At 51.6% G+C, this 461,373-nt stretch carries 427 protein-coding genes, 6 tRNA genes, 2 pseudogenes and 1 riboswitch (2 of these 436 only partly in view); of the genes and pseudogenes, 266 read left to right on the top strand and 169 right to left on the bottom strand.

Annotation, left to right across the window (positions count from 1 at the left end; genetic code table 11):
- Positions 1–655, top strand: partial view of a hypothetical protein gene (locus LDL70_RS03170; RefSeq protein WP_075654416.1) — the 3' portion only. 14 nt of this gene lie to the left of the window's left edge; the window shows 655 of its 669 coding nt (coding positions 15–669); the start codon falls outside the window, past its left edge; its stop codon occupies positions 653–655.
- 54 nt (positions 656–709) lie between these two features.
- On the opposite strand, the gene LDL70_RS03175 is transcribed toward LDL70_RS03170, so the two are convergent.
- Positions 710–1,141 (bottom strand): nucleoside deaminase, encoded by a 432-nt coding sequence (locus tag LDL70_RS03175; protein ID WP_225688353.1) that lies wholly within the window; start codon positions 1,139–1,141, stop codon positions 710–712.
- A gap of 393 nt (positions 1,142–1,534) precedes the next feature.
- Between LDL70_RS03175 and LDL70_RS03180 the strand changes: the two genes are divergently transcribed.
- The 4 genes from LDL70_RS03180 (at position 1,535) to LDL70_RS03195 (ending at position 7,166) form a co-directional block, all read left to right on the top strand.
- Positions 1,535–3,457 (top strand): pseudouridine synthase, encoded by a 1,923-nt coding sequence (locus LDL70_RS03180; protein ID WP_225687007.1) that lies wholly within the window; start codon positions 1,535–1,537, stop codon positions 3,455–3,457.
- On the top strand, positions 3,457–4,011 hold the full coding sequence (rsmD, locus tag LDL70_RS03185) for a 16S rRNA (guanine(966)-N(2))-methyltransferase RsmD (RefSeq protein ID WP_225687016.1): 555 nt from the start codon (positions 3,457–3,459) through the stop codon (positions 4,009–4,011). The genes LDL70_RS03180 and rsmD overlap by 1 nt, the downstream gene beginning before the upstream one ends.
- A 231-nt stretch (positions 4,012–4,242) precedes the next feature.
- Positions 4,243–5,805 carry a pitrilysin family protein gene (locus LDL70_RS03190; RefSeq protein WP_022711238.1) on the top strand — a complete coding sequence of 521 codons (1,563 nt, stop codon included), beginning with the start codon at positions 4,243–4,245 and terminating at the stop codon, positions 5,803–5,805.
- Positions 5,805–7,166, top strand: coding sequence for a pitrilysin family protein (locus tag LDL70_RS03195; protein WP_225687018.1), 1,362 nt, complete (start codon positions 5,805–5,807; stop codon positions 7,164–7,166). Before LDL70_RS03190 ends, LDL70_RS03195 begins: the two co-directional genes overlap by 1 nt.
- Before the next feature lie 91 nt (positions 7,167–7,257).
- Here the strand turns inward: LDL70_RS03195 and LDL70_RS03200 are convergent, their stop codons facing one another.
- Positions 7,258–9,117, bottom strand: a complete 1,860-nt coding sequence (locus LDL70_RS03200; protein ID WP_022711236.1) for a monovalent cation:proton antiporter-2 (CPA2) family protein — start codon at positions 9,115–9,117, stop codon at positions 7,258–7,260.
- Positions 9,118–9,539: 422 nt separating this feature from the next.
- On the opposite strand from LDL70_RS03200, the gene LDL70_RS03205 reads away from it, so the two are divergent.
- The 6 genes from LDL70_RS03205 to lpxK all read left to right on the top strand — a co-directional run bounded on the left by LDL70_RS03205 (position 9,540) and on the right by lpxK (position 15,738).
- On the top strand, positions 9,540–10,889 hold the full coding sequence (locus tag LDL70_RS03205; protein ID WP_225688355.1) for a TldD/PmbA family protein: 1,350 nt from the start codon (positions 9,540–9,542) through the stop codon (positions 10,887–10,889).
- Positions 10,876–11,730: a 3'(2'),5'-bisphosphate nucleotidase CysQ gene (locus LDL70_RS03210; protein ID WP_225687020.1), complete on the top strand. Its 855-nt coding sequence runs from the start codon at positions 10,876–10,878 to the stop codon at positions 11,728–11,730. The genes LDL70_RS03205 and LDL70_RS03210 overlap by 14 nt, the downstream gene beginning before the upstream one ends.
- 167 nt (positions 11,731–11,897) lie before the next feature.
- Positions 11,898–12,167, top strand: a complete 270-nt coding sequence (locus LDL70_RS03215; protein WP_022711233.1) for a DUF4170 domain-containing protein — start codon at positions 11,898–11,900, stop codon at positions 12,165–12,167.
- Between the two features lie 59 nt (positions 12,168–12,226).
- The gene (locus tag LDL70_RS03220) at positions 12,227–12,985 is read left to right on the top strand and encodes a lysophospholipid acyltransferase family protein (RefSeq protein ID WP_370627042.1); all 759 of its coding nucleotides are present in this window, start codon (positions 12,227–12,229) and stop codon (positions 12,983–12,985) included.
- Positions 12,986–13,327: 342 nt separating this feature from the next.
- Positions 13,328–14,677 (top strand): lipid IV(A) 3-deoxy-D-manno-octulosonic acid transferase, encoded by a 1,350-nt coding sequence (waaA, locus tag LDL70_RS03225; protein ID WP_151158381.1) that lies wholly within the window; start codon positions 13,328–13,330, stop codon positions 14,675–14,677.
- On the top strand, positions 14,677–15,738 hold the full coding sequence (gene lpxK, locus LDL70_RS03230; protein WP_225687029.1) for a tetraacyldisaccharide 4'-kinase: 1,062 nt from the start codon (positions 14,677–14,679) through the stop codon (positions 15,736–15,738). Before waaA ends, lpxK begins: the two co-directional genes overlap by 1 nt.
- A 105-nt stretch (positions 15,739–15,843) precedes the next feature.
- On the opposite strand, the gene LDL70_RS03235 is transcribed toward lpxK, so the two are convergent.
- From LDL70_RS03235 to LDL70_RS03250, 4 genes are all read right to left on the bottom strand, one after another.
- The gene (locus tag LDL70_RS03235) at positions 15,844–16,299 is read right to left on the bottom strand and encodes a GNAT family N-acetyltransferase (protein WP_225687037.1); all 456 of its coding nucleotides are present in this window, start codon (positions 16,297–16,299) and stop codon (positions 15,844–15,846) included.
- Position 16,300: 1 nt separating this feature from the next.
- Complete coding sequence (locus tag LDL70_RS03240; protein ID WP_022711228.1) at positions 16,301–16,537, bottom strand: DUF2093 domain-containing protein; 237 nt, start codon at positions 16,535–16,537, stop codon at positions 16,301–16,303.
- Between the two features lie 35 nt (positions 16,538–16,572).
- A complete protein-coding gene (mutL, locus tag LDL70_RS03245; protein ID WP_225687039.1) occupies positions 16,573–18,507 on the bottom strand; it encodes a DNA mismatch repair endonuclease MutL in 1,935 nt (644 codons plus the stop codon).
- 72 nt (positions 18,508–18,579) lie between these two features.
- Entirely contained in the window at positions 18,580–18,921 is a 342-nt protein-coding gene (locus tag LDL70_RS03250; RefSeq protein WP_075654428.1) for a TIGR01244 family sulfur transferase, read from the bottom strand.
- Positions 18,922–19,210: 289 nt separating this feature from the next.
- On the opposite strand from LDL70_RS03250, the gene fdhD reads away from it, so the two are divergent.
- Positions 19,211–20,077 (top strand): formate dehydrogenase accessory sulfurtransferase FdhD, encoded by an 867-nt coding sequence (gene fdhD, locus LDL70_RS03255; RefSeq protein WP_225687047.1) that lies wholly within the window; start codon positions 19,211–19,213, stop codon positions 20,075–20,077.
- Between the two features lie 139 nt (positions 20,078–20,216).
- Here the strand turns inward: fdhD and LDL70_RS03260 are convergent, their stop codons facing one another.
- Complete coding sequence (locus LDL70_RS03260) at positions 20,217–20,687, bottom strand: 6,7-dimethyl-8-ribityllumazine synthase (RefSeq protein ID WP_225687049.1); 471 nt, start codon at positions 20,685–20,687, stop codon at positions 20,217–20,219.
- An 85-nt stretch (positions 20,688–20,772) separates the two neighbouring features.
- A riboswitch (FMN riboswitch) is annotated at positions 20,773–20,926 on the bottom strand.
- Positions 20,927–21,189: 263 nt separating this feature from the next.
- Between LDL70_RS03260 and LDL70_RS03265 the strand changes: the two genes are divergently transcribed.
- Both LDL70_RS03265 and LDL70_RS03270 read left to right on the top strand, forming a co-directional pair.
- Positions 21,190–21,639, top strand: a complete 450-nt coding sequence (locus LDL70_RS03265) for a GNAT family N-acetyltransferase (RefSeq protein ID WP_213596878.1) — start codon at positions 21,190–21,192, stop codon at positions 21,637–21,639.
- 636 nt (positions 21,640–22,275) lie between these two features.
- Positions 22,276–23,676 carry a DHA2 family efflux MFS transporter permease subunit gene (locus LDL70_RS03270; protein ID WP_116086991.1) on the top strand — a complete coding sequence of 467 codons (1,401 nt, stop codon included), beginning with the start codon at positions 22,276–22,278 and terminating at the stop codon, positions 23,674–23,676.
- Positions 23,677–23,749: 73 nt separating this feature from the next.
- Here LDL70_RS03270 and LDL70_RS03275 read toward each other — a convergent pair whose 3' ends face one another.
- Positions 23,750–24,508 (bottom strand): RlmE family RNA methyltransferase, encoded by a 759-nt coding sequence (locus LDL70_RS03275; RefSeq protein WP_022711220.1) that lies wholly within the window; start codon positions 24,506–24,508, stop codon positions 23,750–23,752.
- Complete coding sequence (locus LDL70_RS03280; protein WP_370637765.1) at positions 24,505–26,184, bottom strand: Ppx/GppA phosphatase family protein; 1,680 nt, start codon at positions 26,182–26,184, stop codon at positions 24,505–24,507. The genes LDL70_RS03275 and LDL70_RS03280 overlap by 4 nt, the downstream gene beginning before the upstream one ends.
- Positions 26,185–26,443: 259 nt before the next feature.
- On the opposite strand from LDL70_RS03280, the gene LDL70_RS03285 reads away from it, so the two are divergent.
- From LDL70_RS03285 to LDL70_RS03320, 8 genes are all read left to right on the top strand, one after another.
- A tRNA-Gln gene (locus LDL70_RS03285) sits at positions 26,444–26,517 on the top strand.
- 357 nt (positions 26,518–26,874) lie between these two features.
- Positions 26,875–28,173: an ROK family protein gene (locus LDL70_RS03290; RefSeq protein WP_225687053.1), complete on the top strand. Its 1,299-nt coding sequence runs from the start codon at positions 26,875–26,877 to the stop codon at positions 28,171–28,173.
- The gene (gene xylA, locus LDL70_RS03295; protein ID WP_225687054.1) at positions 28,170–29,480 is read left to right on the top strand and encodes a xylose isomerase; all 1,311 of its coding nucleotides are present in this window, start codon (positions 28,170–28,172) and stop codon (positions 29,478–29,480) included. The genes LDL70_RS03290 and xylA overlap by 4 nt, the downstream gene beginning before the upstream one ends.
- A gap of 58 nt (positions 29,481–29,538) precedes the next feature.
- Positions 29,539–30,594 (top strand): sugar phosphate isomerase/epimerase, encoded by a 1,056-nt coding sequence (locus LDL70_RS03300; RefSeq protein WP_225688357.1) that lies wholly within the window; start codon positions 29,539–29,541, stop codon positions 30,592–30,594.
- A gap of 12 nt (positions 30,595–30,606) precedes the next feature.
- A complete protein-coding gene (locus LDL70_RS03305) occupies positions 30,607–31,761 on the top strand; it encodes a Gfo/Idh/MocA family protein (protein ID WP_225687056.1) in 1,155 nt (384 codons plus the stop codon).
- Positions 31,758–33,296, top strand: a complete 1,539-nt coding sequence (locus LDL70_RS03310) for a sugar ABC transporter ATP-binding protein (RefSeq protein ID WP_370637767.1) — start codon at positions 31,758–31,760, stop codon at positions 33,294–33,296. Before LDL70_RS03305 ends, LDL70_RS03310 begins: the two co-directional genes overlap by 4 nt.
- Entirely contained in the window at positions 33,293–34,306 is a 1,014-nt protein-coding gene (locus LDL70_RS03315; RefSeq protein ID WP_075654437.1) for an ABC transporter permease, read from the top strand. The genes LDL70_RS03310 and LDL70_RS03315 overlap by 4 nt, the downstream gene beginning before the upstream one ends.
- 103 nt (positions 34,307–34,409) lie before the next feature.
- The gene (locus tag LDL70_RS03320) at positions 34,410–35,354 is read left to right on the top strand and encodes a substrate-binding domain-containing protein (protein WP_225687059.1); all 945 of its coding nucleotides are present in this window, start codon (positions 34,410–34,412) and stop codon (positions 35,352–35,354) included.
- 70 nt (positions 35,355–35,424) lie between these two features.
- Here the strand turns inward: LDL70_RS03320 and LDL70_RS03325 are convergent, their stop codons facing one another.
- Positions 35,425–35,964: an invasion associated locus B family protein gene (locus LDL70_RS03325; protein ID WP_225687061.1), complete on the bottom strand. Its 540-nt coding sequence runs from the start codon at positions 35,962–35,964 to the stop codon at positions 35,425–35,427.
- 386 nt (positions 35,965–36,350) lie between these two features.
- Between LDL70_RS03325 and LDL70_RS03330 the strand changes: the two genes are divergently transcribed.
- The 5 genes from LDL70_RS03330 to LDL70_RS03350 all read left to right on the top strand — a co-directional run bounded on the left by LDL70_RS03330 (position 36,351) and on the right by LDL70_RS03350 (position 40,952).
- Positions 36,351–37,493, top strand: a complete 1,143-nt coding sequence (locus tag LDL70_RS03330; RefSeq protein WP_225687063.1) for an ABC transporter substrate-binding protein — start codon at positions 36,351–36,353, stop codon at positions 37,491–37,493.
- A 119-nt stretch (positions 37,494–37,612) separates the two neighbouring features.
- Positions 37,613–38,491: a branched-chain amino acid ABC transporter permease gene (locus LDL70_RS03335; RefSeq protein ID WP_225687065.1), complete on the top strand. Its 879-nt coding sequence runs from the start codon at positions 37,613–37,615 to the stop codon at positions 38,489–38,491.
- Positions 38,488–39,489, top strand: a complete 1,002-nt coding sequence (locus tag LDL70_RS03340) for a branched-chain amino acid ABC transporter permease (RefSeq protein ID WP_225687066.1) — start codon at positions 38,488–38,490, stop codon at positions 39,487–39,489. The genes LDL70_RS03335 and LDL70_RS03340 overlap by 4 nt, the downstream gene beginning before the upstream one ends.
- A complete protein-coding gene (locus LDL70_RS03345) occupies positions 39,486–40,229 on the top strand; it encodes an ABC transporter ATP-binding protein (protein WP_122093619.1) in 744 nt (247 codons plus the stop codon). The genes LDL70_RS03340 and LDL70_RS03345 overlap by 4 nt, the downstream gene beginning before the upstream one ends.
- 3 nt (positions 40,230–40,232) lie before the next feature.
- Positions 40,233–40,952 carry an ABC transporter ATP-binding protein gene (locus LDL70_RS03350; protein ID WP_225687068.1) on the top strand — a complete coding sequence of 240 codons (720 nt, stop codon included), beginning with the start codon at positions 40,233–40,235 and terminating at the stop codon, positions 40,950–40,952.
- A 111-nt stretch (positions 40,953–41,063) separates the two neighbouring features.
- Here LDL70_RS03350 and fdhA read toward each other — a convergent pair whose 3' ends face one another.
- The gene (fdhA, locus tag LDL70_RS03355; protein WP_075654791.1) at positions 41,064–42,254 is read right to left on the bottom strand and encodes a formaldehyde dehydrogenase, glutathione-independent; all 1,191 of its coding nucleotides are present in this window, start codon (positions 42,252–42,254) and stop codon (positions 41,064–41,066) included.
- A 155-nt stretch (positions 42,255–42,409) separates the two neighbouring features.
- Complete coding sequence (locus tag LDL70_RS03360; protein ID WP_225687070.1) at positions 42,410–42,769, bottom strand: antibiotic biosynthesis monooxygenase; 360 nt, start codon at positions 42,767–42,769, stop codon at positions 42,410–42,412.
- A gap of 77 nt (positions 42,770–42,846) precedes the next feature.
- Between LDL70_RS03360 and LDL70_RS03365 the strand changes: the two genes are divergently transcribed.
- Positions 42,847–43,530: a helix-turn-helix transcriptional regulator gene (locus LDL70_RS03365; RefSeq protein WP_225687072.1), complete on the top strand. Its 684-nt coding sequence runs from the start codon at positions 42,847–42,849 to the stop codon at positions 43,528–43,530.
- A gap of 162 nt (positions 43,531–43,692) precedes the next feature.
- Entirely contained in the window at positions 43,693–45,186 is a 1,494-nt protein-coding gene (gene guaB, locus LDL70_RS03370; protein ID WP_075654446.1) for an IMP dehydrogenase, read from the top strand.
- Positions 45,187–45,221: 35 nt separating this feature from the next.
- Here the strand turns inward: guaB and LDL70_RS03375 are convergent, their stop codons facing one another.
- Positions 45,222–46,154, bottom strand: coding sequence for a hydrogen peroxide-inducible genes activator (locus LDL70_RS03375; RefSeq protein WP_225687074.1), 933 nt, complete (start codon positions 46,152–46,154; stop codon positions 45,222–45,224).
- 260 nt (positions 46,155–46,414) lie between these two features.
- On the opposite strand from LDL70_RS03375, the gene katA reads away from it, so the two are divergent.
- The 6 genes from katA (at position 46,415) to LDL70_RS03405 (ending at position 53,530) form a co-directional block, all read left to right on the top strand.
- Entirely contained in the window at positions 46,415–47,914 is a 1,500-nt protein-coding gene (gene katA, locus LDL70_RS03380) for a catalase KatA (RefSeq protein WP_225687083.1), read from the top strand.
- A gap of 137 nt (positions 47,915–48,051) precedes the next feature.
- Positions 48,052–49,344 carry an RsmB/NOP family class I SAM-dependent RNA methyltransferase gene (locus LDL70_RS03385; protein ID WP_225687085.1) on the top strand — a complete coding sequence of 431 codons (1,293 nt, stop codon included), beginning with the start codon at positions 48,052–48,054 and terminating at the stop codon, positions 49,342–49,344.
- Positions 49,345–49,606: 262 nt separating this feature from the next.
- Complete coding sequence (locus tag LDL70_RS03390; protein WP_022711196.1) at positions 49,607–50,062, top strand: PaaI family thioesterase; 456 nt, start codon at positions 49,607–49,609, stop codon at positions 50,060–50,062.
- Positions 50,063–50,276: 214 nt separating this feature from the next.
- Complete coding sequence (locus LDL70_RS03395) at positions 50,277–50,993, top strand: 5'-methylthioadenosine/S-adenosylhomocysteine nucleosidase (RefSeq protein WP_083646896.1); 717 nt, start codon at positions 50,277–50,279, stop codon at positions 50,991–50,993.
- Positions 50,994–51,072: 79 nt separating this feature from the next.
- Entirely contained in the window at positions 51,073–52,638 is a 1,566-nt protein-coding gene (guaA, locus tag LDL70_RS03400; protein WP_370627044.1) for a glutamine-hydrolyzing GMP synthase, read from the top strand.
- Between the two features lie 181 nt (positions 52,639–52,819).
- The gene (locus LDL70_RS03405) at positions 52,820–53,530 is read left to right on the top strand and encodes a phosphoribosylaminoimidazolesuccinocarboxamide synthase (RefSeq protein WP_221720460.1); all 711 of its coding nucleotides are present in this window, start codon (positions 52,820–52,822) and stop codon (positions 53,528–53,530) included.
- A 147-nt stretch (positions 53,531–53,677) separates the two neighbouring features.
- On the opposite strand, the gene LDL70_RS03410 is transcribed toward LDL70_RS03405, so the two are convergent.
- Both LDL70_RS03410 and LDL70_RS03415 read right to left on the bottom strand, forming a co-directional pair.
- Positions 53,678–54,388: a L,D-transpeptidase gene (locus tag LDL70_RS03410; RefSeq protein ID WP_225687087.1), complete on the bottom strand. Its 711-nt coding sequence runs from the start codon at positions 54,386–54,388 to the stop codon at positions 53,678–53,680.
- Positions 54,389–54,576: 188 nt separating this feature from the next.
- Entirely contained in the window at positions 54,577–56,154 is a 1,578-nt protein-coding gene (locus LDL70_RS03415; RefSeq protein WP_151158337.1) for an EAL domain-containing protein, read from the bottom strand.
- 678 nt (positions 56,155–56,832) lie between these two features.
- Here LDL70_RS03415 and ureB point away from each other — a divergent pair.
- The 5 genes from ureB to LDL70_RS03440 all read left to right on the top strand — a co-directional run bounded on the left by ureB (position 56,833) and on the right by LDL70_RS03440 (position 63,632).
- Complete coding sequence (gene ureB, locus LDL70_RS03420; RefSeq protein WP_225687089.1) at positions 56,833–57,594, top strand: urease subunit beta; 762 nt, start codon at positions 56,833–56,835, stop codon at positions 57,592–57,594.
- A 90-nt stretch (positions 57,595–57,684) separates the two neighbouring features.
- A complete protein-coding gene (ureC, locus tag LDL70_RS03425) occupies positions 57,685–59,400 on the top strand; it encodes an urease subunit alpha (protein ID WP_225687091.1) in 1,716 nt (571 codons plus the stop codon).
- Between the two features lie 210 nt (positions 59,401–59,610).
- Positions 59,611–60,303, top strand: coding sequence for an alpha/beta hydrolase (locus tag LDL70_RS03430; protein WP_225687092.1), 693 nt, complete (start codon positions 59,611–59,613; stop codon positions 60,301–60,303).
- A gap of 376 nt (positions 60,304–60,679) precedes the next feature.
- Complete coding sequence (locus tag LDL70_RS03435; protein WP_075654458.1) at positions 60,680–61,969, top strand: NCS2 family permease; 1,290 nt, start codon at positions 60,680–60,682, stop codon at positions 61,967–61,969.
- A gap of 271 nt (positions 61,970–62,240) precedes the next feature.
- Complete coding sequence (locus LDL70_RS03440) at positions 62,241–63,632, top strand: MATE family efflux transporter (RefSeq protein ID WP_075654794.1); 1,392 nt, start codon at positions 62,241–62,243, stop codon at positions 63,630–63,632.
- Positions 63,633–63,691: 59 nt separating this feature from the next.
- Here the strand turns inward: LDL70_RS03440 and LDL70_RS03445 are convergent, their stop codons facing one another.
- Positions 63,692–64,381 carry a hydrolase gene (locus LDL70_RS03445; protein ID WP_022711184.1) on the bottom strand — a complete coding sequence of 230 codons (690 nt, stop codon included), beginning with the start codon at positions 64,379–64,381 and terminating at the stop codon, positions 63,692–63,694.
- 109 nt (positions 64,382–64,490) lie between these two features.
- Positions 64,491–65,372 (bottom strand): pirin family protein, encoded by an 882-nt coding sequence (locus LDL70_RS03450; RefSeq protein WP_225687094.1) that lies wholly within the window; start codon positions 65,370–65,372, stop codon positions 64,491–64,493.
- 166 nt (positions 65,373–65,538) lie between these two features.
- Here LDL70_RS03450 and LDL70_RS03455 point away from each other — a divergent pair, with 166 nt between their 5' ends.
- Positions 65,539–66,465, top strand: coding sequence for a LysR family transcriptional regulator (locus LDL70_RS03455; RefSeq protein ID WP_022711182.1), 927 nt, complete (start codon positions 65,539–65,541; stop codon positions 66,463–66,465).
- A gap of 44 nt (positions 66,466–66,509) precedes the next feature.
- Here LDL70_RS03455 and LDL70_RS03460 read toward each other — a convergent pair whose 3' ends face one another.
- On the bottom strand, positions 66,510–68,816 hold the full coding sequence (locus LDL70_RS03460) for a heavy metal translocating P-type ATPase (RefSeq protein WP_225687096.1): 2,307 nt from the start codon (positions 68,814–68,816) through the stop codon (positions 66,510–66,512).
- Between the two features lie 74 nt (positions 68,817–68,890).
- Here LDL70_RS03460 and LDL70_RS03465 point away from each other — a divergent pair, with 74 nt between their 5' ends.
- Both LDL70_RS03465 and LDL70_RS03470 read left to right on the top strand, forming a co-directional pair.
- Positions 68,891–69,340: a helix-turn-helix domain-containing protein gene (locus LDL70_RS03465; protein WP_225687098.1), complete on the top strand. Its 450-nt coding sequence runs from the start codon at positions 68,891–68,893 to the stop codon at positions 69,338–69,340.
- Between the two features lie 25 nt (positions 69,341–69,365).
- Positions 69,366–69,713: an ArsC family reductase gene (locus tag LDL70_RS03470; RefSeq protein ID WP_225687107.1), complete on the top strand. Its 348-nt coding sequence runs from the start codon at positions 69,366–69,368 to the stop codon at positions 69,711–69,713.
- Positions 69,714–69,740: 27 nt separating this feature from the next.
- Here LDL70_RS03470 and LDL70_RS03475 read toward each other — a convergent pair whose 3' ends face one another.
- On the bottom strand, positions 69,741–70,760 hold the full coding sequence (locus tag LDL70_RS03475) for a polysaccharide deacetylase family protein (protein ID WP_225687116.1): 1,020 nt from the start codon (positions 70,758–70,760) through the stop codon (positions 69,741–69,743).
- Positions 70,761–71,170: 410 nt separating this feature from the next.
- On the opposite strand from LDL70_RS03475, the gene LDL70_RS03480 reads away from it, so the two are divergent.
- The 6 genes from LDL70_RS03480 (at position 71,171) to LDL70_RS03505 (ending at position 77,665) form a co-directional block, all read left to right on the top strand.
- On the top strand, positions 71,171–71,842 hold the full coding sequence (locus LDL70_RS03480; RefSeq protein WP_022711177.1) for a tetratricopeptide repeat protein: 672 nt from the start codon (positions 71,171–71,173) through the stop codon (positions 71,840–71,842).
- 59 nt (positions 71,843–71,901) lie between these two features.
- Positions 71,902–73,341 carry a ribosome biogenesis GTPase Der gene (der, locus tag LDL70_RS03485; RefSeq protein WP_151158317.1) on the top strand — a complete coding sequence of 480 codons (1,440 nt, stop codon included), beginning with the start codon at positions 71,902–71,904 and terminating at the stop codon, positions 73,339–73,341.
- An 86-nt stretch (positions 73,342–73,427) separates the two neighbouring features.
- Positions 73,428–74,009 carry a histidine phosphatase family protein gene (locus tag LDL70_RS03490; protein WP_225687117.1) on the top strand — a complete coding sequence of 194 codons (582 nt, stop codon included), beginning with the start codon at positions 73,428–73,430 and terminating at the stop codon, positions 74,007–74,009.
- 100 nt (positions 74,010–74,109) lie between these two features.
- On the top strand, positions 74,110–75,072 hold the full coding sequence (locus tag LDL70_RS03495) for an L-threonylcarbamoyladenylate synthase (RefSeq protein ID WP_225687128.1): 963 nt from the start codon (positions 74,110–74,112) through the stop codon (positions 75,070–75,072).
- A 20-nt stretch (positions 75,073–75,092) separates the two neighbouring features.
- Positions 75,093–76,511: an FAD-binding oxidoreductase gene (locus LDL70_RS03500; RefSeq protein WP_225687130.1), complete on the top strand. Its 1,419-nt coding sequence runs from the start codon at positions 75,093–75,095 to the stop codon at positions 76,509–76,511.
- A 587-nt stretch (positions 76,512–77,098) separates the two neighbouring features.
- A complete protein-coding gene (locus LDL70_RS03505; RefSeq protein WP_221721002.1) occupies positions 77,099–77,665 on the top strand; it encodes a DUF6101 family protein in 567 nt (188 codons plus the stop codon).
- Between the two features lie 198 nt (positions 77,666–77,863).
- Here the strand turns inward: LDL70_RS03505 and LDL70_RS03510 are convergent, their stop codons facing one another.
- The 3 genes from LDL70_RS03510 to purD all read right to left on the bottom strand — a co-directional run bounded on the left by LDL70_RS03510 (position 77,864) and on the right by purD (position 81,947).
- Complete coding sequence (locus tag LDL70_RS03510) at positions 77,864–78,616, bottom strand: crotonase/enoyl-CoA hydratase family protein (RefSeq protein WP_225688361.1); 753 nt, start codon at positions 78,614–78,616, stop codon at positions 77,864–77,866.
- 2 nt (positions 78,617–78,618) lie between these two features.
- On the bottom strand, positions 78,619–80,388 hold the full coding sequence (locus LDL70_RS03515) for an acyl-CoA dehydrogenase (protein WP_225687140.1): 1,770 nt from the start codon (positions 80,386–80,388) through the stop codon (positions 78,619–78,621).
- 251 nt (positions 80,389–80,639) lie between these two features.
- A complete protein-coding gene (gene purD / locus LDL70_RS03520) occupies positions 80,640–81,947 on the bottom strand; it encodes a phosphoribosylamine--glycine ligase (protein WP_225687147.1) in 1,308 nt (435 codons plus the stop codon).
- A 102-nt stretch (positions 81,948–82,049) separates the two neighbouring features.
- Here purD and ubiA point away from each other — a divergent pair, with 102 nt between their 5' ends.
- Positions 82,050–83,033, top strand: a complete 984-nt coding sequence (gene ubiA / locus LDL70_RS03525) for a 4-hydroxybenzoate octaprenyltransferase (protein ID WP_075654798.1) — start codon at positions 82,050–82,052, stop codon at positions 83,031–83,033.
- 50 nt (positions 83,034–83,083) lie between these two features.
- Here the strand turns inward: ubiA and pdxH are convergent, their stop codons facing one another.
- On the bottom strand, positions 83,084–83,695 hold the full coding sequence (gene pdxH / locus LDL70_RS03530) for a pyridoxamine 5'-phosphate oxidase (protein ID WP_022711642.1): 612 nt from the start codon (positions 83,693–83,695) through the stop codon (positions 83,084–83,086).
- A gap of 430 nt (positions 83,696–84,125) precedes the next feature.
- Between pdxH and LDL70_RS03535 the strand changes: the two genes are divergently transcribed.
- The 4 genes from LDL70_RS03535 (at position 84,126) to LDL70_RS03550 (ending at position 87,515) form a co-directional block, all read left to right on the top strand.
- Complete coding sequence (locus tag LDL70_RS03535) at positions 84,126–84,596, top strand: RT0821/Lpp0805 family surface protein (RefSeq protein WP_370637800.1); 471 nt, start codon at positions 84,126–84,128, stop codon at positions 84,594–84,596.
- A gap of 359 nt (positions 84,597–84,955) precedes the next feature.
- On the top strand, positions 84,956–85,876 hold the full coding sequence (locus LDL70_RS03540; RefSeq protein ID WP_225687158.1) for a DnaJ C-terminal domain-containing protein: 921 nt from the start codon (positions 84,956–84,958) through the stop codon (positions 85,874–85,876).
- A 209-nt stretch (positions 85,877–86,085) separates the two neighbouring features.
- Positions 86,086–86,904 carry an enoyl-ACP reductase FabI gene (fabI, locus tag LDL70_RS03545; RefSeq protein ID WP_116087060.1) on the top strand — a complete coding sequence of 273 codons (819 nt, stop codon included), beginning with the start codon at positions 86,086–86,088 and terminating at the stop codon, positions 86,902–86,904.
- Positions 86,905–86,915: 11 nt separating this feature from the next.
- Positions 86,916–87,515 (top strand): histidine phosphatase family protein, encoded by a 600-nt coding sequence (locus tag LDL70_RS03550; protein WP_116087062.1) that lies wholly within the window; start codon positions 86,916–86,918, stop codon positions 87,513–87,515.
- Positions 87,516–87,590: 75 nt separating this feature from the next.
- On the opposite strand, the gene LDL70_RS03555 is transcribed toward LDL70_RS03550, so the two are convergent.
- Complete coding sequence (locus tag LDL70_RS03555) at positions 87,591–87,848, bottom strand: DUF1344 domain-containing protein (protein ID WP_022709980.1); 258 nt, start codon at positions 87,846–87,848, stop codon at positions 87,591–87,593.
- A gap of 292 nt (positions 87,849–88,140) precedes the next feature.
- Between LDL70_RS03555 and aroC the strand changes: the two genes are divergently transcribed.
- From aroC to LDL70_RS03575, 4 genes are all read left to right on the top strand, one after another.
- The gene (gene aroC / locus LDL70_RS03560; RefSeq protein WP_116087063.1) at positions 88,141–89,232 is read left to right on the top strand and encodes a chorismate synthase; all 1,092 of its coding nucleotides are present in this window, start codon (positions 88,141–88,143) and stop codon (positions 89,230–89,232) included.
- A gap of 174 nt (positions 89,233–89,406) precedes the next feature.
- The gene (gene ribB, locus LDL70_RS03565) at positions 89,407–90,513 is read left to right on the top strand and encodes a 3,4-dihydroxy-2-butanone-4-phosphate synthase (RefSeq protein ID WP_075654473.1); all 1,107 of its coding nucleotides are present in this window, start codon (positions 89,407–89,409) and stop codon (positions 90,511–90,513) included.
- 142 nt (positions 90,514–90,655) lie between these two features.
- On the top strand, positions 90,656–91,618 hold the full coding sequence (locus LDL70_RS03570) for a histone deacetylase family protein (RefSeq protein WP_225687160.1): 963 nt from the start codon (positions 90,656–90,658) through the stop codon (positions 91,616–91,618).
- A gap of 3 nt (positions 91,619–91,621) precedes the next feature.
- Positions 91,622–91,891, top strand: a complete 270-nt coding sequence (locus tag LDL70_RS03575; RefSeq protein WP_022709975.1) for an exodeoxyribonuclease VII small subunit — start codon at positions 91,622–91,624, stop codon at positions 91,889–91,891.
- A gap of 84 nt (positions 91,892–91,975) precedes the next feature.
- On the opposite strand, the gene LDL70_RS03580 is transcribed toward LDL70_RS03575, so the two are convergent.
- Positions 91,976–92,473, bottom strand: a complete 498-nt coding sequence (locus tag LDL70_RS03580; protein ID WP_225687162.1) for a DedA family protein — start codon at positions 92,471–92,473, stop codon at positions 91,976–91,978.
- Between the two features lie 18 nt (positions 92,474–92,491).
- Positions 92,492–92,752, bottom strand: coding sequence for a GlsB/YeaQ/YmgE family stress response membrane protein (locus LDL70_RS03585; RefSeq protein WP_022709973.1), 261 nt, complete (start codon positions 92,750–92,752; stop codon positions 92,492–92,494).
- Positions 92,753–93,012: 260 nt separating this feature from the next.
- Between LDL70_RS03585 and LDL70_RS03590 the strand changes: the two genes are divergently transcribed.
- The 5 genes from LDL70_RS03590 (at position 93,013) to LDL70_RS03610 (ending at position 99,006) form a co-directional block, all read left to right on the top strand.
- Entirely contained in the window at positions 93,013–93,660 is a 648-nt protein-coding gene (locus LDL70_RS03590) for a YidB family protein (RefSeq protein ID WP_225687164.1), read from the top strand.
- A 229-nt stretch (positions 93,661–93,889) separates the two neighbouring features.
- On the top strand, positions 93,890–94,825 hold the full coding sequence (locus LDL70_RS03595) for a pirin family protein (protein WP_225687166.1): 936 nt from the start codon (positions 93,890–93,892) through the stop codon (positions 94,823–94,825).
- Between the two features lie 98 nt (positions 94,826–94,923).
- A complete protein-coding gene (dxs, locus tag LDL70_RS03600) occupies positions 94,924–96,864 on the top strand; it encodes a 1-deoxy-D-xylulose-5-phosphate synthase (protein ID WP_225687175.1) in 1,941 nt (646 codons plus the stop codon).
- Between the two features lie 133 nt (positions 96,865–96,997).
- Positions 96,998–97,777: a TlyA family RNA methyltransferase gene (locus tag LDL70_RS03605; protein ID WP_225687177.1), complete on the top strand. Its 780-nt coding sequence runs from the start codon at positions 96,998–97,000 to the stop codon at positions 97,775–97,777.
- A complete protein-coding gene (locus LDL70_RS03610; protein ID WP_225687179.1) occupies positions 97,777–99,006 on the top strand; it encodes a class I SAM-dependent RNA methyltransferase in 1,230 nt (409 codons plus the stop codon). The genes LDL70_RS03605 and LDL70_RS03610 overlap by 1 nt, the downstream gene beginning before the upstream one ends.
- Positions 99,007–99,024: 18 nt before the next feature.
- Here the strand turns inward: LDL70_RS03610 and LDL70_RS03615 are convergent, their stop codons facing one another.
- From LDL70_RS03615 to LDL70_RS03625, 3 genes are all read right to left on the bottom strand, one after another.
- Positions 99,025–99,774: an SDR family oxidoreductase gene (locus LDL70_RS03615; RefSeq protein WP_225687186.1), complete on the bottom strand. Its 750-nt coding sequence runs from the start codon at positions 99,772–99,774 to the stop codon at positions 99,025–99,027.
- A gap of 2 nt (positions 99,775–99,776) precedes the next feature.
- Entirely contained in the window at positions 99,777–101,204 is a 1,428-nt protein-coding gene (gene tldD / locus LDL70_RS03620; protein ID WP_225687195.1) for a metalloprotease TldD, read from the bottom strand.
- A 157-nt stretch (positions 101,205–101,361) separates the two neighbouring features.
- On the bottom strand, positions 101,362–101,922 hold the full coding sequence (locus LDL70_RS03625; protein WP_022711683.1) for an invasion associated locus B family protein: 561 nt from the start codon (positions 101,920–101,922) through the stop codon (positions 101,362–101,364).
- Between the two features lie 883 nt (positions 101,923–102,805).
- Between LDL70_RS03625 and coxB the strand changes: the two genes are divergently transcribed.
- From coxB to rnhA, 11 genes are all read left to right on the top strand, one after another.
- Complete coding sequence (coxB, locus tag LDL70_RS03630; RefSeq protein WP_370637801.1) at positions 102,806–103,690, top strand: cytochrome c oxidase subunit II; 885 nt, start codon at positions 102,806–102,808, stop codon at positions 103,688–103,690.
- A 184-nt stretch (positions 103,691–103,874) separates the two neighbouring features.
- Entirely contained in the window at positions 103,875–105,563 is a 1,689-nt protein-coding gene (ctaD, locus tag LDL70_RS03635; RefSeq protein WP_225687206.1) for a cytochrome c oxidase subunit I, read from the top strand.
- Positions 105,564–105,902: 339 nt separating this feature from the next.
- Positions 105,903–106,856, top strand: coding sequence for a heme o synthase (locus LDL70_RS03640; RefSeq protein WP_220159256.1), 954 nt, complete (start codon positions 105,903–105,905; stop codon positions 106,854–106,856).
- A complete protein-coding gene (locus LDL70_RS03645; RefSeq protein WP_022711679.1) occupies positions 106,856–107,035 on the top strand; it encodes a hypothetical protein in 180 nt (59 codons plus the stop codon). The genes LDL70_RS03640 and LDL70_RS03645 overlap by 1 nt, the downstream gene beginning before the upstream one ends.
- Before the next feature lie 74 nt (positions 107,036–107,109).
- The gene (locus tag LDL70_RS03650) at positions 107,110–107,757 is read left to right on the top strand and encodes a cytochrome c oxidase assembly protein (RefSeq protein ID WP_151158938.1); all 648 of its coding nucleotides are present in this window, start codon (positions 107,110–107,112) and stop codon (positions 107,755–107,757) included.
- A 203-nt stretch (positions 107,758–107,960) separates the two neighbouring features.
- On the top strand, positions 107,961–108,839 hold the full coding sequence (locus LDL70_RS03655) for a cytochrome c oxidase subunit 3 (protein WP_022711677.1): 879 nt from the start codon (positions 107,961–107,963) through the stop codon (positions 108,837–108,839).
- Between the two features lie 305 nt (positions 108,840–109,144).
- Positions 109,145–109,537, top strand: coding sequence for a DUF983 domain-containing protein (locus tag LDL70_RS03660; RefSeq protein ID WP_225687208.1), 393 nt, complete (start codon positions 109,145–109,147; stop codon positions 109,535–109,537).
- Positions 109,534–110,286 carry an SURF1 family protein gene (locus LDL70_RS03665; RefSeq protein WP_225687210.1) on the top strand — a complete coding sequence of 251 codons (753 nt, stop codon included), beginning with the start codon at positions 109,534–109,536 and terminating at the stop codon, positions 110,284–110,286. The genes LDL70_RS03660 and LDL70_RS03665 overlap by 4 nt, the downstream gene beginning before the upstream one ends.
- 111 nt (positions 110,287–110,397) lie before the next feature.
- The gene (gene ispH / locus LDL70_RS03670; RefSeq protein ID WP_022711674.1) at positions 110,398–111,399 is read left to right on the top strand and encodes a 4-hydroxy-3-methylbut-2-enyl diphosphate reductase; all 1,002 of its coding nucleotides are present in this window, start codon (positions 110,398–110,400) and stop codon (positions 111,397–111,399) included.
- Between the two features lie 53 nt (positions 111,400–111,452).
- On the top strand, positions 111,453–112,412 hold the full coding sequence (locus tag LDL70_RS03675; RefSeq protein ID WP_225687212.1) for a homoserine kinase: 960 nt from the start codon (positions 111,453–111,455) through the stop codon (positions 112,410–112,412).
- Between the two features lie 64 nt (positions 112,413–112,476).
- The gene (gene rnhA, locus LDL70_RS03680) at positions 112,477–112,917 is read left to right on the top strand and encodes a ribonuclease HI (protein WP_225687222.1); all 441 of its coding nucleotides are present in this window, start codon (positions 112,477–112,479) and stop codon (positions 112,915–112,917) included.
- 103 nt (positions 112,918–113,020) lie between these two features.
- On the opposite strand, the gene LDL70_RS03685 is transcribed toward rnhA, so the two are convergent.
- Positions 113,021–113,506, bottom strand: coding sequence for a peroxiredoxin (locus LDL70_RS03685; protein ID WP_075654487.1), 486 nt, complete (start codon positions 113,504–113,506; stop codon positions 113,021–113,023).
- A 389-nt stretch (positions 113,507–113,895) separates the two neighbouring features.
- Here LDL70_RS03685 and LDL70_RS03690 point away from each other — a divergent pair, with 389 nt between their 5' ends.
- The gene (locus LDL70_RS03690; protein WP_075654488.1) at positions 113,896–114,477 is read left to right on the top strand and encodes a YqgE/AlgH family protein; all 582 of its coding nucleotides are present in this window, start codon (positions 113,896–113,898) and stop codon (positions 114,475–114,477) included.
- 73 nt (positions 114,478–114,550) lie between these two features.
- On the opposite strand, the gene LDL70_RS03695 is transcribed toward LDL70_RS03690, so the two are convergent.
- The 4 genes from LDL70_RS03695 to thrC all read right to left on the bottom strand — a co-directional run bounded on the left by LDL70_RS03695 (position 114,551) and on the right by thrC (position 121,011).
- The gene (locus LDL70_RS03695) at positions 114,551–117,415 is read right to left on the bottom strand and encodes an EAL domain-containing protein (protein ID WP_170265213.1); all 2,865 of its coding nucleotides are present in this window, start codon (positions 117,413–117,415) and stop codon (positions 114,551–114,553) included.
- 70 nt (positions 117,416–117,485) lie between these two features.
- Positions 117,486–118,097, bottom strand: a complete 612-nt coding sequence (locus LDL70_RS03700; RefSeq protein ID WP_075654489.1) for a GNAT family N-acetyltransferase — start codon at positions 118,095–118,097, stop codon at positions 117,486–117,488.
- 18 nt (positions 118,098–118,115) lie between these two features.
- Positions 118,116–119,414, bottom strand: a complete 1,299-nt coding sequence (locus LDL70_RS03705) for a pitrilysin family protein (RefSeq protein WP_022711667.1) — start codon at positions 119,412–119,414, stop codon at positions 118,116–118,118.
- 199 nt (positions 119,415–119,613) lie between these two features.
- Positions 119,614–121,011: a threonine synthase gene (gene thrC, locus LDL70_RS03710; RefSeq protein WP_225687233.1), complete on the bottom strand. Its 1,398-nt coding sequence runs from the start codon at positions 121,009–121,011 to the stop codon at positions 119,614–119,616.
- Positions 121,012–121,410: 399 nt separating this feature from the next.
- Between thrC and LDL70_RS03715 the strand changes: the two genes are divergently transcribed.
- Positions 121,411–121,986, top strand: a complete 576-nt coding sequence (locus LDL70_RS03715; protein ID WP_225687251.1) for a hypothetical protein — start codon at positions 121,411–121,413, stop codon at positions 121,984–121,986.
- Positions 121,987–122,588: 602 nt separating this feature from the next.
- The gene (locus LDL70_RS03720) at positions 122,589–122,771 is read left to right on the top strand and encodes a hypothetical protein (RefSeq protein WP_075654492.1); all 183 of its coding nucleotides are present in this window, start codon (positions 122,589–122,591) and stop codon (positions 122,769–122,771) included.
- Positions 122,772–122,837: 66 nt separating this feature from the next.
- Here LDL70_RS03720 and LDL70_RS03725 read toward each other — a convergent pair whose 3' ends face one another.
- Entirely contained in the window at positions 122,838–123,527 is a 690-nt protein-coding gene (locus LDL70_RS03725; protein WP_075654493.1) for an HAD family phosphatase, read from the bottom strand.
- Between the two features lie 395 nt (positions 123,528–123,922).
- On the opposite strand from LDL70_RS03725, the gene LDL70_RS03730 reads away from it, so the two are divergent.
- The gene (locus LDL70_RS03730) at positions 123,923–125,056 is read left to right on the top strand and encodes a site-specific DNA-methyltransferase (protein ID WP_022711662.1); all 1,134 of its coding nucleotides are present in this window, start codon (positions 123,923–123,925) and stop codon (positions 125,054–125,056) included.
- A gap of 163 nt (positions 125,057–125,219) precedes the next feature.
- Here LDL70_RS03730 and LDL70_RS03735 read toward each other — a convergent pair whose 3' ends face one another.
- Both LDL70_RS03735 and mutY read right to left on the bottom strand, forming a co-directional pair.
- Positions 125,220–125,837 carry a class I SAM-dependent methyltransferase gene (locus tag LDL70_RS03735; protein WP_225687253.1) on the bottom strand — a complete coding sequence of 206 codons (618 nt, stop codon included), beginning with the start codon at positions 125,835–125,837 and terminating at the stop codon, positions 125,220–125,222.
- Positions 125,838–125,854: 17 nt separating this feature from the next.
- The gene (gene mutY, locus LDL70_RS03740) at positions 125,855–126,961 is read right to left on the bottom strand and encodes an A/G-specific adenine glycosylase (RefSeq protein WP_225688363.1); all 1,107 of its coding nucleotides are present in this window, start codon (positions 126,959–126,961) and stop codon (positions 125,855–125,857) included.
- A gap of 221 nt (positions 126,962–127,182) precedes the next feature.
- On the opposite strand from mutY, the gene LDL70_RS03745 reads away from it, so the two are divergent.
- The 6 genes from LDL70_RS03745 to LDL70_RS03770 all read left to right on the top strand — a co-directional run bounded on the left by LDL70_RS03745 (position 127,183) and on the right by LDL70_RS03770 (position 135,217).
- Positions 127,183–127,950, top strand: coding sequence for a glycosyltransferase family 25 protein (locus LDL70_RS03745; protein ID WP_225687255.1), 768 nt, complete (start codon positions 127,183–127,185; stop codon positions 127,948–127,950).
- Between the two features lies 1 nt (position 127,951).
- Positions 127,952–129,241, top strand: a complete 1,290-nt coding sequence (locus tag LDL70_RS03750; protein ID WP_022711658.1) for an O-antigen ligase — start codon at positions 127,952–127,954, stop codon at positions 129,239–129,241.
- Between the two features lie 9 nt (positions 129,242–129,250).
- Positions 129,251–129,760 (top strand): DUF721 domain-containing protein, encoded by a 510-nt coding sequence (locus LDL70_RS03755; RefSeq protein WP_225687257.1) that lies wholly within the window; start codon positions 129,251–129,253, stop codon positions 129,758–129,760.
- Between the two features lie 176 nt (positions 129,761–129,936).
- Entirely contained in the window at positions 129,937–130,599 is a 663-nt protein-coding gene (locus LDL70_RS03760) for a DsbA family protein (protein ID WP_022711656.1), read from the top strand.
- A gap of 135 nt (positions 130,600–130,734) precedes the next feature.
- On the top strand, positions 130,735–134,199 hold the full coding sequence (smc, locus tag LDL70_RS03765; RefSeq protein ID WP_225687259.1) for a chromosome segregation protein SMC: 3,465 nt from the start codon (positions 130,735–130,737) through the stop codon (positions 134,197–134,199).
- Positions 134,200–134,323: 124 nt separating this feature from the next.
- Entirely contained in the window at positions 134,324–135,217 is an 894-nt protein-coding gene (locus LDL70_RS03770; protein WP_225688365.1) for a cation diffusion facilitator family transporter, read from the top strand.
- Positions 135,218–135,274: 57 nt separating this feature from the next.
- Here LDL70_RS03770 and LDL70_RS03775 read toward each other — a convergent pair whose 3' ends face one another.
- Positions 135,275–135,622 (bottom strand): VOC family protein, encoded by a 348-nt coding sequence (locus tag LDL70_RS03775; protein WP_028233815.1) that lies wholly within the window; start codon positions 135,620–135,622, stop codon positions 135,275–135,277.
- A gap of 348 nt (positions 135,623–135,970) precedes the next feature.
- On the opposite strand from LDL70_RS03775, the gene ppdK reads away from it, so the two are divergent.
- Complete coding sequence (gene ppdK / locus LDL70_RS03780) at positions 135,971–138,637, top strand: pyruvate, phosphate dikinase (RefSeq protein ID WP_225687261.1); 2,667 nt, start codon at positions 135,971–135,973, stop codon at positions 138,635–138,637.
- 98 nt (positions 138,638–138,735) lie between these two features.
- Complete coding sequence (locus tag LDL70_RS03785) at positions 138,736–139,614, top strand: polysaccharide deacetylase family protein (RefSeq protein WP_370637769.1); 879 nt, start codon at positions 138,736–138,738, stop codon at positions 139,612–139,614.
- 22 nt (positions 139,615–139,636) lie between these two features.
- Here LDL70_RS03785 and LDL70_RS03790 read toward each other — a convergent pair whose 3' ends face one another.
- Positions 139,637–140,017, bottom strand: a complete 381-nt coding sequence (locus tag LDL70_RS03790; RefSeq protein ID WP_075654504.1) for a hypothetical protein — start codon at positions 140,015–140,017, stop codon at positions 139,637–139,639.
- Positions 140,018–140,378: 361 nt separating this feature from the next.
- Between LDL70_RS03790 and LDL70_RS03795 the strand changes: the two genes are divergently transcribed.
- Entirely contained in the window at positions 140,379–141,257 is an 879-nt protein-coding gene (locus LDL70_RS03795) for a DUF1499 domain-containing protein (RefSeq protein WP_225688367.1), read from the top strand.
- A 2-nt stretch (positions 141,258–141,259) separates the two neighbouring features.
- Here LDL70_RS03795 and LDL70_RS03800 read toward each other — a convergent pair whose 3' ends face one another.
- Entirely contained in the window at positions 141,260–142,165 is a 906-nt protein-coding gene (locus tag LDL70_RS03800; protein WP_225687265.1) for an MBL fold metallo-hydrolase, read from the bottom strand.
- Between the two features lie 186 nt (positions 142,166–142,351).
- On the opposite strand from LDL70_RS03800, the gene puuE reads away from it, so the two are divergent.
- The 8 genes from puuE (at position 142,352) to LDL70_RS03840 (ending at position 151,871) form a co-directional block, all read left to right on the top strand.
- Positions 142,352–143,269, top strand: coding sequence for an allantoinase PuuE (gene puuE / locus LDL70_RS03805; RefSeq protein WP_225687267.1), 918 nt, complete (start codon positions 142,352–142,354; stop codon positions 143,267–143,269).
- 1 nt (position 143,270) lies between these two features.
- Positions 143,271–143,777, top strand: a complete 507-nt coding sequence (locus LDL70_RS03810) for an ureidoglycolate lyase (protein WP_225687269.1) — start codon at positions 143,271–143,273, stop codon at positions 143,775–143,777.
- Positions 143,778–143,926: 149 nt separating this feature from the next.
- Complete coding sequence (xdhA, locus tag LDL70_RS03815; RefSeq protein ID WP_225687271.1) at positions 143,927–145,408, top strand: xanthine dehydrogenase small subunit; 1,482 nt, start codon at positions 143,927–143,929, stop codon at positions 145,406–145,408.
- On the top strand, positions 145,405–147,780 hold the full coding sequence (gene xdhB, locus LDL70_RS03820; RefSeq protein WP_225687273.1) for a xanthine dehydrogenase molybdopterin binding subunit: 2,376 nt from the start codon (positions 145,405–145,407) through the stop codon (positions 147,778–147,780). The genes xdhA and xdhB overlap by 4 nt, the downstream gene beginning before the upstream one ends.
- A 1-nt stretch (position 147,781) precedes the next feature.
- A complete protein-coding gene (uraD, locus tag LDL70_RS03825; protein ID WP_225687275.1) occupies positions 147,782–148,303 on the top strand; it encodes a 2-oxo-4-hydroxy-4-carboxy-5-ureidoimidazoline decarboxylase in 522 nt (173 codons plus the stop codon).
- Positions 148,304–148,330: 27 nt separating this feature from the next.
- Positions 148,331–148,687: a hydroxyisourate hydrolase gene (uraH, locus tag LDL70_RS03830; protein ID WP_075654803.1), complete on the top strand. Its 357-nt coding sequence runs from the start codon at positions 148,331–148,333 to the stop codon at positions 148,685–148,687.
- Positions 148,688–148,768: 81 nt separating this feature from the next.
- The gene (locus LDL70_RS03835) at positions 148,769–149,590 is read left to right on the top strand and encodes a DUF2793 domain-containing protein (protein WP_225687277.1); all 822 of its coding nucleotides are present in this window, start codon (positions 148,769–148,771) and stop codon (positions 149,588–149,590) included.
- A 415-nt stretch (positions 149,591–150,005) separates the two neighbouring features.
- Positions 150,006–151,871, top strand: coding sequence for a nucleoside-diphosphate sugar epimerase/dehydratase (locus LDL70_RS03840; protein WP_225687279.1), 1,866 nt, complete (start codon positions 150,006–150,008; stop codon positions 151,869–151,871).
- Here LDL70_RS03840 and LDL70_RS03845 read toward each other — a convergent pair whose 3' ends face one another.
- The gene (locus tag LDL70_RS03845; RefSeq protein ID WP_370637802.1) at positions 151,872–152,852 is read right to left on the bottom strand and encodes a glycosyltransferase family 4 protein; all 981 of its coding nucleotides are present in this window, start codon (positions 152,850–152,852) and stop codon (positions 151,872–151,874) included.
- Positions 152,853–153,198: 346 nt separating this feature from the next.
- Between LDL70_RS03845 and LDL70_RS03850 the strand changes: the two genes are divergently transcribed.
- From LDL70_RS03850 to LDL70_RS03875, 6 genes are all read left to right on the top strand, one after another.
- Positions 153,199–153,273, top strand: a tRNA-Gln gene (locus LDL70_RS03850).
- Between the two features lie 398 nt (positions 153,274–153,671).
- Positions 153,672–154,826, top strand: coding sequence for a GGDEF domain-containing protein (locus LDL70_RS03855; RefSeq protein ID WP_225687282.1), 1,155 nt, complete (start codon positions 153,672–153,674; stop codon positions 154,824–154,826).
- A gap of 275 nt (positions 154,827–155,101) precedes the next feature.
- Entirely contained in the window at positions 155,102–155,848 is a 747-nt protein-coding gene (locus tag LDL70_RS03860) for a DUF2865 domain-containing protein (RefSeq protein ID WP_225688369.1), read from the top strand.
- A gap of 584 nt (positions 155,849–156,432) precedes the next feature.
- Positions 156,433–157,440, top strand: coding sequence for an ABC transporter substrate-binding protein (locus LDL70_RS03865; protein ID WP_022710073.1), 1,008 nt, complete (start codon positions 156,433–156,435; stop codon positions 157,438–157,440).
- Positions 157,441–157,667: 227 nt separating this feature from the next.
- On the top strand, positions 157,668–158,738 hold the full coding sequence (locus tag LDL70_RS03870; protein WP_225687284.1) for an ABC transporter ATP-binding protein: 1,071 nt from the start codon (positions 157,668–157,670) through the stop codon (positions 158,736–158,738).
- Positions 158,735–160,429 (top strand): ABC transporter permease subunit, encoded by a 1,695-nt coding sequence (locus tag LDL70_RS03875; RefSeq protein WP_225687286.1) that lies wholly within the window; start codon positions 158,735–158,737, stop codon positions 160,427–160,429. The genes LDL70_RS03870 and LDL70_RS03875 overlap by 4 nt, the downstream gene beginning before the upstream one ends.
- Positions 160,430–160,497: 68 nt before the next feature.
- On the opposite strand, the gene LDL70_RS03880 is transcribed toward LDL70_RS03875, so the two are convergent.
- Complete coding sequence (locus tag LDL70_RS03880) at positions 160,498–161,685, bottom strand: pyridoxal phosphate-dependent aminotransferase (RefSeq protein WP_225687288.1); 1,188 nt, start codon at positions 161,683–161,685, stop codon at positions 160,498–160,500.
- Positions 161,686–161,924: 239 nt separating this feature from the next.
- On the opposite strand from LDL70_RS03880, the gene LDL70_RS03885 reads away from it, so the two are divergent.
- From LDL70_RS03885 to ycaC, 8 genes are all read left to right on the top strand, one after another.
- Complete coding sequence (locus tag LDL70_RS03885) at positions 161,925–162,167, top strand: hypothetical protein (RefSeq protein ID WP_022710068.1); 243 nt, start codon at positions 161,925–161,927, stop codon at positions 162,165–162,167.
- 72 nt (positions 162,168–162,239) lie between these two features.
- Positions 162,240–162,827, top strand: coding sequence for a hypothetical protein (locus LDL70_RS03890; RefSeq protein WP_075654520.1), 588 nt, complete (start codon positions 162,240–162,242; stop codon positions 162,825–162,827).
- A 256-nt stretch (positions 162,828–163,083) separates the two neighbouring features.
- Positions 163,084–164,382: an extracellular solute-binding protein gene (locus LDL70_RS03895; RefSeq protein WP_225687290.1), complete on the top strand. Its 1,299-nt coding sequence runs from the start codon at positions 163,084–163,086 to the stop codon at positions 164,380–164,382.
- Between the two features lie 97 nt (positions 164,383–164,479).
- A complete protein-coding gene (locus LDL70_RS03900; protein ID WP_225687292.1) occupies positions 164,480–165,451 on the top strand; it encodes a carbohydrate ABC transporter permease in 972 nt (323 codons plus the stop codon).
- A gap of 12 nt (positions 165,452–165,463) precedes the next feature.
- The gene (ugpE, locus tag LDL70_RS03905) at positions 165,464–166,306 is read left to right on the top strand and encodes a sn-glycerol-3-phosphate ABC transporter permease UgpE (RefSeq protein WP_151158211.1); all 843 of its coding nucleotides are present in this window, start codon (positions 165,464–165,466) and stop codon (positions 166,304–166,306) included.
- Positions 166,307–166,325: 19 nt separating this feature from the next.
- Entirely contained in the window at positions 166,326–167,429 is a 1,104-nt protein-coding gene (locus LDL70_RS03910) for a sn-glycerol-3-phosphate import ATP-binding protein UgpC (RefSeq protein WP_225687294.1), read from the top strand.
- 26 nt (positions 167,430–167,455) lie between these two features.
- Positions 167,456–168,481, top strand: a complete 1,026-nt coding sequence (locus LDL70_RS03915) for an endonuclease/exonuclease/phosphatase family protein (RefSeq protein WP_370637770.1) — start codon at positions 167,456–167,458, stop codon at positions 168,479–168,481.
- Positions 168,482–168,642: 161 nt separating this feature from the next.
- Positions 168,643–169,269: an isochorismate family cysteine hydrolase YcaC gene (ycaC, locus tag LDL70_RS03920; RefSeq protein ID WP_022710061.1), complete on the top strand. Its 627-nt coding sequence runs from the start codon at positions 168,643–168,645 to the stop codon at positions 169,267–169,269.
- Between the two features lie 51 nt (positions 169,270–169,320).
- Here ycaC and rpoN read toward each other — a convergent pair whose 3' ends face one another.
- On the bottom strand, positions 169,321–170,631 hold the full coding sequence (rpoN, locus tag LDL70_RS03925; protein WP_225687296.1) for an RNA polymerase factor sigma-54: 1,311 nt from the start codon (positions 170,629–170,631) through the stop codon (positions 169,321–169,323).
- A gap of 193 nt (positions 170,632–170,824) precedes the next feature.
- Between rpoN and LDL70_RS03930 the strand changes: the two genes are divergently transcribed.
- Together LDL70_RS03930 and LDL70_RS03935 are read left to right on the top strand one after the other, a co-directional pair.
- Positions 170,825–172,489 (top strand): FGGY-family carbohydrate kinase, encoded by a 1,665-nt coding sequence (locus tag LDL70_RS03930; RefSeq protein ID WP_225687298.1) that lies wholly within the window; start codon positions 170,825–170,827, stop codon positions 172,487–172,489.
- Positions 172,490–172,547: 58 nt separating this feature from the next.
- Entirely contained in the window at positions 172,548–174,914 is a 2,367-nt protein-coding gene (locus tag LDL70_RS03935) for a heavy metal translocating P-type ATPase (protein ID WP_225687300.1), read from the top strand.
- A 49-nt stretch (positions 174,915–174,963) separates the two neighbouring features.
- Here LDL70_RS03935 and betB read toward each other — a convergent pair whose 3' ends face one another.
- The 3 genes from betB to betI are packed head-to-tail and all read right to left on the bottom strand — an operon-like array spanning position 174,964 to position 178,732.
- Positions 174,964–176,427 (bottom strand): betaine-aldehyde dehydrogenase, encoded by a 1,464-nt coding sequence (betB, locus tag LDL70_RS03940; protein ID WP_225687302.1) that lies wholly within the window; start codon positions 176,425–176,427, stop codon positions 174,964–174,966.
- Positions 176,428–176,463: 36 nt separating this feature from the next.
- A complete protein-coding gene (gene betA, locus LDL70_RS03945) occupies positions 176,464–178,113 on the bottom strand; it encodes a choline dehydrogenase (protein WP_225687311.1) in 1,650 nt (549 codons plus the stop codon).
- Positions 178,114–178,123: 10 nt separating this feature from the next.
- Complete coding sequence (gene betI, locus LDL70_RS03950; RefSeq protein WP_225687313.1) at positions 178,124–178,732, bottom strand: transcriptional regulator BetI; 609 nt, start codon at positions 178,730–178,732, stop codon at positions 178,124–178,126.
- Positions 178,733–178,935: 203 nt separating this feature from the next.
- Here betI and LDL70_RS03955 point away from each other — a divergent pair, with 203 nt between their 5' ends.
- The gene (locus LDL70_RS03955) at positions 178,936–179,964 is read left to right on the top strand and encodes an asparaginase (RefSeq protein ID WP_225687315.1); all 1,029 of its coding nucleotides are present in this window, start codon (positions 178,936–178,938) and stop codon (positions 179,962–179,964) included.
- Between the two features lie 114 nt (positions 179,965–180,078).
- Complete coding sequence (locus LDL70_RS03960; protein ID WP_225687317.1) at positions 180,079–180,549, top strand: GreA/GreB family elongation factor; 471 nt, start codon at positions 180,079–180,081, stop codon at positions 180,547–180,549.
- A gap of 18 nt (positions 180,550–180,567) precedes the next feature.
- On the opposite strand, the gene corA is transcribed toward LDL70_RS03960, so the two are convergent.
- The gene (gene corA, locus LDL70_RS03965; protein WP_022710051.1) at positions 180,568–181,566 is read right to left on the bottom strand and encodes a magnesium/cobalt transporter CorA; all 999 of its coding nucleotides are present in this window, start codon (positions 181,564–181,566) and stop codon (positions 180,568–180,570) included.
- Positions 181,567–181,844: 278 nt separating this feature from the next.
- On the opposite strand from corA, the gene LDL70_RS03970 reads away from it, so the two are divergent.
- Positions 181,845–183,131: an MFS transporter gene (locus tag LDL70_RS03970; RefSeq protein ID WP_225687319.1), complete on the top strand. Its 1,287-nt coding sequence runs from the start codon at positions 181,845–181,847 to the stop codon at positions 183,129–183,131.
- A gap of 46 nt (positions 183,132–183,177) precedes the next feature.
- On the opposite strand, the gene LDL70_RS03975 is transcribed toward LDL70_RS03970, so the two are convergent.
- On the bottom strand, positions 183,178–183,540 hold the full coding sequence (locus tag LDL70_RS03975; RefSeq protein WP_022710049.1) for a hypothetical protein: 363 nt from the start codon (positions 183,538–183,540) through the stop codon (positions 183,178–183,180).
- Between the two features lie 225 nt (positions 183,541–183,765).
- Here LDL70_RS03975 and LDL70_RS03980 point away from each other — a divergent pair, with 225 nt between their 5' ends.
- Entirely contained in the window at positions 183,766–185,271 is a 1,506-nt protein-coding gene (locus tag LDL70_RS03980; protein WP_075654534.1) for a helicase HerA-like C-terminal domain-containing protein, read from the top strand.
- Between the two features lie 57 nt (positions 185,272–185,328).
- On the opposite strand, the gene LDL70_RS03985 is transcribed toward LDL70_RS03980, so the two are convergent.
- Positions 185,329–186,039, bottom strand: coding sequence for a L,D-transpeptidase (locus tag LDL70_RS03985; RefSeq protein WP_116089284.1), 711 nt, complete (start codon positions 186,037–186,039; stop codon positions 185,329–185,331).
- Between the two features lie 626 nt (positions 186,040–186,665).
- Here LDL70_RS03985 and LDL70_RS03990 point away from each other — a divergent pair.
- The 4 genes from LDL70_RS03990 to LDL70_RS04005 all read left to right on the top strand — a co-directional run bounded on the left by LDL70_RS03990 (position 186,666) and on the right by LDL70_RS04005 (position 190,462).
- Entirely contained in the window at positions 186,666–187,262 is a 597-nt protein-coding gene (locus LDL70_RS03990) for a superoxide dismutase (protein WP_022710046.1), read from the top strand.
- Between the two features lie 177 nt (positions 187,263–187,439).
- Entirely contained in the window at positions 187,440–187,874 is a 435-nt protein-coding gene (locus LDL70_RS03995) for a cytochrome c (RefSeq protein WP_022710045.1), read from the top strand.
- Between the two features lie 147 nt (positions 187,875–188,021).
- Positions 188,022–188,960: a cytochrome c gene (locus LDL70_RS04000; RefSeq protein WP_225687321.1), complete on the top strand. Its 939-nt coding sequence runs from the start codon at positions 188,022–188,024 to the stop codon at positions 188,958–188,960.
- A gap of 173 nt (positions 188,961–189,133) precedes the next feature.
- Positions 189,134–190,462, top strand: coding sequence for an acetamidase/formamidase family protein (locus LDL70_RS04005; RefSeq protein WP_225687323.1), 1,329 nt, complete (start codon positions 189,134–189,136; stop codon positions 190,460–190,462).
- 76 nt (positions 190,463–190,538) lie between these two features.
- On the opposite strand, the gene LDL70_RS04010 is transcribed toward LDL70_RS04005, so the two are convergent.
- From LDL70_RS04010 to msrB, 4 genes are all read right to left on the bottom strand, one after another.
- Positions 190,539–191,453 (bottom strand): MBL fold metallo-hydrolase, encoded by a 915-nt coding sequence (locus tag LDL70_RS04010; protein ID WP_225687325.1) that lies wholly within the window; start codon positions 191,451–191,453, stop codon positions 190,539–190,541.
- A gap of 195 nt (positions 191,454–191,648) precedes the next feature.
- On the bottom strand, positions 191,649–192,002 hold the full coding sequence (locus LDL70_RS04015) for a hypothetical protein (protein ID WP_225687327.1): 354 nt from the start codon (positions 192,000–192,002) through the stop codon (positions 191,649–191,651).
- 79 nt (positions 192,003–192,081) lie between these two features.
- Positions 192,082–194,178: a S9 family peptidase gene (locus LDL70_RS04020; protein ID WP_225687329.1), complete on the bottom strand. Its 2,097-nt coding sequence runs from the start codon at positions 194,176–194,178 to the stop codon at positions 192,082–192,084.
- A gap of 47 nt (positions 194,179–194,225) precedes the next feature.
- On the bottom strand, positions 194,226–194,645 hold the full coding sequence (gene msrB / locus LDL70_RS04025) for a peptide-methionine (R)-S-oxide reductase MsrB (RefSeq protein ID WP_022710039.1): 420 nt from the start codon (positions 194,643–194,645) through the stop codon (positions 194,226–194,228).
- A gap of 803 nt (positions 194,646–195,448) precedes the next feature.
- Here msrB and LDL70_RS04030 point away from each other — a divergent pair.
- The gene (locus tag LDL70_RS04030) at positions 195,449–195,877 is read left to right on the top strand and encodes a MucR family transcriptional regulator (protein WP_022710037.1); all 429 of its coding nucleotides are present in this window, start codon (positions 195,449–195,451) and stop codon (positions 195,875–195,877) included.
- Between the two features lie 76 nt (positions 195,878–195,953).
- Here LDL70_RS04030 and LDL70_RS04035 read toward each other — a convergent pair whose 3' ends face one another.
- Complete coding sequence (locus LDL70_RS04035) at positions 195,954–196,232, bottom strand: cytoplasmic protein (protein ID WP_075654541.1); 279 nt, start codon at positions 196,230–196,232, stop codon at positions 195,954–195,956.
- 281 nt (positions 196,233–196,513) lie between these two features.
- On the opposite strand from LDL70_RS04035, the gene LDL70_RS04040 reads away from it, so the two are divergent.
- Together LDL70_RS04040 and LDL70_RS04045 are read left to right on the top strand one after the other, a co-directional pair.
- Complete coding sequence (locus LDL70_RS04040) at positions 196,514–197,062, top strand: helix-turn-helix domain-containing protein (protein ID WP_083646816.1); 549 nt, start codon at positions 196,514–196,516, stop codon at positions 197,060–197,062.
- The gene (locus LDL70_RS04045; protein WP_225687331.1) at positions 197,059–197,865 is read left to right on the top strand and encodes a DUF6456 domain-containing protein; all 807 of its coding nucleotides are present in this window, start codon (positions 197,059–197,061) and stop codon (positions 197,863–197,865) included. The genes LDL70_RS04040 and LDL70_RS04045 overlap by 4 nt, the downstream gene beginning before the upstream one ends.
- A gap of 81 nt (positions 197,866–197,946) precedes the next feature.
- On the opposite strand, the gene LDL70_RS04050 is transcribed toward LDL70_RS04045, so the two are convergent.
- Both LDL70_RS04050 and LDL70_RS04055 read right to left on the bottom strand, forming a co-directional pair.
- Positions 197,947–198,378, bottom strand: coding sequence for a SufE family protein (locus tag LDL70_RS04050; RefSeq protein WP_022710033.1), 432 nt, complete (start codon positions 198,376–198,378; stop codon positions 197,947–197,949).
- 143 nt (positions 198,379–198,521) lie between these two features.
- Complete coding sequence (locus LDL70_RS04055) at positions 198,522–198,938, bottom strand: DUF5330 domain-containing protein (protein WP_225687333.1); 417 nt, start codon at positions 198,936–198,938, stop codon at positions 198,522–198,524.
- Between the two features lie 428 nt (positions 198,939–199,366).
- Between LDL70_RS04055 and LDL70_RS04060 the strand changes: the two genes are divergently transcribed.
- From LDL70_RS04060 to LDL70_RS04070, 3 genes are read left to right on the top strand one after another with little or no spacing between them, the layout of a single operon-like run.
- Positions 199,367–201,424 (top strand): PAS domain-containing sensor histidine kinase, encoded by a 2,058-nt coding sequence (locus tag LDL70_RS04060; protein WP_225687335.1) that lies wholly within the window; start codon positions 199,367–199,369, stop codon positions 201,422–201,424.
- The gene (locus tag LDL70_RS04065) at positions 201,399–202,445 is read left to right on the top strand and encodes a peptidoglycan-binding domain-containing protein (RefSeq protein ID WP_225687337.1); all 1,047 of its coding nucleotides are present in this window, start codon (positions 201,399–201,401) and stop codon (positions 202,443–202,445) included. Before LDL70_RS04060 ends, LDL70_RS04065 begins: the two co-directional genes overlap by 26 nt.
- Before the next feature lie 31 nt (positions 202,446–202,476).
- Positions 202,477–202,818, top strand: coding sequence for a DUF1491 family protein (locus tag LDL70_RS04070; protein ID WP_225687339.1), 342 nt, complete (start codon positions 202,477–202,479; stop codon positions 202,816–202,818).
- Between the two features lie 10 nt (positions 202,819–202,828).
- On the opposite strand, the gene LDL70_RS04075 is transcribed toward LDL70_RS04070, so the two are convergent.
- The 4 genes from LDL70_RS04075 to LDL70_RS04090 all read right to left on the bottom strand — a co-directional run bounded on the left by LDL70_RS04075 (position 202,829) and on the right by LDL70_RS04090 (position 207,425).
- Positions 202,829–203,902, bottom strand: a complete 1,074-nt coding sequence (locus tag LDL70_RS04075; protein WP_225687348.1) for a DUF2336 domain-containing protein — start codon at positions 203,900–203,902, stop codon at positions 202,829–202,831.
- A 186-nt stretch (positions 203,903–204,088) separates the two neighbouring features.
- Positions 204,089–204,637 carry a hypothetical protein gene (locus tag LDL70_RS04080; RefSeq protein WP_225687350.1) on the bottom strand — a complete coding sequence of 183 codons (549 nt, stop codon included), beginning with the start codon at positions 204,635–204,637 and terminating at the stop codon, positions 204,089–204,091.
- Entirely contained in the window at positions 204,634–205,239 is a 606-nt protein-coding gene (locus LDL70_RS04085) for a DUF1214 domain-containing protein (RefSeq protein WP_151158166.1), read from the bottom strand. Before LDL70_RS04085 ends, LDL70_RS04080 begins: the two co-directional genes overlap by 4 nt.
- 83 nt (positions 205,240–205,322) lie before the next feature.
- Positions 205,323–207,425, bottom strand: a complete 2,103-nt coding sequence (locus LDL70_RS04090; RefSeq protein WP_370627123.1) for a transglycosylase domain-containing protein — start codon at positions 207,423–207,425, stop codon at positions 205,323–205,325.
- Between the two features lie 446 nt (positions 207,426–207,871).
- Between LDL70_RS04090 and LDL70_RS04095 the strand changes: the two genes are divergently transcribed.
- The 30 genes from LDL70_RS04095 to LDL70_RS04240 all read left to right on the top strand — a co-directional run bounded on the left by LDL70_RS04095 (position 207,872) and on the right by LDL70_RS04240 (position 236,975).
- Positions 207,872–208,336: a hypothetical protein gene (locus tag LDL70_RS04095; RefSeq protein WP_225687352.1), complete on the top strand. Its 465-nt coding sequence runs from the start codon at positions 207,872–207,874 to the stop codon at positions 208,334–208,336.
- A 124-nt stretch (positions 208,337–208,460) separates the two neighbouring features.
- A complete protein-coding gene (locus LDL70_RS04100; RefSeq protein WP_225688379.1) occupies positions 208,461–209,615 on the top strand; it encodes a DNA-packaging protein in 1,155 nt (384 codons plus the stop codon).
- Between the two features lie 30 nt (positions 209,616–209,645).
- Positions 209,646–210,869 carry a phage portal protein gene (locus LDL70_RS04105; protein ID WP_225687354.1) on the top strand — a complete coding sequence of 408 codons (1,224 nt, stop codon included), beginning with the start codon at positions 209,646–209,648 and terminating at the stop codon, positions 210,867–210,869.
- The gene (locus LDL70_RS04110; RefSeq protein WP_225687356.1) at positions 210,866–211,237 is read left to right on the top strand and encodes a DUF6107 family protein; all 372 of its coding nucleotides are present in this window, start codon (positions 210,866–210,868) and stop codon (positions 211,235–211,237) included. The genes LDL70_RS04105 and LDL70_RS04110 overlap by 4 nt, the downstream gene beginning before the upstream one ends.
- Positions 211,224–211,730 (top strand): HK97 family phage prohead protease, encoded by a 507-nt coding sequence (locus tag LDL70_RS04115; RefSeq protein ID WP_225687358.1) that lies wholly within the window; start codon positions 211,224–211,226, stop codon positions 211,728–211,730. The genes LDL70_RS04110 and LDL70_RS04115 overlap by 14 nt, the downstream gene beginning before the upstream one ends.
- Before the next feature lie 63 nt (positions 211,731–211,793).
- On the top strand, positions 211,794–213,065 hold the full coding sequence (locus LDL70_RS04120; RefSeq protein ID WP_225688381.1) for a phage major capsid protein: 1,272 nt from the start codon (positions 211,794–211,796) through the stop codon (positions 213,063–213,065).
- Between the two features lie 106 nt (positions 213,066–213,171).
- Positions 213,172–213,735: a hypothetical protein gene (locus LDL70_RS04125; protein ID WP_225687360.1), complete on the top strand. Its 564-nt coding sequence runs from the start codon at positions 213,172–213,174 to the stop codon at positions 213,733–213,735.
- Positions 213,732–214,079, top strand: coding sequence for a phage head closure protein (locus LDL70_RS04130; protein ID WP_225687362.1), 348 nt, complete (start codon positions 213,732–213,734; stop codon positions 214,077–214,079). The genes LDL70_RS04125 and LDL70_RS04130 overlap by 4 nt, the downstream gene beginning before the upstream one ends.
- An 87-nt stretch (positions 214,080–214,166) precedes the next feature.
- On the top strand, positions 214,167–214,334 hold the full coding sequence (locus LDL70_RS04135) for a hypothetical protein (RefSeq protein WP_225687363.1): 168 nt from the start codon (positions 214,167–214,169) through the stop codon (positions 214,332–214,334).
- Positions 214,331–214,762, top strand: a complete 432-nt coding sequence (locus LDL70_RS04140; RefSeq protein ID WP_225687365.1) for a DUF3168 domain-containing protein — start codon at positions 214,331–214,333, stop codon at positions 214,760–214,762. The genes LDL70_RS04135 and LDL70_RS04140 overlap by 4 nt, the downstream gene beginning before the upstream one ends.
- A 3-nt stretch (positions 214,763–214,765) precedes the next feature.
- Entirely contained in the window at positions 214,766–215,179 is a 414-nt protein-coding gene (locus LDL70_RS04145; RefSeq protein WP_225687367.1) for a phage major tail protein, TP901-1 family, read from the top strand.
- Complete coding sequence (locus LDL70_RS04150) at positions 215,176–215,526, top strand: gene transfer agent family protein (RefSeq protein ID WP_225687369.1); 351 nt, start codon at positions 215,176–215,178, stop codon at positions 215,524–215,526. The genes LDL70_RS04145 and LDL70_RS04150 overlap by 4 nt, the downstream gene beginning before the upstream one ends.
- 17 nt (positions 215,527–215,543) lie before the next feature.
- A complete protein-coding gene (locus LDL70_RS04155; protein ID WP_225687372.1) occupies positions 215,544–215,732 on the top strand; it encodes a rcc01693 family protein in 189 nt (62 codons plus the stop codon).
- Positions 215,729–216,298: a phage tail tape measure protein gene (locus tag LDL70_RS04160; protein WP_225687373.1), complete on the top strand. Its 570-nt coding sequence runs from the start codon at positions 215,729–215,731 to the stop codon at positions 216,296–216,298. Before LDL70_RS04155 ends, LDL70_RS04160 begins: the two co-directional genes overlap by 4 nt.
- 11 nt (positions 216,299–216,309) lie before the next feature.
- Positions 216,310–216,942: a DUF2460 domain-containing protein gene (locus LDL70_RS04165; RefSeq protein WP_225687375.1), complete on the top strand. Its 633-nt coding sequence runs from the start codon at positions 216,310–216,312 to the stop codon at positions 216,940–216,942.
- Positions 216,942–217,829, top strand: coding sequence for a DUF2163 domain-containing protein (locus tag LDL70_RS04170; RefSeq protein ID WP_225687376.1), 888 nt, complete (start codon positions 216,942–216,944; stop codon positions 217,827–217,829). The genes LDL70_RS04165 and LDL70_RS04170 overlap by 1 nt, the downstream gene beginning before the upstream one ends.
- The gene (locus LDL70_RS04175; RefSeq protein ID WP_225687378.1) at positions 217,826–218,269 is read left to right on the top strand and encodes an NlpC/P60 family protein; all 444 of its coding nucleotides are present in this window, start codon (positions 217,826–217,828) and stop codon (positions 218,267–218,269) included. The genes LDL70_RS04170 and LDL70_RS04175 overlap by 4 nt, the downstream gene beginning before the upstream one ends.
- An 18-nt stretch (positions 218,270–218,287) precedes the next feature.
- Positions 218,288–222,082 carry a glycoside hydrolase TIM-barrel-like domain-containing protein gene (locus tag LDL70_RS04180; protein WP_225687380.1) on the top strand — a complete coding sequence of 1,265 codons (3,795 nt, stop codon included), beginning with the start codon at positions 218,288–218,290 and terminating at the stop codon, positions 222,080–222,082.
- A 322-nt stretch (positions 222,083–222,404) separates the two neighbouring features.
- Positions 222,405–222,740, top strand: coding sequence for a hypothetical protein (locus tag LDL70_RS18035; protein ID WP_306401681.1), 336 nt, complete (start codon positions 222,405–222,407; stop codon positions 222,738–222,740).
- Positions 222,741–222,894: 154 nt separating this feature from the next.
- The gene (locus LDL70_RS04190; RefSeq protein ID WP_022710005.1) at positions 222,895–223,575 is read left to right on the top strand and encodes a response regulator transcription factor; all 681 of its coding nucleotides are present in this window, start codon (positions 222,895–222,897) and stop codon (positions 223,573–223,575) included.
- 88 nt (positions 223,576–223,663) lie between these two features.
- On the top strand, positions 223,664–224,992 hold the full coding sequence (locus LDL70_RS04195) for an ATP-binding protein (protein WP_075654811.1): 1,329 nt from the start codon (positions 223,664–223,666) through the stop codon (positions 224,990–224,992).
- Positions 224,993–225,149: 157 nt separating this feature from the next.
- Positions 225,150–225,596 (top strand): membrane protein, encoded by a 447-nt coding sequence (locus LDL70_RS04200; RefSeq protein ID WP_022710003.1) that lies wholly within the window; start codon positions 225,150–225,152, stop codon positions 225,594–225,596.
- Between the two features lie 143 nt (positions 225,597–225,739).
- Positions 225,740–226,948: a c-type cytochrome biogenesis protein CcmI gene (gene ccmI, locus LDL70_RS04205; protein WP_225687382.1), complete on the top strand. Its 1,209-nt coding sequence runs from the start codon at positions 225,740–225,742 to the stop codon at positions 226,946–226,948.
- Positions 226,949–227,010: 62 nt separating this feature from the next.
- Positions 227,011–227,448, top strand: a complete 438-nt coding sequence (gene ccmE, locus LDL70_RS04210; protein WP_022710001.1) for a cytochrome c maturation protein CcmE — start codon at positions 227,011–227,013, stop codon at positions 227,446–227,448.
- A gap of 94 nt (positions 227,449–227,542) precedes the next feature.
- Positions 227,543–229,531, top strand: a complete 1,989-nt coding sequence (locus LDL70_RS04215; protein WP_075654566.1) for a heme lyase CcmF/NrfE family subunit — start codon at positions 227,543–227,545, stop codon at positions 229,529–229,531.
- Positions 229,528–230,040 (top strand): cytochrome c-type biogenesis protein, encoded by a 513-nt coding sequence (locus LDL70_RS04220; protein WP_225687384.1) that lies wholly within the window; start codon positions 229,528–229,530, stop codon positions 230,038–230,040. The genes LDL70_RS04215 and LDL70_RS04220 overlap by 4 nt, the downstream gene beginning before the upstream one ends.
- Before the next feature lie 127 nt (positions 230,041–230,167).
- Positions 230,168–231,700 (top strand): Do family serine endopeptidase, encoded by a 1,533-nt coding sequence (locus LDL70_RS04225; RefSeq protein ID WP_022709998.1) that lies wholly within the window; start codon positions 230,168–230,170, stop codon positions 231,698–231,700.
- A gap of 87 nt (positions 231,701–231,787) precedes the next feature.
- Positions 231,788–232,498, top strand: coding sequence for a response regulator transcription factor (locus LDL70_RS04230; RefSeq protein WP_022709997.1), 711 nt, complete (start codon positions 231,788–231,790; stop codon positions 232,496–232,498).
- Positions 232,495–233,913 carry a HAMP domain-containing sensor histidine kinase gene (locus LDL70_RS04235; RefSeq protein WP_225687386.1) on the top strand — a complete coding sequence of 473 codons (1,419 nt, stop codon included), beginning with the start codon at positions 232,495–232,497 and terminating at the stop codon, positions 233,911–233,913. Before LDL70_RS04230 ends, LDL70_RS04235 begins: the two co-directional genes overlap by 4 nt.
- Before the next feature lie 131 nt (positions 233,914–234,044).
- Entirely contained in the window at positions 234,045–236,975 is a 2,931-nt protein-coding gene (locus tag LDL70_RS04240; protein WP_225687388.1) for a bifunctional [glutamine synthetase] adenylyltransferase/[glutamine synthetase]-adenylyl-L-tyrosine phosphorylase, read from the top strand.
- A 2-nt stretch (positions 236,976–236,977) separates the two neighbouring features.
- Here the strand turns inward: LDL70_RS04240 and LDL70_RS04245 are convergent, their stop codons facing one another.
- Together LDL70_RS04245 and pepN are read right to left on the bottom strand one after the other, a co-directional pair.
- The gene (locus LDL70_RS04245; RefSeq protein WP_225687398.1) at positions 236,978–239,362 is read right to left on the bottom strand and encodes a PAS domain-containing sensor histidine kinase; all 2,385 of its coding nucleotides are present in this window, start codon (positions 239,360–239,362) and stop codon (positions 236,978–236,980) included.
- A gap of 318 nt (positions 239,363–239,680) precedes the next feature.
- Positions 239,681–242,320, bottom strand: a complete 2,640-nt coding sequence (gene pepN / locus LDL70_RS04250) for an aminopeptidase N (protein ID WP_225687400.1) — start codon at positions 242,318–242,320, stop codon at positions 239,681–239,683.
- 285 nt (positions 242,321–242,605) lie between these two features.
- Between pepN and LDL70_RS04255 the strand changes: the two genes are divergently transcribed.
- Positions 242,606–243,562, top strand: a complete 957-nt coding sequence (locus LDL70_RS04255) for a DMT family transporter (RefSeq protein ID WP_225687402.1) — start codon at positions 242,606–242,608, stop codon at positions 243,560–243,562.
- 108 nt (positions 243,563–243,670) lie between these two features.
- Here the strand turns inward: LDL70_RS04255 and LDL70_RS04260 are convergent, their stop codons facing one another.
- Together LDL70_RS04260 and LDL70_RS04265 are read right to left on the bottom strand one after the other, a co-directional pair.
- Entirely contained in the window at positions 243,671–244,969 is a 1,299-nt protein-coding gene (locus LDL70_RS04260; protein WP_225687404.1) for an MFS transporter, read from the bottom strand.
- A gap of 374 nt (positions 244,970–245,343) precedes the next feature.
- Complete coding sequence (locus LDL70_RS04265) at positions 245,344–246,249, bottom strand: uracil-DNA glycosylase (RefSeq protein ID WP_225687406.1); 906 nt, start codon at positions 246,247–246,249, stop codon at positions 245,344–245,346.
- A 358-nt stretch (positions 246,250–246,607) separates the two neighbouring features.
- On the opposite strand from LDL70_RS04265, the gene LDL70_RS04270 reads away from it, so the two are divergent.
- Positions 246,608–248,272: an electron transfer flavoprotein-ubiquinone oxidoreductase gene (locus tag LDL70_RS04270; RefSeq protein ID WP_225687408.1), complete on the top strand. Its 1,665-nt coding sequence runs from the start codon at positions 246,608–246,610 to the stop codon at positions 248,270–248,272.
- 133 nt (positions 248,273–248,405) lie between these two features.
- On the opposite strand, the gene LDL70_RS04275 is transcribed toward LDL70_RS04270, so the two are convergent.
- The 4 genes from LDL70_RS04275 to LDL70_RS04290 all read right to left on the bottom strand — a co-directional run bounded on the left by LDL70_RS04275 (position 248,406) and on the right by LDL70_RS04290 (position 251,549).
- Positions 248,406–249,446, bottom strand: a complete 1,041-nt coding sequence (locus LDL70_RS04275) for an endonuclease/exonuclease/phosphatase family protein (protein WP_225687409.1) — start codon at positions 249,444–249,446, stop codon at positions 248,406–248,408.
- Between the two features lie 114 nt (positions 249,447–249,560).
- Entirely contained in the window at positions 249,561–251,087 is a 1,527-nt protein-coding gene (locus LDL70_RS04280) for an AMP nucleosidase (RefSeq protein ID WP_225687412.1), read from the bottom strand.
- Between the two features lie 85 nt (positions 251,088–251,172).
- A complete protein-coding gene (locus LDL70_RS04285; protein WP_022712261.1) occupies positions 251,173–251,349 on the bottom strand; it encodes a hypothetical protein in 177 nt (58 codons plus the stop codon).
- Positions 251,346–251,549: a hypothetical protein gene (locus LDL70_RS04290; protein ID WP_225687415.1), complete on the bottom strand. Its 204-nt coding sequence runs from the start codon at positions 251,547–251,549 to the stop codon at positions 251,346–251,348. The genes LDL70_RS04285 and LDL70_RS04290 overlap by 4 nt, the downstream gene beginning before the upstream one ends.
- 407 nt (positions 251,550–251,956) lie before the next feature.
- On the opposite strand from LDL70_RS04290, the gene LDL70_RS04295 reads away from it, so the two are divergent.
- The gene (locus LDL70_RS04295; protein WP_022712259.1) at positions 251,957–252,676 is read left to right on the top strand and encodes a glutathione S-transferase family protein; all 720 of its coding nucleotides are present in this window, start codon (positions 251,957–251,959) and stop codon (positions 252,674–252,676) included.
- A 52-nt stretch (positions 252,677–252,728) separates the two neighbouring features.
- On the opposite strand, the gene LDL70_RS04300 is transcribed toward LDL70_RS04295, so the two are convergent.
- Positions 252,729–253,073 (bottom strand): DUF2147 domain-containing protein, encoded by a 345-nt coding sequence (locus LDL70_RS04300; protein ID WP_022712258.1) that lies wholly within the window; start codon positions 253,071–253,073, stop codon positions 252,729–252,731.
- Between the two features lie 401 nt (positions 253,074–253,474).
- On the opposite strand from LDL70_RS04300, the gene LDL70_RS04305 reads away from it, so the two are divergent.
- A complete protein-coding gene (locus tag LDL70_RS04305) occupies positions 253,475–253,735 on the top strand; it encodes a hypothetical protein (RefSeq protein WP_022712257.1) in 261 nt (86 codons plus the stop codon).
- Positions 253,736–253,784: 49 nt separating this feature from the next.
- Here LDL70_RS04305 and LDL70_RS04310 read toward each other — a convergent pair whose 3' ends face one another.
- Positions 253,785–254,435: a YitT family protein gene (locus LDL70_RS04310; RefSeq protein WP_075654578.1), complete on the bottom strand. Its 651-nt coding sequence runs from the start codon at positions 254,433–254,435 to the stop codon at positions 253,785–253,787.
- Between the two features lie 520 nt (positions 254,436–254,955).
- On the opposite strand from LDL70_RS04310, the gene LDL70_RS04315 reads away from it, so the two are divergent.
- Positions 254,956–255,618: an antifreeze protein gene (locus LDL70_RS04315; protein WP_225687417.1), complete on the top strand. Its 663-nt coding sequence runs from the start codon at positions 254,956–254,958 to the stop codon at positions 255,616–255,618.
- Positions 255,619–255,732: 114 nt separating this feature from the next.
- Here LDL70_RS04315 and LDL70_RS04320 read toward each other — a convergent pair whose 3' ends face one another.
- Together LDL70_RS04320 and LDL70_RS04325 are read right to left on the bottom strand one after the other, a co-directional pair.
- On the bottom strand, positions 255,733–256,473 hold the full coding sequence (locus tag LDL70_RS04320) for a hypothetical protein (protein WP_225687419.1): 741 nt from the start codon (positions 256,471–256,473) through the stop codon (positions 255,733–255,735).
- A 354-nt stretch (positions 256,474–256,827) separates the two neighbouring features.
- A complete protein-coding gene (locus LDL70_RS04325; protein ID WP_225687421.1) occupies positions 256,828–257,895 on the bottom strand; it encodes a porin in 1,068 nt (355 codons plus the stop codon).
- 638 nt (positions 257,896–258,533) lie between these two features.
- On the opposite strand from LDL70_RS04325, the gene LDL70_RS04330 reads away from it, so the two are divergent.
- The 4 genes from LDL70_RS04330 to LDL70_RS04345 all read left to right on the top strand — a co-directional run bounded on the left by LDL70_RS04330 (position 258,534) and on the right by LDL70_RS04345 (position 261,780).
- Positions 258,534–258,623: transfer RNA gene (locus LDL70_RS04330), tRNA-Ser, on the top strand.
- 200 nt (positions 258,624–258,823) lie between these two features.
- A complete protein-coding gene (locus tag LDL70_RS04335; RefSeq protein ID WP_225687423.1) occupies positions 258,824–259,903 on the top strand; it encodes a porin in 1,080 nt (359 codons plus the stop codon).
- A 286-nt stretch (positions 259,904–260,189) separates the two neighbouring features.
- Entirely contained in the window at positions 260,190–261,116 is a 927-nt protein-coding gene (locus LDL70_RS04340; RefSeq protein WP_225688383.1) for a site-specific integrase, read from the top strand.
- A 304-nt stretch (positions 261,117–261,420) separates the two neighbouring features.
- Positions 261,421–261,780, top strand: a complete 360-nt coding sequence (locus LDL70_RS04345; protein ID WP_245293560.1) for a DUF423 domain-containing protein — start codon at positions 261,421–261,423, stop codon at positions 261,778–261,780.
- Between the two features lie 143 nt (positions 261,781–261,923).
- Here the strand turns inward: LDL70_RS04345 and LDL70_RS04350 are convergent, their stop codons facing one another.
- Entirely contained in the window at positions 261,924–263,972 is a 2,049-nt protein-coding gene (locus LDL70_RS04350; protein ID WP_225687425.1) for a lytic transglycosylase domain-containing protein, read from the bottom strand.
- A gap of 937 nt (positions 263,973–264,909) precedes the next feature.
- Between LDL70_RS04350 and dapA the strand changes: the two genes are divergently transcribed.
- Entirely contained in the window at positions 264,910–265,794 is an 885-nt protein-coding gene (gene dapA / locus LDL70_RS04355) for a 4-hydroxy-tetrahydrodipicolinate synthase (protein ID WP_022711956.1), read from the top strand.
- Between the two features lie 234 nt (positions 265,795–266,028).
- Positions 266,029–266,505, top strand: coding sequence for an SsrA-binding protein SmpB (smpB, locus tag LDL70_RS04360; protein WP_022711957.1), 477 nt, complete (start codon positions 266,029–266,031; stop codon positions 266,503–266,505).
- Between the two features lie 47 nt (positions 266,506–266,552).
- Here smpB and LDL70_RS04365 read toward each other — a convergent pair whose 3' ends face one another.
- Together LDL70_RS04365 and LDL70_RS04370 are read right to left on the bottom strand one after the other, a co-directional pair.
- Positions 266,553–267,257, bottom strand: coding sequence for a uracil-DNA glycosylase (locus LDL70_RS04365; RefSeq protein WP_075654586.1), 705 nt, complete (start codon positions 267,255–267,257; stop codon positions 266,553–266,555).
- A gap of 16 nt (positions 267,258–267,273) precedes the next feature.
- A complete protein-coding gene (locus tag LDL70_RS04370; protein WP_022711959.1) occupies positions 267,274–267,846 on the bottom strand; it encodes an NYN domain-containing protein in 573 nt (190 codons plus the stop codon).
- Positions 267,847–268,332: 486 nt separating this feature from the next.
- Here LDL70_RS04370 and rpoZ point away from each other — a divergent pair, with 486 nt between their 5' ends.
- From rpoZ to acpS, 11 genes are all read left to right on the top strand, one after another.
- Positions 268,333–268,734, top strand: coding sequence for a DNA-directed RNA polymerase subunit omega (gene rpoZ / locus LDL70_RS04375; protein WP_022711960.1), 402 nt, complete (start codon positions 268,333–268,335; stop codon positions 268,732–268,734).
- Positions 268,735–269,102: 368 nt separating this feature from the next.
- Positions 269,103–271,337, top strand: a complete 2,235-nt coding sequence (locus tag LDL70_RS04380; RefSeq protein WP_022711961.1) for a bifunctional (p)ppGpp synthetase/guanosine-3',5'-bis(diphosphate) 3'-pyrophosphohydrolase — start codon at positions 269,103–269,105, stop codon at positions 271,335–271,337.
- Positions 271,338–271,346: 9 nt separating this feature from the next.
- Entirely contained in the window at positions 271,347–271,925 is a 579-nt protein-coding gene (pyrE, locus tag LDL70_RS04385) for an orotate phosphoribosyltransferase (RefSeq protein WP_022711962.1), read from the top strand.
- A 367-nt stretch (positions 271,926–272,292) separates the two neighbouring features.
- Positions 272,293–273,015, top strand: coding sequence for a helix-turn-helix domain-containing protein (locus tag LDL70_RS04390; RefSeq protein ID WP_028233878.1), 723 nt, complete (start codon positions 272,293–272,295; stop codon positions 273,013–273,015).
- A gap of 153 nt (positions 273,016–273,168) precedes the next feature.
- Positions 273,169–274,746 (top strand): peptide ABC transporter substrate-binding protein, encoded by a 1,578-nt coding sequence (locus LDL70_RS04395; RefSeq protein ID WP_225687426.1) that lies wholly within the window; start codon positions 273,169–273,171, stop codon positions 274,744–274,746.
- A gap of 199 nt (positions 274,747–274,945) precedes the next feature.
- Positions 274,946–276,526: a cytochrome ubiquinol oxidase subunit I gene (locus LDL70_RS04400; protein ID WP_225687428.1), complete on the top strand. Its 1,581-nt coding sequence runs from the start codon at positions 274,946–274,948 to the stop codon at positions 276,524–276,526.
- Positions 276,527–276,547: 21 nt separating this feature from the next.
- Positions 276,548–277,696, top strand: coding sequence for a cytochrome d ubiquinol oxidase subunit II (cydB, locus tag LDL70_RS04405; protein WP_370637771.1), 1,149 nt, complete (start codon positions 276,548–276,550; stop codon positions 277,694–277,696).
- Between the two features lie 33 nt (positions 277,697–277,729).
- Positions 277,730–277,927: a cytochrome bd-I oxidase subunit CydX gene (gene cydX / locus LDL70_RS18040; RefSeq protein ID WP_370637772.1), complete on the top strand. Its 198-nt coding sequence runs from the start codon at positions 277,730–277,732 to the stop codon at positions 277,925–277,927.
- A complete protein-coding gene (hemN, locus tag LDL70_RS04415; RefSeq protein WP_220159354.1) occupies positions 277,924–279,261 on the top strand; it encodes an oxygen-independent coproporphyrinogen III oxidase in 1,338 nt (445 codons plus the stop codon). The genes cydX and hemN overlap by 4 nt, the downstream gene beginning before the upstream one ends.
- A gap of 488 nt (positions 279,262–279,749) precedes the next feature.
- Positions 279,750–280,331, top strand: coding sequence for a DUF2062 domain-containing protein (locus LDL70_RS04420; protein ID WP_022711969.1), 582 nt, complete (start codon positions 279,750–279,752; stop codon positions 280,329–280,331).
- Complete coding sequence (acpS, locus tag LDL70_RS04425; protein ID WP_075654593.1) at positions 280,328–280,726, top strand: holo-ACP synthase; 399 nt, start codon at positions 280,328–280,330, stop codon at positions 280,724–280,726. Before LDL70_RS04420 ends, acpS begins: the two co-directional genes overlap by 4 nt.
- Positions 280,727–280,762: 36 nt before the next feature.
- Here acpS and LDL70_RS04430 read toward each other — a convergent pair whose 3' ends face one another.
- Positions 280,763–281,212, bottom strand: a complete 450-nt coding sequence (locus LDL70_RS04430; RefSeq protein ID WP_221720876.1) for a GNAT family N-acetyltransferase — start codon at positions 281,210–281,212, stop codon at positions 280,763–280,765.
- Positions 281,213–281,584: 372 nt separating this feature from the next.
- Between LDL70_RS04430 and lepB the strand changes: the two genes are divergently transcribed.
- The 4 genes from lepB (at position 281,585) to recO (ending at position 284,977) form a co-directional block, all read left to right on the top strand.
- Positions 281,585–282,370, top strand: coding sequence for a signal peptidase I (gene lepB, locus LDL70_RS04435; protein ID WP_022711972.1), 786 nt, complete (start codon positions 281,585–281,587; stop codon positions 282,368–282,370).
- A gap of 54 nt (positions 282,371–282,424) precedes the next feature.
- Positions 282,425–283,129: a ribonuclease III gene (gene rnc, locus LDL70_RS04440; RefSeq protein ID WP_022711973.1), complete on the top strand. Its 705-nt coding sequence runs from the start codon at positions 282,425–282,427 to the stop codon at positions 283,127–283,129.
- A 165-nt stretch (positions 283,130–283,294) separates the two neighbouring features.
- On the top strand, positions 283,295–284,239 hold the full coding sequence (era, locus tag LDL70_RS04445; RefSeq protein ID WP_122010529.1) for a GTPase Era: 945 nt from the start codon (positions 283,295–283,297) through the stop codon (positions 284,237–284,239).
- Positions 284,240–284,251: 12 nt separating this feature from the next.
- Complete coding sequence (recO, locus tag LDL70_RS04450; protein WP_075654596.1) at positions 284,252–284,977, top strand: DNA repair protein RecO; 726 nt, start codon at positions 284,252–284,254, stop codon at positions 284,975–284,977.
- Here the strand turns inward: recO and LDL70_RS04455 are convergent, their stop codons facing one another.
- On the bottom strand, positions 284,978–286,210 hold the full coding sequence (locus LDL70_RS04455) for an MFS transporter (protein ID WP_075654597.1): 1,233 nt from the start codon (positions 286,208–286,210) through the stop codon (positions 284,978–284,980).
- 470 nt (positions 286,211–286,680) lie between these two features.
- Here LDL70_RS04455 and nadA point away from each other — a divergent pair, with 470 nt between their 5' ends.
- From nadA to panB, 6 genes are read left to right on the top strand one after another with little or no spacing between them, the layout of a single operon-like run.
- On the top strand, positions 286,681–287,757 hold the full coding sequence (gene nadA / locus LDL70_RS04460; protein WP_225687431.1) for a quinolinate synthase NadA: 1,077 nt from the start codon (positions 286,681–286,683) through the stop codon (positions 287,755–287,757).
- 10 nt (positions 287,758–287,767) lie between these two features.
- The gene (locus tag LDL70_RS04465) at positions 287,768–289,333 is read left to right on the top strand and encodes an L-aspartate oxidase (RefSeq protein ID WP_225687433.1); all 1,566 of its coding nucleotides are present in this window, start codon (positions 287,768–287,770) and stop codon (positions 289,331–289,333) included.
- Entirely contained in the window at positions 289,333–290,196 is an 864-nt protein-coding gene (nadC, locus tag LDL70_RS04470; protein WP_225687435.1) for a carboxylating nicotinate-nucleotide diphosphorylase, read from the top strand. The genes LDL70_RS04465 and nadC overlap by 1 nt, the downstream gene beginning before the upstream one ends.
- A gap of 39 nt (positions 290,197–290,235) precedes the next feature.
- Positions 290,236–291,093, top strand: a complete 858-nt coding sequence (gene panC, locus LDL70_RS04475) for a pantoate--beta-alanine ligase (protein ID WP_225687437.1) — start codon at positions 290,236–290,238, stop codon at positions 291,091–291,093.
- Positions 291,094–291,110: 17 nt separating this feature from the next.
- Entirely contained in the window at positions 291,111–291,503 is a 393-nt protein-coding gene (locus LDL70_RS04480; RefSeq protein WP_225687439.1) for an ASCH domain-containing protein, read from the top strand.
- Positions 291,504–291,514: 11 nt separating this feature from the next.
- On the top strand, positions 291,515–292,324 hold the full coding sequence (panB, locus tag LDL70_RS04485) for a 3-methyl-2-oxobutanoate hydroxymethyltransferase (protein WP_225687441.1): 810 nt from the start codon (positions 291,515–291,517) through the stop codon (positions 292,322–292,324).
- 119 nt (positions 292,325–292,443) lie between these two features.
- Here panB and LDL70_RS04490 read toward each other — a convergent pair whose 3' ends face one another.
- Genes LDL70_RS04490 through LDL70_RS04500 form a run of 3 tightly spaced genes read right to left on the bottom strand, consistent with a single transcriptional unit; the run spans position 292,444 to position 294,975 of the window.
- Positions 292,444–293,448: an NAD regulator gene (locus LDL70_RS04490; RefSeq protein ID WP_225687443.1), complete on the bottom strand. Its 1,005-nt coding sequence runs from the start codon at positions 293,446–293,448 to the stop codon at positions 292,444–292,446.
- On the bottom strand, positions 293,441–294,061 hold the full coding sequence (locus tag LDL70_RS04495; RefSeq protein ID WP_225687445.1) for a YfbR-like 5'-deoxynucleotidase: 621 nt from the start codon (positions 294,059–294,061) through the stop codon (positions 293,441–293,443). The genes LDL70_RS04490 and LDL70_RS04495 overlap by 8 nt, the downstream gene beginning before the upstream one ends.
- Positions 294,061–294,975, bottom strand: a complete 915-nt coding sequence (locus tag LDL70_RS04500) for a folate-binding protein YgfZ (RefSeq protein ID WP_225687454.1) — start codon at positions 294,973–294,975, stop codon at positions 294,061–294,063. The genes LDL70_RS04495 and LDL70_RS04500 overlap by 1 nt, the downstream gene beginning before the upstream one ends.
- Before the next feature lie 129 nt (positions 294,976–295,104).
- On the opposite strand from LDL70_RS04500, the gene LDL70_RS04505 reads away from it, so the two are divergent.
- Together LDL70_RS04505 and LDL70_RS04510 are read left to right on the top strand one after the other, a co-directional pair.
- The gene (locus LDL70_RS04505) at positions 295,105–296,439 is read left to right on the top strand and encodes a dihydroorotase (protein ID WP_225687456.1); all 1,335 of its coding nucleotides are present in this window, start codon (positions 295,105–295,107) and stop codon (positions 296,437–296,439) included.
- A 122-nt stretch (positions 296,440–296,561) separates the two neighbouring features.
- Positions 296,562–297,542, top strand: a complete 981-nt coding sequence (locus LDL70_RS04510) for a phosphatase PAP2 family protein (protein ID WP_225687458.1) — start codon at positions 296,562–296,564, stop codon at positions 297,540–297,542.
- On the opposite strand, the gene LDL70_RS04515 is transcribed toward LDL70_RS04510, so the two are convergent.
- From LDL70_RS04515 to LDL70_RS04530, 4 genes are all read right to left on the bottom strand, one after another.
- Positions 297,499–298,302: a hypothetical protein gene (locus tag LDL70_RS04515; RefSeq protein ID WP_225687460.1), complete on the bottom strand. Its 804-nt coding sequence runs from the start codon at positions 298,300–298,302 to the stop codon at positions 297,499–297,501. The genes LDL70_RS04510 and LDL70_RS04515 overlap by 44 nt on opposite strands.
- A gap of 103 nt (positions 298,303–298,405) precedes the next feature.
- Complete coding sequence (locus LDL70_RS04520; RefSeq protein ID WP_022712213.1) at positions 298,406–298,663, bottom strand: hypothetical protein; 258 nt, start codon at positions 298,661–298,663, stop codon at positions 298,406–298,408.
- A gap of 231 nt (positions 298,664–298,894) precedes the next feature.
- Positions 298,895–299,281 carry a TIGR02301 family protein gene (locus LDL70_RS04525; protein WP_225687462.1) on the bottom strand — a complete coding sequence of 129 codons (387 nt, stop codon included), beginning with the start codon at positions 299,279–299,281 and terminating at the stop codon, positions 298,895–298,897.
- Positions 299,282–299,338: 57 nt separating this feature from the next.
- Positions 299,339–299,764: an NUDIX hydrolase gene (locus tag LDL70_RS04530; RefSeq protein WP_225687464.1), complete on the bottom strand. Its 426-nt coding sequence runs from the start codon at positions 299,762–299,764 to the stop codon at positions 299,339–299,341.
- Positions 299,765–299,855: 91 nt separating this feature from the next.
- Between LDL70_RS04530 and LDL70_RS04535 the strand changes: the two genes are divergently transcribed.
- Positions 299,856–300,653 carry an SOS response-associated peptidase gene (locus tag LDL70_RS04535; RefSeq protein WP_225688385.1) on the top strand — a complete coding sequence of 266 codons (798 nt, stop codon included), beginning with the start codon at positions 299,856–299,858 and terminating at the stop codon, positions 300,651–300,653.
- A gap of 208 nt (positions 300,654–300,861) precedes the next feature.
- Positions 300,862–301,476, top strand: coding sequence for a LysE/ArgO family amino acid transporter (locus LDL70_RS04540; protein ID WP_075654610.1), 615 nt, complete (start codon positions 300,862–300,864; stop codon positions 301,474–301,476).
- On the opposite strand, the gene LDL70_RS04545 is transcribed toward LDL70_RS04540, so the two are convergent.
- Positions 301,450–301,632 (bottom strand): hypothetical protein, encoded by a 183-nt coding sequence (locus LDL70_RS04545; protein ID WP_116089219.1) that lies wholly within the window; start codon positions 301,630–301,632, stop codon positions 301,450–301,452. The genes LDL70_RS04540 and LDL70_RS04545 overlap by 27 nt on opposite strands.
- 367 nt (positions 301,633–301,999) lie before the next feature.
- On the opposite strand from LDL70_RS04545, the gene cysS reads away from it, so the two are divergent.
- The 4 genes from cysS (at position 302,000) to rarD (ending at position 306,685) form a co-directional block, all read left to right on the top strand.
- Positions 302,000–303,514, top strand: a complete 1,515-nt coding sequence (gene cysS / locus LDL70_RS04550) for a cysteine--tRNA ligase (RefSeq protein ID WP_225687466.1) — start codon at positions 302,000–302,002, stop codon at positions 303,512–303,514.
- Positions 303,496–303,993, top strand: coding sequence for a GFA family protein (locus LDL70_RS04555; RefSeq protein WP_225687468.1), 498 nt, complete (start codon positions 303,496–303,498; stop codon positions 303,991–303,993). The genes cysS and LDL70_RS04555 overlap by 19 nt, the downstream gene beginning before the upstream one ends.
- 39 nt (positions 303,994–304,032) lie before the next feature.
- The gene (gene cimA / locus LDL70_RS04560; RefSeq protein ID WP_213630821.1) at positions 304,033–305,646 is read left to right on the top strand and encodes a citramalate synthase; all 1,614 of its coding nucleotides are present in this window, start codon (positions 304,033–304,035) and stop codon (positions 305,644–305,646) included.
- Between the two features lie 118 nt (positions 305,647–305,764).
- On the top strand, positions 305,765–306,685 hold the full coding sequence (gene rarD / locus LDL70_RS04565) for an EamA family transporter RarD (protein WP_225687470.1): 921 nt from the start codon (positions 305,765–305,767) through the stop codon (positions 306,683–306,685).
- A 72-nt stretch (positions 306,686–306,757) separates the two neighbouring features.
- Here rarD and pssA read toward each other — a convergent pair whose 3' ends face one another.
- The 4 genes from pssA to LDL70_RS04585 form a co-directional block, all read right to left on the bottom strand.
- On the bottom strand, positions 306,758–307,582 hold the full coding sequence (gene pssA / locus LDL70_RS04570; RefSeq protein ID WP_022712203.1) for a CDP-diacylglycerol--serine O-phosphatidyltransferase: 825 nt from the start codon (positions 307,580–307,582) through the stop codon (positions 306,758–306,760).
- On the bottom strand, positions 307,582–308,280 hold the full coding sequence (locus tag LDL70_RS04575; protein ID WP_075654616.1) for a phosphatidylserine decarboxylase: 699 nt from the start codon (positions 308,278–308,280) through the stop codon (positions 307,582–307,584). Before LDL70_RS04575 ends, pssA begins: the two co-directional genes overlap by 1 nt.
- A 287-nt stretch (positions 308,281–308,567) precedes the next feature.
- Positions 308,568–310,454 (bottom strand): ABC transporter ATP-binding protein/permease, encoded by a 1,887-nt coding sequence (locus tag LDL70_RS04580; protein WP_022712200.1) that lies wholly within the window; start codon positions 310,452–310,454, stop codon positions 308,568–308,570.
- Between the two features lie 276 nt (positions 310,455–310,730).
- Positions 310,731–312,041, bottom strand: a complete 1,311-nt coding sequence (locus LDL70_RS04585; protein WP_225687472.1) for an Ig-like domain-containing protein — start codon at positions 312,039–312,041, stop codon at positions 310,731–310,733.
- Between the two features lie 334 nt (positions 312,042–312,375).
- Here LDL70_RS04585 and LDL70_RS04590 point away from each other — a divergent pair, with 334 nt between their 5' ends.
- Positions 312,376–312,981 (top strand): TIGR00730 family Rossman fold protein, encoded by a 606-nt coding sequence (locus LDL70_RS04590; RefSeq protein WP_022712198.1) that lies wholly within the window; start codon positions 312,376–312,378, stop codon positions 312,979–312,981.
- A 57-nt stretch (positions 312,982–313,038) separates the two neighbouring features.
- Here the strand turns inward: LDL70_RS04590 and LDL70_RS04595 are convergent, their stop codons facing one another.
- The 3 genes from LDL70_RS04595 to purF all read right to left on the bottom strand — a co-directional run bounded on the left by LDL70_RS04595 (position 313,039) and on the right by purF (position 316,144).
- On the bottom strand, positions 313,039–313,578 hold the full coding sequence (locus LDL70_RS04595; protein ID WP_225687474.1) for an AAA family ATPase: 540 nt from the start codon (positions 313,576–313,578) through the stop codon (positions 313,039–313,041).
- Positions 313,579–313,767: 189 nt separating this feature from the next.
- A complete protein-coding gene (locus LDL70_RS04600) occupies positions 313,768–314,508 on the bottom strand; it encodes an SDR family NAD(P)-dependent oxidoreductase (protein ID WP_075654620.1) in 741 nt (246 codons plus the stop codon).
- Positions 314,509–314,569: 61 nt separating this feature from the next.
- Positions 314,570–316,144 (bottom strand): amidophosphoribosyltransferase, encoded by a 1,575-nt coding sequence (gene purF / locus LDL70_RS04605; RefSeq protein WP_022712195.1) that lies wholly within the window; start codon positions 316,142–316,144, stop codon positions 314,570–314,572.
- A 449-nt stretch (positions 316,145–316,593) separates the two neighbouring features.
- On the opposite strand from purF, the gene LDL70_RS04610 reads away from it, so the two are divergent.
- The gene (locus LDL70_RS04610) at positions 316,594–317,211 is read left to right on the top strand and encodes a TetR/AcrR family transcriptional regulator (RefSeq protein WP_225687476.1); all 618 of its coding nucleotides are present in this window, start codon (positions 316,594–316,596) and stop codon (positions 317,209–317,211) included.
- Positions 317,208–318,425, top strand: a complete 1,218-nt coding sequence (locus tag LDL70_RS04615) for a DUF418 domain-containing protein (RefSeq protein ID WP_225687478.1) — start codon at positions 317,208–317,210, stop codon at positions 318,423–318,425. Before LDL70_RS04610 ends, LDL70_RS04615 begins: the two co-directional genes overlap by 4 nt.
- A gap of 55 nt (positions 318,426–318,480) precedes the next feature.
- Here the strand turns inward: LDL70_RS04615 and LDL70_RS04620 are convergent, their stop codons facing one another.
- The 9 genes from LDL70_RS04620 to rpsF all read right to left on the bottom strand — a co-directional run bounded on the left by LDL70_RS04620 (position 318,481) and on the right by rpsF (position 327,376).
- Positions 318,481–319,056, bottom strand: a complete 576-nt coding sequence (locus LDL70_RS04620; RefSeq protein ID WP_225687480.1) for a CvpA family protein — start codon at positions 319,054–319,056, stop codon at positions 318,481–318,483.
- Positions 319,057–319,355: 299 nt separating this feature from the next.
- Positions 319,356–320,759 (bottom strand): DNA repair protein RadA, encoded by a 1,404-nt coding sequence (radA, locus tag LDL70_RS04625; protein WP_151158040.1) that lies wholly within the window; start codon positions 320,757–320,759, stop codon positions 319,356–319,358.
- A gap of 11 nt (positions 320,760–320,770) precedes the next feature.
- Complete coding sequence (locus LDL70_RS04630; RefSeq protein WP_075654624.1) at positions 320,771–322,282, bottom strand: replicative DNA helicase; 1,512 nt, start codon at positions 322,280–322,282, stop codon at positions 320,771–320,773.
- 195 nt (positions 322,283–322,477) lie between these two features.
- A complete protein-coding gene (locus tag LDL70_RS04635; RefSeq protein ID WP_225687482.1) occupies positions 322,478–323,146 on the bottom strand; it encodes a hypothetical protein in 669 nt (222 codons plus the stop codon).
- 202 nt (positions 323,147–323,348) lie between these two features.
- On the bottom strand, positions 323,349–324,638 hold the full coding sequence (locus tag LDL70_RS04640) for a cyclopropane-fatty-acyl-phospholipid synthase family protein (protein WP_225687484.1): 1,290 nt from the start codon (positions 324,636–324,638) through the stop codon (positions 323,349–323,351).
- A 321-nt stretch (positions 324,639–324,959) separates the two neighbouring features.
- Positions 324,960–325,529, bottom strand: coding sequence for a 50S ribosomal protein L9 (gene rplI, locus LDL70_RS04645; RefSeq protein WP_022712186.1), 570 nt, complete (start codon positions 325,527–325,529; stop codon positions 324,960–324,962).
- 42 nt (positions 325,530–325,571) lie between these two features.
- Positions 325,572–326,531, bottom strand: a complete 960-nt coding sequence (locus LDL70_RS04650) for a DUF2232 domain-containing protein (protein ID WP_022712185.1) — start codon at positions 326,529–326,531, stop codon at positions 325,572–325,574.
- A 171-nt stretch (positions 326,532–326,702) separates the two neighbouring features.
- Entirely contained in the window at positions 326,703–326,951 is a 249-nt protein-coding gene (gene rpsR, locus LDL70_RS04655; RefSeq protein ID WP_022712184.1) for a 30S ribosomal protein S18, read from the bottom strand.
- Positions 326,951–327,376, bottom strand: coding sequence for a 30S ribosomal protein S6 (gene rpsF, locus LDL70_RS04660; RefSeq protein WP_022712183.1), 426 nt, complete (start codon positions 327,374–327,376; stop codon positions 326,951–326,953). The genes rpsR and rpsF overlap by 1 nt, the downstream gene beginning before the upstream one ends.
- A gap of 454 nt (positions 327,377–327,830) precedes the next feature.
- Between rpsF and fabD the strand changes: the two genes are divergently transcribed.
- The 7 genes from fabD to gmk all read left to right on the top strand — a co-directional run bounded on the left by fabD (position 327,831) and on the right by gmk (position 335,467).
- Positions 327,831–328,775, top strand: a complete 945-nt coding sequence (gene fabD, locus LDL70_RS04665) for an ACP S-malonyltransferase (RefSeq protein WP_225687486.1) — start codon at positions 327,831–327,833, stop codon at positions 328,773–328,775.
- A gap of 106 nt (positions 328,776–328,881) precedes the next feature.
- Entirely contained in the window at positions 328,882–329,619 is a 738-nt protein-coding gene (gene fabG / locus LDL70_RS04670) for a 3-oxoacyl-[acyl-carrier-protein] reductase (protein WP_022712181.1), read from the top strand.
- A 453-nt stretch (positions 329,620–330,072) separates the two neighbouring features.
- Complete coding sequence (locus tag LDL70_RS04675; RefSeq protein ID WP_002963616.1) at positions 330,073–330,309, top strand: acyl carrier protein; 237 nt, start codon at positions 330,073–330,075, stop codon at positions 330,307–330,309.
- 308 nt (positions 330,310–330,617) lie between these two features.
- Positions 330,618–331,880 carry a beta-ketoacyl-ACP synthase II gene (gene fabF / locus LDL70_RS04680; RefSeq protein WP_151158030.1) on the top strand — a complete coding sequence of 421 codons (1,263 nt, stop codon included), beginning with the start codon at positions 330,618–330,620 and terminating at the stop codon, positions 331,878–331,880.
- A 473-nt stretch (positions 331,881–332,353) separates the two neighbouring features.
- Positions 332,354–333,604, top strand: coding sequence for an endolytic transglycosylase MltG (gene mltG, locus LDL70_RS04685; RefSeq protein ID WP_370637803.1), 1,251 nt, complete (start codon positions 332,354–332,356; stop codon positions 333,602–333,604).
- 108 nt (positions 333,605–333,712) lie between these two features.
- Entirely contained in the window at positions 333,713–334,642 is a 930-nt protein-coding gene (locus LDL70_RS04690) for a YicC/YloC family endoribonuclease (protein WP_225687488.1), read from the top strand.
- A 165-nt stretch (positions 334,643–334,807) separates the two neighbouring features.
- Positions 334,808–335,467, top strand: coding sequence for a guanylate kinase (gene gmk / locus LDL70_RS04695; RefSeq protein WP_075654629.1), 660 nt, complete (start codon positions 334,808–334,810; stop codon positions 335,465–335,467).
- Between the two features lie 51 nt (positions 335,468–335,518).
- Here the strand turns inward: gmk and rsmA are convergent, their stop codons facing one another.
- The 6 genes and pseudogenes from rsmA to lptF form a co-directional block, all read right to left on the bottom strand.
- A complete protein-coding gene (gene rsmA, locus LDL70_RS04700) occupies positions 335,519–336,346 on the bottom strand; it encodes a 16S rRNA (adenine(1518)-N(6)/adenine(1519)-N(6))-dimethyltransferase RsmA (protein ID WP_225687490.1) in 828 nt (275 codons plus the stop codon).
- Positions 336,347–337,390, bottom strand: coding sequence for a 4-hydroxythreonine-4-phosphate dehydrogenase PdxA (gene pdxA / locus LDL70_RS04705; RefSeq protein WP_225687492.1), 1,044 nt, complete (start codon positions 337,388–337,390; stop codon positions 336,347–336,349).
- Positions 337,391–337,487: 97 nt separating this feature from the next.
- Positions 337,488–338,390, bottom strand: coding sequence for a SurA N-terminal domain-containing protein (locus LDL70_RS04710; protein WP_370637804.1), 903 nt, complete (start codon positions 338,388–338,390; stop codon positions 337,488–337,490).
- A gap of 822 nt (positions 338,391–339,212) precedes the next feature.
- Positions 339,213–341,420, bottom strand: a pseudogene (locus LDL70_RS04715) (LPS-assembly protein LptD); the annotation flags it as partial.
- 158 nt (positions 341,421–341,578) lie between these two features.
- Entirely contained in the window at positions 341,579–342,667 is a 1,089-nt protein-coding gene (lptG, locus tag LDL70_RS04720) for an LPS export ABC transporter permease LptG (protein ID WP_225687496.1), read from the bottom strand.
- Positions 342,664–343,869: an LPS export ABC transporter permease LptF gene (gene lptF / locus LDL70_RS04725; RefSeq protein WP_225687498.1), complete on the bottom strand. Its 1,206-nt coding sequence runs from the start codon at positions 343,867–343,869 to the stop codon at positions 342,664–342,666. The genes lptG and lptF overlap by 4 nt, the downstream gene beginning before the upstream one ends.
- 280 nt (positions 343,870–344,149) lie before the next feature.
- On the opposite strand from lptF, the gene LDL70_RS04730 reads away from it, so the two are divergent.
- The 4 genes from LDL70_RS04730 to LDL70_RS04745 all read left to right on the top strand — a co-directional run bounded on the left by LDL70_RS04730 (position 344,150) and on the right by LDL70_RS04745 (position 347,706).
- Positions 344,150–345,637 (top strand): leucyl aminopeptidase, encoded by a 1,488-nt coding sequence (locus tag LDL70_RS04730; protein ID WP_221720845.1) that lies wholly within the window; start codon positions 344,150–344,152, stop codon positions 345,635–345,637.
- A 331-nt stretch (positions 345,638–345,968) separates the two neighbouring features.
- Complete coding sequence (locus LDL70_RS04735; protein WP_075654635.1) at positions 345,969–346,574, top strand: hypothetical protein; 606 nt, start codon at positions 345,969–345,971, stop codon at positions 346,572–346,574.
- 128 nt (positions 346,575–346,702) lie between these two features.
- Positions 346,703–347,152 (top strand): DNA polymerase III subunit chi, encoded by a 450-nt coding sequence (locus LDL70_RS04740; RefSeq protein WP_225687500.1) that lies wholly within the window; start codon positions 346,703–346,705, stop codon positions 347,150–347,152.
- Positions 347,152–347,706 carry a hypothetical protein gene (locus LDL70_RS04745; RefSeq protein WP_225687502.1) on the top strand — a complete coding sequence of 185 codons (555 nt, stop codon included), beginning with the start codon at positions 347,152–347,154 and terminating at the stop codon, positions 347,704–347,706. Before LDL70_RS04740 ends, LDL70_RS04745 begins: the two co-directional genes overlap by 1 nt.
- A 68-nt stretch (positions 347,707–347,774) precedes the next feature.
- Here LDL70_RS04745 and abc-f read toward each other — a convergent pair whose 3' ends face one another.
- Both abc-f and LDL70_RS04755 read right to left on the bottom strand, forming a co-directional pair.
- Positions 347,775–349,682: a ribosomal protection-like ABC-F family protein gene (gene abc-f, locus LDL70_RS04750; RefSeq protein WP_225687504.1), complete on the bottom strand. Its 1,908-nt coding sequence runs from the start codon at positions 349,680–349,682 to the stop codon at positions 347,775–347,777.
- Between the two features lie 77 nt (positions 349,683–349,759).
- Positions 349,760–350,272, bottom strand: a complete 513-nt coding sequence (locus LDL70_RS04755; RefSeq protein WP_225688391.1) for a DinB family protein — start codon at positions 350,270–350,272, stop codon at positions 349,760–349,762.
- A gap of 355 nt (positions 350,273–350,627) precedes the next feature.
- Here LDL70_RS04755 and ndk point away from each other — a divergent pair, with 355 nt between their 5' ends.
- Entirely contained in the window at positions 350,628–351,050 is a 423-nt protein-coding gene (gene ndk, locus LDL70_RS04760; protein WP_075654638.1) for a nucleoside-diphosphate kinase, read from the top strand.
- Between the two features lie 122 nt (positions 351,051–351,172).
- Here the strand turns inward: ndk and LDL70_RS04765 are convergent, their stop codons facing one another.
- From LDL70_RS04765 to LDL70_RS04790, 6 genes are all read right to left on the bottom strand, one after another.
- Positions 351,173–351,967, bottom strand: a complete 795-nt coding sequence (locus LDL70_RS04765) for an META domain-containing protein (RefSeq protein WP_075654639.1) — start codon at positions 351,965–351,967, stop codon at positions 351,173–351,175.
- 566 nt (positions 351,968–352,533) lie between these two features.
- Positions 352,534–353,010: a molybdenum cofactor biosynthesis protein MoaE gene (locus LDL70_RS04770; protein ID WP_225687506.1), complete on the bottom strand. Its 477-nt coding sequence runs from the start codon at positions 353,008–353,010 to the stop codon at positions 352,534–352,536.
- Positions 353,011–353,014: 4 nt separating this feature from the next.
- Positions 353,015–353,272, bottom strand: a complete 258-nt coding sequence (gene moaD / locus LDL70_RS04775) for a molybdopterin converting factor subunit 1 (RefSeq protein ID WP_028233918.1) — start codon at positions 353,270–353,272, stop codon at positions 353,015–353,017.
- A gap of 8 nt (positions 353,273–353,280) precedes the next feature.
- Positions 353,281–353,859, bottom strand: coding sequence for a CDP-diacylglycerol--glycerol-3-phosphate 3-phosphatidyltransferase (pgsA, locus tag LDL70_RS04780; RefSeq protein ID WP_022712159.1), 579 nt, complete (start codon positions 353,857–353,859; stop codon positions 353,281–353,283).
- A gap of 251 nt (positions 353,860–354,110) precedes the next feature.
- Positions 354,111–356,207, bottom strand: a complete 2,097-nt coding sequence (gene uvrC / locus LDL70_RS04785; RefSeq protein WP_370637773.1) for an excinuclease ABC subunit UvrC — start codon at positions 356,205–356,207, stop codon at positions 354,111–354,113.
- Positions 356,204–356,986: an SDR family oxidoreductase gene (locus LDL70_RS04790; RefSeq protein WP_225687508.1), complete on the bottom strand. Its 783-nt coding sequence runs from the start codon at positions 356,984–356,986 to the stop codon at positions 356,204–356,206. The genes uvrC and LDL70_RS04790 overlap by 4 nt, the downstream gene beginning before the upstream one ends.
- A 424-nt stretch (positions 356,987–357,410) precedes the next feature.
- On the opposite strand from LDL70_RS04790, the gene LDL70_RS04795 reads away from it, so the two are divergent.
- Together LDL70_RS04795 and LDL70_RS04800 are read left to right on the top strand one after the other, a co-directional pair.
- The gene (locus LDL70_RS04795; protein ID WP_225687510.1) at positions 357,411–358,061 is read left to right on the top strand and encodes an outer membrane protein; all 651 of its coding nucleotides are present in this window, start codon (positions 357,411–357,413) and stop codon (positions 358,059–358,061) included.
- Positions 358,062–358,506: 445 nt separating this feature from the next.
- Positions 358,507–359,157 (top strand): outer membrane protein, encoded by a 651-nt coding sequence (locus tag LDL70_RS04800; protein ID WP_022712154.1) that lies wholly within the window; start codon positions 358,507–358,509, stop codon positions 359,155–359,157.
- A 70-nt stretch (positions 359,158–359,227) separates the two neighbouring features.
- Here LDL70_RS04800 and LDL70_RS04805 read toward each other — a convergent pair whose 3' ends face one another.
- The 4 genes from LDL70_RS04805 to LDL70_RS04820 form a co-directional block, all read right to left on the bottom strand.
- Positions 359,228–359,830, bottom strand: a complete 603-nt coding sequence (locus LDL70_RS04805; RefSeq protein ID WP_075654645.1) for a glutathione S-transferase family protein — start codon at positions 359,828–359,830, stop codon at positions 359,228–359,230.
- 21 nt (positions 359,831–359,851) lie between these two features.
- Positions 359,852–360,481, bottom strand: coding sequence for a ribonuclease T (locus tag LDL70_RS04810; RefSeq protein ID WP_370637805.1), 630 nt, complete (start codon positions 360,479–360,481; stop codon positions 359,852–359,854).
- A 226-nt stretch (positions 360,482–360,707) separates the two neighbouring features.
- A complete protein-coding gene (locus LDL70_RS04815) occupies positions 360,708–361,145 on the bottom strand; it encodes a hypothetical protein (protein WP_022712151.1) in 438 nt (145 codons plus the stop codon).
- Between the two features lie 104 nt (positions 361,146–361,249).
- The gene (locus LDL70_RS04820) at positions 361,250–362,134 is read right to left on the bottom strand and encodes a 23S rRNA (adenine(2030)-N(6))-methyltransferase RlmJ (RefSeq protein WP_225687513.1); all 885 of its coding nucleotides are present in this window, start codon (positions 362,132–362,134) and stop codon (positions 361,250–361,252) included.
- Positions 362,135–362,312: 178 nt separating this feature from the next.
- On the opposite strand from LDL70_RS04820, the gene LDL70_RS04825 reads away from it, so the two are divergent.
- Together LDL70_RS04825 and LDL70_RS04830 are read left to right on the top strand one after the other, a co-directional pair.
- Positions 362,313–363,197, top strand: coding sequence for a DMT family transporter (locus LDL70_RS04825; protein WP_225688394.1), 885 nt, complete (start codon positions 362,313–362,315; stop codon positions 363,195–363,197).
- 102 nt (positions 363,198–363,299) lie between these two features.
- Positions 363,300–365,456, top strand: coding sequence for a molybdopterin oxidoreductase family protein (locus LDL70_RS04830; RefSeq protein ID WP_225687515.1), 2,157 nt, complete (start codon positions 363,300–363,302; stop codon positions 365,454–365,456).
- Positions 365,457–365,623: 167 nt separating this feature from the next.
- Here LDL70_RS04830 and LDL70_RS04835 read toward each other — a convergent pair whose 3' ends face one another.
- From LDL70_RS04835 to purM, 3 genes are all read right to left on the bottom strand, one after another.
- The gene (locus LDL70_RS04835; protein WP_225687517.1) at positions 365,624–366,136 is read right to left on the bottom strand and encodes a DUF992 domain-containing protein; all 513 of its coding nucleotides are present in this window, start codon (positions 366,134–366,136) and stop codon (positions 365,624–365,626) included.
- Between the two features lie 329 nt (positions 366,137–366,465).
- The gene (gene purN, locus LDL70_RS04840; protein ID WP_225687519.1) at positions 366,466–367,107 is read right to left on the bottom strand and encodes a phosphoribosylglycinamide formyltransferase; all 642 of its coding nucleotides are present in this window, start codon (positions 367,105–367,107) and stop codon (positions 366,466–366,468) included.
- Complete coding sequence (purM, locus tag LDL70_RS04845) at positions 367,104–368,204, bottom strand: phosphoribosylformylglycinamidine cyclo-ligase (protein WP_225687521.1); 1,101 nt, start codon at positions 368,202–368,204, stop codon at positions 367,104–367,106. The genes purN and purM overlap by 4 nt, the downstream gene beginning before the upstream one ends.
- Before the next feature lie 515 nt (positions 368,205–368,719).
- On the opposite strand from purM, the gene LDL70_RS04850 reads away from it, so the two are divergent.
- Together LDL70_RS04850 and hdaA are read left to right on the top strand one after the other, a co-directional pair.
- Positions 368,720–369,811 (top strand): AI-2E family transporter, encoded by a 1,092-nt coding sequence (locus LDL70_RS04850; protein WP_051139079.1) that lies wholly within the window; start codon positions 368,720–368,722, stop codon positions 369,809–369,811.
- A gap of 247 nt (positions 369,812–370,058) precedes the next feature.
- Positions 370,059–370,787, top strand: coding sequence for a DnaA regulatory inactivator HdaA (gene hdaA, locus LDL70_RS04855; RefSeq protein ID WP_116089182.1), 729 nt, complete (start codon positions 370,059–370,061; stop codon positions 370,785–370,787).
- A gap of 5 nt (positions 370,788–370,792) precedes the next feature.
- On the opposite strand, the gene LDL70_RS04860 is transcribed toward hdaA, so the two are convergent.
- Positions 370,793–371,701: a hypothetical protein gene (locus tag LDL70_RS04860; protein ID WP_225687523.1), complete on the bottom strand. Its 909-nt coding sequence runs from the start codon at positions 371,699–371,701 to the stop codon at positions 370,793–370,795.
- Between the two features lie 299 nt (positions 371,702–372,000).
- On the opposite strand from LDL70_RS04860, the gene LDL70_RS04865 reads away from it, so the two are divergent.
- From LDL70_RS04865 to LDL70_RS04875, 3 genes are all read left to right on the top strand, one after another.
- The gene (locus LDL70_RS04865) at positions 372,001–372,453 is read left to right on the top strand and encodes a hypothetical protein (RefSeq protein WP_225687525.1); all 453 of its coding nucleotides are present in this window, start codon (positions 372,001–372,003) and stop codon (positions 372,451–372,453) included.
- 224 nt (positions 372,454–372,677) lie between these two features.
- Positions 372,678–373,133 carry a GNAT family N-acetyltransferase gene (locus tag LDL70_RS04870; RefSeq protein ID WP_225687527.1) on the top strand — a complete coding sequence of 152 codons (456 nt, stop codon included), beginning with the start codon at positions 372,678–372,680 and terminating at the stop codon, positions 373,131–373,133.
- 96 nt (positions 373,134–373,229) lie between these two features.
- On the top strand, positions 373,230–373,490 hold the full coding sequence (locus LDL70_RS04875; RefSeq protein ID WP_116089179.1) for a DUF2171 domain-containing protein: 261 nt from the start codon (positions 373,230–373,232) through the stop codon (positions 373,488–373,490).
- A gap of 66 nt (positions 373,491–373,556) precedes the next feature.
- Here LDL70_RS04875 and LDL70_RS04880 read toward each other — a convergent pair whose 3' ends face one another.
- Positions 373,557–374,171: an isoprenylcysteine carboxylmethyltransferase family protein gene (locus LDL70_RS04880; protein WP_225687529.1), complete on the bottom strand. Its 615-nt coding sequence runs from the start codon at positions 374,169–374,171 to the stop codon at positions 373,557–373,559.
- A 148-nt stretch (positions 374,172–374,319) separates the two neighbouring features.
- A complete protein-coding gene (locus LDL70_RS04885; protein ID WP_022712137.1) occupies positions 374,320–374,652 on the bottom strand; it encodes a YnfA family protein in 333 nt (110 codons plus the stop codon).
- A gap of 254 nt (positions 374,653–374,906) precedes the next feature.
- Between LDL70_RS04885 and LDL70_RS04890 the strand changes: the two genes are divergently transcribed.
- Positions 374,907–375,473 (top strand): hypothetical protein, encoded by a 567-nt coding sequence (locus LDL70_RS04890; protein ID WP_225687530.1) that lies wholly within the window; start codon positions 374,907–374,909, stop codon positions 375,471–375,473.
- Positions 375,474–375,533: 60 nt separating this feature from the next.
- Here LDL70_RS04890 and LDL70_RS04895 read toward each other — a convergent pair whose 3' ends face one another.
- Positions 375,534–376,649, bottom strand: coding sequence for a choloylglycine hydrolase family protein (locus tag LDL70_RS04895; protein WP_083646831.1), 1,116 nt, complete (start codon positions 376,647–376,649; stop codon positions 375,534–375,536).
- Between the two features lie 184 nt (positions 376,650–376,833).
- Here LDL70_RS04895 and LDL70_RS04900 point away from each other — a divergent pair, with 184 nt between their 5' ends.
- Positions 376,834–377,670 (top strand): hypothetical protein, encoded by an 837-nt coding sequence (locus tag LDL70_RS04900; protein WP_225687532.1) that lies wholly within the window; start codon positions 376,834–376,836, stop codon positions 377,668–377,670.
- Positions 377,671–377,723: 53 nt separating this feature from the next.
- On the opposite strand, the gene LDL70_RS04905 is transcribed toward LDL70_RS04900, so the two are convergent.
- From LDL70_RS04905 to LDL70_RS04940, 8 genes are all read right to left on the bottom strand, one after another.
- Entirely contained in the window at positions 377,724–378,281 is a 558-nt protein-coding gene (locus LDL70_RS04905; RefSeq protein WP_022712132.1) for a cysteine hydrolase family protein, read from the bottom strand.
- Between the two features lie 125 nt (positions 378,282–378,406).
- Positions 378,407–378,979, bottom strand: coding sequence for a type VI secretion system-associated protein TagO (locus LDL70_RS04910; protein WP_225687534.1), 573 nt, complete (start codon positions 378,977–378,979; stop codon positions 378,407–378,409).
- A 112-nt stretch (positions 378,980–379,091) separates the two neighbouring features.
- Positions 379,092–379,478, bottom strand: coding sequence for a hypothetical protein (locus LDL70_RS04915; protein WP_022712129.1), 387 nt, complete (start codon positions 379,476–379,478; stop codon positions 379,092–379,094).
- Between the two features lie 105 nt (positions 379,479–379,583).
- Complete coding sequence (locus LDL70_RS04920) at positions 379,584–380,201, bottom strand: GGDEF domain-containing protein (RefSeq protein WP_225687536.1); 618 nt, start codon at positions 380,199–380,201, stop codon at positions 379,584–379,586.
- Between the two features lie 466 nt (positions 380,202–380,667).
- Positions 380,668–380,744 (bottom strand) — tRNA-Arg (locus LDL70_RS04925).
- Between the two features lie 24 nt (positions 380,745–380,768).
- Positions 380,769–381,080: an ETC complex I subunit gene (locus tag LDL70_RS04930; RefSeq protein ID WP_163026116.1), complete on the bottom strand. Its 312-nt coding sequence runs from the start codon at positions 381,078–381,080 to the stop codon at positions 380,769–380,771.
- Between the two features lie 92 nt (positions 381,081–381,172).
- Positions 381,173–381,249, bottom strand: a tRNA-Pro gene (locus tag LDL70_RS04935).
- Between the two features lie 160 nt (positions 381,250–381,409).
- Entirely contained in the window at positions 381,410–382,588 is a 1,179-nt protein-coding gene (locus LDL70_RS04940) for a cystathionine beta-lyase (RefSeq protein ID WP_225687538.1), read from the bottom strand.
- A 288-nt stretch (positions 382,589–382,876) separates the two neighbouring features.
- Here LDL70_RS04940 and LDL70_RS04945 point away from each other — a divergent pair, with 288 nt between their 5' ends.
- The 5 genes from LDL70_RS04945 (at position 382,877) to LDL70_RS04965 (ending at position 388,708) form a co-directional block, all read left to right on the top strand.
- Complete coding sequence (locus tag LDL70_RS04945; RefSeq protein WP_225687540.1) at positions 382,877–383,734, top strand: phosphatase PAP2 family protein; 858 nt, start codon at positions 382,877–382,879, stop codon at positions 383,732–383,734.
- Between the two features lie 287 nt (positions 383,735–384,021).
- Positions 384,022–385,053 (top strand): amino acid ABC transporter substrate-binding protein, encoded by a 1,032-nt coding sequence (locus LDL70_RS04950; protein WP_028233512.1) that lies wholly within the window; start codon positions 384,022–384,024, stop codon positions 385,051–385,053.
- Positions 385,054–385,412: 359 nt separating this feature from the next.
- On the top strand, positions 385,413–386,606 hold the full coding sequence (locus LDL70_RS04955) for an amino acid ABC transporter permease (RefSeq protein WP_225687542.1): 1,194 nt from the start codon (positions 385,413–385,415) through the stop codon (positions 386,604–386,606).
- A gap of 1 nt (position 386,607) precedes the next feature.
- Positions 386,608–387,762 carry an amino acid ABC transporter permease gene (locus LDL70_RS04960; protein ID WP_225687553.1) on the top strand — a complete coding sequence of 385 codons (1,155 nt, stop codon included), beginning with the start codon at positions 386,608–386,610 and terminating at the stop codon, positions 387,760–387,762.
- A 196-nt stretch (positions 387,763–387,958) separates the two neighbouring features.
- On the top strand, positions 387,959–388,708 hold the full coding sequence (locus tag LDL70_RS04965; protein ID WP_033315959.1) for an amino acid ABC transporter ATP-binding protein: 750 nt from the start codon (positions 387,959–387,961) through the stop codon (positions 388,706–388,708).
- 55 nt (positions 388,709–388,763) lie between these two features.
- On the opposite strand, the gene LDL70_RS04970 is transcribed toward LDL70_RS04965, so the two are convergent.
- The gene (locus tag LDL70_RS04970) at positions 388,764–389,141 is read right to left on the bottom strand and encodes a glyoxalase superfamily protein (protein WP_225687555.1); all 378 of its coding nucleotides are present in this window, start codon (positions 389,139–389,141) and stop codon (positions 388,764–388,766) included.
- A gap of 88 nt (positions 389,142–389,229) precedes the next feature.
- Here LDL70_RS04970 and LDL70_RS04975 point away from each other — a divergent pair, with 88 nt between their 5' ends.
- On the top strand, positions 389,230–389,643 hold the full coding sequence (locus tag LDL70_RS04975; protein ID WP_225687564.1) for a GNAT family N-acetyltransferase: 414 nt from the start codon (positions 389,230–389,232) through the stop codon (positions 389,641–389,643).
- On the opposite strand, the gene LDL70_RS04980 is transcribed toward LDL70_RS04975, so the two are convergent.
- Together LDL70_RS04980 and LDL70_RS04985 are read right to left on the bottom strand one after the other, a co-directional pair.
- Positions 389,638–390,000, bottom strand: a complete 363-nt coding sequence (locus LDL70_RS04980; protein ID WP_225687566.1) for a VOC family protein — start codon at positions 389,998–390,000, stop codon at positions 389,638–389,640. The genes LDL70_RS04975 and LDL70_RS04980 overlap by 6 nt on opposite strands.
- A gap of 16 nt (positions 390,001–390,016) precedes the next feature.
- Complete coding sequence (locus LDL70_RS04985) at positions 390,017–390,544, bottom strand: GNAT family N-acetyltransferase (protein WP_225687568.1); 528 nt, start codon at positions 390,542–390,544, stop codon at positions 390,017–390,019.
- A gap of 300 nt (positions 390,545–390,844) precedes the next feature.
- Here LDL70_RS04985 and LDL70_RS04990 point away from each other — a divergent pair.
- A pseudogene (locus LDL70_RS04990) lies at positions 390,845–391,268 on the top strand (VOC family protein).
- Between the two features lie 75 nt (positions 391,269–391,343).
- Here the strand turns inward: LDL70_RS04990 and LDL70_RS04995 are convergent.
- Both LDL70_RS04995 and LDL70_RS05000 read right to left on the bottom strand, forming a co-directional pair.
- Positions 391,344–392,585 (bottom strand): FAD-dependent monooxygenase, encoded by a 1,242-nt coding sequence (locus LDL70_RS04995; RefSeq protein ID WP_022710463.1) that lies wholly within the window; start codon positions 392,583–392,585, stop codon positions 391,344–391,346.
- A gap of 181 nt (positions 392,586–392,766) precedes the next feature.
- Positions 392,767–393,024: a zinc-finger domain-containing protein gene (locus LDL70_RS05000; RefSeq protein WP_022710464.1), complete on the bottom strand. Its 258-nt coding sequence runs from the start codon at positions 393,022–393,024 to the stop codon at positions 392,767–392,769.
- A gap of 399 nt (positions 393,025–393,423) precedes the next feature.
- Between LDL70_RS05000 and LDL70_RS05005 the strand changes: the two genes are divergently transcribed.
- Positions 393,424–395,628, top strand: a complete 2,205-nt coding sequence (locus LDL70_RS05005) for an RNA degradosome polyphosphate kinase (RefSeq protein ID WP_170265212.1) — start codon at positions 393,424–393,426, stop codon at positions 395,626–395,628.
- The gene (gene ppx, locus LDL70_RS05010) at positions 395,625–397,148 is read left to right on the top strand and encodes an exopolyphosphatase (RefSeq protein ID WP_225687570.1); all 1,524 of its coding nucleotides are present in this window, start codon (positions 395,625–395,627) and stop codon (positions 397,146–397,148) included. Before LDL70_RS05005 ends, ppx begins: the two co-directional genes overlap by 4 nt.
- A 203-nt stretch (positions 397,149–397,351) precedes the next feature.
- Here ppx and LDL70_RS05015 read toward each other — a convergent pair whose 3' ends face one another.
- Positions 397,352–397,891 carry a dihydrofolate reductase family protein gene (locus LDL70_RS05015; RefSeq protein ID WP_225687572.1) on the bottom strand — a complete coding sequence of 180 codons (540 nt, stop codon included), beginning with the start codon at positions 397,889–397,891 and terminating at the stop codon, positions 397,352–397,354.
- A 2-nt stretch (positions 397,892–397,893) separates the two neighbouring features.
- Entirely contained in the window at positions 397,894–399,048 is a 1,155-nt protein-coding gene (gene rnd / locus LDL70_RS05020; protein ID WP_022710468.1) for a ribonuclease D, read from the bottom strand.
- A 268-nt stretch (positions 399,049–399,316) separates the two neighbouring features.
- On the opposite strand from rnd, the gene aspS reads away from it, so the two are divergent.
- Entirely contained in the window at positions 399,317–401,104 is a 1,788-nt protein-coding gene (gene aspS / locus LDL70_RS05025; protein WP_028233519.1) for an aspartate--tRNA ligase, read from the top strand.
- 123 nt (positions 401,105–401,227) lie between these two features.
- Here the strand turns inward: aspS and LDL70_RS05030 are convergent, their stop codons facing one another.
- Positions 401,228–402,469 (bottom strand): hypothetical protein, encoded by a 1,242-nt coding sequence (locus LDL70_RS05030; RefSeq protein WP_116088176.1) that lies wholly within the window; start codon positions 402,467–402,469, stop codon positions 401,228–401,230.
- Between the two features lie 254 nt (positions 402,470–402,723).
- Here LDL70_RS05030 and parC point away from each other — a divergent pair, with 254 nt between their 5' ends.
- Positions 402,724–404,976, top strand: coding sequence for a DNA topoisomerase IV subunit A (gene parC / locus LDL70_RS05035; protein ID WP_022710472.1), 2,253 nt, complete (start codon positions 402,724–402,726; stop codon positions 404,974–404,976).
- A gap of 77 nt (positions 404,977–405,053) precedes the next feature.
- Complete coding sequence (locus LDL70_RS05040; RefSeq protein ID WP_116088174.1) at positions 405,054–405,482, top strand: GNAT family N-acetyltransferase; 429 nt, start codon at positions 405,054–405,056, stop codon at positions 405,480–405,482.
- A 111-nt stretch (positions 405,483–405,593) separates the two neighbouring features.
- Here LDL70_RS05040 and LDL70_RS05045 read toward each other — a convergent pair whose 3' ends face one another.
- The 3 genes from LDL70_RS05045 to hemB form a co-directional block, all read right to left on the bottom strand.
- Positions 405,594–406,349 (bottom strand): arginyltransferase, encoded by a 756-nt coding sequence (locus tag LDL70_RS05045; protein WP_022710474.1) that lies wholly within the window; start codon positions 406,347–406,349, stop codon positions 405,594–405,596.
- Positions 406,350–406,714: 365 nt separating this feature from the next.
- Positions 406,715–407,185 (bottom strand): RDD family protein, encoded by a 471-nt coding sequence (locus LDL70_RS05050; protein ID WP_022710475.1) that lies wholly within the window; start codon positions 407,183–407,185, stop codon positions 406,715–406,717.
- Positions 407,186–407,344: 159 nt separating this feature from the next.
- Positions 407,345–408,349, bottom strand: coding sequence for a porphobilinogen synthase (gene hemB / locus LDL70_RS05055; RefSeq protein ID WP_033315960.1), 1,005 nt, complete (start codon positions 408,347–408,349; stop codon positions 407,345–407,347).
- Positions 408,350–408,563: 214 nt separating this feature from the next.
- Here hemB and LDL70_RS05060 point away from each other — a divergent pair, with 214 nt between their 5' ends.
- From LDL70_RS05060 to LDL70_RS05110, 11 genes are all read left to right on the top strand, one after another.
- Complete coding sequence (locus LDL70_RS05060; RefSeq protein ID WP_225688400.1) at positions 408,564–409,649, top strand: enoyl-CoA hydratase/isomerase family protein; 1,086 nt, start codon at positions 408,564–408,566, stop codon at positions 409,647–409,649.
- Between the two features lie 8 nt (positions 409,650–409,657).
- A complete protein-coding gene (locus LDL70_RS05065) occupies positions 409,658–410,089 on the top strand; it encodes a DUF6163 family protein (RefSeq protein WP_075655865.1) in 432 nt (143 codons plus the stop codon).
- A gap of 179 nt (positions 410,090–410,268) precedes the next feature.
- A complete protein-coding gene (locus LDL70_RS05070) occupies positions 410,269–410,814 on the top strand; it encodes a hypothetical protein (RefSeq protein WP_225687574.1) in 546 nt (181 codons plus the stop codon).
- A 556-nt stretch (positions 410,815–411,370) separates the two neighbouring features.
- The gene (locus LDL70_RS05075) at positions 411,371–412,678 is read left to right on the top strand and encodes a murein L,D-transpeptidase (RefSeq protein ID WP_075655656.1); all 1,308 of its coding nucleotides are present in this window, start codon (positions 411,371–411,373) and stop codon (positions 412,676–412,678) included.
- Positions 412,679–413,235: 557 nt separating this feature from the next.
- Complete coding sequence (gene glyA, locus LDL70_RS05080; protein WP_225687576.1) at positions 413,236–414,543, top strand: serine hydroxymethyltransferase; 1,308 nt, start codon at positions 413,236–413,238, stop codon at positions 414,541–414,543.
- Between the two features lie 213 nt (positions 414,544–414,756).
- Positions 414,757–415,239, top strand: a complete 483-nt coding sequence (nrdR, locus tag LDL70_RS05085; RefSeq protein WP_151157947.1) for a transcriptional regulator NrdR — start codon at positions 414,757–414,759, stop codon at positions 415,237–415,239.
- A gap of 298 nt (positions 415,240–415,537) precedes the next feature.
- Entirely contained in the window at positions 415,538–416,632 is a 1,095-nt protein-coding gene (ribD, locus tag LDL70_RS05090) for a bifunctional diaminohydroxyphosphoribosylaminopyrimidine deaminase/5-amino-6-(5-phosphoribosylamino)uracil reductase RibD (RefSeq protein ID WP_033315962.1), read from the top strand.
- 26 nt (positions 416,633–416,658) lie between these two features.
- A complete protein-coding gene (locus tag LDL70_RS05095) occupies positions 416,659–417,267 on the top strand; it encodes a riboflavin synthase (RefSeq protein ID WP_151157945.1) in 609 nt (202 codons plus the stop codon).
- 413 nt (positions 417,268–417,680) lie between these two features.
- Positions 417,681–418,142 (top strand): 6,7-dimethyl-8-ribityllumazine synthase, encoded by a 462-nt coding sequence (locus LDL70_RS05100; RefSeq protein ID WP_028233523.1) that lies wholly within the window; start codon positions 417,681–417,683, stop codon positions 418,140–418,142.
- A gap of 1 nt (position 418,143) precedes the next feature.
- The gene (gene nusB, locus LDL70_RS05105; RefSeq protein WP_075655648.1) at positions 418,144–418,650 is read left to right on the top strand and encodes a transcription antitermination factor NusB; all 507 of its coding nucleotides are present in this window, start codon (positions 418,144–418,146) and stop codon (positions 418,648–418,650) included.
- A 447-nt stretch (positions 418,651–419,097) separates the two neighbouring features.
- Positions 419,098–421,239 carry a sodium-translocating pyrophosphatase gene (locus LDL70_RS05110; protein ID WP_075655646.1) on the top strand — a complete coding sequence of 714 codons (2,142 nt, stop codon included), beginning with the start codon at positions 419,098–419,100 and terminating at the stop codon, positions 421,237–421,239.
- Positions 421,240–421,320: 81 nt separating this feature from the next.
- On the opposite strand, the gene LDL70_RS05115 is transcribed toward LDL70_RS05110, so the two are convergent.
- Positions 421,321–421,833 carry an outer membrane protein assembly factor BamE gene (locus LDL70_RS05115; RefSeq protein WP_075655863.1) on the bottom strand — a complete coding sequence of 171 codons (513 nt, stop codon included), beginning with the start codon at positions 421,831–421,833 and terminating at the stop codon, positions 421,321–421,323.
- A gap of 89 nt (positions 421,834–421,922) precedes the next feature.
- On the opposite strand from LDL70_RS05115, the gene LDL70_RS05120 reads away from it, so the two are divergent.
- The 6 genes from LDL70_RS05120 (at position 421,923) to LDL70_RS05145 (ending at position 427,206) form a co-directional block, all read left to right on the top strand.
- Positions 421,923–422,462 (top strand): ubiquinol-cytochrome C chaperone family protein, encoded by a 540-nt coding sequence (locus LDL70_RS05120; RefSeq protein ID WP_255618315.1) that lies wholly within the window; start codon positions 421,923–421,925, stop codon positions 422,460–422,462.
- A 56-nt stretch (positions 422,463–422,518) separates the two neighbouring features.
- Complete coding sequence (locus LDL70_RS05125) at positions 422,519–423,094, top strand: DUF177 domain-containing protein (protein ID WP_225687578.1); 576 nt, start codon at positions 422,519–422,521, stop codon at positions 423,092–423,094.
- 335 nt (positions 423,095–423,429) lie between these two features.
- Positions 423,430–424,506 (top strand): phosphate acyltransferase PlsX, encoded by a 1,077-nt coding sequence (gene plsX, locus LDL70_RS05130; RefSeq protein ID WP_121992771.1) that lies wholly within the window; start codon positions 423,430–423,432, stop codon positions 424,504–424,506.
- 352 nt (positions 424,507–424,858) lie between these two features.
- Positions 424,859–425,830 carry a beta-ketoacyl-ACP synthase III gene (locus tag LDL70_RS05135; RefSeq protein WP_075655639.1) on the top strand — a complete coding sequence of 324 codons (972 nt, stop codon included), beginning with the start codon at positions 424,859–424,861 and terminating at the stop codon, positions 425,828–425,830.
- 147 nt (positions 425,831–425,977) lie between these two features.
- Positions 425,978–426,304, top strand: a complete 327-nt coding sequence (locus LDL70_RS05140) for an integration host factor subunit alpha (RefSeq protein WP_022710773.1) — start codon at positions 425,978–425,980, stop codon at positions 426,302–426,304.
- Between the two features lie 377 nt (positions 426,305–426,681).
- On the top strand, positions 426,682–427,206 hold the full coding sequence (locus tag LDL70_RS05145) for a MerR family transcriptional regulator (RefSeq protein WP_022710774.1): 525 nt from the start codon (positions 426,682–426,684) through the stop codon (positions 427,204–427,206).
- Positions 427,207–427,269: 63 nt separating this feature from the next.
- On the opposite strand, the gene LDL70_RS05150 is transcribed toward LDL70_RS05145, so the two are convergent.
- Entirely contained in the window at positions 427,270–427,680 is a 411-nt protein-coding gene (locus tag LDL70_RS05150; protein ID WP_225687580.1) for an META domain-containing protein, read from the bottom strand.
- 124 nt (positions 427,681–427,804) lie between these two features.
- On the opposite strand from LDL70_RS05150, the gene LDL70_RS05155 reads away from it, so the two are divergent.
- The 4 genes from LDL70_RS05155 (at position 427,805) to LDL70_RS05170 (ending at position 431,704) form a co-directional block, all read left to right on the top strand.
- Positions 427,805–428,248, top strand: a complete 444-nt coding sequence (locus LDL70_RS05155; protein ID WP_075655637.1) for a MarR family winged helix-turn-helix transcriptional regulator — start codon at positions 427,805–427,807, stop codon at positions 428,246–428,248.
- 283 nt (positions 428,249–428,531) lie between these two features.
- Positions 428,532–430,067, top strand: coding sequence for an MFS transporter (locus LDL70_RS05160; protein ID WP_370637806.1), 1,536 nt, complete (start codon positions 428,532–428,534; stop codon positions 430,065–430,067).
- Positions 430,068–430,094: 27 nt separating this feature from the next.
- The gene (locus tag LDL70_RS05165; protein ID WP_225687584.1) at positions 430,095–431,141 is read left to right on the top strand and encodes an HlyD family secretion protein; all 1,047 of its coding nucleotides are present in this window, start codon (positions 430,095–430,097) and stop codon (positions 431,139–431,141) included.
- A gap of 29 nt (positions 431,142–431,170) precedes the next feature.
- Positions 431,171–431,704 (top strand): GNAT family N-acetyltransferase, encoded by a 534-nt coding sequence (locus LDL70_RS05170; protein WP_225687586.1) that lies wholly within the window; start codon positions 431,171–431,173, stop codon positions 431,702–431,704.
- Between the two features lie 66 nt (positions 431,705–431,770).
- On the opposite strand, the gene LDL70_RS05175 is transcribed toward LDL70_RS05170, so the two are convergent.
- Both LDL70_RS05175 and LDL70_RS05180 read right to left on the bottom strand, forming a co-directional pair.
- Positions 431,771–432,031 (bottom strand): hypothetical protein, encoded by a 261-nt coding sequence (locus LDL70_RS05175; protein WP_225687588.1) that lies wholly within the window; start codon positions 432,029–432,031, stop codon positions 431,771–431,773.
- Positions 432,032–432,114: 83 nt separating this feature from the next.
- Positions 432,115–432,366: a hypothetical protein gene (locus LDL70_RS05180; RefSeq protein WP_116088163.1), complete on the bottom strand. Its 252-nt coding sequence runs from the start codon at positions 432,364–432,366 to the stop codon at positions 432,115–432,117.
- Between the two features lie 173 nt (positions 432,367–432,539).
- Here LDL70_RS05180 and LDL70_RS05185 point away from each other — a divergent pair, with 173 nt between their 5' ends.
- Positions 432,540–433,325 carry a glycosyltransferase family 25 protein gene (locus LDL70_RS05185; protein WP_225687597.1) on the top strand — a complete coding sequence of 262 codons (786 nt, stop codon included), beginning with the start codon at positions 432,540–432,542 and terminating at the stop codon, positions 433,323–433,325.
- Between the two features lie 51 nt (positions 433,326–433,376).
- Here the strand turns inward: LDL70_RS05185 and LDL70_RS05190 are convergent, their stop codons facing one another.
- Complete coding sequence (locus tag LDL70_RS05190) at positions 433,377–434,567, bottom strand: glycosyltransferase family 4 protein (protein WP_225687599.1); 1,191 nt, start codon at positions 434,565–434,567, stop codon at positions 433,377–433,379.
- A 123-nt stretch (positions 434,568–434,690) separates the two neighbouring features.
- Between LDL70_RS05190 and LDL70_RS05195 the strand changes: the two genes are divergently transcribed.
- The 3 genes from LDL70_RS05195 (at position 434,691) to LDL70_RS05205 (ending at position 436,119) form a co-directional block, all read left to right on the top strand.
- Entirely contained in the window at positions 434,691–435,443 is a 753-nt protein-coding gene (locus LDL70_RS05195; RefSeq protein ID WP_225687601.1) for a hypothetical protein, read from the top strand.
- A 98-nt stretch (positions 435,444–435,541) separates the two neighbouring features.
- Positions 435,542–435,618 (top strand) — tRNA-Pro (locus LDL70_RS05200).
- 216 nt (positions 435,619–435,834) lie between these two features.
- On the top strand, positions 435,835–436,119 hold the full coding sequence (locus LDL70_RS05205; RefSeq protein ID WP_151159328.1) for a hypothetical protein: 285 nt from the start codon (positions 435,835–435,837) through the stop codon (positions 436,117–436,119).
- 73 nt (positions 436,120–436,192) lie between these two features.
- Here LDL70_RS05205 and LDL70_RS05210 read toward each other — a convergent pair whose 3' ends face one another.
- The 3 genes from LDL70_RS05210 to LDL70_RS05220 all read right to left on the bottom strand — a co-directional run bounded on the left by LDL70_RS05210 (position 436,193) and on the right by LDL70_RS05220 (position 437,642).
- A complete protein-coding gene (locus LDL70_RS05210) occupies positions 436,193–436,711 on the bottom strand; it encodes a DUF3060 domain-containing protein (protein WP_151159327.1) in 519 nt (172 codons plus the stop codon).
- Between the two features lie 39 nt (positions 436,712–436,750).
- On the bottom strand, positions 436,751–437,095 hold the full coding sequence (locus LDL70_RS05215) for a DMT family protein (RefSeq protein WP_225687603.1): 345 nt from the start codon (positions 437,093–437,095) through the stop codon (positions 436,751–436,753).
- A gap of 247 nt (positions 437,096–437,342) precedes the next feature.
- Positions 437,343–437,642, bottom strand: coding sequence for an XRE family transcriptional regulator (locus LDL70_RS05220; RefSeq protein ID WP_225687605.1), 300 nt, complete (start codon positions 437,640–437,642; stop codon positions 437,343–437,345).
- 446 nt (positions 437,643–438,088) lie between these two features.
- Here LDL70_RS05220 and LDL70_RS05225 point away from each other — a divergent pair, with 446 nt between their 5' ends.
- Positions 438,089–439,723, top strand: a complete 1,635-nt coding sequence (locus tag LDL70_RS05225; protein ID WP_225687606.1) for a phosphoethanolamine transferase — start codon at positions 438,089–438,091, stop codon at positions 439,721–439,723.
- Between the two features lie 64 nt (positions 439,724–439,787).
- Here LDL70_RS05225 and LDL70_RS05230 read toward each other — a convergent pair whose 3' ends face one another.
- Both LDL70_RS05230 and LDL70_RS05235 read right to left on the bottom strand, forming a co-directional pair.
- Positions 439,788–440,081 carry a hypothetical protein gene (locus LDL70_RS05230; RefSeq protein WP_022710787.1) on the bottom strand — a complete coding sequence of 98 codons (294 nt, stop codon included), beginning with the start codon at positions 440,079–440,081 and terminating at the stop codon, positions 439,788–439,790.
- 53 nt (positions 440,082–440,134) lie between these two features.
- A complete protein-coding gene (locus LDL70_RS05235; protein ID WP_022710788.1) occupies positions 440,135–440,386 on the bottom strand; it encodes a GlsB/YeaQ/YmgE family stress response membrane protein in 252 nt (83 codons plus the stop codon).
- Positions 440,387–440,737: 351 nt separating this feature from the next.
- On the opposite strand from LDL70_RS05235, the gene LDL70_RS05240 reads away from it, so the two are divergent.
- A complete protein-coding gene (locus LDL70_RS05240) occupies positions 440,738–441,874 on the top strand; it encodes a GGDEF domain-containing protein (RefSeq protein WP_151159324.1) in 1,137 nt (378 codons plus the stop codon).
- A 165-nt stretch (positions 441,875–442,039) separates the two neighbouring features.
- On the opposite strand, the gene LDL70_RS05245 is transcribed toward LDL70_RS05240, so the two are convergent.
- The 4 genes from LDL70_RS05245 to LDL70_RS05260 form a co-directional block, all read right to left on the bottom strand.
- Complete coding sequence (locus LDL70_RS05245; protein WP_225687608.1) at positions 442,040–443,302, bottom strand: O-antigen ligase; 1,263 nt, start codon at positions 443,300–443,302, stop codon at positions 442,040–442,042.
- Positions 443,303–443,394: 92 nt separating this feature from the next.
- Positions 443,395–444,939, bottom strand: a complete 1,545-nt coding sequence (locus tag LDL70_RS05250; protein ID WP_022710792.1) for an undecaprenyl-phosphate glucose phosphotransferase — start codon at positions 444,937–444,939, stop codon at positions 443,395–443,397.
- 243 nt (positions 444,940–445,182) lie between these two features.
- Complete coding sequence (locus LDL70_RS05255) at positions 445,183–446,322, bottom strand: glycosyltransferase family 4 protein (protein WP_225687610.1); 1,140 nt, start codon at positions 446,320–446,322, stop codon at positions 445,183–445,185.
- Between the two features lie 46 nt (positions 446,323–446,368).
- Positions 446,369–446,932 (bottom strand): polysaccharide biosynthesis/export family protein, encoded by a 564-nt coding sequence (locus tag LDL70_RS05260; protein WP_116088154.1) that lies wholly within the window; start codon positions 446,930–446,932, stop codon positions 446,369–446,371.
- A 331-nt stretch (positions 446,933–447,263) separates the two neighbouring features.
- On the opposite strand from LDL70_RS05260, the gene LDL70_RS05265 reads away from it, so the two are divergent.
- Positions 447,264–449,486, top strand: a complete 2,223-nt coding sequence (locus LDL70_RS05265) for a Wzz/FepE/Etk N-terminal domain-containing protein (protein ID WP_225687612.1) — start codon at positions 447,264–447,266, stop codon at positions 449,484–449,486.
- Positions 449,487–449,493: 7 nt separating this feature from the next.
- Here LDL70_RS05265 and LDL70_RS05270 read toward each other — a convergent pair whose 3' ends face one another.
- Positions 449,494–450,639, bottom strand: coding sequence for a GNAT family N-acetyltransferase (locus LDL70_RS05270; protein ID WP_225687614.1), 1,146 nt, complete (start codon positions 450,637–450,639; stop codon positions 449,494–449,496).
- Positions 450,640–450,641: 2 nt separating this feature from the next.
- Complete coding sequence (locus tag LDL70_RS05275; RefSeq protein ID WP_075655607.1) at positions 450,642–450,854, bottom strand: DUF2842 domain-containing protein; 213 nt, start codon at positions 450,852–450,854, stop codon at positions 450,642–450,644.
- A gap of 264 nt (positions 450,855–451,118) precedes the next feature.
- Here LDL70_RS05275 and LDL70_RS05280 point away from each other — a divergent pair, with 264 nt between their 5' ends.
- Positions 451,119–452,132, top strand: coding sequence for a COX15/CtaA family protein (locus LDL70_RS05280; protein ID WP_370637807.1), 1,014 nt, complete (start codon positions 451,119–451,121; stop codon positions 452,130–452,132).
- A gap of 28 nt (positions 452,133–452,160) precedes the next feature.
- Here the strand turns inward: LDL70_RS05280 and LDL70_RS05285 are convergent, their stop codons facing one another.
- The 3 genes from LDL70_RS05285 to speB form a co-directional block, all read right to left on the bottom strand.
- Positions 452,161–453,012, bottom strand: a complete 852-nt coding sequence (locus tag LDL70_RS05285) for an aminoglycoside phosphotransferase family protein (RefSeq protein WP_225687617.1) — start codon at positions 453,010–453,012, stop codon at positions 452,161–452,163.
- A gap of 18 nt (positions 453,013–453,030) precedes the next feature.
- Positions 453,031–453,963 (bottom strand): N-acetyl-gamma-glutamyl-phosphate reductase, encoded by a 933-nt coding sequence (gene argC, locus LDL70_RS05290; RefSeq protein ID WP_225687620.1) that lies wholly within the window; start codon positions 453,961–453,963, stop codon positions 453,031–453,033.
- A 191-nt stretch (positions 453,964–454,154) separates the two neighbouring features.
- Entirely contained in the window at positions 454,155–455,105 is a 951-nt protein-coding gene (gene speB / locus LDL70_RS05295) for an agmatinase (protein WP_225687622.1), read from the bottom strand.
- Between the two features lie 178 nt (positions 455,106–455,283).
- Between speB and LDL70_RS05300 the strand changes: the two genes are divergently transcribed.
- Positions 455,284–456,090, top strand: a complete 807-nt coding sequence (locus LDL70_RS05300; protein WP_225687624.1) for a 5'-nucleotidase, lipoprotein e(P4) family — start codon at positions 455,284–455,286, stop codon at positions 456,088–456,090.
- A gap of 11 nt (positions 456,091–456,101) precedes the next feature.
- Here LDL70_RS05300 and LDL70_RS05305 read toward each other — a convergent pair whose 3' ends face one another.
- The 4 genes from LDL70_RS05305 to rplM all read right to left on the bottom strand — a co-directional run bounded on the left by LDL70_RS05305 (position 456,102) and on the right by rplM (position 458,027).
- Positions 456,102–456,560, bottom strand: coding sequence for a GNAT family N-acetyltransferase (locus LDL70_RS05305; protein ID WP_151159315.1), 459 nt, complete (start codon positions 456,558–456,560; stop codon positions 456,102–456,104).
- Positions 456,557–456,916 carry an antibiotic biosynthesis monooxygenase gene (locus tag LDL70_RS05310; protein ID WP_225687626.1) on the bottom strand — a complete coding sequence of 120 codons (360 nt, stop codon included), beginning with the start codon at positions 456,914–456,916 and terminating at the stop codon, positions 456,557–456,559. The genes LDL70_RS05305 and LDL70_RS05310 overlap by 4 nt, the downstream gene beginning before the upstream one ends.
- Before the next feature lie 167 nt (positions 456,917–457,083).
- Positions 457,084–457,563: a 30S ribosomal protein S9 gene (gene rpsI, locus LDL70_RS05315; RefSeq protein WP_022710804.1), complete on the bottom strand. Its 480-nt coding sequence runs from the start codon at positions 457,561–457,563 to the stop codon at positions 457,084–457,086.
- On the bottom strand, positions 457,563–458,027 hold the full coding sequence (rplM, locus tag LDL70_RS05320) for a 50S ribosomal protein L13 (protein WP_022710805.1): 465 nt from the start codon (positions 458,025–458,027) through the stop codon (positions 457,563–457,565). Before rplM ends, rpsI begins: the two co-directional genes overlap by 1 nt.
- Positions 458,028–458,394: 367 nt before the next feature.
- Here rplM and LDL70_RS05325 point away from each other — a divergent pair, with 367 nt between their 5' ends.
- The 3 genes from LDL70_RS05325 (at position 458,395) to LDL70_RS05335 (ending at position 460,636) form a co-directional block, all read left to right on the top strand.
- A complete protein-coding gene (locus LDL70_RS05325) occupies positions 458,395–458,811 on the top strand; it encodes a CoA-binding protein (protein ID WP_225687627.1) in 417 nt (138 codons plus the stop codon).
- A gap of 194 nt (positions 458,812–459,005) precedes the next feature.
- Positions 459,006–460,292, top strand: coding sequence for an O-acetylhomoserine aminocarboxypropyltransferase (locus LDL70_RS05330; RefSeq protein WP_151159312.1), 1,287 nt, complete (start codon positions 459,006–459,008; stop codon positions 460,290–460,292).
- Entirely contained in the window at positions 460,292–460,636 is a 345-nt protein-coding gene (locus tag LDL70_RS05335; RefSeq protein ID WP_225687629.1) for a cupin domain-containing protein, read from the top strand. The genes LDL70_RS05330 and LDL70_RS05335 overlap by 1 nt, the downstream gene beginning before the upstream one ends.
- A 56-nt stretch (positions 460,637–460,692) precedes the next feature.
- Here LDL70_RS05335 and LDL70_RS05340 read toward each other — a convergent pair whose 3' ends face one another.
- Positions 460,693–461,373, bottom strand: the 3' portion of a protein-coding gene (locus LDL70_RS05340; protein WP_225687631.1) for a cytochrome P450. 576 nt of this gene lie beyond the right edge of the window; the window shows 681 of its 1,257 coding nt (coding positions 577–1,257); its start codon lies beyond the right edge, outside the window; its stop codon occupies positions 460,693–460,695.

Below are 461,373 nucleotides of genomic sequence, written 5' to 3' on the forward strand. Positions count from 1 at the left end.
ACGCATTTTCGCTTTCGCAACAGTGCTGGCCAGTTTGGGTCTTGCCGGTTGCGTGTCCGATCCGACCTATGGAACAGGCAAGTCAGCCAGCACGCAATTGCTGGATGATATGTCATCCATTGCTACAATCGGTCCGAAAAAGAGAACCGGTATTGAATATAAGCCGCGTCCGGAGCTGGTGAAGCCTGTTGCAGGGCAGAAAGAAAGCCTGCCGCAGCCGCAGGAAAGTGTTGCCCGCGCCGGTGATCCTTCATGGCCGGAATCGCCGGAAGAACGCCGCAAGCGTCTGCGTGCAGAGATTGAAGCAAACCGCGATAATCCGAATTTCGTTTCGCCGATTGCACCGGACAGCCCGAGCGATTTCACGCCGCGCCGTCAGATCCTGCCAAGCGGTGCCAGCCGTCGTGAAGATTATGCATCACGTGATTCTGTTGCCGATCCGGCAGTTGCTGCAGCCGCGAAGCAGGCACAGCTTGACCGTGCAGGCGGTTCTGCCACACAGCGTAAATATCTGAGTGAGCCGCCGGTCAGCTATCGTCAGCCAGCCGCCACTGCTGCAGTCGGTGATCTGGGTGAGGACGAGGCGAAGAAAGAGCGTCGTCGTAAGGCTGAAGCCACTGGCTCGAAAAGCTGGCGCGATAAGCTCGGTCTTTAATTTGGATTGAATGAAGTTTGAAAAAGCCGCGTCCTGACAAAGGACGCGGCTTTTTTATTTGCGTTTTTCCTGAAAGAAACGTTTCAGCATGTCGGTTGCCTCCGCTTCACCTATGCCGGAATAGACTTCTGGTGCGTGATGGCAGGTCGGCTGGCTGTAGAAGCGGGGGCCATATTCCACGCCGCCGCCCTTCGGATCACTTGAAGCATAATAAAGACGGCGGATACGGGCGAAAGAAATTGCCGCCGCGCACATGGCGCAAGGTTCCAGTGTCACATAGAGATCGCAATCCCCGAGGCGCTCATTTTCCAGAACCTCACAGGCAATGCGGATTGCCAGAATTTCGGCATGGGCGGTTGGATCATTGATCTCGCGGGTGCGGTTACCCGCACGGGCAATAATCCGGTTTTTATGTGTGATGACCGCGCCGATCGGCACTTCGCCCCGTGCTTCTGCGGCGCGGGCTTCTTCCATTGCGGCCTGCATGGGAGATATCTTTGCATGACCGCTTGCCGGATGTGTCACGGAAACCAAATTCTCTGCAGAAGCCAAACTTGCCGCAGGGGATTGTGAATTTTTATTGTTCATCTTGCCGGAATTGCCGCCGGTTGCGTTTTTTTGCATAATGTGCGGCAGCCTTTCAGATATTTTACTCGCAAGCGCGGTGATGATTTGTTAGAGCGTAGCTTTAATAAGGTGTGTAGCATAAGAACTGCGCTGCAATCGTGCCAGCTTTATCCTAAATTTTGCCGGATCGGAATGATTTAGCATAAAGCATGTCCGGCGAAAACGCGCAGCGGTTTTGCAGCAGGGCTTTCCGCATCCTGATTTTCGATTTTTGACGCCGGGCAGAAATACCGGTGAAAGGCTGATATTCTAATGACCCGTGACGATCATGATAATGAACGCGGCAAGCGTCCTTTTGTAAAGCGTGAGCGTACGCGCGATGACAGAGGTTCTGACCGTCCGCGTCGTTTTGAAGGTGAATCCCGTGGTGACAAGCCGCGCGGCTTCGGTGAGCGCGGCGACAAACCTCGTGGTTTTGAACCTCGCGGCGATAAGCCCCGCGGCTTTGATATGAGTGCCGCTGAAGAAGGCGAACGTATCGCCAAGCGTCTGGCGCGTGTGGGTATTGCCTCGCGCCGTGAAGCGGAAAGCATGATTGCTGCCGGTCGTGTTGCTGTAAACGGTAAAGTGCTGACCAGCCCAGCCGTCAATGTTCTGCGCACAGATCGTATTACCGTTGATAATAAAGTGCTGCAGCAGGCTGAACGTACTCGTCTGTGGCTCTATCACAAACCTGCCGGTCTGGTGACAACCAACCGTGATCCGGAAGGTCGTCCGACAGTGTTTGATGCACTGCCTGCTGAATTGCCGCGCGTTTTGTCGGTCGGTCGCCTTGATATCAACACCGAAGGCCTGTTGCTGCTGACCAATGATGGCGGTCTGTCCCGCGTTCTGGAACTGCCTGCTACCGGCTGGCTGCGCCGCTACCGCGTGCGCGCTCACGGTACAGTAACACAGGCACAGCTTGATGAGCTGAAAAACGGTATCGCTGTTGACGGCGTGTTCTACGGCGCGGTTGAGGCAACTCTGGAGCGCGAGCAAGGCGCCAATGTCTGGCTGTCCATTGGTCTGCGCGAAGGCAAAAACCGCGAAGTTAAGAATATTCTTGGTGCGCTTGGTCTGGCCGTTTCCCGCCTGATCCGCGTTTCTTTCGGTCCGTTCCAGCTGGGCGATCTGGAAGAGGGCGCGGTGCGCGAAATCCGTGGCCGTACCCTGCGTGAACAGCTCGGTGAAAAACTGGTTGAAGATTCCGGTGCGGATTTTGATGCGCCGATCCTTAATGAATTCTCCAATGAAGCGGTTAAGGGCGAATTGCCGTCCCGCAGCCCGCGTTTTGATGCCTATGAAGAGCGTGGCAGCGACGAGGAAGGTGAAGGCCGTTCCCGTTACAAATCCGACTGGATTTCCAGCAGCCGCAATGCAGGCGGCGGCCGTGGCGGCAAAGGTGGCTTTGGTGCCAAGCGTGGCGAAGGGCGTATGGACGGTGAGCGTAAACCGTTCCGCCGTGACCGTGAAGACGGTGACCGTCGTGAAGAAGGCCGTGCGCCGCGTGATGGTGAGCGCAAGCCTTTCCAGCGTGATCGCGATGGCAAGAGCTGGCGTGAAGATGGCCTTTCACGCCTCAGCACATCTGCACCGCGTTCCGGCGGTTTCGACAAGCCGCGCTTTGCGAAAGGCGGCCGTGGTGACAAGGATGATGACAAGTTCGGTTCACAGCCGCAGCGTCCGCGCGGCGTGAATGTATGGATGGCACCGGGTGCCAAGGCCTATAATTCCTCGTCCAAGCCGACCCCGGGTGATGATCGCCGCCGTTCACGCCGTGACGGTGATGACCGTCCGCAGCGTGAAGAAGGCGGTCGCGGTTATCAGGGGCGTTCAGAGGACAGAGACGGTTATAAGCGGCAGGGTTTCCGCCGTGATGAAGACAATCGCGACGGTTTCAAGCGCGAAGGCTTCCGTTCGGAAAACCGTCGTTCTTTTGATGAAGGCGATCGTCCGGCACGCGAAGAGCGTCGTTTCTCCGGTGAGCGCAATTTTGACAAGAAGCCATTTGGTGACAAAAAGCCGTTTGGTGACCGTCCGTCGGGCGACAAACCATTCCGTGGCAAGCCTGAAGGCGGTCGCGGTGGCAAGCCTTTCGGTAAAGGCCCGCAGGGTGGTAAACCATCCGGCAACCGTCCGTCCGGTCCCCGTGGTGCAGGTCCACGTTCCGGCCCGCGCGGAGATAAACGTTAATGCGCATTGTCGGCGGTAAATTCCGCGGACGTGCACTGGTGACGCCGGAAAGCTCTGCAATCCGGCCGACCAGCGACCGGACGCGCGAAAGTCTGTTCAATATTATCACGCATGGTTTTCGTAAGAAGCTGGACAATACACGCGTGCTGGATCTGTTTGCCGGTACCGGTGCGCTTGGTCTTGAAGCCTTGTCACGCGGCTGCCGCTATACGGTTTTCGTTGAGGAATCCGTAGAAGGGCGTGGCCTGTTGCGCCAGAATGTGGAGGCGTTCGGCCTTCAGGGGAATACAAAAGTGTTCCGCCGCAATGCAACAGCCTTGGGGCCGACCGGTACAATGGGTGAATTTGATCTGGTTTTTGCCGATCCGCCCTATGGTAAAGGTTTGGGTGAACAGGCTTTTATCTCTGCACTTGAAGGCGGATGGCTGAAGCCTGATGCGCTTTTGATACTGGAAGAAGTGTCAGAAGCCGTTATCACGCTGGATGACCGCTTCATATTGCGCGATGAACGCAATTACGGGATTACCACGATAAGGCTTTATGAACTGGCCTGACAATTTTATCATTAGATAACAAATTGCCCGCTCTGTGCGGGCAATTTGCATTTCAGCATAGTGCTGCCTTTTTGGGGGCATATTTATTAAATTATTGTCATCATGACATAATTCTTGATGGCTGGTTGCGAATTTGCCGCAATCTCGTTTAATTAAGGTTGTTTTGCAAAACAGGAAGGGACACTTTTCGTGCCATATCTATCCTTTTGCCGGCAACTGGTCAGCACATCCATGCTGGCGCTGATTGTCAGTTCTGCGACTGTGGGCGCATCTTTCGCGCAGGCTGCCAAGCCCGCCGAGGCGCAGGTTGCCCCCGCTGCGACCACCCAGACCAATCCGGCCAATGATAATCAGCCGGCCGCGCTGCCTGAAATCAAGACCCAGAAAGGCGTCAGCAGTTTTAAGCTGACCAATGGCATGGATGTTGTGGTGATTCCCGATCACCGCGCACCGGTTGTCACGCAGATGGTCTGGTATCGCGTGGGTGCCGCTGATGAGCAGGAAGGTGTATCCGGTATTGCCCATTTTCTTGAACATCTGATGTTCAAGGGTACGAAGAATGTTCCTGCCGGTGAATTTTCTGCAAAAGTTGCAGCGATTGGCGGTCAGGAAAACGCTTTCACCTCGTCCGATTATACCGGCTATTACCAGCAGGTTGCACCGGATGCGCTGGAAATGGTGATGAAATACGAGTCAGACCGTATGGCCAATCTGGTTCTGACCGAAGATGTGATTGTACCGGAGCGCGATGTTATTCTCGAAGAGCGCCGCATGCGTGTGGACAGCAATCCGGGAGCAATGCTGAGCGAAGAGGTGAGTGCCGCTTCTTTCTTTAATCATCCTTACCGCCGCCCGATTATCGGCTGGCAGCAGGAAATGGAAAAGCTCAGCCTTGAGGATGCCATCGGTTTTTACGAGCGTTATTATACGCCGAATAATGCCATTCTCGTTGTGGCCGGTGATGTGACGCCGGAGCGCGTCCGTGATCTGGCGCTCAGCACCTATGGCAAATTGCCGAAGCGCTTTGAAGTTGCACCGCGTATCCGTCCGCAGGAACCTGTGAAGCACACAGCCCGCACCGTGACATTGCGCGACGCCCGTGTGAACCAGCCGTCGTTTAACTCCACATGGGTGGTGCCGTCTTATGTGAATGCCAAGGCTAAGGGACGTGAAGGCGACGCTGAAGCACTTGATCTGCTGGGAGAAATTCTCGGCGGTGGTATGCGTAGCCGTCTCTATCAGAAGCTGATTGTTGAGCAGGGCATTGCTGCCAGTGCCGGTGCTTATTATGCCGGTGACGCGCTGGATGACGGTACATTCATGCTCTATGGCGCGCCGCGCGGTGATGCCACGCTTGAGCAGGTGCAGGCTGCAATCAATGTCGAAGTCGAGCGTCTGATTAAAGACGGTGTGACGGAAACAGAGCTTAATCAAGCGCGCAATCGTTTTCTGAAGTCGGAAATTTTTGCCCGTGACAGCCAGACCGGCATGGCACGGATTTATGGTTCCTCACTGGCTGTCGGCCAGACTGTTGAGGATGTGCAGGGCTGGTCGGATAAAATCCGCACCGTCAAGCCGGAGCAGATCCGCGATGTGGCAGAGCGCTATCTGAAACCGTCAATTGCTGTGACCGGTTATCTGCTGCCGCCGGAAACGGCAGAAGCAGCCGTAAAGCCTGAACAGAGTGCAAAACCAGCCGCAGCCGATAAGGCGCAAACCGGTGCTGCCGGTGATAAGCCGGCAGGCAATGATCTGAACAAGAAGACAGATGCGAAGCCAGAGGTGAAAAAATAATGACATATTCTCTTCACTCTGAGGCAGGGTTCGAAAATGCACGCCCTGTCCGTAGCAATGCTTTGCGTGGTTTCAAAGCTGCGGCTGTTGGTCTTTTCGCATTGCTGACAACACTGCCTGCCTATGCGCTGGATATTCAGGAAGTGACCTCGCCGAAGGGTATCAAAGCCTGGCTGGTGGAGGACGGCAGTGTGCCGCTGATCTCTGTGCGTTTTTCGTTTAAGGGCGGCAGTGCGCAAGACCCTGAAGGCAAAGAAGGTCTGGCCAATCTGATGACCGGTCTGTTCGATGAAGGTGCGGGTGATATGCCATCCGATGCCTATCAGGAAAGACTGGATAATATCGGCGCGGAAATGAGCTTCACCGCCAGCGATGATACGATTTCCGGCGGTATGCGGATGCTGAAAGAGAACAGTCCGGCAGCCTTTGACATGCTGGCTCTGGCTATTCAGAAACCGCGTTTCGATCAGGCGGCGGTTGATCGTATCCGCGATCAGGTGATTGCAGGGATTAACGCTTCCAAAAATGATCCGAACACAATTGCTTCGCAGAAATTTGCCGAAGTGCTCTATGGCAAGCATCCTTATGCCCGCCGTGAAGAGGGCACAGTGCAGTCGCTGGAAACAATCACCCGCGATGATCTGCTGGATGCCCATAAAAAACTGTTCGGCAAAGACCAGCTGAAAATCGGTGTGGTCGGTGCGATCAGCGCCGAGGAACTGGCGCCTCTGCTGGATAAGCTTTTCGGCAATCTGCAGGATAAAGCAGAGCTGAAGCCGATGGAAATGGCCAAACTCGCTTTGGGTGCCACAACATCTGTGACCTATGATCTGCCGCAGACAACGGTCAGCCTGGTGTATCCGGGTGTAAAGCGCAGCGATAAAGATTTCTTTGCAGCCTATCTGATGAATCAGGTGCTGGGTGTTGGCTTTACTTCACGTCTTTATAATGAAGTGCGTGAGAAGCGCGGCCTTGCTTATACGGTCAGCTCCGGTCTCAGTGGCCGGGACTATTCCAACAGTCTCAATATTGCCACCGGTACACGTCCCGACCGTGCACAGCAGAGTCTGGATGTGATCCGCGCGGAAGTTGCCCGTATGGCGAAATCCGGCGTGACAGAGGAAGAACTGGCCGCAGCTAAGAGCTTTGCAATCGGTGCCTATGCAATCAATAATCTGGATTCATCCGTGGCCGTTGCCCGCACATTGGTTGGCTTGCAGGAACAGGATCTGGGGCGTGATTATATCGACCGCCGTGCTGATCTCATCAATGCTGTGACCACAGATGATGTGAAGGCTGTTGCAGCAAAGCTGCTCAAAGCAGATCCTGCCATCCTCGTGGTTGGGCCAAGCCTGAACTAACGAGCCTGAACTAAGATACAGGTTTGTAGGAATATAAAAAACGGCGCGGTGGATGACCACCGCGCCGTTTTTGTATTTGACCGGCGATGATTTATTCGCTTGCCGGAGTGAGGACAATGCCTGCTTCCGGATAAGGTTTGGCAGGTGCAATTGTCTCTTCCGTTGCCTTGTCGAGCGGCACTGCCGAGCGGGTCGGTTTGACCAGAGGTTCCGGTGTTACCGGCTTATTGAACAACAGGTGACGACCGGCGAGAATACCTTCCGAAGCCTGTACATGCAGGCGGTCTTCATCGCGCTGGCGCACATCATCGGCAATGGTCTGAGCCTCTTCTTCCGGCATGCCGAGCGCTTCCAGTGTTTTGCGGCCAAATAACAGACCGGATTCAAAAGTTTCACGCAGCTCGTAATCCACGCCTTTTGCCCGCAATTGCAGCGTATGCTCACGGTCAAAGGAACGGACATAGAGTTTCACATCCGGAAATTCTGTCTGAATGAGATCAACTATCCGGTCGGTGATTTCTTTTTTCTCAGTGCAGATGGCAACCAGTTTGGCTTTGCGGATACCTGCCATTTCCAGCACGTCTTTACGCTGTCCGTCACCGAAATAAATACGGAAACCGAAGCGTCCGGCCGCACGGATTTTATTGGCGGAATTGTCGATCACCGTCACATCAGAACCACCGGCCAGCAAAATTTGCGAGGCAATCTGCCCGTAGCGGGAGAAGCCGATCATCAGCACATCGGAACCTGCACCCTCGAAATTTTCCTCCATGCCGTCTTCCTGCTTCGTATTCGTCAGCAGGCGATTGCCGATCGTTACGCAGAGTGGCGTCAGCGCCATGGAAATCGTGATGGCAGCGATCAACTCGGAGGCCAGCGCATCGGTGATAACCGCAGCGGCACTGGCCGTGGAGAACAGAACGAAGGCAAATTCACCGCCCTGTGGCAGCAGAAAGGCGACTTTGACCGCATCATTATGGCTGGTGCGGAAAATACGGCACAGCAGATAAATGATTGCGATTTTAGTAACAATAATCACCGGAACCGATAGCAGGATCATCAGCCAGTTATCGAGAATGACCACCAGATTAAGCGACAGACCAACCGCGACGAAGAACAGGCCGAGGAAAATACCGCGGAATGGTTCCACGTCAGCTGCCAGTTCATGACGGTAGGAGGAATCTGCCAGCAGCACACCGGCGATAAATGCGCCCATCGCCATGGACAGGCCGGCAGCTTCCATCAGCGCCGCCGAACCGAGTACCACAAACAATGCAGCGGCGATCATCACTTCACGCGCACCGGTATTGCCGATGATACGGAACATCGGGTTCAGCAAATAGCGACCGGCAATAATCAGAATGATAATGGCACCGAGTGCCGCTGCCACATGGAAATTCGCAGCGCTTTGCGAGCTTTCGCCCGGTGACAATGCAGGTATAAGCGCCAGAATAGGAACGATCGCCAGATCCTGAAACAGCAAAATAGCAAAGGCTTTTTGCCCGTATTTCTGGCTGGTTTCCCCTTTGTCTTCCAGAATTTGCATGGCAAAGGCGGTTGAGGATAGTGCAAAGCCGCAGCCGACGATAATCGCTGCCGGTACGGGAAGACCAGCAACATAAACGCCCAGAAAGGCAAGGGTGACAGCACATAATGCGACCTGTGCCAGACCAAGGCCAAAGATCGCATGACGCAGAGACCAGAGGCGGGATGGCTTGAGATCAAGACCGATGATGAACAGCAGAAACACCACGCCTAGTTCGGAGAAATGCAGCAGCTCTTCACCATCGGTGATAAAACGGGCAATCGGGCCGATAATCACACCGGCGGCCAGATAGCCCAGAACGGTTCCCAACCCCATACGCTTGAACAATGGTGCGGCAATGATTGCCCCGCCGAGGATCATCAGGGTCTGCAGATAAAGACTGCCGATGGAAATATTGTTTTCCATAATTAAAACATCACATATTACGTTTGTCGGGGCGGGTACGAAATAAGCTACCGGCAGAAAATCATCAAATACAATGCTGCAGGCAAATCATGCCGAACATAATATGAAACAACGCGTGCAGATAACGGTTTTTTAAAGAAAAATATCACGTTTATGGTTTCATCGTTTTCAAATATGAAGTCATGAACATGAGCGAAACACTGAGGATATTATTCTGAAGAAGACGTCTGCTTACCCGTATATGTTTCTTCAGGCCTGAGTTGTCATGCATAAACATAAAATGAGACTTAAAAAATACACGGCTTATCCGTATATAGAACCTATACAGGCGGCAAAACCTGATAATTGACTGTTCGCAGATTGCAAAATGCGGGCGTTGAAATATCACGCACCACCGCGCCAGACGAATGACAGGAAGAATGATGGACGCACAAAGCTCTGCTCAAAAACTCGCCGATCAGGCTCGTTTTCTCGTCGCCGCGGCTAAAAAAGCCGGTGCGGATCATGCCGATGCGGTGGTTGTGCGCAGCCGTTCCAGCAATGTCAGCGTGCGTTTAGGCAAAGTTGAAGCCACTGAAGCCTCGGAAAGCGATGATTTCTCGCTGCGGGTTTTTGTCGGCAAGCGCATTGCCAGTATTTCGGCCAGTGCCAATAAAGGGGCTGATCCTGTTGCGCTGGCAGAACGTGCCGTCGCGATGGCAAAAGTCTCGCCGGAAGATGCTTATGAGGGGCTGGCTGATCCGTCGAAACTGGCTAAACAAATTGCCGATCTTGATCTGTTTGACCCGACACAGATCGACAGCAAACGGATGACTGAAGATGCGCTGGCAATGGAAGAGGCTGCACGGGCAGTTGCCGGTGTTACTAATTCCGGCGGTGCTACGGCCTCTGCGGGTCTGGGCGGTATGGTGTTGGTCACATCCGGCGGCTTTGAAGGCTTTTATACGCTGAGCCGTTTTGGCCGCTCTGTCAGCGCGATTGCCGGTGAAGGCACCGCGATGGAGCGCGATTATGATATGCGCGTCCGGTTGCATTTTGCTGATTTGCCAGAACTGGAAGATCTTGGCCGCACCGCCGGTGAACGGGCTGTGCGCCGTCTCAATGCGCGTAAGGTTAAAACCGGCGCGGTCAATGTGATGTTTGATCCGCGTGTGGCGCGCGGCATGGCCGGTCATATTGCCGGTGCCATCAATGGTGCATCCGTTGCCCGTAAAAGCAGCTTTCTGAAAGATAAAATGGGACAGCAGGTTCTGAGCAAAGGGGTCAGCATCACCGATGATCCGATGCGTCTGCGCGGTTCATCTTCCCGTCCGTTTGACGGTGAGGGCATTGCCGGTGAAAAACTGACCATGATTGAGGACGGTGTGCTGAAGCACTGGTTCCTCTCCGGCTCGACCGCGCGTGAACTGGGGCTGGAAACCAATGGCCGTGGCGTGCGTTCCGGTTCAACTGTTGTGCCGTCCTCTACCAATCTGGCGATTGAAGCCGGTGCACGCACACCGGAAGAACTGATGAAAGAACTCGGCACCGGTTTCTATGTCACCGAGGTTTTCGGTCAGGGCGTGGATATGATTACCGGACAATATAGCCGTGGCGCTTCCGGCTTCTGGATTGAAAACGGCGAGCTGACCTATCCGGTGAGTGAAGTGACCATCGCCTCCAATCTCAAAGATATGTTTATGAATATGACCGCTGCCAGCGATCTCGACCGGTCTTACGGAATAGCCGCACCAACGCTGGTAATTGAAGGAATGACGCTTGCCGGAAACTAATCAAGCAACTAATCAAAGAGCAGACAGCGATGACCTGCAACTCATCCGTGAAGCGGCAGCGGAAGCGGGTAAAATTGCCTTGCGCTATTATGGCAATAATCCGGAGGTCTGGCTGAAAGGCGGGCAGTCTCCGGTGAGTGAAGCGGATCTGGCAGTTGATCGTTTCCTGCAGGCATTTCTGCTGCAGGCGCGGCCGGATTATGGCTGGATTTCAGAAGAAACGGCAACAGATCAGCAGCGTACCGGCAGAGAACGGGCATTTGTGGTTGATCCGATTGACGGTACCCGCGCATTTCTTGCCGGTGACGACCGCTGGTGTGTGAGCATTGCAGTGATCGATCAGGGCAAGCCGCGCTGCGGTGTGCTGGATGTTCCGGTGCGTAAAGAGGTGCTGAGCGCCGTCAGCGGACAGGGTGCTTTCCAGAATGGCACGCCGGTTGCAGCGCAGTTGCCTGCGGATGGCCGCAGCTATCCTGTGGCGATGTCGCGATCACATTTTAATGATCTGCCGGAAGGCTTTCGCAGCAAGACAGCTTTCTCGCCCTATGTGCCGTCACTGGCCTATCGCATAGCTATGGTCGGACGCGGTGAACTGGCCGGAACTTTCGTGCGCGGCGGTGCCCATGACTGGGATCTGGCTGCGGCGGATCTGCTGCTTTCCGAGGCCGGCGGCAGGCTTTTGACCCTTGAGGGGCAGGCGCTTAGCTATGGCGCGGCAGGTGGTGCCGTTGCGGGGCAAAAACCGTTCAGCCATGATGTGCTGGTGGCGGCTGTTGCAGGTTTTGAAGAAGAAATGCTGATCGTTGTGCGGCAGTTATTGTCGGATCAGAATTATTCCTGAGCCGGCTTGTCGCAGGTGCATTAGAAAATACGATAAATTAAAGAGTGTGCAATGAGCACTCCGGTTGAACTTGGACGTAAACCGCTCTAAAGAGGGCGGCAACAAAGGCAGGCTATAAAGTGCTCTGCCTTCCGGCAAAACATAATCTCAGTGACAGGATTAGAAACATGACCGCATCTGGTGAAAACAAACAACTGCTGCATCTGGTATTCGGCGGTGAATTGAAGACGCTGAATTCCATGGAATTCCGTGATCTGGACAAGCTGGATATTGTCGGCATCTATCCGAATTATGAAGCCGCTAAAATGGCTTGGAAATCCAAGGCTCAGCAAACCGTTGATAACGCCCATATGCGTTATTTCATCGTGCATATGCACCGTCTGCTCGATCCTGCAAGTGCAGTTGCTGAAGCTGTACGCTCTGCTGACAAAGCCTGACGCGCGTTCTGACTGTGGCAGGTGACAAACCGCACCGAACCGGATTTCTGACCAAGTTTTTGAAACGCGCCTGGCAGCGTATTCGCGGGCCTTTGGCGCGTTCAGAAGTTCTGAAGACGGTGCTGGTCAATTTGATTTCGGGCTATCTCCGGCTGGTTTATGCAACCAATAAACGCCTGCCGGGATTTTACGAAACGATTGCATCCCAAAAAAAGCAAACGCCCTATATCGTCACTTTCTGGCATGGCCAGCATTTGATGGGGCCGTTTGTGCGCGATAAATCTGTGCCGGTTGTGGCCATGTTTTCGCGCAGTGCCGATGCGGAGCTTAATGCCCGTGTGGCGGAAAAGCTCGGCCTGCAAACGGTTCGCGGTTCCGGCGGGCGCGCTGACAGTGATAATAGCGGAAAAGGTGGCGCACGTGCTTTGATCACCCTGAAGCGGGCATTGGATCAGGGCACCAGCACCGGCATGATTGCCGATGTGGCGCATAGTCCGGTGCGTGAGGCGGGGCAGGGCATTATCCTGCTGGCCAAATTATCCGGCCGCCCGATCCTGCCTGTTGCCTATGCTTTTTCACGCAGCAAAATTCTGGAAAAAAGCTGGGATAAAACCTCAATACCGCTGCCTTTCGGGCGTTCCGCTGCCACCACGACCGAGCCGGTCTGGGTGCCTGCGGATGCGGATGAAAATTTACTTGAGGAAAAACGGCTGGAACTGACCCGCAAACTCGATGCTGCCACGCTTGCCGCTTATAAGCAGCTGGGAATGCTGCCACCTCCTGCCAGAGCATGTCACAGTCAAGTTGATCCAACTTGATCGTTTTAATTTTGTCAGGTTGGATCAAATTGACGGCCGTGACAATGCGACCAACTAAAGAATCCAGAGCGAGCGTCGTTATTAAATTTGAACGCAACCCGCTCTGGCTGACAATAAATTGTGATAGCGGCCGGCATTCTTTTATATAATCACCTTGTGACCGGTTTATTCGTGTATAAACTTAAGATAGGCTTGGTTCGCCGGGCATCTTTATGCAAGATTTCAATAGCTTGCGCAGGGGCGCAAATAGTCTTTGTGCCCTTTGTGTTTCCGGTATTTTATGTTCGTTTTACAGAACAGAACTGCTGTACGGCATAAAACAAGGCCGGTATGGAGATAAGAATGAGTGAAAAATGGGCCCGCACTGTTCTTAAAATCTATAAGGCTGCCGGTTGTGCGGCCTATCCGCTGATCGGGCCTTATATCAGTTATCGTGTTTCCAAAGGCAAAGAAGACCGTACCCGCCGTGCCGAGCGTTACGGTCGCAGCCAGATTGCCCGCCCTGACGGGCCGCTGGTCTGGATGCATGCCGCGAGTGTGGGCGAATTTACCGCCATTCTGCCGCTGATTGAGCATTTTTTGGCACAGGATATCCGCATTTTGCTGACCACAGGCACGCGCACTTCTGCTGCGCTGGTGGGAGAGCGTCTTGGTGACAGGGTTATTCACCAATATGTACCGCTGGATTTGCTGCCTGCCGTACGCCGTTTTCTGGATCACTGGCAACCGGATGTGGCGATTAAATGTGAATCCGAAATCTGGCCGATGACCATTCTGGAACTTGGTAAGCGCCATATTCCGCAAATCCTGATCAACGGGCGGATGTCTGACCGTTCCTATGCGAAATGGAAAAAGCGCAGCTCCGTTGCTGAGGCTTTGTTTGAAAATTTTGCCCATGTGGTGGCGCAGTCTGATGCGGATGGCGAACGCTTCCGCCAGCTCGGCGCACGTCCGGTCACGATTTCCGGCAATCTCAAAGTGGATACGGATGCCCCGCCGGTTGATCCGCAGGAACTGGAGCGTTTGCAACAGCAGATTGGCAAGCGCAAAGTCTGGGCTGCGATTTCCACCCATGAGGGTGAGGAAGATATTGCTGCGACAGTGCATACAATGCTCAGCACCCGCCATCCGGATTTGCTGACTATGATTGTGCCGCGTCATCCGGATCGCGCTGAGGCAATCCGCACCATGATCGAAGCCAAGGGGCTGACTGTTGCTCAGCGCAGCCGTAATGAGGAGATCACTCCGCAAACAGCTGTTTATCTTGGCGATACGATCGGCGAAATGGGCTTGTATCTGCGCCTGTCACAAATTGCTTTTGTCGGCAAATCCCTGACCGGTGAGGGCGGGCAAAATCCGCTGGAACCAGCGATGCTCGGCACGGCAGTTTTGTCCGGCCGCAATGTGCAGAATTTCCGTGAATCCTATCAGCGCCTGATTAAAAACGGCGGTGCCAAACTTGTCAGCGATCATAATATGCTGGCCGGTGCGGTGAATTTCCTGTTCAATAATCCGGAAAAGCTGAAAACCATGACCGAGGCCGGAAAGCGCACGGTCGGTGATATGCGCGGCGCGCTGGAGCGCACACTCACGGCGCTTGAACCTTTTATACAGCCGCTGGCTGTCAAATCCCGTCTGGATACGACAGTTGTTGAACCTCTGGCTGAGACAGATGCAGCGGAGCAGCCGTGATGGCTGCAAATAAGACACCGGCAGATATTTCAGGTTTCTGGTGGCGTAAGGCTGGCTGGCAGTCTGCATTGCTGTCGCCGGTGGCTGCAATTTATGGCTCGGTTGCTAAAAAGCGTATGGTGAATGCAGAGCCGCCGGAAATTGCCATGCCGGTTTTGTGTATCGGTAATTTCACGGTTGGCGGAGCGGGTAAAACACCGACCTGTATCGCTTTTGCCGAAGCTGCAAAGGCTGAAGGCTTTAAGCCCGGTATAGTCTCGCGCGGTTATGGCGGTTCTTTTAAAGGCGTGCATCTGGTGGATGTGGCGCAAGATACGGCCAAGCTGACCGGCGATGAACCGCTGCTGCTGGCAAGACATGCTATGGTCGCGGTTTCGGCCAATCGTTTGCATGCTGCGCAATTGCTGGAAAAGCATGGCTGCAACTTTATCATTATGGATGACGGCTTTCAGAGCGCACGTCTGTTTTATGATTATGCACTGCTGGTGGTGGATGCCGCACGCGGGATCGGCAACGGAAAAATCATTCCGGCAGGACCTCTGCGTGCGCCTTTGATGGCGCAGATGCAGCAGGCATCGGCACTGCTGCGTATAACGCCGAACCATCTGAAAGGTGAGGATGCCTCGGAAAATGTGATCCGCATGGCAGCGCGCAGTAATAAACCGTTTTTTGATGCGCGTCTGGTCTCGGTGGCGGAACAACCGGTTGAGAGCAAAAAGTTTCTCGCTTTTGCCGGTATCGGCAATCCGCAGAAATTCTATGACAGTGTGACAGAACTGGGCGGGGAAGTGGTCATCAGCCGCTCATTTGGCGACCACTATAATTATAAGCCGGAAGATATCCGCCAGCTTATTGCGGAGGCGCGGGAAGCCAATCTGATATTGGCAACCACGGCGAAAGATTATGTGCGCCTGCATGGATTGCAATCTGCCATTGGGGGCGACTGGCTGCGTAATATTGCTGTTTTTGATGTGCGGCTTGATTTTGGCCGTGAGAAAATTTTGCAACGCATTATCAAAACAACACGGCAAAATTTTCTTGAGCGCAGTCTTGAGCTCTAGAGCATTTCACAGTCAAGTTGGACCAACTTGACGGTTGTGATAATGCGACCAACTAAAGAATTTAGAGCGAGCGCTTTGATCCAATCTGGACGTAAACCGCTCTAATCAGAGGCTTTGACGGTAAATATTGAGGCCATCAATATTTTCTTCAATCAAAAGCCAGCCGCGCGCAGCATAATAATCATGCTTGTCAGCTTCAGCGCAAAGATAGACTTCCGAGAAGTTCAGGTCGCGGGCTTGTTGCGCTGCGGCTTTCAGCAAGGCACCGCCGATGCCATGCGAACGCTGTTGTTCATCAACCCAAAGGGCTGCGACCCACGGCGTATATTGCGGGCGGGCTTCCATATCACTGTCAATCAGCGAAACAGTGCCGAGAAACGCACTGCCTTCATGGGCGATGAGCGCAACCGGTGTGGTCTCTGCCGTCAGATTTTCCTGAAACAGACCTTTGATGAAGTCCAGTTCATGACCGTCCTGCCGCCACCATGCATTCCAAACGCGGTTGGCTGCATCATCGAGAAAATGCGGCTGGGTCTTCAGGTCTGATATTTCGTATGCCATTTTAGCTTTTGCTGCGCTGGCGCAGTTCAGGATTAGCTTCCAGTTCGCGCTGATAGGAGACGAGGCCGTTCACATAGGCTTCCTGACGGGCAACGCTCCAGTAGCGCAGATCATCCAGTTCAATTTTTTCGCCGGTAACCGCACAGATCACATAGGAACCCGGTTCGAGAACCTGATAATCACCATCGAGGTAGCGCAATTTGGCTTCACCGTTGCGATTGCTGGAAAACATATTCATTATTCTTTCTTGTCTTTAGTGTGTTTGGGTAATCTTTACCTGCGTCCGAACAGACGTTCAATATCGCTGAGTTTTAATTCTATATAGGTCGGCCGTCCGTGATTGCAGGTGCCGGAACCCGGTGTAGCTTCCATCTGGCGCAACAACGCGTTCATTTCCTCGCCTTTCATGCGGCGGCCGGAGCGCACAGAGCCATGACAGGCCATAGTCGCCGCCACATGATTGAGCATATCTTTCAACCCGTTGGCGGTGTCATGCTCGGCAATTTCATCCGCCAGATCGCGGATCAGTTGCTGCACATCCATTTCGCCGAGCATGGCCGGTGTCTCGCGCACAGCCACAGCACAGGGGCCGAATTGTTCCACACTCAGGCCAAAGCGCTCAAGCGTCGGCGCGTGGGCGACAACACGTTCCGCATCTTCTTCCGGCAGGTCAACAATCTCAGGGATCAGTAGCATCTGCGCGGCCATTGGCTTGGATTCCAACGCGGTTTTCAGCGCTTCATAAACCAGTCTTTCATGGGCGGCATGCTGGTCAACAATCACCAGACTGTCTTCGGTCTGGGCAACGATATAATTGGCGTGGATTTGCGCCCGTGCGGCACCAAGCGGAGCACGCAATAACTCTGCCGGTGCTTCAATTTCTGCGGCACGGCTGTCAGCACTGGGCGCCGCGAATTGTGAAATCGTAGCCTGTAAAGCCTCACCGAAACCTGCCTGCTCAAAGCGCGGTGCCGGTTGTGTATCGAGATGCAACGGACGCTGTGCCGGATGTGCAGTCTGCGGTGACCATTCCTGTCGCGGCGGCTCTGGCCGGTAATTCGAAGCAGACTGCCAGTTACGGGCAGGGGCTGAAGTAAATGAGCTTGATGAACGCTCTGGCGCTTCAAATCCCTTGGTTTCAAATCCTTGCGCCTGAAAGGCTTTCAGCATGGCTTCGGCACCGCTGGTTGCGGGGCGGATGCCCGATTGCGCCAAAGCGTGACGAATGGTGCCGACAATCAGACCGCGCACCAGCCCCGGATCGCGGAAACGCACATCAGCCTTGGCCGGATGCACATTGACATCGACATGAGACGGATCAAGCTGGAGGAACAATACGCCGACCGGATGGCGGTCACGGGCAATCACATCGGAATAAGCGCCGCGTAATGCGCCAAACACCTGCTTGTCACGCACCGGACGACCGTTAATATAGGCAAATTGATGCAAAGAATTGGCGCGGTTGAAAGACGGAATAGCCGTAAAGCCGGTGAGGCGCACGCCTTCACGCTCGCTGTCGAGTGCCAGTGCATTTTCAGAGAAATCTGCGCCAAGCACCTGTGAAATGCGCTCCAGCATGGCGGTTTCAGTGACAGTTTCACCGGCGCTGCATGTAGCAGGCAATTCCAGCGGGCTGCGATCCGTACCGGCAATGGAAAAGCGGATTTGCGGGAAGGAAATCGCAATGCGCTTCACCACTTCCGTAATGGCAGTGGATTCGGCGCGGTCGGTTTTCATGAATTTCAGGCGGGCAGGAGTCGCATAAAACAGATCGCTGACTTCAACAATCGTCCCGCGATTGATCGCAGTCGGGCGCGGGCCTTCCAGATGTCCGCCACGCACCACAACCTCATAGCCGGAATCGGCATCAGCTGTGCGTGATTTAATGCTGAGACGCGCAACGGAACCAATGGATGGCAGCGCTTCACCGCGAAAACCAAGAGCGCGGATATCATGCACATCATCCGTGAGTTTTGAGGTGCAGTGACGCGAGACCGCCAGAGCCAGCTCATCTGCGGGAATGCCGCCGCCATTGTCAGTCACACGGATCAGGTTTTTTCCGCCGCCTGCGGTGACAATCTCAATACGTGTAGCACCGGCGTCAATCGCATTTTCGACCAGCTCTTTCACTACGCTGGCAGGGCGTTCAATCACCTCACCGGCAGCAATCTGGTTGATAATGGTTTCGCTCAGGAGCCTGATAGACATAGAATGATCCGCTGCGTTTTGTAGAATTCAGATGATGTGCAGAGCGTATCCGCACACCATCATTGAGCTTAATCAGCGCTGTTTCTGCTGCTGAACAATGCCGTAAAGATTGGTGCAGCGGGTGCCGGAGCGGCAGTAAGCGAGCACAGGCTGCGGTGCATTTTCCAGAGCTGCGGTCATTTCGTCCAGATTTTCCTGCGTGATCTGGCCACCGGCCACAGGGATGAAATAGGTTTGCAGACCGGCTGCTTTTGCTGCCTGCGCAACCGCATCATAGAGCGGCTGGCCATCGGATTCATGATCCGGACGGTTGCAAATCAGGGTTTTGAAGCCCTGTGCCACAACACCGGCAATATCTTCCGGTGCCAGCTGGCCGGTGACAGCAAAATTTTCATCAATCAGACGAATGTCCATAAGTCAGAACCTCATTAAAGCATGTCGGCTCAAATGGATTCATTTGAGCTCCCGCGAACATGCGACAATTACAAGAATCCAGAGCGAGTGCCGTGGCTGTGATCAAATACAACACGCTCTGGTGGATTTGTTTCAGAATATACCATCGTGATGTGCTTACCACCCCGAAAGCGCTTATTGCCTGTTGAAACTGCCGCGTTATGGCTGAAATTATCATCCGTTTAAGCGCTGGTATATGCTTCCAATAAAAGCATATAGTTATGGCGTCAGAGGGTTGAAAGGGAGAGCTATGGATAAAACCTGCGGACTTGAGAGAGAGGGGAAGGATGATATTCCGCCCGCTACATCTGAGGTCAGTAATATTATCCACCGTCAGGGCGTACTGAAAGCTTCGCATCGGCAGGTGGCAGAAGAGCTGCCTGTGGCATTTTCCTATGGCGGTACCACCCATGCGGTGATGATGGCCAGCCCGCAGGATATTGAGGATTTTGCTGTTGGTTTCAGCCTCTGCGAAGGCATTATTGCACAGGCTTCTGAAATCGAGGCGATGGATATTCAGAACTTTCCCGCCGGTATTGATGTGCAGATGCAATTATCTGATCTGAAGCGTGATGCACTGACTGCCCGCCGCCGTCATATGGCGGGGCCGGTTGGCTGTGGCCTATGCGGTATTGAATCGATTACTGAGGCCGTGCGGGAGTTCCCGCCGGTTGCTGACAGTGATTTCACACTGCGTTCTGAGCAGATTGTGCAGGCCGCAGAGCAAATGTGGGATTTGCAAATTTTGCATCGGGCGACCGGAGCCGTTCATGCGGCAGGTTTCTATCAGACACATCAAAGTGGTAGCGAGATACTGGCCGTGCGCGAGGATGTCGGGCGGCATAATGCGCTGGACAAGCTGGCAGGCTTCTTGTTGCGTGGTGAGGGCAAGGCTGAAAATGCCAATCCGGCGCGTGGTGCTGTGGTTGTCACCAGTCGCGTTTCTCTGGAAATGGTGCAGAAAACAGCGGCGATCCGCTCACCGGTGATTATGGCGATTTCCGCGCCGACGGCTTTGGCAATCCGTACCGCAGAGGCGCTGAATATTACGCTGGTGGCACTGGTGCGCGGTGCGGAATTTGATGTTTATACGCATCCGCACCGTATTTTGGAGTAAAGCATTTCCAGCAAAAGTGGGAACCGTCTTCGCGGGGAAACCAGTTCACTGGACTGATTTCTTTTCCCGCTTCGATACGAAGGACAATGCGTAATAATCAAGAGAGACGGCCTGCATAAGCAAGCCGCCTCTATAATTATCAGGCTTCGATTTTGCTGTAAGTGCCCAGAATCTGCACGGTTGCATGGGCGGCTTCACGGCCTTTGACCATGAAATGCGCATGGAAGAAATCATGGTGCTCTTTGCTGTCATGATAATGATGCGGTGTCAGCACAACGCTTAAGACAGGCACATCGGTGTCCATCTGTGCCTGCATCAGACCTTTGATCACCGCATCGGACACAAAATCGTGGCGATAAATGCCGCCGTCAACCACAAAACCCGCTGCCACAACAGCAGCATATTTGCCGGTGCCGGCCAGCGTGCGGGCAAGAAGCGGTGCTTCGAATACACCCGGCACGTCAAAGACTTCGGTTTCAATGCCGTTGTCAGTCAGTTTAGCCAGTTCTTCAATATAGGATTTGCGTGCTTCATCCACGATATCGGCGTGCCAGCGCGCCTGAATGAAAGCAACTTTGAGGGAAGATGGGTTGGTCAAGCTCTGGTTCATAGTTTCATCTCTTGATACTAGAATCAGGGCGCAAATTCACAAATCGACAGATCACACGCAGAAAGCGGGTGCTGTTTAACCGTGTCTTTGCTCTCTTTCATCCGGACTATACCGTCGGCTCCGGCATCGCACCGGATCTGCTGACTCTGAACAAATCGCTTTATTCAGACGCTCGCGGGCTCAAAGAGTTTCCTCTTCATACCGCCGGTGGGGAATCGCACCCCGCCCCGAGAACAACATCGCGCATTATTACGCGACGCATGTCTCATACAGACAGCTGGAGGGGAAGTCGAGTGGACAATGTGTTACTGTTTTACTTTACAATCTTGCTTCGCTTTTGTGCCGGTGATATGGAGGCGCAGTCCAATCAGGAGATTTATGCGCAGCAACTCATAGCAAGTGTTTCCCCGACAGCCTTTTCATAAACGGCTGAGGGTTGAGTTGCGCCTTTTGCAGCCCATAGCAGGGCGCGTATAATATCTTTCAATGGACTAAAATTATCATGATACAAATACGAAATGAAATCCGCCCGATCCGCAATGAGGATACGGAAACTCTGGTCGCTATCTGGCTGGAGGCCTCACAATTTGCCCATAGTTTTCTGGGGCAGGAGCGCCTGCAATTACAGTCTGAACAGGTGCGGGATATCTATCTGAAACAAGCTGAAAACTGGGTGATCCTCGAAAACGGACAACCGGCCGGATTTATCGGTCTGATGGATCAGTTTATCGGCGGTCTTTTCATCGACACCAAAATTCATGGCAAGGGTCTTGGCCGTCAATTGCTCGACCATGCATTGCAATTGAAGAAAACGCTGTCGCTGGAAGTTTATGCACTGAACACGCAGGCACATAGTTTCTATCTGCGAAACGGTTTTACTGAAACCGCGCGTGATCCGCAGGATGGCGAAGGCCTGCCTTTTGAAGTCATCCATATGCGTCGTGATCTGTAGCTCTACAGATAATAAAAAAGGTCTGCCGGAACACTTCCGGCAGACCTCTTGTGAAATCTGCAGCGCGGGAGTGCTCCCGCATAAACAGGTTAAGAGCATTCATTCGCTTATCAATACAGCGCCGCTATGCTCATCCGTCATGATGGTTATGGCAGAAAATCCAGCCCGATCACACTAATGGCAATGGCCGTATTCAGCGTGATGATCATCATGGTATAAAGTATTGCGCTTTTGGTGATCTCAGTCATCTCACACCTCTACGCATCGGCCCCTTATCGATGCTTTGCTCATTTCTGTTTACTCACCAAATGTAACAGCGTGTAACCGGTCACGCAACCCGAAAGCGCTTTTTTCTGCCGCTCCGGCGATGCCGGTCATGGTTTGAGCCTTGTTTTCCGGCCTTGGCGGGCAAGAGGGAGCGGGTTCTTCAATTGTAACACGCTCATCACAATCCATTGTTTTTTAAGTCGAAATTAATCACGTCGCACACGATTTGTTGCCCGCGTTAAATTTTGTGACACTATGTTTTTGCCCGTCAAAAAACTTTGCCGGTCCGGTCAATTCTGCGTGTAATCCGGTCTGGCTGGTTTATATAATGGCCATGATGAAACATATCTGACATTCAGGATTCGTATTGTGAATCGCATTATTCCGCTGGTTCTGGCCGTCGCGCTCTTTATGGAGCAGATGGATTCGAATGTGATTTCGACCTCACTGGCGGCAATTGCAGCCGATATCGGCACCAGTCCTATTGCGCTGAAACTGGCGCTCACATCCTATCTCGTATCTTTGGCGGTGTTTATTCCGGTCAGCGGCTGGATGGCCGACCGCTATGGCGCCCGCAATGTATTTCGTGCAGCGATTGCGGTTTTTGTGATCGGCTCTGTGGCCTGTGCAGCATCCAATTCTCTGATGAGCTTTGTGGTCGCGCGTTTTCTGCAGGGCATGGGCGGGGCGATGATGACGCCGGTCGGTCGTCTGGTCTTGTTGCGCTCTACACCGCGTAATCAGCTGGTGAATGCGATGGCATGGCTGGCAATCCCGAGCATGGTCGGGCCTCTGGTCGGGCCGCCGGTCGGCGGTTTCATCACAACCTATTTCAGCTGGCACTGGATTTTTCTGATTAATGTGCCGATTGGTTTGGCCGGTATCTGGTTTGCCACTAAATATCTGCCGGTGCTGGATGTGCCGCTGCCGCGCAAGCTGGATGTGACCGGTTTTATCCTGTCGGGGCTGGCAATGTCCGGTGTGGTCTTCGGGCTTTCTGTGGTCAGTCTTCCGGCGCTGCCGCCTGCGGTGGGTATTATCACGCTTGGTGTCGGTCTGCTGTCGACAGCTCTATATATCCGCCATGCAAAGCGGGTGGAAAATCCGCTGCTGGACTTGTCATTGTTTCAGAATGATGTGTTCCGCATTTCCGTTGTCGGCGGCAGCCTGTTCCGTTTGGGCATCGGTGCTATTCCGTTTTTGCTGCCGCTGATGTTGCAGCTCGGTTTCGGGCTTGATCCGTTTCAATCCGGTATGATCACTTTTGTTTCGGCAATCGGGGCATTGCTGATGAAATTCGGGGCGACACGGGTTTTCTCCCGTTTTGGCTTCCGCCGGTTGCTGATGTTCGGCTCCCTCGCATCGGCATGTTTCATTATCCTGAACGGTTTTTTCACGCCGCAAACACCAATGACGCTGATCCTGATTGCCTTGCTGTTTGGTGGTTTCCTGCGTTCAATGTTCTTCACCGGAGTGAATGCGCTGGGCTTTGCAGAAATTCCCGACGACAAAACCAGTCAGGCAACGCCGATTTCTGCGGTTGCCCAGCAGGTTTCAATTGCAATGGGTGTGGCGCTGGCCGGTGTGATACTGGAGCTGAGCACAATCATTCGTGGTTCTGTGCTGCAATTGCAGGATTTTCATATCGCGTTTTATATTGTCGGCGCTATTTCCGCGCTGGCTTTCTTCTCTTTTGTTAAGCTGAAGCCTGAAGCTGGGCAGGAGCTTTATGAGAAGAAATTCGCGCCGAAGGTGAAAAAGATACATTGAGTATCGGGCATGTGATGAAACAAAAAAAAGCGCGGCTCAGCCGCGCTTTTTTGTTGAACAGAATGAGGCGAATTTATTCTTCGCTGTCATCTTCCTTACGGCCTTTGAAATCACGGGCGAGCAGATAAAGCTCAACGGATTCCGCGCGCGATGCAGGCGGCTTAACATGATGCACAGAGCGGAAATTCTGCTTCAGCATGGTCAGCAGGTCATTCTCGGTGCCGCCCTGAAAGGTCTTGGTCAGGAAGTGACCGCCCGGTTTCAGCACCGAAACAGCAAAATGCGCTGCGACTTCACAAAGATGCGCGGTGCGCAGATGGTCGGTGCGGCGATGACCGGTGGTTGGTGCCGCCATATCGGAAATCACCAGATCAGGTGAGTCACCCAATGCATTCATAATGGCATTCGGTGCTTCATCATCCAGAAAGTCCATTTTCAGGAGTGCAACACCCGGCAACGGATCAACGTCGAGATAATCAATGCCGACCACATGCGGCTGCTCATCATTGGAACCGACGATCTTCGCAGCAATCTGGCTCCAGCCGCCAGGGGCTGCACCAAGATCGATAATCTTCTGGCCTTTTTTCAGAATATTATAGCGCTCGTTGATCTCGATCAGCTTATAGGCCGCGCGGGAGCGGTAACCGTCTGCCTTGGACTGCTGCACATAAGGGTCGTTGAGGTGGCGTTCCAGCCAGCGGCGCGATGTTTCTTTGATCGTGCCGGCCTTTTTCTTGACGCGTACATGCATACCGCGCGTGCCTGCGCCGCCACGGCCACCGGTGGTGTTGCCGAATTTTGATTTGCCGGACTTGCTTCCAGAACCGCTCATATCGACTGTCTGCCCTTTAGCTGCGTGTCCCTGCCGGAACCGTTTTTCATATAAGTTTCTTTTGCCTGATGAGGGCGGCGGTGGCGCCATGCACCATCGCGGGACATCAATTCAGTGAGGATACCTTCGCGCAAACCGCGATCGGCAACCAGCAATCTTTCGCTCGGCCAGATCTGACGGATGGCATCGAGAATAGCACAACCGGCCAGCACCAGATCGGCACGGTCTGCACCGATGCACGGATTGGCCACACGGGTTTTGAAATCCCATGAAAGAAGCTTGGCAGTCATGTCAGTCACATCCTGCGAGCCCATCCACATGCCATCCACGCGGCGGCGGTCATAGCGCTCAAGCCCCAGATGAATGCCTGCCAGCGTGGTTACCGTACCGGATGTGCCAAGCAAATGGAAATGCGTACTTTGGGCAAGTTCGCCCAGCTTGTGCCGCTCGCTGAAATCATTCAGCATACCGGCAACATAGGCAACCATTTCCGCATAATTTTCAGGCGTAACATCGCGTCCGCCGAATTTCTCCGCCAGAGTGACAACACCAACGGGCAGGGAGGTCCATGCGGTAATGTGTTCTGCAAGGCGCGAAGAGCGGCGGCAGGTCACATCAATCAGAGCGATTTCCGAAGAGCCGCCACCGATGTCAAACAGCACAAGCGCATCGGTCTCGCGATTGACCAGTGTACCGCAGCCGGAAACCGCAAGGCTTGCTTCAGTCTGACGGTCCACAATTTCCAGCTCAAGACCGGCTTCTTCGCGTACCCGCTCCAGAAAATCCGCGCCATTGCTGGCCGAACGGCAGGCTTCTGTCGCAATCAGGCGTCTGCGGCGGATATTCTTGCTCTCAAGCTTATCACGGCAGATTTTCAGCGCTTCAATCGCACGGTTCATTGCCTGATCGCTCAGGCGGCCGCTGGTGCCGAAACCTTCACCAAGACGCACAATACGCGAGAAGGAGTCGACAACGCGAAATTGTCCGGGTCTGCTCGGCGTTGCAATCAGCAGACGGCAATTATTGGTACCAAGATCAAGCGCTGCATAAAGTGGCGGCTCATAGGCGCGCGGCTGCGCAACCTGTGGCGCGCGGTTTTCACCTGCATGGCCGGAATTATGCTCTGCTCTGGCCGCAATTGGTTTCGGGCTTTGGCGGTTCGGTGCATGGCCGTGCTTGGCGGTTTGCGCTTGTGAAGCGGACTGAGCAGACGGTGTTGCAGCTATATTATTGGCTGCGGCCGGATTGTCCTGCTTTTTACGACGCGAGCGTCTGCGGCGGTTCGAGAGTTTTTTCCCGTTTCTTTGGCCGTTTTTCTGCTCGCTTTTCGGTGCATGATTGCCGGAGGCGTTTTCTGTACGCGCTGATTTGGCTGAAGATGACTTATCGCTGTTTGCAGAAACCCGTTCGGCGGCAAGGGAAGACCCTTGTGCACCGGCTGACATCGTTTCCGAGCCATTATGCTTACCGGCTTTTCGCCGGCGCGCGCGTTTGCGCTGTTTTTTATCGAAGCGCCCCGATTCATCTGCCACGGGCTTTGGTGACGATGAGCCGACAGGAGAACGGCTTGACCGTTGCCCTGTATTCGGCGGCTCAGAGGAAGATGTTCTTCCTTCTTTGCCGCCAGACGCCCCGTTGATAGACACCTTTGGGGTGTGCAGATCGGGGTTCTTCAAAGTTTTTGTCCTTTTGGCACCGCGCGAACCCTTCAGGGACGCAGGCATGGTGCAGACTATTTCACGTTGCCCTTAATGTAACAGTCCTTTGCCGATTTACCAAGGGGCGCAAATTGCTAAGAGAAAGGAGAATTTTGTGATCTGTGGAAAAATATATTGAAATCAGTACAAAGAGGGTTTGCATTTGTGAAAATATCAATTATATGACCACCCACGGCGCCGCGAGCGTCACCGCTTCGCTCTCACAGAGCAGCGATGCTGGGGAATAGTTTAATGGTAGAACGACGGACTCTGACTCCGTTAGTCTTGGTTCGAATCCAGGTTCCCCAGCCAATCTTCTTCTCACTTTACAAAATACAGAGATTTATCCACTTAAAGCGGTAATTCATTGTTTTGATACGGTATATTTCCGTGTCAGCGGTATTTTCTGAAGAAGAATCGAATTTTCCGAAAATTGTAATTTATCCGAATCGCACCAGCCGATGCGGCATGTGATTCTTTTATTTCTCTGTCATCTGCCTTCATTTTTTAATTATCCGGTCTGATTTTATTGCTGAGGCATAGAAATCTTATTTTTTTCGATACTCGAAAAATAGATGACAAGCAGAAAAATCCGTGCCAGTCTTATCCGCAGAGGAGACAGACGGAAACAGGTCGCTAAGAACCGTTCCGTTATAAGGGAGGTGTCGTGTGACGGGAGGCGTTTCACGATCTGAAGAGTTGCGCTGGCAAAACCGGCGGCGGATTCTGCGATTGCTGCGGCAGTCCGGCAGTCTGTCACGCACGGATATCGCCGGCATGACCGGCATGAGCCACTCCACAATTTCCGCTATCAGTGCCATGTTGCTGGCAGAGCAGGTGCTCGTTGAAGTGCCTGAAACAGAAGCCGCGAATAATGCTGAGGGCAAGCGTGGCCGTCCGCAGGTTTTGCTCGGGCTCAATCCGCAATGCGCATCTGTCGTTGCGGTCAATATCGCGCTGAATGTGATTGACGTAGACCTGTTCGATTATGCGGGGCAGAGAATTGCCTTTGAGCAATTGCAGCTTGATACGCTGACTATAGCACCGGATGCACTTCTTGCAGCCTTGGAGCGGCAGATCAGCGAATTACTCAGCCGCTATCCTGATCAGGCGAAAAATCTGCGCCATATCTCTGTGAGTGTGCAGGGCATGACCGATGCTGCCCATCAGATGCTGGTCTGGTCACCGACAATCGGTGCGGAAAATGTAACCATCGCGGATTTTCTGAAACAGGCTTTTGATGTTCCGGTGATGGTTTTTAACGACTGTCTGATGATCGCCGAAGCCTTGCGCTGGTCGCAGCCGGATATCTTCCACGGTGATTTCGCGGCGATCTTGTTTTCGTCCGGTATCGGCATGGGGCTGTATCTGAAAGGCGAACCGTTTTCCGGTGCGCGCTCGTCAGCCGCAGAGTTTGGCCATGTGGTCTATATGCCGGATGGCGCTTTGTGCCGTTGTGGTCGCCACGGTTGTCTTGAGGCCTATGCCAGTGATTATGGCATCTGGCGCAAGGCGCATGGTGTTGATGAAAACAGTGCACCCGTGGCGATGATTCCAGAGAGTGATTTTTATGCGCTGGCGCATGAGGCCAGAACGGCAGACGGCGTTGCGCGGCAGGCTTTCCAGCAGGCGGGTAAGGCGCTTGGTTTTGCTTTGCGCAGCATTTTCTCGCTGATTGATCCGGTGCCGCTGGCTTTTGTCGGCCCCGGTGTGCACGCTTTTGATCTCATCGAGGATGAATTGCGCCAGACCATCAGCGGCGATCTTGCCGATGGACGGCAGGTCGGGCCGCGTAACGGCCTGCAATCGCCCAAAGATCTGACCATTCGTTGCTATCCGTCGGAACAGCCGCTGATCCTGCAAGGCTGTGCAATCACATCTTTGCTTCGCGTTGATGCGGAGACGGAAGTTCAGAAATCAAAATTGCTGGTGACAAATAATAATAACGCACAGAGGGTAACGGCATGAGCACAGGTTTCTTCGGATTGGATAAACCCATTCGCTATGAGGGTGAGAAAAGCACCAATCCGCTTGCCTATCGTTTCTACAATCCGGACGAGATTGTACTGGGCAAAAGACTGGAAGATCACCTGCGCTTTGCCATTGCCTATTGGCACAGTTTTGCATGGGTTGGCGGCGATCCGTTCGGCGGGCAGACTTTTGAGCGCCCGTGGTTCGGCGACACGCTGGATCACGCGAAGCACAAAGCTGATGTGGCCTTTGAATTGTTTACGCTGCTTGGCACCCCTTATTATTGTTTCCACGATGCGGATATCCGCCCCGAGGGCAAAAATTTTGCGGAAACATCGGCCAATCTCGACCATATGGCCGATTATCTTCAGGAAAAGATGAACCAGACGGGTATTAAACTGCTCTGGGGAACCGCCAATCTTTTCTCGCATCGCCGCTATATGGCCGGTGCTGCCACCAATCCTGATCCTGAAATTTTTGCCTATGCTGCCGCCACGGTTAAGCATTGCATGGATGTGACGCACCGCCTGAATGGTGAGAATTATGTGCTCTGGGGCGGGCGTGAAGGCTATGAAACTCTGCTCAACACGGATGCAGGGCGTGAGCTTGACCAGATGGGGCGCTTTCTCTCGCTGGTGGTCGATTACAAGCATAAAATCGGTTTCAAAGGCACAATCCTTGTCGAGCCTAAGCCGCAGGAGCCGACCAAGCATCAATATGATTTTGATGTCGCAACCGTTTACGGCTTTCTCAAGCGCTATGGTCTGGAAGGCGAAGTGAAGGTCAATATCGAGCAGGGGCATGCCATTCTTGCCGGTCATTCATTTGAGCATGAGCTGGCAATGGCCAATGCGCTGGGTATTTTCGGCTCCATTGATATGAACCGCAATGATTACCAGTCCGGCTGGGATACAGACCAGTTTCCGAACAATGTGCCGGAAATGGCGCTGGCTTATTATCAGGTTCTGCAAGGCGGCGGCTTTACCACCGGCGGCACAAATTTTGATGCCAAATTGCGGCGTCAGTCGCTCGATCCGCAGGATCTGCTGATTGCGCATATCGGCGCGATGGATTGCTGTGCACGCGGGCTTAAAGCCGCTGCGAAAATGATTGAGGACAAAGCTTTGTCCGCTCCGCTTGATGCACGTTATGCCGGATGGCAGCAGCCGCAGGCGCAGGCCATGCTGCAGGGCAAACAATCACTGGAAGACATTGCTGCCTATGTGCGCGACAGCGGAATTGAGCCGCAGCCGGTTTCCGGTCGTCAGGAATATCTGGAAAATATCGTGAATTGTTACGTCTAGTTGCACTTCTGGCAATGGTGAACATCAGAAACGATACAGAAAATTCGGGAGTTGGATGATGAAAACGATTAAAGGACCGGCGATATTTCTGGCGCAGTTTGCGGGAGATGCGGCACCGTTTAACTCCTTTGAGAATATCTGCAAATGGGCAGCCTCGCTGGGCTATAAAGGCGTGCAGATTCCGACATGGGATAAGCGTTTGTTCGATCTGAAAAAAGCATCGGATTCGCAAACCTATTGCGATGAAATCAAAGGCATCGCCGCTGATAATGGTTTGGAAATTACCGAGCTTTCAACGCATTTGCAGGGGCAGCTTGTTGCGGTGCATCCGGCCTATGATGCAGCCTTTGACGGCTTTGCCGATGAGGAAGTGCGCGGTAATCCGCAGGCGCGACAGAAATGGGCGGAAGATCAGGTACGCCGCGCGCTGCGGGCTTCCAAACATCTTGGTCTGAATGCTATGGCATCCTTCTCCGGTGCGCTGGCATGGCCCTATGTTTATCCGTGGCCGCAGCGCCCTGCCGGTCTTGTCGAGACAGCTTTTGATGAGCTTGCGCAACGCTGGACACCGCTGCTCAATTATGCCGACGAAAACGGTGTGGATGTTTGCTACGAATTACATCCGGGGGAAGACCTGCATGATGGTATTTCCTATGAGATGTTCTTGGATCGGGTGAAAAATCATGCCCGCGCTAATATCCTGTATGATCCGTCGCATTTCGTGCTGCAGCAGCTCGACTACCTTGATTTCATTGATATTTATCACGAACGCATCAAAGCGTTTCACGTCAAGGATGCAGAATTTAATCCGACCGGACGGCAGGGTGTTTATGGCGGCTTCCAGAGCTGGGTAAACCGCGCAGGCCGTTTCCGCTCATTGGGTGACGGGCAGGTCAATTTCGGCGGTATTTTCTCGAAACTGACAACGCATGACTTCGATAGCTGGGCTGTGCTTGAATGGGAATGCGCATTGAAGCATCCTGAAGACGGTGCACGCGAAGGTGCGGAATTTATCCGTCATCATATTATCCGCGTTACAGAGCGTGCTTTTGATGATTTTGCCGATGCGGGCACTGATGATGCGGCAAACCGTAAAATGCTCGGTCTGGGTTAAGAGGAGGTGGCTATGGGAAACGCAGCACATCGTATCAGACTTGGCATGGTCGGCGGCGGGCAGGGCGCTTTTATCGGCGCCGTGCATCGCATTGCAGCGCGGATTGACGATCAGTATGAACTGGTTGCCGGTGCGCTTTCATCCGATCCGGCACGCGCCGGTGCTTCTGCGCAAGAGCTGGGCATTGCACCTGAGCGTTCCTATGCATCTTTTGAAGAAATGGCGCTGGCGGAAAGCAAACGGCCGGATGGGATTGAGGCTGTGGCTATAGTCACGCCGAACCATCTGCATGGCGCTGCTGCCCGGGCTTTTCTGGCCGCAGGCATTCACGTAATTTGCGACAAGCCGCTGACAACTACAGTTGCTGAAGCCGAGCAACTGGTTGAAGCTGTTCAGCAATCCGGTAAAATCTTTGTGCTGACCCATAATTACAGTGGCTATCCGATGATCCGGCAGGCGCGGGAAATGGTGGCCAATGGTGATCTGGGTGATATCCGTGTTGTGCAGGCCGAATATGCGCAGGATTGGCTGACAGAGCGCAGTGAGCTGAGCGGTAATAAACAGGCTGAATGGCGCACTGATCCGAAACGCTCCGGAGCCGGTGGCGCAATCGGCGATATCGGTACCCATGCCTATCATCTGGCCGGATTTGTCAGCGGTCTTGAAGCCGAGGCAGTGCTGGCGCAGCTGACCAGTTTTGTTGAGGGGCGGGCGCTGGACGATGATGTGCAGATTATGCTGCGCTACAAAGGCGGCGCACGCGGCATGTTATGGGCAAGTCAGGTTGCCGTCGGGAATGAAAACGGGCTGAAACTGCGGGTCTATGGCAGCAAAGGCGGGCTGGAATGGTCGCAGTCTGATCCGAACTATCTGTGGTTCACGCGTTTCGGCGAGCCGAAGCAACTCATCACCCGTGGCGGAGCCGGAGCAGGTGCCTCAGCCGCTCGTGTTACCCGTATTCCGGGCGGGCATTCGGAAGGTTATCTCGAAGGTTTTGCCACGATTTACACGGAAGCAGCACGCGCTATCCGCGCAGCGCGCAACGGTGAAAAACCGGATGCGGCGGTACTATATCCGACTGTTGAAGACGGGCTTGAAGGAATGCGCTTTATTGAAGCTTCTGTGGCTTCATCCAAAGCAGGCAATGTCTGGACAAATTTGCGATGACAGAACGAGACACGAGCAGCAAACCACCTTTTATGCGTGTTGAGAGACTGGCCAAAAGTTTTGGACCGGTGGAAGTGCTGCGCGATATTACGCTGGATATCCGTGAGGGTGAAATTCACACGGTTATCGGAGAAAATGGTGCCGGTAAATCGACATTGATGAAGTTGCTTGCCGGGCATTTAAGTCCGAGCAAAGGCACAATCTTTATTGATGGGCAGCCGGTTGTGCTGTCAGGGCCGGTTGATGCGGAGCAACGTGGTATTGTGCTGGTGCATCAGGAAATTTTGCTGGCACCGGATATGACGGTTGCGCAGAATATTTTCCTCGGCCGCGAGCAGCGCAAAGGCCTGATGCTGAATGACCGTGCCATGAATGCGCAGGCCAGAACAGCAGTTGCGGATCTCGGTGCGGATATCGAGCCGACTATGCGTGTTGAACAATTGTCGATTGCGCAACGTCAGCTGGTACAGATTGCCCGTGCTTTGCTGGTGCCGCACAGACTGGTGATTTTTGATGAGCCGACTGCTTCACTGACGCCGGTTGAAACTGAAGCTTTGCTCAAAGTCATCATGGCTATCCGTAATCGCGGTGCAGCGATTTTGTATATTTCACACCGCTTGCCGGAAGTGAAAGCCATTGCCGATCGTGTGACAGTGCTGCGCGACGGGCAGATGATTACAACGCGTGAGGCAGAAGGGCTGGAGCCGTTGGATATGGCACAGCTGATGGTCGGGCGTGATATGTCCCAACTTTATCCGGAACGTGTCATCCCGCAGGTCAAAACGCCCGTGCTGGAAGTTTCGGATTTTAACGTTCCGGGCTATGCATCCGGTTGTGCTTTCACGCTGCATAAAGGCGAGATACTCGGTTTTGCAGGCCTGATTGGTGCGGGTCGCACCGAGCTGTGCGAGGGCGTGGTGGGCTTGCGTCACGCGCATGGTACTGTGCGTGTGAACGGAACAGTGAAGCGCTTTCACAATGCCCGTGAGAGTATGGATGCCGGACTTGTTTACCTGAGTGAAGACCGCAAGGGCAAAGGGTTGTTGCTGGCACAAAACCTGCGCACCAATCTGACATTGGCCGCTTTAAGCCAGTTTTCAGGCTTGCAGATTGACCGCACTGCCGAGGCTGCAGCATTGGAAAAGGCAATCGGGGATTTTGATATCCGCACCCGTAATCCTGATCTTCTCGCCGGACAGCTTTCAGGTGGTAATCAGCAGAAATTGCTGTTGGCAAAAATGATGCTGCTAGAGCCGGATATTGTGATCATTGATGAACCGACACGCGGTATCGACATTGGCACCAAAGAGCAGATTTACCGCTTTATTGCTGAGCTGGCCGCGCAGGGCAAAGCCGTTATCGTGATTTCTTCGGAAATGCCGGAACTGATCGGCCTGTGTCACCGCGCACTGGTGATGCGCAATGGCCGTATCGTTGCGGAAATCAGCGGAGACAAAATGACCGAGAATGAAATTGTTGTGCACGCTACCGGTGTCACATCTTCAGAGGCTGCAATTTTTGCAGAGGCGCTATGACAGAACAGGCTAAAACCACTCCGCAAAATACAACAGAACGCCGCTTCTGGCAGGATATGGATTTGCGTGCTGTTGCCCCTTTCGTGGCATTGGCGGCTCTGCTGGTTTTCGGAACGTTGGTGAACTCCAATTTCATCGGCGTGGACAATCTGCTGAATATTGCAACCCGCAGTGCCTTCATCGCGATTATCGCTATTGGCGCGACCTTTGTGATTTCATCCGGCGGTCTTGATCTGTCTGTCGGCTCGATGTCTGCCTTTGTTGCAGCTGTCACGATCATGTTCATGAATTCCGGCATCATCACCGGCATTCTGCCGATGTTGCTGGTGGCTGCCTGTATTGCCATTGTTGTCGGCGCGCTTTGCGGACTGGCCAACGGCGTCACGACCACACTCGGACGTATCGAACCATTTATCGTAACGCTTGGCACAATGGGAATTTTCCGCGCACTCACCATTTATCTGGCTGAGGGCGGTTCCATTGCCATGAAATCGCAGGAGCTGCGGGCAGCCTATCGTCCGGTTTATTTTGGTAATATTCTGGGCGTTCCGGTGCCGATTGTTGCAATCATTGTTGTGGCGCTGATTGCATCTTTCATACTCTACCGCACAGCTTTTGGCCGCCATATTATCGCGGTTGGTTCCAATCAGGATGTGGCGCGTTATTCCGGCATTCCGGTTAACCGCGTGCGCACAATGGCTTTTGTCATTCAGGGGATCTGCGTTGCCATCGCTATTCTGATTTACATTCCGCGTCTGGGCGCAGCCACGCCGACCACAGGTCTGATGTGGGAATTGCAGGCAATTACCGCAGTGGTGATTGGCGGCACAGCCTTGCGTGGCGGTGTTGGCCGCATCTGGGGCACTGTTTGCGGTGCACTCATTCTGGAGGTTGTCGGTAATATTATGGTTCTGTCTGATCTGGTCAGTGAATATCTGATCGGGGCGGTGCAGGGCGCGATTATCATTATTGCAATGCTGGTGCAGCGGTCATTGTCGCGGCGTCAGTAATTGCAGATGTACTTGGCGGCGGGGCTGTGGCTCCGCTGTCGCAAAGCGGCGGAGGGGAGGCCGGACCGCCGTGTCGTCAGGCCAAATATCAGGGAGTGAGACCATGAAAAATATTCTGTTAGGTGCTGTTTGTGCTGCTGCCCTGTTCGGGACAGCGGCTCAGGCACAGGAAGAAAAGAAAGTCACGATTGCCGTGTCGATACCGGCGGCTGACCACGGCTGGACCGGTGGCGTTGTCTATCATGCAGAACGGGCTAAAGCGGTTTTGGAGAAGAGCCATCCGGGTCTGAAAATTGTCATCAAAACCTCGCCGGACGGCGCTTCACAGGCCAATGCTCTGGAAGATCTGACCACGCAGGGCATGGATGCGCTGGTAACACTGCCGCACAACTCTGATGAGCTGACCGATCCGATCCGTCAGGTGAAGGATAAGGGCATTTTCGTTACCGTTGTTGACCGCGCATTGTCCGATCAGTCCATTCAGGATCTTTATGTTGCCGGTAATAATGAAGAACTCGGCCGCGTTGCCGGTCAGTATCTGAAAGATACGCTTGGCAAAGGCGATGTCGTGGTTATCCGCGGCCTGCCGATTGTGATTGATGAAGAACGCCAAAAGGGTTTTGACGGCGCAGTCGCCGGCAGCGACATCAAGGTGCTGGATAAGCAGTTCGGCAACTGGTCGCGCGATGATGCCTTTAAAGTGATGCAGGATTATCTGGTTAAATATCCGAAGATCGATGCGGTCTGGACGCAGGATGACGATATGAGCGTTGGCGCTCTTGAAGCCATTCAGCAGGCCAAACGCACAGATATTAAAATGGTTGTCGGCGGTGCCGGCATGAAAGAAATGATTAAAAAGGTTGCCGACGGCGATGCAATGGTGCCGGTAGATGTACTCTATCCGCCAGCAATGATTGCAACTGCATTGGAACTGACCGTTGCCAATTTCTACGATCAGGTGCCGGTGCGCGGACGCTATATTCTGGATGCAACCCTTGTCACCAAGGACAATGCGCAGGAATTCTACTTCCCTGATTCACCATACTGATCGGGTCTGTACCTAAAAGAAAAGCTCCGGTTCGCCGGAGCTTTTTTTGTTTTGTACTATGAGCGGATACTTATTTCAGCAATTCTCTGGTGCGTTTTATAGCGGAAGCAAAGCCATCCAGCGGGACTGCAAGTTTAAGGTCTTTCCCGTCCGCAGATTGTATGAGGACAGACAGGTTCTGCCCCTTACTTAAAGCATCTGTCTTCGCTGTATCAAAACTGGCGGGTACAATACAACCGGCTGGCAGGCAGGTTGAGAATGCAACAGCTTTGTCGGCAGTCGTTTCATCAATCTGCAAAACCGCTCCGGCGCTGAGATTGAGGCCAAATGGCAGAACAAAGGCGCCGGATGCACCGCTTTTGTCAGGGCTAATCTCAACGGCAAGAGCACGCTGTCTTTTATCATCAACCTGTTGCTGGGACATGGAACAGAGGACTTTTTGCGCTTCATCCTGCTTTTGTACAAGGCAGGAAACTGTCCAGTTGCCGTAAGTTTCAGAGAGCGATGATGCCCCGCCGGGTAATCCGGTGGCAGCGGATACGGATGCAATATGCAGTGCCAGACAGAGTGTGGTTCCGGTTATTATTCTGAGGATGTTTTTGTTACTCATCACTTGCGCTCCCCTGTTTTATTGAATGACGGACGGATATTTCAGAAACCGGCAGAGATGGTTTTCGCCGGTTCTGCAGAATTGAAAACAATCCGCACCATAGACAGTTTTGGCCGGTGAAATACTGACAATTATATATGTTTTACGGGGATAAAATCGGAGCATTCCGGCAATGCGGCAATATCGGGCTTTATTGGTTAAGCCTGTGCTTGCAACTATGCAAACAAGCCGTTAAATCAGATTATGATGGGCTGAAACTCCGGTCATTGAATATACATTTCTGTAGGGCTGAAAACATATGTTGTTTTTGTGCTGACAATAATGATGTGAATGATTGTGCAGACAGAATGAAATCCCATCCGGTCGGGGAGCCTTGGGAGGGGTTTATGAACAGAAGACATTTACTGGCTTTAACCGCAGCAGCTGCATTGTCGGCAGCATTGCCGCAAATGAGTTTTGCGGCGGAAACCATCAAAATCGCAGACGTGATTGAACTGTCCGGCGCAGGCGCGACCGTTGGCACCAACTGGCGTGATGGTTTGAAGCTGGCTGTTGAAGAGATCAATACCGCAGGCGGCGTGCTCGGACAGCAGCTCGAAGTCACAGACTATGACACGCAGACCGATGCAACGACTTCGCGCGCTATGGTGCAGAAGGCGATTGACGACGGCGCTTATGTGATTATGGGGCCGATTTATTCCGGCTCGGTCAAAGTCAATATGATGGTTGCCATGCAGAATGGCGTGCCGCAGCTGACTGGTGCGGAAGCACCATTCATCACCGATCTCGGCAATCCTTATATTTTCCGCACATCCTTCGGCGCGCAGCAGTCGATGCCGAAACTGGTGAAATATCTCACCGATGAGCTGAGTGCCAAAACCGTTGCCGTTGCATGGGTCAATAATGATTTCGGCAAAGGCGGACGTGATGCGTTTGTTGCGGAGCTTGACAAACGTGGCATCAAGCTTGCCGGCGATGTGTCCAGTGAAGTCGGTCAGGCGGACTTTGCCGCTGACGTGGTGAAGCTTAAAGACAGCAATGCCGATGTGATCTTCGCCTATTTGCACGAAGAAGAAAGCGCACGTCTGCTGAAAGAAATGCAGAAACAGGGCGTAAAGCAGCCGATCTTTGGTGAAACCACACTGATGAACCAGAAGGTGATTGATCTGGCCGGTGATGCAGTGAACGGCGTGCGTGGCCATGTTGGTTTGACCGCCGATGCACCGGTGCAGGCTGTGCAGGATTTTGCCAAGAAATTTGAAGGCAAATATGGTTACAAGCCGGATCATAATGCGATTAAAGCCTATATGGGCGCTTATATCGTGAAATATGTGACCACGAAAAACGGCAAAGTTGACCGTCAGGCCTTTGCTGATACGCTTCACGGGCTGACCATCACCCCTGCCGATGAGCCGGGCATTCTGATGGAAACCACATGGGATGACAAAGGCGAAGTGAACCGTGAGAGCTTCCTTGTGGAAGTCAAAGACGGCAAGCAATCTGTCGTTTCCACACTGCCGAAGCTTTAACGCATGTCGCGGAAAAGTGGATGCCGGTTTTCCGATAACGACATGCGTAACAATAAATAGTCGTTGCGTATTCCGGCGGGGTGTCCGCCGGAATATGCCCGCAAAACGGACTTTTCCTGATGGCTACTTTCTTTCAGTTGCTGGTGTCGGGTCTGGCAACAGGCTCGATCTATGCCCTTGTGGCGATCGGCTTTACGTTGCTCTGGCAGGCTTCGCAGACGATCAATTTCGCGCAGGGCGAATTTGTCATGCTGCCCGCATTTTTTGTGCTGGCAGGCACGCAGATTTTAGGTCTCAGCTTTCCGGTTGCCATTTTGCTGGCGCTGGTGCTGACACTGCTGTTTCTGGGCTATGGCTTCAAACGTATCATCATTGATCCGTTGCTGCCGCATGGCGTGTTGCCGATTGTTATTGCGACAATTGCGCTGGGCATTCTGTTGAAAGAAGGCGTCAAACAATTCTATACGGCGGAAGCCATGCCGTTTCCGGCGCTGTTTACCGACCGCACATTGAATATTTTCGGCGCGGCGATTTCGGTGCAGGATATTGCGGTTCTGGCGATCTCGCTTGGCACTGTGGTACTGCTGCAGTTTTTCCTCAACGGCACCAAGACAGGGCGCTGTATGCAGGCAACGGCGCAAAATCCGCAGGTGGCGGAAATTCTCGGTGTGCCGGTTAAGCGCATGATTCTCTATACATTTCTGATTAATGGTGCGCTGGCTCTGCTGGCCTCCATTCTGATTTCACCGATCTATCTGGCGAAATTCTCCAATGGTGAGACTCTGGGGCTGATCGCCTTTATCGCGGCGATTGTCGGCGGCTTTAACCAGATTCGTGGTGCCTTGGCCGGTGGTCTGCTTATCGGCGTGATTGATAATCTCTCAGCTGCTTATATTTCCGCATCCTATCGCTCGGCAGTGCCGTTGATCCTGCTGATTGTGATTATTCTCGTGCGCCCGCAAGGGCTGCTCGGCAAGGCGGAGGGACGGACAATATGAGCCTTCGCAAAATACTCTTTCTGCTGGCCGGTCTGGCAATTCTGATCGCTCTGCCGTTTTCGCAATCCAATTATGGTCTGCTGGTGCTGTCGTCGTGGCTGATCTATTCCATTGCTGCCATGGGGCTTAACCTGACGCTCGGCTATGCGGGGCAGATTTCACTGGCGCAGGCAGGTTTTATGGCGCTGGGTGCCTATACTGTGGCGCTGATGACAATGGCCGGTATCGCATGGCCATTCGCATTAATTGCGGCAATGCTGTTGTGCTTTGTGCTTGGTCTGCTGCTCGGTTATCCGGCTTTGCGGGTGCAGCATCATTTTCTGGCTTTTGTCACGCTGGCTTTCAATGCGCTGGTTATTCTGGTGTTGCGCAATGAAGAATGGCTGACAGGCGGGACATACGGCCTGACGGGTGTTCCGCGTCCGGAAATTTTAGGCATGAAAACCATGATGGCCACGCCGTTTTATTATTTCGTGCTTGGCCTGTTTGTGGTGATGGCACTGGCGCTTTACGGCATTATCCGCTCTCCTTGGGGGCGGGCATTTAAAGGCCTGCGTGAGAACCCGATCCGCGCCAATAGTCTGGGCGTTGATGTTCGTAAAATGACCTTGCTGGCCTTCGCTATCGGTGCTGCCTATGGCGGTCTTGCGGGTGGTCTGATTGCGCAGCTCACCCAATATATCGAGCCGCATTCTTTCGGTCTGCCGATCTCACTTAAAATCCTGCTGATGGTAATTGTCGGCGGTGCTGGCTTCTTCTTCGGGCCGGTACTGGGGGCTTTCCTCATTGTACTGGCGCCGGAATTCCTGCGCTTTACCGAGGGCTATTATCTGATGCTCTATGCGGTGCTGGTGATTGTGCTGATGGTGTTCTGCCCGACAGGACTTTTGGGACTGGCAGAGCGCGCTAAAAATGCACTCAAGCAGCGCCGTAATCCGCAGGCAACCGCATGGACGACAAAAGCAGCGCTCGACAGCAACGGGGAGAAAAACCAATGAACCCCGTTCTTTCTGTGCGTAATCTGAGCAAGAATTTCGGCGGTGTAACCGCTGTGGATGATGTGTCCTTTGAGGTGCATGAAGGGGAAATCCTCGGCCTGATCGGGCCGAATGGCAGCGGCAAATCCACTTTGTTCAACTGCATTCTCGGGCAATTGCCTGCCACAAACGGCACGGTGCTGGTAGACGGGCAGAATGTTGCGGGCAAACGCCCAAGCGACCTCAATAAGCTCGGCGTCGGCCGCACCTTTCAGATGCTGCAGGTGTTTCCGGATATGAGCGTGCTGGATAATATTATTCTGGCCGGTCAGGAGCATAAAGGCTCGATGCTGTCGCGTTTGTTCGGTCGTCCGGATGCCGGTTTGACTGAAGAAGCGAAGACGATGATCGAGTTCTTCCGTCTCACACATCAGACCCATGAAAAAGCAGGTTCACTGTCTTACGGGCAGCAGAAACTGCTCGACGCGGCGATGGCCTTTATGGCGGGGCCGAAGCTGGTGATGCTGGATGAACCCGCAGGCGGGGTCAATCTGACCATGCTGGCCGACCTCAAAGAGCGCCTCAAGGCGTTCAACCGTGAGCGCGGCGCGACCTTTGTGGTGATCGAGCATAATATGGAATTTGTCATGTCGCTCTGCACGCGCATTATTGTGCTGGCAAACGGGCGTATCATTGCCGAAGGCGATCCGGAAACCGTGCGTAACAATCCGGACGTCATTGAAGCCTATCTGGGAGGCTGAGCCATGCTGGAACTGAAACAGGTCTTTGGCGGTTACGGCAAAATGACCATTCTCAACGGTACGTCTTTTCGCATTGAAAAAGGCACGATCACCACTGTGATCGGCCCTAACGGTGCGGGCAAGTCTACGGTTTTTAAAGCGATTTTCGGCCTTTTGAATATTCGCTCAGGTCAGGTTCTGCTCAATGACAAGGATGTGACAGGGCAGGCGCCTGCAAAAATGCTGGCTCATGGCGTGAGCTATGTCCCGCAGGGGCGCAACCTGTTTCCGATGCTGTCGGTCAGACATAATCTGGAAATCGGCGGCATCTCGGCACCGGATCAGAATAAAATTGCACGGCGCATTGATGAGGTGATGGAGCAATTCCCGATCCTCAAAGAGAAGGCCAATCAGCAGGCGATCACGCTCTCCGGCGGTCAGCAGAAGCAGTTGGAAATTGCCCGCGCGCTGCTGCTTGATCCGAAGCTGATCCTGATTGATGAACCTTCCATTGGTCTGTCTCCGCAAATGGTGAGCGAGACATTCCGCACGCTTATCCGTCTGCGTGATGCGGGTGTGACTGTGCTGATGGTTGAGCAGAATGCCAAGGCGGCACTGGCGATGTCTGACTATGGTTTGGTGCTGGAACAGGGGCAGACGCGGATGCATGACAAGGCAGATGCGCTGCTGGCTGATCCGCGTGTCGGGCAGCTGTTTCTTGGTGCCAGCCTCGAAGAGGCGTGAAATAAAAGAAGCCTCGAAGAGGCGTGAACTAAGAAAAGGCCTCGAAGAGGCGGAAACAAAAAACAGCCCCGCATGAGCTATCATGCGGGGCTGTTCTGTTTCTGATTATTCTCAGGCTGATTTCAGCAGATCGCCATGGGGGTCGATGACGAATTTCTTCGCAGCGCCCTGATCGAAGCTTTCATAGCCTTTCGGTGCGTCATCCAGCGAGATCAGCTGGGCATTAACGATTTCCGCAATATTCAGCCGGTCGTAGAGAATGGCCTGCATTAGCTGACGGTTATATTTCAGCACTGGTGTCTGGCCGGTGTGGAAGCTCTGTGCTTTTGCCCAGCCGAGGCCAAAGCGCAGAGACAGGCTGCCGACTTTGGCGGCTTTGTCCACCGCGCCCGGATCTTCGGTCACATACAGTCCCGGAATGCCTATATTACCAGCGGCACGGGTGATCTCCATCATCTGATTGAGAACAATGGCCGGTTGCTCGCCGCCTGCATGGCCGCGTGCTTCAAAGCCCACAGCATCAATGGCGCTGTCCACTTCATTGCTGCCGGTAATATCGGCAATCAGATCGCCAAGACGATCGGAAGCTGAGAGGTCAACCGGTTCAAAACCGACTTTTTTGGCATGGGCAAGGCGTTCTTTGTTGAAGTCGCCGATCATCACTACGGCTGCACCGAGAATACGGGCGGAGGCTGCAGCCGCCAGACCGACAGGGCCTGCACCGGCCACATAAACGATGGAGCCAACGCCGACACCGGCTTTAACGGCGCCGTGAAAGCCGGTCGGCAGAATATCGGACAGCATAGTCAGATCGCGAATTTTGGCGAGCGCACGGTCGCGATCCGGAATTTTCAGCAGGTTAAAATCGGCATAGGGAATCGTGACATATTTGGCCTGACCACCGATCCAGCCGCCCATATCCACATAACCATAGGCACCGCCGGCACGGGACGGATTAACGGTGAGGCACACACCGGTATCCTGCGCACGGCAGGTGCGGCAGCGGCCGCAGGCGACATTGAACGGCACAGAGACGATATCGCCGATCTCCAGCATTTCAACATCCGCACCTTTTTCAATCACTTCACCGGTGATTTCATGACCGAGAACAAGACCTGCTTCCGCCGTAGTGCGGCCGCGCACCATATGCTGGTCAGAGCCGCAAATATTGGTAGTAATAACTTTCAGGATAACGGCATGTTCGATTTTGCGCCCCGTCGGATCGGCAAAAACCGGATCTGCAATATTCTGTACTTCAACCTGCCCCGGACCCGTATAGACGACACCACGGTTGCTGCTCATGGATTTTCCTCCCAGATAAATCACCAGATGAATGAGATGCGTAAATGTTGGATTGAAGATCACTGCAATGCTGACCAGAGCATATTCCAAGTTTGGCGAGATATCGTTCTGGACGCGACATCTGGTGTAGTGAATGGGCAGGCTGATATTTTGGGTCAGGCAAGTGCCCGCTCATGGTGAAAGCTGCGGCTGTCCTGCGGTGCCTGTTCGCGACTGTTCAATCCGTAATCGCGGGTAATATCTGCCACCCGCAGCCGGTAGTCGGCAAAAACACCGCTGCGTCCCGCAGCTTGCGCCGAGCGATGCATGAAGCTTAAGCGCCAGCTTTTCACCGCCTCTTCATCGCGGAAGAAGGAGAGGGAGAGAACTTTATCCGGATCAGTGAGGCTCTGAAAACGCTCGACGGAGATAAAGCCGTCAATCTGTTGCAGTTCTTCTTTCAGGCTTACAGCAATATCCAGATAGGTGTTTTTTTGTCCTTTTGCAGGACGGACTTCAAAAATAACGGCGATCATGGGGGAGACTCCTTGTGCGTTTCTGCGCAGGCAAATACTCCATTGAGTTGCATCAATGCTTCGGCTATCATCGAACTATGAAAGATGGTCCTGTCATAGCTTCTGTTGCCGCATTGATCGGCGACCCCGCCCGCGCAAATATCCTCACGGCGCTGATGGATGGCCGTGCTTTGACGGTCAGTGAACTGGCAGGCGTGGCCGGTGTCACTGTGCAGACGGCCAGCGGACATCTCACCAAATTAAGCGAAGCCGGTTTGCTCACGGCAGAAAAACAAGGGCGGCATCGTTATTTTCGTCTCTCGGGTGCAGATGTGGCGCAAGTGCTGGAAGCTCTGATGGGTTTGGCGCAACGCACGGGTGCTGTGCGGGTACGTACAGGGCCTAAAGATGCAGCGTTGCGTGAGGCGCGGATTTGCTACGATCATCTGGCGGGTGAGGCGGGCGTCATGCTGTTCAACGGGCTGACGGCGCGTAATTATCTGCAAGCGACAGAGCAGGATGAGCTGCAACTGACAGATCAAGGGCGTGGATTTTTCCATACGCTCGGCCTTGAGCTGAAGCCGCTGGAAAGCAAACGCCGTCCGCTTTGTCTGCATTGTCTGGATTGGAGTGAGCGTCGCCATCATCTCGGCGGTGCGCTCGGTGCAGCAGTGCTGGATATGATGCTGGAGCGTAACTGGCTACGCCGCGAACAGGGGCGTGCACTCTATTTTACGGCGCAAGGGCGGCAGGAATTTGATCGCCGCTTTAGCTGTCAGTAGTTGTTATCACGCTATATCTGGTAAAATTTACGCGATTTTCACGAATAGTCTTTTCAAAAAGTCATATCCGTGTTACCAGCCGCTGCCAATTCAATTGAAACGATAAGAGTCGTTGCACCCTCTGCTCCCACAGGGTGTTTTACCTGTTTAAAGGAATTGGCCATGGCGAAAATTGTTGAATCATCCACCGGCGCATACGCGCTGACTTTTGATGATGTCCTGCTGCAACCCGGTCATTCCGAGGTTATGCCTGGTCAGGTCGATCTGCGCACCACCATTGCTGAAGGCATTGAACTGAACCTGCCGCTGCTCTCCGCAGCGATGGATACAGTAACCGAATCCCGTCTCGCTATTGCTATGGCGCAGGCTGGCGGTATCGGCGTTATTCACCGCAACCTGACACCGGAATTGCAGGCAGAAGCTGTTCTGCGCGTTAAGAAATTCGAATCCGGCATGGTTGTAAACCCTGTCACTATCGGTCCTGACGCAACATTGGCTGATGCACAGGCGCTGATGCGTATGCACGGTATTTCCGGTATTCCTGTTGTTGAAAATGCCGGTAAAGGCCCGGGTCGTCTGGTCGGTATCTTGACCAACCGCGATGTGCGTTTTGCCTCTGATCCGGCACAGAAAATCTACGAATTGATGACCCGTGAAAATCTGGTCACTGTGCGTGAAAACGTTAATCAGGAAGAAGCCAAGCGTCTTCTCCACCAACATCGCATTGAAAAACTGCTGGTTGTTGATGCGCAGGGTCGTTGCACTGGTCTGATCACCGTCAAGGATATGGAAAAGTCGCAGCTCAACCCGAATGCCGCTAAAGATGCGCAGGGTCGTCTGCGTGCTGCTGCTGCAACTTCGGTTGGCGATGATGGTTTTGAACGTGCGGAACGTCTGATCGAAGCCGGTGTTGATCTGCTGGTTGTTGATACTGCCCATGGTCATTCGCAGCGCGTTCTCGATGCGGTCACCCGCATGAAGAAGCTGTCTTCCGATGTACGTATCCTTGCCGGTAACGTAGCAACCGGTGCAGCAACACAGGCTCTGATTGATGCCGGTGCCGATGCGGTTAAAGTCGGTATCGGCCCTGGCTCGATCTGCACCACCCGTATTGTTGCCGGTGTTGGCGTACCGCAGTTGTCCGCGATTATGGGTGCGGTTGAAGTCGCCCAGAAAGCCGGTATTCCGGTTATCGCTGACGGCGGTATCAAATTCTCCGGTGACTTCGCCAAGGCACTGGCTGCCGGTGCATCGGCTGCTATGGCCGGTTCGCTGCTGGCCGGTACGGAAGAAAGCCCGGGTGAAGTTTACCTGCATCAGGGACGTTCGTATAAGTCCTATCGCGGCATGGGTTCCGTTGGTGCGATGGCACGCGGTTCCGCTGACCGTTACTTCCAGGCGGAAGTGCGTGATGAGCTGAAACTGGTGCCGGAAGGTATTGAAGGTCAGGTTGCCTATAAGGGTCCTGTTGCCAATATCCTGCATCAGCTGGCCGGTGGTCTGCGTGCTTCTATGGGTTATGTCGGTGCAAAAACACTGCCGGAATTCCGCGAGAAGGCAACATTTGTTCGTATCACCAATGCGGGTCTGCGTGAAAGCCACTCGCACGGTGTGACCATCACCCGTGAAAGCCCGAACTATCCGGGTAGCGTATAAGACGAATACGAAAAGGCCGGTTTAACCGGCCTTTTTTATTGCTTGGGAAGCTGGGTGATTTCATTATCTGAAAGCAACAAGGGTTGTGCTGCTTGTCTGGCCAGTTCGGCCAACGCGTTAAAGTCGGCAAGACGCTGGCTTTGTTTGCGCCAGAACAGACCGACTTGGCGTCTTGGGCAATTATCCGAAAACGGTACGATGCGGATGCGCTTATGCGGAACCTCAGAGCGGATGGCGATTTCCGGTATCAGCGTCAGCCCCATATCATTGCTGACCATTTGCAGCAGCGTGGCCATGCTGGTCGCACCAAAATTCACTAAAGTGCGTTCGCGAGGAAGTGCGCAGACCTCAAGCGCCTGATCGCGCAAACAATGCCCTTCTTCCAATAGCAGCAGCTTTTCCAATGCTGCATTGCCCTGTGTGAGCGGTGAGGGCAGGACGTCATTGTTATTGCTGGAAGTGGCGATCAGAAACCGGTCATCAAACAGGTGTTTGCCCGTCAAGTAGGGATCATGAACCGGCATAGCGGCAATCACCGCATCGAGTTCACCATTGCGCAATTCTTCCAGCAGCTTGTCGGTCAGTGCCTCGCGCAGTTCCAGCGTCAGTGCCGGATATTGCTGTTTCAGCGCCTGAATAAGATCCGGCAGCAAATAGGGGGCAATGGTTGGGATGATGCCAAGCCGCAGCCGTGACTGTAAAATACCGCTCTTCTGCTCGGTCAGTTCTTCCAGCGCACGGATTTCCTGTAAAATCACTTTAATGCGCGGCCAGAGTGTGTGACCGAGTTCTGTGAGCAGAACTGATTTATTGGCGCGCTCAAAGAGCGGGCTGCCGGCGAGATTTTCCATTTCTGCAATCTGTGCGGATAAAGCGGGTTGCGAAACAAAGACTGTTTCGGCGGCTTTGCGAAAATGCAGATGGGTGGCGAGCGCATCGAAATAGCGCATTTGCTTGACTGTAAACATGATAAGAAAATCCTATCAATAATCACAGGAAATTCAATTGGAAATTATGGTTAGAATAGTTCTATTCTGTAGAAAGAGCATGAGAATGCAATTTCAATCCTGATCGGTGTATATCGTTAAGTTATTGAAATTGAGTATTTAATACATGTTTTGGCTGGTGCGGAATACCTGAAGGTGGTTCTGCGCCCGTCATAATCTTGTCATGCAGATTTTTTTATAATGGCTCAAAACAGAGCCAATCATACAAGGGAGAGCTAAAAATGGCCGATCGTCCGATTATGACCACAAGTGCGGGTTCACCGATTCCGGATAACCAGAATTCCCTGACAGCAGGCGAGCGCGGTCCTGTCCTGATGACTGACTACCAGCTCATTGAAAAGCTGGCACACCAGAATCGTGAGCGTATTCCTGAGCGTGCGGTTCATGCCAAGGGCTGGGGTGCCCATGGTACACTGACCATTACCGGTGATATTTCCAAATATACCAAAGCGAAAGCCTTGCAGCCGGGTGCGAAGACCCCGATGATTGCGCGCTTCTCCACCGTTGCCGGTGAAGCCGGTGCGGCAGATGCCGAACGCGACGTGCGCGGTTTTGCATTGAAATTCTACACTGAAGAAGGCAATTGGGATCTTGTTGGCAATAATACGCCGGTCTTCTTTGTGCGTGATCCGGTGAAATTCCCGGACTTCATTCACACTCAGAAGCGCCATCCGAAAACCAATATGCGCTCCGCCACAGCGATGTGGGATTTCTGGTCGCTGTCACCGGAAAGCCTGCATCAGGTAACAATCCTGATGTCTGACCGTGGTCTGCCGACAGACGTACGTCACATCAATGGTTACGGCTCGCATACTTATTCGTTCTGGAATGATGCCGGTGAGCGCTATTGGGTGAAATTCCACTTCAAGACCATGCAGGGGCACCAGCACTGGACGAATGCGGAAGCCGAAAAAATTGTCGGCCAGACCCGTGAATCCACACAGGCCGACCTGTTTGGTGCGATTGAAAAGGGTGAATTCCCGCGCTGGAAAGTGCAGGTTCAGATCATGCCTGAACTCGATGCCGATAAAACACCTTATAACCCGTTTGATCTGACCAAGGTCTGGCCGCATGCGGATTATCCGGTGATGGATATCGGTATTATGGAGCTGAACCGTAACGCCGACAATTACTTTGCGGAAATCGAGCAGGCTGCCTTCTCGCCGTCGAATATCGTGCCGGGTATCGGCTATTCGCCGGATAAGATGCTGCAGGCGCGTGTATTCTCCTATGCGGATGCGCATCGCCATCGTCTTGGCACGCATTATGAGCAAATTCCGGTCAATAAGCCTGCATGTCCGGTGCATCACTACCATCGCGACGGTCAGATGAATACTTATGGCGGTATCGCGACCGGCAATCCGGATGCTTATTATGAGCCAAATTCCTTCAATGGTCCGGTTGAGCAGCCATCGGCGAAAGAACCGCCGCTGAAAATCTCCGGTGACGTTGATCGTTACAATCACCGTATCGGCAATGATGATTATTCGCAGCCGCGCGCACTGTTTAACCTGTTTGATGCAGGTCAGAAGAGCCGTTTGTTCTCGAATATTGCTGCGGCAATGGGCGGTGTTCCGGGCTTTATCATTGAGCGTCAGCTTGGCCATTTCAAACTGATCCATCCGGATTATGAAGCCGGTGTCCGTGCAGCCCTCAAGGAAGCGCATGGTTATGAAGCCAATACGATTTCCAATGAGGAAAAGCAGACTGCTGCTGAATAAGTGGTAGGAACGCAATATAAAGAAGCCGGAGCAGTGATGCTCCGGCTTTTTCTTTTGCTCAGGTCGTTTCACTTTGGCGCATTTTAAGCTATGCGGTGAGAACATATGAACAAGATAAAGACAGGAAAGCGGTAAAGATGCGTTTGGGCGGACGGTTGCAGGCAGCGATAGAAGTGCTGGAAGATATTGAACGCCAGAGCCGTGCTGCTTCCGATGCGCTGAAAGATTGGGGTGCAGCGCACCGCTTTGCCGGAGCCGGCGACCGCGCTGTGATCGGCAATATTGTCTATGACGTTCTGCGCCGTAAGCTGTCATTCGGCTGGCAGATGGATGCGCAGGATGCCCGCTCACTGGTTTATGCCTCTGTCCTGAGTGATCCTGATATGGGTGCGGAGTGGCTGGAGGTTAATCTGGCTGGTGATAAATTTGCTCCAGAGCCGCTTGAGGGTGAGCGCTTGCAGGCTTGGGAAAGTCGTGATCTGAGTGATGCGCCGGATTATATCCGCGCCGATATTGCCGAGAGTTGGGTGCCGGAATTTTCAGCCTTGTTTGGTGAAAACTGGGTTGCACAGGCTGCTGAACTTGCCACGCGTCCGCCGGTTGATCTGCGGGTCAATACGTTGAAGACCAATCGCGACAAGGTGCTGGTCGCGCTGGAAGGTCTGAAAAATGCCGGTGCAGAAGCTGCGCCTTTTCTGCCGGAAGCGGTTCGTATTCCGCCTTTGCGTGCGCTTGGCCGTCATCCGAATGTACAGACCGAGCAGGCTTTTCTCGATGGCTGGTATGAGGTGCAGGATTTAGGCTCGCAGCTTGCCGCGAAACTGGTTGGCGCACAGCCCGGTCAGCAGGTTATGGATTATTGCGCCGGTGCCGGTGGCAAGACGCTGGCTCTGGCCGCAGCCATGCAGAATAAAGGGCAGATTCATGCCTATGATGCCGAGCGCTCGCGTCTCAATCCGATCCATGATCGCCTGAGCCGCGCCGGTGTGCGTAATACACAGGTACATAACCGGCCGGAAAATCTGGAGCCTTATAAAGGTCAGATGGATATTGTGTTGACTGATGCGCCATGCACCGGTTCCGGCACATGGCGTCGCCGTCCGGATGCAAAATGGCGCCTGACCGATGTGCAGCTTGAGCGCCGCGTTGCCGATCAGCATGAAGTGCTTGAAGCGGCCAAACATTATGTGAAGCCGGGTGGTCGTCTGGTCTATGTGACCTGTTCGCTGTTTGCTTCCGAGAATAACCGGCAGATCGCCCGTTTTCTCTCGGAAAACTCCGATTACAGGGCGCTGCCGATGGTCGAGTTGTGGAGCGGCATCACCGATCAGGCGCAGCCGCATTATCCAGATTTCGGTGCCGTGTTCTCGCCGCTTTCCACGGATACAGACGGCTTCTATATTGCTGTTTTGCAAAATCAGCCTGCCTGAGTATCGGGTATTATTCTTATCCGGATCGTAATATTGAAAAAATACGGGCTTTTTCTCCATTAAAGCTGGTATTTTTTTCTGTTTGCGCTATTAGCTGGGCTTGAATAGCAGTATCCGATATAAATATATGTCTATAAGGATATATCCTGTTTTCGGTCGTATATGGACATGCTTTGTACGAACCGGTGGTTGGAATAGGTTCTGAAGACTGTTATGGAGATGCCATAAAACTGACATTCAGTGTATAAGACTGAGGGATATTATGGCAGTACCGAGAATAGCAGAACCGGATTTCAAAGAACGGGTTGAGAAGAGTTTTGCACGTCAGGCGGCGATGAAGCTGATTGGCGCACAACTCACACGCTGCGAACCGGGTGTGGTTGAAGTGGAGCTGCCGTTTCGTGCCGATCTGACCCAGCAGCATGGGTTTTTGCATGCGGGAATTGTGTCTACGGCTCTTGATGCGGTCTGTGCCTATTCGGCGCTGACAATGATGCCGGCGGATGCCGCAGTGCTGACCATCGAGTTCAAGGTCAATCTGCTGGCGCCCGGTAAAGGCGACCATTTTCTGTTCCGCGGGAATGTAACCAAGCAGGGACGTACGATTATGGTCAGCGACGGTCAGGCATTTGCCGTCGGTGAGACTGAAGTGAAATTGGTAGCCACGATGACAGCGACGCTGATGGTGGTGAAAGATCGTGAAGATTTGCAGGACTAGGTTATCCTCTGAACACCTGTCCTGAGTGTGCTGTTTACGGAAGCGCTTCTGTAAACAGCTTTTTGATTTGAACCTCGCGCGGATTTATCCCAAAGCTCCGCGCAAGTCCGAATAAAAGGGTGTGCCGCAATCGTCTGTATTGACGGCCTCAGGTGTTAGAATGACCAAGATTATGTCCGCGCCGGTACAGGGTGCTTCAGAAGATGCGATGTCGATGCTGCAATATGTGCATGATTTCGGCGGCAAAAAAGTTCTGTTTGTTATGGCGTCCCCTTCAGAATACGGCCCGCATTTGCAGGCTATGTTCAAGCCGCTGATTACCGGTATCGGCCCTGTCGAAGCGGCTGTCGTGGTTTCTGCGGTTCTGGCTGACCTTTCCATGCGCGGTGCTCTGCCTGATCTGGTGGTGTCGCTTGGGTCTGCCGGTTCGGCAAAGCTGGTACAGACCGAGATTTATCAGGCGGTCAATGTCGGCTACCGCGATATGGATGCCTCGGCTCTCGGCTATGCCAAAGGCCAGACACCATCGGCTGATTTCCCGATTATCATTCCGTTGCCATATCATATTCCGGGTATTGCCAGCGCGTCCTTGTCCACAGGTGCAAATATCGTCACCGGTTCTGCCTATAATGATATTGATGCGGATATGGTGGACATGGAGAGCTTTGCGATCCTGCGTACCTGTCAGCGTTTTGCTGTGCCGCTTATCGGTTTGCGCGGTATTTCCGATGGTGATGAGGCGGTGAAGCAGGTGTCTGACTGGACACGTTATCTGCATATTATTGATGAGAAACTGGCACAGGCCGTGCGCTTGCTGGAAGCGGCAATGTTGCAGAGCACATTGGTCAAAACAACCGGCCATCCTGATCCGGGTCTTTACAAGGCTGATCTTGAGCGTACAGTGCCGCTGACGGTAAAATCCGGCGACTGATCTTATCTCCACTGTTTGTACCCTAATATATTGTCGCGGGTTTCGATTCCGGCTTGCAACAATCAACATAATTCTCTAGATGCTGCCCATGAGCACCCATCCCGATACTATCCTTATCATTGACTTTGGCAGTCAGGTCACGCAGCTGATAGCGCGGCGTGTGCGCGAGGCCGGAGTCTATTCCGAAATCGTGCCGTTCCAGCTGGCAGATGAAGCGTTCAAGCGCATCAATCCGAAAGCTGTGATCTTGTCCGGCAGCCCGCATTCGACCACCGATATCGGTAGTCCGCGCGCACCACAGGCAGTGTTTGAAGCCGGTATTCCGGTTATGGGCATTTGCTATGGTCAGCAGACCATGTGCGAGCAGCTGGGCGGCAAGGTCGAAAGCGGCCATGACCGTGAATTCGGTCGTGCATTCCTCGAAGTGAACGAGGACAGCGCACTGTTTTCCGGCATCTGGGCCAAAGGCACCCGCCATCAGGTGTGGATGAGCCACGGTGACCGTGTGACAGCGCTGCCGGAAGGCTTCAAAGTTGTCGGCACATCGCCGAATGCACCATTTGCAGCCATTGCCGATGAAAAACGCAAATATTTTGCGGTGCAGTTCCATCCGGAAGTGGTGCACACACCGGACGGCGCGAAACTCCTGCAGAATTTCGTCCATAATATTGCTGGCATCAAGCCGGACTGGACAATGTCCGCCTATCGCGAACAGGCTGTTGAAGCCATCCGCAAACAGGTTGGCAAAGGCAAGGTTATCTGCGCGCTTTCAGGCGGCGTGGACTCTTCCGTTGCAGCGCTGCTCATCCATGAAGCGGTTGGCGATCAGCTGACCTGTATTCTGGTTGATCACGGCCTGATGCGTAAGGATGAAGCGGCACAGGTTGTTGCAATGTTCAAAGAACATTACAACATGCCGCTGGTTCTGGTGAATGCGCAGGATCGTTTCATCTCCGCTCTGGAAGGGGAAACTGATCCGGAAGTGAAGCGTAAGACCATTGGCCGTCTGTTCATCGAAGTGTTCGAAGAAGAAGCTGCTAAACTCGGCGGCGCAGACTTCCTCGCACAGGGTACCCTCTATCCTGACGTGATCGAAAGCGTATCTTTCACCGGTGGACCTTCGGTTACAATCAAGTCGCATCACAATGTCGGTGGTCTGCCTGAGCGCATGAATATGCAGCTCGTGGAACCGCTGCGTGAACTCTTCAAGGATGAAGTGCGCGTTCTCGGTAAGGAACTCGGTCTGCCGGACAGTTTCATCGGCCGCCATCCGTTCCCGGGTCCGGGTTTGGCAATTCGTTGCCCGGGCGGTATCACCCGTGAGAAGCTTGAAATCCTTCGTGAAGCTGATGCAGTCTATCTGGACGAAATCCGCAAAGCCGGTCTTTATGACAAGATCTGGCAGGCTTTCGCGGTGTTGCTGCCGGTTCAGACCGTTGGTGTTATGGGCGACGGCCGTACATACGAATTCGTTTGTGCGCTGCGTGCGGTAACATCGGTTGACGGTATGACAGCTGATTTCTACCACTATGATATGGACTTCCTTGCCAAGGCAGCGACCCGTATTATCAATGAAGTACGCGGTATTAACCGCGTGGTATATGATATTACCTCGAAGCCTCCGGGCACCATTGAGTGGGAATAAGTTGAAGAACAATGCGCCAATCGGCGCATTGTTTTTTTCTGGAGCATTTCACAGTCAAGTTGATCCAATTTGACGTAGGGATAATGCGACAAACTAAAGAATCCAGAGCGAGCATTGCGATCCAACATGAACGTAAACCGCTTTGGGTATGATCAGCGCATAAACCTGAGCGGGCAAACGAATGAACAGCAGCGAAAAGATTTACTCCGGCAAGACCAAAGACCTCTACGCCTTGGAGAACGGCAACATTCTTCTGGTGTTCAAGGATGATGTAACCGGCTCGGATGGTGTGATTGATCCGGGTGCAAATACCGTTATTGGTCAGGTTGAAGGCAAGGGGCGCAAGTCTCTTGGCATGACGGATTATTTCTTCAAGCGACTGCATGCTGCTGGCGTGCCTACCCATTTGGTCAATCTTGATCTTGAAAAGGGCACGATGGAAGTTCGCCGTGCCGAGCCTTTGGGCAAGGATATTAACGGCACCGGCGGCTTTGAATTTGTTTGCCGCACCCGTCCTTGGGGCAGTTTCATTCGCCGTTATCAGCAATATATTCGTAACACTGAACAGAAATTTGACTATCTCGTTGAAATTACTGTGAAAGACGATGAACGCGGCGATCCGCTTATCAATGATGACACCATCGTTGCGCTCGGCCTCTTAAGCCCTGACCATCTTGCAAAGGCTAAGGACATTACCCGTAATGTGTGCCGTATTGTAGAAGCTGACTTGCGTGGTTTGGGTCTGACGCTGATCGATATGAAGATTGAAATCGGCCTGATCGACGGTGAAGTCGTGGTTATCGATGAGATTTCCGCTGATGCCATGCGTGTTATGGATGAAACAGGCAAAGTGCTTGAACACGGCAAAGTCTATGAAAAGCTGATCGGCTGACTGAGAAAATATTTCTATCTTCTTTTCATAAGTGAAACGGATAATAAAAACACCGCCGCAGTTGCGAAAACTGCGGCGGTGTTTTTATGTCCTGAGATTGAAAACCTGCCCCGTAACTGTTGTTTCGAGGCAGGGTAGATTGTTTTTTTATTTCACGACAATGCGTGCACCGGGCTTTACGCGGGAATGCAGGTCGATAATGTCCTGATTGATAAGGCGGATACAGCCTGCGGAAACACCCTTGCCGATCGATGAAGGTTTATTCGTGCCGTGGACACGGTAATAAGTGTCGATGCCGTCTTTATGCATATAGAGTGCGCGCGCGCCCATCGGATTTCCCGGGCCGCCGTCAACGCCGTCTTTGTAGCGCAGATACTGGTTCGGATTGCGCTTGATCATATTCTGGGTTGGCGTCCAGCGTGGCCATGCGGCCTTATGCGCGATAATTGCATCGCCGCCGTTAAAGCCGCGTGCTGCGGGGCCGACACCCACGGCATAGCGGACAGCCTTGCCTTCCGGCAGCACAAAATAGAGATAGCGGGCAGGCTGATCGACAATAATGGTGCCCGGTTTTTCTGTGGTCTTGTAATCGACAACAGTCCGGCGATGTTCCGGTTTCAGCTTGGTCAGATCAATCGCAGGGATCTGGTAATTCTGATCCGTCATTGCGCGATACATATGCGCGGCGCTGTCAGTTTCCGGTGTCGCTGCCGGCTCGGATACCGGTTCCGGTTTCACCGGCTGCGGCTGGGTTACGCTGGCATTGAGCACAGGTGGCGGATTCTGGACAGTGGTACAGGCAGAAAGAGCAGCAGCGCAGGCGAATAACAGGGATAATTTCAGCGGGGATAATGACACGGACAAACCGGCTCCAGTTTTTAGCAAGGAAGACAGCTTGCTCCCTCGCGATACTTAAGGTTTTCTTAAGCGTCTACAAAGAGTTTACCAAGTGATCAATTATTTTTACAAAGATTGGGCGAATGTCAGAGGGATGGTATCTTTTTGGCAACGCTCAGTTCTGCACAGGGCAGGGAGCTGCAGAGCGGTTACTTCCCACGCTTCGGTTTCTGTCCCGATAAATGCTGGCACATATGGGACTGGAAAACAGTAATCGGCTGCGGCTTGGAGAAATAAAAGCCCTGAAGATACTGGACGCCTCTCTCTTGAAGATAATCGGCCTGCTGGCGTGTCTCGATACCTTCTGCAATGATCCGAAGCCCCAGTTGCTGCGACAGATCAATAATGCTCTGCAAAACATGGCGGGAGAAGTCATTGCTGCCAATGCCGGTAATAAAGCTACGGTCAATCTTGAGCAGATCCGCCTGAAACTCTTTCAGATAATTGAGATTGGAGTGACCGACGCCAAAATCGTCCAGTGCGATCAGAATTCCGGCCTGACGCAACGTATGGATTTGCTGTAACAGTTCCGGCGTTGGCTCTATTGCTTCACGTTCGGTCAGTTCCAGCATCAGCCGTATCTTGTTTTGCGAAAATTGGCTCAGGAAATAGTGACAGCTTTTGATCAATTCAGGATCGGCCAGATAAACGGCGGAAACATTGATACTGATATGGAAACCGTCAGGAAGCTGTTTCTCCAGCAGTCTAAATTCCTCCGCAACGCGCCGGATCAGGGCTGCCGTCATCGGAATAATCAGTCCGGAACGCTCCATAAAAGGAATAAAACTGTTTGGCAGGATCATGCCTTCAAGCGGATGATCCCAGCGGGTCAGCACTTCCGCACCAACCCATTCATGGGTGTCGCTCCGCACAATTGCCTGATAATAAGGGATAAATTCGTGGTTGCGAATGGCGCGCTTGGCCTCAGCAGTCATGTTGCGGGCATTGACCGTCATCCGGTTTGTTGCAAATGCACTCAGCCCGCCAAGAATGACGAGCAGGATGATAAGCGGCAGATGGCGGGATAAAATATAGTCCCGTAATGCGCCGCTGTGAAAACCGGTCTCAACCGAAAACGGATATTTATCGGAGCGGTCGCGGATCAGAATGCTGTTGCTGGTTCCGGCAGATATGTTGCGGACTTTGCCGTCCTGCTCAAGCCGGTAAGAACCGATAATCAGCGTTGTTGCCGGTGTCATCTCATGACTGTTGAGCAGCTGAATGATATGCAGACCGTCAATACCGGCCAGAATAGATGACGTGCCGTTTTTCCATCGGTAGAGCAAAATTGCACGGTCAGGTGAAACTCTGTTTCCGGCGATTAAGGCCAGACGGTCATCATAAAAATGGGCGCTTGTTACAGGCAGACGCGTGTCACCGTAAATGGTGCTGCAGGTTATTGTATCATTTTTGATGACTGCCAGCGATCTGACAAAAGATGCCGTGGTGGCTTTGATACGCAGTGTTTCGACAATTTCGGAGCAGGGTTTTTCAATAAGAGGTGCAGCGTCTTCAGTTACTTTTCTTGCATTGTCGAGAATATCATCAACATGTTCAATAACGGCACGGCTGGCTGATTGGGCTCTTTCCTGTAAAGTATTGCCGGATTGCCAATATAAAATCGGCAGTCCCAGAAGTATAGGCGTGAAAAAAGCCAGCAAAACGACAATAATATGCCGTGCTGTATAATTGCTTTTTCCGAGCTTAAACTGACGATGCCAAATCACTGCAAAGGCTTTCGTATTTATCTGCCTTTCCTCCCATACAGGGAAAGACTTAGGATTCAGTGTAAAATTTCATTTTTAGGTTTAATAAAACAACATTTGTCATTGTGTTCAGCTATGTTTTTTAACCGTGCAGAGCGCAGCAATGTCCCCTTGACTTCGGTTTATACTGCTGTCTTTATCGGGCTTGCGATGACTCAGATTGACCAATCCGCATCGCAGTTTTTTCTTCATACAGAACTGAAATGACAGGGCCGAGATTGCTGACTTTTTTTGTCGTTAATCACATGATGGAACATTTCTCAGGACTTAATGTCGGCTAGTTTCAGCCGCTGCGAAGTGCTGATGCCCTTTCTGTATTGCTAATCCATATCATCTGAAATTCACCGGCATAGCCGATGCTGCTTACGGGCGTATTGCGCCCATTAATCATCGCTATGAGTATAATCACCGTCATGACTATAGACGGTGGTAATGCCGTGTAATCTGCAACTCTTCCTGTTCTGCAGGACGCGTTGTGATGTCATTGATATTGGTCCGTGCAAAGCGCATCAGCTGTATTTTCTCGCAGCACGTCCATTCTTCACACAGGCTCCTTGAAATTCATAGCGGCTTGCCGAGGATTTGGCACGCCTTGCGATTTGCTGCGCCTGTGTTTTCCCGAAACCAAAGGAGACACCCTTGCATCTTACACCTCATGAAACCGACAAGCTGATGCTTGTAACCACCGGCCAATTGGCACAGCGCCGTCTCGCACGCGGGTTGCGTCTCAATTATCCGGAAGCCATTGCCCTTATTTCACTCGTCATGCTGGAGCTGATCCGCGACGGTCAGCACTCAGTCGCTGAGCTGATGCGCCTCGGCAGCACCATTCTCGGCAAGCGTGAAGTCATGTCCGGCGTGGCCGAGATGATTGAAGATGTGCAGATTGAAGGCACATTCAAAGACGGCACCAAACTGGTTGCCGTGCGCACGCCGGTCAGTGCTGACAAGGGCGACATGAAACTGGCACTCTATGGAAGTTTTCTGCCGGTTCCGGAGAAAATGCAGGATGATGCAGAGATTGGTATTGCCGGTCAGGTCATCTGTGCAGAGGGCGAAATCCAGCTCAATGAAGGGCGCGAAACTGTCACAATCAGCGTCACCAATACCGATAGCCGTCCGGTACAGATCGGCAGCCATTTCAATTTTGTTGAAACCAATCCGCGTCTGAAATTCGATCGTGAAGCAGCCTATGGCAAGCGTCTGGATATTCCGGCGGGTCTGGCTGCGCGCTTTGAACCGGGTGAAACCAAAGAGGTCACACTGGTGGCAATCTCCGGCAATCAGATCATCCGCGGCGGTAATAATCTGGTCGATGGTGCAGTGGACGCAGAGAATAAAGCGCGCACGCTTTCCCGCGTGAATGAGCGTGCTTTTTCCGACAGCCGCAGTGCTGAATGAGCGCTTTTATCACAGATCTTACGCAACAATTTAAGCTTGCAGAGTGCCGGATATATGCATCACGCCGCGCTCTGCCGATAAGGATAAAACATGGTCTATAAAATAACCCGTGCAGATTACGCCAAGTTTTTCGGCCCGACCAAGGGTGACAAAGTTCGTCTGGGCGATACTAATCTCTATGCGGAAGTCGAACATGATTACACTGTCTATGGTGACGAATGCATCTTCGGCTCCGGCAAGGTCATCCGTGATGGTATGGGGCAGGCAACCGGCATCAGCAGTGATAAGGCACTGGATTGTATCATCACCAATGCGCTGATCATTGATTATACCGGCATCGTTAAAGCTGATATCGGCATCAAGGATGGTAAAATCGCCGGTATCGGCAAAGCCGGTAATCCGGATATTATGGCTGGTGTGCATCCTGATCTGGTGATCGGGGTAAATACAGAGGTGATCTCAGGCGAGGGCTGTATCGTCACCGCCGGTGGTATTGATACGCACTTCCATTATATCACGCCGTCACAGCCAATTACTTCGATTGCCAGCGGTTTAACCACGGTGCTCGGCGGCGGTACTGGTCCTGCAACAGGCTCAATGGCGACCACCTGCACGCCAAATCCGAACTACTTGCATCATATGATGCAGGCGACCGATGATCTGCCGCTCAATGTGATCTTTACCGGTCGTGGCAGTTCATCCCGACCTGAAGGTATGCGCGAGCAGGTTCTGGCCGGTGCTGCTGGTCTGAAGCTGCATGAGGACTGGGGCACAACACCGGCAGCTATTGCAACCTGTATGGATATGGCTGACGAATATGACATTCAGGTCACCATTCATATGGATTCCGTCAATGAAAGCTGCACGGTGGAAGATTCCATCAAGGCTTTCGGTGGTCGCTCCATCCATGCCTATCATGCGGAAGGTGCAGGCGGTGGTCATGCGCCTGATCTGATGCGCATCTGTGCGGAAGCCAATGTGCTGACCAGCTCCACCACGCCGACTTTGCCTTACACCGTGAATACGGTGGAAGAGCATCTCGATATGCTGATGGTCTGCCATCATCTGGATAAGAATATTCCGGAAGATGTGGCTTTTGCAGCCAGCCGTATCCGTGCCAATACGATTGCTGCCGAAGGCGTGCTGCATGATATCGGCGCGATTTCCATGATGACATCTGACAGTCAGGCGATGGGGCGCGGCGGTGAGGTCATCATGCGCACATGGCAGGTCGCCGATCAGATGAAGGCGCAGCGCGGAAACCTGTCGCAGGATGGTGCAGGCAATGATAATTTCCGTATCAAGCGCTATATCGCCAAATATACCATCAATCCTGCCATTGCCCATGGTATCAGCCATCTCATCGGGTCAGTTGAGACAGGCAAAGTCGCGGATCTGGTATTGTGGAAACCAGCATTCTTCGGTCAGCGACCTGAACTGGTGATGAAGAGCGGTTTCATTGCCTATGCGCAGATCGGCGATGCCAATGCATCAATCCCGACACCGCAGCCGGTGATTATGCGTCCGATGTTCGGTGCTTTGTCTTCCGGTATCGGCAAAACATCAATTCTGTTCGTCAGTCAGGCTTCGGTCAATGATGGTAATGTGCTGAATCTCGGCCTGAACAAGCGTATCGAGCCGGTTGTCAAATGCCGTGGTCTGACCAAGGCTGACATGAAGCTCAATGATGCATTGCCGAAAATCACGGTTGATCCGAAGACGTATAAAGTCAGTGTTGACGGTGCAGAGGTCGGGGCGGAGCCGGTTTCTGTCGTGCCGCTCGCACAGCGTTACAACCTGTTCTGATTATTAAAGACAGCACGCCGTGTAGCAATATGCGGCGTGCTGCTACGAAAAATATTGAATATCCGGTTGCCGGATAAAACAGGCGCTCTAATTACGAGGCACTGTCGTTACAGCAATATCGCATCATTCTAAAATAATAATATTCCTTATTCTGTAACGCATCAAAAGACAGCACATCTTTCAGGATTATCACTGCAAAAGGAGATAGCTATGGGTAGTCAGCTGACAATTGTATTGGTGCACGGGTTTTGGGGCGGTGCCGCCCATTGGAGCAAAGTTATTCTCGAATTGTCCCGTAAAGGATATGACAAAATCCGTGCCGTGGAAATGCCGCTGACATCTCTGGCAGATGATGCGGAACGCACCCGCAAAATGGTTAAACAGCAGGAAGGCAAAGTTTTGCTGGTCGGCCATTCCTATGGCGGAGCGGTTATTACCGAGATGGGCAATCTGCCAAATGTTGCCGGACTGGTCTATATTGCGGCCTTCGCACCGGATGCAGGGGAAAGCCCTGGTGGTATCAGTCAGGCAAATCCGCCCGCAGCCATTGCCAATCTGGCTCCGGACAGTGACGGCTATCTCTGGATTAATTATGACAAATACCATGAAAGCTTCTGTCAGGATATGAGCGCGGACGAAGCGCTGGTAATGGCTGTAGCGCAGAAGGCGCCGATTGCCACGACATTCGGTGATAATGTGACCGACCCTGCATGGAAACATAAGCCGGTCTGGTATCAGCTTTCAACGCAGGATCACATGATCCATCCGGCCAATCAGAAACATATGGCTGAACGGATGAAGCCGCGTAAACTGATTGAGCTGGATGCAAGCCATGCTTCACTGGCTTCCCGCGCGGCAGAGGTTGCAAATCTGATTGATGAGGCTGCAAAAGCACTTGGCTAAAGCTGTTTCTATATTGATCCTGCCTGATTGCCGCTATGATGCGGCCTATTAAAACGGAGTGTGTCGCAGTGTTCACGCGCGACACATTCCGGCTTTGAACCGGCATATCATTACGATTTTCAGTCTTTTTTACCTGTGAGATTCCGGTGCATAAAGCCTGCACTGCGGAGTGCCGGAGGGTGCTGCGCATTTACGCGACCGGCTATTCATGATAATGGCGAAAATGTGGCATTGTTTTATCCCGCCGGATCAGGCGCTATAAAACAGGTCGTCTCCCGTGGACTGCAGCAGGTTTTGCTATCAGGATTTTGCGAGGAGGCCATTCATCTGCAAGACGTCAGAATGCTTTCTTACCAAAGACTGACAGGGAGCTACCATGCTGGAAAAGCTTTTCAAATTACAGGAACATAAGACCAATGTGCGCACAGAAGTGCTCGCCGGTCTGACAACGTTCCTGACAATGTCCTATATCATTTTTGTTAATCCGGACATTCTGTCCTCGACCGGCATGGATCGTAATGCGATCTTTGTCGCGACCTGTCTTGCCGCAGCGCTTGGCTCTATCGTGATGGCATTTGTTGCCAACTGGCCGATCGGTATGGCACCGGGCATGGGTCTGAATGCGTTTTTCGCTTTCACCGTTGTCGGTATTATGGGCTTCACATGGCAGCAGGCTCTGGGCGCTGTCTTTATCTCCGGTGTGATTTTCTTCATCCTCACCATTTCCGGCATCCGTAGCTGGCTGGTTGACGGTATTCCGAAATCCCTGCGCAGTGCGATTGCTGTCGGTATCGGCATGTTCCTTGCGCTGGTCGGTATGAAAAGCTCCGGCATTATTGTCGGCAGCGAAGCAACTTTCATCACCCTTGGCGACCTGACCAAAACCGGTCCGTTGCTGGCGATCTTCGGCTTCTTCGTGATGGCCGTTCTGGATGCGCTGAAAGTGCGCGGCGCAATTCTGATAGGTATTCTGGTTGTGACCGTTCTGTCGATCATGCTCGGCGTCAGCCAGTTTCAGGGCGTGTTCTCAGCACCGCCAAGCCTGATGCCGACATTTATGCAGCTCGATATTATGGGCGCTCTGCATGTGGGCTTCCTGCAGGTTATTCTGGTTTTCGTGCTGGTTGAAGTTTTCGACGCTACCGGTACGCTGATCGGCGTGAGCAAGCGTGCAGGTCTTATCCCTGAGGGTAAGCCGAACCGTCTGAACCGCGCTTTGTTTGCAGACAGCACTGCCATCATCGGCGGTTCACTGATCGGTACCAGCTCGACAACCGCTTATGTTGAAAGCGCTTCCGGCGTTCAGGCCGGTGGCCGCACAGGTCTGACAGCACTGGTTATCGCTCTTCTGTTCCTTGCTGCCTTGTTCATTTCACCTCTGGCCGGATCCGTTCCTGCCTATGCAACAGCGCCGGCGCTGATCTATGTCGCCTGTCTGATGATGCGTGAAATGTCTGAAATCGAATGGGACGATGTAACGGAAGCTGCACCAGCTGCTCTGACAGCTCTGGGCATTCCGTTCACCTATTCGATTGCCAATGGTCTGGCCTTCGGCTTCATCAGCTATGTTGTGCTCAAGGCCGGTTCGGGTAAATGGCGGGTTATTCATCCGGCAACATGGATTGTTGCGGCATTGTTTGTGATCCGCTTTGCCTATGTGCATTAAAGCATAGTAATCCTGATTGTTACTATGTTGAGCCGCAGCGCTGGAAAGCACTGCGGCTCAACACATTTGATTGTTCTTTCAGATCGCTCTCGATCTTCATGAACCGGCATGATACAGCATGGTTCTCAATGTTAAGCGCCGGCTCCTTTGTCCGGAAATTGCTTGCGAATATACCATAACAAAATGAGCGTATTTTCCTGAGGCAGTCAGGCCGGAAAATGCTTTGAAAACCCGGCCTGTGCCGGAAAAAGCTGTCGGGAGGCGGCTGAACATGACTGCAATTACGCAGACAAATACAGGTAATCGCTGGGGGCGGGAGGTCATTTCGTCCTTTAAACTTGGCTGGCCGCTGATTTTTACGAATCTTTCGCAGGCAGCGCTGACAGCAACGGATGTCATTCTGATCGGGCGTCTCGGCGCCGATACGCTGGCTGCTGCCGTGCTGACGACCAGCTTTTATCATTCGATGATGATCTTCTGCATGGGGCTGGTTTCCGCCACGCTGCCGATGATGGCGATGGCGCTTGGCCGCAACCGCCATTCCGTGCGCGATGTGCGCCGCACTGTGCGTCAGGGATTCTGGACAGCGATTATCATCTGCATTCCGTTCTGGGTGCTGCTATGGAATGCGGAATCCGTGTTCTTGTTTATGGGGCAACGGCCGGATATTGCCGCGCATTCCGTGCAGATGATGCATACGCTGCAATGGGCGATGCTGCCATATCTCGGTTATATCGGTCTGCGTTCATTTCTGGCGGCGATGGAGCGTCCGCTCTGGACATTGCTGATTGCGGCTTTTGCTATCGTGTTCAATGCGATTGCTGCCTATAGCTTGATTTTCGGTAAATTCGGCATGCCGGAAATGGGGCTGCGCGGTGCCGGCATTGCGACGACAGCCTCCAGCTGGATGATGTTCTTTGGTCTGGTTGTCGTTGTCTGCACTCATAAGAAATTCCGTCGCTACCGTTTGTTCGGCCGCTTTTGGCGCCCTGACTGGCCGCGTTTTCTTGAATTGTGGCGCATTGGTTTGCCAATGGCACTGACCTTTGCCTTTGAAACCACGATTTTCTATGCGGCTGTGCTGATGATGGGTAAAATCAGCCCGACATCACTGGCTGCGCATGCGGTAGCGATGCAGATTGCTTCGCTGAGTTTCATGGTGCCGCTCGGCTTCGGACAGGTGGCGACTGTGCGTGTTGGTCGTGCCTATGGCGCGGGTAACCGTGAGGCCGTGGCCTATGCGGGCTGGAGTGCCTATGCTTTGGGGGTCGGCTTCATGGGCGTGATGGGCCTGCTGATGATCCTGATGCCGAAGGTGTTTATCAGTGCGTTTCTGGATATTCGTGATCCGGCCAATGCGGAAGTGATCCGGCTTTGCATATCATTTCTGGCTTTTGCAGCACTGTTCCAGATTGTTGACGGGGCGCAGGCGGTGGCAGCGGGTATGTTGCGCGGCTTGCGGGATACACGCATTCCGATGTTTCTGGCACTGCTCGGCTATTGGGGCGTTGGCTTGCCGCTTGGGGCGCTGCTGGCCTTTACCTTCAACTTTGAGGGGATCGGCGTGTGGATCGGTCTGGCGACGGGACTTGCAATTGTCGCTGTGTTGATGACACAGCGCTGGATGCGCCGCGACAGCCTCAGCAATGTGGTCTATGTCTGATAAAAAATGGCTGCGGAACAGATAAGTTCCGCAGCCATTTTCATTTCTGTGACCGGAAATTATTTCCGCATTGAATCCAGTGTTTCGTGATTTTTCTCGACTTCCTGTGCCTTCATATAGCTTTCAATCAGAAGCTGGTAAGGCGGGAAAATAAGGGTATAGACTTTGGCCCATTCCGCCGCATCATCACGGTTCCAGCTGCGCTGAATTTCAGAGGCTACCGCTGCGGTATCCATTGGAATAACACCGGCCTGCGTCACCCGCGCCAGCGTAATTTCCTGAGCCATTTTGGAATAGGTGCCGGAAGCATCAACAACGGCAAAAACTTTATATCCGTCATAGACCGCTGAAATCGACGGAAAGGCCATGCAGACACTGGTAATTGTACCGGCAATAATCAGGGTCTTGCGGCCGGTTGCTTTGACGGCGGCAACGAAATCCGGATTATCCCATGCATTAATTTCGCCTTTGCGGGCAACATATTTGGCGTGAGGGGCATTCTCATGAATTTCCGGTATCAGCGGGCCGTTCGGCCCCTGCGGCACTGATGCAGTGGTGATAACAGGAATTTTAGCCAGTGTGGCGATCTTGGCCAATGCGGTTGCATGGGCGCGCAATTCTGTCATGGGCATATCGCCGACGGTCTGAAAAAGCCCGCTCTGGTGGTCAATCAGCAACATGACAGAATCTTCCGGGTCGATAACCGGCCGCTGACCGTTAAAATTGGCAATGGTTGATGGAATATTCATTTCGACGTCTCCCTTGGATTAAATGTCAGGCTGAATCATTTCATCATCTGCCGGTCTCACGAAACTGGGGGGCAAGGTGAGACCGGCAGAGCATGGCCGGATAAACCGGTCATGAAAGGGGTATGTGTCCGAATTGGCCATTCTGAAAATCGCGGAGGGCGGAGCTGATTTCTTCCGTGCTGTTCATTACAAATGGCCCATGAATAACGACAGGCTCGTCAATTGGTTCCCCGCTGAGAACCAGAAAAGAGGCATTATTCTGCGCTTCTATCCAGACATCCGTGCCGTGGCGATCCAGCAAAACCAGCTGAGCCTCACCGGCCTGCTTGTCATTATTGATTGTCACTGAGCCGCTGAGCACGACCAGCATTGCCGTATGCCCGTCGGGAATAGTCAGGGTTGCAGTTGTGTTCTGCCGCAGGCTGACATCCCATAAATTGACGGGCGTGAAGGTACGGGCAGGGCCTTTGACCTTGTTATAAGCACCGGCAATAACGCGCAGGCTGCCTGCCTTATCCGGCAGGTCAACAACTGGTATCTCTGCACTCCGTAAGTTCTGATAGCCGGGTTCTGCATTTTTATCTTTCGCAGGCAGATTGACCCAGAGCTGAACCATTTGCAGCGTGCCACCCTGTTCAGTAAAGGCGCGCGAATGCAGTTCTTCATGAAGGATGCCTTTGGCTGCCGTCATCCATTGCACATCGCCCGCACCGATCGTGCCGCCTTTGCCGGTTGAGTCCCGATGTTCGAGTTCGCCCTGATAAACAAGCGTGACTGTCTCAAAGCCGCGATGCGGATGAATGCCTATGCCCCGCCGGTCACCGGAGGCATGACCGGCAGGGCTGAATTCTGCCGGACCTGCATAGTCAAGCAGAAGAAACGGGCTGACATGATCGCCATGGCTGGCATAGGAGAAGACTGAGCGGACCGGAAAGCCATCGCCTACCCAATGCGGGCGGGGGCTGCTGTAAACACCTAATACCTTTCTCATTATCTGTCTCCTGTATTGCGCTGAATGACAGGAAGATATGAGCAGGACAAAGCTAGCGGTAGTCTGTGAAAATGCACTACAATGTCTGAAATATGAGACAATACCGTAGCGGTTTAAAATAATAAGGTTATATTCATGGAAACAGACGACATGACAGGGAGTTTCCATGCAGGATCTGAATGATCTGAGATTTTTCGTGGTTGTGGTGGAGCAGGGCGGATTTGCTGCTGCGGCACGCAAGCTGAATATGCCGCGCTCCCGTCTGAGCCGCCGCATCGGTTTGCTGGAAGACAGTCTCGGTGTGCGGTTGATCCAGCGCACAACCCGTCATTTTGCGGTGACGGAAGTCGGGCATGAATATTACCGCCATTGTGTGGCTATGCTGGTTGAGGCGGAGGCTGCGCAGGAGGTGATTGACCGGATGCGCTCGGAACCGCAGGGTATCGTGCGGGTCAGCTGCCCGTCCTCGATGATTTACTTCCAGATCGGCGACATGATTGCCCGTTTCATGCAGGAAAATCCGAAAGTTGATGTGCTGCTGGAAAGCACCAACCGCCGCGTTGATGTGCTGCGGGAAGGTTTTGATCTGGCAATCCGCGTGCGTTTTCCGCCGCTTGATGACAGCGATCTGGTTATTCGTAAACTGGCAGAAAGCCCGCAACGCCTTGTCGCCAGCCCGTCGGTGATTGCTGAAATCAACCGGCCATTGGTGCCGGCTGATCTGGCTTCTTTACCAAGCATGGCATGGGATCCGCTGCGGGTGGATCATGAATGGTGTCTGGAAAAAGCGGATGGGGCAACCGCCAGAGTGCATCACAAGCCGCGTCTGATAACGGAAGATATGGTCGCTCTGCGTATGGCCGCAATACATGGCGTTGGGGTCTGTCAGTTGCCGACAATGGTTATTCGCGATGATCTGCGTGAGGGGCGTCTGGTCGATGTGCTGCCGGAATGGGCGCCGCGTACCGGCATTCTCCACGCGGCTTTTCCGTCACGGCGCGGCTTGCTGCCTTCTGTTCGCTCGCTGCTGGATTTCCTCGGTAATGAATATGCAAAAATCGCCCGTGAAGAAACGGATTACAGCCTGACATAAATAAAAAGGGCACCATCCGGTGCCCTTTTTGATTTTGTAAATGATTAAGGTTTCCAGCGTAGCAAGCGCATGGCATTGGCGGTTACCAGAACCGTGGCACCGGTGTCGGCCAGAATGGCTGGCCACAGGCCGGTAATGCCGAGGATCGTGGTGATGAGGAACACCACCTTCAATCCAATGGCGAGCGTAATATTCTGCTTGATATTCGCCATGGTTGTTTTTGACAGGTCGATCATATTGGCAACGTCAGTCACGCGGCCATGCATGATCGCGGCATCAGCAGTTTCGAGCGCCACATCAGTACCGCCGCCCATGGCGATACCGAGATCGGCAGCGGCCAGTGCCGGAGCGTCATTGATACCGTCACCGATTTTCGCAACCACCTGCTTATCGGCTTTCAGTTCACCGACCACGCGGCGCTTGTCTGCCGGCATCATTTCCGCATGGACTTCCATGCCGAGATCGCGGCCGATCGCTTCTGCCGTACGGCGGTTGTCACCGGTCAGCATGATGGTGCGGATACCCTGAGCCTGCAGCGCTTTGATACCCTGACGCGCATCTTCACGCGGCTCATCCCGCATGGCAATGCCTCCGGCAAGCTGATCGCCGATCATTAGCAGCGAGACGGTCTTGCCCTGATCATTCATATCGGCAATGCGCTTCTGATCCGCATCGGAGATGCTGGTCTTGGCGGCAATTGCTTTAGGAGAAGCCAGCAGCACAGCTTTGCCGTCAACCGTGCCGGACACACCTTTGCCGCCGAGTGCCGCACCGTCATGTACCTGCGGCAGGGCCAGTTTCTTGTCTTCTGCAGCCTTAAGAATAGCAACAGCAAGCGGATGGCTTGAGCCTTGTTCCACAGCCGCCGCATAGCGCAGCACTTCTTCTTCCGAACTGCCAAAGGCGATAATGTCGGTAACAACAGGCTTGCCTTCTGTCAGCGTGCCGGTCTTGTCAAAGGCGGCAGCTGTCACATGACCAGCGCTTTCGAGAACCGCACCACCCTTCATCAGCAGACCACGGCGGGCACCGGAAGAAAGACCGGCGGCAATCGCGGCAGGCGTGGAAATAACCAGAGCACAAGGACAGCCGATCAGCAGAATGGCCAGACCTTTATAGATCCATTCATTCCAGTCACCACCGGCAACAAGCGGCGGTATAATCGCGACCAGAGCAGCAAGGATCATTACCGCAGGCGTGTACCAGACCGAGAAACGGTCGATAAAACGCTCGGTCGGTGCTTTGGATTCCTGTGCTTCCTCAACCTGTGCGATAATACGGGCAATGGTGTTGTTCTGCGCCGTGGCAGTGACTTTAACCCGCAGGACAGCATCGGAATTGATGGTGCCTGCGAAAACCTTGTCGCCGACTTCTTTATTCTTAGGCGTGCTTTCACCGGTCACAGGGGCTTCATTGACCGCGCTGTTTCCGCTGATAATTTCACCATCGGCGGCAATACGGTCACCCGGACGCACCAGAATAACCGCACCAAGCGCGAGAGTGGTTGCATCCTGCTCAATGATCTGACCGTCTTTTTCCACACGCGCGGTTTTTGGTACCAGATCGGCAAGACCGCGGATGGAGTTGCGGGCACGCCGTGCAGCCACACCTTCCAGAAGCTCACCGATCAGAAACAGGAAGACAACCATCGCGGCTTCTTCCACAGCACCGATAAACAGCGCGCCGACAGCGGCAACGGTCATCAGTGTTTCAATAGAGAATGGCGTGCCGAAACGGGCACCGGCCAGAGCGCGGCGGGCAATCGGTACCAGCCCCACCAGCATTGCAGCGGAGAAAATATAGATTTCATATTGCGGTACAAAATGGCCGAGAAGATAGGCCGCAACCAGTGCCGTACCCGCAGCAATGGTCAGTTTGGCTTTGCCCTGCTGCCACCATGGCTTGCTGTCTTCATCGGTGCCATGATCATGCATATGCAGAGGTGAGGTCTCTTTGGCCTGCACTTGTTTCTGCTCGTGTGCATGGCTGTGATTATGGGTTTTATGATCATGCGAGGCATGATCGTGCCCAGCGTGATCATGGTCGTCATGACTATGCTTGTGGTCATGGCCGGAGCAGCAGGCATGTGCTTCGGTTTCCGGCTCTGCAACAGCAGCGCCTTGATTGGCACCTATATAGCTGGATTTATAGCCGAGTTTTTTCAACTGGCCGGTAATGGCATCAGCTTCAACACCATTATGGGTTACAGTCATGGTGCCTTTGGTGACCGAAACATTGACATCGCTGATCTGTTTGCCAAGGCGGCGCACAGCCGTATCAATTTTCATGGCGCAGGAGGCGCAATCCATGCCTTCGACGCGGAATTTATCCTGACGGACGGGACCGGACATCTCCAATTTCCTTTTCTCTTGCATCTTTTGAGAAAGACCCTAAATGCTCTAGTGGCTATAGGAGCAAGCGGAAAATGAACAAAAAAGGTTATACGATTGGCAAAGTTGCGGCACGCAGTGGTGTTAAGGTGCCAACTATCCGTTTTTACGAGCAAATCGGGCTGATCCGCGAGCCTGAACGCACCGAGAGTCAGCGACGGGAATATGGCGCGGAAGATATTAAGCGCCTGACTTTTATCCGTCATGCCCGTGATCTCGGCTTTGAAATCAATGATATTCGTGAATTGCTGGCAATGACTGAGACGCCCAATGCGTCTTGTCATGAGGCAGATTCGATTGCGCGACGTCATCTTGATGAGATTGAAGACCGGATTGAGCGCCTGTCAGCCTTGCGCGATGAATTACGCCGCATGGTGAGTGAATGTGATCACGGACGGGTTTGTGAATGCAGGGTGATCCAGATACTCGAAGATCACAGCCAATGCGGTCACGATCACGATCATCCGGCACAGACGCTGAAATAGCATTATCACTAAGAGAGGAATGGACGTGACTGTAACTATTTACGGAATTAAAAACTGTGACACGATGCGCAAGGCACAGGACTGGCTGAACGCACAGAATATTGCATTCGATTTTCATGATTATAAGAAGGTTGGTCTGGATCGTGCCAAGCTGGAAAACTGGTGCCAGACACTGGGCTGGGAAGTGGTAATCAACCGTGCAGGTCAGACATTCCGTAAACTCGATGATGCCCAGAAGCAGGATTTGACTGAAGCCAAGGCTATTGAGCTGATGCTCGGTAATCTGTCGATGATTAAGCGTCCGGTTCTGGAAAAAGACGGCAAATTGCTGGCCGGTTTCAAACCGGAAATCTACGCGGAATTTTTCGCTTAAATCTTCAAACTGCCGTTCTCTGTTCTGTCAGAGAACGGTTTGTCTTTTATGCAGTTCCGGCTCCGCCAGATAATCCTGATAGCTGACGCAGCGTACATCCTGACGCTTGCACACATCACGGGCAAAACGCTCCAGCGCATTCCAGTAAGCGCCGTTATTCATCAGCACAAAGTGGAAGCCCATTTGCAGCGGAATACGCTGGCCGTCATATTGTTTGTTGAACGCATTCATAAAGGCATCATAGCTGCGCTGCTCAAATTGCGCTGCCTGTTCCGGTTTTTCTTTGCCGCCCGAATGACGCACATAGAGATTATAGTCCATGGCAATAACGGGTTTACGGGCAGGGCCTTCCGGTATCAGCGGCAGGCCAAAACTTTTGAGACCTGCAAGATTCTTTGGCAATTCAGGCCCTGAGGTTACGCCGCTGGCCTGATAGGCAAAACCGCTGTCACGCAGAGCTGTCTGTACCGGCTTGTCATCGGAGAGATAGGGCGCACGAAAGCCGGTGATCTTGTTATAGATCAGATCTTTCCAGCCTTCCGGTTCGCCGTCAATTTTATTGGCGCTCCATGCATTGCCGACAATAGTGCGGAATGCCTGAATTTCCTGCGCCCATTCTTTTGCCGTCCAGCTCTTGCCGTCAAAATGGCCGCAGCCGTGGCTGGCAATTTCATGGCCTTCCAGATTGGCTTTCCACACCTGATCGAGACGGGTGGCAATTTCTGCTTTATCCTGTGCAAAACCGACATTGGAGCGGCCTGCTTTCATACGCGGTGGCTGATATTGCGCACGGTCTGCGCGCTCCAGATAAAAGACGCAGGAGAGAAAATAGGTGAAATGCGCACCGGTTTCCTGCCCCAATGCGCGGCTGCGCTGCCAGAGCTTGTTATCATGCGCGCCGTCAAAGGAGATAATCACCACCTGTTTCGGGCGGGTATCAGCCGGTTTTTCCTGTTGCTGAGGCGCTGCAGGCATATCGGGCATCGCCTGCGCAGCCGTGGCCAGACACAGAGAAACCGCAAAACCGGAAAGAAGAGACTGATACATGAAAACGAAAGCTCATTGCGAAATCGGAAGCGGATTGATTAGGTATGAAATGTGGCAAAGCACAGGCAGAGAGCGCTCTGCGTCTAAATGGATGCACAAAGATGCTCTGATCTTTTGATACTGTGCCATTGATTTGAGCGCTAGAGCGGTTTACGTCCAGATTGGATCATAGCGCTCGCTCTAAATTCTTTATTTGGTCGCATTATCACGGGCGTCAAGTTGATCCAACTTGACTGTGAAATGCTCTAAGCAGCGCAAATTAAGGAATTATGCAGGAATTCGCAATCAGGACTACCATCTGTCGGCGATTCCGACTAAAAGCCGGATAGGTGTGTTAAGTCGCGGGCTGTGTATGTAGTCCGTGCTCTTGATGCATATTCGATAATCTTGACAAGTTTCACAGGGTATTCATGACAGACGACAGCTTTATCCGCGAAGTCAACGAAGAGCTCCGCTCAGAACAGGTGCGCGCTGTATGGCGGCGTTTTGGTCCGGTTTTGATCGGTGGCGCGGTAGCCGTTGTTATCGGTACAGCCGGTTATGTCGGTTATGAATATTGGCGCGAGAGCAAAGCGGCTGTGTCGGGCGACCAGTTCCTGACAGCGCTTGATCTGGCCGGTGAAAAGAAAACAGATGAAGCCCTGAGCGCGCTGAAGAAGCTGGAAACCGAAGGCGCAGGGTCATATCCGGTTCTGGCACAGTTGCGCACAGCAACATTGCTTGAGCAGAAAAAAGACATGGCCGGTGCGGTCACTGCTTTTGATGCGGTTGCGGCAGACAGCAAGGCACCGGTTGCCCTGCGCGATGTTGCCAAGCTTCGGGCGGCCTATATTCTGGTGGATACCGGCTCTTATGAAGATGTTGCCAAACGTGCGGAAACACTGAGCGCGGATGGTAATCCGATGCGCGGCTCTGCCCGTGAAGTGCTGGGTCTGGCGGCTTACAAGGCAGGTCGTGCAGACGATGCCCGCAAACTGTTCCAGCAAAATGCGGATGATGCGGCAATCCCTGCCAATCTCCGCCAGCGTGCCAATACAATGCTTGACCTGATGCGCAGCTCAGAGACTGCAGCAAAAGGCTGAAACACTCATTAGAGCGGGACGGTTCAAGTGCCGCTCTATAATACGGAAAAATAAGCTGAATGAGCTTTACACTCGCAATTATCGGACGTCCGAATGTCGGCAAGTCCACACTGTTTAACCGCATTGTCGGGCGCAAACTGGCGCTGGTCGATGATACGCCGGGTGTTACCCGTGACCGTCGTATCCACGACGGCAAGCTCTATGATCTGCATTTCAAAGTCATCGACACTGCCGGTCTGGAAATTGCCGAAGCCGGTACGCTGGAAGGCCGCATGCGCGCGCAGACTGAAGCCGCGATTGACGAGGCTGATGCGGTTCTGTTCGTGATTGATGCCAAAGCCGGTCTGACGCCGACGGATATTGAATTCGCGCAGCTGGTACGCAAATTCAGCAAGCCGATTATTCTGGTTGCCAATAAGTCTGAAGCCCGTGGCGCTGATGCCGGTCTTTATGATGCCTATCGTTTGGGTCTGGGCGAGCCTTGCCCGATCTCCGCTGAACATGGTCAGGGTCTGCCTGATCTGCGTGATGCGATTGTGGAAGCCATCGGCAAAGAAAAAGCCTTCGCGGAAGAAAAAGCCGAAGAAGAATTTACGCAGGAAAAAATCGGCGCTCTGGTTGGTGAAGATGTCAGCGATGAGGATGAGGAAATCATCCCTGAATATGACGCAACCAAGCCACTGCGCATTGCCATTGTCGGACGTCCGAATGCCGGTAAGTCCACAATGATTAATACGATGCTCGGTCAGGATCGCCTGCTGACGGGCCCTGAAGCCGGTATTACCCGCGACTCGATTTCCGTTGAGTGGGAATGGCGTGGCCGTGAGGTTAAGCTGTTCGATACCGCTGGTCTGCGCCGCAAAGCGCGCGTGCAGGAAAAGCTGGAAAAGCTCTCCGTTGCCGATGGTCTGCGCGCTATTCGTTTTGCGGAAGTGGTGATTATCGTTCTCGATGCGACCATTCCTTTTGAAAAGCAGGATTTGCAGATCATTGATCTGATTATCCGTGAAGGCCGTGCGCCGATCATCGCTTTCAATAAATGGGATCTGATTGAAGACCGTCAGGCATTGCTGGCTGATCTGCGTGAAAAGACCGAGCGTCTGCTGCCACAGGTACGTGGCATCCGCGCTGTGCCGATTTCCGGTGAAACCGGCCACGGCATTGATAAGTTGATGGAAAATGTCGAGATGACGCACCGTATCTGGAATACGCGTATCTCCACAGGTCGTCTGAACCGCTGGCTTGAAGGTGTGATTACCCATCATCCGCCACCGGCAGTGGCTGGTCGTCGTCTTAAAGTGAAGTATATGACGCAGGTTAAGACCCGTCCGCCGGGCTTTATGGTGTCGTGCTCGCGTCCTGATGTGATGCCGCAATCCTATGTGCGTTATCTCATCAATGGTCTGCGTGATACATTCGAAATGCCGGGCGTGCCAATCCGCCTGTCCTTGCGTACATCGGAAAATCCTTTTGCCGGACGGGCCAAGAAGAAACGCTGATGTCATCTTGATGATGTATTTTAAAATCCTGCCGGAAGTGTTCCGGCAGGATTTTTTATTGCCGGTAAAAGATTGGCAGGAATGCAATGCAGCTGATTTTTCTGAGCCATCCGCAGGTTGTTGTTGATCCGGCTGTGCCGGTTGAGCACTGGCATTTGTCACAAGCGGGCAGGGTCGCATTGCAACAGTTTCTCGAATGCCAAATCTGGCCGGTGCCGGATATGATCTGGAGTAGTACGGAAACCAAAGCGCAGGAGACTGCTGCTTTATTGGGCGCGTATTTTAACAAGATTGTGCAGAGCCATAGTGCCTTGGGAGAAAATGACCGCTCCGCAACGGGTTTCCTCCCTCCGGCAGAGTTTGAGCAGGTTGCTGACCAGTTCTTTGCCCAGCCGCTTCATTCCGTGCGTGGTTGGGAAAGAGCCGTGGATGCACAAGCGAGAATTTGCACGGCAGTTCGTGACATTATGGATGCTGCTGCCAAGGCTCAGCATAAGGCCGTTATCATCTGCGGTCATGGGGCAACCGGCACATTGCTTTATTGTGCGCTGGCCGGATTGCCGGTTTCCCGCCGCTATGATCAGCCCTCGCAGGGGCATTATTGGCACTATGATTATGATGCAAAACAGATGCTGCATCATTGGCGAAACATCAATGATCGCAGCTGACAGGGATTACAGTCTTGCATCGCGTTTCATGGTTCTGTAGTCAGAGAATATGCAGGTCCTGACAGTGCTGCCAGCTTGCAAAAAATTGCAGGAGCGCGGCATGGCACAAATTATTTCTACTGACATTTCATCTCTTGAACTGGCTGCAAATGCGCTGGGCACAGGCAAACTTGTGGCTCTGCCGACCGAGACTGTCTACGGACTGGCCGCTGATGCTACTAATGGCAATGCGGTTGCCGGTATTTTCTCAGCCAAAGGTCGTCCGCATTTCAATCCGCTGATTGCGCATATGGCGACGCTTGCAATGGCTGAACGTTATGTTCAGTTTGATGACATCTCCCGTAAACTTGCGGAAAAATTCTGGCCGGGGCCGCTGACACTGGTGCTGCCGGTGCGTGACGGTGCGGAAATTCATCCGCTGGTGACCGCCGGTCTGACGACACTAGCCATTCGTATGCCGCGCGGGCCGGTGCGTGAGATTATTGCCATGCTTGACCGCCCGTTAGCCGCACCGAGTGCCAATAGTTCGGGTCGCATCAGCGCCACCTCGGCACAGGCCGTGCAGGATGATCTGGGTGCCAAACTTGATCTGATCGTTGATGGCGGTGCCTGTGTAGTGGGGCTGGAATCCACCATTGTTAAAATTGAAAATGGTCAGGCATTTCTGCTGCGTCCGGGTGGTCTGGCAGCAGAAGAGATCGAAGCTTTTCTTGGCCAGCCTTTGCATCGTCTGGATCAGCGTGCGGCCATTCAGGCGCCGGGCATGATGGCGTCTCACTATGCGCCGGATGCAGCGATGCGGTTGAATGTCTCTGAAGTGCGTGAAGGCGAGGCGCTGCTGGCTTTTGGCGCACAGCGAGCAAGTGGTGCAGATAAAGTCGTTGCGGTGCTTAATCTGAGCCCAACCGGTGACTTGCATGAAGCTGCCGTGCATTTGTTTGATTATATGAAAAAACTGGATGCAGCAGGGGCGAAGACGATTGCCGTTGAGCCGGTGCCGCATCATGGTCTGGGCGAAGCAATTAATGATCGCTTAGCGCGCGCGGCTGCACCGCGGGATTAGTTGAATTTGGGCGGAAACAGATGATGACGATTTCAGAAGAGTTGATCGCACGCTTCACTGCAATTGTCGGTGAGAAAAATGCACTCCGCGATCCCGCCGATCAGATTTCTTACTTAAGCGAGCCGCGCGATCTGTTTCATGGCCGTGCTGCTTTAGTTCTGCGCCCTGCATCGGTGGATGAAGTCTCTGCCATTATGAAACTGGCCTATGAGACCGCCACACCTGTGGTGCCACAGGGCGGTAATACCGGCCTTGTCGGTGCGCAGCAGCCGGATAGCAGCGGACGGGTGATCATTCTCTCGCTGTCGCGCCTCAATAAAATCCGCAATATTGACACGATCGGCAATCTCGTCACGGTTGAAGCCGGTGTGGTTTTGCAAAATTTGCAGGAAGCCGTACAGAATGCCGGACGGTTGTTTCCTCTGTCCCTCGGCGCGGAAGGTTCCTGCCAGATCGGCGGCAATCTCTCATCCAATGCCGGCGGCACGGCTGTGCTCGCCTATGGCAATATGCGTGAATTATGCCTTGGTCTTGAAGTCGTCTTGCCGGACGGGCAGGTGCTGAATGATCTGCGCCGCGTGAAAAAAGATAATACCGGCTATGATCTGCGTGATTTGTTTATCGGTGCTGAAGGCACGCTCGGGGTTATCACCGCAGCTGTGCTGAAAATACACCCGCAGCCGAAAGGCAAAGCGGTCGCCTATGCCGGATTGCAGTCGCCGGAAGATGTGGTGCAATTGTTCCGTTTGGCGACCGATCAGGCAGGGCAGGCGCTGACCGGCTTTGAGCTGATGCCGCGCATTGGCATGGAATTTATCCTCCGCCATATCGGAGAAGCGCGTGACCCGCTGGAAAACGCCTATCCGTGGTATGTGCTGATCGAGATTTCCTCTGCGCGTTCCGAGGCCGATGCGCAGGAAATGATGGAAGCTGTTCTGACGCAAGGTTTTGAGACCGGACTGGTGCAGGATGCAGCCATTGCGCAAAATGGTGCGCAGGCTGATCTGTTCTGGAAAATGCGTGAGGAAATGTCTCCGGCGCAGAAGCCGGAAGGCGGCTCGATCAAACATGATATTTCTGTGCCTGTCGCCTCTATCCCTGCATTCCTTGCAGAAGCGGCGATTGCGGTTGAGGAAATGATCCCGTCCGCGCGTGTGGTTTGTTTCGGCCATATTGGTGACGGCAATCTGCATTATAATGTTTCGCAACCGGTCGGGGCGGATAAGCAGGCATTTCTGGCACGCTGGCATGAACTGAACCACCGCATCCATACGATTGTGATGAGTTATAATGGTTCCATCTCGGCAGAGCACGGTATCGGCGCGCTGAAGCGTGAAGAATTGCGTGCCTTTAAACAGCCGTTGGCGCTGGAACTGATGCGCCGGATCAAACAGACTTTTGATCCGAAGAATATTATGAATCCGGACAAGCTGCTCTGATCTGTTCTTGTTAATGTTTAAACATTGAGCCCCCGTTTCTTTAAGAAGCGGCGGCTCAATTGTTAAAAACAGGCCGTTTTGCCCACCGCTCATCATAAACGAGCGGTAAATATCCACATTCTGAGCAGCGAAAACGCGGTTAGCAAAAGATTGATGTGCTGTCCGGCGTGTTTAACGCGGATTTAATGTCCACAGCCTTAGCCTTAATAGCTGGTTGCTGCCGGATTGCGGTTTTCAGACAATCTTCAGATTTGGAAGCTCCGGAAGCGGTAAAATGCTGTTGGCGAAGCAGAACGGGCGCTTATTGTTTAGTTCTTGTTAAAAATCATGAATATTCGCTGATTTTCATGGTTTAAATGCTGTTTACCGGTCTTTCCGAAGTCTTACTTCTGCTTGGCAGATAGTTGGAATCTGTAAACCATTCCTGCAAAGACAGAAGCATTAACCCTGTCATTTAAGCAGATTGGTGACTTTGCCGCGCTATTCTTGTGTCCAACGAAGCCAAAAAGGCTCGCAAATATAACAGGACCGAAAATAAAAATAACAGCGGTTCTCAGAAGCAACAGGGCGCGAAAACAATGAACCAGATGCTGGAAAAACAGGACAAACCAGTTTGGGCGAGCAGGGAGATCCGTCTCGATCCTTTCCAGTTCCCGCAGAGCGTATCTTACGCTTCAACGGGCGAGCAGGAAGATGTGACTTTTACGATCAATGAGCGTGGCGCAGTGCTGCGACGCGTATTGCCTTCCAGCGGTTTGCCAATGTCGGTGGCATTGCCTGCCCATGTGTTTCTTGGTGTGACTGCCCGTGCAGTTGAAGATGAACACGGCCTGATTACTGTGACATTGGAACTGATGCATGAAGACCCGCAAATGTCTGTGCCGCTGCTGGTGGCGCATGATCTGGATGATGTTGCCGCTGACTGGCATGCATGGGCGAATGCTTACAAGCTGCCGATGCTTCTGGTTGAGGCCGATGGTGTTGCGCGTCCGCTTCATGACAGCATTGGCGGTGTTACAGCTTCGGCCAGCACAGAGCGTCGTCAGGGACAGGAACCGCGTCGTCGCCGTCCGCGTTTTCTGGCACGCCGCAAAACCGGTTCGCTGGGCGTGAGTTTGAAGATTTCTGGCCGCGAGATCATCTCGCGAGTGTAAAAAAGTTGAGATCATCTCGCGAGTTTAAAAAAAAGCTGAAATTATTTCGCGAGTTTAAAAGACAGGAAATTATTTCGCGCGTTTAAGAAACCGAAGACTGTCTCGCGCGTTAAAGAATTAAATATGTGATCTCCAGTCACAGAACATGCAAAAAACCGTATGCTTGAAGGGGCATACGGTTTTTTGCATTGTGTGGAGTTATTTCTTGCGGGAAAGAAACGCGCCGACAGCCTGTGCAGTCTCTGCAGATTTCAGGCGATCAGCAAAAATCTGCGCCTCGCGGTCGATCCGGTCTGTGAGCGGTTCGGCGGCACTGCGCAGCAAATCACGGGTTAATTGCAGAGCCGCAGGCGGGCGTGCGGCAAGCTTTTGAGCGGTTTTCAGCACTTCCGCTTCCAGTTCATCTTCCGCCACAACGCGCCAGACAATACCGGCTTCCAGCGCCTGTTGTGCGGTCATGGCTTCTCCCATTGCCAGCAGGGCAAAGGCACGCTGATAGCCCATTATTTTAGGGCCGAGCAGGCTTGAACCGGCTTCCGGCACCAGACCGAGATCAACAAATGGCGTGTGGAACACAGAGCGCGGTGTGGCAAAGGTCAGGTCGCAATGCAGGTTCAGCGTGGTGCCGACGCCGATTGCCAGTCCGTCCACACCGGAGATCAGCGATTTGCGTGTCAGTGCAAGCGTGTGCAGAAAGTCGATAATCTCCTCACCGAGACTGCCTTGCGACAGGGCTGCATGCATAAAGTCCTGCATGTCATTACCGGCGGAGAAGGCACCGGGCTGACCTAGAATAACGCTGACACGGATAGTGTCGTCGGTATCAGCTTGTTTCAGCGCCTCGGCAATACCGTGATACATATCACGGGTGATGGCGTTTTTCTTTTCCGGCCGGTTGAGGCGGATAATCTGCACAGCATCCTGACGTTCAATCTGAAGAAATTCGCTCATCATCAAATATCCTGCAAAATTGTTGCGGCATTGCTCAGGCTGGCTGCGCCATTAAACACGACCTGTTTAAGCGCCGCAGTTTCCTGAAGCGTGTTTTCGGCAAAGAATGCGGCAAGGGCAGCAGTCCGGTCGTCATGCAATCCGGCGGCTTTGGTGAGATAAAGCGCGCCGACAGTCAGCGAGAGCAGGCGCTGATAGGGGGTAGCACCGCAAAGCGCTGTCTGACTATCGCCTTTGACAAGACAATCTTGCAGGAAGCGGGTGGCTTCTTCTGTAGCATCCAGCGCGGATTCAAGCTGCGGAGCGATTGCGGAGAGCTTGCCGGAGGTTTTGGCCTGTCCGGCAATATCGCGTAATTCCTGCAGGAAACCATGAATATGACCACCATTTTCCAGTGGTAATTTGCGCATCACCAGATCCATGGCCTGAATACCATTGGTGCCTTCATAAATCGGCAGGATACGTGCATCACGCAGCAACTGCGCGGCGCCGGTTTCTTCAATATAGCCCATGCCGCCATGCACCTGAATGCCGAGGGATGCAACATCCACGCCGCTATCGGTGGAGAAAGCCTTGGCAAGCGGGGTCAGCAGGCTGGCACGGTTTGCCCAAAAGTCCGCTTTGGTGCTGTCGGCTTTGGCCATATCCAGCGCCTGTGCGCAGGAGTAGCAAATCGCACGGGAAGCCTGTGTCAGCCCCTTCATGGTCAGCAACATGCGCTGGACATCCGGATGCTCGATGATCGGGCTCATTTCTGCGCCCTTCGGTGCATTCAGGGAACGTCCCTGACGGCGCTCCGCCGCATAGGCACGGGCTTTCTGATAGGCAGCTTCGGCAATCGCAACACCCTGAATGCCGACCAGCAAACGGGCATTGTTCATCATGGTGAACATATAGACGAGGCCTTTATGTTCCTCGCCGATCAGATAGCCGACAGCGCCTTTGTCACCTGTATCACCAAAACCGTCACCATAAATCATGGTGCAGGTCGGTGAGGCGTGAAGGCCGAGCTTTTCTTCCAGTCCGGCGCAGAACACATCATTGCGTGCGCCGAGCGAGCCGTCTTCATTGACCAGATATTTCGGCACCAGAAACAGCGAAATTCCCTTAGTGCCTGCCGGTGCATCGGGCAGGCGCGCCAGCACCAGATGCACGATATTATCGGTCAGATCATGCTCACCATAGGTGATGAAGATTTTTTGCCCGAAAATCCGGTATGTCCCGTCATCCGCCCGTTCAGCACGGCAACGCAAAGCACCGAGATCGGAACCAGCCTGCGGTTCGGTGAGGTTCATGGTGCCTGACCATTCACCGGAAATCAGTTTTTCCAGATAGGTGTTTTTCAGTTCATCGCTGGCATGATGTTCCAGTGCTTCAACTGCACCCATCGTCAGGGTTGAGGCAATAGCAAAACCAAGGGAGCCGGAGTTCCACATTTCCGCAACGGCAACCGAGAGCAAAGTTGGCAGGCCTTGGCCGCCATAGGCAGGATCGCCGGTCAGGGCGTTCCAGCCGCCATCCGTCCAGTCTTTGTAAAGTTCTTTCCAGCCTTCTGCTGTGGTGACCTGCGTATCTTTCAGGGTTGCGCCCTGATGATCGCCTTTGGTGCGTAGCGGAGTGATGCGCGTCTCGCTGAACTTTGCTGCTTCCTGCAAAATGGCTTCAACAATATCCGGTGATAATTCTGAAAACAGATCGGTTTTCAAAAGCTCCGGCAGGTCTGCAACCTGATTGAGTGTCTGGCTGATTTCAGCAAGTGGCGCGCGATACATCTGCTTCCTCCGTTTGGCGCATTCCGTTGAAAGAATGCAGCCGTAATTCTCCTACAAATATTGGTATCGGCTTATTACGTAAACGTCAATAAAATCTCAGAAAAGCAAAACAAGAAAAAACCCGCCGGAAAGGCGGGTTTTAAAAGCATGATCCCAAAAAGTGGGAACCGGTTTTTGGATAAGATTATGCTCAAATAAAGAGTTCAAACGGGATGATAATTTAATTTAACATCATTCCGTTTGAAAAGGCTTTATCGGGCTGATTTTTCCCGTTCAACGGCGCGCCAACCAATATCTGAACGACAGAAACCTTCTGGCCAGTCGATTTTAGACACAGCCTGATAGGCTTTCGCCTGAGCTTCGGAGACTGTCTTTCCGGTGGCCGTTACATTGAGAACGCGACCGCCATTAGCCAGCAGCTCGCCATCTTTATGCACAGTGCCCGCATGGAACACTTTCACATCCGGCAGAGCATCAGCCTCTTCAACGCCTTTGATGACTGTACCTTTGCGCGGGGAGGCCGGATAGCCTTCCGCTGCCATCACCACGGTGAGGGCGGCATCATCGCTCCAGCGGATTGAAACCTGATCCAGCATTTTATTGACCGCTGCCAGCATTATCACCAGCAGGTCGTCTTTGAGGCGGGTCATCAGTACCTGACATTCGGGGTCGCCGAAGCGGGTATTATATTCAATCAGCTTAGGGCCATCTTTACCGATCATCAGACCGGCAAACAACACGCCGCTGAAAGGTGCGCCGATCTCGGCCATGCCGCGCATTGTCGGTTCGATCAGCTCCTTCATCACCCGTTCCGTCATGGCTTCATCCATGATTGGCGCAGGGGAATAAGCGCCCATGCCGCCGGTATTGGCACCGGTATCACCGTCACCAACGCGCTTATGATCCTGCGCGCTGCCGAAAGGCAAAGCTGTGGTGCCGTCACAAATGCAGAAGAAGCTGGCTTCTTCACCGTCAAGAAACTCCTCAACCACAACTTCAGCACCGGCATCACCGAAATGGCCTTCAAAACAGGCATCCACGGCATCCAGTGCTTCTTCCAAAGTCATGGCAACGACCACGCCCTTACCGGCGGCAAGGCCATCGGCTTTAACGACAATCGGCGCACCTTGTTCGCGGATATAGGCCTTGGCCTTTGGCGCATTGTTGAAGCGGCCATAGCTGCCGGTCGGAATATCAAAACGGGCGCAGAGATCTTTGGTAAAACCTTTGGAGCCTTCCAGCTGAGCCGCGGCCTGTGAAGGGCCGAATACTTTAATGCCTGCAGCGATCAGCGGATCGGTAATACCGGTTACCAGCGGCGCTTCAGGGCCGACCACCACCAGATCAATCTCAAAGCTGTGGCAGAAGGCAATCACAGCGTCATGATCGTCAATATCCAGATCAATCAGTGTGGCACATTCAGCAATGCCCGGATTGCCCGGTGTGCAATAGAGAGTGCCGAGCAGCGGAGATGCCGCCAGTTTCCAGCTGAGCGCGTGTTCACGGCCACCGGAGCCGATCAGCAGAACTTTAAGAGCGTCTGAGGGGGAGGTGGTCACAGGCATTTCTCCATATGTGCTTGAGGCTTGCTCCTCCTTTACGAAATCGCTAGAGAATTTAAAAGCATTTATGAGAATGCAACTGCGAAAGGTTTGCATAACATGGTTCAGATTCAGGCACGCGGACAAACGGGCAAGGTTATGGACGCGCCGTCCGGCCATTGGGTCTACCGGTTATTGCCGCCAAGCCTGTGGCCTTATGCGCAGCTTGCCCGCTGGGATCGCCCGATTGGCTGGCAGCTGCTGCTCTGGCCATGCCTGTGGTCTGCAGCTTTGGTAGCGAGTGCCGGTGCCAAACCGGGTGACGATATCTGGACTGTGCTGCCTTCGCTTTGGCATATGGTGCTGTTCCTGATCGGCGCTATTGCCATGCGTGGTGCCGGTTGCACGCTCAATGATCTGGCGGATCAGGATATTGACGATAAGGTTGCGCGCACCCGTTCCCGCCCGCTGCCATCCGGTCAGGTCAGTCGTAAACAAGCTTGGGTTTTCTTAGGCCTGCAATGTCTGGCCGGTCTTGCTGTGGTGCTGCAATTTAACTGGTTCACCGTTGCTTTGAGTTTTGCATCGCTGGTGATTGTTGCAGCCTATCCGTTTATGAAACGTATTACTGACTGGCCGCAGCTGGTGCTGGGTATGGCTTTTTCGTGGGGGGCATTGGTGGCTTGGTCGGCACAAACCGGTTCTCTGTCACTTTCGCCTGTGCTGCTTTATATCGGCGCGATCCTGTGGACGATCGGTTATGATACGATTTATGCCCATCAGGATAAGGAGGATGATGCGCTGGTGGGCGTGCGCTCGACTGCCCGTTTGTTCGGCGAGAAAACCAAATTGGCACTGATGCTGCTTTATGGTGGTGCGCTGATGTGCTTTGCCGGTGCGTTTGCCGTGGCAGAAGTGCCGATGCCTGCACTGGCCGGTTTGCTTGCAGCCGGTGTGCATCTCTACCGCCAGATCGTTGTGCTGGATATTGATAATCCGGAGCAATGCCTGCGCCTGTTCCGTTCCAATAATATTGTCGGCTGGCTGATCTTTGCCGGTCTGGTGCTCGGCTCTTTGTGGGTTGTGGTTAAACCGGTGATCTGATCCGGATCAGATAATAAAAAAGCCGCTCTGAAAAAGAGCGGCTTTTTTATTTACGGATAGAATTTCTGTGTTGTCCAATCGCCTTCCGGTGCATCGCGTTTGAAGATCAAACGATCATGCAGGCGGAACGGACGGTCATGCCAGAATTCGATATAGGTTGGTTTGATGCGGAAGCCCGACCAGTATTCAGGGCGCGGAATTTCACCGATGGCATAGCGCGCAGTATATTCGGCAACCGCTTTTTCCAGTGCAAAACGGCTTTCCAGCGGGCGGGATTGTTTGGAGGCCCATGCGCCGATACGGCTGCCGCGCGGGCGCGACTTGTAATAGGCGTCAGCTTCCTCTGCCGTTACCTGTTCGACAGGACCGCGCACACGGATCTGACGGCGCAGGGATTTCCAGTGGAAGCACATGGCTGCTTTGCCGGCTGACAGGATTTCGCAACCCTTCTGGCTCTCGTAATTTGTATAAAATACAAAGCCATGCTCATCGAAATCTTTCAGCAGCACCATGCGCACATTCGGCATGCCGCTTTCGTCTACGGTTGCCACTGCAACAGCATTCGGATCATTCGGCTCGGATTTTGTTGCATCCTCTAACCATTCTGCAAACAGACGAAAAGGCTCGGTCGCAGTTGTAAAATCATTCGCTGATGTCGTCATATCGGTATGTTCACTTGCTTGGTAATCGGAAGGCTTCAGCGGTGTTTAACCCGCGCTTCCATCATCATGACCAGCATAAGTTGCATGACCGGCAGTGCTTGTGAAGACCCGCAAGTTTATTATTGTACAAAAAACCGGCTGAGATATCGGATGGAGGCCGCCTTGCGTCTTTAGTCTGCGGATCGGAAATAGCCGCGAAAACAACAAGAAATAATCACAAAACGCGAATAAACGAGCGCATATGCGGAATGCTGTGAAAACATGTTTCAGAAGGCTTTGACGGCTGCTATCGATTTGTTTACCTTCTGCACAAACCGCTTGTTAACGCAGACCGGCACATAATAAACGCCTGTTTTCAATTAACACCGGAATGTCTTTACGGATATTCTGTTCTTCAGCCTGTCAGGACGATCATTTGCCAGTCACTACAATGACTTCAGAATTACGGAAAAGCGGTTTTTTGCAGTTGATGCGGGGGGCATCCTGCCGTTTTCTTATGGTCGCCTGTACTGTTTCTGTCCTGTCCGGCTGCGCAATGTCCGGTTTTGATCTTGAAAAAGCGATGCCGGATAAAAACAGTATTACCGGTTCTGTCGCAAAACAGCCTGCTGTGACAGCAGAAGTCAATGACAGCAGTAAAGTATCGGATCAGAATACCATCCGGAATGTGGTCTCCGCTCTGAACTTCACGCAATGGGGTAAGACACCGATCCCTTGGGCTAATCCGGATACCGGCAGTCAGGGGACAATCACGACTGTCGCCGAGAAAAAGACGGATGCCGGACTGTGCCGCGAATTTGAAACCTCGCGCGAAGCCTTTGACGGTGCTGCACTTTATCGCGGACAGGCCTGTATGGCGCAGGGCGGTGCCTGGGCTTTAACCTCTTTTGCCCCGATTTAACAATTATACGGAAATTGAAGGCCAAGTTTTGCAGATGAACGGCTATATTTGCCGTTTAACATCTGGAAAACAGCCGTATTGATACGCATATTGCTGTATAAAAGCATGCCGGAACCATGCCGCGAAACACTGTCGCTGTCTTTACAAGCTGATCGGGTGTTTAATCCGCGCGGTAAAATGGTGCCGTATATGCTAAAGCGTGTTGTGTGAAGTTTGATCTACTGCACTCGCTTTATCTTTTTGATTTGACGCATGTCTTTGTCCCAAAACCGGTACCCGCTTTGGGGAGACATGCGCTAAGCTCTTATCAGATGACAGGTGATTCTGTTTAGCAATCACCGCAGCCATGAAGGAATATTATGCGCGATCCCTATAGCGTATTGGGCGTCGCTAAAACGGCGAAGCCTGAAGAAGTAAAATCTGCTTTTCGTAAACTGGCCAAGAAATATCATCCGGACCAGAATCAGGATGATCCGAAGGCACAGGAGAAATTTGCCGAAATTAATCAGGCCTATGAAATTATCGGCGACAAAGACAAGCGCGGTCAGTTTGACCGTGGCGAGATTGATGCCGAAGGAAAGCCGGCAGGTTTTGCCGGTCATGGTTTTGGTAGCCAAGGTGGTGGTTTTCAGGGCGATCCGTTCGCCGGTTTCCGTCGTGGTGGTGCTGGCGGGCAAGGTGGCTTCCAGCAGGGTGGTTTTGACGGCGCAGAGGACATTCTGAGCAGCATTTTCGGTGGTGGCTTTGGAGGCGGCGGAAGCCGTACACGCAGCCGCGCACCGTCAAAAGCGCCGGATTTGAAAGCCTCGATCTCTGTTTCTCTGGAACAGGCGGCAGGAGCCGAGAAGGTTGAGGCGGTTTTCCCGAACGGCAAGAAACTGTCGATCAAACTGCCGAAATATGTTGAGGACGGCCAGACGATCCGCCTGAAAGGTCAGGGAGAAACCATTTCCGGTGCTGTTGACGGCGATGCATTGGTAACAATCAATTTCAAAAAACACCCGCGTTTCCGTCAGGACGGGCGTGATTTGCATCTTGATTTGCCGGTGCAGCTCAGTGATGCGGTGCTTGGTGCCCGTGCGGAAGTGGAAACTTTGAGCGGGCGTGTGGCTGTGCGTATTCCTGCCTGGTCAAGCTCGGATAAGATTTTGCGTCTGAAGGGCAAAGGATTGCCTAATAAAACGGGAGATGCTGCGGATTTATTCGTGCATATCCGGATTATGTTGCCTGAAAATGGTGATGAAGAGCTCGAATCGCTATTGCGTTCACGGGCAGGATAAAGTGATTCACGGGTGGATTCGCGCCCGTGAATACTGCTTTATATTGCTGACGGGAACCGTTACATATTAGAAACAACAAGCTGATATTTGCACTTAAATACCTGCTTTCAAGGGGAAGGGGGACAAAATTTACTGTCCTTGCTTGAAGCCAATGCTGTGCTGTGCGATAGGCAGCTATTCAGATTATATTTTTTTATGAGGTATGGTGAATGACCACCAAATCCGGTTTGTTGCAAGGAAAACGCGGGCTGATCTTGGGTCTGGCCAATAATCGCTCAATCGCCTGGGGTATTGCCAAGGCTGCACGGGATGCCGGTGCGGAGATCGCTTTAACTTATCAGGGCGATGCGATGAAGAAGCGCGTCGAGCCGCTTGCGGCTGAACTGGACGCGCTGGTCTGCGGCCATTGCGACGTGACTGACGACGCATCCATGGATGCGGTTTTCGCTCTGATCGAAGAGAAATGGGGCAAGCTCGACTTCCTCGTTCATGCTATCGGCTTCTCCGATAAAGATGAGCTGACCGGCCGTTATCTCGATACTTCGGCAGAAAACTTCTCCAACACAATGCTGATCTCGGTTTATTCCTTCACTGCGCTGGCCAAGCGCGCGGAAAAACTGATGACAGATGGTGGTTCAATGCTGACACTCACCTATTACGGTGCAGAAAAAGTTATGCCGAACTACAATGTGATGGGTGTTGCCAAGGCCGCTCTGGAAGCCAGCGTGAAATATCTCGCTGTTGATCTTGGTCCGCAGAATATCCGCGTTAATGCGATCTCTGCCGGTCCGATCAAGACGCTTGCGGCTTCGGGTATCGGCGATTTCCGCTATATTCTGAAATGGAACGAGTATAACGCACCGCTGCGTCGTACCGTCAGCATTGAAGAAGTCGGCGATTCAGGCCTGTATTTCCTCTCCGATCTTTCCCGTTCCGTGACCGGTGAAGTTCACCACGTGGACAGCGGTTATCATACAATCGGTATGAAAGCCGTGGATGCACCGGATATTTCGGTTGTAAAAGACTGAGGACAGCAGGAATGGCACGGGAAATCATTTACTTCTCGCGTCATGGCGAGACGGACTGGAATGTCTCCCAGCGTGTGCAGGGGCAGATGGACATTGATATCAATGCCCATGGCCGCACACAGGCTGATCGCAACGGCGATATGCTGAAGTCGCTGATTGGTACTGCAGAAGGATTTGACTTTGTTGCAAGTCCTCTGCGCCGTACCCGTGAGACGATGGAGCGTATCCGCACCCGTATGGGGCTCGACCCGCTGGCTTACCGCACCGATCCTTTGCTGATGGAGGTGCATTTCGGTGACTGGCAGGGGCATATGATGGAAGAGTTTGAGGCTGCCGGTGTCGGCAGTGCAAGTCTCTTGCAGCAGCGCGAGCGTGACAAATGGAACTTTGTTCCGCCGGGTGAACATGCCGAAAGCTACATGATTCTTTCAGGACGCGTTGCCAAATGGCTTGAAAGCGTGAAGGGCAAAACAGTGTGTGTGACCCATGGCGGTTGTATTCGCACCTTGTTTTATCTGGTTGAAGGCATGAGCGGGCAGGATGCTGCGCATCTTTCCGTGCCGCAGGACAAGCTTCTGAAGCTTGAAAACAACCGTCTTGAATGGGTCTGAGTTGCAGCTTCTATAAATAAAAAAAGCGCCGGAAACGGCGCTTTTGTCATTTTATGATGGCCGGTAATTACGGTTTTAACCGCCGTCGGCTTCGTCAATATTGCTGATATAGCGAACATTATCGACGAGATCATAGGTCACGATAACCTTCATACCCTTTTCAATCGCACTATAATCGAATTCTCCGGGCAGACGGTAATCTTTGCCATTGTCCAGCGTAATGGTTTCCGTATCTTCATTGATCTTGGTGATCTTACCCTCAGCATCGTCTGCAAGCGCAGTGCCTGCAAAGAGCGGGGCGAGTAACACCGTGAGAATGGCCAAAATACGCATGAGAAATCCTTGTGCGTTATAAAATCCGGTTCCGAAGCTGCAGGTCAATTATGGCATTAGCACGACCTGCTTCTCTGAAACGCTCTGCTGGAGAGACTAGATCATATCCGCAGATTTTCGCAACATTTTCCGGTTGTTTGGTGCCGATACCGCAAACAGTATCGATTAGCGCCGCTTTTTTGTGCGCCGGTCTTTCTCTCGTTTGACCACTGCTTAAAAGGCGAATAGAAACAGATTACCAAACTGAAATTAAAATGAGCCGCAAAGAACCGGTTCAATCTTGGGGTTTTCTATGTCGCATAACAGCTTTGGCCATCTTTTCCGCGTGACGACCTGGGGCGAAAGCCACGGTCCGGCGCTGGGTTGTATTATTGATGGCTGCCCTCCGGGTATTCAATTTACCGAAGCTGAAATTCAGGCCTATCTTGATAAGCGCAAGCCGGGTCAGTCAAAATATACCACGCAGCGCCGCGAGCCGGATCAGGTGCGGGTATTGTCCGGTGTTCTCACCAGTGAAGACGGGGTGATGACCACCACCGGCACGCCGATTTCCATGATGATTGAGAATGTAGATCAGCGTTCAAAAGATTATGGTGAGATTGCCCGCCAGTATCGTCCCGGTCATGCGGATTATGCTTATGATGTAAAATACGGCCTGCGCGATTATCGCGGTGGCGGACGTTCTTCTGCGCGTGAAACCGCAGCGCGGGTTGCTGCCGGTGCGATTGCCCGTAAAGTCGTTCCGGGTTTGAAAATCCGTGCAGCATTGGTCGGCATGGGTATTCACAAGATTGACCGCTCCCGCTGGGATTGGGCAGAGGTCGACAATAATCCGTTTTTCACACCGGATGCAGGCTCAGTAGAACTGTTCGCTAATTATCTCGATGGTATCCGTAAAAATGGTTCCTCCATTGGTGCAGTGATTGAGGTTGTCGCTGAAGGTGTTCCAGCCGGTATCGGCGCGCCGCTTTATGCCAAACTGGATCAGGATATTGCGTCCAATCTGATGTCGATCCCTGCAGTAAAAGGTGTTGAAATCGGTAATGGCTTTGAGGCTGCGACGCTGACCGGTGAAGAAAATGCCGATGAAATGCGCATTGATGCCGATGGCAATCCGGTCTTCCTGTCGAATAATGCCGGTGGTATTCTTGGTGGTATCGCAACCGGTGCACCGATTATTGCACGTTTTGCCGTGAAGCCGACCTCATCCATTCTCACGACACGTCGTTCTATTGATGTGGATAAGAAGGAAGTGGATGTCATGACCAAAGGCCGTCATGACCCGTGCGTTGGCATCCGTGCTGTGCCGATTGGTGAGGCAATGCTCGCTTGCGCGATTGCGGATCATTATTTGCGTCACCGCGGCCAGACTGGCCGCGTCTGATAATCATGGGGCAGACTGGCCGCGTGTGAAAACTATGCTCCAAACTGGCCGCGTCTGATAATCATGGGGCAGACCGGTCGCGTATGAAAACTATGCTCCAAGCTGGTCGCGTCTCAATTCGGTGCGGCCAGAGCAGTTATATGTGATGTTCTTTGAAAGATTACGGAGTGAAGCATGAGCTATAATCAGAAACAGGTTGTTGATGCACTCCGTGCTTTTGAACGCGGTGAAATCGTTGTTGTTATGGACGATGACGGGCGTGAAAATGAAGGCGATCTGATTGTCGCTGCTGTCCATTGTACGGCAGAGAAAATGGCATTCATCGTGCGTCATACATCCGGCATCGTCTGCACACCTATGCCGAAGGAAGAGGCCAAGCGCCTCAATCTGACGGCAATGGTGGCGGAAAATGATGCACCGCACTCCACCGCTTTCACCATTACCGTTGACTATAAACACGGCACGACAACCGGTATTTCGGCAGATGACCGAACGCTGACTGTGCGCAATCTGGCGAACCCGAATGCTGGCCCTGCGGACTTCGTGCGTCCGGGGCATATTTTCCCGCTGGTGGCGCGTGAAGGCGGTGTGCTGATGCGTTCCGGTCATACGGAAGCGGCTGTTGATCTGTGCAAGCTGGCCAATCTGCCGCCTGTTGGTGTGATCTGCGAACTGGTCAATGATGATGGTTCTGTGATGCGCGGCCCTCAGGTAACGGAATTCGCGGAAACACACGGATTGCACCGCATTACGGTGGCTGATCTGATCGCCTATCGCCAGCGCAAGGAAACGCTGATTGTGCGCATGGGCGAGACCGAAGTGGACACATCGGCGGGTCACGCCTGTGCATTTACCTATCAGTTGCCGTGGGAGCCGATGCAGCATGTGGCTCTGGTTTTCGGCGATATTCGTGACGGTGAAGATGTGCCGGTGCGTCTGCATCGGGAAGATGTGCTGGCGGATACATTCGGTGCCGGCTCCGGCCTTGATGCCGTGCTGAAGCGAATGGCTGCGGAAAAGCGCGGGGTGCTGGTGTACTTGCGTGAAGGATCTGTCGGCGTCGGTAAAAATGACAAGTCGCGCCGCCGTGCGGAAAATCATGACAGGGAAGAGCACAAAGAAGCACAGGCGCGTGAGGAAGAATGGCGCCAGATCGGTCTTGGTGCGCAGATTTTGAAAGATCTCGGCATCAGTTCCATCCGCCTGCTGGCCTCTAAAGAGCGCCATTATGTCGGGTTGGAAGGTTTCGGTATTACTATTCTTAAAACTGAAATCTTGTAACTTTATTCTGCCTGATTAGAGCGCCGTGCGCCCCGTTGGGCGCACAAAACTCGCCCTAACGCTTTAAAATGCGAGCATAATTTTACCTTAAACTGATTCAAATTTAAGAAATTATGCTCTGAGCAGGCAGATACAGGATATTATGGCAACCAGACTTTATTCGCATCCGGTCTTTCTTGAGCATCTGACGCCGGCGGGGCATCCTGAGCGTCCGGATCGGTTGCGGGCTTTATTCAGCGTTCTGGAAGGCTATGATTATTATGCGCTGGATCAGGTGGAAGCACCTGTTGCCGATGAGCAGGCGTTGGAGCTTGTGCATCAGGCCTCTTACCTGAAGCAAATTAAAGCACAGATTCCCGATCCGCTTGATGAAGAACAAGTTGCTTCCGGCATGGCACAACCGATTGTGAATGTGGGACAGGACACCTATGTCAGTCCGCAAAGCTGGCATGCCGTGTTGGCGGCAACCGGCTCTGCCCTTGCTGCGGTCGAAGATGTATTTAACGGGCAAGCGGATAATATCTTTATTGCTGCCCGTCCGCCAGGTCATCATGCGACGGCCGATACGGCGATGGGTTTCTGCATCACCAATACGGTCGCGATAGCTGCCCGTTATGCGCAAAGCCATTTTGGAGCGGAGCGCGTGGCGATCATCGATTGGGATGTGCATCACGGTAACGGCACGCAGGACATTTTCGCTGCGGATAAGAATGTACTGTTCTGTTCAACGCATCAGGCGCAGATTTATCCGGGTACTGGTTTGGTCAAGGAGACCGGTGTCGGTAATATCGTGAATGCGCCTTTGCTTGCTGACAGTGGCAGTCGGGAGTTTCGTGAAGCTTTTACTTCCCGTATTTTACCGGCATTGGACAATTTTCGTCCTGACCTGATCTTGATTTCAGCGGGCTTTGATGGCCATTATCTTGACCCATTAGCTCAACTTAATTTGACCGAAACAGATTATGATTGGGTGACAGGGCAGGTGATGGAGCGCGCCGACCGGTTTTGTAATAACCGGCTGATCAGTTTTCTTGAAGGCGGATATGATTTACAGGGCTTGTCCTTTTCCGCCGCAGCGCATATTACGCGTTTAATGAAAGGATAAATTATGACCGAGCCGAACACCACCGGACAAGCTTCCAATGATGATATTGCAGTGATGAGCTTCGAACAGGCGCTCAAGCAGCTGGAAACAATTGTCGATGATCTGGAACGCGGTGATGTGCCTTTGGAAAAATCGATCCTGATTTATGAACGCGGTGAAGCGCTGAAAAATCATTGCGAAAAACTGCTGCAGTCAGCAGAAGATAAAGTCGAGAAAATCAAACTCAGCCGCGACGGCCAGCCAACCGGCACCGAACCGCTTGATCCTGAGTGATTATTCGACAGCCAGTTAAACCGAAGCCCCGCAATGTCGGGGCTTTTTTGTACGCCGATGATACAGCCGGTTATAGATCAGCCTCTAAAGTAGTCTTTTAAACAAGGCGCTGAAATAATAGGGGCCTGCGCCCCAGACTAAAGTCCAGAGTGCCGCGCCGATAATATTGGCGGAGACGAATTTCAGCCAGTGCATTTTTAAGGCACCAGCCATGATACCGTTTAACTGGCGTAAAATAGCAAAGAAGCGTGCAGTGATGACAATGCCGCTGCCGTATTTTTCAAACAGTTTTTCGAATTGCTCCAGCCGTTCCGGTGTCAGCTTGATATAGGGGCCGAAGCGGATCAGAATTTTCCGCCCGCCAAAATGGCCGATCAGATAACCTGTGCTGTCGCCCAGTATCGCGCCGAGAAACACCGCGAATAACATAACCGGTAAAGATAGTTCGCCTTGTTGCGCCAGCAGGGATGCAGCAATAAGCAGTGTCTCTCCCGGTACCGGCGCACCGAAGCTTTCAAAATAAATGATGATAAACAGAGCGATTGAGCCATAAGCGGCAATATATGGCTCAACCCAATGCATGTTCGTGCCTGTTTATGTTTATCGCAGCTGCCTCTGGCCGCTGATTGCGTGATAAAGGAACAGCACGACCACTGCGCCGATTACCGAAACAATCAGGCTGTAAATATTCAGGCCGGTAACACCCGCCGCACCGAAGAAATTGAAAATAACACCGCCGATAACCGCGCCGACAATGCCGAGGACAATATCCATCAGCATACCCTGACCGCTTTTGTTGACGATTTTGCTGCCGATAAAACCGGCAATGAGACCGAGAATAATCCAGCTGATAACTGACATTGTATGTTCTCCGTTTCGCAAAAAGCATTTTACAGAGACAGATCACATCCGGCGCTGCAAGAATGCGAAAATCAAAGAAACCGGAACGCAGACCATCAATTAAATTCACGTGCTGGCAAATTCATGAGGCTGGCTCTGGAAACTCGGTAAAACGCTCCCATATCATTACATGCTTGGCAAGTGACAATCTTGCCAAGTAAATATTTTTGCGCGATGCTGCTAAGTATCCGGCATTTCAGCAGGTTTGGAGGAAGTATAGAATGGGCCTTTTTGGTGGTGACTCTTCAAATAATGAACCGGTACCGGGCGGCAGTCTGACCAAACCGGTTCTGATTGCACTTGGTGCATTGCTCGTTGGTCGTATGTTCAGCGGTAAATCCGATGATAATGAACAGCCTCAGGTGAATGCGCCGGATCAGGCCGCATCCGGCGGCGGTCTCGGCGATCTTCTGGGCAGCGTGTTCGGCGGCGGACAGCAGGCGAATGCTCCGGCAGGTACGCAGGCAGATTCACAGGCTGGTGGCCTTGGTGGTCTCGGCAGTGTTCTTGGCGGCTTGCTTGGCGGTGTTCTGGGTGGCACAGCCGCAGGACAAGCCGGACAGACCGGCAGCGGCGGTGGACTTGGCGGCGGTTTAGGCGGCTTGCTTGAGCAGCTTACACAGGCCGGCCATGCAGATAAGGTTGATAGCTGGGTTGGTTCCGGCAGCAATGCGCCGATTGAACCGGATCAGCTTGGCACTGCCATTGGCAAAAACACAATTTCGGATATTGCCCGTCAGACGGGTGTCAATGAACAGGATTTGCTGGCAGAGCTTTCCGCAGCACTGCCGGGCATTGTTGACAAGCTGACAGCGAATGGTCAGGTGCCGGATATGCAGCAATTGCTGAAAATGCTTGGTCAGAAATAACAGGCATTTATATCCGATCCTGTCTGACTGATTTGTGATGGAATGTCCGGATGTAAAACTCCGGACATTTCTTATTTTATGATATGTTGTTTAAAGTGCATCCCGAAAATCTGTTGCAGATTTTGGTGCGAATGCGTTTGAAAGCTGGTGGGTCAGGTATTTCAATGGCTTAACTTAAGCCGGAAATGCTTCACTCTGGGCGTTTCATTGTTTCTGAAAGGACAGATTTGTGAGCTTCTTTCCCGGTCAGGATCCGGTTCCCGGTGATCATCAGTCGATTGATGCAATTGAAACGCTGATTATTCCGCGCACCAGTGAAGTGGGCGGCTTGCAGGTGCGCCGTGCATTGCCCACCGCAAAGCGCCGGCTCGTGGGGCCTTTCATTTTCTTTGACCGGATGGGACCGGCCTTATTACGGGCCGGGCAGGCGCTGGATGTGGCACCGCATCCGCATATCGGGCTTTCAACGGTTACTTATCTTCTGGACGGCAATATCCGACACCGTGACAGTCTCGGTACCGAGCAGGTAATTAATCCCGGTGAAGTCAATCTGATGACTGCGGGACGCGGCATTGTGCATTCCGAGCGCACACCGGAGGAAATGCGCGGATCGCCGCTGGCAATCTCCGGCGTGCAGACATGGGTTGCCTTGCCGGAACGCGCTGAGAATATGGCGCCGGAATTCAGCAATCATACGGTGCAGCAATTGCCGTGGCTGGAGGAGAAAGAGTTCCGTATGCGCCTGATGATCGGCGATATGCACGGGCTGAAATCCGATGTGCCGACCTATAGCGAGACACTCTATGCGGATGTGTTTATTGAGGCGGGTGGCAAATTCCATTTGCCTGCGGTGCAGGAAGAGCGGGCGATTTATATCCTGAGTGGTGCAGTGCGCATTGCCGGAGAAGTCTTCACGGATAATCAGCTGCTGGCCTTCCGGCAGGGCGATGATATTGTGATTGAAGCCGTGGCGCAGAATTTTGCCGGTGAGGGCGCACAGATCATGGTCTTCGGTGGCGAGGCGATGGACAGCCGCCGTTATATCTGGTGGAATTTCGTTTCATCATCAAAAGAACGTATTGAACAGGCAAAGGAAGAGTGGCGCAGCCGCCGCTTTGATATTGTACCGGGCGATGCGGAAGAATTTATCCCGCTGCCTGAATAAATATTTGATATAGCTGATTGCAAAATACAGGCGGATGGGAAACAAAGCCGTTAATCTCCGCCTGTTCTGACTGTCCATAGAATAATAAGGTTTTCCCAATGACCGGTTTTGATAACAAACTGCACACGCCATTGCTGGATCAGGTGCATTTGCCGGAAGATTTGCGAAAACTGGATCCTGCGCAATTGCCGCAACTGGCGGATGAATTGCGCGCAGATCTGATTGATGTAGTGTCGCGCACCGGTGGTCATCTCGGCTCAAGCCTTGGTGTGGTCGAGCTTACTGTGGCGCTGCATTACCTGTTTGATACGCCGAATGACCGTCTGATCTGGGATGTGGGGCACCAGACCTATCCGCATAAAATTCTGACCGGACGCCGTGAGCGTATGCCGACCATTCGTCAGGAAGGCGGCCTGTCCGGTTTTACCAAACGTGCTGAAAGCGAATATGACGATTTCGGCACCGGCCATGCATCCACCTCGATTTCCGCCGGTCTGGGTATGTCGGTTGCAAGTGAACTCAAAGGTGAGAAGCGCAATGTCATTGCAGTGATCGGTGACGGTTCCATGTCTGCCGGCATGGCCTATGAGGCGATGAATAATGCCGGTGCGCTGGATGCCCGTCTGATCGTTATTCTCAATGATAATGATATGTCGATTGCGCCACCGACCGGTGCGATGAGCGCCTATCTCGCACGTCTGGTCTCGGGGCCGACTTATCGCAACCTGCGCGAGATGGCGAAGCAGATCAGCAAGAAATTGCCGAAATTCTTTCAGGATAAAGCCCGTAAAACGGAAGAATTTGCCCGTGGTTTCTGGGCTGGCGGCACAATGTTTGAAGAGCTGGGCATGTATTATGTCGGCCCTGTGGATGGTCATAATCTCGATCATCTTCTGCCGGTTCTGACAAATATCCGCGATAATGTTGAGGGGCCCGTGCTGGTGCATGTGGTGACCCAGAAGGGCAAAGGCTATGCCCCTGCGGAAGCCGCAGCCGATAAATATCACGGCGTCAATAAATTCGATGTCATTACCGGCAAGCAGTCGAAGCCGCCTGCAAATGCACCGAGCTATACAAAAGTTTTCGCCAATGCGCTGATTGAAGAAGCGCGACACGACGAAAAGGTTGTGGCCGTGACGGCAGCAATGCCGGACGGAACGGGGCTTAATCTTTTCGGACAGGCTTTTCCGAAGCGTACTTTCGATGTCGGCATGGCTGAGCAACATGCAGTGACTTTCGCAGCCGGTTTGGCTGCTGAAGGGCTGAAGCCTTTTGCAGCGATTTACTCCACCTTCCTGCAGCGCGCCTATGATCAGGTGGTGCATGATGTGGCGATCCAGCATTTGCCGGTGCGCTTTGCGATTGATCGTGCCGGTGTGGTTGGCGCGGATGGTGCCACCCATGCGGGGAGTTTCGACACTGCTTTCCTGAGCAATCTGCCGGGCTTTGTGGTGATGGCCGCTTCGGATGAAGCGGAACTGGTGCATATGGTGCGCACCGCTGCGGAATATGAAGAAGGACCGATCTCCTTCCGCTATCCGCGCGGTGATGGTGTGGGCGTTGATCTGCCGGAGCGTGGTACTGTTCTGGAAATCGGTAAAGGCCGTATTGTCCGTGAAGGCAGCAAAATCGCGATTTTGAGCTTCGGCGCGCGGTTGCAGGAATGCCTTGCGGCTGCTGATGAGCTGGATGCAGCGGGGCTTTCGACCACTGTTGCTGATGCGCGTTTTGCCAAGCCGCTGGATCATGATCTGATCCGCCGTCTTGCCAAAGAACATCAGGTGCTGCTCACGATTGAAGAAGGTGTGGCAGGCGGCTTTGGCGCGCATGTGTTGCATTATCTCAGCAATGAAGGTGCGCTGGATCATGGTTTGCGTGTCCGCACATTGACTTTGCCGGACGCATTTATAGATCATGCCAAGCCTGAGGCTATGTATGCCCGTGCAGGTTTGGATAGTGCAGGCATTGTACGGGCGGCCTTTGCAGCGCTCGGCCGTGATGTGCTGACCGGTGAGGCAGGCGGCGGACTGCGGGCATAAAGCAGTTTCAGGAAAAGTGGAAACCGGTTTTCCGTTCGAAACTGCGATAAGATAAAAAATATTAGAGCACATCTGAATAGATGCGCTCTAATTACATCTTGCGCTAAGCTGCTGTCTCATTCATTGAGGCAGCATGAGTGAAAATACAGATAAGATACGCCTTGATCAGGCGCTGGTAGAGCGCGGGCTGTTTGCTTCGCGCTCGCGTGCCCGCGATGCGGTGGCACGTGGTACCGTGCGCGTGAATGGTCAGGTGGTCACTAAAGCCGGTCAGAACGTGACGGCTCAGGCCGAACTGGCAGTGGATGATCCGGCCAGCCGTTTTGTCTCCCGTGCAGCGCTGAAACTGACAGCCGCGCTCGATCATTTCGGATTTGAGGTTGAGGGTAAGACAGCACTGGATATCGGTGCTTCCACCGGCGGTTTCACACAAGTGCTGCTGGAGCGCGGTGCAGAACATGTGATCTGCGTCGATGTCGGCCATGATCAATTGCATGAGACTTTGCGCGGCGATAAACGCGTTACCAATCTCGAAGGGCTGAATGCCCGTGTTCTTGATGCAAGTCATTTACAGGGATGCAAGATTGAGATTGTTGTCTCGGATGTCAGCTTCATTTCGCTGAAACTGGCACTGCCCAATGCGCTTGATCTTTGCGCGGATGACGGCTGGTGTCTGTTGCTGGTGAAACCGCAATTCGAGGCAGGGCGCGAAGCAATCGGCAAAGGCGGCATTCTCAAAGACCCGTCGCAGGGTGAAAAGATTGCGCTGGATTTGCAGGATTGGCTCAATGCGCAGTCCGGCTGGCAGGCTTTAGGATTTTGTGCCTCACCGATTACCGGTGGTGACGGCAATCAGGAATATATTTTGGCAGGCAGGAAGAACAAAGCTGCCGCCGCGAAGGACGATGTTTGATGAGTTTGCGTGTTACAATTAATGCGATGGGTGCCGGTGGTGATGGTATTGCCCAGCTGCCGGATGGTCAGGTTTTTGTGCCTTTTACCCTGCCGGGTGAGGTTGCCAATGTTGCGCGGGATAAGAACCGCGCCAGCCTGATGGCCCTGCTGGAAACATCGGAGCAGCGTGTGGAACCATCCTGCCGCCATTTCGAGGATTGCGGCGGTTGCGCCTTGCAGCATTGGGAAATGTCCGCCTATCAGGCATGGAAGCGTTCATTGGTAGCAGCCAGTCTTGATGGCCGTGGTTTGAAATATGAGCTGGCACCATTGGTGCCATGTTCGCAGCAGAGCCGCCGCCGTGCGACATTCGCCATTCGCAAAACCGAAGCCGGTTTGCTGCTTGGCTTTAACCGTCACCAGAGCCATGAGCTGATCAACATCTCTGAATGTGCGGTGACAGTTCCGGCGATTATCTCCCGTCTGGATGATCTGCGCAAAGTCGCTATTCATCTGGCCGATGGTGCCAAGCCGTTTAAACTGACGGTTACTGATACGGAATCCGGCCTTGATCTGGCAGCAAGCGGCTGCCCGACACCGGATGATGCGTCGCGCCGTATTCTTACGCCTTTGATGATGGAGCTGGGTTTTGCCCGCCTCAGCGTTGACGGTGAGATCATTCTGGAGCCGAAAAAGCCGCTGATTACCTTTGGCAAAGTGCCGGTCAATATTCCGTCCGGCAGTTTCCTTCAGGCAACAATTGAAGCTGAAGAGGCAATGGTTGCGCTGGTGATCGGTCATTTCAAAAAGGTCAAAAAAGCTGCGGATTTGTTCTGCGGTGTCGGTACTTTTGCTCTGCGTATGGCTGAGACCATGGCAGTTCATGCGGTGGAAAATGATGCACCGGCATTGGCCGCACTGGATCGCGGTATCCGTCATGTGCAGGGGCTGAAACCGGTCACGCATGAGCGGCGCGATCTGTTCCGCCGTCCGATCCTTTATAAGGATCTCAATGCTTATCAGGGCGTGGTCTTCGATCCGCCGCGTGCCGGTGCTGAAGAACAGGCAATGCAGATTGCCAAATCATCCGTGCCTAAAGTCGCGGCTGTTTCCTGTAATCCGGTGACACTGGCACGCGACCTCGCCATTCTGGTGAAGGGCGGCTACAAGATCGATAAGATTATCCCTGTCGATCAGTTCCTGTGGTCATCCCATGTGGAGACCGTGGCACTACTCTCGAAAAAATAATCAGGAGAGGGCGGGTGTTCAGCCGAACAACCCGCCTTCATCCGTATCAATTGTGATCGAAGACAGAGTGATATGGCGTGGTCGGGTGATCGCAAACATCACAGCCTCACATACATCGCGGTTGGTTGCGCGCTCACCTTTGACGCGCTCCGGAATGGCATCCCATTCCGTATCCGCCGGTGAGATATCATCCAGATAGGGCGGGTGCACACAGAGTGAGCGCACCGGCGTGCCGCGCAGTATTTGTTGCAAGCCTGTTGCTATCGCTGCCTGTGCATGTTTCGCAGCATAAAACGGTACAGCCACACTATGCAGCGGTGCATTCGGCAATGCGCTGATCGAGCCGATGGTCACAATATCCGGTCTGGATGAGTTTTTCAGCAGCGGCAACAGCCCTTGCGTGAACAGAAAACTACCGGTCACCGCAGCATTGATCGTGCCGAACACTTCTTGTTCGCTATGCGGTTCATCACTGGCTTCCAGCCACATCGCACCATTATTAATCAGCAGATCAATCGTGTTATATTTTTCTGTGATCTGCGCAATTGCGCGGCCGATACTGGCATTATCTGCCAGATCAACCACAATCTGATCAGGTCGCAGTCCTGTGCGCTGTTCAACCTGATCAGCAATCGTTGAGAGTGCAGATTGATTGCGGGCGCAGAGCACAATCTTGCAACCGGCATCTGCCAGCATCATCGCCATTGCAGCACCAAGACCACGGCCGGAGCCGGTGATGACGGCGGTTAAACCATTCAAATTTTTCATGTTTATACCGCGGTTCCGCCGACTGTCATTTGATCCATGCGCAAATGCGGCTGACCAACACCAACCGGCACCCACTGACCGCCTTTACCGCAATTGCCGGAGCCATTATCGAGCTTGCTGTCATTGCCGATCATCGACACACGATGCATGGCATCTGGGCCGTTACCGATCAACATGGCGCCTTTGACCGGCGCGCCCACTTTGCCGTCTTCGATCATATAGGCTTCAGTACAGCCGAACACGAATTTGCCGGAAGTGATATCCACCTGACCACCGCCGAAAGACACCGCATAGATGCCTTTCTTAACAGAAGCGATAATTTCTTCCGGTGTTTTATCACCGGAGAGCATCATCGTATTGGTCATGCGTGGCATTGGTGCATGGGCATAGGATTCACGACGGCCATTGCCGGTTGGTTTCATCCCCATCAGACGGGCATTCTGGCGATCCTGCATGTAATTGACGAGCTTGCCGTCATCGATCAGCACAGTGCTGTTGGTCGGCGTGCCTTCATCATCAATAGTCAGGGAACCGCGACGGTCAGCGATGGTGCCGTCATCGACTACGGTCACGCCTTTGGCGGCAACCTGTTGCCCCATGAGACCTGCAAAGGCCGAGAGTTGCTTGCGGTTGAAGTCGCCTTCAAGACCATGGCCTACCGCCTCATGCAGCATTACACCCGGCCAACCATTGGACAAGACGATGTCGAAAGTACCGGCAGGGGCGGGGATCGCTTCGAGATTAACCAAAGCCTGACGCAGTGCTTCATCTGCCGCGTGCTGCCATGAGCCGGTTGCGATAAAATCTTCAAACAGGCGACGGCCACCCATGGAATAGGAACCGGATTCCTGACGGTCGCCCTGACCGGCCATAACGGAAATCGACAGGCGTACCATCGGACGGATATCACGGACGAAATGTCCGTCCGCACGCAAGATTTCTACCTGCTGCCATGAACCGCCAATGCTGACACTGACCTGACGCACTTTACTGTCTTTGGCGCGCAAATAGCCGTCAATCTGCTGAAGCAGAACGACTTTTTCATTGAAAGTCGGAGAGCCTAGCGGGTTCACATCCGTATAGAGATGGCGGTTTGTACCAGCCGGAGCTGCACTGTAAGTGCCGGACGACCCGCAGGAAATCGCGGATGCTGCATCGGATGCACGAAGCAGGGCGCTATGGGTCAGTTCGCCGGAATGAGCATAGCCGACCGTCTCACCGGAGACACAACGCAGACCAAAACCCTGTCCCTGATTGAAGGAGCCGTTTTTCAGGCGGCCGTCATCAAAAACCAGAGATTCAGATTCCGCATATTCCAGATAAAGTTCACCGTCTTCACTGCCGTGGAGCGATTGCGCAACCAGTTTTTCAACCTTGTCACGGCTGACATCGAATTCATCAATCAGGCTTCGGGACGTGGTGGAACTCATAGATTTACTCCGGAACAGCGGCTGTGTCCTGTATCAGACGGGTGATTGTTCTTTGTATATGGCGAGTTTGCTGCCGTGGGACAAGCCGGACAGCGGGATAAAATAAAAACGCCGCCGTCAAAATATGAGCGGCGGCGTTTTAATCAGATTGAAAGGCTTATGGCAGCTTGTTGAAGCCGTCGCTGAAGCCCTGCAGTTCAACGGGAATACCCACGCCTTCTTCCGGTGTCTGGAACACGATGAAAGTCGCGGCCTTACCCTTGCGCAGTGTGTCGATCAGTGCGTCGTCAAGGATAACTTCCGCATAGCAGCCGTCTTCAAAACAGCGCACGAAATAAGCGCGGCCGATATCTTTGCCGTCCACATTGAGGCCGAGGCCGTTTGGCAGCAAAACGCCGAGTGGTGCAAGCACACGCAGGATACGCGCTTTATTGTCGGCAGTTTTCAGAACAACGACCGAAAGGCCGAGCTCAGGACGGTCAGCAGCGATCACATTCTGGATCAGCGCACATTGTTCGGTCTTGGCACCGGCAGGCTTGTCGCAAAGAATGGACCATGCGCCATGCTGAGAGCGCAAAGTGCCGTTTTTCTGCGATGCACCGGAAGCGGTTGGCTGCGGTGCAGTCTGAGCAAAAGCAGCAGAGGCGGATACAGCCATAAGGCCTGCACCGAGCAGAGCAGCGGCAACTTTACGGCTGACAGAAGAGAAATGGTGCATATTTATGATACCTTTGGCGGCTCGGTAAACATTACATCGGTAAATGCGGCGCGAGCCGTAACTACCCTTTGAAAGCGTATTTAAGAGAGGGCTTTGCGTCATTTCCGGAAACCGGCAAATCAGAAAGCCATGCTTTTTATTCTGTGTACATGGATAATGGCGGAATTTGAACCGGATAAGGTAAAGTTTTAGTATAAATCAGATTGTGAACACCATTCTAAATCCGCATTGCCGAAATTATCGCTATGCCATGCACAGTTTTCAGCATCTTCCCTCCGTTTTAGCACCGTGAATTGCAGGCTGATCTGAAAGAGTGTGCAGCGTTTGAAATCTGCCGTGCTTTTCAGGATATTGCAGCAGCTTTCTACAGGATGCACGGCGCATTGTTTTATCTGTATTTTACTTGATCCAGATCAATGCAAATAAGTCCGGACTATGAATTGATTCTCCGTTCTGAGGCCGGAATAAGGCGTGATCTGCAGATTTGGGCTGTTTTGGCGCGGTTGAGGCAATCAGGAAAACCTTGAGATTTTTCCGGGCAGACAAAATCTGTAAAAGGTCGCGTTGTACCGCTCTCTATTTTCAACCCTTTGATTTTATGTGTTTTTATAGATTGATTTGGAAGGTTTTATATCCGGTAGTTTGCGAGATGAACCGGAAAAGACCCGTGTTTTTGAGTTGTATTACGCGCAAAAATGCCGCACGGGAAAATCTTCGCCTTCCTTGCTTGGTGCTATAATGTGTTGTCAGTACGGTGGGGGAACGGGACATTGGCTGGGGAAGAGCTATGTCCGCGATTAACCGGCAAGGCTATAATCGGGAGAAGATGCTGGTGGATAGGGTTATTGCCACAAATAAAGCCGTTGCAGGTAAGGATTCTGCGATGAAAAAACATATTTTGACCGGCAGCGCGGTTGCATTCGGCGCAGTGTCCGGTCTTTTGGCGTCTGCAGCGGGCGCACTGGCTGACAAGCCGGTTGACTGGCAGCTGAGCTGGCAGGATTCCGCAACAAAAATTGCGGATCAGATACATTGGTTTGAGCGTTATTCGCTGATGTTCATTATTCCGGTAACCGGTCTGGTGATGCTGCTGCTCTTGTGGTGCATCCTGCGCTTCCGTAAAGGCGCAAATCCGGTTGCTTCCAAAACCAGCCATAACACAACGATTGAAGTGATCTGGACACTGGGTCCGGTCATTATTCTGCTGTTTCTGGCCATTCCGTCCTTCCAGCTTCTGACTGCGCAATATTCTCCGGATGAGCCAAAACTGACTGTTAAAGCAACAGGTTATCAGTGGTACTGGGGCTATGAATATCAGACAGAAGAGCCGCTTTCTTTTGATGCGCTTCTGCTGAAAGACGAAGACCGTGCGAGCGCCGGTAAACAGGATCTGGCCGCTTATCCGCGTCTTCTGGCTGTTGATAATGAAGTTGTGGTTCCTGTGGATACGACTGTCCGCTTGCTGGTGACAGCTGCCGATGTGATCCACTCATGGGCAATGCCTGCTTTCGGCGTCAAGATGGATGGTGTTCCGGGACGTAATAACGAAACATGGTTCAAGGCCACCCGTGAAGGGCTCTATTACGGCCAGTGTTCTGAACTATGCGGTAAAGATCATGCTTATATGCCGATTGCTGTGCGCGTTGTCTCACAGGAGCGTTATGATGCATGGCTTGCTGCTGCCCGTACGGATATTTCCGGTGCGAATAAGACGCTGATGGCCGAAATTGAAAATGACAACAAGACCGTGACTGTTGCCGGAAACTGATTATAAGCCTGACGTGAACGGAGTTTTCGTCAGGCTCCTCAGTTTTTACAGGTCACGAACCGCATGGCTGCTTAAAAATCAAATATGATTTAAGACGGAATTCATGTGGTAGTTCAATATTTTAGAATACCTGTTTTGGTTCCCTAAAGGGCATTTGGTATTCGTTCAGAACGGGAGCAATCTTATGGCTGGTACAACAGCTCACGATACCCGAAAGGGAGCCCCTCACGCAGGGGCGGATGCACACCATGACGACCACAAGCCGCGCGGCTGGGTTCGCTGGGTGTATTCGACCAATCACAAGGATATCGGTACACTCTATCTGATCTTTGCGATTATTTCCGGTATCATCGGCGGGGCATTGTCCATCGCTATGCGTGCGGAATTGCAGGAGCCTGGTATCCAGATTTTCCATGGTCTGGCTTCTATGGTCTATGGCGTTGAAGGCGATGCGGCTATGGATGCCGGTAAGCATATGTTCAACGTGTTTACCTCCATGCATGCGCTGATTATGATCTTCTTCATGGTCATGCCTGCGCTGATCGGTGGTTTCGCCAACTGGATGGTTCCGCTGATGATCGGTGCGCCTGATATGGCGTTCCCGCGCATGAACAATATTTCATTCTGGCTGCTGCCTCCGGCATTGCTGCTGCTGCTGATTTCCTTCTTCGTGCCGGGTCCTGCCGGTGGTTGGGGCGCAGGTGGCGGCTGGACGCTGTATCCGCCGCTGTCGACTTCGGGGCAACCTGGACCTGCAGTGGATTTCGCAATTCTGTCGATCCACATTTCCGGTGCGTCGTCCATTCTCGGTGCGATCAACTTCATCACAACCATTCTGAATATGCGTGCGCCGGGCATGACCCTGCATAAAATGCCGCTTTTCGCATGGTCTGTTCTGGTTACAGCCTTCCTGCTGTTGTTGTCGCTGCCGGTTCTGGCCGGTGCGATCACCATGCTGCTGACAGACCGTAACTTTGCGACAGCATTCTTCGCGCCTGAAGGCGGCGGTGACCCGATCCTGTATCAGCATCTGTTCTGGTTCTTCGGTCATCCTGAAGTGTATATTCTGATCCTGCCAGGCTTCGGTATTGTCAGCCACGTGATTTCGACCTTCTCGAAGAAGCCGATTTTCGGTTATCTCGGCATGGCCTATGCGATGGTTGCAATCGGTGTTGTCGGCTTTGTGGTCTGGGCGCACCATATGTATACGGTGGGTCTGTCACTCGATACGCAGCGTTATTTTGTGTTCGCGACCATGGTGATTGCGGTGCCGACCGGTATCAAGATCTTCTCGTGGATTGCCACAATGTGGGGCGGTTCGATTGACTTCCGCACACCGATGATCTGGTCAATCGGCTTCATCTTCATGTTCACCGTTGGTGGTATGACCGGTGTACAGCTGGCCAATGCCGGTCTCGACCGTGCGCTGCATGACACATATTATGTTGTCGCGCATTTCCATTACGTATTGTCGCTGGGTGCCGTATTCGCGATTTTTGCGGGCTGGTATTACTGGTTCCCGAAAATGTTCGGCTACATGTACAATGAAACCATCGGCAAAATTCACTTCTGGCTCACATTTATCGGTGTGAATCTGGTGTTCTTCCCGCAGCATTTCCTCGGTCTTGCCGGTATGCCGCGCCGTTATATCGACTATCCTGATGCCTATACAGGCTGGAACATGGTGTCGTCCTACGGCTCGTATATTTCCGGTTTTGCGGTGCTGGTTTTCCTCTATGGTGTATTTGAGGCTTTTGCGAAAAAGCGTGCCACAAGTGCAAATCCATGGGGTGAGGGTGCAACAACACTGGAATGGCAGCTGTCTTCGCCGCCGCCTTATCACCAGTGGGAACAGCTCCCGCATGTGAAGTAATATTGTTCGGGCGGTGTCAGTGATGCCGCCGCCCGATACAAACGAAAATGCCGGATAGCATGATTTATGCAATTTATAGAGCCGTTCACTTTTAGGCTATTTATGAATTTCCTAAATTATGACGGGTGTACCGTGCGGTGTTTGGGTGTATAGAGGCGCTATTAGCGCTTTATGCACCGCAGGTGCTGCAACAGTCGCGCAAGAAAATGCGGCGTTGCGGGAGAAGCAGTCTCCCCGCAAATAGCTGCTCAGAGTGCGACATTCGTTTTAAGGAATTACCGGATTTGAGATCCGGTATCCGGTTTTGCCGGAATTTTTGAATAAGGACAGATACAGATAATGTCTCTGGTTGAGAAAAATAACATGACAGGTGAAACCGGACAGCCGATGCAGCTGTCGGAAGCGAGCGCGGCTGATTATATCGCGCTGCTGAAACCGCGTGTCATGTCGCTGGTTGTATTTACCGGTTTTGTTGGTCTGATCGTGGCTCCCGGTCATATGAATCCGGTTATGGCTGCGATTGCTATTCTATGTATTGCGATCGGCGGCGGCGCCTCAGGCGCGCTGAATATGTGGTATGATGCTGACATTGACCGCATTATGAAACGCACAAAAAACCGGCCGATCCCTGCCGGCCTGATCCGTGAAGAAACAGTGCTTGCCTATGGTATTACACTGTCTGTCTTTTCCGTGATGACACTTGGCCTGCTTGTCAACTGGCTTGCCGCTGCTTTGCTGGCCTTTACAATTTTCTTCTACAGCGTCGTTTATACAATGTGGCTGAAACGCTCGACACCGCAGAATATTGTTATTGGCGGTGCCGCCGGTGCATTTCCGCCGATGATCGGCTGGGCTTCGGTAACGGGCACAGTTTCGGTTGAAAGTGTTGTTCTGTTTCTGATTATCTTTTTGTGGACGCCGCCGCATTTCTGGGCACTGTCTCTGTTCACATCCGGTGATTATGAAGCGGCAAAAATTCCGATGATGCCGAATGTGCGGGGTGAAAAATCCACACGTTTGCAGATCGTAGTCTATTCACTGATCGTGGCGCCGGTTGGTGTTCTGCCATGGTTCCTCGGCTTCGGCGGCCATGTCTATGGTGTGCTTTCTGCTTTGCTTGGCGCAATCTTCGTATGGCGCGCAGTGCAGCTCTGGATGGCGCCGGAACATGAAACACAAATGCGTGCTGCCCGTGCGCTGTTTAAATTTTCGCTGGTTTATCTGTCCGCTTTGTTCAGCATCTTGCTTGTTGAGGCACTGGTGGCGAAAATATTGCCGGTAATAGGGGGATAATGATGGCGGATAAAGAAGCAAAAACTGAACTCGAACTGATAACGCAGACAGAGAAACAGAAGAAAGCCCAGCGCAGCCGTTCTGTGGCTCTGGCACTGGCCTTAACGGCTTTTGTTCTGATCGTTTATATCGGCACATGGGTTAAACTCGGACCAGGTGTGCTGGTTCGCCCGATGTAATCGGAACTGTCAGCGTTTTAAGTCGCAGGGAGGCGGCATAGGCAATGATACAGAAACCGGAAAATACAGAAACAATGCAGGCGCCTGCAGCAGAAGACGCTGCTGCACAGGCTGCACGTCATCAGCGTTCCAATCGTATTGTTGCTCTGTCCTGTGCCAGTTTCTTCGTTGCCATGATCGGCATGGCCTATGCGGCTGTCCCGCTTTATCAGATGTTTTGTCAGGTTACCGGCTATGGCGGCACAACGCAGCGCGTTGAGCAGATGTCCGATACAATCCTCGATCAGACGGTCAATGTACGCTTTGATGCCAATGTGTCCGGCGGATTGCCATGGGAGTTCAAGCCGGTTCAGCGCGAAGTGACTGTGCGTATCGGTGAAACGACTATCGTTAATTACGAAGCGAAGAATATCTCCGACCGTCCGGCTTCCGGACGCGCGACCTTCAATGTGTCGCCGGATCTCACAGGTTCTTATTTCAACAAGGTTCAGTGCTTCTGCTTTACAGACACAACCCTTGCCGCCGGTGAAACAATGGAAATGCCGGTCATGTTCTTTGTCGATCCGGATATTGTGAAAGAAAAAGACCTTAAAGGGCTGAAGACGATCACCTTGTCTTATACATTTTTCCCGCTGGACAAGGAGCCGGTGAACTCAGCCGCAGCGCCTGCTGTTTTGCAGAAAAATGCTGAAATTAAACCGGTGGTGAAGCCGCAAGGATAGAGATGCCGCGACATCATGTTGCGGTGCGCAAAAAAGCGAACTGCATCAAGAATATGGTCAAGAGGGGCTATGTTCGGAGCGCAAAAACAGACTGCGCCTGCGACATAAAATAAAGAACAGGGTGCTTGTCGGGGGATATCCGGATGCAGCACCGGAAAGATAAACAGAGGAGCCTTGGGGCATAAACCTTAAGGGGGAATGACATGGCAGACACTCATCAGAAGAACCACGACTATCATATTATAGATCCTAGTCCGTGGCCGTTTCTGAGCTCGGTTGGTGCATTTGTTCTGGCCATTGGCGGTATCGCTTATATGCGCTACCTCAATGCAGGCGAACTGCATCTGTTTGGTATCAATTTTGTAACGCCATGGCTGTTCTTTATCGGCATCGCCATCATCCTGTACTGCATGTATGGCTGGTGGTCGGATACGATCCGTGAGGGCAAGGAAGGCCACCATACCCGCGTGGTTTCCATCCATCTGCGCTATGGCATGATTATGTTCATTGCCTCCGAAGTCATGTTCTTCGTGGCATGGTTCTGGGCATTCTTTGATGCCAGCCTGTTCCCGAATGAAGTGCATCAGGTGATGCGTGCAGAATTCACCGGCGGTCAGTGGCCTCCGAAAGGCATGGAAGTTCTCGATCCTCTGCACCTGCCGCTTTATAATACCGTAATTCTGCTGCTCTCCGGCACCACGCTGACATGGGCGCATCATGCGCTGCTGCATAATGACCGCAAAGGACTTGTCTGGGGGCTGGCGCTGACTGTTGTTCTCGGTGTGCTGTTCTCTTTCGTGCAGGCTTATGAATATATTCATGCGCCATTTGCCTTCAAAGATTCCGTTTATGGTGCAACATTCTTCATGGCGACCGGTTTCCATGGTTTCCACGTTATTGTTGGTACGATCTTTCTGGCCGTTTGTCTGATCCGCTCTATTCGCGGTGATTTTACGCCGAAGAACCATTTCGGTCTGGAAGCCGCTGCATGGTACTGGCATTTCGTGGACGTGGTCTGGCTGTTCCTGTTCTTCAGCATTTATGTCTGGGGTTCATGGGGCGCACCGATTGCCGTGCATTAACCGGCATCAGGAATAACGGCATTTTGCCGGAGTTCTGAGCCTGATGGGATAAGGAAAGCGTCGCGGTTTTTGAGAGCTGCGGCGCTTTTTGTTTCTTAGAGCGGCCTGTGCCGGACCTGGCACATAAAGATGGCTCTAACATTTTAAAATTTTGCTCTGGTTTTAAGCGGCGCAACTAGAGCATTTCACAGTCAAGTTGGATCAACTTGACGGCAGTGATAATGCGACAAAAATAAAGAATCTAGAGCGAGCGCTATGATCCAATCTGGACGTAAACCGCTCTAGGCTGCAGCGGAGGTGGAATAATGCATAATGAAGATAGTCTTTATCCGCCGGTAGAGCCAATCAAAGCCGGTATCAAAGGACGCTGCCCGCGCTGCGGACAGGACGCTTTGTTTAATGGTTATCTGAAACTGGCAAAGCGCTGTGAGGTCTGCGAACTGGATTATGGTTTTGCAGATTCCGGTGACGGGCCTGTTGTTTTTGTGCTTCTGCTTGACGGTTTTCTTGTTACGGCTTTGGCGCTCTGGGCTGAGGTGTCTTATCAGCTGCCGCTCTGGCTGCATTTTATCATCTGGATACCGCTGGCAATTCTCATCGGGCTGGTGCTGACGCGCTGGATGAAAGGTATTCTGATAACTTTGCAATATAAGCATAAAGCGGCATCGGGGCAGCTCGACAGGCGGGGGCGCGAATGACTGCCACCGGTAAGACACAGAAGTCCTTTCCATGGATTTTACTGCTCTGCAGCAGCATTGCTTTTGCCATTCTGCTGGGGCTTGGTATCTGGCAGACACAGCGTTTATTCTGGAAAGAACAGCTGATTGCGCAGATTGAAGAAAGGGTGCATTCCGCACCTAAGCCGCTGAGTGACATTGAGGCTGAATTTGCCAAAACCGGTGTTGTTGATTACATGCCGGTGACTTTGCGCGGCACATTTCAGCATGAGCGCGAACAGTATTTTTTCACCACGTTTAAAGGCGCATCCGGTTATGCGGTTTATACGCCGCTGATCCTGAATGACGGGCGGGCTGTTCTGGTTAATCGTGGTTTTGTACCTTATGAAAAGCAAAATCCGGCGACACGTCCGCAAGGACAGATCGCGAGTGAAGTGACTGTTACGGGGCTTGCCCGTGATCCGCTGATTGCCAAACCGTCCTCCTATCTGCCGGACAATGAACCGGCCAAAAAACTTTATTACTGGAAAGACTGGGGCGCGATGATGGAAAATAGCGGCCTTGCTCAGGATCATGATTTTGTCGGGTTCTTTGTGGATGCGGATGCTACAGCCAATGCCGGTGGCTTGCCGCAGGGCGGGATAACCATTCTCGAGCAACCGAATAATCATCTGCAATATGCGGGCACATGGTTCGGGCTGGCTGCCGTTTTGCTGGTTGTCACCTTTATCTATATTTTCCGTCAGCGTCGCAGCGGGGATGCGCAATAGCTGTTGACATTGCGCGATGCGAAGCCCAATTGCTAAAGCTGGATATGTTTTACAGCGCATTGATGATCTATGGTCGCAATGTTGCTTTGAAGACAGGATAATCAGAGTTCAATGACCGATAAGCCTAAGCTGACCATCCGCCTGTGCGGTCCACGTGGATTTTGCGCCGGTGTTGATCGCGCTATTCAGATCGTTGTGCTGGCGCTGAAGAAATACGGCGCTCCGGTCTATGTGCGTCATGAGATTGTTCACAACCGTTATGTGGTTGAAGGCCTGCAGGCGCGCGGTGCGATCTTCGTGGAAGAGCTTGATGAAATTCCGATGGAACACCGCGATCAGCCGGTGGTATTTTCCGCTCATGGTGTGCCAAAATCAGTGCCGGAAGATGCGGATGCGAAAAACCTGTTCTATCTGGATGCAACCTGTCCGCTGGTTTCCAAAGTTCATAAACAGGCGATGCGCCATCAGCGTCTTGGCCGGCATGTTATTCTGATCGGCCATTCCGGTCATCCGGAAGTGATCGGCACAATGGGGCAACTGCCGGAAGGTACGGTTTCTTTGATCGAGACTGTAGCAGATGCCGAGGCCTACCAGCCGGAAGATCCTGAAAATCTCGGCTTTGTAACGCAAACAACGCTGTCGGTTGATGATACTGCGGGTATTATCGCCAAGCTTCAGGAACGGTTTCCGCAGCTGACAGCGCCTGCCGCTGAATCCATCTGCTATGCCACAACCAATCGTCAGGAAGCGGTGAAAGAAGCGGCTCCCGGCTGTGATCTGTTTCTGATTGTAGGTGCGCCGAACTCTTCAAATTCCAAACGTCTGGTGGAAGTAGCCGAGCGTTCCGGTGCCCGTCATTCTCTGCTTGTGCAGCGTGCGGAAGAGATCGACTGGGATAATCTGGGCGAGCTTTCTGTGCTGGGAATTTCGGCAGGGGCATCCGCACCGGAAATTATCGTTGATGAGATCATTGATGCGTTTTCGCAGCGTTTTGATGTCACAATTGATCTGGCGATCACCACCGTTGAAACCGAGAACTTCCTTGTCAATCGTCAGATCCGCGATGTGGAACTGACGGCTCAGGACATGGCGTTTGTGAACGGCAATCACTGAAATAAAGAATAATCTGCCGCGATTTTCGCAGGGGACGGCAGGGGGAGACCAGCATGGCTGTCTATACGGATATTAATGAAATTGAACTGGCAGCCTATCTGGAAAATTACAACATAGGTACTTTGCTGTCTTTCAAAGGCATTGCTGAAGGTGTTGAGAACTCCAATTTCCTGCTGCGCACGACTGAAGGCACATTCATTCTGACCCTTTATGAGAAGCGCGTGGATCGTGATGATCTGCCATTCTTCATAAAGCTGATGCAGCATCTGGCGGTCAACGGGATTGAGTGCCCGCAGCCGGTGGTGCAAAAAAACGGTGAGGCGATTGGTGAATTGGCTGGCCGTCCGTCGGCAATTGTCACCTTCCTTGAAGGCATGTGGTTGCGTAAACCTGCAGCGGAACATTGCTATGCTCTGGGTGTGGCAATGGCGCAGATGCATCTTGCTGGTCAGAATTTTGCGATGGAACGCGAAAACAGTCTGACACTTAAGGACTGGCGCCCGCTTTGGGAAAAATGCATGGCAGATGCTGATGCCGTTGAAGCCGGTTTGCGTGCCCAGACAGAAGCAGATCTGGCTTATCTGGAGCAGAACTGGCCGTCGGATCTGCCGCGCGGTGTGATCCATGCCGATCTGTTTCCGGATAATGTGTTTTTCATTGGTCCGAACCTGTCAGGCATTATCGACTTTTATTTTGCCTGCACGGATATGCTGGCCTATGATCTGGCAATCTGCCTCAATGCATGGTGCTTCGAGCGTGATTTTTCCTATAATCTGACTAAAGGCACAGCTTTGCTGCGCGGTTATAATTCGGTACGCCCGCTGAACTCCGCAGAGCGTGAGGCCTTACCTGCGCTGTGCCGCGGCGCTGCCTTGCGCTTTATGCTGACGCGGCTTTATGACTGGATCAATGTGCCTGCGGACAGTTTTGTGACGAAAAAAGACCCGATGGAATATTTGCGTCGTATGCGTTTTCATCGCGAAGTGCGCTCAGCCAGCGAATATGGCCAGTAAGCAACAGCAAGTTACTGTGCTGAATAGCCGTGAACTGCCTTATAAATAAATGTGAGAAAGCCGCTTGAAGACGATTACAGCCTATACGGATGGTGCCTGTTCAGGAAATCCGGGTCCCGGGGGATGGGGGGCTATACTGGAATATAACGGACACCGCAGAGAGCTGAATGGTGGTGAGCCGGATACGACCAATAACCGGATGGAGCTGATGGCTGCAATTTCCGCATTGCAGGCGCTGAAAGAACCGTGTCAGGTCGATCTCTATACAGACTCGGTTTATGTGCGCGACGGCATTTCCAAATGGATCGAAGGCTGGAAGCGCAATGGCTGGAAAACAGCGGCCAAGGCTCCGGTTAAAAATGCCGAGCTTTGGCAGGAGCTGGACACAGCCCGCAAAAACCATAAGGTGACATGGCATTGGGTTAAAGGCCATGCGGGTCATCCTGAGAATGAACGTGCCGATGAACTCGCCCGTGAAGGTATGGCACCATATAAAAAGCGCTGATATTTGTATGCTTTATAATTTGTGTGCAGAGGTGCTGATCTGTAGCGCAACCATAAAAAAAGCCCGCTTTGAAGCGGGCTTTTTCTTGTTCTGTTTAAAGAAATCAGAGCTTTTCGAGCATCGCTTCTGCGGAAGAAACTGTGGCAACACCCGGATTTTCTTCAATGTCGAGGCTCTTTACAACGCCATCTTCGATCAGCGCTGAATAGCGCTTGGAGCGCACGCCAAGACCGCCGCCGGACAGGTCGATATCAAGACCGGCAGCTTTAGTGAATGCGCCGATACCGTCGGAAAGATAGACGATCTTGCCTTCGCCTTCGGTGGCTTTTGCCCATGCGCCCATGACATGCACGTCATTGACGGAAACAACGGCAACAGTGTCCACGCCTTTAGCGATCAGCGCGTCGTAATTCGCCAGATAGCCCGGCAGATGGTTCAGTGTGCAGGTCGGGGTGAAAGCGCCCGGTACTGCAAAGAGAACGACTTTCTTACCCTGAAAAACGTCATCTGTGGTGACGTCTTTAACGCCGTCAGCAGTTTTGGTTTTGAAGCTTGCTGCTGGCAGTTTATCGCCGATCTGAATGGCCATTGTCTGTTCTCCTTCATACAGATTATGAGTAACGGATATTGGCATTATACATAGCCTCTGACCGGATTTTACGGAAGCGCTATTTCTTGAAAATTCTGACAGGCAGGCATGTAATTTTTCTCATTCAGGCAGAATATTTCGCTTTTAATATGAATTTTCTAAAATACTGATTTTAAGTAATGCGCTGAAATGGCTGAAAAAATACAAGACGGATTTTTGCACTTCAAAAAACTTCGATAAATGTGACTTGGCTCATGTAAGTGTTGTGTTATGCTGATTATTCACTATGCCGTGAATGAATAAAACAGACGCATAATCATCCGAAGCGAACGGCAAAAATTACCCATTTATCTTCATCAATCCTGTTGCATTGAAATTGAAAGAGGCGTGTGGTGAACAACGGTTTTCTCAACGGACAATTTCTGCTTGCAATGCCCGGTATGACGGATGAGCGTTTTGCCCGTTCGGTCATTTATATTTGTGCGCATTCAGAGCAGGGGACGATGGGTTTCATCATTAACCAGCTCCAGCCGCTTGAGTTTCCCGACCTCTTGATCCGTCTTGGTATTATTACGCAGGCGCAGAGTATTTTACTGCCCGAAAAAGCCCGCTCGCTGATGGTGCGCCGTGGCGGCCCTGTTGAAACAGGACGGGGCTTTGTGCTGCACAGTGATGATTTTATGGTCGGTACCAGTATTCCCGTCACCGATGATATCTGTATGACCGCGACCATGGATATTCTCCATGCCATATCGGATGGTATCGGGCCGGATAAAACACTGATGGCGCTTGGCTATGCCGGTTGGGATGCAGGGCAGATTGAACGTGAAATTGCGAGTAATGACTGGCTGATCTGCCCGCCGACCACAGATTTGCTTTTTGATACGGATATTCTCGGCAAATATGATCGCGTCATGGCGCAGATGGGCGTCGATCCTGCACGCCTCGTTGTGCAGGCCGGACATGCTTGAATTAAAGCTTTACGCATAAAAAAACACCGCCTCGGCAGGAGAGGCGGTGTTTTTTATTTTTGACGAATAATGCTTATTCTACTGTCTGACCATTGAGAAGGCGGGCTGCATTTTCAGCAGTCATCGGTTGGCCGAACAGGAAGCTCTGGACATATTCACAGCCCATTTCACGCAATTGCATGGCGTCCTGTTCGCTTTCAACACCTTCTGCAACAACTTTGAGTTCCAGATCCTGCGCCATGCGAATGATGGAGCGCAGCAGCGTCGCTTTCTGCGGCTTGTCACCTTTGACGAATGAGCGGTCGATCTTAATCATGTCGATCGGGAAGCGTGTCAGATAGGCAAGCGATGAATAGCCGGTGCCGAAATCATCCAGTGACAGGCCGACACCCATAGATTTCAGCTCGTTCAGCATATGTGCTGATTGTTCCGGATTTTCCATCAGCACGGATTCTGTCAGTTCCAGTTTGAGCGTGCCTTTGGTCACATGTGTACGGGATAGGATCGCACGGACATCGCTCAGCAAATCCTGACGGATCAGCTGGGTGCTGGACAGATTGACGGAGACAAACAGGTTCGGACGCGACAGGTTTTCCTGCCAGTTGAACAGGTCATTGGCCGATTGCTGCATGGCAAACAGACCGAGCGGCACGATAAGGCCTGAATTTTCGGCAATCGGAATAAATTCAGATGGCGAGATCGGCCCGCGGCGCGGATGTTCCCAGCGCATCAGTGCTTCAAAACCGGCAATAGTGCCGTCCTGCAAATTCACAATCGGCTGATAGGCAATTGTGATTTCCTTGCGCTCAATAGCGCGGCGCAGATCGGATTCCAGCTGCAGCTTGTCGCTGCCAATTGCGCGGAAGGATGGGCGGAACGGCTCAATACGGTCGCCGCCAAAACGCTTGGCCTGATACATGGCCAGTTCCGCATCTTTTATCATATCTTCCGCATTGGCGGCATTGGCCGTCCATGTCAGAAGGCCGACCGATGCTGTCAGCACAATCTCGCGCTTGGCATAGGAAATCGGCGCGCGGATGGCCTGACGCAGCGCTTCCGCAAAGGCTGCAACCTTTGCCGGATCAGATTCAGACGCGAGGATCAGGCCGAACTGGTCGGAAGACAGTCTTGAAAGCGTATCCTGCGGCTTCATCAGCCGGAACAGGCGGCGCGAGATCGTTAGCAGGATTGTGTCACCGGCTGACATGCCGAGGCTGTCATTGACCTGTTTGAACCGGTCGATATCAATGACGAAAACAGTCGGTTTGAGCCTGCTCTCATTATAGGACATGCTCATGACATTGGCGAGGCGGTCGAGGAACAGTTCGCGGTTCGGCAGGCCGGTAAGATTGTCATGCACGGCATCATGCAGCAGGCGTTCTTCTGCCTTTTTCTGCTCGGTCACATTATGCAGCGTGCCGACGCAGCGCACAATTTCACCATCCGAACCGATAACCGGACGCGCGCGCAGATGATACCAGTGATAGTGACCGTCATTGGCACGCAGGCGGAAAGTCTGATGAATACGGCCGCGTCGGTTTTCCAGAATTGCATCCAGCGTGGTGCGGAAACGGTCACGGTCATCACCATGCATCACCGGCAGCCAGTTGCGCACTGGGCCGAGAAGGCTGGCCGCAGCCGTGCCGAGATAGGTGGAAATATCAGGCGTTGTCACCACGCGGTCGCGTGGCACATCCCAGTCCCAGACAATATCGCCGGAACCGATAACCGCCAGCGCCTGCCGCTCCATATCGGAGAACAGACCGACACGCAGCACGCCGCCCGCAAAAGCATGTTGCATCACGGTGAAACCGATCAGCAGAACGATCAGCACAAGACCACCGCCAAGTGCGGGTTGCACGATATCATTGTCCAGACGGCCGGAAACGGCCAGCCATGCGCCGGTCATCCATATGGCAATCAGCAGCCATGTGGGGATCAGCATAATCGCGCGGTCATAGCTGCGCAAAGCCAGAATGCCGATAATGACGATGCCGCAAATAACAGTCAGCGCAAAAGAGATACGGGCGATACCGGCAGCAATCGGCGGATCAAAAATCGCCACACCGCTCAGCATCATCAGGCCGAGAACCCATGCCACAGCACCATAGGAAAAATGGTCGTGCCAGCGGTTGAGGTTGAGATAGGTGAACAGGAAAATCAGGAAACTGGCAGCCAGTGCCACTTCCGTGCCCGCCCGCCACATCTGCTCATTGCCGGGAGTAATGGCGATCAGCTTGTTCCAGAAGCCGAAATCCACGCAGATATAGGCCAGAACCGCCCATGCCAGTGCTGCAGCAGCAGGAAACAGTGATGTTCCGCGCACGACGAAAAGAATGGTCAGAAACAGCGCCAGCAGGCCGGAAATACCGAGCAGAATACCGCGATAGAGCGTGTAGGAGTTGATTGTATCTTTATAGGCATCCGGCTCCCACAGATAAAGCTGCGGCAGGTTAGGGGAGGCCATTTCCGCAACCAGTGTAATCACCGAGCCCGGATTGATGGTAATCAGAAACACATCCGCATCAGGACTGACCTGACGGTCAAGGGCAAAGCCCTCACTCGGCGTGATGGAGGAGATGCGCTGCGAACCCAGATCCGGCCATACAAAGCCTGATTTCACAAGGCGGTAATGCGGGGCAACAATAAGGCGGTCAATCTGCTCATCAGTCGGATTGGCAATAGCAAAAGCTGCCCAGTTACCGCTGGAGCGTTTGTCCTTGTCGGCCTGCACTTCAATGCGTCGCACAATGCCGTCGGCACCGGGAGCAGTGGATACCTGCACAGTATCGCCCTGATTATGCATGATCTGCACAGCGCGGGTGAGGTCGAGAGCAGTGTCTTCTTTGGAAATTTTGATCGGCTCAACTGCGGATGCAGGAACCGTGATCTGCAATAATGCTGCGATAAAGGCAAACACACAGAAAAACGTTTTCAATCGGTTCTGAAAGTTTTCTGTCACTATCTTTACCTTTTTGTCTTGGTATCAGGTGCTTTGCGCTTAACGGTCAGACGGCTGTTGTTTTAACAGAAAGACCTCTGCGCTGCTCTTCTCCCTCAATCAGGCTGTAGAGGAGATGATCCTGCCACAGGCCGTTAATCTTGAGATAGGAGCGCAATGTGCCTTCCAGTAAAAATCCGGCTTTTTCAAGAAGCCTGACCGAACGCAGATTAGACGGAATACAGGCAGCTTCAAGTCTGTGCAACCGCAGTTCACTGAATGCGAAGGGGATAACCAGTTTCAAAGCGTCGAACATATAGCCTTGGCCTGCATGAGGTGCGCCGCACCAGTATCCGATCTGTCCGGATTGGGCGACACCGCGCCGGATATTACCGAGGGTGATTCCCCCCAGCAAAACATTGTCGGACCTGCGGAATAAAAACAGCGACCATGCATTTCCGCTGCGTGCCTCTTCGCTGTAATGGCGCAGCCGCAGCCGGAAACTCGATTTTTCCAGCTCATCATCCCGCCATACCGGCTCCCATGGGGTCAGAAAAGCACGGCTTTTTTCGCGCAGATTTGCCCATTGGCGGTAATCAGACCATTGCGGCTCACGCAAAAACAGACGCTCCCCCTTCAGATACACAGACGGTGTTTTGCTGAAGGGAAAGCTGATCATGATACCCAGCCTGTTAAGTTAAACTGCCAGTGCCGGACGCTTATTCGCGGCGAAGCCGCGCAACGTGCCGTGAATATCGTCATAGCCCATCATCTGGCTGACAGGGCCGACAGCGGCAATGGTCGGTTTGCTGTCGAGGAACATGCGACCGGAAAGATCTGTCAGACGTTCCGGCGTAATCAGGCTCAGACGTTCCAGCAGTTCTTCATTCGGTACCGGACGACCATAGAGCAGCATCTGGCGGGCAATCTGACCTGCTCGGCTTGCTGCACTTTCCTGCGACATCAGCAGACCGGCGCGATATTGCGCACGGGCGCGGTCAACTTCCTGAATATTGATATTACTCGATGCTTCATAAAGCTCGTTGAGAACAACCGGCACCAGTTCCTCAAGGTTTTCACGTCCGGTTGCCGCATGAATGCCGAACAGGCCGGTATCGGAAAAGCCCCAATGGAAGGCATAGACAGAATAGCACAGGCCGCGCTTTTCACGCACCTGCTGGAACAGGCGGGAAGACATGCCGCCGCCAAGAACCGTTGCCAGAAGCTGTGAGGCATAGAAATCGCGCACATGGTAAGCGCGGCCTTCAAAGCCGATCAGCACCTGCGCATCCATCAGGTCACGTTCTTCGCGGTAATCACCGCCGACATAGGACGCTTTCACCGGCGCTGCAGCCTGTGTCGTTGCGCGGAAACCGCCGAGACGGCTTTCCACTTCGCGTACAAACGAGGCGTGGTCAACGGCACCGGCAGCGACAACAACCATACGGTCGGCGCTATATTGTTCATTGATATAATTACGCAGATCACCCGGAGTGAAGGACTGCACCGTTTCCGGTGTGCCGAGAATGGAGCGTCCGATCTGCTGGTTCAGATAGGATGTTTCAGAAAAACGATCGAAAACAATGTCATCGGGCGTATCATAGGCCGCGCCGATTTCCTGCATGATGACGTTTTTCTCGCGTTCCAGCTCATCTTCATCGAATTTTGAGCTGGTGAGAATGTCGGCCAGAATATCAATCGCCAGGGGCAAATCGTTGCGCAGAACGCGGGCATAATAAGAGGTGGTTTCAACGCTGGTTGCGGCATTGATCTCACCGCCGACATTTTCAATATCGGCTGCAATCTGCCATGCACTGCGGTTTTCTGTGCCTTTGAAAGCCATATGCTCGAGAAAATGCGCAATGCCGTGGCGGTTATGCGCTTCATTGCGGGAGCCTGCCTTGACCCAGATACCTAATGCCACGCTTTCAATCAGCGGCATGGTTTCGGTGGCAATTGTCAGTCCGTTGGACAGAACGCTAACTTCTACACCCATTCTAGGCATACTCCCCTGAGTATTTTAACCGTCAGCTTCTTTGAGTCTGACGGGCATGGCAATGCGACAAAGAAAGAACGTGACCGTTCCGGAAGAGCTCGTCTGCCCCTGTTGTTTTATCAGGTGACATATAGGGGCAGAGCGAAATCTATGCAAATTTGCTGCCATAATACAACATATGGCTGCAGCAGAACCTTGATTATTTTGCTGCTCGCGAGTGGCTGCGGATATGATCTTCCACCACTTTCAGGTCATTTTGAAGACGCGTGAAATGTTCTTTACGCTCCATCAGATCACTGAGCCATACAGGCAGAGCCGGAGAAACACCGCAGGCATCTTTCACCGCATCCGGGAATTTGGCCGGATGGGCGGTTGCCAGCACCACCATCGGTGAGGCTGTATCTGCGTGTTCGCGCGCAACTTTAACGCCGATAGCCGAATGCGGGTCAAGCAGATAGCCGTCCTGTTTCAGCACTGAGTCAATGGTTGCAGCGGTTTCCGCAACGGTTGAACGACCGGCAGCAAATTGCTCACGGATGGTTTTGAGCGGTGCATCGGCAATAGTGAATTCACCGGACTGGCCGAGGCTGCGCATCAACCCGCGAATAGCTGCCGCATCACGATCATAGGATTCAAACAGCAGACGCTCGAAATTCGAGGAAATCTGGATATCCATGGACGGAGAAGAGGTCTGTTCCACACCGCGCATTGCATAGGAGCCGGTGGCAACAGTGCGTGACAGGATATCATTGTCATTGGTGGCAATGATCAGACGGTCAATCGGCAGTCCCATTTTTTTGGCGACAAAGCCCGCAAAAATATCGCCGAAATTACCGGTCGGCACAGTGAAGGACACTTTGCGATCCGGTGCGCCGAGGCTGATTGCTGATGTGAAATAATAAACGATCTGCGGCATGATACGTGCCCAGTTGATCGAATTCACACCGGAGAGAGAAAGCGTGTCACGGAAGTTCAGATCATTGAACATGCCTTTGACGAGGTTCTGACAATCGTCAAAATTACCGTCGATCGACAGAGCATGAACATTGCTGGCTGCAGATGAGGTCATCTGGCGCTGCTGCACAGGTGACACACGGCCATGCGGGAACAGGATGAAAATATCGGTATTGTCGCGACCGGCAAAAGCTTCAATCGCCGCGCCGCCGGTATCGCCGGAAGTTGCGCCGACAATGGTTGCGCGCTGTCCGCGCTGTGCCAGCGTATAATCCATCATGCGCGACAGCAGCTGCATTGCCACATCTTTAAAGGCGAGAGTCGGGCCGTGGAAAAGCTCCAGCACAAATTCATTCGCACCGGTTTGCACCAGCGGGCAGACGGCATCATGGCGGAATGAGCCATAAGATTCGCGCACCATTTTTTCAAATTCGGCGTCCGGAATCTCTCCATTCACAAAAGGAGTGAGGACTGCGAGGGCGATTTCCACATAGGATTTACCGCGTAGCTTGCGGATGTCATCTGAGGAAAATTGCGGATAGGTTTCCGGCAGATAGAGACCGCCGTCCCGCGCCAAACCCGCCAAAAGTGCATCAGAAAAGCCCAAAACCGGCGCTTCGCCACGGGTGCTGATATATTTCATAAGATTTCAGGCCTCATTCAGTCAATGCAATTCTGTGCCGGTTTTGAGCCGGTTTCGGTCAAGTTTGCGGTGTTTTCCTGTCATATCTCTTGTGACTGACGCAAGCATCGGTGGATAGAGCTTGCCCTGTTCACAAAAAACGTGAAAATATTATCTCATAATGCATGTTAAGCGCCTTGCGTCCATATGGATATGTCAAAGACGCAGCAGGATTTGGGTATAAAGCGCATTCCAAAAAGTGTGAAACGGTTTTTGGATAAAATGCGCGATGGTGAAGAATTTACGCATCAGACAAAGAGTGGAACTTTTCGTGAGATGCGGGAAACAAGACAACAGAACAGTTACGGCGCGTTGCCGGAGCGGTTCGCAAACAGGTTCAATATTCAGGAAGACCGGTTTATGCAGAAATCTACCTTCGGACGTTTAAATCCTCTTTCATTGCGGTTTACCCGTTTGGGTGGAGCTGCATTGCTTGGTTTGTTGGTTGCCGGTTGCTCAACCAGCGGCAATCAGCAGGGCGCTGTTTCCACATCCGGTGAGCAGCGTGTGACACAGGCGGATTTGCAGGCCTATTGCCCGCGCATCAGCCTGCGTGAGGGAACGTCATTCTTCAGCACTTATGAAAAGGGCGGAGACGGTGACAGCAGCCGTGTGGTTTATCAGGCTTCGATCAGCGATGTGACCCGCGATTGCCGTCGGGATAATGGTACGCTGACAATTACTGTTGCAGCCGCAGGCCGCGTTGTACCGGGGCCGAAATTCCGCAACGGCACAATCAATATGCCGATCCGCGTTGTGGTGATGGAAGGCGATAAAGTAATCTCCACAAAACTGCATAAACAGGCAGTTGCGATGAATAATTCCCAGTCGGCAACACAGTTCCTGTTTGCGGGAACGCCGGTGAGCGTGCCTGAAGCATCGTCACGTCAGGTGCAGATCTTTATTGGTTTTGATGAAGGCCCGAACAAGGGTTAATCTGAAGTCACGACAGTTAAAAATGCCGTATTCCCGATAAGGAATGCGGCATTTTTTATTGTACCGAAGCACAATGCTGTCCGGTGATACTGTTAAAAGCAGCTAGAGCATGTCGCAGCGAAATGGACACATTGAGCGTTCGCGAACATGCGACCAGAATAAAATCTAGAGCGAGTGCCATGAATACACCTGGCGGGATATGCTCTAACTCTTTGTGTTGACGCGTATCTTATCCGATCGAAGCGGGATAAGAAAACAGTCCGGTGGACTGTTTTCCCCGCGAAGGCGCTTCGCACTTTTCGGGATACGCTCTGGCAGATGCTGTATTCTGTCTGGTATTTGCCAAGTGTCTAAAATTAGTGCATAAATTATTTACTATAGGTTCATATTGCCGTGGGTTTTGCAGGTCGGACAATCTGAAAGCTTCTTACGGTAAATAAAACTTTTATCTGAAAAATATTATTTAATATCAATTATTTGCGAATTTTTTGTCAGTGATTTGTCCGGTTTTCGGATGTGCTTACGGGAAAATACCGCCTGTTCATCGTTAAAGCGATGAAAGAATGAAACTATTTGTAATCTCTAACGTTTAGACTGCTGGCATGATGACAGTATATGAACTCATTCAGGAACCAACCGACACCTGGGCCATTTTTGAAATGGATTCCGGTGAACCGGTTATGATTGAAGGCCGTCCGATGATTGGTCTCAGCGAGACAGAAGCACAGCAGATTTATGCTGCACTGACTGCTCCCGTGAAAGACGCGAAGAAATCAGCGGCCTGATCATCACGATATAAAAAAGGGCGTGCTTGTGGCACGCCCTTTTTATTACATTTCTCAGGGAGGCTATCAGAAGCCTTCATCCCATTCTGCCATGGCTTCAATCACGGCAGGCAGATCGCGGTGACGGTTGATAACTGTTTCCGCACCGGCTTCAGTCAGCTTGTCTGCATGACCCGGATAGGTGTGGGCACCGCCGGTAAAGCCGATGACCCGCATGCCCGCAGCGCGTGCCGCATGGATGCCATGGCTTGAATCTTCAATCACAAAACACTGTTTCGGATCAGCATTAAATTGCTGAGCCGCGTAGGTATAAACATTCGGCGCAGGCTTCGGCTCTTTATTGCCAACCTCACGCGACGCATAAATATGCGGGGCAAATGCATCATACAGCGTTGAACGCTTAAGCATCAGTTCCAGAGAGTCCGAATTGGAGTTGGAGCAGATAGCTTTCGGATATTGAAGCTGGCTGACCACATCCTCAATACCGTCTACAGTGAGCAGTTCCTTGGTAATCCGCTCTTTCATGATTTTGCGTGATTTTTCAATCAGCGAAGCGGAGATCGGAATGGAAGATTCCCGTTCAATTTCCATCAGAATGCTTGGCCATGTCAGACCGGCAAAACGCTCGGCAATTTCTTCCGGTGAAATCGGATAACCGGCATCGGTGAGAAGCTCGGATTCGACCTGTGCGGCAATATACTCGGAATCGACCAGAACACCGTCACAGTCGAAGAGGATCAGCTGGGGTTTTGACATGAAAAATCCGTAAATGTTCAGAAGCTGCAAAAGCCGCAACAGGGCTCGCAACAAAAGGAGAGGGAGGACGGGCACTGTTTACACTTAAAACGATTGAGGGTCAAAATGATAAAAGAAATTGCCGGCTCTTCTGTGTTTTATCGGCAAGGCAAATCAGCGGGCAAAATCGGGTGATTTGCGGCGTCTTATTTTAAGCTTTGGAACCGCAATTTCGCCAAGTGTTAAAAATTATTAAGCATTTACAGTGGTTTGTGAGTGCTATTTTGCGTTGATTTTAAAGAAATTTGACGATTTTCGCGCCTGATAACGCTTTTTAACAATTCGATTAACCCCATGTTTACCCTGTTCGGTAACCATAAGGACAGTAAAGCGTTCCTATGTTTAGCGAGTATCACATGTCCGTTGTTCGTCTTGTGAAAGATCTGCCAGAAGCTGCACCGCGCTCGGTCTGGCTCGATACAATTCTTAAGGGTGACTGCGTAGCTGCGCTCGATCGTTTGCCGGATCATTCGGTGGATGTGATCTTTGCTGATCCCCCTTACAATCTTCAGCTTGAAGGTGCTCTGCACCGTCCGGATCAGACCAAGGTCAATGCAGTTGATGACCATTGGGATCAGTTCGACAGTTTTCAGGCTTATGATGCCTTTACCCGTGCATGGCTGTTGGCCTGCCGCCGTGTGCTGAAGCCAAACGGCACCATCTGGGTTATCGGCTCATACCACAATATTTTCCGCGTCGGCGCATCGCTGCAGGATCTGGGCTTCTGGATGCTCAACGATATTATCTGGCGCAAAACCAATCCGATGCCGAATTTCCGCGGCCGTCGTTTCCAGAATGCACATGAAACGCTGATCTGGGCATCCCGAGATCAGAAGAGCAAAGGCTATACGTTTAACTACGAAGCCATGAAGGCCGCCAATGATGATGTGCAGATGCGCTCTGACTGGCTGTTTCCGATTTGCACCGGCGGCGAGCGTCTGAAAGACGATAATGGCGATAAGGTTCATCCGACCCAGAAACCGGAAGCATTGCTTGCCCGTATTCTGATGTCTTCATCGAAGCCTGGTGATGTGATCCTCGATCCGTTCTTTGGTTCCGGCACCACCGGTGCAGTTGCCAAGCGTCTCGGCCGTCATTTTGTCGGTATTGAGCGTGAACAGTCTTACATTGATGCGGCAACCAAGCGTATCGAAGCTGTTGAGCCATTGGGCAAAACCGAACTGAAAGTCATGACCGGCAAGCGTGCTGAACCGCGTGTAGCCTTTGTCAGCGTGATTGAAGCCGGTCTGCTGCGTCCGGGTACAGTTCTGTGTGATGCCAAACGTCGTCATGCAGCGATTGTTCGTGCAGACGGTACTCTGTCTGCCAACGGCGATGCCGGTTCTATTCACCGTATGGGTGCCAAGGTACAGGGCTTTGATGCCTGCAATGGCTGGACATTCTGGCATTATGAAGAAAATGGCGTGTTGAAGCCGATTGATGCGCTGCGCGCTGAAATCCGTGTGAATATGGCTCAAGCCGGTTCATAAAATGAACGGCAGAATACCGGCACTCGATACTAGTATTTTCTACAGCATTTTGCGCTGGTTTGATGTGTTAAGCACAGGCCACGCATAATTATCGGACTGACCTCCAGAGATGTCTGAGCCTTAAAGCGCCGGTGTTGAGCCGGCGCTTTTTTTGTGGACTGCTTCAGGAAGTTTTACGGCAGAGCCAGACAGTGAGATGACCGCAATGCGGGTCATTTTCCACATATTGCACAACATCAAAACCGCTCTCGGATAAAAGACTGCGGTATTCTTCCGGTGCGAGGCTGGAGTGATAAAGCGGCTGACCTTCAAAAGTGCCCATTGTTTCACCATTTGAAGTGCCGCTGGTAAACATCAGCACTGCATTCTCTGTAGCGAGTGTTGCAAAGCGGGGAAACATCCGGCGCTGATCATCACGCTGCAAGTGAAAGAAACTGTTCCATGCGAGTATGCCGTCAAATTTCTGCGGGAGAGATAGCTCACGCATATCTGCGACCAGCCATTGCTGTTGAGAGAAGCGGGTGCGGCAAATGTCTATCAGGCTGGCAGAACTGTCGATGCCGGTCAGCTGAAAGCCTGAGCGGATCAGATGACCGGCTATAGGCTCGCCCGCTCCGCAACCAATATCCAGAACAGAGCCTTGATGGGGTAACAGACCGGTAAAGCGTGCCAGCCATTCCGCTTCCATCAGGCCTTTTGCAGCATTGCCACGCCGGATATCATCCCATTTCTGCGCATGCGTTTCATATAGCGGAATAATATTATCTGCGTCTTTGGACATAGCATTTTTCCGGTTGTTTATTTGAAAGTGTCGGGCAGGGCGGCGCTGATGGCTTTCTTCATCACTGTTGGCAGCGCTTCTTTTTCGAGATTATCCTGAGCAACCCACCAGCCATTATTGCTTGGCGGCATGGTTGAGACATCCGTTTTATAAACGCTGAGGCGTAATTCAAAATGAGTGAAAATATGAGTGATGGTGCCGCTTGGCTGCCAGTTTGCAGCAATTGGTGCCGGATCAGTACTGGTCAATCGTGCAATATGCTCAGGAGAGGCCGCTTCATCTGCCGCGATCCATTCGCTGTTCGGTATTTCGCTCATACCGGCAAGCAGGCCTTTGTCGGGGCGTTTTCGCAAGTAAACATCGCCTTGCGGTGAGAGAATGATAAAAGCCGCACCATAGCGGACAGGACGTGCCTTTTTCGGTGCTTTGACAGGATAAAGCTCCGGCTCACCTTCCAATAAGGCTGCACAATTATCATTGAGCGGGCAGAGAATGCAGGCCGGCTTCTTAGGTGTGCAGATTGTAGCGCCGAGATCCATCATCGCCTGCGCAAAATCACCGGGGCGGGTTTGCGGGGTCAGTTGCTCTGTAAATTTGCGAATTTCAGTCTTGGCCTGAGGCATCATGGTTTTGATCGCAAACAGGCGGCTCACTACGCGCTCGACATTACCATCGACAACCGCAGCCGGAATATCGAAGGCAATGGCAGCAATGGCGGCCGATGTGTAGTCGCCGATGCCCGGCAATTGTTTGAGACCTTCCACACTCGCCGGAAACTGCCCTTTATGCTGAGAGGCTACCATATCAGCGCATTTCTTCAGGTTGCGGGCTCGGGAATAATAACCAAGTCCCGCCCAGCCACGCAGCACATCATCTTCGGTGGCATCGGCAAGTGCCTGCACATCCGGCCACAAACTGGTAAATTTGAGGAAATAAGCTTTAACCGCTTCAACCGTCGTTTGTTGCAGCATGACTTCCGACAACCAGATGCGGTAAGGATCAGGACGCACACCTTGTTTGTGCTCAACGGGCGTTACGCGCCATGGCAAAATACGGTGATGACGATCATACCATGCCAGCAGCTTTTGCGCAGGAGCATCATCTCCCGACACGGCAAGAAACATCGTCGGACTGTTATCGGGGGAGGCTTGGAGGCGCTTTTTCGTCATATTTTGTCAATAAATGATCTGCTTTCGGAATGCACCGGAAATTATTTTTAGCTTGTGCTTACAATGTGAAATCGTTTTCATTATGCAGCGGATAGTTTGACTGTCGTCATATTGCTGAGTACCACAATTTTATAAACCTTATTTTGTTGATGGAATAATATCCGAAAGGCTTGATATTGCAGAACAAACAAAGCTTTCCGGTCTATGTTCTCAATCTTGACCGCTCAAAAGACCGTTGGGATTCGCTGCTTGCACATGCGCAGGAATCCGGCATTGCGCTTCAGCGCGTGCCGGCAATTGACGGTAAATTGCTCGCAGAAGCGGATAAACGCCATTTTGATGATGCGGCTTTCCGACGCGATCACGGGAAGATTGCCTCCTCTGCGGAAATCGGCTGCTATTTCAGTCACATGAAGGCTCTGGAAATGATCGCGGCAGGCGATGCGCCAGCCGGTGTGATTATTGAAGATGATATCCGGTTTTCTGAAGAATTTGTTCCGGTTGTTGAAGCTGCAGCAGATTTGCAGGGCTGGGACGTCATCAAGCTGATCCATAACCGTCTTGTAGGGTTCCGTCCGGTTGAAAATCTCACAAATGATGTGGCGATCGGGCGTGTTACCCACGGGCCGCTTGGTAATGCCGGAGCCTATATTGTTTCAAAAGAGGGGGCTGCAAAAGTGCTTAAGGCACTGCAAGTGATGCATCTTCCTTATGATGTGGCACTGGAGCGCGGCTGGGCGGGTTCGTATAATTTCTTCACCGCCAGCAGGGCTGTGGTGAGCAATGCCAATGAAAGCGCTTCAACAATATCCGAGGATATCAAAACCTATTCGCGGGCAAAATTACCGGCCCATAAACGGATCGGTACATTATTCTTTCGTATGAAAGACTATTTGCAAAGACTGTTTTACAGTTTCCAAAAAACAAATATCCGGCAACGGTGATATGCGAATTCTGCAAAAAAACTTTCTGATACGTCGTCGTATTGATCTCTGGCTTTTATGTCTGGCGGCAATCGCAATGCCGGTCCGCTATGCGCTCGGCCCGATTATCCTGTTCGTGTATAGTTGTATCGGTTTCTATCTGGCGCTCTACAAACACCGCTGGCACCGGATGTATGGTGCGCATTTTTATGTCCTGATATCTGCCTATATGATCTGGAGCCTCAGCCTGATGGCATGGCGCGGTGAGCTCAGTATTGCAAACCGGCAGGTGGGGTATGTGCTGCTGTTATGGCTCTATTCTTTTGCCGGATTGGGGATGGTTCTCATCCGTGACCCGCTGAGAATACTCGCATTCGGCTCCCGTACCGGCATCATTCTGTGTGCAATAATGGTTGCAGGAGAGGCGCTGTTTTGGGGCGGCCGTATCGGTATCGGCGGTAATCCTGCAGTATTTGCCTATGCGGCAGCAATAGCAGCAGTGGCTGCAACATTGCCAATTAAAAACGCTCCGCGTGTTTTACCGAACGGACCGTGGTATCTGGTCATTGGTACGGGGATCGTATTTGCCTCCGAAACCCGTGCGGTTATGATCACGCTGGCTCTGCTGGCAATATTTGAAATCATTGTTCTGATCGGCCGTATTGCCAGCCATAAGGTGAAAATCGGCAGTTCACTCATTCTGGCTGCCTGTCTGACTGCTGTCTTTACTGTTGGCCCTGTCGCCGGAGTTCTGTCGCAGCGCTTCGCCGGTATGGTGCATTATTATGAAACCGGCGACAGCAGCCAGTGGGCGGATAAATCCTCCGCAGATACACGTGAGCAGATGTGGCGCGGTGCGGTGAAAGTGGTTGCGGAACATCCTTTAATTGGTGTCGGCTCGGAACAAAAAATGACTGCAGTGCGGGAGGCTCTGGGCGATCAGGCAACTTTGCTCGACGGTTATATCCATGTTCATAATTCAGTGTTTGATGAACTGCTGGTCAATGGTGCAATCGGTTTCCTGTTGCTGCTGGCAGCGGCTGTATCCGGCTTCATTTTCTTCTGGCGCAATAATTCAGACTGTACGGTCCGGCGGGTGCTGATCTATTTTACGATCAGCTGGGGCAGCTATGCTATGCTGCATAATCCGCTGCTGCATGAGACCAGTATTGCTGTGACAATGTTCTTTTTCAGTGTGGTTTATGCGGGAACAAGCCGTAATATTTTGCGGCGTAACAGTGATGCCCGTAATGCTCTGGCATTTTATAACAGAGAAAAACCATCGCCCGTCGCGGCAATAAAACCGGCATAAAGGACAGAGATGAGCAGAGAGGAAAAATCGGGTTTTAAACCGCTGGCAGATACGGCCGGTAGTGTGCTCGATCCTGTCTTAGGCAAACGCGCCGGTATTAATTTGTCGCTGATACAGGCATGGGAAGATGTGGTCGGGCCGCAGATTGGTGCACAATCGCGCCCGTTGCGTATTCTCTGGCCGCGACGCGCCCATGAGGATGATCCGTTTCAGCCGGCAACGCTGATTATCGGTTGTGAAGGCATGGCGGCCATGCGTATCCAGCATTCCACCGGCGAGATTATCAATCGTGTGAATTCCTTTTTAGGTTTCGCTGCCATTGCCCGTATTCGCATTGAACAAAAATCTGTTGCCCCCGTTGCGCAACGTAAAATCAAACCGCTGACGCCGGTTGGTGCACCTGCCGAGAAAAAACTGGCGCAGGCAACAGTCGGTATTGAGGATGAGGCATTACGTGCCTCACTGATGCAGCTCGGCCGTAATATTCTGGCGGAAAAAGCCAATAAAAAGCCATGCTGATCTTAATTTCAAAGGGCAGATTACAGAGAATAAACAATGCGAAAACGGCTGAAAATTGCCCGTTAAGTCTCTGGAGACACACTGTTTATTAAAAACTCTTAAGCTGCCTGACAAAATTCCGGCAATTTGCTCTAATATCCGGAAACTATAGCAACGTGAATGAACGGGTGATTCGTATGATGTCTCAACTGAACCGCAGACAGCTTCTTGGAACTGCAGCTCTTGCAACTGCGGCATTGTCCGTATCTGCCGCCGGCAGTGCTCTGGCACAGACAGATGTTCCGAAGTCTGACGGCTCTGTCGATATGAAAAAACTGCTCGAAAAAGGTGCACTTGAGGATAAAGTGCTGGGGCAGGCTGATGCACCGGTAACAATCGTTGAATATGCTTCGATGACCTGCTCGCATTGTGCGACTTTTGCTGTGAATACACTTCCGGCAATTGAAGAAAAATACATCAAGACCGGCAAAGCCCGTCTGATCTTCCGTGAATTTCCGTTTGATCCGCGCGCAACGGCTGCCTTCATGCTGGCACGCTGTGCACCGGATGACCGTTATTTCCCGATGGTGGATGTGCTGTTCAAGCAGCAGATGCAGTGGGCTGCAGCCGATGATGCACAGGCTGCATTGCTGCAAATCTCCAAACTGGCCGGTTTTACACAGGAGACATTCAATGCCTGCTTGACGAACCAGCAGCTTCTCGATGATGTGAATGCTGTTCGTGAACGTGGCGCTGAGTTCGGTGTGAATGCAACGCCTACATTCTTTATCAATGGTCAGAAATATTCCGGAGCTCTTTCGGTTGAACAGATGTCGGCAGTTATCGACTCTATGCTCTGAACCTGATGCATATTCATGCAGCGGGGGCTTTTTTGCGCCCGCTGCATTTTTATATTTAAAAAAAATAGTGTCTGATTTTATTCCGCTCTTTATTGCTTTATTTTTGCCGCGTCCGGTTGCACGGAGCACTGGCTGATGCGTTTTACTAAGTTACGCCTTCTCGGATTTAAATCTTTCGTCGAGCCGATGGAATTCGTTATTGAAGGCGGATTGACCGGTGTCGTCGGGCCGAATGGCTGCGGTAAGTCCAATCTCGTTGAAGCGTTGCGCTGGGTTATGGGGGAAAACTCCTATAAGAATATGCGCGCCTCCGGCATGGATGATGTCATTTTCTCCGGCTCAGGCACACGTCCTGCACGCAACAGTGCGGAAGTAACCCTGTTTCTCGACAATAGCGACCGCTCTGCACCGCCTTCCTATAATGACGTGGATGAGTTGCAGGTCTCGCGTCGTATCGAGCGTGAATCCGGTTCCGTCTATCGCATCAATGGCAAGGAAGTCCGCGCCAAAGATGTGCAGCTATTGTTTGCCGATCAGTCTACCGGCGCGCGCTCACCATCTATGGTCGGTCAGGGGCGTATCGGTGAGCTTATTCAGGCCAAACCGCAGGCACGCCGTGCATTGCTGGAGGAGGCTGCCGGTATTTCCGGTCTGCATTCCCGTCGCCATGAAGCTGAATTGCGTTTGCGTGCGGCTGAAACCAATCTTGAACGTCTTGAAGATGTGGTCGGCGAACTTGGCACCCAAATTGAAAGCCTTAAGCGTCAATCCCGTCAGGCTAATCGTTTCCGCGCATTGTCCGCAGATATCCGTGCGGCGGAAGCGATCCTGTTGCATTTGCGCTGGTCGCAGGCCAAGCAACAGGAAGGCGAGGCGCAGAGTGCTTTGGCAACCGCTACATCGCAAGTTGGTGCCATGGCACAGGCGCAGATGATTGCCGCCAAAGAACAGGCCATTGCCGCTCAGCATTTGCCGGAACTGCGTAATCAGCAGGCATCCGCATCTGCAGCCTTACAACGTCTGACGATTGCGGTTTCGCAACTGGATGAAGAAGCGACGCGCCTGACACAGCGCCGGTCTGAGCTGTTAAAACGGCTTGAGCAGCTAAGCTCTGACATCGCCCGCGAAGAGCAGATGTTGCAGGAACATGCGGCTGTGCTTGAGCGTCTGGACGATGAAGAGCAGGATTTGCGTGAGCAGAATGAGGCGTCCGGCGATCGTGCGATTGAAGCAGAAGAACTGCTGGCCACTGCACAGGAACAATTGCAGGCTCATGAGTCTGAACTGGCGCAGATCACTTCTGCAAGAGCAGAGGCTGCAGCAGAGCGAACGCAGAGCGAACGTTTGGTACGTGATATTGCCGAGCGCAGTGAGAAACTCTCCGCACAGTTGCGAACGGTAGAGCAGGATATTGCCGCGCTGGAAAACCAGCTGAAATTACTGGCCGGGACAGAAGAAAAAGCCGCCAGAGTAGCGCTGGCCGAAGAAGCGGTTCAGGCTGCGGAAGAGCAGGCTCTGGCTTGCGAAGAAATGGTAGAGCAGGCGCGGGAAGCCGAAACCGGCCGCCGCCAGCCACTGGCGCATGCACGCGAAGAGCTGAACCGGATTGAAACTGAAGCCCGTACTCTGGCCAGTATTCTCAATAGCGGCCAGTCCTCCACCTATATCGCTGTTGTTGAGCAGATGCAGGTGAAAAAGGGCTATGAAACCGCACTTGGTGCAGCTTTGGGCGACGATCTCGAAGCGCCGGTTAATCCGCAGGCGCCGGTTTTCTGGACAGATATTGATAGTCAGAATACGCGGGATTTTGGCTCCCTGCCGCATGGTGCAGTGCCGCTGAGCACGGTCGTTGATGCACCTGCGGCATTGCAAGCCCGTTTGTCCCAGATTGGTCTGGTGGACGACAGTGAGGGCGCAAGACTGCAAGCACAGTTGCAAAGCGGTCAGCGGCTGGTGAGCCGCGAGGGCAGCCTCTGGCGCTGGGATGGTTTTACAGCACGTTCCGATGCACCGACTGCCGCCGCACAACGGCTGGCACAGAAGAACCGTCTGGCGGAACTGGAGGCTTCGGCTGTCACCGCTCATAATCGTGTTATGCAGGCGGAAACGGCTTTGCGTCAGGCTGAAACGGCTTTGCGTGAGGCGGTGGAGCGTGAGCGCAGCCTGCGCGATCATTGGCGCTCTGCCCAGCGAGAGCTCGCACAGGCGCGTGATGCATTGGCAGAGGCCGAGCGTGTTGCGGGACAATTATCCAGCAAACGTGCAGCGCTGGATGAGGCGAAAACCCGTCTCAGCGACAGTCTCGAAGAAAATGCCATTCAGCTTGAGGAGGCACAGATCAGGCTTGATGATCTGCCGGATCTGGCTGCATTGAACCTGCAACTGACCTCGCTGACCACGCAGGTTATGGCTGACCGTGCCGCCATGACAGAAGCCCGCGCCGCGCATGATAATCTGCGCCGTGATGCGGAAAACCGTCTGCGTCGCTTGGAAATGATCGGCCATGAGCGCAAAAGCTGGCAGTTGCGGGCAGAAAATGCCCGCCGGCAAATTGCTGCGCTGACAGAACGCAGGGCTGAAACCAGTGATGAAGCGGAAGATCTGGCCGAAGCACCGGCGGATATTGAAGAGCGCCGCCGTGAGCTGCAAAGCGCTGTGGCGGATGCCGATGCGCAACGCAATGAAACCTCTGACCGCCTGAGCATTGCCGAAACCGAGCAGGCCAAACTGGATAAGCGCGCAACGCTGGCCATTCAGGAGCTGGCTTCCTCGCGGGAAGTGCGTGCCCGTGCCGAAGAGCGTCTGGCGGCTGCAGAAGATCGCCGTAAAGATACAGAAGCGCGTATCACTGAGGTGCTGAATTGTGCGCCGCATGAAGCATTCCGCCATACGGGACTCAATGCCGGTGATCCGCTGCCGGATATGGATCATACAGACCGTCAGCTTGACCGGTTGAAGATTGAGCGCGAACGCCTCGGTGCAGTGAATTTGCGTGCTGAAGAAGAACAATGCGAATTGTCCGAACGGCAGGACGCGATCATTAATGAGCGCGAAGACGTTATCGAAGCGATCAAGAAACTGCGTCAGGCCATTCAGAGTCTGAATAAAGAAGGCCGTGAGCGCCTTCTGGCAGCATTTGATGTGGTCAATGAGCAATTCCAGCGCCTGTTCACGCACCTGTTTGGCGGCGGTACAGCAGAGCTGCAATTGATTGAATCGGAAGACCCGCTTGATGCCGGTCTGGAAATTCTCGCCCGTCCTCCGGGTAAGAAGCCGCAGACCATGACCCTGCTTTCCGGCGGCGAGCAGGCGCTGACAGCAATGGCGCTGATCTTTGCAGTGTTCCTCACCAATCCGGCGCCGATCTGCGTGCTGGACGAAGTGGATGCCCCGCTCGACGACCACAATGTGGAACGCTATTGCAATCTGATGGATGAAATGGCGGCGTCCACAAAGACGCGTTTTGTTATCATTACCCATAATCCGATTACCATGGCACGCATGGATCGTCTGTTTGGCGTGACCATGGCCGAGCAGGGTGTGAGCCAGCTGGTTTCCGTTGATCTGCAAACCGCTGCTGCCATGCGTGAAGCTGTATAAAATTATAGTCTTGCTGAACCTGTTAAATCATTCCGTTTTCTTTTGTCCGATGCAAAGTTAAGAATGATTTTCAGGCGTGTTTTATCTGAATTGCAGACTGGTATGCAAAGCTGAAAGGCAGATGATGAGCGGCGATCACAATCATGCGGATGTAAGCACAACACCGGTTTCGAGGCTTTGGCTGGCTTTAGGCCTGACCGGAAGTTTCATGATTGCCGAGATTATCGGCAGTTATGTTACCGGCAGTCTGGCGCTGCTGTCTGATGCCATGCATATGGCGACGGATACTTTCGCTCTGGCACTTGCTCTGATTGCCATTTATCTGGGGCGCCGTGCAGCGGATATTTTCCGCACCTATGGTTATTCCCGCTTTGAAATTCTGGCGGCTGCAATCAATGCCGTTCTGTTGTTGCTCGTCGCATTCTATATTCTCTATGAAGCCTATGAACGCCTGTTCCAGCCTGCAGAAGTGCAGTCTGTCGGCATGATGATTGTCGCCGTTCTAGGTCTGATCGTGAACTTTATTTCCATGCAGCTTTTAAGCGGCAAAAAAGACGAAAGCCTGAATGTTAAAGGCGCTTATCTTGAAGTCTGGGCGGATATGCTCGGCTCTGTCGGTGTCATTGTCGGCGCAGTGATTATCTATCTGACAGGCTGGCAGTGGGTGGACTCGGTTATTGCTGTGGGCATCGGCTTCATGGTTTTTCCGCGCACATGGGTGCTGCTCAAGGAATGTATCAATATTCTGCTGGAAGGCGTGCCGGTCGGGCTGGATTTGCTCAAGCTGGAACAGTCTGTGCTGGATGTCTCCGGTGTTGATGAAATCCATGATCTTCATGTCTGGTCGCTGACCAAAAGCCAGCATTCCCTGACTGCGCATATTGTGCTGAAACCTGAGGCAAATGGTGAAGCTGTGCGCCGTGCAATCGAACAGGTGTTGCAGCAGCAATATGATCTGCATCATACGACATTGCAGATGGAGGCGGAAAATTGCGCCCGTGAGGAAGATATTCACTAATCATCTACGGCGCTCATTTAAGCGCCGCAGCTGTTATTCATATCTGTGAGTGCCGGTTTAATTCTCGCTCCACACGGCCAGTTCATTACCGGACGGATCGGTGAAATGGAAGCGGCGGCCACCGGGGAAACTGAAAACCGGTTTGACGATTTTGCCGCCTGCTTTTTCAACATCAATCAGTGTCTGTTCCAGATCCTCAGAATAGAGCACCGGTAGCGGCTTGGCGTTTTTCGCCTCATCGCCTTGATAAAAACCGCCGTCCAGCCCTTCAGAATGGGCGGCATAATCGGGGCCGTAATCGGTGAAGCTCCAGCCGAAGGCATCGGCGTAAAAGGCTTTGACGTCCTTCAGGCCGCTCTGGCCTGCAGGCATTTCTATATAGTCGAGTTTTCCGGTTTTACGCATGATGATCCCCGAAACAAGGTTGAGAATGACGTTTGTTAATAGCAGATTCCGCGTCGTTTTGTTGTGCCGGAATCAAACTCTCAGCTGATTCCGTTAAGTTGCGGAAATGCAGATGAAAACACTTTTCGTGCTGCCGCAAATTATTCATCTGTTCAGACAATAAACCGGAAACGAATTCCGCAAAATCGATTTAAACAAATATACAGGCGTTGCGTTGCGCTTTGTTACCGTTTTTCTGTATTTTTCAGTAGCCCGCAGCAGTGCTATCGCTTAAGCAGGAAGCGTGTATCCGGTATCGGTTATCATGACTTACATTCAGCCTGAGCCGGACATAACAGGAGGACGGGAATGGTTAAGTGGGTATATCACTTCGGTGACGGCAAAGCCGATGGTGCTGCAAGTGATCGTAATCTTCTGGGCGGTAAAGGTGCAAACCTTGCTGAAATGAGCAGCCTCGGACTGCCGGTGCCTCCGGGCTTTACCATTACCACCGATGTCTGCACCTATTATTACGACCATGACCGGACTTATCCTGAAATCCTGAAAGATCAGGTCAAAGCTGCGCTGGAACATATCACTGCGCTGACCGGTCGCCGTTTGGGTGATGCGACCCGCCCGCTGCTGGTTTCGGTGCGTTCCGGTTCCCGTGCATCCATGCCGGGCATGATGGATACGGTGCTTAATCTCGGCCTCAATGATGATACGGTTGCGGCAATCGCAGCCGAGGCCAATGATGAGCGCTTTGCCTATGACAGCTACCGCCGCTTCATCCAGATGTATTCGGATGTGGTGCTGGGCGTTGACCATTCTTTCTTCGAAGAAATTCTCGATGATGCCAAGGCCAATCTCGATCTGGATGTTGATACCGATCTGACTGCAGACGACTGGCGCGGTGTGATCGACCAGTACAAGGCCAAGGTTGAAGAGGAACTGGGCGAGCCGTTCCCGCAGGATCCGGAAGCGCAGCTTTGGGGCGCGATTTCTGCCGTGTTCTCCTCATGGATGAATGCCCGTGCGATCACCTATCGTCGCCTGCATAATATTCCGGAAAACTGGGGTACTGCGGTCAACGTACAGGCCATGGTTTTCGGCAATATGGGCGACACATCGGCAACCGGCGTGGCCTTTACCCGTAACCCATCCACCGGTGAACGCAAGCTTTACGGTGAGTTCCTCGTCAATGCGCAGGGTGAAGATGTGGTGGCCGGTATCCGCACCCCGCAGAATATCACCGAAGAAGCTCGAATCGAGGCTGGTTCCGAGCGTCCGTCACTTGAGAAAATCATGCCGGATGCTTTTGCTGAATTCCTGAAAATTGCTGATCGTCTGGAGCAGCATTACCGCGATATGCAGGATCTGGAATTCACTATTGAACGCGGCAAGCTATGGATGCTGCAGACCCGTTCCGGCAAGCGCACAGCTAAAGCCGCGCTGAAAATGGCTGTGGAAATGGTTGAAGAAGGGCTGATCGGCAAAGAAGAAGCCGTCAACCGTATTGATCCGGCATCGCTGGATCAGTTGCTGCATCCGACCATTGATCCGAGAGCCGAACGCCATGTGATCGGTATCGGCCTGCCTGCCTCTCCGGGCGCAGCAACCGGTGAGATCGTGTTCTCTTCGGAAGATGCGGAACAGCTGAAAGCGGAAGGCCGTAAAGCCATTCTGGTGCGTATTGAAACCAGCCCTGAAGATATTCACGGCATGCATGCAGCGGAAGGTATTCTGACCTCGCGCGGCGGCATGACCAGCCATGCGGCTGTGGTTGCCCGTGGTATGGGTAAGCCTTGCGTTTCCGGCGCAGGCACATTGCGCATTGATTACCGCAACGGCACCATGCTGACAGCCGGTGGCACCTTCAAAAAGGGTGATATCATCACCATTGACGGCGGCAGCGGGCAGGTGCTGAAAGGCACTGTGGCCATGCAACAGCCGGAACTCTCCGGCGATTTCGGCAAGCTGATGGTTTGGGCAGATGAAGCCCGCCGCATGAAAGTGCGCACCAATGCGGAAACACCGGCGGATGCCCGTGCAGCGCGATCCTTCGGTGCGGAAGGGATCGGCTTATGCCGTACCGAGCATATGTTCTTCGAGGGTCCGCGTATTCTCGCTATGCGTGAGATGATTTTGGCATCGGATGAAAAAGGCCGCCGTGTTGCGCTGGATAAACTCCTGCCGATGCAGCGTGATGATTTCACCGAGCTGTTTGAAATCATGCAGGGGCTGCCGGTCACCATTCGTCTGCTCGATCCGCCATTGCATGAATTCCTGCCAAAGACTGCGGAAGAAATCGCCGAAGTCGCTAATGTCATGGGCGTGGATGTTGACAAGCTGACCGAGCGTGCAGAAAGCCTGCATGAGTTTAACCCGATGCTTGGCCATCGTGGTTGCCGTCTTGCGATCTCTTATCCAGAGATTGCGGAAATGCAAACCCGTGCGATTATTGAAGCGGCGATTGCTGCTGCTAAAGATACCGGCGAAGCGGTCATTCCGGAAATCATGGTGCCGCTGGTTGGTATTAAAGCCGAGCTGGATTTTGTGAAAGCGCGCATTGATAAAGTCGCTGCGCAGATCATTGCCGAGAGCGGCGTGCAGGTTGATTATATGGTCGGCACCATGATCGAATTGCCGCGTGCTGCCTTGCGTGCAGGGGAACTGGCTGAGACGGCTGAGTTCTTCTCCTTCGGTACCAATGACCTGACACAGACGACTTTCGGCGTATCGCGTGATGATGCTTCATCCTTCCTCACGCAATATCAGGCGCTTGGCATTATCGAACAGGATCCGTTTGTGACCGTTGATTTCGATGGCGTTGGCGAGCTGGTGCAGATTGCATCGGAACGTGGCCGCAAACAACGTAGCAATATCAAGCTTGGCGTTTGCGGTGAGCATGGTGGTGATCCGGCCTCAATCGGTTTCTATGAAAAGACCGGTCTGGATTATGTCTCCTGTTCGCCGTTCCGTGTGCCGATTGCCCGTCTGGCAGCAGCACAAGCGGCAATTGCGGCAGCGAAGTAACGTTGTAAATAATCAAGACGATGCGCCGGATGCTTCATCCGGCGCATTTGTAGTTTATGGTGCTATAAGTTCATCATTGAAACATGAGCCGGTGCGAGATGTCTGTCATTAAGTCCTTATTGCTGAGCTTGAGCCTGAGCATTGGTGCAACTGCTGCGTTTGCTGCAGATGAAGCCTTGCTCTCGTCCAAAATTTCGCAGCGTCATCTGATTATCGAGCCGCAGCTAAATCTTGCCGGAAAATCAAATCCGATACAGGTCGCACTCACGCTGGATGCCTGCTCAGGCGACATCGACCATCGTATTCTCGATGTTCTGGTGCGGGAGAAAATTCCGGCGACCTTGTTTGTGACTGCGCGCTGGCTGCGCCGTAATCAGGCAGCAATTGAAGTTCTGAAAGCGCATCCGGATTTGTTCGCGATTGAAAATCACGGGGCAGAGCATGTGCCTGCAATCACCGTGCTGAAAACCATGTATGGTATTCCGACAGCCGGTACGCCTACCGCAATTGAAGCAGAGGTCAAAGGCGGTGCGGATAAGATTACGGAAATCTTCGGTAAACAGCCGCAATGGTACCGTGATGCGACAGCACGCTATTCAACGGATGCCGTGCGCCAGATCGAGGGCATGGGCTATAAGGTTGCCGGTTATTCGCTCAATGGTGATCGCGGTGCTTCTCTGCCTGCGGCAACGGTTGCCAAACGGATATCCTATGCCAAAGACGGTGATGTGATTATCTCACATATCAATCAGCCGAAGCGTGTCTCCGGTGCCGGTGTGGCCGAGGGTATTCTGGCGCTGAAGAAGAAAGGCGTGCAGTTCAGACTGCTGAGGGATATGCCTGCACGCGCAGCACCGAATGTGGTGAGTGAAACTGCACCACCGAATGAATCTGTTTCGCAGAAAGAGAATAAAACCCATTCTAAAGTAAAGACAAAACCGGCATCGGCAGAGCCTGTTCCGGTCTCTGCGCAATGACATATCAGGTATTTGAATGATTTCAGAGGCCGTTCTTTAGCTTGCCCATAACGGCAGCATAATTGCGGCCGAGGCTTTCAAACAGCACATTATTGCCCGAGAGCGGAGCGTGGGACAGCGTAATCCCGTCATTCAGCAAAGTGACGAAAACCACCTGATCCTGCACGGCAGACGGCACAAGAATGGCACCGATACGCTGCGCATTGGTGGTGTCCAGCGCAGGCATATTAAACAGGACTTCACCGCCGACAATTTCAGCGGCTTTGGCCAAGGACAGATCAAAGCCGTCGGTCAGAACATCCTGAGCACCGAGGGCAAATTCAACTTCAACTGCTTCTAAAGACGCGTTCTCCTCAGACGCGGCTATCAGGTTTTCGTTGGTGGAGGAGGGCGTTTGCCTCATAGGGGGAGCGTCTCCGGCTGTATAATTCTTCTTATCCGCAAACTGATTGTGGCAGTTTGTGAATTTGATGCAATCTCATTTTAGTGATTTGTTATAATATCATGATAAATAAAAATATTTCTCTTTTATCTATCGTTAATCACAGATCTTTACCTCTTTTGCTACCTGACGAAATGAACAGTTCTTGCAGGCAGCGATGCGGATCGCGTATTGTTTATGCTCGGCAGACCCTGAATATTGTGCGAAGCGCCTTCGCGGGACTGATTTCTTTACCCGCCTCGATGCGTAAAACAAAGAGACAGAGCGGTTTTACAATTCCGTGTTTACCGGAACCGCTCTCTAACCGGCAGTGCGGCAAGTGATGCTTGAAAATTATTACATCCGGCGCAAGGTAAGACGTCGTTCCTCGCGATCGGCGAAATATGCACCGGCTTGCGCTTTAGCCGGTTTAGGATTGCTCATTGCTGCGGTTACAGCACATCGTTTCGGTTTGATTCAACAGCCGGATCTGGTGTTTATTGTGGCACTTGCCGTGTTTTTCGCTCTGCTGGCTTTGTTGCTCTCAGCAAAATCTTTTTATAATTTATGGCGCAGCGGCGATGCCGGAGGGCGGCGTGCCATGCGTGCCTGCTTTATCGCTCTGGTCACATTGATCCCGCCTGCACTTGTGCTGGGGCAGATCAGCGGCACACCGCGTATTCATGATGTTTCCACCGATCTCGAAAACTCCGTGCAGTTCAATACTGTGATGAGCAATGAGCAGGATTTATTGCAGGATCATAAGCCGGATTTCCGCGTGCAACTGCTTCAAAAACTGGGGCTGGGTGATCTGACTGTGCAAAATAGTCTGGGCACCGATGCGATGCCGGATATGTTGCAGCAAATCTCTGCCTATCCGGAAGTGAGCGGTCGGCAATATGACAGTGCGCAGGATCACGTCTTAAAAGCTGTGCTTAAGGTGCTGAAAGAGCAGGGCTTTGCTGTAACTGCTACGTCCGGTACTGCCGGTGAAGACATGGATGTGAGTGTCGAGGCAACTGCCAAAACCTTCATTCTGGGTTTGCACAGCGATGTGGTCGTGCGGCTCAGGGATGAGGCCGAGCAAACCACGGTCGATATGCGCTCCGTCTCACGTTACGGGCGCTATGATATGGGGTTCAATGCCGGTCTGATCGGTACGTTTTTTAATGCGCTTGATCTGGAAATGCGCAATGCCGTACCGGATGCGCCGGAAGAGTAAACTCAGGCAGGCCGGTAGAGACTGTCGGGCATCGGGTCGCCGTCCGTTTTGACTAATCCGCGTGAGACCAGATCTTCCAGATGGGCGAAAACCGAAAGCCCTGCAGCGCCATGCAGACGCGGATCAGTATCACGATAAATCGCGGCGACCATCTGCGCGATTGTTTCATCGCCCTGCATCACCCGCTCAAACACGGCCCGCTCGCGCATTTTCCGGTGAGCACGAAGTCCGCGTAAAAAGCGATGCGGTTTGGCAATCGGTGCGCCATGCCCCGGCAGATAGAGGCTGTCTTTGCGTTTGAGAAGTTTTTCCAGAGATTGCATATAGGCGCGCATCGAGCCGTCCGGCGGCGCGACAATGGTGGTCGCCCATGCCATGACATGATCGGCGGAAAATAAGATGCCACGATCATTGAGGGCGAAACAGGCATGATTGGCCATATGGCCGGGAGTATGGATCACCTCTAATGCCCAGTCAGGATTGGTGAAAATCTCTCCGTCTTTGGCGCAAATATCCGGCGCAAAATCTATGTCTACACTGGCATCCAGTGCATTACTCTCACCGTCAAATAACGGACGGGCGGACTGGTGCGGGCCTTGTGCAACAACGATTGCACCGGTTTCACTTTTCAGTCTTGCGGTCAGCGGTGAATGATCGCGATGGGTGTGGCTGACGAAAATATGACTGACCGGCCTGTCTGCAATAATACGCATCAGCGTTGCAAAATGCGCCTCATCTTCCGGCCCCGGATCGATAATACCGAGCTGGGTTTTGCCGATAATATAGCTGTTGGTGCCGTAACCGGTAAAAGCACTGGCATTATTGACGGTTACGCGCAGAATATCAGGCGCAACCTGTACCGCTTCACCATAGGCCGGATCAAATTGCGTATCAAATTTCAGAGACATCAAAGAGACTTTCCGGCAGGCATCACAATAATAACAGGGTGTCTATAAAGGCTTTTCAGTGACTTGTCCCGTTTATCCACTCCATATATTATAATCGACAATTATTGTTAAAATTGTCGACAATTTAACATTGACAAAGTGCCCGATGTTTTATCATTTTGAGCGGACAGAATTGGGGAACAGAACATGCAAAAATGTGGTGAACGTGAATTTATCGGATATGGCCGTCATACGCCGGATCCGCGCTGGCCGAACGGCGCGCAGATCGCCGTGCAATTCGTGGTCAATTATGAAGAGGGCGGCGAGAGCTGCATTCTCGATGGGGATGCCGGTTCTGAATGCCTGCTGTCCGAGATTGTCGGCGCGCAAAGCTGGCCGAAGCAGCGTAACCAGAATATGGAATCGATCTACGAATATGGTGCCCGTGCCGGTTTCTGGCGGTTGTGGCGCATGTTCACCAAACGCAATATGGATGTGACTGTCTATGGTGTGACCAAAGCCATGGAACGTAATCCGGAAGCCGTTGCGGCGATGAAAGAAGCAGGATGGGAAATCGCCAGTCATGGTCTGCGCTGGCTGGAATACAAGGATTTCACAGAAGAAGAAGAACGGCGTCATATTCAGGAAGCGGTGCGTCTGCACACAGAACTGACCGGCGAACGCCCTTACGGGATTTATCAGGGCAAACCTTCAGACAATACGCTGCGGCTGGTGATGGAAGAAGGCGGTTTTGTCTATTCCGCCGATTCCTATGCCGATGAACTGCCTTACTGGATCGAAGGGCCAAAAGGGCCGCATCTGATCGTGCCTTATACGCTCGATACCAATGATATGCGCTTTGCCACACCGCAGGGCTTTAATGCCGGCGACCAGTTTTTCAACTATCTGAAAGACACTTTTGATGTGCTTTACCGCGAAGGCGGGGAAGGCGCGCCGAAGATGATGTCTGTCGGTCTGCATTGTCGCCTTGTCGGCCGTCCGGGTCGTGCGGCGGCGCTGGAGCGTTTTCTGGATTATGTGCAGTCGCATGACAAAGTCTGGGTAGCGAAGCGCATTGATATTGCCCGCCATTGGCATGAAAACCACAAACCGGCAGGGCAGTAAAATGGAGCTGATCAATTTACCGGTACGGGCTTTGACGTCGGAAAATTTCGCACCTTTCGGGGATATTATCGAGACAGGGCTGGGTGAGGTTAAATTCATTAACTGGGACATTACCGAGCGTCACCACGCGTTGGCGAAAGCCGATGTTATCGGTGAGGATGCTCATGTTTTGATTAATATCTTCCGCAGCAAGCCTTGGGAGCTGCCGCTGACCATTAAGATGGTTGAACGGCATCCGCTGGGCTCACAAGCCTTTATGCCGCTGAACGGACGCGACTATCTGGTGGTGGTTGCAGATGATAATAATGGTGTTCCGCACGCGCCGGTGGCTTTTCTGGCGCGGGGCAATCAGGGCGTGAATTATCATCGCAATGTCTGGCATCATCCGCTGCTGGCACTGGATGAGACTTCGGATTTTCTGGTGGTTGATCGTGGCGGTGCAGGCAATAATCTGGAGGAATATTACTTCTCGCAGCAAAATTTCACGATTTCTGGCAGGAGTATTTGACCATCCGGTCAGATGCTTCGAATCCGCATAGTTTAAAAGCGGCATGAAACAGATCAGAAATGTCGCTTTAAAACGCAACTCAAAGCTAATTTGCCGCATTTGTCACGCCACATCTTGACGAGTATTCAGAGGCGTAACAATCTGGTCTTATGACACAGATGATCCGTTTCTTTCTGAATGGTCACCGGCAGGATGTTCAGATCCGGCCAGATACAACGGTTCTGGAATGGTTGCGCGGGGAGGCGCGGCTCAAGGGAACGAAGGAGGGCTGTGCTGAGGGGGATTGCGGGGCGTGCTCCGTTTTAATCGGCACAGATAAAGACGCAATTGCGCAGGCTGACACTGCGGCGGGTGAACCACAATCGAACAATACCGACGGAGCATTTCGCTACCGCGCTGTTAACAGCTGTATCCTGACAATGGGGCAGCTGGACGGTCAGGCATTGGTCACGGTTGAGGGGTTGAAAACTTCACAACTCCATCCTGTGCAGGCGGCGATGGCCGAAAACGGCTCATCGCAATGCGGTTTTTGTACACCCGGTATTGTGATGTCGCTCAGCGGACTGGCTGCGGATTGCGCAAGTGCCGGTGCCAAAGCCGACGATCAGCTGATCCATGACACGCTGGCAGGCAATCTCTGCCGCTGCACCGGTTATCGCCCGATTGTTGAAGCTGCCCGCAAGGTGATTGCAGAAGGTGGCGCACCGGTAGCACAGCCGCTTTCCGGTTCCTTGCAGGATATCCGTCCGCAAACAGGTTTCAGCCATGGCGGCTCAACCTATCATCAGCCGCAGACACTGAAAGAACTGTTGGAATTACGCACGCAATATCCACAGAGCCTGCTGCTGGCGGGTGGCACTGATCTCGGTGTGGCGTTGGCCGATTATCACAGTGACTGGAATGAGGTGATCTCGACCGCGCATGTGCGCGAGTTGCGCGTGATCCGTGAGGATGCAACATCTTTCCGGTTTGGCGCTGCAGTGACATGGGCGGAAGTGCTGAAGGCTATCGGCAATCATTATCCTTCTCTCACTATTTTGCTGCGCCGTTTCGGCTCGGTGCAAATCCGCAATCAGGGCACCATTGGCGGCAATATCGGCACGGCCAGCCCGATCGGGGACGGGCCGCCAGCGCTGATCGGTCTTGGTGCTGAGATTGAATTAGCAGGATCAAAGGGTAGTCGTATATTGCCGCTGGAAGATTTCTTTCTCGATTACCGCAAGACGGAGCTGCGCAGCGATGAGGTGATTGCCTCGGTTACGCTTCCGAAGCTGACTGCAGGGCAAGATTACCGCGTTTATAAAATCTCTAAACGCTACGATCAGGATATTTCCACCGTTTGCGGTGCATTCCGTGTGACGCGGGAAAACGGGATTGTAACGGATGTGCGTATCGCTTTTGGCGGTATGGCAGCGATACCGAAGCGAGTGAAAAGTGCTGAACAGGCGCTGACCGGCAAGACACTGGATGGAGCAGCAGTTGCTGCTTGTGCGCAGGCTATCGCCACAGAGCTTAGCCCCTTAAGTGACTGGCGCGGCAGTGCCGAATATCGTTTGATGGTGGCGCAAAATCTGGTTGAGCGTCTGCGTCATGATCTGGCCGGTGAAGTGGTGGAGGTGATGGCACTATGATCGCACTTAATCAGCCTTTTCCAACACCGGAAAACGTAGGCAAAGTCGAGCGCAGTATTGTCGGGCATGGTGTTGTGCATGATTCCGCCAGCCGTCATGTGGCGGGTAGCGCGACTTATATTGATGATATGCCGGAATTACCGGATACGCTTCACGCTGCTTTTGTATTGTCGCCGGTTGCCCATGGCCGGTTGAAAAGCATGGATGCCCGTGAAGCTCTGGCGCAGGCCGGTGTGGTCGGTATCTGGGATGTGCATGATATTCCGGGCATCAATGATGTTTCGCCGGGGCTACCCGGTGAGCCGCTCTTTGCTGAGGAACTGCTCGACCATCAGGGGCGGGCAATCGCGGTGATTGCCGCGACCAGTTTTGAGGCGGCCTATAAGGCTGCGAAGCTGGTGAAGCTGGATATTGAAGAACTGCCGCCGGTGCTGGATGTGGAAGAAGCGCACCGGCAAAAGAGCTATGTGATCCCGCAACAAGTGGTGCAACAGGGCGATGCCAAAACCGCCGTTGCCAATGCGGAACATCAGTTTTCCGGCCGTCTTTCAATGGGCGGACAGGATCATTTCTACCTCGAAACTCATATTGCCTACGCTATTCCCGGTGAAAACTGGCCGCATGAGAACGGCGATATGCTGGTGCATTCATCAACGCAGCATCCGAGCGAAGTGCAGCATCATGTGGCACATGTGCTGGGGCTTCACGCTCATGCGGTGGAATGTCAGGTGCGGCGCATGGGCGGCGGCTTTGGTGGCAAGGAAAGTCAGGCAACGATTATAGCCTGTGCTGCTGCGCTGGTTGCGGCTAAAACCGGACGCCCGTGCAAAATGCGCCTCAAGCGCCGCGATGATATGATTGCGACCGGCAAGCGTCATGATTTTGTAGTGCATTGGCAGGCGGGAACGGATAGTCGCGGGCGTATCAAAGGGTTGGATATCGAGTTTCTTGCCCGCGCCGGAAACCTGCCGGATCTCACAGGGCCGGTAATTGCCCGTGCGCTGACCCATGCCGATAATTCCTATTTCATCGAAAATGCGCATTTCATTGGTCATGCCTGCAAAACCAATACCGTATCCAACACAGCATTTCGCGGATTTGGCGGGCCGCAGGGGATTATCGCGATTGAAACAATCGTCGATACGATTGCCCGTGAGCTGAAACTTGATCCCAATCAACTGCGTGCCATCAACTATTACGGCGACGAGACAGGGGATGAAACGCCCTATGGCCAGAAGGTTGAAGATAACCGGCTGGTACAGGTCACAGAAGCGCTGCTGAACAGCAGTGACTGGCAAAAACGGCGTGCGGAAATTGATGCCTATAATGCGGGTAATCCGCTGATCCGTCGCGGATTGGCGATGATGCCGGTGAAGTTTGGTATCTCGTTCAATCTCACAGCGCTCAATCAGGCTGGTGCTCTGGTGCATGTCTATCAGGATGGTTCGGTGTTTTTGAACCATGGTGGCACGGAAATGGGGCAGGGGCTGTTTGTCAAAGTCGCGCAGGTTGTAGCTGAAGTGTTCCAGATTGATCTGGACATGGTGCGTATCTCGGCGACAGCGACCGGCAAAGTGCCGAATACATCTGCAACGGCTGCTTCAACGGGTTCTGATCTCAATGGTATGGCAGCCTTTAAAGCAGCAACGGCAATCAAAAGCCGCATGACCAAAGTCGCTGCAGAACATTACGGTTTTGGCGAGAGCGAGATCATCTTCCGTGGTAATCGTGTCTATGCGGGCAATGAATCCATGTCCTTTGGCGAGCTTGCCAAGCTGACGTGGTCAAAACGTGTGCAGCTTTCGGAAGCTGCCCATTATGCGACACCGAAAATCCATTGGGACGGTAAGACAATGCGCGGCCGTCCGTTCTTCTATTTCACCTATGGTGCGGCTGTTGCCGAAGTGGCGGTGGATACGCTGACCGGTGAAACGCGCTGCCAGCGGGCGGATATTTTGCAGGATGTCGGCTTTCCGCTTAATCCGGCGATTGATCTCGGCCAGATTGAAGGCGCTTTCGTGCAGGGCATGGGCTGGGTCACTTGTGAGGAACTATGGTGGGACAAGGCCGGACGGTTACGCACCGCTGGCCCTTCGACCTATAAAATTCCGGGTTCGCGTGACGTGCCGGAAATCTTCAATGTGCGGATTTTGGAAAACGCACCGAACCGTGAGGAAACAGTGTTTCGTTCCAAAGCTATTGGCGAGCCGCCGCTGATGCTTGGTATTTCCGTCTGGCTGGCAATCCGCGATGCCATTGCTTCGATTGCGGATCATCAGTTCTCGCCGGAACTGGATGCACCGGCTACGCCGGAAACCGTGCTGAAATCGATCATCAAATCGCGTCAGCGCCAGAAGCAGGGTGAAGCTTGAGATGAATTTGCAGACCTTAAATTCGCTGTCAGAAACGGAGTTTGTCTCTGTTCTGGGCGGTATTTTCGAGCATTCTCCTTGGGTGGCAGAAGCTGTGGCGGGAGACAGGCCGTTCGCTTCAATTTTTGCTCTGCATCAGGCGATGGTGCAGGCAGTTGAAAAGGCAGGTGTGACCAAACAACTGGCGCTGATCCGTGCGCATCCTGATCTGGCAGGCAAAGCTGCGCGTGCAGGTCATCTCACCGATGCTTCTACAAGTGAGCAGAAGGGAGCGGGACTCGACCGGCTTGATGATGCGGAGTATGAGCGCTTTCATAGCTTAAATGATGCCTATAAGCAGCGCTTTGATTTTCCTTTTATTCTCGCCGTACGCGGTTTCGACGGTAAAGGACATGACAAACATTCCATCCTCGCCAGTTTTGAAACGCGTCTGAAAAATACGCCGGAGCAGGAAATTTCTGAGGCACTGCGGCAGATTGCGCGTATCGCAGAACTGCGGCTGGGGGATATGCTTACATCATAGATTACATGCAGCAGAAAAGGTATGGTTATGGCAAAACTCTCAACCCATGTTCTCGATACTGCTCATGGTAAACCGGCTGCCGCAATGCGTCTTGAGCTTTATCGGGTGAAGGGCAGTGGTGAGCTGGAGCTGGTTAAACGGACTGCAACCAATCTTGATGGCCGCACTGATGAGCTTCTGCTCAATGAAGCGGAAATACGTATCGGCACTTATGAACTACAGTTTCATGTCGCTGAGTATTTTGAATCACAAGGCGCGGATCAGGCAAAGCCGCCATTTCTCGATCTGATTCCGATCCGGTTTTCTATTGCCGATGAGAGCGCCAATTATCATGTGCCGCTGCTGGTCAGCCCTTGGGCTTATTCCACTTATCGCGGCAGCTAAAGGCACGACGGGCAAATCTATCCCCGTGCTTTATTCTCTTCGTAGACTTTTCCCGTTCATGAACAACGGGAAAAGCAAGATATGGAAACGACCCCTAATCTGAAAATGCCTTATATTCTGCCCAGCCAGGCGCAGAAACATGTCACACATAATGAAGCACTGCGTTATCTCGATGCGCTTTTGCATCTGTCCGTTCTAAGCCGGCAATATTCTTCGCCGCCAGCCACTGCGCAGGAAGGTGATCGTTATCTGATACCTGCGGGAGCCGCGGATTTATGGAGCGGGCAGGATGGCAATCTTGCAGCTTTTATGGATGGTGAATGGTTCTTCTTCGCGCCTTTGCGCGGCTGGATCATGCATATTGCTGATGAAAATGCGCTGTTCATATTTAACGGCAGTCAATGGCAGGCACTGCTGAACCCGCAGCCGATGGTTGGAGTAAATACGGAGGCTGATACCTATAACCGCTTGGCTGTAGCCTCTGATGCTGTTCTGCTGACCCATAGCGGGGCAGGGCATCAGTTGAAAATCAATAAAAACCTGAGTGAGAATACAGCCTCTCTGTTATTTCAGAGTAGCTGGACCGGCTATGCTGAAATGGGAATCGCCGGTGAAAATAACTTCAGTATTAAAGTTGCTGATGATAGCGGGCAGTGGCGACAGGCACTGCGGATTGATCGTGCTAGCGGTAATATAGCTATCGGCTCGGTCTGGCCAACAGCACCGTTGCATGTTGAGGGGCCAATTCGCACCGGAAATTATGAGAGTGGTGCTTTTCCGGATGCTGCGCAGAGCGGTGCAGGTGCTGTTATTTTTATCAGGACAGGTCAGAACGGGAAGCTTGCTTTCAGTGATGGCCAGCAGTGGCTTTGGATCGACGGCAATCAACCTGTTGCTCCATGATGTTGTTAAGATTGCGATAATTTGTTGCACGGCCTTTCAAAACAATCGGGGGATTTAGATTGATATGTCGTGCAACAGCAGCGAATCTGATGAACTATAAGAGCCGGATAAATTTCTTTTACGGAATCTGGGAAAGCTTGATTGGTAAGGCAGTGGTCTATGGTTCACGTTGAGAAAAAATTATGAAAAGCAGTATTTTTTAGTGTCCTTATCACTTCGGGGCTTCTATTTACAATTTCTGTGAATAGAGGGAGATTTGCTGGTTTTGATATAAGTATTTTGTTAGTCAGTATGAGTGCGATATTTTATTTAAGTTTAATACTTGATCTGTTTTATCAAGTTATTCTTTTGCCTGATTATGATTGTGGAAGTAGGATGCAAATTTTGCTGAAGAATAAGGTGAAAGATTAACCGCATGAAAACGGCAGATGTTTCAAGGCGGATTGCGGGACTCCCGCGATCTATAAAGCAACTTATCACGCTTGGCGTGGATATTACCTTGCTGTTGCTTGGCGTCTATGTTGCCTATGTTCTGCGTTATGGCTTCCTGTTCGTGCCAAATACCAAGCAAATTTTGCTGATGCTGGCGGCGCCGCTGGTCGCTGTGCCGGTTTTTATCCGCTATGGTCTTTATCGTTCTGTTATTCGCTATCTGCCGGAAAAGGCAATCTGGTCTATCTTTCAGGCAACCGCCGTTGCGGCTTTGCTATGGGTTGCCATCGCATTTTTGACTGAAATGACCGGCGGAACCGGCGTTCCGCGTTCTGTTCCGCTGATCTACTGGCTGGTGATTACTATTCTGGTTTCCATTTCCCGTTTCGGCGCTAAATGGATTTTGCGGGATAGTACCGGCCCTGTATCACGGGAAGTGGCATTGATTATCGGTACCGGTGAGGCTGCACAGCAACTGGCAGCGGCATTGCGTGTACATCGTGATACTTACGTGGCCGGTTTTATTGATCGTGATCCGTCATTGCTTGGTATGGATATTGCCGGAACCCGTGTTTATGCACCGGCGTCTATCGATGATCTGGTTAAGAATTACGGTGTTTGTCAGGTCGTAATCTCTGATCCGTCGATGGGGGAGACAGAGCGGAAAGCCTATGCCAGTATTTTAGGGCGCCTGAAAATCCGTACCAGTATTCTGCCGCCGATTGCAGATCTGTCGCGGGGAAAATATCTGGTTGGTGCGCTGCGTAATATTGAAATTGATGACCTGCTGGGGCGTTCGCCGGTGCCGCCGGATGAGGCAATGCTGCAGTCGATGATTGAGGGGCACTCAATCATGGTAACAGGTGCCGGTGGTTCTATCGGCAGCGAATTGTGCCGTACGATCGTCAACTGGAAACCACGCAAACTGATTTTGTTCGAGGTCGGAGAATTTGCGCTCTATCAGCTGGAGCGCAAGCTGAAATCTGTTACGAATTGTGAAATCGTTCCGGTCTTGGGTTCAGTAACCCAGCAGGAACTGGTGGAGAATGTTATTCACTCTCACGGCGTTGATACGATTTATCATTGTGCTGCCTATAAGCATGTGCCTTTGGTTGAGGTGAACCCGCTTGAAGGCATTCGTAATAATGTTATGGGCACGAAGGCTGTTGCCGATGCTGCGCTGAAGACCGGCGTAGAGCGTTTTATTTTGATTTCCTCCGATAAAGCCGTGCGTCCGACAAATGTGATGGGCGCAACCAAAAGATGGGCAGAATTTGTTATCCGTCATTATGGAGATCTTGCGCAGCAGAAAGGCTCGGCACAGTCATTTTCGAGCGTTCGGTTTGGTAATGTTCTGGGGTCTAACGGTTCGGTTGTGCCGCTGTTTCGGGAGCAGATTGCTGCAGGAGGCCCTGTAACGCTGACTGATGAAAATATGACCCGTTATTTCATGTCGATCCGCGAGGCTGCAGAACTGATTATCCAGTCCGGTGCGGTTATTAAAAGTGGTGAGACGGCTTTGCTGGAAATGGGAAGTCCGGTGAAAATCAGAGATCTGGCTGAAAATATGATCCTGATGGCCGGATTGTCTGTGCGTGACATGAAAAATCCTGACGGGGATATTACAATTCGGGTAACCGGTATTCGCGAAGGCGAGAAGCTTTACGAGGAACTGTTTTATGATCCGGATAAGGCATTGCGTACCCGTCACCCTAAAATTCTTTGTGCGGAAAAACGTGGCACAAAGGCCGATGAAATACCGCAGCGCCTGCCGCAAATGCAGCAATTCCTTGATGATAACGATGCGGAAGGCGCTAAAGCGCTGTTGTTCGATTATATCCGCCAGTAATTAAACTCTTTTGCGGAAATAAAGGATCAGCAGCGCTGTCAGCACCAGGGCGATTATCAGGCCGGATAATTGCCCGATAAATGTGCCTGACCACAGCGTGGCTGCAGTAATAGCGCCCAATATAAGATTGAGCAGTGCAAGGCTGCCGGTAACAAAATAAACGGATTTTCCCGAGCGTTTGGCGATCTGATAGGCATGGGAAGAGTGTGCCTGTAATATATTCTCACCTTTGCTAAGACGCAGGATAATCGTGCTGCCAGCGTCGAGAATATAATAAAGCGGCAGGATGAGAGCGGGAATAATACCTGCCTGTCCGGCAAAGAGCAGAAATACTGCACCGGTAATCAGGCCAAGCGGCAGACTACCGGAATCGCCGAGAAAGATTGAGGCAGGCGGGCGGTTAAAAACTGCAAATCCTGCGAGAGCGCCACTTATCGCCAGACTAATCGCCGGAATTGCCGGCTCCTGAAGAAATATAGCTGAGAGAATTCCGAGCAGGAATAGTGGAATTCCAATTCCGGTGACAGTCAGCCAATCCAGACCGTCCATAAAATTGGCGACATTAATACTTCCAAGGATGGCGATGCTTAAAAGCAGCATTTCAAGCCAATAGGGCAGGAGATCGGGCAAAAGCCGGAAATCAGTACCTAAACTGTAAACCGCAAGAATTGCGGCCAGAAGTTGCAAGGGAAGTCTTGCGCGTACAGACAGTTCTTTTCGGTCATCCAGATAACCGATAACCCAGACTAACGAAGCCGCAATGACAAGGCTGATACTCATGCGAGCCGGTATCATTTCCCATAGGCCAAAAATAATTAGTGCACATATGAAAACCGGAATGCAGGCCAGTCCGCCGATTTGTCTGGCAGGGACAGAATGGTTGGAGCGCGGATTAAAGCCGGCAGCAAGAAAATTCGCAGGAAGTTTGTCTTTTAAAATCAGGAGCAGGAGCGTGGAGAAAATAAAGCACAGAGGAAAAATCCACCAATAAACTGACAAGCTGCTGTCTCCTGAAGTGTAAGGTAATCCGGCAAGCGGTTGAATATGATATAATTTAATCTGAAACGGATTGTCTGAACCCTTTAAACTGTATCGGAGCGCAGTCAAATTTACTCAATTACTGTTGTCTTTACGCGTTTATGAGCTGCTTTTCCAGCATGTTGGAGAGCGGAGAACTTGCGAAGCTGAAAACGTAAAACGCTTTTTTGAAGTTGGACGGGTTTGCTTTGTTTTAAAATGTAAAAATCTGATTTCAATGCATTGCACAATGGATTTCTTGCGGCTATAAGCCGGATCAACCGCCACGGAATCTCTCCGTGATTTGTATTGGGGCGTAGCCAAGCGGTAAGGCAGCGGTTTTTGGTACCGCCATCCCCTGGTTCGAATCCAGGCGCCCCAGCCAATTCCTCACATTATATTCTGCCTGTTTAATTTGTTCTGTCGGTGATTTTTGATCTCGCTATGTGTAGTAAACAGGCGGAGTAAATTTAAATTGTTCTCACATTATATTTAACTCAGCTTGTTTGTTTTGTTTGAATTTAAGAATATTAAGCAGCACTGAAACAATCTTATTCTTTTGTCTTTAATTGAAAATGTCGCTTTTTGCATAAAAAAGTGATAGCGGGATCTTTTTACATAATGCTATGGAATATGTGATGCCTGCTAAAACGGCTGCACACTTTATGAATATGTTCGGCTTGCCGAACCGCATACTGACTTCGTCTCCTTAACGGGCAGAAGTCAGAGATACAGTGCATTCCGGAAGTATTTTGTTTATCGACGTGAGGGATTTGATTGTCGATGCTCATTCAATACATGGCAGATATTGAGCCAAATTCACTATTTACAGTAAACGCTATTTCTCTGGCAGCGTTTGCGATTGCATTTTTTTGTATTTGGCTGAAGCAGCGCGACAGAACCTATTGGCTCTATTGGGTTGCTGCAAATGCGGTTTTATCCGTCGGTTTCATTATCTTTGTTGTGATTGATCGCTCGCAGATGCTGCAGTTGATTCTCGTCAACGTGGTATTAGCGACGGGGATAGCGCTGCGCTGGCAGGCTATACGCAGCTTTTTCTATCGCAAAAACTATATTGAGATTAATTTCTTAATCATACTGATTGTGTTGCTCCCGTATCTGTTCTCTTCCTATCTGACGAACGGGTTTATTTTTGGCTTTGTTAATCTCATATTTTTGGTTGAAATCGTTCTAGTTCTCCGCGAACTGTTGCGCCCAAATGGTGAGACTCTGCCGTCTCGTTGGGGGCTGGCTATTGCCTATAGTCTTGTTGCTGCGGCATTTGTTGCCCGCGTGATACAGGGGTGGGTGACAAGTCCAGCCAATATGAAACTATTGCCGAATGACGGGCTTCTGGCAGTCATTTTGCTCGTCATGTCCATTCATATCGTTGCAAGCGGTGCTTTCGCTATATCAATGGCCTATGAACGGGGTATTTCCGAGTTAAAGCAAATGGCTCTGCTTGATCCGCTGACGGGCCTGTATAATCGCAGAGCCTTTGAGCTGACTTTAGCAGAGCGTGATCCTGCGGATGGTTCTCTCGCTTTGATTTTGCTGGATATTGATCATTTCAAGCGCATTAACGATCAGTTCGGTCATGCCGCCGGTGATATTGCCTTGCAGCGTTTTGCCAATATCCTGATGATGATTTTCCGAAAAAAGGACTTTATCGCCCGTATAGGCGGGGAGGAATTTGCAGTTCTTCTCCCAGATACGACGATGAATGAAGCCTATGAGTTTGCCGAGCGTGTTCGCAAGACTGCTGAAAATGATGCATTTGAGCATAGTGACGGTATTGTGCGCCTGACAATCAGCGCGGGGGTCTGTCAGGCAGCAACAGACGTAACCTCTTTTTCCGATATGACCCAAAAAGCAGATATCAGCCTGTATATAGCTAAAAATAATGGTCGTAACCGGGTTGAAATATTTGCTACATGATTCATCGGTAATGCTTTGTAATTCTTTGCTCAATTCGGCCGTTACATAAACACGCGGAGGGGACTGTGGTTAAGTGGAGGGTGTCAAAGAGGTTGGGTTTTCCGGTGATGCCTGCGCTTATGACGCGTTGTATTATGCTTCGCCAGACATTGCTCCTCTTGGTTGTCCTGCTTGTAACGGGTACAATCTCTCCTGCTCTTGCCGCGACATGTTCGGATAATTCCCTGATCGCTGCCGATATTATTTTAAAGCGTCAGCTGACTGCCTTGAAAAATATGGAGCGCGGTCGGAAATGTACGGCAGAAAATGCTCAGGGCGGCTTTTTTAACGCCTGCCGTGATTTGGCTCAGCGACGTGGTGACATACAAAAACAGTTGCAGAAAAGTGCCGCAGCCTTGGCAAAATGCAGCGGAACATCTCTTACTGCCACAACATCAAAGCCAAGCGGGCTAAGTAACAAAAACCAGCTTGCCAAAAATACCAATTTGTTTGGCGGCCAGTATTCGGGAACACCTCTATTGTTTTGTGTGCGCTTGTCCGATGGATATTATTTTCCGGCACCGCATTCGCAATATGCCCGAAGCAACAAGATAAAAGAGACCTTGGCGCAGTGTCGTTTCATCTGCGAGACCCCCGATGTCAATCTGTATATTTTGAGTGATCCTGCTGCTGAGACTGCGGATATGGTATCCGTTGATAAACGGGAATCTTACGTCAATCTGGGTTCTGCCTATGCCTATCAGGCATCAGAGAATTTTCAGAAATGTAACTGGGCAAAGTATTTTTCCTATATTGAGCAGGTGCGGGCAGGTTCCGCAAAACCGAAGAAAAAAACCATTGCGCCTGTTAAGCCGGTAATCGCGCCGGTTTCTGTTCCGGTCGTTGAAAAAGATATGTCTGACCGTGCTGTACGGATTGTCGGACCTGCCTTCTTGCAGGACGGTAATGATATGCTGGTCAATCTGGGGAGCCGTCGCGAGCAGCCGGAAACAGGGATAGAAGTTTTACACAGCACAGAGTGATCTGATCGCATGGCGAAACTAGCCGAATGCGATATTTGTTACCGTGAAAACGACAGCAAATATTGCAGTTTTATTGCCTGTCTGCGGAAATGTTTATTATGACAAAATGCGCTGTTTTTTGCCGCTTACGGACATGCGCATGAGCCAAAGCACAGGCACAGTTTTGAGGTTATCCTGATGGGGGCGGCTTTTGATCCGTCACTCAACCCTGATTTTTATACAAGATCGTGAATGCAATGCGGGTGTGGAAAACACATCTGCAGTCACAGACTTCAGAGTACCCGTCGTTAAATGGTCTCATTCAACGACCGCGATAATATGACCAATCGAGAATTCGGAAGCTGACCTGACAGATGTGCCTTTCTGTGAGGTTGTGCGGAGCATTGTCTGAAGAATGGTCTCATTCTGAGATCATGTTTATGCGACCAATGAGGCCACGGGAATGACTGCCGCGGGAGGGGGCAAGCGCAGCGTGTTCCGGTGTGTTTTCAAAGTTTCGCATTGATATCTGTGGCTATTTCATCATTATGTGCGGGAACTTTTTATAAAAACTCAAACAAAATCCATGGGATGGGGGCTTTGATATGCGCAAGACTTACCTGAAAACTCTGGGGGCGCTGGCTGCGACTCTGATGGCCGGTTCTGCACTGGCAGAGACGCTGACGGTTTATACTGTTTATGAAGAAGATGAGGCCGCAGCTTTCCTCGCCGAGGCGAAAAAAGCTTTACCTGATCTGGATATTAATATGCTGCGCCTGTCCAATGGCGATCTTGTTGCCCGTATCATTGCCGAACAGGCAAATCCGCAACATGACGTGCTGTGGGGCGTTGCAGTTACCTCGCTGTTCAATCCTGAAATTATTAAAACGCTGGAGCCTTATAAGCCTGCGAATATCGACACTGTGCCTGCGCAGTTCCGTGATAAGGAAGACCGCTGGTTTGCGGTTACCGGTTATATGGCCGCTTTTTGCGTAAACAATGAGCGCCTGAAATCCAAAGGCCTGACAATGCCGAAATCATGGGCCGATCTGACCGACCCTGCCTTTAAAGGTGAAGTGGTGATGCCGAACCCTGCATCATCCGGCACCGGCTATATCCAGATTGACTCGCTGATCCAGCAGATGGGCGAAGAAAAGGGCTGGGCTTTTCTCGACAGTCTCGACAAGAACGTAGCGCAATATATCAAATCCGGTTCCAAGCCGTGTAATGTCGCCTCAATGGGCGAATATACTGTTGGTGCCTCTTTTGAACTGCGCGCCATCAAGAATATTGCCGAAGGCTATCCGATCACCATGGTGATCCCGTCAGAAGGCGCGGGTAATGAACTGGAAGCCAATGCGCTGGTTTCAACATCCAAGAACAAAGACGCAGCCAAGCGTTTTCTCGACTGGACTGTGAGCAAGCAGGCTGCCGACGAATATTACAAGTGGAAAGCCATTGTAACGATTCCGGGCGGCGCAATGCCGGACAAGTTCAAAGAAGCCGGTCTTCCTGAAGACGTGTCCAAGGTTATGTATGCGGTTGATTTCAAAGCCGCAGCCGATGATCGCACAAAGATCATTGAAACATGGCAGAAGAAATACGAGCGCTAATTGTTAAACAGACCGGACAGCCTTGCAGCTGTCCGGTCTTGCTCTTTTGGCTTTCAAAGCGTTGAGCAAGCTGTTTTCTGCGCTGTAAAAAACATACGAAAAACAGAGGTTTAAAGCTGCGGCTTGAATCAGTCTGATAAGCATTTGCATGAAATTTCATGCAACGGGGAATACGCAGAGATTTTCAGCTGCGTCCATAAAAACAAAATACCAAAGGAAATATACCAATGGATTTGAACATTCAGAATGTCATTAAAAGCTATGGCGCAGTGAAAGCCCTTGATAATGTTTCTCTGAATATTCCGCATGGTTCTCTGGTATGTTTTCTCGGGCCTTCCGGTTGCGGTAAGACAACCTTGCTGCGTGCCGTTGCGGGGCTGGAAGATATTGATTCCGGCAGGATTATGCTGGGCGATAATGACCTGTCGCATACGCCTGCGCGGTCGCGTAATTTCGGCGTTGTGTTTCAGTCTTATTCGCTGTTTCCGCATATGACAGCGGCGCGCAATATTGCCTACGGCCTGGAATGCCGGAGCTGGACAAAAGCACAGATTGCAGCGCGGGTACGTGAAATGCTGGATCTGGTGCATCTGGCTAATCAGGCAGAAAAACTACCGGCGCAAATGTCCGGCGGTCAGCAGCAGCGTATTGCTATTGCCCGTGCACTGGCGCCCAATCCGTCACTCTTGCTGCTTGATGAGCCGCTTTCCGCGCTGGATGCAAAGGTGCGTGAGGAATTGCGCAATGAAATCCGCGCGCTGCAAAAGCGGGTTGGTATTACCACCATTATGGTCACACACGATCAGGAAGAAGCTTTGGCTATGGCCGATGTGATCGTGGTGATGAAAGACGGACATATTGAACAAACCGGCACGCCGCAGACGCTTTATCAGCAGCCTTTAACCAGTTTTGTTGCGGACTTTATCGGTCGTATGAATATTCTGCCGCTGGATAAAGTTGCCGGTAACAGCCTGCATTTTGCAGATAAAGTGCTCAAGCTGGATGCTGCTGAAGTTTCCGGTTCCGCAACGGTCAGTAAAGTCGGTATCCGGCCTGAGGCCGTCAGCCTGCTGCCCGCAACGCAAACCATGCCGGGTGATAATCACTTTCCGGCAACCATCCGCAGCCAGATCTATCTGGGGCATATATCGCGGTTGGAAGTTGTGCCGGATAAACGTCCGGACGTTAAAATCAGTGTGGAAATGCACGGAACCGCCAACAGAACAGGGTATTTGCCGCAAACAGGTGATGCAGTAACGCTGCATCTGCCCGCAGACGCTTTACGGGTGCTGTCATGAGCAGCGCGGAGGCTTCTGTAAGCACAACGACCGGTGCCGGTTTAAAGCGCGGTCTGTTTAGCGACAATTTCATTTCCTGGGCGATGACGATCGGGATTACAGCCCTGATCCTGATTTTCCTTGTCATGCCGCTTTGGGCTATTCTGGTGCTGGGGTTCAGCACGCCGGAAGGTTTTGGCCTCGGCAATTTTACCCGCACTTTCACCACTGCGCGTTTCTGGACGCTGGTGCTGAACAGTCTTGGTATGGCGCTGACCTGTACCATTATTGTGACCGGCATGGCCTATGCCTATGCCTATACGCTGCAACGTGCCCATGTGCCGTTTAAATCCCTGTTGCGGATGGCCGCGCTTATCCCGCTCTTCGCTCCGTCACTGGTGCAGGCGCAAGGGCTGGTGCTGCTGCTCGGTCGTAATGGTATTCTCAACCGCTGGATGGGTATGGATATTGATATCTATGGTTTCTGGGGTGTGGTGATTGCTAATGCGCTTTATGCTTTTCCCTATGCTTTCCTGATCCTTTCGGCAGCGCTGGCTGTCAGCGATGCACGGCTGCATGAAAGTGCGGAAGTGCTGGGGGCAGGGCCATGGCGCATTTTCCGTACGCAGACTTTACCCGCAACACGCTATGGTCTGGCGGCCGCCTGTTTCGTGGTGTTCAATCTGGTGATGACCGATTTCGGTAATCCTATGGTGATCGGCGGCGATTTCAACGTGCTGGCCACAGAAGTCTATAATCAGGTGATCGGGCAGGCGCAGTTTGGTCTTGGCGCGGTGATCGGTATTGTGCTGCTGATGCCTGCCATTGCCGCCAAGATTGTTGAAAAACGCCTGACTAAACAGCAACAGGCGCTGCTCACCTCACAGGCGCGGCCAATGGTTGTGCGTCCGTCTGGTAAACGTGATCTGCTGCTCGGGCTTTATGCCTATTTCACAATGGCACTGATCCTGAGTGTCATTGTGATTGTGGTGCTGGCAAGCTTCGTCAAGCTCTGGCCATATAATATGAGCTTTACGCTTCAGCATTATCAGTTTGATGTGCAGAATGGCACAGCGCCTTTGTGGAACAGTGTGAAGATCAGTCTGGCGACGGCTGTGCTGGGTGTGGCAATTGCCGGTATGACAGCAATTGCGGTGCAGAAGTTCAAGAATCCGCTCACCGGCCCGCTGGCATTCCTGGCCATCTTGCCGTCAGCCGTGCCGGGTATGGTGCTGGGGCTTGGCTATGTATTGGCCTTTAACAATCCGTCCAACCCGCTGTATTTCCTCTATGGCAGCTTTGCGCTGATCATTATCCTCAGCGTTTATTATAACCATGCCCACGCATTCCTGATCTCCTCAACCAGTCTGAAACAGATCAGCGGCTCGTTTGATGAAGCATCAACCATGCTTGGCGGCAGCGTGCTGACAACTTTGCGTAAAGTGACATTGCCGCTGTTGTGGCCGACATTGCTGGGCGTGGGTGTTCTGTTCTTCATGCGCACCATGGTGTCTCTGTCTGCGGTGATCTTTCTCACCACACCGGCAACGCAGGTCGCTTCGATCTCTGTGCTGCAATTGTCTGATCGCGGGGCGGTCAATCAGGCGGCGGCTTTCTCGGTCTGTATCATGCTGATTGTGATTGCAGCTTTGCTGATCGTGCGCGGTATTCTTTGGGCATTCGGTGCCAAGCATGTGACACTGATCCGCTAAAACCGATATGAAAAACAAAAAAGCCCGCCTCAGTGATGAGGCGGGCTTTGTATTGGAAAGAGGTGAAATCAGGCTGCTTTTTCCAGTGTGATACGTTGTGCAAGCCGCACCATACCGGCACAGGCAGCATCAATCTGATCATCCGCCACACTGAGGCTCAGACGCAAAAAGCCGACCAGATTGCTGCCGAAGGAATCGCCGGGCATAGTCGCAATCTTTTCTTCTTCCAGCAGGCGCATGGCAAATTCCGCACCGGTCATGCCGGTGGCGCGGATATCTGCCAGAATGAACATGCCTGCCTGCGGGATCTTGCAGGAAATTCCGGCATGACCATCGAGGCGCTCGGAAATCATTTGCGCACGACGGTAGAAATTCTCCAGCATTTGCTGAGCGGCTGTTGCCGGACGGTTCAGCGCATAGGCAGTCATATCCGCGATGAAAGGCTGTACACCGAACAGTAAATATTCTGACAAAGGTAGCAGACGATCCGTAAATTCTTCCGGTCCGATGCACCAGCCGCTGCGGAAGCCCGGCGCGGAATGGGATTTGGAAATCGAGGCAACCACAACGGTGCGCTCGGCCAGTTCTGGCAGATCAAGCGGAGAGGCAAATTCACCGTCAAAGACCAACAATTCATAAACCTCGTCGGAGATGATCCAGAGGTTGTGCTTGCGGCAGACTTCGCCGATCGCCACGATTTCTTCACGGCTCAGCATAGCGCCGGTAGGGTTATGCGGTGAGTTGAGCAGCAGCACGCGCGAACGTGGTGTGATTGCTTTTTCCAGATCGGCAGCCTGCAGGCGGAAACCGTTGGTTTCACTGACCGGCACATAGACCGGTGTGGCACCGGTTGCTTTAATCACGCCTTCATAAGTCGCATAGCACGGATTGGTGGTGATGACTTCGTCACCTTCTTCGGCCAGACCAAGCATGGCAATTGCCAGTGCGCTTTGTGTGCCCGGAAAGCAGAGAATCTGCTGCTGGCTGATCTTGCGGCCGGTGCGCTTCGAATATTTGTCAGATAAAGCTGCAAGAATCGACGGCTCGCCGCGGCCGCTGGTGTAGCGGGTGCGGCCTGCGCGCATGGAGCGGGCAGCCTCATCAATCATATCGGCGGGTGTCGGAATATCCGGCTCGCCGATGGTCAGCTCGATAATATCTTCGCCTGCGGCTTTCATCTCGCGGGCGCGCATATGGACAGCCCATTTGTGTGAGCCTTTGCTGCTCAAACGCTCGGTAATACGCGCATAATGCATCTTGAGCGCTCCTCCGTATTTTTATTCATGCTTGCTGCATCTTTTAATAATTCATGCGTTGTATCGCATGAACCGAAGTTAAGACCAGTGTTGTTTCTGCATGACATCAGAAAAGCGCATAAATTATGGTGGGAATTATTGCTCAACATTATGATCTATTGAAATCTTCAGGCTTGTCATGAGCGGGCAGAGTTTATAACCATCACGGGTAATTTTGTAATCTGTCCGGTGAAGCTTCTATGACCAATACCAATTTAACGCTTTTTATCTGTGATCTGCTGAGTGCTGCGGGTTCATTCACACTGCTGATCGGTTTGCTGGTCGTATTGTTCTCCACATCCCTGCATGGTGATGCGGGACAAAGCGATGACAAGGGCTTGGTTGTTAAAGCATCCAAACATTTCAGAACCGGCTTGATTCTGGCAATTCTGGGTGCTCTGCTTCTGACTATGTCGGCATCATTTGAGCTGATAATTTACTAATAAATAAAATGACAGCCGGAGGGGATGTGATCCGGCAGTTTATAATGCGCTTATCCGGAGGGGAGCTTGCCAATGGCAGCGGATATTCTTGTCAGTCAGGCTGATGTTTTTTCGCATATGCGCATTATCAATGGCATGGGCATAAGCCTGTGCCTGTCGCGCTTGCTGGTCTTCGCGTCCAAATTTATTCAGCACCCTTCGAAGAACAAGATATCCTATATCCATATCGGCTGGATACTGGTTGTATTTTTATGGATTATTCAGTTCTGGTGGGATTATCTCATCGAGAGCAACAGCAAAACCTATGATATTGTTACTTATATCTTAGAGCTGTTTTATGTCTTTGGTCTGTTTTTCATCTGCGTTACCCTGACGCCGGATGACATTAAAGAATACGGGGATTACGAGACCTATTTCTTTTCGCGAAAGAAATGGCTTTTTGCCCTCTTTATTTTCATCAACAGCATGCAGTCTTTTGAACAGATCAGAACATCCTTCATTAAAAACGACACCGATAATATGGTCGTTCTGCCGGTTGTCATGGTGCTGGAAACCATCGTTATTCTGATTGCGATGAATATTAAGCGCAGGCGATTTCAATATGTGATGATTGGCCTGTTATTTTCCACGATCATTCTGGATTTCATTTTCCTGTCGTGAGGTCGGCCAGTTTAGGTTAGAGCGTATCCCGAAAAGTGTGAAACGGCTACCGGATAAGATACGCGTAAAAACAAAAAGATAGAGCATTTCCAATGATTCAGCCTAAACTGGAAATGCTCTGCTACAGGGCAGGCAGTGGCAGATTTATGCAACTTGCCGGTTTCGGTGTGTTTCATAAATCTGATTCATTCCTGTTAATTCGGTGTCATATCCACCCTCTATTGCGGAACCAGTTTTTCAACAAACGGGATCTGCAATGTTCAAAAAACTTTCTATAGCCGCTTTGACACTCACCGTCTCTGCAACATCGTCAATGGCTGCAACCAATATCAGCTGGTGGCACGGCATGGGTGGTGCGAATGCTGACGTGATCAATGAGATCTCCAAGCGCTTCAATGAATCCCAGCAGTCCTGCGCGCTGACACCGGTTTCCAAAGGCTCTTATGAAGAAGCGCTGGCCTCCGGTATTGCTGCATTCCGCTCGGGCGAACAGCCAAACATTCTTCAGGTTTTTGATGCCGGTGCGGCCACCATCATCAATGCTAAAGGCGCAACTGTTCCTGCTGAAGACCTGATCAACAATGCCGGTTATAAATTTGATCGTGAAGCCTTCATCGAAGGTGTGCGTTACTTCTATGCTGCACCGGATGGCAAATTTGTTGGTATGCCGTTCAACTCTTCCGCGCCGATCATGTACATCAATACTGAAGCGCTGAAAAAGGCTGGCGTTGAAGCGCCGAAGACCTGGGAAGAATTTGAAGCCGTTGCGCCAAAGCTTAAAGAAGCCGGTTATATTCCGCTCACCGCTTCGCAGCTGACATGGCAGTTCACCGAGAATTTCTTCTCCCGCCAGAATATTCAGTTCGCAACCAATAATAACGGTTATGACAGTGTTCAGGACACCAAACTCAATGTGACTGATCCGAACCTCATCATGATGTTCGAAAAGCTGAAAGACTGGGCTGATAAAGGTTATTTCGGCTTCTACGGTGCAGGCTGGGCAGACAACCAGAAGCCTTTTGATGAAGGTAAAGTTGCTTTCTGGATCGGTTCTTCCGGTTCTTTCGGCGGTCTGCAGAAAACCGCGAAAATGGAATTCTCCGCTGACTTCCTGCCTTATTGGAAAGCCGTTGACGGTGCAGGCACCAACACATTTATCGGTGGTGCAGCTCTGTTCGCTATGGCCGGTAAGCCGGACGCAGAAAACAAATGCGTGGCTGACTTCTTCCAGTTCCTGACTTCACCGGAAGTGCAGAAATATTACCATCAGGCAACCGGCTATGTGGCGATCACCAAAGCTGCATATGAACTGGCAAAATCTGAAGGCTATTACGAAAAGACACCGGTTGCTGAAGTCGGCATCAAGCAGCTGATGCTGCAGTCCGGTGAATGGTCGAAAGGCTACCGCCTCGGTTTCTACCCGCAGATCCGTACCATCATGGAACGCGAATATAACCGTATTTTCGCTGGTGAAACCACTGTTAAACAAGCTTTCGAGACAGTTGAAAAAGAAGGCAATGACCTGCTGACCCGTTTCGCAAAGACCGCGAACTAACAACTGAGATTTTCTCAATGTGATGAACGGGGTCGGAGCAAATCATGCCTGACCCCGTTTTTAATAGATGCTTCTCAAAAAGACGGGGATTTGCCGCGTGGCATATATCCAGACTTCTCAACCTTCAAAGCTCGCTGCGTTCTTCTCGCGCTTGCCACTGTTCGGCAATGCAAAACAGCCAGAAGCAGCCAAGCGCGTGCAGTTTAATTCACGCCTGCTGCCTTATCTTTTGCTGGCGCCACAGCTGGCTGTTGTTTTGATTTTCTTTTACTGGCCGTCTGTTCAGGCCATTCAGTCATCCTTTTATATTGAAGACCCGTTCGGTTTCGGCTCAACCTTTGTCGGGCTGGAAAACTATACGGATGTACTGGTCAGCCCTGAATATCGCGGCATTGCCGGTTTTACGGCGATCTTTACGATTATTGTTACAGCCTTGTCGCTGGGCATTGGCATGTTGCTGGCGGTGAAAGCCGATGCGGTGATCCGTGGCAATGCTGCCTATAAAACTGTGTTGATCTCGGTCTATGCCATCGCGCCGCCGGTTGCCGGTCTCATCGGAATGATGATCTTCGACCAGCATATCGGCCCGTTTGTGAAAATGGCTGCATGGTTTGGCTGGGATATGAAAGTCGGGCTGAACTATTTCGACACTGCGTTTGCGATGATCGTCGTCTCGGTCTGGAAACAGATCCCTTATAATTTCATTTTCATTCTGTCCGGTTTGCAGGCGGTTCCGGCCTCGGTGCGCGAAGCAGCGGTTATGGATTGCCGTTCCGGTGCCCGTCGTTTCCGCACGGTTATTCTGCCTTTGCTGGCACCGACCGTGTTCTTCCTGCTGATTATCAATATCACTTATTCGCTGTTCGACACTTTCGGTGTGATCGACGTAATGGTGAAGGATAAAGCCGCCAATAATCCGATTACGCTGGTCTATAAAGTGTTCATGGATGGCTTCCGCGGTAATGACATCGGCAGCTCTTCCGCACAATCCGTCATTCTGATGGTGGTGGTATTCACGCTGACCATCGTGCAGTTCCGCTTCGTTGAGCGGCGCATTCATTACAATTAAGCGGGGGACGAGATGCATAAAGTTAAGATTACCGATCATCTGATCCTGCTTGTCGGAGCACTGTTTCTGATCTTGCCGGTGGTGGTGGCTTTCACCACCTCCAGCCATACGGCAGCGGATATTCACTCCAACGGTCTGTCTCTGAGCTGGGGCGGCAACTTCACGGAAACCTATAGCAATGTGCTGACCCGTGAGGGCGGTTTCACCGGACAGATCACCGGCTCGCGGATGCTGCTGAACTCGCTGATCCTCGGCCTCGGTTTTGCAATCGGTAAGATTGTGCTGTCGATGCTGGCGGCCTATGCGATTGTCTATTTCCGCTTTCGCTTTGCCACGCTGGCATTCTGGCTGATTTTCACCACGCTGTTGCTGCCGCTGGAAGTACGTATCGTGCCTTCCTATCAGGTGGTGTCGTCCTTCGGGATGCTCAACAGCTATTCAGGATTGATCGTGCCGCTGCTGGCTTCGGCCACGGGGACATTCTATTTCCGGCAGTTCTTCAAATCGGTGCCGGATGAATTGCTGGAAGCTTCCCGCATTGACGGGGCAGGGCCGGTGAAATTCTTCATCGATATTCTGCTGCCGCTGTCGCGCACCATGATCGCCGCGATGTTCATCATCATGTTTGTCTATGGCTGGAACCAATATCTCTGGCCGATGCTGGTGACGACCGATGAGAGCTTCTTCACGCTGATGCGTGGTATCAAACAGATTTTGCAGGTGTGGGTCGGGGCGCAAATTCCGGATTATAACGAGGCTTTTGCTCTTGCCGTGCTGGCCATGGTGCCGCCGGTGCTGGTGGTTGTGGTGTTCCAGCGCTGGTTCATCAAAGGCCTGACCGAGAGCGACAAGTAAGAGATTTTAGGAGCCTTCAATGGCACAGGTTAAAATTGAAAATGTATCGAAAATCTATGCGGGCGGCACTAAAGCTGTCAGCGCAGTGAATATCGATATCAAAGACGGTGAATTCATTGTTTTGGTTGGCCCTTCCGGCTGCGGAAAGTCCACGCTGCTGCGTATGGTGGCGGGGCTGGAGACCATCTCGGAAGGTGAGGTGGCAATCGGCAACCGTACCGTGAATGAGGTGGAACCGGCAGATCGTGACATTGCTATGGTGTTCCAGAATTATGCGCTTTATCCGCATATGAGCGTCTATGATAATATGGCTTATGGTCTGCGGAACCGCAAAACGCCAAAGGCCGAGATCGAGGCACGAGTAGCAGAAGCTGCACGGATGCTGGAGCTGGAACCTTATCTGCAACGCAAGCCGCGTGCGCTTTCCGGTGGTCAGCGCCAGCGCGTGGCAATGGGGCGTGCAATTGTGCGCAAACCTGCGGTGTTTCTGTTTGACGAGCCGCTGTCCAATCTCGACGCCAAATTGCGCGTTTCCATGCGCGGAGAAATTCGTCAGTTACAGCGTCGTCTTGGTACGACTTCGATTTATGTGACCCATGACCAGCTGGAAGCGATGACACTCGCAGATCGTCTGGTGGTGCTGAATGGCGGCGAGATTGAGCAGATCGGCGCACCGTTGGAGATTTATCACAAGCCTGCTTCAACCTTTGTCGCCAGCTTTATCGGTTCTCCTGCAATGAACCTTGCTGACGGCACGGTGCATCAGGCGCAACTGATGCTGGGCGAAGATATTCTGAAACTCGGCACAGAGCTATCTGTGCAGGGCGAGGTGACAATCGGGATTCGTGCGGAAGATTTGCATATCGCTGAAGCGCATGAACAGGGCTTGCAGTTCCACACTGATTATGTGGAGGAACTGGGCGCACAACGCATCGTGCATGGTTATGCTGGCAATCAGAAACTGGTCGCCGCACTGCCCCCAAAAGCTGAAATCCGCGATCAGATGCGTCTGGCTGTGACACCTGAAAAACTACACTTCTTCGATAAACAGAGCGGCAAACGCATTGAATTATCGCAAGCAGCCGCAACTGCTGTAAAAACAGCCCAAGCTGTTTCTGCCTGAAATATTGCACAAGACTGAGAAATGACATGACTGAAGTAATGACTGTTGAAACCATGATCCGCACACAAGTTGCAGTTCTGGATGTGCCGTCTCATGAAGAGCGTCAGAGCATCACCCAGCTGGATAAAACCATGGCTGCCCATGATGCCAAGCTGGTTTCCATGGAGTGTATGACACATGTGGAAACCGGTGGTCAGGCTGCTTCAACCGCACCGCTGGCGTTTCCGTTCAACGTGACTGCATGGAATCTGGAGCGTTGTCTGTTCCCTGAGGAAAGCGCTGCGAAAATGCTGGCAGAAAAACCGGCTGTGGCTCTGCTGACCGAGATGGACAATGGCATGGCGCGCACCGCGCAGAAGAATATGACAGCGGAAGTCGCCCGCCACATGGATATGGAATATGCCTATGGCGTGGAGTTTATCGAGCTTGGACTTGGTTCGGAAATCGAGCATTCCTTCTGTAAAGACGATTTCAACGAAAAAGGCTTCCACGGTAATGCGCTGATGTCGACTGTGCCGATGCAGCGGATCTTTGTGCAGCGTCTGGCCGGTGAGCGCCTGTGGTTCTTCAATGGCGGGGATCAGCCACGTTTGGGGGAGCGCAATGCGATCGGTGCGGTGATTGAAACCGTTGACGGGCCGTTTCTGGCGGTATCCGTGCATCTGGAAAGCGCATCTCCGGCAGCCTATCGCGAAAAGCAGGTGGCGCAGCTGATTAATGCGCTGGAAGAAGAGTTTGGCGGCATGCCAATGCTGATTGGCGGCGATCTTAATACCGGCAATCATGCGGAAGGTGACTTCGAGGCGGAAGGTCTGTTCCGCGTCGCCGCCGAGCGCGGTTTCATCCGTCACAGCGGTGCGCTGGATCAGATGACGACGCGTCCGAGCCTGATTACCCGCTGGCCTGACCGGGCTATGAAGCTTGACTGGTTCCTGAGCCGGGGTCTGAATATTACTGACAGCCGCATCATCTCTTCACTGGATGATAATCAGCGTCCGCTTTCCGATCATGATCTGATTGTTTGCCGTGTTGATGGTTTCAGCGCTGCATAAATCGTGTCGATATGCCGGAGGGAAGCCTGTCTTTCTTCCGGTTTTGTAAAGAGCCTGATTGTCTCTTTTATGGGACGTTGTGGTTCCAAATAACTATCTTTTGGAGTTTTCGTCTTACGGGTAGGTTCATTTCATCAACTTGAAACCATGGAGTTTTGAAAATGTCCAAGCCTTATAACCGCCTCGATAAAGACAATGCAGCCGTTCTTCTCGTAGATCATCAGACAGGTCTGCTGTCGCTGGTTCGTGACATCGATCCTGATAAATTCAAAAACAATGTGCTGGCACTTGCTGATCTGGCAAAATATTTCAACCTGCCAACCATTCTCACCACATCTTTCGAAGATGGCCCGAACGGTCCGCTGGTGCCAGAGCTGAAAGAGCTTTTCCCGAATGCGCCTTATATTGCCCGTCCTGGTCAGATCAACGCGTGGGATAACGAAGATTTCGTGAAAGCCGTTAAGGCAACCGGTAAAAAACAGCTGATTATCGCTGGTGTTGTAACCGAAGTTTGTGTGGCTTTCCCTGCGCTGTCGGCTCTGGCTGAAGATTTCGAAGTCTTCGTGGTGACCGATGCGTCCGGTACATTCAACGAAATCACCCGTCATTCCGCATGGGATCGTATGAGTGCTAATGGTGCACAGCTGATGACATGGTTCGGTCTTGCCTGTGAGCTGCACCGCGACTGGCGTAACGATGTGGAAGGTCTGGGCACTCTGTTCGCAAACCACATTCCGGATTACCGTAACCTGATTAACAGCTACAACACTGTTAAAGCATCAAAATAATCTTCTAAGCCTATAGCTTAAGGATAAGGCCGTGTGTTTGATTGCGCGGCCTTATCTTTTGGGGGCGTGTAGTTTCATTTCCCGCCGTCGTTTTGCGGAGGAGGGAATGCCGAGTTCCTCTCGATATTTGGCAACTGTCCGGCGGGCGATAACAATGCCATCTGCATCAAGCTTTTGCACAATGGCCTCATCAGACAAAATGCTGTCGATGTTTTCCTGCGCAATCAGCGTGCGGATTTTGCTGCGCACAGCTTCAGAGGCAATGTCATCGCCGGTTTTGCCCCTGATCGCCGCATTGAAAAAATAGCGGTATTCAAACAGCCCTTGCGGGGTCATCATATATTTCTGATTGGCGACACGGCTGATGGTGCTTTCATGCATCTCAATGGCATCGGCCACCATTTGCATTGTCAGCGGTTTGAGCGCGACAGCACCGCTTTCCAGAAAACCTTGCTGGTGGGTGATAATTTGCTCACCGACATTGAGCACGGTCTGCGCACGCTGATCGAGAATGCGTGTGAGCCAGCTGGCCTTTTGTTTGCAGGCACGCAGAAACTGCTTCTCTTCCTTGGAAAGGCTGTTGTCCCTGAGCTTGCGGCTATAATCCTCATTCATCAGCACACGGGGCAGCGCCTGCGGATTGAGCGTGATGTTCCATTCGCCATTCGGTGTTTTGGCAACCAGCAAATCAGGAATGATGGTTAGCGCAGGTGTGCTGTCAAAAATCAGGCCGGGTTTGGGGTTCAAACCACGGAGTTCGCCCAGTAGTTCTGCCAGTTCTTCATCATCGGCGTCGCAGAGCTTTTTAAGCGCACTGAAATCACGCTTCGCTACCAGATCAAGATGCTTAAGCAGTATGGCCATTTCTGCAGTCAGGCGATCGTCGGCAATGAGCTGCAGACGCAGACATTCCGCCAGATTACGGGCAAAAAGCCCAGCCGGTTCAAAAGCCTGACATTGGCGCAGAACACGCATAACCTGTTCCGGTGTCACATTCAGGCGCTTGGCGATCTGCGCCAGGTCTGCATGAAGATATCCGGATTCATCCAAAGTCTCGGCAAGCAGCTCGGCAATATGCCGTTCGGTTTTATCCCTGATGCTGAGATTGATCTGCTCGGCCACATGATCTTGCAGGGAATGTTGCACACTGCCGAAATCTTCAACAGAATAATCCGAAGTGCTGGAAGAGGGCAGCGCACCGCTTGGCGCTCTTTGCAAAAGCGGATTGGCTTCTATTTCACTTTGTACAAAGTCTTCCAGCTCAGCACGGCTCATTTGCAGCACTTTGAGCGATTGCTGCATTTGCGGTGTCATGGTCAGTGATTGGGTCTGCCGCAAAACGGGCTTGGAAGAGAGAGCCATTGATCTGTTTATAGCACTCTTTTCAATCTTAGAGCGGTTCAGTTTAAAAAAATGTTGGAACCGCTCTATGTCTTTGCTTGCCGCATTGTCCTTACGTAAAACCGCTGCGCACTTTTACGGGAAATGCTCTATTGATACGTCATAAAATTATTGTAAGCACGGAATCAAAGTTTTCTTCTGTGCATGAGGATTGATGATGCGCCACTATATTGGAATTGATGTCGGAACCGGCAGCGCCAGAGCAGGGATTTTTGACAGCAAAGGCCGGTTACTGGGCACGACAGCCTGTGCCATTGAAACCTTTCGTCCGCAGGCGGATTTTGCGCAGCAAAGCTCGGCGCATATCTGGGCGTCAATCTGTAAGGCTGTGAAAAACACAATGACTGAAGCCGCAATCGCTGCTGACAGCGTTGCCGGTATCGGCTTTGATGCCACCTGTTCGCTGGTTGTTGCGGATGCGGAAGGCAAGCCGGTCACTGTCAGCCCGAAAGGTGAGCCGGATCAGGATGTGATCCTGTGGATGGATCACCGTGCGATCAACGATGCTGAAGAGATCACTGAAATTGGCGGTAAGGTGTTGAATCATGTCGGTGGTCGTATGTCGCCGGAAATGGAATTGCCGAAAATCCGCTGGTTCAAGCGTGAACTGCCGCAGAGCTGGACACAGACAGCCGCTTTTTGGGATTTGCCGGACTGGCTGGTGCATCGCGCGACCGGTACCGATATGCGCTCGCTTTGCTCGCCGGTGTGCAAATGGACTTATCTCGGCGATCGGGGCAAAGCCGGAGAGGGCTGGGACAGCGCGTTCCTTGAGAATATCGGCCTTGAAGAACTGGGCGATGATAATTTTGCAGCCATCGGCAACCGTTTCGGTGCAGCCGGTGAACTGGCCGGAAAATTGTCGGAACAGGCCGCAACGGAACTTGGTCTTAAAGCCGGTATTGCCGTTTCTACCGGTCTGATTGATGCTTATTCCGGTGCGCTCGGCACGCTGGCTGTTGCGGACAGTGCCGGTGTGAGTGCAACCGAGCAGCGTCTGGCGCTGATTGCCGGTACCTCAACTTGCCATATTGCGCTTAGCAAAGAGCCGGTATTTGTCTCCGGTGTTTGGGGACCTTATTATTCTGCGCTGCTGCCTGATCTTTGGGCGAATGAAGGCGGGCAGTCGGCAGCAGGCGCTTTGATTGATGCGGTGATTGCACGTCATGCGGTGTCGGTTAAACTGGCAGCAGAAAATCCGGGCAAGCGCATTGCTGATCTGCTGGATGCGCATCTGGCTAAAATGGCTGAAGAAACGGCTACTCTGACCCGTCACCGTCATGTGCAGCCGGATTTCCACGGCAACCGCTCACCGCTGGCGGAAAGCTGGCGCAAAGGCGCGATTGTCGGCCTGACACTGGATCACGAACTGGATGATCTGGCACTGGATTATCTCGCCACCATTCAGGCTTTGGCCTATGGCACAAGGCATATTCTTGAAGAAATGCGCCATGAGGGCATGGAGATTGATACGCTGGTGGTCTCCGGCGGTCTGGCGCGTAATCAGCTTTATTTGCGCGAACATGCAGACGCTACCGGTTGTCGTGTGCTGGTGCCGGAACAGGCCGAACCGGTGCTGCTGGGTTCTGCCATGCTTGGTGCTGTTGCTAGTGGTGATTTCGTCGATTTACCGCAGGCAATGACAGCAATGAGTGGCAAAGGCGAAGTGCTGGAGCCACGCACCGGTGCAATCGCTGGCTATCACGACGCAAAATATCTGGTCTATCGCCGTATGCAGATGGATTATGCCGATTACGCAGAACTGATGGACGAAAATCCGGTTGCTGACGATGAGGAAGAAGCTGAATCTATAGCTTGACCTTGCTATAGTGGGAACCTTTATCCTGCCTGTTAATTGACAGGCAGGAGAGATTCTTATGAAGCATACTGCATCGCATACGACTCATGCCGATGATGCGTATCACGGGCATCATCACGGCGACCATGATCATGGTAATAAAGTGAAAGATCCCGTCTGCGGGATGATGGTCGATCCTGCCGCCGGCAAGCCTCATATGGCTTATAAAGGGCATGAATATCATTTCTGCTCAGATAGTTGCCACGGCAAATTCAAAGCGGATCCTGAGAAATATCTCACCGCGCAATCTGCTGCCGCACCTGCAATCAAAGGGGCGCAATATACTTGTCCGATGCATCCGGAAGTTATCCGCGATGAACCGGGCTCATGCCCGATTTGCGGTATGGCGCTGGAACCGGTTATGCCGTCGCTTGATGACGGGCCTAACCCTGAACTTATAGATTTTACACGCCGCTTCTGGGTAAGCGCGATTTGTTCTATCCCTTTGCTGATAGTCACAATGGGACCAATGCTTGGTCTGCCGATCCGTGAATGGATCGGGGAACAAAGAACGGTCTGGCTGGAGTTTATACTGGCGACACCGGTGGTGCTCTGGGCGGCGCTGCCGTTTTTCAAGCGCGGGGTCGACTCGTTTAAAAACCGCAGTCCGAATATGTGGACGCTGATTATGATCGGTGTCGGAGCCGCCTATCTTTACAGCGTGGTTGCAATCCTGTTTCCGGATATGTTCCCGCACTCCTTCCGTGGTCATGGCGGATCGGTTCCGGTTTATTTCGAGGCCGCTGCGGTTATTGTCACGCTGGTCTTTCTCGGTCAGGTGCTGGAACTGCGTGCCCGCGAACGTACCGGCTCGGCTATCCGCGCTTTGCTTGATCTGGCGCCGAAAACTGCACGCCGTATTGCGACTGATGGCAGTGAAGCCGATGTGCCTCTGGATGAGGTGCAGGCCGGTGACAAGTTACGTATCCGCCCCGGTGACAGCGTGCCGGTAGACGGTATCGTGGTGGAAGGCCGCTCCTCCGTTGATGAGGCCATGATTACCGGTGAACCGGTGCCGGTTGAAAAGACCGAAGGCGATAAAGTGATCGGTGGCACCGTGAATAAAAACGGTTCGCTGGTCATGCAGGCGGAGAAAATCGGCGCAGAAACCATGCTGTCGCAAATTGTGGACATGGTGGCCAAAGCCCAGCGTTCCCGTGCGCCTATTCAGGGACTGGCTGACCGGATTTCATTCTATTTTGTACCGATGGTTATTGTCGTTGCACTCCTGTCCTTTATCGGCTGGGCGCTGTGGGGGCCGGAGCCGAGCATGATCTATGCCATTGTCGCGGCGGTCTCGGTGCTGATTATCGCCTGTCCCTGTGCGCTGGGACTGGCAACGCCGATGTCGATTATGACCGCAACAGGACGCGGTGCGCAGGCTGGTGTGCTGATCAAAGATGCCGAGGCGCTGGAGCGTATGGCGAAGGTTGATACGCTGATCGTTGATAAAACAGGCACACTCACAGAAGGCCGACCGAAACTGACGGATGTAGTGGCAGTTTCCGGTATCGGCGACAACACCCTGTTGCAACTGGCCGCGAGCCTTGAGAAAGGCTCAGAACATCCGCTGGCGGAAGCCATTGTTGCCGGAGCCGAAGCAAAAGGGTTGAAGACAGATAATGTGGATGCTTTTGAAGCGATTACGGGTAAAGGTGTTGCCGGTACGGTAAAAGGACGGGCAGTTGCGCTCGGTAATCCTGCAATGATGCAGGATATGGGGCTGGATATTGCCGCCATTCAGGCGCAGGCCGATATATTGCGGGCAGAAGGTAAGACCGCGATGTTTGTTGCCGTTGATAACAAGCTGGCAGGTCTGGTTGCTGTGGCTGATCCGATTAAGGAGACAGCGGCAGAAGCCATCCGCACACTCCATGCGCGCGGCTTGAAAATCATTATGGCAACCGGTGATAATGAACGCACGGCGCGAGCTGTGGCGGCAAAACTCGGTCTTGATGATGTGCGTGCCGATGTGCTGCCGGAAGATAAAAAAGCTCTGGTTGATGAGTTGCACAAACAGGGCAAGAAAGTTGCAATGGCGGGGGATGGTGTGAATGATGCACCGGCACTGGCCGCCGCTGATGTGGGTATTGCTATGGGCACCGGTGCTGATGTGGCCGTGGAAAGTGCGGGGATTACGCTGCTCAAAGGTGATCTCACCGGCATTGCCCGTGCGCATCATCTGGCAGAAGCGACAATCCGCAATATCAAGGAAAACCTGTTCTTTGCCTTTGTCTATAATGCGCTTGGTATTCCGGTGGCAGCGGGGCTGCTCTATCCTTTCACCGGCACTTTATTGTCGCCGATGATTGCAGCAGCGGCGATGAGCCTGTCCTCGGTCTCGGTGATTGCCAACTCATTGCGGCTAAGAGCATTGAAACTCTGAATAAAAAAGCGGGCAAAATGCCCGCTTTTTTATTTCGCTTGAAACAATCTCAGTAAGGGCTGTCGACCTTACCGGTTTCCACATAGACCGTTTTGATCTGGCTGTAATGGGAGAGGGCGGCGAGGCCGTTCTCGCGGCCGATACCGGAGTTTTTATAGCCGCCGAACGGCACTTCTACCGGTGTCAGATTATAGGCATTGATCCAGCATGTACCGGCTTTGAGTGCTGCAATCACACGATGACTGCGGGCGCTGTCTGCGGTGAATACACCGGCGGCAAGGCCGAATTCTGTATCATTGGCGCGGGCAATGACTTCATCTTCATCCTTAAAGGTCAGAATGCTCATCACAGGGCCGAAGATTTCTTCCCGTGCAATGGTCATATCATCGCTGACATTGGTGAAAATCGTCGGTTCGATATAGAAGCCGTTTTCCAGACCCTGCAAGGCAGGCACGCCACCGCCGCAAACCAGATCGGCGCCTTCAGTTTTGCCCTTCTCAATATAGGACAAAACCTTGTCGCGTTGGGAAAGGCTCACCATTGGCCCCATCTGCGTGCTCGGATCAAGCGGATCGCCGATCTGAATAGCGCGGGTGCGCTCAACCAGACGGCTCACAAAACTTGTCGCAACAGCCTCATGCACGAAAACGCGGGTGCCGTTGGAGCAGACCTGACCGGTGGAGTAAAAATTGCCGAGCATCGCGCCGCCAATGGCATTTTCCAGATCGGCATCATCGAATACGATCAGCGGGGACTTGCCGCCGAGTTCCATGGTGACCTGTTTCATCTCGCTACCGGCCTGCGCCATGATTTTCTTGCCCGTCGGCACGGAGCCGGTGAGCGAGACCTTGGCAACTTTAGGATGGCTGATGAGTGCCGCGCCCGCATCACCAAAGCCCTGAACCACGTTGAAAAGCCCGTCCGGCAGACCGGCATCCTTGTAAAGCTGTGCGAGTGCCAGAGCTGACAGCGGTGTATTTTCCGATGGCTTGAACACCACAGCATTGCCCATTGCCAGAGCAGGGGCAGATTTCCACGAGGCGATCTGGATCGGGTAATTCCATGCGCCGATACCAACGCAAACGCCCAATGCCTCGCGGCGTGTATAGGCAAAAGGCCCGCCAAGTTCGACAAACTCGCCATTGAAACCGGAGATCACACTGCCGAAATATTCCATCGCATCGGCACCGGAAGCTGCATCGGCTACCAGTGTTTCCTGAATGGCCTTGCCGGTATCCAGAGTTTCCAGTTCCGACAATTCCTGATTGCGCTCACGCATCAATTCGGCGGCACGGCGCAGAATGCGGCCACGCTCAACGGGCTTGAGTTTCGCCCATTCAACCTGCGCTTTAGCAGCAGCTTCGACAGCCTGATCGACAATGGCTTGTGTCGCACCATGCAGGCGGGCAATGACTTCGCCGGTGGCAGGATAGATCACATCAAAAGCACGTCCTGCCGTGTCTTCAACAAACTGACCATTGATAAAATGTGAGGCTTGCGGTTGTGCACGCATGGGAAATTCCTTCAAATTCTTTAAATTGATTATGGCTCAACGATCTGAAATCTGCCAGCGCGGATTAATCCAAGGTTCTTGGTTTGAGCGCGGCAGCGGTGTTTTGCCAAGAATATGATCTGAAGCTTTCTCACCGGTCATGATCGACGGGCCGTTGAGATTACCGTAAGGCACGCGCGGGAATATCGAACTGTCAGCCACACGCAGACCTTCAACACCAATCACACGGCATTCCGGATCAACCACAGCCATCGGGTCGTTGACTGAGCCCATTTTACAGGTACCGCATGGATGAAACGCGCTCTCTGCATGGTCGCGGATGAAGTTGTCCAACTGCTCGTCTGTGACCTGATCGTCGCCCGGTTGAATTTCGCGGCCACGATACGGGTCAAAAGCCTGCTGGCCGAAGATCTCGCGGGTGAGGCGGATGCAATGGCGGAAGTCGCGCCAGTCATCCGGATGCGACATATAATTGAACAGGATTTTCGGCTTCTCTTTCGGATCATTGGAGCGCAACGTGACCGAACCGCGCGACTTGGAGCGCATCGGCCCCACATGCGCCTGAAAACCGTGGCCGCCTGCTGCAGCTTTACCGTCATAGCGGATTGCAACCGGCAGGAAGTGAAACTGGATATCCGGATATTCCACACCCGCAGCCGAGCGTACAAAAGCAGCTCCTTCAAAATGGTTGGTCGCGCCAAGACCGGATTTGAAGAACAGCCATTCCGCACCGATACGCGCTTTGGAAAACAGGTTGAGGCTGGAATAGAGTGTAATCGGCTGCAGGCATTCCTGTTGCACATAGACTTCCATGTGATCCTGCAAATTCGCGCCGACACCGGCACGGTCTGCCACGACCTCAATGCCGTGTTCGCGCAGATGTTCCGCAGGACCAATACCGGAAAGCATCAACAGTTTTGGCGAGTTGATGCTGGAAGCAGCGATAATCACTTCACGCTTGGCTTTGATAACACTGACTGTGCCAGACTTTTCGATCTCAACGCCGGTCGCACGGCCATTCTCGATTACCACTTTGCGGGCGAAAGCATTGACCAAGGTCACATTACGGCGTTTGAGGGCAGGGCGCAGATAAGCATTGGCGGTTGACCAGCGGCGACCGTGGTGGATGGTCTGTTCCATCGGGCCGAAACCTTCCTGTTTCGAGCCGTTATAGTCATCTGTTGTTTCAAAACCAGCTTGTTTTCCGGCGTCGTTGAAAGCTTTGAACAGCGGGTTACTGCGCTTGCCGCGCTGCACATGCATCGGGCCATTGGTGCCGCGCCAGCCTTCTTCACCGCCATGGGAGTGTTCCATGCGCTTGAAGTAAGGCAGCACATCCGCATAGGACCAGCCGCTGGCACCGCTCTCAGCCCAATGGTCAAAATCCTTGGCGTGACCGCGCACATAGACCATGCCATTGACGGATGAGGAGCCGCCGATAACCTTGCCGCGCGGGGTAACCAGACGGCGGCCGTTAAGGTGAGGCTCCGGTTCGGTGTTAAAGCCCCAGTCATAGGTGGACATATTCATCGGGAAAGACAGGGCGGCAGGCATCTGGATCAGCGGCCCCATATCGGTGCCGCCATATTCGATAACGATAACAGAATGCTTGCCGTCTTCCGACAGGCGGTAGGCCATGGCTGAACCGGCTGAACCGGAGCCGATAATAACGAAATCTGCTTCCATAGTGGTTTCCTTAATGCCGGTTACGGGATGGCTTGGATGGCGCGCGCGCCAGTTGCACGGTGATATAATCCTCAACCAGTGCAATGGCTTTTGACGCTTCCGGCGCATCGGCACCCAACGCGTGGCGGATATAAAGACCGTCGATCAGAGCGCCGGTACCTTCAGCAATATGTTGCGCGGTCTGTTTGTCTGTGAGTTGCTCCAGTGCAAAGCACAGATTGGAATGCAGGCGACGGGCATAGACCCGCAGCAGACGGCGCATTTCCAGAGATTGCTGGGCATGGGCATAGAAGGTGAGCCATGCAGCTATCGTTTCATGGGCAAACTGTGAGGCGGAGAAGTTGACGCCGATAATTGCGGAAAGCCTTGCACGCGGGCTGTCTGCTGCCTGTAAGGCGATGCGCAAATCAGTGCCGAGTTCGCTCAGCAAGTGACGCATCGTGGCTAGTAGTAACTGGTCCTTGCCGCCGAAATAGTGATGCGCGAGCGCTGCCGATACACCGGCCTTGCGGGCGATTTGCGCAACAGTCACATCAAGCGAGCCCCGCTCGCCGATTGTCTGAATAGCTGCCGAGATCAGGTCTTTCCGGCGCAGCTCCTCCATTCCTATCTTAGGCATGTTTGTCTCACAAAATTGTTTGGATTGGGCTGATTATCGTTTTTATTGATTGATCAGTCAATCAAGAGTTTATTATCGTTTTATTTCAATAATATGACGTGAATTTAAAGTGATAAAATCCGTTGCTTTGTGAGACAGGTGCGTTTTGACGGCATAAGACTATTTTGCTAGAGCATCGGCAGTGAATGATGCGGAGTTTTAAAATGGCAAATCCGGTTTTGGTTGAAGTTGTGCGCGGTAAAGTGGTGGAAAGCCGCCATAGCGGTGCGCTGGCGCTATTCGATGGTGACGGTAAGACCGTTCTGAACATCGGTGATGTAACACGCCCGACCTATCCGCGCTCGGCAATCAAGGCGATTCAGGCGCTGCCATTTGTGGAAAGCGGTGCGGCTGATGCCTATGGTTTTGGCAATGAAGAACTGGCCATGGCCTGCGCTTCCCATTCCGGTGAACCAGAGCACGTGGCGCGTGCGGCTTCGATGCTGGCGAAAGCCGGTTTGTCCTGTGATGATCTGGAATGCGGTGCCCATTGGCCGTCTGACCAGAAAGTGCTGATCGAAGTTGCCCGCAGTGGCAAGGAGCCGACTGCGCTCAATAATAACTGCTCCGGTAAACATGCCGGTTTTCTCTGCACCTGCGCCCATATGGGTTTGAAGACCAAAGGCTATGTGCAGGCGAGTTCGCAAATTCAGACCATTGTGCGTGAAACCATGCAGGAAGTGACCGGCGCGGTGCATAATGCTGATGAATATGGCACCGATGGTTGCTCTATTCCGACCTATGCGATTGGCCTTGATGCTATGGCACGTGGCTTTGCCCGTATGGCAACCGGTACAGGTCTGGCACCTGTTCGTGCGCAAGCCGCCAAACGTTTGCTGGATGCCTGCATGGCTGCGCCATTTTACGTGGCCGGTAGCCGTCGTGCCTGTACTGAGCTGATGGAACTCGCACCTGGCCGTATTTTTGTGAAAACCGGTGCGGAAGGTGTGTTCTGCGGTGCCGTGCCTGAACTGGGTGTAGGCTTTGCCATGAAATGCGATGATGGTGCCACCCGTGCGGCAGAAGTTATGGTGACACGTTTGCTGGCACAGCTTTTTGCAAAAGATGCAGAGCTGTCCGGTAAACTTGAAGCGCGTGCAACGCGCCGTATGAGCAACTGGAACGGTATTGATTTCGGTTATATTGCACCATCGTCCGCTCTGGTTGATGGACTGAAAGCTGTTTCTTTCTGATGTTGAAAAATACTATAAGTATTTAATAATTAAGCCGTGCATCATAAAGATGTGCGGCTTAATTGTTTTTTTGTACAGCTTGTTTTTGTTGTGGTTACTTCCTACCTTTAAATTATGAGCAGAGCTTTTACAAAAGAACAGGACGATGTTCCTTCCGGTTTGGTGGAACGTCCGGTCAGTCACCACCGCAATCTGGTTACTCAAAACGGCCTCAAGCTGATTGAGGCTGAACTGTCACGCCTGCAAACCGAACTGGGACAGGCAACTGCCAGTGGGGACAAGGCCGCAATTGCTCATGTCTCACGGGATTTGCGCTATTGGACAGCGCGGCGGGAGAATGCAGAACTGACACTGGCCGATAAAGACGGCGATGTAATCCGCTTTGGTATGCAGGTCACTGTAGAGAATGAAGACGGCCGTCAACAGAACTGGATGATTGTCGGCGAGGATGAGGCTGACCCGTCTAAGGGTACAATTTCTCACATCTCACCGCTTGCTGTAGCATTGTTTGGCAAGAGCAAGGGTGATCTGGTGACTGTGAATGGCCGCGAGCTCGAGATTATCAGCTTTAAAGCCATCAAATAGATAAGTTGCCGGCTCTGTTCAGAGCCAGCCTTTTCTGCGGAAGAAGTAGAGCGGGATCAGCGCAGAGATAACCATTAGCCCCAGTGCTGCGGGATAGCCCCATTTTTCTGAGAGCTCCGGCATGAAACTGAAATTCATGCCATAGATCGAAGCGATCAGTGTCGGCGGCATGAAGCCGACTGCGGCCACTGAGAAGATTTTGATAATCGCGTTTTGTTCAACCGAGATCAGCCCGACAATCGTATCGAGCAGGAAGTTGATCTTGTTGTTGAGAAAATCAACGTAATTCTCAAGCGACTGCGTATCCCGCTCCAGTGTTTTCAGCCATGCACGGGTATCTTTGGCCTGTGTCTTGGGAGAACTGTTGGCAGTAATATAGACCAGCAACCGGCGAATGCCGGACAGGCTTTCACGCATCCTTGAGAGAAACGTACCATGGGCACCGATTTCATTGAGGATTTCGCGGAAATTCTGGGTCGACATCGGGCGTTTGTTATCCGGACGGCGGTAAATGCGGTGTGACGCATTGTCGATTTTCTCGCTCACCCCTTCAATAAAATCTGCCAGCCGGTTGGTATTGGTTTCGATAATGCCAAGCAAAACGCAAAGGCTGTTGGTGCGGCTGTTAATCAGGCCGTTGCCGCTTTTAGCTGTGCGTGCGACATAGAGCACAAAGGATTTTGGCTGCGCATAGCGCACGCTGATGAGCAGTTTATCCGTCAGAATGAAAGTGACAGGGCTGACAATCCGGTGGTCATCTTCTGCAAGATGCAGGAATGGCGCTGTCAGATATTGCGCGCCGTTTTCACTATAAAACCGGCTGGATTCTTCAATCTCTCCCATATCTTCCCGTGTCGGGATGGGGATATTCGCCCATTTTTCAACCTGACTTTCTTCTTCGGCAGTCGGATTGACCAGATCGATCCAGAGTGATTTTTGCAAAAGATCGTCTGTAATCTGCGTTGCAGGTTCAACCGGAATGAGAAGGTCGCCGTTGCGATAATATACAGTCAGCATCTTTGCTCAAAAATCCCTGTCAATAAAATGAAACAGCACTATAGCCGTATATATGTAAATAAGGCATGTCGATGCCGGTGACATATCTCCGCCTGCTGTGGACACATCCCACGGTTAAAGATATATCAATCAGAGTTCAAATAACGGACTATAGCACCGGCGCATAAACCGGAACCGGTTTTCGCAAGGCGCGGTGCATAGTTTCAATAATTCAGAGTGTCCTTTCTGTGTCCGAACGGATGCATGATGCTCTGAAGAAAAACAGGAATAGTAATTTCATGTCTGTCACGGGCGAGCCGCTGCTGGCTGAAGGTAATCTGCACACGATAACTGAAACAGCAGTTTCACAACCCGTTCAGTCTAAACCGGCGTCATCTGCGCATCACGGCATGACACCGGTCTATCGTCTGCTTGCAGGCCTGTGTCTGGTACTGATTGCCCTGAACTTGCGTCCGTTATTCTCCAGTTTTTCAGCGCTTCTGCCTGAAATTATTGCCTCTACTGGTATCAGCTCTTTGACTGCGGGGCTGCTGACGACTTTACCGGTTTTTTGTCTGGGCTTTTTCGCGCCTCTGGCTCCTAAATTTGGTGAGCGTATCGGTATGGAGCGTACATTGTTGCTGGCGGTATTACTGCTGGCCTTTGGCACATTCCTGCGCGGCACCGGACCGGTTACGCTGATGTTTGCCGGTACTGTGCTGGCAGGTGCCTGTATCGCGACCTGTAATGTGTTGCTTCCCGGCATTGTGAAGCGTGACTTTCCGGACAAAGCAGCTTTGCTGACCGGTTTTTATACTATGGCGCTGAGCGGCGGCGCGGCAATTGCCGCAGCTGTGACTTTGCCCGTTTACAGGGCGCTTGATAATTCATGGCAGCAGGCACTGAGCCTGTGGGCGGTTCCGGCGCTGATCGTCGGTATACTCTGGGGTGTGCTGACATGGCGTGTGAAACATCAGCGGGCGGCCAATAAAAGCAAAGTCACCGGATTATGGCGTGATAAAATCGCGTGGCAGCTGACCTTCTTCATGGGCTTGCAGTCATCGCTGGCTTTCACTGTGTTCGGCTGGTTATCGCCGATCCTGCGTGAGCGCGGACTGGACGGCATTACGGCTGGTGCGGTGGTTTCCGTCTCTATCGGCATGCAGCTGATAGCCTGTCTGGTTGTGCCGACAATTGCCGTGCGTTCACGCAATCAGAGCCTTTTGAATGTGATACTGATCGCTTTTGCGACCATCGCAATGCTGGCGATGCTGTTTATGCCGCTCTGGTCGGTCTGGTATTGGGCGGTTCTGCAAGGCATCGGTCTTGGCGGATTGATTGCTGCGGCTATGACCGAAATCGTGCTGCGCTCGCCAAATCCGCGTGTGGCATCGCATCTGTCCGGCATGGTGCAATTTGTCGGCTATATGATTGCATCGGTTGTGCCGCTGCTGATCGGCATTATCCATGATCTGACCGGAACTTACACGGCCAGTGCCATGCTGTTCGTGGCGATCGGTCTTGTGGCGGCATGGAATGGCTGGGGAGCAGGGCGGGCACTGCATGTGCAGGCCGACAGTGAGTAAATAAAAAAGCCCCTCGAAAGAGGGGCTTTTTGCTGAGGTGCTGACCTCAGATAAACTGGCCGAGGCCCGGAATAGAATTCACAACATCATCAACGGTCTGCGCACCGGCTTTTTCTTTTGCGAAAGCAATGGTTTCTTTCGCCACGCCGGTAATTTCACCCATGCCGAGGCCTGCGCCCATCAGCTTGGAGCCAAGACCCATTACGCCGCCCATCATATTGGAGAGGAAGCCGCCTTTATCTGCCGAGGCAATCAGTTCCTGTGCGCCCGGAATACCGGCGATCAGCGCGCCGACTTTATCCTGCGGGCCTTCTTTTTCGAGAAAGGCAAGGATCAGGCCGACAGCTTTTTCTGCTGTGGCGCTATCAACACCAACATTATTGGTAATACGTGAAATCAGCTCTTCCATGATAGTCTCCCAAAAATTGACGTTTACGTAATAAGCACTCTGCCGTGATGAAATCAAGCCTGCTCTGATGCCGGTGTATCATAAAATGCAATGAACAGGCGGGAAATAACCGGTGAACAGGTCGTAGAATATTGTTCTGATGTTACAGGACGATTATAGATTATAATGATTTGTGCCGTGGCTCAGATTATTCGGCGTGAGAATGAACGGATGAGGAGTATGTCTATGCCTGCTGAAGGAAGCATTTTTCTGGGTGCCAGCCGTAAACCGGATAATAGTTACCAGCAACCGGAAGAACTGGCGCTGAAATATGCCAACCGGCACGGGCTTGTGACCGGCGCTACCGGTACGGGTAAAACTGTGAGTCTTCAGGTTATGGCTGAGGCTTTCTCCGCAGCCGGTGTGCCGGTTTTCTGCGCTGACATTAAAGGTGATTTGTCCGGTATTGCAGCTATCGGCGAGAAGAATGATTTCTCGGTAAAACGTGCCGAGGAGATCCACCTTGATCCTTATGATATGCATGCGACACCGGTTATCTTCTGGGATATTTTCGGCGAGCAGGGGCATCCGATCCGCGCTACCATTTCCGAAATGGGGCCATTGCTGCTGGCACGCCTGATGAATTTAACGGATGCGCAGGAAGGCGTGCTGAATATTGCTTTCCGTGTGGCGGATGAAGAGGGGCTTCTGCTCCTTGATATGAAAGATTTGCAGTCGCTGCTGACCCATGTGGCCGAGCGCGCGCCTGAACTTTCCATCCAATATGGCAATATCAACAAGGCATCTGTCGGTGCAATTCAGCGCTCGCTGCTGGTGCTGGAGCAACAGGGCGGCACGTTCTTTTTCGGTGAACCTGCTCTGAGCATTTCTGATCTGATGCGTACAACCACCGACGGGCGCGGCCTTGTCAGCGTGTTGGCCGCTGACAAGCTGATGATGAACCCGCGGCTGTACTCCACATTTCTGCTCTGGCTGATGTCGGAGCTGTTTGAACAATTGCCGGAGGTTGGAGATCCGGAAAAACCGCGTCTGGTGTTCTTCTTTGATGAAGCGCATTTGCTGTTTGATGAGGCGCCAAAGGCTCTGCTGGATCGTATTCAGCAGGTTGTGCGCCTGATCCGCTCCAAGGGCGTGGGTGTTTATTTCGTGACGCAGAATCCGCTGGATGTGCCGGAAGTGGTGCTGGCGCAGCTCGGTAATCGTGTGCAACATGCGCTGCGTGCCTATACGCCGCGCGAGACAGCGGCGGTTAAAACGGCTGCGGATACATTCCGTCCTAATCCGGATTTCGATACATTCAAAGCGATTACATTACTGTCTACGGGTGAGACGCTGGTCTCAACCTTGCAGGCAAAAGGCATTCCTTCGATGGTGCAGCGCACTTTGATGCGTCCGCCTGCATCGCGGATCGGGCCTTTGACAGCGGATGAGCGGGCGAAGCTGATCGCAACCAGTCCGGTATCCGGTCAGTATGATCGTGCAATTGACCGTGAATCTGCCTTTGAAATTCTGCAGAAACGCGCGCAGGAAAAAGTCGCTACAGTCGAACAGCAACAGGCGGAGCAGGATAGCGGCAGCTGGACAGATTATCTGTCATCCACCCTTGGTGGCGGCAAGCGCGGCAGCCGTCAGACTGTTGCGGAAACCGCAGTGAAAAGCGTGGTGCGGACTGTGAGTAATTCGCTCGGCCGTGCCATCGTGCGCGGCATTCTGGGCGGCTTCAAACGCTGATTGATCTATAAGAAAAAGGCGGGCTGCTGTGCAACCCGCCTTTTTAATTGATATCAATTACATAACCAGAATTGGTGTTTTATTCGGTACGCGGTCATAGAGGTCGATCACATCCTGATTGACCATGCGGACACAGCCGGACGAAACGGCTTTACCGATTGACCACCATTCCGGATTGCCGTGGATACGATAAAGCGTATCAACACCGTCCTTAAAGATATACAGAGCGCGTGCGCCAAGCGGATTGGTCAGTCCCGGTGCCATACCGCCATTGCGGGCGCTGTATTTTTCAAGTTCCGGCTGACGGCCGATCATATCATCCGGCGGTGTCCAGCGCGGCCATTTGCGCTTCCACTGAATAAGAGCGCGGCCTGACCATGAAAAGCCTGCACGGCCGATACCCACGCCGTAGCGCAGTGCCTGACCATCCTGCATCACCAGATAGAGAAAGCGGTTTGCGGTATCGACAACCACGGTACCCGGCATTTCACCGGTCGGGTCCTGAACGAGCTGGCGGTAATATTTCGGATCAATTTTCTGAAACGGTACAGCAGGAATCGAATAGCCTTCATCTTCAACCGCCGCATACATGCTGGCATAAGGGCCGGTTGCGCCGCCATTATTGATCGGCGGGGCGACCGGAGCCGGGCCGCCGGTCATGTCGATCACCGGAATATTACGGCTGATCTGCGTACAGCCTGCCAGTCCGGCAGCGGCTGTGACCGACAGCGCCGACATGAAAGAGCGGCGGGAGAAAGAATTTTCCATATTTAAACCAGTCTTTTCAGAACGTTTTTAAATTATGAGTGTGTGTCTGATACATGCAGCGCATAAGACTGCGTAAACAATATATTCAGACACGACCCGACAGAGCCGTTCAATCAGCACCGCAAGGGCGAGGGACGGAACGGTATAATGGCCTGACGGCCGGAAAGATGGATCTGCCGAGAATTACGCTGATGAAAATATGATTAGGATTCCGGCAGAACATCCCTGCATAAAGCTGGTCAAAAATTGCCACAATATGGCTAAGAACTTATGAATTTTTAAGATTACACGGATGCTTATATATCTGTTGCTGACTTGCAACAGGAAATGTTATGTTATTACAGCGCGGTTTAGGGTTTATACAATGCTCTGACATTCACTGATGGTCGCTTAAGCCGCTGTCGCTCTTATGAAAACCGGTTGTGATGTAATTGTTTGGTTTTATTGCAGCTTTGACAGGGCGCTTACCCACAGTCTCATGTGATAATAATTTAAAATTTCCGTGATTTTTCGCAGAACTGTCGTTCTCTGCATTGCCCGCGTGCCTGTGTCGGCCTATGTAATACAGGCATGAAGAATTTGGGTGGCGGAAACTTGAAGCCGCCCACACCAAGAGGAGAAACACCATGGCTTTTGAATTGCCTGCTCTGCCTTATGACTATGATGCGCTTACCCCTTATATGTCCCGTGAAACCCTTGAGTTTCACCATGACAAGCATCATCAGGCCTATGTAACCAACGGCAATAAGCTGCTTGAAGGTTCGGGTCTGGAAGGCAAGAGCCTTGAAGACGTAGTTAAAGAAAGCTACGGCAAAAATCAGGCACTCTTCAACAATGCCGGCCAGCATTACAACCATATCCACTTCTGGAAATGGATGAAGAAAAACGGCGGCGGCAACAAGCTGCCTGCTAAGCTGGAAGCTGCAATCAAATCCGATCTCGGCGGTTACGACAAGTTCCGTGAAGATTTCATCGCGGCTGGCGCCGGTCAGTTCGGTTCGGGCTGGGCATGGCTGTCGGTTAAAGACGGCAAGCTGGAAATTTCCAAAACACCAAACGGCGAAAACCCGCTGGTACACGGCGCGACACCAATTCTCGGCGTCGACGTATGGGAACATTCCTACTATATCGACTACCGCAATGCGCGTCCGAAATATCTGGAAGCTTTCGTCGACAGCATGATCAACTGGGATTATGTGCTTGAGCTTTACGAAAAAGCTTAATAATTCGGCCTGATGAAAAGCCTCCTTCGGGAGGCTTTTTTATTGTTACAAAAAATTAATCTGATGAACTGACGTTTTTATAGATATTCTAAATCGCATTACTATAATCATTCTAAATTGAGTATTGTGCTTGCAATATTCAAATAAACTCATATTCGCGATTAAAGGACGCTGTTCATGCAAAAATCTTTGGCAATCTTCTCTGCTTTATTCATGCTGACAAGTGCGGCTTCAGCGTCACCGGTGACTGACCGTCAGGCGCTGATGAAAGATGTCGGCCGCTCAATGGGCGTGCTGGGGCCAATTATGAAAGGCGAAAAGCCGTTTGAAGCAGAAGCCGTACAGGCTGCGCTTGAGCAGCTGAAAGCAGATGCCATCAAGATGGATGCAGAAAAGCTGTTCCCTAAGGGCTCGGAAAGCGGTGATACTGCTGCTGCGCCTAAAATCTGGGAAGATGAAGCCGGTTTTAAAGTTGAAATTGAAAAATTCCGTACAGCGACTGCAGCCGCTGCGGATGCCAAGCCGCAGGATGTTGATGCACTGCGTGTGAGCATGAAAGATGTTGGCGCAAGCTGCGGCACATGCCATCAGGCTTACCGCATCAAGAAATAACAGGCTTAGCCTGAAGCACATCCCGAAAATTGTTTCGGGATGTGCGTTCATTTAAAGCGATCAATATTTTCAGTCTGAAATCATATTGGAAATATTACAGGCGCTGCGCAGATTATTCCTTGCGCTTTAACAGGATAAGATTTTGATATGAAACGTAAATTGATATCCGCAGCTTTGCTTTGTGCTGTAACAGGTGCCGGTGTTTTCTGGTTTCTGACACAGCCTGTGCATGTTGACCGCGCTGCGCTGGACAAGCTGGCGGCAGGGGATGTCAAAAACGGCGAACAGGTTTTCTATGCAGGCGGTTGTGCCTCATGTCATGCGGCTCCGGGGGCAACAGGCGATGCCAAGCTGGTTTTATCCGGCGGGCATGAGCTGAAAACCGATTTCGGGACCTTCATAGCTCCCAATATTTCACCGTCTGCCGCCGGTATCAAAGACTGGACATTGGCCGAATTTGCCGATGCCATGCTGGAAGGTACTGGGCGCAACGGAGAGCACCTTTATCCGTCTTTTCCTTATACATCCTATACCCGCATGAAATTGCAGGATGTGGCGGATCTTTATGCCTTCATGAAAACCCTGCCGGCTTCTGATGAAGCATCGAAACCGCATGAGCTTGGCTTTCCGTTCAATGTGCGCCGCGGGCTTGGCCTCTGGAAAATGCTTTATCTGAATGATGCGCCTGCCGTTCAGCTGAATAATCCTGATGCGCAGCTGCAGCGCGGGCAATATCTTGTAGAAGCCATGGGGCATTGCGGCGAATGCCATACGCCGCGTAATGCATTTGGTGGTTCTGATACAGCGCAATGGTTGGCCGGTGCGGTTTCGGCAGAAACGGACAGTCAGGGAAAGCGCGGCATCGTGCCGAATATCACAGGCGGTGAGGGCGGTATTTCCGGCTGGAGTGCTGGTGACATTGCCTATGGTCTGGAAAGCGGATTTACACCGGATTTTGACTCGATGGGCGGGTCAATGACCGATGTTATTGCCAATACTTCAAAGCTTCAGGCTTCTGACCGCGAGGCAATCGCCGCTTATCTCAAAGCCATTCCTGCCCATAAAGATGGTTATGTTTCTCAATAGGTTGACCGTGTTTCTGCCTCACGGCTTTGTCATTATTTAAACTGGTTATTGTCCATTAGCATGATCGTGCCGGTCGGCATATTTCTGTCGGACAGAATGGAATTGCCGCATTCGGAAGAGTGTGAAGCCTGTCTGTTCGCCTGAACAGCGCATCGTTTCTGGAGGATGCAGGAATGCAAAATGATAACAGCCGGCAGAAAAGCACTGCCTGTCGCACAGTCTATGTAACCGAACTCACCGATGGTATTCTTGACCCTGAGCGCGCTATGCTCGGGCCTGTGGCTGATGGCGGTACGATTATCGCCAATACTGCGCCCGGTTGCTGGGGGCCAATGATTACCCCCGCCATTCGCGGCGGCCATGAGGTCACGCGACCGGTCGCTGTTGAAGGTGCTGAAATCGGTGATGCGATTGCCATTCACATCCGCTCCATTGTTGTAACATCTGCTGCTACGGCTTCCGGTTCGGACAGTGTGGTGACAGGCCGTAATAATGGTGATCCGTTCTGTGCTGCTGTCTGCGCGGAATGCGGTACGGAATGGCCTGCCACCCATATTGAAGGTATCGGCCAGAGCGCTATCCGTTGTGACAAATGCGGAGCCGATGCCACGCCGTTTAAGATTGAAAACGGCTATACAATTGTCTTTGATGACGAGCGCAGCATTGGTGTAACTGTTGGAAAAGCCAGAGCCGAAGCCATGGCGCCGGATGCCGCAAAGATTATGGCGCTGCCGGATACATCTATTCAAAATCCGGTTATGACTTTTGCTCCCGCTGATCTGGTCGGTGTGGCCACACGTCTGCGGCCTTTCCTCGGGCAATTGGGTACAGCACCTTCAAAAGCGATGCCGGATTCCCATAATGCCGGTGATTTCGGCTCGTTTTTGCTCAATGCGCCGCATAAATACGCACTGACACCGGATGAATTGGCGCGCAACAAAACCGACGGCCATCTTGATGTAAATTCTGTTCGGCAGGGCGCGATACTGATTTGTCCGGTGAAAGTGCCGGGCGGCGGTGTCTATCTGGGCGATATGCACGCATTGCAGGGTGACGGTGAAATTGCCGGTCATACCTGCGACGTTGCAGGCGTGGTTACGCTCGAAGTGCAAGTTATCAAAGGGCTGGCGATTGACGGGCCGCTGCTGTTTCCTGTGGCTGAAGATGTGCCTTATCTGGCGCGTCCTTTAAATGCCATTGAGCGCCAGCGTGCTGAGGCACTTGGCAAGGCCAATGGTGTGACAGCAATTGAGCGCGATGCACCGGTTACAGTAATCGGTAGCGGAGCTACGCTGAATGAAGCGACAGAGAACGGCCTGAAACGTGCGGCGGATCTTTTTGATGTCACGGTTCCTGAAATTATGAACCGTGCAACAATGCTTGGTGCGATCGAAATCGGCCGTCATCCGGGGATTGTCCGCGTTACCTTCCGGATGCCGCTGAAAAAGCTGGAAGAAAAGGGGCTGGCCGGTTTTGCCCGCTCACTCTATGATCTTGCCTGATCTGTTTTTGCAGAATGGGTTAAAAAGAAAAGCACCGGAATTTCCGGTGCTTTTTTATTTCAGAGGTGGGAGACGGTTATTCCCACTCCATTTCACCTTTGATGACTTTGGCGCCTAGCTCAAGGTTGGATACACCGCCCAGATCAGGATAGCGCTTTTTCATAGCGGCAATCAGTTCTTCACTGTTTTTGGCTTTGGCCTGCTCTTCTTCAAAGGCCACAAGATAGTCTTTGGTGAAAGTAACCGCAGAAATATCGGTTTTTGAACCGGCGCTCATATGGGCAGGTACAACAATTTCAGGATTGCGCACCGCAATGGCATCCAGGGTTTTGATCCATGCCTGACGTTGCTCTGCTTTTGGTGTGTCGGCAAGCCATACATGTTCACCGGCAGTGACCAGAACACCACCGAAAACAGCTTTCAGAGATGGTACCCAGAGATAACGGCGGTTCGGCATATTCTCTGCATCAATGATCTCGATTTTCTTGCCTTCCAGATCCAGCTCTTTGATATCTGAAGCTTCAGGTATCACCACATCAGCCAGCGTCTGCGGGCCGTTTTCTTTCAGCTGCGGACCCCAGACTTTCAGCTTGCCTTCTACATTGCCTTTAATGGCTTCAACCGTAGCCGGTGCGGCAATCACTTTCGCATCAGGAAACGCGGCTTTGACGGGGCCGAGGCTGAAATAATAATCAGGGTCGCTCTGGCTCACATAGATTGTTGTCAGTGCTTTGCCGCTTTCTTTGATTTTTTCGGCGAGAGCTTTGCCGTCTGAAAGCGTAAAGCCACCATCCAGCAGAATCGCTTCTTTTTCGCCGGTCAGCAGAACGGGTGTGCGGAGAAAGCCGTTTTCATCTGCCTGAAAGAATTGCCAGTTCAGTGCTTTATTTTCCTGCGCATGGGCAGAGGATACGGAGAGGGCGGAGGTTGCAAGTGTTGCCGCAAAAGCTGCTTTGCTCAGAAACTGTGTTGCTGTTTTTAAAAATGTCATGGTCTTTTCCTTCACCGGAGGGATGATATCGGTGTTACGGAAATTAAGGAGCTAAGCGCCGCTGACAAGAAGGCATGTAAAAATCCGCAGGTTACAGCAAAGTAACCGGCTGCGGGCAAAAAGCGGAATTTCAAGGGTTTTCAGGTAATTCCGCTTTGTTTCATCACAGTGAACACAGTGTATATAGTGCTGCTTTTAGCGTTTCAGGCATTTGGCTGCGCGGGGCAGGCCTGCGCTATAGAGGCTTTGCATCGTGTAAAGCCAGCCTTTGCATTCTTCCAGCGAGGGGAAGCAGCGATAGCGGCTGATCACTTCCGGATAGTCACTGCTGACAAAGGCGCTTTCGCCAAGTCCCTGAAAAATGCCGACAATAACACCGCTGCCACGCGGAGGCGGATTGCAGCGCTGCCCTGCATATTCGCTGACATTTTTACGAACCGCGGCTTCTGCCTGCGGTGTTGAGATGGTGGTCAGAGCCAGAATGCTAAAAGCGGACACGCAAAGCCGTAGACCGCTTTTGCTGAGGAAATTCAGAGACATGAATGGCATGGCTTAATCCTTTCCTGTTTTCGGAAGGCACGGCAGAGCAGAATTTTCTGCTCTGCCGGTTCATATCTTTATGCGCCTGTTACAGTCTGTCTGCAACCTTAAGCGCGAAAGCATAATTATAGGCGACTTCTTCCAGCTGCGAGAAACGCCCTGAAACACCGCCATGGCCTGCTTCCATATTGATTTTGAAAAGCACAGGATTGCCGCTGGTGGACTGATCGCGCAGTTTAGCAACCCATTTTGCTGCTTCCCAATAGGTAACACGCGGGTCGGTCAGGCCTGCTGTTGCCAGTATCGGGGGATAATTTTGTGCCGATACATTGTCATAAGGGGAGTAGGACGCAATGGTGCGGTAGTCCGTTTCCGATGCAATCGGATTACCCCATTCCGGCCATTCCGGCGGGGTCAGCGGCAGGCTGTCATCCAGCATAGTATTCAGCACATCCACAAACGGCACATCGGCAATTATCCCGCCAAAGGCTTCCGGTGCCATATTGGTGATAGCACCCATCAGCATACCGCCTGCCGAACCGCCATGGGCGATAATCCGGTCATGACGGGTGAAATTCTCTGCCACAAGATGTTTTGCTGCAGCGATGAAGTCAGTGAATGTATTGACCTTATGTTCCCGTTTGCCGTTTTCATACCAGGCGAAGCCTTTGTCTTTGCCGCCGCGAATATGGGCAATGGCATAGATAAAACCACGGTCAACCAGAGAGAGGCGTGTGGTCGAGAAACTTGCCGGAACGGAGCTGCCATAGGCGCCATAACCGTAGAGAAGACATGGAGCCGAGCCGTCCAGCGGTGTGTTCTTATGGGCGAGAATGGAAACCGGTACCAGTTCACCATCTGCCGCCGGTGCAAGGAGCCTGCGGGTGACATAGTTTTCAATCACATGGCCGCTTGGCACTTCCTGCGTTTTCAGCAGCACGCGTTCGCGTGTGACCATATTATAATCAAAGAGCTGGCTCGGCGTGGTCATGGATGAATAGGAAAAACGGATCACATCCGTGTCATATTCAGCGCTGCCATGCAGACCAAGCGAATAGGCTTCCTCGTCAAAAGCAATGGCATGCTCTGTCCCGCTGCTGCGCTCACGGATAACAATGCGCGGCAGGCCATTATTACGCTCAAGCCAGACCAGATGATCTTTATACGCTCCAACATCCAGAATAATCGTGCCGGACTTTTCGGCGACGACTTCCGTCCAGTTTTGTTTTTGCGGGGCGCTGACCGGTGCGGACATAATCTTGAAGTCCTTTGCACCGTCAATATTGGTGAGAATATAGAAAACATCCCCGCCTTCTGTGAGGCTGTATTCAATGCCGGTTTCGCGCGCTGCCACGAGCTGTGGCTTTGCCTGCGGATTATTGGCCGGTATCAGCCAGACTTCAGAAGTTTCATGATCCTGAATATTGATGAAAACAAAGTCATTCAGTGAACTGCCGGAAACATTCATGAAGAAACCGGCGTCTTTTTCTTCATAGATCAGCGCGTCCTGATCCTGCTTTGTGCCGGTACGGTGATAGAATAATTTGGCAGGGCGATGATTATCATCCATCTGCACATAGAAAACACCCTGACTTGCTGCATCCCATACAGTTCCGCCTGCGGTGGATGTCAGAAAATCCGCGCTGTCTTCCAGTGTGGAGAGATCGCGGATTTTGATGTCATAAAATTCGGAGCCTTTAGTATCCGCAGACCATGCCAGTGCTTTATGGTCAGGCGAATAGTCCAGTCCGCCAAGGCTGAAATAGGCAAGGGACGCTGCTTCCTTGTCGCCGTCGATCAGAATGGTTTTCTCGCCGCCATCCCGCGGTGTTCTGAAATATTGCGGATGCTGTCCGCCGGTGACATAGGAAATACCATAGGCATAGGCGCCGTCTTTGACCGGCACACTGGAGTCATCTTCCTTGATGCGGCCTTTCATTTCCGAAAACAGTTGTTTTTGCAGCTCCTGCGTATCTGCCATCAAGGCTGACTGATAGGCGTTTTCAGCCTCAAGATGCGAACGGATTTGTGCATCCAGCAGGGAAGGATCGCGCAGAACATCCTGCCAGTTGGCAGCACGCAACCAGTGATATTCATCATGGCGGACAATACCGTGGCGCGTGTCGCTGAACGCCTTCTTCTCAGTTGCTGGGGCGTTGTGCTTAGGGAATGAATGCTGGTTCATACTGTTTCCGGTATTGTTGCCAAGATGAGGTGTAAAATTTGAGGCTGTCAGGCTTCAGTAAAATATAATGCTGTGCCGTTCATGCAGAAACGCAGTCCGGTTGGTGCAGGGCCGTCTGGAAATACATGGCCGAGATGCGCATCACAATCAGCGCAGCGTATTTCTGTACGGTTCATACCATAGGAATGATCCTCAAAAGCACTGACAGCTTCCGGTTCAGCCGGACGTGTAAAGCTCGGCCAGCCTGTTCCGGAATTGAATTTATCTTCGGAATTGTAGAGCAGACGGTCACAGCAGATACAGTGATATGTGCCGTGGAGTTTGAGATCAAAATCAGGGCTGGAAAATGCACGCTCTGTGCCATGCTGGCGCGTGATCTTATATTGCTCCGGTGTGAGCTGTTCACGCCATTCGGCATCGGTTTTCTGAACTTTAAGCGGGCGTTGGGGCATGTTTTTCTCGGACATGGTGGTTCTCCGGCGGTTCAGCATACATTCGGAAAGTATAAGGCGTTTTCAAGCCGAATGTGCGTTATTCATAAAGGCAGGTCAAAAAGAGCAGGACTGATCTGGTTTAGTCAGGCCTGCCTGTGTTCAGAATAGTCATTTTTCCAATATATGGGGATATTAACCGCTTTTTAAAAGGTGAATATACAACCGTGTATTTTCAAAGGCATAATATGAACATACGCAGGCGTTTGATCTGCCCGTGCGGCGGATAATCTTATGAAAGCAGGTTTTTTTGCAAAAATCCTTGTATAAAATATCCGGGGCCATGAATTGCCAGAAAAATGACTTAATATAGAAATACAGGATTTTTTGATAGAATAGCAAATATCCGCAAAATTGCTTCATATCGCAGTGTTTGCTGAGTTTTACTGTAGTTTGTTTCAAGAGGCGAAATTTCACGTTTTTGGTGAATTTGTTTGCTGAAGATAGTTTCAGAAGCATGTTTTTACATTGTACTATGTGTATAACAGGCTCCGATTGATAATCTTCAGATGAGAAGAGAAATAGTTTTCTGTTTTCGGCAGGTTCGCAGATATTAATTCTCGTGATCTTGAGTGTTGAAATTTAATTGTTTAGTCAAAAATTACAGCATCACTTAACAAAATCGTGAAATAAATTGACATTTTACAAATTTTACAGATATGAGAAGATGATTGCGGGTGGCAAGCTAAGGTTAAACTGGTTGATTGGTGAATGGATAGACTTCTCATGTATTTTCAGAGGGTTTCCAGTCAGCAATATTTATAGGTAAAGGAAGTATAATGGAACATCCAGAGACTGTGGTTTCTGCTGACGAACTGCTGCTCAGTCTTACAGCTGATGTTGTTGCCGCTTATGTCAGCAATAACTCAATACGTGCCGGTGAAGTGCCTGCATTGATCGCTGATGTTCATGCAGCATTTGCCCGTTCAGGTGTTCGTGAAGAAGTGGTTGCTGTGGTTGAAAAGCCTAAGCCGGCAATCAGCCCGAAAAAATCAGTTCACGACGATTATATTATCTGCCTGGAAGACGGTAAGAAATTTAAATCGCTGAAGCGCCACCTGATGACCCATTATAATCTGACGCCGGAACAATATCGCGAGAAGTGGGATCTGGATCCTAACTATCCGATGGTTGCTCCGAACTATGCTGCAGCCCGCTCGCAGCTTGCTAAGAAAATGGGTCTTGGTCGTAAGCGTAAAGCTGCCTGATCCGGCCTGTATCTCTTCAACGAGATATCAAGAGACAAACAACGGCGCGAAAGTGCCGTTGTTTTTTTATGTATTATCAAAGCAGTTGCAGCAGGCGTGTCTGGGCTTGTTTCAGCGCAATGTGCCGGTTGATATCGTAACTCCAGTGTTTATTCAGTCCTTTCAGACGTTCTCTTTTGATAAGCCGCGTTAGTTTCGCTGCAATACTTGCTCTCTTTTCGGCCGGCGCATTTAAGGCCTGTTGCAAGTCGATGCCGCAGCTCAGCTGTAAGGCGACGGATTGCGCTGCCTGAAGTGCATCTTCTTTACGGTTTTCCAGAAACAGCTGTTTTTCCTGTTGCAGAGTGGCTGACATTGTTAATCCCCTTCATCGTGCAGGGGATTATGATGTTTTGCTGCTGGCGGGGGATAAGCAGATATTCTTAATTTTTAAATGTAGTATTGGTTGTTTTAGTATTTTTATTGTGATTAAATTTGATTGTTTGATAAAATGTTTTTATTGAATGGCTTATTTTTATGTATAGATTCTTTTTTAATATTTGTTATTTGAATTTAATTGTATATTTATATCTATAAACTCAAGTTTATCCCCGTATAAGGTTTTTATATTAAGGATATGTCGTCTGCGGAGGGCATATGTTGAACAATTTTCCAGATTTTTTATCCGGTCGTACGGATTCACTTGTTGTCTTGCATAATTTGCCGGAGTCATCGCGCCTGCATTGTTTATCCGGCGGGCAGGATATGCATTCCATGCAGAATGATGTCGGCAATAAACGCATGACAGAGAATGCGCTGTATCTGGCTGATCTGATGCAAAGAAACAGCAGTGTAAAGAGCCAGCTGACAAGCAGGGAGCGGCAATTGCGTGCCTGGAAACTGTGCGGGGCTTTAATGGCGCTGTTGTCTGTTTTCTTTCAGGTATCCTTACACGATTTGCGCAGTCCCCAACGCGGCAATTGCCATATCGCCAGAATCCGGCAATTCGGCATGTATATCGCTCATACCATGTTCGGCCTGTCGATGTCTGAAGTGGCCTATGCATTTTGCCGTGAAAGAACCACGGTTAAACATGCCTGCCATTTGATTGAGGACATGCGGGAGAATGAAAAATTTGACCGCAGTGTCAGCTCGTTTGAATATCTCATTCGGGCGCTTTATCCGTGCGGGAGTGCAGGGGAATGAGCAAAACCGTCACTGCATTTTCCCCGAAAGATCAGCAATCAGCTTTGCGGGTACTCAGATTTCTGCTGCGGTCAGCGGCAAGGTTCGAAGGTGAAGAAGGGCGTTGGTTCTTGACCAGTGATGAGGGCGGCACGATTGCCTGTCACGAGCCGGTATTGCAGCATTTGCTGGAGGCCGGATTGGTGAAAGCTGAGCAGGACAAAATCACCTTGGAACTTGCAGGACGCGATCTGCTGAAGAAGCTAAAGAAACCTGCTGAGGCAGAGCAGTCTCAAGAACCTGTTGTGCAGTTAGCTGATGAAAACATCCGGAACCGTGCCGTCAATAATGCTGAATCCCCGCTGACTTTGCTCTGCCGGAAAAACAAGCAGACGGGGCGGCGTTTTTTGAGTGATGACGAGTTTCATGCCGGAGAGCGGTTGAGGGCTGATTTCACACGCGGGAATATGATGCCACGGATTTCTGCCAATTGGGATGCCAGTGTTGCCGGACGTGTCAGAGGGGAGCGGGGCGGTGCGGCCGAGTTGAGTGATTACGCATTGGATTGCCGGGATCGGGTGAATAAGGCACTCATCGCTGTAGGGCCGGAATTATCCGGTATATTGCTGGATATATGCTGTTTTCTCAAAGGTTTGGAATTGGTGGAGCGTGAGCGTTCATGGCCTGCGCGTTCGGCAAAGATGATGCTGAAAACAGCACTCAGTATTTTGCACCGCCATTATAATGCAGGGCGGATGCCGGAAGGGATCACGTCACCGGCTGCCTATCACTGGGGAGCACCGGACTTCCGGCCTTCACTGTGATGCCGTGTCACAAGCTGAAAACAAAACATGCGCAGTGATGAGATCAGTGCGCATGTTTTGGTATATTATAGATGAGAAATATCAGGCAGCGTTTTGCAGGGCGCTTTGTGCGTCATTGCGCACACGCTGCACCATGGAGCGCAAGCCGTTGGAGCGCTGTGGTGTCAGATGCTCATCGAGGCCAAGGCTTTTCAGAACGCCTTCTGCATCAATCTTCAGAATGGAAGATGCGGTTTCGCCGGAATAAAGGGCAAGCAGGATCGCAACCAGACCGCGGACAATATGCGCATCGGAATCGCCCAGAAATTCCATAACCGGATCGGCACCCTGACCTTTTTTGGTCAGCAGCCAGACCTGACTGACACAGCCCGGAACCTTATGATCCGCATCGCGGGCTTCTTCCGGATAAGGCTGCAAGTCACGTGCCAGTTCGATCACATAGCGATAGCGGTCTTCCCAGTCGTCAAGAAACTCAAAGTCCGACGCAATCGTGCTGATCTTTGAATTTGTCATAGGTCTCTCCGCATTAACTGAAGCATGCCGCGCAAGAACGAAAATTCGCTCCGCTCGAGGCATGCTGATAAATATACATATGGCGCGGCTTATAGACCATTTTTATAGCAATTGGAAAGTTCCGGTTCTGACGATCGCAAGAACTATCCGGGACGTTGCGCAGGAACAGGAATTTTGAACGCAGGTGCCTGCTCTGTTGCAGGTGGGGCGGATGGCTCTTTGTTTTGTGGCGCGCTACCGGATAGAACCTCTTTCGCACGGATCAAAGCCTGTTCACCGCTTTGCTGAATCGCTGCCTTTCCGGCAATACAGAGAGCGGGATTGCGCTCACAAAATGTGCTGATTTCCTGCAGGGTTTTGCCGGCCTGCAACCATTGCTCAACCAGATCGGGACTGGCCGTGGATGGAGCCTGTTGCTGTTTTTCTGAAGACAGATGATTTTGCTGTGTTTGTGCCTGTGGCGCTCGTGGTGGCTGTGTGTCTGTAGACTTGCCGGTCAGTCCGGGCATCAGCAGAAAAACCCCTCCCAGCCAGAAAATGCATTTAAGCAGAAATCTCATGATCTTTATTCCTGCCTGTTTGCACGGTCCTGTCGGGTTGCTGAGCGTGATAAATATATAAGTTTAAATTATTCATATAGTTATCAGTTGTTTCACCGGTTTCTTCTTAAGGCTTTCCGGTTGTTGAGACGCAATGGTTAAAGAATGAGACATATTTCTGAAGATTCTGATAAAATGTTTTTAAGATTGTCTTGCCATGGGGCGGAGCCGGAAATATTCCGTTTACCATAGAGCCAAAAGCTCCCCCTTTTTCGCGGAAAAAAGACTTTCACGGGCATCATAGATCGCGGTTTTATCTATTCCTTAAAGTCTGGGCGTCCATTCTGTCATTGTTCGGTGACTGTCTTTTCACTCCGGTGAAAGGAGACAGTTGAAGTGAGATTGTGTCAGAGTGAGTATGCTGCGTGTACGGCATTTATGCGAAAACAATGAAAATGATTAAAGGCGGTATGCATAATACCGTTGCGGATCATCACCTGTTGGCGCAGGAAAATGCAGAATTCCATGTTTCTGTTACCGCTGCTCAATCCCGTAAGTCCGACCATTTTTCAGCGTTTGATTTGCGCTGCGCATTGCTGTTGTTTCCGCTGTTTCTGGCTATGGCTTGTTACAGTATTTTCCCGACCGCTTCGGTCAATGCATTACTGTTTACCGGTCTGTCCTTTACCGGCATATCCGTTCTTTTGCTGGCAGCGCAGGCATTTGGCATCCGCAACAGCCTGACAGGTCTTGCCGCATTGTCATTCTATAGCGCGGTACTGGCTTTTACGGCCCTGTTTGCAGGTGCGGAAAATGGTCTGGTCTGGGCAATGGTTCTGGCATTGCCGCTTGAGATCTGGCTTGTAACCCGCCATCGTGCCGCGGCTGTTGCCGGTGGTCTGATCACTGTTGCCCTGATGGCAACATCGCTGACCAAAGGTATCAACACACAGCTGATGCTTCCGGCCGGTGTCTCAACAACTTTCCTGTTTATCTATGTCGGCGCCATTTTGCTGCGGGTAATGCGTTTGGCACTGCCAGTTGCAACAGTCCTGCAGAATACAACATCTGCTCATACTGCCGACAGCGATCTGGAAACAGCGCTGGATGCTCTGGTTATCCGTCTTGATCAGGATGGTCATATCCGTACTTTGTCGGATCGTTGTATTGAACAATTTGGTGTTGATCGTGCAGTCCTGACCGGCACATTGCTTCTTGACCGTGTGCATGTGGCTGACCGCGTTCAATATCTCGCATTTCTGAATGGCCTGAAGCACGGCAATTCACCAATGAAACTCGGTGGCAAAACAGAGATTCGTCTGCGTTGCGTGGAAGTTGCTCAGGGCAATAAAAATGAACAGCCGAAAATCTATTTCAATATATTTGAAATGGAAGGGCAGGCAAAAGGCACGGCTCAGAATGAGCAGGAAGCCGGTTTCCTGATTGTTGCGCGCAATCTTGCACAGATGCAGGATACGCAGCAGCATATCGTTCAGCAGAATACGACGATTGAGAATCTGGAAACCTCGCGCGGACGCTTGCTCGGTGCCGTGAGCCATGAGTTGCGCACGCCGCTGAATTCAATCATCGGTTTCTCTGATCTTCTGTTGCATGATGTGGCAGGGCCTTTGCAGAGCGACAAGCAGCGCGAATATATTGATCTGATCCGCAAGTCCGGCAATCATCTGCTGGAAGTTGTAAACGGTATTCTGGAAACCTCACGCCTTGAGGCCGGTCAGTATCCGGTTCAGCATGAACGCTTTTCCGTGCAGGACAGCGTTACAATGTGCAGCTCCATGCTTATGCCGATGGCCGAGAAAAAGGGCGTTATTCTCTGTGACCGCATTCATCCGGATGTGACGGATATGATTGCTGATCGCCGTGCAATCCGTCAGATTCTGATTAATCTGGTGTCAAACGCTATTAAATTCACGGATCGCGGCGGTTGCGTAACCATTGATGTGATGCCTGATGAAACAAAGCGCGGTTATGCAGGTGCAGAGCGCAGTCTGGTCATCTCCGTGTCTGATACGGGCGTTGGACTGGAAGCACATGAAATTGAACGTCTGTGCCAGCCATTTACCCAGATCAATAATGCACAGACCCGTATGCAGGAAGGTTCAGGTCTCGGGCTTTATCTGGTTAAAGGTCTAGTCAGTCTTCATCAGGGTGAGATGAATATTCACAGCCGCAAGGGCCATGGCACGACTGTTTCAATCAGGCTGCCGCAAACAGCACAGCAGGTTGTGGATAAGACCGGATTGGTTGCAGGTGCGGCCGCAAATCAGGCATTATCGCAGCCTATGCAGCAGGCTGACCGGATGCAGACAAATACAGTTTCAACCGATATTCGCAGCGCTCTTGAGCAGGTGAAAACAGCAATTATTAATCTTCAGGCCGAACAGACTGAATATAGTCAGGCAGAAAGTAGTTATGACGGAAAGACAGAGCCGCAGCGGTACGAAACGCAAGGGGACTTCCATGCGCAAAAACGCAAAACGGCGTAGTTTTGGCAGACGTTTTTTTGATGCATGCCTGACCGGCGTGTCACGCATGGCATTGGCTGCCGGTGATATAGTCGCGCGCAATCCTGTGGTAGCCGGTGGTGCAACCGCATTTCTTGTGACGCTTGGTTTTGTCGCCAGCAATGCGATCTGGTATCAACCGCAGGCGCATGACGGTGTTTTCTTTAAAACGCGGCCGGAGCAGGTTTTCCGTGCTGTGGCAAAAGACAATAGCGAAGCAGCCCGCAAGCTGACCGGCAATGTGGCTGTGCAGGAACCTGTACGCCAGATTACCGGTCATGAGGCTGCGCCGGTAACTGAGAAACCACAAGCTGTTGCGACTTTGCCCGAAACAACTGTTGATGGCGGGGATCTGCCGGCTCTGGCGCCGAATGGCGACAAGCAGGTTGCGATCATGCAATATAATCTGAAGCAACTTGGCTTCTATAGTGGCAATGTGGATGGTCTGACAGGGCCGCAAACCCGTGCAGCGCTTGAGCAATGGCAGAATGTGCAGGCCAAGCTGGCACCGGATCAGAATAATGCGGCTAAACCCGCAGAGAAACAGCTGAGCATTGAGGAAGCCATTGCTGTGGCTGTGCCAGCTGCCAGACCTGAGGCTCGGCCAGAGACCCGGTCTGACACTCAGCCTGAAAACAGTGCGCGTGCAGTGCCGGTTGCGGAAAGACGGCCTGCGCCGATTGCTGTCAGGGCAGAAGAAAAAACACCGGTACAGGCTGTGCGGAGTAATTCTGCATCGCAGAATGCAACGGAAACAACGGCTTCTGTTCAACCGGTATCCGCACGAACACCATCCGGTCAGGCGGTCAGTGCCGAGGAACTGGTGCGTATTCAGGCGGGGCTCAAAGCATTCGGCAATGATATGGTTGTCGTGGACGGTGTTCCGGGCAAAACCACAGAAGATGCCATCCGCGAGTTTCAAAAACTGTTCCGTCTCAATGTCAGCGGTAAGCCTGATTCTGAGCTGATCGGGAAAATGCGTGAAATCGGCCTTATCAGCTGATTTGATATGCAATGAGCAGGTATTTCAGCCTATGCGTCTGACAAGCGAATTCTGGGTTTCCGCATTGATGCGCCGTGTGCGCATGGCTGATGGTTTCGCCTATCTGGTCAGGCGCGGTGCGGCCGAGGCCGGTGCAATCTTTATCAAGATCCGTAATCGTGATGGTAATTTTGATTTATATATGCCTGCGCCGCAAAGCGAATATGATCCGCAACGGGCGGATGAACGTCGTTTTGTTTTATATCAGCAGAGCGAAGACGAACAGCTGATTAATACGCAGCTTGAAAAAGAGCTGCGCTTTGATCCTGATCTCTGGCTTGTCGAGGTTGAAGATTGTACTCAGGCTGCGGAACTGCTGACCACAGGCATGTAACTTATCCGGATTATTGTGCTTTTCTATGCGGGATCGTGCCGTCATTATTCGCGGCACTGGTAAAGTTTTCCGATGCATTGTCCGCCAAATCGCGCAATTGATTGCGCAGACGCTCATTCATATCATCCGCTTTCCAGCGTCTGACAGCTGCTGCGGCCTGTTCAGGGCTGATAGAGCGGTAAATATGGACAAATTCCCGTAATTGTTCACGTTCGCCATGAATTGTACCGAGAACGGCAGTCAGGATCAGATAGGTATCCTGTGCGGTAAGCCCTATGGCTTTCAGCGCCAGCGGCAGCTGGGAATTCGGCCATGAGCCGATAATTGTTTCAGCACGCGCATAGCTGACATCCAGCGCATCGGCCAGTGCGGTGCGGAACATATTGCCGTCAATCAACAGTGCCATATCAATGAGATATTCGGCCCGTGCCGGTTGCAAACAGGAGGACAGTGACATTGCACTGAGATTATGCGCAGGCAATGATTGCGTTGCAGCAGGGGCTGTGCGGATTGGTGCAGCCGGTTTGCTCTCAACGCGTTTGTTTACTGGGGCTGCTGAAACATAATGCGCTTCCTGCACCTCCGCTATGCTGGTCTCTGCAGCGGCAGGTGCAGTGCTGATTACCGGCTCAGCAGTCAGTGTCTGGCTGATGAGCGGATCATCAAAGCCCTCAAGGATTGGCAATAGCAGCGGATCAACCGGCTGACGGCGCGCAATGATACGGGCATGGGACAGGCCGTGCTGGCCGGTAATGTCAATGAGATCGGCAGTTGTCAGGACAGGGGAGCGCAGCAATAGCGGTGCAGCGACTTCAATACTGTCATTGGCAAGAGCCAAAACCAGCTTGCGCGGGGCAACATCATGCTGGGCAAGAATAGCTGAGACCTGACGGCGGGCACGCGGCGTGGCTGTTTCCAGCAACGGCAAAGCCAAATCTTCAAATTGCTGGCTTTCATAGCGTCCGGGACGGGTGAGGGACGTAAAACCTGCCACGGCAGCAGCCAGCAGATCATCGGTCTTGTGGTGTGCGGAATGACCACTTCCGGATAATATTTCCAAAGCGCGGAATTGATCGGTGGTCACGCGTATTTACCCCTTACGCCTACACAACACAGACAAAAATACACCTCTCCTCGCTGAAAACATAAGGAGAGCTTTCTGCACTTTAAGGGAGAACACTTAGCAATGAATTAACCATCGGTGCGTTGCTGGTAATTTACTGACCTGTAAATCAAATATTTCTCGGAAGATGGTGCATCGCAGGAGAATTTAATTCTCGATCGAAACGCTCATACATTCTGCAGATTTAAGAAACTCGCCAACCTCATCCCGCCATGTTGCATCGGGCTCGAAGACCCGCAAAACCGCAATCGCTTCATTAACGGACTGGGTGATAAGCACTGATTGTTCCAGTTGCTGCGGAATGCTTTGTTCGAGCAGGATTTTTTGCAAAGGTGAGACAAGCAGCAGATCGGTGGCTGGTGACACCTGATCATTGAGGCTGAAAGTTATATCGCCTGTATGATTGTAAATCGCCAGCGACCAGAACGGCACTTTGCCGACAGCGCTGATATGAACCGGTCCGTTGGTCAGGTCAAAACGGCATGCGGCACTGCGCATCAGCGGATCGCGGCGCTTTGCCCAGTTAGCACCTTCCAGCCAGTGAAAGCTTTCTGCGGGGCCGAGTGCTTCCACGCGTTTCCACAGGGTTTCCGAAGCATCATCAGGCACGAGCAGTATAATCGCAATATGAACGATGGCTGCGCCAATGAGACCGAGAGTAATGGCATAGAGAAACTGCAACAGCGAATGTCTCATCGTTCGGCTCCTTTGCAGCTGCCTTCTGCCAAAGTGAGTGCCGGCATTTGCGGATTTTCAAAGCCGATAGATGTGCCCAGATCGGTATCATACAGGGTCATCACCAGTTGATAGGGGCGCGATGCATTGATCGCCAGCCAGTTTCCCGATTGTGCCGAGGGAGAAACCGCGATGAGAAAACTTGAATCATGCTGATACCAGATCATCTGGCTATGCAGTTCCTGCGGAAGCCCTTGCTTTTGCGCGAGCGGCAGATCGTGCAAATCGCTGGCATAAAGCGTCCAGAAACGGGAGGCGGGGGCTTTGCCCTGTAAATGATAGGTGCAACGCGGATCAAGTTTTGCGCCGTTCACATCATGCCTCAGGACAAAGCGTTGGCCTTCGGCAGCACCCAGCGGCAGCAATGCGGCGCGGCTGCGTTGCGCACGCGCATAGGGATCAGCATCCGCACTGCCATAGAGCGGCGAGGCATGCCATTGTCCGATAGTGAGCTGATTGAAACCTTCAAAATTATTGAGAGCATAAAGCGCACTGGCTGCGCCGCCCGCCAGAGCAATCAGGCAGGTTAATACTGTCAGCAATATGGTTCTTAAATTGCTCATGGAGAATCTATAAAACACGTCCGGTTAAAATTGCCTGTCATTATCGGGTGACCGGATCAAATGGCCGGTGCATTTCAATAAGATCAGAGTGACGATAAAGTCGTGCGAATCCGCTGCGGTGTTTCATAGGTGCGGAATTTCTCATTCAGACTGCGCATAAAGCGCGTTGTTTCTGAGGACAGAACACGCGGATAATCCGGAACTGTATTTGGCAGTTTTTCACCTGTGCCGCTGCTCTGTGCTACCAGTTTCGGATCAGCTGGCTGAGCCGGTTTCGGGAACGGATTGCTGATGCCCGGAATTGGTTTCAGGTCAATATTCTGATGCGCCTGCATCATCATCATCTGCCATGTCATAGCAGGGATGATACCGCCGGTCAGATTATTCATCGGTGCATAACTGTCATTGCCGAACCAGACCGCCGCCGTGTAATTGCCGGTATAACCGACAAACCACGCATCACGATAGCTCTGGGTGGTGCCGGTTTTTCCCGCGACACGGGTCATAGGCAAAGCTGCACGCCGCGCCGTGCCGCGTTCAGGCACCTGCACCAGCATGGAGTTCATTTCCGAGGCGGCCTTTTCAGACAATACGCGCTTTGGTTCCGGTGTATCGCGTTTAAAGTCCCAGAGAATTTTACCAGCCGGATCGGAAATCTGCACAATGCCATGACGCATGCCTGCAAAACCGCCATTGGCAAAAACGCTGAAGCCGGTGGCCTGATCCATCACTGTCATGCCGGAGGTGCCGAGCACCATGGTTTTATGGTCGGAGATTTCCGATTCAATGCCCATGGCTTTGGTGAGGGCTACAATCGGCTTTGTTGTCAGATAGTCTTTGGCAAGGCGCACCGGCACCGTGTTGTAAGACTTGACCAGAGCGGTTGCGAGATCAACACGGCCTGCAAAAGAACGGCCGTAATTGCGCGGCATCCAGTTGCCCCATGCAATCGGTGCATCGGAGACAATCGTATTCGGTGTCAGACCCTTTTCCATTGCAACGGCATAGACATAGGGTTTGAATGATGAACCGGCCTGACGGAGCGCTTTGGTTGCACGGTTGAACTGGCTTTCACCATAATCGCGCCCGCCGACAATTGCCCGCACCGAGCCGTCATCGGCAATCACCACGGTGGCTGCTTCTGTCACTTTATATTCAGCACCATATTGGCGCAGATGAAATTCAATCGCATCTTCCGCAGCCTTCTGAATATTGCGATCCAATGTGGTACGCACCACCAGATTGTGCTGCGGGATTGTACGGGTGATCTTTTTCACCTCGTCAAAAGCCCAATCCAGAAAATAATCCGGATTTTCACCTTTAGCGCGGTCAACAACACTCGCAGGATTGCGCCGTGCATAGGCCAGCTGGCCTTCGCTCATAAAGCCTGCATCAGCCAGATTGGACAACACAACATTAGCGCGCGCGCGGGCAGCGGGCAGATTGACATGCGGTGCATATTTTGCCGGTGCTTTGAACAGGCCGGCCAGCATTGCCGCTTCCGCCAGAGAAACATCTTTGACGTTTTTGCCAAAGTAAAATTCGGAAGCCGCTGCAATGCCAAAGGTTCCGCCGCCCATATAAGCGCGGTCGAGATAGAGCTGCAGAATTTCTGTTTTGCTTAAATTAGCTTCCAGCCAGAGCGCGAGAAAGGCCTCATTGATTTTGCGTTTCAGCGTTCTTTCATTGGAGAGAAACAGGTTTTTCGCCAGCTGCTGAGACAGGGTGGAGCCGCCCTGAACCACGCCATTGGCACGCATATTCTGAGTAAGCGCGCGGCTTAAGCCCCAGAAATCAATGCCGATATGTTCATAAAAACGGCGGTCTTCGGTTGCCAGAACCGCTTTAATCACATGATCCGGCAATTCAGCAATCGGCACTGCGTCGCGATGCATGATGCCGCGCTGGCCGATTTCATTGCCGTAGCGGTCAAGGAAAGTGACCGCATAATCATCCTGCGCACGCCAGTCTTTCTTGGTTTCCTCGAAAGCAGGCATAGCCAGAGCAAGCAGAACAACACTGCCGAGAACGCCAAGCGTGAACCCCTCATCGGCGATTTCTACAAACAGACGTTTCCAGCCGCGCACGCGGAATTTGCGGGAAAAAATAGTGGCGCTTTCCCAAAAAGCGGAAAAATGCGAGCGCAGTTTATACAGGCTGCTGTCCAGCCAGGCATCAATAGCCATCAGAAACGGGCTGCGGGTCAGGCGGCGCGTTTTTCTGGTCTGGTCATTTTTGTCAGCCTGTTTGCTCATAACCGAAAAATAACCCGTTTTGCTCGCTTAAAGAGGGGCGATAATGTCCCATTCTAGCACATCCTTATGAATGGCCAATAAAGCAGAAGTGCCAATGAAGAGTTTAAAATTATGCTTAACGAATAAACCTATTATCTCAATGCGATAAATATTTCGGTAAAATTGAATGTGAAGAAATCAGTTTCAAAAGCAGAAAAATAGGAATTTTATCCTTGACGGCGTGACGGTGTTGAAGTAGGTTTTATATACAGTCAGAGAAGTGTGGCTGAGACAATTCAATAGAGTTTGATAGGGCGTGGCATGTGGTGCTGCGCTTTTTTTATTTGTGCCATTTGTAACCGGTTATGCGTTTCACAGAGAACGGAGCCGGTCAAACCATGCCGGAAAATTCGGAAGAAATACAAGCGCTGCCAAAGGCTTCGCTGGAGCGTTTGCAGGCGGTGTATCGTTTGCAGCGGCGTTATCAGATAACTGTGCCGGATATGGCTTTTCTCTTGGGGGTGAAGCCGGAGGTTTATAGCAGGCGTTTGAAGCGGGCAGGGCTGGATTGCTCTTCTGGCAGCTTGCCGGTGCTGGATATCGAAGATCTGCTGATTAAAATTAATGCGGAATTGCAGAATTTCTCCAAAGCGGAGGGGTTGCCGGAAAAGAGTGCTGTAGAGGCGCTGGCAGCACTGGCAAAAGCGGTGAAAAGCATCAGCGAGCTTTCCAAAGAAACGCGTGTTGAACCGCTGAATGATAAGCATGACAACGGAAATGATGATCGCGGTGTGACGCCGGAGGATGTGCGTGAAGCTCTCAGCATCATCAGCGCCAGAATTACCGAACTCAGAGCTGTTTAAATTTCTGTCTGACGCGGGTGTCGATGAGCAGGCCATTGTTGCAGCCAGTAAAGAATGGTTGTTTCAGGGGCGGCTGGCGCAATTGCCGGTGTTTCAGAAGCAGGATTGGCGCAGCTGGGTGATAATGGGTGGGCGCGGTTCGGGCAAAACCCGTGCCGGTGCAGAGTGGATCAGCGGCATGGCACAGGGGCTGGCGCCTTTCTGTGACAGAGCTTGCGGTAATATTGCTTTGGTGGGGGAAACACTGGCCGATGTGCGCGAGGTGATGGTTGAAGGGCCTTCCGGTATTCTCTCCGTATCACGTTTGCAGCGGCCACGGCTGGAAAGCACCCGCCGCAGGCTGGTTTGGGAAAGCGGGGCGGTGGCTTCGTTCTATTCGTCAGAAGATCCGGACAGTTTGCGCGGGCCGCAATTTTCTGCGGCATGGTGTGATGAGCTGGCGAAATGGAAAAATCCGCAACAGACATGGGATATGCTGCAATTCGGCCTGCGTCTGGGAGACAAGCCGCGTCAGGTGGTGACAACCACACCGAAAATGCAGGCTCTGCTGCGTGATCTGTTGAGCGATCCGGCAACGATCATGACCCATATGCGCACGGATGAAAATGCGGCACATCTGGCACCGGCGTTTCTGTTAGCCATGCAGCAGCGTTATACTGGTACGGCCTTGGGGCGGCAGGAGCTGGATGGTGTTTTGATTGCTGATCGTGAGGATGCGCTGTGGTCGCGGGAGCAATTAGAGGCGTTACATGATCCGCAAGTTCCGGAATTACAGCGCATTGTTATTGCGGTTGATCCGCCTGCGACTTCCACCAAAAATTCCGATGCCTGCGGGATTATTGTGGCGGGGCTGGATGCCGATGGTCTGGCTTGGGTGCTGGATGATGCCACGTTGCAAGGCGTAAAGCCCCATCAATGGGCTGCGCAGATTGTGCAGTTCTACCATCGCTATCAGGCCGATCTGGTGGTGGCGGAGGTCAATCAGGGCGGTGACATGGTGATGGCGGTGATCCATGCGCAGGATGCATCAGTCGCGGTGAAGCCCGTACGGGCGCAGAGGGGAAAATATCTGCGTGCCGAGCCGGTAGCAACGCTCTATGAGCAAGGGCGTATTCGCCATGCACGCCGTTTTCCGGAGCTGGAAGATGAGATGTGTGATTTCGCCGTAAACGGCCTGTCGTCAGGCCGCTCACCGGACAGGATGGATGCGCTGGTCTGGGCGCTGCATACGCTTTTGCTTCAGGACACACATAAGCCGAGAATCCGGCAGCTTCGATAAATTTCATAATTAAGGTCGAGTGAGGTGAACATGGTTCGATCATGGGCTTGGTCATGGCCGTGGCGGCATAGTGCTGCCCAAACGCAGGAGCAGAAAAGCGTGCAGCCGCCTTCTGTAAAAATGCAGCAGGGTTTTGTCGCGCTGCATATGGATGCGCAGGCACGCTGGACAAGCCGCAATTATATGGCGCTGTCGCAACAGGGATTTATGCGCAATCCGATTGTACATCGTTGCGTTAAAATGATCAGCGATGCCGCAGCCAATGTGCCGCTGCTGCTCTATCAGGGCGAGACGGAGCTTGAAGATCATCCGCTGTTGAATTTGCTGCGGGCACCCCATGAAGGGGCGAGTGGTTCCGGCTTTTTCGAGCAGCTTTACGGATACCTGCTGCTATCCGGCAATGCCTATATCGAGCGGCTGGATTATGACGGACAGCCGAAAGAATTACACTTGTTGCGTCCTGAGCGGGTGACCATTGAGAGCGACAGCAATGGCTGGCCTCAAACTTTGCTCTATCGTAACAATAGCACCAGCCGCCGTATCAGCCTGAATTCAGGTTTTGAGTCCGGATTATCAGCACGGGCGTTGCATTTGCGGCTGTTTCATCCGCTGGACGATCATTATGGTTTCCCGCCTTTGGAAGCCGCTTCGATGGCACTGGATATTCATAATGCTACGGCGGCATGGAACAAGGCTTTGCTTGATAATTCTGCGCGGCCTTCGGGTGCGCTGGTCTATGCACCGAAAGATGGTGGCAATTTGAGCGAGGAACAGTTCGACCGGCTGAAGACCGAGCTGGAGGAAGGCTATACCGGTGCCGGTGGGGCGGGTAAACCGCTGCTGTTGGAAGGCGGGCTGGATTGGAAAGCCATGGGACTGTCGCCCAAAGATATGGATTTCATCGAGGCCAAACATGTGGCCAGCCGCGAAATCGCGCTGGCTTTCGGCGTGCCATCGATGCTGCTCGGTATTCCCGGTGATAACACCTATGCCAATTATGCCGAGGCCAATCGTGCTTTCTATCGCTTGACTATTCTGCCGCTGCTAACCCGCACGGCACAGGCGCTGAGCAATTGGCTATGTCCTTCTTTTGGTGCGGATCTGCGACTTGAACATGACCATGACCGTATTGACGGGCTTGCTGAGGAACGCGAAGCCTTGTGGCGGCGCATTGGTGCGGCGGAGTTTTTAAGTACAGCCGAAAAGCGTCAGGCCGTTGGCTATTCTCCTGAGCCGGAAGGAGGAGCGCTATGAACCTCTTCAACCAGCCGGATGCACTCACGCAGGAACAATGGATCTGGCTTGCTAAAATCACCGGCGCGGTGAGCGGTTCGGCCGTTTCACTGGCCTATATGTTGCCCAAGGGAAAACGCGAGGCTGCAGTTCGTTTCGCGGTCGGTCTGATTTGCGGCATGATTTTTGGCGGGGCAGCCGGTGTTAAAATCGCAGAACAACTGACTTTGAGTAATAGTCTCGGACAGGCAGAGCTGATGTTGATGGGCTCTGCTGCTGCCAGCTTTGCTGCATGGACAGCACTCGGTTTTTTCAAGCGCTTTACCGACCGGCTGAAAAATCAGGTTGGTGGTTCAATTCGGCAAGAGGGGGAGCATGATGAAGGCTAAGGCAGAGCAGTCCTTATGTTTCAGCGGTTATGCCAGCCTGTTTTCGCTCACTGATCTGAGCGGCGATATTATTGAGCGTGGGGCGTTTGCCAAGTCTCTGTGGCGGGGCGCTGGTGTGCCAATGCTCTGGCAGCATCAGGCCGACAATCCCATCGGCATCTGGACAAAAATCACCGAGAACCAGCGCGGTCTTTATGTTGAGGGGCAGTTAACGCAAGGCGTGACGCGTGCCGATGAAGCTTGGCAGTTGATATCCGAAGGGGCGCTGGACGGTTTGTCGATTGGCTTTCGCGCTATTCGCAGTAAGAAGTCAGCCTCAACCGGAAAGCGGCATATTCTGGAAGCCGAGCTTTGGGAAATTTCGCTGGTGACTTTTCCGATGTTGCCGCAGGCGCGTGTTCATCCGGTGCAGAGTAAAAATCACGATGACATGAGTTCCGCGCAGATTATCCGCCATGCGGCGGCCAGTCTGAAAGCGCAAACTTCTTTTTGAAACCTCCGTCCGGTCGGTTTGTACCGTCTTTTTACACCAAGCCCGAAGGGACAGGAAATGACGATCAAACATAAAGCAACAGCAGCTCAACCGCAGATGCTGGAGATTAAGGCGCTGAACAGCCAGCAGGAAGTCGGGCAGGCTTTTGGTGAGTTTATGCAGGCTTTTGAAGGGTTCAAACAGGCCAATGATGAGCGCCTGACCCAGATTGAAAAACATGTCGGGGCTGATGTTCTGACGGTTGAAAAGGTAGAACGTCTCAACCGTGCAATGGATGAGCAGAAGGCGGCGCTGGATCAATATGTGCTGAAACAGGCGCGTCCTGCACTTGGTGGCGAGACACGTTCATCACTCGGTAGTATTGTACAGGAGCATAAACAGGCTTTTGATACTTATGCCCGCCGTGGTGATGAACAGGCATTGCGCGGGCTTGAGCAGAAAGCGCATTCCTATGGTTCTGGGCCTGATGGTGGTTATCTTGTGCCGTCTGAACTGGAAACTGCCATCGGTACACGTCTGGCCGCACTTTCTCCGGTGCGTGGTCTTGCAACCGTGCGACAGGTTTCCGGCGCTGTACTCAAAAAGCCGTTTTCCATCAGTGGTCCTGGTACCGGCTGGGTTGGTGAAGAGGGCGCACGCCCGCAGACCACCAATGCCAAGCTGGCTGAGCTGCAATTCCCGACCATGGAAATTTACGCCATGCCTGCGGCAACAGCCAGCCTGCTGGATGATGCTGCGGTGGATGTGGAGCAATGGATTGCCGCAGAGGTTGAAACAGCTTTTGCCGAGCAGGAAAGCGCTGCCTTCATCAATGGTGATGGTGTGAACAAGCCGCATGGTTTTCTGGCCTATGATACGGTTGATGAAGCGTCATGGGCATGGGGTAAACTTGGTTGCCTGAAGACGGGCGTTGCCGGTGCCTTACCTGCTTCCAGCCCGTCCGATTTGCTGATTGATCTCGTCTATGCGCTGAAATCCGGCTACCGCCAGAATGCCCATTGGATGATGAACCGTAAAACCCAGTCGGCGCTGCGCAAGCTCAAAGACAGCAACGGCAATTACCTCTGGCAGCCGCCGGCGTCTCTTGGGCAGAAGGCTTCCTTCATGGGCTTTGGTCTGGTGGAAGCGGAAGATATGCCGGATATTGCCACGGACAGCACACCGATTGCCTTTGGTGATTTTGCCCGTGGTTATCTGATTGTCGATCGCATCGGTATCCGTGTTCTGCGTGATCCGTATTCTGCCAAGCCATATGTGCTGTTCTATACCACCAAGCGTGTCGGCGGTGGTGTGCAGGATTTTGACGCGATCAAACTGCTGAAATTTGCAGCCTGATTTTGCTGGCGAGGCGGTTTTGCTTGGTCTTTGCAAAGCGGCATGAATCATTCTGTCAGAGAGTGATTTTATCTTACTGAATCTATTGTAAATTACAGGAGATAGCATGGTTCTCCAACTTATAGCGCCGCCGGTGAAAGAGCCGGTGACGACAGCAATGCTGCGCGATTTTTTACGTTTATCACCGGATCAGGAAGAAGACTTACTGGAACGGCTGATCCGCACTGCGCGGGAAGTAATCGAGCAGCATTGCAATCTGGTGATGCTGCCGCAGCGCTGGCTGTTGCAGCTCGCCAACTGGCCGCAATCGGGCAGAATTGCCCTCTATAAAGCGCCGGTCATTTCCATTGATAAAGTGCAAGGTTTTGATACCGACGGTGCTGTAGTGCTGTTCAATGCGGATGATTGGCGGTTGGATACGGATAGTCGTCCGCAGCGACTTTATCTGCGGCGACCGCAATATATTACTATTGCCCGCGGGTTGGAAATTGAGCTGACTGCCGGTCTGGCGAATGAGCCTGAAGACCTGCCCGAAACATTGCGTCATGCCTGTCTGGTGCTGGCGGCGCATCTCTATGACAACCGCAATTCTTATGAGGCGGTGATGCACAGCCTGCCGGATATGGTTGCACAGCTCGTGTCACCGTGGCTGCGGCGGGGGCGGCTATGAACCTGCAATTCATTGATGCAGGGCAGTTTAAAACCCTGCTGACTTTGGAAGAAAACCGTCCGCTCTTTGATGAGACCGGCGGCTATCAGGAGCAATGGACGGAAATTGCCACGCTCTGGGGCAGGATTGAGCCGAAGAAAACCGGCAGTCAGAACTTTGCCGGACAGGCCATTCCCCATGTCACCCATCTCATCACAACCCGTTACCGCAAAGATATAGCAATCTCCATGCGTCTCACGCGTGCGGAGCGATATTTCACGGTTTTAGGGCTGCACGATCCCGATGAAAGCCAGCGCTATCTCATTTGTTCAGTTAGAGCATTTCCAGATTATCTTGAAACATAGGAAATGCTCTAACTGTTTGTTTTTACGCGTATCTTGATCCGAAAACCGTTTCACACTTTTCGGGATACGCTATAGAGAGGAAATCCGATGAATTTTTCTATGCGTTTTATCTTTGAAGCCTTGTTGCGCACTTTGCGTCTTGTCGGCTTGCAGGCCTGTGAACAGGCGCTCTCGAATAAACGCGACGGGCTGTTTTTGAAAAGCCCTGAGCCTAAAGCGCCGCCTGTTCAAACCGAACAGGACAATAAGGGATGAACGGCGCGGCGCTTGTTTTGCAAAAGGCGATATTGGCGTGGTTGCAAGCCGCGCCTTTGCTGATGGAGAAACTGCACGGGCAGGGTATTTACGATCATGTGCCGCCCCATGCGGCGTTTCCTTATATCAGCTTTGGTCAAAGTCAGATTTACGCCTGGGATACCGATAGCGGCACCGGCGAAGAGCACAATCTGGTGCTGCATATCTGGGCGCGTTCCAATGGTCGCAGGCAGGTGCTGGAACTGATGATGCTGCTGGAAGGGCTGATGGAGGCTTTGGCAAGCAGCCAGCAAAAGCCGGATATCGGCGGCTATCATCTGGTCAATCTGACTTTGCAATCCTCACAGACCCGCAATGACGACTTGCGCGACGGTTACAATGGCCAGTTGCGCTACCGTGCGGTGACTGAAAAAATTGAAGGAGCGTAATTAATGGCAGCTCAGAGAGGCAAAGACCTGTTGCTGAAAATTGCTGCGGCAGGTGACACATTTCAGACCTGTGCGGGTTTGCGCAGCAAGCGCATTGCTTTCAATGCGGAGACTGTGGATGTGACGGATGCTGATGCTACAGGGCGTTGGCGGCAATTGCTGGCTGGCAGCGGTGTGCAGCGTGCATCGGTCAGCGGTGCGGGTATTTTTAAAGATGCGGCATCGGATGCTCTGATCCGCGCGGCGTTCTTCAATGGTGATATTCTGAATTGGCAGATTATTGTGCCGGATTTTGGTGCTGTCAGCGGTTTGTTTCAGATCACCGCGCTGGAATATGGCGGCGCTCATGATGGCGAAGTGACATTTGAAATCGCGCTGGAATCTGCCGGCCTTATCAGTTTCGGAGCGCAGCCATGATGGTCAATGCCAGACGCGGTGAAATTGCAGCCGTTTTAAATGACAGGGATTGGGTTTTGTGCCTGACACTTGGTGCCTTGGCCGGTCTTGAGGCTGCCTATGAGACTGAAGACTTGCCCGCTCTGATCGCCCGTTTCTCAACAGGGCAGTTAAAATCAGAAGATATGATCCGCATTGTCACCGCAGGTTTGCGTGGTGGCGGTCATGATGTGGCCGAGGATGATGTGGCCGATATGCGCATTGATGGTGGTGCTACCGGCTTTGCGCGATTGGTGACGCAATTGCTGGAAGTGACTTTTGGCATGACTGCTGAAAATCCGGAAAACGCAGCACAATCAAAAAATTAGAAGCCGTAATTGAATCAATGTCTTTCCCCTGGGATGCGCTGATGCATTTCGGGATGGGACAATTGCGGCTGTCGTCACGGGATTTCTGGTGTTTAAGCCTGCCCGAGATCAGGGCACTGAGCCAGTCCATGCGCGGTGGCAGGAAAGCGCCGTCGCGTGATGTTTTAAACACGCTGATGCGGGCTTTTCCGGATGGTGAATTATGAATGATACAGGCACACAACAATCAGTCACGGTTTCGGTTGAGGCGGATACCAGCGGTTTTGACCGTGCGCTGGATAATTTGCAGAAGCGTTCCGGCTCATTCGGGCAGAGCCTGACTTCGGCTTTCAAAAGCGCGGTCACATCCGGCAAAGGGCTGGACGATGTGCTGCGCGGTCTGGCGTCGAATATGGCTTCCATGGCGCTGGATGCGGGAATGAAGCCATTGCAGGGATTATTTTCCTCGATGTTCTCCGGCTTGATGGGCGGGCTTGGCGGCTTGGGTGGGGTTAAACCTTTTGCCAAAGGCGGTGTGGTTTCCAGTCCGACATATTTCGGACTGGGCAGTGGTTTCGGCGTGGCCGGTGAGGCAGGAGCTGAGGCGATTTTGCCATTGGCACGCGGCAGTGACGGCAGTCTTGGCGTGGCTATGGGCAATGGTGGCGGCGGGCGATCCATGCAGATTAATTTTAATATGGCATCACCTGATGCTGCTTCCTTCAGCCGCTCGGAAGCGCAAGTCAGCGCCATGCTGGCACGTGCAGTGCGCCATGGCACCAGACGCATGTGAAAGGGCGCATTATGCAGGATTTATCTTCATTTCATGATGTGCCTTTTCCGCTTGGTGTTTCCTTCGGGGCAACCGGCGGGCCGGAATGGCGCAATGAGATTGTCAGCCTGACCTCGGGACACGAAAAGCGTAATGCGCGCTGGTCAATGTCGCGGCGGTTTTATGATGCCGGAACAGGGTTGCGTTCGCTCAACGATCTGCGTGCTGTGTTACGTTTTTTCGAGGCGCGGCGTGGTTCACTTTATGCGTTCCGGTTTCGTGATCCGTTTGATCATCTCTCATCGGAACAGGATGCACCGCCACAACCAACAGATCAGTTTCTGGGGCGGGGAGACGGCGCGACACGGCGATTTCAGCTGGCGAAACAGTATGGTGATTATCAGCGCATTATTACCAAGCCCGTGCTGGGGACTGTGCTGCTTGCCGTTGAGGGGAAGGTGCTTGCGGCGGATGCATTCAGCGTGAATTGGCTGACAGGCATAGTGGAAATTCACGAGGATCATGTGCCACCGCCGCAGGCAAAAGTGACCGCAGGTTTCCTGTTCGATGTACCGGTGCGCTTTGATACGGACAGGCTGAGCGCCAGTATTGCCAGTTTCAAAGCCGGTGAAATTCCGTCTATTCCGATTGTTGAGGTGAAGTGATGCTGACACTCGATCCGGCACTTGAATCACATTTGCAAGGCGATGTGACAACACATTGTTTTGCATGGATTTTGCGCCGCAAAGACGGTGATGTTTTTGGCTTTTGTGACCATGACAGAACATTATCCGTGCATGGGATTAATTGCTTTCCGCAAAGCGGGATGAATGGTTCTGAGGCAGGAAGCCAGCTTGGTCTCGCGGTAGACAGTTCCGAGATTGAAGGGGCGCTGACCAGTGACGCTTTGACTGATGCGGATATTGAGCGCGGGCTTTATGACGGTGCGACTGTTGAGACTTATCTGGTCAACTGGGCGCAGCCGGAGCAAGCGGTATTATTGCGCAGCTGCGTAATCGGCAAAATTACACGCAGCGGCATGAATTTTACCGCTGAGTTGAAAAGCAGTGCGGCTCTGCTGGATCGTGTTTTCGGACGGCGTGCCAAGCGGGGTTGCGATGCGGAATTTGCAGATAAGCGTTGCGGCATCAATCCGGCCGATCCGCGCTATGCGGGTGAGGGTGTGGTGGAGCTTGTCAGCGGACAGGATCTGGTGGTTGTAAATCTGAGTGGTTTTACCTCGCACTGGTTTGAGCGCGGGAGCCTGCATTGGCTGAGCGGGCAAAATCAGGGTAGCGTGAATAATATTGTCTCGCACCTTAAACAGGGTGATGCGGCAAGTCTGATCCTTCAGGAACTGCCGGTCTATGACGTTCAGATCGGTGATCGTTTTCGTGTATTGGCGGGCTGCGACAAGAGCTTTCAGCAATGCCGTGACCGTTTTGCCAATCATGAGAATTTTCGCGGCTTTCCGCATATTCCCGGCAATGATGCTGCCTATGGTTTTGCCGGTGGTGAGGGAAATTTTGACGGCGGGGTACTGGTACCATGACCGCTGCCCCGTTGAATGACAGAGTGCTGGCGATTGCTGAAAAATGGCTTGGTACACCCTATCGTCACGGTGCCAGCCGTTTGCAGGTCGGCTGTGATTGTCTGGGGCTGATACGCGGTATCTGGCGCGAGCTTTATGGTACAGAGCCGGAGGATGCCGGCACCTATTCCCGCGACTGGGCAGAGCTTGCCCAAGATGAGCCGCTGATTGATGCTGCGCGACGGCATATGTATTTAAAACCGCAATCAGAGATACAGGCCGGTGATATTCTGATCTTTCGCTGGCGGGATGGTGTGGCGGCCAAGCATTTAGGAATCATGGCGGAGAATAACCGCTTCATCCATGCCTATGAGGGGCATAGTGTGACGCTTTCTGCGCTGGTTCCGCAATGGCGGCAGCGTATTGCAGCAGTTTTCTCCTTTCCAAATCCTTCGGTTTGAAGACAGGTCATTTCTCGCATGAGTACAGTGGTTCTTCAGGCGGCAGGTAGTATGATCGGCGGGCTGTTCGGCCCCGTTGGCGCGGCAATCGGTAGTGCGATCGGCGCTATGGGCGGCTATATGATCGACAATGCGCTGATTAATTCAACGCGGCGTATCGAAGGGCCGCGTCTCTCCGGTACACGTCCGATGCAGGCGGAAGAAGGGGCTGTTTTGCCTGCCGTTTATGGCACGATGCGTGTCGGCAGTACACTGATCTGGGCGACCCGTTTCGAGGAAGAGAAAACCACCACTCGTCAAGGGGCGAAAGGTGGCCCGAAAACCACCACTTACAGCTATTATGTCAATGCCGCTTTTGCGGTGGCACAGGGCGAGATTTCCGGCATCCGGCGCATCTGGGCAGATGGCAAAGAGCTGGATCAGACGCAGGTCACACTTCGTGTCTATAATGGCACTGAAACGCAGCAGCCTGATCCGCTGATTGAAGCGCGGCAGGGGGCGGGTAAAGCACCTGCCTATCGCGGCACTGCTTATGTGGTTTTCGAACACCTGCCGATTGATGCCTATGGTAACCGGCTTCCGCTTTTGCAATTCGAGGTTATGCGCAGTGTTGGTAGGCTGGCGCGGGATATTCAGGCCGTTGCGCTGATCCCCGGTGCAACGGAATTTGGTTTGTCGCCGCAGATGGTGCGCGATGAACCGCGCCCCGGTGAAACACGCGCGTTGAACCGTAATACTCTGCGGGCGCAAAGTGACTGGTCAGCATCACTGGATGAGTTGCAGGCGCTGTGTCCCAACCTGAAAACAGTTGCTCTGATTGTGCCTTGGTTTGGCACCGATTTGCGCGCGGGAGAATGCCGGATTTTGCCCGCTGTTACAGCGCGGGAAGCGAGAAAACCGAGCCATCACTGGCGTGTCGGTACTGTTGACCGTGCATCTGCCCATCTGATTTCTGATAATGGCACTGAGAAAGCCTATGGCGGGACACCGAGTGATTTCTCGGTCATCGCTGCGATCAAAGATGCCCGACAGCGTGGACTGAAGGTCACGCTTTATCCGTTTACTATGATGGATATTCCTGCTGATAATCAGTTGCCTGCACTGGATGGTGAGGGCTTTCAGCCAGCCTATCCGTGGCGCGGCAGAATTAGCGTGCCGGTGGGAGCAGATAAAACAGCGGATGCAGCGCTTCAGCTTACCCGTTTTTCCGATGGCACGAACGGCTATAAGAATTTCATCCGCCATTATCTGGAACTGGCGCATGTTGCCGGTGGTGTTGATGCCTTTCTGATCGGCTCGGAACTACGTGGCCTCACGCAAATCCGTAATGAGCAGAATGATTTTCCGTTTGTCAGCACTTTGTGCGAACTGGCTGATAATGCACGCACATCTTTAGGGGCTCATTGTAAAATCACTTATGGTGCGGATTGGTCGGAATATTTTGGCTATCACCCGCAGGATGGCAGCGGCGATGTGTTCTTTCACCTTGATCCGCTATGGGCGCATCTGGCAATCAATGCCATCTGTATTGATAATTATATGCCGCTGAGTGACTGGCGTGACGGGGATGAGCGCAGCATTGATCCGGATTTTCCCGCTTCTGCCTATGATGAGAGTGCCTTGCAAAATGCCATTGCCGGAGGTGAGGGTTATGACTGGTATTATGCCTCGGATGCAGACAGGCGTGCCCGCAAGCGCACGGCAATAACGGATGGTCTGGCGGGCAAGCCGTGGGTATTCCGTTATAAGGATTTGCGCTCATGGTGGCAGAACCAGCATTTCAACCGCATCAATGGTGTGGAGCAGACACAACCTACCGCATGGCAACCCATGTCCAAGCCATTCTGGTTTACCGAGCTTGGCTGTGCGGCGGTTGATAAAGGGCCGAACCAGCCGAATGTATTTCCTGATCCGAAATCCTCGGAAAATGCTGTGCCATATTTCTCCGATGGCTCGCGCAGTGATATTGCGCCGGATCGTTTTTTGCGCGCGCATTTTTCCTATTGGAATGTTGCGGGAGAGCATAATCCTGTTTCGCCGCTCTATGGCGGTGCAATGCTTGATCCGGAACAGATTTATGTCTGGGCGTGGGATACGCGCCCGTTTCCAGAATATCCGCTGAAAGCAGATATCTGGGGCGATGCTGCCAATTGGGCAACAGGGCATTGGCTCAATGGCCGCCTGAGTGGTGTAGCGCTGGATGAATTGTTACTCGCTTTGCTGAAAGATTTCGGGCTTGAAGGGCTGGCTGATTGCCGTGGCGTTGAAGGCTATCTGTCCGGGTATATTGCCGATAATCCGGCGAGTGGCAGGGCATTGCTGGAACCGTTGATGGATATATTCGGGCTTGTGGCTTTTGAGCAAGTGAAGGGAACTCAGAGGCTGGTATTCCGCAGTCTCACACAACGCCAGAATCCCGTTGCCATTCAGGATTTTGCACTGGAAGGCGATCAGTCATTGCCGGTGCGTATTCTGGATGATGTGGAAGAATTGCCTGCAAGCGCAGAGATTTATTTCAGCGATGCCTTGCGGGATTATCAGTCCGGCAGTGCCTTGGCGCAAAAATCCGGCTGGCAGCGTGCCGGTCACGAAAGCCTGTCTTTATCTGCTGCCATGGAAAGCGGACAAGCGCAGGCACTGGCCGAAAGCTGGCTTGAAAGAAAACGGGCTGAACGCCGCACCGTTGCTTTTTCTGTGCCATGGTTGCAGGCAGGTTTGACAGTCGGTGACAGGGTGCGTGTGCCTGAACTGGCCGGAAATCGGGATTATGTCATTGTGAGCTTTGAGGACGGAGCGGCAAGGCGGGCTAAAGCCGTAGCGCTTGCGCCGGCTTTGCGTCGCCCTGATCGCACCCGTATGCCAGCGGTGCCTGTTTCCGGCGGTGTGACTGCCGGTCCGCCGCTGTTTCATATGCTGGATTTGCCGATGTGGCCCGGAATTGAAAATGAGAGCAGTCAGTTCCGCATCGCTTGTTATGCCAAGCCGTGGCGGGATGTGGCGCTTTTTGCCTCGCCGGAAGCGGGTGGCTATCAATTGCGCACAGTGATCCCCTATGCCGCAATCATGGGGGAGCTGACAACAGAGCTTGCAGGCGCCGCCAGCGGTCGTTTCATGCATCAGCAGAGTTTTGATATTCGTCTATATCACGGGGAATTACATTCTCAGTCTGTGTTGCAAGTGCTGAATGCCGCAAATACCGCTCTGGTGCAAAATAGCGCGGGCGGATGGGAGATTCTGCAGTATCAGGAGGCAGAAGAAATTGCTGCCGGTCACTGGCGGTTAAAGTCTTTGCTGCGCGGACAATCGGGAACAGAACCGGAGGCAGATATTGTAAAACCGTTAGGTGCGTCTTTTATTTTGCTGGATGATCGGGTTGTTCCTGCAGGATTGCAGAAGACTGAAAACGGTTTGATGCTGAACTGGCGTGCGGGGCCATCCGGTCGGGACTTTTCGGATGACTATTTTATTACCCAATCCGCTGCCGGTGGCATGAAAGCCTTAAAGCCTCTGAGTCCGGTTCATGTCAGATACAGACCGCAGCTAAACGGAGATATGCATTTTCAGTGGATCCGGCGCGGACGCATTGATGCGGATAGCTGGATGGGGGAGGATATTCCTCTAGGAGAAGTTACGGAAAAATATCAGGTACAACTGTGGCAGGATGGGGTGCTGTTGGAAAAAGCGGAAGTAACCCGACCGCATTATGTCTATTCCGGTCAGGTGCAACACGGTGTGCATTTGCGTTTGGAAGTCGCTCAGATCAGTCAGAGTTCCGGCGCGGGAGAGGCGGCTTCACTATCGTTTCGTTACTAAAACCAGTTGCGAAAAATATTTTCCAGCACACATGTTGAATTGAAAACGGGCTGATCCTTCGTAATTGACAGTTTTTAATGAATTTGGCAGCTTTGCCGCAGTTATGAAGACTTTCGTTTTTAGGGAACTAATGTTAACGAAAGAAAAAATCTAAGCATTTCCGGCAGTACAACAGAATGACCGTCCGGAAATAGGGTGAAACGATGTGAGCGGTTCCCGTGAACCTGTCGTTAATGGAAACGCTCCGGATGAGTGCCGTTTGTTTGATACACAAGATTGTTCATTCAACATTCAGGTAAGAGGCGTTAAAGTGAGCGTTATGATGACACAGAAACCAGTTCGCACATTTTTCGCTGCTTTTACTCTGCTCACCGGTATGACCGCAGCAGTTTTTACAAGCATTGTTCCATCTGCGGGCGCCGCAGGCTTGCAACGGCACGTACCTGCCGGTTTGCAACAGGCGCAGCCGCATATCATTCGCGTTGCCGGTGATTGTGCTGCCATCGGACAGCAGGTTGCTGCACAGCAGGGCGGTACGCTGACCAAAGCAACAGCTGCTGTTCAGAACGGCGCGCCGGTCTGTATTGTGGTTGTGCTGGTACCCGGACGTGACGGTGAACGTCCGCGCCGTGTGGAAGTTGCAGTACCGGCCAAGTAAAGCGGAAGCTTTAAAGTTTCGCCTGTAACTTACCGGACACTGACTTGTAATTCTCCCGTTTGCTCATTCTTGTAATGTGCTGTAAAAACAGATGCTGTCTGCATGGCAGACGGCACGCTGTATTATCGCTCCGAAAGACTGAAAAGGTTTGCTGATGAGAATTCTGATTGTTGAAGATGATAAGGATCTTAACCGTCAGCTGGCTGAAGCTCTCCGTGATGCAGACTATGTGGTCGATTGTGCTTTTGACGGCGAAGAAGGCCATTTTCTCGGCGATACTGAACCTTATGATGCGGTGATACTGGATATCGGCCTGCCGCAAATGGATGGGATCAGTGTTGTAGAGCGCTGGCGCCGTGAAGGCCGTTCCATGCCGGTGTTGATGCTGACAGCGCGTGACCGCTGGAGTGACAAGGTTGCCGGTATTGATGCCGGTGCTGATGATTATGTGGCGAAACCATTTCACATTGAAGAAGTTCTGGCGCGGTTGCGCGCTTTGATCCGCCGTGCGGCTGGTCATGCTTCATCGGAAATTGTCAGCGGTAAACTTGTGCTGGATACAAAGGCTTCAAAAGCAACGGTTGACGGTGCGGCTTTGAAGCTGACCTCTCATGAGTTCCGGCTGTTGTCTTATCTCATGCACCATATGGATGAAGTGATTTCCCGTACAGAACTGGTGGAGCATTTATACGATCAGGATTTCGACCGTGATTCCAATACGATCGAGGTTTTTGTCGGACGTCTGCGCAAGAAAATGGGCGTGGATATGATCGAGACCGTTCGCGGCATGGGATATCGCATCCGCTCTGACAATAATGATGGCAGTAAAGACTGAGATGCCGCTGTTTTCCGGGAAAGTCTTTGCTCTCGGTTTGCGCTCGCTGGCACTGCGTGTGGTAACGCTGTCAACATTATGGGTTATTATTGCCCTTGTTGTCGTTGCCACGCTCATTCAGTCGCTCTATCGGGATGCGGCAGAGCGCAGTTTTCAAAGCCTTTTATCCGCACATCTTTATAGTCTCGTCGGGGCGGTCAGTCTGACGCCGGAGGGCGAGCTTTACGGTAAGCCGGAGCTTGGTGAAATACGCTATGCCAGCGCTGATTCAGGCTGGTATTGGTCGGTTGATCCTGTGTCTGCAAGTGTGCGCGGGCATCTGGGCTCGGTTTCATTGGGCTCAAAAATAATTCCTGTAAAATCAGTTTCTGAAGCACCTTTCGACCAGTCATTCATGCGCAGTTATGTCGTGCAAACCAGCACTGGCGAGGATCTTTCTGTTGTTGAAACAGAGGTTGTTCTCGACAGTACGGATAAAATTGCCCGTTTCCGCGTGATGGGTAATCTGAATGAGGTGAAAGAAGAAATCAGCGATTTCCGCAACCGGCTTTATATCTATCTGGGGCTGTTCGGCCTTGGCAGTATTCTGATTAATGCGGCAATTATTCTGTTTGGTTTGCGACCGCTGGATCATGTGCGTCGCACGCTGGCGGATATCCGTGAGGGAAGAAGCAATCGTGTTGATGCGGACTTGCCTTTGGAGATCGCACCGCTCGCGCAGGAAATGAATGCCCTGATAGAAAATAACCACCGTATTGTGGAGCGGTCGCGGACGCAGGTGGGAAATCTTGCACATTCTCTGAAAACGCCGCTTTCTGTGCTGATGAATGAAGGCCGCAATATTGGCGGCCGTCAGGGGCAGTTGGTGATCGAGCAGAGTGATGCAATGCAGGTGCAGATCCAGCATTATTTACAGCGTGCACGCGTTGCAGCCCAGCGGGACAGTGTTGTTTTCAGGGCTCCGGTCACACCGGTGCTTGAGCGCATGATTCGTGTGACGGCTAAGCTTAATCCGCATTTGAAGGTTACATTTTCCAATCAGTTTCCCGCTGCAATCTTTGCCGGTGAAAAAGAAGATCTCGAAGAAATCGTCGGAAATATCATGGAGAACGCGGCCAAATGGGGGCGTTCAAAAATTCATCTGTCCCTGCGCGCCGCTCAGAAACCGGATGCAGGTGAAGGCGCAAGCAATCAGTTTGAAATCCTGATTGAGGATGACGGAGAAGGTCTACCTGCGGATAAAATGGCTGAAGCCCTGAAACGTGGGAAGCGCATTGATGAAAGCAAGCCCGGTACAGGTTTGGGGCTGGCAATTGTTCAGGATACGGTCAGGGAATATTGCGGGACTTTGGGGCTGAGTAAGGCATCTTTGGGTGGTCTTGCTGTGCAGATTACTTTGCCTGCAGTTTTAAGCTGAGCTTTGCTTTTAGCCGGTTTCAGGTATAACTGACCGCAGTCAGGCGCGTTATTCCTGATTTTGTTTTGTGTTGAGATGTCAAGGGAATGATTGCAGAGTGTGCTTTCAGCAGTCATAATGCTCTGCAAAGCGTTGCTGACAGGATGTTAAATTGCTCATGAAGTCGTCTTCCGTAGGTACATTGCGTAAACTTACTTTTATTCTTCCGCTGTTTGCTCTGACAGCCTGCTCCACATTGAACGCTTCAACATCAGGTTCGCCATCCCGAAATCCGCTGGCCGGAGGATCGGTCAGCAATGCAGTTCTGGCGCCGATGGGAAATGGTATTCTGGGCTCTGCCGGTTCGCAGCTCACGGCTTCTGATCGCAGGTCGGCAATCGAGGCGGAATATAAAGCACTGGAATATGCGCCGAAAGGTGAAGCGGTTTCATGGAAGGGGCGTTCTGGCAAAGCTTCCGGTGAGGTAACTGCTGCGCAGCCTTATCAGGTCGGTTCCCAGAATTGCAGGCAATATAGCCATAGTTTTACCGTTGACGGAGCGCCGCAGTTGGTGCGCGGCACTGCCTGCCGCAATGATGATGGTAGCTGGACACCGCTGACCTGATTTAGCCTCTGTGCAAAACTTGATTAAGGCAGGTTTTGCACAGGACTGAACTGCCGGACGGCTTTGCGGCCAAATGACCTATACCCTGATAATTTGCCAACAGGCAGTTGGTTTTACCGGGCAGGTAGATTAAGTCTCCGGTCATGGATTTCTGGCTTGTTTCTGCACTTTTAACTTTCGCTGCAATTCTTATCGTCATGTTGCCTCTGACACGAAAAGACACCGTGTCCGTGGCTGAGGGCGAGGAAGACCGCTCGGTTTATATTCAGCAGCTGAAAGAGATTGATTCCGATCTGGCGCGTGGTCTGCTGGATGAGCAGTCGGCTGAACAAGCCCGACTCGAAATATCCCGTCGCATTCTTAAGAATGACCGTCGTATGACGGATGCGGCTGCAGGTGCTGAAGGCAAAGCCACGGGCGCTGCTGAAAAGAAGTATCTGTTCAGTGCAAGCGACCGTTGGGCGATTATTCTTGTCTTATTGTTCATTCCGGCAGTCAGCTGGGGTGTCTATGCAGCAATCGGTACGCCCGATCTGCCTGCGCAGCCACTGGCTGAACGCAAAAACACAATGATTCAGGATAAAAGCGCAGCCGAACTGATCGCACAGGCCGAAGCGCATCTGGCAAAGACGCCGGATGATGGTCGTGGCTGGGCGATACTTGCGCCGATTTATCTGCGCATTGGCCGCGTTGACGATGCCATTAATGCCTACCGCAAGGCTCTGGAACTGCTTGGTGATGATGTTGATCGTCTGATCGGTCTCGGGGAAGCCCTGACGATTAAAGCCAACGGGCAGGTCACTGAAGAGGCTCTTGCTCTCTTCGAGAAAGCCGGAACAATCGAACCGTCCGACATGCGTCCGCCTTTGATGAAGGCACGGGCATTGCTGCAGGCCGGTAAGCGGGATGATGCAATCAATGTCTTGCAGATCATTCTCAATACATCACCTGAAGATGCACAATGGCGCGCTGATATTGAGCAGACGATTGCCAATCTGAAATCAGGCGGCGCGGCTCCTTCAACTGCACCGTCGCAGGCTACGCAGACACAGGCAGTTCAGGCACCAGGCCCGACAGCTGAAGATGTTGAAGCCGCTGCCGCCCTGAGTGAGCAGGGGCGGAAAGATATGATCCGTTCCATGGTGGATGGTCTGGCTGCAAAACTACAAGACAACCCGACGGATATTGATGGCTGGGAGCGTTTGCTGCGCGCATATGTCGTGCTTGGTGAGCGTGATAATGCTGCCGAAGCTTTGCGAAAAGCTGTTAAAGTTCTGCCGGAAAATGACCGGAAGCGGCTTACTCAGGTCGCCTCCCGGTTAGGACTGGATACGACGGGAGTTCAGAAGTGACCCATAGTCAGTTATCGGCATCATCCTCTGCAGAAAACCGCCCACCGCGGGTTTCACAGGTTATGCGCAACCGCAAACGCAAGCGCCTGATTTTGATCTCCGGCGCCATGGCCGTTTTGGCGCTGGCTATTGGTCTGGTGCTGATCGCCTTCAGTCAGGATATTCGCTATTTCCGTACACCTGATGATGTGACAGCAGAAGATATTGCATCGGGTGCGCGTTTCCGTCTTGGTGGTCTGGTCGAGGCTGGTTCTGTGGTCCGTGGCGCTGATAAACATGTGCAATTTGCTGTCACAGACACGCTGAAACAGGTGACAGTCACCTATGAAGGCATTTTGCCGGATCTGTTCCGTGAGGGGCAGGGCGTTGTCGCAGAAGGCCGTTTTACGCCCGATGGTGTTTTTATCGCAGATAATGTTCTGGCAAAGCATGACGAAAATTACATGCCGAAAGATGTTGCAGACAGTCTGAAAGAAAAAGGTGTCTGGGAAGGGAACTAAGCTGCTCTTAAGCAGGCTTTGTTTGAAACCCCATTCCAAAAGCTGAATATTGCGTGTTTCGGATGCGCAATATTCAACAGGCAGGATAAATAGAATGAGCGTTGAAATCGGACATTTCGCACTGGTACTGGCACTGGCTTTGGCCTTGGTGCAGTCCTTTTTGCCGATCATCGGAGCAAAACGGAATGATTCCCGATTGATGAGCGTTGCAGAGCCTTGCTCTGCGGCCGTGTTTGCACTGGTTCTGTTATCGTCGGCAATGCTGGTCCATGCCTATGTTACTTCTGATTTCTCCGTGCTCAATGTGGTTGAAAACTCCCACTCGCTGAAGCCTTTACTATTTAAAATTACCGGAGTCTGGGGCAATCACGAAGGCTCGATGATGCTCTGGGTGCTGATCCTGACATTTTTCAGTGCGCTGGTTGCAGTCTTTGGCAGTAATCTTCCGAACACATTGCGGGCAAATGTTCTGGCTGTGCAGGGGTGGATTGCCACAGCATTCTTAAGCTTCATTCTTTTCACATCCAATCCGTTTATCCGGATTATTCCGGCACCGATTGAAGGACAGGATCTCAACCCTATCCTGCAGGATATCGGCCTCGCCATTCATCCGCCGATGCTCTATCTCGGCTATGTCGGCTTTTCAGTTTGTTTCTCCTTCGCTGTTGCTGCGCTGATTGACGGTCGTATTGATGCCGCATGGGCACGCTGGGTACGACCTTGGACGCTGACCGCATGGATTTTTCTGACCGGCGGTATCTCCATGGGCTCTTACTGGGCTTATTATGAACTGGGCTGGGGCGGCTGGTGGTTCTGGGATCCGGTTGAAAACGCATCCTTCATGCCATGGCTGATCGGCACCGCGCTTCTGCATTCCGCGATTGTGATGGAAAAACGCGGCGCTTTGAAGATCTGGACAATTTTGCTGGCTCTGCTGACATTCTCGCTGTCATTGCTCGGTGCATTCCTTGTCCGCTCAGGCGTGCTGACTTCGGTACACAGCTTTGCCACCGATCCGGGGCGTGGCTTGTTTATTCTCGCTATTCTGGTGTTCTTCATCGGCGGCTCACTGGCATTGTTTGCCTTGCGCGCACAGACATTGACGACCGGAACCATGTTTCAGCCGGTGTCGCGTGAAGGTGCGCTGGTGCTGAACAACCTGTTCCTGAGCACGGCTACGGCAACCGTGCTGATCGGTACGCTTTATCCGCTTTTGCTTGAGGCAATGACCGGAACCAAGATTTCCGTCGGCGCACCGTTTTTCAATATGACTTTCGGCCCGCTGATGATCCCCTTGCTGGCCGCCGTACCATTCGGCCCGCTGCTGGCATGGAAACGTGGCGATCTCTATGCGGTGGCACAGCGCCTGATGTGGGTTTTCGGCCTGTGTCTCCTGAGCGTGGGACTGGTGCTTATTCTGATTGATCCGCGCGCTGTCTGGGCTGCTTTCGGTATTGGTCTGGGTCTGTGGGTTATTCTCGGCAGCCTGATGGATATCGTGACCAAAGCCGGTTTTGGTAAGGTTGAGCTTTCGCGGGCATTCCCGCGCTTGCTGGGGCTGCCGCGTTCGGTATTCGGCACTGCTCTGGCGCATATGGGGCTTGGCATTACCTTGCTGGGTATCGTGATTGTGTCCAGTTTCGGTACGGAACAGGTTGTCACCATGAAACAGGGGGAAACGGTTGCTTTCTCCGGTTATCAGTTACGTTATGATGCGCAACAGCCTTTTGCCGGTTCAAACTATACGGAAGATCAGGGATTGTTCTCTCTGCTCGACAGCAGCGGCAATACAATCGGTAATGTTATGGCGGCAAAGCGCTTCTATCCGGCACGTAATATGCCGACGACCGAAGCCGGTATCCTGACCCGTGGCGTTAATCAGTATTATGTTGCACTGGGCGATGCTCTGGAGAATGGTGGTATGGTCGTGCGCCTCTGGTGGAAACCATCGGTGACGCTGATCTGGCTTGGCACGGTTGCTATGGTTCTTGGCGGGCTCTTGTCTCTGATGGACAGACGTCTGCGTGTCGGTGCTCCGGCCAGAGCTAAAAAGACGGTGAAAGCAGTAAGCGGGGTGGCATGATGAGCCTGTTGAAAAATCTGTGCAGCCGTTCCTTCTGTATCTTGCTCATTGCTGTGAGCATCGCCGCCGGTAGTTTGCTGACTGCAAATGTTCATAACGCATGGGCGGTTAATCCGGATGAAGTTCTGGCTGATCCTGTGCTGGAAAAACGTGCGCGTGATCTGTCTGCCGGTTTGCGTTGCATGGTGTGTCAGAACCAGTCGATTGATGATTCCGATGCCGATCTGGCGCGTGACCTGCGTTTGCTGGTGCGTGAGCGTCTGGTACAGGGCGACAGCGACGAACAGGTTATTGATTTTCTGGTGTCGCGTTATGGCGAGTTCGTGCTTCTCAAACCGCGTCTCGATAAGCAGACAATCATCTTGTGGAGCTTCCCTGTCATTATTCTGATTATTGGTATCAGCGTTATTTGGTTTTCACGTCGTAAGGCCGGCAGCACGCAGCCACAGATTGTTCCGCTGAATGACGAGGAAAAACAACGTCTTCAAAATCTTCTGGACGGCAAATAACCGGAATTTCGTAACCTTACGAAAAATTCATGTTTCAGAAATTATCCGGTAATGTTCGGTAAGCTATCTCTTGTGAGGAATAGTTGATAATCTTTAGCTGGTTATCTGCCCTCTCAGGAGATATTTTATGTCTGATATTAAGTCATCTTCCCGTCGTCCGCTGACCCGCATTTTCTTGTCCGCCGCTCTGGCCGGTACAATTCTGGCGACTGGCCCTCTGGCATCAATCTCGTCTGCGCAGGCAGCTCCGGTCAGCGTGACTGCTCAGGCTCAGCCTGGTTTTTCTGAACTGGTTGAAAAAGTTCGCCCTGCCGTTGTGAGTGTGCGCGTGAAAAGCGATGTGCAGAACACACGCAATGATCGCACCCAGTATTTTGGCGGTAATGGTCTTGACCAGTTGCCGGACGGCCATCCTTTAAAGCGCTTCTTCAAAGAATTCGGTAATCCTTATGGTCCTGATGGTGAACAGGCGCGCCCGAATAAGCGCCAGAAGCGCGGTGATCGCGGTCATGCCCGTCCGTTTGCTCAGGGCTCAGGCTTCTTCATTTCTGAAGACGGCTATGTCGTCACCAATAACCACGTTGTGACAGATGGCGATTCATTCTCCGTTGTGATGGATGACGGCACCGAACTTGATGCCAAGCTGATCGGCACTGATGCCCGTACAGACCTTGCCGTGCTGAAAGTCGATGATAAGCGCAAATTCACTTATGTGGCTTTCGATGATGACAGCACTGTCAAAGTCGGGGACTGGGTTGTCGCCGTAGGTAATCCGTTCGGTCTTGGCGGTACTGTGACTGCCGGTATTGTTTCTGCCCGTGGCCGTGATATCGGAGCAGGCCCTTACGATGACTTCATCCAGATTGATGCGGCGGTAAACAAAGGTAACTCCGGCGGCCCTGCTTTTGATCTGACCGGTAAGGTTGTCGGTATTAACACCGCAATCTTCTCGCCATCGGGCGGCAGTGTTGGTATTGCCTTTGCAATTCCGGCATCCACTGCAAGTAAGGTTGTGGATCAGCTGATTAAGAAGGGCTCGGTTGAGCGCGGCTGGATCGGTGTGCAAATTCAGCCGGTGACCAAGGAAATCGCAGATTCGCTCGGTCTTGCAGAAGATAAAGGCGCAATCGTTGCCGAACCACAGGCTGATGGTCCTGCCGCTAAAGCGGGTATCGTTGCCGGTGATGTGATTACGGCAGTGAATGATGAGACCGTGAAAGATCCGCGTGATCTGGCTAAGAAAGTTGCTGCGATCAATCCGGGCGAAAAAGCCAGCCTGACGATCTGGCGCAAAGGCAAGGCTGAGACTGTCAGTATTGAAATCAAAGCCTATCCGGATGACCAGAAACAGGGCGACAAGAGCGCTGCTACATCATCGGGTGAGAGTGAAACCCTTGATGATTACGGCCTCACAGTCACACCGGATGACAGCGGCAAAGGCGTTGTCGTAACCGATGTTGATCCTGACAGTGACGCAGCTGACAAGGGCATGCGCGCAGGCGATACAATTGTGACCGTGAATAATAAGGATGTGAAATCCGCATCTGACATTAACGCAGCGATTAAAGATGCTGTGAAAAACGGACGCAAGGCAGTTCTGCTGCAGGTTCAGCGTAATGGCCAGAACAGCTTTGTTGCTCTGCCGGTTGATCAGGGCTGATCTGTTCTGATAGGTTGAAATAAGAAAAGGCGGTGCTTGAACAGCGCCGCCTTTTCAAACATTTACACTCTGCTTTGAGGGTTGCTGATGCGTATTTTGATTATTGAAGATGACCGCGAAGCGGCCCGGTATCTGGAAAAAGCTTTTGCTGAAGCCGGACATATAGCTGATGTCGCCGGTGATGGCGAAACCGGCTATACGCTGGCTGAGAATAATCATTATGACGTGCTGATTATTGACCGCATGCTGCCGAAGCGTGACGGGCTTTCTGTCATTGCCGGATTGCGCGCACAGGGGCAAACCACACCGGCGCTCATTCTTTCAGCTCTGGGGCAGGTGGATGACCGTGTAACAGGTCTGCGTGCCGGCGGCGATGATTATCTCACCAAGCCTTATGCATTCTCGGAGCTGCTGGCGCGGGTTGAGGTTTTGCAGCGCCGTGTCAGCCCGAAAGAGGCAGACACAGTTTACCGCGTTGGCGATCTGGAACTCGACCGTCTGTCTCATACGGCGCGTCGTGCCGGTACCGAGATCAATTTGCAGCCGCGCGAATTTCGCCTGCTGGAATATCTGATGCGTCATGCGGGACAGGTGGTAACCCGCACGATGCTGCTGGAAAATGTCTGGGATTATCACTTCGACCCGCAAACCAATGTGATCGATGTTCATATCTCGCGCCTGCGCTCCAAAATCGAAAAAGATTTTGATGAGCCTTTACTGCATACCGTGCGCGGAGCCGGGTATATGCTGAAGGCGGGAACATCCGCAGCCAAATCCAAAGTGGCGGACAGCCAATGATGAACCGGCTGAGCGCCTTGCTGAGCACGACAGCTGTCCGGTTGTCGGCTTTATATTTGTTGCTGTTTCTGCTCAGTGCGATGGCGCTGTTTTTCTATATGACCAACCTGTCGGTCAATTTTTTGACTGCACAGACACAGAAAGCCTTGCTCGATGAAGTGACAAGCGTCACGCAGTCTTATGAGCGCGGTGGTATTCCGCTGCTGGTGCGCACGATTGACCGGCGCTCCCGCCAGCCCGGTGCTTTTCTTTATCTGATTTCTGATCCTGCAGGGCGTATTCTCTCCGGCAATGTGGAGAGTCTTGAGCCGGGCGTGCTGGATATTAGCGGCATGTCTGACCGGCCATTCACCTATATGCGCTATGGCGAACAGGGCAATGCCGAGAAACACAAGGCAATTGCCATTGTCTTCGCTATCCCGAATGGTATGCGCGTTCTGATCGGCCGCGATCTGAGCGAGCCGGAACTGTTCCGCGATATTATGCGCCGTGCTTTGGTGCTGGCGCTGGGCATCATGGGAATTGGCGCTTTCCTGATCTGGTATTTTGTCGGTCGCAGGGCGTTGTTACGTCTCAAACAGGTGTCGAGTTCCTCACAACGCATTATGGCTGGTGATCTGGGAGAGCGTCTGCCGGTTAGCGGTTCAGGCGATGAATTTGACCGGCTGTCGATTAATCTGAACGCTATGCTGGGGCGGATTGAAGAGCTGAATGACGGGCTGAAACATGTCTCGGACAATATCGCCCATGATCTGAAAACGCCGCTGACGAGACTGCGTAATAAGGCGGAAGCCACACTTTCCGGCCAGAAAGAGAATACGGAATATCGCGCGGCTCTGGAAGATATTATTGCCGAATCCGATCAGCTGATCCGCACGTTTAATGCGATCCTGATGATCTCGCGCCTTGAGGCCGGTTACTCATCCGAGAATATGGAAGTGCTGCCGGTCAATCCGATCCTGCATGATGTGGCAGAGCTTTATGAGCCGGTTGCGGAAGATGCGGGACTGGAGCTTGTGGTTGAAGCTGGTGCGGATATCAGCCTGCGGATCAATCGTGAGCTGGTTGGCCAGACCATTTCCAATCTGATTGATAATGCGATCAAATATTCACCAGTCGCGGATGAGGGCGGTGAAAACCGGACAAAGATCACCGTGGCGATGAAGCAAGAGGGCGATCAGATATTAATCAGCGTTGCCGATCAGGGCGCGGGTATTCCGGAAGCGATGCGCGAACAGGCGACAGAGCGTTTTGTGCGCCTTGAGGAAAGCCGTACACAGCCGGGCTCCGGTCTTGGTCTCAGTCTGGCAAAAGCGGTGATGAAACTGCATGGCGGTAGTCTGATGCTGGAAGATAATTCACCGGGACTGCGGGTTGTTCTTGCTTTTCCTGCCCTGCCTGAGACAAAACAGTAATCAGGTAGGAATCTACAGCGCATCCCGAAAAGTGCGTAGCGGTTTTCGGATAAGATGCGCGGCAACAAAGGGACAGAGCATTTCTTCTGTTTTAAATGAAACGGGAAATGCTCTGGGGGTGGAATTGCAGCATGACCGGTGTTTTGTTTTTTGATAGTTCGCTGAAATCTCTGACAGTTCCCGATCCGCAACAGGCAAAGATTTACCTGCAAAATTTATCAAGAGCGGCGGCGGAGCGCGGATGCAGTGCTCTGAGCCGCTATCTTGAAACCGCAGATGAAACCGGATTTTTAACAGCGATTCTCGATTGCTCATCTTTCCTGAGGGAAGTGACAGAAACCTGTCCTGAAATTCTGGAAAGCCTGTTTACCGCGCCGCTCGATGCACTGCTGGCACAGGCATTGGAGCAGATTGCTGCTCTGGGTATTGATCCGGAAATGACGGAAAATCGCTTGATGACGGAACTGCGTCGTCTCAAGAAAACTGCCCATGTGCTGATTGCGCTCGATGATCTGGCAGGCTTTGCCGATGTGATGCAGACCACCAATCGCCTGAGTGATCTCGCAGAGGCTAGCCTGCGCGCTGCCGTACAATTCCTGCTGCTTGAAAGTGATGCAAAAGGCAAGCTGGCTTTGCCTGATCGTAACGACCCTGAAAAAGACAGTGGGCTGATTGTGCTCGGTATGGGTAAGTTCGGCGCAAGAGAGCTGAATTATTCTTCCGATATTGATCTGATTATTTTTATCGACAGTGATCGTCCGGCAATTACCGACCCTTACGAATGTGTTGATCTGTTCTCACGCATGGCGCGGCGGCTGGTCAAGATTTTGCAGGACAGAACGGCGGACGGCTATGTCTTCCGTGTGGATTTGCGTCTGCGCCCTGATCCGGGGGCAACGCCACTGGCTATTCCGGTGAGCGCAGCACTGCATTATTATGAGGGGCGCGGCCAGAACTGGGAACGCGCGGCGATGATTAAAGCGCGCCCTGTCGCCGGTGATATCGCTTCGGGCGAGCAATTTATCAAAGAACTTGCACCCTATGTCTGGCGCAAATATCTCGATTATGCGGCGATTGCCGATATTCATTCGATCAAGCGTCAAATCCATGCGCATCGCGGTCATGGTGATATTGCTGTGCGCGGCCATAATGTGAAACTCGGGCGCGGCGGCATCCGCGAGATCGAGTTTTTCGTGCAGACCCAGCAGCTGATTGCAGGCGGGCGCTTTCCTGAATTGCGCGGCTCGCAAACGCTGGCGATGCTGACCAAGCTCTACGAGCGTGGCTGGGTGGGTGAAAATGCGCGCGATCAGCTGAGCCGCAATTATCAATTTCTGCGCAATGTCGAACACCGTATTCAGATGGTGGCTGATGAACAGACGCATATTCTGCCGGAGGATGATGAAGGTTTCAGCCGCATCGCTTCGATGATGGGCTATCCGGATAATGAAAGCTTCACAGCGGAGTTTTTGGCCGTTCTGCGCACTGTTGAAAAACATTATGCGGCATTGTTTGAGCAAGCGCCGGAACTTGGCAGCAGCGGCGGCAATCTGGTCTTTACCGGCGAGACGGACGACCCTGATACGCTGCAAACCCTGTCACAGCTTGGTTTTGAGCGTCCGAGTGATATTTGTCGTATCATCCGCACATGGCATTTTGGCCGTTACCGCGCAACGCAAACGGCAGAAGCGCGTGAACGCTTAACCGAACTCACACCCGCCTTGCTGAATGCCTTCGCGGCAACCGAGCGTGCCGATGATGCTTTGCTGCGTTTTGACGGTTTTCTGCAAGGTCTGCCATCCGGTATTCAACTTTTCAGCCTGCTGCAATCCAATCCGGCATTGCTCAACCTGTTGGTTTTGGTGATGAGCGCGGCACCGCGTCTGGCTGAAATTATCACCCGTAAGCCGCATGTCTTTGACGGTATGCTCGATCCGCGCATTTTCTCCGAATTGCCAACGCGTAGCTATCTCGAAGAGCGGTTGGATACATTCCTCACCCATGACGAGCCTTATGAAGAAACGCTCGACCGTTTGCGTATTTTTGCGGCCGAACAGCGGTTTCTGATCGGTATCCGCTTGCTGACCGGTGCGATTGACGGTGTGCGTGCGGGCAGGGCTTTCTCTGATCTGGCCGAGCTGATGATCGATCGTGCGTTGAGTGCGGTGATGAAAGAATTCACCATCCGCCATGGCCAGATTGCCGGTGGGCGTATTGCAGTGCTGGCGATGGGAAAACTGGGAAGCCGCGAACTCACCGCCGGTTCTGATATTGATATCATCCTGCTCTATGACCACGATGCGGATGCTGATTATTCAGACGGCGAGAAGCAGCTTGCCGCATCGCAATATTATATCCGTCTGACACAGCGCCTGATCGCGGCACTGTCCGCACCTATGGCCGAGGGTGTGCTTTATGAGGTGGATATGCGCCTGCGCCCAAGCGGCAATAAAGGGCCGGTGGCAACCCATATTGAGGCTTTCGGTAAATATCAGCGCAATGATGCATGGGTATGGGAGCATATGGCGCTGACCCGCGCCCGTGCTATTGCCGGTGACCAGTCGTTCCGTGACGAGATTGATGCGGAGGTCGATGCTATTCTCGCCATTCCTTCAGAGGTGAAAAAGACCGCGAAGGAAATGACCGATATGCGCGCGCTGATTGCCAGTGAAAAACCGCCGCGTGATAGTTGGGATTTGAAGTTGCGTTCCGGTGGCCTGATTGATCTGGAATTTATCGCCCAGTTCGCCGTGCTGACAGGGCAGGTGGCGACAGAGACCCGTCACACTTCCACAGAGTTAAATCTGCGTCATCTGAAGTCGGATTTTTCCAGTCCTGCACTGGCCGAAGAACTGGCCACAGCCCATCATTTCTACAGCAATCTCACGCAGATCATTCGACTGTGCGTGGATGATAATACAGGGCGTGAGGATTATCTGCCGGGCTTGCTGGATTTGCTGTGCCGCGCTGCTGAATTACCGGATATTGCCCATGTCGAGCATCAGCTGGATCAGACGACAGATACCGTGGCCAAAGCCTTTAAACAATTGCTTAAAGGCTGATCTCATGCGGCAACATCATTGCTGATCTGGTTTGTACCGGTAGCCACAACGCGATCCGGAATGCGCACGGAAACAATGGTGCCCACACCTTCTGTCGAGCAGATGCGCAGGGCGCCATTATGCAACTCAGCCAATGAGCGCGAGATAGCAAGTCCCAGACCGGAGCCCGTATGGGTCTTGGTGAATTGGTTTTCTACCTGTTCAAACGGATGGCCGAGCTTCTTCAGCGCATCACGCGGAATACCGCAGCCGGTATCCTTGATGGTGAGGATCAGCGCACCATTGGTCTTGCGGGCGCGCACCAGAATGCGGCCGCCGTCGCCGGTGAACTTCACAGCATTGGACAGAAGATTAATCAGCACCTGCTTGATCGCACGGCGGTCAGCGCTGGCGGTGATCGTGTCGGCAATGCTGGTTTCAACGGCAATATGCTTCTGTTCTGCCTGCAGAGAGATCACACGCACGGTTTCTTCAATCAGCGGATAGAGATCAATCTCTTCGCGATCCAGAGAGAAATGACCGGCTTCAATCTTCGACATATCGAGAATGTCATTGATAACATTGAGCAGATAATTGCCGCTGGTATGAATGTCGTGAATATATTCCGCATAACGCTCGGAACCGAGCGGGCCGAATGTACCTGCCGAGATCATTTCGGAGAAACCGATAATCGCATTGAGCGGCGTGCGCAATTCATGGGACATATTGGCAAGAAATTCAGACTTGGCACGGTTCGCGCTTTCCGCACGTTCCTTTTCTGTCGCATATTTGGAGGCCAGTTCTGACAGCTCGCGCACGCGGTCTTTCTCCGCTTTACGGGCAAGGCTCAGATCCTGAATAGTCGCCATCAGACGACGCTCACTATCCACCAGACGTTCCTGATGCAGCTTCAGCTGGGTAATGTCTGTACCAACCGATACAAGACCGCCGTCCTGCGTGCGGCGTTCGTTGACCTGCAGCCAGCGGCCATCGCCAAGCTGGCGCTCGAAAGTCTGCGCACCGCTGCGGTCGTTCTCATTGGCCATGCGGCGTTCAAAGGCGGCAGGGCGCAGCAGCGGTTGAATATCTTCGCGCGTTACACCGGCTTTCAGTGCTGTGGCAGGCAGACCTGCATATTCATTATATTTGCCGTTGGACATCACCAGACGGCTCTCGGCATCCCAGAGAACGAAAGCCTCGGAAATGCTTTCAATCGCCTCACGGATGCGCAGATCGGCTTCTGCTGTCGCCTGCGCAAAGCGGTGCTGTTCGCTGACGTCAAAAGCAATACCAACCAGATGCACATCACCTTCATTGGCGATTTCCGCACGTACGCGCATCCACACCCAGTAGCCGTCGGCATGGCGCATACGCAGCACTTTGTCGACCTGACGCAATTCGCCGGACATAACCTGCGTGGCGATTTCGTAGAGGTCACCATCCACCGGATTAACAATCGCGGCTACATCGCCAAAGGACAGCACACTGTCTACCGCTTCATAGCCGAGCATTTCATACATTGAGCGCGACCAGTACATGCGTCCGCGCGCCATATCCCAGTCCCAGAGACCGCAGCGTCCGCGCGCCAGTGCCAGATCAATCCGCTTCTGAATCTGATGGGAGAAATCATCGGCATCGCGGGCACGCGCTGCCTGAGAGAAATAAGCGTAAAGAATAGCCAGGAGCACACCGGCGGTCGCAGCAAACAGCGTAATATTCAGCGAGAGAACCTGTCGCCAGTCTTTAAAAATTGCTTTTTCAGTGTTGAAAGTCAGAACAGAAAAGGCACCGGCCGCAGCAGCCTGCACATTTTGCGGTTCAACTTTTTCAGCGGCTGCAAAAGCCGCTTCACTGCGATATTTTACAGGCAACACACCAGCGCGGCTGCCAAACATCAAGAGCGGCTGTGCTTCGGTGAACAGCGTCTCGGCCTGAATGCCGAGCAATTGACGGCCGCTCAGAGCGGCAACGATCTTTGAGTTTTCATCGAGAATGGCAAGTTCAAGATCTGCATTAATCAAGCCCTGCGAACGCAGTTCAACCAGTAAATTCTGGATGGAACTATAGTCACCGTCGCTGTCCGCAGGCGGTACAGATTCAATCTGTTTTTGCAGCTTCGAAGCGACATGCGCGGCAGTCAGCGCCATTTGGTGGCGGGCATCGCTTTCGATCTCGTCACGCTGATTGAGCAGCGACAACATGCGCGCACCGGCGAGAATAATCAGAAAAGCAATAATCAGCACCGGCACGACGCGGCGCAGCAATGGCTCGAGGGAAAGGAGCTTACGGTAGGCAGGGCCCGACAACAGATAAACATAGCCGGAAAGCTTGAAACGCTTGCGCTGGCTTTGTCTTTCTGAGGTGTAACGGACACCATTCGGCGCGCGGTACGCGTCGGTATTTGCCATCCTGTGGCCCCTCATCTGAGTGGTTGCTTTTGAAGTGATTCGGGGTGAGAAATCCGAATAACCCTAATGAATCAAATGTGATTCGCTGTGTCCAGTGCTTTTAATTAATAATTAATAAAAAACCTGCGCCGATTCGAAGGTGATTCGATCAGTTTTCGGAAGGTGACACGTGAGGTCAGCGCTGCATGATTCTGATTTGATTCAGAAATACACTGCCGTTCAGTCTTTATCGTAAAACATTGTGTTCTTTTTAAAGCGTTTCCTGAAATGCAGAAGACGGGTGCGGAAGTTCTGATGAGCTTCCGCACCCTTATTTTATCAGGCCAGCATGCGTTCTGTAATATCACGCACATCAGCTGAGAGGTTTTCAGCCTGAGCGATGGTTTCCAGTGCTGTTTTCAGATGCTCGCGGCGTGCCGGTTCCAGCGTTTTCCATGAGCGCAGGCTGGTCAGCAGGCGCGACGCCAGTTGCGGATTTTCACGGTCAATTGTCAGGATCAGATTGGTGAAAAACGCATAGGTTTTGCCGTCCGGCCGGTTGAAGCCGGTCGGATTGCCTGCTGCAAAAGCACCAAGCAAAGCGCGTGTTCTGTTCGGATTGTCGAGCGAGAACAGCGGATGCTGCATCAGTTGCTGCACAGTTTCCAGCGCATCAGGAGCAGGGCGGCGCGCCTGCACACCAAACCACTTGTCCATTGCCAGCGGTACATTGCCATAGTCTTTTTCAAACTGTGCCAAGGCCTGTGTCGCATTGTCATGACCGTAAAAGCGATGTACCAGCAAGGTCAGAGCTGCAATCTTGTCTGTCATATTGTCAGCGTCATTGAACTGGGCATAGACCCGCGCAGGGTCGTTATCCGAGGCTGCAAGATAGCTCAGCAAGACTGCTTTAAGCGCGCGTTTTCCTGCACCTTCCGCATCCGGTGTGAAAGCTGCGTTGTCTTGCAGGCTCGCATAGGTTTTGGCGAACAGCGCAGCATTCTGCGCGGCAATCACGGAGAGCAGTGCTTCTCTGCTACTGCGGATCAGGTCAGGATCAATATTGCTGCCAAGCTCGCGGGCAATATCCGCTTCTTCCGGCAGGGAGAGGCATAGCGCACGGAAAGCGTGATCCAGTGTCTCATCCTGCACCAGTTCAGCCAATAATTCTGCCAGTGCCGGATCGAATGCGACCGGCTCCTGCAGGCGCAATTTTTCAACATTGCTCATAATGGCAGTGCTCATCAGCTGATGAATGACCTGCCAGCGGCCAAAAGCATCACTGTCGTGACGGGCAAGAAACAATTGCTCCTCACGGCTCAGCTGCTGGCTGAGATGCACCGGCGCGGAGAAACCGCGCAACAGCGAGAGAACCGGCTTTTCAGCAATATTGTGAAATGTCCAGCTTTGTGATGCTTCACGCAGATGCAGGACATCGCCTTCAAGTCCTGCTCCCTCATAGGAAGTAACAGCAATATCTTTGCCATCGGCACCGATCAGCCCGAATTTGACCGGAATATGCATGGGCTGCTTATGGCTCTGACCTGGTGTCGGATCCGTCTTTTGTCCCAAAGTGAGGCGCAGGCTCCGGCTTGCGGCATCATAGTCACTGCTGACAGTCACAAGCGGTGTACCTGCCTGATCGTACCACAGCGCAAAATGGGCGAGGGAGCGACCGGTCACATCCTCAAAACATTTTATGAAATCCTCAATCGTCGCGGCTTCACCATCATGGCGGCTGAAATAGAGATCAAGACCTTTATAGAAAGATGCATCACCAATAATGGTGCGCAACATACGGATCAGTTCACTGCCTTTTTCATAAACGGTTGCCGTGTAGAAATTATTGATCTCGCGATATTCTTTCGGCCGTACCGGATGTGCCAGCGGGCCGCCGTCTTCCGGAAATTGCTGTGCTTTGAGGATTTTCACCTCGTCAATGCGATGCACGGCGCGGGAACGCATGTCACTGGAAAATTCGTGGTCGCGATAAACAGTCAGGCCTTCTTTCAGGCAAAGCTGAAACCAGTCACGGCAGGTAATGCGGTTGCCCGTCCAGTTGTGGAAATATTCATGAGCAATCACCGCTTCGATACCGGCATAATCCGTATCAGTGGCCGTCTGCGGATCAGCGAGAACATATTTATCGTTAAAGATGTTCAGCCCTTTATTCTCCATCGCGCCCATGTTGAAATCAGACACGGCAACGATGTTGAAAATATCGAGATCATATTCGCGGCCATAAACCTCTTCATCCCAGCGCATTGAGCGTTTCAGTGCGTCCATTGCATAGGTCGCGCGGTCTTCATTGCCGTGCTCGACATAGATATTCAGCGCGACTTGCCTGCCGTTAAGCGTGGTGAACTGATCGCTGATCGAACCGAGATCACCGGCAACCAGTGCAAAAAGATATGACGGCTTGGGGTGCGGATCATGCCACAGCGCATAATGACGACCATTGGCGAGATCGCCGCTGTTTTGAAGATTGCCGTTGGAGAGCAGAATTGGCGCAGCCTGTTTGTCTGCCTCAAGACGAACCGTATAGACCGAGAGAACATCCGGCCGGTCGGGGAAATAGGTTATGCGGCGGAACCCTTCCGCTTCACATTGGGTCGTATAGACATTGCTGGAACGATAAAGCCCCATCAGCTGCCGGTTGGTTGTCGGGTTGATCCTTGTGACAATCTCCAGCGTAAACGCGCTCTGTTGCGGCAGGGAGCGGATGGTGAGCAGTTCCGGCGTTGCGGTATAATCACTGACCGGCTTGTCATTGATCTGCAGGCTCACCAGTTCCAGCTCATCGCCGTTCAGTATCAGCGGCGCGGTGAGGGAAACACCGTCGCGGCGCTCAATGGTCAGGCGGGCTGTGACAATGGTTTTTTCCGGATCAAGCTGAAAATCCAGCTCGGTTTTGCGTATCAGATAATCTGACGGGCGGTAATCTTCGAGGCGAAAGACATGACCTGTATCGGTACGCATAACTGCTCCTGAACTGACTTAAAACATATGGATATGAAGCTAAAACATTTCGTGGACGGGTGAAACCGCCTGTGACGAGAAATTCCTGTGATTGTTTCAAATGATAATATGAAGCGCCTGTTTCGCCAGCACGATCAGTATGGTTTTCAGGGCTGATAAAGTTTTTGGAATTTCCCGAAAATTCTACAAATAGGGGTAGCAAACTACCTTCAACCAGTTATGGTGTTTGCATATAAAAGAGGGAGTCTGCCGCACTATATTGGCGGCAGTTAAGGAATTTTCATTGTGAATGCCCCTGAGCGCCATCTGCCTTTGGCAGATACACCCGCCGCTGCAGATGAACCAAGGCCATTGCTTGGTATTGCCTGCAAAGTTACATCTGTCTTCATTTTTGTGCTGATGTCGACACTGCTGAAATCCGCAGAAGGCATACCTGCGGGAGAACTGGTATTCTTCCGCTCGTTCTTTGCGATTTTTCCGGTTGTGATCTATCTGGCCTATACGCATCAGCTGCAGGGCGCGATGCAGACCTCGGATATTTTCGGCCATATCTGGCGCGGGCTTGTCGGGGTTATGTCCATGCTCAGCGGGTTCTATGCGCTGACCTTGCTGCCTCTGCCGGAAAGCATTGCCATCAATTACGCATCCCCGCTGATGATCGTGGTGCTGAGTGCAATCTTCCTGAAGGAACAGGTGCGTATTTATCGCTGGAGCGCGGTGCTGATCGGCTTTGTCGGCGTACTGATTATTGTCTGGCCGCGTCTCAGCCTGTTTTCCGGCGGTGGTGTGAGCCATGGCGAGGCAGTCGGTGCGGTCTTTGCGCTGATCGGGGCTTTGTCATCGGCCGTTGCCATGATGCTGGTGCGCAAACTGGTGAAGCGTGAGCGTACCGCAACGATTGTGATCTATTTCTCGATCACCTCAACGGTAATTGCATTATTTACAATGCCTTTCGGCTGGGTCGTGCCGCAATGGTGGCAGCTGGCGCTGCTGATTGCAGCGGGCTTTGCAGGCGGCATTGCGCAGATTTTCCTGACTGAATGTTACCGTCACGCGGATATGTCCACCATCGCTCCGTTTGAATATACATCCATGTTGCTCGGTCTTGGTATCGGCTATGTGGTTTTTGGCGATGTGCCGACACTGCCGATGCTGATCGGCAGCACAATTGTGATTGGCGCGGGTATTTTCATCATCTTCCGCGAGCATAAATTGTCAGGCAGAAAACTGAGAAGGAACTGAAAAACTTAGAGCATAATTCCTTAAATTTGGATCAGTTTAAGGTAAAATTATGCTCTACTTTTAAAGTGTTAGAGCGACCTTTGTGCGCCCAACGGGGCGCCCGACGCTCTAGTCCTTGATGTTTTCAGTTGAACTGTTTTCTGCCGGGGTTTCTTCGGTTTCTTCCTCCGGTACATCGCTGCGCGGATCCATCTGATAGCTTTCAGGCGTATTGATATTCTTGGTCGCCTGATATTTGAATTCGGTTTTCTGATCGCTGATGGCAGGGCGCTCGCGCAGGCTGATGCGCCATAAAGCATGCAGCCCATAGGCGGCAAAACAGATAATCAGCGTTACCGGCATACCGGTCTTGCCGAAGCTCTCCATCATCCGCGCTGCAATCTGCGGGCCGATCACATTGCCGATGCCGTAGACAATCAGCAAGCCGCCGGAAATTTTAACGAATTCATTGGCTTCCGCATAGTCATTGGCATGAGCGACATTGAGGCTGTAAATCGGAAACAGCACCGCACCCATCAGGAAAATGACCATATAGCCGCTCAGGCCGTCTGCCGGTGAAAACAGCATCAGTACCAGAGACAGAATAACGCCGATAATACCGCTCAGCACCATGACATAACGGCGGTCGACAAAATCCGAAAAACGCCCCAGCGGATACTGAAAAATAGCACCGCCGATCATCGCTGTAACCAGCATTGTCGCGATGCTTAAATTATCGAGACCATTCATCTGGCCGTAAATCGGCGCCAGAATATTCCACGCACCGGCAATAATGCCGGACACGAGTGAGCCGACAACGGCTGCGGGAGAGCGCTTATACAGACCTTTAATATCCAGCGAAACCTGTGTCAGCGGCTTCGGCGACTCCGCGCGCGACAGGGCGGTGGGGATCAGAGCGAAGCTGTAAATCAGGGTGCAGATGATAAACAGGGTCTGCGTGGAAGGATCACCAAAAGGCAGAATATATTGGCCGGACATGGTGCCGACCATGGTGGTGATCATATAGACTGAGAAGATCATGCCGCGGCTGTCATTATTGACGCGCTCATTCAGCCAGCTTTCCACCACCATATAGCCGCCTGCCAAAGAGAAACCGGCCAGCCCGCGAAAGGCCATCCATGCGATAGGGTCAATAATCAGCGAGTGCAGCAGAAGCGACATACCGAGAATGGTCAGCAAAACGGTAAAGACGCGAACATGGCCGACATTGCGCACGAAGATCGGCACCACCAGACAGCCCGCTGTAAAGGCGAGGGAATAGAATGTCCCCATCCAGCCGATTGTAATGGTTGACCAGCCTTCCATACCGGCGCGGATCGGCAGCAACAGACCTGCCAGACCACCGGCCATAAGCATCAGAAGCGTACTGAAAAGAAGCGCTGTAATCGGCAACAACTGAGCTGGCATGGATTTATCCGGACACTGAACCTGCAAGAGCAGGCTATCGTAAATGCGAAAATATTCAGCGACGCTTTATTGTAAAAAACAATGCAGGGATACTGGCATTTTTAGTCGGGAATGAAATTCTTTTTCACGGATGTTTATGTCGCATTTAAACTGGTGATGCAGCTAGAGCGGTTTGCGTCCAGACTGGATTATAGCGCTCGCTCTAGATTCTTTATTTGGTCGCATTATCACGGGCGTCAAGTTGATCCAGCTTGACTGTGAAATGCTCTAGAGCGCCGTGTGCCAGACTTGGCACACAAAGGTCGCTCTAACACTTTAAAATGAGAGCATAATTTTACCTCAAACTGATCCAAGTTTAAGGAATTATGCTCTGGTCAGACGGCACTCTCGGCCAGACGCATTTTGACCATCAGCCAGTCTTCCCATGCGAAGCGTTTTTGAGCCGGTGTGCGCAGCAAATAATCCGGATGCAGGCTTGGCATAATCGCAACGCTCTGCTCTCCGGCCGTTGTGAGACTGTGCCAGTTGCCGCGCAATTTATAAATCGGCTCACGGGAGCCGGTCAGAGCTTTGGCAGCAGGGTCACCCAGTGCAACAATCACTTTAGGTGCAACCAGTTCAATCTGCCGGTCAAGAAACGGACGGCATAAGTCCAGTTCCAGCGGTGTCGCAGGGCGATTACCCGGCGGGCGCCATGGCAATGTATTGGCCAGATAGGCTTGCTCACGCGTCAGATTAATAGCGGCAAGGATGCGGTTGAGCATCTGCCCTGCAGGGCCGGAGAAGGGAATACCTTCCAGATCATCATCACGCCCCGGCGTGTCACCGATCACCATCAGTTCTGCATCAGCAGTCCCGTCAGCAAAGCAGATATTCTTGGCGGTGAATTTCAGGCGGCAGCCGTCAAAACCGGCCATTGCCTGTTGCAGGTCATCAAGGCTGGCGGCGCTGCGGGCAAGCTTGCGGGCATCTTCCAGCAAAACTTCCGGTGCAATAGCAGTCTGTGCTGACACAGATGCTGCGGTCTGCGGCTTTTGCTGCGTGCGGTTTGTTTGCGGTGCATCACTGCGTGTCTGAAACTGCATGCCACCTGCCTGTGCAGGTGTGGCATTGCGCATAGAATTATCAGGCTGGGCTGTGCGTTTCGGCTGTGCGGCTGCCAGTGTTGCAGCTTCTGCAAAACGGTCAATTGGTGCATCACTCAGCGCGGAATCCACGCCGGCTTCCGCATAGAAGCGAATCAGATCTTCCCAATTGGCTGTGATTGCAGTGTCTGACACACGATTGTTCCGGTTTTAGGCTTGTTTACAGTTCTGAGGTCGCAAATTGCAGAAGCTTTGGCAAGGGCTTTCGGGCATGCCTGTTTAAAAACCATTTACATTGACGTAAACGTCAATATTATAGTGATCTGTTAGTGAACAAACGTCATGATCTGAGGCGATTTTGGACAATAGGACGCATTTGAACTGTGTTACAACTCTGTATCAGGTGGGGATGAAGCATTTCATCGTCCTTTGATCAGCACGATAATGCGGCAATTAAAAGAATAGAACGAGCGCAGCGGATGTGATGAACACGATACGCTCTGGTTTATAAAAAACGGGAACCCAAGCTGCGCCCGATGCTATGGAGGTATAAATGAACAACGAACACGAACTTCCTGAACGGGAAAGTATGGAGTTCGACGTTGTGATCGTCGGCGCAGGCCCTGCCGGTCTTGCTGCGGCGATCCGTTTGAAACAGAATAATCCGGAACTCTCCGTCGTGGTTCTGGAAAAGGGCGGGGAAGTCGGTGCGCATATTCTGTCCGGCGCTGTTGTTGATCCGGTTGGTATCGACAAGCTGCTGCCTGACTGGCGCGAGGAAAGCGATCATCCTTTCAAAACTCCGGTTACGGATGACCAGTTTCTGGTGCTCGGGCCTGCGGGCTCTGTAAGATTGCCGAATTTTGCAATGCCGCCGCTGATGAATAATCATGGCAATTATATTGTGTCGCTGGGCAATGTGGCGCGTTGGTTGGGTACCCATGCGGAAAATCTCGGCGTTGAAATCTATCCGGGCTTTGCCGCTGCCGAAGTGCTTTATAATGATGCCGGTGCTGTAACCGGCGTCGCGACCGGTGATATGGGCGTGGAACGCAATGGCGAGCCGGGGCCGAACTACACACGCGGCATGGAACTGCACGGTAAATATGTGCTGTTTGCAGAAGGTGCACGCGGCTCTCTCTCCAAGCAGGTGATTGCAAAATACAAGCTGGATGAAGGCCGTGAACCGGCCAAATTCGGTATCGGCCTGAAAGAACTCTGGCAGATTGACCCGTCGAAGAGCAAGCCGGGTCTGGTGCAGCACTCTTTCGGCTGGCCGCTGGATCTGAAAACCGGTGGCGGTTCCTTCCTTTACCATCTGGAAGACAATCTGGTGGCTGTCGGTTTTGTGGTGCATCTCAATTACAAGAACCCGTATCTGTCTCCGTTTGAAGAGTTTCAGCGTTACAAGACACATCCGACGATCCGTCCGACCTTTGAAGGTGCCAAGCGCATCTCCTATGGCGCGCGCGCGATTACCGAAGGCGGCTGGCAGTCTGTGCCGAAGCTGACTTTCCCCGGTGGTGCGCTGATCGGTTGTGCGGCCGGTTTTGTGAACGTGCCGCGTATCAAAGGCTCACATAATGCGGTGCTGTCGGGCATTCTCGCAGCGGATAAGGTTGCGGAAGCGATTGCTGCCGGTCGTGCGAATGACGAAGTTGTCGGCATCGAAAATGAATGGCGCGACAGCGCTATCGGCAAAGACCTGAAGCGCGTTCGCAATGTTAAGCCGTTGTGGTCGAAATTCGGCACCATTATCGGTGTGGCGCTGGGCGGTCTGGACATGTGGACAAACCAGCTGTTTGGCTTCTCTTTCTTCGGTACGCTCAAGCACGGTAAGACTGATGCGGCGGCATTGGAACCGGCAGCTAAGCATAAGCCTATCACCTATCCGAAGCCTGATGGTGTGGTGAGCTTTGATCGTCTGTCATCGGTGTTCCTGTCGAGCACCAACCATGAAGAAGATCAGCCGGTTCACTTGCAGGTCAAAAATCTGGAACTGCAGCTGAAATCCGAACATGATGTGTTTGCAGGGCCTTCAACACGCTATTGCCCTGCGGGTGTTTATGAATGGGTTGAGAAGGACGGCAAGGAAACTTACGTCATCAATGCGCAGAACTGCGTGCATTGCAAAACCTGTGATATCAAAGACCCGAACCAGAATATCAACTGGGTTACGCCACAAGGTGGAGAGGGACCGGTTTACGCAAATATGTAATATTTGCAGTAATCAACCGTGTCTGTCTCGACTGCCGCAATCAAGAATGTCGGCGGGGTCCGGTTTGAGTAAACATGAATAATACAAAAACGGCGCCCTGAAAGGCGCCGTTTTTTTTATTGAGAAATCAGTGTCAGATGCTGACGGCTTCCGGTGCCGTTTGCGGGTTGTCTTCCGCCGGTTCGGAAACTGAAGTCGGAACCGAAAACTCCAGCAGTACCGGAAAATGGTCCGAGCCGAGCGATTCACCGGTGCGGATATTATGCAGTGTCACAGTCTCATTGATGAGAATATGGTCGATCGGCAAGCCGATCCAGTGGCGCAGACTATCCGGCAGACGGGTTGTCAGCCATGTCGCACCTGCACCGGCAATGCGTTTGGTCTCTGTGAGCATTTCATATTGACGCAGATTGTAACTCCACGGCGCAGCATTGAAATCACCGGCGATAATCACCGGAATACCGTGAGGATTGGCCATCGGCTCCAATGCAGGGCGCAGCATTTCAAACTGCTGTACCTGTTTAAACGGCCACGGCCATGACTGATGCAGTGACGAGATCAGCACATTGGTGCCGCCAAGATTAACAAGAGCTGTGGCCAATACGCCGTCACCGGTGCAGACCGGAGAACCGAAATCAGCGAAAGGACGGCGCGAGAGAATACCGACGCCCCATCTTTTCGGCAATGTGCCGCATTGGTGGCGGTAAGGATAGTTGCCTTCCAGTATTTTAAGCCATGGCTGCCACTGCTCAGAACCTTCCTGATAGGTGATAATATCCGGCTTGTAGCGCGCCACAGCTTGCAACAGGGCTTTCGGATCATCATTGTTTTGCAGCAGATTAATCTGCATCAACCGGTAGGTAACATTTCCGTCTTGTGCTGTTGCCGGTTGTGACGAGCCTGCCCAGTTTACGGTTGTTGAAAAAGCGCTGAGGCCGAGCAGTGTCACCATTGCCGCTTCACGGCGCAGGCTGGTGAAAAGCAGAATAATCCCGCCAAGAGCCATGATTGCTGCAATATGAGCGCGAAAATGCGCAAAACTGTCCAGCGCCGGATGCACACGGCCAAAGAAACCCAGCACCAGCGGAACCGAGAGCAGAACTAAGAAGATCAGCAGTGCAAAGAGCAGGGGAGATGTGCGTTTTGAAACAGGAATTGGTTTTTCGCCGGACATAGAGACCACAGAGCAAGAGAAACAAGTATAACAGCACTGTTGGCTGTGAAAAGCAGCTTTATCAAGGCGCACTGCTCTGCAAATAGTCTTGCAGAGCAGTGTTGATTGAAGCGTTTACTGGAATGCAGTCTCGAAGAAGCTGCGTAATTTGCGTGAATGCAGCCGGTCTTGCGGCATAGCGGCAATTTTTTCCATGGCGCGGATGCCGATTTGCAAATGCTGGGCTACCTGTTTCTTGTAGAAATCGGTCGCCATGCCCGGCAATTTCAGCTCGCCATGCAAAGGCTTGTCAGACACACAGAGCAAAGTACCGTATGGCACGCGGAAGCGGAAACCATTGGCCGCGATCGTGGCAGATTCCATATCCAAAGCCACAGCGCGGGACTGGGAGAGCCGCTGTACAGGGCCGCGCTGATCACGCAATTCCCAGTTACGGTTGTCAATCGTGGCAACGGTGCCGGTACGCATGATGCGTTTCAGCTCATAGCCCTCAAGACCGGTGATTTCCTCAACCGCATCTTCGAGAGCCACCTGAATTTCGGCCAGAGCAGGGATCGGCACCCAGATCGGCAGATCATCATCAAGAACGTGATCCTCACGCACATAGGCATGGGCAAGCACATAGTCGCCGAGCTGCTGGCTGTTGCGCAAACCGGCGCAGTGACCAAGCATCAGCCATGCATGGGGGCGCAATACAGCAATATGATCGGTAATGGTTTTGGCATTGGACGGGCCGACACCGATATTGACCATGGTAATGCCCGAACCATCCGGCTTGACCAGATGATAGGCCGGCATTTGCGGCAGACGCGCAGGCTCTGCCCCCTGTGAAGGCGAGCTGTTACCGGCAAAAGTGACAAGATTGCCCGGTTCAACAAATTTGGTGAAGCCGCCGCCGCCCACTGCCATCAATTTACGGGCATAGGTGCAGAACTCATCCATATAGAACTGGTAGTTTGTGAAAAGCACATAGTTCTGGAAATGCGACGGGCTGGTCGCGGTGTAATGCGACAGGCGCTGCAAAGAATAATCCACGCGCTGACCGGTAAATGGTGCCAGCGGCATGATTTCCAAAGTCTGGAACTCGGTATCGCCATTGGCAATACTGTCATCGGTATTGCCGAGATCCGGCACATCAAACATATCACGCAGCGGATATTTGAAAGCATCGGAGACGGAAGATTCCACATAGGTGCCTTCCAAAAAGGCAAAATGCAGCGGGATCGGCGTGGTGGATTCCTGAACAGTCACCGGAACACCGTGATTTTTAATCAGCAGACGGATTTGTTCCATCAGGTAACTGTCAAAAAGATCGGGACGGGTCAGCGTGGTGGCATATTCACCCGGCAGGCTGACATGACCATAGGCCAGACGCGTATCCACATGGGCAAAACTGGCCGTTGAAAAGCAAAGCTCAGGATAGAACGCGCGGAAACGCTGCGGTGCAACTTCGCCTTTGGCAACCTTATGAAAGGCATCGCGCAGAAAGGCAGTATTCCGGTCATAGAGAGCACGCAATGCGTCAACCGCAGCGCGGGCATCAGTAAATGATTGAGGAGCGACTGGCTCCGGTGTGGCTATGCCCGCAGAAATCAGATCTGAAACAGGATTGCCGGAAAAAGTGTCGATTCTTTTGCTCATGCGCTACTATAAGCCGGAATTCTTACAGTTTATATGGCAAGCTTTGCGCTGCGCCTCCGGTTTTGCAGAATGGTTAAACGGGGCGTTATTTCTGCAAGCTGACCACAAGAACAAGACCGGTTGCGGTAACTTTTCCGCCTGTATTGGCGGCAATGCCGGTAAAAGCAGCAACCGGCGCTACAAAGAACAGGCTGAACACTGCAATGCGCATGGCGAGATAACATGTGTCGGTCAGAGTGCTGAGAAAATTCGCGGACATCATGGCAGCATCTCCTTTACCTGTGATTTTGTGATTGTTGCTGCCTGTGCAGGGCGGGAGGTTTCGGTCTGCAGGAAAGAATATGATAATGTCTGAGCCATATGACCGGCGCGGTTTGCATGATTTTCATTCATCAGCAGCAGGCTGAGAAATACCGTGCCGAGTGCGAACAGGCTGATAATGGTAAACCGGTGATACAACATCGCTTGGCCCCCTTTTGGTCGAACATGTCGCTGCGGATATGATGATGTGCGACACGATCTGGTCAGGAATGATCCTGTTATCCGTAATCTAACGACGGCGGGCTGAACTCTTTCTGAGAGGGGCGTTCATCGGGCGTTCAAATTCCTGAAATTGCATTAAGCATATATTTTTCAACGTGAAACGAAATTTGGTTTTATGGATTGCCTAATCTGTAGTCATGACTATATATTGTTTGCAGCCGGACAATCACGCATATAATCATGATGTTTGTCCTTACCGGTTTCACCGGAGTATAATTTCTTAAACCTGAAACAGTTTAACTTGAAATTATGCTCTCATTTTAAAGTGTTGGAGCGCGTTTTGTACGCCGATGGGTGTACGGCGCTCTAGTCAGGAGCTGATCTCTATGAGTGCCGAGCCTAAAACCCAGACGAAGCCGATTGAACTTTATTACTGGCCGACACCGAACGGCTGGAAGATCAGCATCATGCTGGAGGAACTGGGTGTTCCTTATGAAGTGAAATATGTGAATATCGGTAAAGGCGATCAGTTCGAGCCGTCATTTCTGAAAATCGCACCGAATAACCGTATGCCTGCGATTATTGACCCGGAAGGGCCGGATGGCCAGCCGATTTCGGTTTTTGAATCCGGCGCTATTCTGCAATATCTGGGGCGTAAATTCGGTAAATTCTATCCGGCGGATGAACGCAAGCGCGTCGCCGTTGACGAATGGCTGATGTGGCAGATGGGCGGGCTTGGACCAATGTCCGGTCAGGCAGGACATTTCCGCGTCTATGCACCGGAAAAAGTCGAATATGGTATCAATCGCTATACGAATGAAGTGAACCGGCTCTACGGCGTATTGAATCGTCAGCTTGAAGGCCGTGATTATATTGCCGGCGATTATTCCATAGCCGATATGGCCTGTGTGGGCTGGATCAGCGCCTATAAAAACTACGATCAGAAGCTGGAAGATTTCCCGAATCTGAAGCGCTGGTATGAGGCTGTCACAGCCCGTGCTGCGGTGCAGCGCGGTATGGAGCTGGGCAAAGCTGAACGCGAGAAAAGCAATCTTGCGACGGATAAATCAGCGCAGAGCGTTTTGTTCAATCAGAAAGCGCGCTGATCATAAAATAAAGCGTTGCGCGATCATCATCCGCAACGCTTTTTCATTTGTCTTACTGGCGCGCCAGTTTTTCGGTCTTGCAGATCAGCCCGCCTGCTACACAACCGGCCAGCGATAATGTACTGCCGCTGACACTGGCTTTACCGGAATAGGTCTTGCCTTCGTCAAGCTTATTGACGGTGCCTTTATAGCTGCCGTCTTTACCGCTCATTTTGCCGATGGATTTGCCTTTATACTCACCGTTCAGCACGGTGCCGCAATAATCCTCACCGCCGCAGCTTTTATATTCAATGATAGTGCCGGATGTGCGTTTCCACGTACCGACAATCGGTTCTGCTGCCAGAGCAGGGCCGAACGACAGTGTCAGAGCTGTCATTGCAAACAAGATTTTCTTCATCAGTTCCTCCCGAAGATGCGTAATATGTGATGGGCATATTATTTACGCTCACGTAAACGTAATCCAAAGAATGGCGCTTGAAAAGAGCCGATTTTGCATTGCGCAAATCTCACTTCTGTTCGGCATCGTAACGGGCTGATGTGATTATTGGTTAGCAGCAGGTTTAAATTATCCTGTGCTTAAAAGTCGTGATTTTTGCAGAAGTCCCGCAAAACCGGCAGAGTTATTCTTAATGAATTCTGATGTTTACCCATTGTTTGGATTTTGTTGATTGCCCGTTAAGGATGGTATTTAACGGCGGTTTCAACTCTTTCCGTCATCTTGTTCATAACAACAGCAGAGATCTGCACGGGCTTTCCGGCTCTAAGCAGACCGCAGTTTAACAGGACAGGATGAGAACAATGTTTGCACGTTTCAGCGCGAAGTCAGAGAATAATATTAATGCCATGCAGGCCGAAATGCTGTTTGAAACCGGCATGATGTATTATGCAGGACGTGATTGCGTAGCAGACCGTATTGAAGCCTATAAATGGTTCAATATTGCCGCCATCCGTGGTGATGACCGCGCTCTGCCGATGCGCAGTAAATTGTCAGAAATGATGAGCAAGCCGGAGCTGGTGCGTGCCCTGCGTGAGGCACGCGAATGGATGGCGCGTCACTGATCCCGCCATCCGGTTTCTTTTTAACTTGTGGCCAGATACCGACTTCTCTTTAACTTGTGGCCAGATATCGGCCGGGCTTGTGGTTGATTGCAATAATAACATTCATGACCACAGCGCCGATCAGCGAAATCGCAACCTGTTGCGGGGACAGGTAGAACAGCGATACGGCCATCAGAACCAGATCCAGAGTAAGCTGCGACCAGCCGGCGCGGATATTGTAATTATCCTGCAGATAGAGAGCCAGAATATTGATGCCGCCGACACCGGCACGGTGGCGGAACAGGGCAAGTACGCCCATTCCCATCAGAGTGCCGCCCATAAAAGCTGCAAAAACCGGTTGCAGGTTGGAGAAGTCCACCCACATCGGGAACAGGCGGGTAAAGAGCGACATCAGCGCCACCGCCACAAAGGTGCGGATTGTGAAGCGCCAGCCCATGCGCTTGATAGCCAGATAATAAAAAGGCAGGTTGATCAGGAAAAATACCAGAGCAAACTGCCAGTTGGTTGCATAATGCACGAGAAGAGCCACACCGGCTGTGCTGCCGGTCATTAGTTTGGCTTGCGCATAAAGGGTTAGTCCGAGGCTTACAAAGCTGGTGCCGATCAGCATCGCCACAACATCTTCATAGAAGCGGTGTCTCTCGGTCACAGATATTGGTGATAGAGCCGGAATCGCATCCGGAGTTGTGACTTCAGCCATGAAAAAAGACCCTGCAACATGCTGCTGCGGCGTAATTTAAACGTCGGACAGGATATTGTTTAAAAGAAAACTGAAAAGCAGCAGAACCTTCATTGATCTCTGCCACTGGCATTATTTAACCGATAACCGGTGCAAAATCAGCGGTGAGAAAATTGTTATTTTTAACGTGGCAATAGCGATTTATGAGCAAAATCCGGCTTTTTATATGTCAATAATTGCGCGAATGTTTTGCTAGGGCGATGGTGAAGTGGCGAAGGGGAATATGTATAGGCCAAGTTAAAAAGGCTGATTTACAGCGTTTTACTGCCTTGAAATGCATCTGAGTTATAAAATATTGCACCTCAGGATATTATAAAAATGCTATGTTTGAGAGCTATAATATAAACAATCACAATGTTGTCTCACAGCGCGTCAACTCTTTTCAGAATTTGTGAAAAGGTTTTGCGTGCGGAATATTATACGATATTGACAGAAAAACGCTTTAGGCACAGTGTTTTAAAACCTAATCAGGAGAACAGAGATGAAAATTCAAACTCTCAGCCGCCTTGGCGGCGCAGCATTGCTGACAGGAATGGCCGTCTTTGTGCTGTCTTCACCGGCAAGTGCGCTGACAATGGCAGAATGCAGCACGAAATATCAGGCTGCAAAAGATGCCGGCACGCTCGGTACTATGAAATGGAATGATTTCCGTAAAGCACAGTGCGGTACTGACGCGGCTGCAACTCCGGCACCTGCGGCTCCGGCCAAACCGGCAACAACTGCTGCAAAGCCTGCCAAACAGGCGGCGCCTGCTGCTGACAGCGCAGATGCTGCCAAAGGCCTGACAATGCAGCAATGCTCTGCAAAATATAAAGCAGCTCAGGAAACAGGTTTGGCGACCGATCTGAAATGGAATGCTTTCCGTAAAGTTGAATGTGGTCCGGGTGCTGATCCTGAAAAAGTAACATCCGTATCAACAAAAGAGCCGGCAGCTCCGACTGTTGCTGCGCCAAGCGGTGTTAAATTCCCGTCTGCGGTTTCAGCAAAATATGCGAATGAAACTGAAGGCAAGCAGCGTATGAAAACCTGTCTGGATCAGTATTACGCCAATAAGAGCGCGAATTCTCTGAATGGTCTGCGCTGGATCCAGAAGGGCGGCGGTTATTACAGCCTTTGCAATGCACGTCTGAAGGGCAATTCCTGATCTATTTATCAGGCCTAGATTATGAAAATAAAAAGGCCCGCCTCAGTTTTGAGGCGGGCCTTTTTGTAAAGATTACATTTTGCGCTGAATTCAACACATCTGCCAAAACCTGTTTCAGGCTTTTTCAGTTTTCTTTGCGGGTTTGGATTTGGCTTTTACAGCGGCGGGTTTTGTTGTTTTTTTAACCGCGCGCTTTGGCGCTTCTGTCGCGGCAGCTTTGCTCATCAGTTTCTTTGCCTGTGCAACCCAGTTTTCCCGTTCAGCACGTCCGGCAAAACCTGTGGTGCGGTTCAGCCATGTGATCTGATCCGCATTCAGATCGGTAAGCTGGTCATAATGAAAAATACCGGCATTATATAATTTAGCCTGAATTGCGTTACCTATACCGGTAATCTGGGTCAGATCATCAGCTTTGTCCTGTCGCGGTTTTCTCAGGCGCTCCGGTTCGGAAGGGGCTGGCGGTGCCGGTGTTTCTGCTGCCGGTGAGGGCGCTGCAACTGCTTCGGCAGGATTCGTTTCCGCAGCTGTAGACACAATATGAATAACAGGGCTGTGAGCAGGGCCAACCGGCTCCGCATCCGGTACAATCTTTTGCGTGGCTTTTGTGGTTTCTGTTGCGGCCGGTGTTTTAATGGCTGGCTGTGCCGCACTCTCTTGTTTGGGTGGGCTTGCCTTCACCGGTGCTGCGGGAGCCGGTTTTTTCTCAGGCTCTTTGCTTTTGGGCGTCACTGCTGTTGCAGGCGGGATAATGCTTGCTGCCGGTTGCTTTGCCTTTGCCGTCGTAAGCTTGCTGTAAATTAAGCCGAGGAGAAATACGATTACACCGATCAGGGCGATCCAGAGTAAAAAATCCATATAATTCTCCTTGTGAAACGTGTCGGGCAGGGCAGGTGAATGCGATGCATTCTGACTCATCCTGATCAGCCTGCTGATTATCATTGGCTGTTTTAAAGCAGGGCAGAGGATAAGTGTGCTGTAAAATATAGCAGATCGCCGCCGTCTGCAAAATGCCACGCATTATAAAGCGTGGGGATAAAGACCAGACATATAAATACCGCTTGTTATTTAAAGTCAGTTTTAGAGCATGTTGCGCAAAAGCGGATGCCGGTTTTCCGATAGTGATACGCACTGGAATGCACAAAACAGAAAACCCGGCAGCGTGAGCTGCCGGGTCTCTGTAACCTTACGGTCTGTTCTAAGTCGTAAAACTTAGAAAGAACGCTGGAAGCGGATCATACCACCCCAAGCATCTTCGCCGCGAACAGCTGTAGCGTACTTGTCGGTGTCTTTCCACTTGGTGTAGGAAACTTCAGGAGTAATTGTGAAGCCTGGAACCAGCTGGTAAGCTACGTTTGCAGTGTAAGCCTGTTTGCCGAAATCTTCGTAAGCAGCCTGCAGGTTGAAGGTAGCTTTGTCGGTTGCCTTGTACTTCAGACCACCCCAGACAGCCCAATCGCCGCCCCAGTTGCCGTACATGCCAACAGCTTCTTCGTAAGAAGCGTAACCGCCCTGTACCCATACGGAGAATACGTCAGTTACGTTTACATCGAGGCGAACTTTACCAGCCCACTCTTCGATTTCAGAGTCGTAAGCTGCAACACCAGCGATCGAACCCCAAGCCTGTTCGAACTTCAGACCACCAACAACGTGTGGCATGTAGTCGTCGATTACGCCGTTGTAGGTATTGACGCCATCGGTGAATTCATCAACTTTTTCGCCCTGTTCGGCGGAGATGATTGCCGAGAAGCCGTTACCACCGGTGAAGGTGTAGCTGATCAGGTTTGTGTCATATGCACCTGGCGATACAACGTCATCGTTGATTACGTCGCCGAGGTAACCTGTGAAGGTGTGGAATGCGGATTCATCTTTACCGATGCGCAGACCGCCCAGTTCGATGTAAGCGTATTTCAGCTTGTCCTGTTTGAAGTCGCCGTCGCCGAATTCAAAGCGGTTTTCGGTGAAGGTCTTCAGTGTACCGAGTTCGGTTTCAGTCGCTGTGTGTGTACGCAGTGTGAAACGGGTGTTGGTGGACCATGTCTTACGGTCACGACCGGAATACACATCGTCGCCGCCTTTGAAGTCAGCGCGAACATAACCGGAAATACGCAGGCAGGTTTCTGTGCCTGGAATGTAGAAGTAGCCAGCGCCGTAAGCGTCGCAAACGCGTACATATTCAACAGCTTCTGGTTCTGGTGCAACGATGGCGTCGGCAGCCTGAGCGCCGGTTGCTGCAACGAGAGCGGCAGCGGAGCCGAGAAGAAGGCTCTTAATGTTCATTTCTGACCTCCAGTCAAAGTTTTAAATGGGTCTGGGCATTTTGTTTTGGCTGAAGGACAACCTGTCCCCATCCCCTTGGATGAAAAAGTCGCTACCGAAGCGCTCCTTCTTCTGCCCTCAAGATACTCGTGCTCAGTTTCGTTGCAACACTGAAAACGCATAACTAGGGGGTAAGATGTTGCTATCGACATATCGTGTTGCAGAAAAGACACGAAACACCCCCTAGGTACCGGATTTTATTTATGTTTTGTTTATATTTATTAAAATAAATTAACGAAAAATTGCCGCTTTTGCGGGGTTTTCAGATGTTTCCACAGGCTGAAACAGTGTTGCGCGCCAGAGAAGACCTGAATTGAGCCGCCCGGTTTCATCCTCTTATAGACGTAATATTGGCAGGTGATTTGCCCTGTTCGTGCCCGTGAATCAGTTGTGGCACATCAAGTGCTTTGATTCTGTGATTTTGATTCCGTTTTAGGTGTCTAAAAGCAGGCTTCTCTTTATAGAGGGGCATAAACTGCGGAAAACTATCGGAATTTAATGCCTTTTTTGAAATCATCCTGTTGATGGATAAGATTTTTTGGCTCCGGATGCGTAAAGTGCTTGAACTCATGATTATTACCGGCTATTGCGCCTTTACCGGAGAGGTGGCCGAGTGGTCGAAGGCGCTCCCCTGCTAAGGGAGTATACCCGGAAGGGTATCGTGGGTTCGAATCCCATCCTCTCCGCCATTGTTTCATATAAAACCGATTTTCACGCAGCTGGCAGAATTCATTCTTGCCGGTTTTTTTTGTATTTTACGCGCTTTTTATCCCGCGGTTTTGATAACCAATTTTAGGGCTTTAAAAATAAAAGATTCCATTAGTTTTTGTAACACATTGAAAATATTTGAATTTTTATGATTTCGTATGTTTCTGACTGGAGGTCAGAAATGAACATTAAGAGCCTTCTTCTCGGCTCCGCTGCAGCTCTCGTTGCAGTATCCGGCGCTCAGGCTGCCGACGCCATCGTTGCACCAGAACCAGAAGCTGTTGAATATGTACGCGTTTGCGACGCTTACGGCGCTGGCTACTTCTACATTCCAGGCACAGAAACCTGCCTGCGCATCTCCGGTTATGTTCGTTTTGATGCGTCTGCTGGCGATGATCCATATTCCGGCAAGGACAGCGACACTTGGGGTACAAACACCCGTTTCACGCTGCGTACACACACAGCTTCGGAAACTGAACTTGGTACTCTGAAAACTTTCACCGAAAACCGTTTCAACTTCGGTGACGGCGAACAGGGCAGCCACACTCTGAAGCATGCTTACATTCAGCTGGGCGGCCTGATGCTCGGTAAAACCGACTCAGCTTTCCATAGCTTTACCGGTTACCTCGGCGACATCATCAACGATGACGTAGTAAGCGCAGGTCTCTACAATACCAATCTGGTTAGCTACACCTTCACTGGCGGTAACGGCTTCTCGGCAATCATCTCTGCTGAGCAGGGCGAAAAAGTTAAAGCTTTCGGCCATGGCAACTCGCTTCCAATCGCTTATGACGCTGTAATCGACGACTACATGCCACACGTTGTTGGTGGTCTGAAGTTCGAACAGGCTTGGGGTTCGATCGCCGGTGTTGCTGCTTATGATGCGGAAATCGAAGAGTGGGCAGGTAAAATCCGCCTCGACGTAAACGTAACTGAACAGTTCTCCGTATGGGTACAGGGCGGTTATGCTTCTTACGAAGCTCCTGTTGGTATGTACGGTAACTGGGGCGGCGATTGGGCTGTCTGGGGTGGCGCGAAGTTCAAAGCAACTGACAAAGCTACTATCAACGTACAGGCTGCTTACGAAGATTGGGGTAAAACCGCTGTTGCTGCAAACGTAGCTTACCAGCTGGTTCCAGGTTTCACCATCACTCCAGAAATCAACTACACCTCTTGGAAGGGTGATCACCCAGTACGTGTACTTGGTGGAGCTCCTAAGGATGCTTTCGGTGGTATGATCCGCTTCCAGCGTTCTTTCTAAGCCATTGGTTTAGTTCGAAAAAAGATACCAGCGGCTATGTCGCTGGTATTTTCGTCTCAAATGGGGCGTTCAAGCGGGGACCATCTTTAACGAGATGCGCTTATACAAATATCAGATGTAAATTTTTGTATTGATGGGGCGGACTAAGACTTTTCGAGGGGGCATATCAGAAACTCAACCAGAGTGGTTTTATCATGCTGACCTCACAAAAATGTTACTCAGGCTTGTTTTATAAAGTTTCTGCCTATAAAGCTCCAAGTCGATCAAACGGCTGGGGGGCCTTATGATGGAGCTGAATCGGGACATTTCTTTCGAAAATTCTGAGAATTTTGCGCCTGTAATGGGCTATAATCTCAGTTTTACGTCATCCAATACAAAAACACATCGCATTGTGAATCAGTATTCAGTTACTGATTTATCCGAGCGCTATCTCAATATTTTATGGGACGACGGGTCTCATAAATATAATGTAAGATTATTTCTCGGTGAAATTAATGAGATTCTGAAGGGGGAGCGTTTCAGCGGCTTTAGTCAGGAAATGCTCGACAGAATTATCGGTTCCCTGCGTGAACGCAATAACAGCAATGCAACCATTAATAGAAAAATGGCTGCACTCAGCAAGTTGTTGCGAAAGGCGTATAAGATGGGGGACATCTTTAGCCTGCCGGAATTCATTCGTCAGAAAGAGCGGGCAGGGCGAATTCGTTTTCTTGAACTTGAAGAAGAGGCACGTCTTTTCGCTGCGATTAAAGCACGTTGCGAAAACAGCTATCGGCTGGCCGTGTTTCTGGTTGATACCGGTTGCCGTCTTGGTGAGGCAATCGGCCTGACGTGGAATGATTTACACGATCCACGTGTCACTTTCTGGCTAACCAAGTCAAACCGGAGCCGTACTGTTCCCTTGACCAAACGTGCCAGAAAAACCTGTAAAATACCGGTTGAACGCCATAAAGGGCCATTTTCCATGCTGACACAGGTCGAATTCCGCGCAGTGTGGAATGATGCCAAATATGAAGTGGGTCTAGGTACGGATACACAGGTTGTTCCGCATATTCTGCGTCATACATGCGCGTCGCGTCTGGTTCGTGGTGGTATTGATATTCGCCGTGTGCAGATGTGGCTTGGTCACCAGACATTGCAGATGACAATGCGTTATGCACATCTTGCCACCAATGATCTGGATAGCTGCGTAAAAGTGCTGGAAGTTCGCTAAAGATTTCAACGAATTCACGCTGTTTCCTGTAGTCTCGGCGTTGCTGATTGGGGCAACAGCAGTGTGAAGTGTTCAGAAATCCGGTGCGATGTCCGGATTTGACAGAATATGTATAGCGGCTTTGAGGAAGGTTCAGTATCCGGTAATCGTGCACACTGCATGATTTGCTCTAAACTGTTATAGAAGCTTGCTTTCTTGAGTAAGAACACGTTTTGGCGCGGACTTTTTGACGGCAGCCATTGATTAAAGCTGTGCTTATCTGCATTGATGGCGGGCAAATAATCAATTTACAGGATTTATGAAGATGACTGCTGGCGTTGAACGACTGTTTTTGTTTTTCTCCGGTTTATCCGGTGCCGCTGCAATGACAAGCTATGCAGCATCTGCACACGGCAATCATGCGTTTTTAGGTGTTGTAGCGCCGATTCTGTTGGGGCATGCAGCTGCTTTTTTGGGTTTTTCTTTTTTAAGTGCACGCAGTCGTGCCATTTACTGGGCAGGCATTCTGGTGCTGCTCGGTCTTGTTTTATTCGCGGGTGATTTGATCCTGCGTGATCTGACAGGCAACAGATTATTTGCTATGGCCGCGCCGACAGGGGGCACATTGATGATTGGCGGATGGTTGATGACGGCTCTGTGCGCATTCATTCCTTCAAAAAAATAATATCATCACAGTCATTTTTCCCGAAAACCTTGGAAAATAAGATATCTCGGACGGGAAAAGACTGGATTTCAATACAAAAAGCCGCGCTGTCAGCTGACTGCGCGGCTTTTTTTGATAGTAGTTTCCAGAAATGATCGGAAAACTTAACCGCGCCGACCGCTTATCAAATCCTGCTGAATATTGGCATTGCCATAGAGACGGGATTTATAGACGGCGTAATTCTCCATCACCCGCTGCACATAGTTGCGGGTTTCTGTGTATGGAATACGCTCAATCCAATCGACAACCTGATCGAGATTCTGCCCGCGCGGATCACCATATTTGGCAATCCATTCACTGGCGCGTCTCGGGCCTGCATTATATCCGGCAAAAGTCAGGATATAAGAACCGTTGAAACGCTCAATCTGTTCGCCGAGATAATGCGCACCCAAAGTGGCATTATAAGCGGCATCAGTGGTCAGGCGTTTGTCGGAATAAGCAAGACCTGCACGCTGGGCAACGCCTTTTGCCGTGCCCGGTAACAATTGCAGCAGGCCGCGCGCACCGGCGCTGGAAACTGCTGAAATATTGAATTCACTTTCCTGACGGGCAATCGCATAGGCGAGGGCGGCGCCTGAGCCTTTAATATTCGCATTGGCCGGAATGGCACCTGTCGGATGCGACAATGCTCCGACATCGAGACCGCGACCGGCAGCGATCTTGCCGACGCGCAGTGATAGGTAATGATTGCTGTTGCGTTCAGCCATAACGGCGAGAAGCGCCAGTTCACCTGTGCTGCTCAGTTCCTGCGCCATATTGATGTACAGGCTCTGCGCGCGATTACCATAGCCGATGGATTCGAGACGGCGGATTGCACGAACCGGTTCGCGGCTGTCAAAACGTTCACGATCTGCGGCGCTTGGTTTCGGATAAGGCAGCTGCAGAACATTATTGCCAAGTTTGGCTGCCGCCAGCTGGCCGTAGAACGATGTGCCGTAATAGGATGCACGCTGATACATTTGCTTTGCATTGCCGCCGCCACCGGATTCTGCGGCACGACCCATCCAGTAATAGGCGCGGGATGCAGACATCGGACGCGAGGAAATTTCAGCAATACGGCTAAAATGTTTTTGCGCGGTAGAGGCATCATTTAAAGCACGTAGAGCATACCAGCCTGCATGGAATTCTGCATCTGCAGCCATAGTCGGTGTTTCCGCACTGTGAGCAGCGGCTAAGCGATAAGCAATTTGCGGCTTGCCGATATCCAGTAATTCACGGGATAAAACGCGGCGCTCAATCCACCATGCATCCGGATCAACCAGTGATCTTGCATCACGCGGTGCCTTCAGCATCAGATTGGCGGCTTCCGTATAGCGCTCGGAGCGGCGCAGATACCGGATTTTTGCAAATAAGAACGCAGGATTTGACTGCCATGAACTATGAACAGCATTAAGCTTTTGTGCGGCATCCGGTGCACGTTTGTTCACGGCAGCAAAGGCGGCATAAAGCGATTCCGCATTGGCTGATGCGGCTAAACGCGATGCTGATGACAGACGGTTATCATATAACATGCGCAGAAAACGTGTCTGATGATCTTCTTTGGTCAGAACGCCGGAAAATTCACGCAAAATCAGCGTTTCGTCTTTTGTATCAAGCTTGGCGCGTGCCCACCATGGCGCAAGCAACTGGCGTGCCTGTGCGCGGTTTCCGCTGGCAAGATAAGCGCGACCCAGCAGGATCATACCTTCGGTGGTCTGCGGTTTGCGGTTTCCGAGATAGGAAATCACGGTGCCGGCAGTGGCATTTTCACGGTAAAGTGCCCGTTCTGTGTTGCGCTGAACTGTGGTCATACCAGGCCAGTCACGCAGTTCCGCGGCGGCAGCAACATAGTCAGCACTCGACAAGCCGTCAGCACCGGACAGAGCCAGAGCCCATGTCAGGATATGGCGGTCGAGATCACTGGCGGACATACCGTTGCGGATTGCCAGCGCACGGCGTGCATCTTTTGAAGACAGGGCATCCAGCGCGGTTTTCAGGCTGCCGCTCATGGCTGCCGGTGCCTGCGCACGTGGTATAGTGGCGGTGGTTGTCGGATCCGGCCGCATCATCGGCGCGGGCATATTGCGCATCGCTGTTGGCGCAAAAGGGCGCAGCAAAGGCGTCGGCACATTTTCAGCTTCCTGCGCACCGGCTGTCAGCACATTTCCTGCCATGCTTGCACTTAAAAGTGTAAGGGCTAAAAAAAACTGATCTGGTCGCTGTCCGAAAAGTGCAAATTTACGCATTACAAATCCGTTATAACCGTGTTGAAGCAAATTTAAGGCAGATTATTAAGATATCCGAGTGAAAACTGAGAGTTATAGAAATGTCGCTCTTAGTGGTCAGAGGTTCTGAATATGCTGTTGAATGCTGCCGGTCTTCTGTACTTCCAATTATAGGTCAGACCTGTGAAGGCAATGTTAATGAAGCCTTACCTGAAAGACGGGTTGATATCGTTTTTAATAATAAATTCATCGTGATTTGCGCCCCAATTTTGCCGGTATTGACTGTTGTTTCTCAGAAGAACGGGGATGAATTGCAAATCACTTGCTGACAGGTTTTCGTCACTATGTATAAAATATTTCGTCGGACTGACGAAATGCGCGTTTATTTTTATCATAGCGATGAAATGCCTATGAATATGCGTAAATTTGCTTGATGCAGCAGTTTTGCAGGACTATGGTGCAGCACTTTTCACGAACAGGTGGTGGTGCCATCATTCTGTACGCGGCTGCGAGGCCTGTATGGATGGTCGTTCTATGGCATTTGTAGTGAATATAATAACATTCTTATAGGCTGTATATTAGAAACCATCATATATGCGGTTTGAAATTGCATACTGGCAGCGCAGGGCTTTTTTGATTTTGCAAAATCAAAAAATGCCGGAGATGCGGGGCTGATATTATCAGTCCGGATTTTCCTCTGCGTCACCTGATCTACAATATTAGAGCGCGTGTGTCCGATCGGGTGCACAAAACCCGCTCTAACACTTTAAAATTAGAGCATACTATTCCGGGATTGCAAATCCGGCGTAATAAACTGCATTATCGGTCGATTTTTCGCTGATATGTAATTCATATTAAAACACAGGCAAACTTTTGGGAGTACCCGATGCTTAAGGGCTCAATCACGGCTATCGTCACACCTTTTACTGAGCAGGGTGGTTTTGACGAAAAAGCGTTCCGTGGCCTTGTAAACTGGCAGATCGAGGAGGGGACGCATGGCTTTGTACCGGTTGGTACAACTGGCGAAACTCCGACACTGTCCCATGATGAGCATAAACGGGTAATCGAGGTTTGCGTTGAAGAAGCGAAAGGCCGTGCGCAGGTTATAGCCGGTGCCGGTTCTAATAATACTGTTGAAGCCATTGAGCTTGCCCAGCATGCGCAAGGTGCTGGTGCTGATGCTGTTCTGGTTGTGACACCTTATTATAATAAGCCAAATCAGCGCGGGCTTTATGCGCATTTTTCCGCTGTTGCCAAGGCAATTTCTATTCCGCTGGTGATCTATAATATTCCGGGACGCTCGATCATTGATATGACACCGGAAACAATGGGCGCTCTTGTGCGCGACCACAAAAATATTGTTGGCGTGAAAGATGCAACCGGCAAAATTGAACGTGTTTCCGAACAGCGCGCAACTTGCGGTACTGACTTCATTCAGCTGTCCGGCGAAGATGCCACGGCTCTGGGTTTCAACGCTCATGGCGGTCGCGGCTGTATTTCCGTAACATCCAATATTGCACCGCGTCTTTGCGCGCAGTTTCAGGAAGCCTGTCTGGCCGGTGATTATGCAACAGCACTGACAATTCAGGATCGTCTGATGCCGCTGCATAAAGCGTTGTTTATGGAGCCGAACCCTTCAGGCGTGAAATATGCGCTGGCACGTACCGGACGCATTACCAATCATTTGCGCCTGCCTTTGATGCCTGTTGAGGCTGAAACCGCAGAGAAAATCGATGCAGCGCTGCGTCATGCAGGTCTGCTCAATCAGTAATTTTGCGTAACCGGCATAGTTGAACAGTTTACGCTGTTTATTTTGCTGCAAATCATCTATCGCCTGCCGGTACATGAATATTGAACCGGCAGGCTTTTTTATATTCAGCTTGTTGCAGTTTAAGCCGGAAAAGCTCTGGATTCTAAAGTGGTCGCATTATCACGGTCGTCAAGTTCATCCAACTTGACTGTGAAATGCTCTAGTAAAGTTGCGGATCAGATATATATTGCTGCCATGAATACGAAAAAAAATGCACCTGTACGCAAAGTCATCGCAGATAACCGCAAAGCGCGTTATAATTTCGAGATACTTGAAGTGATTGAAGCGGGCCTCGTTCTCTCGGGAACCGAGGTTAAATCTTTGCGCTCCAATCAGGCAAATATCGCTGAAAGCTATGCCAGCTTTGAGAATGATGCGTTCTGGCTGATTAATTCCTATATTCCTGAATATACGCAAGGCAATCGTTTCAATCATGATCCGCGGCGGTTGCGCAAATTACTGCTCAGCGAGAGAGAGATTGTGCGTCTGGCCAATTCCATCGCCCGCGACGGGATGACAGTTGTGCCGTTGAAACTCTATTTCAACGAGCGTGGCCGTGCGAAGCTCGAAATCGCTCTGGCACGCGGTAAGAAACTGCATGACAAGCGCGAGACAGAAAAGAACCGTGACTGGAATCGTGAAAAATCACGATTGCTCCGTGATCGCGGGTAATACCCGAAATATTAAAGCCCTGTCTCAGACAGGGCTTTTTTAATGTCTCATTTCCGGGGATTATCGTTCAGATAGTCGCGCACATTGCTGAATACATTACGGAACATGGCTTCCGTGAGAACACCGGTATTGGTGTTGTAGCGCGAGCAGTGGTAGCTGGAGAAAATGCGCAACTGTCCGATATCAGTTTGTACGCCATGGCCGAATTTATGTTTTGAGACCGGCTGGCCAAGGGCGCGGATTGTCGATTGATGGGCTATGGTGCCAAGCGTGACGATCGCCTGCAAGTTAGGCAGGCCGGTAATGAACGGCGATAAAAACTGGCGGCAGGTATTGATCTCGGCACCGGTCGGTTTGTTCTCCGGCGGCACGCAGCGAACAGCATTGACGATAGCGCAATCATTCAGCGTCAATGTATCATCAGGGCGCGCTTCGAAATTGCCCTGAGCGAAACCATAATCTTTCAATGTGGAATAAAGCAGGTCACCGGCATAATCACCGGTAAAGGGGCGGCCGGTACGGTTGGCGCCGCGTAAGCCCGGTGCAAGGCCGATAATCAGCAGGCGTGCCCGTTCGGTAAAAGCGGGCAGGGTGGTGGTGCAAACCGCTGTTGCACTGTTCTGCGGATCTGTCGGCAGAAATGCAGGAACCGGAGCATTATGCCATGAGGGTTCATTGCCCCGCCAGACTTGAATAAAGTCGTGAAGGCGGGGGCAGAATGCGCAATCGCGGGATGGTTCCGGATACTGCAAAATAAGTCAGAAGAGCTTAGTACAGCTCTTCTTCCTCTTCAAAACGGCGAGCCGGACGTTCACTGGCTTCGCGGCTGATTTCAGACTTCAGGGTCACCAGATCAAGGAAATGGTCTGCCTGACGGCGCAGCTCATCGGAAATCATTGGCGGCTGTGTTGTGAGGGTTGAAACAACGCTCACCTTGCGGCCGCGACGCTGCAATGCTTCCACGAGGCAGCGGAAATCGCCGTCGCCGGAGAAAATTACAAAATGATCGACGGTTTCAGTCAGTTGCATGGCATCGACAGCAAGTTCGATATCCATATTGCCTTTTACCTTGCGGCGGCCGGTTGCATCAGTAAATTCTTTGGCAGCTTTGGTAATGACCTTGTAGCCATTATAATCAAGCCAGTCGATCAGGGGGCGGATGGATGAATATTCCTGATCTTCAACAAGTGCAGTATAGTAATAAGCACGCAGCAAGTAACCGCGCTTCTGAAAAGCTTTCAACAATTTGCGGTAATCAATATCAAAGCCAAGTGTCTTGGATGCAGCGTAAAGATTGGCGCCATCGATAAAAAGCGCGATTTTTTCGCGTGAATCAAACATTTTGATAATTATCCATTCTTCAGCAAATAATATTTTGCTGATTAATTGTCCGCACTTTTCAATTTTTAGTTTTGAAAAAAGCCTCTCCTAGTTTGCGTTCTAAGGCGCATCTACAGAAAGGCAAGCAATCACAGGTTGTTTTTATTGTCGTATTTGGAAAAGACAGGGAAAATGTGTGATTAAGATATCACAAATATCATATAAATGAAATCTATTCATTTGGGAGCAAGAGTATAAACGATTTAGAGGACTTTATTGCAGCATTTTCAAAGCCCGCAGAACAGCGCGGATTTTAAAAGATCGGGAGCGATTCTGTGGGGTTTTGTGACGGAAAAATGAAGTCTCAAGGCTATGAGAGCTGTGTTTGCGCACAGATATGGAAAATCAAAAACGCTCTATGTGCGCTTTTGCTTGTTTTTTGTGTCAAGTGGCGTTATGGAAATCGAGAATTCCTGAATTAATTTTGAGATATGAAAGGGGCGATCTATGGCCCGCGTTACCGTTGAGGATTGCGTTGACAAGGTAGACAACCGCTTTGAGCTGGTTCTGCTTGCCAGCCATCGTGCACGTCAGATCTCTCAGGGCGGTCAGATTACCATTGATCGCGACAACGATAAAAACCCGGTTGTTGCGTTGCGTGAAATCGCTGACGAGACCCTGTCACCGGGCGATCTGAAAGAAGACCTGATCCACTCGCTGCAGAAGCATGTGGAAATTGACGAACCGGAAGCACCGGCACCATTGCAGATCAGCGGCGCTCTGGACGAGCTGGGCGGCGAAGTTGTTGTCGGCGCAGAAGACATCGTGACATTCGACAGCATGAGCGAAGAAGATCTGCTTGCTGGTATCGAAGGTCTGGTTGCACCGGAAAAGAGCGACGATTACTGATTTTTGTTGAGGCGCTTTAAGCTGTTTCAACAGATATCCGGCATTGTTTTTGGACTGCCGGTGTCAGTAAAGACCGGATTATTAAAGCGCTGCAGATTATTCTGCGGCGCTTTATTTTGTGCGCACAATGGTTGCTCTAACACTTAAAATTAAGAGCATAATTTTAACTTAAACTGCTTCAAGTTTAAGAAATTATGCTCTGGCCGTTAAAATGCCGCATGAAAAATGCCGGTAGATGCCGGATTATTATATGCTTTAAAACCTGTAGTGCTTTGTGCCGGTTGCGTTTTACAGTAAATTCCGGAGTCGTGACGCCGGTGTCGTTATGTATGATTTGTTTGATGCGCGGGTAAGAGGAGTGCAGGCTGATGATGCGCCAATATGAGCTGGTTGAGCGGGTGCAGCACTATAAGCCTGATGTGAATGAGGCGCTGCTGAATAAGGCTTATGTTTATGCGATGCAGAAACATGGCAGTCAGAAACGTGCGTCCGGCGATCCTTATTTTTCCCATCCGCTGGAAGTTGCGGCAATCCTCACAGATATGCGTCTTGATGAGGCAACCATTGCTATCGCGCTGCTGCACGACACAATTGAAGATACTGACGCGACCCGCGCTGAGATTGACCAGCTTTTCGGCCCTGAAATCGGCAAGCTGGTTGAAGGTCTGACCAAGCTTAAAAAACTCGATCTGGTTTCCAAAAAAGCAGTGCAGGCGGAAAATCTGCGCAAACTTCTGCTGGCGATTTCCGACGATGTGCGCGTGCTGCTGGTGAAACTGGCTGACCGTCTGCACAATATGCGCACCCTTGGCGTGATGCGCGAAGACAAGCGTCTGCGCATTGCCGAAGAAACCATGGATATTTATGCGCCGCTGGCCGGCCGCATGGGTATGCAGGATATGCGCGAAGAGCTGGAAGAACTGGCCTTCCGCTATATCAATCCGGAAGCATGGCGTGCGGTGACTGACCGCCTTGCGGAACTGATGGAAAAGAACCGTGGTCTGCTCAGCAAGATTGAGACAGATCTGGCGACATTGTTTGCCGAAAAAGGCCTGCATTCTGATGTTTCCAGCCGGCAAAAAAAGCCATGGTCGGTTTTCCGTAAAATGGAAACTAAAGGCCTGTCTTTCGAGCAGCTGTCCGATATTTTCGGTTTCCGCGTTATCGTTGATAATGTTGATGATTGTTACAAGGCGCTGGGGATTATTCACCGCACATGGTCGATGGTGCCGGGGCGTTTCAAAGATTATATTTCAACGCCGAAGCAGAATGATTACCGTTCAATCCACACCACAATTATCGGGCCGTCCCGTCAGCGCGTAGAGCTGCAAATCCGCACCCGCGCCATGGATGATGTGGCGGAATATGGTGTGGCAGCCCATTCGATCTATAAAGACGGCCGCAGCAATACGGTGCCAACCGCAATTTCCACGGAATCCAATGCCTATGCATGGCTGCGCCGTACGATTGAAGCTCTGTCTGAAGGTGATAATCCGGAAGAGTTTCTCGAACATACCAAGCTGGAATTGTTTCAGGATCAGGTCTTCTGCTTCACGCCGAAAGGCCGCCTGATTGCTTTGCCGCGCGGTGCAACGCCGATTGATTTTGCCTATGCGGTGCATACGGATATTGGCGACTCCACCGTTGGCGTGAAGATCAATGGCCGCATGATGCCGCTGATGACCGAGCTGAAAAACGGTGACGAGGTGGATATTATCCGCTCCAAGTCGCAGGTTCCGCCTGCGGCATGGGAATCCATTGTGGTTACCGGTAAAGCGCGCTCGGCAATCCGCCGTGCAACGCGCGCTGCCGTGCGCAAGCAATATTCCGGTCTGGGTATGCGTATTCTGGAACGGGCATTCGAACGCGGTAACAAGCCGTTCAGTAAGGATTTGCTCAAGCCTGCACTGGCACGGCTGGCGCGCAAAGATATTGAAGATGTTTTTGCCGCGGTTGGTCGCGGCGAACTGGCTTCCGGCGATGTGCTGAAAGCGGTTTATCCGGATTATCAGGACACACGCGTGACAACGGGTAGTCCTGCGAAAACCGGCGAGAAGGGCTGGTTTAACCTGCAAAATGCTGCCGGTATGATCTTTAAGGTACCGGAGGGTGGTAGCACTGAGGATGTGCAGAAGCAGGCGGCAGCGCAAAATCATGCTGTGCCGATCCGCGGTGCGAATTCGGATTTGCCGGTGCGTTTCGCGCCGGAAGGCGCTGTTCCGGGCGATCGTATTGTCGGGATTTTGCAGCCGGGTGTCGGCATCACGATCTATCCGATCCAGTCTTCTGCACTGACCGCCTATGATGACCAGCCGGAGCGCTGGATTGATGTGCGCTGGGATATTGACGGCGAAATGCATGAGCGTTTTCCTGCCCGTATCTCCGTCTCCGCCATTAATTCACCGGGCTCACTGGCAGAGATTGCACAGGTTATTTCGGTCAATGATACAAATATCCACAATCTTTCCATGGTGCGAACAGCGCCTGATTTTACAGAAATGATTATGGATCTTGAGGTTTGGGATCTCAAACATCTCAACCGCATTATTACGCAATTAAAAGAAAGCGCCTGTGTGAGCGATGCACAGCGCGTTAACGGATAAGAGGCTTCTATGAATACTGAAGATGTGCTGGGCGTGTTTCGTGAGGCAGGTGCCATTCTTGAAGGGCATTTTATTCTGACTTCCGGTCGCCGCAGCCCTGTTTTCCTGCAAAAAGCGCGGGTGTTCATGCATGCCGACAAGACGGAAAAACTGTGCAAAGCGCTGGCTGAAAAGATCAAAGCCGCTGATCTCGGCCCGATTGACTATGTGGTCGGCCCTGCAATCGGCGGTCTGATCCCGTCTTATGAAACCTCGCGCCATCTCGGCGTGCCGTCGATCTGGGTCGAGCGTGAAAATGGTGTTTTCAAACTGCGCCGTTTTGAACTGCCGGAAGGCTCCCGCGTTGTGATCGTGGAAGATATTGTGACCACCGGTCTGTCTATCCGCGAGACAATTGACACGCTGCGCGATTTGAAGGCGGAAGTTGTGGCTGCTGCCTGTATCGTTGATCGCTCGGCAGGTAAAGCCGATGTCGGCACCAAGCTGATCGCACTGGCTGAATATGAAGTGCCGTCCTATGATAAGGATAATCTGCCGCCGGAACTGGCAGCGCTGCCTGCCATCAAGCCGGGAAGCCGTAATATCTGAGCTGAACCATGACGCTCTGCTGATTTTCAAAGCGTTTTTTGACGCAGGGCGAGGCGGGATATAGAAATTTCTGAACATTCATGCCATGAGGAACATAGTCTTCGTGGCATGAACAGCTGTCGGCTCGCCTCATTAAATTATTGTTGCACATAAAACCCGTCGGGGTGCCAGAGCATTTAGCGTCCGCGATAATACGACGAATTAAAAAACCAGAGCGTGTCCCGAAAAGTGCGAAGCGGTTTTCGGATAAGATACGCGTTAAAACAAAGAGTTAGAGCGTGTCGCGGAAAAGCGGGCACCGGTTTTCCGATAACGACAAGTGTAAAAACAAGGCATCATCGTGGTTTCAGTTCTTACAGCTCAGACAATGCATAGCCAGCGTCACCGTGACCCGTGCGGAGCCTGCGTTGATTGTGAAGTGCGTAAAATGGCGATCTGTGCCGCTTTGCAGGATGATGCGCTGCATGCGCTGGAGGCAATCATGTCTTCACGCAAGCTTGAAACCGGTGAAATGCTGGTGGAAGAGGGCGCACCGAAGCTGAAAGTTTTCAGCCTGACTTCCGGTCTGCTGCGTTTGTTTACATTGCTGCCGGACGGCCGCCGTCAGATTTCCGGTTTTCTCTATCCGGGCGATTATCTCGGTCTCGCCGATGACGGGACTTATTCCCAGACGGCAGAAGCTGTTGTGCCATCCACATTATGCTGCTTTTCCGTAAATGAGATGGACGAGCTGATGGATCAGCATCCGGCATTGAAAGACCGTCTCTATGTGATGACGCGTGAGGCTTTGCGCCAGTCGCGGGATAATCAGCTGGTGCTCGGGCGTCTTGCACCTGTTGAGAAACTGGCCTCTTTCCTGCTGGTGCTCTCCGCACAGGCGAAACGTGTCGGCCATCCGGACAATCCGGTGCATTTGTCGATGAACCGCACGGATATTGCAGATTATCTCGGCCTGACCATTGAAACTGTCAGCCGTTGCTTCACAAAATTGCGCACTCAGGGTCTGATTCATCTGCCGGATGCCAATACGGTGAGCATTCTCTCGCATCGCTCGCTTTCAGCCGTTGCCGGCACTGAATTCAAAAGCTGATCTCTGACAGTTTTAAGAATGTGTCCTGCGTTTGCCCCCTAAGGCAGACGCAGCTTTTTGCATTTTATTGGGATTTTCCTGAACCCGCGCTTGGGTAATATCGGCGCGGGATTTTTATTCATGTCTTTATTTTATTGATTGAGGAGGGGCTATATGCGCCGGTCATTATTGATTTCTGGTCTGCTGATCTCTGTGTTCACTACATCTGCCAATGCCGAAATCATTTTAAATCGTGGCAATAATGGCGATCCGTCCTCGCTCAATCAGCAACTGACATCTACGGTCGATGAGGCGGCGCTTCTCGCCGATCTTTATCAGGGGCTGGTGATGGAAGATGCCAAAGGCGCAATCATCGCCGGTGTTGCACAATCATGGGAAATGTCACCGGATGGCGTGGGCTATATTTTCCATCTGCGCGATAATGCAAAATGGTCGAATGGTGATCCGGTTACCGCGCAGGATTTTGTCTATTCTTTCCGCCGTATTATGAACCCGCTAACAGCCGCACCCTATGCCAATGTGCTGTTTCCGATCAAAAATGCCGAAGCAATCTCCCGCGGACAGTTGCCGCCTGAGCAATTGGGTGTGGAGGCACCGGATGATTATACGGTGAAGTTCACACTGAAAGCGCCGACGCCCTATTTTCTGCAATTAATGGCACATCACACGGCACTGCCTTTACATCGCAAAAGCGTTGAAAAATACGGAGAAAAATTTACTGCTCCCGGAAATCTGGTGAGCAATGGTGCCTATCAACTGACCAGTTTTGTGCCGAATGACAAAATCATCATGAAGAAAAATCCTTATTATTATGATGCGGATAAGGTAAAAATTGATGTGGTGAACTGGTTGCCTTTTGAAGACCGCTCCAGTTGTATGCGCCGGTTTGAAGCAAAAGAGGTGCAGGTCTGTGCCGATGTGCCTGCCGAGCAGATGGATTATGTGCGAAAGAGATTTGGCACTCAGTTGCGCATTGCCCCGCAATTGGGCAGCTATTTTCTCGATATAAAGGGGGAAGACGGCAGCCCGCTGAAAGATGCCCGTGTGCGCCGCGCTATTTCGATGGTGATTGACCGCGATTTTATGGCCAGAGAAGTCTGGCGCGGGACAATGCTGCCATCCTATTCTTTAGTGCCGCCGGAAATTGATAATTATATCAGCGGCGGAGTACGTCAGGATTATGCCAATCAGGACATTCTCGACCGTGAAGACAAAGCGAAAGAACTCCTGAAAGAGGCAGGTATCAAGCCGGACAGTCTGACGGTTGAGCTGCTTTATAATACATCCGAGAACCATAAAAATGTCATGGCTGCCATTGCGGATATGCTGAAAAATATCGGCATCAGGGCAAAGCTGAATGAAATGGAAGGCACGACCTATTTCAATTATCTGCGCGAAGGCGGAAAATTTGATCTGGCAAGGGATGGCTGGATCGGGGATTACAGCGATCCGCAAAGCTTTTTGTTTCTCTATAAAAGTGACAGTAGTTTCAATTATGGAAAATGGTTCAATAAAACCTATGACGCTTTGCTGGATAAGGCCTCGGTGACAACCGATCTCAGAGCGCGTGCGGTGATGCTGGCGGATGCTGAGCGCCTGTTGCTTCAGGAGCAGGTTGTCATTCCGCTTTTTACCTATGCGTCATGGGCGCTGGTTTCAGATCAGCTGGAAGGCTGGCACGATAATCTGAACAATGTCCACGCCACCCAATGGCTGTCGCTGAAGCAATAGGCACAGACAAATTTTAGCAAAGGGCGGGGCATTTCCCCGCCCTTTTTTGTTTTACAGCCATTGATCCAGATCAATGCGCTTTTTCACACCTTTGTTACACCAGCGATAAGGGAGGACGATCCGTTTGCAGAAAACGGATCCGGCAAGCTGCTTTCCCGTTGCGGAGCGGCGGTTATCCGAATGATAAAAGGCTGGAAGTATGATTGACTTTACTGTCGTTGATCTGTCGCGATTGCAGTTCGCTGCAACGGCGATGTATCATTTTATTTTTGTCCCCCTGACGCTCGGCCTCTCATTATTGATGGCGATTATGGAGAGCGTTTATGTCATGACCGGTCGCGACATCTGGCGTCGCATGACCATGTTCTGGGGTGTTTTGTTCGGCATCAATTTTGCCATGGGCGTCGCCACAGGGATCGTGATGGAGTTTCAGTTCGGTATGAACTGGAGCTATTACAGCCATTATGTCGGCGATATTTTTGGTGCGCCGCTGGCTATTGAAGGCCTGATGGCGTTCTTCCTTGAAGCCACATTTATCGGCCTGTTCTTTTTTGGCTGGGCGCGTCTGTCGCGCGTGGCGCATCTCGCCGTCACATGGCTGATGGCGCTTGGCGCCAATTTCTCCGCATTGTGGATTCTGATTGCCAATGGCTGGATGCAAAATCCGGTCGGCGCGGTTTTCAATCCTGATACAATGCGTATGGAAGTCACAGATTTTATGGCTGTGCTGTTCAATCCGGTTGCACAGGCAAAATTCGTGCACACGGTGAGCGCCGGTTATGTGACCGGTGCCATGTTCATCATCGCAATCAGCAGTATCTATCTGCTGCGCGGTAAGCATGTGGAACTGGCAAAGCGTTCTGTGACCGTTGCCGCTTCTTTCGGTCTGGCTGCTGCTCTCTCGGTCGTCGTGCTGGGTGACGAAAGCGGCTATGTGGCCACCGAACAGCAGAAGATGAAAATCGCTGCGATGGAAGCCATGTGGGAAACAGAACCTGCACCGGCCGGTTTTAACCTGTTCGCCATTCCGGGGGGCGGCAAAAACAGCTATGAAGTGCATATTCCTTATGTTCTCGGCCTCATTACCACCCGCAGTCTGACAACGGAATTGCCGGGCATCCATGATCTGGTGGATATGGCTGAAAAGCGTATTGAGAATGGTATCAAGGCTTCTGTTGAGCTGGATCGTATCCGTACCAATCCGAATGATGCTGAAGCCCGTGAAGCTTTTAAGGCTAACTGGCATGATCTCGGCTATGGCCTGCTGCTGAAGCGTTATCGGGATGATATTCAGAACGCCACACCTGAAGAAATCCGTAAGGCTGCGGAAGATACAATTCCGAGTGTCGGCACTTTGTTCTGGTCGTTCCGTGTCATGGTGGCGCTGGGCTTCTATTTCATCGCCTTTTTTGCAATTGCCTTTGTTCTGGCGAGCAGACATCGCATCAATGAACATACCAATCGTGCGCTGCTTAAAATCGCTGTGTTCTCACTGCCTTTGCCGTGGATTGCGATTGAAGCAGGCTGGATCGTTGCGGAATATGGCCGTCAGCCTTGGGCGATTGAGGGTGTGCTGCCGACATTCTATGCGGCTTCCAATCTCACTATGACTGATCTGGTCATCAGTCTTGGTTTCTTCCTGACCGTCTACACCACTTTGTTATGCATCATGATCTGGCTGATGGTTCGTACCGTTAAAGCCGGACCAAAAGAACCGGTACGCCCTGATGTCGATATGGCACAGGATGCGGCCATCCTGAATATGCAGAACAACGGTTAATCAGGCGAAAGGAGCAAGATAATGACAAATATTCCTTTAGATTATGAAACAATGCGCCTGATCTGGTGGTTGCTGCTCGGTGTTCTGCTGATCGGTTTCGCGATCATGGACGGTTTTGATCTTGGCGTGGGCACTCTGCTGCCTTTCGCGGCTAAAACCGATGAAGAGCGCCGTATGCTGGTCAATCTGATCGGCCCGACATGGGAGGGCAATCAGGTCTGGCTGATCCTCGGCGGCGGCGCGATTTTTGCCGCATGGCCTGCACTTTATGCGGTGTCGTTCTCCGGCTTTTATCTGGCGATGATTGCCATTTTGCTGGCGCTGATCCTGCGTCCTGTTGGTTTCAAATTCCGCAGCAAGGTGGAAAATACCGCATGGCGTTCCACATGGGACTGGGCTCTGTTTATCGGTGGTTTCGTACCGGCGCTGATCTTCGGTGTTGCTGTTGGTAATGTTCTGCTCGGTGTGCCGTTCCGTTTCGATAATGCGATGCGCATTTATTATGACGGCAATTTCTTCGGCCTGCTGACACCTTTTGCACTGCTGTGCGGTCTGGTCAGCCTGACCATGCTGGTAGCTCATGGTGCAACAGTTATTGTTGCCCGTGTTCCAGGGGTGGTTGGTGAGCGTGCCCGCAGCTTCGGCAAAATCGCAGCGCTGCTCAGCGTGGTTCTGTTTGCACTTGCCGGTGTGTGGCTGGCCTTTGGTATCAACGGTTATGTGGTCACTTCCGTGCAGGATGTTGCGGGGCCGTCCAATCCGATGCTCAAGACTGTGACAACCGGCTCCGGTGTCTGGCTGGAAAACTATACCAAACATAGCTGGATGCTGATTGCGCCTGTGCTCGGCTTTGCCGGTATGGCTCTGAGCTTTATCGCGCTGCATTGCCGCAAGGGTACGCTGGCTTTCTTGTGCAGCAGTGCCGGTATTTTCGGGATCATCAGCACAGCGGGCGTGTCACTGTTTCCGTTCCTGCTGCCAAGCTCGGTCATGCCAAATGCAAGCCTGACAGTGTGGGACGCATCGTCCAGCCATCTGACCCTGTTCATTATGCTCATCGCGACAGTGATCTTTCTGCCGCTCATTCTTCTCTATACCAGCTGGGTCTATAGCGTGATGCGCGGCCCGATTACTAAAGACAGTGTCGATAATACGCCTAATGCTTACTAACCCTTTGAAGAGTAAAGAAAAAGGAACAATGAAATGTGGTACTTTTCCTGGATCCTTGGATTGGGACTGGCCTCTTCCTTCGCAATTTTCAATGCCATGTGGTTTGAATTGCGCAATGACGTGCTGGTGCGCGCCCCGGCGCTTGCGCCGGAAATGAAAAACATGCCGGTTGCGCCGGAAATGAAACTGAACGAACAGGCAGCTGTTGCCGGTAAAGGACAAAAAGTATGACGGAGATTGCGGCAAGACATTATGCTTCTCTTGCCGTACCCCGCTATACATCTTATCCGACTGCCGCGGATTTCTCTCCGGCAGTCGGGAAAGATCAGTATGAGGCGTGGTTACGGCGTTTGAGACAGGGGGAACCGGTTTCTCTCTATCTTCACGTGCCTTATTGCCGTGACCTTTGCCACTATTGCGGCTGTCACGCCAAGATTGCGCGGCGTGATACCGTGATTGAGGCTTATGCCGATATATTGATCCGCGAAATTCGCCAAGCGGGACAATATCTGACTGAACGCCCGAAAGCCGTGCATCTGCATTGGGGCGGCGGTACGCCGAGCATTTTGGGTGGCGAGGGCATTGCCCGTATCACGCAGGTGCTGCGTGAGCAGTTCGATTTTGCGGATGATATGGAACATGCCATCGAGCTTGATCCGCGCAAAGTTGACAAGAAACTGTGCCGTGATCTGGCGCAGGTTGGTGTCAACCGTGCCAGCCTTGGCGTGCAGGATCTTAATGCGGATGTGCAGCAGGCCATTGGCCGTGTGCAGCCGATTGAGCAGGTTGAATCCGCTGTCAACTCGCTATGGCAGGTTGGCATAACCAGCCTGAATTTTGATCTTATCTACGGCCTGCCTTTGCAAACGGTCGCTACATTGCGTGAGACTTGCAAACGTGTGGCGGCATTCCGACCGAGCCGTATTGCCTGTTACGGTTATGCGCATCTGCCTGCGCGCCGTGCCAATCAGCGGCTGATTGATACCAGCCTGCTGCCTGATGCTGATGCCCGTTTTGAGCAAGCGCAGATCGTTGGTGAGACATTTATGGCTATGGGCTATGAGCCGGTTGGCATTGATCATTATGCCCTGCCGTCTGATGCATTGGCTGTGGCCGCAAAGGCCGGACAATTGCGCCGCAATTTTCAGGGCTATACGGATGATGACTGCCCGACACTGCTCGGTTTCGGTGCATCGTCTATCTCGCAGTTCCGCGAAGGATACACGCAGAATATTGCCGATATAGGTCAGTATAAAGCTGCGGTGCTGTCAGAACGGGCGCCGGTAACGCGCGGCTATGCATTTAACGATTCTGACCGCTTGCGGGCGCAGATCATTGAAAAGCTGATGTGTGATTTCCGTGTCGATCTGAATGATGTCGCAGCAGGTGTGAATTTTTCTGATGAACTCGCATTGCTGCGCCCGCTGGCCGCCGATGGTATCGTCACAGTGCAGGGTTCAGTGATTGTGATGGCGCCGGAACATCATTCGCTGGTGAGGCTCGTCGCAGCAGTATTTGATGAGTTCCGTAAGGAATGTGCACATAGTTTTAGTATGGCCATATAAAACCGGCCGGACTTCAGCATGGCCATCTGATTTTGGCCATGGAAAGAGCTTCGCATTAGCCGCGGGGGCGCGGGCAGATGCGGAGAGGGCAGAGACTGCAGGCTGAAGGGGTAAGCTTCAGCGCGGATTTTGCCTGCAAGAGGCATCGCCTGATCTGCCACGGGGGCGCGGCGGATCAGTGCGATGCTTTTTTGTACTCAAAAGCAGTGCAAATTATATGTAAACCTGTCTGATATTATTGGAAAAACTACATTTTCGCGGAACATATAACCCCGTCTCAAGACGCATTATTCAGGCGGCATACTACCTCTTGCCGCATTGCTGCTGTGCTTTCCTCATGCGATAACTATTTGAACTGTTAAAAAAGTCTTAATTCTCGTATAATTGAGATAGCTTCACGGGAGTTTCCCGCCTATGAAGCGAAGCAGTTATGTCTGTGCATCAATGCAGATATACTCAGATTTAGTTAAGGATGGTGGCAGAAAGTCATGTTGTTCAGACGCAGAGAACCCTTGAGTTACAGGGAGCGCCTTCGCACGATGATCTGGCCGCGCCGTTCTTTCTCGCGCTCAATGCGCTATATGGGCAAGCGGATCACCCGTATTACTGCCAGCCCGCATGCTGTTGCGGCAGGTCTGGCCGTCGGTGTTTTTGCGGCTTTTACCCCGTTCTTCGGCTTTCATCTCATTCTTGCGATTGTTCTCGCTTACCTCATTGCCGGTAATATTGCTGCCGCTGCGATTGGCACTGCACTGGCAAATCCGCTGACAATTCCGTTTATCTGGGGCGGCACCTATGAAGTCGGCCGGATGATCGTTGATGAAAACGGTCAGGCACAGGCTTTGCCGCTGACCCGAATTCTGGAAAGCGAAATTTTCAAGCAGATGAGTTTTGCTGAACTGTGGCAGCCGATTTTGAAGCCGATGCTGTTCGGTTCGCTGGTGCTTGGTCTTGGCTGTGCGCTGGCTGTTTATGTGGCAACGCGCTGGGCAACGATCAGCTATCGTCACAAGCGTCTGCAGCGTATTTCATTAAAGAAAAATCTGGCAGAGCAGGGCGCTTCCCGATGATTATTGGTATCGGCAGTGATCTGATTGATATCCGCCGCATTGAAAAAACACTTGAACGCCACGGCAGCCGCTTTACAGAGCGGGTGTTCACGGAGCGCGAACGTGCCAAGGCTGCAAGCCGCAAACGTCAGGCGGATACCTATGCCAAGCGTTTTGCCGCCAAAGAAGCCTGTTCCAAAGCTCTGGGTACCGGTCTGTCTCACGGTGTTTTCTGGCGGGACATGGAAGTGATTAATTTGCCCTCAGGTAAGCCGACGATGCACCTCACCAATGGCGCTGAAGTTCGCCTGCAATCCATGATGCCGGAAGGCATGAAGCCTGTTGTGCATCTGAGCATTACGGATGAATATCCGATGGCGCAGGCCTTTGTGATTATTGAAGCCGTACCTGCTTAAAAACAGCGCCCGCACGATCACGGGCGCTTTCGCACATCACAGCATTTTGCGATATTGAATGAAGCCGGATTTATCGGCAACGCGGTCATAGAGCACCATCGCATCCGTATTGGTCTCATGGGTCAGCCAGTAGACGCGTGAGCAGTCTGCTTCCGCTGCAGCTTGATAAACATGCTCAATCAGTGCACGGCCAAGGCCTTTGCCGCGAACATCCGGATTAACGTAGAGATCCTGCAAATAGCAGTAACCGCCTGTCGACCATGTGGAGCGGTGGCGGATATAATGTACAAAACCGGCAATCTTACCGTCAATAATTGCCAGTGCGCCATTCATAGGTTCATTCGCATCCAGCAATCTTTGCCAGCTTAAATCGGTGACGTTGTCAGCAATGCTGGTCTTATAAAAATCCTGATAGGCTTTCCATAAAGGCAGCCATGCTGCTTTATCCTGTGCTGTGAAGAGACGGATTTCCACTGGCTGAGACATGATTATGTTTATTCCCCTGCGTTTTGTGCAACGTCCGATCGTCGTTTTATAATGGCATTCGGGCGCTGATTTATGAACATTACGCCAGAGAATACATCATGTCTGTTTGATGATAACCAGAGCGATAGAGCCGGTAAATGCAATAATTTGAACAATTTTCAGGCTCAAAGCTGTCGGCATTTCAGTCGTGAATCGCAAACGAAAATATCAAGAGCCGGTATGGGCTTTTTTACTCAAAAACCGGCATAGGATGCGGGTTTTATGCAACGCAGGCGGGGCGCAGTCCTTTGAGTTGCGAGTTCATGATTGCTTCATGGCTTTGTAGAGGTTAAGAGTCGCACAATAAACGCGCAGAAGCGGAGAAAACCCAGCTTGTCTAACAAGAATGAAGTGAAAAAGTCCGGCGGTGTTGGTGAACTCGTCAGTATTATTGTGCAGGCTTTGCTGCTGGCACTTGTGATCCGTACCTTGCTGTTTCAGCCATTCAGCATTCCGTCCGGCTCGATGCGTCCGACGCTTCTGGAAGGTGATTATCTGTTCGTTTCTAAATATGCCTATGGCTATTCGAAATATTCCCTGCCGCTGTCACCGGATCTGTTTGAAGGCCGCATCTGGGGTGCTGAGCCGAAGCGCGGTGATGTTGTTGTATTCAAGCTGCCAAGCGATACCAATATTGACTATATCAAACGCGTAATCGGCCTGCCGGGTGACAAGATTCAGGTGCGCGACAGTGTTGTTTATATCAATGATGTGGCGGTACAGCGTGAGAAGGTTGGCGAGATTGCCAATCCTGACGTGACCGATGAAAACCGTCCGATTGAAGTCTATCGCGAGACATTGCCGAATGGCATTTCTTACGAAACGCTGGACGTGAACCCGAATGCTATGGGCGACAATACGCGTGTATTCGAGGTACCTGCCGGTCATTATTTCATGATGGGTGACAATCGCGATAACTCGCTGGATAGCCGCTATTCTGTAGGCTATGTGCCTTATGAAAATCTTGTTGGCCGCGCCAATGTGATCTTCTTCTCCATTTCCGGAAAATACAGCCCGCTGGAACTGTGGCGCTGGCCAACCAATCTGCGGTTCGACCGCTTGCTGAACTGGGTCGGAGCAACGGAAAATCCTAAATCCGTTGTAACGACAAATAACTGATGTGTGTTTTGACGAAATTAAACAACAATAAAGCTGCCGGTCAGGAGCCTGATAATGGTTTCTGATCGCCAGCGTATAAAAATACTGGAAGAAAAAACCGGTCATAGCTTTGTCGATCATGCGCGCCTTGAGCGCGCATTGACACATTCCAGCGCACGGCCGCAATCCGGTTCCAATTATGAGCGGCTGGAATTTCTCGGTGACCGCGTTCTAGGGCTGATTATTGCGGAAATGCTGTTTGCGGCTTTTCCCGATGCGCCGGAAGGTGAATTGTCCGTGCGCCTGAATGCGCTGGTCAGTGCTGAGGGCTGTGCATCCGTTGCCGATGAAATCGGTCTGGGTGATCTGATCGAAACCGGTTCCGATATCAAAAGCCTCAATGACAAGCGCTTGCTGAATGTGCGCGCCGATGTGATTGAAGCACTGATTGCCACGATCTATCTGGATGGTGGCTTGGAAGCTGCACGTGGTTTTGTGCTCAAATATTGGGAGCCGCGCTCCAGAGTGAGCGATGCGGCGCGCCGTGATGCTAAAACTGAATTGCAGGAATGGGCACATCAGCAGGGCAAACAGCAAGGCAAACTGCAACCTGTTTACCGCATTGTCAGCCGCACTGGTCCCGACCATGAGCCTGTCTTTGTGGTGGAAGTGGCAATTTCCGGTTTTCAGCCGGCAACCGGAACAGGACGTTCCAAACGTATTGCCGAGCAGGATGCCGCTGAAAATCTGTTGCACCGCCAAGGTGTCTGGCAGAAATAACTGATCTTATAAAGTTTCCGTATTTGCGCTAAACTTAAGCACATCCCGAAAAGTGGAAACCGGTTTTCGGAATAAGATGTGCGCTAAATTTAAATAGAGCTCGTTAAACCTGCGCAGGTTCTTCAGAGCATTTCCGATACAGCGCCTGGCTTAAAAGAGATAAAAATGACTGAAATCAACCATCCGCAGGGTGACAGCACAACCACAGCAGAAGCACAGACCCGTTCGGGTTTTGTGACGCTGATTGGTGCGCCGAATGCGGGCAAATCCACTTTGGTGAACCGCTTGGTCGGCACTAAAGTGTCGATTGTGACCCATAAGGTACAGACCACCCGTGCTCTGGTGCGTGGTATTATCACTGAAGATCAGACACAGATCGTGCTGGTTGACACACCGGGTATCTTCAAGCCGAAGCGCCGTCTTGACCGCGCTATGGTCACAACCGCATGGGGCGGTGCTCGTGATGCTGATCTGGTGCTGATCCTGCTTGATGCGCAGGGCGGTCTGAATGAGTCTGCTGAGGCTTTGCTGACCAGCCTTGAAAACACGCATCAGAAGAAAATTCTGATCCTCAACAAGGTGGATCGTGTTGATCCGCCAAAGCTGCTGGAACTGGCACAGGCTGCCAATGAGAAAGTGAAATTTGAAAGCACTTTCATGATCTCGGCGCTGAATGGTTCGGGATGTAAAGATCTGCTGAAATATCTGGTTGCCCAAATGCCTTACGGCCCTTGGTATTATCCGGAAGATCAGATTTCCGATATGCCGATGCGCCAGCTTGCTGCGGAAGTGACCCGTGAGAAGCTCTATCTGCGCTTGCATGAAGAATTGCCTTATTCCTCGACGGTAGAAACCGAAAAGTGGGAAGAGCGCAAAGACGGTTCGGTGCGTATCGAACAGGTTGTTTATGTCGAGCGCGACAGCCAGAAGAAAATTGTTCTCGGCCATAAAGGCGAGACGATTAAGGCAATCGGTCAGGCATCCCGCAAGGAAATGTCTGCTATTCTCGAGCAGCCGGTTCACCTGTTTCTGTTTGTGAAAGTGCGTGACAACTGGGGTAATGACCCTGAGCGTTATCGTGAAATGGGTCTGGAATTCCCGAATTCCTGAGGTTAACTGATTATGGAGTGGCGCGACGAGGGCATCATTCTCGGCACAAGACGGCACGGCGAGAGCAGTGCCATTGTGGAGGTGATGACCCGTGCCCATGGCCGCCATATGGGTGTGGTGCGCGGCGGCCGCTCCAAGCGTATGCAGCCGATGTTGCAGGTCGGCAATCATGTTTCACTACATTGGTGGGCGAGGCTCGATGAGCATCTGGGGTCTTACCAGATTGAACCTTTGAGCTTTTCCGCAGCGCGGCTGATTGATTTGCCGGTTGCGCTGTTCGCTATTCAGCTGGCCGCAGCGCATTTGCGCCTGCTGCCGGAGCGCGACCCGCACGAAAATCTCTATGAAACATTGCAGCTCTTGCTGGAGCATTGTGACACGCCGGTTGCTGCCGGTGAACTGTTGCTGCGTTTTGAACTGATGTTGCTGGAAGAGCTGGGCTTCGGCCTTGATCTCAAAAGCTGTGCCGCAACCGGCGGCACCACTGATCTGATTTATGTCTCGCCGAAAAGCGGACGAGCCGTATCCCGCGATGCCGGTGCACCTTGGGCAGACCGGTTGCTGGCGATGCCGGAATTTGTTTGCAATTCCCGTGTCAGAGCCGAGACTGTGCCGGATATTTGTACGGCGTTTAAACTGACCGGCTTTTTCTTTACCCGTCATGTGTGGGAGCCGCGCGGGCAGCAACAGCCGGAGTCGCGCTCCGGCTTTATTTCTGCTTTAAATCGGGCCGCTTAATCAGGCTGCCGCGAGTACAGGACGCTGCACGGCTGTTTCGCGGATCGGCAGATGGATAAGCGCCGCAAACAATCCGAGAATAATGCTGAGCCACCACACCGCATCATAGCTGTTGTAAATCTGGTAGAGCGTGCCGCCCAGCCAGACACCAATGAATGAGCCAATCTGGTGCGAGAAGAACACCATGCCGCCCAGCAGGCCGAGATGGCGTGTGCCGAACATTGTGGCGACAAGACCATTGGTCGGCGGTACGGTCGAGAGCCAGAGCAGCCCCATAATGGCCGAGAAGATCAGAACACTGGTGCCGGACTGCGGTAACAGAATAAAACCGGCGACGAGTATTGAGCGTAGCAGATAGATCAGCGCCAGCATTTTCGGTTTGGAATGGGTCTGCCCGAGGAAACCTGCACCAAGTGATCCGATAATGTTGAAGAAACCGATCAGCGCGAGCCCCCAGACCGCATAATGCTTATCCACGCCGATATCGGAAATATAGGCCGGAAAATGCGTGGTGATGAAAGCCACCTGAAAGCCGCAAACAAAGAAACCGGCAGTCAGAAACAGATAGCTTTTGTGGCTCAATGCTTCTTTGAGCGCCTCGGCAACAGTTTGCTTGGCACTGTTGTCCGGCATCCGTGCATTAGAGGCATTGCCGCGCAGCGGAATGGCCAACAGCGGCACTAGTAGCATAGCAACGCCAAGCCAGACCAGTGCATCTGACCAGCCGAAGCGTTCAATCAGACCCAGCGAAATCGGTGCAAAAGCAAACATACCCGCAGAACCGGCAGCAGTGCCCAGACCAAAGACCAGACTGCGCTGCTGTGCGCTGACGTGGCGGGCAAAGGCCGAGAGAATAATCCCGTAAGAACCGGCGGCAACACCAAGGCCAACCAGCACACCGCCGCCGATATGCAGGGCAATCGGGGCATCCGCATGTGCCATTAATAACAAGCCGGAAGCATAGAAAATGCCGGACATCAGCAAGACGCGCCATGAACCGTATTTATCGGCAATCATGCCGAAGATTGGCTGACCGGCACCCCAGAACAGGTTTTGCAATGCCATAGCCAGACCATAGGTGCTGCGATCCCAGCCCTTGTCCCCGATGATCGGCAGCTGGAAAAAGCCCATTGCCGAGCGCGGGCCAAAGGTCAGAAAGGTGATGAGACAACCGGCGATAATGATCAGCCAGGGCATGGAAGGGCTTCGATAGTCTTGCGAGCGAGTGGACATGCTGTGCGTTCTTTCAGCGGAGATGCCGGTAAATCTATTGTGTAATAGTGATTACAATATTTTTTTTGCGCTTGAAAGAGGTTTGAGTGAGAATGCTTCATCCGCTTATCTTATTAATTGATTTTGCTGTGTTTTCAAAATTTCTGGTGATTGGGTTTTGCGCTGTCCGAATAAGTTGATGATTAATTTTACTCACTTTGAGCAAAATAATTTCTTGTCATGAAACTGTAATGGGAATAAAGATTCGCGCCACGGCATTGAGCAGTTTCAGGAGAAGTGTTTACGCCTTCGCGGGGAAATCAATTCGCCGGATTGATTTCTAATCCCGCTTCGATCCGTCCGAAACTGCGTCTAGGAAATGACCGTCTTTTTCTTTCTGATTATTTATACTCACTTTGAGTATAAATAATCGAATGGCGGTTAAGGGGAAAAGGAGAGGGCAGCTTTAGTGCTGCTTTATGAGGCAGATTATGACGATAGCCACCACAAAAGAGAACCTGAATAAAGGTGAAATCCGCAGCGCAGCAGAACGTTTTGGCGTTTTGGAAATGCCGTCTCTGGACTATACACCGGAGATCGCTGCAGAAACCGAACATCTCTATCAGCGCGTGGCGCATCATATTCCGCGCATCGAGTGGCCTGCTTATGCGCCTTATGTGGCGGCGATCAACCGTATCAAAAAACAGCGCAACGCCGTAATTCTTGCCCATAATTATCAGACACCGGAAATTTTCCATTGTGTGGCGGATATTGTCGGCGACAGCTTGCAGCTGGCGCGCGAGGCTGCCCGTGTCGATGCCGATATTATCGTGCAATGCGGCGTGCATTTCATGGCGGAAACCTCAAAACTGCTCAGCCCTGAAAAGACCGTGCTGATACCGGATATGAAGGCAGGCTGTTCGCTGGCGGAATCCATCACCGGTGCCGATGTGCGCCTGCTGCGTGAAACCTATCCGGGTGTGCCGATTGTCACCTATGTCAACACTTCTGCTGATGTGAAGGCCGAGAGCGATATTTGCTGCACCTCTGCCAATGCTGTGCAGGTGGTGGAGAGCTTCGGTGTTGACCGCGTGCTCTGCATTCCTGATGAATTTCTGGCGCAGAATGTTGCGGCTCAGACTTCCGTGAAAGTGCTGACATGGAAAGGCCGTTGCGAGGTGCATGAGCGCTTTACAGCGGATGAGTTGCTGGCGTATCGCGCCGCCGATCCGTCGGTGCAGATTGTTGCCCATCCGGAGTGTCCGCCGGAAGTGGTGGCGGTGGCTGATTTTGCCGGTTCCACCAAAGGCATGATTGACTATGTGCGCGATAATCGTCCGGCCAAGGTTATGCTGGTAACCGAATGCTCGATGGCCTCCAATATTGCAGCGGAAGTGCCGGAAGTGGAATTCGTCAAACCGTGCAATCTTTGTCCGCATATGAAACGCATTACCCTGCCGAAAATTCTCGACACGCTGGTGAATATGAGCGGTGAGGTTCTTGTCGACGCAACAATGGCTGTCAAAGCACGGCAGGCTGTTGAACGTATGATTAATCTGAAAAACTGACGGCGTGACGATGAGCACGAAACCCAGTCAGATTATACCCAATCAGATTATAATTGTCGGCGGCGGGCTGGCAGGGCTGTTTTGCGCCCTGCAGCTCAGCCCTTTGCCGGTCACTGTGATAGCAGCTGCGCCCATCGGGCAGGGCGCATCTTCCGCATGGGCACAGGCCGGTATTGCTGCGGCTGTGTCATCCGATGATACAGTGGAAAGCCATGTAACGGATACGCTGATCGCCGGTGACGGTATTGTGGATGAGGATGTTATCCGCATGATGGCCTCTTCGGCCTCAGATCGTGTGCACGACCTTCTCGAACTCGGCGTGCCGTTTGACCGCGATCTGGCCGGTCATTTGCAGGTGTCGCGCGAGGCAGCGCATAGTCATAACCGTATTGTGCGCGTGCGTGGTGATATGGCTGGCCGTGCGATCATGCAGGCTCTGGTTGCCAAAGTGCGGGAAACGCCGTCCATCATACTGATCGAAAATGCTTCGGCTTATCAGCTGATTTCGGATGCTGATGGTATCAGCGGCATTACTATCCGCCGTACAGATGGTTCCGACCAGATTTTACCTGCCCGTCAGGTGGTAATTGCCAGTGGCGGTATCGGTCATCTCTATCAGGTGACCACCAATCCGGCTGAGGCCAGCGGTTCCGGTATTGGCATGGCGGCACAGGCCGGTGCGCTTTTGGCGGATATGGAATTTGTGCAGTTTCACCCGACAGCGCTGGATGTGAAGGCCGATCCGGCACCTCTGGCAACCGAGGCTCTGCGTGGTCACGGCGCGCATCTCGTCAATAAAGCCGGTGAACGCTTTATGCTGCGTCACGATCCAGCTGCGGAAATGGCGCCGCGCGATGTGGTCGCACGCGGTATTTATGAGGAGGTGATGAGCGGTCGCGGTGCTTATCTCGATTGCACCAAGGCAATCGGTGAGAGTTTTGCGCAGGAATTCCCGACTGTTTATGCCTATTGTCAGGCGGTCGGTATCGATCCGGCGCATGATCTCATCCCCGTTGTGCCTGCAGCGCATTATTTTATGGGCGGTATTCTCACGGATATGGATGGCCGCACGACGGTTAAAGGGCTGTGGGCTTGTGGTGAGGCGGCTTCTACCGGCGCACATGGTGCCAATCGCTTGGCATCAAATTCTCTGCTTGAGGCAGTGGTGTTTGGCGCGCGGGTAGCCGATGCGATCAGGCAAGTGCCGCAGGAGGAATGTGCATCGCAATCCGTTGTGCAGGTTCTGCCTGCTGCAAATAAAAAGGATTGCACTGAGGCCATGCAGCAATTACGGGCGGTGATGAGCCGTAGTTTCGGCGTTATCCGCAGGCAGGATCAGATGCTACAGGGGCTGAAACAAATCCGGCAACTGGCACAGGATAATCATGATCCGCTATTCGCCAACTGTTTGGCGACTGCCGAAGTTTTGGCCGTATCGGCTTTGGCTCGCAAGGAAAGCCGTGGCGGTCATTATCGCAGCGACTATCCTGAAAGCTCGGTCATCTGGCAACATCGCTCGATGATGACTTTGCAAGATGCCCAAGAGACTTATCAAAAATTAGCGGAAACTGCCTGATGAAAACTGCTTATCCTTCTGTTCTGCCTCGTCCGCTGGTTGAAGAGGCTGTGCGCCATGCGCTGCTCGAAGATCTGGGACGTGCCGGAGATATTACCAGCCATGCCACGATTGCCCCTGAAAAACAGGCAACAGCGATACTGACCAGCCGTGAGGACGGCGTTCTTGCCGGTCTGGATTTTGTGCGTGCCGCTTTCGCACAGATTGATCCGTCCTTAGATGTTTCGATCGCTGTTACTGATGCGACCCGCATCAAAGCCGGACAGGAAATTGCCCGTATCAGCGGCAATGCCCGATCCATTTTGTCGGCTGAACGTGTGGCGCTTAATTATCTGATGGTTCTGTCCGGCATTGCGACTTACACGGCACGTTTCGCGGACAAGATTGCCCATACGCAGGCGAAAATCTGCGACACGCGCAAAACCATGCCCGGCATGCGTTCATTTGCCAAATATGCGGTGCGATGCGGCGGCGGTGCCAATCACCGTTTCGGTCTTGATGATGCGGTGCTGATTAAAGACAATCACATTGCCGTTGCCGGCGGGGTTAAACAGGCGATTGAAGCTGCCCGCAGCTTTGTCGGGCATCTGGTGAAAATCGAGGTTGAAGTCGATACGCTGGAGCAGATGGCAGAGGCGCTCTCTGTGCAGGCCGATGTGATTCTTCTTGATAATATGCCGCCGGAAACCCTTGTTAAGGCAGTGGAAATTAATGCCGGGCGCGCAAAACTTGAGGCGTCGGGCAATATTAATTTCGACACCGTGAAAGCCGTTGCCGAGACAGGTGTCGACTATATCTCAACCTCGAAAATCACAATGTCTGCACCGACGCTTGATGTCGGGCTGGATATTATCATCACTTGATGAGATAGAGTGCGCACTGGTTTTTCAGGGGATGATGATATGCAACTGATCCGCACAATTGCAGATTTACGCACGGCTTTGAGAGCCGAGCGTAGCCGTAGCAAGAGCATCGGCTTTGTGCCGACGATGGGCTACCTGCATGTCGGCCATCTCACCTTGGTGAAAAACAGCCAACAGCATTGCGATGTGTCTGTGGTGTCGATTTTCGTCAATCCCACGCAATTCGCGCCCAATGAAGATCTGGCACAATATCCGCGTGATCTGCCTCGTGATCTGAAATTACTCGAAGAGCAGGGCTGTGATTATGTTTTCGCGCCGGATGTGAATGAGATGTATCCGGACGGCAGCGGCAAAACCTCCACTTATGTTGATGCTGGAGAGCTTTCTACCATTCTGATGGGAGCATTACGTCCGCATCACTTCCGTGGTGTGGCTACGGTCGTGAGCAAGCTGTTTAATATTGTGCAGCCGGATAAGGCCTTTTTCGGTGAGAAAGATTATCAACAGCTCGCTGTTATCAAGCGTATGGTGACTGATCTCAATCAGCCGGTGGATGTAATCGGTGTGCCGACCGTACGTGAACCGGATGGGCTGGCCTGTTCATCGCGCAACAGTCTTTTGAGTGCTGAAGACCGTGCCGCTGCTGTTATCCTGCCGCAGGCGATGCAACTGGCTCAGACATTTGTAGATCAGGGCGAGCGTTCAGTTGCTGCATTGCGCCATGCTGTTGTCGGTAAATTGCAGCAGGAACCGCGCGGTGAAATTGAGGCCGTGGATATCCGTGATGCAGAAACACTGGCTGAAACAGCGGAGCAGCTCACCGCACCGGCAGTGTTGCTGCTGACTGTGCGTTTTGGCAAAACCCGCCTGATCGATCAGCATGTGCTGCGCTTTTAAAACTGAGCGAGAGTGCCTTGAAAATCAAAGCTCTGTCTGTGGTTGCACCTTCCGGAATTCTTATTGCGCGTGGCGAGAAAACACTGGAAGTCCGCCGCTGGTATCCGGATATCACACCGGATGAGGATCTGCTGATTATCGAAAACCGGCATTATCTTCGTCAGGACGGTGAAGAAGATCCGGATGGGCATGCTGTTGCTTTAGTGCGAGTGAAGGCTGTGCGGACATTCGAACGAACGGACATCGCTGCGGCCCGCGCTTCTTACTATGAGCATGGTTGGTTGGCGTGGGAGCTGACAGATATACGTCCGGTATTATGTGATCAGAAGGTGATCGCAGCCAGAGGTATTTATCAGGTTGAGTTGGACGATGTGTTGTTGACGTCCGGCACGCTTGAGCAGGAAGAGTAAGGGAGAGAGCCATGAGTGTTCAGAAGCAAATCCGCCGTATTACCGTGCCGGAAATCCGTGCCCGCAAAGGCGGCGTGCCGCTGGTATCACTCACGGCCTATCATGCCCATACGGCTGCGATTGTTGACCGCTATGCGGATTTTATGCTGGTGGGTGACAGTGTCGGTATGGTGATGCATGGCATGGATTCAACCATCGGTGTGTCTCTGGAAATGATGATTATGCACGGGCAGGCGGTGATGCGCGGCTCATCCCGTGCGCTGGTCGTGGTGGATATGCCATTCGGCTCCTATGAGGAGAGTCCGCAAGTTGCGTTCCGTAATGCGGCGCGGATCATGGCAGAAACCGGTTGTGGTGCGGTTAAGCTTGAAGGCGGTGTACAAATGGCTGAGACGATCAGCTTTTTGACCAAACGCGGCATTCCGGTGCTGGCACATATCGGTCTGACCCCGCAAGCCGTGCATGTGATGGGCGGCTATAAAGTGCAGGGGCGCGATCAGGCACTGTGGGATTTCATCAAGCAAGATGCGCAGGCCGTTGCTGATGCCGGTGCTTTCGGCATTGTGCTGGAGGGTATTGTCGAGCCACTGGCGCGTGAGATTACGGCGCAGGTTGCGGTGCCGACCATTGGCATCGGCGCATCAGCGGAGTGCGACGGGCAAATTCTTGTGCTGGAAGATATGCTTGGCCTCAACGACAAGCCTGCCAAATTTGTCCGCCAATATGGTGCCATTGGTGCAGCTATTGACGAGGCGGTGAAAGCCTATGCAGAAGATGTGAAAAGCCGCAGCTTTCCTGATGAGCGGCATATTTATCGCTAGAGCATTTCCAGCAAAAGTGCGTAGCGGTTTTGCGTGGGATAATGCGACCACCAAATCTCTGAGCATTTCCAGCAAAAGTGCGTAGCGGTTTTGCGTAGGATAATGCGAAATACTAAAGTTTACCGCTGAGACAGCGTTACCTTTAAGCCCGGAGCAGGGCGCTCTTCCAGAACCGCACGGCGGAAACGGTAGAGCGCAGCCGGTCTTCCGCGTTGCTGGCTGAGGCTGACACCGGTCGGCTCAACCAGTTCGGCATTTTCCACCAGACGGCGGAAATTCTGCTTATGCAGATGACGGCCGGAGATCGCTTCAACAGTTTCCTGTAATGCTGTGAGGGTGAAACAATCGGGCATCAGCTCAAAGATTACCGGACGGTATTTCAGCTTGGCACGCAGGCGGGCAATTGCGGTTGCGAGAATGCGGCGATGGTCGAACACCATGGCTTTGCCGGTATGACGTTGCAATTCGTCCAGCTGTGCGCTCGGGCTGACTGTGCCGTCAATAGTTGCTTCCCGCACCAGGCCGGCTTCATAAAGCAGTTCGTAGCGTTCGAGTACGCGCTCCTCATCCCATTGAATACCATCGGTGCCAAAGGCAAGACGCAAACGGGTCAGGCGTGGTAGCTGATGCAGATCATAGGCCGGATGGCTGCGCTTGTCGCTCTGCGCCCATTCACGTAAGGCGGGGATAATAAGCTGGTCGATGAGTGGCGGCTTACCGCTGCGCCAGTCTTCCCAAGGCAAAAAATCATACCAATATTGCCAGTCATTTTCTGGCTGCTCGCCATTCTGACGTGTCAGTGCCAGATAGCCGACAGAAATCACATGGGTGTCATCGGTCGGCATGGCAGATTTGGCACGGCCACGGTCGCCGAATGTATAAAGTTGCTCTACATAGCCGAGGCGCAAGGCCGTTTGCGCTTCAACCCATAGCCGCAAACCCATTTCTAATGTGCGGTGTTTCAGCGGATCAAACCGCCCGTAAGGGAGCGAAAGCGCGGCAGATACTTCATGGGCTGCGGGCATTTCATGGTCGTCAGAGCAGAGAATAACCGGACGGTTATTGTTGATTGTAACAACTGCAGCACTCAAACCCACCTCAACGACAGCGGAAACATCAGCCATGAATTTGTGTCTCCAATGCGTTGAATCGGTTGATAAAAGCCTGTTCTATCTCTGCGGTTGGCCTTGGTGATAAATCAAAGTGACCGGCATGGAAACCACGCGGACGACCGAAAAACTCTGCGGCCTCTGATGTGCTGAAACCGGCCAGTTCGGTTGCTTCAAAATAAGCGGAAACAATGTCGGCTTTCTTAATCGCTTTTTTTAAAACTGCAGGCACGGTCGCGGGTAAAGAAAAGCGCAGATGAATGGCTGTTTCCAACCGCGCTTCAATCTGTTTATAGGCACCGCCCATCACCGCCTTGAAGGGCGAGATCATATCGCCGATCACATATTCCGGTGCATCATGCAGTAAGGCCAGCAGCTGATGCTGCAAAGGAGCAGCCGGATTTTGCTCGCGGAAAATCTGTTCCACCAGCAGCGAATGTTGCGCTACGGAATAAGCATGATCCCCACGGGTCTGGCCGTTCCAGCGGGCAACACGCGCCAGCCCGTGGGCAATATCACTGATTTCAATATCCAGCGGTGACGGATCAAGCAAATCCAGCCTGCGGCCTGACAACATACGCTGCCATGCCCGAACCGGTTTTGTTTTAGAGCCGCCGGATATTGCCATTAGTCTGCTGCCCCTTCAGGGAAAGTGAATTTAGCATAGGCAGGAATTGTCAGGCTGACCTCTGTTTCACCGGCGAGCAGCGGAATGTTTTTATCCATTGCGTCTTTAACGCGATCGATGCGAACCAGAGCGAGTGCATTGCTGCCATTGACACTGCGCAAGGTGCCAACCTCTTTGCCACCGGCAGTAATAGGCGTGTCCGATGCGGGCAGATCGGCCTGCGCCGTCACCTGCAAAATCCGGCGTCGTGCAATGCCGCGATGTTGCATGCGGGACACGACTTCCTGTCCGACGAAGCAGCCCTTCTTGAAGGATACACCGCTGAATTGCTCGAAATTAATATCATGCGGGAAAACATCATTCATGATGAAATCCGCACCGCCTTCGGCAATACCATAGTGAATACGCAAAGCTGCCCATGCATCGCGATCAGATTGCGTGGCGGGGGAGGCGCTGCCGCTCTCAGCATAATGACGCAGGACATTCGCTTCTTCAGGGAAGCGCTCATCGCGCACGGCCTGATAGCTCTCAAGGCTAATTGAATCACTTTCTGAACTGCCTGAATCAGTTTTCCAGCTCAGTCTGATAATTGATTCATTTAAAACGATAATTTCCGCTTTGGCACGCAGGCGATAAAGCGTGAGACGCTTGGCAAAAACCTCTGCCACATCCTTCGCAATATCAATGCGGAAGCCATCCTCAATACGCGAGATCAGAAAATCGAACTGGATTTTACCCTGCGGACTCAGCAATGCCGAAACACGCAGAACGCCGTTTTCGAGGGAGGTCAGATCAGCTGTGAAAATGGATTGCAGAAATATTTCCGCATCGGGACCACGCACGAGAATCTGTGTGCGGTCGTCGAGATTTCCGGTTGGTCCGGTAAACAGAGTTAAAGGTTCTGTCGTTGTCATATCAACTTTCCGGTTTATAAAGCAGTGCAGATGCAATTATCTTGATATTCATCGCTTTGTTACGTAAGCCGCATTGCGAGTAATCGCAAGTCAGGAACAGCGAGTTATCGCAAGACAGGAGAGCCGCGAATGACCACAACATTCGATACGATTTTTAAAGGTGCAACGGTCGTCAATCATGACGGCAGTGCCGTTCGTGATATCGGCGTTAAAAACGGACGCATTACCGCTATCGGTTCCCTGTCAGAGAATGCCGCAGGCGAGGTTATTAATTGCACCGGCCTGCATATTCTGCCAGGCGTTGTGGACAGTCAGGTGCATTTCCGCGAACCGGGTCTGGAGCATAAAGAAGATTTGCAGACCGGTTCGCTTGCAGCTGTACTTGGCGGCGTGACCTCTGTTTTCGAAATGCCGAATACCAAGCCGTTGACCACTTCGCCGGAAGCGCTGGCCGATAAGGTAAAGCGCGGTACACATCGCATGCATTGCGATTTCGCATTCTGGGTTGGCGGTACACGCGACAATGCCAAAGATGTGCCTGAGTTGGAGCGCCTGCCGGGCGCTGCGGGTATCAAAGTGTTTATGGGCTCTTCAACCGGCGATCTGCTGGTGGAAGATGATGAAGGTGTGGCTTCCATTCTACGCAATACGCGCCGCCGCGCAGCATTCCATTCGGAAGATGAATTCCGCCTGCGTGAGCGCGAAGGTCTGCGTATTGAAAACGATCCGTCTAGTCATCCGGTCTGGCGCGATGAGATTGCAGCATTGACCTGCACCCAGCGTCTGGTGCGTATTGCCCGTGAAACCGGTGCGCGCATTCATGTACTGCATATTTCGACTGCGGAAGAAATTGAATTCCTGAAAGACTACAAAGATGTGGCGACCTGTGAAGCGACACCGCATCACCTGACGCTGTCTTCGGAAGACTACAAAACACTTGGCAATCTCATTCAGATGAACCCGCCGGTGCGCGATGCACGTCATCGCGATGGTATCTGGCATGGTATCGGGCAGGGTGTTGTCGATGTTCTCGGTTCTGACCATGCGCCGCATACTCTGGAAGAAAAGCAGAAGCCTTATCCGGCATCGCCATCCGGCATGACAGGTGTGCAGACACTGGTGCCGATCATGCTCGATCATGTGAATGCCGGTCGCCTGTCGCTGGAACGCTTTGTTGATTTGTCATCACATGGCCCGAACCGTATTTTCGGCATGTCCCGTAAGGGGCGCATTGCAGTCGGTTATGATGCGGATCTGACGATTGTTGATATGAAACGCAGCGTTACGATCACGCATGAACAGGCTGGCTCTAAAGCTGGCTGGACACCATATCATGGCAAGACAGTCACCGGCTGGCCGGTTGGTACTATCGTGCGCGGTCATAAAGTGATGTGGGAAGGTGAGATTGTTAATCCTGCACTCGGTGAACCGGTAGAGTTTATCGAAGCGCTCCCAAGAAATTAAAAAAGCTCGCTTTACAGAAAATTATAAGAGACCGCATTATCCGATAATGCGGTCTTGTGCATTTTAGAGTGCGCTTCTTTAGATTTACGACTGATCAATGAGTTTGTGTGTATTGATGCAGTATGAAAACACAATCGTCTGTCCTGCATCATTATTTTCGTCCTGTAGAGTTGGCTCTGCTGGGGGTCATTCTTATTACGCTGCTTGCAGATGCCGTTCTGCTTCTGAGTTCAGGGCAGAAAGTATTTTACTTCGCTTATAGCGGACAGCTTATCTTTGCTGCATTGATGTTCGGATTGAGTTTCATATACCGCTGGCGCGGGCGTAGCGAGCGCATTGCCACTGTTACGATGAGCACTGGCTTGTTTATGATTTTTACTTCGGCAATGGCACTGCTGAATTATTTGTTCCTACCCAATTTACGCCCGACACTTGATCTTTGGCTTGTCTCACTGGATGCCAGCCTTGGCTATAACTGGGTGGACGCTGTGACATGGAGTGTCAGCTATCCTTTGGTTAATGATATTCTAGGCTATGCTTATTTGTCTAATCTCTATCAGATCGTTATCCTGATAATTTTACTTGGTTTCAGCGGGCGTATTTATGCCTTGCACGGTATGATTTTGACCCTGACGCTGAGTGGAGCTGTTACCGTCCTGTTCTGGATACTTTTTCCCTCGATCGGGCCGAGTGCGTTATTTCCGTTGCCTGAAAGTGTGATTTCAAAATCTCAGCAGATTGTAGGGACTGCATATGGCAAGGAACTAACTGATCTTCTGTATAATGGTACAGCAATGATTATGCCGAATGATGCACGCGGACTGATTTCATTTCCGTCTTTTCATACGGTTATGGCGCTGGCGGGCATGTGGTATTCCCGTTCAGTCAAGTGGCTGTTTCCGTTTTTCCTGCTTTTGAATTTGGCAGTACTACCAGCCGTCTTGGTTCATGGCGGACACCATCTTGTTGATATACCGGCAGGTATGGCTGTTTTTGCTCTGTGTGCATGGGCAACAGAGCGTTTTCAGCAACGCTTTGACAGACAGGGGAAAGCGATCGTCAGTCGCCGGCTACAAAAAACTTCCATGAGCCATCCGGCGTAATGCCGAGACGGTAGAAAATATAGGCACCGACGCCCTTCATTTCTTCAAAATCACCGGCAGTTACAATCTGATACAGCTCAACCATCTGCCGGTCGTCCAGCTTGTCCAGCGGGTAGGCGAAGAAATACGGCCAGACATAAACTTCATTCGGTGTACCGGCATCGAGATGCGCATAGCCGGATTCGAGAAGATCTACGAGAATAGCCAGCAATTCCTGACCATTGCTGTCGCCGGAAAGGCTTTTGAGAAATTCCAGCGGTGTGCCGTCATATTCACCGAGTGAAAGCATCGGGCTGGTTTCGCCGCCGTCGCCGAGCAATGGTTTCAGCGCGTCAATCTTTCCTGCTTTGGCAATATCGAGAATTTTCTTGCGGGTGTCCTGCACAGCTTGCGGAAGCTTGGAATAGTCATAGGAGACTTCCGGAATCTTACCTTCCGGTGAAACATGCGGACGGGTAATATCGCGTTCCGGATTGCCGTTTTCTGTGGCTGCGCCGGATTCAGGCGCTCTGTAGGTTTCAGTAGGCACCTGACGCAACGGCCCCGGTAAAGGCACCTGCGCCGGATTGACCTCTTCGTCTTCACCGGCAGGTGTTTCGCTCAATGCTAAAATTTGTGGTTTTCCGCTCAGTGTTCCGGCGGAGGCCGGTACTGAGACTGATGCGGCAATCATGGCCAGAGCCAGACCGGAGAGGAAAGACGTGCTCAGAAATTTATCTGAGCTGAGTTTGCTCGGCCAGTGGCGGGATGAAAGCAACATCAGAAACTCCGGAAGAGAAATATATATTCAAAATAAATGTTTACGGCATCCTGTAGCACAAATTATGACGGATGCCGACCGTGGCCGGAAAATTACTGCAGAATTACTGCAAAATACGGTTGGGCAGAAACTCACCGGCAATGATCTGCTCGCGCAATTTATCGAGCAGGCCAAGCGCCGCATCTTCGCCTGTGCTGCGCAGAAGTTCGGTCAATGCATTGGCAAAAGCAGCCTCTGCGAGAATTTCCGGTTCAATGCCTTCTGAAATCCCGTCAGCCCAGGCTTCATGCTGATATTCGATCGCCGCCTGTTTTTTCTCATGGGCAATCAATTCATCGAGGTCTGTCGGAGCATGATTCATTAAAATATCACCTTGGCTTTATGCCGTTGGACACTGCATCGCAGAAGACGGACAGGACTTAGCTAAAGAAAGTGCTGTCATAGAGCCATTCAGAGCAGAAACGACTATCTGAAGACCGTTTCTTACACCATCAGCCGACGCATCACCATCAATAATTTAATCTCTTGTTAACAGATTGCGATGGTTTGTGAATGGCAGATTTCGCCTTTATTGCAATGAATGAAGTTTTGGTTAATTGCCGTAATGGGCAACCAGTCCTTCAGAGAGCTTTTCACCCTGCAATTTAAACCGGTCGATTGCTTTCAGCGCCTGATCGGTACATTGGCTGTAATTATCAGCATAGCTGCGATAGTTGTTGTTAAAGGCTGAAACCAGATTTTTACGTCGCGTTTCATCTGCTTTTTCAGCTGTGAGCAATTCATTCATCTGATCGCGCCAAAGACTGGTTTTGTCGCCGCAAAGATTGCTCAAATAGTGGAGGGAGCCGAGGGTGCCTGCCAGCTGGATCATCTGGCTTTCATAGGGCGGGCCGCTGGTTTCCTGTGTTTGTGCCTGTGTGGAAAGAGCGGAAACAGAAAATCCTGTAACCAACAGGAAGCTAACAAGAAATCTGGTCATATATATACTCCGCGCCTTCACTATAAATTGTGCAGTAATCAGGCTGTTTCAAGGCGCTCAGCCTTCTTCCTGCAGAATACGGCGAGCAAAAGCCAAAGTGCTGACGGTCACAATATGCTGCAGCATATCCTCAACTGTCAGCCAGTGCAGCGAAACAGCATCATCACCGGCCTGTTCCTGTCCGCTGAGGTCATAAGCGCGGAAAATGCAAAGATTATAGACCTTGCCGTAAAGCCCTTCCTGAGACAGATCAATTGTATCAACCAGCCGCAGGCGGCTGCAGTGCAAGCCGGTTTCTTCTGTGAGTTCACGCCGTGCGGCCTGTTCGGCATTTTCTCCGGCTTCAATCCCGCCACCCGGAAAAGCGAGTGAACCTTTGAGTGGCTCCTTGCCGCGTTTCACCAGCAGGAAGCGGTTCTCCTTACGGCAGATGATGGAGGCACCATGGGCGATGAGCGGGTGTGGGGAAATGTCCTGTATCATAGAATGAGTGGTAAAAACCTGCCCGCAGATTTGCAAGCTTTGTTTATCAGGTATCTTGACCTTTACGGTAAAACTCGCAACACCAAACATTATGTGTGGACGTTTTGCATTACTGGCAACAATTGATGAGGTGGAGGCGCAGTTCGGCGTGATTGTCGATGAAGCCTTTCCACCGCGCTATAATATTTCACCGACCCAACCGATCATGATTGTGATGAATGGTGAAACACCGGCACCCGGCAGCAACAGGCCGGATCGTATTGTAATGCTGGTACGTTGGGGCTTTGTGCCGTCATGGACAAAAGACCCGCTGAACTTTCCGCTGATGATCAATGCCCGTTCCGAGACGGCACATGAAAAGCCGTCTTTCCGCACGGCGATGGAGCACCGGCGTAGCTTGCTGCCGGTAACGGGGTTCTATGAATGGCGTAAACTCGGTGACGGCAGAAAACAGGCCTATTGGATACGCCCGCGCCATGGCGGAACCATTGCTTTTGGTGCGTTGATGGAAACATGGGTGAGCGGTGACGGTTCGCAGATGGATACGGCAGCCATTCTGACGACGGCCTCCAATCATGCATTATCGCATATTCATGACCGCCTGCCGTTGGTGATTCATCCTGAGGACTATCAGGAGTGGCTGGATTGCAAGCGCAACCGTGCCAAGGATGTGCAGCATTTGCTCAAACCGGTGCAGGATGATTTTTTCGAGGCGATTCCCGTCTCTGATAAGATCAATAATGCCCGTTATTTTGGCACAGATGTGCATGAGGTGGTGGAAGAACGGACAGTTTCCCAGGAACCAGTCGTCAAAAAACCGGCTAAACCTAAAAAGCCTGCTGTCAAAAAGAAAACAGATGACAATGATGACCAATTCAGTATGTTTTAATTAATTCTTTCAAAAACATAACCTAAAGCGCATCCCGAAAAGTGGTTGCCGGTTTTCGGATAGGATGCGCGTTGATGTAAAGTTTGCATCCCGACAAGTGGTTGCCGGTTTTCGGGTAGGATGCGCGTTGATGTAAAGTTTGCATCCCGAAAAGTGGTTGCCGGTTTGCGGATAAGATGCGCGTCAATTTAACAAGAACGAGTCTATCGTGGGAACAGCAGCAATTTCGGGCTTTCTGCTCGGACTATCCTTGATTGTCGCCATTGGTGCGCAAAATGCCTATATTCTGAGACAGGGACTGCTGCGCCAGCACGTGTTTATTCTCTGTCTGATCTGTGCTCTGTCCGATGCCGTGCTGATTGCCGCAGGCGTTGCAGGGCTGGGCACACTGATCGCAAAGTCCCCTTCATTGATTACAGTGGTAACCGTCGGCGGCGCTGCTTTTCTGTTCTGGTATGGTCTGTCTGCTTTTCGTCGTGCAATGCATCCTGACGGGTTGCGTGCCGGCAATGGCGGCGCGGTCAGCCTGAAAGCTGCAGTCGGGACTTGTCTGGCGCTGACTTTCCTCAATCCGCATGTCTATCTTGATACGGTCGTACTGGTCGGCAGCCTCTCTGCCCGTTTTGAAGGGCAGGCGCGTCTGGCCTATGGGCTGGGTGCGATAACAGCTTCTTTTGTCTGGTTTTTCTCGCTCGGCTATGGTGCCCGATTGCTGCAGCCGTTTTTCGCCAAACCTTCTGCATGGCGTATTCTCGACTGCATTATCGGCATCATTATGTGGGCGATTGCGTTCAGCCTACTTAGCCGCCTGTTGTGGCCGTAAGGCTTTATCTGACGGCAGATAAGAAACGTGCAGCCGCTTCTCGTCACGGTGGCTGCGTGGTGCCGACCGCAGAGCTGCCGCCAAAAATGCAGGGCCGATTGCACGATACTGCTCGGTAAGCTGATCTTTTTTAGATGCGCTGAAGATCTTTTTCATAATGTTTCCTTCCCTAACTCACAGCTCCCATTATCGTGAAAAATAGGCCTGAAGCATGGCTGGAAATGTGCAAATTCGGGCGCAAATCTGGGTAATGTCACGGCGGTAATGCCGCGTGTCATGATTGCTGCCGGTCACAAAAATCTCTGAGCTGTCTCTTGACGCGGCACAGGATCAGAGAGATAAGTGCTGTCATGAAAACACCATTCGCAAACACCATTTGTATTATTGCGGTCATTATTCGCTAGCAGATTGCTGGCTCGGATGTTTTCGTCTTCCTTTTCCTTTTGAAGCAGACAAATGCACCGGCCAGCAGGCTGCGCAAGTCTTGTTTGTGCTTTAGAACCGTATGTTAAAGGGAAGTCAGATGTCTGCCACTGAATTGCGTTTGTATAATACGCTGACCCGCAGGAAAGAGGACTTTGTTCCGATCAATCCTGATCATGTGCGCATGTATGTCTGCGGCCCGACAGTTTATGATTTTGCCCATATCGGCAATGCGCGTCCGGTGATTGTTTTTGACGTGCTGTTCCGTCTGCTGCGCCATGTTTATGGTGAGAGCCAAGTGACTTATGCGCGGAACCTCACTGATGTGGACGACAAGATTAATGCGCGTGCCGTGCGCGATTATCCTGATCTGCCGCTGAATGAAGCTATTCGCAAAGTCACTGAAAGCACCAATGCGCAGTTCCAGAGCGATGTAACAGCGCTTGGCAATCTCGAACCATCCAGCCAGCCGCGCGCAACCGAACATCTGGAAGAAATGCGCCAGCTGATTGAGCGTCTGATTGAGCGCGGTCATGCCTATGTGGCTGACGATCATGTGCTGTTTGCAGTTAAAACCATGAGCGGCGACCATGGTCCACGTTATGGTGCGCTTGCCCGCCGCTCACTGGATGAGATGATTGCCGGTGCGCGTGTGGATGTCGCTTCTTACAAGCGCGACGAGATGGATTTCGTGCTGTGGAAACCATCCAAAGAGGGTGAGCCGGGCTGGCCGTCTCCGGCAGGTATTGCGGTTCACGGTCGTCCGGGTTGGCATATTGAGTGCTCGGCTATGTCGATGGCTAAATTGCTGGAACCGTTTGGCGGCGGTCTGAAATGCGATGATCCGCTGAAAAACACCTTCGACATTCATGCCGGTGGTATTGATCTGGTATTCCCACATCATGAGAATGAGATTGCCCAATCATGCTGCGCTTTTGGTTCAGAACGCATGGCCAATATTTGGATGCATAATGGTTTTCTGCAGGTCGAAGGTCAGAAAATGTCCAAATCTCTGGGCAATTTCATCACCATTGACGATGTGTTGAAGTCGGAACTGCCGCAATTGTCGGGCACAGATGCGCCAGAGGATTTCCGTCGTCGCTGGATCGGTATGGCTGCACGTCTCTCAATGTTGCAGACCCATTACCGTGAGCCGATCAACTGGACGCAGCAGCGTTTGATCGAATCCGGTGAGGAACTGGCGAAGTGGTATCAGGTTATTTCCGAACAGCCGATGCCTGCTTCTGCGGTTAAGGCAACGGTGTTTGCAGATAGCATTGGCGATGACCTGAACACATGGGCTGCACTCACAGAATTGCGCAAAGCCTATAAGCAAGGTGATGTTGCAGCGCTGGTTTCCGGTCTCAACCTGCTTGGTCTTCACGATGCGCAATTGCTGGCTGAGGCTGCACAATATCTGTTCAGCGCTGCCGCAGATGTCGACACGGCAGATGTTGAAAGACAGATCGCCGAGCGTCTGGCATTCATCAATGGGAAAAATTGGGCGGAGGCTGACCGTATTCGTGACTCATTGCTGGCACAGAATATTCAGCTGAAGGACGGCAAAGATCCGGCTAGCGGAGAACGGGTGACAACATGGGAAGTGAAACGCTGAGTGAAAATCCGGTCGCCAGCGGCGGCTGCCAATGCGGTGCCGTGCGTTTTTGTGTGAAGGGGCAACTGGGCAGTGCATCCATCTGTCATTGCCGCATGTGCCAGAAAGCCTTCGGCAATTATTTTGCTCCTTTGGTCTCCGTTAAAGAGGGGACCTTGGAATGGACGCGCGGAACACGAAAACTGTTCCGCTCATCCAATCATGTGCAGCGCGGCTTTTGTGCCGATTGCGGCACACCGCTGACCTATGAAGCGCCGGACGGTCTGGCGCTGTCCATTGCGGCTTTTGACAATCCGCAGGAAATTGAGCCGGTCGTGCAATGGGGCATGGAGGGCAGGCTGCCTTATCTGGACAAGCTGAGCACCTTGCCTGCCTATACGACAGAACGTGATCCTGAAAGCGTGGAATTCGTGCGCACTATGGTATCTTATCAGCATCCGGATCATGACACTGAGACATGGCCTCAAGGCCATGCATAAATCTCACGCATAAATACGGATATGGAGGAAAGAACAACAATGAAAAAAGAGCGTATCTATATTTATGATACCACCCTGCGCGATGGTCAGCAGACACCGGGCATTGATTTCTCGGTTGCGGATAAGAAAGCCATTGCCGCCATGCTGGATGATTTCGGCATGGATTATGTTGAGGGCGGTTATCCGGGTGCAAACCCGACAGATACGAGCTTTTTTCAGCGTAAACATACGGCAAAGGCGAAATTCGCCGCTTTTGGTATGACCAAACGCCCGGGTGTTTCTACCTCCAATGATCCGGGCATGTCAGTGCTGTTACAGGCTTCCAGCGATGTTATCACCTATGTTGCCAAGAGCTGGGACTACCATGTGCATCTGGCGCTTGGCTGCTCTCTGGAAGATAATCTGGAATCCATTACTTCATCAGTCACGGCAGCGCGCATGGCCGGTAAGGAATGTATTGTCGATTGCGAGCATTTCTTCGACGGCTTTAAAGCCAATCCTGATTATGCGCTGGCCTGTGCCAAAGCGGCCTATGGTGCCGGTGCGCGCTGGGTAGTGCTTTGCGATACCAATGGCGGTACGCAGCCGGGTGAAGTCGGTGACATTGTCCGTGCTGTTAAGAGTGTTGTACCGGGCGAATGTCTGGGTATTCATGCGCATAATGACACGGAACAGGCCGTTGCCGTGTCGCTGGCCGCAATTGATGCCGGTGTGCGGCAGGTGCAGGGCACGCTCAATGGTATCGGTGAGCGTTGCGGCAATGCCAATCTTGTCACGCTGATCCCGACATTGATGCTTAAACCTGTCTGGGCAGACCGCTTCGAAGTCGGCATCAGCATGGATGCTCTGGCAGGTATTACCAAACTGTCCCGTACTTTCGATGATATTCTCAACCGCGCACCGAACGATCAGGCGGCTTTCACCGGCAGTTCAGCTTTCGCTACCAAAGCAGGCATTCATGCTTCTGCTTTGCTGAAAGAGCCTAAAACCTATGAACATGTGCCGCCGGAAATGGTGGGCAATCATCGCCGTGTCATGGTGTCCGATCAGGGAGGCAAGTCCAACTTTATTGCTGAGCTCAACAAGCGTGGCATTCAGGTTGCCAAGGATGACCGCCATCTCGATACGCTGATTGCGCTGGTCAAAGAACGTGAAGCTGAAGGTTATGCATATGAAAGCGCGGATGCGAGTTTTGAATTGCTTGCCCGTCAGCAATTGGGGGCGGTGCCGCAGTTTTTCCGTGTGGAAGCCTTCCGCTGTATGGTTGAGCGCCGCTATGACAGCAATGGCTGCCTGAAAACCGTGTCGGAAGCGATTGTTAAAATCATCATCGATGGTGAGGAACATTTGTCGGTGGCAGAAGGACATGGTCCGGTTAACGCGCTCGACCTTGCCTTGCGCAAAGATCTCGGCCGCTATCAGGAAGAACTCGCTGATCTGGAACTGGTGGATTTTAAAGTCCGTATCCTCAATGGCGGTACGGAAGCGATCACTCGCGTTCTGATCGAGTCGCATGATGCCAGCGGCCAGCGCTGGCGCACAGTCGGTGTGTCGGACAATATTATTGATGCATCCTTTCAGGCACTGATGGATTCTGTCGTCTATAAGCTGATGAAAAACCGCGAACTTGCGGGACATATTGCAGCAGAATAAAATTTGCCGTTTGCGGAGCCGATGAAACGGGAGTACCGGTTGTTACTGATACAATTGTAATGAACGGCTCCCGCTGTAAGAATAAAGCCCGAGACCGGAAATCTGAGGATGGATAACTATGAGTGACCGGTCTCAAGCGGCGATGCCGGAGGCGACACGCGGTTTTATTTTCGCGATGCTTGCTTATTTGTTCTGGGGGCTTTTCCCGTTTTATATGAAAGCGGTTGCCCATATTCCGGTTGTGGAAGTGCTGGCGCATCGGGTGATCTGGTCATTGCCGGTCGCAGCGATCATTCTGGTGTTTATGGGGCGCACCAAGGATGTTGGTGCAGCCTTGCGCAATCCGCGCACATTGGCAATGGCCTGTCTGACAGCTTCCCTGATCACGTTGAACTGGGGCGTCTATGTCTGGGCGATTTTCAATGATCACGCGCTGGATGCGGCTCTGGGCTATTATATCAATCCGCTGGTCAATGTGCTGCTTGGCGCGATTTTCCTTAAAGAGCGTCTGACAAAAGTACAGTTGGTTGCTGTATTCCTTGCCGCTGCTGCGGTAGTGTTGTTGACAGTAGAGCAGGGCGGTCTGCCTTGGGTATCCATTATTCTGCCGCTGTCATTCGGCTTTTATGGTTTCTTCCGTAAATCCTTGCCGATTGGCCCGTCACAGGGTTTCATGCTGGAAGTGATTATCCTGTTCATTCCGGCCAGTGCCTATGCAATCTGGTTGTATACACAAGGGCAGGATCATTTCGTTACCGGCACACCGGCGGATATTTCTCTGCTGATGCTGGCTGGCGTTGTTACCGCTGTGCCGCTGATTATGTATGCGACCGGTGCGAAACTGCTGCGCTACACCACGCTGGGACTGATGCAGTATATTACACCGACCATGCTATTCCTGATCGCTGTTTTCGCCTTCAAGGAACCGTTTAACACAGTGCAGCTTTATGCTTTCGCACTGATCTGGGCAGGATTGATCCTCTATACATGGTCAATCCTGAAAGAGGCACGGGCGGATAAGATCGCTGCCAAAGCATAAAAGCAGAAATAACAGAACAAATAAAAAGCCCGCTCAAAAGCGGGCTTTTTATTTTTCATTATCTGAATAGATTCACGCCTGATTTTCAGAGGACTTTTTCTCTTCCGCTGCAAAACGGCGCTTCCATGCCAGTGCACTGAAAGGCAGGAATACCAGATAGGCCAAAGCTGTCAGTGTCAGTGTCTGCCAGGTAAAGCTCATCAGAAAACCGGCATAGATCACTACGCCGAGGATCAGCGGCATAACAAAGTCACGACGGATAAAGCTGCCTGCGGTTTTACCATTATAAACCGGCAGACGGCTGACGAGCAAAAAGGCAATCACAATCGTGAAGCCTGCGGTGCCATAGGCCAGAGCCTTGCTTGGCAGCACGCCGAGGAAACCGGAATAAACAGGCAGCAAAACCAGCATCGCACCGGCCGGAGCCGGAACGCCGATAAAATAATTGCCCTGCCATGCAGGCTGGTTCGGATCTTCCAGCATCACGTTAAAGCGCGCTAAGCGCAGGCAGCAGGCAATCGTATAGATCAGTGCGGCAATCCAGCCGAAAGAACCGGCCTGATCCAGCATGAACAGATAGAGCACCAGTGCCGGAGCCACGCCGAAATTGACGATATCAGCCAGAGAATCCATCTGGGCACCGAATTTGGAAGACCCTTTCAGGAGCCGCGCAATCCGTCCGTCAATACCGTCGAGAAAGGCTGCCAGCAGCACCATAGCCACGGCCTGCTCGAAACGATGCTCAATGGCAAGGCGGATACCGCTCAAGCCTGCACAGATCGCAAGAACGGTAATCAGATTAGGAATGATGATCCGCATCGGAATTTCGGAAAAGCGCGGACCGCGCCCTTCCGTATTGCCATTTGGATCCAGCGGCGGAAAAGGTGCTTCAAGCATCAGGCAATCCGCACGGTTGGCGCAGTGCGCGTTTCATCAAATTCTGCCAGAACGGTTTCACCTGCCACAGCCGTCTGGCCGACAGCAACGCGGGCAACGGCACCTTTTGGCAGGTAAATATCATTACGCGAACCAAAACGGATCAGGCCAAAGCGCTCGCCGGTTGAAAGATCTTCACCGGCTTTTGACCAGCAAACGATACGGCGGGCTACAAGACCGGCAATCTGCACTACGGCAACGGTGCCATGGGCGCTGTCGATCAGCACCGAATTGCGCTCATTCTCAGTGCTGGCTTTGTCCAGTTCTGCATTCAGGAATTTACCCGGACGGTGCATCACGGCAGTGATTTTACCACGCACCGGTGCACGGTTGATATGAACCGAGAACACATTCATGAACACGCAGATGCGCAGCATCGGCTCTGTACCCAGATCCAGCTCTGCCGGCGGAACGCACATGCCAACGGAAGAAATCTTGCCATCCGCAGAGCTGATGACGAGTTTGTCATCCAGCGGCGTGATGCGCAGCGGATCACGGTAGAAATAAATGCACCAGATGGTCAGCACCATCCCTACCCAGAACAAAGGTTCCCACAACCAGCCAAGCAACAGCGACACAACAAAAAATGCTGCGATAAAGGGGTAGCCCTCGCGGTGGATAGGAACAAAAGTATTGCGAATGGTATCGGACAGGCTCATCGGTTTTCCTCAGATTTTCCGCTTCAATAACGCAAAGTAACAGCGTTTAAAATGATTAAGCGCAAACAGCGCAACAAAATTCATGATATTCGTGCTTTATCATAACAAAATGCTCACAGAACATTACCGCAAGCACCGGTTTTGATTTTTTTTATATTCCGCATTGATACGGAATCAAAACGGTTCAGGTGATGTTGATATCACCGGAACCGCCATTGCTGCATGCATCTGCAATGAACAGCCAGTGCGAATATCTGCTGTCATCATAGAGGATCATCGGTGCCCTGTCATTCTCCGGCAGGGGCGCCGCGAATAACAACACCAAGTTCATCGCTTTCACGAACCTGACGCAGACGGGCTTCCGCTTCATCAGCTTCACGCTGACGATCCCACATGGAAGCATAAAGTCCGCCTTCGACCAGCAGATCACGATGGGTACCACGCTCGGCAATCTGACCGTCTTTAAGCACGATAATTTCATCGGCGCTGATAACAGTCGACAGACGGTGCGCAATCACCAGAGTAGTGCGGTCACGGCTGACCAGATCCAGAGATTGCTGGATATCCTGCTCGGTTGCTGTGTCCAGTGCCGAGGTTGCCTCATCAAGGATCAGGATCGGCGGGGCTTTCAGAATTGTACGGGCAATCGCGACGCGCTGCTTCTCGCCACCGGAGAGTTTAAGTCCGCGTTCGCCAACCATCGACTGATAGCCTTCTGGCAATAGCTGGATGAAGCGGTCGATTTGCGCCAGCTTGGCAGCCTGTTCTACTTCCTGCTCAGTCGCCGACGGGCGGCCATAGCGGATATTATAGGCAATTGTATCGTTAAACAGCACCGTATCCTGCGGCACCATACCAATCGCATGGCGCAGGCTGACCTGCGACACTTCGCGGATATCCTGCCCGTCAATTGTCACCGAACCCTGCTGCACATCATAGAAGCGATAAAGCAGACGGGAGATGGTTGATTTACCTGCACCGGACGGTCCTACAATCGCAATGGTCTTACCCGACGGCACTTCAAAGCTGATATTGCGCAGGATCGGACGGGACGGATCATAGGCAAAGCTGACATTGTTAAAGCGGATAGCGCCTTGCGAGACAGCCAGTGCCGGTGCATCCGGCTTGTCTTTGACCTCTTCCTCAACTTCGAGAAGATCGAACATCTGCTCAATATCGGTCAGCCCCTGACGGATTTCACGATAGATAAAGCCGATCATATTCAGCGGCAATGACAGCTGCATTAACAGCGCATTGATGAAGACAAAATCGCCGAGCGTATGGGTTCCGGCCTGTACTTCGCGGGCAGACATAACCATCAGGATCATCATGCCGACACCGAAAATCACGGCCTGACCAAAGTTCAGCCAGCCAAGCGATGTCCATGTCTGGGTTGCCGCTTTTTCATAACGTGCCATCGAGCGGTCATAACGCTCGGCTTCCATCGCCTCATTGCCGAAATATTTGACGGTCTCAAAATTCAGCAATGAATCAATTGCTTTGGTATTGGCATCCGTATCGGATTCATTCATTTCGCGGCGGATATTAATACGCCAGTCACTCGCCTTGACGGTGAACCACATATAGAGCCAGACCGTTGCCGCAACCACGATCAAATAGCTGACACCATAGGCGAAACCGAAAATCGCTGCAGTCAGCGCAAATTCCAGCAGGGTCGGTACGGAGCTCAGAATGGTGAAGCGCACAATGGTTTCAATACCTTTGACGCCACGTTCAATCACACGGGACAGGCCGCCGGTGCGGCGCTCAAGATGAAAACGCAGCGACAATTTATGCATATGCACAAAAGTCCGGTAGGCAAGCTGGCGTACTGCATATTGGCCGACGCGGGCAAATAATGCATCGCGCAACTGGTTCAGACCGGCCTGAATAATACGTGCCAGATTATAGGCAACGACCAGCATCAAAGCGCCGACAAAAATCTGCGGCACCCAGCTTTCCGGCTTGAAAGAACCATCCAGCGCATTGGTTGCCCATTTGAAAAAATAAGGCACCAGCATCAGCACGAATTTGGCGATGACCAGATAGAAGGTCGCCCAGACGACCCGCATTTTGAGATCATGGCGCTCGCTCGGCCACATATATGGCCAGAGTTTCGCCAGTGTTTTCAGGGTCTGACCGGATTCTGCCGAGACTGTTTTTTGTTTTTTCATCTTTTTATTTAACGCCACAGACGGTCACTGCTGCCGCCTTCATGCTGTATTGCGGTCTAGAGCATATTTCCTTAACCTTGGATCAGTTTAAGTAAATATGCTCTAATTTTAAAGTGTTAGAGCGAGTTTTGCGTGCCAAGTCTGGCACACGGCGCTCTAAGCGCCGCAGAATTGCTGCAAGTTTCTTCATCGTCTTATCATAGCTGCAGGCGTGATAGAAACAAAACGCCTGCACAATGTTGTGAGGAAGACAAACACGCTCCGGAGAAACAGGATTTACGGTAGTTTCTGCTTCACATCCTGCTCGCTGAGCGGGGTTTTCGGCATGACGAAAACCTGTCCAGGCCAGATCAGGTCAGGGTTCTTAATCTGATCAGTATTGGCCAGATAAATCGTGGTGTAACGCGTGCCGCTGCCATAAGTGCGCTTGGAGATTGTCCAGAGATTATCGCCTTTACGGATAATCACCGAGCCTTCCGCTTTTTCCAGAGGCTGTGCCTGTGTCTCTCCGGCAGGCTGGCTTTCCTGAGCGGCCTGTCCGGCATTCGGTGCACTTTGCGCGGCGATTGCAGGAGCAACAGCCGCAATATTCTCACCGGCTTCACGACGGAAAGGCACACGCGCTGTGGCCAGAATTTTACCGCCCTTATCCATCAGATCAGCACGGATAATATAGTCACCGACAGCAAGCGGCTGCTGGGTCTGCACCAGATAACGCCCCTCAGGGGTGATGACAGCTGTGCCGAGCAAAGTCTCATTGACTGAGACATTAACTGTCTGGCCACCGCGTGCATGACCGGCGACAAATACCGAGCGGCCTTCAATCTCCACGGCCTCCACGGCAATGCTGACGGCATCCTGAGAATTGCCCTCTGCAAGCCCGCCCTGTATGGCCTGCGACGGCAGAAGGGTAACAGCAGCATCATTGCCATGCGCAGCTGCCGGTGCATCTTTATTCTCAGTTGTCTGCGCAGCATTTCCGCCACTGGCCTGCGGTGTGGTAATCATGCGGCTGGCCTGACCAGGCTCCTCAACAAGTGCAAGAACCTGACCATCCGGTGTTGCAGGAACAGAGAGGATCGCGGTCTGCTGCGATGTTGCAACGGAATTATCTTCCGCAGTTGCGCGCAGAACCAGCTGATAATCGCCGCTTTTCAGCGCCTCATCCAGAATAATTGCAAAATCACCGTTCTCACCGGCCTTGGCAGAGCCTAGCACACGGGTTTTGGAAATCACATCAACCACAGAATTCGGTGCGGCTTTACCGGCAATGACCAGCGAGCCGTTGCCCTCAAGGCGCAGCACATCAAAAACCGGAACTGTGACACTCTGCTCAGGCACTGTTTTTTCGGGAGCAGTTGGCTTGGTATCCGCCGGTGCTGCAGTATTACCCGCAACAGGCTTGTCAGTCTGGGCAGGAGTTTCAGGTTGGGTCGTCGCAGCAGGCTTGTTATCTGTTGCTGTTTTTGAAGCAGGTGCCTGCGGCGGCTGATCCGTTTTCTGCGGAGCCATGCTAAAATATGCAAGAAGACCACCTGCTATAACAACAGCAGCAAAACCGGCAAGCGCATAACGACTATTCTGCATACGGGGCTGACCCTTTTAACACCAAGCTTAAAAAAATATTATAACATGCTGTGTCTGCTTATAAATCCAAATGTATAAGCAGCACATTTGCCAACAACTAGCGCTTTTTTATTGTTACAGCAAGAATATCACATATCGGCGCTAAAATTCTTGTCACATATTGCGCGATAAGATGTCAGCCATACATGGTTTTCGGTACAAGGCCATGATTTTAAAAAGACTTCGGGAACAGCGGTGAAAAACTTGGTTTTTATGCCGATTTTTACCAACCGATTTCATGACCGATTTCACCGCATAAACTTGACGGGAAACAGCCCGCGCGCGAAAAGAAAGCATGAGCAAGATTCGATCAATATGTGTCTATTGCGGTTCTTCAACCGGCAATAATCCGGTTTACCGGGAAGCAGGACTGGCTCTTGGCCGCTCCATTGCAGAAAACGGTCTTCGCCTGATTTATGGCGGCGGCACAAAAGGAATTATGGGGGCGGTTGCAGAAGGCGCTTACAAGGCCGGCGGCAAAGTCACCGGTATTATTCCAACATTTCTTCTCAATAAAGAAGCTGACGGCAAGCAGAATGAAATGCTTGATGAGCAGATCATTACCGAGAATATGCATCAGCGCAAACAGCTGATGTTTGAGCGCTCGGATGCTTTTGTCACGCTGCCGGGTGGCATCGGTTCTGTTGAGGAAATCGTGGAAATGATGACCTGGGCACAGCTCGGTCATCATAAAAAGCCGATGGTTTTCGCCAATATCAATCATTTCTGGGAGCCGATGATCGCCATGCTCGATCATATGCGCACAGAAGGCTTTATTCATACCGGACACCGCGTGCAGCCTAAAATGCTGGATACTGTGGAAGAAATTATCCCTTACATCTTTGATGCAGCCGCGAAAGGCGATGCATCCGGTGATGAAGAGATTATTGCCCGCATGTAAGCAGATTACATGACTATTTAAAAAGCCCCTCAGTGAGGGGCTTTTTTGTCGCGTAAATTAAGCTGTGTGGGCGAGTATAAAATCTGCTCTTGCCTCAACGCCTGCCTTAGGTAGCTCCAATAGATTAAAGCCATAATCTTGATAGACTGCCAGCATAGCCTCAAATGTGCGCTCAGCCTCTTGCAGTGATTGCTTACGCTCTTCGTCTCCCTGATAAATCTCCGGCCAGTGCGGCGCGATGAAAACGGTTTTATTATAGCGAAAGTGCTTCACTGCCTGATGCATATGATCCGGCACAGGCAGGCCGGAAAGAGTGAGGTAACCGGCAATATCGGCCATGCCGCGATCAAAGAAATACGGCCTGTCAGATGTTGTCTGTGTGGCCAGCAGGTGAGAGCGCATTTCCCATGACAGCATCATTTCCGCGAAAAGTGCGGGATCAAGCCACGGCAAAGCCTTGCCGCTGATTTTGACCTGATCCTGAATGATATGTCGTCCGGCTTCCTGGCTATGTTGGTACCCCCGCTGTTTGAGAACATTGAGCAGAGTGGTTTTGCCGGAGCCCGGGCCGCCGGTAAGTATATAAAAATGATCCATAACAGACCCTTCTGTTTTCAGAGAGTTGAAAAATCAGACAGTTCAGAGGGGAAGGCGGCAGGATAAAATGCGGCAGCAGGGAGCTGCGAATAAAAAGAGCCGTGAAGAAAATTATTTGATTGAAAAGACAGGATAAAAACAGTTCTGGCCGGTTATTAATAATCCGGCCAGACGATTATAGACATGTGTTTATGAAGGCATATGATATTGCAGGAATTTATCCTGACGTACATCATAAAGCTGGCCGGTAATGGTCAAAGCAGGATCGGCAAGCTGTACGATTTTTGCAGCCACATCGGCCGGATGCGGCAGAGTTTCCGGATCTTCACCCGGCATTGCTTTGGCGCGCATTGCTGTGCGCGTAGCACCCGGATTGACGGAGTTAACCCGCAGCGGCATTTGTTTGGTCTCTTCTGCCCATGAGCGCCCCATCACTTCTACCGCAGCTTTGGAAGCGGCATAAGGCGCCCAGAATGCGCGCGCTGTATGGGCAACACCTGAGGACATCAGAATGGCGCGGCCGGCATCAGAACGGCGCAACAGCGGATCAACCGAACGGATCAGGCGCCAGATTGAGGTCAGATTGGTGCTGATAACATTGTCAAACACCTTGGCTTCCACATGGCCGACCGGAGAGATTGTGCCAAGCACACCGGCATTGGCGACGAGAATATCCAGTTTGCCCCAGCGGTCATTGATAGATGAACCGAGCAGGTCAAGAGCAGGCATGTCTTTCAGGTCAAGCGGGACGAGGGTTGCTGTATTGCCCATTGCCTGAATTTCATCATCCAGTTCTTCAAGGCCGCCGACAGTCCGCGCAACTGCAATGACATGGGCACCGCGTTTCGCCAGTTCCAATGCCAGAAAATAACCGATGCCGCGGGATGCGCCGGTCACCAGTGCTGTGCGTCCGCTCAGATCAAAGCTCATAAAAATCCACCCGTTTCAGTCTGCATAATGTAAAGGCGGCTGAAAGCCGCCTTTTAGGATTTTAGCCGTTGCTGGAAAGTAATGCGAAATTGTGAATATTCGACAATTCTTCCTGATCGACCAGACGGGTCGGATAGTCGCCCGTAAAATAATGGTCGGTAAATTGCGGAGCTTTCGGATTACGCTTCTCGCCGCCGACTGCCTCGTAAAGACCGTCAATGGAGAGGAATTCCAGCGAATCCGCACCGATATAATCGCACATTGCCTGCAGGTCAGGATATTGGTTGGCCAGCAGCTTGTCCGCATCCGGTGTATCAATACCGTAGAAATCCGGATGATGGATCATCGGGGAGGCAACACGGATATGCACTTCCTTGGCTCCGGCATCGCGGATCATTCGCACGATTTTCATCGAAGTGGTGCCGCGCACAATGGAGTCATCCACCAGCACAACACGTTTGCCTTCAATGATGGCACGGTTTGCGGAATGTTTCAGCTTCACGCCGAGGGCACGGATTTGCTGTGTCGGTTCAATAAAGGTACGGCCGACATAGTGATTGCGGATAATGCCGAGCTCAAACGGAATGCCGCTGGCTTGTGCATAGCCGATTGCTGCCGGAGTGCCGCCATCCGGCACAGGTACAACAACATCTGCTTCAACCGGAGATTCTTTGGCCAGATTAATGCCGGCATTTTTACGCGCAACATAAACATTGCGGCCGCCGACAACGGAGTCAGGACGGGCAAAATAGACATATTCAAACAGGCAAACACGTTCCGGCTTACGGTTCGAGGCCTTGATGGATGTGGTGCTGATGGAGCCGTCTGCCTGTGTTTCGCAGATGATAACTTCGCCGTTTTCCACATCACGGATATATTTTGCACCGATAATGTCGAGTGCGCAGGTCTCGGAGCAGAAAATCGGCTTGCCGTCGAGTTCACCCATAACCAGCGGGCGGATACCGACAGGATCGCGCGCTGCAATCAGTTTGGTACGGGTCATAGCGAGGATCGCATAGCCGCCTTCAACCTGACGGATTGCATCGACAAAACGGTCGCTGGATGACGCGAGGCGCGAACGGGCGATGAGATGCAGTACAACTTCAGAATCAGAAGTGGACTGGCAGATCGCACCGGAGGCAATCAGATGACGGCGCAGGCTCAGACCATTGGTGAAGTTGCCGTTATGGGCAATGGCGATGCCGCCGACTTCCAGTTCGGCAAATAGCGGCTGCACATTGCGCAGCACAGTTTCACCGGTGGTGGAGTAGCGCACATGACCGATCGAAAGATTGCCCGGCAGCTGCTTAAGTGTTGCAGGATTGGTGAAATGATCGCCAACCAGCCCCATGTGACGTTCGGAATAGAAGCGTCCTTCATGATAGGAAACAATACCCGCCGCTTCCTGTCCGCGATGCTGCAGGGCATGAAGGCCGAGAGCTGTCAGCGTTGCTGCATCCTCATGGCCGAGAATGCCAAAGACGCCGCATTCTTCATGCAAGGCGTCTTCATCAAAGGAAAAACGGGAAGAATTATGAAGCGGTTCTGTGCCGCCGCTCTCTCCTGTGTGAGAGGCGCAGATCTTCTGAGAATGATCTGACGAAATATGGGCGGTTTCACCGGAATGACTTATCATAGCCGCTGGGCCTTTCGATTGCAGAGCAATTAAAAATGCTCTCTATCATAAGAGTGCTTTTGCTGCATAGTCCCAAAACCGAAAGCTTTCCGGTTGCAGTGCCATGCAAAAGGAACAATTCAGAGCATTGCGCAGAGTTCAGACGACTGAGGCTCAAAATGCAGCTCTGATGAAAAGTCTGAGCGGGACATCAGGAAGAGGGTGTTCGGGAGACGATTATGTTTTCTGCTGTTTTCAGCAGGAAAATTGCTCCTTCGCAGACATTACTCCCCATATGCCTCTGATTTTCAGCCTCATATATGGCGGTTAGTCCTTAGACACAACAGTTCTCCTCAGGTTTTAAACAATAGCACAATTTGGTCGCAGTCTGTGTGGATTATTTTATCGCTTGCGTAAGCTGTGATTTCAAATTAATAAACCGAGCGTTCAGTCTATTTTAGAGGTGCGCTATGCGCGTGACAGATCCTGAAAAACATCAGGCAAAGAAACAGATGATTTTGGAGGCGGCGAAAGCCTGTTTCGCGGAGCAGGGGTTTCACCAGACCAGCACGGCACAAATTTGTGCGGCGGCAGGCGTCAGCACCGGAAATCTGTTTCATTATTTCGCAAGCAAGAAAGCAATCATCGCTGCGATTGTTGAAGAGGATTTGCAGCAGACCCAGATATTTGTTGCGGCATTGCGCGAGCAGGAAAATCTTGTGACTGCATTGGACGCTTTTTTTGATGTGGTGCTGGATGTTGCTTCTGACCCTGCACAGGCATCGCTGGCTCTGGAAATTGCTGCAGAGGCAGGGCGGGATGCGGAGATTGGTGTTTTGTACCGGCTGAGCACCCGTGTGATGCGTGAGGAACTGGAATATCTGGTCAGTCTCGGAATGGAGCGTGGACAGTTCAGCCGGCAATTTTCTGCTGCGTCGGTTGTGCATTGTCTTATGGTGATGGTGGACGGTATTTTCAGCCGTGTTTCTGTCGACCCACAATTTAAGCCTCAGGAACAGAAAGCAGCATTGAAAACAATGATGACGGGCGTGCTTGGTCTTGCAAATGGCAGGGAAGCGCAGAAATGAAATCAGATGTCCCGTCTCCGGCTGCAAAGCCTGTATCCCGTATTGCTGATGTGGATGCCCTGCGTGGTTTTGCACTGCTTGGCATTTTGCAGGTTAATATTCTGGCCTTTTCTTCCGTTTTTTACGGGTTTCCAAATAGCGATACAGAATTAAGCTTTGGTTTTAACGAGTTCGTGCAGTTAATCATCTCAACAATCTTTGAGATGAAATTCTATCTGCTGTTCTCTTTTTTGTTCGGCTATAGCGTCACACTGCAAATGCAGTCGGCAGAGCGTGCCGGTGAGGCTTTTATCCCGCGTTTTTTACGGCGTCAGGCCGGTTTGTGGATTGTCGGTCTGCTGCATGCAGTTCTGCTTTTCCATGGCGATATTCTCACAACCTATGCTGTGCTCGGCGTGGTTTTATTATATTGGCGAAACAAGCCGGATAACACGCTGATTAAAGCTGCGGTGTGGCTGTTTGGTTTAACGGCATTGCTCTGGCTGTTGGTCGGCGCTTTGTTCTGGAGCCCGGATCAGACAGACATTGCTGAACTCTTAGCTGAAGCGCAGCTGGCTCATACAGCCTATAGCGACAGTCTTGGCACAGTTATCATGCAGCATATAACAGAGCTGCAAACCATGTGGATTTTGCTGTTACTGATACAGGCTCCCTGTGCACTGGCTATGTTTTTGCTCGGGTTTCTGGCAGGCAGACACCGGTTTTTGGCACAACCGGAGCTGTACAGACCTTATCTGAAGCCGGCAATAAAAGCCGCTATCATGATCGGTTTGCCCGCATCGGTATTGACTGCGCTGACAGGTTTATTTGCAAGCGGTACAGAATGGGAAGTCTTTGGTCTGGCATTAACCCTTGTAACGGCGCCGCTGCTGACTTTTGGTATAATCGCGCTGATGCTCCGGCTTTTCGGCACAAAACATGGCCAGTTCTGGCGTGATGCACTGGCTCCGGCGGGGCGTATGGCATTGTCCAATTATCTGCTGCAATCGCTGATATGCAGTTTCATTTTCTACGGCTTCGGGCTCGGATTGATCGAGAAAACAACGGCAATTGTCAATGTTCTGATTGGCCTGTCTGTTTTCATTGTCCAGCTATTTGTGAGCCGGTGGTGGCTGCGCCATTATTATTACGGGCCGCTGGAATGGCTGCTGAGGGCTTTGACAATCGGGCGATGGCCGGATTTCCGAAAGCCGAATGCCAGACTGGGAGTATAACAAAAACGCCGGCAGATTTATCTGCCGGCGTTTTTGTTAAATATGGGAACTGAATTTAGTTTACCGGTTGAGCCGGTACATCATTCTCAGGCACATCCTGCGCGGAAGGCTGGGTGCCCAATTGCGGCTTCAGGCGCTCAATGATTGCGGTTTCAGGATCTTCCGGCAGCATATCCACCAGCTGCTGGCCAAGGGAATCCAGCATCGGCTTGGATTTGGCATTGGTGATCCAGCTTGGCTGATCTGTAGCCACAAGCCAGTTGAAGAACAGCATTGCAACCACAACCAGCAGAACGCCGCGTGCCGCACCGAAAATGAAACCCAGTGTGCGGTCAAGCGCACCAATACGGCTGTCGATGATGAAATCGGCAATTTTCATGGTGATGATTGATACAACAATCAATGTCACCAGAAAGACCGAACCGGCTGCCGCGATATTCAGAATGGTTTCATTGCTGATATATGGCTGCAGGTAAGGCACGACAGGCTTATAGAAGAAATAGGCGGCCAGAGCTGCCGCAGCCCAGGATGCCACCGAAAGCACTTCGCGCGAAAATCCGCGTACCATGGCCAGAATGGCCGATACGAGGGTTACCCCGATAAGAATTCCGTCTAGCAATGTAATCGGCATCCTGCCTAATTCCTCTGTGTCGGTCTGTCCCTCGGGACATATAATTTCGTGCGGGCATAATTGCCGCAGCTCAAAGATTTACAGTGTCTCGCGTCAGTCCGATAGAGTTGTGACACTTTTGTCGTCGAAAATTAACCTGAATTTCTTTCATAAATCACTAATTCGGGAGCTGATTGCAATTTAAAGCCGTTATAGCCTGTAAAAATTACAGCCTATGTCCGGTTGTTAATGCTCCGCATCCGTTATTTTAAGTTGCAGAGAGCCTATGATTCCCGATTTTCAGCAGTAGTGAAACTGTATTAATCTCGGTTCTGCGCATTCTTTCCGGGGCCGGAAGCAGCAATTCGTGCCACCAGATCGGGCAGGGAACCGGTTTCTGTCAGCGTGAAATTGTGTGGACGTGACAACTCACCCCCGCCGACAGGCAGAACAGCTTGTTTAAAGCCGAGTTTCTCCGCCTCTTTAATGCGCTGAGCCGCATGAGCTACGGCACGTACTGCACCGGAAAGACTGACTTCACCAAAATAAACGCTATTGGCAGGCAGCGGAATACCGGCAAGCGACGAGACAAGCGCTGCCGCTACAGCCATATCCGCAGCAGGCTCGGAAATACGATAACCACCGGCCACATTGAGATAGACATCATGCTGCCCGAAGCGCACACCGCAATGGGCTTCCAGTACGGCAAGCGTCATGGACAGGCGACTGTTATCCCAGCCGACAACGGCGCGACGCGGAGTGCCGAGCGTTGACGGTGCGACAAGCGCCTGAATTTCCACGAGAACAGGGCGGGTGCCTTCCATACCGGCAAATACCGCAGCTCCCGGAGCTTTTTCATTACGCTCGCCAAGAAACAGTTCCGACGGGTTGGAGACTTCACGCAAGCCTTTATCGGACATTTCAAAAACGCCGATTTCATCAGTCGGGCCAAAACGGTTTTTCACTGTGCGCAAGATGCGGTAATGGTGTCCGCCTTCGCCTTCAAAATACAAAACGCCGTCAACCATATGCTCAACCACGCGCGGGCCAGCAATCTGCCCTTCCTTGGTCACATGGCCGACCAGCACCACAGCAGCACCCGTTGATTTGGCATAGCGGATCATCGCCTGCGCACCGGCACGAACCTGTGTTACCGAACCCGGTGCGCTGTCGGCCGCATCTGTCCACAGGGTCTGGATGGAGTCGATAATCACCAGATCAGGGCGCGGCTTAGTATCAATGGTCGCGAGAATATCCTCGACATTGGTTTCGGCCGCCAGTTCCACGGACGTATCTGCTGCATGCAGGCGCTGCGCCCGCAAACGGATCTGTGCCACCGCTTCTTCACCCGAAACATAGATGATGCGGTTGCCGCGACGTGCCAAAGCGGCCGCAGCCTGTGTGAGCAATGTTGATTTACCGATACCCGGATCACCGCCGACCAGCAGAGCGGAACCGCGGACAAAGCCCCCGCCGGTCACACGATCCAGCTCACTGATGCCGGATTGAATGCGTGGTGCATCTTCAATCTCACCGGAGAGCGTGGTGAGCGCAACGGCACGGCCTTTGCGCATCGCCATTTTGCCAGGGCCGGAACCGATGCCGCCGGATGTGCCTTCTTCGACAAGTGTGTTCCACTCGCCGCAGCCGTCGCATTTGCCTGCCCAGCGCGAATGCGTGGCACCGCAATTCTGGCAGATGAACTGAATCCGGTTCTTGGCCAAGTTATGCTCTTTCAGTGGTCGTCATATTGTTCAGGCAGATAAGTGCCTTCGGCCAGATCGGTAAAGCGCGTGAATTCCGACTGGAAGGCGAGCTTTACAGTACCGGTAGGACCGTGACGCTGTTTGGCGATGATAACGTCTGCCGTGCCTTTGACTTTCTCAAAGTGCATTTTCCACTCGTCATATTTCGGATCGAATTCGTCGCGTGGTTCAAGGTTTTTGACGTAATATTCTTCACGATACACGAAGAGCACAACGTCCGCATCCTGCTCGATGGAACCCGATTCACGAAGATCGGAGAGCTGCGGACGTTTGTCTTCGCGGTTTTCTACCTGACGGGAGAGCTGTGACAGTGCGATAATCGGCACATTCAGCTCTTTGCCAAGGGCTTTAAGACCTGTGGTGATTTCGGTAATTTCCTGCACGCGGTTCTGCGCGGAGGCTTTTGAAGAACCGGTCATCAGCTGAATATAGTCAATCACCAGACAATCAAGGCCGCGTTGACGCTTGAGGCGGCGGGCACGCGCAGACAACTGCGCAATGGAGATACCACCGGTCTGGTCAATATAGAGCGGAATACGCTGCATCGTCTGTGTACAGGCGATCAGCTTTTCAAAATCGGTTTCCGAGATTTCACCGCGGCGGATTTTGGATGAGGAAACCTCTGTCTGCTCGGAAATAATACGGGTTGCCAGCTGTTCGGCGGACATTTCGAGCGAGAAGAAGCCGACCACACCACCATTGATGGCTTTCATTGAGCCATCAGCCAGCTGCTCTCCCTGATAGGCAGCAGCAATATTGAAGGCGATATTGGTGGCAAGGGAGGTCTTACCCATACCCGGACGCCCTGCCAGCACGATCAAGTCGGAAGACTGCAAGCCACCCATCTTACCATCCAGCATGTGGATGCCGGTGGAAACACCGGAGAGGTGCCCGTCACGCTGGAAGGCTACACCCGCGAGATCAATCGCTGTTTTAACGGCTTCGTTGAAAGGCTGGAAACCGCCGTCATAGCGGCCGGTTTCCGCCAGTTCAAACAGGCGGCGCTCGGCATCTTCAATCTGGCTTCGCGGAGCCATATCGACCGGCGCATCATAGGCGACATTGACCATTTCCTCGCCGATGCCGATCAGCGAGCGGCGTGTGGCAAGATCATAGATCGCGCGGCCATAATCTTCCGCATTGATAACCGTTACCGCTTCAGCGGCAAGGCGCACCACATATTGAAACACGGTCATGTCGCCGACTTTATCATCGGCAGGCAGGAAGGTTTTCATGGTCACCGGATTGGCCATTTTGCCGACGCGGATCAGCTCGGACGCCAGTTCATAAATACGGCGATGCAGCGGATCGTAAAAATGCGGCGGCTTCAGAAAGTCCGAAACACGGTAAAAAGCATCATTATTAATCAGAATCGCGCCGAGAAGAGCCTGTTCCGCTTCGATATTGTTCGGGGCTTCGCGGTAAAGCGAATTCTGGGTGTCCCGTGTCTCTTCAAGTTTGTGAACAGTCGCGTCAGCCATAAAGTTCTGGATCCTTTGCCGCAATCAAGCGGGAATTATCCGGCGAAAAGCCGGACATCAGAGTCTGTTGAAATATGAGTGTAAACAATCTGCCGGTGCAGTTGAAGCGGCTATACCATGATTCACAGCGATTCACAGGCTGCAGCTGCAAGAACTGCCTGTCAGATAGTCGTCGCGTGGGGGCTTTTAACGGGATCAGTCCGCAGTCGCCAGCAAAGACTGGTGGTAACGGAGCTGGAACTGTCCGGTCAGAAGAAAAATATAGGCTGCCAATTCGCTCAGTTCTTCAAGGTTTTGAGCGGCTGCGCCGGCCAGGCCGGTTGTGAGGCCGAGATGCTCTTCTGCTGCCGTTGAAATCATCATGCACAGCGTTGCCAGCAAAAATGCACCCCATGGCAACCCGCCGGATTGCTGCAATGGTTTGAGCAATTTATGCGAGCCGTTTTTCAACATCAGAACCGCTAACAGCAAAACAGAGGCAATCAATGCCGGCATGATGGCTGGTTTGTACCAGAGCTGGCGTGATGAGAAGAAAGGGCCAAGCTCGGAAAGGCTGATTGGCTCAAGGAAAACCGCACCCCAGCTCAATTCCCGAACTGCGCAGATAAACCAGATCAATGCCGCACCGCGCCAGAACCATTTCCAGTCTGAACTGCCGGATTTTTGAAAAATCAGTGCCTGTATCATACCCAGAAACAGCAATATTGCCTGAGCATTTTCAACAGGGCCGTTTTCCCACGATGTCCATGCAGGGAGAATGAATGCCAGCGGATAGGAAGCGAGAAGAACCAGTAATCCTGCTGATAAGACAAGCAGGGTTGTTTTATTCAGGCGTGGGTGCAGCTTGGTTTGCACGCTGGGCATCAGATATTTATCCCTTGAAACAACAGCGCTCCGAAAGATGCGATGCAGGTTTCAGGTAAAAGAGCGCGTAAAAGCAAACAGATAAATGTCTGAAGCGCACCAGCGGTGCAATCGCCGGAACTTCACAATCTCTTGATAAAAACTTTATGAGTAACTGAGTGTCGTCAATTTGTCACAAAACTGCAGCCCGTTGACCTGCGCTTTAATAAACCAGATGTTTCGGGCTGGCTTTCTCGCTGCTGCTGTCATTGCAAGCTTTGAATTTGCGCATTTCCAGTCGCTTAAGCCGCTTTTCCTCCAGCTCAATATAATTACGGGTCAGCGGCACGGCATCCTGTCTGTGTGCAAGCTGTATCTGAAACACCATCATATTCTGCCAGCGGAAGGCGGATTCCGATCCGGCCAAATAAAACTCCCACATCCGGCAAAAACGCTCATCATAAATGGCTTTTGCTTTGTCGCGGTTTGCCATGAAAGCTTCACGCCATGCTTTGAGGGTTTCCGCATAATGCAGGCGGAGAATTTCAATATCCGTTATAATCAGTCCTGCATTTTCAATATGCGGCAAGACTTCCGAGAGAGAGGGGATATAGCCGCCGGGGAAAATATATTTACGGATGAACGGATTGGTGACGGAAGGCTCGTCACTGCGGCCGATAGAGTGCAGCAGCATGGAACCATCCGGTTTTAACAGCCGCGCAACCTGCTGAAAAAACTCGGCATAATGGGTAACACCTACATGTTCAAACATGCCGACAGAGCTGATCCGGTCGAATTGCTGGTTCAGCTCGCGATAATCCTGCAACAAGAACTGCGCCTGTTGATTCAGCCCGCGCGCTTTTGCCCGTTGATTGGCAATCTGGAACTGCTCCTGAGACAGGGTTACACCGGTAACATCAGCATCAAGAAATTCTGCAAAATACAGACCTAATCCGCCCCAGCCGCAGCCGATATCCAGTAATTTATCTTCGGGTTTGATTTGCAGCTTGGCCGCAATATGTCGCTTCTTTGCCAGTTGTGCTTCCGCAAGGCTGGTCTGCGGCGTTTCAAAATAAGCGCAGGAATATTGCTTGTCGGGGTCAAGAAACAGATCATACAGTTCGCCACTCAGATCATAGTGCCGTTGCACATTTCTGGATGAGCGTGCCAGCGTGTTCATTTGCTGTAAGGGTCTGAAGATCTTGCGTAATCTGGTTAGGATACGCATCCACGGCTCTTTTGCCGCCGTGGGGCCGGTATTCTCAAAGACCAGCCGCAGAAAGCTGTAAATATCGCCTTCCGGAAAACTGATATCCCCGTCCATGAAGCATTCGCCGAGCTTCAGTTCCGGATCAAGAGCGATCGCTCTTTCCGCCGCTTTATTGTGAAAGGCAAGCGTGACACGCGGCGCAGTGCCGTTGCCGTAAGTGTGGGTCGTGCCATCGGCAAATTGTACTTTAAGATCGCCGCTTGAGATCAGCTTGTTCAGAACCGAATGCAGCATGCTACTCATGTCTCATCCTCCTCCGATCTTGCAGAACCGGTTGAGCGACGGATGAAGCGGCGGGTTTCCGCGCCTGTATCCGCCTTTCGAGCATTTCCAGAAAAAGTGCAAAGCGGTTTTCGCTGGATAATGCGTCAATACAAAGAGCTAAACACGGAACAGCGCTTTAAGAATAGCCGGTTTTATTGTTCTGGAAAGAGCGGGGCAGAAATAATTCCGGAGAGTGTAATCATTTTCGCGTGATGGTTTCATAAATAAACGGGCAATAAAAAAGCTGCACCGGATGTCCGGTGCAGCCTTTCAGATACGAAATCTGTAGGAAAACGCTGATTATGCGTTTTCTTCGCCATCGAAGTCTTCGTCGAAAACTTCTTCAGCCAGAGGCTCTTCTTCGATGCCGTAGATAGCAGCAGCAGTCGACAGATCTTCACCTTTTTCCTGACGCAGAGCTTCGTCAGCTGTACGTGCGATATTGATGGTGATTGTGGCCGATACTTCCGGGTGCAGAACGATCGAGATTGTGTGAATGCCGATTGTTTTGATCGCGTGGTTCAGGTCAACCTGGTTGCGGTTCAGCGAGAAGCCTTCAGCAGTTACAACATCAGCAACGTCACGTGTCGAAACCGAACCGTACAGCTGACCGGTTTCACCAGCCGAGCGAACAACGATGAAGCTCTTGCCGTCCAGCTTGTCAGCAACGGCCTGTGCTTCGGTTTTGCGTTCCAGATCACGGGCTTCGAGCTGAGCGCGCTGGGATTCAAAACGAGCCATGTTGGCTTCGTTGGCACGCAGTGCCTTGCCCTGCGGGAGCAGGAAGTTACGGGCAAAGCCGTCTTTTACAGTAACAGTATCGCCCATCTGACCGAGGCGGCTGATGCGTTCAAGCAGGATAACTTTCATTGGACTATTCCTTGAGTGTTTAAGTTCTGAATGTGTTTATGGTTATGAATTCTGGGACGGATCTTTGGAGAGCGGAGCGCCGCGCGATGTATCGAGCAGGCCGAATACCAGAAAGATCAGTGCAGAGAATGCGAAGATGATGAGCAGAAAATAGGCAAGCCACAGCGCAAACGGACGCCATGTGGCACCGCGTGTCCGCCAGTGAATAATTGCCAGACCGGCCATGATAAAGCCCGCAGCAAGCGCACCGGCGAAAGTGGTGGCGATCATGCTTGCAGGGCCGGACAGGAACATGGAGCCGGCAAAGGTAAGAGCGAAAACCAGCAGAGCAGGGCGCGGCATGCGCAATGTTGCAGGCCAGTTATCGCGCGGGCGGCGCAGCACGCCGGAGCGTTCAGTGATGCGCAGCGCGAGATAGAAATTCGCGGTCAGGAACATCAGGCTGGTTGCAGCCTGAATGGCAGGCAGACCGAACAGCAGAAACTGCTGCAGCATTTCACGGAAATCGTCGCTTGCATTGAACTGCGGATCAGAGGCCTGCAGGCTTGCGATCATCGCACCGGTCAGTTCACGCACCATTTCTTCACCATAGCCGATAATCGAGCCGACGATAATGAAGCTGACAGAAATCAGCAGTGCGAGGCGGAACATAATGTCCGGCAGCGGATACCAAACCAGTGCATCTTTAGGGCCGCCCAGTTCCTGAGCAGGCCGCGCAAGACCGGCAAGATAAGCGCCGGTTGCAGCAGGGATGAAACTGGTGAGGGCAATCAGAACCGCAACCATAGGTGCGGCGAAAATAGCAACGGCAATGCTCGCTGTGGCCGCGGCAATCAAACCGGCGGCAGTACCCCAGCCAAGTGCGGCGATAAAAATAGGAAGAGGGGTGAGGACATAGAGAACCATAGCAAGGCCGGATTGAACCAGCACGCCGGACGCCAGCAGCGCGGCTGCAAGCCCCGCAAGAACACCGGTTCCGATATGTTTGCTATTGTAATTCATCTTAATCCTGCTGTCCTGCCCGGAAGTTTCCGGTTGCAGTTAGAGAACGATCGCTTCAGCGCTCTGTTCCCAACCTGACCTTACGGCCACTAAATCATTTATTCCGGTTTTTAATGCCCCGGTGCATCAGAAATGAACCGGGGTGTGCGGACACACCCCGAATCAAAAATCTTATTTCACTACATATGGCAGCAGGCCGAGGAAACGTGCACGCTTGATCGCTTTTGCGAGTTCGCGCTGTTTCTTCTGGCTTACGGCTGTAATGCGGGAAGGAACAATCTTGCCGCGTTCAGAAATGTAACGCTGCAGGAGTTTGATGTCCTTGTAATCGATCTTCGGTGCGTTAGGACCTGTGAATGGGCAGGTCTTACGACGACGATGGAACGGACGACGGGTCGGGATCTGATTGATATCAACCATTATTCTTCTCCTTCACCGGCAGATTCGTTGTCGCGTGGACGACGCGGACGGCGTGGACGATCGTCATCACGGCCGAAACGGTCTTCACGTTCACGACGGTCATCACGACGGCTCAGCATTGCTGACTGGCCTTCTTCGTGTTCTTCAACACGAATGGTCATGAAACGGAGAACGTCTTCGTTAATACGCATCTGGCGTTCCATTTCAGCAACTGCAGCAGCAGGAGCATCGATGTTTACCAGTGTGTAGTAAGCTTTACGGTTCTTTTTGATACGATAAGTCAGAGGACGCAGTCCCCAGCTTTCGATTTTCCCGACTTTACCACCGTTAGCTTCAAGAACGCCCTTGTACTGTTCTACCAGTGCGTCAACCTGCTGCTGCGAGATATCCTGTCGGGCAAGGATCACATGTTCATAAAGAGCCATTGTCTTTGCCTTTCTTCAAAAAACCACCATCCGGATCAACGGCTAAGCCTCTGCGACTTGTCTATATCCGTAAAACGGAGAAGAAAGGACGCGGGTCGAGACGATCGAGAGCGGAGACACGGGAGGTTGAAATCGCTAGAATTTCTCCGGATATTTAAATCCGGCCTCCGTTCAGCCCCCAGCTGATGCCGGACAATGACGAGTGCCTATTAGTGGCTTTTTGAAAATTTTGCAACCGGCAAAAGCAAAGCTATGCGCGTTGTGTCGCTTATGCAGGCAAAAACACGGGTTATCGCAGCGGCGCATACGGGTTTTCAGGCGCGAAGACTTGACTTGAAAGCGGCTGAAAGGCACAGGGCTTTGCAGTTATAGATAATTTTATCGTATCCGCAGAGGCAATATAATATATATGTGTGCGGATCGCCAAACACAGATACAAAATAAAGAGGCTTTAATGACTGTAGCATTTACATTTCCGGGACAGGGCAGTCAGGCTGTCGGTATGGGCAAGGCTTTGGCTGAAACCTATCCGGAAGCGCGCGCTGTTTTCGAAGAAGTTGATGATGCGCTCGGTGAAAAACTCTCAAGCCTGATGTTTGAAGGGCCGGAAGACCAGCTGACGTTGACTGCAAATGCCCAGCCTGCGCTGATGGCAGTTTCGATGGCTGTTATGCGGGTGCTGGAATCACAGGGATTAAAGCTGCAGGATAAAGTCGCTTATGTTGCCGGTCATTCGCTCGGCGAATATTCGGCTCTGTGCGCTGCCGGTACATTCTCCATTTCCGATACTGCCCGTTTGCTGCGTATCCGCGGCAATGCAATGCAGGCTGCTGTGCCGGTTGGTGAAGGCGCGATGGCTGCAATCATCGGTCTTGAACATGCTGATGTTTTTGCAATTTGCGAACAGGCTTCCGCAGAAGGTTCTTGCCAGATCGCTAATGATAATGGCGGCGGTCAGCTGGTTATTTCCGGTTCCAAAGCCGCAGTTGAGCTGGCTGCCAAACTGGCGTCTGAGCGCGGTGCAAAACGCGCAATCATGCTGCCGGTCTCCGCACCATTCCATTCCAGCCTGATGGCACCTGCTGCCAATGCAATGCGTGAAGCGCTGGCAACTGTGAACAAGCAGGCACCTGTTGTGCCGGTCATCGCCAATGTGCGCGTTGCTCCGGTTAAGGATCCTATCGAAATTGCTGATCTGCTTGTTGAACAGGTCACAGGTCAGGTGCGCTGGCGCGAGACTGTTGAATGGTTCGCAGGCCACGGCGTGACAACGCTTTATGAAGTCGGTTCCGGCAAAGTGCTGACCGGCTTGGCACGCCGCATCTCCAAAGATGTAACCGGTGTGACTGTCGGCACTGCTGAAGAGATTGATGCTGTCCTGCAAGCTCTGCTTGCATAACTTAAGATGCAGACGCTGCTGGCGTAATCGCTCAGATTTTGAAGCGCTGAAAATAATGTTATAAAGCGGACGAAGATTGTCCGCGTATCAGATTCAAGAGGATTTCATGTTTGATCTGACTGGCCGTAAGGCTCTCGTAACCGGTGCAACCGGCGGTATCGGTGAAGAAGTAGCACGCGCGCTGCATGCACAGGGCGCTATTGTTGCTCTGCACGGCACCCGCGTTGAAAAGCTGGAAGCGCTGGCCAAAGAGCTGGGCGAACGCGCTTATATCTTCCCTGCGAACCTTTCCGACCGTGAAGAAGTGAAGGCGCTTGGTCAGGCTGTGGAAAAGCAGCTCGAAGGCGTCGATATTCTGGTCAATAATGCCGGTATCACCCGTGATGGTCTGTTTGTACGTATGAGCGATGCAGACTGGGATGCAGTGATCGAAGTGAACCTGACTTCCGTATTCGGCCTGACCCGCGAGCTGACCCATCCTATGATGCGCCGCCGCTTTGGCCGTATTATCAATATTACATCCATCGTCGGCGTAACCGGTAATCCGGGACAGGCCAATTACTGCGCTTCAAAAGCCGGTATTATCGGCTTCTCCAAATCGCTGGCTCAGGAAATTGCTTCGCGCAATGTGACTGTGAACTGCGTTGCTCCGGGCTTTATTGAGTCGGCTATGACCGACAAGCTCAATGAGAAGCAAAAAGACACAATCATGTCGGCTATCCCGATGAAGCGCATGGGGCAGGGTGCTGAAATTGCATCGGCCGTTGTCTATCTGGCAAGTAATGAAGCCGCTTATGTGACAGGTCAGACCCTGCACGTAAATGGCGGTATGGCCATGATCTGATGAAGATCCGGCCGGTTTCTGAACGGTTCCGGCCGGAATAATGATGAATAAAAGAACTTTAAAAAGCTGATAATACAGCAATAAAGCTCTTTTTTCTGTTGTTTTAACGGTTTTTGCTCTGTTTCGCTGTGGTTGCTTGTTAAAATGGACTTTGCCAAACAGCAGAACCGTGATAATGCCCCGAATATTGCTGCGCTGCATGTTTTATGCTTCGTGGCGGCTGCAGTGATAAAATATGATTGCGCTTCAACGGCGCAGCAGTTAAATCGCTGCAACTGAAATATATTGTATAATGCGTCTGAAATGCATTTCTGTTTCAGGCATTATGCAGTAGGAATATCCACAGGATGCTTTTCATTGTGATGAATGTTGCAATGGTGAGTTATCTTAACACTTGATTACAATCAGCCATGCCGCTACCAAGGCTATGGTATTAACAGGTCGAGGTCCGACATGAGCGACACCGCAGAACGCGTCAAGAAAATCGTTGTTGAACATCTGGGCGTAGATGCCGATAAAGTAACTGAAGGCGCAAGCTTCATTGATGATCTGGGCGCAGACAGCCTGGACACAGTTGAGCTGGTAATGGCTTTCGAAGAAGAATTCGGCGTAGAAATTCCTGATGATGCAGCTGAAACCATCCTGACGGTCGGCGACGCTGTTAAATTCATCGATAAAGCTTCTGCCTGATTATTTGTATAATCGGCAGGCAGATATCGGGCCGGAAGATCATATCTTCCGGCCCTTATCGTTTGAAGTATGGAAAATATTTGAATAAGGCTCAGGCAATGTTTTTACTGCCTTTATGCCGGTCAGACAGTTCTGTTTGCGGATCTGTAATTAACCACTCCACAAAAGCGCTGTAACAATCTATTAATTCTGCGTAATTCTAACCCTTGATCGATTCCGGTCGAGATATTACGCGGTTGATTAATCTGTGCCGCCTGCCGTTGGTGAAGACCAGCGAGAAACAGGGTCAGGTGCAGGGAAGGATACATATGAGAAGAGTCGTCGTTACCGGTCTTGGCCTGGTGTCACCTTTGGCAAATGGTGTTGAAGAAACCTGGAAGCGTTTGCTCGCCGGCCAAAGCGCAGCGCGCCGCGTGACCGAATTCGAAGTTGACGACCTTGCCTGTCAGATTGCCTGCCGTATTCCTGTCGGCGATGGCACGGATGGCACATTCAACGCTGATCTCTATATGGAACCGAAGGAACAGCGTAAAGTTGATCCTTTCATCGTCTATGCGGTCGGCGCTGCCGATCAGGCACTGGATGATGCGAACTGGCATCCGGAAAGCGATGAAGACCAGATCCGCACCGGCGTGCTGATCGGTTCCGGTATCGGCGGTATCGAAGGTATTGTTGAAGCCGGTTATACGCTGCGCGACAAAGGTCCGCGCCGTATTTCGCCTTTCTTCATTCCGGGTCGCCTGATTAATCTGGCTTCCGGCCATGTTTCGATCAAGCACAAGCTGCGCGGCCCGAACCACTCCGTGGTCACAGCCTGCGCAACCGGTACACATGCTATTGGTGATGCTGCCCGTATGATTGCTTTCGGCGATGCCGATGTAATGGTTGCCGGTGGTACAGAATCGCCGGTCAGCCGTATTTCTCTGGCCGGTTTTGCTGCCTGTAAAGCGCTCTCCACCAAGCGCAATGATGATCCGACCGCGGCATCGCGCCCATATGACGAAGACCGCGACGGTTTCGTTATGGGTGAAGGTGCAGGCGTTGTGGTTCTCGAAGAGCTGGAACATGCGCTGGCACGCGGTGCTAAAATCTATGCGGAAGTGATCGGCTACGGCATGTCCGGTGATGCCTATCACATCACTGCACCAAGCGAGAACGGTGAAGGCGCACAGCGCTGCATGGAAGCCGCGTTACGCAGTGCCAAAATCACACCGGATGCTGTTGATTATATCAATGCTCACGGCACATCGACCATGGCTGATACGCTCGAACTGGCAGCAGTTGAACGCGTTGTCGGAGATTCAGCCTCGAAGATTTCCATGTCTTCGACCAAATCCTCGATCGGTCACCTGCTCGGTGCAGCCGGTGCGGCAGAAGCGATTTTCTCGACACTGGCAATCCGCGATAATATTGCGCCTGCTACGCTCAATCTCGACAATCCGTCGGTCAGCACCAAGATCGATCTGGTGCCGCATAAGCCACGCGCCCGTCAGATTGATGTTGCTGTGTCGAACTCGTTCGGCTTCGGCGGCACCAATGCTTCGCTGATCCTGCGCCGCTATCAGGCCTGATACAGCATTTTAGCTGATGGAATGAAAAGGCCGCTTTCAGTGAAGGCGGCCTTTTATTAAGAGCCTGTACCGTAACGGGTGAGGCCGTTTTTGAACAGCAGACGCAGGCAATCCGTATTTCAGATCAAAATACTCTCTTAAATATGGATTCTTTCTGTCGAAAGCTTTGTTCACGGGTTGCGACATTCGTGCTTTTGCCGCAATTATTGTGCCCATTGAGTGAAGAAACTAAAAATACAGATTAATCGGCTCAGGCCCTTGGTTTTCATTGCCATCGGGTCGGGTTGAACCGGAGTGTAAGTGTGACGTCAGACCAATCATCTGAAAATAAATCTGCTGGTCAGCCTGCCGTTTCTGATAGCGCTGTTCAGAATAGTGCGTCACCATCTCATACGGGGAGCGCTGCTTCTGCGAGCGCGCATAAGCCTGTTACCTCCGATGAAAATGCAATTGTTGCACCGGTTTCTCCGGAAATCGCCGCAGCACCAGCTGCACCTGCTTCTGCTCCGGTATCGGCACCGGCTCAGCTGCAAGCTGCTGTGCAAGCTGAAAAACCTGCGGTACCGGATGCGGCTGAACCGGCAACAGGGCCTTTGGTTCTGAAATCGGCAAGCGAAGCATTGCGCCCTGAGCCGGGCACACCGCCGCCGCCGAAAAGGCGCAAGCGTTCGCGTCATGCCCGCAGCCAGATTGTGGTTTTTGCCAATTTCATGCTGTCTATGCTGGTCTTTCTGGTGATCGGCATGGGAGCCTTGTTCTATTTCGGCAAGGTTCAGTTCACGACTGAAGGGCCGCTGTCACAGGATTCGACATTCTTTGTGAAGCGCGGCAGCGGTATTATTGAAATTTCCGACCAGCTGGAACGTGCAGACCTGATTACCGATGCGCGGATTTTCCGCTATGGCGCACGTGCTTATGGTCTGGAAAAGAGCATGAAGGCCGGTGAATATGCCATTCCTGCCCGTGCTTCCATGCGCGATATTATGAATATCTTTGTTGAAGGTAAGTCGCTGATGCATTCAGTGACCATTCCTGAAGGCCTGACCGTCCAGCAGATTTTCGATCGTATTGCCAATAGCGAGCTGCTTTCCGGCGACCTGCCGAAAGAACTGCCTGTTGAAGGTAGTCTGGTCGCAGATACGCTGAGCTTCACGCGCGGCACACCGCGTGAGGAAGTGGTCAATCGCCTGAAAACCGCGCAGGCCAAACTGGTGGATGAAGTCTGGGCCAAGCGCCGTGACGGTCTTCCGGTCAAAGACAAGAACGAATTTGTGACATTGGCTTCCATCGTTGAGAAGGAAACCGGTGTGGCATCCGAGCGTCCGCATGTGGCTTCGGTTTTCGTAAATCGTCTGAATACCGGTATGCGCCTGCAATCCGATCCGACAATTATTTACGGTATTTTCGGCGGACGCGGCAAACCTGCAGATCGCCCGATCTATAAGTCGGATATCGAAAAAGAAACTGCCTATAATACCTATATTATCAAAGGCCTGCCGCCGACACCGATTGCCAATCCGGGGCGCGATGCTCTGGAAGCCGTCGCTAATCCGCTGGATACTCAGGATCTGTATTTTGTGGCAGACGGTACCGGTGGCCATGTCTTCGCGGCAACGCTGAAAGAGCACAATGAAAATGTGCGTAAATGGCGTGAGGTTGAGCGTCAGCGTAAGGAAAATCCGGCAACAGGAACAAACGGCACCGCACCAACGCCGGCTCCTTAACGATTGTAATTAAAGATACAGATAAAATATGATGCCGTCCGGCCATCCGGACGGCATTTTTGCAAAAGCCGCTTTCAAAGACAAACGGCGCAGATAACGGGTTTTAAGATGACAGTACAGAGCATGACCGGTTTCGCCCGCCATACAGCGACATTCATGTCGGGGGCGGATGAGAATGCGCAGACACGGATCAGCTGGGAAATTCGTTGTGTGAACGGTAAAGGGCTTGATGCCCGCTTTCGTATTCCGAACGGTTTTGATGATCTTGAACTGCAATTGCGCACGGCTTTGGGGCGCGTTTTTGCCCGCGGATCGTTTCAGGTCAGCCTGACAATTGAAGAGCCGGAGGCGCAGACGGCGCTGGTTATCAATGAAGATTTGCTGAGCAAGGTTATGCAGACAGCGCAGCAGTTGCAGAACCAATATGGTCTGGCACCTGCCAGTGTGGATGCCGTGCTGAATTTACGCGGTATTCTGGAGCCGCCGCAGACCTTGAGCGACGATGCAGGTAAAGCGGCTTTGAAAGCCGCATTGCTGTCATCCTTTGATGAAGCACTGGATGCGCTGAAACTGATGCGTTTGCAGGAAGGCAAGCGCCTGTCCGATCTGCTTGGCAGCCATGTCGACCGAATTGCGGAACTGGCAGTGCAGGCGCGTCAGGATGCGTCCCGCAGTGCTGAAGCGATCCGTGAGCGTCTTGCGGGGCAGGTGGCATTGCTGCTGGATGCTATGAACAGCAATCGCAGTGCGGCGATCGTGCTGGACGAACAGCGCCTGCATATGGAAGCAGCGTTTCTTGCCACCAAAGCGGATATTCAGGAGGAGCTTGACCGGCTGGATATGCATGTGGCTGCGGCACATAAATTGCTCAGCGACGGCGGCCCTGCGGGGCGTAAGCTCGATTTTCTGTCGCAGGAATTCAATCGCGAAACCAATACGCTGTGTTCAAAATCCAATGCGGCCAGCATTACTGCAATCGGCCTTGAGCTGAAAGCGGTTGTCGATCAGTTCCGCGAGCAGGTTCAGAACCTCGAATAGTAAAGATTGCAAGCGTTTCCGCTCCGCGTATAGTGAAGATCAGGTAATGCTTTAATAACTAAAAAACGCCGCAATTGCTGTGAAAAGAGAGAACAAAAGAGACATCATTGCGGCGCAATGATATCAGACATAGCAGTGAATAGAGAATCTGGAGCAGAATAGATTATGGCCATCTCCTTCGTGGAAAATGCTGTCGCACGACGCGGCCTTATGTTGGTCATTTCTTCGCCGTCAGGCGCGGGTAAGTCAACGATTGCACGTTTGTTGCTGGAAGACCGCGATATGGATCTTTCCCTGTCCGTCAGCGTGACAACCCGTCAGCGTCGCGCCAGCGAGATTGAGGGCGTTCACTATCATTTTAAAAGCGTGCGTGAATTCGAGCGCCTGCGTGACAGCGATGCCCTGATTGAATGGGCAGAGGTGCATGGCAATTATTACGGAACGCTGCGCGAGACTGCGGAAAACGCCTTGGCAGACGGTCGTGACATGTTGTTTGACATTGACTGGCAGGGCGCGGAACAGCTTCAGGCCAAAATGCCGGCCGATGTTGTATCGATCTTTATTCTGCCGCCGACCATGAAAGAACTTCAGATGCGCCTGAACCGCCGTGCGGAAGATACGCCTGAGGTGATTGAAACACGTCTGAACAATGCGCGTTTTGAAATCCAGAAATGGAGCAAATATGATTACATTGTTATCAATGAAGATCTGAACCAGTCCTATGCCGCTGTGAAGTCCATTGTCATGGCTGAGCGTCTGCGCCGCGACCGTCGTCCGGGTCTGTTTGAATTCGTGAACGGTTTGCTGGAAGAACAGCCTTCTTAAGTTCTCAATACGTCTGAAAAGAAAAACCGCCGTAAGGCGGTTTTTTATATCTCAGAGCTGGTTTGCCAGATGCACAAATTCTTCGACACTGAGCGTCTCTGCACGGCGCGTCGGATCAATGCCTGCTTTATTGAGCAGGGTTTCACCACCAAGCGGCTTGAGGCTCTGGCGCAGCATTTTGCGACGCTGACCGAATGCCGCTTGTGTTACCCGCTCCAGAAGCTGCGGCGGGCAGGCCAGCGGCTCTTCACGCGGGATCATATGCACAACGGCAGACGTGACTTTCGGCGGCGGTGTGAAAGCCTGTGGCGGCAGATCAAAAGCGATTTTAGACTGCGTACGCCATCCGGCCAGCACACCAAGACGGCCATAGGCATCATCATCGGCACGGGCAACAATGCGCTCGGCAACTTCTTTCTGGAACATCAGGGTCATAGAGCTGTAAAAAGGCGGCCATGGCTCACTCAGCAGCCAGCCGATCAGCAATTGCGTGCCGACATTATAAGGCAGGTTGGCAATGATTTTCGGCTTTTTGGCCGGATCAGGAAACAGCGCCTTAAAATCCTGCTGCAAAGCATCACCGGAAATGACACGTAAACGCCCCGGATATTCCGCAGCGATTTCCTCCAACGCGGGCAGGCAGCGCTCATCACGCTCGATTGCCGTGACAATGCCGCCCTGAGCCAGAATAGCGCGTGTCAGACCGCCGGGGCCGGGGCCGACCTCAATCACCGGCTGATCCTGTAGATCACCGGCCTGTCGGGCAATTTTGGATGTCAGGTTGAGATCGAGCAGGAAGTTCTGGCCGAGGGATTTTTTGGCATTCAGTTCGTGACGTTCAATCACATCACGCAGTGGCGGCAGATTATCAATGCTCATTCAGTCTTGTGTCCGTTTATGATTATGTGCCAGCTCTGCGGCCAGTTTAAGCGCGGCGATCAGGCTGTCCGGTCGGGCAATGCCACGTCCTGCAATGTCAAAAGCAGTCCCGTGGTCGGGAGAGGTGCGGATGAAGGGCAGGCCGAGTGTTACATTGACCGTTTCATCAAAAGCCAGCGCTTTGGCAGGAATAAGTGCCTGATCGTGATACATGCAGATTGCCGTATCATAGGTTGTCAGCGCCTGTTTGTGGAACATTGTATCTGCAGGCAGCGGCCCGCGAATATTGATGCCTTCGCTTTTGAGCTGCTCGATAGCAGGGCGGATGACAGCATCATCTTCATGGCCGAGCGCTCCGCCTTCACCGGCATGCGGGTTGAGACCGGAGACTGCAATGCGCGGATTTTTGATGCCAAAACGTGTGCGCAGATCATGATCGGTAATGCGGATAGTTTCAATGATCGCAGCTGTTGTCAGTGCTTCCGTCACTTTATGCAGCGGAATATGAATTGTCACCGGCACAGCGCGCAATTGCGGGCCTGCGAGCATCATGACAGGGCGCACTTCAACACCAAGATGACGGGAAGCCAGATGGGCAAGAAATTCCGTATGCCCCGGAAAACCAAAACCGGCTTCGTAAAGCGGTTTCTTGGCGATAGGGCAGGTTGTGACTGCACTGGCCTGACCATCAAGCACATAATGTGTGGCGCGTTCAATCGCCTCAATAATACCGGCGGCATTGGCGGTCTGCGGCACGCCCGGCTTGTCAGTCAGCCGGTTGGCCAGAGGCACAACAGGCAGATAATGGCAAAAGCGCTGTGTTGCTTCAGACGGCTGGCAGATGCTGAAAGGGATATCAAGACCAAGCTGTCTGGCTCTTGCTGTCAGCAAGGACGGGTCGGCAAGGATGAAAAACGGAGGCAGCGCATGCTTTTCCCGCTGCGCCCATGCGGTGAGGGCAATATCCGGTCCGATACCGGACGGGTCGCCGATGCTCAGAGCAACCGGTGCTATGGAAGCCTCTCCATGCTGCGGAAAAACCATTTTATGCTCCGGTTCTGCTGTGTAATGAGGCCGTAAACAGAAAAATACTTAAATCAGATCAGCCACGCAGAATAATCTCTGCGTGGCTTTTTCAGGTTTAGCGATTAACGATTTTCGCTTTTTCGCGCAGTTCTTTGACATATTTCTTGCTGATTTCTTCAGCTTTCTTTTCCTGATCCGCATTGCTGCCGGTGCCTTCCATGGAGAAGGTCAGCTGTGCAACACGGTCATCCGATACAGTGCGCTTGGCACAGACGGCGAGGAATTCAACGCCTTTATCAGTATCCTGAACCGCTGTCGGACGGCCTACAGCTGTTGCTTTCAACTGTTTTGACCATTCCGGCGGTAATTGCAGTTCCAGATGCTTGCCGAGATCACGCACGGTCACATCCAGCATGCCCTTGGTCTGGGAACGTGTTGTTTCACAGCTGGAGAAGCGGTTGCGCAGAGCATTGGCTTCGGAACGGCGTTTCGCCATTGTGCCTGCCGAGCGGCTGGCGGCCGGTACAACGAAAATCACCTGCTGCAATGTATATTCACTGGTTGAAGGCTTTTTACCGCCATCCTTCAGCATGCGCTGAACAGCATCCTGCTCGCTCATCATGCCTTCGGAGCGGAAGCGGGCACCAATCGCACGGCTCCAGCCCATCTGCACCATGATAAAGGTTTTAAAATGCTTCGGCGTGATACCGGCCTGATTCATCAGCTGGTTAAGTTGCGCAACGCTCATTTTGTTACGCGAGGCAAAGCCTGCATAGGCAGTTTCAATTTCCTGATCCGAAACGACAATGCCGCGTGATTTCATTTCCACACGCTTGAGCATTTCTTCAACCAGCTCATCCTGAGCCTGCTTGTTGAGATTGCCGCCGCGGCGCTGCAATTTAAGGAAGGCAGCGCGGTTCGCAATGTCCACATTGGTAATCGGGTTGCTGTTGACGATCACTTTAATTTCGGCAGCTTTGGCAGTGCCGGTAAATTCCGTCATACTCAAAGCCGTCATTGCAACAGTACCGGCAAACACAGCAGCCAGAATGCGTTTATTAAAATTCATGCTCATAGTAGCAAATTTCATACCTGGTTTCCCGTTCCGTGCCTCAGGACGTGATCGTCTCCTGATAGGGAGAAGTAATAGATAAAATGACTTCTGTTGTCACATCCTGTCAGGATTTTCATTCTTGTATAGATGAGCAGTTGCAGTGAAACAATCTCTCATCTGTTTAAGAATGCATGAAAACAGCGAATTTCGACCCCGTTTATACCCGCTCTTATCTAAAACTACGCAGACAATCTTTATTCTCCACAGTCAAAGCCTGTGTGATTGCTGCCATTATCCCCTGTTTGCATTGCTGTATTCCGATATACAGATGCGCTCCGAATGAGAATTAGAGCATTTCACAGTCAAGTTGGATCAACTTGACGCCCGTGATAATGCGACCAAATAAAGAATCTAGAGCGAGCGCTATGATCTAATCTGGACGTAAACCGCTCTAGAGTGTAAATCGTACGATTTTATGATGCGTTTGCGAAATAATCTGCGTGCAAAACGCAGGTTCAGAGCGGTTCCTGTTAATATTGAGCCGGTAGAACCGCTCGATCTCTTTGTTTTCACGCATGTCGTTATAGGAAAACCGGTGCACGCTTTTTCGCGACATGCTCTGAAGCATTTCACAGTCAAGTTGGATCAACTTGACGCCCGTGATAATGCGACCAAATAAAGAATTTAGAGCGAGCGCTATGATCCAATCTGAACGTAAACCGCTCTGGATAAAATTACGGCCCGCATAAAGCAGGCCGTAATATAATTTCTGATTGTCAAACGGGCTTAGAATGAACTGCCCAGATCGCCCAATGTACGGAAGGAAATATTGAAGCCGACCGAATGGGAAATCTTGTCCTGACCCGGACTGCGTGTCTGAATATAGGCCATCGAATAGGTGAAGCACTCATCATCATAGGCCAGACCGGACTGAGCACGTACCAGAGTTTCTGATACGATATCATAGGTACCGGAACCAAACACACGCCAGTTTTCTTTGAAACGTGTTGAGGCGCTCAGGCTGACTTCCTGACGGTCATTCGCATAGCCATAATCCGGCTGCTTGGCAATATAAGCATATTTAACCGAGGCCTGAACAATCTGTCCGCTGTGGCTGGCTTCCACTTCACCGCGTTTGACATCGAAATTATCTTTGTCAAAGCGTCCGCGTGCAGCAAAAGCGAGGCCGGAATTGTTGGACATACCAAGCATTGCAACATAGTCAGAACGCTTGCCTTCAAGACCGGAATCCGCACCGGCACCGGCAAAGTCGCTTTCGGCAAAGGAGTTCAGGCCACCCAGCTGGAAGGACTGACCGGCAAGACCATGGATGGACCAGCCATTATTCATATTGCCGGAATAGCGCAGACCAAGATTGGCGCGAGTACCGCCTTCAACACGGTCGTAACCGGAGAACTTGTCGCGCTGGAAAAGACTGGTCGCATCAAAGACAAAGCTCTGTGCATCTTCATTCGGCAGACGACCGGCATAAGGCTCGTCATTACGAACAAAAATCTGCGCTGTCGGTTCCAGCACCTGTGTCATGCTGGTTGTGGAGAACAGGATCGGCCAGCGAACTTCCAGACCAGCAGTCGCCATACCACGGAAAGCCTGCGAACGGATTTCATTCACAGTGCCGAATGTGTCATTGGTGCTAATACCAATCGCATCGCCACGCAGAGCGAGGAGAGGGGTAATGACCAGACCCTGTTCGGTGATGAAAGTCCGTTTCCATTCTGCTTCTGTCGTCAGACGGGCACTGGTGCCCTTCATGCCATTCAGGAAGCGGGCAGCGCCGTTCTGATAAATCGTATCAGATGTTTCGCGATAAATGCCCTGCAGATTGCTGGTAATGGTCAGTTCGCCGCCATAGACAGAACCCGGAACAGTATAGAGGTAATCAACACTTGGCAGTACCCAAGGCTGTTTTGAATCAACAGCATAAGGCGAATTTGTATTCGGATTAACGATATCGTTCAGCACATCTTCCTGCACTTTGAACTTGTACAGGTTAATATCAAGATGGTTGCGACCGGATATACCGCGCAAATAGACATTGGATGTCAGCGATTCACCGCTATAGCCGCCGATTTTATAGGTACGGCTGAAATTCTTGTCGGTCTGGGCGATAACATCCCAACCAAAGCTCCAGCGCGGATTGATTTTGAAATCACCTTTGGAGGCAACCATGCCGCGGAAACGCTCTTGCGCATCAACTGTTGCGGAGCCAAACTCTCCCGGCTTCGCCTGATAAATACCCGCTACACGGATATTATAAGAGCCGTTTTCAAGACGGTGACGCCATTCGGTTTCACTTAAGAAGCCCTGTTTTGTCAGGCCTGTACCATAAGTGGTGATGTCATAATTCGGAGCCAAATTCCAGAAATAGCCCACCCGCATACCGAAACCCAGCTCGTCTTTATAGAGGAAGCTCGGGAACAGGAAGCCGCTCTTGCGCTTGATGGTCGGGTCAGCAATTTCGAAAGCAGGCAGGGCAAAAAGCGACTTGCCGAACATTTCAAAACGGCCGCCTTCAAAGCGGACAGTTTTCTTGGTGCCGTTCCAGATAATTTTTTTGGCTTTAACCTGCCAGAGAACCGGCTTGCTCGGATCTTTTTCACAGGCACGGCAGGCGGTGTAAACGCCATTATTAAATGTGGTGATTTCACCGAGACTGCGTTCCGCGCTTTCCGCTGCAAAACGTGTGTCATCAACGGTTTCAACGCGCAGGCCGTTTACAAAGCCATCGCGGAAATCATCGGTTACATCGATTTCATCCGAATAGATGCGGTTGCCGTCTTTTTCGACAATTTCAACATTGCCTTTAGCAACCATGCGTTTGGTTTTTTGGTTGTAGACAACCTGACGTGCAACCAGACGGTTACCGTCATATTCAATCTGAACATTGCCCGCTGCGGTGACTGTATTCTGATCGCGGTCGACAATCAGATTGTCTGCCTGCAGCAGCATCTTGGCATCAGGATTGGTCTGATACTGGCTACCGAAGTCGTCAGAAGGCGCTGCTTCCTGACTGTAAGCCACGGAAGACATAGAAATGATCACAGAGGTGGAAAAAATGCACGCCAGAGCTGTCCCGCGTGCAAGACGCGTGAAGTACTCAGATACTACCGTGCGGGAGCTACTCAATCCCACTAACCATCCTCCTTATGGAGCAAAAAGGAGATTCCAAAAAATGTTGCAATCAATACCGGTACCCATGCCGCTACAAATGGCGGCACGAATCCTGCCGTGCCAAAGGCTTTGGCAAGTACAGTTACGACATAAAGCACGAACCCGGCAATGATGCCACCCAGAATCATTGCTCCGGACTGGCCGGAACGCACAAATTTTAATGAGACTGTTGCAGCAATCAGCGTCATGGCCATCAAAAGAGCAGGCAAAGCCAGCAAAGACTGGAACTGCATGTCAAAAGCGGTGGCCGAAAAGCCGAAAGAGCGGGCGACTTCAATCTTACGGGGCAATTGCACGAATGGAATCGTGTCGGGCGAAGAAAGTTTTTCTTCGAGAAATTCCGGTTTTAACTGGGTCGGAATCTTTGTGGATAAAAGTTCTTTAGGTTCCTGACCTTCGACAATATGGGTCACATTGGTCAGGTTCCAGTAACCGTCTTCCAGCTGAGCATCGCGGGCGTCAAAACGCTCTTTGATTGTCTTGTCTTCATTGAAGACGAAGAAGCTGACACCGGTCAGATGCGTTCCCTGTGCGAGAATGCCCTTGGCGCCGATAATGGTTTCCTGTTCATCAAATTTCTGGCGCAGCCATGGATCGCGCAGCGCTGTAGCCTGATTAACATTGCCGTTTTGCCAGCGCGTGCTGATTTCCAGCGATTTTTCAAAGCCATAAGCCGCAAGCGGATTAATGATGAAAATGGTGATGAGGCCGAACAGGAAGGCACCAAGACAGGCAGGCAGCAAAAACTGCCATGCGGAAACACCGACTGAACGCGCTACCACCAGTTCATAGCGGCGGTTCAGCGAAATCAGCGTGGCCATAGCAGAGAACAGCGCTACAAACGGAATAACCTGCTGCATGATGAAGGGAATGCGCATCGCGGAAAGCCCGAGTGCCGCCCATGCCGAATAATCGGGGAGGGTGGAGAGCTTGCTGGCATTTTCCGTAAAATCGAGCAGCAGCGACAATGCAAAAATACCCAGCAGAAAATACAGCGTGGTTTGCACATAGCGCATGAAAAAATAGCGTCCGAGCGTCCAGCCGATCATGACTGACCTCCTGATGTATTTTTCTTGCCGGCAAAGCGCTCATAAAGCGGACGCAGGCGGGCTGTTAATTGTTCGCTTATGTCCTGAATCCTGTCCGACCATGAGGTTGGCAGGCTGAGTGAGCGTCCGCTGAACAATGCATAGAGGCAGACCGCAATGACACCGAGCGGAATAAGATACATGACCGGCACATAGCTCAGGTTCTTCTCAGCGCGGTCAGACACAAAATATCCGGCCCAATAGACGATCAGTGACAGCGAGATCGCCGAGAAGGAAGCGGAAACTCGCGCTTCACGATGGGAACGCGCATCGCCAGCCAGAACCAGAGCAATCATGGCGAAAACGAAAGGATAAAGCCAGTTTGTCAGACGTTTATGCAGCTCCGCGCGATATTGCAGCGGTCTGGTCTGAAAAATCGGGTCATTCTTGTCCGGATTGATGAGATAGGACAGGTGACGGTCTTTGGCATAAAGAACCATATCACCGCCTGTATCTGTGAACTGGCTCAGGTCAAAAGCATATTGATCAAATTTGATGATGGAAACATTGCCGGTTTTAACTTCACGGCGCTGAATCTCACCATTATTCATCAGCAGAACATCATTGCCATTATTATTGGCGATAGCGCCATCCAGCGCATAATAAACCAGATCCGTGTTGGCGTCGCGGGAATCGGCGATGAACATGCCGCCGATGCTGCCGTCTGATTTACGCTCGGCAATCTGCACATAGAGATTATCGGACAATCTGCGGAAACTGCCTTCCTGCACAACCACATTGATCAGATCAGCACTCGCATTGGCCAGCATGGAACGCATATTATAGCGTGCATAGGGGTCAACGAAATTGGCAATCAGAAATGAGATAACCGCAAGCATGGCAGCAAACAGCAATACCGGCCGGATAACGGCCGTGCGCGGGCTGCCGGAGGCATTGATGACCACCAGTTCCGAATCCTGATTCATGGTGGAGAGTGTCTGCGTGATGGCAATCACCAGTGCAAACGGCATCACCAGAGGGATGACGGAGGGAATAAACAGCGAGAAAAACTGAATGGCTGATGCCAGAGACTGGCCGCTGGAAGTCAGGAAGTTGATGCGCTGCAATACCTGCACTGTCCACGTAATGCCGATGGCCGCGCAGAACACGGCCAGAAACATTATTCCCACGCGGCGCAGGATGTATCGCTCGATCAGTTTCATATGCTGAATTTACATCCTGAACCTTAGGGCTGAACCAGTTATTATCTGCCGGTTATACAAATTTGCTGACATCTTATAATCGTTTAAAGACGGCACGCAAACGCTTGTCATATAATCCGTGTTTATCATAATCGGGTCTTGGCTAAAAATAGACAAAGAAATTAGGTTAACAAAACACTTATTCGTCAGAGACGGTAATTTATGGCTTGTGGTTTGGTCTTGATAGAGCCACACAATGCATTTGAGTTATGCGACTCTGTTTTTACCTATTGGAGTTATTATGTCCAAAAATCCAGTCATCAAGTTCTCGAATTTTTCAGAAAAGCTGAAAGATGTCGTGATTGTACCCGTGAGCAAAGACGGTTCGGTTGCCGCACAGGCAAATCATGTTGGCGGCGAAGGTTTCGTTTCCGGCCTGATTACCAAAGCCGGTTTCAAGGGCAAACTTGGTGCAACGCTTGAAACTTACCTTGCTGACGGTGCAGGCGCAGAGCGTCTGGTTCTGGTTGGTATCGGCGATCCTGCCAAGCTGAAAAATGATGACTGGCTGAAAATCGGCGGCGCGGCATTCGCCAAAATCGGCAAATCCGCTGAAGCCAATGCAATTCTCGCAATTGACGGTCTGGAAATTCCGGCTGAAGCGGCTGCGGATTTTGCTCTGGGCGCACAACTGCGCGCTTATCGTTTTGACAAGTACAAAACCAAGAAAAGCGACGACAAAGCTGAGGCCAAAGACGTTAAGCTGACCATTCAGGTTGCTGATGCTGCCGCTGCTGAAAAAGCTTACGAAGCTGCAGCTGAAATTGGTGAAGGTGTGCTGCTGGCGCGCGATCTGGTCAATGAGCCTGCAAATGTGCTCGGCCCGGTTGAATTTGCTGCGGAAGCAGAAAAGCTTGAGAAACTTGGTGTTAAAATCACCATTCTCACCGAAAAAGAAATGAAAAAGCTCGGCATGGGCTCGCTGCTCGGCGTTGCTCAGGGTTCTGTCCGTCCGCCGCGTCTTGTGGTGATGGAATGGAACGGTGGCAAAGCCAAAGACAAACCGGTTGCTTTTGTCGGTAAGGGCGTTGTGTTCGATACCGGCGGTATCTCGATCAAGCCTGCGCTTGGTATGGAAGATATGAAGGGTGACATGGGCGGTGCAGCTGCTGTTACCGGTCTGATGCGCGCACTGGCCGGTCGTAAAGCTAAGGCCAATGTTATCGGCGTGATCGGTCTTGTGGAAAATATGCCGGATGGCAATGCACAGCGCCCGGGTGATATCGTCACCACCATGTCCGGTCAGACGATTGAAGTGATCAATACCGATGCGGAAGGCCGTCTGGTTCTGGCTGATGCACTATATTACACCGCCAAGACCCATAAGCCGCGCTTCATGATCAATCTGGCAACGCTGACCGGTGCGATTGTAATCGCTCTCGGCACCCAGCATGCTGGTCTGTTCTCCAATGATGATGAACTGGCAGAACAGCTGTTTGATGCCGGTCAGACCAGCGGTGAAAAGCTGTGGCGTATGCCGCTCACCAAGGAATATGACAAGATCATCGATTCCAAATTCGCAGATATGCGTAACTCGGCCGGTCGTCCTGCCGGTTCGATCACTGCGGCTCAGTTCCTGAAGCGTTTTGTCGGTGATACACCTTGGGCGCATCTGGATATTGCCGGTACTGCGATGGATTCACCTGCCAGCGAGTATAATGAATCCTGGGGTTCGGGCTTTGGTGTCCGTGTTCTGGATCGCCTCGTTCGCGATCATTACGAAGGCTGATAAGCAGTTATCCTGCCACATGATTGGGAAAGCCGGTGTTCGCACCGGCTTTTTTGTATTTTAAAGCATGTCGCGGAAAAGCTGATACCGGTTTTCCGATAGCGGCATGCGTAAAAGCAGGGAGGCTGGGCGCGTGCCAAGGCTTCAAGTAAACGCGATACGCTCCGGCGGAAATAAATACCTCAATAAAAATTGACCGGCGCAATATGAATTTTAATTGTGCGCAGCAACAAGAACTTGTTAAGATGTCACAAAATGTTCATTGAGATGCTGTGTCCGCCGGTTTTGGCACCCCTGAAGGACGGGCTGGCTGTTTATTCCGGATAAAATTGTGTTTCCATCTTATGCTTCGCGCAGTTTCATCAGTGCAATGCTGGTACTGCTTTTATTAAATGTTCTGTTCTTTTTCTTCGTGACGGATTTTGACAATCTTGTCGTCGAAATGGGAGAGGCCGGATTGCTCGAGAATTTGCAACTGGTTTATCTCGGTCTTGCCGCAATCGCGTTTTTCATCGGCGGCCTGCGCAGTGAGGGGCCTGCGCGAATGTTTGCAATCGGTATGTCCGTACTGATGTGGATTTTCTTCTTCCGTGAGTTTGAAATCGAGCCGACAGGGCCGGTGAGCAATTACATTAAATCCCATGCATTCCGCTGGCATGAGGCAATTATCGTCATCGCTTTCGCCGCTATTTATGTTTTCCGCCATTCAGATTATGTGCGCCCTGTATTGACCTTTGTTTTCAGCCGTAAAGCATGGCCTTTTTATCTGGCAGCCGCACTGATCGCTCTCGGCGAGGTTTTTGAGAAAATGCACGGGCTTGCCTTTAACGAGTTTCTGGAAGAAGCACTGGAAAGCCTGAGCTATTTTACGCTGTTGTGCCTTGGTGTGCGCAGCATCACTGCGCCGCAACAGGCACCCCGTTCTGCAACCGCCTGATTATAATCTCCGGTTTTTCTGTATGAGGCGGCCTGTCTGATCGACAGGCCGTTTTGTTTCTGGTTTAAGCTGTTATCCGGTATATATGAGATGCGAGAGGTAAGGGGCGCGGTTCCCTGCATTGGCTGATGGCGGAAATCCTGTTTTATCATCTGACTGAATCCGTTTTGGATGAAGCTTTGCCGGGGCTGGTTGACCGCTCGTTAGAGCGGGGCTGGCGTGTGACAATCCAGATGACATCGGAAGAGCGCCGCGATGAACTCGACCGCTTGCTGTGGACATGGAGCAATGCTTCATTTCTTGCCCATGGCACAGATGCGCAGCCCCATGCAGAACATCAGCCCGCCTTGCTCACAACCACCACGGATAATCTGAACGGCGCAACAGTGCGTTTTGTTGTGGAAGGCGCGGAAATTGTGGGTGCTGAGAACTATGATCGTCTGGTGGTGATGTTTGACGGACACGACGCTGCCCAGCTGACCAAAGCGCGTGAGCAATGGAAGAGCCTGAAAGCCGCAGGACATCAGCTGACCTATTGGCAGCAAAATGCAGACCGCCGCTGGGAGAAAAAAGCCTGATGCGTATTTTTTGTATTCTGCTGTTTCTCGTTGGTTTGGCGACCGGTGTGATCTGGCCGTGGGCGCAGCGTCATTTCGGCGGCGAGGAAATCGGCACATGGGTGCTCTATCAGCGCGAGGGCGGTTATCAGTCTGCGAAAGTACAATTGAAACCTGAAGATGCGCCATTGCGTATTTTTGTTGATGCGCAACCAATGCAGGGCGTAACCAGCGGACAAAAGCCGTCAGTGCTTAATCTGGCAGTGTCACGTGATGGTGTGCCGGTATTGGCCGAACGTCTCAGCTACAGCCCGAAAAGCGGTAATGAACAGCGTGATCTACCACAAAGCGGTGCTGTCATTCGTCAAAGCGCAAAAGATATGGAAACCTTACAGGCCGGCACTTATGAATTCAGCGTGCGGGCGGTGGAAGACGGCTTGTCGCTGACAAAAGCCGATCTGGTTTTGCGCCGTGGCGTACCTCCGGTAGATGAGAATATCACCATGATGGGCGTGGTGGTTATGGTGGCCGGTCTTTACGGATTTATGCGTACACGCAGACGGCAGAAAGCCTGAATTGTCCAATAATTAAGCCCGCCGTTTCACAGAACCGCGGGCTTAATCTTTATGGCTCAGATATGCTGTTAATCAGCCATTGCCTCTTCATATTCCGCAGAATAGGTCAGCCATTTTTCTTCAACGTCTGCCAGTTTGGTTTCAGCGGACTTCAGATCAATATTGAACTGCACGGCTTTCTGGGCATCCTTGGTATAAAGTTCAGGATCTTCCAGTTTGCCTTTCAGCGCCTGAATCTCTTTCTGCAGTTTTTGCATTAAAGACTCGGAATCATTAATCTTTTTCTGCAGCGGTTTAAGCTGTTCACGTTTCTGCGCAGCCTGTTTACGCTGATCTGCTTTGCTGAGTTTCGGCCCTTCATCGACCAGTGCAATATCTTGCACAAGCTCTGTGGTGCTGTTTGGCGTGCTTTTATCGCTCAGAACCAGAGAACGGTAATCATCCAGATCGCCGTCATAAGGTTTGACCGTGCCGTTACGCACCAGCCACAGCCGATCCATGGTCGCTTCGATAAGATGACGATCATGGGCTATGAGGATCACAGCGCCTTTGAAATCATTCAACGCATGAACCAGTTCTTCGCGGCTGTCGATATCCAGATGGTTGGTCGGCTCATCGAGGATCAGCAGGTTCGGACCATGGAAGGTCGCAAGCCCCATCAGCAAACGTGCTTTTTCACCACCGGAAAGCTCTTTAGCCTTGGTGAGCATCTTTTCCGTTGCCAGCCCCATCTGGGCGACACGGGCACGCACTTTGGCTTCCGGTGCATCCGGCATCAGCTTGCGCACATGCTCAATGGCATTGTCTTCCGGCACCAGATCATCAAGCTGATGCTGGGCGAAGAAGGCAACCTTCAGCGCTGGTGAAAGGGTCAGTGTACCGCCTTCCGGTTTCAGCCGTCCGGAGATCAGCTTGGCCAGAGTGGACTTACCGTTACCATTGGAGCCGAGCAGGGCAATGCGGTCATCATTATCAATACGCAGTGAAAGATTGCGCAGGATAGGCTTGCCGGTTTCATAGCCGACATCAGCATTTTCCAGCGCAATAATCGGCGAGGCCGCAATCTTCTCTGCTTCAGGAAAGCGGAATGGCTGCACATGCTCGTCATAATGCGCGGCAATCGGCTTCAGCTTTTGCAGAGCTTTCAGACGGGATTGTGCCTGACGTGCCTTGGAAGCCTTGGCGCGGAACCGCTCCACAAAGGATTCCATATGCTTGCGATGGGCTTCCTGCTTCACACGCTGTTTCTGCTGCAATTCCAGCATTTCGGCGCGCTGACGTTCAAACTGGTCGTAATTACCCTTCCAGAAAGTCAGCTTCTTATTTTCAAGATGCAAAATGGAACTGGTTGCCGAGTTCAGCAGATCGCGATCATGGCTGATGATGATGACAGTGTATGGGTAGCGCTTGATATAGTCGATCAGCCACAACACGCCTTCAAGGTCGAGATAGTTGGTTGGTTCGTCAAGCAGCAGCAGATCAGGCTGGGCAAACAGCACAGCCGCCAGAGCCACACGCATACGCCAACCGCCGGAGAAGGATGAAGCTGGGCGCAATTGCGCTTCCGCATCAAAACCCAGGCCGGAGAGAATGGCGCTGGCACGGGCTTCTGCTGAATGAGATTCAATATCGGCAAGACGGATATGAATTTCGGAGATACGTGCCGGATCAGTCGCCGTTTCGGCTTCCTGCAACAAGGCAAGGCGCTCTTTATCCGCTTTCAGAACAATCTCGATCAGAGACTCTTCTGTGCTTGGTGCTTCCTGCTCCACCTGACCGATACGGGTGTTTTTCGGGATGGAAATATCGCCGGTATCCGACGACAATTCACCGGTAATCACCTTGAACAGGGTCGACTTGCCGGTGCCGTTACGCCCGACAAAACCGGTCTTTGAACCAGATGGCAGTGTTGCACTGCCATGGTCGATGAGGACGCGTCCGACCATGCGGACGGTTATATCATTAAGGATCAACATAGAGCGGTTTTGCACGGGATATTGCAATTGTGCAAGAGGCAAAAACGTCCGGTTATGCTTGTGCTGAGACGGAAATATCAGACGAAGCGGCGGCCGGATTCCGATTTCTGGAAAATCATCATATCCAGTTCCGGTGCCGTATGTTTCAGCATGGTGAGTGCTGCATGAACCTGCCCGCGATAATGGGTCTGATGGTTGAGCATATGGGCAAGGGCAGGGGCAAGCCGCTGACTGATAGTGCGCATGTCGCTCATGTTGAGAAATACAAAACGCCCTGAAACCTCGGCAGGAGAAAGTCCCTCCAGCCATTCCAGAATACGCGTATCCTCCTGCAGACGGGCAGCGCGCAGGTCAGACAAAGCCAGATAAAGAATGGCATCAGGTGTTTTCGGGTGATCGCCTTCACCGGTAAAGCGCTTCATCCACAGGCGGTCATTGCCCAGCAGATGATTAAGCGTGGCATGGACGGATTTGTAATGCAGGCCTGCATCCTGCCGGTATTCACTTTCAGTCAAAGCCGCAACCGCGTCAAAAAGCTGTTTATTGGCCCAGCCATTATAGGCAGCAAGCATCAGAAAATGTTGCTTCATCATCAAGCTCTCATCAAAAACCAAAAACAGCAAAAGACAGCCCGTGCAACACAGAATCGCTGTTATTGTCATGAGCGCTGTTAACTATAACCTGTCTTTGCACTTATAGCAGGCTAAATCACTTTATTATCAGTGTCTTGTCATTCCATTGTATTATGTGAAAGCTATGTATGGCGGCGCAGCTAAAATGATGCTCAGTACGATGAGACAGGACTGAGTAAACAGAAACAGAATGAGGCGCGTTTTCACCGCACTTTCAGCAGCATTTTACAGCAGGTTTAATGATCTTATTTGACTGTAAAAGGCTGTGAGGGTATAGAACGGCACCTTTCCTCTAAATATATACAGGACAAAAATGGCCATCGAACGTACCTTTTCCATGATCAAGCCAGATGCAACCAAGCGCAACCTGACCGGTGCAATCACCGCCAAGCTCGAAGAAGCTGGTCTGCGTGTTGTTGCTTCCAAGCGCGTATGGATGAGCAAGCGCGAAGCTGAAGGCTTCTACGCAGTGCATGCAGCACGTCCTTTCTTCGGTGAGCTGGTTGAAACCATGACTTCCGGCCCGACAATCGTTCAGGTTCTGGAAGGCGAAAACGCAATCCTGAAAAACCGCGAAGTTATGGGCGCAACCAATCCGGCAGATGCTGCTGAAGGTACAATCCGTAAAACCTTCGCTCTGTCGATCGGTGAAAACTCGGTACACGGTTCCGATGCTCCTGAAACAGCTGCTCAGGAAATCACCTACTGGTTCTCTTCGACAGAAATCGTTGGCTAATTTATTTAGTCTTTGATTTAAAAAAGCGCTGCAGCAATGCGGCGCTTTTTTTATATGCAGAGATGTAAAAAAACGGGCACGCTTTTGAAAGCGTGCCCGTTTCAATTCAAAGATCAGACAAATCAGCTGTTATTGGCGAGACGGGCAAGCTCCAGCCCGTTATCTCCCAGCAGATAGAGTTTGCCGTTATTAATGCTGAACTGACGGGTCTGTTTCAGAACGTCAAGGAATTTGGTTTCCTGATCCATCAGGGCAGGCGGGCACTGCATGAATGTAGAGCCGATGGTACCGAAATTCAGCGCTTCACCGGTAATTGTTGCTTTGCCGAAATAACGGTTGCAACCGCCGGAGCCGGACACTTCGCCGCTCGGGGAAATTGACAGGGTTGTCTGGGCAAAATCAATTACACCGGCGCCACGGATATCCTCTGTGAGCCATTCATGATTTTCCAGTGTCAGCGGTGTTTGCAGGCTGGTATTTTTGCGCACATTGACAACGCGGATTTCATAGGCGCTGTCAAATTTTTCCGGATTGAACTCATGGCGTGTGTCATTGATGAACCACAGAGTGTCACCGGCGCTGATACGTGCCTGCAAGGCATAGGTATGCTTTGCAACGAGTTTGGAAGAATCGAATTTCAGTTCAAACGGAATTGGCGCGGATGGAATATTGCTGAGCTGCTGTTCGGCAATTACCTGAGCCGGCGCATCAGCGAGAGAAACATCAAGCAACTGCACATTCAACGTGGCCTCCGGAGGCAGGGCAATCCGCTCGCGATACATGACAGTGCCACGTATTGTTTTTTCAGATGCGATACTCTGCGTCGGCATGGTTGAGGAAAGGATCATTGCGCTGCCGCCTAAGACGGCCAGTCCTATCAGGGATGCAGCAATGATGCGCGCTTTACCAATCAACATATTCTGTCCTGTTTGTTGCACTGCCAGTTTAGACTCTCTCCGTTTTCCAGAAGTTGTCTGAGCTGACATTTTAACCGGCGGTATATTAACGCCAAATGACTAAACACATAATTTACGTTAAGTTTTAACCTTAACACGTGTTGTTATGTGGTTTTCCTCATTGTTTAGCTGCCGGAAATCTTCTTTGATCTGTTTTGGATAATGAAATTGCCGGACGACTAAAAATGCTCACCAGTCATTTAAACCGGTAATTCTGGAATCAATGCATATCCATGAGTCGTAAGTGCTCTCCGGACTATAGGATCAAATCCGGATAAAACACGAGTTGAATCATATAAATATGCTGTATCAGCTACTGCCCTGATTTTATGGTTTACTTATGGCAATGCAAGTCAGTGCAAATAATTTCACAGGATTGTAAAATATTCAAACGGGATTTTGGCTCAGGCAAAGCTGAGTTGTCTTAGAGCGCCGTGTGCCAGACTTGGCACACAAAGGTCGCTCTAATACTTTAAAATTAGAGCATAACTTTTCCTTAAACTGATCCAAGTTTAAGGGATTATGCTCTAATCCTGCCAGCGCTTCTTCATGTCTTCGTCGCTGGCTTTGGCTTTGACCCAGCCCGATTGCGGATCGCCATTCTCGGGAGCAGGGGTGATCAGATGTTCTTTCTTCCAGAAAGGCGCATCGCTCTTGAGATAATCCATCAGAAATTCTGCGGCTTCAAAGGCGGCCTGCCTGTGCTTGCTGGCTGTGGCGACAAACACAATCTGCTCACCGGCTTTGATGAGACCGCTGCGATGAACAATGGTAATGCCCTGTAGCGGCCAGTGTTGCACGGCATCGGCAGCAATACGCGCCAGCTGCGCTTCCGCCATGCCCGGATAGTGTTCAAGCTCCAGTGCCAGAAGTGTTTTATTCTCATCACGGCAAAAGCCGGTAAAACTGACAACCGCGCCGATATCTGTGCGCCCTTCAGTCATACGGACAGTAAGGGCAGCCGCATCAAAGTCATCCTGCGAGACAAGAATAGTCGGCTGCATTGCCTCAGCCTCCGGTCATTGGCGGGAACAGGGCAATCTCATGCGCACCGGCAATCGGCGTGTCATGCTCCACATGTTCCTGATTGATCGCTACGCGGATCACATCGGAAAAGCGCAAAGCATGCGCATAATTCTCATCAATGCCGGAAAGATGGCTCAGCAGGTCAGATACAGTTTTGACAGTCTGAGGCAGATCGAGACTCTCGTCAGATTTGCCGATCTGCTCCCGTACCCATGCAAAATATACCAGTTTGACTGTCATAACGGCCATCAGATCATGTGTTTGATACCGGCACGGAAATAGTCCCAACCGGTATAAAGAGTCAGAATTGCTGAAATCCACAGCAGGATCAGCCCTGTTTCCGTTGTATAAGGCAAGATTTTGTCACCGGCAGGGCCGGCAAGCAGAAAAGCCAGCGCAATCATCTGAATTGTGGTTTTCCATTTTGCCAGCTGCGAAACCGGCACACTGACTTTCAGATCCGCCAGATATTCACGCAAACCGGAAACCAGAATTTCACGGCAGAGGATGATAATCGCAGCCCAGAGCGTCCAGCCGGCAATAGTACCGTCGGCGGCCAGCAGCAGCAGAATTGCGGAAACCAGCAGCTTGTCTGCAATCGGGTCAAGCATACGGCCGATGCTGGATGTCTGTTTCCACATACGTGCCAGATAGCCGTCGAAGAAATCCGTGATGCTGGCGGCAGCAAATAGACCAAGCGCCCACCACCGCGCGGTGTCACTGCTCTTCAGATGGCCTTCGAGAAAGAAGCACAGAACCACAAGTGGCACAGCAACGATACGTGCGTAAGTAAGGATGTTGGGCAGTGATAATGTGTGTTTACTCATAGTCCCCTAAAACCCGTATTCTGGATAAGCGTGAGCGGGAAACCCACGACTGGAGAAGTAAGCCTTACGGCTCATGAAAATCTTTAGACGCACATCTTGTCCGAAAATAGTTCCACCACTTTCGGGATGTGTTTTACGCTACACGACAAATCATTGTCAGCTGGTTACCATCAATCCCGCAATAGGGTAAAAAGCAACACTCAGACCGGCTTTTTAAGGCTTATTATGTGCATATTGCGTCAGATAACCCATTATTGATCGCGGAAGTGGTCATAAATGGTCTGCGCCAGTGCTTCCGAGATGCCTTCAACCTTCATGAGATCTGCCAATGCTGCACCTGCAACGGCTTTTGCCGTGCCGAATTCATGCAGCAAAGCACGCTTGCGGGAAGGGCCGATACCGGCAATTTCATCCAGCGGACTTTTGATCATTTCTTTTTTGCGCTTTGCCCGATGGGTGCCGATGGCGAAACGGTGCGCTTCATCACGCATACGCTGAATGAAATAGAGCACCGGATCACGCGGCGGCAGGGTGAATGATGGTTTGCCGCTGACAAAGAACCGTTCACGTCCCGCATCGCGGTCTACACCTTTGGCGATACCGATGGATATGACTTTATCATTGATACCCAGCTGCGTGAGAATATCACGAACTGCACCGACTTGTCCCTGACCGCCATCAATCAGAATAACATCAGGCCAAGCCGGAAAACTGTCATCCGTAATGTCGTCTGCATCCGTTTCACTGTCCGCAGGTGCTTGAGGCGCCTGTGTCTCCAGCTCTTTCATATGATCTTTTATCAGCCTGCCAAAACGGCGCTCAATCACCTCGCGCATCATTCCGAAGTCATCGCCCGGTGTAATCTCCGTGGAGCGGATATTGAATTTGCGATACTGGTTTTTGACGAAACCATCCTGTCCGGCGACAATCATGCCGCCAACAGCATTGGTGCCCATGATGTGGGAGTTATCGTAAACCTCAATACGGCGCGGAATGCGCGGCAGTTCGAAAGTCTCGGCCATAGCTTTCAGCAGACGCGCCTGTGATGAGGTTTCGGCCAGCCTGCGTCCCAAGGTTTCGCGGGCATTGGTCATGGCGTGGTCGACGAGGTCTTTCTTTTCACCGCGCTGCGGCACATTGAGCGTCACACGACGTCCTGCAGAAGCCGACAGGGCGTCGCCCAGCAGTTCCTGTTCTTCCACCGTTTCAGACAGCAGGATCAGTTGCGGGCAGGGCTTGTTATCGTAAAACTGGGTGATGAAAGCACCAAGCACTTCCGCCGCCGACAGGGATGGGTCAGCCTTCGGGAAATAAGCGCGGTTGCCCCAGTTCTGGCCGGTGCGGAAGAAAAAGACCTGAATACAGGCCAGTCCGCCTTCCTGATGAATGGCAAAAACATCAGCCTCATCCACAGTTTGCGGATTGATACCCTGATGGGACTGGATATGGGACAAAGCCGACAACCGGTCGCGGAAAATAGCGGCGCGTTCAAAATCCAGCTCTTCAGCGGCGGCACTCATTGCATCACGCATCTGCTGCTGCACGGCTTTGCTGCGGCCGGAGAGAAAGGACTTCGCCTCCCGCACCAGTTCTGAATAATCTGCATCGCTGATTTCATGCGTGCAGGGGCCGGAACAGCGCTTGATCTGATGCAGCAGACAAGGGCGAGTGCGGCTCTCAAACATCGAGTCGGCGCAACTGCGCAAAAGAAAGGCACGCTCCAGCACATTAATCGTGCGTGTGACAGCACCGGCAGAGGCAAACGGACCGTAATATTCGCCTTTACGGGAGCGCGCGCCGCGATGCTTGAAAATACCGGGGGCACGGGTGTCGCCGGAAATCAGAATATAGGGAAAGGATTTATCATCCCGAAGCAGAACATTAAAACGCGGACGTAAGCGTTTGATGAGATTCGCTTCCAGCAGCAGTGCTTCTGTTTCCGTGCGGGTAACGACAAATTCCATAGTTGCCGTTTCGCGGATCATACGGGCAATGCGGTTGCTGTGTCCCTGACCCCGGGCATAATTGCTGACACGCTTCTTCAGGCTTTTGGCTTTGCCGACATAGAGCACGTCACCCTCACGGTTGAACATGCGGTAAACGCCGGGATTGTTCGGCAGTTTTTTCACAAAAGCATTGATGACATCCGGCCCGCTTAAATTCTGGGTTGATGCGTCAAACTCATCCAGCGCGGAATCCCAGCGGATATTGCTGGCCAGCGCAGATGCAGAGCTTGCCTCCTCGGGGAAGTTGTCTTCGTCATCTCCGGCATCATCTGTCAGTAAGACATCCTCATCCGGCTCCATGTCCGGATGGGCAATATCATTGCCGTTTATGCTTTGTGTCATTCCGAAATACCTGCAATATCCGGCGTTTCCCATGCCAGATGTTGTCCGCCGTCCAGCGCAATCATTTGCCCTGTGACGGACCGTGTTCTCCACAGATAGTCAATCGTCGCGGCAAATTCATCGAGCAGCGGTGCTTTTTTTAGCAGCACTGCATCAACCTGCTTTTCGAAATCTTCAATATGCTGTCTCTCGCTCGGCAATGTCGGACCGGGGCCGATTGCATTGACGCGGATTGCCGGTGCAAGCGCCTGTGCCAAAGTGCGTGTGGCTGTCCATAATGCGGTTTTGGACAGGGTATAGGAAATGAATTGCGGATTGAGCTTCCATACGCGCTGGTCGGTAATATTGACGATCAGCCCCTGTTTATCTTCCGGTAAAGCCTCGGCCATAGCCTGCGCCAGAAAGACCGGCGCTTTCAGATGTACGGCAAAATGACGATCCCACAGATCGTGGGTGAGGGTGCCGATACGGTCGTCTTCAAAAACGGAAGCATTATTGACCAGCAGCTCCACGGGGCCGAAATGCGCTGCCGCTTTGTCCATCAGCGTGGCTACCTGTGCATTGTCCGACAGGTCTGCGGTCACAATAGCGGCTTTGCCGCCTTTATCGCGGATGCGTTGCACCAATGCTTCTGCTTGTGTGGCGGAGCGGTTACAATGAATGATAACCGGATAGCCGCGTGTAGCCAGATCCTCAGTTATATGGCTGCCAATACGCTTTGCGCCGCCGGTAATCAGGGTGACGGGTAAAACCTCAGACATAGTCCGCTTGGCAGTCATCGGGGGCAGGCTCCTTTGGTTATGGCATATCCGGCGGGTGAAATGATTCTGACTTCATGTGCATGCAAATCAGCAAATATGATCGCATAGTATCATGGAATAACCTGTTTTAGCGTGAAGGAAAAATGCCTGACAAAAAATCTGTAGAAGATAGGCTGCGGCTTGCATCTGAGGCTGAAGTTTTTGTAGCTTGCAATACTATTCAAAAAATACGTTAACTATTTAATATTTAAGAAAATGTTGCCTCTTTGCATCATCAGTTTCGGTTCGTTTTTCTGCTGCTTTTCTGCCGTTTTCTGGTCGTTTTTGTACATTTAAGCCAAGACTCTCCTGTCGGATATGACAGGGGAATAATGCCGGATTGAAATATGTTTTTGGCAATCCGGTTCTCATTTTTAAAATTGGAATATTGCAAGGAAATTTTATGAAACATTTTAAAACTCTGGCGCTGGTTTCAGCCTCGGCTCTTTCATTTGCTGTACCTGCTTCGGCAGCTGATATTGTTCGTGCGCAGCCAGACGTTCCTGCTCCGGTTGTGCAGACACCACCGCAGAAAACCTGGGAGGGTGGTTATATCGGACTTTATCTTGGTGCCGGTGCAAATAATTTCAAAAACAAATCCGCTGCCGGTAATCTGAAAAATAACAATGTGAAGCTTGGCGGCTATGCGGGCTGGAACTTCCAGAACGACAATATCGTTTATGGTGTGGAAGGTGATGCCGGTTACAACGGTGCAAAGAAAACCAAAGATGGTCTGAGTGCCCGCAGCGGATTTGACGGCTCTCTGCGTGCCCGTCTTGGCTATGATATGGGCGCAGTCATGCCTTATGTAACTGCCGGTGTTGCCGGTACGCAGGTGCGTTACAGCAATGATGCAGATTCCAGTAAGAAATTTCGTCTTGGCTGGACTGTCGGCGTCGGAGCCGAAACCATGCTGACACAAAATGTCAGTGCGCGTCTTGAATATCGCTATTCTGACTTTGGCAAGAAGGATCTCACATTGGGTAATGTTGCTGTGCCATCAGCACAATTGCAGAGCCACGATATCCGTTTGGGTGTTGGCTATAAATTCTGAAAACCACTCATTTTTCACAGATTCGCCTTAGCGCGTTTGGCTAAGCGGATTCGGATAAATAATGACGCCTATCCTCAGCGATAAAAAAGACGAATGTCGGGATGCGGTTAAGGGGTGGTAAAGAAGGCCGGAATTTTTCGGCCTTCTTTTTTATAAGAAAAACAAGATATAAATTTACTATCAAATAGTTGTGGTGATTTCGGCCTGTTCGGCAGTGGTTTTGACTGACATGTTTCAGCCATAATAAGGCCGGTTTTTTTCCATGCTACGGCATTTCTGCTGCCGTAATTCAGCGTCATCTTTTGCCTTGTTAAGCAATCTTCTTTCTCCCGTACAGAAATGGATCGGAAGGAAGACGGGGCGTATCGCGTTCAGCTCAGCCGTTACAGGTCAGGTCTGGAGGCTTCGCTGTACAACAGTTTAGAAATTTATAAGGACAAGGCGTATGCGCACTATCAAATCTCTGGCACTTGCTTCTGTTGCGTTGTTGCCGCTTTCGGCCACAGCTTTTGCCGCAGATGCGATTCAACCGCAGACATATGAGCCGGCACCGGTTGTAGATGTTGCTCCTCAGAGCAGCTGGGCAGGCGGTTATACCGGTCTGTATCTTGGCTACGGCATTAACAAATTCAAAACTGACAACTATGTTGGTGATCTGAAAGACAATAATGCCAAATTCGGCGGTTATGCCGGTTGGAACTTCCAGAACGACAATATCGTTTACGGTGTGGAAGGTGATGCCGGTTACAACTGGGCTAAGAAAGAAGAGCTCGGTCTGACTGCGAAGAGCGGTTTTGAAGGCTCGCTGCGCGGCCGTCTTGGTGTCGATATGGGGCCGGTTATGCCTTATGTGACAGCCGGTGTTGCCGGTACGCAGGTTAAATTCTCCGATGCAACCTCATCGCAGGATAAGTTCCGCGTTGGCTGGACAGCCGGTGCCGGTGCTGAAACCTTCCTGACACAGAATGTAACTGCCCGTCTGGAATACCGTTATTCCGATTTCGGCAAGAAAGACTTCCAGCTGGATAGCGGCACAGTCAATGACGGTGGTCTTCAGACCCACGATATCCGTCTGGGTGTTGGCTACAAGTTCTAAGGAATATCTCATTTAGTTGAGATCATGCCTGATAAAAAAGCCGGGAAGCAATTCCCGGCTTTTTTTGTTTTTACGCAGCTTTCGGCAATTGTGCAGCCAGTTCCGGATGCACTTCGGCAAAGCGCTTGACCCAGCGTTTCAGTTTCGGACGGCCGCGTTCCCAGCCATTGCCGAAGCGCAAATTGAGATAGCCGAGCGTTGCGGCAATAGCGATGTGCCCGCCATGGATTTTGGTGCCGATACGCGGCGCTGTTTCATTTAGCAGATCGAGCGTGCGTTCTGCCTTTTTCCAGTACCAGTCCAGCACCGGCTGATGCACGATTTCTTCAGGGCGCATGCGACGTTCATAGACATGCGCTACCAGCACATCGGCAAGACCATCTGCAATTGCTTCAAATTTTTCAGCATCCAGACGCTTCTCAGCATTGCGCGGAAACAGCTTGTTGCCGGAAATGCGGTTGAGATACTGGGTGATGACGCGGCTGTCGAAAACAGTTTTGCCTTCCGGTGTAACCAGCGTCGGAATTTTGCCGAGCGGATTAGCGGCAATCAGTTCTGCCGGTTCTTCGCTGGTTACGACAATATGTTTTTCCAGTTCAATACCGGCATATTGCGCTGCAAGACGCACTTTGGCGCTGAAAGGTGAGGAAGGGGATGTGTAAAGTTTGTGCATGTTGGAACCTGAGATAAGAGATCAACGGTTAGGAAGCAGAGTAACGGAACGGCTGCGGCAGGAATTACGATCCACTTCGCCGCATGAACGGAATTTGAGGCCTTTATCCATACAGATACGCACCTCCTGAAGACGCCTGCGATTGCAGGTCACGGCAATTGCATCTCCGGTCAAACCCGGATTTGCGGCAATGAATGCCTTTTCAACAAGCTGCGGATCAACATTGCGCGGGCTTGCGACATTGCGCAAGGCAGGCGGAACAGTCACAGCCTGATAGGCCTTGCCCAGCGTAGAGAAATAATCGCGCTGACTGATCCCCGCGCAGGTGCCATGTTTGCGCCATTCATGGCGCATCAGACCGGCTGAGGGCATAATGTCGGACAGGGATGAGACGATATCCCGTGGCACCGTGTCATTGGCCTGCCGGTGATCGCAGCTTTCAGGAAAACCACGATCATATTGCGGCCACAGACCATGAACGATGAAACCGTAATTACGGCCGGTGCCGCATTGTTGGCGGGCATTGGAGCGGTTGCCATTATCAGCGCAATAGCTTGGCGACCAGCTGAGCGACAGGACATAGAAGTCAAAATTCGCATTGCCGGATGGTGATGGCGCATCCTGCGGCTTAGGTAATGTACGCTGCGGGATTTTGTTTTCCGGCTTTAAAACCGGTCTGTCCTGATTGTTCAAAGGGTTGAGTTTGCGCAGATCATTGCCCATGCTCTGCATCAGCTTATCACTGAGGGATTGTGCTGATGCCGGCATAGTTAAAGCGAGTGCGGAGGCAAGCAAAGCCGTGGCAACAGAAAAACAGCCCGTTTTGCTGGGGGCAAACGGGCTGTGTGCTTTCAATCGGATGCGTGACATATGCGGATCAGCGAAGCACGCGGCAGCGGCCGTCATAGACAAACCACTTATCAAAACCGTCTACACAGGATTCGACATTGCGTCCCATGGATGCCAGTCCCTGACTTTCTTCTACCATATACCAGATATTGCGGTTCTCGCCATTGGAGAGCACGGCAGTGGCGCGGCAATAATGGCGCTCAATACCTGACGGGTAGGTTTTCGGATCATAACGTGTTGCGCTGACATTGCTGACGGCATTGATGCTGACAGCAGGCATTTCCGGCACACCGCGCACAAGGCGGTCGAACTGTGCGACCGCGCTGTTGATGACGCTTTGTTCGTGGCAGACAGGATCAGTCACGGCAGGGGCAGTTGCAATATAATCCGCAGCCTGTGCCTGAGAAAAAGATCCTGCTGACAGACCTGCAAGCAGCGCGAAAGCAAAAGCGGAGCGTAATGACATGAATCTGTCCTTATTGAAAACTGTTAACCGAAGTTTTTGCCATATTCCTGTGTCGGGTCAAGCCTCAACAACGCACAAGAGAGTGATCATTGGCAAATGAGCACTTATTTTTCCGTCCGCTCTTCGCCGTTGATCCATTCAATCTTATAGCTGCCCTGATTATTCTCTCCGAAAAGCGTTGCCAGCCATGGTGAGATTTTAGTCATTTCCTCCTGCAGCAGATAAGGCGGATTGATGATAATCATGCCGGTGCCGTCAAAGCGTGGTTCCTGCGACGGTGCACGCACTGCCAGTTCCAGACGCAGAATTTTTGGCAGACCGGTTTCTTTCAAATTAGCGATGAAGCGGTTGACCTCGCGGCGGTCTTTCACCGGATACCACAAAGCATAGGTGCCGGTGGCAAAGCGGCGGTGCGCCTTCACCAATCCTTCAACGAGGCGGTCAAATTCTCCGGCAATTTCAAATGGCGGATCAACCAGCACCACACCGCGTTTCTCCTTGGGCGGCAGATGTGCACCCAGCGCCAGCCAGCCATTCAATTCGGTGACACGGGTCTGGTAATCGCCTTCAAATAAAGCGGCCAGTGTTTTGAAATCCTGCGGATGCAGTTCCAGTGCCGAAAGGCGATCCTGCGCGCGCATCAGTTTTCGTGTCAGTAATGGTGAGCCCGGATAATAACGCAGGTTGTTGCCTTTGACGGTGCTGTTTTCCTGCTCAATGACATCGAGATAAGGCGCGATCAGTTCCAGCACTGCGGCAGGAATGCTGCCTGCTGCTTTGGCGTCAAAAACCTGCTCGATACCGCTGCGCCATTCCAGTGTTTTACCGGCTTCCACACCACTTAAGTCATAGCGACCGATGCCTGCATGAGTGTCGATCACGCGCAGGGCTGCCTCCTTGCGCTGCATATAGAGCAGTACACGGGTCAGAACGATATGTTTGAACACATCGGCAAAATTTCCGGCGTGATAGGCGTGACGATAATTCATATTCAGTATTTCCGGTGTTCGAAAGCGCAGTGCTGCAGGCGGGATTCAAAGCAGGACGCTTTGTCATGGTCAATGCCATATATCTGTTCAGACGGGATTATGCCATAACCAGCATACCGGATGTGCAGTCAATCTGATTCTGCCTTTTAGACCGGTTATGTAACAGTCCGGTGACATGATGTCTGGTTTTGTCGTTCTGATCGTTCTTTTCGGCGCATTGCTGCATGCGAGCTGGAATGTCATCGTCAAATCCGGCACAGATAAATATCTCAATGCCGTTCTGGTCTGTGGTGCTGCCGGTCTGGTGGCGCTGGTACTGATCCCGTTTCTACCGCTGCCCTTAGCTCCAAGCTGGCCTTATATGATTATATCAACCATTTTTCAGGTTTGTTACCTGTTCATGGTTGCTGCCGCTTACAGCAACGGGGATATGAGTCTGGCCTATCCGCTGATGCGCGGAACGCCGCCTTTGCTGGTTGCTATGGCTGCGGGTCCGCTGATCGGTGAAGTGCTCGGTGCCGGACAATGGCTGGCAATCGGGTTTATTTCCTGTGGTGTCTTAACAATGGCACTTGGCAGCCGCCGGAAAACGGCGGCAGGGGCTCTCGGCAGCCGCCAGAAAGTTGCGGCAGGGCAAAACACGTCCCGCACCGTGATAATCGCGCTGGTCAATGCCTTATTCATTGCAGGATATACGTTGGTGGATGGTATCGGTGTGCGTGTATCCGGTAATGCGATATCCTATACGCTCTGGGCATTCCTGTTTAACGCAATCCCAGTGGTGAGCTGGGGGATATGGAAATATCGCGGACAGCTTGTCGGACATATCAGGCAGCGCGGCCATCTGGCGATGATCGGCGGTGCAGGCACGCTCGGCTCTTATGGTCTGGCACTCTGGGCAATGACCATGGCACCGGTTGCGATGGTTGCAGCCTTACGTGAGACCTCAATCCTGTTCGGCATGATCCTCTCTCTCTTTTTGTTACGGGAGCATATCAGCCTGAAACGTCTTGCCGGAGCTTTGCTGATTGTTTGCGGCACAGTGCTGATGCGTTTGGTCTGACAGGACTGATATCCGATAAAAATAAAGCTGTGCTGATTTATCGTCTGTCGGAACGGCTATATTTTTGTATGGTGCTAAAACAACTCCTTCAGGAATTCTTACATGACATTGCGCGTTGCACCCCAAATCGGCCATTCGGCCTGTCCGCATGATTGCCCTTCCACCTGCGCGCTCGATGTTGAAATTCTGGACAGCCATACAATCGGGCGTATTCGCGGTGCCAAGGATAACAGCTATACGGCTGGCGTTATCTGCGCCAAGGTCGCGCGTTATGCCGAGCGCGTTCATCATCCTGAACGCCTGCTGAAACCGCTGATCCGCAAGGGTGCCAAGGGAAGCGGGCAGTGGCAGGAAATCTCATGGGCTGACGCACTGGATCTGACCGCAGAGAAATTTCTCAAAGCCGAAGAGCAATATGGTTCCGAGAGTATCTGGCCGAATTATTACGCCGGAACCATGGGGCTGGTGCAGCGCGATTCTATCAATCGTCTGCGCTATGCCAAAAAATATTCCAATATGTTTTCCAGCTTCTGCACCAATCTGGCATGGACAGGCTATATGGCTGGCACCGGTGCTCTGCGCGGGCCTGATCCGCGTGAGATTGCCAAGTCCGATTGTGTGGTGATCTGGGGAACCAATGCCGCCGCCACGCAGGTCAATGTCATGACCCATGCAGCTCGCGCCCGTAAAGAGCGCGGTGCGAAAATCGTGGCGATTGATGTTTATGAAACCGCGACCATCCGGCAGGCGGATATCGGCATTGTGCTGAAACCCGGTACTGACGGGGCCTTTGCCTGTGCGGTGATGCATGTGCTGTTTCGTGATGGTCTGGCAGATTGGGATTATCTCAACCGCTATACGGATGCGCCTCAAGCACTGGAGCAGCATCTGCAAAGCCGCACACCGCAATGGGCGGAAGCGATCACCGGTGTATCTGTTGAGGATATTGAGGCTTTTGCTCAGCTGGTGGGAACGACAAAACGCACTTATTTCCGTCTGGGCTATGGTTTTTCCCGCCAGCGCAATGGCGCGGTGAATATGCACGCCGCTTCCTGCATCGCGGCTGTAACCGGTGCATGGACATTGGAGGGCGGCGGTGCTTTCCATTCCAATTCCGGTATTTTCGGCATGGATAAGTCGGAGATTGAAGGATCCGCATTTGCCGATCCGTCGGTCAGATCGCTGGATCAGTCGAAAATCGGCCGTGTGCTGACCGGTGACGCAGAAGCGCTCTATGGCGGGCCTCCGGTGATGGCAATGCTGATCCAGAACACCAATCCGGCCAATGTTGCACCGGAGCAGCGTCTGGTGCGGCAGGGCTTTATGCGGGAAGACCTGTTTACCGTGGTGCATGAGCACTTCATGACCGATACGGCGAAAATGGCTGATCTCGTGCTGCCTGCCACGATGTTTCTGGAGCATGATGATATTTATCGCGGCGGCGGTCAGCAGCATGTTTTGCTCGGTGCCAAACTGATTGAAGCAGCGGGTGAGGCTCGCGAAAATATCTATGTTATCAATGAACTGGCCAATCGCTTAGGTGTTGGTCATCTGGATGGTTTCAATCTGCCTGCGCGTCAGCTGGTCGATAATCTGCTGGCTAAAAGCAATATGCCTGATTTTGAAACCATGCGTGAGCAACGCTGGCTTGATAAGCAGCCGGATTTTGAAAAGTCCCATTATCTCGATGGTTTTGCTTGGCCGGATGGTAAATTCCGCTTCCGTGTGGATTGGCAGAAACAGACATCACCGGATCGCCCGCCGCGAGCTATGGGGCTTCAGGGGCCTTTTGCGGACATGCCGGAGTTTCCGGATTATTGGGCAAGTAACGAACTGGCCGATCCGCAGCATCCGTTTAAACTGACCACATCACCGGCACATAATTTCCTCAACTCGACTTTTGCGGAGACACCAACCTCTCTGGCAAAGGAAATCCGGCCACAACTGCTGATCCGCGACGATGATGCGGCAGAGCTGGGGCTGGAAGACGGTGCACGGGTACAGATCGGCAATCAGCGCGGTGAGCTGGTTCTGCATGTTAAAATCCAGCAGGCCAATGATAAATTGAGCGGAGCCAAGAAACTGCGCCGTGGCGTTGTAGTTTCGGAAGGCCTGTTCCCGAATTCATCTTTTGAAGGCGGTGAGGGGATTAATATTCTGACCGGTGCCGATGCGGCCGCGCCGCATGGCGGGACGGCGTTCCATGATATTAAAGTCTGGATACGTCCTTATGAAGATACGGCCATAAAAGCGGCCTGAGATTTCTCAAAACAAAAAGCCCGCGCCGGTGACAGCGCGGGCTTTTTAAAAAATGGGGCTTGTATTTTGGCGCGCATCTTATCCGATCGAAGCATACTAGGAAATCAGTCCAGTGAACTGATTTTCCTGCGTAGGCGCTTTAAACTTTTCGGGATGCGCTTTCAAAATTAGCCTTCATATTTCAGGCGGAAGTTGGAAAGCGCAACCGCAGCATTCAGACCCTTCTGACCCTGAATGGAGATCGGCTGCAGGGAAATGTTTTTCCATGTGCCACCGGTCAGGACATTGGTGCCTGCTCCGATACCGATCGTTGCATTGGCGGATGCGCCGACATAGCTGCCGCGCAGTGCGCCTTCAGGGCGTACGGTTGGTGCCCAGACAGCCCATGCCAGCTGACCGGCATTGTAGAAGCCGATATCGACACCGATTTTGGTGATCTGGCCGCTATAGCGCTCGGCAGGTGCACCGCGCTGTGCAGGCTGGAATACGCAATCCAGATCCTGACGGCTGCCAATGATAACACCGATTGACGGCTGGAAATCGCAGGTCAGAACACCGACTTCCGAGCGTGGTTGAACAATGGCATTGCGGGAGGAAGCCATGTCGGCAGCAGATGCTGAAACAGCAAAAGTACCGGCGGCAAAAAAGGCCATAAGTGCAACAGAGTTACGGAGAGACATGATATCTTCCTCTTCTTATTTTTAGACGCATCCCCGAAAGTGTAAAATAGCTTCAGGACAGATGCGTGTTGATACAACCAGAGCATTTCACAGTCAATTTGACGGCCGTGATAATGCGACAAACTAAAGAATCTAGAGCGAGTGCCGTGATCCAATCTGGACGTAAGCCGCTCTAGTTAAAGCGTTTGAACGCTCAAAGTCTCTGCCTGAAAAGCGAACCATAATGACGGGAATCATCTGATTGCTGAACATGCAGCACAAATGTGATATGTAGCTATTTAGGGTAATATCGTGGCACGTTAAGAGGAAATTAACAATTTGTTATTTCGTCATGTGCTAATGAGTATCTGTGTTGCTGATTTGCCATGCTTTTCAGAACCGGAAGCCGTAGCGAAATTACGCAGAGCCTGCGGATAAAGCTGATGCTCTGCGGTCAACACGCGTGCTGCCAGCGTTTCAGCCGTGTCACCCTCAGCAATGGCCACCGCTGCCTGCGCAACAATCGGGCCTTCATCCATGCCTTCAGTTACCAGATGCACGGTACAACCGGCCAGTTTCATACCGGCATCCAGCGCACGCTGATGTGTGTGCAGACCCGGAAACAGCGGCAGAAGGGAAGGGTGAATATTGAGGATACGTCCTTCATAAGGCGCAATGAACCGGCCGGAAAGCAGGCGCATATAGCCTGCAAGGCAAACTATATCCGGAGCGATTGCAGCCAGTTGCGCAAGAATTGCATCTTCATGCGCTTCTTTGGAAGCATAGTCTTTGCGGACAAAAACATGGGTCTTGATGCCTGCGGCCAGAGCTTTCGCCAGACCGCCGGCTTCTGCCTTGTCGGAGATGACGGCAACAACTTCTGCCGGATAATCCGGTGCCTGTGCCGCGCGGATCAGCGTCTCCATATTGGAGCCGCCGCCGGAGATAAAAATGACCACGCGTTTGCGCGGTGCTGAAGGCGCGTGGCTCATAGGGAAAGTGTGCCCTGATAAACGACGCCCTGATCTTTTGCCTCACGCGCAATCATGCGGCCGAGTGTGACAACAGTTTCGCCTTCGGCTTTCAGTGCCTGAGCAACAGTTTCCGCTTTGTCAGCAGAGACAACAACAATCATGCCGATGCCGCAGTTGAAGGTGCGCAGCATTTCATGGGCTTCAACACCGCCGGTTTTGGCCAGCCATGAGAAAACAGCCGGAACCGGAATCGCAGACAGATCAATTTCAGCCGCCAGTGCTTCCGGCAGAACACGCGGAATATTGTCAGGGAAGCCGCCGCCGGTAATATGCGCGAGTGCTTTAATCGCGCCGGTCGAGCGGATAGCCGACAGCAGGGATTTCACATAAATGCGGGTCGGGGTGAGCAGGGCTTCACCCAATGTCTTATCGGCAGCAAAAGGTGCTGCATCCTGCCAGCCAAGGCCGGACAGTTCAACAATGCGGCGAACCAGCGAGAAACCGTTGGAATGAACACCGGAAGAACCAAGGCCGAGAATAACATCACCGGCTTCCAGATCACCGGCAGGCAGCAGCTGACCGCGCTCTGCGGCGCCAACCGCGAAACCGGCGAGATCATAATCACCGTCGCGGTACATGCCTGGCATTTCAGCGGTTTCACCGCCGATCAGCGCACAACCGGATTGCAGACAGCCTTCGGCAATGCCTTTAACAATCGCTGCACCCTGTTCAGGATTGAGTTTGCCGGTGGCAAAATAATCGAGGAAGAACAGCGGCTCTGCGCCCTGTACCACGAGGTCGTTGACGCACATGGCAACCAGATCAATACCAACTGTGTCGTGACGATCTGCATCAATAGCGATTTTCAGCTTGGTGCCGACACCGTCATTGGCCGCTACCAGAACCGGATCTTTAAAGCCTGCGGCTTTCAGATCAAACAACCCGCCGAAGCCGCCGATTTCTCCGTCAGCACCGGGACGGCGCGTGGACCGCACCAAAGGCTTGATCTTGTCGACCATGCTGTTGCCCGCATCAATATCCACACCGGCATCGGCATAGGTCAGGCCATTTTTCGCGTCAGCGGCTGCAGGGGATGGGGTTTTCGACTGTGGCATTGGTAGCTCCCGATACACAGCGCAGCCGTAAGGCCGATGGAAGAACGGCAGGGCAGGCTGCGGTTAATGCTTCAAGCAGGCGCAATGACACGAGATTGCTTTATCCGCAAGCATCTTTCGTCATTTTTAACTGATAAACACCATGTTATGAGATGAGCAGAGCATATGTCGCAGTTAATTTACTCTGTCGCTGCAATGAAAGCAGGTGTGATAGGTCCTAGAGCGGTTTACGTCCGGATTGGATCATAGTGCTCGCTCTGGATTCTTTATTTGGTCGCATTATCACTGCCGTCAAGTTGATCCAGCTTAACTGTGAAATCCTCTATCTTGACCGGAGGCTGAAATGCGACATATTCAGACTTTTTAAGCAATGGCGGTTTTATATGAGCAAATCGGATACCACACCACCTAAATCGCCATCCCCCCGTGCATCGCGGGCAAAGTCGGAAGCGCTGGTCAAAACCACGCCGCAACAGGTTATCATTCCCGCGACTGAGAATGAAGTGCGTCTGGATGTGCAGGTCAGTGCACTCGGTGCAACCGTGCGTAAACAGGCTTTTTTCTGGCTGTTTGCAACGGTTGTTTTTGTTCTTTTCCTGACCGTGTTCAGTTCCATTTTGCTGCCCTTTGTAGCCGGACTTGCTCTGGCTTACTTTCTTGATCCTGTGGCCGACCGGCTTGAACGTTTCGGGATGTCGCGTCTGGTGGCAACCGTGGTTATCCTGATTACCTTCGTCTTTGTGTTGGTGCTGGGGCTTATCATCATCGTGCCGGTGCTGGTTACACAGCTGGCCGAGTTCATTTCGAAATTTCCGGGTTACTTTACGCAGCTCCAGTCGCTGATCGCCCATCAGGATTCTGAATGGCTGCAGAAATATCTCGGCATTAACAGCACGGTCATCAAAGATAATCTGAGTGGCTTTCTCAAGCAGGGAGCCGGTTTTCTGACCACTTTGCTGCAATCGCTGTGGAATTCCGGCAAGTCGCTGATTGATATTGCCGGTCTGTTTGTGGTGACACCGGTGGTTGCGTTCTACATGCTTCTCGACTGGGACCGCATGGTCAATACGATTGATTCATGGGTGCCGCGCGATCATGTGAAAACTGTGCGCCAGATCGCCCGTGAGATGAATGATGCGATTGCCGGTTTTATCCGCGGTCAGGGCACGCTGTGTCTCATTCTCGGAACATTTTACGCTGTCGGCCTGACGCTTACCGGTTTGAATTTCGGCTTGCTGATCGGCCTTTTCGCCGGTCTTATCAGCTTCATTCCCTATATCGGCTCGATTGTCGGTCTGGTGCTGGCAATCGGTGTGGCGCTGGTGCAGTTCTGGCCGGATTGGGTGATGGTTGTTATCGTCGCCTGTGTGTTCTTTGCAGGCCAGTTTATTGAAGGCAATATTCTGCAGCCGAAACTGGTGGGCAAATCTGTTGGCCTGCATCCGGTATGGCTGATGTTTGCACTTTTTGCCTTCGGTTCGTTCCTAGGCTTCACGGGGATGCTGATTGCTGTGCCTGCTGCGGCGGCAGTCGGGGTGCTGGTACGTTTTGCAATCGGGCGGTATCTGGAATCGCCGATGTATAAAAGCAGTAACGGAGAAAACTGAGCCGGAAGTTTTCAACAGCTTTGTCCACAGGCTTGTGGGTCACGGGGATAAGCTCAGACAACCGGTGCATTCGTGCCGGTTGTGCTTTTCTAAAGGGGGGAAAGCAGTTACTGCATCATTCTGACCTGTATTTTGAAGATTTGACAGGTTCTGTGATGGAACAGCTTGAACCTCGCCCCGAAATCATGTGATGAATTTGTATGATTTGTAAGCAGGCCGGAATTCGGGCTAATAATTTTGGGTAATTATGTCTGCTGAGCACCGACAAATGCCGCTCATTCTTCAGCATGAGCCAGGCTTTACGCGCGATGATCTGGTTGTCACCGGATCGAACCGTGCGGCTGTCGATCTGATTGATCGCTGGCCGGACTGGCCGTCGCCTGTCGCGCTGCTTGTCGGACCAGCCGGAGCCGGCAAGACGCATCTGGCCGCCATCTGGCGCAGCCAGAATGATGCGGCAATCCTCGATCCGCATGATATTGATGCACAGTCACTGGAAATCGCTGCACAGCGACCGGTGCTGATTGATGATATCGGTGCAGAAGCTTTCGATGAAACCGGTCTGTTCCATCTGATTAACACGATCCGCCAAACCGCAGGCAGCTGCGAAAACGGTCAGTCGCAGGCATCATTGCTGATGACGTCGCAATTACAGCCGTCGCAATGGAATGTGTCGCTGCCTGATCTGGTCTCCCGCCTGAAAGCGGTGACAATTGTCGATATTTCCGAGCCGGATGATTATCTGCTGAGCACAGTGATTTACAAGCTGTTCGCCGATCGTCAGGTCAGTGTTGATCCGGCGGTTATCAGCTATATTGTCAGTCGTGTTGAGCGCTCGCTCGACAGTGTGATTGTGCTGGTTGATCTGCTCGATCATATGGCTCTGCAACAAAAAAGCCGGATTACCAAAGCGCTGGCAATACAGGCTTTGCAGGCAATGGCAGATGCATTGCCTGACACTTCATCTCAAAACTGATTTTTCTATTTGCCGACCGGCTGTTGCGGATAAACCGGCGCAACCAGTCTGCTATTCTGTGTTTTCGCTGTGGTGCCACTATTGTTTGGTACTGCGGCAGGGCGGATTGACCCTGTGGTCATACCGGAATGTTGAGACGCTTGCGGTGCGGAGACTGCACGGAATGAGCGTGCCTGCGCTTGTTGATTTTTGATAATCAGCTGATCTTCCTGCACCCAGCCAATAATATTGGTGGATGGTACGACAACACGGTGCCAGCGTCCGACTTTGGCATAGGAGCGCATCTCGCGGCCTTTTTCGACCCGGCCGACAGTCTTGGCCTTATCCCATGCTTTTTCGTGAATGGTCAGATCCTGTCTGGCAATAATTGCTTTCGGCACTTTGAATGCACCGCTGGCATGGCGGCTGTTGTCATCCGGTGCGGATTTTCCGACCGGAGGCAAAGCGGGCATGGTGTTCTGCGGTGCAGGTTTTGGCGGTACGATCTGAACTATTGCCGGTTTGCTATCCGGACGTGGAGCAGGTGCAAGAGCGGCAACCTGTTTCGGAGGTGACTTCTGTTCACTGGCAACGCTCTGGCCGATATTCAATGGCGGCCTGCGTATTGGAGACGGCGGTGTCACAGTGGATTCAGTATTTCTGGCGGTTTCCGTATTCCTGCTCTGAGGCTGCACCGTTCTGCGTTCTGAACTGGCTGTAGCAGCCGAACCGGAACGGGATGCGGAACTATTGGTCGCTGTGCGGAACAGGCCTGATACGCTGGCAGACGGGCTGCGGCTTTGCGATGTCGCCCAGAGTGCTGCAGCACCAATCACCACAATTGCACCAACGGTCAGAACAGCCGTCGTGGACTGACCCGAGCTTTTGCCGCGCGTCGGGCGCTTTTTGCGGGAAGTGGTTTTTCTCGGAGCCATATGTCTGCGCCTTTATATCGGTCAGCATTCAGATGCACTGAACCAAGCTGAGTATTTCGAATCTGCCTGTATTAAGCTACCGCGCGAATCTTCGTATTTGGTTACTATGCTCACCTTTTGTTCTCTGTGTCCGGCGTAAAATAACTTATTTTCGGCACAATATCGGCCAGAAACAGTCCCGAAGCAGGCGCAGCATTTTTGCGCGGCCGCTTCTGACCGCGCCGGATTAACCAGCCATCTGCAGCTGACCATTACACACGGCCTGTGTGCAGAGGAAAATATGGAGCGTATGAAACAAAATGAAAAAGCTTGTTTTGACATTGAGTGTTCTCGGCACCGTTCTGGGATTGTCAGCAGCGCCGGTCTTTGCGGGACAGACCGCAGCCGCTGCCTCGAAAACTGACATGACAAAAATGCAGCATGGCACGGATAAGGCTGCCGGCGGGCCGGGCATGATGATGGATGCGGCAGGCGGAAAAATTCTGACCACTGCAGAAGGGCACACGCTGTATACGTTCGATAAGGATAGCGGCGGCATGTCCAATTGCGATGCCTCATGTCTGAAAATCTGGCCGGCCTATCATGCCTCCGCCAAAACCAAAGCGGTTGCGCCATGGTCCAAGGTGAAAGCTTCAGACGGTAAGGACATGTGGGCTTATAACGGCAAGCCGGTTTATACCTATATTAAAGACAAGAAAGCCGGTGATATGGAAGGCGATGGTGTCGGTGGCAACTGGCACGTTATCAAATAAAATTTGTGTTTCCGCTCTGATATAGGTCTTGCTCATCAGGTTGAAATATTTGATGGGCAGGACTTTCTGTGTGCTAGAGCGCCGTGTGCCAGACTTGGCACACAAAGGACGCTCTAACACTTTAAAATTAGAGCATAATTTCACCTTAAACTGATCCAAGTTTAAGGAATTATGCTCTATCTTCCCCGCGTAACAGGAATGGAAAACTATCTTGAGGGAGTGATATGGCACATATTTTCCGGCGGGCTGAAGAGCGGGATCTCATTGAAATTGTGGCCATGCTTGCCGATGATGTTTTGGGGGCAGCGCGTGAGGATCAGTCCGTTCCGTTGAACAAAGCCTATCTGGATGCCTTTGCCGCAATCGGGCGGGACGAGAACCAGTTCTTGCTGGTTGTCGAAGCTGACGGGCAGGTTGCCGGTTGTCTTCAGCTCAGTTTTATTCCGGGTCTTTCAAGGCTTGGGATGTGGCGCGGGCAGATTGAAAGCGTGCGGATTGCCCGTGATTATCGCGGGCAGGGCTTGGGCAGGCAGATGCTGGAATGGGCAATCGGTCAATGCAGGGAAAAAGGCTGTGGTCTGGTGCAATTGCATACGGATATTTCGCGCAAAGATGCGATCCGTTTTTATGAGCAGCTTGGTTTTAAAGCCAGTCACGCCGGAATGAAGCTGGCTCTCTAAAATATTTGCAATCATTTGCATCGAATATGCTGCTGCTGCGTTATTGTCAGACCGGAGTATTTTCTCTGAACCGCTTTGAAACAGGAGATACAATCAATGGTAGATACTGCAAAAATCAAAGAGCATTTTGAAGTGATCGGTGCAGACGGTGTTCACGTTGGCATCGTCGATCATGTGGAAGGTGACCGTATCAAGCTCACGAAAAACGATGCCGGTGCGGGTGCGCATCATAAGCACCATCATTATATTTCACTGGGGCTGGTTGCTGATATTGAGGGCAATAAGGTTCGCCTTTCAGCCAATGCTGATGTTGCGATTACCTTCGAGGAAGAGAAAGACGGTAAAGCCGCTATGTGAAGCTGCTCCGGTTCTCCGATAATCAAACCCGCCATTTCCTGAATGGCGGGTTTTATTTTGAAACATTTAATAAGTGTAGAAAAGGATGGGAATAAATCCTGCGGTCTGTAAATGTTCGACCGTTTCGAAAAACGGAAATGCAACAAAGAACACCAGCCCGTCAAAGAACGTATTATAGAGCGTTTTCGGACGGATGGTCAGAGTCTCCACATCTCTGTAGCCGGAGAAACGCGGGAAAAAGCGCGGTATTTCAAGCTTATAATCGCGATAGGGCTGGCCGAAAGTGTTTTCGAGATAGCCTTCCTCGGCAAGAATAACGAACAGGAATGTGATGTAGCAGGCAATTGCCAGCAGGAGCGCAACACCGAGACTGCCGGTGAGGCAGCCGATACCGAATGCGCCGACTGAGCTGAAAACATAAAGCGGATTGCGGCTCAGGGAATAGGGGCCGGTGCGAATGATCTGCGCGCCTTTGTGCCCGCCGATATATAATGTGCACCACATGCGGCCGAGAATAGCCACCATGATAAAGCCGAGGCCGAAGGCTTCAATATATTCATGGGTGCCGCGCGGCCATGCAGAGCGTACGAAAAGTAAAGCAAGGAACAGGAGAACTATAATAATCGCTACGGCAAGGCGCCGGCGTGCCTGATAGCGGCTCATTTCTTTCATGGATTGCATTGGGCAGGACCTGTGTCTGTGGATTTACTGTCATGGAAACAGAGTCATTATCGCAGAGAGGATCGTCTGTTATGACGATCACATATCTGTTCTTCAGAAAGCGGATTATTTTATGTCCGTATTTATTCCTTGCCCGAATGTAGACGATTTAACCGCGTGGCCCAAACAGGATGATGCCTGCACCGGCGAGTGCCAGCATACCGCCGGTAATGTCCCATCGATCCGGCGAGAAATCCTCTGCCAGCCGCAGCCATAATAATGAGGCGATAATATAAATGCCGCCATAGGCCGCATAGGCACGCCCTGCAGCCTCAGCATCAATAAATGTGAGCAGCACAGCAAACAGGATCAGGGATGCAATGCCCGGCAGCAAAAGCCATACGGGTTTATCCAGTCTCAGCCATGCCCAGAAAGCAAAGCACCCTGCAATTTCAGCAACCGCAGCCAAAGCATAAATAAGAATCTGTGAGACGGGGTTCATAGCCGGCGGTGCTCCTGATATCTGCATGTAATCTCATAAAGCATAATAATCTTACCGGTTTAAGAAATCGCACAATCATTTCAAAACGGAACAGAGAGTGATGAGATTGTTCATTTCCTGTTCAATTTCTGTGTTCTAGAACCTGCACTGCGAGCGTATATTGGTGAGACTGCTTCGGTGGCCGGAAACTGTATCTGCTCTGTTTTTTTAAAGGCTTCACCATGAGCATCAGCTCATACAGGAAGGAAATTCAAATGAGCACAATGTCGATTGCGACAAATCTGTCCCGCGCCGTGTTGTTTCTGGCAGTCGTTGCCGGTGCTTACGCAGTTGATACCGGAACAGCATCAGCTCAGGAAGTACGGCAATGTGCCTCTGAAGGGGGCGTGTGCCGCATTCCTTATCCGACAGAAGTAATTTACGGCAGCGGAAGGCGGGCAACATCGCGCTTTATTAATCAGCCGCAGGTGCGTTGCTCGAACTCCGTCTTCGGCGATCCTGCATATGGCAGAGCCAAAACCTGCTCTTATGTTGTTCGTTATGACGGACGTGACCGCGGCGGTTACGGACGCGATCGTGACGGATATGGCCGTGATCGTGACGGGCGTGGCGGCTATGGACGGGATCGTGATAATGACCGTGAATGGCAGCGTTGCGCACGCGAAGGCCAATATTGTGATTTCTCCGGCCGCAAGCGTGTACGTTACGGCACACAGGATCGCTTTGTTGAGCGTGTATTCCGTGGCGGCGTAAATTGTGACAACCGCACATTCGGTGATCCGGATCGCGGTGTGGCGAAAAGCTGCTATGTCCTCGATTGAGATTGATGCATAGTGAACCAGATAAAAAAACCGGAGCTTTTCAGCTCCGGTTTTTTGTTTTTACTTGGCGAATTCAACAGAAGGTGGTGTGATCTTCGGGCTGAGAGGTGCTTTTTTCAGCTCTTTTGCATCCAGATCAAAGCTTTTGATATCGATGCCGCGCAGAACCTGATCATCATACATTTTTACATAGTATTTTTGATTTTTCAGATCAGCAATCGTTGACCACTGGGTATATTCCAGCGGAATTTTCAGCTCTTTCGCGGTCTGAATCCAGCCTTTCGGAATATCGAAATTGTTGAGAATGTGCTCGGTCAGACGCACAGCATCATCCCCGCTCGGCTGTTTTTCAACAGTCTGCACATAGGCCGCGGCGCGCACAAAACGCGATGGCGGGGTCGAGTCACCCGGAATGCCAAGCAAGCCTGATCCCTGACCCAGCGGTGAGAATGTCGTGCCGGCGATTTTGAGATCCGGTGCATTGAGCGGCGACATTTTCAGGAAGTTTCTGAGATTGGTCATATGCCAGTCAAAAGACGGCGAATTGGTCATGACGCCGACAGGATTGTCGTAAATCTTGAGCTTGCCATCAACCGGTTCAATCACAATCGAAGCGCCGCTGGCATCATGAATTGTATAATGCAGCGGTGGCGCAAACCCCATTTGTGGCTGAACGACATTAATGACGCTCATATCCTGAATGGCGGTTTTGACTTCTTCAACCGTTGCGAAATTGGTCAGAACCCAGCTCAGAACATCCCATGGTGCCAGAGATTTTTCTTTGTCGGTTTTGGAACCGTCGGCATAGCCTGCAAATTCAGGGAAATACAGAACACCACCGGCAAGACCTTTTTCATTCATACCGTCAACAAGAGTGGTCTCGCCAAGGGCGTTCATGCCGATGGCAGCATATTTACCCTTCCAGCTCATGCCGGCTTTGCCGTCGGCACCGGTTGTGTGCAGCGTATAGGCGCGCGGAATAACCAGAGCATTGGACTGCAGCTCAATTCCGAATTCCATAGTGCGGGCATAAATGCCGCTGCCGTCGGTTGTCGGCAACAGAAAGCTGGTGCAGGCAGCTGCCGCATAGGGCGCTGAAACAGCGGCAATAACAGTCAGGGCGGTGGCGGATTTGACAAATTTGTTCTTAAGGAAGTACGGGAAACTCGGTTTCAAAAGGATGCTCCTTCCAGAGAAATGGACAAAAACTTTTATCACGCTTTGTGTGAATCAGATATGAAGAAATCTATTGAAAAATTGGTTTAATCTTGATCTTATTCTGGTGATTTCTCAAAGTGTAAATATAGACAGTGCAGTTATATCGTTTTGCAGACATTGCTTATTGAGGGGCGATAAAAATATGAAGTGTTTATCAGGAATCAGTACTGCACATATTATCTTTGCCGCATGTATAAGTGCTGCAAGCATTGCCAGCGGGCAGGCTTTGGGTGCCGATATTCTGGCGCCGCAGCCCGTTGCAAAATTTGATGAGCGACGCTGGAAAGTGATTGTCAGTCCTTATATCTGGGCGGCTTCCCTGGATGGTCATGCCAATATTATGGGTCGCCGTACCAATATTGATGTGCCTTTCTCGGATATTTTCGAAAATCTTGATTTCAGCGCCATGGGCAATGTGGAAGTCACAAACGGCCTCTATGGGGTGTATTTTGACGGACAATATACCAAAACCAGTCAGGATGAATCATTCCATGAGCAGACTTTGGGAGCGGATGTTACGATGACAACGCTCTCCGCCGGTGCGTTTTTCCGTGCGGTTGAAGTGCCGCTGGAAGGCGAAACTGTTTTCGGTACGCAGCGGGTGTTTGCGATTGAGCCGACTGCCGGTCTGCGCTGGACGCAGCTTAAAGTCGATTTCATGCTGGATCGCTGGTCTGAGCGTCGTAAACTGGAATGGACGGATCCGTTCATCGGAGCGCGTATTCAGGCGGATCTGACGGATCGCTGGCATTTATTTGCTGAGGCGGATGTCGGCGGTTTCGGTGCCGGTGCAGATTTGAGTGCGCAGGGGCAGGCCTATCTTGGCTATCGCACACATATCTTTAATCAACCGGCATTGTTGCGCTTCGGCTACAGGGCGCTGTATCAGGATTATGATGGGGGCGATGTGCTCGGCCACAGGTTCAAGTGGAATGTTACCGAACACGGGCCTGTTGCCGGTGTCTCACTGGTTTTCTGAGTTTGCTGAGTTAGCCGCTTGCCTGTTTGATTTGGCAGGCGGCTTGTTTTTGTTCATAAGCTGATTTCAGCAGAGGGCTTAACTGCCACGGATGCAGCATCGGTGCCAAAGCCATTCAGTGTTTCATTATGGTGCTTCATAATATCCGTATAAAGCAGAGTGTCAGAGTCACCCGTCATATGACCATCTGCAAGCAGGGTCACGTCATAGCCCAGTGATATCGCACGTCTCACTGTCGTATCAACGCAGAATTGTGTCATGCAGCCGCCGGTAATGAGATGCGTGACACCATGGTCTTTCAACCGGTCTGCCAGCTCTGTTTCGAGAAACGAATCCGAATATTTCTTGTGAACAAGGATATCATTGCCCGTAGCAGCGATTTCCGGACGCAATTCCCAGCCTGCAGTATCCTTTTCAAGTCTGTGACCTTTGGCGCCGTCATGCTGGATCAGAAAAACAGGGATATTGGCATCATGTGCCTTTTGCTTCAGCGCCTGAAGCCTGAATACGGTTTCATCCAGCGCGGCTTCAAGTTCAGGCATTCGTTGCGCTGACGCTTTACCGGCAATGATTGCCTTCTGAACGTCGATAATCAGGAGTGCAGTTGTCATTCTGTCAGAAACCTTGCCTTGGAATATGTCTGCGATGCTTGTGTTATAAAATAGCAGAAACCGGACCAGAGACTAATTTAAATGGTTAGAGCGAGTTTTGCGTGCCAAGTCTGACACACGGCACTCTATTGATAAATATCCCGCTCGCAGGCTTTCGCAATTTTCGCAGTAATATCTTCAACATCAGCCAGATCAAACATAACCTCGACAGGCGGAGTGTCGATGCGCACCGATAGCATGCTGTTATTTTTCAGCTGTTTTATGAATGGTACAGATTCTTCATCAGACCACAGGCCGACAGACATGAAGTTCGCAGAGCGCTCCCAAAGCATGGTTTGCGGGGCTTCATCGCCTGTTCTGTGAGTGACTTTGGTGGTTTCTGCCGCGCTTGAAGTGCCGGTCGTAAGAATTACTGAAATTGTGGAATTGTGGCAGCGAAGCCCGAGAGCAACCGAGTCGAGCATGACTATTTTATTTTTACTGCCTCTGGGCAGCAGAAAAGCGGATATTTGCGCGCTGTCATCAACAGGGGATCTGTTTTCAGAGATGTGCCAGTTCTGAGAGGGTGAGGACTGATTTGTTTTTGGGAAAAGCTTGTCAAAGCAGGCCAGTCGCTGCGCAGGGTCTTCAATCACACTGCATGAATTTGCTGAGGTCTGGGCTATGGCATTGGTTGCCCATAATGCAAATATGGCCATACCGGTCAGTATTATGCGCATTGAAGCCCCCATGCAGCGCCACAAAGCGGAACAGACGAGCAGAGTAGCTTTGCTTGTCTGCGGTGCTGTTCCGCTTGTTTTTGTTGTCAGATTAAGCTGATTTTTTGCGGCGCAGAAGCGTGGCAATACCGCCTAAGAGCAGGCCGAGACCTGCACCGATCAGGCCGAAGCTTAAGGCATTGGAACCGATATCGGACTGGTTGGCTGATGCAATAGAGGCCGCTGCTGTTGTAGCATCAGAGCCCCCGGCTTTTGCGTCCATCATTGCTACCATGCCTGGCTCGGAGCATTTAGGCAGAAGTGAATTCTTGGCTTCCGCGCTGTTAGCATAAGTATCCGATACGATTTTTTCGCATCTTTGCTGATCGGCAAGCGATACAGAGCTGGTGCCGAATTGCAGATACAGACCTGCTGCAAGGACGAGAACGCCGAGGCCGGTCAGGATAACAGGGCGGGATGAGGAATTTGCCTGAGCCATTAAGATTACCTTATTATGTTATGATGTTCGGAATAGAGTTGGAGTTTTATGCCAAGGCAAGTCTTTTTTCAGAATGAAATGCTGAAAACAGGCCGCTATCAAGCATTATGCAATAATCAGATTGCGTCCCTGCCGCTTGGCAATATACATTTTCTCATCTGCTTCCAGTAAAGACTGATCGAGATTGAAACCGGCTTCGCACAAAGTGACACCAATACTGGCAGTGATGCTGACAGTTTTATTGTCGGAAGCGACAATACGCAGAACACTTATTTCCCGACGAATATTTTCTGCATATTGATAGATGAAGCTGACATCCGCGCTGTTGATGAAGACGCCGAACTCCTCACCGCCCAATCTTCCGGCAAAGCCGTTTCTCAGACTCAGGCGATTGAGCAGTGCGCCGATACGGCGCAACGCCGCATCGCCGGTTGCGTGGCCATATGTGTCATTGATGGTTTTGAAATGATCGAGATCGATAAACAACAGACCGCCGGTTTGCTGACTGTTGCTCGCTGTGATGAGCTTGTCAAAAAAAGTAGAGCGGTTCAGGACGCCGGTGAGACTGTCTTCGCGCGAATGTTTGATGAGTAGCGCATTGGCTTTTTCAAGCTCCTCCTGAATTTCCAAAGCTTTATTTCGCGCAATCCTGAGGCGTTCAGTATTCAGATAGTGCAATGCAGACATCGGAATAGCGGTCGCAAGCGGACAGACAATCGTCATGATAAGTCCGGCTCCGGCCAGTTGCCCTCCCATCATGGGGACAAAAATACTGGTAATAATGAGGGTAAATATAAGCGCCAGCGCACCTGTTGCTAATGCTTTGAATAGAATGCGCCAATAATTAATCATATTTCGTGCTTCAGTATTGAAAGTCCGGCAGGAGAGAAATCGCGGGAGTTACTTTTAGCACGCCAGCTTCATTTTCTATAGATACTAATGAAACTGATTTCTGCGTCAGTCACGCAGCTTTTGTTACAACGGAAATATTATGAGATATCAGTTCAAAGGATGAGAATCTTAATTTTTTAAATGAGCTTTTTATTATTCTTCGGGGAAGGGGAGCTTCTGGCTGTGAATGACAATTATTCGCGTATTTGAATCACCGCAACGCAGGCGGGGTAGGACTTAAACCGGACAAAATACCGGAAGTCTGCAATCTGAAATCTTATGTAAAAGATTGAGTGAATGGCGATCCCGACTGGATTCGAACCAGTGACCGTCGGCTTAGAAGGCCGGTGCTCTATCCAGCTGAGCTACGGGACCGCATATTCTGAAAGCGGTATATAATTAGTGAGTCCAAGGCTGCTGGCGGTCAAAACGGAAATTATCCGTGTAAGACACTTTGCGGCGTTTGGCTTCTTTAGGCTCTTCAATCCGGTAAGCAATGCCGTATTTCTGCGCATAAGCGATCGCTTCTTCGAGGCTCTCGAAGCTCATACGGATCTGGCTTTTCATATCACGGGAAGAAGTATAACCCATCAGCGGTTCAATTTTACGGGCTACTTCAGGCTCATATTCAAGAAACCAGGCTTCGGTCTTGGCTTTACCGGATTGCATGGCAGTCTTGGCTGGACGATAAATACGGGCAACCATATTCATATACCTCAGGGCACAAAAGCGACCGTCAAATCTTATATTTGCTGGTCTGTTAAACGAGAGACAAATTTCACTATAATATTCAGTATTTGTCATGGTCGGAGCGAGAGGATTCGAACCTCCGACCCCCTGATCCCAAATCAGGTGCGCTACCAGGCTGCGCTACGCTCCGCTATCCTCAAAGGATAAGATGTGTCTAGAATTTTCAAGGCAGGAGTGCAAGAGGCAAAACGGCACTTCCAACCAAAAATGCATGAATGTCACACTATAAAAGCGGAGACAAAAGCACTGTTTTGTCTCCGCTTTTAGAAGCTTCCGTATTTTACGGATTATCAGGCTGCAAATGCCGCCTGAAGTCCCTGTTGCAGATCGTCAATCAGATCCTGTGTATCTTCAAGCCCGATTTGCAGACGGATCACCGGTCCTTCATAGTTCTTTGCAGCAACCGTCCGGTCACCGAGCTGAACATGCACGGCCAGACTTTCATAGCCGCCCCATGAATAGCCGAGGCCGAATAATTTCAGCGTATCGAGTAATTTGTGGGCTTCTTCTTTGCCGCCTGAAGCGAGAACAACTGAGAAAACACCGCTGGCGCCTTTGAAATCACGTCTCCACAAGGCGTGGTCCGGGTGGCTTTCCAGCGCGGGATGCAGCACGCGGGCAATCTGGGGCTGCTGTTCCAGCCATCGGGCAATCGTCAGAGCGCTTTGCTGGTGATGGTTAAGGCGGAGCCCCATGCTGCGCAGACCGCGCAGAATTTGATAGGCATCATCGGAATTTACGCACATGCCAAGGGCGGTATAGGCGTTTTCCAGCTGTTTCCAGCATTTTTCATTCGCGGAAATCATGCCGAACAGAATGTCGGAATGTCCTGAAGGATATTTCGTTCCGGCATGAATTGTAATGTCCACACCAAAATCAAGCGCTTTGAAATAAAGAGGCGTTGCCCATGTATTATCCATCATCACGACAATATCATGCTGATGTGCGGCTTCGACAATTGCCGGAATATCCTGAATTTCAAATGTATTGGAGCCGGGTGATTCTGTGAAAACGACACGCGTATTCGGGCGGATGAGTCCGGCAATATCCGCACCGATATGTGGCGGATAATATTCGATCTCAACACCATATTGCTTCAGCAGCGTATTTGCGAAGCGGCGTGTCGGATTATAAATCGTATCAACGAACAGCACGTGGTCGCCTGCTTTCAGGAAAGCCAGCAGCGGCACGGTAACGGCAGCCAGACCGGAGGGAACGAGCAGAGTGCCTGCGGAACCTTCCAGCTCGTCAATCGCACTGCATAAAGCGTCCGTTGTCGGTGTGCCATGCGTGCCATAGGTATATTTCTGGTTTTCCGTTGCCATGGTCGCAGCATCCGGAAACAGGACAGTCGAAGCGCGCACAACCGGCGGATTGACAAAGCCGTGATATGCATAAGGATCATTACCGCAATGGGTAAGCATTGTGTTGATCCCTAATTCCCCCGTACCCTTTTCTGATTTGACCATAAAAACGCCTCCTGCTGCCTGTTAGTCTGTATTGTCTCGTGTGAGTCTTCGTTATTCGTGCTGAAACGGAATCGCTTTTTCTGAAAATATTTGTGTTTTCAGCGTGTTAACAGTGCCGTTTTTCATTTTCTGCAATAAGCCGGAAAATGACAGTTGCGACTAGAGCATAATCTTTGTGCTTTGTCCTGAAACCTTATGCTTTCTTTATGAGAAGCGGTAAAACGGATTTACAGCATAGTAAGAGATGAACAATTTTATTGATTGCAGCAGTTGCGGTGTGAGAGTTTTATGAGTTTAAAATATGAATTTTCAGAATTGAGAACCTCTGTTCAGGCGGGGCTGGCACGGCGCAAGGCGCAATCTACGCAACAGGCTGAATATGAGGGGGCAGATCAGAGCTCGACCAATCTGTGGTCGTATCAGCTGACGCTGTTTCTGCTGATTATGATTGCGGGTGCGGGGCTGCTTTTACCTTTTGACGGGGATTTGTCCCGCCTGGCTGTTTCCGTGCAGTGGTTGCCTGTAGAGATTTTGAAATCGCTGACGAATCTCGTATTGGCCGCTCCCTATGTTGCATTATTCACCGTCATTATTGCGGTCTGTCTGGTGAGACGGCACAGGTTGCGCGGGCAGGAGGGTTATGGCCTTAAAATTCCTGAACTTCTGCAAAATTATAATCGTCTGGGCACGATTGCCGGTCAGAGCCTGTTCGGTATTTCTGCGATTCTGGGTGCCGGACTGATCGTGAATATTCTCAAATATTTTGTCGGCAGGCCGCGCCCGTTTCTTATTGATAGTGCAGGGCCTTTTGGTTTCAAGCCGTTTGATTTCAGCCATGCTTATGTCAGTTTTCCGTCCGGTCATGCCTGTACGGCAGCTGTGCTGGCCACGCTGCTGGCGCTGTGGTTTCCGCGTTACCGGTTCTTTGCCTATGCAGGTCTGGCGCTGATTGCTTCAAGCCGTGTTTTCGTTCAGGCGCATTATCCGAGTGATGTTGTGACCGGCTTTGCTATCGGCACGGTTACCACCTTGATTCTGGCTCGGTTTCTGGCGCAATCGGGTCTGCTGTTCCGTCTCGGGGAAGGGCAGCTATTTCCTGAACCGAAAAATATAATCAGCAGAAGAATCAAGCTGCAAGGCGCTTAAGTTAAGGTTTTTGAGGCAGGGCAAGCTGTGTTCGGGGAGCGGGCTGAACAATTTTCCGTGTTTGGACCCTTGACCTGTCGAAAATAATAGCTTTCGATAGACACAGTTTTAGACGCATCCCGTTTCCGCCTTGCGGATCACAGGCTGAACTAAACCGGTTAAAGCCGGATATCAGGCTGTCAAAACGAAAAGCAGATCCGGTTCAGATTTTGCCGGATATGACAGAATGCCGAAATTGATTTTTGAATGCTGATAATAAGTTTAACGATAATGAGGGTGAGCATCATATGAAAAAGTCAACTTTACTCAAATTGGCCGGCGTGGCTGCTTTGACCGTTACAACCTCTGCAGCAATTGCCGGCACATTGGATGATGTGAAGAAAAAAGGCTTTGTACAATGCGGCACCAATACGGGTCTGCCGGGTTTTGCCGCCCCGAATGATAAGGGGGAATGGTCTGGTTTCGATGTTGACTATTGCCGTGCTGTGGCATCGGCTATTTTCGGGGACAAAACCAAGGCTAAATTTACACCGCTGAATGCCAAAGAGCGCTTTACTGCGCTGCAATCCGGTGAAATCGACATTCTTATCCGTAATACAACCTGGACAATCAGCCGTGATACATCTCTCGGTTTGGAATTTGCCGGTGTGAATTACTATGATGGCCAGGGCTTTATGGTCAACAGTAAGAAACTTCCGGATATTAAATCAGCATTGCAGCTGTCCGGCGCATCAATTTGCGTTCAGGCAGGTACAACAACTGAAATGAACATGGCCGATTATTTCAAGGCCAATAAGATGGAATATAATCCGGTCGTCTTTGAGAAAATCGAAGAGGCCAATGCTGCTTATGACAGCGGCCGTTGCGATGCTTACACAACGGATCAGTCCAGCCTTTACGGTGTGCGTCTGGCGCTTTCCAACCCTGACGATCACGTCGTTCTTCCGGAAATCATCTCCAAAGAGCCGTTCGGTATTGTTGTCCGTCAGGGCGATGCACAATGGGCCGATGTGGCGCGCTGGGTTCATAACGCACTTCTGAATGCGGAAGAAGCCGGTATTACGCAGGCAAATGTTGAAGAGATGATGAAGTCTGATTCACCTGAAATCAAACGTCTTCTCGGAACAGAAGCTGAAACCAAGATCGGCGTCGATCTGGGTCTTGATAATGACTGGGTTGTGAAGATTGTTAAAAATGTCGGCAATTACGGCGAGATTTTTGAACGCAATATCGGCACAACAAGCCCGCTGAAAATTGCCCGCGGTATTAATGCGCTGTGGACCAAAGGTGGTCTGCAATATGGTATACCAATCCGCTAATATCGGCGTATAATCAGAATAAGCACCTGCACCACATCATGTGGTGCAGGATAGCTTTCTGTACCTGAAATATAATTGAAACATTGTAATTTTGTGCCGTCCGGAGCGTATCCGAAAAGCGGGGACCGGTTTTCGGGTCAGATACGCGTATAAGCAAATAGCTTGAGCATGAAACGCTTTTTGACGTGCAATAAAAACAAAAGATAGCTGAAAGATTGTACCGCTATTTAAGGTACCTGCCGATATGGCCGAAATCCCTGTCTGAAATTTATACTTTGATAATCCGGCTATAGGTGAAAAGGCGCAGGGGGCTTTTCAAATATCTGGTTAAATATCTGACAGCAGAGCATGAGGTGCGCATGGCAGATCAAAGCGCCGTAACCGGCAAGCGACAGGAAACACAAGTTTCCCTCCTGAATAATCCGAAAATGCGCGGATTATTTTATCAGGCGGTTGTTTTTATTTCAGTTTTTGCTTTGATTTATTGGATAATAGGAAATACAGCCGCAAATTTGCAGAGGCTGAACATTGCATCCGGTTTTGACTTTCTGAAAAGTCGCGCAGGTTTCGACGTCAGCCAGTCGCTGATTAGTTATGATGCGGATTCCAACTATGCACGGGCCTTTGTGGTCGGTCTTCTGAATACGCTTTATGTTGCTGTACTGGGTATCATTACAGCCTCGGTTATCGGATTTCTGGTTGGTATCGGGCGTCTCTCGGGAAACTGGCTGATCGCCAAAATCTGTACCATTTATGTCGAGACTTTCCGTAATATCCCGCCATTGCTCGTGATTTTCTTCTGGTATTTCGGCGTATTGTCGGTTCTGCCGGAAGTGCGCGGCAGCTATGCTTTGCCGTTTGATACTTATCTGAACAAGCGCGGGTTTTTCTTTCCGTCCATAATCTGGGGCGAGAATGCATGGCTTATATTGGCTGCTTTCGTTGCCGCTGTTATTGCAGCCTTTGTTATTCATCGCTGGGCACGTTTGCGTCAGGCAAAAACGGGGCAGATTTTTCCGTTCTGGCGTGTTGCTTTGGCACTGATTATCGGTTTGCCGGCACTCGCATTTTTCATCACGGGAATGCCTGTCAGCTTTGATATTCCGAAACTTGGCTCATTCAATCTGACCGGTGGTACACAGGTAAAACCTGAGTTTCTGGCACTTTATCTGGCGCTGTCATTCTATACGGCATCCTTCATCGCGGAGACGGTGCGCGGCGGTATCAAAGGGGTTAGCAAGGGGCAGTCAGAGGCTGCGGCAGCTTTGGGTCTGCGCAGACCGCAGGCGATGCGCCTTGTTGTCGTGCCGCAAGCGATGCGGATTATCATTCCGCCTCTATCGAGCCAATATCTCAATCTGACGAAAAACTCGTCTCTGGCGATTGCTATCGGCTATCCGGATTTGATGGCTGTCGGCGGTACGGTGCTTAACCAGACAGGGCAGGCGGTAGAAGTTGTGGCGATCTGGATGGCGGTTTATCTCGGCATCAGCCTCATTACCTCTGCATTTATGAACTGGTTTAACGCGAAAATGGCATTGGTGGAGCGGTAAGATGACAAATTCAGACTTACAATATGTACGCTCGCAAATGGTTGATCCGATGCCGGCACCTGCCAGTCAAAAAGGCATTGCTTCATGGATGAAAGAAAACCTGTTTTCGAGCCTTAAAGATACCGTTCTGACAATCATGGGTATTTCGCTGATTGTCTGGCTTCTGCCGGGATTGATAAACTGGTTGTTTGTCAATGCTGTCTGGGCAGGGACTGACCGCACATTCTGTACCACAACGGTGCAGGGCGGTTTGCAGCCGGATGGCTGGTCGGGTGCCTGCTGGGCTTTTGTCGATGCAAAGCTCCAGCAATTTCTCTACGGACGCTATCCGGTTGATGAACGCTGGCGTGTGAAACTCGTGGCGCTGGTTTTCGTGATTTTGCTGGTGCCGATGCTGATCGGCAAGCTGCCGCATAAAATGCTGAATGCAGTTCTGTTGTTCATTGTTTTTCCGGTTTTCACCTATTTCCTGCTGGTCGGCGGTTCCTTCGGTCTGCGTTATGTTGAAACCTCGCTCTGGGGCGGTCTGCTGGTTACGCTGATCCTGTCCGTGGTGGGGATTACCGTATCGCTGCCGATGGGTATTCTTCTGGCTTTGGGACGGCGTTCCAATATGCCGGTTATCAAGACACTGTGCGTGATCTTCATTGAGGTTATTCGTGGTGTGCCGCTGGTGGCATTGCTGTTCATGGCCAGCGTCATGCTGCCATTGTTTATGCCGCCGGGCACCAGCTTTGATAAGTTTTTGCGTGCGCTGGTCGGCGTGTCCTTATTCGCTTCCGCCTATATGGCTGAAGTCATTCGCGGCGGCTTGCAGGCGATTCCGTCAGGGCAATATGAAGGCGCGGATTCGCTGGGCTTGAGCTATTGGCAGAAAACTCTGTTCATTATCCTGCCGCAAACGCTGAAACTTGCTTTGCCGGGTATTGTGAATACGTTTATCGGCTTGTTCAAAGACACAAGTCTTGTTTACATTATCGGCATGTTCGACCTGCTTGGAATCGTCAGGCAGAATTTTTCGGATGCCACTTGGGCAACACCGCAGACACCGGCAACGGGTCTTGTTTTTGCCGGATTTGTATTCTGGATTTTCTGTTTCTGTATGTCGCGTTATTCGCTATATATGGAGAGAAGGCTGGATACGAGCCATCGGTAAGCGGCTGCGGAAAACCGGGAGTTGGTTTTTCGCTCACAGCTGCCAAAGAACAGAAATGGTTTCATTCAGACGGATGAAACCATTCAATCGGGAATACCATCAGCATTATTGCTGCGGATGGTCAGTGAGGGAATAAAGAATGAGCATGCAATCGGGCGCTTTGCTGAAGCCGACGATGGAAGAAACGGGAGCAATTATGGAAATATCCAAAACCGATGTCGCAGTCGATATTGTCGGAATGCATAAATGGTATGGTGAATTCCATGTGCTTCGCGATGTTAATCTGCGGGTAATGCGCGGGGAGCGTATTGTCGTGGCAGGACCTTCCGGTTCCGGTAAATCAACGATGATCCGTTGCATTAACCGCCTTGAAGAACATCAGAAAGGCCAGATCATTGTGGACGGCAAAGAGCTGACCAATGATCTGAAAAAGATCGATGAAGTGCGTCGCGAAGTCGGTATGGTTTTCCAGCATTTCAACCTGTTTCCGCATCTGACAATTCTTGAGAATTGCACACTTGCTCCGATCTGGGTGCGCAAAATGCCGAAGAAACAGGCAGAAGAAATTGCGATGCATTATCTGGAACGCGTTAAGATTCCGGAGCAGGCCAATAAATATCCGGGTCAGCTTTCCGGTGGTCAGCAGCAGCGCGTGGCGATTGCCCGCTCACTCTGCATGAAGCCGCGTATTATGCTGTTCGATGAGCCGACCTCTGCGCTTGATCCTGAAATGGTCAAGGAAGTGCTGGACACCATGGTCAGCCTCGCTGAAGAAGGTATGACCATGATCTGCGTAACCCACGAAATGGGCTTTGCGCGTCAGGTTGCCAACCGCGTGATCTTTATGGATCAGGGGCAGATTGTGGAACAGAATTCGCCATCCGAATTCTTTGACAATCCGCAGCATGAGCGTACCAAGCTGTTCCTCAGCCAGATCCTGCACTAATTTTCAGAAACATATTAAAACACCCGCAATGAAAATCGCGGGTGTTTTTTATTATCTATTCGTCATGCGGGCCTTCGCAAAACTGGATACGATTGCCGAAAGGATCAATCACAGCCAGAACCCGACCCCATGGTTCATTTTCTATGCCGGGGCGCAGGAAACGGTATTTACGACTGCTGATTTCCTTATGCAGGGCATCGACACCCTGCATGCGCACGAAAATATTGGCACCGGGGCTGCCGTCACCATGATGTTCGCTGAGGTGCAACACCAGATTGCCGCGCGAAACCTGCATATAGAGCGGCATATTTTCAGCAAAGCGATGTTCCCAGTCACATTGAAAACCCAGATAGTCGAGGTAAAATTCTCTGGCTTTCTCAATGTCGAAAATTCTGAATATCGGGCAAACCTGTTCAAACTGGAAATTGCTCATAAGATGTTCTCCGGTGTGTTTAGCCGTGACTATAAAATATGCCTGTAAAATTCATATTAAAACTATAAAGGCAGCGATGGGAGATAAAATGCAATATCAATGGCTGAACCAGCTGGAGCAAAAACATCATCAGAGTTTCTTTGAACTTTACACAAAGGAATGGTGGACGCAGAGCCGCTCCTATGACGATGCGATTAATATGCTTGTTCATTGCGATTTGATTATCGCCTGTTGTGATATGCAGGATCGCGTCATCGGTTTTGCGCGTGTGCTGACGGATTATACTTTTAAAGCATTGATTTTTGATGTGATTGTGGATGAAACCACGCGCGGACAGGGGCTTGGAAAGGAAATTGTCTTACGCATCATCCGGCATCATGATCTGCAAAAAGTTCAGAGTTTTGAACTCTATTGCCCTGAACGGTTGGTTCCGTTTTATGAAAAGCAGGGTTTTGTAAAAGGCTCCTCCTGTCTGATGTTTCATCAGGCAAAGCCTTTATAATCTCTGCATCAGCTCGATACGGTTGCCGAACGGATCGTTGATATAGGCACGAAGATAGCCGGACAGCGGCTCATCCTCTGACGATTCAATCTGATGTTCTGCGAGCATTGCTAAAAATGCGGACAAGTCATCAACCAGGAAAGCCGGATGCGCTTTTTGCGCAGGGGCAAAGCCGCGTTCAACGCCGAGATGAACTTTAAGATCACGCAGCTCAAACCAGCAGCCACCGCGTTTTACCAGATTGTCGGGTTTGGGAACCTCCGTCATACCTAACAGGCCGCTATAAAATGTGCGGGCTTTGTCCTCACCACCGGCAGGCATTGCAAGCTGAATATGATCCAGTCCGAGTATCGGCATTGTTTTCTCCTGTTGTTCAGGCAGGCAAGGTCGGTTGTATCAGCACGTAATTTTCATGGCGTTCACCCGGAAGTTCAAACCAGATTGAACCCTGCCTTTGGAAACCCTGTTGCCTGTAGAAGTGTAATGCAGGGTGGTTATCATGCAAGACCGAAAGCCAGATATGGCCGATATCTTGTGCTTTTACCGCTTCACGTGCCTGTTGCATGAGGGCGGAGCCGATACCGCTTCCGGCATGACGGGCTCTGACATAAAGCGTACTGATCTCTGCGGCTGTTGTCAGCACATGCAGGCTTTCGGGCAATGCGGCATGATAATCAATGACAATATAGCCGAGCAGGTGACCATCCTGTTCCGCGACAATGATCTGTTTTGCGTTATCCGCGATCATCTGTTCAAAATATTGCGGCGTAAAACGCTGCAGCACATATTCAGCAAAAACAGTGCTGATACCTGCCTTGGCATAGGTATGCAGCCAGACTTCGATAGATAAGGCTGCCAGTTTTGCAGCGTCGAAGGATTTGGCCGCGCGATAAATTATCAAATTTGGCTCCTGTCTCAATCTGTCTGATTTGATGTAGTATGCTGCCACTGGAGCGTATCCCGAAAAGTGCGAAGCAGTTTTCGGGATACGCGTAAAATAAAGAATTAGAGCGGTTCTACTGATTCAATATTAACCGGAACCGCTCTAGAGCATTTCACAGTCAAGTTGGATCAACTTGACGCCCGTGATAATGCGGCAAATTAAAGAATCTAGAGCGAGCACTGTGATCCAATCTGGATTTAAACCGCTCTAGCGCAGAAGTTAAACAGTCCTGCCAAATATTCTGAGGAGGAAATTATAATGAGCAGACTGATATTTGTGAACTTTCCCGTGCGTGATCTCGATAAGTCGATCAGCTTTTATGAGGCAATCGGAGCACGGAAGAATGATATGTTCTGCGATGAAACCGCAGCCTGCATGGTTCTATCGGACGTTATTCACGTCATGCTGATAACCCATGATAAATTCCGCCAGTTCACGCCCAAAAAACATTGCTGATGCACATACTGTCAGCGAGGTTCTGGTATGTGTGTCAGCATCGGATAAGCAGGAGGTAGATCAGCTAGTCAGCAAGGCTGCATCTGCCGGTGGCAAGGCAGATCCGTCAGCTGTGCAGGACTATGGCTTTATGTATGGCCGCAGTTTTGAAGATCTGGACGGCCATATATGGGAAGTGATGTGGATGGATATGGAAGCTGCAAAGCAGGCCATGGCAAAAGACTAAAATATTCCCTGTCCCGTTCTGATCGCAATATTCGCTTTTGAACAACGGGACAGAGCCTGAAAAACATGATGCGGTTCAGGATGTAATGTCAGCCGCATCATATTGGTAAAGCCAGTCCAGATCGCGCAGGAAGTCTTCCGGTTTGCGTATTTTAAACAGCATGTTACGGCCAAGAGCCACAGGGCCGCTGGCGTGATAGGCAAAACGGTTGAGCTTGCCGCGGCGGGCAACTTTGGCAATGCGCGCCAGTCTTTGTTTTTCAAAGGCGGCGAGGGCTGCACTATGGTCGCTTTGCTCTGGTGAGAGATGTGCTGCGAGCGAGGCCGCATCTTCGATAGCCATTGCTGCACCCTGTGCCGCAAATGGTGTCATCGCATGAGAAGCATCGCCAAGCAGCACAAGGCGCTTATCAATCACCAGCTTTGGTTCCGGCATTTCAAACATCGGCCAGAATGTCCATTGCGGAGCGGCTTTGATGACATCGCTGACAGCCTGAGACCAGCCTGAAAAACTGCGGATCAGAGCGGCGCTGTCGCCTTTCATGTCCCAGCTTGTGCCGATATCTTCACCATCGGTAATCGCGACAAAATTAAAGGCTTTACCGTTTTTAATCGGATAGGCAATCAGATGCGCGCCCTGACCAAGCCATGCAGAAACACTGAGTGTATCTTTGAGACTATCAAGAAAACTCTGTGGCAGCTTTTCAGCGGGCAGGGTGGTGCGCCATGCAATATGATCTGTAAATCGGGCGCGGCTGTCATTTTGCGTGGCCGCATTATTTGCTACAAGTCCGGCACGCTGCGCTGACCATACACCGTCGCAACCAAGCAGCAACTGCCCGCTATAGTCGGTAATCTGATCGTTGAGATCAACGCGGATCGTTACTTTGTCTTCTGAAATGTGATGGGACAGCACATTAGCGCCGAGATGCAAAGTAATCTGCGGATGTGCACGAACGGCTTTGAGCAGGACTGCCTGCAAATCCGCCCGATGGCAGGTAATATAAGGCGCATTCCAGCGTTGTTCTGCCTGGCTCCCAAGTTCCATACGGATGAGCGGTTGTGCTTTCACACCGTCCATCAGATAGAGCGCATCAGGGCTGACGGCATGGGGCAGCAGGTCTTCCATAATGCCCAGACGGGCAAGAAGCCGCGTGGCATTGGGTGCCAGCTGCAAACCGGCTCCGACTTCGGAAAGTGCCGGTGCCTTTTCCATCATCAGCACAGAAAAACCTCGCTCTGCCAGAGCCAGAGCCGTGGTCATACCGGCAAGTCCGGCACCGGAAATAAGAATACGCTGATTATTCTGGTTTTGCATGGTTGCCCTCACAGCCGTTGAGGCAGATGCCGGAAATATCTGAACGGGAGTTTTATCCCGTTCTTATCCCTGCGCAACGGCATCTACAGAAACTGAAGCGTGGTGTCAGAGCAGTTTGAAAGAAAATAACAACTGCTCTGATGGTGAAAAACGGGGCGCATTTTCACGGAGGCAGGCAGGATTATTCTGCAGCCGCAACCTGAGGATCGTTGAAGGTGCAACCGGCAGGCACAGTCTGATCTGCGCTCAGGGATGCATCGTGACGATAAAGGGTCGAGCAATAAGGGCAGACAACTTCTTCCTCATCGCCCATATCGAGAAACACATGCGGATGGTCGAATGGCGGATTAGCGCCAACGCACATGAATTCTTTAACGCCGATGCTGATGGCATTGTGGCCGGCATCGTTCTGAAAATGAGGGATGATATGATCTGACATATGACGACTCCAGTGATGGTATCACCTTAAAGCATTTATGCTTTGAGCGGAATCACTCGCCACATCAATGCGGTAACAACAAAGCGTGAGAGAGACAGCAGGCGGAACCTTGATGCCGGCAGCGCTCGGACGCATAATTTGGCTCTGATGTATCGCGAATAATGCAGGAGCGGAAGTGTTTTTTATAGTTTCTGCTGTAATCTCCGCTTTGTTAAGAATTTGTCATACAGAATGCATAAACGAACCTTAACAGGAGCACTGTTCAGAGGATCGAATATCGTCCGGTCTTTCCGGTAATTTCTGAGTGCCGGCGATTTCAGAGGGATTGTTAACGTGTCGCATAAAAAAAATCATGGATCGGTTAAAGAGGCTGAACCTGTGGGTAATATGCCGGCATTAATGGCCAAGACAGATATTATTGCTGTTTCAGATATGTCTGCCGATGATGCTGTGCGGAACCTGTCTGAAAGTCCGGAGCGTTTTGTCAATCGTGAGTTCTCATGGTTGCAATTCAATAAGCGTGTATTGGCAGAGGCTGTGAACAAACATCAGCCGCTATTGGAGCGTTTGCGCTTCCTGTCGATTTCGGCGGCCAATCTTGATGAATTTTTCATGGTGCGTATTGCCGGTCTTGCAGGGCAGGTGCGGGCAGGTGTGGCCACACGTTCAGCTGATGGCCGTACACCGCAGGAGCAGCTTGATTTTGTGCTGGCAGAAGTTGCCACTTTGCAGGTTGCGCAGCAGGAAACGCTGCAAATGCTGCGTCAGGAGCTGGCTCAGGAAAATATTGAGATTATCCGATCTGACCGCCTGAAAAAACACGATAAGAAATGGCTTGAGCACCATTTTCTGGATACGATCTTTCCGGTTCTCACACCTTTGTCGCTCGATCCGGCGCATCCGTTTCCGTTCATTCCGAATCTCGGCTTCTCGATGGCGCTGCAATTGTCGCGTATAACCGACAAGCATCCGATGGTGGCGCTGTTGCGTCTGCCGGTGGCACTCAGCCGTTTTGTTCAGATACCGTCCGAGGCGGGTATTTATCGCTTTATCACGCTTGAAGATGTGGTGAGTCTGTTCATTGAACGCCTGTTTCCGGGCTATGAAGTGCGCGGCGCCGGTACATTCCGCATCATTCGCGACAGCGATATTGAAGTGGAAGAAGATGCTGAAGATCTGGTTCGCCATTTCGAAACTGCACTGAAACGCCGTCGTCGCGGACGGGTTATCAGTATTGAGTTCGACAGCGATATACCGGAAGCGCTGCGGGTGTTCATGACCATGGAGCTTGGTGTTTCCGAGAGCCGTGTGAGTATTCTTCCGGGTCTGCTGGCGCTGAATATGATTTCAGAAATTGTTGCTATTCCGCGCGATGATCTGAAATTCACTCCCTATAATCCACGTTTTCCAGAGCGCATCCGTGAACATGGCGGCGATTGTTTAGCGGCAATCCGCGAGAAGGACATTGTCGTTCATCATCCTTATGAGTCTTTTGATGTTGTGGTGCAGTTTCTGCGCCAAGCAGCACTTGATCCGAATGTGCTGGCCATCAAGCAGACGCTCTACCGCACCTCGAATAATTCGCCGATTGTGCGTGCGCTGATTGATGCGGCGGAAGCCGGTAAATCGGTGACCGCGCTGGTGGAGTTGAAAGCCCGCTTTGACGAAGAAGCGAATATTCGCTGGGCACGCGATCTGGAACGTGCAGGCGTACAGGTGGTGTTCGGCTTTATCGAACTGAAAACCCACGCGAAAATGTCGCTCGTCGTGCGCCGTGAAGATGAAAAACTGCGTTCTTATGTGCATCTTGGCACCGGTAACTATCACCCGATCACCGCGAAGATTTACACCGACTTGTCTTTCTTCACCTCTGATGCCGATACGGCACGCGATGTGGCGCATATTTTCAATTTCATTACCGGTTATGCGCAACCGGCAGATGTTATGAAACTGGCTATCTCGCCTTTTACGTTGCGCCGCCGGATTCTGAAACATATTGAAAATGAGATTGAACATGCGAAAGCGGGTCGTCCGGCGGCGATCTGGATGAAAATGAATTCGCTGGTTGATCCGCAGATCATTGATGCCCTCTATAAAGCCAGCAGTGCAGGGGTACAGATTGATCTGGTGGTCCGCGGCATTTGCTGTCTGCGTCCGCAGGTTCCGGGTCTGTCAGACAATATCCGCGCCAAATCCATTGTTGGCCGTTTTCTTGAGCATTCACGTATTTTCTGTTTCGGTAACGGGCAGGATTTGCCGTCTAAAGAGGCAATTGTCTATATAAGCTCGGCAGATATGATGCCGCGAAACCTTGACCGCCGCGTGGAAACGCTGGTGCCTGTTACAAATGTGACCGTGCATCAACAGATTTTATCGCAGATTATGCTTGCAAATCTCTACGATAATCAACAAAGCTTTGAGGTACTTTCAGACGGAACCTCCAAGCGGATTAAACCCGTGGACGGGGAAGAAGCTTTTAACGCTCAGGAATATTTCATGACCAATCCCAGCCTGTCCGGTCGCGGCAAGTCTCTGAAATCGTCAGCACCGCGTTTGATTGCGCGTCACAACCGCGTTCGCGCAGAGCGAAACCGTAACGCATGACTTTGTCTCTGGCACAGGGCCGTTTGAAAGGTCTGGAACCGGTCGCAGTTATTGATATCGGTTCCAACTCCGTGCGTATGGTTATCTATGAAGGTATTGTGCGTTCTCCGACAATTTTCTTTAACGAGAAAATTCTGAGCGGTCTGGGTAAAGGACTGGCACAAACCGGACGTCTGAATGATAAATCGGTCGCCAGTGCGCTTGAAGCGCTGCGGCGTTTTCGTGCGCTGGCCAAACAGGCCGGTGCAACAAAAATCTATACAATTGCCACAGCGGCTGCGCGTGAAGCGGAAAACGGGCCGGATTTCATTGCACGGGCGGAAAAAATTCTGGGTGAAAACATCCAGATTCTCTCCGGCCGCGAAGAAGCCTATTATTCGGCGCTTGGTATTATTTCCGGTTTTCATCATCCGGACGGTATCGCCGGTGACCTTGGCGGTGGTAGCCTCGAACTGGTTGATGTGCATGGCGATAATCCTGACAAGGCGATCGGCAGCGGCATAACACTGCCGCTCGGTGGTTTGCGTCTGCAGGATTTGTCCGGTGGTAAGATAACGGAAGCTGCGAAAATCACCCGCAAATATGTCGGTGATGTCGGGTTTCTGAAAGAGGGCAAAGGCCGCACATTCTATGCGGTGGGCGGTACATGGCGAAATCTTGCCAAGCTGCATATGAGTGCCAAACATTATCCGCTGCATGTCATGCATGGCTATGCGATGGATCCGGAAGATGCCTATCACTTCCTCTATCGTGTGGCGCGGTTTGATATTGATCATATGCGCGGCATTGAGGCTGTGTCGAAAAACCGCCGTCAGCTGTTGTCCTATGGTGCGACAGTGCTGATGGAAGTTGTTAAGCGCATGCAGCCGGCACAAATTGTATTCTCGGCAATGGGCGTGCGTGAAGGCTATCTGTTCTCCTTGCTCGCTAAAAAAGAGCAAAAACTCGATCCTCTGCTCTCCGCTGCTGAAGAGCAGGCGGTGCTGCGTTCGCGCTCCCCGCGCCATGCGCATGAGCTGGCGGACTGGACGGGTTATGCCTTTGAGCAACTCGGCTATGACGAGACCGAGGATGAATATCGTTATCGTCGTGCGGCCTGTCTGCTGGCCGATATCAGCTGGCGTGCACATCCCGATTATCGCGGCCCGCAGGCGCTGAATATTATTGCCCATGGGTCATTCATCGGGATTGACCATCCGGGGCGTGCTTATATGGCGCTGGCCAATTATTATCGTCATGAAGGCGTGATGGATGATGATGCCGCGCCGGAGATTATCCGTATTGCAACACCGCGTCTGCGCGAGCGGGCTCGGGTTCTGGGTGCATTGCTACGGGTGGTTTATTTGTTCTCTGCCTCAATGCCGGGGGTAATCCCGCAGCTTAAATGGCGGCAGGAAGGCGATGTTCTGGCGCTGGTGGTGCCGGAGGCCTATCGTGATCTGGTATCAGAGAGACTGGATAACCGGCTGAATGTTCTGGCCAAGGTAACCGGCAAGACACTGCGTTTTGCGGTTGAATAAAGCTAAAATATTGCATCGCAGCATGAAGTAATAAAAAGCCGGATCAGGAGCATTTCCAACAAAAGTGGGAACCGCCTTCGCGGGGAAATCAGTTCGCCGGACTGATTTCTTTTCCCACTTCGATGCGTCCGGAAATGCGTAAACAAAAAAACAGAGCATTTATGGTTCGCGGTGAACTGGAAATGCTCTGTATCCGGCTTTTTTTACATTGTTTTGTTGAATGTATAGCGCCCTTGCAGCAACCCGCTTGGAAAAGCCTGATGGCCGGTGAGTTTCCATTGGTTCATGGACATATCACCTTCAAACAGTCGTACACCTTTGCCGATTGTGGCCGGTACCCAGCTTAAAGTCAGTTCATCAACCAGCTGTTGTTGCAGACCCTGGCGCACAACATTGCCACCATCGAGATAAACATGCCTGAGACCGCGCGCGGACAGCTCCGGCAGCAGATCGCTGAGTGTGCCGTTGAAGCTGGTTTCGCCATAAAGCGGTGTCAGCGGGCGGCTGGTCAGTACAACAACCTGCTTGCCCTCATAAGGCCAGAAGCCGAATGTCAGCACTGTGTCATAGGTATTGCGCCCCATAACCAGCACATCAATATCAGCCATAAGAGCAGTATAACCGGTATCTTCAGGCGGATCAGTTTCGACCACAGTCAGCCACGACAGATCATTGTCCGGACCGGCAATATACCCGTCCAGACTGATGCCAAGAAAAACGCTGACTTTGATCTTGTCGCTCATGCTTAATCCAGCGGAACTGCCTTGATCTTGCGGTTTTCAAACTTGATGCCGATTTTGCCTTCAATCATTTGCAGTGCTTTTTCACCGAAAAGCTCACGACGCCAGCCCTTCAGAGCCGGTACATCCGCTGCATTACCCTTGGCAGCAATCTGATCAATATCATCGGAAGAAGCGACAACTTTCGGTGCTACACCGTGATCTTCGGTGATGATCTTAAGCAGCAGTTTCAGCACGTCAGAGGCCGCACCGGTACCTTCCGGCGCGTTATATTGCTTCGGCAGGCGTGGCATATCCTCTTTCGGAATGCTCAGTGCTTCATTGATCGCTTCAACCAAACCTTGCGCATGAGAGGAGCGCTCCCAGCCTTTCGGAATAGTACGCAGGCGGGACAGTGCTTCCGCATCGCGCGGCTGCTGCTGGGCGATTTCCTGAATCGTATCGTCTTTGATTACACGACCGCGCGGAACATTGCGTTCACGTGCTGCACGTTCACGCCATGCGGCAACCTTCTGCATGACTGCCAGTTCGGCAGGCTTACGCAGGCGGATTTTCAGACGCTTCCACGCATCGTCAGGATGCATGTCATAGGTCTCGCGGGCGGTAAGAATGCGGATTTCTTCGCTCACCCAGTCATTGCGGCCTTCTTTGGTCAGACGATCCTGCAAATAGAGATAAACATCGCGCAGATGGGTCACATCGGCCAGTGCGTAATCCAGCTGTTTGTCGCTCAGCGGACGGCGGCGCCAGTCGGTAAAGCGGGACGACTTGTCCAGATTTACACCGGTGATACGCGCAACCAGCTGGTCATAAGAAATGGCATCGCCAAAACCGCAAACCATCGCTGCGACCTGTGTGTCGAATACCGGCTCAGGGATCAGATTTCCGAGGTGGAAAACGATTTCAATATCCTGCCGCGCTGCGTGAAACACTTTGACGACAGATTTATCCGCCATCAGGGCGAAGAAAGAGCTGAGATCAATGCCCGGTGCCAGTGCATCCACCAATGCCGTTGTGTCCGGCGATGCCATCTGGATCAGGCAAAGTTCCGGCCAGAAAGTGGTTTCACGAATGAATTCGGTATCCACAGTGACAAAATCAGATTTTGAAAGCTGTGAAACGGCCTGTTCAAGACCCTGTGTTGTCGTAATGAGTTCCATGATTTTTCTATAAACAATCGCAATAGCTTTGTCGCGGGGGCGTAAGCTTAAAAATCACATATGTTGTGACTTTACTGCAATTCGAAGGGGGCTGCTGTCTGTTGCTGACGGACAAGAGCGGTTATAGAACATTCAGAATGAATCAATTTGGCTGTAGAAGGGTCTGACACTTGACTTTTTGCGGCCAAAATGCGCTTGTCCGACAACATAAAAATCAGATTTTATCTGCGATTTTACGTTTCTTACCACTCTTCTGAAGGCAGAAAACATGCATCGTTACCGCAGCCATACCTGCGAAGCCCTCCGCAAGTCGGATGTCGGCCAGACAGTTCGTCTTTCCGGCTGGGTTCATCGTGTCCGCGATCACGGCGGTATTCTCTTTATCGATATTCGCGACCACTATGGTTTGACCCAGATCGTTGCTGATCCGGAAAGCCCGGCATTTAAAGTTGCTGAAACCGTTCGCGGTGAATGGGTGATCCGCGTTGACGGTGAAGTAACCGCCCGTGCTGATGAGGCTGTAAATCCGAATTTGCCTACCGGTGAAATCGAAATCGTTGCCAAAGAGATTGAAGTTCTGGCTGCTGCCAAAGAACTGCCTCTGCCGGTTTTCGGTGAGCCGGACTATCCGGAAGATATCCGTCTGAAATACCGCTTCCTCGATCTGCGCCGCGATACGCTGCACAAAAACATTATGAAGCGCACCAAGATTATTTCTTCGATGCGCCGCCATATGAACGAGATCGGCTTCAACGAATTCACTACACCGATCCTGACAGCTTCTTCGCCTGAAGGCGCGCGCGACTTCCTCGTGCCGAGCCGTATTCACGAAGGTCAGTTCTATGCGCTGCCGCAGGCACCGCAGCAATATAAGCAGCTGCTGATGGTGGCCGGTTTCGACCGCTATTTCCAGATTGCACCTTGCTTCCGCGATGAAGATCCGCGTGCAGACCGTCTGCCGGGCGAATTCTACCAGCTCGACCTCGAAATGAGCTTTGTCACTCAGGAAGAAGTCTGGGAGACAATGGAACCGGTAATGCGCGGCATTTTCGAAGAATTTGCTGAAGGCAAGCCGGTAACCCAGCAGTTCCGTCGTATCGCTTATGATGATGCGATCCGCACCTATGGTTCGGATAAACCTGATCTGCGTAACCCGATTGAAATGCAGGCCGTGACCGGTCACTTTGCCGGTTCCGGTTTTAAAGTATTCGCGAACATGATCGCGAATGACCCTAAGGTTGAAGTATGGGCTATCCCTGCGAAAACCGGTGGTTCGCGCGCTTTCTGTGACCGCATGAATTCATGGGCGCAGGGTGAAGGTCAGCCGGGTCTCGGCTATATCTTCTGGCGTAAAGAAGGCGACAAGCTTGAAGGCGCTGGCCCGATTGCTAAGAATATCGGTGAAGAACGCGTTGAAGCGATCCGTACCCAGATGGGTCTGGAAGATGGTGATGCCTGCTTCTTCGTGGCTGGTCTGCCGTCGAAATTCTACAAATTTGCCGGTGATGCCCGTAACCGCGCCGGTGATGAGCTGAATCTCACCGACCGTGATCGTTTTGAACTGGCCTGGATCATCGATTTCCCGTTCTATGAATGGGACGAAGACAACAAGAAACTCGACTTTGCCCATAACCCGTTCTCCATGCCGCAGGGTGGTCTGGAAGCACTGGAAACGCAGGATCCGTTGTCGCTCAAAGCCTACCAGTACGATCTGGTTTGTAACGGTTTTGAAATCGCATCCGGTTCGATCCGTAACCAGCTGCCGGAAGTTATGGTCAAGGCCTTTGAACTGGTTGGTTTGAGCCAGCAGGATGTGGAAGATCGCTTCGGCGGCCTCTATCGTGCATTCCAGTATGGCGCGCCTCCGCATGGTGGTATGGCTGCCGGTATCGACCGCGTGGTTATGCTGCTCGTTGGTGCGAAAAACCTGCGCGATATCTCGCTGTTCCCGATGAACCAGCAGGCTGTTGATCTGCTGATGGGTGCACCGGCAGAAGTCACACCGGCTCAGCTGCGTGATCTGCATATCCGCGTGAACCCGATCAAAAAAGACTGATCTGTTTTAGGGGTAAATATTAGAAACGCCGCGTCTTAACGGACGCGGCGTTTTTTATTGCGTAATGTTCAGGCAATAAAAAACCCGGCTAAAAGCCGGGTTTCTTGTTCAGTTCAGAAGAACTTACTGGTTGGCAGTCAGTTTAACAGCCAGCAGGTCCAGAAGCTTCTTAGGGTCAGCAGTTGCAGTTGCTGCGATCAGAGCGAAGGAAACAGGCGCTTCCGGCTTTGCAGCAATTGTCAGAGACTTAGGATCGTCAAAATAGGTGTTGACGGCAGTCGTTGCCTGCATGGCGAAATCCGCATGGCCGAGATAGCCAACCATGATCGGCGCAATGCCTTTGATCTGGTTGACCATGTCTTCCTTGGAGATACCCTGCTGCTTGGCATAATAGTCGAGCAGTTTAGGGGTGAGGGATGAATCATCATAGCGGATAGCCATGTTGCTGATCGAAAGCTGCTGGATCAGACCGAGCATCGCCATACCGGCTGCATCGGAATTTTCCTTGTTTGCACTCATTTCAGCGCTGGCCTGCTGTACGGATTTGATGAATTTTGCATCATAGCCGCCGAGCTTCATGGTGGTGTCGAATTTACCGACATCCTTGACATCAAACTCCATCTTGTCGATGGCCAGATCGCCTTTTTCCGGTTCCCATGAGCCGGTCGAGGTTACAGCCATGCTCAGCTGTTTGTAGCCGAGATCGATCATCGGATTTGGTGTTTCCGAAGCTTCGTCATTGCCGGCGCTTGCATCCGCACCTTTGCGCAATGCATCCATTTTCTCGATGTCGAGATCAATGGACTTGATGCCGAAGCTCATCGCAACCGGAGTGCCCTTTGTGTAAGGGGTAGAGGTTGCGTAAATATCTTTCATGTTGACCATTTCTTCGCCATCTTCGTGGATGGTGAAGCTGTCAGCCTTCATGGTTTGATAATACAGCATTTTGACAACAGGATCCTGTTCGTCATCTGCTGCGAGATAGAGTTTGCCGATTTCGATGCCCTTCAGAGCGAAAGTGCTCTTGTCATCAGTTTTTTCGAAATCCTGCAGGGTTGCAGTTTCCGCGGTGTAGGCACCTTTGTCGTTTTCAGCAACGTCTGTCAGAACAATGTCACCAACGGTGAAAGTGCCCATTTCAGCGGATTTGAAGTCGATTTTTGTGTCGCGCAGGGTAACGGTTGAGCCATCGGTGTCGACTTTGCCGAACTCGATTTTTGTACCCTGTTCTTCAAAGCGAGCCTGCAGACGCTTGGCGACATCATTTCCGTCGAGTGCATAAGCTGAACCAGCAAAGATCACAGTGAGTGCTGTAGCAACGGAAAGAGTGCGGGCTGCGGTATATAGCGGTTTCATAACCGGCATCAGAGGCTCCTTAAGTGTTGACCTAAATATTACATACGAAATACTGTCATCGCCTAATAACATGGCAATTTTGTCATTTTCGTAACAGCCCGTTTATTTTACTGCAAGTCACACTTGAGGATGATCGAAAATCTGTTGTCATTATCGTTGTATTTTTGATGAAATAACGAGAATAATGCGGAAAACCGGCCTATTCACTGTGTGTAAACGCATCTTGACTTGCCGCAGAATCAGCCGCTTGCTAACCATATTCCATGGGAAATAATTTGATTCCGCCATCAGGCGGCGACGATCACGTTGAAACAGTTGATCTGAAATCGGCGCTCGAAGAGCGCTACCTTGCCTATGCGCTGTCCACGATCATGCATCGTGCGCTGCCGGATGTGCGCGACGGTCTGAAGCCGGTTCACCGCCGCATCATGCATGCCATGCGCCTGCTGCGTCTTAATCCGGGCAGTGCCTATGCCAAATGCGCGCGTATTGTCGGTGACGTGATGGGTAAGTTCCACCCGCACGGCGATGCTTCTATTTATGATGCGCTGGCACGACTGGCGCAGGATTTTGCTGTGCGCTATCCGCTGGTGGACGGGCAGGGCAACTTCGGCAATATTGACGGTGATAATCCGGCGGCTATGCGTTACACCGAAGCACGCATGACCGAAGTGGCATCGCTGCTGCTCGAAGGTATTACAGAAAACGCCATCGATTTTCGTCCGACTTATAATGAGGAAGACGAAGAACCGGTCGTTCTGCCCGGTGCTTTTCCTAACCTTCTCGCAAACGGCTCCTCCGGTATTGCTGTGGGTATGGCCACCAATATTCCGCCGCATAATGTGGCGGAGCTGTGTGATGCCGCGCTGCTGCTGATCCGCAATCCGCAGGCAACGGTTGAAGAACTGGTGCAAATTGTTCAGGGACCTGATCTTCCGACCGGCGGTGTGTTGGTTGAGCCAAAAGAGAATATTCTTGAGGCCTATCGCACAGGCCGCGGCGCATTCCGCGTGCGTGCGAAATGGGAGAAGGAAGATCTCGGCCGCGGTACATGGGTGGTGGTGATTACGGAAATTCCGTATCAGGTGCAGAAATCACGCCTGATCGAGAAGATCGCTGAACTGCTGTTGGCGAAGAAACTGCCGCTGCTTGATGATATCCGCGATGAATCGGCTGAAGATATCCGTATCGTTCTGGAGCCAAAGAACCGCTCTGTCGATCCGGAATTGCTGATGGAATCGCTGTTCAAGCTCACCGAGCTTGAAAGCCGCATTTCGCTGAATATGAACGTGCTTTCCCATGGTAAAGTACCGAATGTTCTCTCGCTGGGTGGTGTGCTGAAAGAATGGCTGGAACATCGTAAGGAAGTTCTGCAGCGCCGTTCACAATTCCGGCTTAATGAGATTGAAAAGCGGCTGGAAATTCTGGGCGGTTACCTGATTGCCTATCTCAATCTGGATGAGGTTATCCGCATCATCCGTGAAGAGGATGAGCCGAAACAGGAACTGATGCGTACGTTTAGCCTGACAGACATGCAGGCTGAGTCGATCCTCAATATGCGCCTGCGTTCCTTGCGCAAGCTGGAAGAATTTGAAATCCGCAAAGAGTTTGACGGGCTGACACTTGAAAAAGCGCAGCTTGAAGAATTGCTCGGTTCGGAAATCAAGCAGTGGAAGGCGATCAGCGGCGAAATCAAAAAGGTTCGCGAGACCTACGGGCCTGAAACGCCGTTGGGTAAGCGCCGCACGCAATTTGCTGAAGCGCCGAGCCATGATCTGGAAGATATTCATCAGGCAATGATCGAGCGTGAGCCGGTCACGATTGTGGTATCGGAAAAGGGCTGGATGCGCGCTATGAAAGGGCATCTGGCAGATTTCTCCAGCCTGTCCTTTAAAGAAGGCGACAAGCTGCATCTGGCTTTCCACGCCGAAACCACGGACAAGATTGTTGTGGCAACGACCGGCGGTAAATTCTTCACCATCGGTGCCAATACTTTGCCGGGTGGTCGCGGCCATGGCGAGCCGATCCGTATCATGGTCGATATGGACAATGATCAGGATATTCTGACCGCTTTTGTGCATGATGCATCTGCTAAATTGCTGCTGGCATCCCATGAGGGCTATGGCTTCATGATCAGCGAAAGCGAAGTCATAGCCAATACCCGTAAGGGCAAGCAGATCATGAATGTGAAACTGCCGGATGAGATGAAAATCTGTCAGCGTGTGACCGGTGATACTATGGCTGTTGTCGGTGAAAACCGCAAAATGCTGGTATTCCCGCTGTCCGAGCTGCCGGAACTGGCACGCGGTAAAGGTGTGCGTCTGCAGAAATACAAAGACGGCGGTGTGTCCGACATCCGCAGCTTTGCTATCGAACAGGGGCTGACATGGCAGGATTCCGCTGACCGCACATTCACACGCAGTAAAGAAGAATTGCTGGAATGGACGGGTGCACGCGCTTCCGCCGGACGGATGGTGCCGAAGGGTTTCCCGCGCACCGGTAAATTCACTTCGTAAAATACAGGCAGAGTGGCTTCTTGTAGGGAAGAAGCCGCTCTGATTGCTGATAAACCAATGGGAAGAAACCTTTAGCCATGCCTGCTGAATCAAAATATCAGGTGCTGCATCAGATTCCGGATGTGCAAACTTACTGCCATCTGCGCACTGCCAGCGGCCTCAGTGCAAAAACAACAGACGCAGCCGAGCGCGGTTTGAAGAATTCATTATTCGCCGTGCAGATTGCCGATGGTGATCAGATCATCGGCATGGGACGCGTCATTGGTGACGGCGGCACAACCTATCAGGTTTGCGATATTGCAGTTCTGCCTGACTATCAGGGGCAGGGACTTGGCAAGCGGATTATGCTTGAGATCAAAGCCTATCTGGATGAACATGCACCGGAGAGTGCCTATGTCAGCCTGATTGCTGATGGTCCTGCACAGCATCTTTATGCGCAATACGGTTTTTCACCGGTTACGCCTGCTTCAATCGGCATGGCCTACAAAGTAGGGCGTAAAAGCTGAAGCATGTCGCGCAAAAAGATATGAATCTCATTATGAGATTTATCATCTAGAAAATTGAATTTATTGCTTAATATAAAAACACCCGCATGGTTCTCATGCGGGCGTTTTGATTTAATCTGCAATATCTGTGCGCAGCCAGCCATTGGTTGTGAGATGCTCCTGCGGCTTGAAGCGGGTTTTATAATGCATCTTTTCGGAGCCGTTGACCCAGTAGCCCAAATAAACATGCGGCAGGCCAAGCGCATTGCAGCGCATAATATGGTCGAGAATAATATAGGTGCCGAGTGAGCGGTCAGCCAGTTCCGGATTGAAGAATGAATAGACCATCGACACGCCGTCACCCATCACATCGGTAAGGGCGGCAGCAATCAGCGGACCTTCGCCTTTGCCGGTAATCATCGTATCAGCGCCACGCATACGATATTCGATGATCTGCGTGTTCACATGGCTGTCCTCAACCATCATTGCATAATCAAGTACGGACATTTCCGACATACCGCCATTATGGTGACGGTGATTGAGATAATCATGGAACAGGGAATATTGTTCGGAACTCGGCTCAGCCTTATTGGCAAAACCAATGAGATCCTGATTGCGTTTCCAGATGCGGCGCATGGAGCGCGTCATCTGAAATTCACCGGCGAGAATGCGCACGGACACGCAGGCATTGCAGCTTTCACAGGCGGGGCGATAGGCGATATTTTGCGAACGTCGGAAACCGGCCTGTGTCAGCAGATCGTTGAGTTCCGGCGCGCGGCTGCCAACCAGATGTGTAAAAACCTTCCGCTCTGCGCGATTGTCCAGATAAGGACATTCAGACGGGGCGGTGAGATAAAATTGCTGCGGTTGCGGTTGATGTTGTGTCATGTTTCGCCTGTCAAAACGCAATAAAGACGAATTGTAAAATTTACGTCTGTAATTGTGCAGTTAAAGGCCTGCAGAGTGGTTAATAATAATTGAAAACGAAGATATGTAAAATCCCGCTTTTGTGATTTAGAGCGTCAGGCTCCTCTTTGGGTGCGCAAAACTCGTTCTAGAGCGGTTTACATCCAGATTGGATCACAGCACTCGCTCTAGATTCTTTAGTTTGTCGCATTATCACTGCCGTCAAGTTGATCCAACTTGACTGTGAAATGCTCTAGCCCTTCATAGCGCATAAAGGGCGATAAAAAAGCTGGTAATGCAAACAGCGCGGAAATACCCGCGCTGCTCACGTTCAACTTGTCGTCTTGTTATGGATTGGTACGGATAATCACCGCGCCGAGCAGCATGTCGTGTACGCCGCGTTTATAATCCAGAAACAGGGTTGCCAGCAGGATCAGCGGGGTAAGCACTGTGCAGGAAGCCCAGAACAAAACCGAGTGAACCACCGCAAACAGGCCGTCAACTGGATTACCGTCCATACGCTCGATGCGAATACCCATCATCCGCATACCTGTGGTGGCTTTATTACGTCCGCCGACTGTAAAATATACATAAGGCAGCGCCACCAGCGGCAGCAGGATACCATAGAGCATCCAGCCCAGACCCAGCGTCAGAATACCCAGAAAAGCGATGATAATCGCGACAGGGATACACAGCAAAAGCACAATGAAATAGTCGATCAGAAAGGCGAATACACGTCTGGTGCGCACACCTTCATAGAGGCGGCGGTCTTCAAAACGCGGCAGAACAATATCATTATTGATTGTTCGGTCATTCATCGGCTTATGGTTTCTCCTTTTAAACTTACAAACAAGGAGATAGGAAGCCGCGGTGCCGATTTCAAGATTGCCCGCCGGTAAGCCCTCTAAATGCAATCCCATATAAAAAAGCGCACTCTGCCGATGGCGGAATGCGCTTTTATAAAAACATAAACGGTATCAGGCGTTTTTGAGTTTCTCAGCCACTTCCAGAGCAAAATAAGTAAGAATACCGTCGCAACCGGCACGTTTAAATGCCAGCAGACTTTCCAGCATGACTTTCTCTTCGTCGATCCAGCCATTCTGACCGGCCGCTTTGATCATCGCATATTCGCCGGAGACCTGATAGGCGAAGGTCGGCAGGGCAAACTGGCTTTTGATACGCTGGATAATGTCGAGATAAGGCAGACCCGGTTTGACCATCAGCATATCCGCGCCTTCCAGCACATCCTGCTCGGCTTCGCGCAGCGCTTCATCCGTATTGGCCGGATCAAGATAATAGGTTTTTTTGTCGCCTTTCAGCACACCTGCCGTGCCGATCGCTTCACGGTAAGGACCGTAGAAAGCGGAAGCGAATTTGGTGGCATAGGACATGATCGGCAAATGCTGGAAACCATTGGCATCCAGTGCATCGCGGATTGCGCCGATACGGCCGTCCATCATATCGGAAGGGGCGATAATATCCGCACCGGCTTCAGCTTGTGCCAGCGCACCGCGCACAACCATCTCAACGGATTCATCATTGAGAATAATACCGTCGCGCAAAATGCCGTCATGACCGTCCGTGGTGAAAGGATCGAGCGCAGCATCGGTAATAATGCCGATTTCCGGAATTTCCTTTTTGATCGCGCGGGTCACCGAATTGATGAGATTGTCAGGATTGCCAATATAGGAGCCGTCCTGCGTTTTAATCCGCGCCGGTTCATTCGGGAAAGGTGCAATGGCCGGAATGCCGAGCTTTGCAGCTTTTTCTGCCTGACGCACAGCCATATCCACGGAATAACGAAGAACACCCGGCATTGCGGCAATCGGCGAGGCGACATTGCTGCCTTCACAGACAAAAAACGGCCAGATCAGATCATTGACGCTTAAACTGTTTTCCTGAACCAGACGGCGTGACCATTCGGTACGGCGCGTACGGCGCAGGCGGCGGCTTTGGGTGATCTCATCAATGTTACGCATCATGTCTTTCCGTATTTCGGCCTATGAAACTGCAATTTCCTGCAGTGCAGACTTCGATGAGGGAGCCTTAACACCCAAATCATGGTTACAGCTTGATAAAAACAATTTTTGAGGTGTGAAACATTGCCGCGCTTGCTTTACTCACTTATGAATCATGCTTCAATGCGGGAGAGGAAAATCAATGAATAAGGTGCATCAGAGCGGAGGAAGCGGCGTGATGATATCTGATTTCAAGGAGAATTTCGGCGGCGATGATGAAATTGCTTTTACTATGCAAGGTTCTGCAGGGCTGATCCGGCTGACCCGTCCGAAAGCGCTGAATGCTCTGACACACAAAATGGTGCAGGCAATGGAGCGCGCCTTGCTGCATTGGGCAGATGATCCTCAGGTCAAAGCTGTGATCGTTGAAGGCGAAGGGCGTGCATTCTGTGCTGGCGGTGATGTTGTGGCTGCCTATCATGCAGGCAGAAACGGTGCGCCTGCCTATGATTTCTTCCAGGATGAATATCGCCTCAACCGTCTCATTGGCTCCTATAAAAAACCTTATATTGCTTTGCTTGACGGCATTACCATGGGTGGTGGTGCCGGAATATCCGTTCATGGTTCACACCGGATTGTGACGGAAAATACACTTTTTGCTATGCCGGAAAGCGGGATCGGTTTTTTCACCGATGTCGGCGGCAGTGCGTTTTTACCTGCCTTGCCGGACAAGTTCGGTTTCTATCTCGGCTTAACCGGTTCTGCTATCCGCTGGGGTGATTGTTTGCAGAGCGGGATTGCCACGCACGCTCTTAAAGCTGAACAACTGGCGGAATTGCGTGAGCGGCTGATCGGCGGTGAACAGCCGGATGATATACTTCTGTCTATGCAGTCGGATGTGCCCGACTGGGAAATGCCGGAACAGGATAGGGCGCTGATTGCCCGATGCTGTAAGGCGGAAAGTGCTGAGCAGGTTCTGGCGCAATTCTCAGACGCCGGAGAGGCCGGCGATGAGAAAGCCGCAGCCATTGCGGAATTGCTGGGCAAGCGTTCACCAACCAGTCTGAAAGCGATTTTTACACTATTTCAGGATGCGGAAGCATTTATTCGTGCAAACAAAGAGCTGAGCTATAGCGCACGCTTGGATAGACAGATGCAAATAGAGTACGCTCTGGCAGAGATTCTGCTGCAAGGGCATGATTTCTATGCCGGTGTCGGCGCTGTTCTGATCGACAAGACCGGTAATCCGCTATGGAACCCTGCAACATTGGCGCAGGTGCAATTACCGGATTTTCTAACGCTTAAAGACATTAAACAAGGGTAATGAGCCGCATGATGGACGATCAGCTGAGACTGCGCACGGGAGATTCAGCCCTGCATAGCTGGTTCATTCTGTTTATCCGCTTTGTCGCGCTGGTTTGTCTTGTCGGCGGTGTTTATTACTGGTTGCGGCTGATCGGCCTATATCCGGGACTGCTATGGCGTTTCGATCTGATGCCGTGGCAATGGCAGACAATCTGTGTGAGTCTCGCGATTGCGCTGCCGATTGTTGCGACCGGCCTGTGGATCCGTGCCTCATGGGGCGCTGTGCTATGGGTGATTACGGCTGTGGCTCAGGCTTTGATTTACACAGTTTTTGCACGGTTCTTTGAATATTTTCCGGCGCTGGCAGCCGTCAATATTGCGTTTCTGCTGATCTATATCGCTTTTCGCATCGGCCTGTTTTTGCAGGGTAAACGTGCACTGGCAACGCCTGTCCGCTAAAGCTGGAATAATGACCGGATTGAGAGAGCCGGTTGTTAACCACTTGTTAGCCCTGTGGCTTAAGCCGAAGTTCACCGCTGTTTCTTAAAGTCTCCTCAGGCAAATTTCAGTTTTCTGCGCGCTCCGCATTCGGAGGCGGCTGGCTGATCTTGTGCTTTGGAAAAGCGGAGACAAGCTGCATGCAAACGCAAGAGCCGTTTCAGACATCATTATCCGGTATGGGGCATGCAGGTTCCCGTTCCGGTGAAGGAACAGGCTTGCAGGTTCTGTGTCTGGAAGTCGAGCGGCAGCTGAACCGGCATTATAAGCGGGTTCTGGCATTTTTTGACGATGCCTTTTCCGGCCGTCAGGATTATCCGCTGAATGCCGAGCAGGCATTGATGCTGTTTTGTATCAGTCTTGGTCTGCGTGATACTGTCCAGCTTTATCGGATGGTTGAGCCCGTCACATCACAATCGGTGGTGATGCTGGCAAGTCTGTTTGCGCAAGGTTACGTGACATCCGCTGCGGATGAGACGGCGGCGGGCGGAGCAGATTTGGCGGTTCTTGCGCTTACTGAAAAAGGGCAGGCGGTGGCAGACGGCCTCTATGAGCTCTATACTTTTGTGTTTCTGGAGACATCGGGCAGGGAAGTGCCTGATGCCGCGCGTCTGGCCTCTATGCATAACTCTTTGCGACGCCTGCAAAAATTCAGCCACATGCATGGCAGACCTGCTGAGCTGTAATGCTGCTAAAGCATGTCTAGCTCAAATGGATTCATTTGAGCTACCGCAGACATGCGGCAATTAAAAGAATCTAGAGCGAGCACTATGAATTCGATTAAACGCGACACGCTCTAGGCCGGACAGTTCTGATCGTTGCGAAATGGCCACATTCACTTATTAAGCTTATCTGCAATAATAATTTTCAGTTTGTGATGAATGTAATGACTTGCCGGAATACCCGCAGACATGTTTAAGCCACAAAACTGATTATAGCGGTAAAGTCCGGCAGGGTGTTTTGTGTTTAGGCAACTGATGCGTGTTCAGTCAGTTATACTGCTATTCGGGTTTGTTTTAGTTTCAGAGTTAAAGTTGAGCGCATCCCGAAAAGTGGGAACCGGTTTTCGGATAAGATGCGCGTATAGAGCTTAATAAAGCGACAGAGCATCTCCAATACTTAGTTTTAGATTGGGAATGTTCTGGAGCGCAGAGCGCTTAGAGCTTTTCTGCTGATATGCCTGTGTCATGCGGCAAGCTTCCGGTGTGCCACGTCCTGTTACGGCGGATTGAGGATCAAAGAATGAAGCATAATGTAAAAGACAGCAAAACAACCAAGGCACTTGACCGCCGTTTGTTTTTGCGGGGCGCTGCCGGTCTGGGACTGGCTGCTTTGTCCGTACCGGCAGTTTCTTCTGCGGCACTTGCTCAGGCTGTCGGCCTGAATGATGTGCTGTCATCCGGCCGTCGCGGTAACTGGAACGATACATTCGATGCGCGCGGCACCGGCGGTGCCAAAGCTATCGCCACCAATCAGCCGATTATGAGCCCGCAGACGCTGAATTATATCAGCGAAGCGATCAATCAGTATAATAATATTGTCGCCAATGGCGGCTGGCCGGTTGTGCCGGGCAATGAGCGCCTGCGTCTGGGCATGAAAAGTCAGGTTGTGCCGATCCTGCGCCAGCGCCTGATGATCTCCGGCGATCTGCCTCAGGGCATCGGTGCTTCCAATTCTTTTGATACTTATGTAGATGCGGCCGTAAAGCGCTTTCAGGCACGCCACGGTCTGCCTGCTGACGGCGTGATGGGCGATGTGACCTATAAAGCGCTCAATGTCAGCGCCGATGTCCGTCTTGGTCAGCTGAATACTAATCTGCAGCGTCTTGGCTCGCTGGCCAATGTCGATCAGACACGTTTTGTCATGGTCAATATTCCGGCAGCACAGATTGAGGCGATTGAAAATGGCCGCGTGGTACAGCGCCATACCGCAGTTGTCGGCAAGATCGACCGCCAGACACCGATCCTGACTTCTAAAATCCATGAAGTGATCCTCAATCCATACTGGACAGCGCCAAAGTCGATTATCCGCAAGGATATCATTCCTTTGATGCGTAAAGATCCGCAATATCTGACCAAGAACAAGATCCGTCTTTACGATGGTCAGGGGCAGGAAGTTCCGCCGGAAACCGTTGACTGGAACACGGAAGATGCAGTGAAGCTGATGTTCCGTCAGGATCCGGGCAAGATCAATGCCATGGCTTCGACCAAAATCAACTTCCATAACAGCCATGCTGTTTATATGCATGATACGCCACAGAAGGGCACTTTCAACAATCTGATGCGCTTCGACTCGTCAGGCTGTATCCGTGTGCAGAATATCCGCGATCTGGATGTGTGGCTGCTGAAAAATACCGGCGGCTGGGATCGTCAGACCATCGAAGATACAATTAAGAGCGGTCAGAATAATCCGATTCAGGTGGCTGACCCTGTGGCGCTGTATTTTGTCTATATTTCCGCATGGTCTACCGGTGACGGTATTCCGCAGTTCCGCGATGATATTTACAAGATGGACGGTGCTTCGGAACTGGCAATCGGTACCGCGATCTGATCTTGCACAGCCTGAGGTCGCAATAATGCTGGTGCAGTTCCAAAAAATGCACCAGCCGGATGGCTAAGCAGAAGCATGGTCTGTTAATAATCGTCTGAATTTAAAGCCGCCTTCGGGCGGCTTTTTTGTATTTAAACGATATAAATGGGACTTTAGCCGTTTTACGTCATGGCATATCGCCTGTTGGCCATGGAGCAGGTGTTACAAGTGTGATATTGCCACCCGACATAGGAATGGGCTAGAGCATTTCCAGCAAAAGTGCGAAGCGGTTTTGCGTAGGATAATGCGTAAAAAAGAGTTAGAGCGGCTCCGATAAATCGTTTACTGCCGGAGCAGCTCTAACCCTTAAACAGCATTGAATTTACGTGCTTTTTGTTTCGCATTTTGATATGCGGACAGACATTGAGCGTATCCCGAAAAGCGGGAGCCGGTTTTCGGATAAGATACGCGTCAAAAAAATAGCGAGGAATTCCATGACCGTCGCATACAGGCGGCGGGAATGGTGTCTGATTGACTTTTGACTGGGAAATTGACCGGGAACCGGAAGGGAATAGGATATGTCGCAGGCGAACAGTGCTTCTCTCGAAGCATTCTTTAATAAGGGTCTTGAAGAAGCGGATGCTGAAATTTTCGGCGCAATCCGTAAGGAGCTTGGCCGTCAGCGTCACGAAATCGAGCTGATTGCATCGGAAAATATCGTTTCCCGCGCAGTGCTTGAAGCTCAGGGTTCAATCCTCACCAACAAATATGCCGAAGGTTATCCGGGTAAGCGCTATTATGGCGGCTGCCAGTATGTTGATATCGTTGAAGAACTGGCGATTGAACGTGCGAAGAAACTGTTCGGCGCAGAATTCGTCAACGTGCAGCCAAATTCCGGCAGCCAGATGAATCAGGCTGTATTCCTCGCGCTGCTGCAGCCGGGCGATACATTCATGGGTCTGGATCTGAATTCCGGTGGTCACCTGACCCACGGTTCTCCGGTCAATATGTCCGGTAAATGGTTCAATGTCGTATCCTATGGTGTGCGTGAAGACGATCACCTGCTGGATATGGACGAAGTGGCACGTCTTGCCCGCGAACATAAGCCTAAGCTGATTTTGGCTGGTGGTACTGCCTATTCCCGTATCTGGGACTGGAAGCGTTTCCGTGAAATCGCCGATGAAGTCGGTGCATATCTGATGGTTGATATGGCGCATATTGCCGGTCTGGTTGCTGCCGGTGTGCATCCGTCGCCAGTGCCGCATGCTCATGTCTGCACCACCACCACCCACAAATCCCTGCGCGGCCCGCGCGGTGGTATGATCATGACCAATGACGGTGATCTGGCCAAGAAATTCAACTCGGCTGTATTCCCGGGTCTTCAGGGCGGCCCGCTGATGCACGTGATTGCCGGTAAAGCGGTTGCACTGGCAGAAGCGCTGCAGCCTGAATTCAAGCTCTATGCGCAGAATGTTGTGGCAAATGCCAAGGCTCTGGCAGAGAACCTGAAGAAAAATGGTCTCGATATCGTTTCCGGCGGCACCGACAACCATCTGATGTTGGTTGACCTGCGTCCGAAAAATGCAACCGGCAAACGCGCTGAAGCAGCACTGGGCCGTGCCAATATCACCACCAACAAAAACGGTATTCCGTTCGATCCTGAGAAGCCTTTTGTAACCTCCGGTATCCGTCTCGGCACACCGGCCGGTACAACCCGCGGTTTCGGCATCAAGGAATTCGAAAAAATCGGTGATATGATCACTGAAGTGCTCGACGGCCTTAAAGCTGCCAATTCCGATGAAGGCAATGCAGCTGTTGAACAGGCTGTTCAGAAAAAAGTTGTGGAGCTGACCGAAGGCTTCCCGATGTATGGCTATCTGGGCTAAGCCGGTTGTGACTATGTTGTAATTTCAGACGCCGCGTATCACATAAGTGTTACGCGGCGTTTTTGTCTGTGCAGCTTGCCGGACATAGCTGATGACAAAGCAGCCTATCTGCTTTAGATAATTTCAATCTGAGTGAATTATAGTCGTTTACAACCTGTCAGGCTGGAATGGCTGCCGTGCTGCAAGGTGCGGTAACAAGTTGAGAGTTGAGCCATGCGCTGTCCGTTTTGTCAGTCTGAAGATACGCAGGTCAAAGATTCCCGTCCGGCGGAAGACGGTTCGGTCATCCGCAGACGCCGTGTCTGTTCTGTATGTGGCGGCAGGTTCACAACATTTGAGCGCGTACAATTGCGCGAACTGATGGTGGTCAAGAAAAGCGGCCGCCGTGTGCCTTTCGACCGCGATAAACTGATGCATTCGGTGCAGGTTGCGCTGCGCAAGCGTGAGGTTGACAGTGACCGCGTGGAACGCGCTGTTTCGGGCATTGTGCGCCAGCTGGAAAGTTCCGGCGAGGTTGAAATTCCGTCGGAAGAGATCGGCCGTCTGGCGATGGAAGCACTGAAGGGCGTGGACGATATTGCCTATATCCGTTTCGCATCCGTTTATCGCAATTTCAGTGTTGCCAAAGACTTCCACAATGTCATTGATGAGCTTGGCCATCCGGAAAATGCTGTATCATCGAGCAATGAGGATTAAAGTTCAGAGCGCTTAATGTGCTCTGGCTTTGGGCAGAATTCTGCTTTTGAATAAGAATTTGAGGCATGGATGTTCGTTGAACCTGATGCCTCTTGTGAACTGAATGCATATTGGCAACTGAAAATTGTTTCGGGTCAGATGCGTGTTAAAGTAAATAGGTTTTGAATCTGTTTGGCTTAAAGGCAGGCGGTACAAAACACTCCGTACTGGAATTTGGCATATGAATGAACCTCAGAACGCGACAGCCCGTCAGACCCATTCTGGTGAGGGAAGTGCATCGGAGCTTGATAAGCGCTTTATGGCGGCTGCAATCCGCTATTCACGCCGCCATCTTGGTATTACGGGAACCAATCCTTCTGTGGCGACGCTGATTGTAGCGGATAACGGTCACGGGCCGGTGATTGTCGGGCGTGGTGTGACGGCTGAAGGCGGACGTCCGCATGCCGAAACACAAGCGCTGGCTGAGGCCGGAGAACTGGCAAAGGGCGCAACCGCCTATGTCACGCTGGAACCTTGCGCTCATCACGGCCACACGCCACCTTGCGCATCCGCGCTGGTCACTGCAGGCATCAAGCGCGTTGTTGCTTCGAGCAGCGATCCTGATCCACGTGTTGCAGGTCGTGGTTATCAGATTTTGCGCGATGCAGGGCTGGAAGTTGTCACCGATGTCTGCCGCGAGCAGGGCGACGATGAGCTGGCAGGCTATCTGTCACGCTCTTTCCGCAAGCGTCCGGAAGTGATGCTGAAGCTGGCACTGTCGGTTGACGGCTATGTCGGCTGCGTCGGACGAGGGCAGATTGCCATTACCGGTGCGGTCAGTATTGCGCAGGTGCATATGCGCCGTGCCCAGACCGATGCGATTATGATCGGTGTCGGAACGGTTATTGCGGATGATCCGGTGCTGAATACCCGTTTGCCGGGTCTGCAGGATCGTTCGCCGATCCGCGTTATTCTCGACAGCGAGTTGCGTATTCCGCTCACATCCAAACTGGTGCGTTCCGCGCGTCAGGTGCCTTTGTGGATTGCTGCCAGCAATAATGCTGATCCGGCAAAACGCCAGCAGCTGATTGAAGCCGGCTGCCGCATTCTGGCAACGGAATGCGAGGATGAAAAAATCGCTTTGCCGGAACTGCTGGATGACCTTGCAGCGCAGGGCATTGCTACAGTCATGGTTGAAGGCGGCGCAGTCGTTGCGCAGGCTTTTCTGGCACAGGGATTGGTTGATAAGCTGATGATTTTTGACGGGCCGAACCCGATCCTTTCCAACGGGGATGGTCAGGCGCTGGCGGTTGAGGGTTTGCAGGCTTTCATTGATGCGGATTTTGTCAAAACCGGCGAAAGCCATTTTGCGTCAGATGTTTTGAGTGAATACAAGCGCAAAGCAGGTTTTTGATAAGCAGGGAATGAGAAGGATTTCTTATGTTTACAGGCATTGTTACAGATATCGGTGAAGTTGCTGAAATCAGCCCGATGGATGAAGGTGTAAGACTGCGTATTGATACGCATTATGACCCGAAAACCATTGAGATCGGTGCATCTATTGCCTGTTCGGGTGTGTGTCTGACTGTTACCCGCCTGCCGGATATTGAAAGCAATGCCTGCTGGTTTGAAGTGGAAGCATGGGAAGAAGCCTTGCGTCTGACCACGATCAGCGAATGGAAAGCCGGACGCAAAATCAATTTGGAGCGTTCGCTGAAGCTTGGCGATGAAATGGGCGGTCATCTTGTATCCGGCCATGTCGATGCCATGGCGGAAATTATCAATATTCAGCAGGAAGGTGAGGCAGTGCGCTTTACCATCCGTGCACCGGAAAATCTGGCGCCGTTTATCGCGCAGAAGGGCTCCGTGGCACTGGACGGCACGTCGCTGACAGTCAATGGCGTCAACGGCAATGAATTTGATGTGCTGCTGATCCGTCATTCGCTGGAAGTCACCACATGGGGCAAACGTCAGGTCGGCGACAAGATCAATATTGAGATCGACCAGCTGGCGCGCTATGCAGCCCGCCTTGCGCAGTTTAAGGCATAAACACCTTTTTTATGACAACCGGACGGGATGCCGCTTATGCAGATAAGCGGCATCTTTGTTTTACGCATGCGACAAAATCACTGAAAAGCTGCAAACAGGGATTACTTTTCAGCCGCAATGCTGTAGAGCAGCAGTCATTACCGTTCAGGCGTTGCTTTAACTCAGTTGTGCAGATTGATCTGTCGCAGCAGGGTCTCGCTGTTGTTGCGGGCAAAAAGCATATTGAAAAATGTATGGCTGCTTACATTGTAAGTGCCGCAGGTTTCTATAGAATATGATTTATATACGTTCCCGTAAGCAGCCTGTGCCTGCGGGAGAGGATACAGTGTTCTTGACCTGTGGCAGTTTCAGATAAACCGCTCTGGTAGTCGTGGATTCAATTGCTTTAAAGGCAGCTGATTATGGAGAATGAGATGACCGGAAATCTGGCCTATCCGCCGCATATTCTGATTGTTGAAGCCCGTTTTTACGATGCGCTTTCTGACGCGCTTCTGGATGGTGCCAAAGCGGCGCTGGATGAAGCCGGTGCGACTTATGATATTGTGACGGTCATGGGCGCTCTTGAAGTTCCTGCGGCTATCTCTTTCGCTCTTGATGCTGAAGCCGGTGGCGGTACAGAATATGATGGTTATGTTGCGCTTGGCACCGTCATTCGCGGCGAGACCTATCATTTTGAAATCGTTGCCAATGAATCCTCCCGCGCATTGACAGACCTGTCTGTGGCGGAAAGCATTGCGATCGGTAATGGCATTCTCACTGTTGAAAATGAAGAGCAGGCCTGGGCCCGCGCCAAACGCAGTGAAAAAGATAAGGGCGGTTTTGCAGCGCGCGCTGCCCTGACGATGATTGATTTACAGAAAAAATTTGGAGTCTGATATGACCGCCCCTCATGCGACGCCGCAGAATGCGCCGCGCACCGCCAATAAGCGAGGCGTTGCACGCCTTGCTGCCGTTCAGGCACTGTATCAGATGGAAGTCACCGGCACCGGCGTGCTGGACATTGCTGCTGAATATGAAAATTTCCGCCTCGGCAAAGATATTGACGGCGATCAGTATCTGGAAGCTGACCCTCAATGGTTCCGCGCCATTATTGCCGGTGTGGTTGCCGACCAGCGTGTGCTGGATCCGATGATCCGCCAGTCGCTGACCGAAGACTGGCCGCTGTCGCGCCTTGATTCGACCCTGCGTGCGATTTTGCGTGCGGGTATCTGGGAATTGCGCACTAAAAAAGAAGTGCCGACAGCCGTTATCGTCTCGGAATATGTAGATATTGCCAAGGCTTTTTACGAAGAAGATGAGCCGAAACTCGTCAATGCTGTGCTGGATCGTCTGGCATTCGAAATTCGTGGCGAGAGCCGCGGAACCAGAAAAACGCCGCGCTGACGGTGTTTGGCAGAGGTGATTGCCTTTGCGATGCATTTTAAAGCCATCAGAGCCGGTACAATATTGTGCCGGCTTTTTTATATTGCCGGTACTTGCGCTGTTACCGTTTTTAAAACAGGCACTTGACCTTTGTTACAGGCTTTCGCATCCTGCGCACAGAATACCGGAAGACAAGCCTGAAGCATGCTGATCAGACAGATGCTGAACGAAACATAATCCTGAAGACTGAGAGATTTCAGAGCAGGATTATGGGGTAAATCAAACTGCCGGACTCTGAACTGAAATAACTGCCCTCTGTTGCTGTCTGAACAGACTGTGAGCATTTTCAGAAGCGCACTCCGCGCTTTAAATGACTGCTGTACCTTGCTCCATGCCGTCCTCCGTTATCGGGAGATAATCCGGTTCTCATGCCGGAATTATAAAGGCCGAAGAATAAGGGGAATACGCATGGCAGTTCTCATACTCATTCTTATTTGTGGCATTCTCGCACTTGTCTATGCAGGCTGGGCAATCCGCTCGGTACTGGCATCGGATGCGGGTAATGCGCGGATGCAGGAAATTGCAGGAGCAATCCGCGAGGGTGCACAAGCCTATCTTGCACGCCAATATATGACGATCTTTTTCGTCGGTGCGGTGGTTTTTCTCATTACATGGTGGTTGCTGGGTGCCTATGCGGCTTTCGGCTTTCTGATCGGGGCGGTTCTGTCCGGCGTGGCCGGCTTTATCGGGATGCATGTCTCCGTGCGCGCCAATGTGCGTACAGCACAGGCGGCATCGATGAGTTTGGCAGGTGGGCTGGAGATAGCGTTTCGCGCCGGTGCAGTCACAGGCATGCTGGTGGCAGGTTTGGCGCTGCTTGGCGTTGCCGGTTATTACACATGGCTCACGGTAATAATGGGCTATGCTTCCGGTGACCGTGTGGTGATTGATGCCTTGGTGGCGCTTGGCTTCGGTGCTTCGCTGATTTCTATTTTTGCCCGTCTCGGTGGCGGTATTTTCACCAAGGGTGCCGATGTCGGCGGCGATCTGGTCGGCAAGGTTGAAGCCGGTATTCCCGAAGATGATCCGCGCAATCCGGCAACCATTGCCGATAATGTCGGCGATAATGTTGGTGACTGCGCCGGCATGGCTGCGGATTTGTTTGAGACCTATGCGGTAACCGTGGTGGCAACCATGGTGCTGGCGGCGATCTTCTTTGCCGGTACGCCATTGCTGCCAGTAATCATTCTCTATCCGCTGGCTATTTGCGGGCTTTGCATTCTCACATCCGTTGCCGGTACATTCTTTGTGCGGCTTGGCACGGATAACTCCATTATGGGGGCTTTGTATAAGGGGCTGATTGCAACCGGTCTGCTGTCTGTGGTGGGGCTTGCAGTAGCAACCACGCTGACTATCGGCTGGGGAGAGGTCGGTACTGTTGCCGGTATTTCCATCACCGGTACAAACCTGTTCATTTGCGGGCTGATTGGTCTGATTGTCACCGGTCTGATCGTGGTGATTACGGAATATTATACCGGAACCAACAAGCGTCCGGTTAATTCGATTGCGCAGGCCTCTGTCAGCGGACATGGCACCAATGTCATTCAGGGATTGGCTGTGTCACTGGAATCAACGGCACTGCCTGCGATTGTTATCGTATTCGGTATCATTACCACCTATCAGCTGGCCGGATTGTTCGGCACAGCGATTGCAGTGACAGCGATGCTCGGCATTGCCGGTATGATCGTGGCGCTCGATGCTTTTGGCCCTGTCACTGACAATGCCGGTGGTATTGCGGAAATGGCGGGGCTTGATCCGGAAGTGCGCAAGGCAACAGATGCGCTGGATGCGGTAGGCAATACCACCAAGGCGGTAACTAAGGGCTATGCCATCGGTTCAGCCGGTCTTGGTGCTTTGGTGCTGTTTGCAGCCTATTCCAATGATTTGGCATTCTTTGCAGCAAATAGTCAGAACTATCCGTATTTCAGCGATATGGGGCCAGTCTCTTTTGATCTCTCCAACCCCTATGTGGTTGCAGGACTGATCTTCGGCGGTCTGATTCCCTATCTGTTTGGCGGTATCGCTATGACGGCAGTCGGTCGTGCAGCGGGATCGGTGGTGCAGGAAGTGCGCCGTCAGTTCCGTGAAAAGCCGGGTATCATGAGCGGTACGGAACGGCCGGATTATGCCCGTGCGGTGGATATTCTCACCAAAGCTGCGATCCGCGAGATGATTATCCCGTCATTGCTGCCGGTACTGGCGCCATTGGTGGTTTATTTCGGTGTGCTGCTGATTTCCGGCTCCAAGGCTTCTGCTTTTGCGGCACTCGGTGCTTCTTTGCTCGGCGTGATCGTCAACGGATTGTTCGTGGCGATTTCCATGACTTCCGGCGGCGGCGCATGGGATAATGCCAAGAAGAGCTTTGAAGATGGCTTCACCGATGCCGATGGTGTGAAGCATATGAAGGGCTCGGAAGCGCATAAGGCTTCGGTCACCGGTGATACTGTCGGCGATCCTTACAAGGATACGGCAGGGCCGGCGGTCAATCCGGCAATCAAGATCACCAATATTGTGGCATTGCTGCTGCTTGCAGTACTGGCGCATCAGTAAAGCCTGCAGGTAAAGAAAAACGCCGGTGAGAATATCTCACCGGCGTTTTTGTTATCATTACTGCAATCATGCAGAAATAGTTTAGATCGTGCCCGGCAGGGAGGTCGGCATTTTGCCAACGCCCTGAATAAGCTGACCGATAAAGCTCTGATCTTTACCGCCGGTTGGTGTTGTGCGGGAGATGAAGTCGAAGACTTTACCATCCTGCAGACCATAATGGGCGATCTGAGAAACTTTGCCATCCTTGTTGAAGTAAACAGCAAGAATGCGGCGGTCGATGATTTTAGGCGCCATGAACTGCGCAACACGATAACGCTTCTGCGAAATATAGTAGAAGACTTCATTATCAAATGTAGCAGTTGTTGACGGGGTGCCGAGCGTCAGCAGAACCTGCTCACGGCTGGAACCGACAGGAACAGAATCAAGTGCCTGTTCATCAAGGACGTAACCTTCAGTCAAAGTTTCTGAAGGATTGAGCGTGCTTGCGGTATTGCAACCGGCAAGCCCGAGCGAAAAAAGCACGGCTGCGCCTGTAATGAGCAAGCTTCTGCTGCGGTTTTGTGCGAAAATACGCTGCAACGACGACATCTCCATAACCATTATCCCAACGGTACTTCCGTATCCAGATGAACTTGGGTAAACCACCTTGCATCCGGATGCAACAAAAGCATGGGCGTTAAATGATGATTCTTAATTTATTAAGACGCAAATCCCGAGTAAATGAAGCAATTACACTGTCTGCTTATGAGAAAATCGTGGCGGCAGCACGACAAAAACGCTTTTACGCGGTGTTTCTTGTGCCCGATACGCCGATCGGCCGCTATGAAATGCTGTCTTTACATGTGTTTTTGCTGATGCACCGGCTGAAATCTGAAGATCCGGCATTGAAAGAACTGACGCAGGACATTGCCGAAGAGTTCTTCAAAGATGTCGACCATTCCCTGCGTGAGCTTGGTATCGGCGATCAGGGCGTGCCGAAGCGCATGAAAAAACTGGCGCGCATGTATTATGGCCGTGTACTGAGCTATGCTGAGGCAATCGACAAGAATGACAGCGCGGCATTGGCTGTCGCTCTCGGCCGTAATGTGCGTCCTGATCTGACCGAGGCCGGTAAAGAATGGGAGCATAGTGAGACAATGGCCGCTTATGTGATGCAGGTTTATGCGCATTTACGTGAGCAGCCGGACAGTAGCTTCCTTGAAGCAAGCTTCAGCTTTGCATAAATAATACAAATACAAATGCCGGTATTGCACCGGCGTTGAAACGAAATGGACTTATCATGACTAAACATAACGGGTCGGGTAATGCGGGCTTAAGCCATCCGGTGCCGGTGGCGCATGTGCCGCCTAAGGGCATGACCGTTAAGATCGAAGCCAATGAGAAAGAGCGCACTCTTCTGGCTGCCAATCATGAATTGCTGTCGGTTGATTCATTCACGGCAGATTTTCTGATTACACGTTGGAAGAAAGACGGCATTAAACTGCGCGGTCATATTGAAGCGCAGATCGTGCAGGCTTGCGTTGCGACGCTTGAGCCGATCAATGCAACGATCAGTGAAGAAGTGGATACGGTTTTCGTACCGGAAAACTCCCGCCTTGCACGCATCCGTCTGGATGAAAGCGGTGAAATGCTGATTGATGCCGAAGGGCCGGATATGCCGGAAACCTTTGAAGGCGATCGTATTGATGTCGGCGCGGTGGCTGAGGAATTTTTCGAGCTGGCACTTGATCCTTATCCTCGCAAAGCCGAGGCGGATTATGTCGAAATCATCGAAGATGATGAAGATGAAGACACAAGTGACATCAAGCCGGATTCGCCTTTTGCCGGTCTGGCCAAGCTGCGTGACAAAAACTGAGATTCTGTTTTCAAACGGCGGATGCCCCGCGTGATTTGAATAGTCAAAGCCTGTAAAGTGCTTTATATTCAAAAACATGCTGTGGGAGCTGCCGTTTCGCGGAATGTTGTCTGCGTGCCATAATTAAAAATAAGTTGTGCGCGCAGGCAAAAAAGTTATTTTGCAAAATTCAGGGCGGCTTGCAGTGCTGTATAGGGCTGCAACTTCGCAGATGAAGAAGACGAAGATATTCACGTTTGCTTTGCGGACGCGGAATATACATTTAAATCATGCCGGACAGGCAGCCTTTATGGCAAACCCGTGTGGTTTTGTGAGGACCGGTATAGGACGATCAAGTGGTCACAATTTCTATTGACGCTATGGGGGGCGATTTTGGCCCTGAAGTGGTTATCCCCGCTGCGGCGAATGCACTGGAGCGTCATCCTGACATCCGGTTTGTTTTTTATGGCTTAGCAGGCCAGGTCGAACCTTTTCTGGATAAATTTCCTAAACTGAAAGCTGTATCGGTGCTGCATATCAGCGAAACCGCGGTGCAGATGGACGATAAGCCTAGTCAGGCTTTGCGCAATGGTCGCGGCAAATCCACGATGTGGCAGGCGATTGAAGCGGTGAAAAACGGTGAAGCCGATGTTTGTGTATCCGCAGGCAATACCGGTGCACTGATGGCAATGGCGAAATTCTGCCTGCGTATGATGGCTAATATTGAACGTCCGGCGATTGCGGCGATCTGGCCGACCACGCGTGGCGAAAGCATTGTACTGGACGTGGGTGCGAGTATTGGCGCCGATGCCCGTCAGCTGATTGATTATTCGGTGATGGGTGCCGGTATGGCACGCGCGCTGTTTGAAATTAAGCGTCCGACAGTCGGCCTGCTCAATGTTGGTGTTGAGGAAGTCAAAGGTCTGGATGCAATCAAGGAAGCGGGCGCTGCCTTGAAAGCAACACCGCTGCCGGGTTTTGAATATAACGGTTTTGTCGAGGGCGATGATATCGGCAAAGGCACAGTCGATGTTGTTGTGACAGAAGGCTTTTCCGGCAATATCGCTCTGAAAACTGCCGAAGGTACTGCCAAACAGATTGCGGCCTATCTGCGTGGTGCGATGAGTCGCACATGGATGGCGAGGATCGGTTATATTTTTGCCAAAGGCGCATTTAATCGCCTTAGGGAAAAGATGGATCCGAACAAGGTCAATGGCGGTGTGTTTCTCGGTCTCAACGGTGTGGTTATTAAAAGCCACGGCGGCGCTAATGTTGACGGTTTCTGTTCGGCGATTGAGGTGGGTTATGACATGGTGCGCAATGGTCTTATGCAAAAGATTGAGGCGGATCTGACCACATTTTACAGCCATTACAAAGCTGATGATGCTGAAGTGACCGGCGATACGGCAGACGCAACTGCAAAACCGGCCTGATCCTTTAATTTAGAGCATTTCACAGTCAAATTGGATCAACCTGACGACAGTGACAATGCGACAAACTAAAGAATCTAGAGCGAGTGCTGTGAGGTAATCTGAACGTAAGCCGCTCTATCGTAAATTCGCCTTATATGATTTCCATATAAGCTTTATTCTGTCAGTCATTGCTTTCCGTTCAGGCATTTGTAATGACTGACACTATATTGCAATTATCCGGCGATAAATTCACGTCAGTGTCTCGCCGGACGAGCACGCACAAAATCAATATATGTATCCGGTGTCGTCGGATGGCTTGCTTTGCGCCAGATCCTCGACAAGATGCCCGATATGTCAGACAGGAAAATTACTGATGATCAGATCCGTCGTTAAAGGCATTGGTGCAGCCACACCGGAACGCGTTGTAAAAAACGCCGAGCTGGAAGGGGTTGTCGAAACATCTGACGAATGGATCGTTCAGCGTACAGGTATCCGTCAGCGTTATATTGCTGCGGAGAATGAAACGACCGTATCTCTCGGCACCAAAGCCGCACAGGCTGCTCTGGAAAATGCCGGCCTGACTGCGGATGATATTGATCTCATCATTCTGGCAACCTCCACACCAAATCATACATTTCCGGCCAGTGCTGTCGAAATTCAGAATGCGCTGGGCATGAAGCACGGCTTTGCCTTTGATATGCAGGCTGTGTGCAGCGGTTTCGTCTATGCTGTGACAACGGCTGATATGTATATCAAGAGCGGTATGGCCAAGCGCGTATTGGTGATTGGTGCGGAAACATTCTCGCGTCTTCTCGACTGGAAAGACCGCACGACCTGCGTATTGTTTGGCGACGGAGCGGGTGCGCTGGTTCTCGAAGCCGGTGAGGGCAATGGTCTGACCTCTGATCGCGGTGTGCTGACAGCCAACCTGCGCTCTGATGGTTCCCATAAAGAAAAACTCTATGTTGATGGCGGCCCTTCAACAACCGGGACAGTCGGTCATCTGCGTATGGAAGGCCGTGAAGTTTTCAAACATGCAGTGGGCATGATTACTGATGTGATCGAAGCCTCTTTTGCAACCACCGGCCTGAGTGCTGAGGACATTGACTGGTTCGTTCCGCATCAGGCCAATAAGCGCATTATTGATGCCTCTGCCAAGAAGCTGAACATTGCAGAGCATAAGGTTGTGATCACCGTCGATCAGCACGGCAACACATCCGCAGCTTCCGTGCCGCTGGCTTTGGCGACTGCGGTGAAAGACGGCCGCATCAAAAAAGGCGACCTTATTTTGCTCGAAGCAATGGGCGGCGGCTTTACCTGGGGTGCGGTTTTGCTGCGCTGGTAGGGCACTCAAACAGCATTTCAATGGCTTATTGACTGAAAAGAAGTTTCATACGGTACAAAAGTCTGCTTGACCATCGGCGTTGCATCTGTGTAACCTGTTGCACATACAAGATATTATCACCTTTAACGCTAGCCGAGTAGGTTCATCATGGGGGGTAAGACTGTCACGCGTGCCGATCTGGCTGAAGCTGTCTATCGCAAGGTAGGGCTTTCACGTACGGAATCTGCGTCACTTGTTGAAATGATTCTTGACGAAGTCTGTGATGCCATTGTGAATGGTGAAACTGTTAAGCTTTCATCTTTTGCAACATTTCAGGTCCGCGACAAGAATGAGCGCATTGGCCGTAATCCGAAAACCGGTGAGGAAGTTCCAATTCTGCCGCGTCGGGTTATGACCTTCAAAGCATCAAATGTGCTGAAACAGCGTATTCTGGATCAGCATCTTGCCCGTCAGGGTAATAAGGCCAAGGCCTGATTATCTGCCTTACTTAAAGGCTTCCGATTTTGAAGCACCGGCTGCATATGTGGCCGGTGTTTTACTTTCTGCGCATGGGGGGCGGATCAGGGCCTGTCTCAGTGCCGTGAGATATACGGATTTTTAACCTTGATAGGTTTTCCGCTTAAGGCATTATGCAGCCTGCGATTTTTGCATTATGGTAGGTGATAATAAGAATCATTATAAATGCCGAACAAAGTGCCGCGGTCAGAACCGGATTCTCGACTTTTTTGTCAGAGATAGGCCTGTTTTTTATATGTTTATATGCGGAATGCCTTGTTTTTGCAGGAAATGTGATTCATTCAAGTTGTGTATCGTTTGAGTGATACTCCTTTACGACCGGAAAGGGGCAGTACATGAATAAAAGTCCTGATGCGTTTAAGACGATCAGTGAGGTGGCGGAAGATCTGGATTTGCCGCAACATGTGCTGCGTTTCTGGGAGACGCGCTTTACCCAGATCAAGCCAATGAAACGCGGCGGCGGACGCCGTTATTACCGTCCGCTGGATGTGGAATTGCTTAAGGGCATCCGTCATCTGCTCTATGATCAGGGCTATACAATCAAAGGCGTGCAGCGTTTGCTGCGTGAAAATAATGCACAATTTATCATTGCGCTCGGCAATGGAGATGTTGCTGCTGTTGAGGCGATAACACGTCAGAAACAGGCAACAGCTGCGCAGGATGCGGCGATTGATGATTATGATCCGGAAGAACAGCGCCAGTCTTCAGGAGGCCGTAAATTATTTGGTCTGCTGCGCGGTGATGAAGAGGGGCCGATGGGCGCTGATTCCAAACGCCTGAATAAAGACAACCGCACTTTGTTGCAGGAAGCACTTTTCGATTTGCTGGAATGCAAGCGCCTGCTCGATCAGGTGCGCTAAAGATAGTTTCTGACTTTAGGAAAACAGGGTGGTGTAAACCGCCCCGTTTTTGTTTTTAGGGTTTCAGGCACGCTTCAGACGAAGCACTTCACGATTTTTTGAATCAATCAGGATCAGTTTGTTTTTGCTGAGTTTCCAGCTTGTGACCAGATTAAGTGCAGCGTGAAATTTGGAATCCTGCTGCATCATTGGCGGCGGGCAGGCCATCAGTGTTGCGCCAACCGGCTGCACTTTTACTTTATCGCCTTTAATTTTCATGCCGCCCATATAGCGATTACAGCCGCCACTGCCGGAAATTTTGCTATCCTGCGCAATATCAAGGGTGGATTGCACTTTTGCATGCACTTTATGTCCCTGAATGCGCTCTGTAATCCAGTTGCCGTAAATTCCGGATTCCGCAGCATTGGAGGTGCCCATACCACTGAATATAAGACCGGTAGTAATAATGGCTGTTTTAATGAAGCTGACTTGCATCTCTGTCCTCTATTTTGAAACCGGCTACGCAATTTTCGTTTAGCTTAATCATGCGGATTGCATTTGAACAGGAGTTAAATTATATAGCATAATAATTGTTAGCTTCCTATCTATGTGTGTACTCATGAAACCTGCAATCATACAGAAACGTGCTGATTTGCTCACGGATATGTCCGTGGCGGGGCGCAAGCTGCGCACTTTATTTGATGCATTCGCCAAAGAGCACGACATGACATTGTCCCGTGCCCGCACGTTGTTTTTGCTTTCAACCCATAAATGCATGACGCAGACCGAACTGGCTGCGGCATTGGAAATTGAGACGCCGACACTGGTGCGCCTCATTGACGGGCTGGAAAAGCAGGGGCTGGTCACACGGCGTGCTGTGGAGGGCGACAGACGCGCCAAGCACATCATTCTGACCGAAGCGGCTCATGATCAGGTGGAAGAGTTGCACGTTGTTGCTGAGCAATTGCGCATCCGCATTCTTCAGGATCTGAGCGAGGCCGATCTGGATGAGGGTTTACGCATTATGCGGGTAATTTTGAAGAATATGGAAGCAATCAGCTGATTTTATCATGGCAGATATAAGAGTGACCGGAAAGGATGAGCCGAAAGAGGCCGGAGATGATGCTGATGCAGTGCTGCATCCGGCAAATGCCGGTGTGCAGGAATCTGAAAAGCCATCAGCTGAAGCTGTGCCTTCCGCCTCACAACAGTCGGTGAAGCCGGCACTTGTTGAGGAAACGGTGGAAGCTCCTGCATCTGATGCCCCGCAGGCTCCTGCGGCTCCGCCTGTACCACCGGCAAAACCGTTTCTGCTTTCTGCTGCTTTTGTGTGTGCATCTCTGCTGATGTGGATCACACAGGGCATTGGTCTGAATATGGTTGCAGTCAATATTCCGCAAATACAGGGCGGACTTGGTGCAACGACTGCGGAAACAACATGGCTGCTTGCTGCCTATATGGCGCCGAATGTCAGCCTGACATTGTTCCTGATGAAAATCCGCACGCAATACGGCTTGCGCCGTTTCACAGAACTGGGGCTGCTGACATTTGTGGTGGTTACATCACTGCACTGGTTTATCCATGACCTGAACTCGGCATTGATTGTGCGGTTCTTTTCCGGGGCTGCAGCATCGCCTATGTCGACGCTCGGCTTTTTCTATATGCTTGAAGCATTTCCCCCGAGTAAGAAAATGAGCTGGGGACTGTGTCTTGCTTTGACCTGCACGACACTTGGTGCACCGCTGTCGCGCATTATTTCTCCTATATTGCTGGATGCCGGTCTGTGGCAGCAGCTTTATATGCTGGAAATCGGTCTGGCGATGCTGTGTTTTGCAACGGTCTATACACTCAAGCTGACACCGATCCCGCATCAAAAAGTGCTCGAAAAGCTGGATTTCATCAGCTATCCGCTGATTGCAACCGGTTTCGGGCTTTTGGCGATGATGCTGGTTGTCGGTCGTTTATATTGGTGGCTTGAGGCGCCGTGGATCGGCATCTGTCTCGCGGTTGCTTTTGCTGCTCTGGCATTGGCCGCAGCGATTGAATTCAACCGTGAAAACCCGCTGATTAATATCCGCTGGCTGACAAGCAGGCAGACGCTGACTTTTACCGGCATGTTGCTGGTGTTTCGTCTGGTGCTATCGGAGCAGACAGCGGGTGCCACGGGTATGTTTCAGGCGCTCGGCATTTATAATGAGCAAAGCACCGGCCTTTACTGGGTTCTGATTATCAGCTCGTTTATGGGTGGTATCAGTTGCGCGATGGTTATCCGTCCGGGGCGTGAGGCCTATATTTATGCAGTTGCGCTGATATTGATTATGACCGGTGCCTTCATGGATGGTCATGCCAATAATCTGACCCGTCCTGAAATGATGTATCTCAGTCAGGGGATGATTTCATTCGGCGGAGCCTTGTTCTTGCCGCCTGCTATGGCGGCGGGCTTGATGAGTGCACTGAAAAACGGACCGGCTTATATCACCAGCTTTATTGTGATTTTCATTTTCACGCAGAGTGTGGGCGGGCTGTTTGGCTCCGCAGTCTTCGGCAGCTTTGTAACATGGCGGCAGCAGCATCATATGCGTGCGCTTTATGACCAGATCGTGCTGACTGATCCTCTGGTGACTTTGCGTATTTCGCAGCTATCGGCAGCCATATCGAAGGTTATCACTGATCCTGCCTATATTCAGGCTGAAGGTGCGATGCTGCTTGGCCAGCAGATCGCGAAGGAAGCAACTGTGCTCTCCTATAATGATCTGTTTCTGCTTGTTTCCGCTATCGCCGCGCTGACTTTGGCCATTCTGATTATTCGTCGCGCTGTTTTCCCGATAATCGGGAAACTTTGGCGCTTGATTCACGGGCGCGCAATTGCGCAGCCCGCATAAGTTGATTTTGATTTGTGAGTATCTGAAATGCAGAAGATTTTTCGTAATTCGGCAACATTGTTTATTCTGGCTATTGGGCTCTGCGGCGTATTGTTCATCCTTTATGCCTGGCAGCTACCGCCATTTCGCTCCTCTGTGCAGATGACAGAAAACGCCTATGTCCGCGGGCAGGTCACAATTATCAGTCCGCAGCTGGCAGGTTATATCAAGCAGGTGCCGGATCGTGATTATCTGCGTGTGAAAAAAGGCGATGTGTTATTTGCGCTGGATGACCGCATCTATGTGCAGAAGCTGAAACAGGCTGAGGCCATGCTGGAAACGCAAAAAGCATCTTTGGCAAATTCTGAGCAGGATCGTCTTGCCGCAGATGCACGGACACGCTCCGGCGAAGCGGTACTTAACAGTGCGAAAGTGGCGTTGAATGTGGCCGAGGCGAATTATAACCGCGTGACACCTTTGCGTAAAAGCGGGGTGATGACCCAGAGCAATGAAGACCAGTCCTTATCCGCTTTGGAACAGGCGCGCGGTGCTGTCAGTCAGGCTGAGGCTGCGCTGGAAGTCAATAAACAGGATGTACAATCCATCATTGTTCGCAAGCATTCTCTCGAAGCGGCTGTGACAAATGCAGAAGCTGCAGTTGATCTGGCCAGAATTGATCTGAGCAATACAAAAATTATTGCGCCTCAGGATGGTGTGCTTGGGGAAATCGGTGCGAAGCCGGGGCAATATGTCAATATTGGTGCACAGCTGACTAATCTGGTGCCTGATAAAAAGTGGATCATTGCCAATTTTAAAGAGACGCAGTTTTACGGCATGAAAGCCGGACTACCGGTGACATTCACCGTAGATGCATTAAACCATGAGAAAATGACCGGTCATATCGAAGCTTTTTCTCCGGCAACAGGCTCGGAATTCAGTGTTCTGAAAGCGGATAATGCGACAGGGAATTTCATCAAAGTAACGCAGCGGCTGCCGGTTCGCATTGCTATTGATGGCGGGCAGGAGCAGGTAGAACGTCTGATGCCAGGTATGTCGGTTATCGTAAAGGTTGATACCAGAGTTGCAGCGGAATAATGCTCGCAGGACAACAGAGCGAGGTCTGAATGCAAATTATAGAGATACGTCCGCTTACACGCGACGAGGTGGTATCAGTCTGGCAGATTGAGCGGCGCGAGATTGTTCAGGAAGTCTACCGTTTCACTGACGGCCGCTTGCAGTTACATGCAGAGTTCTATGATACGCGCGACTGGCCGGACGGGGAGCCTGAGCTCTATACGCCGATCTTGCTGGAGTGTTACGATCATGGCGGCACATTTACCGGTGCTTTTGCGGGAGAAAAACTGGTTGCGGTGGCTGTTGTTGATGCGCGGCCGGTTACGGATTATCCGCAATATCGGCAGTTGGCTTTTTTGCATGTCAGTCATGATTGGCGCGGGCGCGGATTAGCCTCGCGCCTCTACCGGAAATCTATGCAAATTGTCAAAGAGCAGGGTGCGGAAGGGTTCTATATTTCTTCAACCTCAACGCGGCATACGGTTGAGTTTTATCTGCATCAGGGCGGCCATCCGATAGGACAGCCGGATCAGAAACTATATGCTCTGGAGCCGGATGATATTCATCTGATCCATCAGTTCTGATCTTCGATGCACGGCTTTATTTTTTACAGCGTTGTTTTCCAAGCTGAACTTTAAATTGTCTTGGCCCTACCAGTCCGGCCTTTGCCGGAAGCGTGATAAGAGTTGCTTTGATTGAGCAATTGCCTGCGCCACCAAATACTGGTCTTCACTCTGGTAAACGACTTTGGTGACAGCTTGTTGCGGAGATAGTGTTTCGGTAACCGCAGAGATGACAGCATTCATTTCATTTGCGCGTTGATACTGCGGTGCAAGAGCCGCCAATGATGCTGAATTCAGCCCCATCATCAAAAGTGCTGTTGCAATCAATTTGAGAAATAGAATGCGCATACTGAATCCTTTGCCGGTTATATTGCTGAAAGAGCTTGCATAGAGTGCGAATGTCCGGTGGGTAATAAACAGGAAATCAGACTTTAATCATCACTGAAATCAGGCACTTCGCCAAAGCTTGCTAACAGGCGCGGCGCGTTCATATCGCCGCTTTCCTCATCCACCAGCACAGCATAGGCCGCAACACCAATAAACCGGCCGGACATAGATGTGGCAATCTTAATGGCACCTGCCTCACTGGAAGCAGGGCGCATTTCCGCCGCAACAAGTTTCTGATTATTCTTACGAAACGGCATAATGATATATTTTTCAGGGTTTTGTGCGGCGAGAGACATTATAGAATCCTCTATTTGTTCCTATAATGTTCTTATTTTTAGTTGCGGTCAAGCGCGATTATTGAGGTCTGAATTCAGGAAAGAGATGGCAGTCGAAAGTGGAATGGCTTCATTGTCTTGCCCCCGCTGAGAATAAAATTTAGAAGGAGCAGAATTGTAACGTGAGCCATTCTATGAAAAATCTTGTCATTAATCTGGATAGATCTCCCGACAGGCTGAAACATTGTCATGAGCAATTTGGGCGCTTGAATCTTGATTTTGAACGTGTGGCTGCCGTTGATGCGCGTGGTTTGTCTCAGAGTGAACTTGACAATATTGTTTTGCATAAAGACTGGCCAAAGCCGACAAATTCTGAATTTGCATGCTTTATGAGCCATCGGAAATGCTGGGAAATTCTTGTTGCCGGTACGGATGAATATGCCGCAATTTTCGAAGATGATATTATCCTCAGTGATAGTGCAGCCGAATTTCTCAAAAACTCTGACTGGGTTCCGGGTGACATAAATTTACTGCGCTTTGAAACCTTTAAAACGAAGGTCTATTTTAAACGATGGGGGAATGTATCAGTAAAGAATTGGCAGCTGCTGAGAATGCTGAGCTTTCATGCTGGAACGGGTGGTTATTTAATATCCCGTAAGCTGGCAGCCGACCTGTTAAAACTATCAAGTAATTATATGCCGGTCCCGATAGATCATTTTTTGTTTGATCCGCTGTGCGATGGATTCTCCAGCACAAATATATATCAAATGTCTCCTGCAATTTGTGTGCAGGAACAGGTGTTGCAACCTGAAGCATTGACATTAGGACAGAATATTGAGGGGCGTTCTGTCGTGGATATGATTGAAACCCGTCGCAGCACTTTGTCAAAAACGCATAAAATTATGCGTGAACTTAAAAAAGGCGCGACAAAAATTAAAAACTTTGTTTGGCAAAAAAGAATGATCGTTGATTATCTTTAGATCAATGAAGAAGAGTCTGCCTGTGTGCGTCAGGCAGACCATATAAAGCGATTAGCTGTTATAACGATCAGGGAATTCTTCTTTGAGTATATTCTGCATCGTGGTTTGAAATGCAGAAACATTATGGACTGAGCGGATATAGGATATAGCTTCATTGGCGATGGCATCATAATGATCGGGATTATCCAGAATCTTATGAATAGCATCAACAAACAGATCTACTTTATCGAACCCGTCACCTAATACATCTCCGACATGAATGCCGAATTTCGACGTCAGATCCTCCGGATTTCTGTTGCTGACGAGCAATGTGCCAAAGGACAGGGCTTCCAGAAATGAAATCGGCAATGCTTCATGAATAGACGTATTTACAAGAATTTTTGCGCGTTTCAGATATTCATTTTTCACATCGCGATCTACATGACCTGCAAAATGCAGATTAGGTATGTCGTAATAGGACTGCATAATATCTGTGTTTTTGTGCTTCTCGCGAAAAGTCTGCCCAAGAACGCAGAATTGATAATCAGGCATTCTCTTGGCGATTTCACAAAATAACCAGCCGCGCTTTACAGATTCCAGCCGTCCTAAAAAGATAATTAAATTCTCTTTAGGGTTGTCAGAGAGTTTAAAACTTTCATCATATTCGATCGGATTTGGTACATAGTCGATTGCGACATTGTCATCTAAAGCGTACAGATCTTTTGCTTTTTGATTTAAAAAATGCCCCTGAGAAATAAATTTCACTCTGTTTTGTCTGTATAATTTATGAACCGTGTCATAAATATTTTGGTCATAGTAATTGGTTTCAGGAAATAATTTTACTGTATTGATCTCATCCCATTCATACATAGGTCTTGGATCTTGTATCCATAAAATCAATTTCTTATTCGTATCGGGTTCGCATTCCAGAACATAATTGTAAGTCAGTTCAATGCTGAGATACGCATCATAATTCTGCTTTTTTAACCATCTTTGGGCCGCCCATTTGCGTTTAGGTAAGCGGTATAAATTGATAGTCTTGTCGTCTTTGACAATGGTTTCCTCGGCACTATACCGTTTTCGTCCTCTGCCAAGCAGAACATCTATTTGAAGATTTGTGTCTGGAAGATATTTGGCAATTAATCTTCGCGCCAAAAAACCGTAACCACCAAAGGCTGTATCAGCTGCACCGAAATATTCATCAATAATCAGACCGATTTTGAGAGGGCGGTTTGTGCTGCTTGCTTTTTTAAAGAAAAACATTTCTATCCTGATGGTTTACTCATACCGGTATAAGACGCATATCCTTTAGCTGTTATTATTTGACAAAATCAAGCTTGCAAAGCTATGCAGCAATGGTGGTAAATCCCGCATTTTGAGGAAGATATGTCGCTCATCGTAAATAGTTTGTGGATCGGTAAGCGGCTTGGTGAAGTGCATGCTGCATGTCTTAAATCCTTTGTAGATAAAGGCTGTAAGATCGTCTTACATGCCTATGGCAGGCCCGAGGATACTCCGAAAGGAGTTGAAATTTTCGACGCAAACATACTGATGAAAGAGAGCGAGATCGTTCGGACTTCATCGGGCAATCTTGCGCTGGCCTCAGATATTTATCGCTACCGAATTTTGCGGGAAGGTCTGGGCCTTTATGTCGACTGTGATGTTTATTGTATAAAGCCGGTTGAAGATAATGACTATATAATGGGCTGGGAAACGCAAAGCACAATTAATGGTGCGATCCTGAAAGTGCCTCATGATAGTGCGATGCTGAAGCAATTATTATCTGCGGCTGAAGATCCTTATTTTATCCCGCCATGGTTTAAAGCCAATAAAATCAAAAGATATAGGCTGAGAAAATCTCTTGGTTTTCCAAAACCTGTTTCAAAGCATCCATGGGGGGCTATTGGTCCCAACCTGATAACGCATATTGTTAAAGAGCTGGATCTTAAGAACAAGGTCAGCCCGATCGATATTTATTATCCTATGCACTATACTTGTACGACACTTCTTCATGAAAGAGGTCTGCGCGTTCAAGATCTGATTACTCCGAGGACAACGGCTTTCCATCTTTATAATACGGCGAATAATAATAAGCAGATTCTGCCGGATACACCGCTTTATGAGATCATAAATTCATAGTTGAGGTAGATAATAAAGACGGTGAGGCTTTTGCATTTTTCGTGTCAGTTTAAAGGGCTTGCCAAAAAAGCCTTTCTATTCTAGGGCTTTTAGGTGTTCGGAGCGTAGCGCAGCCAGGTAGCGCACTTGACTGGGGGTCAAGGGGTCGTGGGTTCGAATCCCGCCGCTCCGACCATGTTTTTAATGATTTAAATGTGTTTTTCTGCAAAACCGGCTCATTGTTTCAAGACCGGTTTACAGCTTTGTTTTGCTTCATACTACAGCGAAACAGCTCTTAGTTCTGCTATGCAATATTGCTGAACGGCCTATTCATCACACATTCATTGCGACCGGTTTACCTTTGAAATACTCCGATGGGGAGGAAGTATTAACAACAGAGGGAGGACTACCAATGTTTATCAAAGATTTGCTTAAAGTAGTAATGACATCTGCAATTGTTCTTATTCCTGCAGCCGAAGCTTACGCCTATAAAAACATTTCTCAAAAAGACAGCTCCGGCAGAACAGTTCATTGGGTGCGGTGTGATAATGGTTATCAGTTTATTGTCGGAGATGGCAGCAGTGCGCCATCAGCTGCATTTGCTGAGCGTATCTGTGCAAAGCAGGGAAGTGGCCTGACGACAGGCGCAAAAGACAAAGTGAAAGAATTCAAAGGGCTGGAAGCCGTTTCCAAGTAAAAACAGGCATTTTCTCGTCAAATGAATGAAGCCCCGTTCGGGGCTTCATTCATTTTATAAACTATAAGCGAAATCAGTTTGCTTTTTTAACTTCGTGATCGGCACCGTAAATTGAAATCGCCGGATCTTTAACACCTGATGCGACAGACCAGTTGATTTTATGGCCAACACCGCCGACTTCGATTTTTGTGGCACTTTCCAGGGTAACATTCACCACATTTTGTGCACCGCTCACTTCAAGCTCGGCTCTGTCATTATCATTGGAACGTAATGTGGCTGTGACTTCATGATTGGCCACGTCCACAGAGAGGTCTTTCACACGGCCACCGGTCACTTTATTGTCGGAGCCGGACACCGAGACATCATCAGCTTCTTCAAATGTAACCTGATGATTGGTGCCGTGAATGACAATATCATCGCATTTTCCGGTCAGTTTGATGATATTCTTTGCACCATAAATGCCGATATCATTCGATGAACAGGCAATATCACGTGTAATACCGGAGCCTTCAACTGTCAGCTCTTCTGCGTATGCAGCACCTGAAATAAGAACACTCATTAAAGTGATTGCGGAAATTTTCAGTTTCATCATGTCACTCTCTGTTGAGGGAGGGGGGTATTCTGTATATCTCTAAAATGGCCCTTTAAATACAAAAAAAGCGCCAAGGCAGATAAATGCGAAACCAATCATATGATTGACGGTTATGCTTTCTCCCAGATACAGCACAGAAAATCCGGCAAATACGCTGAGAGTGATAACCTCCTGAATGGTTTTGAGCTCTGCCGCACTATAGATGCCATGCCCCATTCTGTTGGCCGGAACCGCAAGGCAATATTCAGCAAAAGCAATCAGCCAGCTGACAATAATGACCAGCAAAAGCGGCTTGTTTGTAAATTTGAGATGCCCGTACCAGGCAAATGTCATGAAGATATTGGATGCGCAAAGCAGTAAGATCGGCTTGAGATAATCAGCCATATGTGCCTCGGTGTGATCGGCGGCAGCCGCACTCAGCGTGCAATCATTGTGACGGGCTGAGCGTTCTGGCAGGCCGGAACGGGATAAAAAGATGGTGCGAACAGCAAGATCTTTTATCGGTTTGTTTTACCTTTGAACAGATCGCCCGCGAGGCCGAAAACACCATTTCACGGGCAGAGAAAGACAGACAATTCCTCTGCTTTGTTCTGCCCGTGACGGATTTCTTTAATCAGACAGATGTTTCCGCTTAAGGAACTTCATCATAGGCAACAATGCCGCCTTCGCTTTCCAGAGTAGAGAGGCGCCGTGCTTCGGATCGTGTAAATTTCAATCTCACACCGAGACCACCGCCATTTTCCGGAATGAACACGGCTCCGGCATCTTCGAGCGCTTTTTGTAACGCTGCAAGGACAGTCTCGTCCGGTGTTTCAAGTTTACGTTCAAATAACTCAATCACACGGATATCAATGCCTGAGAATGATGACAGTCTTTCACGGCTGAGTTCAATTAATGCGCGGGCAGCTTTAGATTGCGGGCCGGTAATCATTACAAGTCTGTCCTTCTGATTGCGGTGCCGTCGGGAAGATATTGGCGGGCACCGTAAGCGTTTGAGAAATAGAACTTTATTCAATCCATCATAGCTCAGTTGCTGGAAGTTGAAACAAGACTTTTTGAAGCGGCAGGGGAAATTCAGTGAGGTGAATACCGGGGCAGAAAGCTGCTTTGTAAAGCAGGAATTGCAACGGAATATATTCTTATCCTGATTGCAATGTCACAATTTTGCCCGGAAGCTGGCGCTTCAATCTTCGGGAGAAAATCTCAAGTTTGAATTTGATAAGTAATTGTAATTTTTGTCTTTTCGTAAAAAATTATTTCAAAAACGCGCATACTTACTTAGCTGGTTTTGATCTGCTTTGTAGCTTGCTCAAAAACGCGTTGTTTCTTGATGAAGATATTGAATCTGTGCGTTTTTAAATGTCGAACAGGTGAGTTATGAAATTCAAAAGAATTTCTGTTGCAAGTAATCTATTATGCTTCATTACAGCCATTTATATTACTGTATTTTTTAACCGCGCAGCTTTTGTTTTCATCGCAGACTATCTCAAAGGAGATTTTCTGAGCACCGGCATTATCGCTGCAACATTGTTTTTATTGACCTATTGTTTGCTGGTTTTATTTTCAGCGCCATATCTCATCAAGCCTGCATTGATTTTCTTTGTTACGGTGTCTGCATCCGCGGCATATTTCATTGACCACTTCGGTGTTTTGATTACGCCGAATATGATTGAAAATGCTGCGACAACCACAAGGGCTGAATCCGGTCACCTGATGAATGCGCATTTTGTAACGAATATGCTGCTTTATGCCGGTTTGCCGTCTTTGCTGATCATTTTGGTTGAGATCAGGCACCGGCCTTTTGTGCAAAAATTATGGGTCAACACGCTGCTGATCAGCGGCTGCTTGGTTGCCGGTGTTGCTCTGCTTCTGACAAATTTTGGCACTTTTTCTTCGATGTTTCGTGAAAAGAAAGCGGAAATCACCGGCAGGCTCAACCCGCTGGCACCGCTCAGCAGTACCATCCGTTATTTCGTGAAGGTCAATGACGAGCGCACCTATATTGCTCAGCCGCTCGGCACGGATGCTGTGCAGACCAAGCCATATCAAGAGGGCAATAACAAAAAGCGCCTGACGGTGATTGTGGTTGGCGAAACAGCCCGCGCACAGAATTTCAGTTTCAACAATTATTACCGCGACACAAATCCGATGTTGCGTGAGCGCGATGTGCTGAACTTCACCGATGTCAGCAGTTGCGGAACAGAGACATCTGTTTCTGTGCCATGCATGTTTTCCCCGTTCCCGCGTACGGAATATAGCAGCAAGAAATTCCGCCAGTCTGAAAATTTACTGGATGTGCTGAAACATGCCGGTATTCAGCCTTTGTGGGTTGAAAATAACACCGGCAGTAAGCGTGTGGCTGATCGTATTGAAACAATTGATATGAGCCAGTTGCAGGAAGGCAATCCGAATTGTGCAGGCGGTGAGTGTTACGATCAGGTGCTGGTAGACACGCTGGCATCCCGTCTCGATAGTTTTAAGACTAACACGGTTGTTGTGCTGCATATGCTCGGCAGTCATGGGCCTGCCTATTACCGGCGCTATCCGCCGGAGCAGGAAATCTTCAAACCTGCCTGCCGCACATCAAATTTTGCTGACTGCACTCAGCAGGAAATTGTAAATGCCTATGATAATACAATCGCTTACACCGATAAAATATTAGCGGAAATCATCGATTTGCTGAAATCCAGAGAAGGCGAGTTTGCTTCATCGATGATCTATATGTCCGATCATGGTGAATCCCTTGGCGAGAAAGGGCTGTATCTTCATGCCATGCCTTATTTCATCGCACCGCGGGAGCAGACGACGATTCCGTTTATCAGCTGGTTTTCACCGGATTTTCTGAGGGAGAATGATCTGAAACAGGTTTGCCTCAAGACGCTGAGCGATCATCCGGCATCCCATGATAATCTGTTCCATACGGTGCTGGGCTTGATGAATGTGAAGACGACCGTCTATGACAAGGATATGGATATATTCAATAGCTGTCGCGGTGACGGAGCTGCTTCCTGAATATCAAAACAGCGCCGGAATTTCCGACGCTGTTTTATTGAACTCGCAGGGAGCGTTGCGGCTGTTACCAGCGCGTGTCATTCCGGCAGCTGGCAACCAGAAAACCGAGTACAAAACCGGCAATACCGGCTGTGCTCAGAATGGTTGTTGCGGTGCCCGGATTTTCACGGATGACAGATACGGTTGCCTGTCCCTGTTCTTTGATGGTTGAGGCTGCACGGTTCAGGCGGGTGCGGGCTTCTTCTGCGGCTTCCTCGCCGCGCTGTTTCAAAGATTTGCTCATCGCATCAATCTGCGCGCGCAGTTCTGCAATCTGTTCTTCCATTGCCTGACGGGCATTGTCAGCATTCTCTGCCATTTTCATTCTCCGTTATCTTGACTGTGGAATAGGCGCTTACAAAGGCGTGGGAGTTATCGCCGGATCATGCGCCCCGCTGCAATCAGAATACATGCCCCGATAAAACCGGCGATCAGGTAGCCGAGCCAGCCTCCGAGAACCACGCCGAACATGCCGAGCAGGGCATTGGCGACAGCAGCGCCGATAATACCCAGAATAATATTCATGAAAACACCGTGGTCACTTTTCATGAACATTTCGGCCAGCCAGCCGGCCAGACCACCGATGATAATAGCTGCAATCCAGCCTATCTGAGCATCTTCCATGGTATTTCCCTCATTATTGTCGTTCAGCACATAGTAAAAAGATGGTCTTTGTCTGCCGGAATTTAAGGCGCAGACAAATGCAGCGTTAAATATCTGCTATGAAAGAAAACGTTCAGGGTGCGTTTTGGTTCCCGTAAAGACAGTGATCCTTGCATTGAAAGACATGCAGATACTGTTTTGCATAAAATAAATTTTATGTTGCTTGATGAAAGCCGTTAAAATAATTATCAGAAACATAAAGACCGGCATGCGGGAGTGCATTCTGAAATACAGGCGCATGTGGTCGTGAGGATGTGGGATGGGTAAATCCGGTCAGTTTTCCGGCTCAGAGAAAAAGAAAACTGCTTTGCTATGATTTATCTGCCGCCGGTTTTCTTCTTTTTATTTTCGCTGATGTTTTTCGGTGTGTGGTTCCTTGAGCGGACACGGCCGCATCTCGGGCTGTTCGGCTGTGCCTTTCTGCTGGTTTCAATCGGTGTTTTAGCTCAGGTTACATTTACACCGGCAGATATCGGGCAGAATGCAGTATTGTCCGCAACTCTATATGTTGCAGGTGTTCTGTTCTTTTCTCATGGCATTTTAGTCCGGTCAGGCAGACAGCTGCCTTATTGGTTCTATCCTTTGTTTCTGATCTCTATTGTCGGCGGAACGATTTATTATTTTTACATCGAGAGAAACCTGTTTTACCGGATCTACATTATCAATCTGGGGGTGGGGACGATTTTTCTGGCCACAGCCCTGCAGGCACGTTTTTTACTGCGCGGGAATTCCGGCGATAAATTATTATTCTGGCTGATATTGGGGCTTGGTCTGCATTTCTTTCCGCGCACAATTCTGACTGCGGAAAGAATGATGACATCACCTGTCATCGAATTTTCTGCCGGTTCGTTCTGGCTGGTGCTGCAATTCACCATTTCTGTGATCGGTGTCGTGACCGGTATCGGACTGCTGGCCGTGACATTTATGGATATGATTGCGGAGTTGCGCAAAGAACGCGACACGGATTCGCTGACCGGTCTGGCAAATCGCCGTCTGTTTTCCCAACATGTTGAGACCATGATGAGCAGGGGGCGTTCACAGGGGAAGCCCATGTGTTTTGCAATGATCGATGTGGATCATTTCAAACTGTATAATGATATTTACGGCCATGCTGCGGGGGATGAAGCTCTGAAACATGTTGCCGGTACAATCAGTGCTACGCTGCGTCGTAGCGAGGATATGGCGGCGAGAATTGGCGGTGAGGAATTCGCACTGTTCTTTTATGATTGTACAACGGAACAAGCCAGACAGTTTCTGGAAAAACTGCGTACGCAGATAGCTGCACTGAAAATCGAGCATGAGGGCTCACAGGTTTCAGCTGTTCTCACAATCAGTGTCGGCGTTGCGGAGCTTGAAAGGAATGAAGACTTTGAAAGCCTTTACCGACGGGCTGACGTGTCACTTTACAGCAGTAAAGCGACCGGCCGCGATCAGGTGACTTTTGCCTGATCTCTGCTGCGGATCAGAAGAAGAAATACCAGATCAGGACTACGACAAAAAACGGAACACCCATCATCCACAAAATACCGGCTCTTAACATCTTTGTTCTCCCTGATTGTCTTGATTTGCTTACAGGGATGTAACGCCGGTGCCGGTGTTTTGGTTCCGCAGAAATTAAACCGGTCTTGCAATGCGTGTGTTGCTATAGGGGCGTGGTTCTGAAGTAAGATGATGCCGTGCCTGTTGCTGATAGCGTTGTTCAAGCCCTGCACAACCCCAGATAATACCGACGATCAGATAGAAATGCCGCCAGTGATCGATATCGATCACATTGCCGATCAGTATATGGCCGATAAAAGCCACATAGGCGCAGAGCAGGTACGGCTGCCATGGCCGCTCACGCAGCATCAGCCTGAAGCCGAAACCCAGCGTAAGCATTGTCAGGATGATGAAAGACAGAAAGCCGAGCCAGCCATAATCCAGCAAGGCTTTCAGCCAGATATTATGGGTATCCTCTCCGAACATGGGGCCGAATTCCAGCGGACCAATGCCGAAGGGTTTTTCCATGGACAGAAGAAAACCTAGCCAATGCCGTGCAAAACGTCCCGTACGGGCGCTGTCATAATCTTGTTCAAGGCGCGCACGCTGGGTGAACAATTCGTTGATTTGCGGGATTTGCAGGGCGATCAGTAATGTAAGAGCAAGAAGAACAATTGCTGCAATACTGATCAGGATGATCTTGCCGCGAAAGCGCTGGTTCTTGCTGCCGATAAACAACAGAGCCGGAATGAGCACTAAGGATACGGCATACATGCCCCATGCTGCGCGGGAGAAGGACAGCAATACCGCAAGTGTCAGCACCAGAAATAATGCCCAATAGAGCAGGCTTTTCTGAAAAGGGCGGGTCAGAACCTGATAGATGCACCAGTTGATAGGCAGGATCAGAAAAGGGCCGAAGACATTCGGATCCTGAAATGCACCTTTGGCACGGCCATAAAGCGTAAACAGATCCGCCGCAGGTATCAGGTTGAGATAACCGCCGATACCCAGCATTCCTGTAATGACGGCAGCCGCCAGATAGCCGGTGAAAAGCGGCTGTAATCTGCGCCAGTCGCTTTCGGTGACAGCGGCGAAAAACACACTGGTCAAGGCCAGAAAATATGACACGGCAATGTAAAGCGGTGCCTTTTTCAGATCAGCCATCTGAAAAATCGAAAGCACACCGCCAATATTGAACAAGGTGAGCAGGAGCAGCAATGCCAGTGAGTTAACACTCAGCCTGAGGCCGAATAACAGCCACAGGCTAATGAGCACCAGCATCAGTATTTCATAAGGCCCCGGTTCGAAGAGAACGAAGCCGCTGAAAAAGACACCTGTTGCCAGTGACAGCCGTGCAATCCATTGCATTGCAGCTTGTCGCTGACCGCGCTCCGCCAATGCATGGAATGCTGCATCTGATGCGGATGACGCTTGCACAGGTCGGGGCACAGATCGGGGCACAGATCGGGGCACAGGTTGGGACGGATAGCTCAATAGGCGTTTTCCGTGTTCAGCAGGCGCACAGGGGTCAGGAACAGGATTTTCAGGTCGAACAGCAATGACCAGTTCTCAATATAATTGAGATCATATTCCGTACGCATGACGATTTTCTCAGGCTTGTCGATTTCGCCGCGCCAGCCATTGATCTGCGCCCAGCCGGTTACGCCCGGTTTAACTTTGTGGCGGGCAAAATAACCGTCAACCACATCATTATAGAGCATGTTGTTGGAATTGGCGCTGATCGCATGCGGGCGAGGGCCGACAAGTGAAAGACTGCCGCCTAAGGAATTGAAAAATTGCGGTAATTCATCAATCGAAGTTTTGCGGATAAAACGCCCGACACGGGTAACACGGCTGTCATTTTTGGTGACGGCCAGTTTTGCAGTCGGATCGCACTGGTCGCTATACATCGAGCGGAATTTCCAGACATTGATCACTTCATTATTAAAGCCGTGCCGCTTCTGTTTGAAGATTACAGGGCCTTTGCTGTCGAGCTTGATCGCAATAGCCGTCGCCAGCATGACCGGCGAGAACAGCACAATTCCGAACAGGCTGAAGACAATATCAAACAAGCGCTTGGCAATCGCATCCCAGTCGTTGATCGGCTTGTCGAGAATATCCAGCATCGGTACCGAGCCGATATAGGAATAAGCACGCGGACGCAGACGCATATTGGCAGCATGGGCAGAAAGACGGATATCGACCGGTAATACCCAAAGCTTTTGCATCAGCGTCAAAACCCGTTCTTCTGCGGAGATCGGCAGAGAAACGATCAGCATATCAATGCGGGCAACACGGGCAAACTCGATCAACTCGGAAATATTGCCGAGTTTCGGATAACCGGCAACAATCGGCGGAGAACGACGGTCGCCGCGATCATCAAAAATGCCGCAGATACGGATGTCATTATCCGGTTGTTTGTTGAGTTCAAGAATAAGATCTTCCGCATTCTGACCGCCGCCGACAATAACCGCGCGTCGTTCCATGCGACCACTGCGGGCGAGAATACGCATCAGCTTGGCTGCGAGAAAGCGCGATATTGTAAGGGCGATAAAACCGGAAATTACAAATCCGGCAAACCAGATGCGGGAATAAACCGCAGAAATTTTCAGCAGGAAAGCCACAATAGCCAGAACCGCAAAAACGCCGGCCCAGCAGATAATCAGCCGGCCGAGATAGCGAAACGGCTTGCGCAGCACAGAAGGGCGATAGCCGGAACTGAACTGGGCGAAAATAACATAGAGCGCGGCAGCAAGAATATTTGCAAACAAATATTCCAGCATATGGATGCTTTCAGCGCCGACATAGCTGAGATAGACAGCGATGCCGCACAGGGCGACAACAGCAAATTCCCATATGCGCATAAGCCCTGTGAACAGAGCGGGTGAAATACTTTCATTCTTGTATTGAGCGGCTACTTTCATGGCCAGCGGGCTCAATTCAACTTTTTCAGCAGGTGTGGAGGCTGCGCCGGAGTCATGCTGCTTTTGCAGCGCCTTCCTGTCGAAACTTCCTTTATGTTTTTTCTCACTCATGGGTGCACCGGCATATTAAAATTTTGCTCACAAGAAAATATAAGCAATCTATCCGTGATGAGGGTTGCTATTTTCTTATTTTTTTTAAGAGAATGCGCAGTTTAGGCCGCTATACGGGCTTTTTACGTATTGTGGTTGCCGGATAGTAAATATCCGCAATATTGCTTTATTACAGTAAAATTAAACGAATGATATTTGTATTTTAATGAAACATGGAAGCTTTACATAGTGCTTATATGTAATTTAGTTGATGCGATAGAATTGTTCAACTGCATGAGCCATATTTTCCCGGCTGAAGCGTGAGCGCAACAGCAGCGGATCAGGCATAGTTTGCTGATAATTGGCAGGGAAGGTCAGGGCTTCGCACATTTTTGCGGCGATGGCACCGGCGTCAGGTTTGCAAAGGGCATTGCTGTCTGTGCCGAATATTTCAGCAATACCGCCGACATCTGTGGCGATGATGCTGCGCTGTGCGGCCAGAATTTCCAGTGCAATATATGGCAGAGATTCCGCACGTGAAGGCAACACAAAGATTTGCCCGTGTTTGAGTGCTTCACGCACCGGCATTGCCGGATAAAAACATATGTGGTTTTCCAGTCCGAGTTGCGCAGCAAGAGCCTGATAATTCTGTTTTTGCGGCCCGTCTCCGACCATGGCACCGGTGGCAAGAGGCCGTTTGCTGGCTCTTGCTACCTTGTTCAGCTCGCTCAGCGCGCGGATAAACAAATCCGGCCCTTTCAGGTCGCGCATCATGCCGGTAAAAAGAAAGTCGGCGGCATCTGCTTCCGGTGTAACCGGTGCAAATTCATCTTTGCTGATACCGTTGCGGATCACAATATGCGCGCAGCGCGGATTTCCGACTTTTTCCTGATAGGTGTTTTCCTCATAGGCCGAGACAAAGATCAGGCCATCGGTGATCTGTTCTTGCAGGCGCTCCGCCGTGAACATGATTTTACCGGCAAGGGTTGCCGGATCAAAATGCAGGCTGCCGCCATGAGGAGAGTAAAATTTGTGCGGGCGCTGAGCCTGACTTTTATGGATGCCTATTGTGCCGAGACGGGCATAAGTCCCGCCTTTGGCACCATGTCCGTGTACAATATCCGGCTGCAGCTGCTTCAGTAATTTGCGCGTACTTAAAATAGCACCGATGTCACTGAGGCCTATTTTGCGGATGATGGGAATACGGTGCAGGCCCAGTGCCAGATCAGGCAGCATGGCAGCAAATTGCTGTTGTTCAAGTGCGCCGTCTTCGCATAATTCGCAAATCACACCGACCTGATGACCGGCTGCATTCTGCATGGCAGCCAGATCACGTATATGGCGAAACACACCGCCTATAGGGGAACGGAAGCAATGGATAATCCGCAAAGATTTTTGCTTCACAACAGCCTCGTCTCAGGAAGGATGAATTCTGGTCTGTCCGTGATGATCAGAATAACCGTTCGCGGACATAGATTGTATCGCCTGGAAGGATAGGATCTGTAATACGTACCCGTCCGGTAAAGATTTTGCCGTTGATCTGGCGGGTAATGTCCACGCTTTCCTGATTGGCGCGCGGTGTAAAGCCGCCGGAAGCTGCAATAGCCGTTTGTGCAGTCATGCCCGGTACGTAAGAATATTGTCCGGCGCCGCCGACTTCACCCATGATGAAGACAGGACGGTAGCGGTCGATTTCCACGCTGACGTCAGGATTGCGGATATAGCCGCCGCGCAGCTTTGAAGCGATGGTGGCTTCTAGCTGTTTTACTGTTTTGCCGCGTGCAGGTACGCTGCCGATCAGCGGGAAGGCAATATAGCCGGATTGATCGACGGAATATGTATTGCTTAAACCGGCCTGTTCAAAAACGGTGATGCGCAGACGGTCGCCGGAGCCGAGAATATACGGCTGGTTCAGCGCTTCGTGGAATGCCGGAGGAGCAGGGCGATAGCTGGTGCAGCCTGACAATACCAGACAGGTTACGCCCAAAGCTGCCATAAAAACACGTGTTTTCATTCTGCTCTTTTCCTTATCCCGTTCTGATTGCTTTGGTGTCAGAACCCACCAGCTCATATTATATGCGTCAGGTTCCGTTGCGCATTTCATAGCTGTGCAACGGACATCTGTCTGATGGTGATTATTGAATTATTAGGGTTAATATGGCGTAAAGACTAAAAGCTAAAATCTGTTGTACTGATAAAATTATCTTTAAATACAAACTGCTAAAGTAAAGTCCTGATACGCCCTTAGTATCAAGGGTGAGGGGAAAATACAGGGTTTAACCCTATAGTTACCTTGATGATTTACCATAAGAGTCCTGTGCAGGATTATGGGGATCGGGTCAGTGATGCGTGATGCAGCAGAAAATGCGGAAATTGATATCGGAGCGCTGTTTGCCGCTCTGAAGCGCAACTGGCTGTTCATTCTATTGGGCGCACTCCTGTTTGCTCTGCTGACATGGGGCGTTGCGCAGTTTCTCCCGCCTTATTACCGTTCCGAAGCGCGTATTCTGATTGAAGCACGGGAAACTGTCTTCACGCGCCCGAATGTCGGATCGGAAACGGATCGTCCGCTGCTGGATCCGGAAGCCGTGAAATCGCAGGTAGAGCTGATCAGCTCTGCTAAAATCCTTGCAAAAGTAGCCGCCGATCTGAAGCTTGAAGATTATGCGGAATTCTATCCGAAAACCATGTCGCCGGTGAAACAGGTTCTGGTATTGCTGGGATTGCGCCCTGATCCGCGCACGATTCCGGTATCAGAGCAGGTTCTCACCCGTATGCGCGAGAATTTACAGGTCTATGCTGTAACCGGCTCGCGGGTGATTGTGGTTGAGTTTGTCTCCAAAAATCCGCAAGTCGCAGCCGATGTCGCCGATAAAATTGCGGATGAATATATTGCAGCACAGGCCGCTGCCAAACGCCAGCTGACAGGCGATGCAACCGGTTGGCTGGAGCCGGAAATTGAACGACTGACGAAGAAGGTGCGTGAGGCAGAAACCAAAGTCGCTGATTTCCGCGCGGCAAGCGATCTTCTCAATACCAGCAATAATACTTCTCTTGCCACGCAGCAAATGTCCGATATTTCATCGGAACTGTCGCGTCTGAAAGCTGAGCGTGCCGCCAGTGAGGCTAAAGCTGAGAGCATTCGCACTGCGCTTAAAAACGGCGTGCCGATCAATAGCCTGCCAGAAGTTATGTCCTCCGGTATTATGCAGCAGCTGAATGAGCGCCGCGGAGCGCTGATGGCCGAGATTGCCAATCTGTCGACAACGCTGCTCGACGGGCATCCGCGTATTCAGGGCTTGCGTGCGCAGCTCGCCGATCTTGACCGGCAGATCCGGCAGGAAGGCAATACAATTCTGAAAAGCCTCGATAATGAGGTGACGACTGCCCGCAGCCGCGAGCAGGAGCAGACCCGTGAACTCAATCGTCTGAAAGCACAAGCTGCCGAGGCTGGCAGTCAGGAAGTTGAACTGCGTGCTTTGGAGCGTGATGCTGCTGCCCAGCGCGATTTGCTGCAAGCCTATCTGGCGCGCTATCGCGAGGCTTCCAGCATTGCTGATCGTACGGATCAACCTGCAGATGCACGGATTTTCTCAACGGCAACTGTTGCAGGGGCACCGTATTTCCCTAAAGTGCTGCCTATGGTCAGCATGAGTTTCGTTGCGGGCCTGTTGCTGTTGTCGGTTTTTGTTTTATTGCGTGAACTTTTCAGTGGTCGCGCTATGACAACAAATCCTGTCAGAGCTGTCAGGGGACAAAATCTCTGGGGCGATGAATATGGTGCTGTTGCACAGAATTTTAGTCCTGCGCATAATAAAACCGCACAGATTGATAATAAGCTGATTGTGCAGCCGGCTCCCGAGCCTGTTTCCGATAAAAATGAGATGGTAGAGCAGCCTATGGCCCGTCCTGAAATTGATGTTGAAACAATTCAGCGTATCTATGACAGCTATACTGTGTCCGAGCCGGATGCCACGGAAGAACCTGATCCGGCATCGGATGATATTTATGCGCCCAACGGTGTGGCGGCAATTGCCAGCCGTCTGATGTTGCAGGAGCGCCGCCGCATCATTCTGATCTCGCCGGAAGGCGATGCCGGTTCTGCCGGTAGTGTGCATCTGCTGCGTGAGCTGGCTGACCGCAGCCTGCGGGTGTTGCTCGTTGATATGACCGGCAATGGTGCTGTCAGTCAGGCAATGCTGGACGGCAACAGGCCTGCAGGCATTACCGACCTGCTGCTCAATGTGAAGCAGTTCACCGATATTATTCACGGCGATTTATATTCGGATGCGGATGTGATTCCGACAGGTCTTTCTGATCCGAAAACCGCTATGGCACAGGCCGAGCGTCTGCCGGTGATTTTTGAAGCGCTGGAAACGGCCTATGATTTCGTGCTGGTGGAAACCGGTGCATCCTCTGCCGAACAGGCGCTGAACCTCGACAGCGATACATCCGTTTTTGTGATGAATGTGTTCGACAGCGAAGATCAGGCTGTGGCGCAGACTGCACTGGCATTCCATGAGGCGGGTCAGGATGATGTGACCATTCTGATGGTACCGCACGCATAAAAACGGATTAAGCGCTTCTACGCAGCTTGCTGCGTAATTTTTTCACCAGCGGCCAGAGATGTTTGTTGGTTTTAATCCGATAGACAAGACCTGAGCGCAGCTGATTGAATGTTGCGCTCAACCGGCCTTTGAATGTCAGCGCGATATGGCTGTCATAAAGCGGCTGCTCAATATCGCACCAGTCGCGTTTGTATTTCTCCTCGCCGATACCGAAGCTGAAATAATCCAGCTTGTCATCAATGGCAGCGGCAATCGCTTCGTAAAACAGAAAATCTCCGGGGCTGGCGGTGACCAGATCATCATCGGCGAAAGCACCGAATTCCACAGTCAGACCGCGTTGCAGTGGTGTCTGGCCGTCTGGGCTTTGCCAATAGGCGCAGCCAATGACCGCACGCGGTTTTCCGGCAACTTCAAGAACATGCAGGCGATATTGTCTGCGCGTGTCATTTTCCGGTGCAGCGAAGAGTTTCTGGAAAAAACGGTTCAGATCATCGCCGGTAAAGCTGTTGGCAATGCCCTGTTTGGCAAAGCGCTGGCTTTTCATCGCATAAAAATCATTGAATGCAGTGCTGTTTTCCGCATCACCATCTGCGGTATAAATCCGCCATGCACCTGTTTCATCATAACGGCGGGCATGCTGGCGGTGCTTTTTGCGTTTGCGCGAGGCATTGCTGCGCTCAAGCACAGTGTCAAAACTGTCTGGCAGAGTGGCAATCAGCGCCGGATTCGGATTGCGCTGATGGGGGAGGCTGAGCAGCGGATTATTATATCCGAGCCAGCTCTGCATCTGACGGGTGAGGGATAGCAGTGTAATATCCGGCCGCGCTTCTTTCAGGCAGGCAATCAGTGCAGTGATATGGTCTTTGCTGATGTGTTGCGCAAAAGCCGGAAACAGAACCGGAAAATTGCAATTGGCATGGGAACCGCCGGCAAAGCGCGCAACATGCTTGTGGTTTTGTTTGATAACCTCAAGCGGCAATAACAAAGCAGGGCTGTCATCAATAAACAGCGCCAGCACAAGACAGTCAGGATTCACATTTTGCTGCCAGAGCCGTGTCCAGAGTGCGGACTGGGCTATACCATGGACCGTCTTGTCATTGCTCCAGAGTGGCAGAGCCTCATGAATGTCGGAATAACAGACTGTGCGGATCATAATCAGCGGGCTTTAGGCGGCTGAACCATCCACCACAACAGATACATGGCCGGAAGTATCCACAAAAAGCCGGTGAAGAAGAAATAAGCAAGCTGTACCCAGACCGAGGACTGGCCAAGATGGGCAACCGCAATCATGGTTGCAAGCAGCGCATAAACTGCAATCAGCAGAACAAGCAGCACGGTTCCGATCAGTTTTTTTAGTCTTACAGGCATATTTCTCTCTCCGTCACCACTCTCATACACCAGACAGCACTGAATCTGAAATGATTTTCGTCTCCGCTTCGTCACTGGATTTATGAAAGGGGTAATAAAAACAGCGTCTGCGTGTCGCGTGTTGTTGTCTTGTATTCGCGGTGCGCATGCGGCATGTATCTGCGGGGGTAAAACTCAGTCGGAGCAGGATTGATGATAACAGACTATGCCGCATTACCGGCAACACAACAGCCGGTCAGTGCCAACCACGACAAGAACCGTAAAATGGTGCGGTGGTGGCTTTATGCGGTATTCGTTGTACTGATCGCAATTGTCATGGTGGGCGGTGCAACCCGTATGACCGGCTCCGGTCTGTCTATTACCGAATGGAAGCCTATCCATGGCGTTATCCCGCCGCTGAACCATGCGGAATGGCTGGAAGAATTCGATAAATACCGCCAGATCCCGCAATATCAGCAGATCAACAAGGGTATGGCACTGGAAGAGTTCCAGTTCATTTTCTGGTGGGAATGGGCGCATCGTATGCTGGCGCGTTTCGTCGGTTTTCTGGTGGCTGTTCCGTTGATTTTCTTTTGGGTAACAGGACGCTTGCAGGACGGTTTGAAAGCGCGGATGCTCGGCATTCTGGCGCTGGGCGGCTTGCAGGGCGCTATCGGCTGGTGGATGGTGGCATCGGGTTTGAGCGTGCTGACATCGGTGAGCCAGTATCGCTTAGCTGTGCATCTCACTATGGCCTGCGTAATTATTACCGCCGTGTTTTATGTTGCGCGCGGGCTTGCTGAATATACGGAAAAACCAGCGCCGCGTGGCTTGCAACGCTTTGCAGGCTGGCTCGTTCTGGCAATTCTGGTGCAGATTTATCTTGGCGGGCTGGTTGCGGGGCTGCATGCCGGTCTGACCTATAATACATGGCCGCTGATGGATGGCGCGATTATCCCTTCAGATCTGTTCATCAACCAGCCTTACTGGCGCAACCTGTTTGAAAATCCGAAGACCGTGCAATTCATTCACCGGATGTTTGCCTATACGGTGCTGGTGCTGGCTGTGCTGCATGCTGTACAGGCGCATCGCCATGCTGCCGGTACAACTCACGCGCGACGCTCTGTTGTGCTGCTCGGCCTGATCCTGATGCAGGCGGCGATCGGAATTATTGCCTTGCTGACAATGGTGCCGATTGAGTGGGGCCTTGCCCATCAGGGATTTGCATTGGTGGTGCTGAGCTTTGCTGTTGCCCATTGGCGCGCCTGTAAAGGTGCATATGAGATGCGTACAGCGTAACAAAAAGCCCCGCAAATGCGGGGCTTTTTTATGGGTAAAGCTGTAGCCTTAATCTGCGCAGCGCGGTGGCGATTTTCAACTCACGCTCTTCATCTGCAGCATTACCGTCTTCATGATGCCACGCGGCTGAGAGACAGCCATAGCAAAAGGCATAATCAAGAATATAGGCCGCAGGCTTGTTGATAATCTCTGCAAAATATTGCGCCATTTCTGCAGCGCGCTGCATATTAAGGCACAAATCATCACGGTCGAGCGGATTGTAGAACAGATTGGCGCAATCAAAGGCAGCATCACCGCACAATCCGTGCGGATCAATTGCCAGCCAGCCCCGTGCACTGCGAATGATATTCTCATGATGAAGATCGCCATGCAGGGCGATGATTTCATGAGGTTGTCTGAGCAGGGATGCCGCGAGATCGGCTGCTTCCGTGTAAATATCCGCTTTCTTTCCCGCCAGATCAAACAGGCTTTTGAAATGCTTGAGCAGCGGCTGTAATTCAGACGGCAGAACCCGACCGGAGGGACTGTGTAAAGCGCGGATCACTTCGCCGGCAATACGGATGGCATCTGCATCATGCCCGGCTTCAAGATGGGCTTTGAGGTCATAGTCACCGGCATATTCCAGCAACATCATCACCGGATCATGCGTGAGGCCGAGCAGCCTGATCGCACCATGTCCGTCACGCTCGCGCAGATAATAGGCACCGCGCAGCTCCTCATGACCTGCAGGCTTGAGCACTTTAACAATCACCGGAGACTGTTCCTCTCCGGTGATTATTGCTTTCCAGATATGACTGGAATTGGTGTCAGCGAGCAGTGTTGCAGAGGCAATCTGCCAATGTGCCGGAAATACCGGCTTTATCACTGTTTGCTGTTCCATAGGCGATGAATGCTCCGGTTAACGCAGACCCAGCATCAGGTTCATATTCTGCACGGCTGCCCCCGATGCACCTTTGCCGAGATTATCCAGCACGGCGACCAGATTGATCTGCTTGCCGCCTTCAGAACCGAAGACATAAAGATTCATACCATCTGTATCTGCCAGCATTTCGGCATCGACACGCGCCATGGCGCTGCTTTCTTCAAGCGTGACAACGCGCACGATTTTCTGACCGGAATAATGCGCCTTCAGCTCATTATGCACGTCTTCCAATGTCGGTTTGCCTTTGAGCAGATCGAGATGGACCGGAACCTGCACAATCATACCCTGCGCAAAACGGCCGACACTTGGTGCAAAAATCGGCGCATGGTCGAGTTTGCCATACATCTGCATTTCCGGCAGATGCTTGTGCTTGAGTGTCAGGCCATAGAGGAAGTTGTTTTCCTTCATATGTTCCGGATGGTTCACATCTTCCATCTGGGCAATCATCTGCTTGCCGCCGCCGGTATAGCCGGATACCGCATTGACGGTGACAGGGTAATCGCTGTTCATCAGCCCTGCATCGCGTAGCGGGCGGATAAGCGAGATTGCACCGGTCGGATAGCAACCCGGATTGGCAACCAGACGGGCTTCGCGGATACGCTGCGCCTGCAAGGCTTCCAGTTCGGCAAAACCATAGACCCAGTTGGAATGGGTACGGTGCGCGGTTGACGTGTCGATAATACGGGTGGAATGGCCTTCAAGCAGGATCACCGCTTCACGCGAGGCATCATCCGGCAGGCAGAGAATAGCAATATCAGCCGAGCGCAGCAGGTCAGCGCGCAAATCTTTATTGCGTCGTTCTTCTTCCGGAATAGACAGGACTTCCAGATCAGTGCGACCGGCAAGGCGGGTGCGGATCTGCAGACCCGTTGTGCCATGTTCGCCGTCAATAAAGATTTTCGGTTTCATTTGAATTTTGCCTTAATGGTAGAGAATTCAGAGTGTTAGGAGTTATTGCTGAATCATTCTGTCAAACAGTTGATTCATTTTGTGAGACTAAAGCATTTCCGGCAAAAGCGGGAACCGGTTTTGCCTGAGGACAATGCGTAAAATCAAACAGTTGGAGCAGTGCCAGTGATTCAATATTCACCGGAACCGCTTTAACGTGCGGCTTTCTTTTCCGCAAGCAGACCCAGATAATGCATGGCAATTGTCGCGCCTGCAATGGCTGTTATATCGGCATGGTCATAGGCCGGTGCAACCTCTACAATATCAGCGCCAACAATATCAATTTTGCCGAGCTGACGCAGCACCGAGAGCATTTTTGCCGAGGACGGGCCGCCTGCAACCGGTGTGCCTGTACCGGGTGCATAGGCCGGATCAAGGCAATCAATGTCGAAAGTGACATAGGTTTTGCGCCCCTGTGTACGGATTTCAATCGCCTGCACAATGTCTTTGGCGCTCATATCTTCAACATCGTGACCATAGAGAATCTGAATGCCGCAATCTTCCGGCGCATGGGTGCGGATACCGATCTGGATAGATGCGGTTGGGTCAATAATGCCGTCGCGTACCGCACGGGCAACAAAGGAGCCGTGATCGATACGCTTGCCGTCATCAAACCATGTGTCCTGATGGGCATCAAACTGCACTAAGGCCAGCGGGCCATATTTCTCGGCATGGGCTTTGAGGATCGGCCATGTCACAAAATGATCGCCGCCAAGCGACACCAGAAAAGCATCATTGGCGATCAGTTTAGCGGCTTCCTGCTCAATGGTGGCCGGTGTGAGCTGGTGATTGCCGTAGTCGAGCAGGCAGTCGCCGTAATCAATTACCGCCAGATTTTCAAACAGATCGCGCTGAAACGGATATTGCGGATCATTATCAAAGATCGCTGCGGCACGGCGAATAGCCTGCGGGCCAAAACGGGCGCCCGGCCTGTTGGAAACGGCTGCATCAAACGGAATGCCCCAGACCACCGCATCGGCATTGCTCACATCTTTACTATAGAGACGCCGCATAAAGGAGAGGGCACCGGCATGAGTAGGGTCGGTTGCGGCTCCCTTGATCGTCTGAGCCGTAAAAGCATTGTCGATGGATTTATGCGCCATGAAGTAACACCGTAAGCTGAAACAAAACTGACGATACAAGCTGTAGCGTCTTTTGGCGGGCTGATAAAGCGGGCGTCCGATATTTAAATTGCTGAGAATTATCGGGCGCAGAGTTGCGATTGTGATGTGCCGCGTTCTGCATGCAGATAGTGCTTTTCTATTCATCCGAGGGGACATTATGCAAAGCAGGGTAATCAATGTTTTTGTGGTTTCAGCACTGGCGGTTTTAGCAGCAGGCTGTGTCACGGATCAGAAAGCGGCGCAGGCTCAACTTGAGCAGCAGTCTGTGCTGGGTTTGAACTGGGTTCAGCAGTCAGGTGAATATGAGGCACTGGCTTATCAGGCTTTCAATATTGCCCGCAGAGCGTTTGATACGGCAAAGGTGGAAGACGGGCGTAAGAAGGCTGTGATTGTTGATCTGGACGAGACAATGATCGACAATTCTGCCTATGCCGCATGGCGGGTGGAGAATGGTGTGCCTTATACCAAGCCGACATGGGCGCGCTGGATGGCGGCGCGACAGGCAACGACCATTGCCGGAGCGGTGTCTTTCGCCCGTTATGTCAATTCCCATGGCGGGCGGATGTTTTATATCTCCAATCGTGATGACACATCTTATGCTGCTACGGTCGAAAACCTGCAAAAACTCGGTTTTCCCGGTGTATCGCGTGAAACGGTTCTTCTGCGCACAACACAGTCAAACAAGCAGCCGCGTTTCGATTGGGTAAAATCCAAAGGCTATGATGTTGTGGTTTACGCCGGTGATAATCTCAATGATTTTGGCACTGAATATTACGGCAAGAATAATAGTGAGCGCCGGTTGCTGGTTGCTGCACAACAGAACAAGTTCGGCTCAAAATTCATCATGCTGCCAAACCCGAATTACGGTGACTGGATCAGTGGCATGGCAACAGAATATTACAAGCAAACACCGGCGAGACAGCTGGAAATCAACCGTGAGAATTTAAAAGTCTGGAAGGGCTGATTTGGATAAGTTCAGGAACCGGCTCTGCGCCATTCATAGAGCATATCCGGTTCTTTTTCTTCATTGCCGCTGCCGTCGGTTTTACCAATCGCGATAAAACCGTGTTTCTCATAGAATTGCTGTGCCTGAATATTTCGCTGAAATGTCCATAATTGCAGATGCGGAAATGTTGTTTGTGCCTGTCTGAGTAAAGCACTGCCAATACCGTGCCCCTGAAAATCCGGCAGAATATAGAGTTGCTCAATCCAGCCTGTTTTAAAGGCAATAATACCAGCCATATCAGGGGAAAATGCTGCCCAGACCTCGCATTGTTCAAAAACGCAGTTTTCATAAAACCATTGATCTTCTTGCGGTGTATGCAAGCCTTTCAGCCATGGCAGGCTATTGTCGAAGGCCGCCCGGTGGATGCGGGAAGCCTGCGCCATATCCTGCAAGTCCAGACGCCGGAACGTAAAACGATTGGCTGTCATCGGGCTTGTGTCCCGTGCGTATTGAAGCCATAGGCGCGTTCAACGCGGGCAATCCGTAAAGCATAGGTTTCATACCATGCTGCGCGTCCCTGTTTCTGCGCTGCCAGATGGTCGACATTGCGCTTCCAGTTGCGAATGCTTTCTTCATCGCGCCAGTAGGAGTTGGTAATGCCGAAGCCACTTGCATCCCGCACGCTTTCAATGCCGAGAAACCCGTCCTGCTTTTCCGCTAGTTCAACCATCTGACCGGCCATTTCGCCATAGCCCGTGTCATCATCTGTCGTGCGCTGCGATGAAAAAGCAACGATGTAATAAGGTGCAGCGGGAAGTGTGGCGAAAGGAGAGTGATTGTGCATGAAACAGAATCCTGCGGCTTGATGATGTCGAACATAAGAGACACAAGACGCAGGAGACAGCGGCTATGCTGTCGCATGAAATAAAAAAGCGGATCCGAAGATCCGCTTTCTTAATATTGGAAGTGCTAAAGATATTAGCGCTTGGAGAACTAAGCCCCAAAGCGCGATTAGCGCTTGGAGAACTGGAAGCTACGACGGGCTTTCGCCTTACCGTATTTCTTACGTTCTACAACACGGCTGTCGCGTGTCAGGAAGCCGCCTTTTTTCAGCACTGCGCGCAGAGCTGGTTCGTAGTAGGTCAGGGCTTTTGAAATGCCGTGACGAACCGCACCAGCCTGACCGGACAGACCACCGCCGGCAACAGTCGCAATAATGTCAAACTGACCAGTGCGGTTTGTTGCAACGATTGGCTGCTGCAGAACCATCTGCAGAACCGGACGAGCAAAATATGCGTTGAACTCTTTGCCGTTCACGATGATTTTGCCTGTGCCTGGCTTTACCCAAACGCGTGCAATCGCATCTTTACGCTTACCGGTCGCATAAGAACGTCCGAGAGCGTCGACTTTTTTAACGTGAACAGGAGCTTCAGGAGCAGCAGCTGCTGCAACTGTGCCAAGTTCTTCGAGCGAGTTGAGCTGCTCAGCCATTATGCGTTCCTCTTATTTTTGCTGTTCAAAGCGCCGATGTCGAGGACTTCTGGCTGCTGTGCTTCGTGCTGGTGGTCAGCGCCTGCATAAACGCGCAGGTTTTTCATCTGACGACGGCCGAGCGGACCGCGCGGAACCATACGTTCAATCGCCTTCTCAACAACGCGTTCCGGGAAACGGCCTTCGAGGATCTGACGAGCTGTACGTTCTTTAATGCCGCCTGGGTGGCCAGTGTGCCAGTAGTAAACCTTGTCGGTGTACTTCTTGCCGGTCAGAACAACCTTGTCCGCATTGATGATGATGACATTGTCACCGTCGTCAACGTGTGGGGTAAAGGTTGGTTTGTTCTTACCGCGCAGAATGTTGGCGACCTGAGAAGCGAGACGACCGAGAACAACGCCTTCAGCGTCGATCAGGATCCACTTCTTCACCACTTCTGCTGGCTTCTGGGAAAAAGTTGCCATTGAAGTTATCCTTGGAAATAATCCTTGCAACAGAGACTGGAGCAAGGCTTTTTTTGTTGCTTGTGTTGCGGCAGAAATCTGCGCGTAACAAATGAAAACCGCTCATCTTTGACAGATGTACGCTTTCTGGCTGTCCAATACAGTGCCTGTGAGTGGGCGTCAAGTGTGTTGAATTTGCATATACTTGTAATTATCTTTTAAAATCAATGTGTTAAAATTGCGGTATTATATTACCCTATAAAAATCCGGTGATTTTTACTCTATATTTTCGTCCGGACTGCCGCATCACTTCAATTGCCCGCATTTTATGCCTAGATTATATCTTCTGCACAATGTGATGCATAGCAGCATGAAAACGGAGAATGCCATGAATGAAACGGAAGTCAGATCTATCCTGCAAACCAAGCATGTGATCGCGCTGGTCGGCGCTTCTCCGAATGAGGATCGTCCAAGCTTTGGTGTGATGAAATATCTGCTGGAGCATGGTTATAAAGTTATTCCGGTCAATCCGGGGCAGGCGGGTAAGCAGATATTGGGGCAGACAGTTTATGCCTCGCTCTCCGATATTCCGGAGAAGATTGATATTGTCGATGTCTTTCGCGCATCCAATGCCGTGCCTGCAATTGTCGATGAAATCCTGGCACTGAAAACACAGCCGGATGTTTTGTGGTTGCAGCTTGAAATCACCCATGAAGAGGCTGAAGCCAAAGCCCGCGCTGCCGGAATAAAGGTGGTGACAAATATGTGCACCAAACAGCAGCATCAGCGTCTGATCGGCGCCTGATTTTAGCTTTATGTGACATTGCGGTTCAAAATTTCTGTTTTGCCGCAATGTAAATCTGCGGGTAATTTATAGATGTGCCTGCGGAAAAAGATAATAGTTTGCGTGTATTATAGTGATAAGCGGAATCTTTTTCTTTGCTTGTGCGGGAGTAAAATTCTAACCTGACCCAAATTGTTTATTTTGGGGAGTAGAGAATGTCTAAGCGCAGCCCGGGTTTTGATACACTTGCTATTCATGCAGGCGCAAAACCGGATCCGACAACCGGTGCCCGCACCACGCCGATTTATCAGACTGCATCTTATGTTTTTGATGATGTGGATCATGCTGCCGCTTTGTTCGGCCTGCAGGCATTCGGCAATATCTATACCCGTCTGACCAACCCGACCACAGCCGTACTGGAAGAGCGCGTTGCAGCGCTTGAAGGCGGTACAGCTGCCGTTGCGACTGCATCCGGTCATGCTGCCCAGCTGCTGGTTTTCCATAATCTGCTGCGCACCGGCGATAATTTCATCGCTGCAAACAAGCTTTATGGCGGTTCGATCAATCAGTTCGGTAATGCTTTCAAGTCTTTCGGATGGGAAGTGCGCTGGGGTGATGTGGACGATGTTTCCAGCTTCGAGAAACAGATCGATGACAAAACCCGTGCGATCTTTGTTGAAAGTCTGGCCAATCCGGGCGGTATCGTTGTTGATATCGCAGCGATTGCGGAAATCGCGCATAAGCACGGTCTGCCGCTGATCGTTGATAATACAATGGCATCGCCATATCTGATCCGTCCGATCGAACATGGCGCAGATATTGTTGTGCACTCGCTGACTAAATTCATTGGCGGTCACGGCAATTCCATGGGCGGTATTCTGGTCGATGGCGGTACATTCGACTGGTCGAAATCCGGCAATTATCCGATGCTGAGCGAGCCGCGTCCTGAATATGCCGGTGCGGAACTACACAAAACTTTCGGCAATATTGCTTTTGCCATTGCAGCACGCACACTCGGTTTGCGTGACTTTGGTCCGGCGATTTCTCCTTTCAACTCGTTCCAGATTCTGGCCGGTATTGAAACTCTGCCGCTGCGTATGCAGCGCCATTGCGACAATGCGCTGAAAGTAGCGAAATGGCTGGAAAAGCACGAGAAAGTTTCATGGGTGCGTTATGCCGGCCTGCCGACCGACAAATATCATGCTTTGCAGCAGAAATATTCGCCTAAGGGTGGCGGCGCGGTTTTCACCTTCGGTCTGAAGGGCGGTTATGAAGCCGGTAAGACTTTTGCGAACTCGCTGGAACTGTTCTCACTGCTGGCCAATATCGGTGATACGCGCTCGCTGGTTATTCATCCGGCATCCACGACGCATCGCCAGCTGACGGATGAGCAGAAAGTTGCTGCCGGTGCAGGTCCTGAAGTGGTGCGTTTGTCGATCGGTATTGAAGATGCTGACGATATTATCGCTGATCTTGAACAGGCTTTGGCAAAGATCGCCTGATGAAGTCGCTGTTGCTGCCTGTAAACACAGAGTCTGAACCGGAACTTGGTGTGCCCGCTGAAGGGCGCGTCATTTCCGGCGATCCGCAGTTCAGAACATGGAATGCGGAGGAGACCTCAGACGGGCTTTACGCGGGTATCTGGGAGTCGACGGTTGGTAAATGGCATGTCGCTTATGATGAGTGGGAGTTCTTCCAGCTGATCAGCGGTGTGTCTGTGGTGACAGAAGAGGGCAAAGAGCCGGTCACTTTGCGGGCAGGCGATAGTTTCATCATCAGGCCGGGCTTTAAAGGTACATGGGAAGTGATTGAAACGACTCGTAAAACCTATGTGATAAAGCTTTAAACTTATATTGTCTGAAATAGAAATGCCGCGTCCTATGGGACGCGGCGTTTTTGTTTTTACCATTCCAGTTTCAAGCTTTGCATGCCGTGGAAATGATAGGTGTCGCCATAAAGCGGTGGCTCGGCAAAGCGGATATTCGGCAGGCGTTTGAACAATGTTGCCAGAGAAACCTGCATTTCCAGACGTGCCAGCGGTGCGCCGATACAGAAATGAATACCCGCTCCGAAGGAGACGTTCTTCTGATCCGGACGCTCCGGCCAGAAACGGTCCGGCTGGTCAAATGCCTGATAATCGCGGTTGCCGGAACCAAGCAACAGGCCAAGCTGTTCACCGGCTTTGAGCGTTACGCCTTCAGTAATTTCAGTCTCATTATAGGTATAGCGGGTGAACATATGCAGCGGCGCATCAAAGCGCAGGCTTTCTTCAACAACAGCTGCAGTTGATTCCGGCGTTGCAAACAGAACGCGATGATCCAGACCGCTTTGCAGAATGGTTTTCACTGCATTGCCTGTCTGATTGACCGTTGCTTCATGGCCGGCATTGAGCAGCAGGATACAAGTGGTAATCAGCTCGTCTTCCGAGAGCTTGGCACCATTTTCCTCAGCGGCCAGCAATAGGCTCAACAGGTCATCACCCGGATTTTTGCGGCGCTGCGCAGCATAGTCACGCAGATAGTCGGAGAATTCTTTGGCCGCCTGATTGGCACTGTCTTCCACTTCACGTGTCGCATTGTGCAT

Source organism: Pseudochrobactrum sp. XF203 (genome assembly GCF_020341615.1).
Taxonomy (GTDB): Bacteria; Pseudomonadota; Alphaproteobacteria; order Rhizobiales; family Rhizobiaceae; genus Pseudochrobactrum; species Pseudochrobactrum saccharolyticum.

Excerpts from the sequence above, each read along its gene's own strand:
- LDL70_RS04825 (WP_225688394.1), top strand. The coding sequence starts at position 362,313 with ATGTCTGGTTTTGTCGTTCTGATCGTTCTTTTCGGCGCATTGCTGCAT.
- LDL70_RS04005 (WP_225687323.1), top strand. The coding sequence starts at position 189,134 with ATGCAAAATGATAACAGCCGGCAGAAAAGCACTGCCTGTCGCACAGTC.
- LDL70_RS03985 (WP_116089284.1), bottom strand. The coding sequence starts at position 186,039 with ATGGAAAATTCTTTCTCCCGCCGCTCTTTCATGTCGGCGCTGTCGGTC.
- LDL70_RS04060 (WP_225687335.1), top strand. The coding sequence starts at position 199,367 with ATGAAAATGATTAAAGGCGGTATGCATAATACCGTTGCGGATCATCAC.
- LDL70_RS03310 (WP_370637767.1), top strand. The coding sequence starts at position 31,758 with ATGACAGAACGAGACACGAGCAGCAAACCACCTTTTATGCGTGTTGAG.
- LDL70_RS04345 (WP_245293560.1), top strand. The coding sequence starts at position 261,421 with ATGACTGCTGGCGTTGAACGACTGTTTTTGTTTTTCTCCGGTTTATCC.
- LDL70_RS18035 (WP_306401681.1), top strand. The coding sequence starts at position 222,405 with ATGACACAGAAACCAGTTCGCACATTTTTCGCTGCTTTTACTCTGCTC.
- LDL70_RS03365 (WP_225687072.1), top strand. The coding sequence starts at position 42,847 with ATGAAAGATGGTCCTGTCATAGCTTCTGTTGCCGCATTGATCGGCGAC.
- LDL70_RS04235 (WP_225687386.1), top strand. The coding sequence starts at position 232,495 with ATGATGAACCGGCTGAGCGCCTTGCTGAGCACGACAGCTGTCCGGTTG.
- LDL70_RS04165 (WP_225687375.1), top strand. The coding sequence starts at position 216,310 with ATGCAGGATTTATCTTCATTTCATGATGTGCCTTTTCCGCTTGGTGTT.
- LDL70_RS03975 (WP_022710049.1), bottom strand. The coding sequence starts at position 183,540 with ATGGAAGAGCTGATTTCACGTATTACCAATAATGTTGGTGTTGATAGC.
- LDL70_RS05120 (WP_255618315.1), top strand. The coding sequence starts at position 421,923 with ATGATTCTTAATTTATTAAGACGCAAATCCCGAGTAAATGAAGCAATT.
- LDL70_RS04830 (WP_225687515.1), top strand. The coding sequence starts at position 363,300 with ATGACATTGCGCGTTGCACCCCAAATCGGCCATTCGGCCTGTCCGCAT.
- LDL70_RS03865 (WP_022710073.1), top strand. The coding sequence starts at position 156,433 with ATGCGCAAGACTTACCTGAAAACTCTGGGGGCGCTGGCTGCGACTCTG.
- LDL70_RS05160 (WP_370637806.1), top strand. The coding sequence starts at position 428,532 with ATGTGGATCACACAGGGCATTGGTCTGAATATGGTTGCAGTCAATATT.
- LDL70_RS05210 (WP_151159327.1), bottom strand. The coding sequence starts at position 436,711 with ATGATGAAACTGAAAATTTCCGCAATCACTTTAATGAGTGTTCTTATT.
- LDL70_RS04770 (WP_225687506.1), bottom strand. The coding sequence starts at position 353,010 with ATGCAGCCGACTATTCTTGTCTCGCAGGATGACTTTGATGCGGCTGCC.
- LDL70_RS04370 (WP_022711959.1), bottom strand. The coding sequence starts at position 267,846 with ATGTTTGATTCACGCGAAAAAATCGCGCTTTTTATCGATGGCGCCAAT.
- LDL70_RS04340 (WP_225688383.1), top strand. The coding sequence starts at position 260,190 with ATGGAGCTGAATCGGGACATTTCTTTCGAAAATTCTGAGAATTTTGCG.
- panB (WP_225687441.1), top strand. The coding sequence starts at position 291,515 with ATGAGTGTTCAGAAGCAAATCCGCCGTATTACCGTGCCGGAAATCCGT.
- LDL70_RS04675 (WP_002963616.1), top strand. The coding sequence starts at position 330,073 with ATGAGCGACACCGCAGAACGCGTCAAGAAAATCGTTGTTGAACATCTG.
- LDL70_RS03660 (WP_225687208.1), top strand. The coding sequence starts at position 109,145 with ATGCATAATGAAGATAGTCTTTATCCGCCGGTAGAGCCAATCAAAGCC.
- LDL70_RS04325 (WP_225687421.1), bottom strand. The coding sequence starts at position 257,895 with ATGAACATTAAGAGCCTTCTTCTCGGCTCCGCTGCCGCTCTCGTTGCA.
- LDL70_RS04115 (WP_225687358.1), top strand. The coding sequence starts at position 211,224 with ATGATGAAGGCTAAGGCAGAGCAGTCCTTATGTTTCAGCGGTTATGCC.
- LDL70_RS03795 (WP_225688367.1), top strand. The coding sequence starts at position 140,379 with ATGCTTGAAAATTATTACATCCGGCGCAAGGTAAGACGTCGTTCCTCG.
- LDL70_RS05190 (WP_225687599.1), bottom strand. The coding sequence starts at position 434,567 with ATGTTTTTCTTTAAAAAAGCAAGCAGCACAAACCGCCCTCTCAAAATC.
- LDL70_RS04790 (WP_225687508.1), bottom strand. The coding sequence starts at position 356,986 with ATGACTGCCAAGCGGACTATGTCTGAGGTTTTACCCGTCACCCTGATT.
- LDL70_RS04150 (WP_225687369.1), top strand. The coding sequence starts at position 215,176 with ATGATGGTCAATGCCAGACGCGGTGAAATTGCAGCCGTTTTAAATGAC.
- guaB (WP_075654446.1), top strand. The coding sequence starts at position 43,693 with ATGGCGAAAATTGTTGAATCATCCACCGGCGCATACGCGCTGACTTTT.
- LDL70_RS05300 (WP_225687624.1), top strand. The coding sequence starts at position 455,284 with ATGCAAAGCAGGGTAATCAATGTTTTTGTGGTTTCAGCACTGGCGGTT.
- LDL70_RS04220 (WP_225687384.1), top strand. The coding sequence starts at position 229,528 with ATGATGAGCCTGTTGAAAAATCTGTGCAGCCGTTCCTTCTGTATCTTG.
- LDL70_RS03915 (WP_370637770.1), top strand. The coding sequence starts at position 167,456 with ATGACTGAAGTAATGACTGTTGAAACCATGATCCGCACACAAGTTGCA.
- LDL70_RS03305 (WP_225687056.1), top strand. The coding sequence starts at position 30,607 with ATGGGAAACGCAGCACATCGTATCAGACTTGGCATGGTCGGCGGCGGG.
- LDL70_RS03405 (WP_221720460.1), top strand. The coding sequence starts at position 52,820 with ATGAACAGCAGCGAAAAGATTTACTCCGGCAAGACCAAAGACCTCTAC.
- LDL70_RS05265 (WP_225687612.1), top strand. The coding sequence starts at position 447,264 with ATGCGTGATGCAGCAGAAAATGCGGAAATTGATATCGGAGCGCTGTTT.
- LDL70_RS03995 (WP_022710045.1), top strand. The coding sequence starts at position 187,440 with ATGCAAAAATCTTTGGCAATCTTCTCTGCTTTATTCATGCTGACAAGT.
- LDL70_RS03675 (WP_225687212.1), top strand. The coding sequence starts at position 111,453 with ATGGCTGTCTATACGGATATTAATGAAATTGAACTGGCAGCCTATCTG.
- xdhB (WP_225687273.1), top strand. The coding sequence starts at position 145,405 with ATGATCGCACTTAATCAGCCTTTTCCAACACCGGAAAACGTAGGCAAA.
- hemB (WP_033315960.1), bottom strand. The coding sequence starts at position 408,349 with ATGATGCGTAACATTGATGAGATCACCCAAAGCCGCCGCCTGCGCCGT.
- lptG (WP_225687496.1), bottom strand. The coding sequence starts at position 342,667 with ATGATCGGCTGGACGCTCGGACGCTATTTTTTCATGCGCTATGTGCAA.
- smpB (WP_022711957.1), top strand. The coding sequence starts at position 266,029 with ATGAATACGAAAAAAAATGCACCTGTACGCAAAGTCATCGCAGATAAC.
- LDL70_RS03175 (WP_225688353.1), bottom strand. The coding sequence starts at position 1,141 with ATGCAGGCCGCAATGGAAGAAGCCCGCGCCGCAGAAGCACGGGGCGAA.
- fabD (WP_225687486.1), top strand. The coding sequence starts at position 327,831 with ATGACTGTAGCATTTACATTTCCGGGACAGGGCAGTCAGGCTGTCGGT.
- LDL70_RS04065 (WP_225687337.1), top strand. The coding sequence starts at position 201,399 with ATGCGCAAAAACGCAAAACGGCGTAGTTTTGGCAGACGTTTTTTTGAT.
- LDL70_RS04815 (WP_022712151.1), bottom strand. The coding sequence starts at position 361,145 with ATGTCATTACGCTCCGCTTTTGCTTTCGCGCTGCTTGCAGGTCTGTCA.
- LDL70_RS04870 (WP_225687527.1), top strand. The coding sequence starts at position 372,678 with ATGGCACATATTTTCCGGCGGGCTGAAGAGCGGGATCTCATTGAAATT.
- LDL70_RS05185 (WP_225687597.1), top strand. The coding sequence starts at position 432,540 with ATGAAAAATCTTGTCATTAATCTGGATAGATCTCCCGACAGGCTGAAA.
- nrdR (WP_151157947.1), top strand. The coding sequence starts at position 414,757 with ATGCGCTGTCCGTTTTGTCAGTCTGAAGATACGCAGGTCAAAGATTCC.
- LDL70_RS04530 (WP_225687464.1), bottom strand. The coding sequence starts at position 299,764 with ATGATACAGGACATTTCCCCACACCCGCTCATCGCCCATGGTGCCTCC.
- LDL70_RS04160 (WP_225687373.1), top strand. The coding sequence starts at position 215,729 with ATGAATGATACAGGCACACAACAATCAGTCACGGTTTCGGTTGAGGCG.
- LDL70_RS04930 (WP_163026116.1), bottom strand. The coding sequence starts at position 381,080 with ATGAATATGGTTGCCCGTATTTATCGTCCAGCCAAGACTGCCATGCAA.
- LDL70_RS05325 (WP_225687627.1), top strand. The coding sequence starts at position 458,395 with ATGAATGAAACGGAAGTCAGATCTATCCTGCAAACCAAGCATGTGATC.
- ndk (WP_075654638.1), top strand. The coding sequence starts at position 350,628 with ATGGCCATCGAACGTACCTTTTCCATGATCAAGCCAGATGCAACCAAG.
- LDL70_RS05115 (WP_075655863.1), bottom strand. The coding sequence starts at position 421,833 with ATGGAGATGTCGTCGTTGCAGCGTATTTTCGCACAAAACCGCAGCAGA.
- LDL70_RS05150 (WP_225687580.1), bottom strand. The coding sequence starts at position 427,680 with ATGCAAGTCAGCTTCATTAAAACAGCCATTATTACTACCGGTCTTATA.
- LDL70_RS04055 (WP_225687333.1), bottom strand. The coding sequence starts at position 198,938 with ATGAGATTTCTGCTTAAATGCATTTTCTGGCTGGGAGGGGTTTTTCTG.
- LDL70_RS04215 (WP_075654566.1), top strand. The coding sequence starts at position 227,543 with ATGAGCGTTGAAATCGGACATTTCGCACTGGTACTGGCACTGGCTTTG.
- LDL70_RS04090 (WP_370627123.1), bottom strand. The coding sequence starts at position 207,425 with ATGGCTATTGATGCCTGGCTGGACAGCAGCCTGTATAAACTGCGCTCG.
- LDL70_RS04350 (WP_225687425.1), bottom strand. The coding sequence starts at position 263,972 with ATGGCAGGAAATGTGCTGACAGCCGGTGCGCAGGAAGCTGAAAATGTG.
- LDL70_RS03535 (WP_370637800.1), top strand. The coding sequence starts at position 84,126 with ATGACTTCAGAATTACGGAAAAGCGGTTTTTTGCAGTTGATGCGGGGG.
- LDL70_RS04050 (WP_022710033.1), bottom strand. The coding sequence starts at position 198,378 with ATGACAAATTCAAAGATCAGCACGATTGCGTCGGACTTTGAGTTTCTT.
- msrB (WP_022710039.1), bottom strand. The coding sequence starts at position 194,645 with ATGTCCGAGAAAAACATGCCCCAACGCCCGCTTAAAGTTCAGAAAACC.
- LDL70_RS03775 (WP_028233815.1), bottom strand. The coding sequence starts at position 135,622 with ATGCGTAAAACCGGAAAACTCGACTATATAGAAATGCCTGCAGGCCAG.
- LDL70_RS04125 (WP_225687360.1), top strand. The coding sequence starts at position 213,172 with ATGGTTCTCCAACTTATAGCGCCGCCGGTGAAAGAGCCGGTGACGACA.
- uraH (WP_075654803.1), top strand. The coding sequence starts at position 148,331 with ATGGCAAAACTCTCAACCCATGTTCTCGATACTGCTCATGGTAAACCG.
- LDL70_RS05205 (WP_151159328.1), top strand. The coding sequence starts at position 435,835 with ATGTTTATCAAAGATTTGCTTAAAGTAGTAATGACATCTGCAATTGTT.
- acpS (WP_075654593.1), top strand. The coding sequence starts at position 280,328 with ATGATTATTGGTATCGGCAGTGATCTGATTGATATCCGCCGCATTGAA.
- LDL70_RS04035 (WP_075654541.1), bottom strand. The coding sequence starts at position 196,232 with ATGTCAGCCACTCTGCAACAGGAAAAACAGCTGTTTCTGGAAAACCGT.
- LDL70_RS04430 (WP_221720876.1), bottom strand. The coding sequence starts at position 281,212 with ATGTCTCAGCCAGTGGAAATCCGTCTCTTCACAGCACAGGATAAAGCA.
- LDL70_RS03385 (WP_225687085.1), top strand. The coding sequence starts at position 48,052 with ATGCGTTTGGGCGGACGGTTGCAGGCAGCGATAGAAGTGCTGGAAGAT.
- LDL70_RS03650 (WP_151158938.1), top strand. The coding sequence starts at position 107,110 with ATGCAGGCGCCTGCAGCAGAAGACGCTGCTGCACAGGCTGCACGTCAT.
- LDL70_RS03340 (WP_225687066.1), top strand. The coding sequence starts at position 38,488 with ATGAGCCTTCGCAAAATACTCTTTCTGCTGGCCGGTCTGGCAATTCTG.
- LDL70_RS05250 (WP_022710792.1), bottom strand. The coding sequence starts at position 444,939 with ATGAGTGAGAAAAAACATAAAGGAAGTTTCGACAGGAAGGCGCTGCAA.
- LDL70_RS03215 (WP_022711233.1), top strand. The coding sequence starts at position 11,898 with ATGACCGCATCTGGTGAAAACAAACAACTGCTGCATCTGGTATTCGGC.
- LDL70_RS05215 (WP_225687603.1), bottom strand. The coding sequence starts at position 437,095 with ATGGCTGATTATCTCAAGCCGATCTTACTGCTTTGCGCATCCAATATC.
- LDL70_RS04885 (WP_022712137.1), bottom strand. The coding sequence starts at position 374,652 with ATGAACCCCGTCTCACAGATTCTTATTTATGCTTTGGCTGCGGTTGCT.
- rsmA (WP_225687490.1), bottom strand. The coding sequence starts at position 336,346 with ATGAGCATTGATAATCTGCCGCCACTGCGTGATGTGATTGAACGTCAC.
- LDL70_RS03490 (WP_225687117.1), top strand. The coding sequence starts at position 73,428 with ATGCAGCTGATTTTTCTGAGCCATCCGCAGGTTGTTGTTGATCCGGCT.
- LDL70_RS03910 (WP_225687294.1), top strand. The coding sequence starts at position 166,326 with ATGGCACAGGTTAAAATTGAAAATGTATCGAAAATCTATGCGGGCGGC.
- ispH (WP_022711674.1), top strand. The coding sequence starts at position 110,398 with ATGACCGATAAGCCTAAGCTGACCATCCGCCTGTGCGGTCCACGTGGA.
- LDL70_RS04690 (WP_225687488.1), top strand. The coding sequence starts at position 333,713 with ATGACAGTACAGAGCATGACCGGTTTCGCCCGCCATACAGCGACATTC.
- LDL70_RS04145 (WP_225687367.1), top strand. The coding sequence starts at position 214,766 with ATGGCAGCTCAGAGAGGCAAAGACCTGTTGCTGAAAATTGCTGCGGCA.
- LDL70_RS03580 (WP_225687162.1), bottom strand. The coding sequence starts at position 92,473 with ATGCATTGGGTTGAGCCATATATTGCCGCTTATGGCTCAATCGCTCTG.
- LDL70_RS04745 (WP_225687502.1), top strand. The coding sequence starts at position 347,152 with ATGCGTATTTTTTGTATTCTGCTGTTTCTCGTTGGTTTGGCGACCGGT.
- LDL70_RS05030 (WP_116088176.1), bottom strand. The coding sequence starts at position 402,469 with ATGCCGGTTATGAAACCGCTATATACCGCAGCCCGCACTCTTTCCGTT.
- nadC (WP_225687435.1), top strand. The coding sequence starts at position 289,333 with ATGAAAACTGCTTATCCTTCTGTTCTGCCTCGTCCGCTGGTTGAAGAG.
- LDL70_RS04515 (WP_225687460.1), bottom strand. The coding sequence starts at position 298,302 with ATGTTGCTTTCATCCCGCCACTGGCCGAGCAAACTCAGCTCAGATAAA.
- LDL70_RS03835 (WP_225687277.1), top strand. The coding sequence starts at position 148,769 with ATGGAAACGACCCCTAATCTGAAAATGCCTTATATTCTGCCCAGCCAG.
- LDL70_RS04310 (WP_075654578.1), bottom strand. The coding sequence starts at position 254,435 with ATGGCTGAAGTCACAACTCCGGATGCGATTCCGGCTCTATCACCAATA.
- tldD (WP_225687195.1), bottom strand. The coding sequence starts at position 101,204 with ATGAGTTCCACCACGTCCCGAAGCCTGATTGATGAATTCGATGTCAGC.
- LDL70_RS04800 (WP_022712154.1), top strand. The coding sequence starts at position 358,507 with ATGCGCACTATCAAATCTCTGGCACTTGCTTCTGTTGCGTTGTTGCCG.
- LDL70_RS04600 (WP_075654620.1), bottom strand. The coding sequence starts at position 314,508 with ATGAGCTTTGATCTGAGCGGACGCACAGCACTGGTGACCGGCGCATCC.
- fdhD (WP_225687047.1), top strand. The coding sequence starts at position 19,211 with ATGGATAAAACCTGCGGACTTGAGAGAGAGGGGAAGGATGATATTCCG.
- LDL70_RS04805 (WP_075654645.1), bottom strand. The coding sequence starts at position 359,830 with ATGCACAAACTTTACACATCCCCTTCCTCACCTTTCAGCGCCAAAGTG.
- LDL70_RS04910 (WP_225687534.1), bottom strand. The coding sequence starts at position 378,979 with ATGGCCATATTTGCATTATGGGCAACCAATGCCATAGCCCAGACCTCA.
- dapA (WP_022711956.1), top strand. The coding sequence starts at position 264,910 with ATGCTTAAGGGCTCAATCACGGCTATCGTCACACCTTTTACTGAGCAG.
- purM (WP_225687521.1), bottom strand. The coding sequence starts at position 368,204 with ATGCCACAGTCGAAAACCCCATCCCCTGCAGCCGCTGACGCGAAAAAT.
- era (WP_122010529.1), top strand. The coding sequence starts at position 283,295 with ATGACTGAAATCAACCATCCGCAGGGTGACAGCACAACCACAGCAGAA.
- LDL70_RS05110 (WP_075655646.1), top strand. The coding sequence starts at position 419,098 with ATGGCAGTTCTCATACTCATTCTTATTTGTGGCATTCTCGCACTTGTC.
- LDL70_RS03605 (WP_225687177.1), top strand. The coding sequence starts at position 96,998 with ATGAGTGAAAATACAGATAAGATACGCCTTGATCAGGCGCTGGTAGAG.
- xylA (WP_225687054.1), top strand. The coding sequence starts at position 28,170 with ATGAGCACAGGTTTCTTCGGATTGGATAAACCCATTCGCTATGAGGGT.
- LDL70_RS04335 (WP_225687423.1), top strand. The coding sequence starts at position 258,824 with ATGAACATTAAGAGCCTTCTTCTCGGCTCCGCTGCAGCTCTCGTTGCA.
- LDL70_RS03800 (WP_225687265.1), bottom strand. The coding sequence starts at position 142,165 with ATGTCTCTGAAATTTGATACGCAATTTGATCCGGCCTATGGTGAAGCG.
- LDL70_RS04995 (WP_022710463.1), bottom strand. The coding sequence starts at position 392,585 with ATGCAAAACCAGAATAATCAGCGTATTCTTATTTCCGGTGCCGGACTT.
- LDL70_RS04575 (WP_075654616.1), bottom strand. The coding sequence starts at position 308,280 with ATGAGCCTGTCCGATACCATTCGCAATACTTTTGTTCCTATCCACCGC.
- LDL70_RS05220 (WP_225687605.1), bottom strand. The coding sequence starts at position 437,642 with ATGATTACCGGCCCGCAATCTAAAGCTGCCCGCGCATTAATTGAACTC.
- LDL70_RS03645 (WP_022711679.1), top strand. The coding sequence starts at position 106,856 with ATGATGGCGGATAAAGAAGCAAAAACTGAACTCGAACTGATAACGCAG.
- LDL70_RS03960 (WP_225687317.1), top strand. The coding sequence starts at position 180,079 with ATGAGCAGAGCTTTTACAAAAGAACAGGACGATGTTCCTTCCGGTTTG.
- LDL70_RS04505 (WP_225687456.1), top strand. The coding sequence starts at position 295,105 with ATGACCACAACATTCGATACGATTTTTAAAGGTGCAACGGTCGTCAAT.
- LDL70_RS04520 (WP_022712213.1), bottom strand. The coding sequence starts at position 298,663 with ATGAATCATGCTCCGACAGACCTCGATGAATTGATTGCCCATGAGAAA.
- LDL70_RS04510 (WP_225687458.1), top strand. The coding sequence starts at position 296,562 with ATGAAAACACAATCGTCTGTCCTGCATCATTATTTTCGTCCTGTAGAG.
- LDL70_RS03250 (WP_075654428.1), bottom strand. The coding sequence starts at position 18,921 with ATGGACATTCGTCTGATTGATGAAAATTTTGCTGTCACCGGCCAGCTG.
- LDL70_RS03870 (WP_225687284.1), top strand. The coding sequence starts at position 157,668 with ATGGATTTGAACATTCAGAATGTCATTAAAAGCTATGGCGCAGTGAAA.
- LDL70_RS04610 (WP_225687476.1), top strand. The coding sequence starts at position 316,594 with ATGCGCGTGACAGATCCTGAAAAACATCAGGCAAAGAAACAGATGATT.
- LDL70_RS05225 (WP_225687606.1), top strand. The coding sequence starts at position 438,089 with ATGAAATTCAAAAGAATTTCTGTTGCAAGTAATCTATTATGCTTCATT.
- LDL70_RS03705 (WP_022711667.1), bottom strand. The coding sequence starts at position 119,414 with ATGGGTGTAGAAGTTAGCGTTCTGTCCAACGGACTGACAATTGCCACC.
- LDL70_RS04320 (WP_225687419.1), bottom strand. The coding sequence starts at position 256,473 with ATGGATTTTTTACTCTGGATCGCCCTGATCGGTGTAATCGTATTTCTC.
- LDL70_RS03330 (WP_225687063.1), top strand. The coding sequence starts at position 36,351 with ATGAACAGAAGACATTTACTGGCTTTAACCGCAGCAGCTGCATTGTCG.
- cydB (WP_370637771.1), top strand. The coding sequence starts at position 276,548 with ATGACAAATATTCCTTTAGATTATGAAACAATGCGCCTGATCTGGTGG.
- LDL70_RS03750 (WP_022711658.1), top strand. The coding sequence starts at position 127,952 with ATGCGAATTCTGCAAAAAAACTTTCTGATACGTCGTCGTATTGATCTC.
- LDL70_RS05275 (WP_075655607.1), bottom strand. The coding sequence starts at position 450,854 with ATGCCTGTAAGACTAAAAAAACTGATCGGAACCGTGCTGCTTGTTCTG.
- LDL70_RS04395 (WP_225687426.1), top strand. The coding sequence starts at position 273,169 with ATGCGCCGGTCATTATTGATTTCTGGTCTGCTGATCTCTGTGTTCACT.
- LDL70_RS04190 (WP_022710005.1), top strand. The coding sequence starts at position 222,895 with ATGAGAATTCTGATTGTTGAAGATGATAAGGATCTTAACCGTCAGCTG.
- cimA (WP_213630821.1), top strand. The coding sequence starts at position 304,033 with ATGAAAAAAGAGCGTATCTATATTTATGATACCACCCTGCGCGATGGT.
- LDL70_RS04955 (WP_225687542.1), top strand. The coding sequence starts at position 385,413 with ATGGCAGATCAAAGCGCCGTAACCGGCAAGCGACAGGAAACACAAGTT.
- LDL70_RS05195 (WP_225687601.1), top strand. The coding sequence starts at position 434,691 with ATGTCGCTCATCGTAAATAGTTTGTGGATCGGTAAGCGGCTTGGTGAA.
- LDL70_RS03880 (WP_225687288.1), bottom strand. The coding sequence starts at position 161,685 with ATGCATTATGCGCGTATTACCGAGCGTTTGAGCAGCAAAGGCTCACAC.
- aspS (WP_028233519.1), top strand. The coding sequence starts at position 399,317 with ATGCATCGTTACCGCAGCCATACCTGCGAAGCCCTCCGCAAGTCGGAT.
- pdxA (WP_225687492.1), bottom strand. The coding sequence starts at position 337,390 with ATGGTTTTTCCGCAGCATGGAGAGGCTTCCATAGCACCGGTTGCTCTG.
- LDL70_RS04000 (WP_225687321.1), top strand. The coding sequence starts at position 188,022 with ATGAAACGTAAATTGATATCCGCAGCTTTGCTTTGTGCTGTAACAGGT.
- ugpE (WP_151158211.1), top strand. The coding sequence starts at position 165,464 with ATGCATAAAGTTAAGATTACCGATCATCTGATCCTGCTTGTCGGAGCA.
- LDL70_RS03770 (WP_225688365.1), top strand. The coding sequence starts at position 134,324 with ATGAGCGGCGATCACAATCATGCGGATGTAAGCACAACACCGGTTTCG.
- LDL70_RS03440 (WP_075654794.1), top strand. The coding sequence starts at position 62,241 with ATGACTGCAATTACGCAGACAAATACAGGTAATCGCTGGGGGCGGGAG.
- uvrC (WP_370637773.1), bottom strand. The coding sequence starts at position 356,207 with ATGACACAAAGCATAAACGGCAATGATATTGCCCATCCGGACATGGAG.
- pssA (WP_022712203.1), bottom strand. The coding sequence starts at position 307,582 with ATGCTTGAAGCACCTTTTCCGCCGCTGGATCCAAATGGCAATACGGAA.
- LDL70_RS03360 (WP_225687070.1), bottom strand. The coding sequence starts at position 42,769 with ATGATCGCCGTTATTTTTGAAGTCCGTCCTGCAAAAGGACAAAAAAAC.
- LDL70_RS03515 (WP_225687140.1), bottom strand. The coding sequence starts at position 80,388 with ATGTATCGCGCGCCACTTGCTGAAATCAGCCAGACACTCAATCAGGTT.
- LDL70_RS05065 (WP_075655865.1), top strand. The coding sequence starts at position 409,658 with ATGATGGACGATCAGCTGAGACTGCGCACGGGAGATTCAGCCCTGCAT.
- LDL70_RS03235 (WP_225687037.1), bottom strand. The coding sequence starts at position 16,299 with ATGGCATACGAAATATCAGACCTGAAGACCCAGCCGCATTTTCTCGAT.
- fabF (WP_151158030.1), top strand. The coding sequence starts at position 330,618 with ATGAGAAGAGTCGTCGTTACCGGTCTTGGCCTGGTGTCACCTTTGGCA.
- LDL70_RS03895 (WP_225687290.1), top strand. The coding sequence starts at position 163,084 with ATGTTCAAAAAACTTTCTATAGCCGCTTTGACACTCACCGTCTCTGCA.
- LDL70_RS05305 (WP_151159315.1), bottom strand. The coding sequence starts at position 456,560 with ATGACAGCCAATCGTTTTACGTTCCGGCGTCTGGACTTGCAGGATATG.
- LDL70_RS03200 (WP_022711236.1), bottom strand. The coding sequence starts at position 9,117 with ATGGAAAACAATATTTCCATCGGCAGTCTTTATCTGCAGACCCTGATG.
- LDL70_RS05145 (WP_022710774.1), top strand. The coding sequence starts at position 426,682 with ATGAATAAAAGTCCTGATGCGTTTAAGACGATCAGTGAGGTGGCGGAA.
- LDL70_RS04650 (WP_022712185.1), bottom strand. The coding sequence starts at position 326,531 with ATGAATTACAATAGCAAACATATCGGAACCGGTGTTCTTGCGGGGCTT.
- xdhA (WP_225687271.1), top strand. The coding sequence starts at position 143,927 with ATGACACAGATGATCCGTTTCTTTCTGAATGGTCACCGGCAGGATGTT.
- LDL70_RS03260 (WP_225687049.1), bottom strand. The coding sequence starts at position 20,687 with ATGAACCAGAGCTTGACCAACCCATCTTCCCTCAAAGTTGCTTTCATT.
- LDL70_RS03885 (WP_022710068.1), top strand. The coding sequence starts at position 161,925 with ATGACCAATACCAATTTAACGCTTTTTATCTGTGATCTGCTGAGTGCT.
- LDL70_RS05235 (WP_022710788.1), bottom strand. The coding sequence starts at position 440,386 with ATGGAAGATGCTCAGATAGGCTGGATTGCAGCTATTATCATCGGTGGT.
- LDL70_RS03350 (WP_225687068.1), top strand. The coding sequence starts at position 40,233 with ATGCTGGAACTGAAACAGGTCTTTGGCGGTTACGGCAAAATGACCATT.
- LDL70_RS03610 (WP_225687179.1), top strand. The coding sequence starts at position 97,777 with ATGAGTTTGCGTGTTACAATTAATGCGATGGGTGCCGGTGGTGATGGT.
- LDL70_RS05240 (WP_151159324.1), top strand. The coding sequence starts at position 440,738 with ATGATTTATCTGCCGCCGGTTTTCTTCTTTTTATTTTCGCTGATGTTT.
- LDL70_RS03550 (WP_116087062.1), top strand. The coding sequence starts at position 86,916 with ATGGCACGGGAAATCATTTACTTCTCGCGTCATGGCGAGACGGACTGG.
- LDL70_RS03860 (WP_225688369.1), top strand. The coding sequence starts at position 155,102 with ATGGAGCGCGGTCGGAAATGTACGGCAGAAAATGCTCAGGGCGGCTTT.
- LDL70_RS05135 (WP_075655639.1), top strand. The coding sequence starts at position 424,859 with ATGATCAGATCCGTCGTTAAAGGCATTGGTGCAGCCACACCGGAACGC.
- LDL70_RS04585 (WP_225687472.1), bottom strand. The coding sequence starts at position 312,041 with ATGCAGAATAGTCGTTATGCGCTTGCCGGTTTTGCTGCTGTTGTTATA.
- LDL70_RS04010 (WP_225687325.1), bottom strand. The coding sequence starts at position 191,453 with ATGACATTTTTAAAAACAGCAACACAGTTTCTGAGCAAAGCAGCTTTT.
- LDL70_RS03205 (WP_225688355.1), top strand. The coding sequence starts at position 9,540 with ATGGACGCACAAAGCTCTGCTCAAAAACTCGCCGATCAGGCTCGTTTT.
- LDL70_RS04200 (WP_022710003.1), top strand. The coding sequence starts at position 225,150 with ATGAAGTCGTCTTCCGTAGGTACATTGCGTAAACTTACTTTTATTCTT.
- LDL70_RS05330 (WP_151159312.1), top strand. The coding sequence starts at position 459,006 with ATGTCTAAGCGCAGCCCGGGTTTTGATACACTTGCTATTCATGCAGGC.
- LDL70_RS04230 (WP_022709997.1), top strand. The coding sequence starts at position 231,788 with ATGCGTATTTTGATTATTGAAGATGACCGCGAAGCGGCCCGGTATCTG.
- ppx (WP_225687570.1), top strand. The coding sequence starts at position 395,625 with ATGACTTTGTCTCTGGCACAGGGCCGTTTGAAAGGTCTGGAACCGGTC.
- ribB (WP_075654473.1), top strand. The coding sequence starts at position 89,407 with ATGAGCTATAATCAGAAACAGGTTGTTGATGCACTCCGTGCTTTTGAA.
- aroC (WP_116087063.1), top strand. The coding sequence starts at position 88,141 with ATGTCGCATAACAGCTTTGGCCATCTTTTCCGCGTGACGACCTGGGGC.
- LDL70_RS03570 (WP_225687160.1), top strand. The coding sequence starts at position 90,656 with ATGGCAACCAGACTTTATTCGCATCCGGTCTTTCTTGAGCATCTGACG.
- dxs (WP_225687175.1), top strand. The coding sequence starts at position 94,924 with ATGACCGGTTTTGATAACAAACTGCACACGCCATTGCTGGATCAGGTG.
- ppdK (WP_225687261.1), top strand. The coding sequence starts at position 135,971 with ATGGTTAAGTGGGTATATCACTTCGGTGACGGCAAAGCCGATGGTGCT.
- LDL70_RS04545 (WP_116089219.1), bottom strand. The coding sequence starts at position 301,632 with ATGAAAAAGATCTTCAGCGCATCTAAAAAAGATCAGCTTACCGAGCAG.
- LDL70_RS03435 (WP_075654458.1), top strand. The coding sequence starts at position 60,680 with ATGCTGGAAAAGCTTTTCAAATTACAGGAACATAAGACCAATGTGCGC.
- LDL70_RS04640 (WP_225687484.1), bottom strand. The coding sequence starts at position 324,638 with ATGAGTAGCATGCTGCATTCGGTTCTGAACAAGCTGATCTCAAGCGGC.
- pyrE (WP_022711962.1), top strand. The coding sequence starts at position 271,347 with ATGAATACTGAAGATGTGCTGGGCGTGTTTCGTGAGGCAGGTGCCATT.
- LDL70_RS03935 (WP_225687300.1), top strand. The coding sequence starts at position 172,548 with ATGAAGCATACTGCATCGCATACGACTCATGCCGATGATGCGTATCAC.
- LDL70_RS04595 (WP_225687474.1), bottom strand. The coding sequence starts at position 313,578 with ATGGATCATTTTTATATACTTACCGGCGGCCCGGGCTCCGGCAAAACC.
- LDL70_RS04765 (WP_075654639.1), bottom strand. The coding sequence starts at position 351,967 with ATGTTGATTGGTAAAGCGCGCATCATTGCTGCATCCCTGATAGGACTG.
- LDL70_RS04295 (WP_022712259.1), top strand. The coding sequence starts at position 251,957 with ATGAGTGCCGAGCCTAAAACCCAGACGAAGCCGATTGAACTTTATTAC.
- LDL70_RS04305 (WP_022712257.1), top strand. The coding sequence starts at position 253,475 with ATGTTTGCACGTTTCAGCGCGAAGTCAGAGAATAATATTAATGCCATG.
- LDL70_RS03265 (WP_213596878.1), top strand. The coding sequence starts at position 21,190 with ATGATACAAATACGAAATGAAATCCGCCCGATCCGCAATGAGGATACG.
- LDL70_RS03190 (WP_022711238.1), top strand. The coding sequence starts at position 4,243 with ATGCTGGCGCTGATTGTCAGTTCTGCGACTGTGGGCGCATCTTTCGCG.
- LDL70_RS05230 (WP_022710787.1), bottom strand. The coding sequence starts at position 440,081 with ATGGCAGAGAATGCTGACAATGCCCGTCAGGCAATGGAAGAACAGATT.
- LDL70_RS04420 (WP_022711969.1), top strand. The coding sequence starts at position 279,750 with ATGTTGTTCAGACGCAGAGAACCCTTGAGTTACAGGGAGCGCCTTCGC.
- ubiA (WP_075654798.1), top strand. The coding sequence starts at position 82,050 with ATGGTTCAGATTCAGGCACGCGGACAAACGGGCAAGGTTATGGACGCG.
- mutY (WP_225688363.1), bottom strand. The coding sequence starts at position 126,961 with ATGTTTCTTGCCGTGTCGGGAGATGATGCTCCTGCGCAAAAGCTGCTG.
- LDL70_RS04285 (WP_022712261.1), bottom strand. The coding sequence starts at position 251,349 with ATGATGTCCGCGAATTTTCTCAGCACTCTGACCGACACATGTTATCTC.
- LDL70_RS04280 (WP_225687412.1), bottom strand. The coding sequence starts at position 251,087 with ATGAGCAAAAGAATCGACACTTTTTCCGGCAATCCTGTTTCAGATCTG.
- fabG (WP_022712181.1), top strand. The coding sequence starts at position 328,882 with ATGTTTGATCTGACTGGCCGTAAGGCTCTCGTAACCGGTGCAACCGGC.
- LDL70_RS05125 (WP_225687578.1), top strand. The coding sequence starts at position 422,519 with ATGACTAAACATAACGGGTCGGGTAATGCGGGCTTAAGCCATCCGGTG.
- LDL70_RS03240 (WP_022711228.1), bottom strand. The coding sequence starts at position 16,537 with ATGAATATGTTTTCCAGCAATCGCAACGGTGAAGCCAAATTGCGCTAC.
- LDL70_RS04920 (WP_225687536.1), bottom strand. The coding sequence starts at position 380,201 with ATGACGATTGTCTGTCCGCTTGCGACCGCTATTCCGATGTCTGCATTG.
- LDL70_RS04015 (WP_225687327.1), bottom strand. The coding sequence starts at position 192,002 with ATGCCATTCATGTCTCTGAATTTCCTCAGCAAAAGCGGTCTACGGCTT.
- smc (WP_225687259.1), top strand. The coding sequence starts at position 130,735 with ATGCGTTTTACTAAGTTACGCCTTCTCGGATTTAAATCTTTCGTCGAG.
- LDL70_RS05260 (WP_116088154.1), bottom strand. The coding sequence starts at position 446,932 with ATGAAAACACGTGTTTTTATGGCAGCTTTGGGCGTAACCTGTCTGGTA.
- LDL70_RS05285 (WP_225687617.1), bottom strand. The coding sequence starts at position 453,012 with ATGGAACAGCAAACAGTGATAAAGCCGGTATTTCCGGCACATTGGCAG.
- LDL70_RS04465 (WP_225687433.1), top strand. The coding sequence starts at position 287,768 with ATGAGCACGAAACCCAGTCAGATTATACCCAATCAGATTATAATTGTC.
- fdhA (WP_075654791.1), bottom strand. The coding sequence starts at position 42,254 with ATGAGCAGCAACCGTGGTGTCGTCTATACGGGTCCGGGGCAGGTTGAA.
- LDL70_RS04455 (WP_075654597.1), bottom strand. The coding sequence starts at position 286,210 with ATGTCCACTCGCTCGCAAGACTATCGAAGCCCTTCCATGCCCTGGCTG.
- LDL70_RS05180 (WP_116088163.1), bottom strand. The coding sequence starts at position 432,366 with ATGTCTCTCGCCGCACAAAACCCTGAAAAATATATCATTATGCCGTTT.
- LDL70_RS04590 (WP_022712198.1), top strand. The coding sequence starts at position 312,376 with ATGAGCAAGATTCGATCAATATGTGTCTATTGCGGTTCTTCAACCGGC.
- LDL70_RS03395 (WP_083646896.1), top strand. The coding sequence starts at position 50,277 with ATGCTGCAATATGTGCATGATTTCGGCGGCAAAAAAGTTCTGTTTGTT.
- LDL70_RS03665 (WP_225687210.1), top strand. The coding sequence starts at position 109,534 with ATGACTGCCACCGGTAAGACACAGAAGTCCTTTCCATGGATTTTACTG.
- LDL70_RS04915 (WP_022712129.1), bottom strand. The coding sequence starts at position 379,478 with ATGGCTCAGGCAAATTCCTCATCCCGCCCTGTTATCCTGACCGGCCTC.
- rarD (WP_225687470.1), top strand. The coding sequence starts at position 305,765 with ATGAGTGACCGGTCTCAAGCGGCGATGCCGGAGGCGACACGCGGTTTT.
- parC (WP_022710472.1), top strand. The coding sequence starts at position 402,724 with ATGGGAAATAATTTGATTCCGCCATCAGGCGGCGACGATCACGTTGAA.
- LDL70_RS04710 (WP_370637804.1), bottom strand. The coding sequence starts at position 338,390 with ATGACGGCTTTGAGTATGACGGAATTTACCGGCACTGCCAAAGCTGCC.
- LDL70_RS03195 (WP_225687018.1), top strand. The coding sequence starts at position 5,805 with ATGACATATTCTCTTCACTCTGAGGCAGGGTTCGAAAATGCACGCCCT.
- LDL70_RS04730 (WP_221720845.1), top strand. The coding sequence starts at position 344,150 with ATGTCCAAAAATCCAGTCATCAAGTTCTCGAATTTTTCAGAAAAGCTG.
- LDL70_RS04835 (WP_225687517.1), bottom strand. The coding sequence starts at position 366,136 with ATGTCTCTCCGTAACTCTGTTGCACTTATGGCCTTTTTTGCCGCCGGT.
- LDL70_RS04225 (WP_022709998.1), top strand. The coding sequence starts at position 230,168 with ATGTCTGATATTAAGTCATCTTCCCGTCGTCCGCTGACCCGCATTTTC.
- speB (WP_225687622.1), bottom strand. The coding sequence starts at position 455,105 with ATGGCGCATAAATCCATCGACAATGCTTTTACGGCTCAGACGATCAAG.
- LDL70_RS04085 (WP_151158166.1), bottom strand. The coding sequence starts at position 205,239 with ATGAGCAATTTAAGAACCATATTGCTGACAGTATTAACCTGCCTGATT.
- LDL70_RS03590 (WP_225687164.1), top strand. The coding sequence starts at position 93,013 with ATGGGCCTTTTTGGTGGTGACTCTTCAAATAATGAACCGGTACCGGGC.
- LDL70_RS03505 (WP_221721002.1), top strand. The coding sequence starts at position 77,099 with ATGCTGGAAAAACAGGACAAACCAGTTTGGGCGAGCAGGGAGATCCGT.
- pgsA (WP_022712159.1), bottom strand. The coding sequence starts at position 353,859 with ATGAGTAAACACACATTATCACTGCCCAACATCCTTACTTACGCACGT.
- LDL70_RS05335 (WP_225687629.1), top strand. The coding sequence starts at position 460,292 with ATGAAGTCGCTGTTGCTGCCTGTAAACACAGAGTCTGAACCGGAACTT.
- LDL70_RS04580 (WP_022712200.1), bottom strand. The coding sequence starts at position 310,454 with ATGAAAAAACAAAAAACAGTCTCGGCAGAATCCGGTCAGACCCTGAAA.
- LDL70_RS03730 (WP_022711662.1), top strand. The coding sequence starts at position 123,923 with ATGTCCGTTGTTCGTCTTGTGAAAGATCTGCCAGAAGCTGCACCGCGC.
- LDL70_RS03790 (WP_075654504.1), bottom strand. The coding sequence starts at position 140,017 with ATGAGGCAAACGCCCTCCTCCACCAACGAAAACCTGATAGCCGCGTCT.
- thrC (WP_225687233.1), bottom strand. The coding sequence starts at position 121,011 with ATGAAATATATCAGCACCCGTGGCGAAGCGCCGGTTTTGGGCTTTTCT.
- LDL70_RS04620 (WP_225687480.1), bottom strand. The coding sequence starts at position 319,056 with ATGCCGATTACATTGCTAGACGGAATTCTTATCGGGGTAACCCTCGTA.
- LDL70_RS03890 (WP_075654520.1), top strand. The coding sequence starts at position 162,240 with ATGGCAGCGGATATTCTTGTCAGTCAGGCTGATGTTTTTTCGCATATG.
- LDL70_RS04110 (WP_225687356.1), top strand. The coding sequence starts at position 210,866 with ATGAACCTCTTCAACCAGCCGGATGCACTCACGCAGGAACAATGGATC.
- fabI (WP_116087060.1), top strand. The coding sequence starts at position 86,086 with ATGACCACCAAATCCGGTTTGTTGCAAGGAAAACGCGGGCTGATCTTG.
- LDL70_RS03810 (WP_225687269.1), top strand. The coding sequence starts at position 143,271 with ATGGAGCTGATCAATTTACCGGTACGGGCTTTGACGTCGGAAAATTTC.
- LDL70_RS03300 (WP_225688357.1), top strand. The coding sequence starts at position 29,539 with ATGAAAACGATTAAAGGACCGGCGATATTTCTGGCGCAGTTTGCGGGA.
- LDL70_RS05040 (WP_116088174.1), top strand. The coding sequence starts at position 405,054 with ATGCCTGCTGAATCAAAATATCAGGTGCTGCATCAGATTCCGGATGTG.
- LDL70_RS05280 (WP_370637807.1), top strand. The coding sequence starts at position 451,119 with ATGGTGCGGTGGTGGCTTTATGCGGTATTCGTTGTACTGATCGCAATT.
- lpxK (WP_225687029.1), top strand. The coding sequence starts at position 14,677 with ATGGCTGCAAATAAGACACCGGCAGATATTTCAGGTTTCTGGTGGCGT.
- LDL70_RS03970 (WP_225687319.1), top strand. The coding sequence starts at position 181,845 with ATGTCTGTCACGGGCGAGCCGCTGCTGGCTGAAGGTAATCTGCACACG.
- LDL70_RS04875 (WP_116089179.1), top strand. The coding sequence starts at position 373,230 with ATGGTAGATACTGCAAAAATCAAAGAGCATTTTGAAGTGATCGGTGCA.
- LDL70_RS04500 (WP_225687454.1), bottom strand. The coding sequence starts at position 294,975 with ATGACAACGACAGAACCTTTAACTCTGTTTACCGGACCAACCGGAAAT.
- LDL70_RS03625 (WP_022711683.1), bottom strand. The coding sequence starts at position 101,922 with ATGCACCATTTCTCTTCTGTCAGCCGTAAAGTTGCCGCTGCTCTGCTC.
- LDL70_RS03540 (WP_225687158.1), top strand. The coding sequence starts at position 84,956 with ATGCGCGATCCCTATAGCGTATTGGGCGTCGCTAAAACGGCGAAGCCT.
- LDL70_RS03875 (WP_225687286.1), top strand. The coding sequence starts at position 158,735 with ATGAGCAGCGCGGAGGCTTCTGTAAGCACAACGACCGGTGCCGGTTTA.
- LDL70_RS04105 (WP_225687354.1), top strand. The coding sequence starts at position 209,646 with ATGGTTCGATCATGGGCTTGGTCATGGCCGTGGCGGCATAGTGCTGCC.
- LDL70_RS04260 (WP_225687404.1), bottom strand. The coding sequence starts at position 244,969 with ATGCCAGCTCAGTTGTTGCCGATTACAGCGCTTCTTTTCAGTACGCTT.
- rpsR (WP_022712184.1), bottom strand. The coding sequence starts at position 326,951 with ATGGTTGATATCAATCAGATCCCGACCCGTCGTCCGTTCCATCGTCGT.
- LDL70_RS03615 (WP_225687186.1), bottom strand. The coding sequence starts at position 99,774 with ATGAAAAATTTGAATGGTTTAACCGCCGTCATCACCGGCTCCGGCCGT.
- LDL70_RS03755 (WP_225687257.1), top strand. The coding sequence starts at position 129,251 with ATGAGCAGAGAGGAAAAATCGGGTTTTAAACCGCTGGCAGATACGGCC.
- LDL70_RS05155 (WP_075655637.1), top strand. The coding sequence starts at position 427,805 with ATGAAACCTGCAATCATACAGAAACGTGCTGATTTGCTCACGGATATG.
- lptF (WP_225687498.1), bottom strand. The coding sequence starts at position 343,869 with ATGAAACTGATCGAGCGATACATCCTGCGCCGCGTGGGAATAATGTTT.
- LDL70_RS03345 (WP_122093619.1), top strand. The coding sequence starts at position 39,486 with ATGAACCCCGTTCTTTCTGTGCGTAATCTGAGCAAGAATTTCGGCGGT.
- LDL70_RS05005 (WP_170265212.1), top strand. The coding sequence starts at position 393,424 with ATGGCCAAGACAGATATTATTGCTGTTTCAGATATGTCTGCCGATGAT.
- LDL70_RS04860 (WP_225687523.1), bottom strand. The coding sequence starts at position 371,701 with ATGGCTCCGAGAAAAACCACTTCCCGCAAAAAGCGCCCGACGCGCGGC.
- LDL70_RS03785 (WP_370637769.1), top strand. The coding sequence starts at position 138,736 with ATGTCTGTCATTAAGTCCTTATTGCTGAGCTTGAGCCTGAGCATTGGT.
- LDL70_RS03980 (WP_075654534.1), top strand. The coding sequence starts at position 183,766 with ATGCCTGCTGAAGGAAGCATTTTTCTGGGTGCCAGCCGTAAACCGGAT.
- LDL70_RS04135 (WP_225687363.1), top strand. The coding sequence starts at position 214,167 with ATGAATTTTTCTATGCGTTTTATCTTTGAAGCCTTGTTGCGCACTTTG.
- LDL70_RS03450 (WP_225687094.1), bottom strand. The coding sequence starts at position 65,372 with ATGAGAAAGGTATTAGGTGTTTACAGCAGCCCCCGCCCGCATTGGGTA.
- LDL70_RS05175 (WP_225687588.1), bottom strand. The coding sequence starts at position 432,031 with ATGCGCATTCTATTTCTCAAATTGATTGCAACAGCACTTTTGATGATG.
- guaA (WP_370627044.1), top strand. The coding sequence starts at position 51,073 with ATGCTGCCCATGAGCACCCATCCCGATACTATCCTTATCATTGACTTT.
- LDL70_RS04975 (WP_225687564.1), top strand. The coding sequence starts at position 389,230 with ATGCAATATCAATGGCTGAACCAGCTGGAGCAAAAACATCATCAGAGT.
- LDL70_RS03455 (WP_022711182.1), top strand. The coding sequence starts at position 65,539 with ATGCAGGATCTGAATGATCTGAGATTTTTCGTGGTTGTGGTGGAGCAG.
- LDL70_RS03555 (WP_022709980.1), bottom strand. The coding sequence starts at position 87,848 with ATGCGTATTTTGGCCATTCTCACGGTGTTACTCGCCCCGCTCTTTGCA.
- ccmI (WP_225687382.1), top strand. The coding sequence starts at position 225,740 with ATGGATTTCTGGCTTGTTTCTGCACTTTTAACTTTCGCTGCAATTCTT.
- abc-f (WP_225687504.1), bottom strand. The coding sequence starts at position 349,682 with ATGTTGATCCTTAATGATATAACCGTCCGCATGGTCGGACGCGTCCTC.
- LDL70_RS05140 (WP_022710773.1), top strand. The coding sequence starts at position 425,978 with ATGGGGGGTAAGACTGTCACGCGTGCCGATCTGGCTGAAGCTGTCTAT.
- LDL70_RS04890 (WP_225687530.1), top strand. The coding sequence starts at position 374,907 with ATGAGCACAATGTCGATTGCGACAAATCTGTCCCGCGCCGTGTTGTTT.
- LDL70_RS03700 (WP_075654489.1), bottom strand. The coding sequence starts at position 118,097 with ATGATCAGCTTTCCCTTCAGCAAAACACCGTCTGTGTATCTGAAGGGG.
- argC (WP_225687620.1), bottom strand. The coding sequence starts at position 453,963 with ATGAAACCGAAAATCTTTATTGACGGCGAACATGGCACAACGGGTCTG.
- cydX (WP_370637772.1), top strand. The coding sequence starts at position 277,730 with ATGTGGTACTTTTCCTGGATCCTTGGATTGGGACTGGCCTCTTCCTTC.
- glyA (WP_225687576.1), top strand. The coding sequence starts at position 413,236 with ATGTCGCAGGCGAACAGTGCTTCTCTCGAAGCATTCTTTAATAAGGGT.
- LDL70_RS04820 (WP_225687513.1), bottom strand. The coding sequence starts at position 362,134 with ATGAATTATCGTCACGCCTATCACGCCGGAAATTTTGCCGATGTGTTC.
- LDL70_RS04180 (WP_225687380.1), top strand. The coding sequence starts at position 218,288 with ATGAGTACAGTGGTTCTTCAGGCGGCAGGTAGTATGATCGGCGGGCTG.
- LDL70_RS04900 (WP_225687532.1), top strand. The coding sequence starts at position 376,834 with ATGAAGTGTTTATCAGGAATCAGTACTGCACATATTATCTTTGCCGCA.
- LDL70_RS03430 (WP_225687092.1), top strand. The coding sequence starts at position 59,611 with ATGGGTAGTCAGCTGACAATTGTATTGGTGCACGGGTTTTGGGGCGGT.
- LDL70_RS04970 (WP_225687555.1), bottom strand. The coding sequence starts at position 389,141 with ATGAGCAATTTCCAGTTTGAACAGGTTTGCCCGATATTCAGAATTTTC.
- rpsF (WP_022712183.1), bottom strand. The coding sequence starts at position 327,376 with ATGGCTCTTTATGAACATGTGATCCTTGCCCGACAGGATATCTCGCAG.
- LDL70_RS05060 (WP_225688400.1), top strand. The coding sequence starts at position 408,564 with ATGATATCTGATTTCAAGGAGAATTTCGGCGGCGATGATGAAATTGCT.
- gmk (WP_075654629.1), top strand. The coding sequence starts at position 334,808 with ATGGCCATCTCCTTCGTGGAAAATGCTGTCGCACGACGCGGCCTTATG.
- uraD (WP_225687275.1), top strand. The coding sequence starts at position 147,782 with ATGAATTTGCAGACCTTAAATTCGCTGTCAGAAACGGAGTTTGTCTCT.
- LDL70_RS04270 (WP_225687408.1), top strand. The coding sequence starts at position 246,608 with ATGAACAACGAACACGAACTTCCTGAACGGGAAAGTATGGAGTTCGAC.
- LDL70_RS04865 (WP_225687525.1), top strand. The coding sequence starts at position 372,001 with ATGAAAAAGCTTGTTTTGACATTGAGTGTTCTCGGCACCGTTCTGGGA.
- LDL70_RS03585 (WP_022709973.1), bottom strand. The coding sequence starts at position 92,752 with ATGTCAGTTATCAGCTGGATTATTCTCGGTCTCATTGCCGGTTTTATC.
- LDL70_RS03390 (WP_022711196.1), top strand. The coding sequence starts at position 49,607 with ATGGCAGTACCGAGAATAGCAGAACCGGATTTCAAAGAACGGGTTGAG.
- LDL70_RS05015 (WP_225687572.1), bottom strand. The coding sequence starts at position 397,891 with ATGAGCGACAAGATCAAAGTCAGCGTTTTTCTTGGCATCAGTCTGGAC.
- LDL70_RS03840 (WP_225687279.1), top strand. The coding sequence starts at position 150,006 with ATGAAAACGGCAGATGTTTCAAGGCGGATTGCGGGACTCCCGCGATCT.
- LDL70_RS04315 (WP_225687417.1), top strand. The coding sequence starts at position 254,956 with ATGAAAATTCAAACTCTCAGCCGCCTTGGCGGCGCAGCATTGCTGACA.
- LDL70_RS03640 (WP_220159256.1), top strand. The coding sequence starts at position 105,903 with ATGTCTCTGGTTGAGAAAAATAACATGACAGGTGAAACCGGACAGCCG.
- LDL70_RS05100 (WP_028233523.1), top strand. The coding sequence starts at position 417,681 with ATGACCGGAAATCTGGCCTATCCGCCGCATATTCTGATTGTTGAAGCC.
- LDL70_RS03855 (WP_225687282.1), top strand. The coding sequence starts at position 153,672 with ATGCTCATTCAATACATGGCAGATATTGAGCCAAATTCACTATTTACA.
- LDL70_RS03575 (WP_022709975.1), top strand. The coding sequence starts at position 91,622 with ATGACCGAGCCGAACACCACCGGACAAGCTTCCAATGATGATATTGCA.
- LDL70_RS04945 (WP_225687540.1), top strand. The coding sequence starts at position 382,877 with ATGAGTTTAAAATATGAATTTTCAGAATTGAGAACCTCTGTTCAGGCG.
- panC (WP_225687437.1), top strand. The coding sequence starts at position 290,236 with ATGCAACTGATCCGCACAATTGCAGATTTACGCACGGCTTTGAGAGCC.
- ureC (WP_225687091.1), top strand. The coding sequence starts at position 57,685 with ATGGTCTATAAAATAACCCGTGCAGATTACGCCAAGTTTTTCGGCCCG.
- cysS (WP_225687466.1), top strand. The coding sequence starts at position 302,000 with ATGTCTGCCACTGAATTGCGTTTGTATAATACGCTGACCCGCAGGAAA.
- LDL70_RS03335 (WP_225687065.1), top strand. The coding sequence starts at position 37,613 with ATGGCTACTTTCTTTCAGTTGCTGGTGTCGGGTCTGGCAACAGGCTCG.
- LDL70_RS03720 (WP_075654492.1), top strand. The coding sequence starts at position 122,589 with ATGATGACAGTATATGAACTCATTCAGGAACCAACCGACACCTGGGCC.
- LDL70_RS03275 (WP_022711220.1), bottom strand. The coding sequence starts at position 24,508 with ATGAGCGGTTCTGGAAGCAAGTCCGGCAAATCAAAATTCGGCAACACC.
- LDL70_RS04400 (WP_225687428.1), top strand. The coding sequence starts at position 274,946 with ATGATTGACTTTACTGTCGTTGATCTGTCGCGATTGCAGTTCGCTGCA.
- ribD (WP_033315962.1), top strand. The coding sequence starts at position 415,538 with ATGGCGGCTGCAATCCGCTATTCACGCCGCCATCTTGGTATTACGGGA.
- purN (WP_225687519.1), bottom strand. The coding sequence starts at position 367,107 with ATGAGCCACGCGCCTTCAGCACCGCGCAAACGCGTGGTCATTTTTATC.
- LDL70_RS04080 (WP_225687350.1), bottom strand. The coding sequence starts at position 204,637 with ATGAGACATTCGCTGTTGCAGTTTCTCTATGCCATTACTCTCGGTCTC.
- LDL70_RS04100 (WP_225688379.1), top strand. The coding sequence starts at position 208,461 with ATGGGTGGGCGCGGTTCGGGCAAAACCCGTGCCGGTGCAGAGTGGATC.
- waaA (WP_151158381.1), top strand. The coding sequence starts at position 13,328 with ATGAGTGAAAAATGGGCCCGCACTGTTCTTAAAATCTATAAGGCTGCC.
- ctaD (WP_225687206.1), top strand. The coding sequence starts at position 103,875 with ATGGCTGGTACAACAGCTCACGATACCCGAAAGGGAGCCCCTCACGCA.
- LDL70_RS04140 (WP_225687365.1), top strand. The coding sequence starts at position 214,331 with ATGAACGGCGCGGCGCTTGTTTTGCAAAAGGCGATATTGGCGTGGTTG.
- LDL70_RS04940 (WP_225687538.1), bottom strand. The coding sequence starts at position 382,588 with ATGGTCAAATCAGAAAAGGGTACGGGGGAATTAGGGATCAACACAATG.
- purF (WP_022712195.1), bottom strand. The coding sequence starts at position 316,144 with ATGATAAGTCATTCCGGTGAAACCGCCCATATTTCGTCAGATCATTCT.
- LDL70_RS03990 (WP_022710046.1), top strand. The coding sequence starts at position 186,666 with ATGGCTTTTGAATTGCCTGCTCTGCCTTATGACTATGATGCGCTTACC.
- der (WP_151158317.1), top strand. The coding sequence starts at position 71,902 with ATGAGCTTTACACTCGCAATTATCGGACGTCCGAATGTCGGCAAGTCC.
- LDL70_RS04155 (WP_225687372.1), top strand. The coding sequence starts at position 215,544 with ATGTCTTTCCCCTGGGATGCGCTGATGCATTTCGGGATGGGACAATTG.
- LDL70_RS03465 (WP_225687098.1), top strand. The coding sequence starts at position 68,891 with ATGAACAAAAAAGGTTATACGATTGGCAAAGTTGCGGCACGCAGTGGT.
- LDL70_RS04390 (WP_028233878.1), top strand. The coding sequence starts at position 272,293 with ATGCATAGCCAGCGTCACCGTGACCCGTGCGGAGCCTGCGTTGATTGT.
- LDL70_RS04030 (WP_022710037.1), top strand. The coding sequence starts at position 195,449 with ATGGAACATCCAGAGACTGTGGTTTCTGCTGACGAACTGCTGCTCAGT.
- LDL70_RS03760 (WP_022711656.1), top strand. The coding sequence starts at position 129,937 with ATGATGTCTCAACTGAACCGCAGACAGCTTCTTGGAACTGCAGCTCTT.
- LDL70_RS03715 (WP_225687251.1), top strand. The coding sequence starts at position 121,411 with ATGCAGAAATCTACCTTCGGACGTTTAAATCCTCTTTCATTGCGGTTT.
- rsmD (WP_225687016.1), top strand. The coding sequence starts at position 3,457 with ATGCGCATTGTCGGCGGTAAATTCCGCGGACGTGCACTGGTGACGCCG.
- rnc (WP_022711973.1), top strand. The coding sequence starts at position 282,425 with ATGGTTTCTGATCGCCAGCGTATAAAAATACTGGAAGAAAAAACCGGT.
- LDL70_RS03320 (WP_225687059.1), top strand. The coding sequence starts at position 34,410 with ATGAAAAATATTCTGTTAGGTGCTGTTTGTGCTGCTGCCCTGTTCGGG.
- nadA (WP_225687431.1), top strand. The coding sequence starts at position 286,681 with ATGACGATAGCCACCACAAAAGAGAACCTGAATAAAGGTGAAATCCGC.
- LDL70_RS05095 (WP_151157945.1), top strand. The coding sequence starts at position 416,659 with ATGTTTACAGGCATTGTTACAGATATCGGTGAAGTTGCTGAAATCAGC.
- LDL70_RS05050 (WP_022710475.1), bottom strand. The coding sequence starts at position 407,185 with ATGAATGACCGAACAATCAATAATGATATTGTTCTGCCGCGTTTTGAA.
- LDL70_RS05165 (WP_225687584.1), top strand. The coding sequence starts at position 430,095 with ATGCAGAAGATTTTTCGTAATTCGGCAACATTGTTTATTCTGGCTATT.
- LDL70_RS04490 (WP_225687443.1), bottom strand. The coding sequence starts at position 293,448 with ATGGCTGATGTTTCCGCTGTCGTTGAGGTGGGTTTGAGTGCTGCAGTT.
- LDL70_RS04755 (WP_225688391.1), bottom strand. The coding sequence starts at position 350,272 with ATGAAGCAACATTTTCTGATGCTTGCTGCCTATAATGGCTGGGCCAAT.
- LDL70_RS04170 (WP_225687376.1), top strand. The coding sequence starts at position 216,942 with ATGCTGACACTCGATCCGGCACTTGAATCACATTTGCAAGGCGATGTG.
- ccmE (WP_022710001.1), top strand. The coding sequence starts at position 227,011 with ATGCGCAACCGCAAACGCAAGCGCCTGATTTTGATCTCCGGCGCCATG.
- hemN (WP_220159354.1), top strand. The coding sequence starts at position 277,924 with ATGACGGAGATTGCGGCAAGACATTATGCTTCTCTTGCCGTACCCCGC.
- rplI (WP_022712186.1), bottom strand. The coding sequence starts at position 325,529 with ATGAAAGTTATCCTGCTTGAACGCATCAGCCGCCTCGGTCAGATGGGC.
- LDL70_RS05310 (WP_225687626.1), bottom strand. The coding sequence starts at position 456,916 with ATGCACAATCACTCTCCTTTCGCCACACTTCCCGCTGCACCTTATTAC.
- LDL70_RS04095 (WP_225687352.1), top strand. The coding sequence starts at position 207,872 with ATGCCGGAAAATTCGGAAGAAATACAAGCGCTGCCAAAGGCTTCGCTG.
- LDL70_RS03475 (WP_225687116.1), bottom strand. The coding sequence starts at position 70,760 with ATGTATCAGTCTCTTCTTTCCGGTTTTGCGGTTTCTCTGTGTCTGGCC.
- pepN (WP_225687400.1), bottom strand. The coding sequence starts at position 242,320 with ATGCGTACCGATACAGGTCATGTCTTTCGCCTCGAAGATTACCGCCCG.
- LDL70_RS04300 (WP_022712258.1), bottom strand. The coding sequence starts at position 253,073 with ATGAAGAAAATCTTGTTTGCAATGACAGCTCTGACACTGTCGTTCGGC.
- LDL70_RS04070 (WP_225687339.1), top strand. The coding sequence starts at position 202,477 with ATGCGTCTGACAAGCGAATTCTGGGTTTCCGCATTGATGCGCCGTGTG.
- LDL70_RS04950 (WP_028233512.1), top strand. The coding sequence starts at position 384,022 with ATGAAAAAGTCAACTTTACTCAAATTGGCCGGCGTGGCTGCTTTGACC.
- LDL70_RS03315 (WP_075654437.1), top strand. The coding sequence starts at position 33,293 with ATGACAGAACAGGCTAAAACCACTCCGCAAAATACAACAGAACGCCGC.
- hdaA (WP_116089182.1), top strand. The coding sequence starts at position 370,059 with ATGTCTGCTGAGCACCGACAAATGCCGCTCATTCTTCAGCATGAGCCA.
- LDL70_RS03510 (WP_225688361.1), bottom strand. The coding sequence starts at position 78,616 with ATGAGCGAATTTCTTCAGATTGAACGTCAGGATGCTGTGCAGATTATC.
- LDL70_RS04740 (WP_225687500.1), top strand. The coding sequence starts at position 346,703 with ATGGCGGAAATCCTGTTTTATCATCTGACTGAATCCGTTTTGGATGAA.
- LDL70_RS05045 (WP_022710474.1), bottom strand. The coding sequence starts at position 406,349 with ATGACACAACATCAACCGCAACCGCAGCAATTTTATCTCACCGCCCCG.
- coxB (WP_370637801.1), top strand. The coding sequence starts at position 102,806 with ATGAAAAAACATATTTTGACCGGCAGCGCGGTTGCATTCGGCGCAGTG.
- LDL70_RS03445 (WP_022711184.1), bottom strand. The coding sequence starts at position 64,381 with ATGAATATTCCATCAACCATTGCCAATTTTAACGGTCAGCGGCCGGTT.
- LDL70_RS04495 (WP_225687445.1), bottom strand. The coding sequence starts at position 294,061 with ATGGCAATATCCGGCGGCTCTAAAACAAAACCGGTTCGGGCATGGCAG.
- LDL70_RS04290 (WP_225687415.1), bottom strand. The coding sequence starts at position 251,549 with ATGTTGTATCACCGGTTTACCATTATCAGCCTGTTCGCACTCGGCACG.
- LDL70_RS03180 (WP_225687007.1), top strand. The coding sequence starts at position 1,535 with ATGACCCGTGACGATCATGATAATGAACGCGGCAAGCGTCCTTTTGTA.
- rpsI (WP_022710804.1), bottom strand. The coding sequence starts at position 457,563 with ATGGCTGAGCAGCTCAACTCGCTCGAAGAACTTGGCACAGTTGCAGCA.
- LDL70_RS04130 (WP_225687362.1), top strand. The coding sequence starts at position 213,732 with ATGAACCTGCAATTCATTGATGCAGGGCAGTTTAAAACCCTGCTGACT.
- LDL70_RS04175 (WP_225687378.1), top strand. The coding sequence starts at position 217,826 with ATGACCGCTGCCCCGTTGAATGACAGAGTGCTGGCGATTGCTGAAAAA.
- LDL70_RS05070 (WP_225687574.1), top strand. The coding sequence starts at position 410,269 with ATGCAAACGCAAGAGCCGTTTCAGACATCATTATCCGGTATGGGGCAT.
- LDL70_RS04245 (WP_225687398.1), bottom strand. The coding sequence starts at position 239,362 with ATGGCAAATACCGACGCGTACCGCGCGCCGAATGGTGTCCGTTACACC.
- LDL70_RS03500 (WP_225687130.1), top strand. The coding sequence starts at position 75,093 with ATGATGACGATTTCAGAAGAGTTGATCGCACGCTTCACTGCAATTGTC.
- rplM (WP_022710805.1), bottom strand. The coding sequence starts at position 458,027 with ATGGCAACTTTTTCCCAGAAGCCAGCAGAAGTGGTGAAGAAGTGGATC.
- LDL70_RS04555 (WP_225687468.1), top strand. The coding sequence starts at position 303,496 with ATGGGAAGTGAAACGCTGAGTGAAAATCCGGTCGCCAGCGGCGGCTGC.
- LDL70_RS04020 (WP_225687329.1), bottom strand. The coding sequence starts at position 194,178 with ATGAACCAGCATTCATTCCCTAAGCACAACGCCCCAGCAACTGAGAAG.
- LDL70_RS03460 (WP_225687096.1), bottom strand. The coding sequence starts at position 68,816 with ATGTCCGGTCCCGTCCGTCAGGATAAATTCCGCGTCGAAGGCATGGAT.
- LDL70_RS04045 (WP_225687331.1), top strand. The coding sequence starts at position 197,059 with ATGAGCAAAACCGTCACTGCATTTTCCCCGAAAGATCAGCAATCAGCT.
- corA (WP_022710051.1), bottom strand. The coding sequence starts at position 181,566 with ATGCTGACTGTATATTATCGCAACGGCGACCTTCTCATTCCGGTTGAA.
- LDL70_RS04615 (WP_225687478.1), top strand. The coding sequence starts at position 317,208 with ATGAAATCAGATGTCCCGTCTCCGGCTGCAAAGCCTGTATCCCGTATT.
- LDL70_RS04635 (WP_225687482.1), bottom strand. The coding sequence starts at position 323,146 with ATGCCCAGCGTGCAAACCAAGCTGCACCCACGCCTGAATAAAACAACC.
- LDL70_RS04040 (WP_083646816.1), top strand. The coding sequence starts at position 196,514 with ATGTTGAACAATTTTCCAGATTTTTTATCCGGTCGTACGGATTCACTT.
- nusB (WP_075655648.1), top strand. The coding sequence starts at position 418,144 with ATGACCGCCCCTCATGCGACGCCGCAGAATGCGCCGCGCACCGCCAAT.
- betB (WP_225687302.1), bottom strand. The coding sequence starts at position 176,427 with ATGCGTGCACAACCGCAAGCCTCACATTTTATCAATGGTCAGTTTGTT.
- LDL70_RS05170 (WP_225687586.1), top strand. The coding sequence starts at position 431,171 with ATGCAAATTATAGAGATACGTCCGCTTACACGCGACGAGGTGGTATCA.
- LDL70_RS04380 (WP_022711961.1), top strand. The coding sequence starts at position 269,103 with ATGATGCGCCAATATGAGCTGGTTGAGCGGGTGCAGCACTATAAGCCT.
- rpoZ (WP_022711960.1), top strand. The coding sequence starts at position 268,333 with ATGGCCCGCGTTACCGTTGAGGATTGCGTTGACAAGGTAGACAACCGC.
- katA (WP_225687083.1), top strand. The coding sequence starts at position 46,415 with ATGGCCGATCGTCCGATTATGACCACAAGTGCGGGTTCACCGATTCCG.
- LDL70_RS03735 (WP_225687253.1), bottom strand. The coding sequence starts at position 125,837 with ATGTCCAAAGACGCAGATAATATTATTCCGCTATATGAAACGCATGCG.
- LDL70_RS05075 (WP_075655656.1), top strand. The coding sequence starts at position 411,371 with ATGAAGCATAATGTAAAAGACAGCAAAACAACCAAGGCACTTGACCGC.
- LDL70_RS04795 (WP_225687510.1), top strand. The coding sequence starts at position 357,411 with ATGAAACATTTTAAAACTCTGGCGCTGGTTTCAGCCTCGGCTCTTTCA.
- LDL70_RS05270 (WP_225687614.1), bottom strand. The coding sequence starts at position 450,639 with ATGATCCGCACAGTCTGTTATTCCGACATTCATGAGGCTCTGCCACTC.
- recO (WP_075654596.1), top strand. The coding sequence starts at position 284,252 with ATGGAGTGGCGCGACGAGGGCATCATTCTCGGCACAAGACGGCACGGC.
- LDL70_RS05000 (WP_022710464.1), bottom strand. The coding sequence starts at position 393,024 with ATGTCAGATCATATCATCCCTCATTTTCAGAACGATGCCGGCCACAAT.
- LDL70_RS04525 (WP_225687462.1), bottom strand. The coding sequence starts at position 299,281 with ATGACCAGATTTCTTGTTAGCTTCCTGTTGGTTACAGGATTTTCTGTT.
- puuE (WP_225687267.1), top strand. The coding sequence starts at position 142,352 with ATGCAAAAATGTGGTGAACGTGAATTTATCGGATATGGCCGTCATACG.
- moaD (WP_028233918.1), bottom strand. The coding sequence starts at position 353,272 with ATGACAGTCAAACTGGTATATTTTGCATGGGTACGGGAGCAGATCGGC.
- LDL70_RS04905 (WP_022712132.1), bottom strand. The coding sequence starts at position 378,281 with ATGACAACTGCACTCCTGATTATCGACGTTCAGAAGGCAATCATTGCC.
- LDL70_RS03655 (WP_022711677.1), top strand. The coding sequence starts at position 107,961 with ATGGCAGACACTCATCAGAAGAACCACGACTATCATATTATAGATCCT.
- LDL70_RS03495 (WP_225687128.1), top strand. The coding sequence starts at position 74,110 with ATGGCACAAATTATTTCTACTGACATTTCATCTCTTGAACTGGCTGCA.
- LDL70_RS03955 (WP_225687315.1), top strand. The coding sequence starts at position 178,936 with ATGGCAAATCCGGTTTTGGTTGAAGTTGTGCGCGGTAAAGTGGTGGAA.
- LDL70_RS04630 (WP_075654624.1), bottom strand. The coding sequence starts at position 322,282 with ATGGCTGACGCGACTGTTCACAAACTTGAAGAGACACGGGACACCCAG.
- LDL70_RS04880 (WP_225687529.1), bottom strand. The coding sequence starts at position 374,171 with ATGCAATCCATGAAAGAAATGAGCCGCTATCAGGCACGCCGGCGCCTT.
- LDL70_RS04275 (WP_225687409.1), bottom strand. The coding sequence starts at position 249,446 with ATGTCCGGCGAAAAACCAATTCCTGTTTCAAAACGCACATCTCCCCTG.
- betA (WP_225687311.1), bottom strand. The coding sequence starts at position 178,113 with ATGGAAGCAGATTTCGTTATTATCGGCTCCGGTTCAGCCGGTTCAGCC.
- ycaC (WP_022710061.1), top strand. The coding sequence starts at position 168,643 with ATGTCCAAGCCTTATAACCGCCTCGATAAAGACAATGCAGCCGTTCTT.
- LDL70_RS03725 (WP_075654493.1), bottom strand. The coding sequence starts at position 123,527 with ATGTCAAAACCCCAGCTGATCCTCTTCGACTGTGACGGTGTTCTGGTC.
- LDL70_RS03325 (WP_225687061.1), bottom strand. The coding sequence starts at position 35,964 with ATGAGTAACAAAAACATCCTCAGAATAATAACCGGAACCACACTCTGT.
- LDL70_RS03685 (WP_075654487.1), bottom strand. The coding sequence starts at position 113,506 with ATGGCCATTCAGATCGGCGATAAACTGCCAGCAGCAAGCTTCAAAACC.
- betI (WP_225687313.1), bottom strand. The coding sequence starts at position 178,732 with ATGCCTAAGATAGGAATGGAGGAGCTGCGCCGGAAAGACCTGATCTCG.
- LDL70_RS03375 (WP_225687074.1), bottom strand. The coding sequence starts at position 46,154 with ATGTTTACAGTCAAGCAAATGCGCTATTTCGATGCGCTCGCCACCCAT.
- LDL70_RS04965 (WP_033315959.1), top strand. The coding sequence starts at position 387,959 with ATGGAAATATCCAAAACCGATGTCGCAGTCGATATTGTCGGAATGCAT.
- LDL70_RS04980 (WP_225687566.1), bottom strand. The coding sequence starts at position 390,000 with ATGCCGATACTCGGACTGGATCATATTCAGCTTGCAATGCCTGCCGGT.
- LDL70_RS04960 (WP_225687553.1), top strand. The coding sequence starts at position 386,608 with ATGACAAATTCAGACTTACAATATGTACGCTCGCAAATGGTTGATCCG.
- LDL70_RS03480 (WP_022711177.1), top strand. The coding sequence starts at position 71,171 with ATGACAGACGACAGCTTTATCCGCGAAGTCAACGAAGAGCTCCGCTCA.
- LDL70_RS04240 (WP_225687388.1), top strand. The coding sequence starts at position 234,045 with ATGACCGGTGTTTTGTTTTTTGATAGTTCGCTGAAATCTCTGACAGTT.
- pdxH (WP_022711642.1), bottom strand. The coding sequence starts at position 83,695 with ATGACGACATCAGCGAATGATTTTACAACTGCGACCGAGCCTTTTCGT.
- rpoN (WP_225687296.1), bottom strand. The coding sequence starts at position 170,631 with ATGGCTCTCTCTTCCAAGCCCGTTTTGCGGCAGACCCAATCACTGACC.
- mutL (WP_225687039.1), bottom strand. The coding sequence starts at position 18,507 with ATGTCTATCAGGCTCCTGAGCGAAACCATTATCAACCAGATTGCTGCC.
- LDL70_RS03930 (WP_225687298.1), top strand. The coding sequence starts at position 170,825 with ATGATGCGCCACTATATTGGAATTGATGTCGGAACCGGCAGCGCCAGA.
- LDL70_RS04535 (WP_225688385.1), top strand. The coding sequence starts at position 299,856 with ATGTGTGGACGTTTTGCATTACTGGCAACAATTGATGAGGTGGAGGCG.
- rnd (WP_022710468.1), bottom strand. The coding sequence starts at position 399,048 with ATGGAACTCATTACGACAACACAGGGTCTTGAACAGGCCGTTTCACAG.